Below are 461373 nucleotides of genomic sequence, written 5' to 3' on the forward strand. Positions count from 1 at the left end.
TAGTTGATGTCGTGCCCGGCGGTGGGCGCGAGCGGACCGGACTGACCCCATCCGGTCATCCGGGCGTACACCAGGCGTTCGTTGTCGGCCATCACGTCGGCCGGGCCGAGGCCGAGTCGCTCCATGACGCCCGGACGGAATCCCTCGACGAGTACGTCGGCCGCGGCGATGGCGGCTCGTACCTGCCGCAGCGACGCCGCGTTCTTGAGGTCGACCTCCAGGGTGCTCCTGTTGCGCACCAGCGCGGGAAGAGCTGCGCCGGGCCGGCGCAACGTCAAGACTTCCGCGCCGAGGTCCGCGAGCATCATGCACCCGAACGGCGCCGGGCCCAAACCGAGGAACTCCACGACCCGCAGGCCGTTCAGCGGTGCTGGATCACTCATTTTCTCATCCCTTTGAATCGAATCGTCAGACGGTTTAGATTCAAACCATGAAGTATCCGAAAAAGCAACCCGGACAACCAATTTGACCGCACTATCGAGTAAGGGGAAAGCATGCCTGCGCCATTCTACGAGGACGACCACGAACATTTCCGCGACGTCGTGCGAGAATTCGTGAAACGAGAAGTCGTTCCGAATCTGGACCAGTGGGAGGAAGATCGAGAAACCGGCCGCGATGTCTGGAAAGCCGCAGGATCGCATGGCGTCCTGGGCATCCGGATCGCCGAGGAACTCGGCGGTGGCGGTATGAAGGACTACCGCTTTCGCTGCATCGTGCAGGAGGAGCTCGCCGCGGTCGGGGCCGCCTCACTCGCTTCCGGATTCTCGATCAACGAGGACATCGTCGCGTCATACCTGACGACGTTCGGTACCGACGACCAGCAGCACGAGTGGCTGCCCGGTATGGCCGACGGGACTGTCGTCGCCTCGATCGCCATGTCCGAACCCGCCGCCGGAAGCGACCTGCGCGGCATGAAGACCACTGCGGTCCGCGACGGAGACGAGTGGATCATCAACGGCGCCAAGACATTCATCACCAGCGGTTTCTCCTCGGACGTCGTCTTGGCGGCAGCGCGCACCGGCGAACACGAGGGTCGGCCGCGGTTGTCCCTGATCCTCGTTCCGACCACGACCCCGGGATTCAGCCGGGGACGTAAGCTGCGCAAACTCGGCCTGCATGCGCAGGACACCGCGGAGATCGCCTTCAACGACGTCCGAGTACCGGCCACCAACCTCGTCGGCGAAGAAGGTCGGGGATTTCATCACCTCACCGCACAACTTCCGCTCGAGCGACTCTCCATCGCATGGCGCGCTCTATGCGCGGCCGAGGCGGCGCTGGAGTGGACCGTCAAGTACACGAGCGAACGAAAGGCGTTCGGCGAGCGCATCATCGATTTCCAGAACACCCGGTTCCGGCTCGCCGAGATGACGACGGAAGTCGAGATCACCCGGACGTTCCTCGAGCAGTCCATTCACGCCTACAACGAGGGCACGTTCGACGTCACGCGCGGAGCGAAGGCCAAGTGGTGGGCGACCGAACTGCAGAACCGAATCGTGAACGGTTGTCTCCAATTACACGGCGGATACGGATACATGGACGAATACCCGATCTCCCGCGCCTACGCTGACGCACGCGTGCAGACAATCGTGGGTGGAACAACCGAGATCATGAAGGAGATCATCGGACGCGACATCGCCGGACGGTTCCCCGCCTAGAACTCCACACAACAATTCATCCGAGCTCCATAGAAAGGCTGACTCATGCAGCTCAAAGACAACACATTCTTCGTGACCGGGGGCGCATCCGGGCTCGGGGAGGCGACCGCCTTCGCCCTCGTCGGCGCGGGGGCGCGTGTCGTCATCGCCGACCTGGCCGCCTCCGACGGCGCCGCCACCGCCGAACGCCTCGGTGACGCGGCCGTCTTCGCACCGGTCGACATCACCGACGAGAACTCGCTGGCTCCTGCTCTCGACGAGGCCGAGAAGCTCGGGCCGTTGCGCGGCGTCGTGCACTGCGCGGGTCGCGGTGGCGACCGACTGCGCATCCTGAACAAGGAGGGCGAACCCAACGATCTCGACAGCTTCCGCAACATCCTCGAGATCAACCTCATCGGCACCTACAACGTGCTCCGCACGGCCGCTGCGCGGATGGCACGCAACGAGGCGATTGACGGCGAGCGCGGCAGCATCGTGTTGACGGCTTCGGTCGCGGCGTTCGACGGCCAGATCGGGCAGACCGCCTACACCGCGTCGAAGGCCGCCGTGCACGGGATCACCCTGGTCGCCGCGCGCGACCTCGCGAGTCACGGGATACGCGTCAACACGATCGCCCCGGGCACCTTCGACACCCCGATGCTGGCACGACTGCGCGACGACATCCGCGAAGGTCTCGCCGCCGGGGTCCCCTTCCCGAAGCGTCTCGGGCGCGCCGAGGACTACGCCGGGATGGCGCTTGCCCTGCTGGAGAACGGCTACACGAACGGTGAGACCATCCGTGTGGACGGCGCGATCCGGATGCCTCCGCGATGACCGCCACGACTACCGACGAGGTCCTGGTCGAGGCCGACTCCGGCATCCTCACGATCACCATCAACCGACCGGAGCAGCGCAACGCGATGAGCCTGTCGGCAGCGTCGGTCATTGCCGACGCCCTGATCCGCCTCGACGACGACCCTGGACTCTCCGTCGCGATCCTCACCGGGAGCGGCGGAACATTCTGCGCCGGCATGGATCTGAAGCGGTTCCGACTGGGCGAGCGTCCGATCGTGGAAGGCCGCGGATTCGGCGGCCTCGTCGAAGCCCCGCCCGCCAAGCCCCTGATCGCCGCGGTCGAGGGCTGGGCCCTGGGTGGAGGGTTCGAAATGGTTCTCGCCTGCGACCTGGTCGTCGCAGGGGCGGGTGCGAAGTTCGGACTCCCGGAGGTGAAGCGTGGTCTGGCGGCTCGGGCCGGCGGGATCTTCCGCGCCCCCCGGGTCCTCCCCCGCGCAATCGCACTGGAGATGCTGCTCACCGGCGAACCGATCAGTGCCCAGGAAGCACACGCGCACGGTCTGATCAATCAGCGTCGTCGACGACGGCTGTGCGGTCGCGGTGGCTCGCACGCTGGCCGCAGCGATCAGCTCGAACGCGCCGTTGGCGGTACGCGCCAGTAAGGCGCTGGCCCTCGCCGCGCGCACGTGGACCGACGACGAGTCGTTCGAACGCCAATCCACCTACACCGACCCGGTGTTCGCCTCGGCCGACGCGGCCGAAGGGGCTGCGGCCTTCGCGGAACGTCGGGCACCCCACTGGCAAGGGGTCTGACACGACGGAGGGGCGCAGACGGCAATCCGTCTGCGCCCCTCCGTCGTTCGCACGCTCAGCGAGTGGTGTCGATGACCACCTTTCCGGTGGTCAGACGCTCCGCGACTCGCGCCAGAGCCTTCGGAGCCTCGTCGAGCGCGTGGATCTCCGAGACGTGCGGCTTCATACCCTGTGCGACGAGCCGCGCGATCTCCCGACGCCCCCGTTCCACCGCATCTGGAAGGTGTTGCGCGAGAGTCCGGATCTCGAAACCTCGAAGGATCGCACCCTTGAGGAGGATCAGGTTCAGCGGAATGCGCGGGATGTCGCCCTGCGCGAATCCGAGGACCACGAAGCGCCCTCCCCACGCGATAGCGCGCAGTGCCTGCTCCGAGTACGCACCACCCACCGGATCGATCACCACATCGGCACCGCCGCCGGTGATCTCCTTGATCCGTTCCTTGAGGTTCTCTTCTCCATAGACGACGGTCTCGGTCGCGCCGAGGTCACGACACGCCTGCGCCCTCTCGGGCGTCGACACCGCTGCGATCACGCGCGCGCCCAGGCGGGTGGCGACGTCGATGCACGCGGTGCCGACGCCGCCGGCCGCCCCCAGGACCACGACCCAGTCGCCGGCCGCGACGTCGCCGAATGTCGTCAGCGAGTGATAAGCGGTCCGGTAGGTGACATTGAATGCCGCCGCATGGACCATGTCCAGGCCGTCGGGCACCGGTGACAAGGCGGTCGCCGGCACCGCTATCTTCTCGGCGAACGCACCACCGAACGCAGTACCCATCACCGCGTCACCCGCCGAGAGGCCGTCCACATCGGCCCCGACCGCCAGCACCGTGCCCGCGAACTCACTGCCGGCCGTGAACGGTGTCGGGACGCTCACCTGGTACTTGTCGGCTGCGATCAGGACGTCGGGGTAGTTCACCGACGCCGCCTCGATCCCGACCAGGACCTCACCCGGACCGGCGACGGGATCGGGTATGTCGCGGACGACCAGCAACTCGGGATCGCCGTGGGTCTCGCATCGTACTGCTCTCATCAGCTCAGTACAGTCCGCCGTCGACGCGAATGAGCGACGCGGTGGTGTAGCTCGACGCCGGGCTGGCCAGATACAGCGCGGTCGTGATGATCTCCTCGGGCCGTCCCGGTCGCCCGACCGCGCTCTGTGTGATCTCCCGCTTCTCCGGCGCCCACGCCTTGGAGATGTCGGTCAGGAACGGGCCCGCCGAGATGGTGTTCACCCGGACGGTGGGGCCGAACTCGCGGGAGAACGCGCCGGCCACTGCGTTGAGTGCCGCCTTGGCGCCCGAGTACGGACCGAATCGGGGCTGTGGGAACAGAGCGCCCGACGACGACACGTTGATGATCGAGCCGCCGTCACCGGCCGCCATGCGTTCCCCGACCAGCGATGTCAGGCGGAACGGCCCCTTGAAGTTGACGCCGATGACCTTGTCGAACAGTTCTTCGCTGGTTTCGGCCGACGACGGAGCGACCGGCGACATGCCCGCGTTGTTCACCAGGACGTCGACCCTGCCGAACACCTCGTACGCCTTCTCGACGAGCGCGTCGATCTCGTTCCACTTGCCGACGTGGCAGCTCACCGGGAGCGCTTTGCGGCCAAGGGCCTCGACCTCGCGAGCCACCTCCTCGCAGGCTTCTGCCTTGCGACTGGTGATGACGACGTCGGCACCGGCCTCGGCGAACGCCAACACCATCTCGCGGCCGAGTCCACGGCTACCACCGGTGACGAGTGCGACTTTTCCGGACAGATCGAAATGATTGGTCATGCGATTCCGTACTCCTCGAGAATGGCGGCGTGCTTGGCCTTCGCCGCGATCAGTCGTGTGGGGATGTGTTCGGTCGGGAACAACGAGTCGGTCGGTTCGTAATGCGCCAGTACGCCGCGGGCGACCGCGACCTTGTGGACCTCAGTCGGTCCGTCGGCGAGACCCATCGAGATGACGCCGTGCCAGTAGTCGTGCAGCGGTGTCTCGACAGTGGACCCGAGCGAACCGTGAAGCTGGATCGCGCGGTGGATGATGTCGTGGTAGATCTTCGCCATCGCGACCTTGCACATCGCAATGTACGTGCGGGCCGAGCCGTGCGGCTGCGTGTCGATGACCCACGCGGTCTTGAGAACCAGCAATCGGTATTGCTCGAGCTCGATCGCCGAGTCGGCGATGAACTGCTGCACCAGTTGCTTTTTCGCGAGCACCTCGCCCTGGGTGCGACGCGACAGCGCCCGCTCGCCCATCATGTCCAGTGCCCGTTGACATTTCCCGACGGTCCGCATCGCGTGGTGGACGCGACCGCCGCCCAGGCGGGCCTGCGCGACCTCGAACCCCTGACCGGGGCCACCCAGAATCGCATCCGACGGGACGCGGACGTCGTTGTAGCGGATGTAGGCGTGCGTGCCCTCGTCGAGTTCGTCGCGGTCCCCCATGACCGAGACGTTCCGGATGATCTCCACGCCCGGGGTTTCCGCCGGCACCACGAACATCGACATGCGACGGTACGGCGACGCTCCGGGGTCGGTGACCGCCATGACGATCAGGAACGACGCGTACCGCGCGTTGGACGAGAACCACTTCTCACCGCTGATGACCCATTCGTCCCCGTCCCTGCGCGCCGAGCAGATGAATTCCTTTGGATCGGCACCCGCCTGGGGTTCGGTCATCGAGAACGACGAGACGATGTCACCGTCGAGCAGCGGCTGGAGGTACTGCTCCTTCTGCGCGTCGGTACCGAACATGGCGAGGATCTCGGCGTTGCCGGTGTCCGGGGCCGCGGTGCCGAACACGGTCGGCGCCCACATCGACCTGCCGAGCACCTCGTTCAACAATGCGAGCTTGATCTGGCCGTAGCCCTGTCCGCCGAGCTCTGGACCCAGATGGCAGGCCCACAGGCCCTGTTCCTTCACTCGCTCACGCAGCGGAGCGAGAATCGCGCGGGCGGCCTTGTTCTCGGTGTTGTAGGGCTGGCCGAGGTGCGGAAACAGCAGGTCCAGCGGTTCACACTCCTCGCGGACGAATGCGGCTGCCCAGTCGAGCTTCGCCTGGAACTCGGGGTCGGTTTGAAAATCCCACATAGATGCGGTCCTTTACTCGGTCACTTGTCGGTTGACGGTTCGGGGTGCGCTGGTGGCGGCGCGGTCGGGGTCGGGCCGACGGCGCCAGACAGGCAGAAAGCCAGGAGGTGTTCTCGCGCCTGGTCCGTCGGCGATTCGCCCGATGTCATATATGTCGTGGTGAGGCCCATCACCAGGGTGTGGATGAACAGTGCGGTTCGCTCGGGTTCGGCCACGCCACCGTCGGTCAGGACCGAGGAGAGCAGTTCTGCGATGCGCGCGTGCCCGACCGGCCGGATCTCGCTCTTCGTGCGGGCGACCTGTTCGACGTTCCAGATGACCGCCCGACTGAGCTCCGACAGCTCCGGATCCCGGATCTGCGCCAGGACTCCGTCGATCCAGGCTGCGAGTCGGGTCGCGAGGTCGGGCTGTTTGAGCACCTGGTGTTCGAGGTACTCGTGGATCGCGAGCAGCCCCTGCTCGTACGTGGCGACGATGACGTCGTCACGACTGCGGAAATGTCTATAGAAGGCCTGATTCGACATTCCTGCTTCGCTGACGATCTCCGCGAGTTTCGGTTGCTCGGTACACCCTTTGCGCACCATCACCGCCTGTGCCGCACGGATCAGCGCCTTGACCTCGTCGTCGTATGAGGCCTGCCGGCGGGGCTTCGGTATACGGCGGAGCTGACGACCTCCCGGGATCACCGGTGGGACGTCACCCTGCACGCGTACCGTGTCGGTCATCGACGTCGTCTCCTTCCGTTGGCGTTGTCCCGCGGGTGATGAGTGGGTCAGTACCCCACCAGGGTCAGAGCCTCGGTCAACAGACCCGGCAGCGCCGGCTCCATCTTCTGGAACGCAGAACTCAGTCCGCCCCGCTTGCGTGCGCGCTTGATCAGCAGCGCGGTTGCAGCGGCCTCCTTGTACCGGGTGAGTGCGTGGAACCAGTCGATGTCGTCCACCTGACGGCCCAACGTCTCTTCATAAGTCTTTGTGACCTCGGCGATGGTCGGTGTACCGCAGGGCTCGTCGGATGCCGCTGCGGGATGGCCGGCTTCGTCGGTGAAGTAGGCGAGCCAGGTGAGGTCGATGCGCGGATCGCCGACGGACCAGATCTCCCAATCGATGATCGCCGTGACCTGATCGCCGTCGCAGAGCGTGTTCCCGAGGCGATAGTCACCGTGGTTGACCACCGGGCCGGCGGGAGCCGGCATCGTTGCGTACAGCGCCTTCGCGCAGCCTTCGTAGTCACCCCGAAGGTCTTCCGGAACGGTCTCGAAAGCTCTTGTCCACCGGTCGATCTCCGCGCCCAGGGTCACCACGGGCTCCTCGGCCAGACCGATGTCGGCGGGCACCGCGGAATGCAGGTGAGCCAGCATGCGGGCCGCGTCGAGGTACCGCGCGCGGGTCTGTGCCCGGGTCCCCTCGTCGGTCGACCGCCCCTCGGCCAGAAGCGGTTCCACGCACTCCCCGGGCACCATCTGCATCGCCACGAACGGCGGAGTGCCCGCGTCGTCGAAGTAGACGGCCGGTGCGGCGACACCCGATACGCCAGCCAGCGCCTGCATGACCCTGCCCTGGCGGATCACGTCGCGGTTGCGGACCGGCTCGAGGCCCGGAGGGGCGACCTTGAGAACGACCGACTCGGCGGCGGCGCTGCCCGTGACGTCGGCGACGAACGTCAAGCTCGACGTCCCACCGGTCAGCGGGCGGACGTCGTCGACCCGAATATCGGCCTGCCAACGTCGACCAGATCGCGCAGCACGAGTGCTGATGTCGGCCAGCAGTTCAGATTGCGCGGATTCCGTTGTCATGTGGATCCTTCGCTTGACGGAGAAAGTGAGATTGAGATTCTGGGAACATCATTTCGGGTTCGCTGCCGATGCCCAACCGCGTGTTCCACCCAACGGAACCGCTGTCAGTTCGATGAGCGTTGCGACACAGATGCACTCGGGTCGTGGGCGAAGTGTTCGGCACGCAGGTCCGACTTGCGGACCTTCCCGAGCGCGGTGCGCGGCAGCGCATCGACCACCACGAGACGCTCCGGCGCCTTCTGTCGGGCCAGGCCCGACGAGTCGAAGTGAGCCCGGAGCTCGTCAAGCGTGAGACCCGCACCAGGTTCCAGGACGACCACGGCCCCGACCACCTCGCCGTAGCGCGAGTCCGGCGCCGCGACGACGGCCGCCTCGGCGACTGCCGGGTGGCCGGCGATGACGTCCTCGACCTGGCTCGAGGAAATGGTCTCCCCCGCCCTGATCACCACGTCCTTGATCCGGTCGGTGATCGTGAGTCGACCGTCACCGTCCAGGTGGCCGAGATCGCCCGTGCGCATCCAGCCGTCGGCGGTGAACACGTCCGCATCCAGTCGCGCATCTCGGTACCCGACGAACTGATCGGGACCTTGGAGCACCACCTCACCGTCGACACCCGCCGGTACTTCCATCCCGTCGGAATCGAGGATGCGGATCCGGACGCCCGCCATCGGTGCGCCGTCGGTGCCCAGCCGCGCGGCGACCGACTCCCCGGCGTGACCGGAAGTCGCGGTGGGATGTTCGGTGGAGCCGTAGCTACGGAACGTGGCTATCCCGGCTGCTTCGGCACGCCTGACCAAGGCCTCCGGGACCGTCGCCGCCCCGACGAGGAAGTCCGTCAGCGTGCGGAGCTTGGTCTCGACGCCCGCTACGTCGATCAGGCCGGCGAGATGGAACGGCGTACCGGAGGTCGAGGTGACCCGGTACCGCGATATCAGCTCCGCCGCCAAGGAGGCATCCCAATTTTCCATGTAGACGGTGCTGCGGCCGTGCACGAGGGGTCGCAGCACATTGCTGACTCCTGCGATGTGCCCAGGCGGAAACGAGACGAGCTGTATCCGATCCTCGCGTCCAGCGGGCGTTCGGGCCTCGGACCGCACTTCGACCATCAGCGAATTGTGGCTGTGCTGAACGCCCTTCGGTGCAGAGGTCGTTCCCGACGTGTAGACGAGAAGGGCGACGTCGTCCGCGTGCACGGTGGGCGCGACGTACTTCGGAGAGGTCGAGAGGTCACGCCAGGCCACCGTCCCGGCGGTGGCGGGGCCACCCACAGTTACCACATCCCGAAGTGACGGCAGATCCATGTAGCTCTCGACCCGGGGGCAGAATTCGGTCGTGCGCCATCGATCCGGCTGGATCAGCACCACGGCCTGCGATTGCTCGAGGATGAATCGGACCTCATTCGGTCCGTAGACGTGCACAATCGGCACGAGCACCCCGCCGGCCAGCAGTACGGCCGCGTACGCCACCGACGCCTCGACCCGGTTGGGCAGTTGCACGGCCACTGCGTCACCCGGGCGCACACCGTGGGCACGCAGCCCCGCGGCCACCCGCTTCGCGGTCTCGCGGATCTCACCGACGGACGTCACCGATCGGGAGCCGTCGGCCGCGCAGTAGACGACCTGTCGGTGGGGTCCGGGGGCGTCGTCGTCCGACAAGACGTCGACCCAGGTGCGGGTGCCGTAGTAGCCCTGTCGGTACCACTGTGCGCGAAGACCGCTCGCCACGTCGTCGGTGTGAGTTCGCTTCGGCGAGTGCGTCATCATGCGCCCTTTCCGCGCAGCCGGGCCTGCCACAGGGCGAGGTCTTCGGGGTCTCCACCGTTGTCGAGAACCCATTGAGCCGGACCACCACCGCTCGACATCAGACAGTCGATGACGGGTGCGATCGCCCCTGGCGGCGCATGCATGTAATTCTCCGGAAGCGGAGGCGAATCATGTTTCCGCACACCGACGTCGAGCCACCTCGCGTACAGGCTCGGCAGCGCCGCTTCGCTGCGGACGAAGTCGCCGGCCACCGCGGACGGCTCGACACCGGCCGCGAGCAAGAGGACGGCGACGGCGACGCCGGTTCGGTCCTTTCCCGCAGTGCAGTGCACCAGCGACGCCCCCGGTGATCGCGCGACGTACCCGAGCAGGTCACCCACCCAGATCTCGCCGCAGCGCAGCATGCGGAGGAAGACCGCTGCCAGGTCGGTCGGCGCCGCATCGGGAGCGGCGGCGTCCAGCATCGGTACGTGATGGACCACCGGGCCCGCGGGCCACGCGTAGGCGAAGCTCGAACGTTCTCGGACACCTCGCAGATCGACGACGCATGCCGGCGGCCACGAATCCACTTCGGGGACATCGGTGTCACCCGGGTACGGCGCATCTCCGCGATACAGGACTCCGTTCGCGGTGACGCCGCCGTCGCCGAAAAGCAGCCCGCCGACATCGCGAAGGTTGACCAGACCGGCAGCACCCGCACCACGTGTCTGACCGTGCGCCGCGTACGGCATTGTCCGCTCCACCGACATGCTCAGACCTCTGATTCGGCCGGCACCCGAGTAGGCGTCGGCCGATATGCGCCGCCGAGCAGCAGCCCCGCGGCGGCCAGCCCGCCTGCCAGTGCGATGATGCCGCCGACCCAGCCGTCGAGAACAGTCACCCCGAACAGCAGGTGATCGAGGCTTGCCGCACCGGGTCCGGTGACCGCGATCGCGATCGCGCCCGCCGCCAGGACGAGGTTGTACTCCCAGCCGTCCGACACGATGAAGAAGCCGTTTCCGCGGTGCACGGTCCAGGCCGCGACGAACATGAGCGAGACGAACGCGGCCGCCGCGAACGGAGTCAACAGTCCGAACGCCAACGTGAGCCCGGCTGCGAGTTCCGTGCCGGCCGCGAGCCGAGCGTTCGCCCCGCCGGGCCGCATGCCGATGCTGTCGAACCACCTCGCCGTCCCCGGTATCCGACCCCCGCGGAACACCTTTGCATAACCGTGCGCGGCCATCACCAGGCCAAGACAGATCCGTAGAACCAGCAGGCCGGCGTCGACCTCATCCATGATCTCGATCCCTTCCACACCGCCGCCAGAAGTCCATCCGACGCTTCTAGACAATTATTACCTATCTAACTAGGTTAGAACCAAGAGCGGGTCTCGTCGCCCGCATCAGCAGCAGAGAAAGGGCACCATCCATGGATCTCACGCACGCCTCAGCCGCAGTCACCGGGGGCGCATCCGGCCTCGGCAGAGCCACCGCGGAGGCGTTCATTGCGCGCGGGGTTCCGACCGTCCTCATCGATCTGCCGTCGTCGAACGGTGCCGCCGTCGCAGCAGAGCTCGGCGAACTGGCCACCTTCGTCCCCGCCGATGTTCGCGACCCGGCCTCGGTCGACGCGGGGCTCGCGGCAGCAGAAGCGATCTCACCGTTGCGTGCGGTCGTCCACTGCGCGGGCCGCGGCGGCAAGGTACGACTGGTGAACAAGGACGGCACGCCGGGCGACCTCGAGCTGTACAAGCAGGTCATCGACACCAACCTGGTCGGGACGTTCACTGTCGCCAGCCTGGCGGCCGCGCGGATGGCCAAGAACGACGCCGTCGACGGCGAACGCGGAGTGATCATCATGACCGCCTCGGTCGCCGCGTTCGAAGGGCAGATCGGCCAGGCCGCGTACTCGTCTGCGAAGGCGGGCGTCGCGGGCCTCACGATAGTCGCGGCGCGCGACCTCGCACGCAAACTGATCCGAGTCGTGACCATCGCGCCGGGCACGTTCGAGACACCGATTCTCGGGGGTCTGTCGGAGAAGGTTCGCGAGTCCCTGTCCTCCCAGGTCCCGCACCCGAGCAGACTCGGCGACCCATCCGAGTACGCGAAGCTCGCGCTGGCCATCGTGGACAACGCGATGATCAACGGCGAGACGATACGCATCGACGGTGCGATCCGCATGGCGCCCGTGTAACCCGGGCCTCCCGCCGCACCTCAACACACCCCGCTCAACCCAACGGAGGCATCATGACCCATTCTGCTCAGCTGACGCTTGCGGATCCCATTGTCCGCGAGGGAGTCTGTCATGCGCTCGCCGCGTACTCGCGCGCCCTCGACAATGGTCGAATCGACGAACTCATCGGACTCTTCACGCCCGACGGGCGCTCCGCACTGCCGCAGATGGAACCGGTCGTCGGCCACACCGCGCTGCGCGCGCTCTATGAACCACTGATCGCAGAGCATCCGACACGGCACGTGGTGGTCGACACCGTCGTCACCCTCCAGGACGACGGGCGCGCTCTGGCGACCAGCACCCTCCTGTGGGTGAATTCTCGCGACCAGGCATGGGTCATCGAACTCGTCGGTACGTACGAGGACGTGCTGGTGCAGGGCGAAGACACGCAGTGGCGCTTCGAGAGCCGCTCGCTGTCATTCCTCACGCCCTGATACTCGAAGTGCTGATTGCCGGCCGTCGTGACGCTCCTCGCTACGCTCGTCGCTCCTCAGACATCGACCTTGGACCCGTCGCTCCTCCGAGCGTGTCTGCAAACCTGGTCCCTGAGGAGCCCGCGAGCAACGAGCGAGCGTCACGAAGGGCCGCCCTTCGTGACGCTCGCTCGGCTGGCGCCTCGCGGGCTCCTCAGGGAGCAGGGGGTGCGCACCGGCGCGGCTTGCGTCCATCTTCGGATCAGGCATCGGCCTTGGGACCTTGAGATTCCACAACGAGAATGGTCGCCAGAGCATCGCTCTGGCGACCATTCTCGTTGTCCTCATTTGGCTGTGGTCGATCAGATTCGATCCAGCCGCAGAGACTGGACTCGCCACCCTTCCCCGCTGCGGACGTACGTGTCCCGGTAGTGCCCGTATCCGGCGACGATCGTGGTTCCGTCCGAGGTTCTTTCCAGAGTGTCCGACATCGCCCACACACCGGTAGCGGTGTCGGCTCCGGTGATCTCGATCTCCGGAGCATGCAGATGATGCACGCTGCGCACGCCGGTCATCCCAGCGCTGATACCCTGCACGATCTCATCTCGCCCCTGCCACCGAACGTTCGCTTCCGGCGCCTCGAGGACGGCGTCTTCGGTGAAGCATTCGCCGAACTCCGCCCACTGCTTTGTGTCCAGCAAGCGTGCGACACGCGCACGTAGCCGCTTGATGGATTCGACGGCCCGCAGCTCCTCGAGCTCGCCCACCGCGGTCACCGAACTGCCGACGGCGCCAGAACGGACTGCCTCGAACCGGTCTCCGCCGCCGCCTCGATGGCGTCGAGCAGAAGATGACGTCCGAGGGCATGCACGAAGTCCGGCGCCTGATCTGCTCCGCCTTCGAGCTGCACGCGGATACGGTCGTACTCGTGCGCGACGGCGTGTGCCGGCGAACCAGCGAGCTCGGGGTGATGATCGTAGCCGTCCGGCAACGGGAGCTCGTGCAGTTCCTCGTCGCCGCGAGCACCGGTGATCGTCAACGGATTCGACAGCGTCCCACCGTTCCCTTCGATCCGCAGGAATCCGTCCGTGCCGACGATCTCCCACAACAGTTTGGTGGAATGGCTGTTGGCGCCGCGAAGGTGGATCGACGCGACGGCGCCGTCTGCGAGGGTGCCGGACACGGCGATCTCATCGGCCGCAGTGGCTTCGACGAGTCCGCCCGTATCGGTGTTCACTACTTCCGGGTGGCGGACCGCCGTGGTCGCACTGACCTCAACGAAATCGTCGAGGACGAAAGAGAATGAGTCCACGAGATGCCCGAAGACGATCGAGAGAAGCGTTGCGCCGTGCGACTTGTCCAGCAGGTACGCAGTGCGGTTGCCGACCGGTCCGCCCCAGGGACCCGACGTCGCGAGCAGGCTGGTCGAGACGACGTCGCCCACGAAGCCATCGGCGATCAGGTCGCGCAGATATCGCACGGCCGGAGCCGCTGTCCCCTGAAAGCCGACGAACACGTCCGCACCGTCGGCGGCCCGCACCAATTCCTCCGCTTCGGCAACGCCATTCGCGAGCGGCCATTCGCACAAGACCGGCTTTCCCGATCCCAGTGCCTTGAGCACGAGGTCGCGGTGCTCGGGCACCTTGACTGCGACCACCACCAGATCCACGTCGTCGCATCCGGCGAGCTCTTCGATGCTCGCAAAGGCCCGCGGCACACCGTACGCCTGCGCCGCGGCCTGCGCCGTCTCGGCGGAACTCGTTGCCACGGCGGTGATCTCGAAACCCTCGGCGGCTCTCAACGCGGGCAGATGACCATATGACGCCCAACTACCGGACGCGCTGAGACCCACCACTCCGACTCTTACTGTCACTGTCAGAACCTATTCACTCGATGAATTGTCGGCGTCCGAGTGATCTCGGACGCGGTCTTGCTAGGAGAAGGACCCGATCTTGTCGGCCGACTCGCCGCCGACATGGAAACGCCCGCCGTCCACCCGCAGCATCGATCCGGTGACCCAGCGAGCGGCGGGGCCCAGCAGGTAGAGAACCGCGCCAGCGATGTCAGAGGTCTCGCCGAGTCGCTGCAACGGCACCAGAGCAGTCTCGGCGACGCCACGCTCGCCCTCCCAGATCGGCGCGGCGAGTTCGGTTTTGATGATGCCCGGTTCGATCGTGTTCACCGTGACCCCGCGCGGCCCCAGTTCGCGTGACAGCGTGAACGTCAGACTCTCGAGCGTCGCCTTCCCCGCGGCGTACACCCCCGCCACCTCGTGGACCCGTCGCGCCCCGGCCGACGAGATGTTGACGACGGCCGATCCACTGGGCAGTCCGAACGCCGCGGCCTCCTGGATGATCGACAGCGCGGGCCACGTGTTGGCCAGGAGGGTGGCCTGGAACGCTTCTTGCCCACATCCCAGCAGCGGCCCTGAATAGAAGCTGGCCGCAGCATTGTTGACGATGAAGTCGACCCGCTCGAACTCGTCCATCGTGGTACGCACAAGTCGTGTCGCGAACGAGGGCTCGGTGAAGTCACCCTGGATGCCGATGGCAGAGCCACCGGATTCCCTGATCTCCGCCACGGCACGGTCCAGGACGTCGCCATCACGACCATTGAGAACGACGGACGCACCTCGCTCCGCGAGTCCATCGACCACCGCGCGGCCGATCCCCCGAGATCCGCCGGTCACGATCGCGACCTTACCTTTGAACCAGTCTTCGTCGGTCATGCTCCAACTCTCATGTCGCACTGTTTCCATCAATCCATCTGACCGACAGCCGAAGGGGGCACCCAAGTCTGGGTTCCCCCTTCGGCCTACGGCTGCTTACTTGTTACGTCGAGCGGTGACCCGATCGGCCAACTGCTCGTCGACGACGATCTTCTGGGCCTTCTCGATGGTCGCGGCAAGCCCCGGCCCACGGCGCTCGCCCGGGGTGAAGGTCGCGGGCATGTTCACCAGGCCGTTGATCTGGCCGACCGACTCGTAGTGCACCACCGCGTCGGGATCGATCACGAAGTCCGGCATCCGATCGAGCACCGCGGTGATCATCCGTTTGAAGACAACGCGCGCGACGTTGGAACCGATGCACCGGTGGATACCGAGGCCGAAGGCCGCATGCCGGTTACCCGTGCGATCGAAGTCGACCTCGTCCGGGTTCTCGAACACGTCGGGCGACCGATTGGCCATCGCCCACGAGACCCACACGCGTTCACCCTCTTTGAACTCGACGCCGTCTATCTCGACATCATCGCTGAAGGTACGCGCGTCGCCCACCGCCGGAGTGAAGTATCGCAGGAACTCTTCGGTGGCGGGGTCGAGGAGCGTGTCGACCTCCGCCGCGAGGCGTGCCCGCTCATCCGGGTGCTGGGACAGCCACAGGAGTGACTGCCCGGTCAACGCGGTCGTGGTGTCGAATCCGCCGCCGACCAACAGCATCAACGTGCCGGTGATCTCCTGGTCGGTGAGTTCCCGACCGGCGATGGTCGCATTGATGAGTGCGTCGACGAATCCCGGCCGGGGGTTCGCTCGGACCTCGGGCACCGCATCGGTCAACGCGGCCCTACTGGCCATGACGATCGTCATCACCCGTTCGTGATCCGGCGAGCCCGGCGGGGTGTACATCAGCGCGTGCTGCGCCTCGCTGTGGACGTCCCAGTCGGAGAGCGGTAGTCCCAGCATGCCCATCGTGGTGATCGCCGGCACGATGGTGGCCAGATCGTCGATGAAATCGATGCTGCCGCTTTCGATGTGGTCGTCAAGGCAGGCGTGGACGAGCTCATCGATGATCGGCACCCACCGTGCCACCGCCGCGGGTGACATGTAGGGGTTGAGAACCTTTCGGAAGTCGGTCTGCTCCGGCGGATCGAGTTCGAGGAAGGACGGGGTGTCGTACGGCCCGTAATCGTATGCCGGGATGGAGATTCCCTTGTACCCGTTCACGCTGCCGTCCGCATCGCGGAAGTTGGTCACCTCGGGTCGCCGAGCGACAGCGAAGACCTGATCCATCCCGCTGACGACCCAGTGATCCTCGTACGACCCGGTCCAGGCGATGGGGCACTTCGCGTGCAGCTCGTGCGTCTGCTCGACGAATCCCTCGCGGAACCCCGGGCCGTGCCGCTCGAAGTCGATCGGACACTTCTTCAGTTCTTCGGTCTTGGAGGCATTGTCTGTTGTCAATGTATTGACGTCGTCCATGAGAATCAGTCCCCGATCATTCTGATTGCACGTTCCGGACACGAACCGATCGCCGAGTTCGCCGCCTGTTCCAGGCCACTGGGGACCTCGCCACCGTTGTTCGCCTCGCTGTGACCGTCTTCGTCCCTGAGTGTGAACAGATCGGGCGCGACCATTGCGCACAGCGTGTGCCCCTGGCACGCCCGCTCGTCGACTTCCACCTTCATCTCGACCCCTTCTGTCGATGAACTCTTGACCGTGGTCTCAGACATGGAACGGGTACCACTTCAGGTATCCGCCGGCGTCGACGCGCATCTGCGTACCGGTGACGTATCGGGACTCGTCCGATGCCAGGTAGACCACAGCGTTGCTGATGTCGACGGGCTCGACCCAGGCAACCGGCATCGATTGCTGAACCTTGAAGGCTTCGCGCGCGTCTTCCATCTTCGGGTTCTCCAGGTCCGGGCGGAAGATCCGAGCCATGGCGTCGCTCTGTAGCATCGCGGTGTTGACGTTGGTGGGATGAACGACGTTGGCGCGGATCATCTGCGGCGCCACCACGCGGGCGAGCTCGTTCATGTAATGCGTGAGCAACTGCTTGGCGACGGGGTAGCCGGCGCCTCCCGGATCGGCGCCGGGATTGTCGACACCGCCGGAGGGCATGAGTGCAGCGGTGGATCCCGTCGCGATGATCGACGCACCCTCCTTCAGGTAAGGGAGGGCCGCGTGGATGGCGTTCTGGGCACCCATGAGGTTGATGCCGATGACGTCGATCCAGCCCTGCATGCCGGCATCGCTGAGCATGGGGCAGATACCCGCGTTGGCGACGACGATATCCAGGCGGCCGAACTCCTCGACCCCAGTCGCGAGTGCGGACGCGAGCTCGCTCTCCACGCGGACGTCGCCTTCGAAGGTGACGATGCGTCGCCCGTGAGCCTCCACCAGGCGGGCGGTCTCCTTGAGGTCCTCCGGACGCGACATCGCATACGTGTTGGACGGAACGTCCTTGCAGATGTCGACTGCGATGATGTCGGCGCCCTCTTCGGCCAGGCGTACCGCGTGGCTACGCCCCTGCCCGCGCGCTGCACCGGTGATGAATGCAACCTTACCTTCGACCCTACCCATGATGTTCTCCTAGCTCTACGTGTTGTTGGTTGTTGTACAACGTGTTTGACGTCTGACCTGCGTCGCGGAACGCTCAGGCCGGACGTGCGATGGACTTGACCTGGAGCATGTCTTCGAGACCCTCGACTCCCCACTCACGACCGATGCCGCTCTGCTTGTAGCCGCCGAACGGTGCGGTCTGGTGGTTCCACATCTGGTCGTTGATCTGGATGGCGCCGGCGCGCATGCCCTCCGCGACCTTCCGTGCGCGTTCGGGATCCGCACTCCACACGCCACCGGCGAGACCGTAGATCGTGTCGTTCGAGATCGCGATCGCTTCGTCGTCATCGTCGAACGGGATGATGCACAGCAGCGGCCCGAAGATCTCCTCCTGTGCCACGACCGAGTGGGAGTCGGCGTCGGCGACGATCGTCGGCTCCACCCAGTAACCCTTCCCGAAGCGATCGCTGGCCTTGCCGCCGGTGATGACCCGGCCGGCATCTGCGGCCTGCGCGTAGTACTTGAGCACGGAGTCGTACTGCTTCTTGTTGGCCAACGGGCCCATGTAGTTGTTCGGATCGGTCGGATCGCCCCAGGGAATCATCTTCATCGTCGCCTCGGCGATCGCGATCGCCTCTTCCTGACGTTCCCGCGGCACGAGCAACCGAGAGTAGATCCCACAGCCCTGACCCGCATGGCTCATCGTGGTGCCCACGATGAAGGGGATGGCAGAGGCGAAATCCGCGTCATCGAGCACGATCGCCGACGACTTGCCGCCGAGTTCGAGTTGGAGCCGCTTGACGGTCGGCGCGGCCGCGGCCATGATCCGGCGGCCGGTGGCCGTCGAGCCCGTGAACGTGATGGCGTCGACCTCTGGATGCGTGGTGAGCACCGACGCGACCTCGTTGTCGTCGGTGGTCACGATGTTGACGACGCCGGCCGGAATATCCGTGTGTTCCTGCAGAAGTCGCCCGATCTCGAGCGTGCTCCACGGAGTGTCCGGCGCCGGCTTGAGGATGATCGTGCAGCCTGCGGCGAGGGATGGCGCCAGCTTGCCGAGGGCAAGGAAGACCGGGTAGTTCCATGGCGTGATCGCGGCGACGACGCCCGCGGCCTCGCGCCGGATGATGCGGTGCGCGCCTTCATCGCCCGCGGCCGGGGTGATCACTGTCTCGAACTCGTAGTGCCCGAGGAGGTCGATGTAGTGCCCCATCATCTCGATGGAACCGTCCAGCCCCACCATCTTGGTCATCGAGTACGGCAGTCCCGCCTCGGCGATGAGAATCGGTCGCAGTTCCTCGGTGTGCTTACGCAGAACGTCCTGCAGCTGGATCAGGCACTTGCGGCGGAACTCCACGTCGGTCGACCAGGTTGTGGTGTCGAAGGCGCGACGCGCTGCATGGATCGCGCGCTCCACATCCTCGACACCCGCGTTCGGGGCGGTTCCGAGGACCTCTTCGGTCGCCGGATTGATGTTGTCGTAGACACGCCCGCCGGTCGCTTCGACCAGTTCGCCGTCGATCAACATTCGGTACTCAGAATTGCTCATCGTTCAAGTTCCTTGCTTATTTCTGGTTGGAGGACGTGTCTCGTGACTCGCCGTTGCCGACGAATCGCCGGTCTGCTGTGAGCGGGATGCGCACCTCATGAAACTGAGATCTACATCATAGCTGTCATAGTATACCTAGTCACCTACTTACTGCGAGAGTTCGCCGTAAACACCGGTTCCACGCCAGAGCAGTCAGCTCAGCCGTCGGTGGAATGGCCGGGGAACAGCGTCAGCTCAGGGTCGAGAACCACGGCTGCGTTGTTGACGGCCGTCGCGACCTCGCCGAACCCGACCGACATCAGCCGCACCTTGCCGGTGTACGAGGTGATGTCACCCGCCGCATACACCCGCGGAACGGTTGTCTGCATCCGGGTGTCCACGACGATCGTCCGGCGATCGAGTTCCATACCCCACTTCGTCAAAGGCCCGAGATTGCTGATGAAGCCGAGTGCGGCGATCACCGAGTCGACCTCCAGAACCCGGTGATCGTCCTGGCCGTCGACACGGACGTGTGCCTGCCTGACGGTGCCGTTGCCATGCAGCGCAGCCACCTGTGCATCCGTGATGATCTCCACGCCACTGGTTTTCAGTTCCTGGACGCTCGCTGCGTGGGCACGGAAGGTACTGCGCCGATGGACGACGGTGACCGACCGAGCGATCTCGCGCAATGCGAGGGCCCAATCCACGGCGCTGTCACCGCCACCGACGACGAGCACGTCGCGGTCGGTGTGCTCTTTCGGGTCCGGCACGAAATAGCTCAGCCCGCGGTCCAGGAACTCCTCACCGGCCGGCAGCGTACGCGGGGTGAAGGTCCCGATGCCCGCGGTCACGATCACCGCGCCGGCATCGACGACGGTGCCGTCGGACAGGGTCACCACCGGCCGACCCTGCGCGGAGTGCTCCAACGTCACCGCCTCTCGTCCGAGCAGATAGGTCGGATCGAAGGCATCGGCTTGGGCCTTGAGCGCAGCAACGACCTCGCGGCCCCGCGCCGCTGGGACACTGGCGATGTCGCGGATCTCCTTCTCCGGGTACAGCGCAGTTATCTGACCGCCACACTGTGGGAGTCCATCCACGAGCACGGTGGACAATCCACGGAAGCCCGCGGTGTATGCACCGAACAGTCCTACCGGGCCCGCACCGACGATGAGAATGTCCGTCGTGACCGTATCGGCCATGAGCCGACCTCCTGAAGTCTGTAAAGGATTCGTGAGTCAGCCGACGCGGTGCGCGGGCAGTCAGTGACACGTCGCCGCAGCGGCTCCGCCCGCTTCTACGTGGCTTCTCTGGGACAGAGCCTATTTCGCCCCACCGACCCGCAGAAGCGTCGATTCCGCTCGGTGGAATCGACCGTATTCGCAGGTGGGACGGGCAGCGTGAGTGAGCACGCCCGAACCCGCCGGCAACGACGAGAGGGCCCGACCGACGCACGACACTAGTGTCGTGCGTCGCGGAGAAGGTATGGGATCACGGTGCTCTCGAACTCATCCTTGCGCTCGATCATCGCCCAGTGCCCGCAGTTGTGGAACACATGTAGTTCACAGTTCGGGATCAACCGCATGGGCATGAGCGAGCTGTCCAGTGGCGTCACCCGGTCATCGCGGCCCCAGGTGAGGAGGGTGGGTGCCGCGATCTTGGTCAACGTCTCGATCTGGTTGACCACGGCGGCGCCGTTGCGTACCCGCATACCGGCGAGCGAGCCGGCGTTGAACAATCGCCGGACATCCGCCAGCGCTACAGGATCCGAGGCGGTCTGCCATCGGCTCTCGACGAACTCCTCGGTCAGGATCGCCGGGTCGTAGACCATGGATTCCATCCACGCCATCAGGTTCTCGCGCGTGGGATCGTCGACGAATCTGACGAGGAGTTTGATGCCCTCGGGTGGCGACGGGCTGAAGACGGGCGTGCCGATGCCGCCGATGGTGACCAGGCGCTTGACTCGCTCGGGCTGCGTCGCGGCAAGTCGCGATGCGACGTTGCCGCCCATCGAATTTCCGACCACCGCGACCTCGTCGAGGCCCATTCCGTCGAGGAAGTCCACCACTGACGGCAGTGCGGTCAGCATCGGGTTCTCGTTGCACGAGTAGCTCTTCCCGAATCCGGGGAAATCGAGGATGAGGGTGCGGAAGTGCGAGGCGAAGGCCGGGAGGTTGCCCTGGTAGTTGCTCCAGCCACTGACACCTGGGCCGGACCCGTGCAGGAGGAGCAGCGGCGGGCCGTCCCCGGCCTCGTGGTAGTGGAGGACGCCCTTGGCGGTGTCGAGCGTACGGCGAGTGGCGTCGTGGGCCAGAGGCGAGGTCATCGTCTCGGTCATCGCCGGACCGCCCATCCGAAGTCGTGCCAGTAGGTCTCCAACTCGGTCACCGGCCGCGGCCAGGTCTCGATGTAGGTCACGCCCTCGTCGCCTGCGGTCATCGTGTACGCGGTCCCCGCGCGGCTGACGAACACCTGCCCCGGACGCACCGTGACCGTCTCGGGCTCGTCGTTGTCGTAATGCTCGATGTGGTACTCACCCTGTAGGACAAAGAGCATTTCGTCCACGTTGTGGTGATGGCGAGGAACGGTGAATCCCGGGGTCACACGCAACGGATTTCGATTGAACCGACGCATTTCGATCGGCTTCGTCGTCACGAACATGTGATTCTCGAATGTCGCCCGGAAATCGACCGGCGCGTCTTTGAGAAGTCCGCCGTCATTCCAGAAGTAGCTGGGATTGTCCTGTTGATCCAACCCCATCGGAACCCAGTCCAGGCCGTCGGTGAGATTGCCGAATACCAGTGTCATCCCTGCACCGTAGGACGCCCGATGACACCATGTCGCACGGCGATTCCGCTCGATGGGACACCGAGGATGCGCAGCGCCGCGGTTCCGGTGAACGGAATATGGCTGTGCGCGATATCGCCGTCGCCCGACATACTCGCCCGATGGCAACCGAAACTATCGAACTGCTGTCCACCGATGGTTGGCGAGACATGACCGTGGACCAGTCCTTCCCGGCGTATCTGTGGGCGGACGGAGGTTCGCTGGCCGATGCGCCGGTCGACATGGAGAAGACATTCGCCGGACAGATGTGGGTCGCGTCGAAGATTGACCCGGCATTCAATCTGAACGGACTCCGATGTGCCCCCGGGTTCGCCGTTCCGCGACACCACCACAACGTCGACGAGCTGATCATCGTGTTCGAAGGCGAGTTCCACGTCGCGTGGGGCGAGAACGGCGAAGATGGCAGCCGAACCGTCGGCCCCGGCGAGTTCTGGATCAGCCGAGCCGGCACACCATACCTGATGACCGCGGGACCCGAAGGTGTCACCTACGTGGAGACCTGGCCGGAGCCGATGTCCAAGCTCGAGACCTACTGGCATGACGCCGGGTGGGTTCCTCGCTGAGTGCGGTGACCGATACCGAGCGGGCCTCCGCGACTGCCGACGCAGCTTCGCGGAGGCTCGCCTGCTCGACCTCACCCCGTAGCGCTCGAGAGGTTCCCGCGACCGAACACCGGCACCCGCTTCTCCACGAAGGCGGCCTTGGCCTCGGCCGCATCCGGGCCGCCGATGTTGTTGACCTGAGCGCTCGACTCCGCGCGCAGCGCCTGTTCCAGGCTGCCGCCCTCGGCGGACGCATCCAGGAGCCGTTTCGTCAGCGACAAAGCGCGAGCCGGTCCCGCCGCGAGTCGTGCCGCCATCGTCGCGACCGTCTCATCGATCTCCTCCGGCGCGACAACCCTGGTCACCAACCCGAGATCGGCGGCCTCCCGCGCCGAATAGATGTCACCGAAGAACGCGATCTCCTTGGCTTTCTGCAGACCTACCAGCTTGGGCAACAGCCACGATCCGCCGCCGTCGAGCGACAGCGCCCGACGTACGAAGATCTCCGAGAACCGAGCTCGATCCGTCGCCACCACGAGGTCGCACCCCAGGGCCAGGTTCCAACCCGCTCCGACCGCGACGCCGTCCACCTTCGCAATGGTCGGAATCGTCAAGGCGTGCAGGGCACGAGCCGCTTCACTCACGTCCGCCATGAACGCGAGTTTGTCGTCGCCCTTCATTCCCGCGAGGTCAGACCCCGAGCAGAAGTCTCCGCCGTCGCCGGTGAGCACCATGACCCGGTCGGTACCAGCCCGCTCGATCGCGAGGAAGGTATCCGCCAACTCGTGCCACATGGGCACGTCGACGGCGTTCTTCTTCTCCGGGCGCGACATGACGACCGTTGCCACACCACCGTTTCGCTCGACACGCAGCGAGTCCATCGACGTTGTTCCCCAATCTTTTCGAAGATCCCGATGGGCGTCGGCCACTGCTCCGCCGTGCCACCCACATCTAGACCGCAAGGTAGTTGACGTGGTTAACTACGTCAATTGCTACGATCCGCAAGGAGTGTCATGGATTTCGCCCTGAGCGAGGAGCAGACAGCTCTCGCCGAAGCCGAACGAGGCTGGCTGGTCAAGAACGATCCCCTGCTCGTCCGACGTCCGACGATCGACGACGGCCAGGCGACGATCCCGTCCGATGCGCTCGCCCATGTCGCCGATTCCGGGCTCCTCGGCCTGCTGACCACTGAGATGGGGGGCTGTCACGTCGACCTGCTCGTACTCTGCGAGGAGCACGGGCGCGCGGGCAGCGCGGTACCGATCGCCGAGCTCGCCACCACGTGCGCAATCCTCGAACGCATTGGGCATCAAGGACTCTCCGAAGCCGCTTCGGGTGAGACCGTGACCTTACCGGTGCTCGATTCGCTCACCTCCCCGTCGCTGTCCGCGCAGATCGACGGGACCCGGCTCCGGCTGCGCGGTACGACAGCTCCCGCCACCGGGCTTCCGGACGCAGCGCAACTCCTGGTGGCGGCGACAACCCAGGACGACGTCGACGTCGTCGCTGTGGTCCCGGTCGAATCCGTGTCGATTCGAGCCCTCCAGACACTCGACCTCACCCGAGCGTGGTCGGTGGCCGACATCGATCTGGATCTCGGCTCGAGCGCGTGGTCACCGGCTCCTCCCGGAACCGTCCCCCGACTCCGGGACGAACTCGCCACCTACCGTGCTGTCGATGCCCTGGGTGCAGCCGCTCGCCTCGTCGATCTGACCGTCGACTACGCCGGTCAGCGAACGCAGTTCGATCGCGTGATCGGCAGTTTTCAAGCGATCAAACATCATTGCGCCGACATGGCACTCGCTGTCGAGGCGTCGCGGGCCGCTCTGTGGGCTGCCGCGGTGTCTCTCGACGGCTCTGACGCGCAGGCACGCACCCGCGCCGTCGCCGCCGGTGCGGCCTTCGCCGGAGAAGCCACCCGCACGACCGCCCAAACCGCACTGCAAGTCCACGGCGGAATCGGCTTCACCTGGGAACACGACGTCCACTTGCTCCTCCGCCGCATCAAGGTCGACGAACTCCTCGACGGGTCTGTCAGCCACCACCGCCGCCGATTGATCTCCGCATGAAGATCGGGTTCATCGGTGCGGGCCGAATGGGTGCACCCGTCGTCGGGCGATTGCTCGCCGCCGGCCACGAGGTCACCGTTCTCACCCGGCGCCCGGAAGCCCTGGCCGCCGCGCAGTGCAAGGGGTGGCTCACCGCCGACACGATCAGCGAGACCGTTCAGAATGCCGACATCGTCGTCAGCATGGTGCTGAACGACGAGCAGGTTCAGAATGCCATGCTCGGTCCCGTCGGTGCGCTCGCCGCAATGACGACGGGCGCGGTCCTCGTCCAGCACACCACCTGTGACCCCGACACCGTTGCCTTGCTGGCCGACGCCGGCACGGCACGCGGAGTGCACGTCCTCGACGCCGCGGTGTCCGGTGGCCCGCGGGACATCGAAGCGGGTCACCTCACTCTCTGGGTCGGCGGAGACGCGGCAATTCTCGACGCCGTGCGGCCCACCCTGGAGACCTACGCTTCGCCGGTGCTCCATGTGGGGTCGGTGGGTGACGGTCAACGGGTCAAGCTCGTCAACAATGCTCTCTTCGTCGCACAGGTCGGGCTCGCCATCGACGCGGTTCGACTCGCCGACGCCGTCGGCATCAGCGAGTCGAACATCCTGTCGGCCGTCCAGCACGGCAGTGGTGACAGCCGGGCCCTCAACAGCGTCGCCTGGATCGGCGTGGAACACGTCGGTAGCCGATTGTCCGAGTTGATGAGCAAGGACGTCGCCGTCATCCGCCAGATCGCCGAGCGCTCCAGCACGGATCTCGGCCTCCTCGGCGACGTGCTCTCCTCAGACCTCGTCGAGGATCAGGTCCTCTGCGCCGGCGCCAATGGAGACCGAGAACTCATCCGTACCAGCACACATCCACCAGAATCGATGAAAAGCTCTGCAGCGAAAGATGTCCCACGATGACTGAACTCGGAATCGAATACCAGACCGCACTCGGTCTTCCGCCGGTGGACTTCGTCCATCTCGCCGCCGACCTCGACTGCCGCCATATCTCGATGAAGGTCACCGGCGAAGGCGTCTACGGTCACCCGGCCTTCTCGATGCTCGACGACGTCGCTTTGCGACAACGGTTCATTGCGGCGCTGAAAGAACGCGAGGTGACGATATCCCTGGGTGAGGGCTTCGTCGTACGCCCCTCGCACGAATTGCGTGACGAAGCAGCGGCATTGGACGTGATGGCGGAACTCGGCGTCACCCGCGTGAACACCGTGACGATGGATCCGGACCTACCACGGAGTTTCGATCAGTTCGCAATGTTCGCCGAGATGGCGTCCAACCGGGGCATGACCACCACGATGGAGTTCGCCAAGTCACTCACCGTGACAGACCTGCCGACCGCGCTGGCAGCCGTCGCTCATGTCGGACGCCCGGATTTCGCACTGCTCGTCGACACCATGCACGCTGCCCGATCCGGCAATGGTCCCGATGACCTGGTCATGCTCGACCCCGAGTGGATCGGGTACATCCAGCTCAGCGACGACACGCTGGCACAGCGCAATCCGGTCTACCGGGACGATTCGAGCGACCGCCGGGTGCCCGGCGCGGGCGAGATGCCCCTGATCGAGATGATCGCTGCGCTACCTCCGGTCCCGGTCATCGGCGTCGAGGCACCGATGCGCTCTCTGTTCGCAGCGGGTACGCCGGTGTCCGAGTGTGCCCGGCAGGCTGTCGTCGGGGCACGGGAGGTGCTCAAGTCGGCCGACGAACTCCGGCAGACCCGCTCGCAGGGCTGCCACCGCTGACCATCGATCAAGCGAACATCGTCACCCATGCAGGAGGCCGGAAATGAACAACGAAGCGCCAGTGATACTTACCGCGACGGACCGGCCGCATCCGCGCGTATCGGTGAGCGGACTGTGCTTCCCGACGGCGACCGCGATCGAGTCGATCGAGGCGGTCGCCCGGCTGGGCGCATCGACGACATCTCTCACGTCCGGGAAGATCCTCGACAGCGGTGCGGACCTGGTGGCCGAGGCCGGCCGCCGGCACGCTGTCCGGATCGGCACGACCACGGCGTTACTGCGATTCGACCTCACGCCGGGCGCCGATCTTGAGGATCAACTCGCCCGCGCGCGCACCGATATCGACCAAGCCGTGACCGTCGGGGCGAGCACGGTGTACACCCTGACCGGACGACGAGTGTTGCCCGACTGGGACGCGAACGTCTCCGCGTATGCCGATGCAGTCGCCGGCGTCATCGACTACGCCACCACCAAGGGCATCACGGTGGCGGTCGAGCCCACGAACTGGCTCTACGCGGATCTCAATTTCGTTCACAGCTTTCACGACGCGCTCCTGTTGGGCGCCCGGACCGGTATCGGCGTCTGTCTGGACCTCTTCCATGTCTGGACCGAGGCCGAGCTGCTCGACGACATCCGCAAGAACATCGAACAGATCTCACATGTCCAACTCAGCGACATGACCCCGGGCATACGTGCCCTGCCGTGCCGAGATGTCCCGGGCGGCGGCGACATTCCACTTCGGCACATCGTGGCCGAGATCCTCGACGCCGGATACGACGGCGTCTTCGACCTGGAACTGAGCGGTCCGAGCATCGACGCTGCAGGACATGCCGAGGCGGCGGCGACAGCGGTCGCCTGGCTCAGCGAGGTGCTGTCCGAGCTCGGCGCCTGACCCGGCCACCACCGCTCCGACGCGCGACCCGGCCCGGCCAGGCCAGGCCAGGTCAGGTCAGGTCAGGTCAGGTCAGGTCAGGTCAGGTCAAAGAATGATGCGGTCCGGGTCGCGGGATGAGAACACCGCGACCCGGACCGAGACCAGACCTGAGCAGGCCGACTCAGCGCGCCAGCCAGACCGGCTGACGCTTCTCCGCGAACGCGCGCGGCCCCTCCTTGGCGTCTTCGCTCATCGCCAGCAGATCCCATTCCGCCCGGGACAGATCCCACCGATCGCTCTCGGCGACATGCACCCCTTCCACGACTCCATAGGCGACGCGTTTGCTCGCTTGGACAGACAGCGGCGCGTTGACCGCCACCCGCTGGGCGAGGTCGATCGCAGCTTCGACGACCTTGCCTTCCGGGACAACCTGATTGATCAGACCGACCTCGAGTGCCCGCGCCGCGGAGATCGGATCGCCGGTGAAGATCATCTCCATCGCGAGACGCTGCGGCATCTGAGCCGGGAGACGGAAGACACCGCCTGCCCCCGCGATCAGTCCTCGTTTGACCTCGGGCAGGCCGAACGTGGCGTTCTCCGCCGCGACGATCAGATCGGCCGCCATCGCGAGCTCGGTGCCGCCGCCGAGCGCGGTTCCGTTCACCGCGGCGATCGTGGGCTTGTCCGTGTACTTGTTCACGAAGCCCGCGAAGCCCCACTCCCTATGCTCCGGCGCGTAGACCGACTCGCCGCGCGAGATCGCCTTGAGATCTGCTCCCGCGCAGAACGATTTGTCACCCGCGCCGGTCAACACGATCGCACGAACTTCCGGGTCGGCGTCGGCCTCGTCGAGCGCTCCGCCGATCCCGGCGCTCACCGCCGAGTTGACCGCGTTGCGCGCGGCCGGACGGTTGATCGTGATCACCATGATGTTGCCGGTGCGCTCCACGAGCACCGCGGGTTCGTTCACTTCAGTCACCGCTGGTCCTACTTCCTCTTCGATTCTCAACTCGCCCTGTCGATCCAGTCGCCCAGCCGATCTCAGTCGGCGTCGACGAGTTCGAGAATGGTCGCGTTCGCCTGTCCGCCGCCCTCGCACATCGTCTGCAGTCCGTAACGCAGACCATTGGCCCGCATGTGGTGGATCATGTCGGTCAGGATTCGGCCGCCGGACCCGCCGAGTGGATGGCCGAGCGCGATCGCACCGCCATTGGGGTTGACCTTTGCCGGGTCGGCACCGATGTCCTTGAGCCACGCGAGTGGGACGCTGGCGAACGCCTCGTTCACCTCGAACACGCCGATGTCCTCCAGCGCCAGACCCGACTTCTCGAGCACCTTCCGGGTGGCCGGAATCGGCGCGGTCAGCATCGTGACCGGATCATCGCCCACCACCGTCAGCGAGTGGATCTTGGCAATGGGACGCACGCCGTGGCGGGTGGCGGCCTCTTCGCTCATGATGAGCAGCGCGGACGCACCGTCGGAGATCTGGGAAGCGTTGCCCGCGTGAATGACACCGTCCTCTTTGAACACGGTCTTGAGCTTGGCGAGCGACTCCTGCGAGCTGCCCCGACGGATGCCCTCGTCGCGGGTGATCACGTCACCGTCCGGTGTCTTGACCGGAACGATCTGCAGGTCGAAGAAGCCGGCGTCCTGTGCGGCCGCGGCACGCTCGTGCGACTGCACCGCGAAGGCGTCGAGCTCCGCGCGAGAGAGCCCCCAGCGCTCGGCGATCATCTCCGCACCGATGCCCTGATTGGGCTTGACCCCGTCGTAACGCTCCATGTAGGCCGCGCTGTACGGCGAGCCGGGGAATGTTGCGCCCGATCCCATCGGCACCCGCGACATGGACTCCACGCCGCCCGCGACGACGACGTCGTAGTGTCCGGCCTCCACGCTCGCCACGGCGAAGTTGAGGGCCTGCTGCGAGGACCCGCACTGGCGGTCCACGGTGACACCGGGAACCGTCTCGGGCCATCCGGCCGCGATCACGGCGTTGCGTGCGATGTCGTTCGCCTGGTCCCCGACCTGCTGAACGCATCCCCAGATCACGTCCTCGACGACCGACGGGTCGATCCCCGCGCGTTCGACGACCGCGTTGAGGACGACGGCGGACAGGTCGGCGGGGTGAACCGTCGACAGGCCGCCGTTACGCTTGCCGACGGGCGTGCGGACTGCTTCCACGATGACCGCGGTCATGATGTGCTCCTTGATGTTTCGGGGTGGATGTGCGCGCGGATCGGATCAGACACGCGCGGCCTCGAGATCTGCGACGACCTCGAGCAGTCGGCGCCTGTCGACCTTGAGCGACACGCCGCGCGGAAGTTGGTCGACAGTGTGGATGACGACCGGGACCTCGTAGGCGGTCAGCTGGCCGCGCACAAACGTCTTGAGGTCATCTTCGGTGGGCGGCGCAGCCCCGTCGACGAGTTCGACAACAGCCACCGGCACCTGACCGAGTCGCTCGTCGGCCCGCCCGAACACGCAGGCGTCGAGGACGGCGGGATGCGCGCGCAACGCGTCGGACACGACCTCCGGGTGGACCTTGAATCCACCACGGACGATCGCGTCATCCGCGCGGCCGTCGATGTAGAGGAAGCCGTCGTCGTCGAGATGCGCGAGGTCACTGGTGCGCAGCCATCCATCGGCGCCCGAGCCGGTCTGACCGGCGCGCACCTCGAGGCGACCCGTCTCACCCGTCGCGAGCACGGTGCCATCGTCGCCGACGGTGCGCAGATCGACTCCGGGGAAGGGTCGGCCGACGCTGCGGCGCTTACTCGACCACCACTGCGCGTGCAGCGGTTTGGTCCATCCGGCCACCGCGCCGGAGAACTCGGTCGCTCCGTAGACGATCAACACGGGGATCTGGTACTTGCCGATGAACTCGTCGGCGAGATCCGGGCTGACGAACGCTGTACCCGCGGTGACGGCGCGCAGGCTCGCCAGTTTCTCGGCTGGCACGTCCGCACTGAGCACCGAACGCATCGCCGCGGGCGGCAGGCTCGCGATGCGCGGCTTGTGTTCGGACACCGCCCCGACCCAGCCGTCCACGGTGAATCGTGAGAGCAGGACGAAGGGGCGCGCCTCGGTGAGCGCCTGCAGGACGGCCCACATGCCCCCGATGTGCACCAGTGCCAGGACAACGAGAGACACTCGCCCGGTCAACGGTTCGCGCTCGGGACCTGCCGCGCCGGTGTGGCTGTGGACCGCGGACATGGCAGCGTCGAGTTGGCGCCAGGTGAGCGGCACGCGCTTGGGCGGGCCGGTGGTACCCGAGGTGAACATCTCGACCGCGACCGGATCCCGTTGGTCGATGACGTCGGCAAAGCTGACGCGCGGGCCTCCGCAGCGCTGTTCGACGCGTGCACCGTCGACGGCGAAACCGAGGACTCCGGACTCGTAGGCCGCATCCGCGAATTCGTCCTCCTCCCACAGCTTCGACGGGGCGAGGACGACCTGCGGGTCGGAGTTGCGCAGGTCGCTCGCGATCCGGGCCGCCGGCTGCATCGGGTTGAGTGTGACGATCGTGCGGCCCTTGCCCAGGATCGCCACCAGCGCCGCGATCGACTCGACCCGATTCGCGAGCACCACACCGACGCGGGAGCCTTCTCTGCAGCCGACCCGCACGAGGGCCTCGTCGATGCGTTCGACAAGGTCGCGGATCTCCCCCCAGGTGGACCAACGTCCTTCGTGCTGAACCATGTTCGCGCTGTCGGGGGCCGACCACAGCGCGCCGATCCCGTCTCTGATTCCGGCCACTGACCGCCTCCGGTTCCGCCTAGGGCGAGAGTCTGATCGCGTCGATTGACGCGTTGAAATGAACGTAGATCACATAGTTAACTATGACTACTCCTCGTTCCGCAGAATGAGAAGTCGTCGCCACACAGGTCAGCGCGGCAGACCGAGTCCCCGCTCGGCGATGATGTTGCGCATGATCTCCGAACTCCCGCCGGCGATCGTGTACGCGCGGGCGTACAGGAACTCGTCCTGCCACCGACCGTGATCGACCGCGTGCGGATCACCCTCGACGAGAATCCCGGCCTCTGAGCAGAGCTCCACACCCATACGGGCGATCTCGACGCCGAGTTCGCTGAACATGAGCTTCGCCATGGGGCCGTCCGACACGCGTTCAGCCTTCCCGGACCAACGACTGATGTTGGCGTACACGAGTGCCGACAGCGCCTCGACCGATGCGGACAATCCGCCGAGTCGCTCCTGCACGGCGCCGTCCTCGATCGCGGGTCTGCCGCCGATCGTGACTCGCCCGGCGAGCTCGACGAGCGCGGCGACGTTGCGCCGCAGGCGGACCGCATTGGCTCCGACGCCGCTGCGTTCGTGTCCGAGACTCGAGTTCGCGATCGTCCAGCCCTGGTTCTCCTCGCCGATCAACGCGTCGGCGGCCAACTCGACGTCGTCGAGGAACACCTCGTTGAAGTCCGACGTCCCGGTCATCTCGCGAAGGGGTCGCACATCGACGCCCGGCAGCCGCATGTCCACGACGAACGCGCTGATGCCACGGTGCTTCGGCGCATTCGGGTCCGTCCGCGCCAGCAGATACCCGTAGTCGGCCCAGTGGCCGTTGGTGGTCCAGACCTTCTGACCCGATACCCGGAACCCGCCGTCGCTGGTCCGCGTGGCCTTGGTCCGCAACGAGGCCAGGTCGCTACCCGAATTCGGCTCGCTGAACAACTGGCAGAAGATCAGCTCACCAGACCGGATTCCGGGCAGATACTTCTCGCGCTGCTGTTCAGTGCCGAAGTCGATCAGGGCGTTCGACACGAGGTTCGCCGCTCCCTGGACGGCGGCCGGGGTGCGTGCCCGCGCGAGTTCCTCCCCGACGACCACGTCGCGTTCGGGCTCGTGCGCGGGACCGCGCCCTCCGAAGCGTTCCGGCCACGCCCCGCCGACGTACCCGGCGGCGAAGAGCTTGTGGGTCCACTCCTTCAAGAGCGCGAGCTCGTCGGTGTTCTCGGCACTGCGCACACCCGCCTTGGGCGCGATGTCCGGTGCGTTCTCCGCGACGAACGTCCGCACCTCGCCACGAAACTCTTCGAGCTCCGGGGTCATCCCGTAATCCATGTCAGCGGACCTCGTACGCCCGGGTCGGGACTTCCGAACGCACGACCTGTGCCTTACCGATCGGATTGCCCAACGAGGTGTAGGACATGCCGGTCGCGAGGGCTTGCGACCGCGTCGCGTCCTTCGACTCCCAGATCGCCCGCACACTGCCCTGAATCGCGGCCGGTGGCTTCGCGGCGATGCGCGATGCCAGGTCGCGGGCACGATCCCACAACGATTCGCGCGCAACGATCTCGGTGACCAGACCGATCTCGTACGCACGCTTCGCGGACATCCGCTCGTCCAGCCCCAGCAGGACCATGCGAAGCACCTCCCCGATCGGGATGCGGTGCGCGAGGCCGATTGGCTCGAGCGCCGCGACCAGGCCGTAGGAGACGTGCGGGTCGAAGAACTGTGCGTCGTCACTCGCGACGATGATGTCGGCTTCGTTGATCCAGTACAGCGCGCCGCCGGCGACCATGCCGTGGACCGCGCAGATCAGCGGTTTCCAGCAGCCGTTCTGCTTGGGCGACAGGTCGGCGCCCGGGTCACGACGGCTGAACACGTTGTCGGACACGTAGGTGCCCTCCTTGACGTCCATGCCGGTGCTGAAGGCCCGGTCACCCGCGGCCCGCAGGACGATCACGTGCACGTCGTCGGTCTCGGACGCGAAGGCCCACAGCGACCGGAACTCGGCGCGCATCTCGTTGGTGAACGAGTTCATCCGATCCGGCCGGTTCAGCGTGATCGTCAGGACGTGCTCGTCGAGCTCGGCGATGACCGTGGTCAGTGTCTCCAGATCCACAGTTCCTCCTGCGGGCGTTCGAGTGCTCGGCACCCGCTCATTGATGAATGTGCCGACCATCGCGTCAGGCCTGACCGGAACGCTTCTGGGCGCGCAATTCGCCGTGCCGCTTGAGCATCTGCGCGGCGATCAGCTCCCACTCCGCGGGCGCCGTCGGCAGGACCGCGAGCCCGGACTCGCGGCTCGGCAACGAAATGGTCGCGGTCGCGGGACAGGTCACCTCGCCACGCTGACTCGTACCCCGGAACTCCACGTCGACGAGGTGACGGCCGCCGTCGACGCGCTTGCCGGTGACCTCACCGGTGAAGTAGTGCGTGTCGCCGAGGTAGTTGAACTTGCGCATCTGGCTCGACATCGACTCGATCCAGCCCTCGTCGCCCATCCAGTCGGTGAGGTAATGGGTCAGCCAGCAGTCGCGCATCATGCCGTAGTCGTAGGCGGCGGGCAGACCGATCGACCGGGCGTACTCGCTGTCCCAATGGATCCGCTGGGCGACGTCGGGCACACCCTGCTCGTTCGGGATGTAGAAGGCGGCGATGCGCTGGCGGTTCTTGTATCCGAGTCGTCCCGCGGACGGCGTGTACGGCGCGAAACCGTATCCGCCGGAGTGGAAGACCATCATGTCGGTGGCCGTCAGTGGCCCCTTGACCAGGTTGCCGAGCGAGTCGCCGACCTGTACGTCGTCCCAATAGCGGGTCTGCGCCCCGCGCGGGGCCTCGGCGGCATAGAGCGCGTCGATCGCGTCGATGTCCTCCGGCGTATAGGTCGCCGCCTCGATGGCGTCGTACTTCTTGCGCTTCTTCGACTCGTGCCGCTCGGTGTGGATCGTCAGGACGCGCTGCGCCTGCACCACCTCGGCACGCTGGTTGAACTGCACGTGGATGCGCGTGACGAACAGCGAACGACCCGCGAACTCCGACTCCTTGAGTTCCACCTTCTCGAACCCGTGGAATGCGTAGACCGTGTCACCGTCGTAAACCGGTCGGTACCAGTCGGTTTGACTGCCCGATACGAACACGTGGATGCCTCGGAAGGCAGGACGACGATGCTCGCGCGGCATCTTGTCGGCGTGCAGGTCCTTGCGCAGCGCGATGTTGATCATCGGCGGCGCGATCTGCGCCCCCCACCGGGTGTCCTGCCCGTACTCCTCGTCGACGAACAGCGGGTTGTCGTCGCCGTAGGACCGCGCGAAGTTGCGGATGACGTCGGGTGTGGCGCGGCTGAACTGCTCGCGCTGGGTGACGGCGTGATAGATGCCGCAGATGTCCTTGGCGCGCTGGATATCCGAGTCGAGAAAGGTGTAGATCTCGGTGTCTTCCTGCGACTTCTCCGCAGTGGTGGTCATGGGTTCCTCCGTGATCGGTGGGCGCGAGCTGAGCCGTCGCCGGTGATGCGCCCGGAATCGGGCAGTCGGTTGTGGGAAAGGGGAACGCGCATCGGACTCACACGGATGAGTTCTGTTCGGCGAGGCGGTCGACGACGTGCCGACGCACGAGCTTGCCCGTCTCGGTCCGGGGAAGGTCGTCCCAGTACACGATGCGTTCAGGGGTCTTGCTGCTGCGCAACGAACTCCGGACGAACGACCGCAGCTCGTCGGTCTCGACGGTTTCGCCGGGGCGGAGCACCACCGCCGCCTCGATCCGCTGGCCCCATTCGTCATCGGGTAGGCCGACCACGGCGACATCCGACACGGCGGGATGCCGGAGGAGGACGTCCTCGATCTCGGCGGGCGCGATGTTCTCCGCACCGCGGATGATGGTGTCGTCGACGCGACCACCGACGAAGAGGTATCCCGCTTCGTCGAGGTAGCCCTTGTCGCGGGTGTCGAAGAAGCCGCGATCGTCGACCATCCGCCCCACGCCGGCATACTCGGCCGAAACCTGTTCGCCCGCAACGCAGATCCGGCCGACTTCGCCGGGGCCGAGCACATCGTCGTCGCCACGGATCTCGATGTCGACGCCCGGCACCGGAATCCCGACGGATCCGAGGCGCGCCCGGACGGAAGGATCCGACGACGCGATCGCGGCGCGATGCTCGTCGGGGCCGAGAACCGCGATGGTGGAGCTGGTCTCGGTGAGGCCGTACGCGTTGACGAAGCCGACCTCGGGCCACAGCTCGAGCGCGCGCTCGATGACTCGCGTCGGCATGGGCGCACCGCCGTAGGCGAGTCCGCGAAGGGTCGGGATCGACGGATCGGCGCCGGAGTCGACGATCCGTGCCAGCATCGTCGGCACCACCAGCGCGTTCGTGATGCCTTCGGTGCGCACGGTGTCGAGCCACTGTTCCGGCGTGAACTGCTCCAGGACCATGGTCCGTCGCCCGGCATACAGATTGGTGATCACGTTCGCCACCGCCGCGATGTGGTACGGAGGAACGCTGACCAGCGCCGCGTCCGACTCGTCGGCGTTGGCGAACTCGACGGAGCCGAAGACGTAGGACGTGAGGTTCTCGTGGCGGAGGAGGACCCCCTTGGGCGCGGACGTCGTGCCCGAGGTGTAGATGATCACCGCAGCGGCATCCGAGTCCGATTCGCCGACCTCGGCATCGGCGACCTCGGCGTCGGCGAGGTCGGCCAGCCACTGTGCCGGCGTCCGGACCCCGAGCCCGGCACGCTCGAGCACCTCGACCTGATTCTCATCGGCAATGCCCATCGCGTGAGGGTGGTTGGCGAGCAGCGCGTCGAGCTGTTCACCTCCCAGCCGGTAGTTCACCGGGATGAGCGGGACCCCGGCACGTGCCGCGGCGAACATCGCTACCGGGAACGCCGGCCCGTTGACCGCCAGGTACACAATCGAATCGGCACCCGACCTGCGTACCGCCCGGGCGCCGATCGTGGCGAGTTCGTCCAATCGAGAAGCCGTCAGGCCCCCGGAACGCGAGCCGATGACAACCCGGTCTCCGAAACCGTCCACCGCCATATCCAGCAGCATGGAAATATTCACGCGTCACTCCACTCGTCTTTCGGTGTCGAAGCACTCAGTCCGAGGACGGGAGAGGCTTCGCGGCCTTGATCTCCAGCACCGCACCGTCGAGCGCGAGTCGGCCTTGACCGCCCTTGGTACACAGCACCTCCAGCCCGGAAGCGTCGTCGACGTAGCGTTTACCGAGAAGCGCTCCGCCGACGTGCTCGGCATCGATCCCCGATCCGTCCCCGGTCGAGCTCTTGCCATCGGACATCGGGATGCCTCCGCACGTCAACGTCACATCCCCCTCTGTGGAACGCACTACGACGATCGTCGTGGTGTCGACTGCACTGGCCAAGGACTGGCCGACCTTGAGAATCACGATTCCTCCATTTCACGGGCGAATTCCGGTGGGCGCCGCAGCTCGGTCGCCCTTCTGTGGCGACCCGGCGTGAACTACATAGTTTAGATAGTACTATAAGTGAACTAGGAGCTTCACGGATTCTCCGGAGAGATGAGGACAGGACATGAACATCAAGGGCAAGAAGGCCGTCGTCGTCGGTGGCGCCTCGGGTATGGGCCGGGCGACCGCCGAGACACTCGCCGCCGCCGGAGCGGATGTCGCGATTCTCGATCGTGAGAGCAGCGCGGGCAAGGAGGTCGCCGACGCATTCGGCGGTACCTTCCACCCCATCGACATCACCGACTTCGAGGTCGCCGAGCAGTCACTCGCGAACGCCGTGACCGCGCTCGGAGCCCTGCATGTGGCGGTCAACACCGCTGGTGGCGGAACCGTGAAGCGGACGCTGGGCCGCAGTGGCCCCCACGATCTGGAGAGCTTCCAGAATGTCATCAACCTTAATCTGGTCTCGACGTTCAACCTGAACCGACTGCAGGCGTTCCACATGTCGCACAACGAACCCGAGGACGACGAGCGCGGGGTCATCATCAACACGTCGTCGATCGCCGCCTTCGAAGGCCAGATCGGACAGGTCGCATACAGCGCCGCCAAGGCCGGCATCGCGGCCATGTCGCTGGTCATGGCACGCGACCTGGGTCCGCAGGGCATCCGGGCGATGGCCATCGCACCGAGCTTGTTCGCCACCGGCGCCACCGCCAAGTTCACCGACGAGCAGGTGGCCCCCCTCGTCGCCGACGCCGCGTTCCCCAAGCGCATGGGTCGTCCGGAGGAGTACGCGAAGCTCGCCCTCGCCATCGTCGACAACCCGATGCTGAACGGCCAGGCGCTGCGCCTCGACGCCGGACAGCGATTCGCGCCCCGCTGAACCACCGCTTCCCGCAGTCCGTGTCCGGCCGTTCGTCGGACAGGGCTCGGCCGAATGGGCACGAGCCGCCCAACGACCGTGATGTGTCCGAGTGAAAGAACCCTCCATGCCTCCGACACCCGGGACCGGCCCACTCTCCTCGATCGATCGCCCACCCGTCAGCGGTATCCTCGCCGTCCGGCCATGCGGACCGGACACCTTCCGTGGTGACTCGTACACCCGGGCCCGCCGCGTGTACGGAGGTCAGACGCTCGGACAGGCGATGACCGCGGCCGGGCGGACCGTTCACAACGACCACCGGCCGCACTCTCTGCACGGCCACTTCGTCCACCCGGGCCGCCCCGACATGCCCGTCGACTACACGGTCGAACGGATCCGTGACGGCGAGAGGTTCACCACGCGGCAGGTCCGGGCCATGCAGAACGATCAGACGATCCTGACCGCGATGGTGTCATTCCACCGGACCGAGGCGGGGCTCGAGCACCAGGACACCACCGCGACGCCCGGACCCGCACCGGAAGAACTCCCCCACTTCGAAGACAGTGTGAGTGCGGCCGATCTCGGCGATGCCCGCTGGCTCAGCAGGCTCCTGTCCACCGTCGGCGTGGAGTTCCGATTCCCCGAAGAGTATCCGCGCCTGGCGAACAGACGCGGCGAACCGCGCCCTCCGGTGCAACGCGCGTGGATCAGGACCTGCGAGGCGCTCGACGACGACCCGCTCACGCACGCCGCAGGTTTCTCCTACTGCTCGGATCTGTTCCTGCTCTCCGCTGCGTTGCCGCCGCATGCCCGGCACATCGACAGTCCGGGCCTGCAGTTCGCAAGCCTCGACCACGCGGTATGGCTGCATGCGCCCTTCCGCGCCGACGAATGGCACCTGTACGAGCAGCACGGCTACTGGATGGGCAATGGTCGTGGCATCAGCAGCGGCCGACTCTTCGATCGCGACGGCACCCTGCTCGCCAGCACGATGCAGGAAGGGCTGCTTCGGTTCCGATAGGCCCCAGACGTCAACCAGACATGGCCGAGGGCGATACGGCCCGGCTCACCGGAGACGAGCCACCAGCTCCGCGACGGCGCTGTCGCGCATCACCTCGGGCCGCACCAGCCACGCCTCGTTCGCCGTCGCTCTGCGCAGCAACAGGTGGGCGGGATGCTCCCACGTGAATCCGATGCCTCCGTGGATCTGGATGCATTCCTCGCCCGACCGCACGGCCACGGTCAACGCCTCCGCACACGCGAGGTCTGCTGCGACAGCAGCATCGGGATCCGACGCCGGTAGGTCCGCCGCGGCCAGCACCTGGCCGCGTGCGCCCTCCGCGCCCACCAGTAGGTCTGCGCACTTGTGAGAGATCGCCTGGAACGAGCCGATCGCCTGACCGAACTGCTGCCGCTGACCCGCCCACTCGACGGCGAGCGCCAACGCCCGGTTCGCGACACCCACGGAATCCGCCGCGATCAGCAGCTGGGCATGTCGACGGGCTGCGGCGAGCGCGTCCACCGCGGCCGTTCCCGATGCGACCACCGCGGCCGGCACGTCGACGAACGAGACGGTGCCGACCGTGGCGGTGAGGTCGATCGACTGCTGCACCGTCACCGACGCGACGGACCGATCGACCGTGACCAGACGGAGTTCGCCGGTGTCAGCGTCCTGCGCTGCGACCACCAACACCTCGGCTGCGGGAGCACCGGCCACCCGGTCGACCGCTCCCTCGAGTCGATCTCCCCTCAGCACGGGCAACCCGGCGTCGCAGGCCCAGCCGCGGTCGTCGATCGGAACGACGAAGGCGGCGGGCGCACCGGCGATCACCGGGGCGGCGGCCCCGTCGGCATCGCACGCGTCGGCATCGCACGCCAGCAGCACCTGCAATGCGATCGCGGTCGGCACCAGTGGGACGGGCGCGAGGTGGTAGGCCGCTTCCTCGACGGCCGCACACAGCAGCCGATCGGGCGCTGCACCTCCGCCGAGTCGCTCGGGAGCGGACAGGCCGGGCAGCCCGAACGCCACCAGGTCGCGCCACAACGCTCGATCGTAGTCGCCGGGATCGGCTTCCCGCCCAAGGACTTCGTTCGTGTCGACGCGCGCTGCGATCGCTCCGCGCAGTGCCTCTCGAATCGCGGACTCGTCTTCGCCGGGTGCCGTGAGCGGACGACCCGGGATCACGGTGCGTGGACGCGTACCCTCGCCGCGATGCGACGGCAGCCCCAGAACTCCCTCCGCGATCGTGTTCCGTTGGATCTCCGAGGTTCCCGCGCCGATCGTCGCGGCACGCGACATCAGGTAGCCGTAGGTCCACCGGCCGTTCTCCACGACCCCGACCGAGCGCGCACCCAACACCGCGCCGTTGCCGGTCAGCCGCAACGCCAGCCGGTGCAGATGTTGCTCGAACTCGGATTTGACCAGCCGGTTCACCGATGCGACACCGCCTGGATCGCCACCGCGCAGGACAGCGTCGAGCGCCCGTGCACTGTTGGCGGTGATGCTGCGGACCGATGTCTCCGCCCGTGCGAGCTCTTGCCGCACCAGTGGGTCGTCGGCGTAGCCGCGATCGACCGCGAGACGCACGACCTTGTCCACGGTCGAGCGGTACCGGAACTCGTCGGCGAGGAATGCGGTTGCCCGCTCATGGCCGAGGGACGTCCGCATGATCGACCATCCCTCCCCCTCCTCGCCGAGCCGGTTAGCCACCGGTACCACGACGTCGTCGAAGAAGATCTCCGCGAAATGATGTCCGCCCGCAGCGTCGCGGAGCGGACGGACCTCGATGCCGGGAGCATCCATCGGGATCAACAGGTACGTGATCCCCGAGGTGCCCCGGCCCGCCGGCCCGGTCCGGACGAGGGCGAACATCCAGTCGGCCCGGTCCGCCTTTGTGGTCCAGACCTTCTGCCCAGTCACCCGATACGAGTCGCCGTCACGGACCGCCCGCGTCGCCAACGAGGCGAGATCACTGCCCGCACCGGGTTCGGAGAAGCCCTGACACCAGAACTCGTCAGCACGCAGCAAGGGTTCCAGGAAACGATCTCGCTGCTCCTGTGTGCCGTGCACGATGATCGTGGGCGCGACGATGAACGACATCGCGCAGGGATGCTTCGGCGCGCCCGCACCCGAGGTCATCCGGTAGTAGTCGAGCTGATCCTCGAGGGACAGCTCCATACCTCCGACCGCGGCCGGCCACCCGGGCGCTGCCAGCCCCGCATCGACCAGCTCGGACTGCCAAGCGATCGACTGATCCAGTCTGTCGCGCGACGTGGTGGGTCTCGGTCTGCTGCGGTAATCGTCGAGCAGCGCGGTCAGCCGAGTCCGCCAGTCGCCGATACCGTCGTCCACCGCGACCGCGGATTCCTGCCGCTTCACGTCGCCACCTCTCCTCATCAGTTCTTCTGCATATTCCGGCTGCCGAACCGGGCACCGACATCGCGACTGTCGCTGCGGAACGAGACCGCCGCCTCGGCTTCGAGGCTCAACGCGTGCGACAACGACGATCCTGCCCCTTCTTTGAGCAGCCGCAACATTCGCTGGACGGCTCCCGGGTGTCCCTGGGCGATCTTGTGAGCGATCTCGAGCGTCCGACGCATCAGCGCGTCGTGTTCGACGACCTCGTTCGCGAGACCGATCGCAGCGGCGGTCGTACCGTCGATCGGCTCACCGCTCAGCACGAATTGGATCGCGGCAGGCAGGCCCACCATGCGTGGCAGCATCGCGCTGCCACCCCACCCGTTGAGCAAGCCGATCTGGGCGTGTGTGTCCGCGAACTCTGCGCGATCGGAAGCGATGATGAACGAGCAGTTCACCGCGAGCTCATAGCCGCCGGTGTAGCAGGGGCCGTTCACCGCGGCGATGACCGGCTTGGAGATCGCGCGGAGCACCTGTGCCGGCGTCGGCCCCTCCGTCCGCGGTGACGGCCCGGACAACGCCTCGGGGAGATCGACACCCGAGGAGAAGCTCGTCCCCGCACCGGTGATGACGACGACGCGAACGTCGTCGTCACCGTCGGCCCGCCACAGTTCCTTCTTGAGCGCCTTGCGCATCGCGCGGTTGATGGCATTGCGCCGATCGGGCCGGTTGAGGGTCAGGACGGTGACGGCATCGAGCCGCTCGACGAGTAGCGGCGCTTCGTCGGTCGACGGATCATCGTGCACTGCAACATCACTCATCGGGCGTCAGACCGCCTCAGCCCGGTCGACGAAGGTCTCGCGAGCCAGACCGAGCAGTCGGGATTCCGCCTCGAGCACAGTCCGGCGTACCACCTCACCCGCCGGCGGTATGTCGTTGATCAGCCCTTGGACCATGCCGACCGTCCACGTACCGAACTCCGCATCGCCCTCTTCGTACACCTTGCGTCCACGCGTTCCCGCGACGAGTTCCTTGACGTCCTTGAACCGTCCGCCCTTGTTCAGGATCTCGACCACTTCCTCGCTGATCGAGTTGCGCGACACCCGCATCGTGTTCCGTAGCTGACGGAAGATCAACTGGGTGTCGAGCTCAGAGGCCTCCACGATCCGCTCCTTGATGTTCTGGTGGATCGGACTCTCCTGCGTGCACATGAACCTGGTTCCCATGTTGATGCCGTCCGCCCCCAGCGCCAGGGCGGCAGCGAGCCCGCGACCATCGGCGAGACCGCCGGAGGCGATGAACGGAATCGACAATGCATCGGCCGCAGCAGGTATCAGGACGAGTCCGGGTATGTCATCCTCGCCGGGATGTCCGGCGCACTCGAATCCATCGATGCTCACCGCATCCACCCCGAGTGCCTGGGCCTTCAGTGCGTGGCGCACGCTGGTGCACTTGTGAATCACCTTGATGCCGTTGGCCTTGAGGTGCTCTACGTGCACCGTCGGGTCGGATCCCGCGGTCTCCACGATCGGTACACCCGAGTCGATGATCACCTGCCGCAACTCGTCGTACGGCGGCGGATTGATCGACAGCGTCAGCGTCAGATTGACGCCGAATGGCTTGTCGGTCATCGTCCGACATCTGGCGATCTCGCGCCCCAAGGCCTCCGGGGACGGCTGGGTCAACGCGGTGATGATGCCGAGGCCGCCGGCCTCCGAGACCGCTGCGGCAAGTTCGGCGCGGCCCACGTGCATCATGCCGCCCTGCACGATCGGATGTTCCACACCGAATTCCTCGGTGAACCGGGTTTTCAACATTGCTGCTCCTGGGTACAGGCCGACACGCGGGACAGGCGGCGATGTACAGTCGCTACGCCGCAGTTGCACTACGCTAACATAGTTATCTATGTTAGCCAAAGATTCGAGCTAGCATGTCGAGACGCTCGTAACAGGTACCCTTGGCTTATTTACCGAGTACTCATAGTCATCCTTGAAAGCGGTGGTGAAACGCATGGCCGAACAATCCGCAGTCGCCCCGGTCTTCGATCAGAGGCCGCTGTCGGGACGCGCGATCCGCACACCGAAGACCGCCGAGCTGGTCGCGGGCAAGCTCCGCCGCATGATCGTCGACGGCGAGCTGAAGGACGGAGATCATCTCCCCCACGAAGCGGAGTTGATGGAGCACTTCTCGGTGAGCCGTCCCACTCTGCGCGAAGCGGTTCGGGTGCTCGAGGCGGAGCGGCTGGTCGAGGTCCGTCGAGGGTCCCGCACGGGTGCCCGCGTGTGCGTCCCGGGACCGGAGATCGTGGCCCGTCCCGCCTCGCTGCTCCTGGAACTCTCCGGAGCCACGATCGAGGACGTCTTTGTCGCACGTGAGGCGATCGAACCCGCTGCGGCACGCATCCTGGCCGAGTCCGGCTCCGAGGAGGCCTTCGCCGAACTCGAGACGATGATCGACGAGGAGATCCCGGTCGCGTTCGCCGCTGGAGACTTCGGACCCGCGGCCGCCCGCTTCCACCTCCGGATGGTGCAGCTGTCCGGCAACGCGGCTCTCGCACTGATCGCGGGTATGCTGCACGAGATCTTCGAACGTCACACGACCAACGTTTCCCGCGACCGTTCGTTCGCCAACGCCGACGCCGGACAGGAACGCTATCGCCTGTTCGTCCGGTCTCTGCGACGGCTGATCAAGCTGATCCGTGAGGGCGATGGCGAAGCCGCCTTCGCACACTGGAACAAGCACATGACGACTGCTCGCGAGATGTCGCTCGCCGGCCACGAGTCCATCGAGGTCCGCGACATCCTCGACTGAATCCGCACCGCCGGGGTCACCCGCGGCAGACCTGCGCGTGCCACTCGACCGCCCGCCGCTCGAACTCTTGAAACGCGGACACGGCCCGAACCACGACCGCCTCCACCTGTTCCGGGTCGGAGTCGAGACACAACTGCAGGACGACGTGGTGCGGCCCGTCGACGGGCCGAAGTTCTTCGGCGAGATCGTGATCGATCAGGCCCACCGCGATCGCCGCCGCGCACGACTCGGCGAAGGTCGCCGGCGGCCGCGCGCCGAACCCCTGCACGACAGCGGTGTTCACATCGACGACCAGGTCGAGCAGGCTTGCCAGGATCCGCTCGATCACCAGCCCCGCGGTCGGATTGACCTCGAGCAATTCGACATCGACCGGGCCGAGCTTCTCCATCTGCGCAAGCGTGCGGCGAACCGAGATCAGGACATGCTCGATGCGCTCGGCGTCTGTTCGGGAGAACGCCGACACCGATGCTCGCGCCGCGATCTCCGTCAACTCGATCCCGGCAGGAAACCCGCCGGTACGGCTCTGCGCGGTGCGTTGAGAATCGTCGGTGCCCGCCATCATCCGACCATCGTCGAGTGATCGCGCGACAACGTCAACACCGTCATCCCGGTGGACGGATCGGCCGTCGGTGCATCCGGCAAACCATGCCCATCCCACCAGACGGTATGCGCGGTGGACGCTACGGACCCGCCACGACGACAGTGAATCGTAGTGTGGAATCGGCGTGTGCCTCGCTGTCGCCGAGAAAGCATCACCGTCGACGACAGTCTTGGAACGAGGATTCCCGATGAAATCACTGAGCGATCTACTCCGAAACACCTTGCAGCTGGGCTACGTTGCAGACGACCTCGATGCGGCCGCGGAGTTTCTCGAATCGAAGCTCGGGACAGTTCAATGCGTCAAGAGTTACCGGTCGTCGCTGGGTCACCCACTCGGCGACGCGACCACACCGCCCGCGCAGCCACCGGGTGTCGACGGTCCCCACATCGTCGTCGACGGCACACTCGCCGACGAATGGGTCATCGACGTCGCGCTGGTCAATGCAGGTCCGACCAACCTCGAGATCATTCGGCCGGTGAGCGGTCGAGTAGACCTGTATCGCAACGGAATTCGTCCCGGAACACCCGCCACCTTCCATCACGCGGGCTTCCGGGTGGACGACTTCGACGAGGCGACGGCGATCGTCGAGAAGAGCGGCCGCTCCTGGGCTCAGTACGGCGTCACCGGCGGCGTTCGTTTCGGGTACCTCGACCTCACTGCCGAACTCGGCCATTTCGTCGAAGTCATGGAGCTCGATGAGAACGGCGCGTCGGTGTTCACCAAGTTGGAGCACGCGTCGAACGCCGTCGCCTGATATCCGAAGCAGTCCTGGAGTTTCCGCTTAACCAGAAAGGTAGAAACATTGCAGAACAATGAGTCCGACGACGTCTACGACGTCATCGTCGTCGGTTCCGGTGCCGGGCTGGTCGGCGCCCTCGCCGCCGCGTCCCGTGGCCTGAAGACCATCGTCATCGAGAAGACCGATTTCGTCGGAGGCACCACCGCCTACTCGGGCTCGGGTCTGTGGCTTCCGGGCAACGCTGCCGAACGTCGTGCCGGTGTCGACTCGGGCCCCGACGAGGCCCGCCCCTACCTCGACGAGATCGTCGGCGACGACGCGCCGGCAGCCCTTCGTGAGGCATTCCTCGCGGCGGGCGCACCGATGATCGACGAACTCGAGCGCCATCCGCACCTCGGCCAGTTCTTCTGGCAAGGCGTCCCCGACTATTTCGAGAAGGCCACCAACGCGCTTCCGGCCGGTCGCACGATCTTCCCGCAGCCGCTCGAGCGCAAGGCTCTCGGTGATCTGGAACCGCTCGTGCGCCGGCCGCAGTGGGCCGAGCGCTCCGGCGAGGACCCGGGCGATGAGATGACCGGAGGGCAGGCCCTGATCGGCCGTCTGCTGCTCGCGTTCATGGCGACCGGGAACGGAACGGTCCGGACGAACAGCGGGCTGGACCGGCTCATCGTCGACGACGGTCGGGTCGTCGGCGTGGAGGCGACCTCTGACGGAGAACCGGTCACGTTGTCGGCGCGGCGCGGTGTACTTCTCGCCGCGGGCGGCTTCGAACGCAACCCGGAGCTCCGAAAGAAGTACCAGCCCGAGGCTCGCGCCGACTGGTCGCAGGGCGCCCCCGGTAACACCGGTGACGCACTCGTCGCCGGCATGGACATCGGTGCGGCGACCGAGCTGCTCGAGGAGGCATGGTTCGCTCCCGGGCTGATGATCCCGAACGACCGTCCGGTGTTCTATCCGTCTGTGTGGAGCGGTATCTGGGTGAATGCCGCCGGCGAACGATTCATGAACGAGCGACTTCCGTACGACAGGTCCGGTCACGAGATCCTCCGGCACCACCAGTCGTCCGATGTGTCACACATCCCGGTTCACTGGGTGTTCGATCAACGACAGTTCGACAACGAGCGCGCGTTCGCGTCGCCTCCGGTCGCACCGCAGTCGCCCGGATGGTTCCACGTCGACGAGTTCCTCGAGGCCGGCCTCCTGCAGAAAGCGGACACGCTCGAGGAGCTCGCCGAATTGATCGACGTGCCCGCCGAGACATTGGTCGCCACCGTCAAGCAGTTCAACCAATATGTCCACATCGGCACGGACGAGGCGTTCGGTCGTGGTGACGCGCCGTGGGATCGCATCATCACGCACATGTGCGGCTCCCACGAGGACGGGCCCAATCCGTGCATCGGCCTGATCGACCGTGCTCCGTTCTACGCGGCGAAGATCGCGCTCTCGGATCTCGGCACGAAAGGCGGCTTGAAGACCGATGACCACTCTCGTGTCCTGCACGAAGACGGGTCGGTCATCGCCGGTCTCTACGCCTCCGGCAACACCATGGCCCCGATGACGGGCCGGATCTACCCGGGCGCGGGAGGACCCGTCGGCTCGTCGATGGTGTTCTCGTACCTGGCTGCGCTCGACATGGCGGGCTCGGACGCCTGACGTAGGACCACCGCCCGCTCGCGAGGACTCCCCAGCCGAATGATTCGACTGGGGAGTCCTCGTTTCATGGGCTCGGCCACAGCCCGGGACGGTTGCCGGCGCGCGACGTCAGCGGTTCACAATTCCCGGTGCGCGTGCAGGTGCGCGCGCAGACGGAACGACGCCAGCTCAGCGTCCCCGCACACCACGGCGTCGACCAGTGCATCCAGTTCGTCTCGCTCGGCGGACGACCCGTCACCGAGACCGCATACGTCCGAGGAGTCAGGGCCCCCACATTCCTTCCACACCAGTGCGAGAACGGACCGGAACAGCCCCAGCACGGGATCGCCGCTGAGGTCGGCGATGCGGTCTCGCAGGCGCAGACTGCTGCGACGATCGTCTGCGCCGAGGGCGTCGGCAGCAACGGGCCCCGACCGCATGACGTACGTCAACACACCCAGCTCGAGCTCGTCGCGTACGGCGCGGAGATCCTCGATCGAGACGCCTCGATAGTCGAGATAGAGCGCGATCGTCTCGACCGTCGCCAACGGGTCAGGGGCGAGGACGACGAGCCCGCCGCCCGGTCCGCGACGCATCTGCGCGACGCGGTAATACTCGAGTATCCGGATCGCCTCGCGGAAGACGGAGCGACTGACGCCGTACCTCTCGACGAAATAGGCCTCGGACCCGACCACCTCTCCGATCTGGCGTCCCTCTTCGACGATGTCGTCGTGGATCCAGCCCGCCACATGTTCTGCGAGCTTCTTCTCGCGCGGCCGTTCGCCGGGGTCGGGATCCATCGGCCGGGTTGCGGTTCGCTCCCCCGGCAGCGGGGCGACATACATCCTCAGCCACGTCGTCGTGTCCTCCAGATGCGTGAGCATCTTCTGGTGGGCGAGGTATTTGTCGCCGGCGATGATCGCATCCGCGAGCTCGGAATGCAGCCGAGCCGCATGTTCGAGCTCGCCACTCCGGTCGTCGGTGACGGCGTAGGCGCGCTGCGTGTATGCGGCGGTCAGCCGTGACAACACATCGATGAACAGTTCGAGCAGTGGATTGCCGGACAGTTCGCCCACCGTCACGTGGAAGTCGATCGGCGGCCCGCCGTCACCAGCAGCACTCCTCCTGAGCTCCTGCACACCGCGTTCGGTCAACGTGTCGATGATCCGATCGATCGCCATCCGCTCGAACAGCGACCTCGCGTAGACCAGTTGATCCACGGTGGCACCGAGATACTCCAGCGAGATGACCAGTCCGCGAATCGAGGACCGTGGGTCCGGTACCGACACGACCAATCCGCCGCCGGGGCCCTGGCGCATCTGGGCTGCTTGCGAGTTCTCCAGCAGGCGCACTGCTTCACGCAGGATGGACCGAGATATCCCGAGCCGTTCACGCAGAGCCGTCTCCGAGCCGAGGACCTCACCGATCGGCCAGCCCCGGTCCTTGATCTCTTGTTCGAGTCGTCGAGCGACACCGACGGCGAGTCGCTGCGATCCTCCGCCAGAGGACTTTCGGTCCGCCTGCGGCCGCATACCCGAACTCCTTAACCCGTGCACGACAGCCCAACACGAATCGCGTGCACATCACCTAGGTGATCATCTTCCGCAACGCACCGAGCCGCAACCGGAGCAGTCCGGTGCCAGTCCGCCACGCTTTCCAGCGATCGTAGCCGTTGTGTCCGGTCGCACCGCGAAAGGATTGTGCGCACGCTCCCCGTGCTCGAGGACGTCAGCCGGGTCTGCCGGCGCGGCATCGCGGTGGCTGTGCTCGCCGCAGAGGTCGAGCACACGGCGCGGGCATCCTGCGGCGCGAGCAACTTCGATTCCATGAATACCGACGCTATCGGTGGGGCAGGCCGATTTCCCCATCCGATTCCGTTGGCCAGAATCACATTACAAATGGTGCGTCGACGTCATCGAACAACGACGCGCGACCCTGCCGACTGTCGGCTGTCGGCAGGGTCGCGCAGAGAAGCTCAACCGTCCTGGCGTTCCTTGTTCATCGTGAGGGCGATATCGATGATCATGTCTTCTTGCCCGCCGACCAGCCGGCGGCGGCCGGCCTCCATCAGCAGGGTGCGTACGTCGATCCCGTACCGTTCGCTGGCGGCCTCGGCGTGGCGCAGGAAGCTCGAATAGACGCCGGCGTAACCGAGAGTCAGGGTTTCGCGGTCCACGCGTACCGGGCGGTCCTGCAGCGGTCGGACCAGATCATCGGCGGCGTCCTGCAGGGCGAACACGTCGCACCCGTGCTTCCACTCCAGCAGGTCGGCGACGGCGATGAAGGCCTCGATGGGGCAGTTACCGGCTCCGGCGCCGTGCCCCGCCAGGGAGGCGTCGACCCGGGTCACACCGTTCTCGACCGCGACGACCGAGTTCGCGACCGACAGCGACAGGTTCTCGTGAGCGTGGATACCGATCTCGGTGCGCTCATCGAGGACGTCACGGTAGGCCAGCACCCGATCGCGGACCCCGGCCATTGTCAGGCGGCCACCGGAATCGGTCACGTACACGCAGTGGGCGCCGTAATCCTGCATGAGCTTGGCCTGACCGGCGAGATCGGCCGGTGCAGACATATGACTCATCATCAAGAAACCGGAGACGTCCATCCCGATCTCGCGCGCGGTGCCGATGTGTTGGGCGGCGACGTCGGCCTCGGTGCAGTGGGTCGCGACCCGTACCGACCGCACACCGAGATCGTAGGCACGCTTGAGGTCCTCGACAGTACCGACGCCGGGCAGCAACAGGGTGGTCAGGCGCGCGTGGGTGAGGTTCGCCGCGGCGGCCTCGATCCATTCCCAATCACTGTTGGAGCCCGGCCCGTAGTTGAGTGAACCACCGGCGAGACCGTCACCGTGGGCGACCTCGATCGCGTCCACACCGGCGGCATCGAGGGCGGCGACGATCTTCCCGACATCCCGCGGGGTGATGCGGTGGCGGACGGCGTGCATCCCGTCTCGCAGCGTGACGTCCTGGATGAAGATCGATGTCGGAGTCAGCGTTGTGGTCATCAGACGGCTTCCTTCTGCTCGTGCGAATGCGCAGCGATCCGCTCGGCCATCTGGAGCGCGGCCGAGGTCATGATGTCGAGGTTTCCGGCGTACGCGGGCAGGTAGTGGGCCGCGCCCTCGACCTCGAGGAACACCGACACGGTGTGTGTGGGTGTCGCCGAGCCCGGACCGACGAGGGTGTGGACCGGCTGATCCGCCGGTATCGCGTCGATCTGGACCTCCTGCTTGAGCCGGTAACCGGGAACATAGGCGGCGACATCGCCGACCATCTTGGTGACCGACGCGCGAATCTGATCCTGGGTGTCGCGATCGGTTGCGGTGACCAAGCAGAACACGGTGTCCCGCATGATCAGCGGCGGTTCGGCAGGGTTGAGGATGATGACTGCCTTGCCGCGTTGCGCGCCGCCGACGGATTCGATGGCATGCGAGGTGGTCTCGGTGAACTCGTCGATGTTGGCGCGGGTTCCCGGGCCTGCCGACTTCGAGGAGATCGACGCGACGATCTCCGCGTAGGCGACCGGGGTCACCCGCGACACCGCTGCCACGATCGGGATGGTGGCCTGACCGCCGCAGGTGACCATGTTGACGTTGGGGGCGTCGAGATGATCGTCGATGTTGACTGCGGGCACCACGAACGGGCCGATGGCCGCAGGGGTGAGATCGACCATCCGTTTGCCCAGCGGCGCCAACAGTGAACTGTTGTGTTGGTGAGCTTTTGCCGAGGTTGCGTCGAAGACGATGTCGATGTCGTCGAAGCCGGGCAGATTGATCAGACCGTCGACGCCTTCGTGTGTGGTGGGCACGCCGAGTCGGGCGGCGCGGGCCAGACCGTCGGAATCGGGATCGATTCCGACCATCGCGGCCATCTCCAGGTGCTGCGACGTACGCAAGACCTTGATCATCAGGTCGGTGCCGATGTTACCGGAGCCGATGATGGCAACTCTGGTTCGTGCAGTGTCATGACTCATGGTCGGTGACCTCCAGGTCAGGGGTGAAGGACGCGGACACCTCGCCGAGTCCGCCTATGGTGACGGTGATCTGAGCACCGGGATGTAGTGGACGCATGGGTCCGAGGGCGCCGGAGAGAATGATCTGTCCCGCCTCGAGCGGGTTGCCGAATTCGCGTGCTCGACGCGCGAGCCACGACAGGGCGTTGAGCGGATCTCCCAGGCAGTCAGCGCCGCTGCCGGAGGACACCACGGCCCCGTCCATGCTCATCGACATCGTCACATCGACCGGTTCGAACTCCGACAGCGACCGCCACCGGCTTCCGAGCACGAAGACGCCGCTCGAGGCATTGTCGGCGACCGTGTCGGCGAACGAGATGTCCCACTCGCGGATCCGGCTGTCCACGATCTCGATGGCAGCAACAGCCTCGCCAACGGCGGCGCGGCACTGTGCCACATCCAGGCTGCCGGTGGCCAGGTCGTCCACGAGGCGAAACGCGACCTCGGCCTCCGCCTTGGGCTGGAGCAGCCGCCCCATCGGGATGGTTGCACCGTCGGTGAATGCCATGTCGGAGAACAGGACTCCGAAGTCAGGCTGATCGACGCCGAGCTGTTGTTGGACCGCGGCAGACGTCGCGCCGATCTTGCGGCCGATCACCGTCCGCCGACCGTCATCGAGCAACGCATTGAACTGTTCCTGGACCCGATAGGCGGCGGCCACGTTGTCCGGACCGATCAGGTCGCGCACTGCAGCACACGGCCGACCGGTGCGCATCGCACCGGCAAGTCGCGCGGCTGCTTCGGCGACCACCTCGTCGTCGGTGGTCGTGCTGGCTACGGCATTGCCGTCACCGTGGGCGGTGGTTGCGGACACTGGGCCTCCTCCTTGCTGAGCGATTCACAGTGTGCGGGACAGGCCCATCGCCGAACAGTAAAGTGTTCCGGTGAGTGGACCGCCAAATTTCCTTCAGGGGGTGATCATGGCCGACGGGGTGCTCGATGAGCGGTCGATGCTCGGCCGTGTGATGCGGATTCTGGACGCGTTCGGCAGCGACGGGCGGGCGCTGGGGCTTTCCGAGTTGTCGCGGCGGACCGGTATTCCCAAGCCCACCGTGCATCGCATCGCCGGCGACCTCGTCCTCGCCCGCCTCCTGACCACCTCGCCGGAGGGGTTTCGTCTGGGCCGCGGGCTGTTCGAGTTGGGTATGCGCGCCGCCGCGGAACGCTCCGTCCTCGAGGTCGCGGTGCCGTTCATGCAGGATCTCCTTGCGCGGACCCAGGAAACGGTGCACCTCGGCGTTCTTGACGGCGATGAGGTGGTCTACATCAGCAAACTCGGCGGACACCGCCAGGCATCGGTTCCGTCGCGTCTTGGTGGCCGAATGCCGTTGCACTGCACAGCTATCGGAAAGTCACTGCTGGCCCATTCTGGGCGTGAGACGATCGATCGCGTCCTGTCACAGCCGTTGGAGCGCCGCACCCGACACACCATCGTGGCCGCCGGCCTGCTCCGCACTCAGCTCGAGCAGGTGATCGAGCAGGGGGTGGCGTACGAGAACGAAGAGTCGACACTGGGCGTGGTCTGTATCGCCGCCCCGATTTTGGGTGTCGACGGCACCCCATTGGCCGCGATCTCCGCGACCGGTCCGGCGACGCGCTTTCGGCCGAGCGCGCACGCCACATCGGTGCGAGCAGCGGCGAATGGCGCGGCGTCGATCCTGGCCCGGCGGGAGCACGCGCAGACGACCGATGTGTGAGATCCGCGCGGTTGCCGGGCTCGTACCGGTCACGAACGCGGCCGCGTCAGAGGCCAAGCCTTCTGGACATCCGCTTCACGGCAAATCATAAAATTAGACCGTTCGGTACATTAAATGAGCTATGCTCGGATTGCCATCACAGCGATCCCGCAGTCCGCGGTAGCACGACGTGTCGTGCACGATCCAGAGCGAGAGGAAACACGATGACTGATCTGAGGTTCGACGGCCGGGTCGCCGTCGTCACCGGTGCCGGACGAGGCCTCGGCAGAGCGTATGCACGCCTGCTGGCCGAGCTCGGAGCCAGCGTAGTGGTCAACGATCTCGGGTCCTCGATGGAGGGAGACGGTTCGGATGCCGGCCCCGCGTCCCTGGTGGTGGACGAGATCGTCAACGCCGGCGGCGTCGCGGTGTCCGACATCAACGACATCTCCACCACCGCCGGCGCAGAGGCTCTCATCGATCGTGCGGTCTCCGAGTTCGGCACGATCGACATCCTGGTCAACAATGCCGGAATCGTACGCTACGGCACGCTCCCCGAACTCGACGTCGATCATGTGGCAAGTCATCTCGACGTCCACCTGCTCGGCTCATTCAACACCATGCGGGCCGCCTGGCCGCACTTCGTCGCAAAGGGTTATGGCCGCGTGGTGCACACCACCTCGAGCGGCATCTTCGGCCTCGAGAACAACCTCCCGTACGCGGCAGCCAAGGCTGGCACCATCGGTATGGCGCGCAGCGCGCGCCTGGCCGGCGAACCGCACAACATCAAGATCAATCTGATCGCACCGGCCGCGCAGACTCGCATGGCCGGTGGCGACCCGCTCGGTGAACAACCCGAGCAGGCACACGAGGAATCGTTCATGCCGCCATCGGCGGTGGCTCCGATGGTCGCCGTGCTGAGCCACGAGAGTTGCCCGGTCAGCGGCGAGATCTACGCGGCCGGTGCGGGTCGCTTCGCGCGCGTTTTCATCGGACACACCCAGGGATATCTCGCCACGGAGACCGCAACGGCCGACGACGTGCTGGCGCATTGGGACGAGATCAACGACGAGAACGGGTATTACGTGCCGGCCGACCTGATGTCATGGTCGGGAGACTTCCTCACCCATCTGTTTGCGCCGAACGCCGCGGCCACGCAGTCCTGATCATGCTCCGTCTGCCCGTGGGGCGCAGTCCCGGTTCCGGACTCCGCCCCCGGCAACGGATGGACGGGCGATCGACTCAGTGGTCCAGCCCACGTTCCCGTTACACGGCGAGCACCGACCGTCCGAAGTCGACTTCCTCGTCGATGCCGACGGCCGGCTCCTCGCCGGCGGAAACGCCGTGCAGAAAAAGGCGACAATAGAATTCGGCGAGATCTGCCACGATCAGTTCCCGCCGCCCAACCCACTGATATGTGTAGTTGTGCAGGTTGAGGAAGGCCAGGGTGGCCAGCTCGAGGTCGTCCACATCGATCTGCCCCAGGATCGCTCCGTCTTGCAGGATCCTGCGGATCTGCCCCTCGAATCGCGCCCGCTTCTCACGAAAGTGCTCTCGGCGTTCGCCTTCCAGATGCCGATGGTCATGCAGGAAGACACGTACGTGATCGGGGCGGTGAATGATCTGCCGCAGCAACGACTCCGAGATGAGCTGGAGACGTGCGGGAAAGCTGAGATCCAGCGCGACCACGGCCGATCCCTCCACCAGCAACGGGTCCAGGACCTTGTCGTGGATCGCTCCGAGCAGTTCTTCCTTTGATCCGATGTAGTAGTACAACGCACCCCGGGCCAGCCCGGCCGCCTCGCCGATGTCGGCGACCCCGGTGGCCGCGTACCCGTTGCGGGAGAACAACTCCACCGCGACCTCGACGATGTGCTGACGCTTCTCGTGGTAACGATCGGTCTTGTGTCGATCTCGCCGAGGCGCCGACGGCATGCGGTTTCCTTTCATCACAATGCGCTCTCCGATGGAAACAGGGCGGGTGCACGTGGATCGTGTCCATCTGCACCCGCCCTGCGGTCTTTGGTGATCAGCCGATCACACTGTGGCGATCGGCGTGAGGGGGCATCCCATGACACCCGGAAGATTCAACGGCGGAGCGGTGAGGCGGAATCGGCTGCGCCCGTTCTCGTGCAGCCACTTCGCCAGGTCGTTGAGGTACCACAGTTCACCGAGTGGAACGCCGAGTCGGAACAAGCAGAGATTGTGGATCGGAAGAAGCGTATGCGGCTCGGCGCTCTGCGGCGCCCAGCCCTCGACCGCATAGTTGTCGGCGACCAGTGCCGAGATCTGCGAATCGATGATCCACTGCAGTAGGTCGTCGTCGCTCGCGTCGAGGTAGGCGTGCATCGCCTGGATCTTCTCGGGATCGGGATTGCGCTCCCATTCCAGGATCTGGGTGGCAAAGCCGGTGTGGATCAGCAGCATGTCACCCGGCTCGACCACCACGTTGTCGGCGGCCATGATGTCCTTCAGCGTCGCCAGGTTGACCGGCTGCCAATCATCACCCAGGTGGCGACGCACATCGATCAGCACACCCCGACCCTGGACACCATGCTCGGCCATGTGCTCCAGGCCGAGGTGCTTGTTGAAACTGACACTTCCACTTCCGTCGCCCTTGGCGTCCTCCTGTGGACCGATGATGTGCTCTCCTGGACGAAACCCGTTGTAGTAGACCGGCTCCGCCTCGCCGTCACCGTCGGCGTCGAACAGCGCGCCCTGGTGCGCAAGCGCATCCCACTGCGTCGAGTACTGGAGCCACAGGGTGACCTGATCGTCGCCCCACACGTCGATCAGCGACGAGTCGATCGCGTCGCGGGCGACCACGTTGAAGAAGGTGTCCTGGTTGTACTGCAGATCCTCGGTGGGCTTGAGAATCGGCGGGTACCGCCGTTGGTTCAGCGAGGTACCGCCCGGGTAGTCCAGCGGGAGACTCAGACTGAAGGTCTGGCCGGTCTGGACTTCGCGGATGCCCTGCAGCACCTTCTCGGGCGTGAGTAGATTGATTCGGCCGAGCTCGTCGTCTTCGCCCCAGTCGCCCCAGGTCGAGTTCTCCGGGCGCTGCTTCCACCGTTTGGTCACAGTTATCCTCCTCGTCTCCACAGTCTCCGGTGACTGGTGTCACACACCCTACGTTATAATGTACCGACCGGTCAATTATTCCGGTCGCGCACTTCTGACCAGACTTTCGCGAAATACCTTGCTGAATCTTACTATTCTCCTTTCGCCTGATCTGACGATCTCGTAGACTGATCGGTCGGAACAACTATTTCTCCCACTTCTCTCGAAAGGGGCGTCGTGATCACACAGACTCACGCCGAGGTTGCCGCCGCCGTGCGGTCGGTCATCGGAGCACATACCCAGGCGCAGGACGCCGGCCAGACCGATGGGGTAGCCGCACTGTATGCCGCAGAAGCGGTCCTGGAGGTACCGGGCGGGGAACCCATCACCGGCCGGGCGGCGATCCGCGAGGCCTTCGCGGGCTGGGCACCCACCACCCCGCAGAAACATCTGGTCGGCAACACAGCCATCAGCGTCGACGGGGACACGGTTCGAGCGATCAGCGATGTCGTGTTCTTCCAGCGCACAGACACGGGTTGGGCGCCCCTCATCGTCGGTCGCTACGACGACACCTTCGTACTCGTCGAAGACGCGTGGCAGATCGTGCGCCGTTCGACCACTTACCAGATGTGACATCGCAGCCCCCACACCAAAGGACCTGACATGAGCAATTCTTCCAGCGCGGACACCATTTACGGGGTCCACAACACGATCGCGGAATATGCACACGCGCTCGACGATGGGCGGGCCGACGACGTCGCCGCACTCTTCTGTATCGACGGAGTATCCGACATCAGTGCTGTCGGTCGCTACGAGGGCCGCGAGGAGATCCGCGCCGGCTATGCGGGTCTGGCGCCGACCTCTCCACAGCGCCACCTGGTCTCCAACGTGGTCGTGACCCCACTCGGCGCCGGCGAGGCACGCGCCTCGAGTGATTTCCTGTTCCTGGCACGCGGGGAAGCCGGCTGGGCGGCCGTGGTCGCCGGCCATTACGACGATGACCTGCACCTCGACGAGGCCGACGGCCGATGGCGATTCCATCGCCGTGCCACCTCATATGTGATGTGAGCAAACGCTTTCCAAGCAAGATGCCAAGGGCCTCGCCGACTCGGCGAGGCCCTTGGTCGTCCGGCACGTAGATGATGTGAACCGACTCAGGCGTCGGTCACCGCCTCGGACACATCCGACACGATGAACGTCGCGTAACCACCGTCGATCGCTTCCCGGATAAGGGTTTGCAGGTTCGGCCGGCCGGTCGGATTCAGCAACTGCCTGACCGGCTTGCCCGGAATGTTGGATCCGTAGAAGTAGCTACTCTCCAGGAACGACGACAGATCGCCGCTACCGTCGATGGTGGCGGTCCACTCCTCCTCCGCCGCGGGATCAACCTCGACGACCGTACTCGCCCCGCCACGGACATGCTCGAGCACGTCCATCACGAAATCGACCTGATCGCCGGCGTAGCGCGGATTGTTCCCCAATGCGCCGTGTGGGCCTCCGGGGAAGAAGAAGTTGGGGAAACCCGCAGCGGCGACGCCGAGATAGGTGCGCGGACCGTCTTTCCAGTAGTCATGCAACTGCAGGCCGTTGCGCCCCTGCACGCCGAGGCGATTGAGTGCACCCGTGCCGAAGTCGTATCCGGTCGCCCAGATGATGATGTCGAACTCGCGCTGTCCGTCGGCCGTCTCGATGCCGTCTCGGGTGAGTCGGGTGATCGGTGTCTCCCGCAGCGAGACCAGGTGAACATTGGGCTTGTTGTACGCCTCGTAATACCGGGTTCCGAACGGAGGTCGGCGTCCCGCGTAGAGGTGATCAGACGGAATGAGCTTGTCCGCCAATGACTGATCGTCGATCAGCGCCCGAATCTTGCCTTCGAGGAACACACAGAATTCCTTGTTGACCTCCGGATTGAAAGTCATGTCGATGTAGTTCTGCGTGAGCTTCGAGAATCCCGGACGGTCCCACAACTGTTCGTAGAACGCCAGACGCTGCTCCTTTGTGTCCTCACTGGACTGGCGGTAATCCATCTCGTGCAGGAAGCCACTCGGCGACGTGTTGAGGGTCTCCCGAATCGACTCAAAGTTCGCTTTCAACTCCGCCTGTTCCTCGGCGGTGATCGGAGCGTTGTTCAGTGGGGTACACCAGTCCGGTGTGCGCTGGAAGACAGTGAGTGACTCGACGGTGTCGGCGATCGCGGGCACGATCTGCACACCGCTCGAGCCGGTGCCGATCAGTGCGACACGTTTGCCGGCGAAGTCCACCGGATCGTGCGGCCAGAGACCCGTGTGGTGTTGCTCGCCGGTGAAGTCGTCGCGTCCCGGGATGTCCGGGATGAACGGCACCGAGAGGATGCCGGTTGCCGCCACCACGAATTGAGCTGTGCGCACACCGCCTTGACCATCGGTGATCTCCCAGGTCCCGCGGTTCTCGTCGAACACCGCCGCGGTCACCTTGGTCGCGAACTCGATGTGCTTGCGCAGATCGAAGCGGTCGACCACGTAGTTGAAGTATCGCTCGATCTCGGGCTGGCCGGCGAAACGCTCCGACCACTCCCATTCCTCCCACAACTCCTTCGAGAACAGGTAGCCGTATGTATAGCTCTCGGAGTCGAACCGAGCTTCGGGGTAGCGGTTCCAGAACCACGTACCCCCCACACCGTCACCCGCTTCGAGCAGTCGCGCACTGAATCCGGCATCCAGGGCCCTATACAGCTGGTAGATGCCCGTCACGCCCGCACCAATGATCACGACGTCGTACTCGGGACCGGAATTCTCGGTCATCTGTGCTCCCATCTCTGGATTCTCGCGGCACGCCCGCCGTCGAAATTTGTTAGACCACTCAGTCGAACTAACTATGTCAGACTAAGGTGTGCTGTGACATAGATCAACGACTTTCGGCATATCAGCGCCGTCGGTACGCCGATTTCCCTGGGCGAGCGTCAGAACTCCTTGCTTGTACCGACCGATTGGTCTAATGTTCGAATCCGGTCAGCGCAACCCGATTGGAGACGACATTGACAACCAAGGATCTGCGGGCGCGCGGTCTCGACGCCATGCGACGAGCACTTCCCGGGGTTTTCCCAGACGGCGATATCGACCTGCTGGACGGCGGGATAGCCGATGACCTTCTCGAGCTCGGACTCACCAGCGTGTGGGGATCGTTGTGGGACCGCGAAGGCCTGAGTCCTCGGGACCGCAGCCTGGTGACGCTCAGCATCCTCATCGCGCTGGGCGCCGAATCCGAGATGCGTACGCATTTCGCGATCGGGCGGACCAACGGGCTCACCGACGATGAGATCTCCGAACTCATCTACCACGCAGCCGGTTACACCGGATTCCCAGCCGCCACGGCGGCACGCAATGCGGCACGAGCGGCACTCGACTCGTAGTCGTACACCTCGCGCATCACCACCAATCGATCGAAGGAGATCAACGATGTCGCTGGAAGGCAAGGTGGCCGTCGTGACCGGCGGAGGCCGCGGGATCGGTCAGGCCATCGCCACCGTCCTCGCCGCCAAAGGCGCAACCGTGGCGATCTGGGACCTCAACAAAGAGGGTGCCGATGCCACCGCTGCCGAGATCCGCGAGAATGGCGGGACCGCAATCGCTCTCGAGGCCGATATCGCGGACCGCGACTCGATTGCGGAGGCCGCGACGCGAACCCGCGCAGCAGTCGGGACGGTGAACATAGTGGTGAACAATGCCGGCATCACCGCCTACGAGCCGTTCGCCACCATGACCGAGGACGCGTGGGATCGGATGATCCGGGTGAACCTCAAAGGCACGTTCCTGGTCACCCAGGAGTTCATCGCCGAGATGCTCGACCAAGGCAAGGGCCGGATCGTCAACATCTCGTCCTCGTCCGCCCAGACAGGTGCACCGGCGATGGCACATTATGCCGCCTCCAAGGGTGGGGTCATCGGCTTCACCAAGGCCCTTGCCATGGAGTTTGCCGACAAGGGCATCACGGTGAACCATGTCCCACCGGGCTTCGTCGACACCCCGCTCGTACGAGAAGGACCGGTCGACGTGGAACAGGTCGCCACCATGATGCCCATGAAACGTGCCGGACAACCTGCCGATGTCGCGCACGCCGTGGCTTATCTGGCATCGGACGAGGCGGCCTATGTCACCGGCCAGACACTGAGCGTCAACGGTGGGCGTTACCTCTTCTGACAAGGATCTACTTCCACCACCCCACGTATCGCGATGGAGGGTGTCTTCCCAGCGGAAGACACCCTCCATCTGTCACCCACGGACGTTGCGGCGCAACACCGTCCGCGCGATCACGTTGCGCTGGATCTCGTTGGTGCCCTCACCGATCTCGAGCACCTTCGCATCGGCATAGAATCGCGAGATCGTCGACTCCCGAATGTATCCGTAGCCCCCGTGCACCTGCACGCTCGCGCTGGCCACCCGATTCGCCACCTCCGACGCATAGAGTTTCGCCATCGCCGCGGCCTCGCTGAAGTCCTCTCCGTTGTCGGCGAGCCACGCGGCCCGATACACCAACATTCGGGCGGCATCGACCTCGGTGGCCATCGTTGCGACGCTGTGCTGGACCGCCTGGAACTCACTCAGAGTCTTGCCGAACTGTTCACGTTCGCGGACATAGCCGATCGCGAGTTCCAGCGCCCGGCTCGCAAGCGACAGTGACAGTGCCGCAACGCTTATCCGCCCGCCATCGAGAACTGCCAGGAACTGCCGCAGGCCCTCGCCCTCCTCTCCGATCAGGTTCTCGTCGGGAATGAAGCAGTCTTCGAAGATCAGCTCCCGGGTGTCCATCGCATGCCATCCGAGTTTGCGCAGCTTGCGACCGACAGTGAATCCGGACGTGCCCGACGGTACGAAGAACGTGCCGAATCGCTTGCGCCCCTCCGACCCCCGCGATGTGGAGGCCAACACCGTGACACCCAGGGTGATATCGGTACCGGCGTTGGTGATGAACATCTTGGTGCCGTTGAGCACCCACCCACCGTCGACCGGTCTCGCATGTGTGCGCACCGCAGACGCATCCGAACCCGCCGACGGCTCGGTCAGCCCGAACGCGCCGATCGCCTCACCCCGTGCGAGGGGGCGCAGCCAGCGCTGCTTCTGCTCTTCGGTGCCGTAGGCAAGCAATGGCAGTGAGGCGATCGTCGAATGAGCATTCCAGGCAGCCGCGAACGATTGGTCCGCCGCGCCGATCGCCTCCATCGCGGCGACATAGGCGACGTACCCGACGTCGGCGCCCCCGTACCGCTCGGGGATCAGCAGTCCGGCCAGGTCCAACTGACCCAATTTCAGGAACGTCTCGCTCGGGAATCGCTCCTGCTCCGACCACTCCTGTGCGTACGGCTCGATTTCCTTCTCACCGAAGTCACGACAGAGCTTCTGCAGTTGTCGCGCGTCTTCGGGCAGGGAAAAGTCCATCGTCGCCCCTCTCTCGGCAGTATGACCAGTGGCGCGGCAGCCACTCACTCAGCCTTTAGTTTTTTCGACCAGTCGGTATAATATTGCTCCAGACGTCGACAACAGTCAACGCCGTCGCATAGATCGGAGAGTTGGAACACATCCATGACCACCGAAACATCGCCGGCCGCCACCGCACGCCGCGCACTCACCGAGGATCAGCAGATCGAGCTCTACCGACGGATGCAGACCATCCGCCTGTTCGAGCAGCGCGCGTCAACCCTCTACCGTGACAGCAAGATTCCTGGGTTTCTGCATCTCTCCATCGGTCAGGAGGCAACCGCGGTCGGTGCGTGCTGGCCACTGTCGGACTCCGACGTGATCACGTCGACGCATCGCGGCCACGGGCATTGCATCGCCAAGGGCCTCGAGGTCGGACCGATGTTCGCCGAGCTCATGGGCAAGGAGACCGGCACCTGCAAAGGCCGCGGTGGCTCGATGCACATCGCGGACCCGCGCCGTGGCATCTTCGGGGCCAACGGGATCGTCGGCGCAGGATTGCCGATCGCCGTCGGGGCCGGGACCGCGGCGACTCTTCGCCGGGACGGATCGGTGGTGGTGGCCTTCTTCGGAGACGGCGCAGTCGCGCAGGGTGTCTTCCACGAGTCGGTCAACCTCGCCGCGGTCTGGGATCTGCCGATCATCTTCTTCTGCGAGAACAACGGGTACGCCGAGTTCTCGCCGGCGTCCGATCAACACCGCGCCGACCTGCGTGCGCGTGCTGCCGGCTATGGCGTCGGATATGCCGAGGTCGACGGCAACAACGTCCTCGCCGTGGTCGATCTCCAGACCCGACTGGTCGACGACATCCGCAACGGCGCCTGCGGTCCGGTTATCGTCGATGCGTCGACCTACCGGTGGCATGGTCACTACGAAGGGGACCCGCAGAAGTATCGCGACGCCGACGAGATTGCCGAGTGGCAGAGGCGTGACCCGATCACGTTGCTGGGCGATCAACTCCGACATCGAGAACTCGGGATCCGTGTCGACACGATTGATGCCGAGATCGCCGAGAGCCTGGACAAAGCGGTCGTCGAGGCAACGAATGCACCGTATCCCGACCCGGCCACTGTGCTGGCGGACGTCTACGCACCACGCCCTACGATCGCCGAACCGCTGCGGCCCGCCGGCGGCCAGCTGAAGATGATGCACGCGATCACCAACGCGCTGACGCGAGAACTCGAAGACGACGACCGCGTGTTCGTCGCCGGCATCGACGTCGGGGCGGGCGGCAACGTCTTCGGTCTCACCCGCGGATTGGCCGAGCGATTCCCGGGACGTGTCCGTGACACGCCCATCTCCGAGAGCGCCATCATCGGCACCGCCGTGGGTGCCGCGATGGCAGGCATGAAACCCGTCGTCGAGATCATGTACCTGGATTTCATCGGCGTGTGCCTGGACCAGATCATGAACCAGGCAGCCAAGATGCGCTTCATGACCGGCGGCAACGCGTCGCTGCCGTTGGTGATCCGGACCCAGTTCGCCGCCGGGAAATCGTCCGGGAGTCAGCACTCCCAGAGTCTCGAGGCACTGCTCGCGCACATCCCCGGGCTGACGGTGGTGATGCCGTCCACGCCCGCTGATGCCTACGGACTCCTGCGTAGCGCCATCGCCGACCCCAATCCGGTCATCGTGATCGAGAATCGGCTGCTCTACGGAATGAAGGGCCCCGAACCCGCCACGGATCACCGGGTCCCGCTCGGTCGCGCCATCGTCCGTCGACCGGGCAGTGACGTCACTCTCGTCTCGTATTCGTCCTACGTCCATGATTGCCTCGCGGTTGCCGACCGTCTCGCCGATCGCGGCGTAGACGCAGAGGTCATCGACCTCCGGACGGTCTCGCCGCTCGATTTCGAGACGGTGCTGACTTCGTTGCAGAAGACCAACCGCCTGGTTGTGGTCCATCAGGCGACCCGCGACTTCGGCGTCGGCGCGGAGATCGCGGCTCGCGCAGTCAGCGAGGGCTTCTGGCACCTCGATGCACCGGTGGAGCGAGTGGCCGCGATGCAGTCCCCGGCACCGTATGCGCCCAACCTCGAACAGCTCTGGTTGCCCTCGCATGACGAGATCGAGGCAGCCGTAGAACGGGCGATGAACCCCGATCCGCTCAACCCTGCACCGGTTGCCGCGCGATGACCGGATCCGATACGACGACCGATTGTGTGCACGTCGAGATCGTCGGAAGCGTCGCCCGTCTCACTTTGTCACGGCCACCGGTGAACGCTTTCAACGCGCAGCTGGTGGGCCAACTCGACGATGCCGTTGCCGAGGTCGAGACGCGGGCAGATGTTCGGGTCGCGATCCTGACCGGGGCAGGGCGGTGCTTCGCGGCGGGCGCAGATCTCCATGAGATCGCCGATCTTTCCGTCGACGCGATGAGCTGGTGGAACCGGCGTCTCGAGCGCGCTGTCGACCGGGTCGCACGCCTTGGCATCCCCGTCATCGCGGCGGTGAACGGCCACGCGCTCGGCGGAGGATTCGAACTGGCGCTGGCCGCCGACTTCCGCTTCTTCTCGGCAGCCGCGACGGTCGGTTTGCCCGAGGTGACGCTCGGCATCGTGCCCGGCGCAGGCGGGATGAGCCGGTTGACCCGCATCGTCGGCGCCATGCGTGCCAAGGAGTTGATCATGAGCGGCCGCCGGCTGCGGCCCGAGGAGGCCGACGCCCTCGGCCTGGGCTGGCAGGCCGGCTCGCGTGGCGCACTCGCCGCTGCCGAGGAACTGGCCGAGACGCTGTCAGCCGCGCCGCAACCGGCGATCCGTGCCGTGAAGGAAGCGGTCGATCGTGCCACCGACAGCTCGCTACAGGCCTCGCTGGCCGCGGATCGTGCGGCGTTGACCGCGGTCTTCGCCACCGACGAGGCGCGCCGTGGCATCGTCGCGTTCCGCACGCCCTGACGGCGCCGCATCAGTCTCGGCGGACACGCACAGGTTAGTCTTGGACGACCGAACAGTCTGGAGTAGATCATGGGCAGACCACCAGGCCACAGCAAAGGCTACGAGGCCAAGAAGCAGGAGATCATCGACACCGCGGCCGCCCTGTTCGCCAAGAATGGCTATGCATCCACCGGAACCACCGAGCTCGGCGACGTCACCGGCCTTGCCAAGGGCGCGTTGTACTACTACATCAAGTCCAAAGAGAACCTACTTGTCGAGATCCAGGATCGTGTCCTCGAACCACTCCTGGAAGAGACCCGCGCCGCCCAGTCGGTCGACATCTCCGCAGCCGCGCGACTTCGGCTCATCTCCGAGATCCTGCTCAACATGATCTATGCCCGGCTCGATCACATCTGGGTCTACGAGCACGACTACCGCCATCTCAGCGGCAAGAACCTGAAGAAGTTCCTCGCCCGGCGCCACGAGTTCGAGATGATCATCGAGAGCATCATCGTCGAAGCGATGCGCGACGAGCAGTTCCTGCACTCGGATCCGCATCTGGCGATGTTGCAGTTCTTCAATCTGCACAACCACACCTACCAGTGGCTCAAACCGGGAACCACCCGCTGGACGGCAGAGGAGCTGTCCACCACCTACTGCCGCACCCTGTTCGGCGGCTTCGGGACACCAGGTCTCGACATCGATGCCGTCGAACGTGAAGTAGCGGCACACCACGAGGGAGCACAGGCCGCCGTCGGCGCCTGACCCGACCGGACGGCCACCTGCGCAGAACATTCCGCGGAATTCGACGACGAGAATTTCCGAACCTCTCGACTGACCGAAGCGCAGCGGTTAGACTTTTTTGTACCGACTGGTCGAACTATTGCGGTACGGCCGGCATCTGACAGACTTTGGGGTGAAGGCAATCATGGGCGAGCAACTCGAGGGCAAGACAGCGTTGATCACCGGCGCCGGAGGGGCGCTGGGCGCGGCGATCGCATCACGATTTGCTGATGAGTCGATCGCGAACCTCGTTCTTGTGGACATGACTCGTCACGCGGCCGAGCACACTCGTGCAGCGCTGCCGAGTTCGGTGAAGGCCGAATGCATCGCCGTCGACGTCACCGACGGACCGGCCGTGGAGGACGCCGTTCGGCAGACGGTCGAGACGTTCGGCGCACTTGATGTGTACGTGAACACCGCAGGTGTCGTCTCACCCAACGCACGCATTCACAACCTCGAGTTCGACGATTGGAATCGCACCCTTGCGGTGAACCTGAACGGAACCTTCAACGGTATTCGTGGCGTTGCACGTGTGCTCCGCAAGAAGGCCCCGGTCTCGATCGTCAACATCGCATCCGTCAGCGGCCTGACCGCATGGCCTTATGCGTCCGCCTACTGTGTGTCCAAAGCCGGCGTGCTGCACCTGACCCGCGTTGCCGCACTTGAGTATGCGAAAGAGGGCCTGCGGATCAACTCGGTGTCCCCGGGAACCTTCCCCACCGCAATTCACGCCGACCTGCCGGAGCAGGTCCTGGCCGATCTGGACGCCAAGCACCCCATGGGGTTGGGCACCCCCGGCGATATCGTCGGGGCGGTCACGTTCTTGGCCGGCGACGACTCCCGCTGGATGACCGGGCAGACGATCGTCGTCGACGGCGGATACTCGCTGCCCTGAACCGGGCCCGGACCCTCAGGAGGTCACACCGATGACCAGTTCAACCGCTCCCCGCGTGGTCTTGTCCACCCGGGAGGCCGCATACCTGCTGAAGTTCGCTCACCGATGGGCGAAGTTCGGGGGTCCACCTGACGACGAGATCTTCGTCGAGTTCGGCATGTCACGAGCGCGATATCAGCAGATCCTGCGTGCGCTGGCCGATCACGCACGTTCGGACCTCGCGTAACCTCGAATCCACGCACGACAAGGTAGGCCATGTACAACTTCGCATCCATCGTCGACCACAACGCCGAGGTCAGACCCGACACACTCGCCGTCACCGAAGGCGACCGGCGCGTCACCCACGCCGAGCTCCGTGACCGGGTGAATGCGCTGGCGACTGCTCTGTCGGACAACGGCATCCGGCGCGGGCAGATCATCGGCGTGTTGATGTACAACCACATCGAGTACCTCGACATCATGATGGCGGCCAACCGCCTCGGGGCCTCGATCGTGCCGTTGAATTATCGCCTGTCCCCGCAGGAATGGCGTTTCATCCTCGAGCACTCGGGCGCCGTCGCCATCCTCACCGAGGACGAGTTCGTCACCGCTGTCGATGAACTGCGCGCCGACCTGCCGGAGATGTCGCTGTATGTCACGGTCGACGAACCCGCCGGTCCCGAATGGGTGGCCTATCGCGACCTGGTGGCCCCGTACCACGGAGCGCGGTGTTCGCTCGTCGACGTCAATCCCGATGAACTGCAACGACTCATGTACACATCCGGCACCACGTCGCGGCCCAAGGGCGTTCAGATCTCGCACGAGAATCTCCTGTGGAAGAACTTCGCCCACATCCTCGAGTTCGGTCTGACCGAGAAGGATTCGACGCTCATCTGTGGTCCGATGTATCACGTGGGCGGAATGGACCTGCCGGGACTGGCAACTCTGCACGCCGGCGGCACCCTGCACATCGTGGTCAAGTTCGAGCCCACCACGGTGCTCACCGCGATCGAGTCACTGCGGCCCAGCGTCGTGTGGCTCGCGCCCGCCATGATGAACGCGCTGCTCCACGTACCCGATGTCCACACCCGCGACATGGCGTCGCTGCGCATCATCACCGGTGGCGGCGAGAAGATGCCGGAGCCGCTGTACGAGCACATCAGCAAGGTGTTCCCCACCACCTGGTTCGCCGACGCCTACGGTTTGACCGAGACCGTGTCCGGGGACTGCGTCAACGACGCCCAACACTCGCGGACGAAGCTCGGTTCTGTCGGTAGACCGATGCCACACACACAGATTCGTGTTGTAGCCGATGACGGGTCCGTCGCCGGCACCGACGAACTCGGCGAGATCGTCATCAAGGGCCCGAAGGTCACCCGCGGCTACTGGAAGGATCCCGAGGCGACCGCGAAAGCCATTCGCGACGGCTGGTTCCACACCGGCGACATCGGGCGCATCGACGCGGACGGCTACCTGTTCATCGAAGACCGCAAGAAGGACATGATCGTCTCCGGCGGTGAGAACATCGCGACACCGGAGGTGGAACGCGTCCTCTACGAGAACGACGATGTGATCGAGGCGGCAGTTCTCGGCGTGTCACACCCGAAGTGGGGAGAGGTCCCCAAGGCGTATGTGGTGCGGAAGGCGAACTCTTCCCTGACTGCCGCGGCGCTGCAGGACTTTGTTCGGGCGCGCCTTGCCAAGTACAAAGTGCCGGCCGAGATCGTCTTTGTCGACGCTCTCCCCCGGACTCCTTCGGGAAAGGTATTGAAACGAGTACTACGCGAACAGAAGTGACAGACGCCTGCATCGCGACGGTCGAGCAGTCCGGGCACATACGCGCGGGGGACGAGATCAGATCTCGTCCCCCGCGCGTTTGTGTGCCCTCCTGTACGCCGTGGGCGCTACCAGGCCACCGGTAGTTCGTAGATGCCGTAGGCGAGTGAATCCCCCTTGAATCGCAATGTTTCGAAGGGTGCGGCCAATCTCAGGTTCGGTACGCGACGGAACAAGGTGCCGAAGACAACCTCCAGCTCGATCCTCGCCAACTGCTGACCGATGCACTGGTGGGGACCCCAGCCGAACGCATGGTGGTGCCGCGCATCACGCGTGACGTCGAGCTTCTCCGGCTCCGGGAAAGCCGCGGGATCGAAGTTGGCGGCCGGCAACGGCGCAATGATGCCGTCCCCAGCACGGATCACCTCTCCCTCGAACTCGATGTCCTCCAGCGCAACCCGACGCTCGAGGAGGTGCGGAATCGTCAGGTATCGGAGCAGTTCCTCCACCGTCGCGGCCAACGGCTTACGCTCGGTCATGTCGCGCACCAGCGCGAGCTGATCAGGGTTCTGCAGGAGTACGGCAGCGCCCAGGGTGATCATGTTGGCACTGGTCTCGTGTCCCGCGATCAACAGGATCATCCCCAGCATCGAGGCCTCGGCAAGGTCGAGGTCGCCATTGGAGACGCGCTGGGCGAGATCGGAGATGACGTCCTCTTCGGGCTTGGCCATCTTGGCCTCGATGAGTTCTGTGACATAGCCACCCAACGTGCGCATCGCGATCCCGTTCTCCTCCGGTGTCACCTCCCTCGCGTTGGCAACCTTCGCGTGCTCCTGAAAGAAGTCGTGATCTTCGTACGGCACACCCAGGAGCTCGCAAATCATCAACGACGGCAACGGCAAGGACAATGCCTCAACCAGGTCGACGGGGTTCGGGCCGGCCAGCATCGCGTCGACCAGATCGTCGGTCTGCTGCTGAATGACCGGGCGGATCTTCTCCATCCGTCCGCGGGTGAACGAGTTCGTCAACATACGCCGCAGGCGTGCATGTTCCGGGCCGTCCGAGTCGAAGATCGTCTTGGGACGCTCGTGAATGGTCTCCGCTTGCGCCTGGGTCGGATGCGGGAAACCCGGGAGGTGATCGTTGGCACTGACTCGGGGTCGGACATGATCGTGCGTTGCCCCGCATGCGATGTCACCAGCCACGGAGTGCGGCCATCCCAGGTACGCACCCGCGAGAGCACCACACCGTCGGCGAGCAGCTCCCGGATTTCCGGAGCCGGCAGGAATGGGCACTTGGCGTCACGGGGGGTGGGATAGACGGGTACATCGTCGGACTCCACCGGCAACGTGGCTCCGCTTGTTCCTTCGGTCATGGTCATCTCCTTCGGTCGGGATCGGTGGTCATCACGTGCGCTGGGGCCGTGGTCGTTCGTCGATCGTCATTCTTCGACCACGATGGCCATGGCGGGGCACACCGCGGCTGCTTGCCGGACGTTCTCGGCCTCGTCGGCGGGCGGGTCCTGTGCCAGCAGGAACACGATGCCGTCCTCGTCACGCTGGTCGAACACGTCCGGTGCCGCCGCCACGCATTGCCCTGCCGCGACACATTTCACTTCGTCGATGGTGACTTTCATGTGCTTCCTCCTGAACTGATTGGCTGTTAAGCGAACTGCGGCTCGAGGTCATCGACGATGTCCTGCCGATGTAGCCGGGTCTGCTTGGGCATGTTGCAACCCAGTACACCGGTCACCCGGCCGTCGGTGCGGTAGGTCGCCACGAATCGTCTTGCCGAGGTGTCCCCTTCCACGATCTGCGGCGTGGCGTCGGAGCTGATTGCACCGTGCACCTGGATCTTGACGTCGAACTGATCGGTCCAGAAGTACGGAATCGGCTCGTAGTGATGCTCGATGCCCAGGATGTCGTCGGCGACCACTGCGGCCTGATCTGTGGCGTTCGTGCGGTTCTCCAGCCTGAAGTGGCGCCCAAGCGAATTGTGGTACCAGCGGGAGACATCCCCGACTGCGTAGATCGATTGTGCTGCTGCACAGTTCGAATTGCAGACCACACCGTTGTCGAGTGTGAGCCCGCTGTCGGCCAACCACGCGGTGGCCGGGACAGACCCGATGGAGACCACCACAGCTTCGGCCTCGAGGACCTCGCCGGTCTCCAACCGGACACCGCGCACCACGTTTGCCTCGTGCACGAGTTCGGCGACACCGACACCGAGTCGCAGCCGGACGCCGTTCTCGGTGTGCACATCGGCCAGCACCTGCGACGCCATGGTTCCGATCTGCAGTGACATCGGGCGTGGCTGCGGACCGGTCATCGTCACCTCGGCCCCCATCTTTCGCGCCGTCGCAGATACCTCTGCCCCCAACACGCCCTCACCCACCACGACGACCTTGGGCTGATCGAGCAGCCGCTGGCGCAGGTTCATCGAGTCCTCGAGGCTTCGCATGACGAAGACCCCATCCACCCCGGCCTGGCCGGAAAGCTCGCGGGGCCGAACCCCCGTTGCGATCACCACGGCATCGGCAACGAATTCGCGGCCCGACCGAGAAGTCACCCGACGCTCGGCCACATCCAGCGCAACCGCCTCCTCGCCGAGTACGAACTCGGCGTCGAGCTTGGCGATCATGTCGTCGCTGCGGAGTTGGGCACGGTCTGGGGTCCACACGCCCTCAAGGATCTGCTTGGAGAGCGGCGGACGATCGTAGGGCATGTGCGGCTCATCGCCGATGACGGTGATGTTGCCCGTGAACCCCTTGCGGCGCAACGCATCGACTGTCGACAGGCCGGAAGCGGATGCGCCCACGACGAGGACGCTCGTGACGGTCTTCATCGCAGCCTCCGGCGATGCGGCGAGGCCGCGCGGCGGCAGAGTGTTTCCTTCACACTGAACTCCCGTCTCGAAAAGAAGGTGAGGTCTACATCACAAAGTATATTAGACCAACTGGTCGGTACAAACAATATGCAATGTGGCCCGAAAAGCGGCGCGATCTCGCACGCTTCCCGGCACACGCACGTCAAGAGACCCCCGGCCTGGACCAGGGGTCTCTTCGCGTGTTGCGCGGCACCGATCAGCTGGGGCAACGTTCAGGCATTGGCAACTCCCGCAACCCGTGACGTGTCCACGTGCGTGTCGTGGGTGTCCACCAGATCGGCGGGCGGGCCTTCGATCCGTCGAACGGTACGCGGGATCAGGATCGCCGCCAGGGCCCCGAAGAGGCACACACCCGCGCCGATCCAGAACGCGACCGAGAAACCGTCGTCGGTGTAGAACGTGGCGCCATGCACCATCTCCTTCGGGATCGGCGCCATGTAGGAGTTGTTGAGCACGGCAAAGACGGCAACCGGGAGAATAGCGGCGACAACATTCTGCGCGACGTTCACAACACTGGCAGAGGTGGCCTGCATTTGCGGCGGGACCGCCTCGATCAGCAGGTTCGGAACTGATGAATAGGCAAAGCCCATACCGAGTCCCGCGACTCCGGCGAAGAACATGAGCATCGGCTTCGAGCTGTGCGACGCACCGACGAGCAGGAAGCCCAGTGCCATGAGGCTGAGACCGGAGATCATCAGCAGTCGAGGCCGGAGCCCCCTCGCAACCAGGTTGCCCGCGACGATGCCGCCGATGACCACGCAGGCCGCATTCGGAACCATGAACAATGCGTAGGCTTCGGCATCGATCCCGAAGCCGTACCCCAGACCCAGGAGGGCCGGCGTCATGACCAACATCGGCAACAGCACCGAGAACAAGGCGCTACAACCGTATGCGACACCGGAACCGAATGCGGTGAGACCGATCGCCCGATTGCGCAGAATCGCCAGTTCGATCAGCGGTTCGCGAATCACCGTCGCCGAGAAGAGCCAGGCGGCCAGCAACGCGATACCGGCAACCAGATAGCCGAGGGTTGCTCCGTCGGTCCAGCCCCAGGTGGGCCCAAAGCTGACTGCCACGAGCACACCGGCGATTCCACCGCCCAGGAGGGCTGCACCGACCAGGTCGAGGCGAGACCGTAGCCGCACAGCGGACTCGGTGGTCGACACCATGATCAGGACTCCGCAGGTGATCAAGCCGATGACGAAGAACCAGAAGATGCTGCGGAAGCCGAAATTGTCGATGAGCCAGCCCGACAGGAACGGCGACGGCACCGCGACAAGACCGAGCCCGCTGGTGATGATGCTGACCGACACCGCAGTGATCTTCTCCGGGAACACATCTCGAACAAGTGAGTACCCGAGGAAGACACACGGGGCGAGCACGCCGCTGAGTGCACGGCCCATGATCATCGTCGAGTAGTTGGGTGCGATCGCGCAGATCAGTGATCCGACTGCGGCAAGCGACATGGCGATCAACAACAGCTTTCGCTTGCCGTACATGTCGGCGAGCTTGCCGAGAATCGGCCCCGAGATCGCACCGACGAGCAGGAAGGCCGTCAACATCCATGCGCCCTGGGCGGTTTGGTAATGCGCAGCGATCTGCGGAAGTGCCACCGAGACCATCGCGTAACTGACCGCAAGGATCTCGAGGGTCATCACGATGGAGAACAGCGAGAGACGAGTCTGGGTGTCCATCCACTGCCGGCGCTACTTCGGGCATGGGTGGGTTCCGACGCAAGAGACATGGGCATCCTTACGGGTGGTACCTGACGCGGGATCGCCTGGTCAGGCATGTGGAGGTGTGAGAGAAGATCGCCACGTCCTCGTGGCGCTGTCCTGCAGGAACTCCAGTAATTTAGCTCACTTGGTAAACCTTGTGTACCTTGGATCACAATAAACTAGTGACCTGCATCACACCCCCGGCCTCTGGGGACCGAGGCGCCAGCCACGCACTCCCCACCGGTCCCTGAGGAGCGCGGCGCTAGCCGAGCACTCCCCCACCGATCCCTGAGGAGCGAGGCGCTAGCCGAGCGCTTTCTCCAGATCCCTGAGGAGTGAGTGAGGCGCTAGCCGAGCGTCACGAAGGGCCACCTCACCCGAACTCCCCTGCCAACACCGCCGCGCATCACACCCGCGTTGCACTGCAGACAAACGCAAAACGTCCGTGCACTCGGATGATCAATCAACCGTGTGCACGGACGTTCGCTGAAAGCGTGTACCAGTCACACCCCGGCGTTCGCGTCCTGCTTCTTCTTCAGTTCCAACGCGATATCGATGAGCTGATCCTCCTGCCCGCCGACGAGTTTGCGGTTGCCGGCCTCGATCAGGATGTCGGCGGCGGACACGTTGTAGCGCTCGGCATGCCCCTCGGCGTGCTTGAGGAACGAGCTGTAACAGCCCGCGTACCCCATCATCATCGACGACCGATCCACCAGACATTCCGACGGCATCGCCGGACGCACCACATCCTGGGCGGCATCGGCGATCTTCATGAAGTCCACGCCGGTGGTGATGCCCAGCTTGTCGCATACCCCCACGAAGGCTTCCGTGGGCGTATTGCCCGCGCCGGCACCGAAGCGGCGGATCGACCCGTCGATCTGCTGCGCACCGGCACGAATCGCGTTGATGGAGTTGGCCACCGCGATGTCGAGGTTCTCATGCCCGTGGAAACCGATCTGCGCGTCATCACCGAGCTCGGCCCGCAGCGCCTGCACCCGATAGGTCACGTCCTCGAGCACCAACGCGCCCGCCGAGTCCACGACGTACACACACTGACAACCGGCGTCCGCCATGATCCGGGCCTGCTGCGCCAACTTCTCCGGCGGCTGGGAGTGGCTCATCATCAGAAAGCCGACGGTCTCCAACCCGAGGTCGCGCGCCAGCCCGAAATGCTGGATCGACACATCGGCCTCGGTGCAGTGGGTGGCGATCCGACAGATCTGACCGCCATTGTCCTGTGCCGCGCGGATGTCGTCCTTGGTGCCGAGGCCGGGCAGCATCAGGAACGCGATCTTGGCCTGCTTCGCAGTTTCGGCGGCCGCCTTGATCAGTTGCTGCTCCGGCGTCTTGGAGAATCCGTAGTTGAACGACGACCCACCCAGTCCGTCTCCGTGGGTCACCTCGATCACCGGCACACCGGACGCATCGAGCGCCGCGACGATGTCACGCACCTCCTGCTCGGTGAACTGATGGCGCTTGTGGTGGCTGCCATCGCGCAACGACGAGTCGGTGATCCGGATGTCGAGGGCGTCGGAGTACTTGCGGGCGTTCGCCATCAGGTCAGTGGCTGTGCTCATGCGGTGGCTCCCAACTTGGTCTTCGCGATCTCTTCGCCCACCTTGGTGGCGGCGGCGGTCATGATGTCCAGGTTGCCGGCGTACGGCGGGAGGAAATCGCCGGCGCCTTCGACCTCGACGAAGATCGACACGCGAGCGTGCCCGCCGTTGATCACACTCGGCGGATCGAACTGTGGATCCTGAAGCAGCCGATAGCCGGGCACATACGCCTGGATCTCTTTCTCCCGCTGATGGATCGACTCGGCGATGGCGTCGGTGTCCGCATCAGCCGGGATCGCGCAGAAGATGGTGTCGCGCATGATCATCGGCGGATCGGCCGGGTTGAGAATGATGATCGCCTTGCCGCGGTCGGCCCCACCGATGGTTTCCACCCCCTTTGACGTGGTCCGGGTGAACTCGTCGATGTTGGCGCGGGTTCCGGGGCCGGCCGACACCGAGGCCACCGACGCGACGATCTCCGCGTATGGCACCGGCACCACCGACGACACGGCATGCACCATCGGGATGGTGGCCTGCCCGCCACAGGTGATCATGTTGGTGTTCGGCGCATCCAGATGCTCACGCAGGTTCGCCGGCGGCACCACCGCAGGCCCTACCGCGGCGGGCGTGAGGTCGACCGCTGTGATCCCGGCGGCCTCGTATTTGGGTGCGTATTCGCGATGGACGTAGGCAGACGTGGCCTCGAAGATGAGATCGGGCTTCTCCGACGAGCCCAACAACTCATCAGCACCACCACTCATGGTGATCAGTCCACGATCAGCGGCCCGCTTCATCCCCTCGGAGTCGGCGTCGATACCGACCATCCATCGGGGCTCGATCACCTCGGAACGGTGCAGCTTGTACATCAGATCGGTGCCGATGTTGCCCGACCCGATGATCGCTGCGGTCAGCTTCGCTGTCATATACAACTCCTCTCGTTGGTTACGTCCCGGTTCCTGAGGAGGCCCGGAGCTTGCGAACGGCCGTGCCCCGGTTCCTGAGGAGGCCCGGAGCTTGCGGAGGGCCGTGCCCCGGTTCCTGAGGAGGCCCGGAGCTTGCGGAGGGCCGTGCCCCGGTTCCTGAGGAGGCCCGGAGCTTGCGGAGGGCCGTCACGAAGGACCCTTCGTGACGCTCGCAAGCTCGCTCCTCAGGGACCGAAAGCACGCGACGCTCGCAAGCTCGCTCCTCAGGGACCGAAAGCACGTGACGCTCGCAAGCTCCCTCCTCAGGGACCGAAAAGACTGCTAGTCGAAGTCGAGAGTGACCGAGCCGAGCCCGGCGAACTCGGCAACGAAGTGATCCCCCGAACTGATGTCGATCGCCCGCGTCGCGGTACCGGGCAGGATCACATCACCCTTACGCAACCGCACCCCGAAGCTCTCCACCTTGCGCGCCAACCACGACACGGCGTTGAGCGGGTGGCCGAGCACCGCCGACGAGTTGCCCTTCGCGACGATCTCCCCATTACGGTGCAGCACCGCGTCGATGTCGCCGGTGTCGATCTCGCTGATCGGGACACGCTGCTCCCCCAGAATCCAGCCGCACGACGACGCATTGTCGGCGATCGTGTCGCACAGGGTGATCTTCCAATCCTTGATGCGTGAGTCGATGAGCTCGATCGACGGCACCACCCATTCGACCGCCTCGATCACGTCCTCGTTGGTGCAGCCCGCGCCGGGCAGGTCTTTGCCCAGGATGAACCCGACCTCCACCTCGACGCGAGGAAAGCACAGTTTCTTGGCGTCGATGGGCGTGGACTCGAAGTACTGCATCTCGTCGAGCAGATGGCCGTAGTCAGGCTCGTCGACGTTCATCATCTTCTGCATCGCCTCGGATGCCAGCCCCACCTTGTGCCCAGCGACCTTGGCCCCCGCGTCGAGGCGCTTGCGAATGTTGATCAGCTGGATCTCGTAGGCGTCGACGACATCGAGGTCAGAGTACGAATCGGTCGGACGGTCGACGGCGACCGCGGTCCGCTCCGCGTTCCACAGATCGGCAGCGATCTGCTCACGAACTGCCCGGTCGACTGCCACTTCGACTCCTTCTCGGTAGAGTGAACGTGTTCTAGTTTAGAACATGTTGCAGATTGGCGACATGCCCCTGGGTCAGGCGTGTGAGCCACCGTCGATGCGAACCTCGGTTCCGGTGATGAAGGCTGCGTCCTCGCTCGCGAGCATGGCGACCACGCCGGCAACCGTCTCCGGCGGCGCAAACCCACCGCCGAACAACAGCGGTGCGGGAAACAGCGAGAAGTCGGCGTCTTCGGGCAATCCAGGTCCGACGCTCTGCGCGCTGGCCCCGCTACCGTCGGTCATGCCCGACGAGATGGAGCCCGGCTGGACCGCAGTGAACCGGATGCCGACCTTCCCGTACTCGGAGGCCAACGCGTGCGTCATCGCCTGGATGCCACCCTTGCTCGCGGCGTAGGCGGCCATGTACGGGTGCGCGAAGGCGGCGGACGTGGAGCTGAAGTTCACGACCGCCGGCGACGTACCCTGTCGTAGCGCCGGGATGGCTTCGCGGATCATCAGGAACGTGCCGGTCAGGTTGATGCGGATGACCGACTCGAACTGCTCCAGTGACAGCTCATGGGTGTGGGCGGACCGCAGTATTCCCGCGGCATTGACCAGGACGTCGAGTCCGCCGAGGCCCTCGACCGCGGCCGCGACGCCCGCACGGACCGACGCTTCGTCGGCGACGTTGACCACGATCGTCGTCAGCTTCGACGATGCCCCCGCCTTGCTCTTGGTGTCGGCGAGACCGGCCTCGCTGATGTCGGCCGCGACGACGTCGGCACCTTCGTCGAGCATCCGCAGCACGGTGGCCTGACCGATCCCGGATCCGCCACCGGTGATCAGAACTCGTCGTCCGGTGTATCGCTGCATCGCGGTTCTCCTCGCTGTACTCGCCGCCATACTTATCGCCGGCGTCTGGGGTCACTACCCCAGCGATACCACCAGACGTCCCGCTCGCGGCGGGAATTCGCACCCGCTGAGCGGGAAGACGGAAATCGCCGTCCGCTGAACGGGAGACCGCGCCTCCCGACCGGCCCGGCCCGACGACCATCGACATCGTCACGCCAGTACGTCTGGAGAGTTGGAGGTCTCGATGCTGGATCACAGGACACATGGTCAATCACCATCGGAAGCAGAAGAATTCAGGACGATCGAGGCGGCGGCCGCGCCGACCCGCTTCGCCCGGGGCTGGCACTGTCTCGGACTGCTCGACACGTTCCGCGACGGCCAACCGCACGAGGTGAAGGCATTCGGCACCACGCTGGTGGTCTTCGGAGCCCAGGAGACGGGAAAGCTCCATATCCTCGATGCGTACTGCCGACACATGGGCGGCAACCTCGCGCTCGGCACCATCAAGGGAAACTCGATCGCCTGTCCCTTCCATGACTGGCGATGGGGCGGCAACGGCCGGTGCACCGACATCCCCTACGCCAAACGGGTACCACCGGTGGCCAAGACGCGCTCCTGGCCGACGCTGGAGCGAAACGGCCAACTCTTCGTGTGGCATGACCCGCAGGGCAGCAAACCCACTGACGACGTGACGATTCCGGTCATCGAAGGCTTCGGCAGCCCGGAGTGGACCGACTGGACATGGAACTCGATCCTGGTCGAGGGGTCGCATTGCCGCGAGATCGTCGACAACGTGGTGGACATGGCGCACTTCTTCTACGTGCACTACGCGTTCCCGCGGTATTTCAAGAACGTCTTCGAAGGCCACACCGCGACCCAGTACATGCGGTCCACTCCGCGCCACGACATCGAGGTCGGCACCAACTACGACGACCCGAACTCGACCCTGCGGTCCGACGCCTCCTATTTCGGCCCGTCGTACATGATCGACTGGCTGTGGAGCGAGGCGCAGGGCATGACCATCGAAACCGTCCTGATCAACTGCCATTATCCGGTGACGTCGAATTCCTTTGTGCTGCAGTACGGCGCGATGGTCAAGAAGCCTGAGGGCATGTCCGACGAGATGGCGTCCGGGATGGCCGCACAGTTCGCCCAGGGCGTCGAGATGGGCTTCGAGCAGGACATCGAGATCTGGAAGAACAAGGCGCCCATCGACAATCCGCTGCTCTCGGAGGAGGACGGCCCGGTGTACCAGTTGCGCCGCTGGTACGAACAGTTCTACGTCGACGTCGAGGACGTCACCGACGACATGACCAACCGGTTCGAGTTCGAGATCGACACCGAACGCGCAGTGCAGAGCTGGGAGGCCGAGGTCGCGCAGAACATCGCCGATGGCACGACGCTGCAAGCCCACACCTGACGTCGCCGCAGTTCCTGACGAGCCCCCGGCCCTGAGGCGAAGCGTCACCCTCTCGGTCCCTGAGGAGCGAGGCGCTAGCCGAGCGTCACCCCACTCGCCCCCTGAGGAGCCTCGCAGGGAACGAGCGAAGCGTCACCCCCTTCGGTCCCTGAGGAGCCTCGCGAGGAACGAGCGAAGCGTCACGAAGGGCGCCCCTTCGTGACGATCCTCCGCTAGCGCTCCGGATCTCCTCAGGGATCGGGATGACAACTTCCCGCTAGCGCTCCGGATCTCCTCAGGGATCGGGGAGACTCCGGATCTCGTGAGGGATCGGGATGACAACTGCCGCTAGCGCTCCGGATCTCCTCAGGGATCGGGATGAACCCACCACCCACCGAGAAAGCGAGAAAGACATCATGAACGAAGCACTCGAGAACATCACCGCACTGGCCGAGGAGATCCGCGGCCAAGCCGACGAGGCCGAACGACTCGGCCAACTACCCGACGAGACCGCCAAGAAGCTCAAGGCGGCGGGTCCGATCCGCCTGCTGCAGCCCAAGAAGTACGGCGGCTACGAAGCCCATCCCCGTGAGTTCGCCGAGACGGTGATGGCCGCCGCCGCCCTCGACGGCGCGACCGGCTGGGTGTGCGGCATCGTCGGCGTTCACCCGTGGCAGCTCGCCTTCGCCGATCCCCGCGTGCAGGAGGAGGTCTGGGGCACCGACGGCGACACCTGGATGGCCTCGCCGTACGCACCGACCGGGATCGCCGTGCCCGTCGACGGCGGCTACATCTTCAACGGCCGCTGGCAGTTCAGCTCGGGCACCGATCACTGCGACTGGATCTTCCTCGGCGCGATGCTCGGCACCGCGGAGGGCGACATGGCCCTGCCGCCGACCATGCTGCACATGATCCTGCCGCGCAGCGATTACCAGATCGTCGACGACTCGTGGAACGTCGTGGGCCTCAAGGGCACCGGCTCCAAGGACATCATCGTCAAGGACGCCTTCGTCCCCGACTACCGCGTGATGAACGGCGATCACGTCATCGACGGCACAGCGCAGCGCGAGTATGGCGTCACCGATACTCTCTACAAGATGCCCTGGTCGAACATGTTCCCGCTGGGCATCTCGTCGGCGGTGATCGGGATCGCCGAGGGCGCGCTCGCCGCACATCTCGACTATCAGCGCGATCGGGTTGGCGCACAGGGCACCGCGATCAAGGACGATCCCTACGTGCTGTTCGCGGTGGGCGAGGCCGCCGCCGACATCAATGCAGCCCGCCAGGAGTTGCTGGCCACCGTGGACACGATGTGGGACATCGTCGATGCCGGCAACGAGGTGTCGTTCGAACAGCGGGCGGCGGGCCGGCGCACCCAGGTGCGTGCTGCCTGGCGTGCGGTGATGGCGGTGGATCAGATCTTCGCGCGTTCCGGCGGCAACGCACTGCGGATGGACAAGCCGCTGCAGCGGTTCTGGCGCGACGCGCATGCCGGCCTCAATCACGCGATCCACGTGCCCAGCACCGTCTACCACGCCTCGGCGCTCAGCTCACTCGGCGTCGAGCCGCCGGAGGCGCTGCAGAAGATGATCTGATCGCCCGCACCCCAATCCGCCACGACACACCATCATCATCATCATCGACAGAGGAATCGACATGACAGAGATCAAGGGTCTCGGCTACATCAAGATCCAGACCAATGACATCGCACGGTGGCGCACCTTCGCCTTCGACGTGCTCGGCTTTGCCGAGGGCAGCGGACCCGACGAGGACGCGCTGTATCTGCGGATGGACGAACGCGCCGCACGCATCGTCATCGTCCCCGGCGAGACCGACGAGGTCGTCGACATCGGCTGGGAAGTGCGCGACGGTGCGACACTCGCGCGGGTGCAGGCGACCCTGGAGCGGGCCGGCGTCGCGGTGAAGCCACTGTCGATCGAGGAGGCCGAGTCACGTCGGGTCGAGGAGGTCATCTCCTTCACCGATCCGACGGGCGCCACTGTGGAGATCTTCCACGGCCCCGTGCTGGACCACAGTCCGATCGTCACGCCGTTCGGCGCGCAGTTTGTGACCGGCGCCCAGGGCCTGGGCCACGTCGTGCTCCCGACGACCGATCCCGTCGGCGCGTTCGACTTCTACACCGAGGTGCTCGGCTTCCTGCCGCGCGGCGCGATGCGACTGCCCGCGCCGCCCGAGTTCGGCCCGATGCGCATCCGCTTCCTGGGCGTCAACGAGCGCCATCACAGCCTCGCGCTGTGCCCCGCTCCGCACGGTGGCGCGCCCGGACTCATCCACGTGATGGTCGAGGTGGACTCCCTCGATGCCGTCGGCCAGGCGCTGGACCGCGTCGTCAAGGACGGCTTCGCGGTGTCGTCGACGCTGGGCCGCCACACCAACGACAAGATGGTCTCGTTCTACGTCCGGGCACCCGGTGGCTGGGACATCGAGTTCGGTACCGAGGGCATGAAGGTCGACGAGGCTCACTACACGGCCGAGGAGATCACCGCCGACAGCTACTGGGGTCACGACTGGTCGGGCAGCGAACCGCTCGCCGCGATGTAGTCGGCAGCCCGCGGTACGGGAGCGTCTCACCCACTCGGGTGGGGCGCTCCCCGTCGTTCACCGGCCAGGGACTTGATGTGACGGCGAGCACAACGTATATTCCTAATCGGCATATACCTACTAGGCATATTGCTCCTCCCTTCGTCAGCCCCATGGAGGTGCTCATGACCATCAACATCGACTCCACCACCCCTAACGCGGTGCTGGACCGCGCTTCACTCGTGCTCGACGCGTTCGACGGGCCGGGCCGACTCACCCTCGCCCAGATAGTTCGACGCACCGGCCTGCCGAGGTCGTCGGCACACCGCATCCTGGAGAGCCTCGTGCATCTGCGCTGGTTGCGACGGCAGGGTCGCGACTACGAACTCGGCATCCGGTTGATGGAACTCGGTTCGATCGCCGTCCATCAGGATCGACTGCACGCAGCCGCGATGCCCTACCTGCACGAACTGCATCGCGCGACCGGATTCGTGGTCCACCTTGCGATTCTCGACGGACCCGACGTGGTCTACCTGGAGAAGATCGGTGGCGCTCTGGCCGCATCGGTGCCGACCCGGGTGGGCTCACGTCAGCCCGCCCACTGCACCGCCGTCGGCAAAGCGATCCTGGCATTCACCGACTCTCGCGACTGTGTTGGTCGTGGCGAACCGTTGGCCCAGAAGACGAGATACTCGATCTCGAGTACCACGCGCCTCGACACCGAGCTCGCGAAGGTGCGCGCGTACGGAGTGGCCTACGAGCGCGAGGAGTCATTGGCCGGTATCGGTTGTGTCGCAGCGCCGATCGGGGAGATCGACGACGCCGTGGCCGCGGTGTCGGTGTGCGGGCCGGCCGATCGGATGACGTTCGACCATCGGTTGGCCGCACCCGTGCGGATGACGGCGCTGGGCATCTGGCGCAACCTCGAGAGCGGCTCTGCCCGAGTGGTTCCCACACTGCAACGTCGTCATCAGCTGCGGATGGGACCGGTGAACGGCTCGCTCGGCATGACCCCGATGCCGGTGGCGCGATGATCGATCCCGAGGTCGCGGCCATCCTGCCCCTGCTCAACGACGGATTCCCACGTGTCGAGGATATGACCGGCGCGCAGGCACGGGCCGCGATACGCGCACGGCTGCAGCCCAACTCCGATCCCATCCCGGTCGCCTCGGTCCGCGACCGCAGGATTCCCGGACCGGCCGGCGACATCCCCGCACGCATCTACCATCCCCTCGACCCGTTCCCCGCGGAGCGCGCCACCCTCGTCGTCTTCGCCCACGGCGGCGGATTCGTGTTCTGCGACCTGGACACTCACGACGACCTGTGCCGATCGATCGCGAACGGAACCGGTGCGGTCGTCGTGTCGGTGGACTACCGGCGCGCACCCGAGCACCCCTGGCCCGGTGCAGCACATGACGTCCACGCCGTCGCGAAATGGGCAGCCGAACACGCCGACGAGCTCGGCGCGGACGCGGCCCGGCTGGTGGTCGCCGGTGACAGCGCCGGCGGGAATCTCGCCGCCGTCACCGCGATCCTCGCCCGCGATTCCGCGGGCCCTCGCATTCGCGCGCAGGTCCTGCTCTACCCGGTGATATCCGCAGACTTCACCACCGAATCCCATGTGCGCTTCGGCGAGGGCCACTACAACACCACGAGCGCGATGAAGTGGTACTGGGACCAGTATGTTCCGACGTTCGAGGACCGGTCACACCCCCATGCGTCACCGGCTCATGCTGACCTCGCGGACCTGCCGCCGACCATCATCGTGACCGCAGGGCACGACTCGCTTTGGTCCGAAGGTGCCGCCTTCGCAACAGCACTCGAGGCCGAAGGCGTGCCGATCATTCATCGTGACCATCCGGGCGCCATCCACGGGTTCATGACGATGCCATCGCTACAGTTGTGTGCGCGTGCCCGAACTCAGACCTGTTCTGACATCCGCACTCTCGTGGAGTGAGGGGTAGTCGGCGCTTCGATGCCGCTGAGAGGTTCGGAATCGTTGTCGCTCCCTCGTTGCGTATCCGCTCCCTCGATCGAAGGAGCAGATACGCAATGAGGGAGCGACAACTCGCAAGCTCGTTACTCAGGGGCTGGTGGGGCGAAGATCAGTCGTCGTGCTCACTGGCCTGGACCTGCTGCTCCACCTCACGCCAATGACCCGGCCGCGGCTTGGGGAACGTCTCGCCGGCCGACGCACCGGAACGGAAAACCTTTTCTGCAGAATCGATCTCGTCCATCAGTTGGAGCGCCAACTCCCGTTCGCTGGCGTAATAGCGCTCCGCCCACCGCATCGCGATCCGTGCGTAGGCCCATGCCGGCTCGGCCTCGGCCGCGTCCGCGTCGATCGAGACCCGGTGCTGCAGTTCGTCCATCCGTGCCACGTGCTCGGCCAACATCGCTTTCAGCTTCTCCGGCGTGCTCAGATGCCCGAACGCCGCCCGCAGCACCACACCGTGTTTGAGCATCGGCGGGTCGACGGGGGCATCCAGTGCCCAGATCCGCACCGCTCGACGTCCGGAATCGGTGATCTTGTAGACGCGTCGGTTGCGGCCACCTTCCCCGTCGGCCATCCACGAGGTGGCGTATCCGTGCTGCTCAATCCGCTTGAGCTCGGAATAGACCTGGCTGAACGAGGGACTCCAATAGTAGTGCCGAAGACTCCAGTCCGCCCACTTCTTGATGTCGTAACCGGACACCTCTTCCTCGTAGGCAAGCATGCAGAGAATCGCCCAGGAGGTCGGAGGGAGATTGGGCAGCTCCTCGAATCGAGACGGTACCGAGGTCACGGCCACATGTTACCAACCGCAAACCCGTGACCTGCGAACACAATCTCACCGGACTCCCCACTGACCGGGACAACCCGTTGCGGACCTTCATGACGAGATCGGATCATTGTGGTGGATAACAGTATTCGGAGGAGCCATGACACCACACGTCACAACACGGGACGCCGCAACCGACGGCCTGATCGCGAACGATGAGGTCGACCCCACCGCCGAGAGCCTCAGCGCCGAGAACCTCCGGCGCGTCTGGGGGAACTTCGCCACCGGAGTGGCGGTCGTCACGGCACACGACGGTGAGCGTCCGATCGGATTCACCTGCCAGTCGGTGGTCTCCGTGTCCCTCGACCCACCGCTGATGTCGTTCTGCCCGTCCCGCAACTCGACCACCTGGCCGCTTGCCCGGGACGTCGGCGCACTCTGCATCAACATCCTGGCTGCAGATCAGCGGGAGATGTGCCGGCAGTTCGCGGTGAGCGGTACCGACAAGTTCCGCGGCATCGACTGGTCTCCCACCCACAACGGTGCACCCGCGATCAGCGGCGCGCTCGCACACATCGACGGCCACCTGGTCTCGGAGCACGAAGCCGGAGACCACACCATTGCGGTCGCGGCGATCACGGCGCTGTCCGCCGACGACGACGGCATCCCGCTGCTGTTCTTTCGGGGCGGCCTCAGCGGCCTCGAGGGCTGACCGCCGCCCGACGACGACGGACGCAGGAGCTCCCCGGGATCGAAGCGGGGAGCTCCTGCGTCGTGTCGATGTCAGTCAGTCGGCAGTGTCGTCGGCGGCGAGCATCTCGAACCCTCGATAGCCGTCGGCGGCCACCTCGGCGATGATCTGGCGGTAGACGCCGAATCCGCCGACGAAGGGCATGAACACACGCGGCTTTCCAGGAATGTTCGCACCGAGATACCAGGAGTTGGCGTCGGGCATCAGGGTCTGCGCGGCCCGCTCGGAACACTCGTGCACCCAGGCGTCCACCGCGTCGCTCCGCGCCTCGATGGCCGCTGCCCCGTGCGCGTCGAGGGCAGAGATCGCCTCCGCCACCCAGTCGACGTGTAGCTCGGAGTGCAACACCATGTTCGCGAGCACCGAGGGACTGCCCGGACCGGTCAGATTGAACAGATTCGGGAAGCCGGAGACACCGAGCCCCAGGTACGTACGGGGCCCTTCACTCCAGGCCTGTTTGAGGGTCTCCCCGCCGCGACCGACGATGTTGATCCGTTCCACCGATCCGGTCATGGCATCGAATCCGGTGGCCAGCACCAGTGAATCCAGTTCAACGGTGCGGCCGTCGACGCAGATGCCGTTCGGTGTGATCCGCTCGATCGGGGTCGATCGCACATCGACGATCTGCACGTTCGGCCGATTGAACGTCTGAAAGTAGCTGTCATCGGTGCAGATTCGCTTCGCACCGATGGGATGATCGTGCGGGATCAGGATGTCGGCGACCGCCGGATCGTCGACGACGGCACGGATCTTCGACTCCCAGAACTGTTGGGCGGTGCGGTTGGCTTCCGGGTCGGTCAGCTGATCGGGGAAGGTCTTGCTGAACAGCACACCACCGAGGAGCCAACGTTTCTCGTATGCGTCCCGACGTTCATCATCGGAGACCGCCAAAGCCGACGACGGGTGCGGTTGATGCGGGGAACCCCCACCGCTGTCCATGGAGAGGCGCCGCCGTTCGGCGTAGCCGGCCTTGTACCGCGCGCGGTCGGCGTCGTCGAGCGCGACATTGCCGGCCGGGATGCTGTAGTTGGCGGTCCGCTGGAAGACGGTCAGCGCGTCCGCCTGCGCCGCGATCCGCGGAATAGCCTGTATCCCCGACGATCCCGTGCCGATGACGCCCACCCGCTTCCCGGTGAAATCGACACCCTCGTGGGGCCAGGACGATGTGTGATGCACGTCCCCGACAAACGATGCCAGCCCCGGGATCTGCGGAATGTTGGCGCTCGACAGCGGCCCGAGCGCGAGCACGCAGAATCTGGCCGACACCTCGTCGCCGGTGTCGGTTCGGATGTGCCAGCGCAACGACTCCTCGTCCAGTGCCACATCGATGACCCGGGTGTTGAGCGCGATGTCCCGCATGAGGTCGAAGCGGTCCGCCACATGTTCGAGGTAGGCGAGGATCTCCGGCTGGGTCGCGTACTTCTCACTCCAGTCCCACTCCTGCTGCAGCGCTTCGTCGAAGGAGTACGAGTAGTCGACACTCTCGACGTCGCAGCGCGCTCCGGGATAGCGGTTCCAATACCAGACGCCGCCGACTCCGCCACCGGCCTCATAGACCTGGACGTCGTGACCATCTCGTCGAAACCTTTGTAACGCATAGAGTCCCGCAATTCCCGCCCCGACGACGACGACGTCGACGGTACGCATGGGGGTGGAGGATGGGTTCGGTCTGTTCACAGGACTTCGCCTTCCGATCGGTCTGCTCGTCGACCGCCGACGCTAGATCCCCGGGCGGTCGGCGACCAGCATGTCTCCCGCTGATCGGCCCATTGGCGGCCCGCCACGACGACCTTCCCGATCATCGGGAGAGCACACCGCTCGGCCGCCGGATCTGACCTAGCGTCGGCGGGGAGTTCACGAAAGGGGAACAGATGCAGTGGGATGAGGAAGTAGATGTCCTCGTGGCAGGGTCGGGCGGCGGGCTCGCCGGCGCTTACACCGCCGCGCGGGAAGGCCAGCGGGTGGCTGTCGTCGAGGCCACCGACAAATTCGGCGGCACCACCGCCTACTCCGGTGGTGGCGGGATGTGGTTCCCGTGCAACCCGGTGTTGCGCCGCGCCGGCACCGACGACACCGTCGAGGCGGCGCTGCAGTACTTCCGAGCGGTCGTGGGTGACCGCACGCCGACAGAGCTGCAGGAAACCTATGTGCGCCGAGGTTCGGACGTGATCGAGTACCTCGAGACCGATCCGCATTTCGCGTTCGAGATGTTCCCGTGGCCGGACTATTTCGGCACGGCGCCCGGCGCCCGACTCGACGGGCAGCGCCACATCACCCCGGTGCCGCTACCGGCCGCCGAGCTCGGCGAGCTCCGGGAGTCGCTGCGTGGCCCGCTGGACACGGACCGGCTCGGCGCCCCGCTGCCGGATGTGCTCATCGGCGGTCAGGCCTTGATCGGACGGTTCCTCAAGGCCATCAACGACTTCCCGAACGCCACGCTTCACCTGAACTCACCGCTAATCGAGCTCGTCGTGGAGGACCGACGAGTGGTCGGCGCGGTCGTGGAGCGCGACGGCGGCCGGCACGCAATCCGAGCACTGCGCGGGGTGCTGTTGGCGTCCGGCGGCTTCGAACAGAACGACGAGATGCGTGCGGAGTACGGCGTGCCCGGCCACGCGCGGGACACCATGGGGCCGTCGGGAAACCTCGGCCGGGCACATCGGGCGGCCATCGCAGCGGGCGCCGATCTGGACCTGATGGACCAGGCGTGGTGGTCGCCCGGCCTGACCCACCCGGACGGGCGATCCGCATTTGCGCTGTGGTTCACCGGCGGCATCTTCGTGAACCAGGACGGACAACGATTCGTCAACGAATCCGCGCCCTACGATCGTCTCGGTCGGGAGATCATCCGCACCGTCGATGACGGTGCGGCGACCCTCCCGTTCTGGATGATCTACGACGACACCGAGGGCACCGTGCCGCCCGTCAAGGCGTCGAACGTCTCCATGGTGGACACTGCCGACTACGTCGCCGCCGGTTTGTGGCACACCGCAGACACCCTCGAGGACCTGGCGACGAAGATCGGTGTGGACCCCGACGGGCTCACCGCCACCATCGAGAAGTTCAACAAGTTCGTCGCCGATGGGGTCGATCCCGATTTCGGCCGCGGCGACGAGGCCTACGACCGCGCCTTCTCCGGCGGAGAGTCGCCGATGGTCGCCATCGACCAACCGCCCTACCATGCTGCAGCATTCGGGATCTCCGACCTCGGCACCAAAGGTGGACTACGCACCGACACCGCGGCCGCGGTGCTCGATGCGGACGGCGTGCGCATCTCCGGGCTCTACGCGGCCGGCAACACGATGGCCGCGGTCAGCGGCACCGTCTATCCGGGCGGCGGCAACCCGATCGGCGCCTCGGTCCTGTTCAGCCATCTCGCCGTGCTGGACATGCTGTCACCTAGCGGCAGCACCGAACCCGTACCCGCATCTGGCAAGGAGTCCCGATGAATCCGAATGACCTGATCCGTTCACGGGTCACCCAGTATCTGAGAACCATCGGCAGCGGGACATCCGCGGACATCGCGGCGCTCTACGCCGACGATGCGACCGTCGAGGACCCGGTGGGCTCCGAGGTCCATACGGGTCGTGCGGCGATCGAGAAGTTCTACGGCGCACTCGACGGCGCAGACTGCGACGCCGAGTTGCTGAACCTGCGTGTCGCCGGCGACACCGCGGCCTTCGGATTCCGGGTCACCACTCGTACCGCCGATCAGACCATCGTGGTCGAACCGATCGACGTCATGACCTTCGACGACGACGCGAAGATCACCAGCATGCGCGCCATCTGGTCGCCCGACGACCTCAGCATCCGCGCACGATGAGCAGGGAGAACGACATGGCTGCAACAGATTCGACGTGGGACCGCGAGGTCGACTTCCTCGTCGTGGGCAGCGGAGCGGGCGGCCTCACCGGCGCGCTGGCCGCCGCCGCCGAAGGACTGGACACCCTGGTCATCGAGAAGGCCGCGGTATTCGGTGGGAGCACCGCCCTGTCCGGCGGCGGGATCTGGATACCGAACAACCCGACACTGCAGCGTGCCGGGATCGTCGACACGCGTGAAGGTGTCCGCGCCTACCTCGACGCGGTGGTCGGCGACCGAGTGCCGACGGCCAACATCGACACCTTCATCGACGAGGGGCCCCGGATGGTCGAGTTCCTCGAGACCATCAGCCCTCACTTGCGATTCCAGTGGTGCCCGGGATATTCGGACTACCATCCCGAGCGTCCCGGAGGACGTCCGGAAGGCCGGTCGATCGAACCGCTGCCGGTGGATCTGCGCACGCTGGGCGACGACGAGAACCGTTTGCGGCCTGCCGCTTTGGCCACACCGCCCGGCCTGTTCATCACGTCCAAGGACTTCGTCGCCCTCAACATGGTGATGCGCACCTGGAAGGGCCGACGTACCGCGCTGATGACCGGGCTGCGAGCCATCAAGGCGCTGGTGCTGCGACGGCACATGGACACGTTGGGTCGTGCGTTGATCGCCCGGCTTCGGTTGGCGCTGAACGACGCCAGTGTGCCGCTGCTGCTGGAGACCCCCATGCAGTCGCTCATCACCGACGAATCCGGTGCGGTGCTCGGGGTCGTCGCCGAACAGCGCGGCGAGCAGCTGCGCATTCGGGCACGGGCCGGGGTGTTGCTCGCGACCGGGGGTTTCGAGCACAACCACGAGATGCGCAAACGCCACCTGCCCCGGGGCGGGCAGGACGACTACAGTGCGGCCTCGGTCGACAACACCGGCGACGGCATCACCGCCGGAGTCGACATCGGCGCGGCCGTCGACCTGATGGACGACGCCTGGTGGATGCCGTCGTTCCAGCGGCCCGACGGCATCAATCAGGTCCTGGTCTCCGAGAGGTCCATTCCCCGATCCATCATCGTCGACCAGCACGGCCGACGGTTCACCAACGAGGCGGCACCCTATGTGACGTTCGTGCATGCCCAACTGGCCGGCGGCCACGAACCGGCCTGGTTCATCTTCGATCGCACCGCCAAGAACCGGTATCCGATCGGCGGGATCATGCCCGGCCAGGCCTTCCCGGATGAGTGGATGCAGAGCGGCCTGCTGCACACCGCAGACTCGATGACCGAATTGGCCGATCAGATCGGGGTGGACGCCGCCGCGCTCATCGAAACGGTGCAGCGGTACAACGGTTTCGCCCGTACCGGAAAGGATCTCGATCACGGTCGCGGGAACAGTGCCTACGACAACTATTACGGCGACCCCAGCCTCCCCCACCCCACTCTCGACGTGCTCGATCGCGCACCCTTCTACGCGCTGCGGATGCGGGCGGGCGACCTGGGCACCAAGGGTGGCCTCGTGTACGACGCCGAAGCCCGGGTGTTGCGGGAAGACGGTTCGGCGATCGACGGACTGTTCGCCACCGGCAACACCTCGGCGGCGGTGATGGGCAACGATTACGCGGGGGCAGGTGCCACCATCGGACCCGCGATGGTGTTCGGCTACGTCGCGGCACGTCGCGCCGCCGCCGGACACTGAGGCGTGCCATGCAGGAATTGATCTGTGGGACATGCGCAACCACGGTCCTCGTGGAGAAGTACAGCCCCAGCCACACGAGCGTCCAATGGCTCGGGGACGCCCAGCGTGCCTGCCCCGAGTTCGCCCGCCTCACCGCGGCGGACGGCCACACGAGCGCCATCCCGACCTGCCCAGCGCTGCGCGACACGATCGAGGAGGCCGCACGCAGGGGCATCCTCGCCACCGACAGCCGGCGCGTCGAACCGACGCGCCGGCCACCATCTCAGGAAGTGACCTCATGAACGACACGACCACACCACAACTGGCCGGAAAGGTCGCCGTCATCAGCGGCGGCGCCCGCGGTCTCGGCGCCGCCTTCGCCCGACGCATCATCGCCCGCGGGGGCCGAGCTGTGATCGGCGACATCCTCGATGATGTCGGCAAGCAGACGGCCGAAGACCTGGGCGACTCCGCCCGCTACGTTCGGCTCGACGTCACCGATCCGGAGCAGTGGGCCGCCGCGGTCGACCACGCCGAGCGTGAATTCGGCACCGTCACCGGCGTCGTCAACAACGCCGGCATCTCGACCGGCTCGTTCATCGAGAACGACACCGTCGAGAACTTCCGGCAAGTGCTGGAGATCAACCTGCTCGGCGTGTTCAACGGCATCCGCGCCGCGATCAGCCCGATGCGAGCTGCGGGCGGCGGATCGATCGTCAACATCTCCTCGGCGGCCGGACTCACCGGGCTGCCACTGACGAGTGGGTACGGCGCCTCGAAGTGGGGCGTCCGGGGACTCACCAAGATCACCGCGGTGGAACTCGCCGCCGACCACATCCGCGTCAACTCCGTGCATCCCGGCATGACGTACACGCCGATGACGTCGTCGATCGGCATCGAAACCGGCGACGGCAAGTATCCCAACACACCGATGGGGCGTGTCGGGGTCCCCGACGAGATCGCCGGTGCCGTCGCATTTCTCCTGTCCGATGACGCGGGGTACATGACCGGCGCCGAGCTGGCGGTGGATGGCGGGTGGACCGCAGGCCCGACCGTCGACTATGCGATGGGCCGGTGACGTCGGTGACCAGCACGCTTCCGGCACTCACCACACGCGAGATGTCCACGTCCCGAGGTACGTTGCGTTACCACGAGATCGGGGCGGGACCAGACCTGTTGCTGTTGCACGGTTCCGGGCCGGGCGTCACCGGCCTGCGCAACTTCAGCGGCAACCTCACGTTCTTCGCGCAGCACTTTCGGTGCCTGGTGCTGGAGTTCCCCGGTTTCGGGGTCAGTGACGACTTCGGTGCGCATCCGATGGTCACCGCGCTGGACGCGGTCGGCGAGCTGGTCGACGGGTTGTCTCTCACCGATCTGTCGATCATCGGTAACTCGATGGGCGGTGGCGTCGCGTTGAGCTACGCCGCCGCCCACCCGGAGAACGTCGGACGCTTGGTCACCATCGGCGGAATCGGCAAGAACATCTTCAGCTCGGGTCCCTCGGAAGGAATCCGCCTGCTGCAGGAGTTCACCGATGATCCCAGTCGCGAACGGCTGGTGCGCTGGCTGCACTCCATGGTCTATGACCCGGCGCTGATCACCGACGACCTCATCGACGAGCGATGGGAACAAGCCACCGATCCCGCCACGCTGGACAGCGCGCGCCGCATGTACGGTTCCGACGCGTTCGCCGCGATGATCGCGGCGATGGAGAACTCCGATTCGCCACCACCGTGGTCGATGCTGCACAAGGTCACCGCGCCGACGTTGGTCACATGGGGCCGCGACGACCGCGTGAGTCCCCTCGACATGGCGTTGATCCCGATGCGGACCATCCCCAACGCCGAACTGCATGTCTTTCCGCGGTGCGGCCACTGGGCCATGATCGAACAGAAGACCGCCTTCGAGAATGTCGTCTCCGCATTCCTGCACCGCTCCGCTCATTGAGCGGAGCTTCCCCCGCCGCATACGCCACCTCATCGGACCGATGAGGTGGCGTTCGCGTCTGTCCACAAGCGCATTGAACCGCAACACCTCATCACCGACCAGAGGAGATCATATGAACGCAACCAAGTCCGTCCGGCCCGTCGACGCGGCCACCATCGACGGGTACACACACGAGACCGATGTCGTGGTCATCGGATTCGGCTGTGCCGGTGCGGCGGCCGCATTGGAGGCCGATGTCGCCGGCGCGGACACGATACTGCTGGAGCGCCAGAGCGGCGGCGGCGGTTCGGCCGCCCTGTCCGGCGGGGAGATCTACCTCGGGGGCGGCACCGACACCCAACAGGCCTGCGGAATCTCCGACACCCCCGAGGCGATGGAGAGCTTCCTGCTGGCGGCGCTCGGGCCGGATGCCGACGCCGAGAAGATCTCGCTCTACTGCCGAGACAGTGTCGCCCACCATCGGTGGCTCGTCGGTCAGGGGGTGCCGTTCAAGCCGTCACTGTGGGAATCGCCGACGTGGGTACCACCAACCGACGACGGTCTGATGTGGATGGGTGAGAACGCTTTTCCGTTTCGCGACATCGCCACACCCGCACCCCGAGGGCATCGGGTGACCTCGGACGGCTTCGGCGGCAAGGTGTTGATGAGTGTCCTCGCCGACGCGATCGCCACATCGGGTGTCACCGTGCACACCGATACCGGTGCCGCACGACTCATCGTCGAAGACGGGCGGATCGTCGGGGTGCTCGCCCGTCACTTCGGCGAGGTGGTCACTTATCGGGCGCGGTCCGGTGTCATCATCACCACCGGCGGATTCGCCGACAACGCGGACATGGTCTCCCAGCATGCCCCACAGCTGGTCGGGCTGGGGGTCAACAGCGACGGCGGCGACGACGGACGTGGCATCCGGATGGCACAGGCGGCCGGTGCCGCGGTCAAGCACACGTCGGCCGGTCAGGTCGGCATCTCCCTGATCCCGGGGATGATGGTGCGCGGGATGATCGTCAACGACCTCGGCCAGCGGTTCATCAACGAAGACGTCTACCCCGGGCTGGTGGGCCAGGCCGCGCTGTTCAAACACGGCCTGCGGGTATGGGTGATCCTCGACGAACAGGCATACGAAGAGGTCCCGGAAATCGAGAGGTGGGGTGTGGTACCGCACTTCGTGGCCGAGACGGTCGCCGAACTCGAACGTGAGATCGGCATGCCACACGGCGCCCTGCAGAACACCGTCGCCGAGTACAACCGCCATGCCGCCGCCGGCATCGATCCCTACTTCCACAAGTCCACCCGGTGGCTGCGGCCGCTCCAGGCACCGTTCGCCGCCATCGACGTCCGTAAGGGCATCGCCCCACCGGAATACGGTGCCGCCGGTGGTGGCGGAGCGGAGGTCTTCACACTCGGCGGCGTGTGCACCACTGTCGACGGTGCGGTTCTGGATCTCGACGGGGAGGCCATCCCAGGGCTCTTCGCGGCCGGGCGCGCCACGTCGGGCCTGCACTCGTGGGGCTACATCAGTGGCACCTCATTGGGCGACGGCACATTCTTCGGTCGTCGAGCGGGTGCGGCGGCCGCCGACTGTTGTTGAGCTGTAAACGGCTGCCGGCCTCCTTCCCCGGTCCCTGAGGAGCGAACTTGCGAGCGAAGTGACCCCCCGCTCCCTGAGAAGCGAGCTCGCGAGCGAAGTCTCACCCCCGGTCCCTGAGGAGCCCGCGAACGAAGTGACTCCCGGCCCGGTCCCTGAGGAGCCCGCGAACGAAGTGACTCCCGGCCCGGTCCCTGAGGAGCCCGCGAACGAAGTGAGCGTGCGTCACGAAGGGCCGCCCTTCGTGACGCATCGCTCGTACCTCGCGAGGCTCCTCAGGGAGCAGGTGGCGCCACACCACTCGTACCTCGCGAGGCTCCTCAGGGAGCAGGTGGTAACGCTGCGAGCGTCACGAAGTGAGCCCCCGGTCCCTGGAGACCTCACCCCCCGGTCCCTGAGAGCGTGTTTGAAAACTCAGGCAAGTTTGGCCAGTCGTCGTGACATGGTAGCGATGAGGGCGATGTACACCATGTTTTCGTGGTGGTCGGGTCGGGTTTCGTAGTCGCGGACGCAGCGGCGGTGTTTGACGATCCAACCGAAGGTGCGTTCGACGACCCACCTGCGCGGTAGGACGTGGAATCCAGTCATGTCGTCGGTGCGTTTGACGATCGTAACGGTTAGTGCCAGAACGTTTTTCGCCCAGATAAGCAGTCTGCCGCGGTAGCCGCCGTCAGCCCAGACCATAGTGATGGTGGAGAACTGGGCGCGCAGCGCGGCCAACACTCGGGCACCACCGTCGGCGTCCTGGATGTTGGCGACGTGGACCACGATCGCCAGCAGCAGACCGGTGGTGTCGACGGCGATGTGGCGTTTGCGTCCGTTGACCTTCTTGCCGGCGTCGTAGCTGCGACTGGCACCGGGCACGGTATCGGCGCCGGGGATCGATTGAGCGTCGATGATCGCCGCGGTCGGCAGCGGGTTGCGGCCGTCGGCCACGCGCAGCATGTCGCGGAGGCAGTTGTGGATGCGGCGCCACGCTCCACTGGTGACCCAGCGGTGGAAGATCGCGTAGACGGTCATCGCGGGTGGGAACTCCGAGGGGAGTTGTCGCCAGGCGATACCGCCGCGGACAACATAGAAAACGGCGTCGAGAACGGTTCGGCGACACCACTTCTCGGGTCGGCCACCGCGTCCTGCGGTGTTCCCGGCCGGTGGCAGGAGCGGTTCGAGGACCGCCCACTGGGCATCGGTGACACTGGAGGACGGATATACCTCGCACCGATGACCAGACCCGTGGGTGGGGGTCGGGCAGGACGGGCACGCACCGATGGGTGATGATGGCATGGTGAACTCCTGGTGAGTACGTGTTGTTAGCACTCACTGACCTACCAGGAGTTCACTCAAATCCCATCCGTCACACGCCGCACATCCGAGTTTTCAAACACGCTCTGAGGAGCCCGCGAACGAAGTGAGCGTGCGTCACGAAGGGCCGCCCTTCGTGACGCATCGCTCGTTCCTCGCGAGGCTCCTCAGGGACCGAATGGTGAGGTCCTCAGGGACCGAATGGTGAGGTCCTCAGGGACCGAGTGGTGAGGTCCTCAGGGACCGGTGACAACCGTCAGGCAGCGCCCAACACCCCTGGGGTCTCGGTGATCTCATCGACCGCGCGGCGCGGCATGGCCAGCGCCGTGAGCGCGCCCACCGCCGAGACGATGGCGCCGATGACGAAGGCAACCTTGAACCCGTCCGAGTCGTAGAACGTAGCGCCTTCGGCGACCATCGCGACGTGCGAGTTGTTGAGTACGGTGAACGCGACCACCGACAGCACCGCCGGGAAGATGCTCTGACTCACCGCGACGATGCTGGCCGTGCTCGCCTGCAGCTTCGGCGACACCGCCTCGATCACCAGGTTCGGCACAGCCGCGTACGACATACCCTGGCCGAGACCGAGGATCACCGCTCCCAGGATGATCGTCGACTTCTCCGAGTGGTTGAACGCCACGACCAGCATGCCGACCGCCATCAGCGAGAGGCCCGCCAGCATCAACAGTCGCGGTGGGAAGCCACGACTCACCAGGACACCGACAAGCAGTCCGCCGGCCACGATGGCGATCACCATCGGCAGCTGGAACAGCGCGAAGTCCTCGGCCGACAGGCCCCAGCCATATCCGAGCCCGATCATGCCCGGCACCATCACCATCATCGGCAGCAGAACCGCGAACAGTCCGGAAATCCCATAAGCAACACCCGCACTCACAGTGGTGAGATACACGGGTCGGCGCCGCAGCACGTCGAGATCCACCAGCGGATCGTTCACGAGCCGGGCCGACACCAGCCACGCCACCAGCAATGCGGCGCCGCCTAGCAGATAGGTCAGCGTCGACGATGCGGTCCACCCCCAGGACGGACCGAAACTGACGCCGATGAGCACTCCAGCCAGCCCGGCACCGAGCAGTACCGCCCCCACCAGATCAACGGTCGTCCGGACGCGCAGCGGCGACTCGTCGACCGTGACCAGAATGGCGAAGCCGATCGCCACCACGACGGCGAACAGAAACCAAAAAATGCTGCGGAATCCGAAATCGTCGATCAGCCAGCCGGTGAGGAACGGCGCGGGTACCGCCACCAGGCCCATACCGGTCGTGGCGATGCTGACCGCCAACGCGACGGCTCTCGGCGGGAACACGTCTCGGATGAGCGAGTACCCGAGGAACAGGCACGGCACCAGGAATCCGGCCAGTGCACGACCGGCGATCATCACGCCATAGGACGGCGCGATCGCCGACAACAGACATCCGGCGGCGGCGAGTGCGACACACCCGAGCAGGAGCCGGCGCTTGCCGAACATGTCCGAGAGGCGACCGATGACGGGGGCGGTGACAGCGCCGGTCAGGAGGAACGCCGTCAGGAGCCAGGCCCCCTGCGTGGTCTGATAGTGGGTGACGATGAACGGCAGTGCTGTGGAGATCATCAGATAGCTGATCGCCAGGACCTCCAGCAACAACACGATCGACGCGAGACCCAAGACGAGCCGCGGCGTCCAGACTCGGGTGTCATCAGATGTCACCGATCTGGGATCAGCGAGCGAGTCCTCGTTCGGAGTGGGTTGTACAGGCATCGCATACCTTCCAGGGACAAAGACCCGTAGACGTCGGGCCGGGACGGAGTGATCGACACCGACGGAATGTGGTGCCAGTCACATCACACCGGCGCCGCATCGCCCACACCAGCCGGGCATCCCACTGTCCGGGAGATCCAGCGCCGAACGGTCAATCGGCAATAGCGCGCGGTGACAACGTGATTCACGCTGCCAAACCCGTTCCGACGCACAACGACGATGTGGCCCGGTCGCACCGGGCCACATCGTCGTATGATCTCGGGACTGGGTCAGCGCTGGGTCGACCCCGCATCCACCGGCAGGGTCACCGCGGTGATGTAGCGCGCCTCATCGGAGCCGAGGAACAACGCGGCGTTCGCGATGTCCTCGGGCTCGACCCACGGAATCGGCAGCATGTTCATCGTCGTGGCCGCCTCGGCGAACTCGGCGCGCGTCGGGTTCTCCAGGTCGGGACGGAACGCACTGCGCACCGCCGCGTTCTGGATCATCGGCGTGTCGACATTGGTCGGGTGTATCGAGTTCACCCGGATGCCGTACGGCGCCAATTCATTCGCCAACGACCTCATCAAACCGACCACGCCGTGTTTGGCCGCGGTGTAGTGGGCGACACCCATCAGCCCACGCAGACCCGCGATCGAGCTGGTCAGGATCATGGCGCCACTTCGCCGTTCGATCAGATGCGGAGCCGCTGCCTTACAGGTCTGCCACACGCCGGTGAGGTTGACGTCGAGCATGGTGTTCCACGCCTGCTCGTCGAGTTCGACCGCTGGCCCCTTCGAAGTGATACCGGCAGTCGCACAGACGATGTCGAGTCTGCCGAGTTCTGCCACCCCGGCATCGACAGCATCGCGAAGCCGATCCCCCTGGCGCACATCGACGACACCGGGCACGACGCGAGCACCCCGCTCCCGGGCCAGTCGGGTCACCTCGGCCAGATCGTCGGGAGCCGATGGTGGCGTGACAGTCGTTTCCACCTGCCGACAGATGTCGAGCGCGATGACATTCGCTCCCTCTTCGGCAAACCGCAACACCTGCGCCCGTCCGATCCCCCGTGCGGCCCCCGTGACGAGCGCGACCTTACCCTCGACGCGCCCCATCACGACGTCTTTGCCACGAGGCCGGCATCCACGACGACGTTTGTGCCGGTGACGAAACGGGCCTCATCCGAGAGCAGGAACAACACCGCGTTGCTCACGTCGACCGGGCTCACCCACCCGACACCGAGCAGGTTACGCGACGCAAGAGCGGTCTCCGCATCCTGTTCTCCCGGCGCCGTGAGGTCGGGTCGGAGCTTGGCGAACACGCGGTCGTTGAGGATCATCGAGGTCCCCACCGAACCCGGGTGCACGGCGTTGACGCGAATACCACCCGGGCCCAGTTCATTCGCCAAGGTCTGCGCCAGACCGACCAGCCCGTGCTTGCTCGCGCAGTAGTGCGACGTCCCGGCCGATCCCTTGATCGCGTTGGTGGACCCGATCAGCACCACCGCGCCTCCCGAAACAAGATGCGGCACGGTTGTTTTCACGGTATGCCAGGCACCGGTCAGGTTGATGTTCAGCACGCGCCGCCAGTCGTCGTCGGAGATCTCCCAGGACGGTGCTGCGTCCGGATAGATGCCGGCGTTGGCGACCACCGCATCGAGCCGCCCGAAGTGGTCGACGCCCTGACGCACCGCCGACGCGAGCTGATCGACGTCGCGGATGTCGGCGAATCCGGAGACACATTGGCCACCGACCCAGTCGACCTCCTTCGCCGTCACGGCAAGATCGTCGGCAGCCGACTCCAGATCGATCGCGATGATCCGTGCCCCCTCCTCGGCAAGCCGCACGCAATGACTTCTCCCCATCCCGTTGGCGGCCCCGGTGACCAGGACAACCTGATCACAGAGACGATTCACCGTGTACTCCCACTGCAGATGTCCATGGCGGCGACCCTAGGTGCGGCCCTGCGGCCCGGGCTCTGCGTCCTCCCGCTCAGCGGACGTCCGCACGAATCTCTCCCGGACAGCAGAATGCGTGCGCCCATCCGAACTCAGCCCCGCCCACGATGGCGACAACGCAACTCCAGGAGGTTCCTATGACGACGGTTGCCGCCGACGTGGCCCCGCCGCGCTCCGCATCGGCCCGGGTCGCCCGGGTCATCGAGGAAACCCGTGACGCCACGTCGCTCGTGTTCACGGTGCCCGACAACCGCAGGCACGATTTTGTCTATCGCCCCGGTCAGTTCCTGACCCTGCGCATCCCCAGCGATCGGGGCGGCTCGGTCGCGCGATGCTATTCACTGTCGAGTTGCCCGGTCACCGACGCCGGTCTGACGGTGACCGTCAAGCGCACCGTCGGCGGCTACGGCTCCAACTGGTTGTGCGACAACATCTCCGAAGGAGACATCATCGAGATCCTGCCCCCGGCCGGGATCTTCACACCAGAGTCTCTCGATGACGATCTCCTGCTGTGGGGTGCGGGCAGCGGGATCACCCCGCTGCTGTCGATCCTGAAGGCGACGTTGGCGTCTGGAACCGGCCACGTGGCATTGGTCTATGCGAACCGCGACGCCGACTCCGTCATCTTCGCCGACGAACTGCGCGATCTCGCGTCGCGTCATCCCGACCGGCTGACGGTCATCCACTGGCTGGAGGTGGCCCGGCAGCAGCCGACTCCTGAACGGCTCGCCGAGCTCGCCCGAACATTCTCCGACCGTCACTCCTTCATCTGCGGTCCGACCGGCTTCATGACAACTGTCCGAGAAGCGTTGAGTCGACTCGACGTTCCGCGATCACACGTCCACGTCGAGGTCTTCAGGTCGCTGACTGGCGATCCGTTCGCGGCACCCGCCCCGGCCCCGGCTGCCGACTCGGATGCGGAGGTGGCTGCCGACGCGGATGCGGCGACGGTCGAGATCGACACCGACGGCGCAACCCACACCATCCGCTGGCCACGCTCGCAGAGCCTGCTGGAGGCGATGCTCACGCGTGGTCTCGACGTTCCGTACTCCTGCCGCGAGGGACAGTGCGGAACCTGCACGGCCGTCGTCGTCGAGGGCGAGGTGACCATGGCCGACACCGGCGTCCTCGACGAGGACGACCTGGCCGACGGTTATGTCCTCGCCTGCCAGTCGCGGCCGACCGGCGACTTTGCCCGAATCCGGTTCTGACAATCCGATATCCGTCTGTGAAAGGAACATCTGTGCTGAGAAGCTTCCGTCGTCGCACCGTCCTCCGGGTGGCCGCCGCAACACTGGCCATAGGTCTGACCTCCATCGGCATCGGCACCATCCCCGAGGTGGCGCCGGCCGCGTCCGCGGCACCCGGCGGCGGTACGAGCATCGGGATCACGGCGGCTAACGCCCGCGATGTCGGCGGATACCCGACCCGCACCGGGGCCGTCGTCCGGACCGGTGTCGTCTACCGCAGCAACGCGCTGAACACCCTGACCGACGTCGACAAGCAGAAGCTCACCATGCTCGGCGTCACCGACATCATCGACGTGCGCTCACCCAACGAGGTGGCGGCGAATCCCGACGACCTGCCGCCCGTCCGTTACACCAAGCGGCCGATCTGGAACCCCTCCGACGATTTCTACGTCAGGGTGAACCGCATCATCGGCGCAGGGCCGGCCGCCCAGCAGGAGGCGCTCGGGTCCGGCAAGGCGGCGCAGATGATGCGTGACTACTACCGCTGGATGGTGACCGACCCGAGCGCCCGGCATCAGATCGGCGCGACACTGCGTGACATCGCAACGTCGGCGACGCCACTGCTCTTCCACTGCACCTCGGGCAAGGACCGGACCGGCCTCATCTCGGCCGTGCTGCTCACAGCGCTCGGCGTGCCCGAACGGGCCGTATACCAGGACTACCTCGTATCCAACGATCGCCTGGCCGCCGGTAACGCGGCCCAGATGACAGCGCTGGTCGATCACGGCCTTGTCACCGACCCCTCGTTGTTCGCGCCGATCCTCGGCGTGCAGCGCGGCTTCCTCGCGGCATCGTTCGACCAGATCCGACGGTCCTACGGCTCGTTCCAGCGCTATCTGACCCACGGGCTCGGCCTCGATATGCCCAGCGTGAGGGCACTGTCAGCCAAGATGCTGCGGCGCGGAGTGTCGCCGACACTGTCGGGTCCGCTGGGTGCGGGCAGCGTCAACTGACACTCCTCTGGCGCTCCATTTCTGTAACGTGTTCTAATTCAGGTAGAACACGTTGCACCCGCGGCGCACGAAGGGACTTCCATGGCCGGCGCGACCGAACCAGCAGACCAGACCACCACCTCCCCGGAGACCTACGACGTGATCGTCGTCGGCGCAGGCGCGGCCGGACTGAGTGCAGCCATCACCGCGGCCGCCAGCGGTCTGAAGACGGTGATCATCGAGAAGTCCCCGTACTGGGGCGGCTCGACATCACGCTCCGGCGGTGGGGTCTGGATCCCCAACAACTCGGTGCTCAAACGCGACGGCGTCGAGGACACGGTGGCCAAGGCCCGCGAGTACGTGCACGCGATCATCGGTGAGCACGCGCCGGCGGACAGGGTCGACGCCTATATCGACCGCGGTCCCGAAGCGCTGGACTTCCTCATGAAGAACGCCCCGCTCGACCTCGAGTGGGTCAAGAACTACTCCGACTACTACCCCGAAGCCCCCGGTGGCCGGCTGGGCGGACGGTCGGTGGAACCGCGTCCCTTCGACGCCCGCAAGCTCGGCGACGACCTCAAGACCCTGCACCCGCAGTACACCAAGGCCCCGCTGAACATGGTGGTGCTGCAGTCGGACTATCGCTGGCTCAACACCGGCATCCGGCACTGGCGCGGTCCGGTGCGGATGGCGAAGGTGGGCACCCGTTTCTTCTGGGCCCGTTCCCGGGGCAAGAAGCTCATCGCGATGGGCGCCGCGCTGGCAGCGGAGCTGCTGCTCGGCGTGCGTCAACTCGGCGTGCCGCTCCGGCTCAACACCGGTCTCACCGATCTGCTCACCGAGGATGGCCGGGTGGTCGGTGTGGTCGCCGAATCGCAGGGGCAGACCTTCGAGATCCACGCGCGGCACGGGGTGATCCTGGCGTGCGGCGGTTTCGAGAACAATCCGGAGATGCGGCGCAAGTACCAGCGTGAGCCGATCGGTTCCGACTGGACGACCGGCGCACCGTCGAACACCGGGGACGGCATCAACGCCGGCCTCAAGATCGGCGCCTCGGTGGCCTTGATGGACGACGCGTGGTGGGGCCCGACCATCCCGCTTCCGCGTGGACCGTGGTTTGCGCTGTCGGAGCGATCCGTGCCGGGCACCTTCATCGTCAACGAGCGCGGTGAGCGGTTCATGAACGAATCGCTGCCCTATGTGGAGGCCGTGCATCAGATGTACGGCGGCGACTACGGGCAGGGCGACGGTCCCGGCGAGAACGTGCCGTCGTGGCTGATCATGGACCAGACGTGCCGCAACCGCTATCTCTTCGCCGGTATCAATGCGCGTCAGCCACTTCCGAAGAAGTGGTTCGAGGCCGGGGTGGTCGTCAAGGCCGGATCGATCCGCGAACTCGCCGACAAGATCGGTGTGCCCGCCGACGGGCTCGCGAACACCACCGAACGCTTCAACGGCTTCGCCCGCTCCGGTGTCGACGCCGACTTCGGCCGCGGCACGAGCGGCTACGACCACTACTACGGCGACATCACCAACAAGCCGAACCCGAGCCTCGGCGCTCTGACCAAGGCACCGTTCTATGCGGTCAAGATGGTGCCCGGCGACCTCGGCACCAAGGGCGGCATCGAGACCGACGCGTCGGGCCGCGCGCTGCGGGCCGACGGATCGGTCATCGACGGACTGTATGCCGCCGGCAACACCAGCGCACCGGTGATGGGCCACACCTATGCCGGGCCGGGTGCCACCATCGGACCCGCTCTCGTCTTCGGCTATCTCGCCGCGCTCGACGCCGCTGCGCAGAAGGCCACCAGCACAACCCCGTCCACCAGCACAGGAGCCTGATCACCGTGCCCATCGACCCCGCCATCGCCGTCGGCGCCGACCTCGGCGAGACCACCTTCGAATGGTCCGCATCCGACGTCGCGCTCTATCACCTCGCCGTCGGCGCCGCGGCCGACCCGATGGACACTGCCGCCCTCGCCTACATCTACGACGTGAATCCCAAAGTCCTGCCTACGTTTGCGGCGGTCGCAGCCACCTTTCACATGACCGAGGCACCGACGGTCTCCTACCCCGGCGTGGACATCGATCTGGCGAAAGTCGTGCACGGCAGTGAAAAGGTGACGCCGCACCGTCCGCTGCCGCCGGCCGGCAAGGCCACCAGCCGCACCCGGATCGTCGAGGTGCAGGACAAGGGTGCGGCCGCCGTGGTCATCCTCGAATCCGTCACCACCGACGACCAGGGCGACGACCTGTGGACCACACGATGGTCGATCTTTGCCAAGGGCGAGGGCGGTTTCGGCGGCGAGCGCGGGGCCTCGGCCAAGGTCAGCTATCCCGAGCGGGAACCCGATCACCGCCTCTCGATCCCGACCCTGCCGCAGCAGGCGTTGCTCTATCGCCTGTGCGGCGACCGCAATCCGCTGCACTCCGATCCGACGTTCGCCGCCGATGCGGGCTTCCCCCGACCGATCCTGCACGGGCGGTGCACCTACGGTGCGGTCTGCCGCGCCGTCGTCGACAACGTACTCGACGGCGACGTCACTACCGTTCGCAGCTACTCGGCATCCTTCGCCGGCGTGGTCTTCCCCGGCGAGACACTCGATGTGAGTGTCTGGGATGAGGGCGACGAGCTGCTCATCACCGCGGCCGTGGCCGACCGCGACGGCGCACCGGCACTCGGGAATGTTGTGCTGGAGGTCATTCGCTGAACAGCCGGCTGCTGATCGAGCCGCCGACGAGCGGCAGCGCGGCGGGTATCGAGATCACCGCACCGGCAACAGCTCCACCAATTCCCGCAGATCGTCATCGCCGGGCACAGTCCTGACGAAGACCACGCGATACAACAGGTAGCCGGCCCAGCTGTCGGCGACGGTGTCGACCGGAAGCGATGCCGGTAGCTCGCCTCGCGTGATCCCTCGGCGCAACAACGCTACGGCGTTCGCCGCACGCGCACCGACGACGTCGCGCAATTCGACCTGGCCGGCCTCGCCTCGCTCGGCCAACGCTCCGGCGACCACCGACGGTCCACCCAGCAGCGTCAAGGTGTGCACCAGCTCGCGTAGGTGCGTGAGCGCGTCCCCACGGACCGAGCCGGTGTCGGGGACCGGGGGCACCACGAGTTCGGCGGTGAACGCATCGGTCACCACCGCGGCCTTGGTCTGCCAGCGCCGATAGATCGTCGCCTTGCCCACGCCCGCGCGGGAGGCGATGGCCTCCATGGTCACCTGGTGATACCCGGCCTCGCCGACCAACGCGCGGGTGGCCGCCAGAATCCTGTCGTCGAGATCGGGATCACGGGGTCGTCCGCGTCCGCGAGCCTCATCGTCGCTCATCTGTGTCGTGCCCCCAGACATGTGGAATAACGGAACGTTGCGTCTCGTTATTGTGAGCGTATCTCGACCCGCCGCCGAGACGAGCCGACTCACAGGAAAGAAGGTTGGTTCAGATGACAGCTCGGTTCGCCGACAAGGTTGTATTGATCACCGGCGCCGGATCCGGACTCGGCCGCGCCGCCGCCGTGCAGGTCGCCGCCGAGGGCGCGTCCCTCGCGCTGGTCGATGTGAGCAGCGGAGGTCTCGCCGACACCGCGGCGAAGGTCGCCGACGTGTCGTCGGACGCGAAAGTGATCCAGATCGTGGCCGATGTATCCGACGAGGACGCCGTTGCAGGCTACGTCGCCCAGACCGTCGAGACCTTCGGCCGGATCGATGGGTTCTTCAACAATGCCGGCATCGAGGGCAAGCAGGACCTGACCGAGGATTTCGGAACTGCCGAGTTCGACAAGGTCGTCTCGATCAACCTGCGGGGTGTGTTCCTCGGCCTCAAGCATGTGCTCGCGGTGATGAAGAAGCAGGGCTCGGGCAGCGTCGTCAACACCGCCTCGGTGGGCGGCATCCGCGGGGTCGGCAACCAGTCCGGCTATGCCGCCGCCAAGCACGGTGTGGTGGGTCTGACCCGCAACTCGGGCATCGAGTACGGCCAGTACGGCGTCTCGGTGAAGGCGATCGCCCCCGGCGCCATCATGACGCCGATGGTCGAAGGCTCACTCAAGCAGATCGATCCGGACAACTGGGAAGAGGTGGGACGCGAGTTCGTGAGCGTCAACCCGATGAAGCGCTTCGGGCGGCCCGACGAGGTCGGCAACCTGGTCGCATTCCTCCTGTCCGACGACGCGTCGTTCATCAACGCGACCGTCATCCCGATCGACGGCGGACAGTCGGAGAAGTACTGACGTTCTCCACCCCGACGTGGCGTGCACCACAGCCCGGTGAGCGTCCCCCGCAGGCCGGGGCAGGGCAGTAATCTCGACCCGGACAATTGGGGCCGCCCGTACCCGGGCGGCCCCGCCCCGGCTTCACATGAGGAGACGTCTATGAGTGATTCGCTGCAGTCCCTGCTCGGCACCGACCGCGACGCCGTCGTCGCTGATCTGGTCACCGTGATCGACGCCGAGGTGTCGGATCAGAAGGGACTGGGTGGCGCCGCGGTGAAGGCGGCGTATGCGGCGGCCCAGAAGGTGAAGCCCGGCGTGGTGTCGTCGGCGACGAACCTGATGCTGCCGGAATTCCTGACCGCGCTGCAGCCGCTGTGGGATTCCAAGCCGGCCGGCGTCTCCTTTGCCGATCACCTGGTGGCCAACGGCGACTCCGCGGCCGAAGCCCTGCTGACGGTGACTGACGATCACGCGGCGACCGCGAAGCCGGCCCTGGCCAAGGCCTACAACTCCCTGCGCGGCAAGGCCAAGAGCTATGTGATCGCGGCGCTGCCCCGAGTGGGAGCCGCGATCGAGAAGCACGCCGCCTAGTCACTTCCGAGATCGTGCGATGCGCTCATCGATCGGCCCGTTGGGGCCGAGCGATGGGCGCGTCCGCGTCTGAGGGGGCGGATGCTGTGGTCAGGCTGCGGATGTCACGATGAGGAGCAAGCCGACGACGACCGCGACCAGCGCGGCCAGCATCGACAGCACACGCCATACGTGCACGCGCGCCGGTGAGATGTCGGTACCTTGTGAAGAGGCGACCTGGGGTGAGGCCATGATCTCCCGCTTTCGGTTGTCCGGATCGACATTGATCCGGGTGGATAGCGATTCCCCTTGTTACTGCAGTGATAAATGTGTCACATGTTGCTCTCAGGTTGAAGGCACCGACACCGCGTGTCTCGATTACGAAAAGGCAACACCTGTGGTGGGGATCTGGTGAGGGGTGGCAAGGAACGTGACGCTTTCGCGAGAGGCTCTCCGGTCGGCGTGGCTGATCACCATCGCCTGCGCGGCCGTGAGCATGGTGGTCGCCGCGATGGCCGCGCTGAACACCGCGCTGCCGGACATCGCGATCGACATCGGCGCCGACGCCGGGCAGATGACCTGGATCGTCGACGGCTACACCCTTGCCCTGGCTGCGCTCCTGCTCCCGGCCGGCGCGATCGGGGATCGATTCGGTCGTCGTGGTGTGCTGATCGTCGGGCTGATCGTGTTCGGCATCGCGTCGCTGCTCGCAATCTGGGTCACCAATCCCACCGAACTGATCGCGACGCGAGCGCTCGCGGGCGCCGGGGCCGCGCTGATCATGCCCACGACCCTGTCGTTGATCACCTCGGGCGTGCCGGAGGCCCGGCGGGCGATGGCCGTCAGCATCTGGGCGGCCGTCGCCGGCGGCGGCGCCATCGCCGGCTTTCTGGTGACCGGCGTCCTCCTCGAGTTCTTCTCGTGGCATTCGATCTTCATCACCTTCGCCGCATCGTCGGTCGTCTCGATCGCTTTCTGCTTCACCATCGGCACCTCTCGGGACCGCAACCCCGGCCCCTTCGACTTTCTGGGCACCATGTCGTCGATCGTCGCGGTCACCGGCATCGTCTTCGCCCTTCTCGAGGCGCCCCATCGCGGATGGGATGACGCCCTCGTCCTGTCGTGCCTGATCGGCGGTGTCGTGCTGGTCGGGGTGTTCTGCGTCATCGAGCTCCGCCGCGCCTCGCCGCTGCTCGACATCCGTCTGTTCCGCAACCGCGCCTTCGGATCCGGTTCGCTGTCGGTGGCGATGCAGTTCCTGGGGTCATTCGGGTTGTTCTATCTGCTGTTGCAGCAGCTCCAGTTGGTGTTCGGATACTCGCCGCTGGAATCGGCTCTCGCGCTCCTGCCGTTCGTGGTGGGAGTCGGCGTCTTCTCGCTCGTCGGTAACTGGCTGGCCGTCCGATTCCACGCGGTGAAGTACTTCATCGGTGGCGGCGTGCTGCTCGCCGGTGTCGGCATCCTGCTCATGGGCGCCCTCGACTACGACAGCTATTGGTCGCTCGCGTGGATACTCGGCGTCTTCGCGACGGGCATCGGGCTGTCCAATGCGCCGTCGACGACGGCCATAATGACCAACACCCCGCTGGACAACCAGGGCATCGGGTCGGCGATCAACGACACCGCACGCGAGGTCGGCGCCGCCATCGGCATCGCGCTGGCCGGCAGTATCGTCGCCGCCGGCTGGTCGTCGCGGATCGGCCCGGTGGCCGACTCGACCCGCGAGCAGATGGTCGAGGCGGGTCAGCAGCGCATAGCCGCGGGCGATGCCGCCGGCGGGCAGGCGCTGATCGCTCAGGCCGACATCGCGTCGGAGACCGTGCGCCGGTCCCTTGCGGAGGCGAGCGCCGTGGCCGATCGTCTCGCCGGCCAGGCCGGCCCGCTGGCCGACCGCATCCTCGACGGTGCACGCGAAGCCTTCATGGGGCCCTTGAGCCAGGCGTATATCGTGCTCGGCAGCGTCGTCATCGCGGGTTCGGTATTGCTGTTCTGGTTGGCACCGTTGCGGATGGTCGAGGAGCCCGCGGACACCGCCGAGGACGGCGAGGACGGCGACGGACTCGATGAGACACCCGATGACGTCGTCGACAGCCGGTCGGGCGGTTGAACACTGCTGGTTCGGCGGTGATCTCCTCCGACAGCGTGGTGGGCGCGGTGGTGTCGATCCTGCTGCTGGCGGCTGTCGTGGTGTTCACCATGGTGGCCCGAGGCCGCTCGCCCGCGCTGGTCGCGGTGCCCGCCGCGGCCTTGGTGCTCGCTCTCGGACTGACCCAATGGTCCAGTGCCCGAGACGAACTCGACTTCATGGCGCCGACGATCGGGTTTCTTGCGGCCATGCTCGTAGTGGCGGATGTGTGCGGGCGGACCGGGGTGTTCGCCTGGGTCGGTGCGCTGGTGTCACGGTGGAGTCGCGAATCGCCGACCCGCTTGCTGCGCATCGTCTTCACCGTCGCCGCGGTGGTGACCGCGATCCTCAGCCTCGATGCCACCATCGTGCTGCTGACTCCACTGGCGGTCGACACCGCCCGACGGATCGGGGCCCGCGTCGCGCCGATCGGTTACGCGTGCGCCCACATGGCCAACAGCGCGTCGACCCTCATGCCGGTGTCGAATCTGACCAATCTGATCGCATTCTCCGCCACCGGCCTCACGTTCCTCGGGTTCACCGGGACGATGGCCTTGCCGTGGATCGTGGCGATCATGGTGGAGTACATGGTGTTCCGTCTGTTCTTCGCGACAGAGTTGGCCGAACCGGCGAAACAGCACAGCACCGACGATCATGCCGCGGACCCCTCGCCTCCGCGCTGGACGCTGACGTGCCTGGGGCTGCTGCTGATCGGATTCCTTGTCGCCGAACCCCTGGGTGTGCCCCTCGTCGTAATCGCCGCCGTCGGGGCGGTGGCGATGACCCTTCCGCTGCTCGCCACCGACCCGGTCGCGGGGACCGTCCGCGCCGTCCGTGCCGCGAATATTCCGTTTCTCGCGTTCGTCGCCGCCCTCGGCGTGGTGATCCTGCCAGTTCGCGAAGGCCCCCTCGGTGACGCCGTTGCCCACCTGATCCCGTCCAGCACAGGCCTGCTCGCCCTGCTGGCGGTTGCCGCACTCGCCGCGGCGCTCGCCAACGTGCTGAACAACCTGCCGGCCACACTCCTGCTGCTACCCCTGGTCGCACATCAGCCGGGCCTCGTGCTCGCAATGCTGCTCGGCGTCAACATCGGTCCGAACCTCGCATACTTCGGGTCGTTGGCGACGCTGTTGTGGCGCGATGTGATGCGGCGCCATGCCACCGCCCCACCACCGTCGAGGCGGTTCCTGACCCTCGGCGCACTGTCGGTGCCGCCGACGTTGATCGCTGCGGTGGTTTCGTTGTGGCTTGTGCGGTCGGTGTGAGGCCCGAAGAGCTTGTCTCACCACCCGATCCCTGAGGAGCCAGCTGAACCCGTCACACGCTACGCCACCACCCGATCCCTGGCCGAGCGAGCTGAACCCGTCACACGCTCCGCCACCACCCGATCCCTGGTCGAGCGAGCTGAACCCGTCACACGCTCCGCCACCACCCGATCCCTGAGGAGCCTCGCGAGGAACGAGCGATGCGTCACGAAGGGCGCCCCTTCGTGACGCCCCTCCGCTAGCGCTCCGGGGCTCCTCAGGGAGCGGATGCTAAGACCGGCAGGCTCGAATCCTCTTCACAGAGCAGGTGGTAAGACCGGCAGGCTCGAATCCTCTTCACAGAGCAGGTGGTAAGACCGGCAGGCTCGAATCCTCTTCACAGAGCAGGTGGTAAGACCGGCAGGCTCGAATCCTCTTCACAGAGCATGTGGTAAGACCGGCAGGCTCGAATCCTCTTCACAGAGCGGGTGGCGAACCCAGAGGGCTCGAACCCTCCTCAGGAAGCGGCACCCGCCGTTTCGCCCGCCTCGGCGGCCGCGCTCTTGGCCCACTTGTAGTCGGCCTTGCCCGCGGGTGTGCGCTTCACCTCGTCGACGAACACCACGGTGCGCGGCACCTTGTACCCGGCCAACGACTCTCGACAGTGAGCCTGGATCTCGTCGATGCTCGGTTCGATCGCGTTCTCGGCGACGGCGACGACCGCGGCCACCCGCTGACCGTACTTCGGGTCCGGGACCGGCACGACGAGCGCGTCGGCGATGGCCGGGTGCGCGTGCAGGACAGCCTCGACCTCTTCGGCGTAGACCTTCTCACCGCCGGTGTTGATGCACTGCGACCCCCGCCCGAGGAACACGATGGTGCCATCGGCCTCCACCGTGCCCATATCACCGAGGATCGAGATGCGGGTACCGTCCGGCAGGGTCGGGAAGGTCTTGGCGGTCTTCGCCTCATCCTTGTAGTAGCCCAGCGGCACATTGCCGATCCGCGCGATGTAGCCGACGTCGCCGGAGCCCGGCTCGATCTTGTTGAGCCGCTCGTCGACGACCATCATCTTGTCCGTGGGCGGCACCCGGAGGTTGCCGTTCTCATCCATCATGATCTCGCCGTCGTTGCCCGACTCCGAAGCCCCGAAGTTGTCACGCAGCACCAGATCGGGTTTGACGCCGAGGAATCGGTCGCGGACATGCTGCGACCAGATCGCCCCGCCCGAGGTGACCGAGAACAACGACGACAGGTCGACCTCGCCTGCGCAACGTTCGAACTCCTCGACCAACGGCATGCCCATGGCGTCGCCGACGATCAGGATGATCTGCACCTGTTCTTTCTCGACCTCGGACACGATCGCAGCCGGCTTGAAGTCCCGCTGGATCACCAGCCGTCCGCCGAGCGTGAAGAACGTGAACAGCGAATACGACGCCGCCCCATGCATCAGCGGCGCGGCGAGGAGGAAGGCGATGGACGGGAAATCCTTGACCGCGGTTGCGATCTCACCGAGATCCTTGCGCGCCTCGCCGTACGGGTTGCCACCCGAGAGCGGTTTGCGGAAGAAGTCGTCGTGCTGCCACATGACCCCCTTCGGGTATCCGGTGGTGCCTCCGGTATACAGCAGATACAGTTCTTCGCCGGTGCGTGGCTCGAAATCCCGCTCGGTGGGCTTGGCGTAGGCGTCGGCGAACGACACGATCTCGACCGCGCGTCCGTCCGAGAGGTTCGCGGCCGCGACGGCCAATTCGTCGACGACCTCACCGATCACGAACACCGCACGTACGGTGTGCAACTCGGGCAGGAGCGTGGCGACGCTGCGTTGATGGTCCGGCAGTTCGACGATGATCGCCCGCGAATCCGAATTGTCGAAGATGTAGTGCAGCTCGGGATTGGTGTAGCGGTAGTTGATGTTGACCGGTACCGCACGCACTTTCAACAGTCCCAGCAGGCTCGTGACGTGTTCGACACTGTTCTTCAAGAACAGCGAGACGTTGTCGAACGCGCCGATCCCGTTGTCGGACAGCATGTGTGCGACCTGGTTGGCGAGTCCGTCGAGCTCGGCGTAGCTGATCTGCCTGCCCTCGTAGCTCAATGCGATGCGCTCGGGCACCGAGTCGGCGACCGTCTCGAACACGTCGGCCAGATTGAACTTCATCTCTTCTCCTTGTGAGCGCACCTAGTTAGCTGGAATGTGTGAGAACCAGGCCGCTGGTCGGAACCCCCGTACCCGCGGTCACCACAACTTTCTCGGCGCCCTCGACCTGGTTGACCGAGTCGCCACGCAACTGCCGAACCGCCTCGGCGATACCGTTCATCCCGTGGATGTATGCCTCGCCGAGCTGTCCCCCATGGGTGTTGAGCGGCAATTCACCACCGACCTCCAATGCGCCTGGGCGACGAACGAAATCCTTGGCCTCCCCGCGACCGCAGAACCCGAGTTCCTCGAGCTGCATCAGCGTGTACGGCGTGAAGTGGTCATACAGGATCGCCAGGTCCATGTCGGAGGGTCCGAGGCCCGACTGCTGCCACAACTGCCGCCCGACGAGGCCCATCTCGGGCAGTCCGGCCAGGTCGTCACGGTAATAGCTGGACATGATGAACTGGTCGTCGGCGCTGCCGGCAGCCGCCGCCGAGATGACCGCGGGTCGATGGACGAGGTCGTGGGCACGTTCGGCGGACACCACGACGATGGCCACACCACCATCGGATTCCTGACAGCAGTCGAGCAGGTGCAACGGCTCGGCGATGTAGCGCGAGGACTGGTGATCCTCCAGGGTGATCGGCTTGCCATGGAAGAACGCGTTCGGGTTCACCGCCGCGTGTTTGCGATCGACCACCGCGACCCGGCCGAAATCCTCACTGGTTGCACCGTATTCGTGCATGTAGCGTTGCGCGACCATCGCGACGAACGCAGCCGGGGTGGACAGGCCATGGGGGTAGGAGAAGGCGTTGTCGGTGCCCGAGGAGTTCTCCTGGTTCGCGACGGCGCTGTTGACCTGCCCGAAGCGCAGCCCGGACCTCTCGTTGAACGCCCGATACGCGACGACGACGTCGGCGACGCCGGTCGCCACGGCCATCGCCGCCTGCTGCACGGTCGCGCACGCGGCGCCGCCGCCATAGTGGATGCGGGAGAAATACGTCATCTCCTTGATGCCCACGGCACGGGCGACCGCGATCTCCGCATTCGTGTCCATCGTGAAGGTGACCAGGCCGTCGACGTCGGCCGGTGTCAGGCCGGCGTCGGCAACGGCCGCGGATACGGCCTCGGCGGCCAGCCGGAGCTCGCTGCGGCCGGAGTCCTTGGAGAACTCGGTGGCGCCGATGCCGGCGATCGCGGCCTTCCCGGACAGAGTCGCCATCATTCACCTCCGCCGATGGTCAGGGTGACCGTGGAGATCACATGTTTGCCCAATGAGTTGGTGCCGGTCACCGAGACGGTGACCACCCCGTCGGTGATGTCGGTGACCTCACCGGTGAACGTGACCGAGTCGTAGGCATACCACGGCACACCGAGCTTCAGGTTGATCGAGCGGATACGCGCGGACGGCCCCGCCCAGTCGGTGACGAACCGCTCCACCAGCCCGGTGTCGGTGAGGATGTTGACGAAGATGTCCTTGGAACCCTTCGCCTGGGCCAGGTCCCGGTCGTGATGCACATCCTGGAAGTCGCGGGTGGCCAGCGCGGTCGCCACCACGAAGGTGGGGCCGGCGTCGATGGTCAGCGGCGGCAGGGTGTCGGCAACCCGAACCGGTTGCGGTGCAAGACTGGTCACTTCTCCCCCGATGAGTCGACAGCCGTGAAAGCGTACAGAGTCCAGGCGTCCGAGCCCGAGTCGGCCGGGAAGTCGAGGAAGGTCACCTCGACCGGGAGTCCGATGCGGACGTCGGCGGGATCGATACCGCGGAGTTCGCCTAGCATTCGGACCCCTTCGTCGAGTTCGACGAGAGCGACGACGAACGGCAATTGCCGCCCGGGCACCTTGGGTGCGTGGTGGACGACGTGGCTGTACACCGTCCCCCGCCCCGTCGACACGACGTAGTCGGTCTCGGGCACGCTCCCGTCGGCCTGCCTGGGTTTCCAGGTCGCCGGGATCGGCGGATGTCGAAGTGTCCCGTCCTCGACCTGCTGGATTCGCAGTTCGTGGGCGGCGATTCCGTCCCAGAAGAACGCGGTATCTCGCGAAGCGCTCGGTTTGAGCATTCGCGTCGGGTCGAGGTCGTCGGGCACGGCCGACGTATCCGCCTGCTGCTCCGGCCCTTTTGTCGGTGGACGGAACTTCAGGATGCGGAAGTCCATCTCGGCGACGACTTCCTCGTCGACCGTCCACGTGTTGCGGGTGGTGAAGAACCAGCCCTCGCCCAGTGCGGTGTTCTTGGGGCCGACTACACCGACGAGTTCCGAAGAGATACAGACCTGTTCGCCTGGCCGGGTATAGCGGTGATACACGGTGTCGCAGTTGGTCGCGACAACCGAGGTGTAGCCGGCGTCGTCGAACAGTTCGGTGGCGCGGCCGAGCGGATCATCGTCCGTGCGTGGTCGGTTCAGGCCGCGCATCGTCCACACCTGCGCCATGGCCGGGGGCGCGACGATTCCGGGATGGCCCGCCGCACGGGCGGCGGATTCGTCTGTGTAGATGGGGTTCTCGTCGCCCATCGCCTCGACCCAGTTGTGGATCATCGGTTGGTTGATCGGATCGCGACCCTTCCTCGGTGCGCTCGGGCCGTCGGCCTTGATCGCGTCGGCGGCGGCACGGATGTCGGTGGGGGTGCTCATGCGATCTCCCTGGTGGTCTCGATAGGTCGCTCGGCCGGCGCGCGAAACGCAACCCCACCGTTGGTCGAGTAGCTGACGAGCGACAGCGAGGAAGCGTATCGAGACCCGCCGGCTCGCGAGGTCTCGATACGCCCCTCGGCCGGCACGCGAAACGCAACCCCACCGCTGGTCGAGTAGCTGACGAGCGACAGCGAGGAAGCGTATCGAGACCCGGCGGCTCGCGAGGTCTCGATACGCCCCTCGCCTAGCGGCTCGGGGCTACTCGACCAGCGGAGGGAGTGCTCGCGACAGCGAGGAGGCGTATCGAGACCCCACGCCCGGGGCATCATCGCTTGGCCCTCGGCAATCCGAGTCCGGCCGTGGCGATCATGTCGCGCATCACTTCGTTCACCCCTCCACCGAACGTGATCACCACGTGGCGCTTCTGTTGAACATCAAGCCATTCCACCAATGCGGCCGTCTCGGGATCGGTGAAATCGCCGTAACGACCGACGATCTCATTGATCAGTCGGCAGATGTGCTGCAGCCGCTCGGTGGCGAACACCTTGGTGGCAGCTGCATCGGCCATCGAGATGGCCTCACCGGTCGATGCGACCTGCCAGTTGAGTAGTTCGTTGATACGGGCGTACGCCTCGATCTCGGCCAGTGCGCGCCGCACGTCGGGATGCTTGGCGATCACCGTCCCGTCGGCGCCGGGTTGCTGCGCCCAGGCACGGATGCGCGCGGCGAGTCCGTCGATTCGCCCGGCCGGACCGAGCATGACGCGCTCGTGATTGAGCTGTGTGGTGATCAGCCGCCAACCACCACCCTCGTCCCCGACACGCATCGACACCGGGACACGAACGTCGTTGTAGTACGTCGCATTCACGTGATGCGCGCCGTCGGCGGTGATGATCGGGGTCCAGCTGAATCCCGGATCCTTCGTGTCGACGATGAGGATCGAGATGCCCTTGTGTTTGGGCGCATCCTTGTCGGTGCGCACCGCGAGCCAGATGTAGTCGGCGTCGTGGGCGCCGGTGGTGAAGATCTTCTGCCCGTTGACCACGTAGTGGTCACCGTCGCGCACCGCGGTGGTCGTCAACGACGCGAGGTCGGTGCCGGCGCCCGGCTCGGTGTAGCCGATCGCGAAGTGCACCTCACCGGCGAGGATGTCGGGGAGGAACTTCCGTTTGAGTTCCTCGGTCCCGTGTTCCTGCAGGGTCGGCCCGACGGTCTGCAGAGTGACGGCCGGCAGCGGCACGTCGGCCCGAACCGCCTCGTTGGTGAAGATCTGCTGTTCGATCTCACCGAAACCCTTGCCGCCATACTCTTTCGGCCAGCCCACCCCGAGCCAGCCATCCTTGCCCATCTGCCGGATCACCTTGCGATAGGTGTCACCGTGTCGTTCGGTGAGCATCACCTCGGCGTCGTCGGCGGTGACGAGGTTGGCGAAATAGTCTCGTAGCTCAGCACGCAACGCACGTTGTTCGTCGGTGAGATCAATGAACATCTGCTGCCTGCACTTTCGGGTCGAGCCGCGCGTCCGAGTCGTCGGCGACCTCGTCGAGCCTGGCGTCAGAGCCGCCGATCAGCCGCGCCAGATCCTTGGCGATGGAGAAGTACCGGTGGAGGGGGTAGGTGACATCGACGCCGATGCCGCCGTGCAGGTGGGTCATCGTCCGCAGGGTCGCCGGGATCTCCGCCGCCAGCCAGTAGCTTGCGATACCGAGATCCTGTGTGGCGTCAAGTCCTTCGGTCATCCGCCAGGCCGCTGCGGTGGTCACCAGATTCATCGATCGCGCAATGACATAGATGTCGGCGAGTTGCTGCCCGACCGCCTGGAACAGTGCGATCGGTTTGCCGAACTGCTCACGCTGGGTGACGTGGTCGGCGGTCAGTCGGGTGGCACCGGCGACCAGCCCGTCGGCATAGGCCGACATCGCGAGCCGGTAGAGGTCCCGCAGCGCAGCTCCATCCCCGGTGAGGACGTCGTCGTCCTCGACCGCGACGCCGTCGAAGCGCACCGTGTATTCACCCCAGCCGCTCGACGACGGGGTCCGCGTGAGGGAGACGCCATCGGCACCGGGCGCCAGGATCGCGACGCCGCTGTCGGTGGTCACCAGCAGGGCCGCGGCCCCCTCGGCGTGCAGGACTCCGGTCTTGGTGCCGGTGAGTCGGCCGTCTCGGATCGTCGTACGGGGTGTGCCGGTCAGGGCGTCACCCTGTTCGCCGACGGCGACCGCATGCCACGCGCCGCCGGTGAGAGTGCCGGCCCACTTCGCGCGGGCGTGCGCATCTGCTCCGTGGAGGAGCACCGCCGACGCCAGAGTCCCGAGCGCCGGTGTGACCGCCGCTGACTCACCCATCCGCCGCAGCAGCGGCAGCAGGTCGACCACTGTCACGTCGTCCCCACCGAGATCGGCGGGCAGGGGCAGCGACATCAGACCCGCGTCGTTGATCGACCGCCAGAGAATCTCATCGAAAGCACCCGGACCGGCGGTCCCGAAACCGCGTTGACCGAACTTGGATTCCCAGTCCGGTTGATGCCGGGCGAAAACCTCCGCAGCGGCGTCCCGAACCGCCAGCGCCGTGTCATCGAGGGCAAAGTCCACCCCACTGCCTCCTTGCCACAATTAGAACCTGTTCTAGTTGTATCAGATGGGGTGGCCCACGTGGGCGCTATGGGCCCTCAACTGCCCGTTCACACCGTTCGCGGCCCCAACGGGCCGCTCATCCCCGGGGCAATCCGAGAATCCGTTCCGCCGCGGCGGTACGCAGGATCTGGGTGGTTCCACCGGCAATGGAGAGGCAGCGATTCTGCAGGAAGCCATCCGACGCGTCGCTCGCGGCGACACCGTCGACACCGAGGAGATCCAGGGCGAATTCCGGCACCGCCTGCCGATGCTGGACGCCGATCAGCTTTCGCACACTCGACAGCGCGCCCGGGTCGTGGCCCGCCAGCCGTTGGGTCACCATCCGGGCATCGACGACCCGCCCGACATGCGCCTGTGCGAAGAGCGCTCCGAGGTCGCCGAGTTCACCGGGTCCCAGCGAACGGTCCATGCCACCGATCTGACGCAGCAGCGCCTCCATCTCCTTGCCCAGCCCCGAGCCACCCATGGCGACGCGTTCGTTGGCCAGTGTGGTGCGCGCCAGCCGCCATCCCGCGTTGACCTCGCCGACCACGCAGTCGTCGGGGACGAAGACGTCGTCGAGGAACACCTCGTTGAAGTTCGCGCGACCGGTGAGTTCCCGCAGCGGGCGGATGTCGATGCCCGGTGCACTCATGTCGACGATGAAGTAGGTGATGCCCTTGTGTTTGGGCGCCTCGGGGTCGGTGCGGGCCAGGCAGACCCCCCAGCCGGCGTTGTGCGCCTGCGACGTCCAGATCTTCTGTCCTTGCAGGCGCCAGCCGCCGTCGGCGCGGGTGGCTTTTGTCCGCAGCGCGGCGAGGTCGGAGCCGGCTTCGGGTTCGCTGAACAGCTGGCACCAGACGATGTCGCCGGTCAACGTCGGACCGACGAATCGCTGCCGTTGAGAGTCGGTTCCGTGCTCCAGAATGGTCGGGATCGCCCACGCGCCGATCACCAGGTCGGGCCGCACGATGTCGGCGCGATCGAACTCGGTGTCGATGAGCAGCTGCAACGCCGGTTCGGCATCGAGGCCGTAGGGCCGCGGCCAGTGCGGCATCAGGTAACCGGTCTCGGCCATCACCGCACGCCGCTCGTCCGGGTCCGTCGACGCGAACGCTGCGACGGCGTCGCGCACCTCCTCGCGGCGATCCTCGACCGCGGACAGATCGATCTCGAACTCGCGCCGGGCACCGTCGAGCCCGAGGCGCGCCAGCTCACGTCGAGGGCGGACACCCTGCCCCAGCGCGGCGCGGGCAGTCGCCGCGGCACGCAGGTAGAGGTGCGCGTCGTGCTCGAAGGTGAAGCCGATGCCGCCGAGTACCTGCACGCAGTCCTTGGCATTGGCCACGGCATCCTCGGCGACCACCGCATCGGCGGCGAGGCGACTCAGGCGCAGCTGATCGCGGGCACGCCCGTCACCGTCATCGCCGAGCACCGCATCCACGGCCCGCGCGACGTCCCATGCCACCGCGGTGATCTCCTCACTGCGGCAGAGCATATCGGCGCAGATGTGTTTGATGGCCTGGAACGATCCGATCGGCGAACCGAACTGGGTGCGCACCTTGGCGTAGTCCACCGCGGTGTCCAGACACCAGCGGGCCACCCCACTCTGGTAGGCCGCGAGCGTCGCCGTCAGCACGCCGGCGACCAGATCCGCATCCGCGATCTCGATGATCTCGGCGGGATCGACGCCCCTCAGGCGAACCCGCGAGACCGATTCGGTGCCGCTGATCGCGCCCTGCGGCACCACGTCGCGAGTCCCCACGCCGGGCGGGATGATCCACCAGGCCACGTCGGCCCCGCCGACACTCATCGGCACCAGCAGCGCGTCGCCATCGACGATGCCGGACACCGTTCCCAGATCGACCTCACCATCACGTAAGGCCATCGACTCGTCACCGGAATACGCGCGCGTCGGCGTGGTGACCGACAGCTCACCCGCCACCACGCGCGCGAGAAGGTCTGCGGCACGGTCGTCGGTGCACCGCGAGAGCTCGAGAGCAGCCGCGATCATCGGACCGATCGGCCCCGGAACGAGGCTGACGCCGCATTGTTCGACCATCACCGCGACGTCGGTGAACGTGGCGCCGAATCCTCCGTGCTCCTCGGCGAGCGCACCCGCGAAAAGACCGAACTCGGCCAGTTGGCCGAGCAGTCCGACCCACTGATCCGCCGGTTTGTCGATATCCTGACGAACGAGTTCAGTGGTGTGGACGCCGCGCGCCCAGGTTGCGATCGCGTCACGGACTGCGATCTGTTCGGTTGACGTGGCGATTGTCACGTGAATCCTCTGTCTATCAGGTTGTGACGGGCAATTAGAACCTGTTCTAATATGCCATGGGTGGTTGCCGACCGGTAGGCACCCGGCACCAGGTCCCATCAGGGTCCGAATCACGTGAGGATGTCTGCGAGCCCATGGCACGATCTGCACCGGCCAACGCGTCCGTCGAATCGGCGGCGCCGTCCGCCCCGACGACCGGCGCGTCGTCGGGAGGAACCGAGACCGGCTCGGCCGCTCAGCGCGAGCGCCGTCGCCGCATTCTCGACGCCACGCTTGCCCTGGCCTCCAAGGGCGGTTACGACGCCGTCCAGATGCGGACCGTGGCCGACAAGGCCGATGTGGCCGTCGGCACGCTCTACCGCTATTTCCCGTCGAAGGTGCACCTGCTCGTGACCGCACTGGCGCGCGAATTCGAGCGCGTCGAATCGCGCGTCGACCGCTCTCAGCTGCGCGGCGACAACGCCATCGAACGGCTACGCCACGTGCTCGACATGATCACCTACGCCATGCAACGTGACCCGCTGCTCACCGAGGCCATGACGCGGGCGTTCATGTTCGCCGACGCGTCGGCGACCGCCGAGGTCGATCAGGTGGCCGGCATCATCGACCGACTGCTGGCCGGAGCGATGGTCGACGAAGGCGAGCCCGGCGAAGAGGACCTCGCGATCGCGCGTGTCATCTCCGATGTGTGGATGTCGAATCTGGTGCAGTGGCTGACCCGCCGCGCCTCGGCGACCGACGTGACCAACCGTCTCGAGCTGACCGTCCGACTGCTGCTCAAGGACCGGATCAGCTAGGTCACCTGGCGTGCGAGGTCTCGATACCGATCTTCGCTGCCGCTCATCACCTACGGCCCCGCTGATCGAGTAGTCCGAGCCGCCAGGCGAGGACGTATCGAGATCCCGCTACATCAATGCCCAACCGGCGCCGGGCTCTTGGCCTTCGCCGGCTTCGGGTTGAGGTCGGCGGAGATCATCGGCCAGGTGCGACGCAGGTCGGACTCCCAGTACTCCCAGGAATGCGTACCGGTCGGGCGCGCAATCAACTTCATCGGGACGCGCAGGCCACGAAGGCGGGCGGCCATGTCCTGCGTGCACTGATTGACCGCGGCTTCGATGATGCCGCCGAGCACCACCTGATTCGCGAGCGTCAACGGATTTCCCTGCACCAACCGCGCATTCATCTGGTCATACGGTCCCGGCAATCCTGTTCCGCTGGTCATGTACACCTTGGTGCTGCGTAGCTTGGCGGCGTTGATGAACGGATCGTTCTCGCGCCAGCCCGGCCCGCCGACCGGACCCCACATATTGTCGAGGTTGCCCTGTCCGCGATCGGCGACGACCATCCGAATGTAGGCTTGGCCCAACTGATCACTGGTCCGTGCACACCCGCTGTAGGCGGCGACGGAGCGATACAGGTGCGGTGCGGCGATCGCCAGATTGAGCACCGACGTCCCTGCCATCGAGATCCCCGCAATCGCGTTGACCTTCGTTGTGTTGAACTCCTTGTCGATCAGTGGGGGCAGTTCCTTGGTGAGGAAGGTCTGCCATTTGTTGCGGCCGAGGACGGGGTCGTCGCGGCGCCAATCCGTGTAGTACGAGAACGCACCCCCGATCGGGGTCACCACGTAGACATTCTTGTCCGCGAAGAACTTGACATAGTCGGTCTTGGCCGCCCACGTCGCGGAGTCCTCACCGCCACCGGCGCCGTTGAGCAGGTAGAACGTGGGACGCGGCTTGGTGTTGTCACGGGGCAGGAGCACGGTGATCGGGATCATCTTTCGCATCGCCGCCGAATAGACGATCGCGGTGACCTGCTGTTTGTTGTCATGGATGATCGTGTCGATCCGGGACACCGCGGGGTCGGGTGTCGGGGCCGCCGACGCGGCCGCCGCGCCGAGTGTCAGCGCGACCGCGGTAGCCGTCACCGCACCGACCCACGCACGCCACCGTCGACCCGAACGTGCGCCCACCATCAAGTCCCCTTCAGTCACATTTGTCACATCTGTCACAAATGCTAGCTGTGGCCACCACCCAAGCCCAAGCCGAGGAACACCTTGTTAGGTGTTTGTGACGTGCGGTCGTCGCGGCATCATCATCGCGAACATCGGGCGAAGACAGTCGGCCAGATCGGCGTCCGGATGGGCGAGCCAACGCTCGTGACCGGCCGACGACGCCGCGAGCACGGCAAACGCGACGGCCAGTGGATACTGCCCGTCGGGGTGATCTCCGGTGCGGCGCGCGACGAAATCGGCAATGACCGCACGCCACTGTCGATAGACGGCGTTCGCATGCGCCTGCACCGCCGGGGTGTTCAGGATCAGTTCCGCGCGCTGACGCGCCCATTCGGCTTCGGGCCGACCGTGGTCGATCGCCGAGATGAACGCCTGCGCAACCACATCCGCCGGTTCGGCCGCCTGCGGTGACGACTCCAGAGCCTTGCGGAACTCGGCGAGTTCGGCATCCGACTCCACCCACACCACGTCGGCCTTGGTGGCGAAGTACCGGAAAAAGGTACGCCGGCTCACCCCCACCGCGGCCGCGATCTGCTCGACACTGGTCTCGTCGAACCCGTCACGGAGGAACAATCGTTGCGCCGCGGCCGCGAGTTCGTGTGCGCTGGTACTTGCCGGACGACCGCCACGGTCCACACCTGCATCGACAGACGACTTGCCGACTCCGGAGCGCGTGGTCTCGGTTCCCATCGCATCATGGTCGCATCACTGCCCGGCCACCACGGGATTTGCGATTTCACCGCGTTTTGACACCGTGTGACATATCGTGGCGCTGAGACGTGGATCACACGGTCGGGGTGAAGAGGAGTTACTTCAGATGGGCAAGTTGGATGGCAAGGTCGCCTTCATCACCGGAGCGGCCCGCGGGCAGGGACGAAGTCACGCGATCCGGCTCGCACAGGAAGGCGCCGACATCATCGCAGTCGACGTCAGCGAGCAGATCGACACCGTTCCCTACGCCACCGCACGCCCCGGTGACCTGGAACAGACCGTCAAGGAGGTCGAGGCGCTCGATCGGCGGATCATCGCTTCCGAGGTCGACGTAAGGGATCTGTCCGGGCTGACAAAGGCCGCGGCCGACGGCGTTGCCGCACTCGGGCGCCTCGACATCGTCCTCGCCAACGCCGGAATCAGCACGATGGCTCCCACCCTCGAGATGGACGAACAGATGTGGGACACCATGATCGAGATCAATCTGACCGGCGTGTGGAAGACGGTCCGGGCCGCGGTGCCCCACATCGTCGCCGGCGGCCGTGGTGGTGCGGTCGTTCTCACCAGCTCACTGGCGGCGATCACGGTCAACGAGAACATCGCCCATTACTCGGCAGCCAAACACGGACTGATCGGCCTGATGCGGGTGCTCGCCAAGGAATTGGGGCCGCAGAACATTCGGGTCAACACCGTGCATCCGACGACGGTGGCGACCGACATGATCCTCAACGACGCCACCTACCAGCTGTTCCGACCCGACCTCGAACACCCGACCCGTGCGGATTTCGAAGAGGCTGCGCGCGAGATGAATCGGCTACCCGTCCCGATGGTCGAGCCGATCGACATCTCCAACGCCATCCTCTATCTCGTCTCCGACGACGGGCGCTACGTCACCGGCACGACGCACGTCGTCGACGCCGGCGGACGTCTGTAGATCACTTTCACGCAACCGAATCCGATGACAAAGGAGTCACCATGGGCTTATTGGACGGCAAGACCGCACTCATCACCGGCGGCGCACGAGGGCAGGGACGCGCACACGCCGTGACGTCGGCGCGCGAAGGTGCCGACGTCATCCTTCTCGACATCACCAAGCAGATCGAGTCGGCCAACTATCCTCTCGCCACCGCCGAGGACATGGCCGAAACAGTACGTCAGGTCGAGGAACTCGACCGCCGTGCGGTGTCCTTCGATGCCGACGTCCGCGATCAGTCGCAACTCGATGCGGCGGTCGCCGCCGGCATCGCGGAGTTCGGCAAGATCGACATCCTCATCGCCAATGCCGGCATCTGGACTCGCGCCCCGTTCTGGGAGATGACCGATGACATGTGGCAGGACATGTTGGATGTCAACCTGACCGGGGTCTGGAAGTCCGCCAAGGCGGTGGCTCCGCACATGATCGAGAGGCAGACCGGATCCATCGTGATCACGTCGTCGGTGAACGGTCTCGAGCCGGGAATGAACTACGCACACTATGTCGCGACGAAGCATGGCGTGATCGGACTGATGAAGAACATCGCTCTCGAATTGGCCCCGCATGGAATCCGCTGTAACTCCATCAATCCCGGTGCGATCCTGACACCGATGACCAACCAGCAGGCGGCCTGGGACATGTTTGCCGGGCACGAGGGCGGTACCCCAGACGATCTCGTCGCCGGCGGATACGGTTTCCACGCACTCAAGGGCACCAGTTTCATGCCTCCGGAGGTCATCGCGAACACCGCGCTGTACCTGAACTCGGAACTCGCGGCCACCGTCACCGGGGTGACCATCCCGGTCGATGCCGGACACATGCTGCTCACCGGCGTCAACCAGGAACCGGTGATGTGAACGTCAACCCATCGACGCTCGACGACACCGATGACCTCGCCGCGATCCGAGCACGGATCGCGGCGCAGGTCGTCGGCCGAGAGCGCGAACTCGATCTGGTGCTCGCAACGGTTGCGGCGGGTCGCGACCTGGTCCTCGAGGGTCCACCCGGCACATCGAAAAGCACACTGCTGCGGGCGATCACCACCGAGTGGGGCATCCCCCTCGTGCTCGTGGAGGGAAATGCGGATCTGACACCGAGCCGGCTCGTCGGCCACCACAATCCGTCACGGGTGCTGCGTGAGGATTACAGTGCCGACAACTTCGTCGACGGCCCACTCCTGGAGGCGATGCGCGCCGGGGGCTTCCTCTACGTCGAAGAGTTCAACCGTGCGCCCGAGGACACCATCGACACCTTGCTGACCGCGATGGCCGAGCGGATCATCACCGTCCCTCGCGTCGGCTCCGTGACGGCGCGGCCCACCTTCCGGGTCGTCGCGTCGATGAACCCCTACGACAATGTCGGCACGACCCGATTGTCGACCTCCGTGCATGACCGGATGTGTCGGCTCGTCGTCGACTATCAGGAGGCGGATGCCGAACGCGAGATCGTCTCTCGAAGGTCCGCCCCAGTCGCGCCCCGGGTTGTTGCCGACGCGGTGGCCGTCACCCGGGTGACACGAGTCCGTGAGGACATTCGACAAGGCAGCAGCGTCCGCGGAGCCATCGACCTCGCCATGGTCGCCGCCCAGCTGTGCGCGATGCGTGGCGTGCCGATCCCGGACGGTGACAGTGTCGATCCCCCACGCGATCTGCCGGACGGCTACACGTCGGCATTCCTCGACGCGATGCAGGTGTCGCTGTCGGGGCGGATCCATCTGGACGACACCGCCTTCACCACCGCCGAGGGTATCCTCACCGAGATCTGGCAGGACCACTTCTTCCTCAGACCGGCGGCCGCTGCGCCCGGTTGAAGAGCCGTCGAGGCGGATTCACCGCTGACGAAGCCGTCATCCATACCTCGCCGGCAGGGCCGTCGAACGTTGAAGCCGTTGCGGCGCAAGCCCAAGCACCTTGACGACGTGCCCGACCTGTTCGTGCCGGCTTCTCGCGGTGGCGGACTGGTCCTGGCCGGATCGCGTGGCCGCAACGAACAGCGGTTGGCGGGTCGGGGTTCGGCGGGTCCCACCGGCGAGACCGACGAAGGTGGCAACCTCGACGACGTCGGCGCACCGCTGGTCTCTGACGACGAGGTCCGCGAGCGTGCGCGCCGGATCGCACGGAAACTTGCTCTCGCGCAGATCATCCGCACTCGCGAGGCGCCTCGGTCGGCGACCGGTTCGCTGGTGACCAGGCGTTGGCGAGGCGACTCCGACGAGATCGACCTCGACGCCACCCTGGAGGTGGTCTCCGGGAACCCGCTCCCGGCCGACGACGACATCTTGGTCCGGCTCCGTGTCCGTCGTCGACGGTCGGTCATGCTGGTGGTCGACATCTCCGGGTCTGCCCGCGGCGAGCAGGTCCGTACGGCCGCCGCCACAGTGGGCGCGCTGGTCGGCGAATTCTCCCGGGATGCGGTGGGCGTCGTCGCGTTCTGGTCGGACGCCGCGCTGATCTCACCACTGGGTGAACCGGTCGACCCCGATCGGGTGGTCGACGGTCTGCTCACGCTGCCCGCGCGAGGACTCACGAATGTGGCCTTCGCGCTGGCGACAGCGGCCGACGAACTGCGCGGGGTGCCGCCGACCGACGCGCGGGTCCTGCTGTTGAGTGATTGCGTCCACAACGCCGGTCCTGACCCACGTTCGGCCGCAGCCACAGTCGGCCGACTCGATGTGCTGCTCGACGTGTCCGGCGAACACGATGTGGATCTCGGACGAGATCTCGCGCTCGTCGGTCACGGACGGTGTGTGCCGATCCGCGACGACCGAGGTGTGGCGCCCGCCTTGCAGCGCATCTTCGCGCCATGACGGATCAGGCGGCGAATGCTCAGCGGTGGGTGAACTTCGGTTCGCGCTTCTCCACGAACGCCGCCATCCCCTCGGTCTGGTCATCGGTGGCGAAGGTCGAATAGAACAATGCACGTTCGGCCCGGATACCCTCGGCGAGTCCGGATTCGAAGGCCCGGTTGACCGCGTCTTTGGCCAGTGACGCGGCGATGAACGATTTCGAGGCGATCGTCTCGGCTACTTCCTTGGCCGTGGACAGGCAGTCCTCCGCGGGTACGACCCGTGACACGAGACCGAGGCGCTCGGCCTCGTCGACCTTCATGTTCCGGCCGGTGAGGACCAGGTCCATCGCCTTCGCCTTGCCCACCGCGCGGGTGAGTCGTTGCGAGCCACCGATTCCCGGGATGACGCCGAGATTGATCTCCGGCTGCCCGAACACCGCATTGTCCCCGGCGATCAGGATGTCGCAGATCATCGCCAGCTCGCAGCCGCCGCCGAGCGCATAGCCGGTGACCGCCGCGATCAGCGGCGTACGCAGTCGGGACAGATCGTCCCAGGCGCCGAAGAACTGCTCGGAGACGACGTCGCTGTAGGACTTCGCCGACATCTCCTTGATGTCCGCGCCGGCCGCGAACGCACGCTGGGAGCCGGTGATCACGATGGCGCCGATATCCGGGTCGCGATCGAGTTCGGCCGCCGCACCGACGACCTCACGCATCAAGGTCGTGTTCAGTGCGTTGAGGGCTTTCGGCCGGTTCAGCGTGATGACGCCCACGCGTCCGTCACGTTCGACGACGATCGTCTCGAGGTCAGACACTCGAATCCTCCTGTGGTGCAGCATTGATGGTCAGTTCCAGCTCGTCGGGAAGGGGCGCGAAGAAGGCGTCGACCTCGGCCACTGTGACCGCCGAGTGGTCGGCGTGCCGCCAGGACGGATTGCGGTCCTTGTCGATGACCTGCGCGCGGATGCCCTCGGCCATGTCGGGGTTGAGCAGGCTCCGCAGCGAGACCCGGTACTCGCGACGCAGCGTGTCGGTCAGCGTGGGTTGCTCGTCGCGTAGCGAACGTAGGGTCACTGCCAGCGCGAGAGGACTCTTCGCCGTGATCGTGGCGGCGGCCTTGTCGGCCTCTTCGGTTCCGACGGCCCGGCACCGGTCGATGATCCCGGCGACCGAGTCGGCGGCAAAGGCGTCGCGAATCCAGTCGCGCTGCGCAGCCACCTTCGACTCGGGTGGTTGCTGGGCGTACTTCGCGAGCGCGTCGGCGACCGAGGTTTCCCCGATGGCCTGCCGGAAGGCGTCGAGGTCATCAGCGGGGACAAAGTGGTCGGCGAGCCCCATCGCGATGGCATCTGCCCCGGACAGCGACCCCGCGGTGAGCGCCGCGTAGGCGCCGAGGTTGTCGGGCACCCGGGCCAGGACGTGGGTGCCGCCGACGTCCGGAACGAACCCGATGCCCACCTCCGGCATCGCCAGTCGGGTGCGGTCGGTCACGATCCGGGTGTTGGCGTGCGCGGAGATCCCGACGCCGCCCCCCATGACAATGCCGTCCATGATCGCGACGTACGGCTTCGGATAGCGCGCGATGTCGGCATTGAGGCGGTACTCATCGGCCCAGAACTGTGCCGAGGGACAGGCGGCCGCGTCGGCGTCATCAGCACCGGCGCCGCTCAACCGCGCTGCATCGCGGTGGATCGAGACGATGTCGCCGCCGGCGCACAAGCCCCGCTCACCTGCACCGATGAGGACCACGGCATCGATGCTGCCGTCCGCGGCCCACGCCCGCAGCAGGTCGTCCATCGCGGTGACCATCGGATGGTCGAGCGCGTTGATCGACTTCGGGCGGTTCAGTGTCAGCGTCGCGACCCCGTTGTCGATCGCCGACAGCACAGACGGTTCGTCCACCATGACACGGTCTCCTCGCTGATTCGTCCGTTTCCTCACAAGATAGTTGCATATCCTAGTAAAGGAGTACAGGGCCGATTGCGCCGGGTCTATGACCGCGCGTGCACGAACACCTCGACGGCGGCGCTGAGCACGGCGGCTCCGTGCTGATTGACCACTTCGGCGGTGAGGGTGACCAGAGCCCGGCGACGGTCGTCGAAGATGATGTCGTCGATCTTCATCGCGCCGCTCAGCGTGTCACCGGCACGAACGGGGCGCAGAAACCGGACATCGCCCAGACGGCGGCCGGCGACAACATTCCATCGGGAGAATGCGGCCTCGACCGCCAGACGTTGATAGATGGCGATGGTGTGGATGCCACTCGCGATCAGCCCGCCATAGGCTCCGCCGTCAGCGATCTCCTTGTCCACGTGAAACCCTTGCGGGTCCCATTGCCGGGCGAAGTCGACGAGCTCGGGCTCGGTCACGGCATGCGAGCCGAGCTGATACCGATGACCGATCCGTAGATCGTCGGCGTAGGCGGTGCCAGGAAGATCGTTCACACCGAGCAGGCTAACGTCGCACCCTGGTAGTCCTCACGGCCCGGTTACCGCATCAGCCCGCGACCGCACCGCCGAGTTGCGACTCCTCCTCTTCGGCTTCCTTCCGCGATTCCTCGATGTAGAACCCAACCTGGTCGGTGGGCAGCTTCACCCACCAGGCGAGCCCGAAGATGACGGCGGAGAAGACGAAAGTCACCGGGATTGCCGTGCCGAAGTGGAGAACCCCTTGGCCGCCACCGTAATCCCCCAGCCAGGAGATGAGTGCGAGCCCGCCCAGCCACGGCACATACCAGACGGCACCCTGCCAATCCCAGTTGTGCAGCCGTTCCCGTTGCTTGTTGACGGCCACCGTCACACCGAGCAACACCACACCGAGCAGCACCGCGATGAAGAGCTTCTCGTTGGTCGACCAGCCGGTCCAGTACACGATCAGGTTGGCCGACCAGAACGCGAGGAAGGCGATCACGTGGACGCCGGGCAGCTTGAACGGCCGCTCCTGAGTGGGGATCTGCTTACGGAGCGTCACCACTGCGAGCGGACCCGAGCCGAAGGACAACACGGTCGCCGAGGTGATGAATCCGACGAGCTGCTGCCAACTGGGAAACGGCAGGAAGAGGATGAGTCCGACGATGAATGCGAGGATCATGCTCACCAGCGGAACCCCGCGGCTCGTGGTTCGACCCAGGGAATCCGGAGCATTACCGTTGCGCGACATGGCATATGAGATCCGTGCGGTCACCGTGGTGTAGACCAGGCCGGTACCGGCGGGCGACACAACCGCGTCGATGTAGAGCAGCGTCGCGAGCCAGCCGAGGCCGAGCATCGTGGCGATCGCGGCCAGCGGACCGAAGTCGTTGGTGAAGCTGATCTTGCTCCACCCGTCGGCGATGTCGCTGGGGTTGACGGACCCGATGAACGCCACCTGCAACAGGACGTAGATCACGACGGTCAGCAGCACGGAACCGATGACCGCGAACGGAACGTTGCGCTTCGGGTTGTCGGTCTCACCGGCGAGCTCGATACCCTGCCGGAACCCCAGGTAGGAGAACACGATTCCGGACGTGGCGATGGCGGTGAACACACCATGCCACCCTTCCGGCTTGAAGCCCTGCGAGGTGAAGTTGTCGGTGTTGAACTGCGTGAGGGCGAAGGCCACGATCACCAGGATGATGATCGCCAGCTTCCACCAGACGACGACGTTGTTGACATGCGCGAACCAGCGGATGCCGTAGTAGTTGATCACCACGAACACCGCCATCGCGATGACCGCCGCCACCATGCCGAGCCCGGTCAGGGTATGCACCGATGATCCGTCCACGGTGTGCTCACTGGTGAACGGGGCGTACTTGGTGGCGTAGGTCAACGCGCCCTCGACCTCGATGGGCGCCACCGATGCGCAGGCGACCCACGTGATCCAGCCGGTCAGATAGCTGGAGAACGATCCGAAGGCGATGTGCGGAAAACGTACGACACCACCGGAGAGCGGGAACATCGCGCCGAGTTCGGCGTAACACAGCCCGATCATCAAGATCATCAGGCCACCGAGGGCCCACGAGATGATCGCGGCCGGGCCGGCTGTCTGGGAGGCGTTCATGGCGCCGAACAGCCATCCGGATCCGATGATCGACCCGACGCCCGCGAACAGCAGGCCGATCCGGCCGACGTGCCGCCGCAGAGGCGGACTACCGGATTCGGCGGCGGGGTCGCTCTTTGTGGGTGTGGCCATGCCAATCTCCTCTCCGGCGTTGTCGATGAACGCCGGGCGGGTTCGATGGTCGTCGGTGTCGGGTCACGACACCGTCCGTTCAACGTTAGGACGGCAAACGGTTTCGTGCTCGCCAACTCGGAAAGTCTTACACAGGAAGGCATTTCGCCCAAAAGATGCATTTCGGACGAAACGCCCGAACGGATGGTCGCCGCGCCCGCCGGTGACGGACACACCGACTGCCTACGATGGACGTCATGAGCCCCGATCTTCCGCCCGCCGAACGCCGCGCCGTCGACCCACAGAAGGGACAGTTCGCACAAGTCGCGAAACTGCCTGCAGACCAACCGATCACGATGCTCAACCTGCTGCGGTTTCGTGACACCGCGGACTATTCGCACGCCGCCGACCTCGCACCGGCACAACCGATCTCAGGCGCCGCAGCGTATGACCTCTACGGCGAGGCAGCCATGCCGCACATCCGCAAGACCGGTGCCGAGGTTCTCTACCACGGCACCTGCGGACCGACGGTCATCGGTCCGCTCGACGAACAGTGGGACTCGATCCTTCTGGTCCGCTACCCGACTCCGGGCGCCTTCCTCGACATGGTCACCGACCCCGAGTATCAATCGCTGTCGCGACACCGCACCGCGGCGATCGCCGATTCGCGCCTGATCGCAACGACCGCCTGACCGGCACAACCGATCCATGTCCGACGAGTGGGTGGACACGAACGTCACGATCCGCCCACCACTCGATCCTCGAGGAGGTCGCGCCAGCGGAGGGCAGCACACGTTGGGTCGGCCCTTCGTGACGCTCGCAAGCTCGCTCCTCAGGGACCGGGGTGGTCACCCATCGCTCGCTCCTCAGGGACCGGGGTGGTCACCCATCGCTCGCTCCTCAGGGACCGGGGCTGGTCACCCGTCGCTCGATCCACACGAAACGGGTGGTCACCCATCGCCCGCCCCACACGAAGCGGCTGGTCACCCGTCGCTCGATCCACACGAAACGGGTGGTCACCCACCGCCCGCCCCACACGAAACGGGTCCTCACCCACCGCTCGCCCTCGCGAGCCTCCTCAGGAACTGAACGGTTAAGGGCGCCGGCCGCACCGGCTCGCTCACTCTTCCAGCTGACCAGCCCATTCGTGGCGCATATGCCTGGAGGCATACAGTGGAATCCGATGACCGAAGATCGAATGCCCGAGATATGCGAACCGGGCGTTCGGCCTACTCCCGCGCCCCAGACGACGCCGACAGGCGCGCTGGCATCGCTCTCCAACCCGAATTACCGCCTCTATTTCTGCGGGCAGTCATTGTCGCTCGTCGGGACCTGGATGCAGATGACGGCCCAGGCGTGGCTCGTCCTCACCCTCAGCGGTTCGGCGTCGATCCTCGGCGCGATCGTGGCACTCCAAGCGCTTCCGATCCTGCTGCTCGGCCCCTATGCGGGAGTCATCGCCGACCGGGTGGACCGCCGACGGTTGATGATCGTGTTGCAGAGTGTCATGGGGGTACTCGCGGGTGTACTCGCCGTCCTCGCGCTCGGCGGCTGGGTGCAGATCTGGCAGATCGCCGTTCTGGCGTTACTCCTCGGCCTCAACAACGCCTTCGAGAACCCCGCACGTCAAGCGTTCATCCATCAGATCGTCGGTGAGTCCCTGATCCGCAACGCGGTCACGTTGAACTCGGTGATGGTCAACGCGGCGCGTGCCGTCGGCCCCGGCGTCGCCGGTGTGCTGCTCGCCGCGGTGGGGGCCGGATGGTGTTTTGCGATCAACGCCGGCAGTTTCGTCGCAGTTGTCATCTCCCTGGTCCTGATGAACACGGCGACCATCGAGCAGGAGGCGCCGGTCGCACGTGCCAAGGGTCAGCTTCGTGAGGGCCTTCGTTACGTGGCGAAATCCCCCACCCTGGCCATCCCACTGCTGATGATGGCGCTCGTCGGGACCCTGGCCTACGAATTTCAGGTCTCACTCCCCGCCGCCGCCAAGGACACCTTCGACGGTGGCCCGCAGGCACTGGGTTTCATGACATCGGCGATGGGCGTCGGCGCGGTCGTCGGCGGACTGCTCGTCGCGGCACGCGGTACGACCGGCCTGCGCCCGCTGACGATCGCGTCCGCCGGTTTCGGCGTGACGATCGCCATCACCGCCGTGGCGCCGACGCTGCCTGTGGCGATCGGCGCGCTCTTCTTCGTCGGCTTCCTGAGCGTCACCTTCATGTCCACCGCGAATGCGACCCTCCAGCTCAACGCCGCCCCACAGATGCGCGGGCGGGTGATGTCGCTGTGGTCGGTCGCATTCATGGGGTCGACACCCATCGGCGGCCCGATCATCGGGGCGATTTGCGAGGCGACCAGCGCCCGGGTCGGCCTCGGCGTCGGCGCGATAGCCTGCTTCGTGGCCGCCGCATTGGGCGTCACCGTGTGGCGTCGCCGAAACGGTGGTCGCACGATCCGGATGAAAGAGACGACACAGGCATGACCGACCCCGCAGCACCTCTGGACTTCGCCCACGGACCGTCGTGGTCCAACCGACTCGCGCTGGCGCCGATGACGAATCTGCAGAGCAATGCCGATGGCACGTTGCACGACGACGAGTACCGCTGGCTGGTGCGCCGGGCCGAGGGCGACTTCGCGATGGTGATGACCTGCGCGGCCCATGTCAGCCGGGCCGGTCAATCGTTCTCCGGGCAGCTCGGAATCTGCGACGATCGCCACCTGCCCGGCCTCACCCGCCTCGCCGACGGCCTGCACGCGGCCGGCGCAGTGGCCACGATCCAGCTGCAGCACGGTGGCCGGCGCGCCGACGAGCGGCTGTCCGGATGCCCGGCCGTCGCCCCGTGGGATGACCCGGCCAAAGGCGCGACCGCGCTGACCACCGGACAGGTCGAACGGGTTGTCCATGACTTCGTCGCCGCTGCCGTGCGCGCGGAACGAGCCGGATTCGACGGCGCCGAGATTCACGGCGCCCACGGCTACCTGGTCGCCCAATTCCTCGACACCCGCCACAACGATCGGACCGATCGATACGGCGGGTCGGCAGAGAACCGCTTTCGGATCGTGCACGAGATCATCGCAGGTATCCGCGCGGCCACGTCATCGGATTTCCAACTGGGACTGCGGCTGTCGCCGGAACGGTACGGGATCGTCCTCGACGAGTCACGTGCGTTGGCCGCCGAAGTGCTCGCCGACGCGCAGCTGGACTACCTCGATCTATCCCTCTGGGATGCGTTCAAGGAACCCTACGAGGAGATCCATCGTGGTCGACGACTCATCGACCACTTCACCGACCTGCCGCGCGGTGCCACCCGGCTGGGCGTGGCGGGGAAGATCACAGACGCCGCCGGCGTCCGCGAATGCCTCGATCGAGGAGCCGATTTCGTACTCATCGGCACCGCGGGAATCCTCCACCACGACTTCGCTCGGCGGGTCATCGCCGACCCCGGTTACCGAGCGGCCGCGCAACCCGTGGCCGCCGATCACCTGACGGCCGAATCGGTCGGCCCACGATTCCTCGACTATCTCGCGACGAACTGGGATGACTTCGTGGCGTAATGCCCCAGTGGCCGTGTCCGGGTGACCCGGCAAGCTCGAGGCCACCGATCCGACAAATCGACTCCGCTCGCCGGCGGTCCGGCGTCGGGCACAGCCTGAACAGGCACGACGTCGTGCGCGACGCTGCCACAATCGATCGACTCGGCCACGTGTCTCGATGACCACGTAGCGGACCACGTAGTCCCCACGCTGCGGCCACCGCGTGCGGACGAGGAATGTGATTCACGTCATACGCCCGTCCACCTCTCGTTCCGCACGAAGGGAACACTTCCATGACGATCACCGCTCCCCCTCCGACCGTCGAAGAATCCGCGCAGACCAGCGACTATCTTGAGCGCGCACAGACGGTCGCCAAGCTGATCGAGTCCGAAGCCGACCAGATCGAGGCGGCGGCGACCATCACTCGCCCTGTGTACGAGGCCCTGGCCGATGCCGAGTTGTTCTGGATGTTGGTTCCCCGACGCTATGGTGGCGCCGGCCTCGACATCGTGACCGCCTTCAAGGTGGTCCAGGAGATCTCCCGCGCGGACGGGTCGACGGGGTGGGCCTTCATGGCCAACTCGTGCAGCACCGGAGTCGCGGTCGGATTCATGGACCCCATCGGCGCCGAGGAGATGTTCGCCGGGCCGGACAAGGGCATCACCGCCGGCATGATCGTCCCCACCGGCGCAGGCCGACGGGTCGACGGCGGGTATCGCGTCTCGGGGCGGTATCAGTTCGCCAGCGGCTCGGCGCACGCCTCATGGATCGGTGCCGGGTTCGTCGTCAACGACGACGACGGCAACCCGATCGTCGGCGAGGACGGGCAACCGGACTGCCGCATCGCCTGGCTGCCCCGTGACCAGGTCGAGTTCCTGGGCAACTGGGATGTGATGGGCATGGTCGGAACGGGGTCGTACGACTATTCGGTCACCGACGTGTTCGTGCCCGACAAGTACACGTTCGAAACGTTCTCGACCACACCGACGCAGCCCGAGCCCGTGTACGCACTCGGTCTGTTGGGGATCGGCGTCGGTGGTCACGCACCGGTGGCGCTCGGACTCGCGCAGCGCGCGTTGGAGGAGATCGCCGGCATCGTCGCCGCCAAGGTCCGTCCGGGGTACACCGGATTCGTCGGCGACTCAGACCTTTTCCGGCTCGACTTCGCCCGCCACGAGGCACTTTTCCGGGCCGCTGAAGCCTACGTCTACCAGGTCTACGGAGACGCGGAGGACACCGCCGCAGCCTGTGGGTCGCCAACCCCGGAGCAGCAGGCCCGGATGCGCCAGGCCGCGACGTGGGCCCAGGAGGTCGCCGGCGATGTGGTGATGTTCGCCCACCGCTGGGCGGGCAGCGGCACGGTCCGCAACCCCAGTGCACTCGGCCGCTGCGTCCGCGACGCAGCCGTCGCCACCCAGCACGCACTGGTCGACCGGATGACGCTCGTCGATGCCGCGGCCGCCATTCTGCCCACCTACCAGAACAACTGACCAGTACAGAACGAGGAGTATCACCGTGGGACAACTCGACAACAAGGTCGCACTCGTCACCGGAGCCGCTCGCGGACAGGGTCGTTCGCACGCGATCCGGCTCGCCGAGGAAGGCGCTGACATCATCGCCATCGACATGTGCGCCACGCCGGACACCACCGAGTATCACGGCAGCAGTCGTGAGGATCTCGACGAGACCGCCCGTTTCGTGGAGAAAACAGGCCGCCGCGTGGTCACCGCCGTGGCCGATGTCCGAGACCTCAAGGGTTTGGAGCAAGCCGTCACGAGCGGCATCGCAGAACTCGGCCGTCTCGACACCGTTGTCGCGAACGCGGGCATCTTCTCGTCTGCCCCGCTACATGAACTCACCGAGACACAGTGGGACGAGATGATCGACATCAATCTCACCGGTGTCTGGAAGACCATGCGCGCCACGGTCCCCCATCTCATCGAGCAGGGCGACGGCGGGTCGATCATCCTCATCAGTTCGACGGGCGGCCTGCAGGGCTTTCCGAACTTCGCACACTACGTCGCCGCCAAGCACGGAGTGACCGGACTCGCCCGGACTGCGTCGAACGAACTCGGGGCACATCGCATCCGATGCAATTCGATTCATCCGACATCGGTTCTCACCGACATGATCGACCACGAGGCGATGTACCGGCTGTTCCGACCCGACCTCGATCACCCGACCCACGACGACTTCCGGGAGGCCTGCCAATCCGGCATGAACGTCTTGCCGACCCCATGGCTCGAACCGATCGACATCTCCAACGGCGTGGTCTGGTTGGCCTCTGACGCATCCAGATTCGTCACCGGCATCGCCTTGCCGATAGACGCCGGCGCACTGTCGAAGGTCTGAGCTTCACCACCGCACGAAACCTCCCACTCGGGTCGGTCGCACATGCGATATCCGGCCCGGGGGGAGGACGGCGGCGATCACCCACCGATCGCCGAGGCCACCTCGGTACGCCGGTGCACATTCAACTTTCGCAGTAGGTGTTCGACGTGGCCCTCCACGGTTCTCGTCGACAGCACCAATTTCTCCGCGATCTGTTTGTTGGTCATCCCCGCCGACACGAGCGTCGCAACTTCACGCTCCCGCACCGACAACGCCGACACCGGGTCGTGCGAATTGACGAGATCGCCGGCGCTGTCGTCCACACTCTCGTCGAGGACGAAGTCCAGCAGGTCCGATATCGACATCGCGCGCCCCCGATCCCATGCACGCTCGAACGCGAGGGGTGCGGTGTCGGCTTGTGCCGTCTCCACGGCCTTGTCACGCAGAGCATTCCAGTGATCGGACCCATAGAGTTGCTGGCCGAAGGTTCCCCACATCGACGACGCCGCACCCAGGATGACCGCGGCGCGCAACGCCGACCCTTCTTCCGCCAACGCCCACCCCAACAGATCCGACATGAGGGTCAGGCCGATCGTGTCACCGAACGGCCGGTGATTGCGCAGTGCGTCTTCGGCCCGGCGTACGGCTTCGGCGGCGTCGCCGTCGAGCAGGGCGACCAGACCGAGGCCGTAGGTCGCATACGCGTGGAACCATTGTTCGCCAATCGCCTCTGTCGCCTTGTGAACCCTACTGAAAACTTCAGCAGCAGAACGTGTCTCCCGCATCGAACCGAGAAGCATGCCGCGATGGATGAGCAGGGTGGCCGTCAGGTCGGCGCCGCAGTCATGTTCGGCGTATCGGCGTTCCGCGTCGTCGAAGTTGGCCTGGGCCCCCGCGAAGTCTCCGGCGAAGAAGTCTCGAAGGCCTGCCGTGTGAACAGAGAATGCGATGGTCTCCGCGTCGTGCTCACGGTCGGCGAGCGCTCGCGCCCGCTGCAGCGTGTAATCCGCCGATGTCCGATCACCCTGGAGTGTCTGCACCAGCGCCAAGACCCCGAACATGCGCGCTTTTGTACCGTGGTCGACCTCGTTCAGATCCAGCGCCTTGGTCAGCCACATCCGGTGTTCGCGAACCGATATCCCGCACGCCCAGAGGAAGCGCGCCGCCCCCAGGGCGTCGGCCGCAGACCGGGTGTCGTCGGCGCTGCCACCGGACGACACCGCGGAATGCAGAGCTGCCCGGATGTTTCCACGATTGAGCTGCACGACCGACGCTTTCGCCAGCTGATCCGGGCCATACCAGTTGGCCGCAGTCTCGCGGATCATCCGCACGCACCACGCGAGAAGTCGCGACTGCATGCGATCGCGTTCCTGCCAGGCCAGTCTGCCCCATCCGTACTCACGGATCGACTCGAGCAGTCGGAACCGGGCTCGCACGGCGTCGCGATCACGACTCACCACTGACTTCGCGACAAGAGCGGCGAGCGCCTCCAGAATGGCCGGCTCCGGGAGGTCGTCGTCGGCGCAGACTTCGATCACGGTGGCGAGATCGAATCCATCCGCGAACACCGATACACGGGCCCACAGGATTCGCTCGACATCGCTGCACAATTCGTAACTCCAGTCGATCGTTGCCTGGAGACTGCGGTGTCGCGAGGTCCGATCCCGGGACCCGACGGTGAGAACCGACATCCGGCGGTCCAGGAGCTCGCGGAGGTCATCGACGGAGAGCACAGCCAGGCGGGTGCATGCCAATTCGATGGCCAGCGGCAGACCGTCGAGCCGACGGCAGATTCCCCGGACCGCGTCGATGTTGTGCTCGTCGAGCTCGAAACCGGTCAGCGCCGCAGCCGCTCGACGAGTGAAGAGTTCTACCGCCCCATTGGGTGTCGCGTCGTCGACGGGAAGTGGCTGCAGATGAAAGACGTACTCACCTGGAATTGCCAGATACTCGCGGGACGTCACGATGATCCGGAGCACGGATGTCTCCTCGAGCAGCCGGCCGACCAGAGCTGCGGTCCCGTCCACGACGTGCTCGCAATTGTCGAGGACGAGGAGCATACGCCGGTCACGCAGATACTCGACGAGAGTGTCGTCGGGTGACCGATCATGCTGATCACGATTGTCGAGCGCGAGCGCGTCGCACAGTGTCTGGCCGAGGAAACCCTCGCTGCGCACCGATGCGAACTCGACGAACCGGACGCCGTCGGCGAACGCACGCCGAAACTCGTCGGCGGCCTGGATCGCAAGTCTGGTCTTGCCGATTCCTCCAGGTCCGACCACCGACACCAGCCGGTGCTCACCGATCAGCCCGCGAAGTGAGCGCAGTTCTTCCCGACGCCCGACAAAGCTGGTTGCGGGACTCGGTAGGCCCACCACCGCGCTGGACCGGTGTGGCTCCGGAACCGACACCTCCGACCGGATCTGTGTGACCTTGCGGGCCAACAGGGTCCGTGACCGCTCCCAGCCGATGAGCCGACCGATTGTCGCAATCGAGATCGTCGGGTCGTCGCACACGAGGTCGCGGATCTCCCGGTCGACATCGTCGGTCGCGGTTCCCCGCAGCCGGCGATGATCGTCGGGTGGCGTCGGCATGGACAGCGCGCGACGGACCGTGTTGCGCGACATGCCGAGGCGCTCGGCGATCCCCTTGATCGACTCACCTCGGTCGTGGCATCGGATGATCTCCGACCATTCGTCCGCGTTCATGGCCATCCCTCCGTTGGGCTGTGACACACAACACTCTCGCCCGACCGCCTGGTGGTCGCAACCAGGGGGGTCAAGTTGTGTCAACCCGAGTTCACTCCCCCTTCCGAACACTGGGTCCACACCCGACAGCGACGCCTTGACATGCACATACGCCCCGAGCGTCACAGCGACGACGATCACGTAGGGGATCACGTAGTCGGACGGTATTCACGCGGACGCCGACGGGTGAGAGTGATGGGCACCACACAGCTTCACCGAGAGGAATCGACATGTCCCAGACGAACGCGGAAGCCCTCACGAGCGCCTTCGCTGCTGCCGACGAGGGTGACCCGACCGCGTTGGTGAACCTCTACGACGACTCGATGACCTGGGCCGGGTTCACGTTGGAGGGCACACAGCGGCTCTACTCCAAGGCGGAATTCCTCGAAGCCTTCGGTGTCCTCGCCAAACTCGACGAGTCGAAGAACGAAGTCCTCAGTTGCGACGTGGTCGGCGACGAACTCGTCACCGCCAACGTTCGCGCCTACCGCCGACTCGGCGAGCAGGAACTCGACATCACCATGGTCATGACCCACCGATTCGTCGACGGCAAGGTCACCCATGGGACCGACATCGTGCCGTCGTCGTTCGAGCGGTTCTGGTCCGCCGTCGGCATTTCGATCTGACCGGAGTATGCAATGAGCACCGCCTTCGCCGTCCCCGCCCCCAGCTCAGGTCTCGACGATGCGATACATGATCTGCGGCTCGGCCGGCCCGTGCTCGCCGTTGATGATCTCGGCGGCACCGGAATCGATGTGATCCTCCTCGCCCGGCACGCGACAGTGCAGAACGTCGCGATGATGATCCGCATCGGCTCTGGATTCCTCTGTGTCACTGTCGACCAGCGCACCGCCGTCCGCCTTCAACTGCCGCCGATGACCTGGGAGCCGGGGGCGCCCGGTTTCGGTGGACGGATGTGCGTATCGGTCGACGCCGTCGCCGGAACCACGACCGGGATCTCGGCAGGTGACCGGGCGGTCACCCTGCGGGCTCTGGCGGAACCGAGCGCTCGACCAGAGGGACTGAGTCGACCGGGCCACGTGATCCCAGTGCTTGTCGATCACTCATGCTCGTCACCGGATCGCACCGCAGTCCTCGCCCGAGCCGGCGTCTTGTGCGCTGAGGATGGCGACGGGGTCGAACCGGTGGCCTTCACCTCACTCGTGTCGCACAACGATCCCCGTGCGATCGCGAGCAGCGACGAGGCCGCCGATCTCAACAGACCGGTGATCCGTTACTCGGATCTGGTGGGCCAGGTACCCGCAGGGATCGAATCCGCTTCCACGGTAAGGAGTCTCCGATGACCACAGCGACGGATCTACAGGCCGACTTCCGCGAGGCCATGGCCAACCTGTGTGCACCCGTCACGGTCGTCACGACCATGGACGGTGACAGGCCACACGGCACGACCGTCAGCGCGGTGATGTCACTGTCGGTGGAGCCACTCCTGATCGCGGTAGCACTCGCCGACACCTCCGAGAGCCTGGCCCTGATCAGCCGCGCCGGATCGTTCGGGGTCAACGTCCTCGGTGCCGAACAACATCCGGTCGCGATGCGGTTCGCCACCAAAGGTGCGGACAAATTCGACTCCGTGAGATGGCAGTTCGCCGGGGCCCCGCGCATCGACCAGGCCGCCGTGTGGTTGTCCTGCGAGCTCTCCGACATCCTCCCGGGTGGTGATCATCAGATTCTGGTCGGTCGGGTGCACGAGGTGCAGACCGATGTCGCGGTCCCGCCGTTGACCTACCATCGTCGCCGGTTCGGAACCCACGTCGCGCAACACCAGGACAGCGTGCCCGGGCCGGCCACGATAATTCGGCACCGTCCACCCGCCGACCGTCCGAGCGCGTGACGGGTCGAATGCCCGTCAGGCTGCGAAGGCGCTGATCATCGACTCCAGCAGCGCCAGCTGTACTCGCCGGGACGTGGATTTCCGATCGAGCACGGCGGTCACCTGCAGGCCCATCATCATGTTCATCAGGGCGTCGGCATGGATCGCCGGATCGCAGTCGCGTGCCTCCCCGTCCTCGATCGCCTCGGTGATGTGTCGGGCCAGCCGGAGCCGCCAGTGCGCGACCGCAGCGTTGTTGACCGACTCCATCTGCCGGTCGGCCAGCGCCCGCTGCCAGAGCGACACGGCGATCCTCGCCTCGAGTCGGGCCTCTTCGGTGAGCGGCATGATCTCCTGGCACACCTTTCGCAACGCGCGCAGTCCGCGCAGTCCTCGGGCAGACTGGTCGATGCGCCGGTTGGTCTCGGCCAGGACATGGTCGAACGCACTCTGCAGGATCTCGCCTTTACCGGAAAAGTAATGGCTCAGAGCCCCGTTCGCGTATCCGGCCTCCGCAGCGAGATCCCGCATGTTGATGCCGTCGATGCCGCGGGCCGCGATCAGCCGCCAGGCCGCGCTGATGATGGCCTGCCGCCGTTCGGCGTGATCGACCAGGCGTGGCATCGCCCCTCCGTTCCCCGTTGCGACGGGGTCGCTGCGCCGCCCACGTCGTTGTTTCTACAAGTGTACGACCAAGCGTTCGGGGTGGGAGGCGGGTGTGCCGCGGGTTCAAGGCCCCATCAGGACCGAAGAGGACGGATGACTCTGTGTGAACTGGTTCGGCAGATCCGCGATGAAGACGTTCTCGGTCCGGGTACGAGTGATGCGCCACCCGTCATCGGTGCGACGGAACGCATTGTTCAGTCGGCTCGACCGCAGGACACCTCGGCCGTCGGAGAAGAGCCACGGCTGCATGTGAATCCACTGCCCCGTTGCGTCGTCACCGTCGACGTGGATCTGCTCCGAGGTGAGGTAGTGCGCGTTGAGAACCAGTGCGGGCTCCTGCTTCTCACCCCAGAACGTACGGAAGTGATCGCGGATCGCCGCCGTCCCTTCGGCCCGGCCGAATTGGCCGGTGTAGTACTCCCCCACGCCCTCCCAGACTGCGTCATCGGTGTACAGATCGAGGATGAGATCGATTCGGTGCTCGTCGTCACGCACGCCGAACTCGGGGCACGGCGTGTCACAGAGGAACATGTAGCGACTCTGGATGCGCCGGATCTCCGCCTCCGCCTCCAGCGCCTCCACCCGTGCGACCAGGGCTGTGATGGTGTTCGCGTTCATTCTTCCCTTCCCGTCCGGCTGGTCACGACGCGGCAGCATCCACTGGCGACGCGGACGAGTCGGTCCGTTCCAATATCTTCGCGACGGCCTGTGCCCGCTCCAGCCAGTCCGTGACCTGGGCGCCGGTGGCGCCTGCCGGGAGCTGTGCGAGTCGGAGCGTCATGGAGTGCCCGCCACCGGAGTCCCGGATGGGAATGACGAGCGAGCCGACGTCGTAGATATCGTTGTCGGCGAGCCGACGGGCGCGATAGTCGACCGCAGACCCGGCGATGGACTCACGAATTCGTCGTTCCTGCGACGGCGTGAGTCGGCCGCTCTCGTATTCGCGTGTGGCCCGGCGCATCTCGTCGTAGGCCGCGTCGCCCTCGGAGGGCAGGAACGAGATCAGGTAACCGTTCTCACGCAGGAACGTCAATCGGTCCCGATGTATCTGCTTGACCTCGTCCGAGGCGCCACGCAGCTTGGAGACCCAGTGTTCCCGGGCTTCTTCGCCGAGATCGAACAAGTAGGTGTCGCCGATGGGCGGCACCATCGGTATCCGGCCGGCAAGTCCGAGTTCCCGATCGACCCCGGGCGCGGCCGCCGACAGCACCGTCGCCATCTCGTCACAGCTGACCGCAGTGAAAACTGTTACTTCACATCCGATCTCGGTGGCGAGATCCTCGACCTGGGCACGGGCAGAGTGAGCCGCGTGGATGGCCGGAAGGATCTCGTGATCCATGCGGGCCATGAGTGACGTGCAGACAAAGCTGCCGTACCCACCCTGGAAGAAGATCAGCGGCGACACCGGATTGGTCACCGCCATGTCACGCACCTCGCACAGGGCGATCCAGTGGTCGCCCGCCTCGACGGTGTCGGCGATCCGCGCGTCGATCCATGCGACGGACTCGGCGAGGACAGGATCCCCCGATGGCGACTCGAACCAGTCGATCCCGTCGAGCTTGTTCTCCCACCGCTGAGCCACGGTCAGGACGATGTCCTCTTGTTCGGCACCGAGGATGTTGATGCACAGCGACGAGCATTGCTGCATCTTGGCGAACGTGCGTGAGGTCTTCATCGGCATGAATGACACCAGCGGGGGATCGAGGGAGACCGAGCTGAAGGTCCCGACCACCATCGCCAGGATCTGGCCGTCGACGTCGCGTCCGGTGACGACGACAACTCCGGTCGGGTAGTGCCCCAACACGTCTCGGAAGGCCGTGGGATCCACGGTCGTGGGTGCGGTACTGGACATGATCACTCCTGGTTCTCGGAGGCGACAGCTCGCTCGGGGCGGGCGAATCGCTGTTGCAAGGTGTGCGCCAACTTCTCCGGGCGCAGGAAGGCGATGCAGAGCGCTCCGCCGATCAGCAGCACGATGCCGGTGATGGTGAACGCCTGATGGACGCCGACGGCCATGTTCGCAGCCATCTCGACAGATGGCTTTTCTCCCTTGGGAGGTGACACATACCCGGCCCGGCCCATCAGCCAGCCCACCAGTATCGGGGAGACCACCGCACCGAGGGATGCGACACCGCCCAGGGTCGCCATCAGTATCGGCCGCTGGCGTGCACACACTGCGAAGCCGATGGCCGAGGCCGTCATCGGATACGCCAGGCTGCATCCGCCGGCGATGCACAGCAGGGCGACCGCCAGGGGACCCGAGGTGGCCTGGATGAGGACGAAGCAGACACCCGCGACCACGGCAGCGCATCCGAACGGAACCGCGATCGCGCGGTGGGCATTGTGACCGGCACGCATGAGGCGATGGCCCACCGCACCGAGCGCGAGGAGAACCACCGCCCCGATGACCCACGGGAACGTGGTCACCGAGCCGACCTCGCCGAGCGAGAGCCCGACCACCGTACCGAGGTACTGCGGCAGCCAGGTGGTGAGGAAGCCCTGCACCCAGAAGTTGGACGCTCCTCCGATGACCGCCGAGAGGAAGGCGAGGCTCGCCAGCGCGCGCCAGATCACCACCGGCTGTTGGTCGTCGACCGCGTCCGTGTCGATCTGGTCCGCATCGCGAGCTGCCTGGTCACGCCCCGCCGCGTCGACGCGACGTCGGCCCGACCTGCCCTTCCCGTACGGTCCGTCGGCACCGAGCAGCAGCCACGCGGTGACCCACATCAGGCCGACGATCCCGAGGACACCGAAGGCCCATCGCCACCCCCAGGCCGAGATGACCCAGGCCAGCGCGGGCGCGGCGATCACCGGACCCAGCGTGGAGCCCGCGGCGATCAGATTGGACGGCATCGCACGACGTGCCGGGGCGAACCACCCGTGCGCCGAGGTGAGCGACATGGCGGTGGCCGGCCCCTCCGCACCGCCCAGGACGATGCGCGTGACCAGGAGAATCGCTGCTCCACCCCCGAGAACCATGGGGAATTGGAGGACCGCCCAGGTGATGCCCATGGCGAACAGAATCCATTTGACCGAGAACTTCGACGCCAGGAATCCCGTGATCACCGAGACGATCGCGTAGAGGAAGAAGAAGGCGCTGCCGATGAACCCGAACTCGACCGCACTGAGACCGAGCTCGGGCATCGCGTCGGCCGACACCAGCCCGAGCACTGCCTTGTCGGCGAATGCCACGATCTGGAACAGCACCAGCAATCCGGTGACCAGCCATGCGCGTCCGGTCATCCGCCGGAAGTCGACACGACGGGGCCCAGCGGTGACGGTCGGGGCGGATCGGGCGTCGGTTGTGTTCGTGGCCATCGTGATTCCTCGTGATTGCGTTGTCGGGTGGCACGGATGTCTGCGTGATGCAAATCGACTGACGTGAACCTAAGTCGGAGTGCCCCTACAGGGATAGGAGGGAAATCTTTACTGTTGCCGGCACCGCCGGGCGGGCACACTCATAGTCACCGGACAAAGGAGGATCGGTGAGCTCGGCCTACTGGAATCAGTCCATCAGCGACCAGGTGACCGCGGTCAACGCAGGTGTGGTCTCGGCGGAAAGCCTTGTCGTGCAGGTGCGCGATGAGATCGTCCGTCGGGAGCCGGACCTGTCCGCCTGGGTCGCGCTGTCCGACGATCACGTCGAGCAGGCCCGCGCACTCGACCACGGCGAGGTCTCGCTGCCGCTACAAGGGATCTCGCTCGGGGTCAAAGACCTCATCGACGTCGCCGGGCTGCCCACGCGTGCGGGGTCGACAACCACCTCAGACCAACCCGCGGCTGCAGATGCCGACTGTGTCAGTCGGTTTCGCGATCTCGGAGCGATCGTGCAGGGCAAGACTGTCACAACGGAGTTCGGGTACTTCGCGCCCGGCCCGACGCGTAACCCGCATGCGAGCGACCACACCCCGGGCGGGTCGTCGAGCGGCTCGGCCGCGGCGACCGGTGCCGGCACCGTCCCGGTCGCCTTGGGCACTCAGACGGCGGGGTCGCTCACACGACCCGCCTCCTACTGCGGTGCTGCCGGACTCGTCCTCGCTCAGGGCACCACCAGCCTGGCCGGGATCGCCGGATTGAGCGAATCTCTGGACACGCTCGGAATCCTCACCCGGACGATCGCCGACCTGCGTTACGTGTACTCGGCATTCGTCGGCCGATCCGCGGAGACAACGGCTCCCGCACACACCGCGTTGGTGTGGCACGGCAGCCGACTGGACACGTTGGACCCGTCGATGACCGGGCTGCTCAAGGCCATTCCCGACGTGCTCGGACAAGTGGGGCTGCAGACCGGAGATCTCGAGTGGGACGATCACATACAGACCCTCGCCCACGACCATGTGACCGTGATGTCCTATGAGGCAGCGCAGACACTCGACGGCACCTACGACAGCCACGCCGCGGCGCTCAGCGCACCGTTGCAGGCGCTGGTCGAGGCCGGTCGCGCCACCACCAGTGAGTCACGCGCCTCGGCACTGATCCGCCGGGATCGTTCGCGGGCACTGTTGCGGGAGATTCTGGGCGAGCAGACGATCATCGTCGGCCCGGCCGCGCTCGGACCCGCCCCAGAAGGATTGACCGCGACCGGCTCTCCCGTGCTGAGCCGCCCCTGGCAACTACTCGGCGCCCCGGTCGTGGTCGTTCCCGGTGCGCGGACCACCACGGGATTGCCGTTGGGCGTTCAGCTGATCGCGTTGCCGGGTGCCGAGGCCGAACTCTTCGCCGTGGCGGCCCTCCTCGAACCGATCCTGCGATCCCTGCCACCCATAGAGGCGTGAGCACACGCTCCGCACACGAAGGAACTGCGATGGCCCTCAAACCACGTCCGACCGCTCATCACCACATGTTCCTCACGTGCTACGAGGACACTTTCAACTACGGCTGGCACCACGTCGACCTGTTCGTGCACGACGAGTACGGCCGCGAGGTCAACTGGGTTCACTGGACGGTCGAGGCCGATGGTCCGGAAGCCGCCGACGAATCCGTGCGACAGGAGGAACCCGCTCTGTTACGCACCAGCGACTGGCGACACCGCGTGAGCGCGGTCGGCATGAACTATTGGACAGCCGAAGCTGCCTGGGCCGACCGTGCAGATACCTGAGTGCCGCTAAGCTTGTGATCGTGCGCGCCCAAGCCCCATCCCATCGCCCGTCCGCGGGTTTGTCGAGGGTCGGATCGTGCCGGACGCGCTGACACCGGCCGAACATCCCACAACGGTGTATGTGGTCGACGACGATCCGGAGTTGTGCGAGTCCGTCGACTGGCTCCTCGACAGCATTGGCATCAAGCCGACCATCTGTCACAGCGCCGACGAGTTTCTCGCCGCCTACACGGGTGACCATCCGGCGTGCATCGTCCTGGATGTACGCATGCCGCAGATGAGCGGGACCCGTCTGCAGGAGAAGCTCAACGAGTTCGCGCCGCACGTGGCGATCATCTTCGTCTCGGCGCACGGCGACATCCGGATGTCGGTGTCGACCCTGCAGGCCGGTGCGATGGATTTCCTGGAGAAGCCCTACGATCCTCAGCGACTGCTCGACGCCGTGCAGCGGGGCGTGGAGCAGGCCACCGAGCGCTTCGCGACCTTCCAGAGCAAGCGGTCGATCCAGGACAAGGTTGCCCTGCTGACGCCGCGGGAGCGGGAGATCCTGGCGCTGGTGGTGGAGGGTCTGCCCAGTCAGAACATCGCACGCAAGCTCGGCATGAGCGTCAAGACCGTCGACGTCCATCGCGCGCGGATCAAGGCCAAGACCGACGCCGACAGCATCAGCACGCTGGTCCGCGACATCCTCCGCTTCGACGTCGACGTGCCCGTGGACCGACCGGCTCAGTAGTAGTCCAGCACGATTCGTTTCCCGGCGGTCCGCGAGACGCACACCGCCATCACCTCACCCGATTCCTTCTCCGCCTTGGTGAGCACGTTGTCGCGGTGATCCGGGTCGCCGGCGAGCACCTGCATGATGCAGGTACCGCAGATGCCTTCCTCACACGAGGTGTCGATGTCGCAGCCGTTTTCGGTCAACACCTCGACGATCGAACGGTCGGACGCGATCTGATAGGTCTCGCCGTCGAGCTCGACCTCGAATGCGGTGTTCGCAGCCTCGCCGGGCTGCTCGGCGGCGTGAAAGTTCTCGGAATGCACGGCATCTGGCGACACGTAGCGTTCGGCGCAGGCGATCATCTTCGTCATGAAGCCCTCGGGGCCGCAGACGTACACATGTGTTCCGGCGACTGCGGCGGCGAGTGCGGCCGACACCAGATCCTCCTGTTCGCCGCGGTCCACGCCGAGGTGTGCGTGCAGTTTCTCCGGGCAGCGATCACGCAACAGGGGCAGGAAGGCCGCTGCCTGCGCGGTCCGCGCGAAGTAGTGCAGTTCGAAACTGATGCCGTGCACGTCCATGTACCGGGCCATGCTCAGCATCGGGGTGATCCCGATGCCGGCCGCGACCAGGACATGGTGACGCGCGTCGGGGGCGATCGCGAGGAGGTTGCGCGGTTCGCTGATCTTCAGTGAGTCCCCTACCGACACCTCGTGCAGCGCGGCCGATCCGCCGCGCGAGTCCTCCTCGCGCTTGACGGCGACGGCGAAGGTCTCCTGGCCGTCGGGCCGACTGCACAGTGAGTACTGCCGGGTGATGGCGGTCGGACCGACGACATCGATGTGTGCGCCGGGCACGTACTTCCCGATCGGACTGCCGTCGGGGTGCGAGAGGTAGAACGTCTTGATCGACGCCGTCTCCTGCACGATGTCGGACACGATGACATCGATGAGTGCCATGGGAATTCTCCTGGTGAACAAGGGGTGTGAGGATCAGCGCACGTAGAGTCCGCCGTTGACGTCCCAGCATGCACCGGTGACGAAGTAGGCGTTCTCGGCGGTCAGCAGGCCGACCATGTCGGCGACGAAGCCCGGATTACCGAGTCGGCCCACCGGAATACCGGCGATCACCGCGTCGAGACGGTCCGGCGGTACGGTGGCCTTCACGATCGGCAGGTCGTGCGGCCCGGGTGCGATGGCGTTGACGGTGACGCCGCTCCCGGCGAGCTCACGCGCGAAGACCTTGGTGGCGGTCAGGATTCCGCCTTTGCTGGTCGCATAGTGAGCACCGGTGGCGGTGCCGCCGTTCTGGCCGGCGAGCGACGCCATGTTCACGATCCGTCCGTAGCCTCGGCCGGCCATCGCCGCGCCGAAGACCTGACAGCCGAAGAAGATACTGTTCACATTGGTGGACAGCACGCGCGTGAAGTCGTCCTCCCCGAGCGTCATCAGATCTGCCGCCTGGGTCATCGCCGCGTTGTTGACCAGGATCGTCGGTGTTCCCCAGATCTTTTCGCATTCGGCGAGCGTGTCCACGAAGTTCTCGCGGTGAGCGACGTCCAGTGTCGCGGCCTGCGCTGTGGAACCGTCCGGCGAGAGATCGTGGGCGATCCTCGCGGCCGAGTCGACGTCGATGTCGGTCAACAGCACCCGGTGGCCGTCGGCGTGCAGTCGGTGCGCGATGTGGCTGCCCATGCCGCCGGCGGCACCCGTGACGACCGCGATTCCGGCGGTCGATGAGGTCGATGATGTCATCGTGGCCGCCTAGAGGAGATATCCGGACGCACTGACCGCGTCTTCGCTGTCGATGAGACGCGCGACCTTGAGCGCGATCTTGTCGCCATCGTCGCCGAGGCTGACCTTGTGGGTCATCTCGGCGCCGATCGTGGAGAACTTGTCGCGTTTGAAGGCGTTGAGTATCTGGGCCGATCGCAACGTGACCGTGGTGTCGGTGACCTCGTCGACAGTGAACCGCGAGACGACGCGTACCGTGCGTGCGGCCGCGACCGCCGAGGGTGCGTAACCCTGCATCATGCGTTCGACGCGCAGGCGCCGCATCCGCTTGTCGTCGTACACCATGTTCAGCGACGATTCGAAATCGTCGGTGTCCGGATCGATCGGGATCACGTACAGGGCCTCGTCGGTGTACATGTCCTCCCAGGTCCGGTAGTCCTTGGCGTCGAGCACGGCGGCCTCGTGCCAGACGAGTTGGATCGCGCGCAGTACCCGCGGGTCGCTGAAGGCGAGAACGTCAGTCATTGCTCATCATCCTCTTCCACATCTCGTACGACTCGCGCATCCCGGTCTCGTCAGTGACATGCGAAGTCGGCCAGCCTTCTTCGGTGAGGTATTCGCGGTTCTCGCCGCGGTTCACCAGGATCGGCATGGTGGGGTTGCCGCCCGCGCCGATCTGCACCCGGTCCCAGCCCTCGGCGTCGTCGGGGCTGCCGAAGCCGAACGGGCCCTGGAAGTGTTCGTGGATGCGCAGCCGCTCGCGGTTGATGCTCTCCGGTCCGCCGTCCATGCCGATGGCCATGTGCCACACCTCGGTCTCGTCGACGCTGATGGGGATCAGCACACGGAAGAACGACGACGACATCGCGATGTTGGGGAACATGTTTAGGTTGAAACCACAGCCGTGCATCGACCGCATGTACCGACGGATCCGTTCCGGGCTCTCGCCGGCCTCGGTCAGCTCCTCGACGAGATGGGCGAAGCGCGGCTGGATCTCCTCATCGCCGCTGTCGACGTCGAGGTCGGCGTGCGCCGCGGCCATGATCGCCACCGAATGTCCGTTCCCCAGCGCGTGTGTCTCGGCGGACGGGTCGTCCATGAACGACATCATGTTGGCGGTTTCCGCGTCGACCGATGCCATCCACGACTTGTGGACCATCGGGAAGTGGTAGCCGTCGGTGGTGTTCTCCAGCTGGATCTTCCAGTTCCCCTTGAACCGGAACTTGTGTGTCCCGAGCACTTTGGTGGGGAAACCGTTGGACTGCTTGAGAAAGCGTTCCATCCAGATCTTGGCGTCACCGAGGTGGTCCTCGAGCGACTCGGCCTCGGCGTTGAAGGTCGCGAAGATCATCCCGAGATAGCTCTCGGTGCGGAGCTTCTGCAGCGGGAAATCGTTCTTCTCGACGACCCCTTCGTAGCCGTCCGGGTACGGGATGCCGCGCAGCCGACCGTCGAGGGTGTACGACCAGTTGTGGTACGGGCAGGTGAAGCCGTTGGCCTTGCCGCTGCGCTGGTCGCAGACCGTGGCGCCGCGGTGCCGGCATCGGTTGAGCAGAGTGTTGAAGTTGCCCTTGCGATCTCGCGTGACGATCACGGGCTGGTCGCCGACCTGCGTGGTCTTGAAGGAGCCCGCCTCGGGCACCTCGCTCTCGTGCGCGACCCACACCCAGGTGCGATGGAAGATCTTCGTCATCTCCTCGGCGAAGATCTCCGGGTCGGTGTAGAGCTGTCCGGCGACCCGGTCCTTCTCGGCCAGATCGGCAAACGCCCGGGTGGGCCGTTCGATGGTGGTCATGTGCGCGTTCCTTGTTCGTTGTCGCTGCGGCCGAGCGTGTCGACGTGCCCGGCGGTGGCGTGGACGGTCAGAGTTCGACGTCGTCGCGGATGGTCAGTTCGCGACCCATCCGGGCCTCGATCTTGAAGTACTTCCAGAGCGCGTACTCACCGATCATCGTGGTACGCAGCAGATTGCACGCATCACGTACGGTCGGCTGATCGCGGACGTCGGCGAGGACGTAGCAGGTCCACGGCCAGCCGTCCGAGGGGCCGACCATGTGCGCATCGTCGTCGAAGGTGCCGATGATGTCGACGCCGTCCATGTTTTTCAAGGTCGACAGCATCGTGGAGATCCCGACCCACACGGGGCCGATCTCGGCTTTGGGCAGGTCGAAGAAGTTCTGGTTGTTGCCGATACAGAACATCGTGCGGAGCGGCTCGCTGGCCATGGGGACTCCTCCTCAGTGTGGTGTGGGTGCCGGTGGCCGGTCAGGGGAAGCTGGGGATACCCGCGTCGAGGCCCAGGAGCAAGGCCCCCGCCGCCTCGTAGGTGTTGGTCTGCAGCATCGCGTGCTGCGCCGGGACCAGCGCATCCTGCAGGAAGTGCTGCAGGGGGTGGGTCTCGTAGATGGCGCCGGTGCCGGCGAGGTCGAACGCCCGCAGGACGACCCGGCGGCCGACGTGCGCGGCGTGCGTCGCGCTCAGGCGAAGCAGAGCGAGGTCCTCGGTGGTGAGCGGTGTCTCGTCGACTGCCTTCTGCCACACCTCGTCCGTGGCGTCGTAGAAGAACGCCCGTACCGAGCGTAGTTCGGCTTCGGCCTCGGCCAGCCCGCTCTTGTAGGCAGGCCGGTTGCCTTTGCTGGCACCACCGGTGATGGACGTCCGCGCGGCCCCGACCTCGGTGGCGTAATCGAGTGCACCCCGCGCCGCGCCGAGGGTCACCACTGCCAACACCTGCGCGGCGTAGGCCAGCGACGGGTAGCGGGTCAGTGGCTCGTCGATCTGTGCCGGACCACCACGGACGAAGGTCATCTCCTCCGGGACGAACAGTCGGTCCGCCCGAATCGCGTGGGAGCCGGTCGCTTTCATGCCCGCGACATCCCAGTTGTCCAGGATCTCCACGTCGCTCGGATCGACCAGGGCGGTCAGGGGTTTGCCGGCCGTCTCGGGCCCGCCTGCCAATCCGATGCCGAGGATGTCCGCTCCGCGACACCCACTGGCGAACTGCCACACCCCGGTGCACAGGTAGCCGCCGTCGACCTTCTCGGCCTCCTGCATCGGGAACAACCCACCGGCGTAGGCGACGTCGGGGCCGACGGCGTAGATCGTGCGCTGCGTCTCGACCGGCAGCGCCGCGAAGTAGACCAGCGACGAACCGAAGCTCGACACCCACCCGGTCGCGGGATCCACCGCCGAGATCTGCTCGACCATCTTCATGAATGTCGACGGCGGCAACGGCTCACCGCCGAACGCCGCGGGGGTCGACGCGCGGTACATTCCCGCCCGCTTGAGCAGGGCGATGAACTCGCGCGGAACATAACGCTGCGCGTTGAACTCGTCCCGCCGATCGCGGAGCACCTCGAGTGCCTGATCGAACGCGGCCGCGCGCGCCGGTCCCGCCGGTTCCGCGACCACCCGATCGGTCATGCTCTGCGTGGTCATGAGTCTCTCCATTCAGATTCGAGAATCCTTATGGGCGTTACACTATGGACCGCCGGCGATCGCCGGTATCGGGATTTCCCACGCGACGGCTAAGCAATTCCTTACCTTCGCGCCCACCCGAGCGGCCTATGCTGAGGTTTCGTCAGATGGGAGGCGATGCGTTGTTCCCGACACGCCGCGATTTCGAACAGATGGTCCTCAACACGGGGACCGGCATCCTCATCCACGAGGCGAGCTCGAAGAACATCCTGTGGGCCAATCCCGCCGCATGCCGCATGTTCGGCTTCACCCTCGAAGAGTTGAAGCCACTCAAGGCGCATCACATGAGCGCACAGGAACGCGCCTACCGGCGGGAGGTGGGCGTCGCCTGGCTGCAGTCGGCCGTGGTGCACGGCTCGAGTCGCAAGCAGTGGAAGTACCGGACCAAGGACGGCACCGACTTCTTGACCGATGCCCGTGCCACCCTCGTGACCTGTGAGGACGGGCCGGTCGTGATGGTGGAGTTCCGCAACATCTCCGAAGAGGTCGAGTTGCAGGAGGAACTCAGCTGGGTGTCGCAGTCCCTGCAGCGGATCATGACCCACACCGCCGCGGGAATCGTCCTGCTCGACGACGACAACTGCATCGACGACATCTCCCCTCTTGCCGCGCAGCTGTTCGGCCGCACGCCCGCGGAACTGTCCGGCGTGCATTTGGAGGACCTCGGCAAATGCGAACCCCGGCTGACCGATGAGCAGGTCGTGCAGCGGCTCGAAACCGGTGCCGGCTCGGTCACGGTCCAGCAGGCGATCGTCAAGGACGACGGCACCACGGCATGGCTCGCCGGCGAGTTGGAGATCGTCGATCACGACGGCATGCGGTCGCGGGTGCTGACCGTCCGCGACGTCACCGACCGCGTCGAGTGGGAACGTCGAAACGCCTATCAGGAGGCCAATCTTCAGTACTTGAGCCGCTATCACGCCATGGGTGACATGGCGATGATCCTCGCGCACGAGCTGGGCCAGCCACTGGCCGCCTCCACCAACTATCTGAGCGGGCTCAAGAACCGCCTCTCCGCGGAGACGGTCGACGCCCGCAGCCTGTCCTACGGCATCGATCAGATAGAGAAGCAGCTCCACCGGGCCGCCGACATCGTGACGTCGGTCAAGCGCTACGTCCGGCGCATCGAGAGCACCTCGGTGCTCATGGATCTCAACGACACTGTTCGGGAAAGCCTGTATTTCGTGCGCCTGCGGGCCGCCGAACAGGGTGTACGGGTCTTCGCGGACATCCCCGAGCGCACCCTGCCGGTCCAGGGTGAGAGTGTCCTCATCGGCCAGGTCATCATCAACCTGTGCGTCAACGCGATCGACGAGATCGTGCGTCCCACGACGGAGATCAAGGAACTCGCGGTCGAAACCGGAACGGCCGACGGCACGGCCTTCGTCTGCATCCGTGACCAGGGCAGAGGCATGAGTGACGCCGCCGGCGCCGCTCCGTCGGACCGACTCGCGTCAGGTGCCTTCTCCGCCAAGGAAGACGGTTCGGGTATCGGCCTGATCATCTCCGAACACATCGTGGAACGCCACGGCGGTTCGATCGAGTATCTGCCGAACGAGCCTCGTGGAACGACGGCGCGGGTGTCTCTCCCGTTGGTCGAGACGCCACCCTCGGTGTGACGGCGGGCCACTCCGACTGTCGGGACGCCCTAAAGGTTTCTGTAGTGCAGCGTTGGCAACATCGGGGTGTTCGGCGGCGACCGTGCTGGATAGGTTGATCTGCACCGACAACGGCGTCGCCAACCGTCAACCGCACCGCTGACGAAACCTCGCTTTCGACAGCGTCTTTCATGACGCGTCCCGCGCGAGCCGCGATCGGGACCGCGAGGATGTCGAGCGGTGCAGATACAGGAGGATCCATGCCCACCCCCGACGTTCTCGTGCTCGGCTCCGGCACCGCCGGATCGGTGATCGCCCGTCGTCTGCTCGATGCCGGACACACCGTGACCCTGGTCGAAGCGGGCGGACTCGACACCAACCCGGCCGTCCACGACATGTCCCGTGTCGGCGAGCTGTGGCTCGGCCCGGAGGACTGGGGATACTTCTCGTCGCCGCAGGCGAACGCACTCGGCCGGAAACTGCACGTGCCCCGCGGCAAGGTGGTGGGGGGCTCCAACCAGCTCAACGGCACCATCTGGGTGCACGGGTCCCCGTGGGACTACGACCAGTGGGCGGCTGCCGGTAACTCAGGGTGGGACTGGGAATCGGTTGCCCCGCTGTTCAAGCAGATCGAACGGGGTCTGGGTGACGAGGGCTTCATCGACACGGTGGAGCCCGAACTCGCCCCCATCCAGCAGGCGATCCTCGACGCAGCGGTCTCATGGGGGCTGCCCCTCAACGCCGACTACAACTCCGGCGATCAGGAGGGGGCGTCGCGGATGAAACTCAACCTGCGCGACGGCAAGAGGCTGTCGACGTGGGCGGCGTACATGCGCCCGGTCCTCGACCACCCGAAGCTCACACTGGAACTCGATGCGCTCATCGACTCGCTCGTCGTCATCGACGGAGCAGTGGTCGGGGTCCGGGTGATCCAAGGCGGTGTGTCCCGAGAGCTGCGCGCCGACCGCGTGGTGCTGTGCGCCGGCGCCCTGGGTTCGCCGAGCATCCTGCTGCGCAGTGGGATCGGCCCGGCCGCCGAGCTCGAGGCCCTGGGCATCGAGGTGGTCGCCGACGTCCCCGGGGTCGGGAAGAACCTGCAGGATCACTTCCTGGTCCCGGTGATCTTCGGGACCGGCAGGCCGATCGATCCGCCGCAACCGTTCCAGCCCGTCACCCAGACACATTGGTTCTGGAAGAGCGACCCGTCCCTGCCGGTCCCGGACACCCAACCCATCAACTTCAGCATCCCCTTCTACTACGACGAGGGAATGACCGGCCCCACATCGGGATTCACTCTGCACGCAGGTCTCATCCGGCCACACAGCGCGGGCAGTGTCACGCTGTCGGGGACCGACCCCACGGCATCTCCGGTCATCGATTTCAATGTGTTCGATGACCGTCGCGATCTCGACGCCCTCATCCGGTCGGTGCGTCAATGCCGTGAGGTTGGTCGGCAGGCTGCGCTCGCGGAGGCCTGGGGCGCCCACGAGGTCCTGCCCGGACCGGAGGTCGACGACTCCGATGAGGCCATCGAGGCGTGGGTGCGACGCGCGGTCAACACCTACCACCATCAGGCAGGCACCTGCCGGATGGGCACGGACGCCGGTGCCGTCGTGTCGCCGGATCTGCACGTCACCGGAGTCGCGAACCTGATGGTCGCCGACGCCTCGGTGATGCCGATGGTCACCACCGGCAACACCAATGCACCCACCGCGATGATCGCCGAACGAGCAGCAGAACTGATCACCGCGGGTTGATCCTCAACCCGCATCAGCAAGGAGTATCCGCAATGATCGACATTTCCAACCTTCACACCGGGCTGTTCATCGGTGGCGAATGGCGCGACGCCCGTGACACCTTCACCACCCTCAACCCGGCGACCGGCGCCGCGCTTGCCGAACTCGGCGCCGCGAACGCCGACGAGGTCGACGCGGCCGTGGCCGCGGCGACCGCGGCCTTCCGGGGCGAGTGGGGTGCCCTGGCCCCGTCGCGCAAGGGCGTCCTGCTCAACCGGCTCGCCGATCTCGTCGAGCGTGACCTCGAGCAGCTCGCCGCGCTGGAGTCGCTGGACATGGGGCGTCCCGTCGGTGCCAGTGCGGCGCTGATGATCCCGAATCTGATCGGGACCCTGCGGTACTACGCCGGATGGGCGGACAAGATCAACGGCGAGCAGATCGCGAACGACGGTTACATGGGCGGGCCGGCACCCACCCACGCGTACACCCGGCGCGAGGCGCTCGGTGTGGTCGCCGCGATCGTGCCGTGGAACGCGCCGCTGATGATCCTCGGCTGGAAGCTCGCTCCGGCCCTGGCCTGTGGGAACACCGTCATCATCAAGCCCGCCGAGGATGCGTCACTGTCGATCCTGCGGCTCGCGGAGCTCATCGACGAAGCCGGGTTCCCTGCCGGCACCGTGAACGTGCTCCCCGGCATCGGCAAGGTCGCGGGCGAGGCGCTGTCGCTGCATCCCGGAGTCAAGAAGATCTCGTTCACCGGCTCCACCGAGACCGGACGCGCGATCCTCCGCAACTCCGCGACGAACTTCAAGCGCACGGCGCTCGAACTCGGCGGCAAGGCACCGCAGATCATCTTCGCCGACGCCAACCTCGAGGCCGCGATCCAGGGCAGTGCGATGGGCCTGTTCTTCAACCAAGGCGAGGTGTGCGCCGCGGGCACCCGCATCCTCGCGCATCGTGATGTCTACGACGCCGTCCTCGACGGCCTCAAGGGTGCCGCACAGGCACAGGTCATCGGTGATCCGTTCGATCCCGCGACCACCATGGGACCGCTGGTCAACGAGCGGCAGCGCGACCGCGTCGTCGACTACCTGAAGAAGGGCGCCGACGAGGGCGCCGATGTGATCGCCGGTGGCTCCGCACCCGACGGTCCGGGCTTCTTCGTCGAGCCCACCGTGCTGGCCGGCCGCAACGACATGGCCGTCGCGCGTGAGGAGATCTTCGGACCGGTCGGCGTCGTGGTGCCGTTCGACTCAGACGAGGAGGCGATCGCGCTGGCCAACGACAATCAGTACGGTCTGTCGGCCACCGTCTGGACCAGCGACGTGTCGCGTGCGCACAGTGTGTCCGCGCAGGTGGAGGCCGGTGCGATCGGCGTCAACGGCTGGTCACCACTGGCTCCCCAGCTGCCCTGGGGCGGCGTGAAGGCCAGCGGAGTCGGTCGCGAGCTCGGCTACGAGGGCATCCTCGCCTATACCGAGACGAAGACGGTCACCGTCGTTCTGTGAACCAGCTCCGGTCGAGTAGCCGCGAGCCTGCCCACCCAACCGCCGGTCGAGTAACCGCGAGCCTGCCCACCCAACCGCCGGTCGAGTAACCGCGAGCCTGCGAGCGGCGTATCGAGATCCCAGACCGAGGTCCCACCACCCCGATGGGCGACGTGTACACGCACGTCGCCCATCGGGCGTTTCGTCCCGTCACCAGCCGAGTAAAGGTTTTCCCGATCCCCTGGGACCTTCCGGCCCCCACTCCCGCACTGTAGTCTGCATCACAACGCCATGGTTCTACAGTCGTTGAATCACAGCCGTGGCAGCAGCCTGAAGCTCACATGAACTCCCCTCATGTGTTCGGAGAGAGGTCAATCATGATCGAGAACCCCACGACCACATCGCCGCCCGACAACCGATCGTCGTTGCGGGGATCCATCGGTGTCGCCGGCATCGTCTTCCTCGTCATCGCCGCGGCCGCGCCGCTGACGGCGGTCGCGGGCTCGCTGCCCGTCATGATCGCCATCGGCAACGGTGCCGGCGCCCCGTCGGCGTACATCCTCGCCGCGGTGGTGCTGCTCGTCTTCAGCGTCGGCTACGCGGCGATGAGCAGTTCGGTCACCGACACCGGCGCCTTCTACGCCTACGTCACCAAAGGCCTCGGCCGACCAGCCGGCCTCGGCGCGGCGGCACTGGCGCTGCTCGCGTACACCACCATCCAGGCGGCCATCTACGGCCTCGCCGCGGCGACACTGCAGAGTGTGGTCGTCCGCTTCGGCGGACCCGAATTGCCCTGGTGGCTCTGGGCGTTCGTGCTGATGGCGATCGTGGCGGTGCTCGGGTATCGCAGCATCGACCTCGGCGCCAAGGTGTTGGGGGTCCTGCTGATCGCGGAGATCGCCTTGATCGTCGCCCTCACCGTCGCAGTCCTCGCCCAGGGTGGCGCGCACGGCGTCGACACCGTCTCGTTCACCCCCTCGGCGTTCCTGTCCGGGTCCCCGGGTATCGCGCTGATGTTCGCCATCGGCTCTTTCGTCGGATTCGAGGCGACCGCGATCTACGGCGAGGAGGCGAAGAACCCGAAGCGCACCGTACCGATCGCCACCTATGTCGCGGTGATCACCATCGGCGTGCTCTACGCCCTGGCGAGTTGGGCCGTGGTCGTGGCCTTCGGCAGCGACGAGGTCACGGCCGCAGCACAAGCCGACACCGCTGACCTCACGTTCACCGCGACGTCCCGATTCCTCGGCTCGATGGCCGCCGACATCATGATGGTCATGCTGGTGACAAGCCTGTTCGCCGCCCTGCTCGCCTTCCACAATGCCATCGCACGATACACATTTGCCCTGTCGCGCAGCGGTTTCGCACCCCAGCGCTTCATGGTCGTGCACAGCAAACACGGCTCCCCGCACGAGGGCTCGCTGCTGCAGACCGCCACCGCCTTCATCCTCGTCGGTGCGTTCGCGCTGGCCGGGGCCGATCCCGTCCTGCAACTGTTCACCTGGATGGCGGGCGTCGCGATCGTCGCGATTCTCGTGGTGATGGTGCTCACCAGCATCGCGATCATCGCCTACTTCCGCCGGTCCACTGTCGACAAGCGTCTGTGGCACACGAAGATCGCACCCGTGCTCGGCACCATAGGGTTGGTCGGCATCACCGCGCTCGTGATCGCCAACTTCACCACGCTGATCGGCGGCTCAAGGATTCTGGCCGACCTGTTCCTCGCCATCGTCGCGGTCACCTTCGTCGGCGGCGTCCTCGGCGGGCGCATGATGCTACGACGCCGCACCTCCGACAACCGGGGCGTCACACCGAACACCCCCTGAACCACGGCGGAATCCGCTGTCCCGTCGTCGTTTCGCGGATTCCGCCGTACCCATTCCGAAATACCAATCTGCAAGCAAGGAACAATCAATGTCGATTCACGATCACGCGCCGTCGGTCATCATCGTCGGGGCCGGTTTCTCCGGTCTCATCGCCGCCCGCGAGCTCGAGGCCGCCGGGGTGCGGGTGCGCATCGTCGAAGCGCGCGACCGGATCGGCGGGCGTGCCTGGACCGATGAACGTCTCGGCGGACACACCTTGGAGATGGGTGCCACCTGGGTGCACTGGATGCAGCCGTTCATCTGGACGGAGATCACCCGCTACGGCCAGGAGATCTATCCGAGCCCGGACATCTCCGACGCCTACTGGGTCAGTGATGGAATCGTGCGACACGGCACCGAGCACGACCTCGATGAGGCCCTGAGCCGCCTGCAGGACAAGATCTTCGAGGGTTCGAGGGAGTTCTTCCCATACCCCCATGATCCGTTCGCCCTGCTCGCCGACGAGTCCGCGGATCCCGAACTCGTGGAACGGTTCCGGCGTGCCGATGAGGGCAGCGTTCTGGACTGCCTGCGCGACGGCGGATACACCCGGGAGGAGATCGACCTCGCCGACTCCTACTGGTCGGCGGGCTACCAGGGGCCGACCGCCACGGCGTCACCCTTGATGGCCAAGCACTGGGCGGCACTCAGCGATCATCGCAGCTCATTGATGGACGAGCAGACCCTGCGTTTCAAGCTCACACGAGGGATGCGCGGGCTCTACGAATCGATCGCCGCAGATCTGCAGACCAGCGTCGAACTCAACACTGCGGTCACCCACGTCGCCCACCACGCGACCGGCGTCGACGTCACGTTCGCGGACGGCGAAGTCGCAACCGCCGACGCCGTGATCGTCACGGTCCCGATCGGCGCGCTCGGGAACATCGAGTTCGAACCAGCTCTTCCCCCATCACAGCAGAAGGTGATCGACGAGGGCACCAACTCGGTGGGCTTCAAGATCTGGGTCAAGGTGCAAGGCCACCACTCCATCATCGCCGGCGCACCCGGCAATCATCCGATCTCGTTGTTGCGCAGCGAGTACTTCCTCGATGACGAGGACGCGACCATTCTGGTCGGATTCGGCTCCGATCACACTGCGATCGATCTGGAGGACACGGCCTCGGCCCAGCGAGCCATCGACGTCTGGCGCGATGATCTCACGGTGATCGACTGCGGCGGCCACGACTGGGTGGCCGACAAGTGGTCGGGCCAGACCTGGGCAACCCTCAAGTCCGGTCAGTTCTTTCACGGCTGGTCCCAGTTCGACAACACCGGCAGCCGACTGGTCTTCGCCGGCGCGGACTACGCCAAGGGATGGAACGGCGTCGTGGTCGACGGCGCGATCGAATCCGGGATCACCAACGCCCGCAAGATCATCAACGATCTGAAGCCCGATCGCGCACGACTGGTCGACGATACTTTGCGGTAAGGATCTCACCCGCCCGGACGTCAGCCGAGCAGATGCCTCGGTTCGGCACCACGCCGAACCGGGGCACCGGTCGTGTGTGGTCTGTCGTTCAGATGTCGGCCGGCCGGAAGTCGACGGGCACCTCGGGGCCACCTCGCTGCCGGTATGCGGCCAGGTTCGCGGGGTCATACGAGTCGACGGTATCCATGCGCCTCGTCGCGCTGGACGCGACGCGCTCGTGTTCCTCGTCGACGGCGGCCAACTGGCGCGTAAAAGGCGCGAAGACCCGATACACACCCTTCCGCGACTCCTGCAACGGGATCGCGAAAGCGTCGGTGCCGGTCAGGAATCGCATGATCGCGCCAACGACGCCGCCGGTTGCGGTGTCGGCGTCGGTGTCGGTGTCGGTGGTGCCTGCCGTCGGAGCCGGCTCCTCGTCTCTGAAGGCGAGTCCGTGTTTGCGTGCGCGGTCCATCATCCAGACCAGCGGGATGTCGCTGACTCGGCTGTCGGCGTACCCGCCGCCGACAGTGCAATGCACTCCGGTGAACCACACCTGTTCGATGACCTGCTCGGCGGGCCGATCCGGCTGGGGCTGCCACAGGGTCGGTTCGAACGGGCGACGTTTCTCGTCGATCGCCAACGCGTGATAGGCCGCCCCGACCCTGGAACTGAGCTGGGTGTCGTGGAATGCCCACCGCCGGTTGACCTTCTCCGCGAACTTCCAGCCGTCGATCGGAATGCCCAGCGATCCGACCGTGTCCCACACTCCGATGAAATGGATCGGGGTCTCGTATGAGAATTGCTGCCGGAACTCGGTGGCCCGCTGTTGCCTGGGTGCCGACGATTCGTCTCGGTCGCGATAGAGTTCGAAGGCCGCGTCGACCTGATCTGCGTATTCTCGTTTGAGCAAGCCGCTGTTGCGGATGAAGCCTGCGAGACTGCGTGCGGTGTAGGCGCCACGACTGAAGCCGAACAGAAAGATCTCATCCCCCGGCTCGTAGAGGTCAACGAGTTGTCGGTACGCATCCTTGAGGTTCTTCGACAGCCCGAACCCCATCGCGCCCCCGCGGACCTTCTCCCACGGCTTGGTTCCCACGCCCGCCACGTAGATTCGCTCTTGCCGCATCGTCCCGCTGTCATCGGTGTCGGCGATCGCCTCGAAGATCTTGACCACATTCGTCGGATGCTTCTGCCCGAACGCGTTCCACGTGCCGTCGCAACAGACGATCAGCCGTTTCGCCATGACGCGTTGGCCCCTTTTCTCGCGCGAGTGTCTGGTGAGATCCTATGCTGCCGGCGGCGCGTCAGGCGTCCCGCAAACGACCGACACGGATGCTCGCGGCGACGGTGGCCCTACTTCGTATGACGGGTGTGCACGTGCTGTGCGCGGGCGGTCAGGGCCTCTCTGATCCAATCCGGCTCGAGTACCTCGAACGAATGCTCCAGGCACATCGTCCACAACATTGTCAGGGCACGTGTGCGGTCACCGAAACACACCCTGATCCGGATCGACTCCGGCGCATGGAGTTCCGTGTCGAGGACGGTGAGGTCTCGAGTCAGATTCTCCAGATCTGTTTGCGCACAATCGATGACCACGTCGACAGGTTCGAACGAGGCACGAAAAGCAGCTCGGTGCCGCTGCCAGATCTCGTCGAGATCGACGTGCCGCTGCCGGTGCGCCTCCTCGTCGAGAACCTCGACGTCCGACATCCGCGAGACCCGGTACATCCGTTCGCCATCGCTCGCGGCCGCGACGAGGTACCACGTGTCCCCGGCCACGATGAGCCCGATGGGATCGAGAACCCGTGGACGTGCCCGGTCATATCCGCGCCGCTGATAGCGCACACGAATCCGGTGGCCACTGAACACCGCCTGCTGCACGGGCCCGAGCGCATCGAGCTGTTCCGGGTCACGGACGAAGCCCTCGGGCCGCACCAATACACGCTGCGCCGCGTCAACCGCCCTGTCCCGATATGCCTCCGGTAGCGCCGCTGCCACCTTGCGCATGGCGCTCGCGAACGCCGGCGAGTCGAGCCGACCCGTTCCGGCCAGCAGCGACGTGGCCTCATCGACGGTCAATCCGGTGAGGTCGGTGCGATATCCCGGGAGCAGCGCGAACCCACCATGGCGACCGCGCTCGGCGTACACGGGAACCCCGGACAGTGACAGCGCGTCGATGTCACGCAACACGGTTCGTTCGGATACACCGAGTTCCTCGGCGATCGCGGCTGCGGGGAGCCGCTCGTGCTTCTTGAGAAGCATGAGCACAGCGATCAGTCGTTCGGCCCGCACACCGGAAATCCTCCCGCAAATACATGACAGAAGGTGTCGTGTTTAGCCGATTGACTGGTCACATCAGCCCGACAACGACAGGAAGAACCATGACGAACATCCAGCCCACCGACCCCCGTCCCGCCTATACCGCCGCCACAACCTGGGTCACCGGCCTGCTCGCGGCGGTCCGCGATGACCAGCTCGATGCGCCCACACCGTGTGACGAGTTCGATGTCCGCACCCTGGCCGCACACATCGTCGCCACAGCGGGCCGGGCCGTCGCCCTCGGAGAGGGGACCGATGTGATGGCGGTGCCGCGCATCGCCGAGGAGCACGACGCAGGGACCTACTCATCTCTGGTGAGCCGAGCCGTCGACCTGTGGTCCGACGACGCCAAGCTCACCGCGATGGTGAGGGTGCCCTGGGGCGAGGTACCCGGCGCAGGCGCACTCTGGGGCTACGTCAACGAGACCCTCGTTCACGGGTGGGATCTCGCCGTCGCCACCGGCCAACCTGCCGAGGCCGACCGCGCCATCGTCGAGCCGACCCTGGCCGTCGCGCGCCAGTTCATTCCCGCCGAGATTCGCAGCAACCCTGACATCCCGTTCGACGCCGTCGTCGAATCCCGTCCGGGGGCCGGGCTGACCGAGCGGCTGGCCAACTGGACCGGGCGGGAGTCCGCCAAGTGGGTTTCCGAGGATACGATCTCGCGGTCGGCCGCAACTCCGTGATCGGGACCAATCGGGCATAGGCGACGACACGGACGTATCGGACTTCGGCCTGGCCCGACCGTGTCCACGCACGATACTGGAGACCCAACAAGGAGTTTCACAGATTCGCGGAGTAGCCTCGCTCCGGATATTTGTGGCCACGCGTGCCGAATAGCGTTGTGGCCGAGTGGATGGAGGTCGGACATCGTCGCGGAACAACCACCGGTGACCCTACCGAAATCCGCCGAATCCGGCGAAACGGACGCGCCGACACCGGAGATCAACGCCTCATCGGCGGTTGCGCCCAAGAAGAAGGACAAGCATCTCTACCAGATCGACCTTGTCCGATTGGTCACGTTTGCCGGAGTCATCCTCGATCATGTGATCCTCGGCATCGCGTCGCCGGTGAACGTCGCGGCCGGTGGTGTCGGACTCTTCCTGCGCTACACGCGCTATTCGTTCTTCGCTCTCACCGGCTTTGTCCTCACCTATCAATACCGCCACCGCGACCTGCGGCCTGTCGCGTTCTGGCGGCGGCGCTACAAGCTGATCGGCCTGCCGTTCGTGACCTGGAGCCTGTTCTACTGGGTCTACGGCCGCTATGAGGGCGGCGGATTCGCCGGCCTGCGCGATCTGTTCGACAGCGCCGCCGACATCGGCCTGGCGGCCAAGAGCATCACCTACGACCTGATCACCGGCAACGCCTGGTACCACCTGTACTTCTTGTCGGTGAGCATGCAGATCTACGCGGTGTTCCCGGCGATGCTGTGGCTGCTGCGCAAGACGTGGGGACGGCATCGTTATCTGCTGGCGGTGAGCTTCGCCATCCAGATGACGATGATGTATCTGATGGTCCGCCCACCCCTGGAGTTCTTCACCCATGGGCCGCAGGACCTGCTGTGGCGCCACCTCGTGGTGACGATCCTGCCGTACCAGTTCTTCATCCTCGCCGGTGGTGTCGCGGCGATGCACTACGAGGCGTTCCAGGCGTTCATGCTCCGGTGGCGTTGGGTGATCCTGGCTCTGGGCGCCGGGGCCATCACGCTGACCGCCCTCTACTACGTCGACGACGTCCACACCGGCGAGTCCATCTTCCGGGCGACAAACGTCTTCATGGCGCACAACTCGTTCGCCTACATCGCGATCATCCTGATGCTGTACTCGCTCGGCACGATGTGGCAGGACCACCGTCGCGCCGGCTCGGTCACCGACACCTTCATGCGGACGGCAGCGGACCGCTCCTTCGGCATCTACCTCGCGCACGCCTTGGCCCTGGCCGAGCTGGAGCCGACAATCCACCAGCACCTCGGCATGCCGCCCGGCCTGCTGATCGTGATCTCCTTCATCGCGACCGTGGTACTGACGGTGTTCATCGTGGAGGTGCTGCGGCGCAGCCCGATCAGCTTGATCACGACCGGGCGCAGCACCATCGACTGGCGGTCGCAGAATCCCGTGCGGTCGATGCTGACCGGCATCGGCGCCGTCATCGTCGGCATCGTGTTGCGCGACGCCTTCGGCATCCCTGCGGGCGATCTCGTGGCCGCTGCAGGTGCGCTGCTGATCGTGTCCGCGGGAGTTGTGTTCTGGCGGCAGTGGTCACACCGCAATCAGCGGCTCTACGTCGAAGAGCCGGTCTGAGGGTCCGAGTGATTGAGCGCCCTTCGTGACGCTCGCTCACTTGCGTTCGCGGGCTCCTCAGGGAGCCGTAGGAAACGCTCGCTCACTTGCGTTCGCGGGCTCCTCAGGGACCGATAGCAAACCGCGCACACCTGCGTAGGCGGGCTCCTCACGGAGCAGTAGATACCGCTCGCTCACTCCGTTCGCGGGCGCCTCAGCCTCGATCTTTCATGTGGTGGTGGGTTGGGGGTTTCGGCGGCTGGGTGTGGGGTTGGTGTGGTGTGGGTGTGGGTGATCGCCGGCGCTGGTGTTCGCCGGTTCTTCGGGTCCTGGGTTGAGGGGCAGGGGCTGCTGTGTGGTGTGTCAGGCGGCGTGCAGGGCGGTGTAGCCCTGGTAGATGAGGTCGTTGTAGGGCCAGCCGCGGGGTAGTCGTAGCAGGTGGCGTCGGCCGGTGTGGATGGTGCGTCCGGCCACGGCGAGGATGCATAGGCGCATGCGTTTGGGTTCGAAGAGGCGCGCGGGGTGGTGTTCGGGCCAGCATAGGGTTTGGGTCCAGGCCAAGAGTTCGGCGGCCAGGCAGACGATTTCGAGCCAGATCTGGTTTTTGGTGAACTCGTGGAAGGGCAGGTTGGCCATGCCGGTGTCTTTGAGGTTGCGGATGCGGTCTTCGGCGCGGGCGCGTTGGCGGTGGCGTAGTTCCAGGACCGGCAGGGTCCAGCCGGTGCCGCGGGTGTTGGTGGCGAACGCAGTGTAGCGGCGGCCGTCGATGTCGGTCAGGCGTAGTTGGGCGCCGGGGTCGGGGTATTCGCGGCGCACGATGACGCGCATCCCGGCCGGCCAGGGGTCGGTGGGGTCGGCGGCGGGGACGATCAGGTCGGTGAGCTCGGCGACCTGGGCGCCGTTGCGGGGTTGTTCGTCACCGTTGAACGCATCGCGCCAGGCCTGCTCGGGCAGCGCGGCGATGGCGGTTTTGACGTTGTCGTAGAGGGTGAACCCGATCGAGTACGCGAGTTTCTCGGCGCGCAGGAACCTGAGGAATTTTTTGGAACAGCCGCCGGCGTCGGTGCGGAGCAGCACCTGGGGGCGTTCGGCGGCGGGCAGTTGGGCCAGCGCGGCGGTCGTGGTGTTGATGTGCAGGTCGGCGCCTTGTGGGGAGGCGCCGCCGCGGCGTAGATCGATGATCAGTGGTTCGCCGGTGCCGTACTGGCCGTGATCGACGAACGCGCACATCGGGGAATGCCCGAACTGGCGTTTGTAGGTCAGTTGGGCGTGTTCTTTGAGTGAATGCGCACCGATGGTGGTGGCGTCGAGATCGACGATCACCTGCCCCCCATCGCGGGTGCCGGGTGTTCCGGCCAGCGGGCGCGCCCGCGTCCATACCCGGGTGCGGGCCGCGGCACGCGCGGCGCGGATCGCCGGTAGCGCCGTGCTCAGGTCGTCGGCCAACACGCTGATCAGCCGGGAGAACGTCGCATCCGAGGCCACCGGCCCGAACAGGTCGGGTTGGGCTCGCACGATCGCCACGTCGGCCGCGCAGTCACCGCCCAGAGCCAACGCGATCGCCAGATCCAGCAGCATCAGGCCCGGATCATGGGTGGCCCGCGGCGAGGTCCACGGCGCCAACGCCGCCGATAACGCCTCGTCCAGGCCCGCGACCTGCGCCGCGTCACGCAGCAGCAACGCCCCCGACGAACTCGTCAGCGACTCGCGGCGTTGATCATCGACAACCAGACGGGGATAGCGGTTATGCTTCACCTGCGAAGTGCCTTTCTGCCAGGAATTATTGTGTTGTGGAGATTCAATAATCCCTTGCCAGGTAGGCACTTTCGCATTTCCCACGCCGAACACCCCAAACAAACATGAAAGATCCAGGCTCAGGGACCGACAGGTGACGCCCGGGGCGCCGCCTCGGGACGTCAGCGCGAGCCGAGTTCTTCCAGGATCAACCGCGCGACACCGGCCTTACCCGCGGAGGTCGGGTGATACGGGACGGGTATCTCGAAACCGTTGACCCAGGGATGCGCTGAGCAGGCCGTGTGTGCGGCACCGGCCGCCGATGCCTTGACCAGCCGGACACCGGTGTCTTGTGCGGCTCGTGCGGTGGCCGCCGTCAAGCCGTCGAACGCACCGGCCATCTCGCGCGCCTCCGGATGAGTGAGCGGGATCTGCGTGCAGACGTCACCGGCGCCGTCGAGAACGGGTAGGTAGTCGACGATCAGGATCTCCGCGTGCAGGGCCCTCTGCCGCACCGCCGTCACGACATCGACCAGTGATCGCTCGACCCGGGCGTAGTCGGCCGAGGTGGGCGCCGGGCGCGCGTGACGGTGACGGCACCCGGGCACGCGCAGGCCGGGCGGGATGGCGTTCGCACAGCTCAACGTGGTGAGCCTACCGATGTACTCGATGTCGTTGCCGCCCACGGTGATCGTGACGAGATCGGTGTCGGGTGTCACCGCCACGATCTGCGGCTCGGCGACCCCGCGCTGAGGCTTTCGCAGGATGTTGGCGGTGGTCGCACCCGAGCAGGAGACGTCGGTCAGTCGCATACCGCGCGCCTGGGCGACCTGATGGGGATAGTCGTTGCCCGTCCGCATGCAGGGCACATTCACGATCTGCGCCACGTCGGGTCCCGATGCATACGAGCTGCCCAGCGCCACATACTTTTTGCCGGACCAGATCGACGCCTTCGCCACGGGGGTGGCCGGAGCCGGCGACTGGCTGCCGGCCGCCTCCGTCGTCGCGGTCCCGGAGAGCACCACGGCAGCCACCGCCGCAGCGGAGGCGACGATGGTGACAACGCGGGAGAGGAACGCTCGACGCATGACGGACAGTCTCACACATGCGCCCGCGGCCGTCCGGGCGGGCACGCGCAACCGCGGCCGCATACGACGAAACACACACCCGAAAGCTGAATACACCCCGCAAAGAACCCAGTTCTCCGAAAACGCCCGAACCGGGTCACTTGACCGACTAACGTCGCCGAGCAAGCGCCGCAGAACTCCGGGGGGAGTCAGCATGTCAGGTCATCGGGTGTTGGGACGCCCACACAATCGGTTGTCGGTCCGTCGGTCCGTGCCGGCGGTCGTGGTGGCGATCGCCTTCATCACAGTCGCAGCATTCGGCGCGGTGCCGGCCAACGCCGCGACGCACTACTATCCCGACATCTCAGAGGTGTCGGTCCCGAGGGCGACCTGCGGCCCCGGATCACTGCCCGAACCCGGCCTGCAGGGTGACGTCAGTGCGGAGGACCGCAACTCCGGCCGCAGCCGTCTCGGCTACCGCTGCAACCTCACCAAACTGGGCAATGTCCGCGGCGCCGGCGGCGGCATCGTGTCGGTCACCTTCGATCACTGCAGCTATACCGGCAGCCTGTTCCCGGGCACCAACCTCGTTCCCCAGCCCGGGGTCCAGGTTGTCGATGTCGCCGATCCCCGTCACCCGCGGATCGTCGGATCGCTCGACGAACCAGCGATGCGCGGCGGCACCTGGGAGACCTTGAAGGTCAACCACAAACGCAAACTACTGGCGGCCACGTCAGTGCCATTGAACTGGGGCGGCGGGTTCTTCTCCGTCTACGACATCTCCGACTGCGCGCACCCCAGACTGCTCAACCACGGCCCCGGCACGGCCACCCCGTTGCCGTTCGATTCCCACGAGGGCGGGTTCTCTCCGGACGGGCGCACCTATTGGACGTCGGGTATCTTCCCAGGCCATCTGAGCGCCATCGACATCTCGAATCCGGCCGTCCCGACCGTGATCTGGCAAGGCCTGCACGGCTTCCTCGGCCACGGCTTCGGCATCTCGCCCGACGGCAACCGCATGTATCTGTCGAACGGGGCCGGCATCACGATTCTGGACATCAGCGACATCCAGGACCGCAAGCCCTATCCGCAGGTGCCGCACGTGGCCGCGTATCTGTGGCCCGACGGTCAGGTCAATCAGCACACCATCCCGGTCACCTATCGCGGCAGGCCCTACATCCTGACCGCCGACGAACTCGGCTCCGGCGGCGTGAAGGTCTTCGACGTGACCAAACCGAACAGCCCGCGCTACGTCTCGCAGATCAAGCTCGAGATCAACCTCCCGAAGAACCTCGACACCAACCTGCGGTCGTCGATGGGTGGGGGCATCTTCAGCAGCAATCCGCACTACTGTTCGGCCGACCGTCCCCGCAACCCGACGGCACTCGCCTGCTCGTGGGAGTCATCGGGCATCCGCGTCTTCGACATCCGTGACCCGCGAAAGATCTCCGAGATCGCCTACTACAACCCGCCGGCGCAGAAGGGCGCGACGGTGGCCGACCTCCCCAACTCCGCCCACGTCCTCGCATCCATCTCGGGTGCGCCCGCCGTCGAGTTCCTCAGTTTCGGGATGTCGGTGCTCAACGGCAAGGTGCGTCTCGATCAGGTGATCGGTCCGCGGACCGGGATGCTCGTCGGCGGCGACATGGCCACCGATTGGTGCTTCTCCCCACCGGAGTTCCATGGCAACCAGATCTGGACCACCTGCTCCGACGGCGGCTTCTACGCGCTGGCGCTGAGTCCGCAGGTGTACGCTCCGCCGGCCGATCAGGAATCCACCTTGGGGACAACGTGACCGGACGTCGCACGCTCACGACTGCCGCCGTCGGTGTGGCGTTGCTGATGGTGTTGGCCATCGGAGGGGTTGTCGGCGCCGCATGGGAGGACCATCGGTCATCGGACGAGCAGACGCACACCCCCACCGCCACCGACATCGGCTTCGCGCAGGACATGTCGGTCCACCACGATCAGGCGATCCTGATGGGACGCTCGCTGTCGCGAGATGTGGCTCCGGAGATCGGTGGCCTGGCAGACCGTATCGTCGCGACGCAGACAGCCGAGGTCGCGCAGATGCGTGGCATGCTGACCTGGTTCGGGCTGCCGATGACGTCGTCGACGCCGATGGCCTGGATGGGCGGCGGCCGCGCTCGCCACCACGCCGCCGGGTCATCCGGCACCGCACAACCGCGCATGGAGGGGATGGCCAGCGTCGACGAACTCACCCGGCTGGCCGCCCTCCGCGGACGTGCGGCCGAGATCCTGTTCCTGCAGTTGATGATCCGCCACCACGAAGGCGGGCTGACGATGGCGGTGGCCGCACACAACGCACCGACCGCGAGTTCCGTGACCAAACAGCTCGCGCTGACAATGATCAGCGACCAGGGTGACGAGATCGGGCAGATGACCATGCTGCTGCGCGATCGTGGCGCCGAGCCGCTGCCCCACCCCTGACCACGTGGCCGGCGACCCGGGGCTGCCGGCCACGGGTGCTGGCGCGGGTCGGGTCGGTTGGCGCGGGCCTGTCGGGTGCCCGCGGGTTGTCGACGGACCGCGCGAGCGGACCCGACCCGCGCCGGCCGAACGGACCCGCGTCCTGTATCACCCAGCGGGCAGCCACGAGTCGGATCAGACGACCGGATCAGAAGATGTGCGGCAGGTCCGTGGAGACGCGATCGGTGAACGTCGCGGGGCGCTTCTCGAGGAACGACGTGACGCCTTCGGCGACGTCGGCCATCGTTCCGCGGTAGTAGATCGCCTTCGAATCGGCCGCATGGGCATCGCGCGGACTGGGCGCACCGGCCATGCGCCACAACAGCTGTCGGGTGAGCGCCACCGACACCGGCGCGGTCCCTGACGTCATCTCCCTGGCCACCCCGATCGCGGTGGCGAGCACCTCGTCCTTGGGCACCACCTGCTGCACCAGGCCACGCTCGTGCGCCTCGGCGACCGGGACCATTTTTGCGCCCATGGTCCACTGCAGCGCGGTCGGGAGCCCGACCAACCGCGGCAGGAACCAGGTGGAGCAGGCTTCGGGCACCAGGCCGCGCTGAGCGAACACGAAACCGAACTTGGCGTCGTCGGAGGCGATGCGGACATCGGCCGCGAGGGTCATTGTGACCCCGACGCCCGCCGACGCGCCGTTGATCGCCATCACCACGGGTTTGAGCGAATCGAAGATGCGCAGCGTCACCTGACCGCCCATGTCCCGGGGGATCTCGCCGGGCGCGGTCGACTCGAGTTCGAAGGTGTTGGCGCCGCCACCCAGATCCGCTCCCGCGCAGAAGGCGCGCCCCGTGCCGGTGATCACCACCGCGCGGATCGAGTCGTCGGCGTCGGTCTCGTCGAACGCCGCCTGGATCTCCTCGCCCATCTGGTGCGTGAAGGCGTTGAGCCGGTCTGGCCGGTTGAGGCGGATGATCGCGATCTCGTCGTCGCGCTCGATGATGATGGGCTGATCGTCGATCTGCTGAGCATGTGTGGTCACCGATTCAACCTACGCGATGACCGAGCGATCGTTCGTGAAGACTGGTGTTTCCACTCGTCGGACCGGCCACATCCGCTCCCTGAGGAGGTCCGGAGCGATAGCGCACGACCGGCCACATCCGCTCCCTGAGGAGGTCCGGAGCGATAGCGCACGACCGGCCACATCCGCTCCCTGAGGAGGTCCGGAGCGATAGCGGAGGACCGTCACGAAGGGGCCTTCGTGACGCACGCTCGTACCTCGCGGGCTCCTCAGGCACCGGAAGGCGACGCACGCTCGTACCTCGCGGGCTCCTCAGGCACCGGGTGGCGACGCACGCTCGTACCTCGCGGGCTCCTCAGGCACCGGGTGGCGACGCACGCTCGTACCTCGCGGACTCCTCAGGCACCGGGTGGCTCCAGGGACACCGAAGCGGTGCGTCCCGACGGTGATCGTCGCGACGCACCGCTCCGGTGCTGGTTGTAGTTACGGCTGGCTAGCTGGCCTCACCCTTGCTGTCGCCGGCCTTGGTGAGCTCGGCGGGAGCGTCGGGCAGCTCGCGAGGCTTCTCGGACCCGGTGAACGTGAATTTGGCGTCCTCGCCGTCGTCCTCGCCGTCCCAGCCCTCGACGTCGACGAGCACGATCTGGCCCGCGTGAATCTCGTTGAAGAGGATCTTCTCCGACAGCTGGTCCTCGATCTCACGCTGGATGGTCCGACGCAGCGGCCGGGCACCGAGCACGGGATCGAAGCCACGCTTCGCGAGCAGGCCCTTGGCCTTGTCGGTCAGCTCGATGGCCATGTCCTTGTTCTTCAACTGCGTCTCGACGCGGTTGATCATCAGGTCAACCATCTCGATGATCTCCTGACGCGTCAGCTGGTGGAACACGATCACGTCGTCGATACGGTTGAGGAACTCGGGCCGGAAGTGCTTCTTCAGCTCATCGTTGACCTTCTGCTTCATCCGCTCGTACTGCGAGCCCTCGCTACCGCCCTTGGTGAAGCCGAGGCCGACCGCCTTGGAGATGTCGCTGGTACCGAGGTTCGACGTGAAGATCAGCACGGTGTTCTTGAAGTCGACCGTACGTCCCTGACCGTCGGTGAGGCGCCCGTCCTCCAACACCTGCAACAGCGTGTTGTAGATCTCCGAGTGCGCCTTCTCGATCTCGTCGAACAGCACGACCGAGAACGGCTTGCGCCGCACCTTCTCGGTGAGCTGGCCGCCCTCTTCGTAGCCGACATAACCGGGAGGGGCACCGAACAGACGCGACGCGGTGAAGCGGTCGTGGAACTCGCCCATGTCGATCTGGATGAGCGCGTCGTCCTCACCGAACAGGAAGTTCGCCAGCGCCTTGGACAGCTCGGTCTTTCCGACACCGGACGGACCGGCGAAGATGAACGAACCGGATGGACGCTTGGGATCCTTCAGGCCGGCACGAGTACGACGGATCGCCTTGGAGACGGCCTTGACCGCATCCTCCTGGCCGATGATCCGCTTGTGCAGCTCGTCCTCCATGCGGAGCAGACGGGTGGTCTCCTCCTCGGTGAGCTTGAACACCGGGATACCGGTCCAGTTGCCCAGGACCTCGGCGATCTGCTCGTCGTCGACCTCGGCCACGACGTCCATATCGCCACTGCGCCATTGCTTTTCCCGCTCGGCACGCTCGGCGACCAGCTGCTTCTCCTTGTCACGGAGATTGGCGGCCTTCTCGAAGTCCTGCGCGTCGATCGCGGACTCCTTCTCCTTGCGCGCGTCGGCGATACGCTCGTCGAACTCGCGCAGGTCTGGCGGCGCGGTCATCCGGCGGATACGCATGCGCGCCCCCGCCTCGTCGATGAGGTCGATTGCCTTGTCCGGCAGGAACCGGTCGTTGATGTAGCGGTCGGCCAGCGTCGCGGCGGCCACCAGCGCACCGTCGGTGATGGACACCCGATGGTGGCTCTCGTAGCGGTCGCGCAGACCCTTGAGGATCTCGATGGTGTGCTCCACCGACGGCTCGCCGACCTGCACCGGCTGGAACCGGCGTTCCAGAGCGGCATCCTTCTCGATGTACTTGCGGTACTCATCGAGGGTCGTCGCACCGATGGTCTGCAGCTCGCCACGGGCCAGCTTGGGCTTCAGGATCGACGCGGCGTCGATCGCACCCTCGGCGGCACCCGCGCCGACCAGCGTGTGGAGCTCGTCGATGAACAGGATGATGTCGCCGCGCGTGTTGATCTCCTTGAGCACCTTCTTCAGGCGTTCCTCGAAGTCACCGCGGTAGCGGCTGCCGGCCACCAAGGACCCGAGGTCGAGGGTGTAGAGCTGCTTGTCCTTGAGCGTCTCCGGCACCTGACCGTTGACAATGGCCTGCGCGAGACCCTCGACGACGGCGGTCTTGCCGACGCCCGGCTCGCCGATCAGCACCGGGTTGTTCTTGGTGCGGCGGCTCAGCACCTGCATGACCCGCTCGATCTCTTTTTCCCGGCCGATGACCGGGTCGAGTTTCGCCTCGGCCGCGGCGGCCGTCAGGTTTCTACCGAACTGATCGAGGACCAGCGAGGTCGACGGGGTGCCGGTCTCGCTGCTGCGGCCACCGGTACCCGCTTCCTGCGGCTCCTTGCCCTGGTATCCCGAGAGCAGCTGGATGACCTGCTGACGGACCCGGTTCAGGTCGGCGCCCAGCTTCACCAGGACCTGGGCGGCGACGCCCTCACCCTCGCGGATCAGACCCAGCAGGATGTGTTCGGTGCCGATGTAGTTGTGGCCGAGCTGCAGCGCCTCACGCAGCGACAGCTCGAGCACCTTCTTGGCACGCGGGGTGAAGGGGATGTGGCCCGACGGCGCCTGCTGCCCCTGGCCGATGATCTCCTCGACCTGGCTGCGGACACCTTCCAGCGAGATCCCGAGGGACTCGAGCGCCTTGGCAGCCACGCCCTCACCCTCGTGGATCAGACCCAGGAGGATGTGTTCGGTGCCGATGTAGTTGTGGTTGAGCATCCGGGCTTCTTCTTGCGCCAGGACGACGACGCGACGTGCGCGGTCGGTGAACCGTTCGAACATTGTGCTCCCTCACATAGCTTGCGCCCCGGCCGTCGGTGACAACCACAGCGGCGACAACTGCAGCGGTGTCCGTGTACGTGACGACCAGCCTGCCTCCACTCTAGTGGTCGCTTGGAGTGCAGCTACAGTTAACGTCGGTCAGAAACGATTTCCGTGGTGGTCACGGCGGGGATCTGCGCACTACAACCGTGCACTTGGGCGCTATGTTCCATGGGCGCTACGCCGAGAGCGAACGCGCTGCTGACGCCCCTATTTCTGGTGCACTGCGACGATGTTTCCGGACGGATCGGCGAACCAGGCGATATCCGGGCCCCGTCCGTCGCCCCGCGCGATGCCCCGGCCATCCTGCTCGAAGTCGTCGTATCGGAGGAATTCCACGCCCTTGCCGGCCAGGTCGTCGACCATTTGTTCGAGGTCGCGGGCGGGAATGTTGAGGATGGTGAAGTTCGCCGGCTCGTGGTCCGGTTTGGGATAGACCAGCACCGTCGTGTTGCGGTTGATGCGTATGCCCAGGATGGTCATCGGCGCGCCCGCCACATCGGGCCCGCTCGCTGCGCTCCCGGCGCCCACCACATCGGGCCCGCTCGCTGCGCTCCCGGCGCCCACCACATCGGGCCCGCTCGCTGCGCTCCCGGCGCCCGCCACATCGGGCCCGCTCGCTGCGCTCCCGGCGCCCATCTCGAATCTCAGCACCCGCATCCCCAACACTCCGCGGTAGAAGGCCTCGGCCTCCGCGAGGTCGCGGACCGCGAAACCGCTGTATGGCGAGGTGGGTGTGCTCATCTGCGCTTCGAGCTCGTCGGAGATGCGGACGATCTGCAGCCAGTTGCCGTCCGGATCGGTCACGGTCCCGAAGTACGAGCCTCCCCCCTTGTCCTCGAGCGGGCTGACCCATTCCGCACCGAGCTCGTCGATGCGCGCGGCCGTGGCGACCGGGTCGTCGACCTCGACGTTCAGGATCGCGCGGGCACCGCCGACGTTCGGGCCGGACACGTCGTCCCGCTTGTCGAACATGATGTAGAAACCGTCGAGTTCGAGGATCTCGTACCCGGGCGCATCCGGATCGGTCTGGATCTCACCCTCGAATGCGGTCGCGTACCAGCGCGCGAGACGCTTCGGGTCGTCACTGGACAGGAGCATGGAGGAAATCGTTGCGGTGGCCATACTCGGACTGACCGTCGCCGGCGCCGCAATTCATCGCCGGTCAGCCCTCGGTCATCGACCGAATGAGTCGATGACCCGATCCAGCACGGCGAGGACCTCATCTGCCGCGGAGCCCTTGTCCTCGGCGGCCGCCACATAGAGCGCTGCCTCGTCGAGCGCACCGATGGCGACATGCGCGATCGGACGCACCGGCTGCTCGGCGATCTGTCCCGCCGCGATCGCCGCGTGCAGGATGCCCTCGACCAGCGCGAAACCGAACTCCTCCCCCCGCGCCCGCCATTCACTCCAGCCCATCACCGACGGCGCATCCACCAACGAGATCTGGTGCACGGTCGGATCGGTGACCCGTTCGAGGAAGACGCGCACGCCGGCCTTGAGCGCCGACATCGGGTCTGTCACCGCGACGTCGCCCACCCGCTCGGCGACCTCGGCGGTGATGTCCTGTTCGACCTGGTCATAGACGGCCGCGAACAGGCCCTGCTTGTCCTTGAACTGGTGATACAGGGCGCCACGCGTCACGCCGGCCTCGTCCACGATCGCCTGCGTGCCCACCTCGGCGTAACCGTGTTCGCCGAACAGCTTGCGCCCCGCGGCGATCAGCGCCGCACGGGTGGCTGCCGTGCGCTCGGCCTGAGTTCGACGATTGACTTTCATACAGGTTGCACGTAACTTTCATACAGAGTGTTCGTAAGTCGCGACAAGCATAGTCGAAGGGCGGAAAGCCATGACCACGACGACAACCATCGACCTCGCCTCCGGCACGATCGAGTACGCGACGTACGGACCAGAGACCTCGCCGCACCCTCCGATCGTCTTCGTGCACGGCGCTGTCGTCGATCACCGGCTGTGGGAACCGGTCGCGACCATTCTCGCCGAGGCCGGGTATCGCTGTTATGCACCGACTTTCCCCTTGGGGTCCCACCACATCCCCTGGGGGCCGACCGCCGATCGGAGTCCACGCGGCGCCGCCCGCGTCGTTCGCGAGTTCGTGGCCGCGCTCGGCCTCTCCGACGCGACGCTGGTGGCGAACGACACCGGCGGCGCGATCACCCAGTTCGCGCTCGACAGCGACCCGGCCTTCGTCCGTGCACTCGTGTTCACCAACTGCGACGCCTTCGAGCTGTTTCCGCCCCAGCCGTTCCGTGTGGTGTTCGCACTGCTCCGTCAGCGAGTGCTGCTGCGGCCGATGATCGAGTCCATGCGGTTTCGTGCCCTGCGCCACTCGCCGCTCGGGGTCGGCCTCCTGCTCACCGACCCCGATCCGGACCTGACCCTCTCGATGTTCGAGCCCCTTCGCACCGATGCCCGCATCCGCGGCGACCTCATCGCCTTCCTGCGGGAGATCCATCCGGCCGAACTCGCCGAGGTCACGCCCCGGTTGTCGCGGGTGGACCTGCCGGTCACCGTGGTGTGGGGAACCGACGATCGGTGTTTCACCCCCGATCACGGGCGGCGCCTGGCAGCGGTGTTCGAGAATTCACGCTTCGTCGACGTCCCGCACGCGCGGACATTCGTGTCGCTGGACCAGCCCCGCGCGGTCGCCGACGCGATCGTTGCCACATCGGCGCGGATCTGACCTGCGTAAACCCCGGTCGCTGATCGGCAGTTGGTGAGCGATGGTCGAACCTGCATCAGTCCGGCCATTGACGAGTGAGGGTCGCGAAAGGCCGCCCTTCGTGACACCCCTCCGCTTGCGCTCCGGGGTTCCTCAGGGACCGCGAGGGAAACCCGCCAGCCTCATCAGCCCGGTCCCTGAGGAGCGAGCCTGCGAGCGTCACGAAGGGCCGCTCCGCAGGGAACCGGGAGGTTGTATACACGCCGGCCGGCGCGAAGAAATTCTGCGATAGGGCGTCGGATTCCGGTCCCGGCGAACGACGATGAGGGTGTGAGTGGCGAACAAGAGGGTCCGCCCGAAGGCGGGGCACCCGCACTGCTGGCGGTGTACGACGAGGCGCTGCCGGCCGTGTATGGCTACCTGCTGCGTCGGTGTTCGGACCGGCGGGTCGCCGAGGACCTCACCTCGGAGACCTTCCTGGCCGCGATGGACACCGTGCGTCGCGACGACGACGCCCGACCGACCACGCCCTGGCTGATCGGGGTCGCCAGGCACAAGCTCGCCGACCATTGGCGGGCGATGCAACGGACGCCCGGACCGGTGGAGGACCTCCCAGAATCCGTCGACGACGACTGGGACGTCCACCTCGACCGGATGCTCGCGCACTACACGCTGGCGCAACTGTCACCCACACATCGAGCGGTGCTCACTCTGCGCTATGTCGACGACCTGACCGTCGGCGACTGCGCGGGCGTCCTCGACCGCACCGTCGGCGCCACCGAGGCGCTGCTCACCAGGGCCAAGCGAGCCTTCCGCGCGGCCTATCCGGAATCCGAACCACGGTCCGGCCAGTCCACCACAGGGAGAGGAGGCCACGCATGAACGAGCACAACAACACCGAGAATAGCGGTACCGCAACGCCGCCCGATCCGTTCGTCGTCCTGCGGGCCGCCGACACCCCGGGCTGGACCGATCCGGTCGCTCCCGACGCCGAGTTCGCCCTCACCTTGCGGGACCGACTCGAGCGCGGGACGACCTTACCGAAGGGAGTTGTCATGAGCACCACCACCATCGAGACCACCACCAGTACCCCCGCACCAGCGGTCGAGCGCCCGGGCGCGCTTCCCTACCTCACGGTCGCCGACGGTCGGGGCGCCATCGACTGGTATGTGGCACACCTCGGCGCCCGGCTCCGAGGCGAACCGATCGTGATGGAAGACGGCCGGATCGGCCACGCCGAGCTCGAGATCGGTGGCGGTGCAGTCTATCTCGCCGATGAGTTCGCGGACATGGGTATCCGGGCGCCACGGCCCGGCCAGGTCTCGGTCAGTCTGATGCTCGCGGTGGATGATGCCGATGCCGCCGTGTCGGCCGCCGAACGCGGCGGCGCCGCGGTCACCCGAGAACCGTTCGAGGGCTACGGTCATCGCAGCGGGACGATCATCGACCCGTTCGGTCATCGCTGGATGCTGACGGGGCCGTCGAAGACCGCTGCCGCGCCGACCGATCGCATCCAGACCGGCGACATCGTCTACCTGTCCCTGCAGACACCCGACATCGACCGGGCGGCACGCTTCTACGGCGCCGTCCTTGGGTGGGAGTTCGACCCGGCGACGCGTCAGGTCACGAATCTCGGTCATCGTCTGGGCATCTCGGATACGCCAGGGTACGGCGCACCGGGCTCGGTGTACTGCGTGTATGCGGTCGAGGACTTCGACACCGCGCGCGAGGCCATCGTCGCGGCGGGAGGGCAGGCAGGCGAGGCGAGTGAGGTGTCCCGTGACGGCACCCGCGTCATCGACGCCGTCGACGATCAGGGCGTGGCGTTCTCGGTGCACGTGGCAGCGTCCGACGAACCACGACCCGATCAGCATCCGCGGGGTGTCGGCGAGATGTCGTATCTGACGGTCCACACACCGTCGAGCGCCCGGTTCCGTGACTTCTACGGCACCGCTCTCGGCTGGACGTTCCACGCAGGCCGCATCGACGACGGTTGGGAGGTCGACGACGTGCGCCCGCAGGTCGGGATCGCCGGCGGTGCCGAGAAGTCCATGTCCGTGCCGATGTGGAACGTCGCGGACATGGATGCCGCTGTCGAACGGGTCCGCACGGCCGGCGGTCGGGTCATCTCCGAACCCGACACCCAGGCGTACGGGATCATGGCCTACTGCGCCGACGACCAGGGAGCCGAGTTCTATCTGGGACAGCTGTTCTGAGCCGCGAGCGACATCCGCGGCCAAATGCGCTCAGCGGGCGTCGCGTCGGCCGTCGTAATCGGCTCGGGCGACCTCGACCTCGCCGACCCGGCTTTCGACCATCTCGATCAAGCCGGTCAGCACCCCGGCCATCTCACGTCCCAGCTCGGTGAGCGAGTACTCGACCTTCGGCGGGATGGTTTGCAGCACAGTTCGTGTCACGAATCCATCGCGCTCGAGTGACTGCAGCGTGACCGACAGCATGCGTTCACTGACGCCGTCGACCCTCCGACGTAACGCACTGAATCGGAGGTCTCCCTCACCGAGCGCGGCCAAGGCGAGCAGACCCCACCGACTCGTCACGTTCTGCAGGATGTCCCGCGACTGACAGTCACGGGCGAAGACGTCGGCCTCCAACGACGGATCAATGTCCTCGCCGAGACCTCCGCCGACCGGATTCGCAACGCTCATGGCACCCAAGTGTAGGCGCACTACTCCAACTGTGCTTACCATCACATTGGCACTTATTTATAGTAAGTGCATGATGAGGAGGAACCACCTACCGCCAACCGATCGGAGTTCAGACATGACCACGTACGCAGTGACCGGAGCCACCGGCGGCCTGGGCGGCGGCGCCATCGCCGCCCTCATCGATCGCGGTATCGCCGCCGGTGACATCGTTGCGATCGTCCGGGACGCCGGTAAGGCGACCGATCTCCGCGACCGGGGCGTCGACATTCGTGTCGCCGACTACACCGATCCGGCGGCGCTGGGAAAGGCCCTCACCGGCGTCGACAAGCTTCTCCTGGTCTCCTCCTCGGAGATCGGGCAGCGACTGCCACAGCACACCAACGTCATCGCGGCCGCGGTAGAGGCCGGCGTCGGCGTGATCGCCTACACGAGCATCCTGCGCGCCGACACCTCGCCGCTGAGCTTGGCGACCGAGCACATCGCCACCGAGAAGGCGCTGGCCGACAGCGGGATTCCGTTCATCCTGCTCCGCAACGGGTGGTATTCCGACAACTATCTGGCGTCCGCACCGACGGCGATCGACGGCGGGGTCTTCTACGGCAGTGCACGTGACGGCCGAGTGGCTCCGGCCGCCCGCACCGACTATGCCGACGCTGCGGCCGCGGCCTTGATCTCTGCGGAGCCGGGCCGGGTCTTCGAGCTCGCCGGGTCCGAGCACCTGTCCTATGACGACATCGCCGCCACCCTGGCCGAGGTGAGCGGACAATCGGTGCGCTACCAGGATCTGGCCGAAGCGGACTACGCCGCTGCCCTTACCGGGGCAGGCGTGCCTGCACCGATGGCCGGCATCCTCGCCGACTCGGATGCGGGAGCGGCGTCCGGCGCCCTCGATTCCACGTCGACCGACCTCGTCGACCTGCTCGGACGACCGGCGACCTCGTTCGCGAACGTCGTCCGCCGGGGCCTCGACATCCACAGCTGACACCGGCACAAGCACTCGGCCCCCATCATCCGCGCGTGTGCAGCAGGCCGACGATCATCACCGTGAACCCGGCCACCGCGGCAAGCGCCCGCATGATGTTCCAGCGCACCCACGGTCCGACGAAATCCGCCCAGACCGTGGGTGCGTCGGTGGGCGACACCGAACCGGCGTCCTCGAGCCGATTGTTCAGTGGCACATTGACGCCCATCGTGATCAGCAGCGCTACGCCGTAGAGCGCGACGGCGGCGACGAGCCACCACCGCACCGGATCTCCCCACCAGAGAACGACACCGAGAACACCGAACACCAGGCCGCCGAAGAAGATCAGCGCGAACACCGGATTGAGGATTGCCACGTTGATCCGCTGCATCGCGGCCACCGCCGTCGCCGACGTGGCTCGCTGCAGGCCGGGCATCACCGAATAGGCGAACGCCGAGAGCAAGCCGGCCGACAGGCCGACAGTGGTCACGGCCAGCACGAGGATCGTGTCACGGAACTGAGTCATCTCGACACCTGCACGCGTGCCACACTTTTCGCGAAGTCGTCGAGATCGGTTGCCGGACGGCCGAGGACCCGCTCGACATCGTGGGACACCTGCGCGTTCCGCCCGTCGAACAAGGTCCCGAACAACGCCACCAGGAGCCCGATCTCCTCATCGGGGACAGTCAGCTCCGACAACAGATCCCGATAATCCTGCAGCGACACCTGAGTGAACTCGATCGGAAGTTGCTGCGTCGCGGCGAGCGTGGCAACGGCGTCGGCGAAGGTCAACAACCGCGGGCCGGTCAGCTCGTAGGTCTGCGCGGCGTGTGGGTTGGCCCCGTCCGGCGCCGCGTCGAGCAACGCCGCGACCGCCACCTCCGCGATGTCGTCGGCGTCCACGAACGGCTCCCCCACCTCGCCGACCGGCAGCGTCAATGAGCCGGCGGCGATCTCCGGCGCGAAACCACCCTCGGAGAAGTTCTGATCGAACCACGCGCAGGAAAGCACGGTGGAGTCGATGTCACCGGCGTGCACGATCCGGGCTGCCTGCGCCGCTTCGGGCTCGCCACGGCCGGACAGCAGGACGAGTCGATGCACGCCCGCGCCTTCGGCGAGGCGGACGAACTCGGCGATGTCCTCGGTGGCCCCGGGCACGATGAGGTCGGGTTGGTAGGAGAGGTAGACGGCACCGGCGCCTGCCAGCGCCGGGGCCCACGTCGCTCGGTCGGTCCAGTCGAACACCGTGACGCTCGTCCGACTGGCGCGGCGGACGGGGATACCGCGAGCGGCGAGAAGGTCCGCGACGCGGCGGCCGGTCTTGCCCGTGGCGCCGATGACGAGAATCGGGCGTTCTGACATCAGGTCGGCTCGGTGAGTTCGGGATGTGTGGGTACGAGTGCTGTGTTGAGTCATGCTCCTAGTTCACCGCGCCCTGACGAGACGATCCATGGTCGATCGGCTCAGTTTCATACGAGATCGTCTCGATCGATCTACACTCGACGCATGGACGCCCTCGGTAGCCTCCTCAACGGTCCGCGCGCGCAGACCCCGATGATGCTGCGGATGGCGATGCGCTCGCCGTGGTCGGTGCGTATCGAGGACACCGCTCCGCTGACCGTCGTCGCCGTCACGCGGGGAGCCTCGACACTGACCTACGACGACGGTGCCCACCACCGGGTCACCCCCGGCGACGTCGCGCTGATCCGGGGTACACATCCGTACACGATCGCCGACGAACCCGCGCACGACTGGGTCGCCCGGATCGACGCGAACGGCGATTGCTTCGACCCCACCGGCACGCACAGCGTCGCCGACGACATGTGTTTCGGGGTCCGATCGTGGGGCAACTGCGGCGACGACGGGCAGGCCGACGCGATCATGCTCATCGGCACCTACTCCAGTGGCGAGGTCAGTCAACGCCTCCTCGATGCACTGGACCGCTTCACCGTCGTCTCCATGCACGAACACCCGTTGGTGGCGTTGCTGGAGACCGAGATCGTGCGGGATTCACCGGCGCAGGAGGCGGTGCTGAACCGACTGCTGGATCTGCTGCTCATCACCGGCCTGCGCCAATCGATGGAATCCGGGCAGGTCCGCGCCACCCAGTGGTACCGCGCTCACTCCGATCCGGTTGTCGGACAGGCACTTCGCCTCTTGCACAACGGCATCGACCGCCCCTGGACCGTCGGTTCGCTGGCCACCGCCACAGGCGTCTCACGGGCCGTGCTGGCACGGCGGTTCACCGAGCTGGTCGGCGAGCCGCCGATGACCTACCTGACGAATTGGCGCCTGTCGGTGGCCGCTGATCTGCTCGCCGACCGCAGCCGATCGCTGAGCGGTATCGCCCGGCAGGTCGGCTACAGCAGCCCGTTCGCATTCAGCGCGGCCTTCAAACGGCACCGCGGGCTCAGTCCGGCAGCGTTCCGCGCCCAGACGGTCGGCGACGGTGGGGAGGTGAGCGCCGCGGCCACCATGATTCACTGATGGCCATGTCCGCCCGCTCAACGCTTGCCGGCCTCACCCGGCGCCTGCCCTTCGGCATCGGCACCGTGACGATGATCCTGATCGCGGCGATGATCGCCGCCGTCGGAGTGGTTCTGGCGATCGGCACACCCGACGCCCCCGCCGACCATGCGAACGGACAGCTACGCGGCTACCACCACCAACCAGAGGATGCGTGGACCCAATCGAGCGACAATCTGCCCGGCTACGGATCGAACGGCGGGATCGAGGTCGCCGACACCTGGCGCGGCCAGTGGCTGCTGAGCTATCCGTCGGGGCTCGGTCGCGCCTACCTGCTGGTGAACGAGACGTCGGGGACCCCGATGTGGGACGCCCCCGTCGTGACGGGGCTGGGCAGCTGCGCGATCGATGATCTCGGCCAGGTGGGATGCGCGGTCAAGCTCGGTGACGTCCCCGACGGCTTCTACCTCATCGGTGAGAACGGCACACCCGAGTCACCCACCGCGCTCGACGACACCCAGCAGGTCGTCGGCGTCGGCCCGAACTTCCTACGTATCGACCAGGCCGGCTACCGCGTCACCCTGCGCACGTCGACGGGACGCCAACTCTGGTCGCGGACCTTCGCGGCCGCGGCACGGGCCACGCTCGCGGACAACGGAATCCTGACGATCGCCACCTCCGATGGCGGCCGGTTCATCGTCGACCCGACCACCGGCGCAGACCGACTGTCGTGCACCCAGTGCACCATTGCCGCCTACCCGAGCGGCATCACGGTGCAGTATGACCGGTTCGGTGAGGAACGCGTGGCGACCTACGCCGTCGACGACGGCGCGCTCCGTACACCGGCAACCGCCGAGTCCGACGGACTTCGGGTCCTCAGCGGCCCGTCGACCCTGCCCGTCCTCACCGGTGTCGGCGAGAGTCAGGTCCAGGTCACCCAGGGCCGCTACGAGATCCGCGACCCGGCGGCCGCCGATGCCCTGTGGCAGATCACCGACCCGGAACTATCGAAGGCGAACACCAAGCCGTGCGGCACGCTGGTCGCGTTCGCGCTCAAGGATCGGTCGCGCATCTTCTACACCCTCGCCGACGGGACGAGCCTCGGCACGATGGCGCCTCCGGCCTTCGACGATCCGGACGCCAACATCGATCAACTGAACTGCGTCGGATCGTCGGGCTCCGACGTCGTCTTCGCCAATCCGAACCAGGTGACGGCCTTCGATACGACCAGCGGCGAGATCGCCTGGACCCGACCGGTGATCGGGTCCACCGAAGCCGTCAACGGCTACATCGTCATCCACCAGGGGACGTCGATCACCGTGCTGCGGCCCAACTGACTCACGCGCCGGCTCAGGATGCGGTCAGGAACGCCTGCAGCGCAGCCGAGTACATGCCGACGTCGGCGGCCCCCATCATCTCCCGTGCGCTGTGCATCGCCAACTGCGGCGCCCCGACGTCGATGGTGGTGAGTCCGGTGCGTGCAGCGGTGATCGGGCCGATCGTCGACCCACACGGCAGGTCGGCCCGATGGGTGTATCGCTGCATGGGGACGCCGGCGGTGTCGCATGCGACGGCGAAGATGGCCTCGCCCACCGCATCCGAGGCATAGCGCAGATTCTGGTTCACCTTCAACACGGGGCCGCCGTTGATGGTGATCCGATGCGCCGGCTCGTGCCGTTCGGGATAGTTCGGGTGCGTGGCATGCGCCATGTCCCCCGAGACGCAGACACTCGCGGCCATCGCCTGCAGAAAGTCGGCGCGATTACCGCCACGCGCCAACACGATCCGTTCACAGATCGTGGCCAGGAAATCCGATGCGGCACCCCGCTCGGATCCGCTGCCGACCTCCTCGTGGTCGAACAGCGCGAGCACGCGCGTGTCGATCGAGGGTTCCCCGTCGAGCAACGCACGCAGGCCCGCGTAGCAGGTGCCCTGATTGTCCAGTCGCGGCGCGCTCAGCAGATCGTTGTCGGCGCCGATCAGTCGGCACGGCGCGACGTCGTGGGTCATCAGCTCCCAACCGAGGAGCGATGAATGGTCGATGCCGGCGTAGGAGGCCACCCATTCCAGGACGTCCGGGGCATCAGGGTTCAGAGACCAGATCGCGTCCACGTGCCGTTGCGGATCCAGCGTTACGCCTTTGCGATCCTCGGAGAGATGGATCGCCAGCTGCGGCACCCGCACAACGGGTTCGGACACGTGCACCAGGACATGCTCGACGGTCGAACCGGACCGATAAGCCAGACGTCCGGACAATCCCAGGTCGCGATCGAGCCACGAGTTCAGCCAGGCACCGCCATACGGTTCCAGCGCCACCATGCCGACCCCGGCCGAGGTCCGTCCGGGGCGCTGCTTAACGCGCAGGTTGGGACTGTCGGTGTGGCCGCCGACGATCCGAAAGGCATTGCCGTCCCCGGTATCCCACGCGATGATCGACCCCCCGCGGATGACATAGTTGCGTCCCGTGGCCGCGGCCCACTCCTCGCTCTCGAAGAGTCTGGTGTAACCCGCGGCCTCCAACTCCCCCGCAACGGTGGCGCACACGTGGAATGGCGACGGCGACGCGTCGATGAATGTGCCGAGGCCTTCGGCCGTGGCACTCGTCTTGGTGCTCACCATGAAACTCCGCTCATCTCGTACCTCCGACGAAAAGGTGTGCGGCCGGGATGCGGACACCACCGACCACAGCCATCGTGGCCACGACCGATGCCATCAGCACGAGCTCCCCGAGGTTGGCCACCCACAGGACCGAGGAGCCGACGACCGCCGTTGCGAACATCACCAGCGCCCCGACGATCAGCCACGGAAAACCCGCATACCGCAAGGCCATCACGCCGAGAACGAGGATGGCGAGCACGGTGATGATCGCCGGCAGGGCCGGCCCGTCGACCCCAGTGTTGATGTACCGGAGGGCATCACCCGCATCCTCGGGCTCGAGGTCCAGCCGGACCACGTCGTTGACGATCCCGATCGCGATCAGCATGGCGACCAGGAGACATCCGCCGATCGCGACGTTGCGCGAGCGCACCTGCTCCACCGGCAGCCGGGCGACCAGGATACCCACGACAATGATCAGCAGAGGGGTGGCGATCGCGTGAATCCAGAAGCGGGGCACGTTGATCGCCATCAGGGTGTCGCCGTACCCCACGAACCGGCCGACCGCGACCGCGAAGTTGTCGTAGGCCAGTCCGAGCAGGATCGCCCCGACGAGGAGGCCAACACCGCCCACCTTCGGCAGCAGGCGCAGGGTGACGATGAAGAGGCCCAGCATGGCGATACCGAACACCGCCATGAGCACCGATGTCATCAGGCGGCGGCCAAGACCGAATCTATGACGGAGTAGAACAGGCCGAGGCCGTCGTCGCTGGGCCCGGTCAGCGGCTCAGTGGCGTGCTCGGGATGTGGCATGAGACCGACGATCCGGCCGTCCGGGCTCGCGATCCCCGCGATGTCGAGGACCGAACCGTTGGGGTTACCGCCGGCGTAGGAGAAGACGATCCGACCCTCACCCTCGAGTTCCTCGAGCTTGCTCTGCGGCGCGACGAACCGCCCCTCACCGGATTTGAGCGGGATGAGGATCTCGGCGCCGCGTTCGAATCGGCTGGTCCAGGTTGTCGTGTTCGACTCGACCTTCAACCACTGGTCGCGGCAGATGAAGTGCAGACCTTCGTTGCGGGTCAGCGCACCCGGCAGCAGTCCGGCCTCGCACAGCACCTGGAATCCGTTGCAGATGCCCAACACCGGCATACCCTTGGCGGCGGCGTCGAGAACCGAACCCATCACCGGCGCGAACCGGGCGATGGCGCCGGCGCGCAGATAGTCACCGTAGGAGAAGCCTCCGGGCACGATGACCGCGTCGACACCCTTGAGATCGGCGTCGCCGTGCCACAACTCAACCGGTTCTGCGCCGGCGATCCGGGCCGCGCGCACCGCGTCGACATCGTCGAGAGTCCCGGGGAAAGTGATGACCCCGATACGAGCACTCATGATCCGGGCCCCTCAGTCAGCGACGCGGGAGACGTTGAAGTTCTCGATCACCGTGTTGGTGAGGAGCTCTTCGGCGATCCGCTCGAGCATCACATCGTCCACGGAGTCATCGACCTCGAGTTCGAAACGCTTGCCCTGCCGGACGTCGCCGATCCCGGCAAACCCGAGCCGCCCCAACGCCCCCACGATCGCCTGGCCCTGGGGATCGAGAATCTCGGCCTTCGGCATCACATCGACCACCACTCGCGCCATGGGCTACTGCTCCGTTCTCGCTGGTGCGCTGTTCAGCGAACACCTTACCGGGTGGGCTGAGGTCGCACGCGCGCCGCGGTGCGGCGACCCGCCGCCGGACCGGCCGCCGACCTCAACCCACCCCGAACCCTGAGGAGCCTCGCGAGGAACGAGCGATGCGCCACCACCCGAACCCTGAGCAGCCTCGCCAGGAACAAGCGATGCGTCACCACCCGATCCCTGAGGAGCCTCGCGAGGAACGAGCGATGCGTCACGAAGGGCCGCCCCTTCGTGACGCATCCTCGCAGGCTCGGAGGCTCCTCAGGGAGCGAGGTGGTCGCAACCTCGCAGGCTCGGAGGCTCCTCAGGGAGCGACGTGGTCGCAACCTCGCAGGCTCGGAGACTCCTCAGGGAGCGACGTGGTCGCAACCTCGCCGGCTCCTACAGACCAGGTGGTCGAAGCGAGGCGACTACAGAACGGCTTCGATCGCGGAGATGACCGTGGGATCGGTCGGCTCGGTACGCGGGCGGAAACGGTTGACGACCGCTCCGTTGGCGTCGACCAGGAACTTCTCGAAATTCCACTGCACGTCACCGGCCTCGCCCTCGGCGTCGGCGGCCTTGGTGAGTTCGGCATACAGCGGATGCTGATCGTCGCCCTTCACGTCGGCCTTTTCCAGCAGCGGGAACGTCACTCCGTAGCTGGTCGAGCAGAACGTGGCGATCTCTTCCGCGGTGCCCGGTTCCTGGCCCATGAACTGGTTGCACGGCATGCCGACAACCGTCAGACCGCGGTCGCGATAGGTCTTCGCGATCTCCTCGAGCCCGGTGTACTGCGGGGTCAAACCGCACTTGCTGGCAACGTTCACCACCAGCATCGGACCGGCGAAGCCGGAGAGGTCGAGGGTGCTGCCATCGAGTGCGTTGACGGGGATGTCCTTGATGTTGCTCACCCCACCGACGCTAGCGCAGGCCGGTAGAGGGCGGCCCGTTTCGTCGCGCATATGACCCCCATCACTACGGCAGCACCGATATGTCCGATCTCACCATTAATTGCGTTCACGAAATAGTTGCGTCGGCGTTAGTTTTATTGGGTGTCCGAAACCCCTCCGTCGACCAGCGACGACGCCCGCACCGCGGAGTCCGTCGAGACTGCCTGCACCACGTTGCTCGGCTTCCTCGACCGGTTGGCATGCATCGGCAAGGCACACGCGATGGACAACCTCGCCGCGACCGATCTCACCTTCTCGCAGATGCGGGTTCTGTTCGCACTGGGAGCGCACGGCGACGGCGTCGATTGCATGTCCCTGAACGAGATCGCCGACCACGTGTCCCTGTCGCTCGCCGCGGCAGGACGGACGGTCGACAAACTCGTTGTCGCGGGTCTCGTCGACCGCCGCGAGGACCCGACGGATCGACGGGTCAAGCGGGTGTCGCTGACCACCGAGGGCAGCGCCCTCGTCGATTCCCAACTGGACATCAAGCACGACCTCGTCCGCACGTTCGTCACCGGACTGCCCGAGCGGCTTCGCAACGGCCTACACGACGCGCTTGGCCCGATCATCGACAGCGATGTCGACTTCTTCTCCCACGTCGGTGACTCCATACCGACGGATTCCTCATCACCGGATACGTCACAGAAAGTCGGTTCATGACCTCTGCATCCACTCCGGCCCACGCGCACGCGGGTCCACCGGATACCAAACTCGACAGGCACGTGCTGATCGTCGCCGGTGTGGTCGTGCTCGGCGCGATCATGTCGATTCTCGACGTCACCGTGGTGTCGGTGGCGCAGAACACCTTCCAGCAGGAGTTCAACACCGACGCGGCCGGTGCGGCCTGGACGATGACCGGGTACACGCTGGCCCTGGCCGCGGTCATCCCGCTGTCCAGCTGGGCGGCAGCACGTTTCGGGACCAAGAAGGTCTATCTGACCTCGCTGGTGATGTTCGTCCTCGGTTCCGCGCTCTGCGCACTGGCATGGAACATCGGATCCCTGGTCGCGTTCCGCGTCATCCAGGGTCTCGGCGGCGGCCTGCTGATGCCGATCGGCATGATGATCCTGACCAAGGCGGCCGGACCGGAACGCGTCGGCTCGGTGATGGCTGTGCTCGGTATCCCGATGCTGCTCGGCCCGATCGCGGGTCCGATCCTCGGCGGCCTGCTCATCGAGAAGGCCTCGTGGCACTGGGTATTCCTGATCAACGTGCCGATCGGCATCGTCGCGATCATCTACTCGTGGTTCGCTCTGCGTGGTGATGAGGAGACGTCGCGGCCGTCGATCGACTTCGTCGGACTGCTCTTGTTGTCACCTGGTTTGGCGTTGTTCCTGTACGGCATCTCGTCGAGCAACGAGGCGGGCACGTTCATCTCGGCCAAGGTTCTCGTCCCGGCCATCATCGGCGCAGTCCTGATCGCCGCGTTCATCGGGCACGCACTGCGCAGCGACAAGCCGCTGCTCGATCTGCGCCTGTTCCGCAATCGGACGCTGACCATCGCGGTGATCTCGATGACGTTCTTCATGATCGCGTTCTTCGGAGCGTCATTGCTGTTCCCGCAGTACTTCATCGGGGTCCGCGGCGAGACCACTCTGTCCGCCGGTCTGCTCCTCGCTCCGCAGGGTATCGGCGCCATGCTGACGATGCCGATCGCCGGACGGATGACCGACAAGATCGGCCCCGGCAAGTTCGTTCTCGTCGGCATCGTGCTCATGTTCCTGGGTATGGGCACGTTCGTGTTCGTCGGCGCGACGACCACCTATTGGGTGCTCTGCGGCGCACTGTTCGTGCAGGGCCTCGGCATGGGTATGACCATGATGCCGATCATGTCTGCCGCCCTGGCGACCCTGACCAACGCCCAGGTGCCCGATGGTTCGACTTTGATGAACGTCGTCCAGCAGACCGCATCGTCGATCGGTTCGGCCGTCATCGCCGTGATCTTGGCGACCAACCTGAAGGACGCACCGGAGGGCATGTTGGCGATCGCGTCGAACACGGCGCCCGACAGCCTGCCCGAGCAGATGCAGAACACGCCGATCCCGACGTCGTTCTTCGAGGCCGCGGCCAACGCCTTCGGCTCCACCTTCGTGGTGACGTCGGTGCTGATCGCCGTGTGCCTGATCCCGGCCTTCTTCCTGCCGCGCAAGAAGATCAAGTCCCCGCTGGTCGAGGAGGACATGGCCGCCGCGCCGGTCATGATGCACTAGCTCGCACCGCGCTCGGCGCTCGAGCCATCGGGCACCCGGCACCCGGCACCCGGCACCCGGCACCCGGCACCCGAGGCATTCAACGTGCCCAGCATGGGAGCCGAGAGAACCCGGAAAAACGTCGACAGCACCCAGCCCTACAACGCCGACAGCACCCAGACACACAAGATCTGGGTGCTGTCGGCGTTTTTCCGGGTTCTCTCGGCGTACAGCTGGGTGCTGTCGGCGCGAAACAGGATTCTCTCGGCGTTATTCCGGGTTCTCTCGGCGTACAGCGGGTTCTCTCGGCGTACCGGAGGGTTCTCTCGGCGCGAAACAGGGTTCTCTCGGCGCCGGGACCCACCCGACTACGAGTCGGCGTTCACCGCCCCCGTCTGCTGCAGTATCCAGGCCAGCTCGAACGCAACCTCTTCCCACTGCTTGTAGCGGCCGCTGACACCGCCGTGGCCGGCCGACATCTCCGTCTTGAGCAGGACCAGGTTGTCCGAGGTGCTCAGCTCCTGCAGACGCGCAACCCACTTGGCGGCCTCGGTGAACAGCACGCGGGTGTCGTTCAGAGATGTCAACGCCAGGATCGGGGGATACGGCTTGGCACCGACGTTCTCGTAGGGCGAGTAGGACTTCATGTACGCGTACACGTCCGGGTCGTGCAGCGGATCGCCCCACTCGTCCCACTCGATCACGGTCAGCGGCAGCGACGGGTCGAGGATCGAGGTGAGCGCGTCGACGAACGGCACCGAGGCGAGGATGCCGTTGAACAGCTCCGGCGCCAGATTGGCAACCGCTCCCATCAGCAGCCCACCGGCCGAGCCGCCTTCGGCCACCATGTGTTCCGGTGTCGTCCACCCACTGTCGACGAGGTGGCGGGCGGCGTCGACGAAGTCGGTGAAGGTGTTCTTCTTCGTGAGCGTCTTACCGTTCTCGTACCAGTGCCGCCCCATCTCGCCACCGCCCCGGATGTGGGCCAGAACGAATACCACCCCGCGATCGAGCATTGACAGACGCGACACCGAGAACGATGGATCGATACTGGTCTCGTACGAGCCGTAGCCGTAGAGCAGTAGCGGCGCGGGACGAGATTCGTCGACGCCCTTGCGCCGCACGACCGACAGCGGGATCTTGGTCCCATCGGCCGCGGTGGCCCATTCCCGTGACTGAACATAGTCTTCGGCGTCGTAGCCGCCGAGCACGGGCTGGCGCTTCAACAGTGTGAGTTCGCCGGAAGCAACGTCGAGGTCGAGGATCTCGGTCGGATCGACGAAACTCGCGTAGCCGATGCGCAGCCGGGGTGTCACCCACTCCGGGTTGCCACCCAGCCCGGCCGAACACAGTTCCTCTCGGAAGGTGACCTCGTGGAAGTCTGTCCGCGAAGGGATTCCGTCGATCGTCCGGAGATCGGCGATCGCCAGTTTGGGCAGCGCGTCACGGCGGTAGGACAGCACGAGATAGTCACGGAAGGCGTCGAGATCCTCGATCCGCAGATCCAGGTCGTGCGCGATGAGTTCCCGGCGGTTGGACGGATCGGCGGCCGGGGCGATGTCGATCGCGAAGTTCTCCGCCTTCACCCCGTCCCGGACGTCGTTGTGCACGATGACGAAATAGTCGTCGCCGCCGATCACCGCATGCTCGACGCTGTACTCGACGCCCTCGACCCGTTCGGCGACGCTTCGGAATTCGCCGGTCGGGTCGTCGGCGGGAAGCACGTACACCTCGGACGTGATCTTTGATCCGACACCGATCATCAGATATTTGTCGCTGCGGGTGGAACCCATTCCCACCCAATACCGCTCGTCGGGTTCGTGGAAGACTCGGACATCGTCGCCACCCGACCCGATATCGTGACGCCACACCGTGTCAGGCCGCCACGCCTCGTCGACGGTCTGATAGAAGACGTGTTTGGCGTCGGCCGACCAGACCGCACCACCCGCGGTGTTGGCGATGACGTCGTCGAGCAGTTCGCCGGTGCCGAGGTTCTTGAATCGCAGGGTGTACCGCTCGTCACCGACGACGTCGGTGCTGAAGGCCAGCCAGTCGCCGTCGTCACTGACGGTCAGCGCGCCGAGGCTGAAGAAGTCGTGACCCTCGGCCTCGACGTTCGCGTCGAGGAGGATTTCCTCGCCCGGCAGCGCGGCGTCGGCGGCGACTTCGGGTGGAGTCCAATCATCTTCTGCCGCAATGGGGCAACGGCAGCGGATCGCGTACTGTTTGCCCTCTTGCGTCCGTGCGTAGTACCAGTACCTGCCGCGCCGGCTGGGGACCGACATGTCGGTCTCCTGGGTGCGACTCTTGATCTCGGAGAAGATCTGGGCGCGTAGATCGGCGAGTTGGTCGGTGTGCTTCTCGGTGAAGGCGTTCTGCGCCTCGAGGTAGGCGATCACCTCGGGATCGTCCTTGTCCCGCAACCATTCGTAGTCGTCGAGGAAGGTGTCGCCGTGGTGGGTGCGCTCGGTGGGGACCTTCTTGGCCACCGGCGCGGTGACGTCGGTACTCACATCCATCTCCTACTCGTGATCCGGCCAGTCGGCGAAGGACTTCTGCGAAATCCATTCGTAGGCCTCGATGTAGCGTGCTCGTGTGCGTGACACGACGGGCTCGGGCAGCGGCGGTGGGGGCGCATCGGCAACCCGGTCCCACCCGGAGTCCGGGCCGGTGAGCCAGTTGCGGACGATCTGTTTGTCGAAGCTCGGCTGCACTTCGCCGGGTCGATAGGTGGCGGCCTCCCAGTACCGCGACGAGTCGGGCGTGAGCACCTCATCGGCGAGGACGAGCTGCCCGTCCTCATCGAGCCCGAACTCGAACTTGGTGTCGGCCAGGATGATTCCGCGGTCGGCCGCCAGCGCCGCGCCGCGTCCGTAGATGTCGAGGGTGGCTGCACGTAGACGTTCGGCGAGTTCGGCACCTTCCTGCTCGGCAACCCGTTCGAAGCTGATGTTCTCGTCGTGATCACCTTGCGCAGCCTTCGTCGCCGGTGTGAAGATCGGCGCAGGTAGCTTGCTCGCCTCCTCGAGGCCCTCGGGCAGTTCGACGCCGCAGACCGACCCGGTCGCTCGATAGTCGAGCAGTCCGGAGCCGGTGAGATATCCCCGCGCGACACACTCGACCTGCACCATCGGCAGCTTGCGTACGACCATCGCGCGGCCGACCGCCTCGGCCGGGATGCGCTCGTCGGTCGGGCCGCCGGCCAGGTGATTGGCCACACCGAGCACGTCGAACCAGAAGAAGCTCATCGCCGTGAGGATGCGACCCTTGTCCGGAATCGCCGGACTCAGGATGTGGTCATAGGCGGAGATCCGGTCCGAGGCGACCAGCAGCAGGGTGTCGGCGTCGATCTCGTAGATCTCGCGGACCTTCCCCGACGCGACGTGCGTATAGGAGTGCAGTTCGGGACGCATGCATCGACCCTAGTGGTGTGACAGTCTGCATCGCATGACCGGTCCACAGATCACCATCACCTACTGCACCCAGTGCAACTGGCTGCTGCGCGCCTCGTGGATGGCCTCGGAGCTCCTGAACACGTTCGGTACCGAGTTGGGCTCGGTGACGCTGGTCCCCGGCACCGGCGGCGTCTTCCACATCGATGTCGATGACCAGCGGGTCTGGGAGCGCAAACGCGACGGTGGTTTCCCCGATGTGGTGACTTTGAAACGGCTGGTGCGTGACGTCGCCCTACCCGATTGGAGTCTGGGGCACGCGGATCGTGCGGCGGAGGACTGAGGAGGGGCCAACTGATCCCTGCTCGAGCCCGCCAACCGCCCCCTGAGGAGCGGCCTTCACGACGGGCGCCCTTCGTGACGCATCGCTCGTTCCTCGCGAGGCTCCTCAGGGACCGATGGGGCGACGCAGCGCTCGTTCCTCGCGAGGCTCCTCAGGGACCGATGGGGTGACGCAGCGCTCGTTCCTCACCAGGCTCCTCAGGGACCGATGGGGCGACGCAGCGCTCATTCCTCACCAGGTTCCTCAGGGACCGATGGGGCGACGCAGCGCTCATTCCTCACCAGGTTCCTCAGGGACCGATGGGGCGACGCAGCGCTCGCTCCTCACGAAGCTCCACAGGGACCGATGGGGCGACGCAGCGCTCATTCCTCACGAAGCTCCTCAGGGACCGATGAGGTGACGCAGCGCTCGCTCCTCACCAGGCTCCACAGGGGCCGATTGGGGCGACGCAGCGCTCATTCCTCACGAAGCTCCTCAGGGACGGGTGGGGTGACGCCTCAGAGCAAGAACGGGAACTACAGAATCGGTGCCGGCGTGTAGGCCGCGGCGTCCGGATACTGGGCGATGATCTTCTCCGCCGCGGCGACGACCTCGGCCACCTGCGCTTCGGCGGCCCCGACGAACACGGACTTGTCGGCGAGCAGCTCGTCCAGCTGGGCCCGGTCGAGCGGGATGCGATCGTCGGCGGCGAGTCGGTCCAGCAGATCGGGCTCGCGGCCCTCCTCGCGCATCGCGAGGGCGACGGCGACGGCGTTCTCCTTGATCGCCTCGTGGGCACTCTCCCGGCCGACCCCGGCACGCACCGAGGCCATCAACACCTTGGTCGTGGCCAGGAACGGGAGGTAGCGGTCGAGTTCGTTGGCGATCACGGCCGGATATGCACCGAACTCGGCCAGCACCGTCAGGAAGGTCTCCATCAGGCCGTCGATGGCGAAGAATGCGTCGGGCAACGCCACCCGGCGTACCACCGAGCAGAAGACGTCGCCCTCGTTCCATTGCGCACCGGCGAGCTCGGCGGCCATCGAGCCGTAGCCACGCAGGATCACCTGAAGCCCGTTGACCCGCTCGCAGCTGCGGGTGTTCATCTTGTGTGGCATCGCCGAGCTGCCGACCTGGCCCGGCTGGAAGCCTTCGGTCACCAACTCGTGCCCGGCCATCAGCCGGATGGTGTGAGCCAGCGACGACGGACCGGCCGCCACCTGCACCAACGCCGAGACGACGTCGTGGTCGAGGGAGCGCGGGTAGACCTGTCCGACCGACGTCAGGGACCGGGCGAACCCGAGATGGTCGGCGACGCGGCTCTCCAGATCGGCGAGTTTGGCGGCATCCCCGCCGAGCAGGTCGAGCATGTCCTGCGACGTCCCCATAGGGCCCTTGATACCGCGCAGCGGATACCGATCGATGAGTTCACGCACACGGGTCAGCGCGACCATCAGCTCGTCGGCGGCACTGGCGAAACGTTTGCCCAACGTGGTCGCCTGCGCGGCGACATTGTGGCTTCGACCGGCCATCACGATGGTCGAATACTGAGCGGCGCGGTCGACGATGCGGGCGAGCACGGCGACGCCGTGGGCATACACGTGTTCGAGCGACCGCAGGATCTGCAGCTGCTCGACGTTCTCGGTGAGGTCGCGGCTGGTCATTCCCTTGTGGATCTGCTCATGTCCGGCCAGCGCGTTGAACTCCTCGATCCGCGCCTTCACGTCGTGTCGGGTGATCCGCTCACGGTCGGCGATGGAGTCGAGGTCGATCTGGTCGACGACCTTCTCGTAGTCGGCGATCGCGCCGTCGGGGACGTCGATACCCAGGTCGCGTTGTGCCTTGAGCACCGCGATCCACAGTTGGCGCTCGAGAGCGATCTTGTTGCGTGGCGACCACAGCTCAGCGAGCTCGGTGGAGGCATAACGACTGGCCAGGACGTTGGAGATGGCAGGCTTCGACACGCACACAGTGTAGTCGTGCGGCCCCTCAGCCCGGGAATCCGCGCGGGAGACCCGCCCTACAGCGCGAAGCAGGCCCAGCCCGAGCCGTAGCCCTGGTGGACGCGCATGACGGTCACCGGTCCCGTCACCCCACCCTGCTTGGCGTAGAGCAATCGATCCCCGATGCGGCGCGGTACCCAACGGATGGTCGCGATGGCGCCGTCGGCTTGGGCCGTGCCGATGAGCCGCTCGGGATACCCCTGGGCGCGTTCGAAGAATGTGACCCTCCCCGACGAGTTCACCGGAACTGTCAGGTCGTACAGACACCCGGTTCCATAGACCACCGAGGAGAACGGCACACCGGCGTCGACCTTGCCGACAGGCGCGGCACCGGCGGATCCCGGTGTGGCAGCGAACAACCCGAGCACCATGAGCCCACCGGCCATCATCGCCGACACCGTGGACCTTCTCCGGCGCCCCCTCCCGGTCCCGGCTGTGTCGAACCTCGACATGATCTCTCCCCCTGTCCTCATCCGGCGGGTCATCCGCGCGGTGCGAGCACCTCGATGACCTCGATCAACGCGTCCCGTGCCGCAGCGTACGGGGTCACCTGCGGCAGCCCCAGGGCACCCATCACCGCGCCGTCCTCCACAGCGATCAACTGTTCGACGTGGACCGGGTCGGCCACCCGGAAGGACTTCTGCAGCACATCGGAATGCATCTCGGACAAGAGCACCCGCCGGTCGGTGACGACGTCACGCAGACGCGGGTAGCGCGCCGCAAGGGTGATGGTCTCGTATCGGGCGGCCAGCATCTGGATGCTCGTCTCGGGACCGACGAACACCTCGGCAAGAGCATCGGCGGTGGCGTGTCCCCCGCGCCGACGGCGCGACAATGCGTCACGGCGCGCCGCGATGCAGTCCTCGTCGTTGCGGCAGACGTGCGCGGCGGCCTCGGCCATCAGATCCTCGAGTGAACCGAAGTAGTAGGTCGTCGACGCCAGCGGCAGCTGAGCGCGCTCGGCGACGGCACGATGCCGGACCGCATCGAAGCCGCCTTCGAGCAGCAACTCACCGGCGGCCTCGATGAGTCGGGACCGACGTCGCAGCCCCTTGGGGGTCGCCGCCGAAGTCATGGAATCATGCTGCCAAAGCGCTCGCCTGCCGGGTGTTGCTTTGGCAAAAGCCGCTACGCGGTCAACGAATTCGACACCTCGACGCACAGCGACCCACTACATGCGGTCGGTTCGCCCGAATCTTGAGACGATCGATACATGGACGACGAGACCTTCCTCCGCCAGGCGATCGATCTCGCCGCAGCGGCGCGCGCCCGTGGCGATCACCCATTCGGCGCGTTGCTCGTCGACGCGGACGGCGAGGTGGTGCTGACCGCACTGAACACGGTGATCACCGACGCAGACCCGACCGGCCACGCCGAGACGAACCTCGTGCGTGCCGCGGGGCGACGGTTCGACCTGCGGGCGCGGGCGGCGTTGACGCTGTACACCAGTACCGAACCGTGCGCGATGTGCGCGGGCGCCATCTACTGGGCGCGCATCCCGACGGTGGTGTACGCCCTCAGCGAGACCGATCTCCGGTCGATGACCGGCGACGATCCCGAGAACCCGACGATGTCTCTGCCGTGCCGCGACGTCTTCGCCCACGGGGCACACCCGACGTCGGTGCGCGGCCCCCACGACATCCCCGCCGCCCGCGAGGTCCACGCCGGCTTCTGGCGGCCCTGACCGCCAGGCCTCCTCGGCCTACCGAAAGTAGTGCCCCGAGTCGATGTCCTCGATGAGGCCCGGCCGCTCGGGCTTCCAGTCCATCACCTGACGGGTCAGCGCGGCCGATACCGGGTTGTCGGCCGTGACAAACCCGGCGAGATAGTGGAACCGGTCTGCCAGTTCATCGGGCGCGACTGTGGCCGTGAGTATTCCGAGTCCACGACCGATGGCCTCGGCGATCTCCCGGAACGCGACACCCTCGTCACCGACAGCGTGGAGGCGTGTCCCGCCGGGCGCCGACTCCAGCGCCATCCGGTACAGCCGGGCGGCGTCGCGCGTGTGCACCGCCGGCCAGCGGTTCGTGCCATTGCCCGGGTAGCCGGAGAATCCGTTCTCGCGGGCGAAACCGATCAGCCCGGGGACGAATCCGTGATGGTCGAGATCGCTGTGCACCGACGGCGGCAGCCGCAGCACCGACGATCGGACCCCGTGCGACGCGAGAGCGATGATCTCGTTCTCGGTGTCGATGCGGTACCCGCCGTCGAACACGTCGTCCTCGGTTCCGGGGCGTCCGGTCACGCCCATCAGTGCGATCAGCGCAGTGCCGGACGTGCCGACAAAGGGCTTGCCCGTGCCAACGAGTGCATCAGCCATCGCCCGCACCGCCGTCAGGTCCGCGGCCGCCGCGGTGGCGAGATCGCCGGTCTGCATCAGGTCATGCTTGAAGGCCAGGTGGATGACGCCGTCGGCGTTGGCTGCCGCGTCGGCCAATATGTCGAGGTCGTCCAGGTCTCCCCGTCTGACCTGCGCACCGAACTCCTCGATCGCCGCGGCGGAGGCGTCGGATCGGGCCAATCCGACGACCGTGTGTCCCGCGTTGATCAGTTCGGGAATCACTGCGGAACCGATGTGCCCGGATGCGCCGGTGACAAATACCTGCATGAGACTCTCCTCGTCCTTGATGACAGGTTGTGACATCACCTACCGTACGCCTGATGTCACAACCTGTCATCACGTATCCTGGGCCCATGGGACGCTGGCCGGCGGGATCACGCATGCGCCTGCAGCAGGCGGCGCTGACACTGTTCGTCGAACGCGGCTATGACGCCACATCGGTCGCCGACATCGCCGAGGCGGCGGGCGTCACCGAACGCACCTTCTACCGACATTTCGGCGACAAGCGCGAGGTCCTGTTCGACGGCGGCCGCGCACTGGAGCACGAGATCGTCGAGCGACTGGCCGAATGCCCTGCCTCACTCGCACCCCTCGACGCCATCGCCATTGCACTCGATCATGCGGCCGACGCCTTCTTCTCCGACCGACAGCCGTTCTCGCGCATCCGCCAGAGCGTCATCGACGCGAATCCAGAACTCCAAGAGCGTGAAGCGCTCAAGATGACAGCCCTGACCGATGCCGTGGCGAAAACGTTTGTCGCCCAAGGGCTGGACGACACGACCGCCCGTCTCGTGGCCGAGATGGGCATCGCGGTGTTCAAGACCGCCTTCGCCGCCTGGGTGGCGCCGGACAACTCCGAGCCACTCAACGCAAAGCTGGCGGCCGCCATGCGCACTCTCCGCGGCGTGGCCACGCACACACCCGACAACTGACCTCCCGTCGTCCGATCGTCTGAATGACCCCCTGCCGATCGGCGGGTCCACACGAGATCGGCTTCGAAAACCGCCCGGTGCAGCGCAGAGCTCGGCGTATCGCCGACCACGGCCCGCTCCGGGGCGGTTTTCTGCCACACCAGATCCGCGCGCGCCACGGCGCCACTCCTTGCCGGATGTATACCCCCTGGGGTATGGTCGTCGACGGCCTAGAGATACCCCCATGGGTATATGGAGGAGACATGACCGCAACGACAGAAGTGGGTACAGAAGCCCACCAGACCAAGCGTCCCGGCCCACTGGGACGCCTCGGCGGGTGGACCGCAAACCACCGACGGTGGGTGTTCGGGATCTGGGCGCTCGTGGTGATAGGCCTCGGCGTCGCCGCACCGTCGGTTTTCAGTTCGTTGGCCGGTGCGGGGTGGCAGGCCAACGGCTCGGAGTCGGTCGCGGTCCGCGAACTCGCACAGGAACATTTCGGTGGCAACTCGTCGGCGGCCGTGCAGGTCGTGATCCACTCCGACGACCAGTCGATCTCGAGTCCGCAGGTCGCTCAGGTGGTCGACGAGATCACCACGATCGCCCACGCAGACAACCGGTTCGGCGAGGTCGTCCCACCGCAGCCGGGTATGACGATCAGCAGTGACGGCCACACGGGCATCGTCCTGGTCGGCGCCGCCGCGACACCCGACGACATGGTGAAGGCGGTCGACGAGCACAAGGACGCACTCACGGCATTGTCCGGCAACGGGATCGATGTCTATCCGACGGGCGCGTCTGCGCTGTGGAGTGACTTCAACAAGGCCAACCACGAGGCGATGATCAAGGCCGAGATGGTGTCCTGGCCGATCACGCTGGCCATCATGGTGGTCGCCTTCGGTTCCCTGGTCGCTGCCGGCCTCCCACTGCTGTTGACCATCGCCGGCCTGATCGCATCCGCCGGGGCGCTGGTCCTGCTCAACATGGTCACCCCGATCTCGGTGTGGGCCATGAACTTCGCGATGATGTTCGCGTTGGCCCTGGGCATCGACTACGCGTTGTTCCTGGTGTCGCGCTTCCGCGCATCGATGGCCGCACGTAAGGACTCGAGAGCGGCCGTCGTCGAGACGATGGACACCGCAGGCAAAGCGATCCTGCTCTCGGGCCTGACCGTTCTGGTCAGCCTGTCGGCGGTGTTGCTGGTCCCCGCGCCGGCGGTCCGCACGATGGCGGTCGGGATCATGATGGCGGTCGTGTTCGTCCTGGCGGCCACGATGACCCTGTTGCCCGCGGTCCTCGGCGCGCTCGGCACGGGTGTCAACGCACTGTCGCTGCCCTGAGCCAAACGCCAACAACATCGCTCGCCGCTGTTCGCGAAGTGGGGAAACCTGCTGCACCGCCACCCGTGGCCCTTCGCCATCGGATCGTTGGTCATCCTCATCGCCCTCGCGTTGCCGGTGATCGGACTCAAGGTGGCGATGCCCTCGATCAACGTTGTCCCCGAGGACGCCCCCGTCCGCCAGGGCTACGCAGTGGTCCAAGAGGCCATGGGGGACGGCGCCCCGGGCGCGCTGCAGATCGTCGTCCCGCAAGCGCAGGCCGCCGACACCGCGTCGATCGCCTCCGCAACACCGGGCATCGCCATGGTGACACCTCCCCAGCAGGCCACCGACGGCTCCGGTTACGCGATGCTGCAGGCGATCCCGACCGTCGATCCGTCCGATCAGCAGATGAACGGCATCGTCGCCGACCTGCGGGACTCGTTGCCGGCCGACGCACTCGTCGGCGGCGCCCCGGCGGAGAACATTGATCTCCAGCAAGCGCTGAACGACTGGTTCCCGGTGATCGTCGCGGTGATCCTGACCCTCGGATTCCTGCTGCTGCTCATCGCACTGCAGGCACCGGTGATCGCACTGCTGGGCACCATCGTGAGCCTGCTCTCCACGGCGGCCGCGTTCGGCGTCGCACGGCTGATCTTCCAGGACGGCCACGGCGCGAGCCTGCTCGGCTTCGAACCACAGGGTTTCCTCGACGGCTGGGGTCCGGTGTTCTTCTTCGCGATGATCTTCGCGATCGCGATGGACTACACAGTGTTCCTGCTGGCGACGGCAAAGGAGCATTATGAACGGTCCAACGATCCCAAGGTCGCGCACGTCGACGGACTGGCGTACTCGGGACGCGTCATCTTCGCCGCCGCGGCGGTGATGGTCGCGGTGTTCTTCACCTTCGCCCTCGCCCAGCCACTTCCGCCGAAGGAGATGGGCATCATCCTGGGCGTGGCCGTCCTGCTCGATGCCACCCTCATCCGACTGGTCCTGCTCCCTGTGCTCTTGCGGATCACCGGGCACGGCGCGTGGTGGAGTCCGGCGTGGCTTCGGCGCATCCTGCCGAACATCTCGTTCCGGCATTGATCCTCAGCTTCTACATACCCCATGGGGTATAGAATGGTTCCATACCCCCCGGAGGAAGTGAGAAGTGATGGTTGGCGACGAAGAATCGATCACGGTGGTCCTGAACCGTTTACGCCGTGCCCATGGCCAGCTGGCCGGCGTGATCTCGATGATCGAGCAAGGCCGCGACTGCAAGGACGTGGTCACCCAGCTGGCCGCCGTGTCGCGGGCACTCGACCGCGCCGGCTTCAAGATCGTGGCGACCGGCCTCCGACAGTGCCTCACCGGCGAGGATGCCGACAACCGCGAACCCATGACCGAGGAACAACTCGAGAAGCTGTTCCTCGCCCTGGCCTGACGTAGAAATCGACAGAAAGGAACACATCATGCAGCTCGGTTACACCGCGACCATGGAGACCACCTTCGACGACGCGGTGGCACGTACCCGAGAAGCCCTGTCCGAACAGGGTTTCGGCGTCCTCACCGAGATCGACGTGAAGGCCACGCTGAAGCAGAAGCTCGACAAGGACATGGAGAACTATCTGATCCTCGGCGCGTGCAACCCACCACTGGCCCATCGTGCCCTCGACGTCGACCGACAGATCGGCCTTCTGTTGCCATGCAACGTGGTCGTCCGTGATGACACCGAAAACACGGGACGGGTCATCGTCGAGGCGATGAACCCCGACATCATGGTCGCGGTCACCGATGCGCCGGGCCTGCCCGAAGTCGCGGCCGACGCCGCCGAGAAGCTGCGGGCGGCCGTGTCGACACTCGGCACCCCGGTCGCGAGCTGAAGGCGGGTAGAGATGTCCGACAGCTCAACGCAGGTCGAGATCTTCGTCGATCCGGTATGCCCATTCGCCTGGGCGGCATCGCGATGGCTCGTCGGCGTGACCGAGCGCCGCGACGCGTCGGTCACGTGGAAACAGATGAGCCTGGCCGTCCTGAACGAGGGCGCGGAGGCGCAAGGCGCGCACGCTGCACGCATCGCGACGTCGCGTCGTGCCGGGCGGCTCATCGCCGCAGTGGCCGATCCCGCCGACATCGGACCCGTGTACCTGGCACTCGGCAAGCGTCTGCACGCCGACGGCCGCGAACTGACCGATGAAGTCGCTCGCGAAGTACTCGACGAGTGCGGCCTGGACCCCTCGGCGGTCGGCGCGATGGACAACGAGCGCTGGGATCCGGCCGTTCGGACCGCGCACCAGGCGAGTCAGGACGCGCTCGGCGGCGGCGGGGGCAGCCCGATCATCGTCATCGATGGGCGCGCCTTCTTCGGCCCCGTACTCACCGAGATCCCGGACGCCGAGGATGCCGATCGACTTTTCGACGGGCTCGTCGCCCTGGCGGCAACGCCGGCCTTTGCCCAGGTGGAGCGGCCGCGCGTCGGGCCGCCGGACCTGCGAGAGGCCGCCGCCTGACATGTGCCATCCCACTCGATGCCGCCAGTGCGGCAAGACCACCTGGTCCGGCTGCGGCATGCATGTCGACGCGGTCCGGCGCTCGGTCCCTCCTGCTCAGTGGTGCCCCGGGCACGCTGACGGAAAGAAGCGGGGCTTCTTCGGCCGCCGCTGATATCAGCTCTGATATCTGAGATGACACAAATTTGTGTTATCTCAGATATCACTGCATACTGTTGTCGTGCCCAGCGACGAACAGCTCACCTACGCCGACCACATGGCGCGCTACTACGCGCGCCGATTCAGCTTTCCGCCCATGGTCGGGCGGGTCATCGGATATCTCTCGGTCTGCGACCCGCCGGCGCAGAGCATCAGCGAACTCAGCGAGGCGCTGCTCGCGAGCAGGTCTGCGATCACCGGCGCTCTGGAAACCCTCGAACGGCTCGACGTCGTCAAGCGGACGCGAACCGCCGGCGAGCGCATGGACCGGGTCAGCATCGACCTCTCCTCACCCCAGTCACTGGGGTTCGACATCGGCGAGTTCGAGGAACTGGCCACCCTCGCCCGCGAAGGGCTTGACGTCCTGCGCGATGCCGATGCCAACCGACGGGCCGCCCTGACCGAGGTCGCGGCGCTCGCCGACTTCCTCACCGACCGAATCCCGGCGCTGTACGAGGAGTGGAAGAAACACCGCGCCTCGTTGATCGCGTCGGGCGAACTGGTCGATCCATGGAGTTCACCATCGAATGACGGGAGCAGTGAATCATGAACGAGTCCAGTGGTACCGCCCTTGCGATCAGCGCCAGAAGGTTGCGAAAGAGCTACGGCGACAAGGTGGTTCTGAATGGGTTGGACCTGACGATCGCCGCGGGCGAGGTCTTCGCGCTGCTGGGCCCGAACGGATCGGGCAAGACGACCACGGTCAACATCTTGTCCACGCTGCTCCCCGCCGATGAGGGCACCGTCACCGTCGGCGGGCACGATCTGGCCGACGATCCCGACGGCATCCGTTCGGTCATCGGCGTCACCGGACAGTTCGCCGCGCTCGACGACCTACTCACCGGTCGGGAGAATCTGCGCCTGATGGCCGACCTGCATCACCTTCCCAAGGCGACCGGGAAGACACGGGTCGACGAGTTGCTGGCCCAGTTCGACCTGTCTGATGCCGCTGATCGTGCGGTGTCGACGTACTCGGGCGGCATGCGTCGCCGGCTCGATCTCGCGATGTCACTGGTAGCCACACCCGAGGTGATCTTCCTCGACGAGCCGACGACCGGACTCGACCCGCGCAGCCGCCGGACACTGTGGGAGACGATCGCGGGGCTGGCACGCAGCGGTGTGACGATCTTCCTCACCACCCAGTACCTGGACGAAGCAGATCAGCTGGCCGACCGTATCGCGCTGCTCGACGACGGCCGTATCGTCGCCGAGGGTACCGCTGCCGAACTGAAGCGCCGCGTCCGTGGCTCGTCGATCCACCTGACGTTCGCCGACGATGACGACCTCTCGCGGGCGATCACACTGTTCCCGGAAGGGATCGCTCACCGTCCCGCGCATCGGCTCGACCTACCCGCCGACGACACCGTGGTGACCTTGCGTGATGCATTGGAGCACATCGAGTCCGCCGGCCTGGCGGTCACCGACATCTCCGTGCACACCGCGAGTCTCGACGACGTCTTCTTCGCCCTGACCGGGCGCCAGCAGACCACCGAGCAACCCCAGACCGCCGACCAGACAGGGGCCGCGTGATGACCACTCTCACCTACACCGTGACCGACTCGACCACCATGCTGCGCCGCAACCTGCGCCGCATCGTCCGGTATCCGTCGATGACGGTGCTGCTCATCGGGATGCCGATCGTGTTCCTGCTGCTGTTCGTCTACGTGTTCGGCGGGCAACTCGGCGCCGACATGACCACCCCCACCGGGGAGACCGGACGGCAGGCCTACGTCAACTACGTCGTGCCCGGTGTCCTGCTGATGACGGTCGCGGCGGCGGTGCAGGGCACGTCGATCAACGTCGCGATGGACATGACGTCGGGGATCATCGCGCGATTCCGGACCATGGCCATCAGCCGGTCGGCCGTCTTGACCGGTCATGTGCTGGGCAGCCTCATCCAAACCGTCTTCAGCATCATTGTCGTCCTCGCCGTCGCACTCGCGCTCGGCTTCCGACCGAACGCGAACGCACTGGAATGGCTGGCCACGGCCGGGTTGATCGTCCTTTTCAGCGTTGCGCTCATCTGGCTCGCGGTGTACCTCGGTCTCGCCGCCAAGAGTGTCGAGACCGCCAGCAACACACCGATGTTGCTGACACTGCTGCCGTTCCTCGGTAGCGGGTTCGTACCCACCGACTCGATGCCGCCGGGACTGCGGCAGTTCGCCGAATACCAGCCGTTCACCCCGGTCACCGAGACGCTGCGCGGGCTGCTGACAGGCACGGCGATCGGGACCGGGACCGCGGTGGCCGCCGTGGCGTGGAGTGTGGGCATCGCGGTCGTCTCCTACATCGCCGCGGTGCGGACGTACGGGCGTCGGCGCGTCGCATAGACGCCACGCCGCGCACCCGGCGGTGGTGTCGGGAGACAACAGCGGTGGACCAGTAATCTGTGGAGGCAATGACTGCCGAACGTGATTCGCCGACGAACGCCACTGACCCGATCGAGGATCGCCTCGGCCGGGTCAGTCGTCGTTCGGTCCTCGTGGGCGGCATGGGTGCGGCCCTGATCGGTGGTTTGGCGGCATGCTCGAACCAGTCGCCGACGACGGTCGAGCCGCGCAAGCTGGAGACCCGGGCCGCCGACGACGAGCTCCCGTCGGAGACCAGTCCGCCGAGCATCGCCGAGGGCGGACCGCCGCTGATCACCGGCAGTTTCGTCTCCGCCAAGATGGCCGGGCGGAACACCCGCTGGGCGGTGGCGCGACCCGAAGGGGTGTCCGGGCAGCTGCCGGTGGTCCTGGTGATGCACGCGCTGAACACGAACGAGAAGTCGATCTTCTCGTCGAAGCTGCAGATGCAGAATGTCCTGCAGCAGTATGTCGATGCCGGCAACGCCCCGTTCGCGCTGGCCGCCGCCGACGTCGGCCGAAATTACTTCCACGCGCGCGCCGACGGTACCGACGGGGCCGCGATGATCCTCGACGAGTTCCTCCCCATGCTGTCGTCGAGCCCGGAGCTGAATCTGTCCACCGAACGCATCGGGCTGTTCGGCTGGTCGATGGGCGGGTATGGCGCGCTGCGACTCGGCGCGTTGCTCGGCGCACCGAAAGTTGCCGCCGTCGCGGTCAGTTCACCCGCGTTGTGGGCCGATCCCCGAAACTTCCCAGCTCGCGCCTTCGACTCCTACGACGACTACCAGGCGAATTCGTTGTTCGGGCAGCAGCCCGCGTTCACGAAGATCCCCCTGTTGATCTGCATCGGCTCGTCCGACCAGTTCTTCACCTACACCCGGCAATGGGCCGCAGGGCTGCATCCACCGGCCGCGTTCGGGACGTCGGCAGGCGGACACACCAACCGTTACTGGCGCAGCGTGCTGCCCGAACAGGTCGAATTCCTGGGGCGCAATCTGGCGCGGTGAGCCGGCGATGGCCCGGTCGGTTACTGAGCTCCCCCACCGGATACATAGCTTCCTCACCGGATACAGAGCTTGCGCTTTTCCGCCGGTCCCTGAGGAGCCTCCGAGCACCCCCCCAACCGGTCAAGCCTTCCCACCTCGACCGTCGCCGTCACCGCGGCGGAGCGTTCCCACCGGTCCCTGAGGAGCCTCCGAGCGTTCACTCACCGGTCCCTGAGGAGCCTCCGAGCTTGCGAGGATGCGTCACGAAGGGCCGCAACCACCACCTAGCGTCAGAGCGAGATCCGGCCCTCGAGTGCCGCTTTGCCGATGTCGGTGCGGAAATGTGAGCCGGGCAGTTTGACGCCCGCGATCCGCTCGTAGGCCTGGGCGCGCGCTTCGGCGAGGTCGGCGCCGGTCCCGACCACGGCCAGCACGCGCCCACCCGCCGACACCACGGCACCGTCGTCGTTGTGTGCCGTACCGGCGTGCAGAACACCCTCGCCGTCGGCACCGGAGATCACGTCCCCGGTGCGTGGCTTGCCCGGGTAGTTCTCCGCTGCGACGACAACGGTGACAGCGGCACCATCGGACCACTCCAGCTTCGGGAGTTGATCCAGGGTTCCCGTCGCTGTGGCGTTGAGGGCTTGTCCGAGTGGGGATTTGAGCAATGCGAGGACGGCCTGTGTCTCGGGGTCACCGAAGCGACAGTTGAACTCGACGACGGCGGGACCGTTCTTGCCGATCGCGAGCCCGGCGTAGAGCAACCCGGAGAAAGGGGTTCCCCGCTTCGCCATCTCGGCCGCGACCGGTTTCACCACCTCGTCGACGATCTGCTGGGTCATCTCATCGGGCAACCACGGCAATGGCGTGTAGGCGCCCATGCCGCCGGTGTTGGGTCCGGCGTCGTTGTCCCCCACCCGCTTGTGATCCTGGGCGGGAAGTAGTGGGACCACCGTCTCGCCGTCGACGAGACAGAACAGGGAGACCTCCGGTCCGTCGAGGAAGCTCTCCAGCAGCACCGGGTGGCCGTTCTCGAGGAGTTCCGCCGCGTGGTCACGGGCAGCCATCCGATCCTCGGTCACGACGACGCCCTTGCCGGCGGCCAGGCCGTCGTCCTTGACCACCCAGGTCGGCCCGAACCGGTCGAGTGCGGCGTCGAGGCGGGCCGGGTTGTCGACGATCTCGCTGTGCGCGGTCCGGACCCCGGCGGCCGCCATCACGTCCTTGGCGAACGCCTTCGACCCTTCGATGCGGGCCGCGGCCGCGCTCGGACCGAACGTGGCGAAACCCGCCTCACGCAAGGCATCTGCGACACCGAGCACAAGTGGGACCTCCGGGCCGATAACGACCAGGTCGGCGTCGACGCTCGTGGCCAGAGCCACGACGGCCTCGCCCGACGCGACATCGACCGGATGGTTGGTGGCGATCGCCGACGTCCCGGCGTTGCCGGGACCGACGTGCAGTTCGGTGACCGACGGGTCGGCCGACAGTCCGATGAGCAGGGCATGTTCGCGGCCGCCCGAGCCGATCACGAGTACGCGCACGGTGACGACTCTAGTGTGCACCTACCGACGAGGTCAGCCTGGGCGCGGGCCGCCACCCGGTTCGTCCGCCTGGTCTCCATTCCTCCCCCCGAAGCTTCTGGCGGATGAATGAAATTCGGGAGGACGAACAGCACGCGGGCCTAGAGTTGGCTCGGGAGGTCACCATGACAGCACCGCCCCGCGGGGTGAGCAACGCCTTGGGGACGTACCGGACCCTGCGCTTGGGCATGGTCATGCTGGTGCTGATGCTCGCGGTGGGCGTCCTCGTCGACGCCGGCCGGCACGACTGGTGCTTCCAGACCTCGATCAGCGCCTACTATTTCACCGCGATCCACGCCGTCTTCCTCGGCATGGTGTGTGCGCTCGGCGCGTGCCTCATCGCCTACCGCGGCAACTCCGACACCGAGGACGTGCTGCTCGACACCGCCGGATTCCTCGCGTTCATCGTCGCATTCGTGCCGACCGCCAGGCCGGGACAGCCTGGGGCGGCGTGCGAACCGTTCGGCTTCGACGCAGGCCTGAGCGATGCCAGCATCCGCACGTCGACGACGGCGTTGTTCATCGTGACGGTGGTGGCGCTCGTCGGTCAGATCGTGGTGGGTCGGTTGACGCGGACGACGCAGCCGTGGACGCCGCTGGGCAACGTGGCACGCGTGGTCGGAGGCGTCATCGCGATCACCATGTTCGTGATGTTCTGGTTCGCGGATTTCTTCGCGCGCTACGCCCACGGCATCGCGGCGGTGACCATGTTCGTGCTGATCGGTGTCGTCGTGGCGTGCAACGCCTACCTCGCCGCCAAGCAGTACGGAACATGGCGCAACCGATACTCGCTGATCTACGGCGCAATCGCGATCGCGATGATCGTGACCGCCGCGTTGGTGGTGATCCTGCACCTCTGGGCCCGGTGGCCGTACGCGATTATCCTCGCCGAAGCCCTACTGCTGTTCGAGTTCTCGCTGTTCTGGATCGTCCAGACCGTCGAACTGTGGAATATCGATGACCGGCGCCGCTTGATTCCGCGGTCCGAGGACGTGGCACCCCTCTGAGCCGACGACTCAGGCGTGGACCACCTGCACACCCATGCTCACCAACGCCTCCGCCCGCCGCGGCACCCCGAACACCTCGTCGACAACCACGATCAGGACCGGTGCCAGCGATGCGACGACGATCGCGACGACCACCGAGACCCCCGCCGCAGCCAGCCAGACGCCGGCGACGAGGAACGTGATCGCCCCCAGGGCGAGGAGCACGGTCAACGGATCGAACGGCAACAGGTAGTCGTACATGGCGAGGGCACCGAGGCAGTACACACCCAACGGGATCGCCAGGCTAGCCACCACCACCCCCGCACCGATGTGGGCTTCGTGCTCGATGTAGAGCGCGGCGACATGCAGTCCGGCTCCGACGGCCGCCGCGGCCGAAAAGATCAGGATGTGCCCGTAACCCCAGACAAAGCTCTTCTCCCGATGCACGTGCAGGGCATCGCCGGTCGGCACGATGAAGTACATCCACCACATCGCGAACGTCACGCCCATCGACGCCAGCCCCAGCACCGCGGTCTCCACCGACCAGCCCTGAACTTCGATGAGCGCCCCCAGCACCGCGACCGTACCGACGACGCCCTCGCCGAGAGTGATGATGGTCAACAGTCCGTAGCGCTCGGCGATGTGGTGTGGATGCCACGGAGTTCCAGAGGTAGTGCGCTCGGCGATGAACGGGCCCAGCAGTTCGACGGCGATGCACCCGATCATCGCGAACAACGTCGCCAGGGGTCTCATGTCCGCGATCAGCACCGCGACCCAGCCGATCTGAGCGACAAGCGTCATCGTCGCATAGATGAGGCACGCCCGCCGACAGTCGACACTCTGGGCCGCCGCACGCAGCCACTGGGCGACCATCCCGACCCGCATCACGATGTAGCCGATGACGAGAACCCGGTTGTCGACGTGCTCGTGCCCGGCCAGGGACTCGAAGATCGGTGGGATACCCAGCGCGATGATCGCGACGCCGATCATCTGCACCAGCGTCACCAGCCGGAAGAACCAGTCGTCGGTGTCGAATGCGGAGGCGAACCAGGCGAAGTTGATCCACGCCCAGATCGCGGCGAATGTGCAGAGCAGGTAGCCGAAGACGGCAGCCGAATAGTGCCCTTCGGCGATCTGGTGAGCCACCGAGGTTCCGGCAGCGGAGAAGGCGACGACGAAGATCAGGTCGTAGAACAGTTCCAGACTGGTCGCGGCCCGGCCTTCCTGATGCGGGTCACGGCCGGTCATGCGCCGCAGCGGATGTCCGATGGTGATGCTCACGGTCGGAACTCTAGCGAAGCCGGCGGCAGGCAGCCGTCGATGCGACGCCGGTGAGCGATCTGAATCCACGCCTCCTGTCACCGGTCACCTCGCACATGCACGTGGTGACCGGCGACAGTCGGGCTCGATGCGGGCCGACGTCAGCCGGCGGTGGGGTCGGTCAGGTCGTAGACCGTGGTCCCACCGACGGTCGTCGCGGTGAAGTGCTTCTGCACCCACGCAGCGATCTCCGCGGATGGACGACTGCCATCAGACCCCCCGCCGAATCCGCGGCCACCACCGATGAAATAGTGGATCTTCTTCTCCGACACCAACTTCTGGAACTGATCCAGGGTCGGCGACGGGTCGGTGCCGTTGAAGCCGCCGACCGGCATCACCGAGTATCCCGATTCGAGCTGGTATCCGGATGCCTCGTTCGAGCCGACGGCCGCGGCCACCCAGGTGTAGCGATCTGCGTCGGCCTGCAGCATCGCGACGAGTTCGGCGCTCGGTTTCGAGCCGTTCAACAGTCCACCCGGGCCGCCCATCCCTCCTGGTCCGCCCTCGGCTCCGAACAGCCCGCCGCCCGCAGCCATGCCACCGGGAACGCCGGCGGCGCCCATCCCGCCGGGCATGCCTGTGCCGCCCGGACCGGCCATCGCCCCGCCTGGGGTGTTGGCGCCGCCACCACGCGCCGCGCCCGGCATCGCCTGGCCACGGACGCCCCCGCGCATCGTGCCCCATCGGTGACCACCCGGGCCCCCGCCACCCGGACCGAACTCGCCCTCCACACGCGGTCCGGCGCTGATGATCGAGCCTTGTTTGGCGGTCGCAACGGTGTCGATCGTGTACGCCACCGGCCCCGCCAACGCCGCGGCCAGTGCGGTCACCAAGGCCAGCCCCGACAGATAGGTGCGGTGTGCGACAAGCGTGACGGCACCGCCGACGATGCCGACGAGCAGCACCAGCCACCGCAACCACGGAACGAAGTCCGGTGAGCGATTCAACAGGGCGAAGCCCCAGATCGCCGCGATCCACACACCGGCCGCGAGCACGATCCGGACCCAGAGACGATCCCGCGCCGACCAGCACACCGCCGCAGCACCCGCGACGACCGCGGCCACCGCCGGGGCAAGAGCGGCCGTGTAGTAGCTGTGGAAGATTCCGGCCATGAAGCTGAAGGTGACCATGGTGACCAGCAGCCACAGTCCCCACACCGCCAGATATGCGCGACGGAGATCGGTGCGGCGGGCCTTGCCGATGACGACGAGCGCGGCGATCCCGAGGACGAGCGCGGTGGGGATCAGCCACGCGATCTGGCCGCCCTGGGCCGGCTCGAAGATGCGCAGCCACCCGGTCTCACCCCACATACCGCCGCGGCCGCCACCAGGACCACCGGGACCGCCGGCGGCACCCAGATATCCGCCGGCGCCGCCCATCGCGCCGGTATAGCCGCCACCGCCGCCCGGCATCACGCTGCCGGTCTCGTTACCGCTGAGCCTGCCGAAACCGTTGTAACCGAGTGTGAGTTCGAGGATCGAGTTGTTCTGCGAACCACCGATCCAGGGCCGCGACGACGCCGGCCACAGCTCGACGGCGAGAATCCACCACCCCGCGCAGACGATCAACGCGCCGAGCGCCGCGAACAGATGCCCGAGTCGCTTGACCCAGGCGTGCTGCCCGAAGGCGAGGTAGGTGACGGCCAGCGGGGGCACGATCAGCATCACCTGCAACTGCTTGGTGAGGAAACCGAAACCGACGAAGACACCGGTCAGGATCATCCACCGGATGCGCCCGTCCTCGATCGCCTTGAGCATGGCCCAGACCGCCGCGATCATCAGCAGGATGAGAAGCGCTTCGGGGTTGTTGAACCGGAACATCATCGCCGCGACCGGTGTGAGCGCCAACACCGCGCCGGCCAGGATGCCTGCCCAGTGGCCGAAGTACTTCTTGGTGATCAGGTACAGCAGCGCCACCGAGGCGACACCCATCAAGGCGTTGGGCACCAGGATCGACCAGGAGTTGAGTCCGAAGATCCGCACGGACAACGACGGAATCCACAGTGATGCAGGCGGCTTGTCGACGGTGATCGAGTTCGCCATGTCCGACGAGCCGAAGAACCAGGCCTTCCATGACTCCGAACCGGCCTGGATCGCCGCCGAGTAGAACGAGTTGGCCCATCCGTTGGCGGACAGGTTCACGATGTTGACGACACCGGTGCCCACCAACAGGACGGCGAGTGAGATACGCCGCCAGACATGGGCGTTCCGCCCGGAGGCGGATGCCTCGGGCGGAACGGATGACGACGTCGGACGATCGATGGTGGTGCTCATTCGGCGGCCCCTTCGACCAGCGGGTTCGGACCGGGTTTCGGGCCCGCCGGATTGAGGTGACCGCGGAACACCCAGCGCAACCCGACGAAGCGGGTCAGGGTGGCGACCAGGTTGGCGATCACGAGGACCACCAGCTCGAGATGCTTGGTGGCCTCCGGCGCGAACGCGTGTAGCGCGACGAGTGCTCCGGAGGTGACCAGCCATCCGAACACGAACACACCCAACCCGAACAACTGGTGCCGGACGGCACCCTCACGGCCCGAGATGCCGAAGCTGAAGCGCCGGTTGGCGGCGGTGTTGAGCACCGCGGTGACCGCGAGGGCCACGAAGTTCGAGACCTGCGCACCCAGGAAGGAGTGGAGCAACAGGTACAGCACGGCATAGGCGACCGTGGACGCGACACCGATCACGCAGAAGCGGGCCAGCTGGCCGACGAGTCCGAACGGGACACCGTCGATGGCCGGACCGGGAGCGCGGTCGCGGCCGATGGTGGTGCGCAGCTGGGCGATCGGAAGCCGACCGGTGGTGAGCGCGTATCCGACTCGCGCACATCCCTTGAGGTCGGCGACGGCGGTCGAGACGATGTCGACGGTGCTGTTCGGGTCGTCGACCCAGTCGACCGGGACCTCGGCGATACGCAGGCCGATCCGCTCGGCCAACACCAGCAGTTCGGTGTCGAAGAACCAGCCGGTGTCCTCGACGTACGGCAGCACCTGGCGTGCGATGTCGGTGCGCATCGCCTTGAAACCACACTGCGCGTCGGAGAACTTGGCGCGCATCGTGGTCCGCAGGATCAGGTTGTAGGAGCGGGAGATGAACTCGCGTTTGGGTCCGCGGACCACCCGCGACGACCGCGCGAGCCGGGTACCGATCGCGATGTCCGAGTGACCCGAGATCAGCGGCGCGATCAGCGGCATCAGTGCGTTGAGATCCGTCGAGAGGTCGACGTCGCAGTAGGCGACGATCTGCGCGTCGCTGGCCCGCCAGACCGCGTTGAGTGCGCGGCCACGACCCTTCTGCTCGAGATGCACCACGCGCAGGCCGTCGATCTCATCGGTCAGCGCCGATGCGATCGCCAGGGTGGCGTCCGTGCTCGCATTGTCGGCGACGGTGATCCGGGTCGGGTAGGGCACGTTGGTCCGCAGGTGGTCGGCCAGTCGACGCACCGAGCCGGCCACGTCGGCCTCTTCGTTGTAGACGGGGACCACGATGTCGAGGATGGGGACCGGTGTCGAACTGTCGGCGACGATCACCGACCGATCGCCGGTCGCCGGGAGCGCTTCTGCTGTCATGAGTCATAGCTTCGGGCCGCAAACTTCGCCCACTCTGCATCGAAGCTGTCAGCTTCCTGTGAGCGCGGGCCCGTTGTGGACAACCGGCACGTGGCCCGGGCCGGTGTCCGTGCGGACCGATAGGTTGGCGTCATGTCCTCCCCAGCAGCGACCCTGTCCTCCGACCAGCAGCAGGCCGCCGACCGGGTGATCGAGAGCCTGGCCGGTCCCGGCGCCCGCCTGCGCGACGATCAGCAGACCGCGGTGGCCGCTTTGGTACGGCCGGTTTCGGGCAGCGGGCCCGAGTCGGGAGCACGTGTCCTGGTCGTGCAGGCGACCGGTTGGGGCAAGTCGGCGGTGTACTGGACGGCGACGGCCATCCGCCGCGGAGAAGGCGCCGGACCCACCCTGATCGTTTCCCCGTTGCTGTCGTTGATGCGCGATCAGGTGAGCGCCGCCGAGCGGGCCGGCCTGCGAGCCGCGACGTTGAACTCGTCGAACTTCGACGCGTGGTCGGCCATCGAGGATGAGCTGCGATCCGGGGAACTGGATGTGTTGCTCGTGTCGCCGGAGCGTCTGGCCAATCCGGGATTCGGCCGTCGCGTCCTCGATGCCCTCGCCGGCCAGCTCGGTCTGCTCGTGATCGACGAAGCGCACGCGATCTCCGACTGGGGACACGACTTCCGGCCCGACTACCGACGCGTCTCCGACGTTCTGCAGACCCTCAACCCGCAGACACCGGTGCTGGCGACCACGGCCACCGCGAATGCCCGCGTGACCGACGACGTCGCGGCCCAGCTGGGCAGTCACACGCTGGTGTTGCGCGGGGCACTGGCCCGACGGTCCCTGCACCTCAATGTCATCGACGGGCTGGCACCGATCGAACGGTACGGCTGGGTGGCCCAGTACCTGCCCGACCTACCGGGCTCCGGCATCGTCTACGTGCTGACGGTCGCCGACGCGGACCGGCTCGTCGACGCCGTGAAGGCGGTCCACGGCCAGGACTTCCCGGTCGCCGCCTACACCGGTCAGCTCGACGGCGATCGACGCCACCAACTCGAGGACGCGCTGCTGCGCAACGAGGTGAAGGCGCTGATCGCGACGTCGGCGCTCGGCATGGGCTACGACAAACCCGACCTCGGTTTCGTCGTTCACGTCGGGTCACCCCCGTCACCGGTCTCCTACTACCAACAGGTCGGCCGTGCCGGCCGCGCTCTCGACGACGCCGTGGTGATGCTGCTGGCGTCGCGGACCGATGACGCGATCTGGGATCACTTCGCGACGGCCACGATCCCCGATCCGGACAGGATGCGGGTGCTGCTGGACACGCTCGCCGCGTCAGACGGGCCGATGTCGGTGCCGCAATTGGAATCATCCACCGGATTCCGAAGGGGCCGTGTGGAATTGATGCTCAAGCAGCTCGCTGTGGATGGCGCGACCGAACGTGGCCCCGACGGATGGTCGGCGACCGGGACACCGTGGACCTACGACGCGGAGCACTACGACGGTGTGATCGAGGTGCGCCGCCGCGAGGCCGACATCATGCGTTCGTATGTGGCCGGTCGACAGTGCCTCATGCAGTTGCTCACCTCGTCACTCGACGACCCGGCCGCGGAGCCGTGCGGAAGGTGCTCGGTGTGCCGGGGGACGCTGACCGAGCCGCTGTCGGCGGACGTGCCGGCCGAGACGGTGCGGACGATCACCGCCGCGCTGCGGCGGTCGGCCCTGGTCCTGGACTCCCGAAAGATGTGGCCGGGCGGCGCATTCGGCACCCGCGGCCGGATTCCGGCCGAGCTGGCGGCCGAACCGGGACGGGTGCTGGCACATGCCGATGCACCCGAATGGACCGACCTGCTCGACGGCGCCCGCCGCGGCGACGCCCAGGCACTGTCCGATCTCGGTGATGCGGCTGTCGCGACGCTGTCGGCATGGGTACGCGAGACCGGGATACGGCCCGACGTCATCGGATCGTTGCGGCTGACCGGCACGGTACTCGCCGAACGTGTCGCCGAGCATCTGTGCACGGTCGGACGCCGGCCCGGTCTGGCGGTCCCCGTGCGCATGGGTGATCCGCCCGGCCGGGACGCGACCGGCGCCACCGAGGCCGTCTACTGGCGCGACCATCTCGGCGAGATGCCCGACGTGGTGGGCCAGAACGTGCTACTCGTGGCCGACGAGACGAGTTCCGGCTGGCCGATCACGCTGGCCGCGGCCGCGCTACGGAAGGCGGGTGCGGCGGCGGTGATGCCGCTGCTCATCCATCGGACGGTGTGACGTGACTTGATCCCGGAGCCAACGGCTGCGTGGCCCGGACTCGCCTGTATCCAACCGGCACAATCAGGCGTTGGCCACGTATTCGCCGTAGCCGGTACTACGCAGGGCGTCGCGGATCTTCTCGGCGGCGGAGTCGAGCTCTTCCGGGTCGGGATCCTTGTCCGCATTGCCCAGGTCGAAGACGTCCATGCTCTCCAGTGGGAACACATGCAGGTGCACGTGCGCCACCTCGAGTCCGGCGATCATCGTGCCGACCCGCGACGCACCGAAGGCCTCCTTGACTGCCCGGCCGATCTTCTGGGAGACATCCGCCAGATGCAGGTAGGACGCGGTGTCCATCTGCTCCCAGTGGTCGACCTCCTTGCGCGGCACGACGAGCACGTGGCCGGGGGTCACCGGGTTGATGGTGAGGAACGCGACGGCCTGGCCGTCCTTCCACACGAATCGTCCGGGCAGTTCTCCGTTGATGATCATGGTGAAGACCGATGCCATGGGAGTCACTGTATCTCCGGTAGTCGCCGTGTTGTCGACGCCCTGTCAGAGCTCCATGACATTCTTTTCGTGTGAGTCGACCAGAGTTCACCCGCGGAGCGCGCGGGCCGATCCAGCACGCAGTGGGGTCGGTGGATGTCGTCGAGACCGCGCAACGGTTTCCGCGCCTGCGCTACATGGGTTCCAAGTATCGACTCCTCCCCCACCTCGAACGCACCTTCGCCGAGATCGGCGGGGCCACCGCGGTCGATGCGTTCTCCGGCTCGGGTGTGGTGTCCTACCTGTTGAAGGCCCAGGGCTTCCAGGTGATGAGCAACGACTTCCTGACGTTCCCGCACATCATCACCCGCGCGACCGTCGCCAACTCCAGCGTTCGGCTGGAACCCGAACTGGTCGAGGAGATCTGCGGGCCACCCGCCGACGACCGCGACTTCATCCAGACCACCTTCGACGGCCTGTACTTCACCGCGGAGGATCGCGCCTTCCTCGACTCCGCCTGGTCGCACATCGACCGCCTGCGTGGTTATCGCCGGGACTTGGCGATCTCGGCTCTGGTGCTCTCCGCGGCCCGCAAACAACCTCGCGGGGTCTTCACCTTCACCGACTCCACCCGCTACGCCGACGGGCGCCGCGATCTGCGGATGTCGCTGCGCGACCACTTCCGGCTGCGCTCGGTTGCCGAGTACAACGCGACGGTGTTCAGCAACGGCCGATCCAACCGCAGCGTCAGCGGCGACATCTTCGACCTGGACCTGGCGGCTCTCGACGGCCCGCCGGACCTGGTCTACCTCGACCCGCCGTACGCACCGCCCACCGACGACAACGACTACATCAAGCGGTATCACTTCCTCGAGGGCCTGTCCGCCTACTGGCGTGGCATGACGATCATGGAGCACACCAAGACCAAGAAGCTCACCAAGCGCTACACGCCGTTCGCCTACAAGCACAGCATCGAGGACGCACTCGTCCGCACGTTCGAGCACTTCGAGGACGCCGGCGCCATCGTGCTGTCCTACTCATCGAACGCGCTGCCGGGTGCCGACCGCATCGTGGACCTGCTCGGCAAGGTCAAACCGTCTGTCGAGGTGATCGCGATCGACCACAAGTACAGTTTCGGCACCCACGTCGCCGCCACCCGGCGCGACGTGAGCGAATACCTGTTCATCGGGCGCGACTGACCCAGATGGTGTTTCGTTCGCCCACACACCAACTTTCCCGCTGGTCGAGTAGCGAGCTAGCCCCCCAGGGCGAGCCCGCGCATCGAGACCACGTCACGAGGTCTCGATGCGCACGCTCGTACCTCGCGGGCTACTCGACCATCGAAGATTGCGCGCGCAACCCGACCAGCGAAGATTGCGCCGACAACTCGATCGGCGAAGATTACGCGAGCGACCCGACCAGCGAAAGCTACGCGAGCGACCCGACCAGCGAGGATTGCGCCGACAACTCAACCAGCGAAGACTACGCGAGCGACCCGACCAGCGAAGATTGCGCCAGCAACTCAACCAGCGAAAGCTACGCGAGCGACCCGACCAGCGAAGATTGCGCCGACAACTCGATCGGCGAAGATTACGCGAGCGACCCGACCAGCGAAGATTGCGTCGGCAACTCGACCAGCGAAAGCTACGCGCGCAACCCGACCAGCGAAGATTGCGCCGACAACTCGATCGGCGAAGATTACGCCGGCAACTCGATCGGCGAAGATTGCGCCAGCGACCCGACCGGCGAGGACGACGGCCACGCGAACCACTGTTGGGCGGAAGCGCGATGAGTGACGCGGGCGAGTTCGACGACTACCTGAACACGTTGGGTCGGTTGACCTCTCACGTCGACCCGACGGCGTCCACGCCCGAGGCCGAACGCATCACCCAGGCCACCGCGAGCCTCGGCGACGTCCTCGACACCGACATCGCCGGTCTCGCGGCCTGGGTGCGCGACCACCCCACCGACGTCCCTGTTCTCGGGTTGTCGGTCGGGTTGTCGCAGGAGAAGCTGAAGAACGTCCTGCGCGACCGCTTCGGCACCACCGGCTGGCACGGCGTGGCGCGATCGCAGCCGGTCGACCTGATCACCTGGCTCGACGCCGAGTTCGATCTCGTGCGCATGCTCCGAACCCAACTCGACCGCACCTATACCTTCGCCGACATCCTGGTCGCCCGGGCCGGAAGCCGCGTCACCGCGACCCGGGCCGGCGCATCGGGTCGCCGCATCGAGGACGAGATCGAGGCGATCGCACAGGATCTCGGCCTCGACTACGTGACACGCTCACGGTTCACCGGCCGCAACGGACGGACCGCGCCCGCCGACCTCATCATCGGCGACCCCGACACCGCGGACATCGTGGTCGCGGCCAAAGGCTTCGACTCGACGGGCAGCAAACTCACCGACGCCGTCCGGGAGATCGAGGAGATGGCGGAGGTCCGCCTCCCCAAGCAACTCGTCCTGGCCGTCATCGACGGAATCGGCTGGAAGTCACGTCAATCCGACCTCAGGCGTATTCACCAACTGTGGGCCGATCGACAGATCGACGGCATGTACACGCTCGTGAGCCTGGACCGTTTCCGCGAGGACGTCCGCGAGTTCGCCACGCTCCGCAAGCTCATCTGAGCGTTTCATCGCCAGCGAACCCCGCTGTCCGTCAGCGGCCGTACAAACGGGCGACGTCTGGGGAGTCCAGCCAGCCGGAGTAGGTCGGCTTCTGCGGCCAACCGTCCGGGGAGTCCTGCCACACCTCTTGCCGGCCCCACGGCAGGATGTCGATCAGCGGGAAGGTGTGCGCCAGCTGTTCCACCCCGCGCCCGGTCGTGTGCCAGGTGCGGTACACGGTGTCACCGTCACGCAGGAACACGTTGAGCGCGAATCCTTCCCCGGGGCCGGCATCGACATCTTTCCCTAACGAGCTCTCCGAGGACGAGTACCAGTCCATCTTGTTGCCGACCTTCGCCTTGTAGGCGAGCGCTTCGTCGATGGGCCCGTTGGTGACGATCACGAACCGGGCGTCGTAATTGTCCAGGAAGTCCAGCCGGGTGAACTGCGAGGTGAAACTCGTGCAGCCGCCGCACTGGAACTCGGCGTCGTCGAACCACATGTGGTTGTAGATGATCAGCTGCGATCGCCCGTCGAAGACGTCGACGAGCCGGACCGGCCCGTCGGGCCCGATGAGTGTGTAGTCCGGCATCGCGACCATCGGCAGGCGCCGCCGCTGGGCGGCGATCGCGTCCAATTCGCGTGTCGCGGCCTTCTCCCGCGTTCTCAGCTCGCCCAGTTCGGCCCGCCAGGTCTGCTCATCGACCACACGAGGTATGCCGTTCGTCATGGAATTCCCTTTCGTCGCCTACCGGGTAGACCAACGGTGGGCCGTCAACTCATCGGTTCATTCGGTCCGCCGCGGCAATCGAACCCAGAAGGTCGAGCCCTTCCCGGGCGTCGAGTCCACGCCGACAGTGCCGTTGTGTGCCTGGACGAGTGCCGCGACGATCGACAGTCCGAGCCCGCTGCCACCGCCGTTGCCCCCGCGATGGCGCGACGAGTCACCACGATAGAACCGTTCGAAAACGTGCGAGGCCTCGTCTGGTGTGAGGCCCTGGCCGGTGTCGGTGACACTCAGGACGACGTCGTCGCGGCCGTTGCCGCCCTCGACCGCGACGCCGACGGTGATCGACGCCTCCGGGGGCGTATGGGCGATCGCATTGTTGATCAGGTTGCGCAGCACCTGCAGCAACCGGGGTGCATCGCCGGTCACCATGGGTGGTTCCTCCGACTCACCGATCTCGATCCGGATCTCTCGTTGCGGCGCGGCGACAGACGCGCTGTGCACGGCGTCGGTGGCGACGGCGAGCACGTCGACTGGCGACTGGTCGATCGGGCGGTGCGCGTCGAGGCGCGCGAGCATCAGCAGATCCTCGACGAGCAGCCCCATCCGACCTGCCTCGGTGTCGATCCGCCGCATCGCGTCACCCGGATCGGGCACGCCACCCTGCTTGTACAGCTCGGCGAATCCCTTGATCGAGGTGAGCGGGGTGCGAAGTTCGTGACTCGCGTCGGCGATGAACCGCCGCATCTTCTCCTCGGAGGCGCGGGCCTGCTGTTCGGAGGCTGCGGTCCGTGCGAACGCCCGCTGGATCTGGCCGAGCATGGTGTTCAGAGACCCGGACAGGCTGCCGACCTCGGTGTTGGGTGGCGCCGACGGCACGCGCATGTTGAGGTTGCCGGCCGCGATCGCGTGCGCCGTCTCCTCGACGCGCCGCAGCGGCCGCAGGCTCGTTCGGACCAACAAATAGCTGAGCACACCGATCGCCACCACGACGAGCGCCCCGATCCCCAGTTGGAGCCACATCAAGCGGGACAGGGTCGCGTTGACGTCACTCAGCGGTGTCGCGACGATGGACTCGCCGTAGGGATTGGCCTGTTTGACGACCCGCCACTTCGGACCGCCGCTGTCGACCGAGTTCACGGTCGTCGGTCGGGTGTCGCCGTCGGGCAGCCCGTCCAGATCGGGTTCGTTGCTGAAGTCGTTGTTGACGATCGTGTCGCCGGTGCTGATGGTGATCATCGAGTAGTACTGCGAGGGTGGTCGTCGCGGGCCGGCGGGCGGTCCCTCGGTGGGCATCGAGCCCGGGTCATGCGGGCGGGCCCAGGTGTGCACGGCGTTGATGAGCCCTTCGTCGGTGCGCGACAGCAGGTCCTGCTTCATCGCCGAGGTGACGGCGAGGCCGGAGGCGAGCAGCCCGAGCACGACGAGAACAAGCGTGAGTCCGACCAACGACAGTCGCAGCGGGATACCGCGTTTTCGCGTCCGCCCCTCCTCGGATTCCGCCGGCGGCGGCCCGGTCGGGCGGGGGGCGACGGCTGTGCTGGTCATCCCCGGGGCTCGCGCATCACATAGCCGACGCCGCGCAGGGTGTGGATCAGTCGCTTGTCCCCGGTGTCGAGTTTGCGGCGCAGATACGACACATACGATTCGACGACGTTGACCTCTCCACCGAAGTCGTAGTTCCAGACATGATCGAGAATGCGGGGTTTGGACAACACGGTGCCGGCGTTGACCATGAAGTACCGCAGCAGCGTGAACTCGGTGGGCGAGAGCGGGACGAGTTCACCGGCCTTCCACACCTCGTGTGTCTCGTCGTCGAGTTCGATGTCGGCGAAGGTGATCCGCGAGGACTCTTTGGCCTGCTGATCGAACCCACTGCGGCGGAGCAGCACCTGCAGTCGTGCGACGACCTCCTCGAGGGAGAACGGCTTGGTCACGTAGTCGTCACCACCGATGGTCAGGCCGTTGATCTTGTCCTCCACCGAATCGCGGGCCGAGAGGAACAACGCGGGCGCCTCGACTCCGTCGGCACGCAGTCGCCGCAACAGTCCGAATCCGTCCATTCCCGGCATCATCACGTCGAGGACGAGCACATCCGGCTTGACGCTTCGGCACTTGTCGATGGCCGCCGGCCCGTTCTCCGCGGTCGCCACGTCGTAGCCCTGGAACTTGAGCGACACCGACAGCAGCTCACGGATGTTCTCCTCGTCGTCGACGACGAGCACCTTGGCTCCCTGACCCGCTGCCTGACCATTCACAGATTCGCTCATGCCATCACCTTCCATGACCAGGCTGCCACGAGTCTGCAATCTTGCTGGGAGCTTTCTGTGAGTGTTCACCTGCGGGGATCGCCCTTCGTGACGCTCGCGAGCTCGCTCCCTTCGTGACACTCGCAAGCTCGCTCCTCAGGGCGGCGCCTCAGGGACCGAGTTGGTGACGCTCGCTCTGCAGGGCAACGCCTCAGGGTCCGGGTGGGTGACGTTCGCAGCTCCGCCCCGCCCGTCCTCCGATCCAGCGAGGACCCTATCTCTCCGATCCCTGAGGAGCCTCCGAGCTTGTGAGGATGCGTCACGAAGGGGCGGCCCCGCGCATGAATGGTGCCGGGTAGCCCGGCGACGGGCGCACGTCGCCGAGCCACTCACCGAGCGCGTCCGCCCGATCTCTCAATGCTCGGGTCGCAACCTTCGGGAGCTTCTCGAACGTGTGCACGTCGATCCGACCGTCGGCCTTGTCCTGGCGCCAACCACCGACGATGCGCCCATCCCACCAGGCGGTCTGTCCACCGTTGCCGTTGCTGTCGAATGCGTGCGACGCGTGCGGCCCGAGGTAGAATTCGCGCTGCTTCCAGCCCATCGTCGTGGGGTCCAGTTCCGGCAGCAGCAGCGCCTGTGGTTCCACGTCGCCGCCGATCTCGTCGCCGGTCACGTCGTCGGCGAGCAGGTAGCCGACCTCACCGCGCTCGAGATCCACCTCGACGACGTCCAGCTCGGCCAACGCCGCCCGGACCGCCCGCTTGGTCGATCCCGTCCACCACACGAGGTCGGCCTCGGTCCCCGGCCCGAACGATCGCAGCCAGCGCCCGATGAGGGCACGGTGGCCGTCCTCGACGCTCATCGGCACAAGGGGTCCGCCGAGCCAACTCGTCATCGCCACCCACGACGGACGCGACAGGATCCAGGACCCCGAGTTCGGTCCGCGGACGATGTCACCGGCGGCACTCATCATGTTCAGCACACGCGGCCCCATCGGGACCTTGCCACCCCAGGACTTGCCCACGCCGTAGACGATGTGGCCGTCGAGTTCGGGGAGACGTTCCCGCAGTTCGCTCGACGTGCGGGCCGCTCCGTCGGCGAGGTCGCCCAATACTGCCGCGCGGGCCCGGTCGATCCATCCCTCCGGGTCGTCGAAGTCGTCACTGCGCCGCAGGTCGCGCAGCATGTTGGTGCGTTCCGACGCGGTGACCCGAGGGCCAACCGCTCCGACTGCCTCGGCCAGGACCGGCCGGCTGAACACGAAGAGGGTGCGGCGCATTGCGAGCTGCTTGACGACGCACCGATCCTCATAGAGGGCGGCGTCCATCAGGTCGGGGACGAACCCGTCGACGCGCGCCCATGCGGAGAGGTAGACGGTCGACGGTGTGGTGGCGTGCAAACCGACCAGATCGTCGGCGACCTCGGTGACCGTGGACGCCCAGGCGTCAGCGACGAGTCGGTGACGCCGCAACAGGCGACTCCTCCGGGCCGCGTCACTGATGCAGGGACGAACTGTCATCACACCGGTGGTGCCGCGATCGCTTCGATCTCCACCACCTGGTCGTCGTACGGCAAGACCGTCACGCCGAGCATCATCGCCGGCGGCACCCCGTCGGCGAACTCGTCGGCGACCGCTTGCCAGGCGACCACCAGATCCGCCTGGAGATGCTCGGCGACGTAAATGGTGAGCTTCGCGATGTCGGCCATCGAGGCGCCCTGCTCGGCGAGCACCGTGGCGAGGTTCTGCAGACATCTTCGGGTCTGGCCGACCACATCCCCGGGCGCGACCACGCCGCCTTCGGCATCGAGCGGGCTGATCCCGGCGGTGAACAACAGCGGACCGGGCGCCACACTCGCGCTGTAGGCGAACCCACCGTCGTGCAGAGCTGCCGAACCGTTGAGCCGAACACGCGTCATGCGGGTGATCCTACGTGCCGGCTCCGACGTTCCCGGGTGCCCTTCGGTGCGAGAAATCCGCTGCAGCCGTTGCGCGACCCGCACCCCCGACTCAAGCGGCGTCCGTCACGCCACCGCGCGTCGTACAACGGCTGCAGCCACGCGCTCGACGGCGGTCTCACGCGCTGATACCAGTCCACCCCGGCACCGCTCGGTAAGCCAGCCGCCGGTCGTCGGACGCGACATCGACGCAGTTCAGCGTGGAATCGAACATTCCGGACCGGACACCGGACGTCGCCGGATACGCGGGATCACCACGTACCGGTCCGTCCGGCGGGGAGCCGAGCCGGCTGGTCGGGCGTGTCCCCGCTCACTCGAATGGCGGTCGCGGCCTCGGTGAGCGCATGATTGGGCCAAGTAACGGTCGGGGGATCTTCGGTGATGGTGAGTGGACTTCGGTAGTGCGTTGGCGCGGCTGTTCGTACAGGCCGGGCGGCCCACTCTACGGGCCGCGGCCGCGCGGTCGACGGTCTCTGCCCAGCGAATCAGCGATTGGCGCAACGGGCGACATCTGCCCCGCGACTTCGCCACGGTCGAGCCCCTCCTGCTGTGGCTCACCACTCGCGCCGTGGCGAGCGGACAGGATGATGTGCTCAGCCTTCCGCAGTGGCGGGAGCTCTGGGACAAACACCTGACCGAGGCCGACGACGGCGACCCGGACCCGGTGACGTCGGCGTCCACCACGGTGAACCGGCCGTACGCGGGCCTCGCCACCCTGACCGTCGCGGACAGCGCTGTGTACTTCGGGCGCGACGATCTGGTGGCCACCCTGGTGGACACCATCCTCGAGGCAGCGGCGGCGCCGAGCGGCCCGCGCGTCGTCATCGTGGCCGGCGTGTCCGGGTCGGGGAAATCGTCCCTGCTCGGTGCCGGTCTCGGGCGTGGGCCACGGGTGGTGCGCCCGCGTCGTGCCACCATCACCGCCGCGGGTGTGCACGTGGACGCCCGGAGGCCCACCGGACGGGGTGGTGACGAGGATGCTTCCGACGGTGATCAGGTCGACGTCATCGTGCTCGATCAGTTCGAAGACGTCTTTGCGCAGGCTGACGAGACCGTGGTCGACACCATGCGCGACGTCGAGGCCCTGGCCGCCGACGCCGTCGTCGTACTGGGTGTGCGGGCCGACTTCTTCGGACCGTGCGTCGAGTTCCCGTTCCTCACCCAGGCCTGGCAGTCACGATGCGTGATCGTGTCCGAGATGACCGGTGGACAGCTGCGCGAGGTCATCACCGGTCCGGTGCGCCTTGCCGGCGGGCGGATCGAGTCCGGACTGGCGGACGTGATGATCAACGACCTGCACGCCGCCACCACCATCGGCGACCGCGCCGGACGACTTCCGCTCCTCGCCCACGTCCTCGCGGCGACGTGGGCGCGTCGATCCGGCAATCGGATGACGATCTCCGGATACCGGGCCACCGGCGGGATCGCCCGCGCCGTCGCCGACACCGCGGAGGCCGCGTGGTCGGCCGTCGAGCCGGAGGATCGCAACCTCGCCCGGGCGCTGCTGTTGGCGCTCGTCCATGTCGGCCCCGGCGGAGTCGCGCTGCGCGTGCCGCTGCACACCGACACCATCGCCGACCGCTTTCCCACCCGCATCTCGTCGGTGATCGACATCTTCGCGCAGGCCCGACTGCTCATCGTGACGTCGGACTCGGTGTTGCTCGTCCACGACGTCGTCCTCACGGCGTGGCCGCGCCTGGCCGAATGGATCGCCGCGGACTCCGGAATCCACCTCTGGCGACAGCAACTCGACACCGACACGACCGCCTGGGTCGAGACCGGACGCAGCCGCTCGTTCCTCTACACCGGTTCCCGCCTCGACGACGCCAGGCAACATCGGGCCGCGCTACGCCGCAATTATCAGCACCTGCTGTCCGCGGAGAGCGAGGCCTTCCTCGACGCCGCGCTCACACAACAACGCCGTCGACGGGTGGTGCGGTTGTTCTCCATCACCGTCGTCGTCGTGCTCGCAGTCGTGTCGACGATCACCGCGGCCATCGGGTTCCGGCAGGCGCACGACCTGACCCAGCAGCGCAACAACGCCGAACGGGCCGCGCTGCTGTCGCACATCGACAGCCTGCAACAGTCCAATCCGTCGCTCGCGGCGCGGCTGCTGCTCGTCGCCCAGAGCCTGTACCCCGATGATCCAACGGTCAGCCAACGCGTTCTCGGTGCCGCCACGAGTCCCCTGGCCAGCCCGCTCGACGGCCACACCGGACCCGTCTACGACGTCAGCTTCGCCGCCGACGGAAGCATGTTCGCGTCGGCCAGTGGCGACCGCACGGCCCGCGTCTGGGCACGCGGGAGCGACGGATCCTTCCACTCGGTGGCCACCCTCACCGGCTACGGAAACTATCTGACATCCACCGCGTTTCATCCATCCCGACCGCTGCTGGCCACCGGCAGCGGCGACGGCACGGTGCGCATCTGGGACATCGGGACCCCCGCGGCACCCCGACAACACACCACCGTCAGCCCGGGCCACGGAACCGTCTACCTGGTGCGGTTCGCCCCCGACGGACGTCACCTGGCCGCGTCGTCGGACGACGGGTCGGTGACCATCTACGCGGTCGCCGACGACGGCGGTCTCCGCGAGACGGCAGTACTGCGCGCGCATGGCGGCGCCGCGCGGACCGTGGCCTACAGCCCCGACGGACGCCTTCTCGCCACCGGCGGCGACGACCGCGTGGTGCGCCTCTACGACACCCGCGACCCCGACCTGCCGGTTCCCGCGGGACCGCCCATCACCGGATTCCCCAGCATCACCCATTCGGTGGCCTTCAGCGCCGACAGCCACACCCTCGCGGTGACCGGCGACAGCCCCAACGCACAGTTGTGGGATGTCGGCGACCCGCGACATCCCGTGGCACTGACCACGTCGCTGCCCGGCACCACTGCAGGCTCGTGGTCGATCGCTTTCGGCCCGCACGGCGACGAGCTGGCCACGGCCCGTTCGGACGGCCGGGTCACGGTGTGGAACACCATCGATCCGACCATGCCGGCGACCCTGTGGGCGTTGCAGTCGTCGAGCGACCAGGGGACCCCGGAGCAGGGTTCGGTCCGCACGTTCTCCACGGCGTTCAGCCCCGACGGCACCTGCCTGCTGGTCGGCCGGTCGGACGGCACGATCGACGAGTGGAACCTGCCCACCGGGGTCATCCCCGACCGCGGCGGAACCGTGACCGGGTTGTCCAACGACTCGGACGCCACCGTGCTCGGCAGCGTCGGCACCGACACCTCGCTGAACATCTGGACGACCGGGCCGGACGGCTGGATTCGACAGTCACGCACACCGATCGAGCGGCGCGTGAACGATCACCCGTCGGTCAGCGTCAACGCCGCCGGGACGCAGGCGGCGACCGCCAACAACAACGGTGGGGTCGTGCAGCTCTGGGACATCAGCGACCGGCAATCGGTCCGACCGGCCGCTGAGCTGAGGGTGGCGACGCGCTACACCAACGCGATCGCGTTCGCGCCCCACGCCGATGTGCTGGCGGCGGGGGCCACCGACCGGACCGTGCAACTCTGGAACACCGCCGAACCGCGCCGTCCGGTACGCATCGGTGCGCCCATCACGGGCCCCGGCGATCTGATCCGCAGCGTCGCATTCAGTCCCGACGGCCGTCGCCTGGCGGTCGCCTCCGACGACAAACGGACCTACCTGTACGACCTCGACGGCGATCGGATGTCCCCGTCGGCAGTGATCACCGACACGAGTCCGGCCGCACAGGCCATCTTCAGCCGCGACGGTGGGACCCTGATCATCGCCGCCCGAGATCTCACCACCTGGGACGTCCGCGACGGACGGCGGACACTGATCGACCGCAAGCCGAACATCCACGCCGCGACCCTGTCCCTGACTCCGTCGCGACTGGTCGTCGGTACGGCAACCCACCACCTCATCACCTTCGCCCTCGACGAGGGCCGCCTCAGCGACCAGCAGGCCATCGTCCCCCTCATCACCACCACCGATACCACGACGAAATGGCAGCTACCCGAACACTTGTCGATCGACGACACGATCATCACCGCCGGGGACGTGACCGGCAGCATCCACCTGCAGACCACCGACATCGACACGGCGCGCCACTGGATCTGCGCGAGCACAGCACCCCTGACCGAGCCGCAACGGTCGACGTACCTGCCGCACACCGACATCCCCGACGAATGTGAGTAGCGCGCCGAGGCACCCTCACACGACGAAACCCGCCGGAACGAGCTCCGGCGGGTTTCGTTTGTTCGGCACCCGAACTGTCGGGTGCTGTGGACCCAGTACTTGGGCCTATTGAGTACTTGGGCCCTACTCAGTACTTGGGGAACAGTGACAGCGCCAGCTCGCCGACCGGGCCCAGTTCCGGGTTGGTCGCGACCGCACGGTCGATGCCCAGCTTGATGTTGTCGAGCGTCGGAGCGGCGTTCTCCACCGTCGGCTCGATCTTCGGTAGCGGCTCGGCGCTCGCCGGTGCAGCCGCGAATGCCAGTGCACCGGCCATGGCCGCCCCGGCCAACCCTGCGCCGACCACGCGTCCGAACATGCGCCGCGAACGTCGCTCGTTGATTTCCTTGCCCATCGCGTCGACCGCCTCTCCCCCCGCACCACGGCGAGAATCGTGATGAATGCTGCAGTGAACCAATGTAGGCGGTCGACGAGCGACGGTGCCCACCGACATGGTTCACGTCACAATCGTTATCTATCGGAAGCTCAGCACCTCGTCGCCCCACGCCCGTCGGATGTCGCCGTCGAGGTCGTCGACGATGCGATCGGTCTGGTCGATCACCAATGTGGTTCGGGTGTGCGCATCGAATACCGGCCATCCCAGCGTCGGCTCCGCGGCCGGTTCACCGTGGTGCGCGAACCTTGTCCAGCGTCGCTGCATGCGTGCGGAGATCTCCTCGCCGACCTTTCGTCCGCCGAGCTTGAAAGTGATGTCGGCGGGCCCGGCGACCAGATTTCCCCACAAATACGGCAGTTCGGTCGCGTGTGTGGCGCCCACGCGAAGTGCCCGCAACATGCGCGTCGCCCAGTCGAACCGATAGAGGTAGACGGGCGCGTGCCCACTGTGCGATTCGGCGAGCCACAATGTCGGCATCCGGAAGGCGATGTCGCGGGCGACGCCGAGACCGGCGACCTTGGGCCGCATGCCGGAGTACGCCGAGGTGATCTGTGCCCGCGCGGGCAATGTCACTTCGGGGTATTCGGCGATCATGGCGGCGAACATCCGCTCGATGTCGGCCGGGGTGATCGGCATGAGCGGCGATTTCATCCATTTGAACAGGGCGGCTTCGTCCTTGTTCGTCCCGATCAACAACGGCACCGACAGCGATTCGCCGGCCCGGAACACGTCCATCGGGTGTCGGGGCACCAGATCTCCGTCGATGACCGGCGCGAACGCGATGGTGCCCGGATCCTCGGCCGGGACGTCGGTGAACGTCTGCATCGTCGCCGCGGTGATCTCGTCGATGCCGAGCGCCTCCACCCCGGCGCCGTCGCGGGGAATCCCGGCGGCGGTCAGGAACCGCTCGGCGACCCGCGCAGAACGCTCATGGTCGTACATCGACGTCGCGGGTGAGCTCTCGGCGATCGCCTTGTGGAACAAGCCGTGTGCGGTGGGCATCGTCAGCAGCGTGGTGACGATGCCCGCGCCGGCGGATTCGCCGAACACCGTGACGTTGGCCGCGTCGCCGCCGAACCCGGCGATGTTGTCGCGCACCCAGGTCAGCGCGAGCAGCACGTCACTGAGCGCGGCGTTCGACTCGTAGCGTGGAGATGCGGGATCGTTCAGCGACGTGAGGTCGGCGAACCCCAGCGCACCCAGCCGGTAGTTGATGGTGACGACCACGACGGCGCCGTCGGTGACCAGCTTCGTCGCGTCGTAGAGCGGCTGGCTGCCGGACCCGAAGACGTATGCGCCGCCGTGCAGCCACACCATCACCGGCAGCAATCCTGTCTCGCCCTCGACGGCCGGTCGCCAGACATTGAGGAACAGGCAGTCCTCGTCCATGGTGGCGTCCTTGCCGAGGCCGATCGCCGGATTGCGTTCCTGCGGACAGACCGGGCCGAAGTTCGTCGCGTCGACGATGCCGTCGTGGGGCTCCGGGGGACGGGCGCGGCGCCACCGCAGGTCACCGACCGGCGCCGCGGCGAAGCGGATGCCGTGCCAGACGTCGACGCCGGACCGCGTGGTCCCGCGCACCATTCCACCAGTGGTGGGAACGACAAGTGACTCCGATGGCATGGGTCCATCGTGGCCGGTTTCGCCTTGTGACGCCCGCAGAAGTGGGTCGTGTCTCTCTGGCGCGTCTCCGGGCGGTGTGTCACGGAAATAGGTGACCGTATCCGGTGGAGCGATCAGCGTTCTGGCACGGCGGAGGAGGGAGCGATAGCGGCGCTGTCGTGACCGACGACAACGCAGCCAGGCGTCGATCGAACGCGGAGACGAGTCACCTGTTTCCGAGACGCAGCACTAGTGTCGAGGGGTGACACCCACCGAGCTGATCTCATTGCCCGGCGGTCCGTTCACCATGGGTTCGGACCGGCACTACCCGGAGGAGCGCCGTGCGCACCAACGTGTCGTCGCGCCCTTCGCGATCGAGCGCCATCCGGTCACGACGGCGCAGTTCGCCGCCTTCGTCTCGGCGACCGGGTACGTCACCGTCGCCGAAGAGACCATCGACCCCGCCGAGTTCCCCGACGCCGATCCCGCGGAACTGGTGCCCGGTTCGGTGGTCTTCACCCCGACGGCCGGGCCGGTGGATCTCCGCGACTGGCGGCAATGGTGGCGTTGGCAACCGGGTGCCTCGTGGCGACGGTCGCAGGGCGACGACGACGCCGACGACCGCGGGGACCATCCGGTCGTGCACATCGCCTACCGCGATGCGACGGCATACGCGGAGTGGGCGGGCCGACGATTGCCGACCGAGGCCGAATGGGAGTACGCGGCGCGCGGTGGTGTCGACGGACTCGACTTCGCGTGGGGTGACGAACTACGGCCCGACGGTGTGGACATGGCCAACACGTGGAAGGGCAGATTCCCGTACCAGAACGACGGCTGGGGAACCACATCACCGGTCGGGACCTATCCGCCGAACGGCTTCGGCCTGGTCGACATGATCGGCAACGTGTGGGAGCGATGTGTCGACGTGTACACGCCTCGTCACGTCGTACCCGAGACGCCGGTCGTCGAGGCAGAAGGGCGGCCCGATCTCCTCGCGCCGACCACATCTCCCCACATCATGCGGGTCACCAAGGGCGGCTCACACCTGTGTGCACCCGAATATTGCCAACGGTATCGGCCGGCCGCGCGATCGGCACAGTCCGACGATTCGGCGACCTCTCACCTCGGGTTCCGCTGCGTGGTCTGACCCGGGCCCGACGGCCGAGATGAGACTGATCACATGACGGAACGTCGGCGGCCCCGGAAAGCGTTCACTGTCGGGCCCCACACCGAGGAAAACTGTTGGAGCCCCCTGTCAGGATTGAACTGACGACCGCTCGCTTACAAGGCGAGTGCTCTACCACTGAGCTAAGGAGGCCTGCGTGCGCGAGTATATCGGCCGCGCGTTGGGGTACGTGAACCCCGTCCGGCTGATCGGAGACAGCCAGGCGACGATCGACACGATCGAGCCCGGCAGCATCATGGTCTCGCCGCGTAAACCGATCGACCGATTCGACGTCGCGGCCATCACCGAGGTTCTCGATCTCTCGACCAAGATCGGGGCCGTACTGCTCGACTCCGGCACCGCCGCGATCGACACGCAGCAGCAGATCGCGTTCGTGTGCGGTGTCTACGGTATCGAGGACGTCGAGGTCGACGTCACCTACAACACCATCGTGGTCAGTGCCCGACGTGGCGCGACACTGCCACCGATCACCGCGATGGAACAGGTCTACTACCGCTCGATGGACTTCACCCGGCTCGCACAGATCGACCGACTCGTCCGCCGCATCCGCGACATGGCGCTCACACCGTCCACCGCGCACCGGATGGTCGACGAGATCATCACCGCTCCGCACCCCTATCCACACCGGGTCGCGACGTTGGCCTGGGGACTGATGGCGTCGGCGGTCTCGGTCCTGCTCGGTGGCGCCGCCTTCGGCGCAGTTCTGGCGTTCCTCACCACGATGGCCATCGTCACGGTGAACCGCCGTCTCAACCGGATCGGCACACCGGTTTTCTTTCAGCAGGTCACGGGCGGAATCATCGCGGTCGTTCCGGCCGCGGTGACGTTCGGGCTCACCGAGAACCTGGGTGTCCAACTCTCGCCGTCGTTCGTCATCGCGGCCGGCATCGTCGTGCTCCTGTCCGGGCTGTCCCTGGTCGGCTCGGTCCAGGACGCCATCACCGGCGCGCCGATAACCGGTGTGGCCCGGTTCTTCGAGCTGCTGTTGATGACCGGCGGACTCATCGCCGGTGTCGGTATCGCGATCAGCCTCCTGGAGCACACCGGCATCTATCTGCCCACGATCACCCCGGAGACCACGTTCCCCGCGGTCGAGTTGCCTGTCCGAATCCTGGCCGGTGCCGTCGCGGCGTTCGCGTTCGCCCTGGCAAGTTATGCCGAGAAGCGCGCGCTGCCGGTGGCGTTCCTGGGTGGGGCGATCGGTGCGACAGTCGTCGCCACAGCGTCGTTCGTCGCTGCGATGGGCGACGTGGTGGCCAGCGGCATCGCCGCGGCGCTCGTGGGCCTCGTCGGCGGCCTGCTCGCCCGGCGCGCACTCACTCCACCGCTGGTCGTCGCGGTCGCCGGCATCACGCCTCTGCTCCCCGGTCTGGCCGTGTATCGCTCGCTCTACGGCATCCTCGGCGATCAGACGGTCGAGGGGATCACCTGGATGACCAATGCGCTCGCCATCGGATGCGCCCTCGCCGCGGGCGTGACGCTCGGCGAGTTCATCGCCAGGTCGCTGCGCCGTCCGCAGCTACCGGTGCGCCCGGCGTGGATGTCGATGCTGCGGCGCAATCGCCTGCAGGCGTACCGCCGACGCTAGCGCGGTCTCGGCCGATCCGGTCCTGCGGAACAGGTAGAATCGGGTGTCGCGCACACTCACACCAGGCGTGCACTCTGCCAGCGGCCACCGCCGATGGCAGACCGACGTGAAGTAGAAGGACTCGAATGCCTGCGAAGACCACCGACATCACCGACGACGAGTTGGAGCCGGTAGCCGACGAGACCGCCAGTTCGGCGCGCCGCGTCGTCGCCGCTTACGCGACCGACGCCGACGAGTGCCGGATGCTTTTGGCGATGCTGGGGATCGCACCCGGCGAGAACGCCTGAGAGCATGGCGGAGTCCGAGCACGTTTCGAACGGCGGGACCACCGCCGAACAGCACATAGGGGACGCGCAGTTCGTCGTCGTCGCCAACCGCCTCCCGGTCGACAAGGAAGTCCTCCCGGACGGCACCGTCAATTGGAAACGTAGCCCGGGCGGCCTCGTCACCGCCCTCGAGCCCATCCTCCGGTCACAGACCGGAGCGTGGGTGGGCTGGTCAGGCATCGCCGACTCCGACGACAACCCCGACATCGAAGGCATCGACATCCATGCGGTGCCGTTGTCGACGTCGGAGATCGCCGAATACTACGAGGGCTTCTCCAACGCCACATTGTGGCCGCTCTATCACGACGTCATCGTCAAACCGGAGTACCACCGCGAATGGTGGAACACCTACGTGGAGGTCAATCGGCGGTTCGCCGAGGCAGCGGCCAAGGCCGCAGGTGAAGGTGCGATCGTCTGGATCCAGGACTATCAGCTCCAGCTGGTGCCCAAGATGCTCCGGATGCTCCGACCTGATCTGCGCATCGGCTTCTTCCTCCACATCCCGTTCCCGCCGGTGGAACTGTTCATGCAGCTGCCATGGCGGACCGAGATCGTCGAGGGCCTGCTGGGCGCCGACCTGATCGGCTTCCATCTGCCCGGCGGCGCCCAGAACTTCCTCTTCCTCGCGCGACGACTCGCCGGACAGGCGACCAGCAAGGGCACCGTGGGTGTGCGATCGCGATTCGGTGTCGTGCAGGTCGGTTTCCGCACGGTCCGGGTCGGCGCCTTTCCCATCTCCATCGACTCCGGCGAACTCGACGCCAAGGCCAAGTCCAAAGAGATCCGCAAGCGGGCCACCGAGATCCGCAAGGAGCTCGGCAATCCGAAGACCATCATGCTCGGCGTCGACCGGCTCGACTACACCAAGGGCATCGATGTCCGGCTCCAGGCCCTGTCCGAGCTGCTCGCCGAGAAGCGGGTGGATCCCGAACAGACCGTGATGGTGCAACTGGCCACGCCGAGCCGCGAGCGCGTCGACAGCTACGTCCGGATGCGTTCGGGCATCGAGCAACTCGTTGGCAACATCAACGGCGCCTACGGGTCGGTCGGGCAACCGGTGGTGCAGTACCTCCATCGGCCGGTCCCCCGCGACGACCTCATCGCGTTCTTCGTGGCCGCCGACGTCATGCTGGTCACCCCGCTGCGCGATGGAATGAATCTCGTCGCGAAGGAGTACGTGGCCTGTCGCAGCGACCTCGGCGGCGCCCTGGTGCTCAGCGAGTTCACCGGCGCCGCAGCCGAATTGCGTAGCGCATATCAGGCAAACCCGTACGACCTCGATGGGGTCAAGGACGAGATCGAGGCCGCGATCGCGCAGTCCCCCACCGAGGGACGACGACGAATGCGTGCGCTGCGGCGACAGGTGCTCACCCACGACGTGGCCAAGTGGGCCGAGAGTTTCCTCGGTACCCTTCAGTCGCTGTCGGAGACCGCGACCGACGCCAACCGTGGTGTCCATCTCGTACAGGGCGGATCGGACACCGCCCACGACGACCGATGAGCGCGACCGGCCTCCCGGCGGAACTTCGCGAGGCCGTCCTGGCGGCGGCGAGTGCGCCCGTGCTCTTGGTCTCCTCCGATTACGACGGCTGCATGTCACCCCTCGTGTCACGGCCCGAGGATGCGGTTCCCAACGACGCGTCGATCGCTGCGATCGAGGCCGCCGCGACCCTTCCGGACACGCACGCGGCGGTGGTGTCCGGCCGCGAACTCGCGGTGCTCGCACAATTGTCCGGGCTGACACCGCCGGTGACGCTGGTCGGCAGCCACGGCAGCGAGTTCGACACGGGCTTCGTCGACGAGATCACCGACGGACATCGCTCTCTCCTGGACCGGCTGATCGACGAATTGCGTTCCATCGCAAAAGAGCACCCGGGAACCCGGGTGGAGACAAAACCCGCGAGCACCGTGCTGCACGTCCGCAATGCCGCTCCCGCAGACGCCGAGGTCGCGCTGCAGCAGGCGCGGTCGGGTCCGGCCGCCTGGCCCGGTGTGCACGTGACCGAGGGCAAAGAGGTCATCGAGTTGGCGGTGATCGAGACCAGCAAGGGCCACGCCCTCGACGTCCTACGCGAGCGGGTCGGCGCCGATCGGGTGATCTATCTCGGTGACGATGTGACCGACGAGAAGGCGTTCGCGCATCTGCACCCCGACCAGGGGGACGTGAGCATCAAGGTGGGAACCGGCGACACCGCGGCCACCTTCCGCATCGAGGACACCGATGATGTGGCCACCGTTCTGGAGTTCATCACGGCACAGCGTCGGGAGTGGCTGGCGCAGAGCTGACCTGGGCCCTCTTGGCGGACTCCCGGATCACCGTGTGTACGAATCCCAGCTTCCGGATCACCGGCGGTGGCGGGTCGAACGGATAGAGCGGTCGGGCACCCATCGCGGCGTTGACCCGATTGAACATGGTGGACAACCACTTCCAGTCATACATGAGCCGCTCGATCGGCACGTCCGCATACGATGCCAGCGGGACGATGTCGCGGTCCATGGTGAACCGGACCTGATCGCTCTCGAGCATCAGACCGGATTCGCGCGCGGTGTCGATGGTCCCGGTGATGTGCAGATAGTGGGCGAAACACTCGGCGAAGTCCTCCCACGGGTGCATCGTCGCGTACTCGGAGATGTATGAGTCGCGCCAATTCTGCGGCGGTCCGAATGTGTAGTGACGGTCGATGGCGTCGCTGTAGGAGGCCCGTTCGTCGCCGAAGATCTCCCGGCACCGGTCCAGGTAAAGCTCTGCGCCCGCGCCGGTCTCGACGAGAATGTGCTCGAAGTAGTGGCCGACCTCGTGCCGGAAATGGCCCAACATGGTCCGGTAGGCCTCGCCGAGATCCACCCGGAGCCGCTCACGGTGGGCGTCCAGCGTTTCGGCCAGGTCGATGGTGATCACCCCGTTGGCGTGACCGATGATCACCGGCTGCCCGTTCGTCAGACTCGACAGCAGGTCGAAGGCGAGCCCGCCCTCCGTTCGCCACCAGGGTTCGACGGGCAGTCCCAGATCCACGAGCTGATAAACCAGCATGCGGAGATCCACGGTGGTCGAGTTCAGCTTCTCCAGCGCGATCGTGTCGTCGGCAGCGGGTTGGCGACGGACGAGGGAACAGGGAAAGCACTTGCCCCGTAAGCCTGCCGACTCGTCGTCCAGCTCGGCGAGGGTCAACCAGTTGCATCCGGTTCGGGACCAGTTGGAACATCGGACCCAACCGCGTCCCTCGATCTCAGCGCTGCCACCGGAGATCACCGCCAGCGACCGGGACTCCAGATGGACCCCGACGGTCGTGCCGCACCGCGGACACTGGTCATTGACGAAGCCCGACAGTGCGTTGCAGACCGGACATGTGAGCGCGTGCACGCTGTCAGCCTATGCGGAGCCGCTCTTTTCCGGTGTCGGTAGGCAGATCTCCGCGCACGATAGCGGTGACCTGGTAGGAATCCAGGTTGATCGTGCCCTGATGATTGTCCAGGAAGGCCGTGTCGGCGGCGTCGCGTCCGGTCGAGATCCGGACCAGGCTCTGCCTGGGCGCCAGCCCCGTGGCATCGACGACCACCCATTCGCCGTCGATGAGCGCCTCGGCCACGGCGTGGAAATCCATCGGGTCGCAGCCGGGCGCGTACACCGCGACAAGTCGGGCGGGAATGTTCAGCGCCCGCAGCAGCGCCACCACGAGATGCGCGTAGTCACGGCACACCCCGGCGCCCGCGAGCAACGTGTCCGCCGCCCCGTCGATCGGGTCGCTCGCCCCGGGGATGTAGCTGAGGCGATCCTCGACGAACGTGGTCACCGCGACCAGGAGGTCCCCGGGTGGCAGGTCGAGGTCGAACTGACCCGCCGCGAAGCCGAAGAACTTGTCGCACTCCGCATACCGGCTTGGCCGCAGGTAGATCGAGCGGTCTTTCGCCTCGACGTCGATGGGGTCTGCCGGCGTGGTGATGTCCGCGGAGTACTCGATCGCGACCAACCCTGAGTCGACCTGCAGACGGTGAATACGGCTGCTGTGCTCACCGATGATCTCTTCGGGTACCACGGTCTTGCCATCCACAGTGACGGTCAGCGATTCGGTCATCGTCAGTCCGGGGAGTTTCGCCACGGCGATCTGCATTTCCAGTTCCGTGGGAGCAGTCACGCTGACCTCGAGGGTGGCCGCGACTTCACGTGGGGGTGTGCTCATGCCCCTAACGGTAGGTGATGACCGTCCGTTCGGTGACATGACCTGGACCGGCGGTCAGCCGGCCGCGGTCGCCGCGATCGGATCCGCGTAGATCACGCTGAGGGCGACCACCACTGCAGCGCTCTCCTGCACCCGAATTCCGAACCGCGACGGGGTGATCTCCAACGGGCGCCTGTTCGTGGTGGCCGCGTCGAACGCCGCCTGCACCGGGGCGAGCCCGTCGCGGTGAGCAGCGAAGGCGTCGCCGGCGACCACGACGGCATCCGGGTTGAGCACATCACGCATCATCGCGACAACGCCGCCGAGAACCTCGGCCCGCTCATCGACGATCACCGACGCGTCGTCCTCGACCCCGAGTCGCTGCGCCGCGAGGTGGGCCGGCCCTCGGCCGATCACCTCTTGCAGGACGGCCCTCCCGCCTGGTGCGAGGTGTGGGGCGACGACCGGGAGATGGGCGATGGAGCCGGCGCCGTGCAGGGGCATCAGGACCTTGCCGTCCACCGACATTGCCATGCCGACGGTTTCACGGGCGTAGAAGAAGAGCCCGGTGACATCAGATTCACGCGGGAAGGTCAGCAGCAGTTCCGCGGCCGCCATCGCCTGCACGTGTTCACAAACCGACACCGGGACGCCCAGCTCCGCGGCCAAGGTGGAACCGACCGGCACGCGCTGCCAGCCGAGCACCGGATGGTCGATGCAACCGGTCGTCGCGTCGACCACACCACCGGACGCGACACCGCCCCAGAGCAGCCGACGACCACTGAAACGGCCTGCGAGGTCACGCAATTGACGACACAGATCACCCACCGAGGCGGCATCGTGCGGGGTCGCGACGGCATGGCTGTACAGGGTGCGCCCGCCGAGATCGGCGATCGCCAGCAGCGTACGGTGCGCGCCGATGTGCATCCCCGCGACGCACAGTTTGTCACGATCGAGGGTCAACGGGTTCTTCGGACGGCCGATGCCACCGGGATCGACCAGATCTGGCCGCTCCACCACCAGGCCCAGCCGGGACAGCGCCGTCACCTGACGGTTGATGGTGGCCGGCGACAGCGTGGTGGCTGTCGAAAGGTGGTCGCGTGTGACCGGACCGCCGACTCGGATCGCCTGGAGTACCGCGGCCGCCGGAGTCGATCCGACCTGCAGTGCCGCAGGCACGACTCCGGTCATCGTCATGGAACGAATTTAGCAATGGTGTCACGTCGCTAAGCTGAACCCATGAGCAGCACAGCGGAGCAGAAGGTTGCGGTCGTCACCGGTGCGAGTTCGGGGATCGGCGCCGCGACGGCACGCCAATTGGCAGGTCAGGGATATCACGTCGTGCTCGGCGCACGTCGGACCGAGCAGGTCGACAAACTCGCCGCAGAGATCGGCGGAACCGGGCGTCATCTGGACGTGACCGACGAGGACTCGGTGGCGGCGTTCGTCTCCGGCCTCGACAGCGTCCACGTACTGGTCAACAACGCCGGCGGCGCCAAGGGGCTCGACCCGGTGGCCACCGCGGATCTCGACGACTGGCGGTGGATGTGGGAGACCAACGTTCTGGGCACGCTCCGCATGACCAAGGCGCTGCTGCCCGCGTTGATCGGATCGGGTGATGGACTCATCGTGACCATAACCTCCATCGCCGCACTCGAGGCCTACGACAACGGCTCGGGATACACCTCGGCCAAGCACGCGCAGGGCGTGATGCACCGGACCCTGCGCTACGAGCTCCTCGGAAAGCCCGTACGGCTCACCGAAATCGCCCCGGGTATGGTCGAAACCGACTTCTCCCTGGTGCGATTCGAGGGCGACAAGGAACGTGCCGACGCGGTCTACCAGGGCCTGACCCCGCTGTCGGCCGATGATGTCGCCGAGGTGATCGGTTTCGTCGCGTCCCGGCCGCCGCACGTCGACCTCGATCAGATCATCATCAAGCCGCGCGACCAGGCGTCGGCGCGACGCAACATCAAGACGGGCTAGCGGGCAGCCCCGTTCGAGGAGTCGATTACCTTGCTGGGCAGGAGGCGATGTCACGCTGGTCGAGTAGCCCGCGAGCGTGCGAGCGTGCGTATCGAGACCCTCGTGCCGCCGACCAGCTCTTCTTGTCGATGGCTGTTTGTATTCAGGTGATTCACATGCGGGCGTTTTCTTTCGATGACGAGCTGATGTTGTTGCTGTCCTGTCGGTTTCCGAGTTCGTTCTCTGAGGTCCCGTCGTGATGCTCGCTGAAATCTGCGGGCTACGCCCCGATCCCCGAGGAGGTCCGGAGCGCTAGCGAAAGACCAGCCATCCCCGATCCCTGAGGAGGTCCGGAGCGCCAGCGGAGGACCGTACCCACCGCTCCCTGAGGAGGTCCGGAGCGCTAGCGGAGGACCGTCACGAAGGGCCGCCCTTCGTGACGCATCCTCGCAAGCTCGTAGGCTCCTCAGGGAGCGGGTGGGTTCAACCCTCGCAAGCTCGGAGGCTCCTCAGCCTGGATCTTTCATGTTTGTTTGGGGTGTTCGGCGTGGGAAATGCGAAAGTGCCTACCTGGCAAGGGATTATTGAATCTCCACAACACAATAATTCCTGGCAGAAAGGCACTTCGCAGGTGAAGCATAACCGCTATCCCCGTCTGGTTGTCGATGATCAACGCCGCGAGTCGCTGACGAGTTCGTCGGGGGCGTTGCTGCTGCGTGACGCGGCGCAGGTCGCGGGCCTGGACGAGGCGTTATCGGCGGCGTTGGCGCCGTGGACCTCGCCGCGGGCCACCCATGATCCGGGCCTGATGCTGCTGGATCTGGCGATCGCGTTGGCTCTGGGCGGTGACTGCGCGGCCGACGTGGCGATCGTGCGAGCCCAACCCGACCTGTTCGGGCCGGTGGCCTCGGATGCGACGTTCTCCCGGCTGATCAGCGTGTTGGCCGACGACCTGAGCACGGCGCTACCGGCGATCCGCGCCGCGCGTGCCGCGGCCCGCACCCGGGTATGGACGCGGGCGCGCCCGCTGGCCGGAACACCCGGCACCCGCGATGGGGGGCAGGTGATCGTCGATCTCGACGCCACCACCATCGGTGCGCATTCACTCAAAGAACACGCCCAACTGACCTACAAACGCCAGTTCGGGCATTCCCCGATGTGCGCGTTCGTCGATCACGGCCAGTACGGCACCGGCGAACCACTGATCATCGATCTACGCCGCGGCGGCGCCTCCCCACAAGGCGCCGACCTGCACATCAACACCACGACCGCCGCGCTGGCCCAACTGCCCGCCGCCGAACGCCCCCAGGTGCTGCTCCGCACCGACGCCGGCGGCTGTTCCAAAAAATTCCTCAGGTTCCTGCGCGCCGAGAAACTCGCGTACTCGATCGGGTTCACCCTCTACGACAACGTCAAAACCGCCATCGCCGCGCTGCCCGAGCAGGCCTGGCGCGATGCGTTCAACGGTGACGAACAACCCCGCAACGGCGCCCAGGTCGCCGAGCTCACCGACCTGATCGTCCCCGCCGCCGACCCCACCGACCCCTGGCCGGCCGGGATGCGCGTCATCGTGCGCCGCGAATACCCCGACCCCGGCGCCCAACTACGCCTGACCGACATCGACGGCCGCCGCTACACTGCGTTCGCCACCAACACCCGCGGCACCGGCTGGACCCTGCCGGTCCTGGAACTACGCCACCGCCAACGCGCCCGCGCCGAAGACCGCATCCGCAACCTCAAAGACACCGGCATGGCCAACCTGCCCTTCCACGAGTTCACCAAAAACCAGATCTGGCTCGAAATCGTCTGCCTGGCCGCCGAACTCTTGGCCTGGACCCAAACCCTATGCTGGCCCGAACACCACCCCGCGCGCCTCTTCGAACCCAAACGCATGCGCCTATGCATCCTCGCCGTGGCCGGACGCACCATCCACACCGGCCGACGCCACCTGCTACGACTACCCCGCGGCTGGCCCTACAACGACCTCATCTACCAGGGCTACACCGCCCTGCACGCCGCCTGACACACCACACAGCAGCCCCTGCCCCTCAACCCAGGACCCGAAGAACCGGCGAACACCAGCGCCGGCGATCACCCACACCCACACCACACCAACCCCACACCCAGCCGCCGAAACCCCCAACCCACCACCACATGAAAGATCGAGGCTCAGGGACCGGTGGTTTCGCATCCTCGCAAGCTCGGAGGCTCCTCAGGGAGCGGCGGGTTCACACCCTCGCAAGCTCGGAGGCTCCTCAGGCCTCAGGGAGCGGGTGGTGACGCACCCTCGCAAGCCTGAAGGCTCCTCAGCGAGCGGGTGGTGGAGTCCTTGTACGATTGGGCCGCAACGGGTTTCAGCCGGCCGGGGCCGGCGCAGGCGCGTTGGAGGTCGGCGCGCCCGACGGGGTTGCCGGCGCAGTAACCTGCGACGGATCTCCCTTGATCGCCGACATTCCCGTCCAGCTCGACCAGTCGAAGATCCAGTCGAAGATATCGCCGTCAGCCTCGGACAGCGGGATTCGGGTCCCGGTGACCTCAACCGGATCGCCGTAGACGGCACTCTCGAAGTAGCGCTGCGCGTTTTCCAGAGACAAATTGATACAGCCGTTCGTCACATTCGACGACCCTTGCACGCCAATGGTTTCTGGATTCGCATGGATGAACTCGCCGTTGTTGGAGATCCGGACCGCCCAGCGTTCACGAACATTGAAGTACCCCGCGGCGGGGTTGCTCATGTAGAAGTCCTCGTACTTCTCGGTGACCACATGGATGCCCGACCGCGTGACGTTGCGGTCGAGGTCACCTTCGCCGTAGCTGCACGGAAGGGTCATCAGGACTCCGCCGTCGCGAACCACCACAATCTGATGGGATGACGCCTCCGCCTTGACAATCTGCGATCGCCCGATGGCGAAGTCACTGGTCACATCCGCGGCGCCGTACGCCCCGCCACCATAGTCGACACCGTAGAGTTTGGCGTCCACGTGCACCTTGGTGCCGGGCGCCCAATACTCCTTGGTCCGCCAGTGAACCCGCGATCCGTTGTCCTCACCGAGCCACGCCCAGGCACCCTCGGTCTCCGGATCGGTGGTCACCTTCAGCGCCTTTTCCACCGCTTCCTTGTCCTCGACGGTGGCGTCGAACTTGAGGATGATCGGCGCAGCAATGCCGACCTCCTGACCGTCTCCGATGTTGACCACGACATTGGTCTGCGAATCGGGTTCGAGCGTGGTGAACGACCCCTCGACCGGCGCGGTCAATCGATCCGAGCCGGTCGCGCTGCCCTGCCACGTGTACTGGGCGCCGTATCCGAGCGGCTCGCTGATCGTGAAGGTCTTCCGGTCGTCCGACATCGTCCCGGCGACGACCTTGCCGTTCGCGTTCACCAACTTGATGTCCGGGTTGAGCTGGCCGTTGTCGGCCTTGACCGAGAAGGTATCTGTCGGGTTGGGCGCGTCGTCGGAGTTCAGATCGGGCGTGTAGACGATCTTGACGGTCGCCTGCTTGGGGCCCGCGTCATCGGATGACGTGCCGCCGCTGGAACAGGCAGCGACGGCGGCGCCGACGGCGCCGAGACCGGCCGCCGCCAGAATGGTTCGGCGGGTGATGGGAGGTTGGGCGCTCATAACAGTCCCCAGAATACCGACCATCCCCTGCAAAACGCTGGGTGCGGGCTGTGACGTCGCTGGCATCGACCCCATCTGAGGTTGCCGAATCCGAGGCCGCCACGCACCGCAGGAACTCATCCGGGCAGATGCGCACGCTCACCGTCGTGATCGAAGATCGACACGATCTCGGCGGGGCCGTCGACCGCGGTCATGCCATGAGGGGTCATCGTCGAGAATTCCGCGGCCTGACCAGGGGGCACGGCGATCACCCGATCTCCGAGAAAGAGCCTGATCGTTCCGGAGATGACGGTGAACCACTCCCGTCCGGGGTGCACGCCGAGGTTGTCGGGATCCACACGGTGCTCGGGCGTGACCCGCATCTTGGCCACGGTCACCCCACCGGGAGTGCCCTCCCGGGACAACAGCCAGATCGTCATCCCCTCTGATGAGTGCGGTTCCGGCCGGATGACGACGTCCTCGTCCCCCACCGGCTCGACGAGCTGATCAAGTGACGTGCCGAGCGCACGCGCGATGGGCACCAACTGATCCAACGCGACGCGCCGATGACCGGTCTCGATCCGGCTCAAGGTCGACGGACTGAGAAAACACCGAGTGGCCAACGAATCCAGCGTCCACCCCTTGGCGAGCCGCAGACCCCGGATGCGCTGGCGGACCACAGCATCGATTTCTTGCTCCATACGCAAGACTATATGCGTCCTGCGCATGGCCCCGCTACCGTTGTTGTCATGACAGGGCATGACCATGCGGATCGACACGACGAGCATCAAGCAAGCGCACATCAAGCACACTCGCAGCACCAGCACGCCGACCATCACGGTCCACATCAGCACGGTCCACATCAGCACGGCGGCCCGCAACACGGTCTCGAGCAGCCCGACGCCGAGCACATGGCCACCCTGCTGGACCTCGACGCAGCGGTGACCGGCCACTACCTCGATGAGGTATCCGATCGAATCAACACATTGGCTGCAGACCCGCGAACCATCGCTGATCTGGGCTCCGGAACCGGCACCGGGACTCTTGCTCTGGCGCGTCGATTCCCGACGGCCCAGGTGATGGCACTCGACAACGCGACCGACCTTCTCGATCGGGTCTCGACCGCGGCGCGTGATGCCGGATTCGGCGACCGCGTCCGCACCGTGGTCGCCGACCTCGATGCAGCACTTCCCGCAGACCTCACCGACATCGATGTCGTGTGGGCGTCATCGACGATGCACCACTTCGCCGATCCCGAGGCCTTGCTGCGGTCCACCCACCGGGCCCAGCGTGCAGGCGGGGTGCTGGCAGTCATCGAGATCGAGGATCTACCGATGTTCCTGCCGCCGGATTCGCCCGAAAGCGTTGTGGAGCAACGCCTCCACGACACGGTCGAGGCACAGGGCTGGAACTCACATCCGGATTGGTCGTCGACGATCGCGGCAGCGGGCTACGAGGTGGTCGAAACCCTCGACATCGTCACCGATCTGCCTGCACCGCCGAAGGCGGCGGACTACGCCGCCACCTGGTTGACCCGCGTGCGCGACGCGCTGTCCGAGCAGATGTCGCCGGCCGATCGCGCCGTCGTCGACGAGCTGCTGTCCGACGATCATCCGTCTTCCCTGCACACCCGCGACGACCTGATCGTGCGCGCCCGCCGCATCGCCTGGATCGCCCGGCGGCCCTGATTCGCCCACCCGACTCTGGAGGAAAACCTATGCACAACAAGAACTTCGACTCCGATGTCATCGACGTCGCCATTGTCGGTGGTGGTCCCGCCGGCCTGAGCGCGGCCACCACACTCGGCCGCTCCCTGCGGTCGGTGGTGGTTCTCGATGCCGGGCATCCGCGCAACGCCCCCGCCGAGGGCGCGCACAACGTGCTCGGGCAGGAGGGCATCTCGCCGCTCGAACTGCTCGAGAAGGGCCGGGCGGAGGCGCGAGCCTATGGAGTCGATATCCGGCCCGGACACGTCGTCGACGCTTCCCGGGAAGCCAACGGCCACTTCGTGTTGTCTCTCGCCGACGGCACCACGGTCATCGCTCGGCGCATCCTCATCGCCTCCGGGCTCGTCGACGAATTACCTGAGGTGCCAGGCGTACAGGAACTCTGGGGCTCGTCGGTGCTGCATTGCCCGTACTGCCACGGATGGGAGGTACGGGGTCGGCGCATCGGCGTACTCGGCACCGGTCCGATGTCGGTGCATCAGACGCTGATGTTCCGCCAACTCAGCGACGACGTAACCTTCTTCACGCACGCGATGCCACCCCTCGGACCTGATGAGTCCGAACAGTTCTCGGCTCTGAACATCAGAGTCGTCGACGGTCCGGTCGAACGACTCGACATCGCCGACGGCTCGCTGCGGACGGTGGTCCTGACCGACGGCACCGCATACCAGCGCGATGCGCTCGTGGTGGCGCCACGATTCGTCGTACGGTCCGAGCTCTACACCCAGTTGGGCGGCACACTCGCCGACCACCCGATGGGCGGCAGCCATGTCCCGACCGGCCCGATGGGCATGACGGACGTCGCGGGCGTCTGGGCGGCCGGCAACGTCGCGGACCTGTCGGCAACGGTCCCCGTCTCGATGGGCGCCGGGGTCAGTGCCGGCGCGGCGATCAACATGGATCTGATCACCGAGGACACCCGCGCGGCGGTCGAGGCACGGCAGACGAGCATGTCCGGGTAGCCGCGCTACTCGGCGAACCCGTCGAGCACGGCGCGCGACGAGGACAGACCGAGTCGGGTTGCGCCCGCTGCGAGCAGGTCGGCGGCGAACTCCGCTGTCCGGATGCCACCACTGGCCTTCACGCCCACCCGGTCTCCGACGGCGGCGCGCATGAGACGGACGGCCTCCACGCTGGCGCCCCCGGACGGATGGAAACCGGTGGATGTCTTCACCATCGATGCACCACCCTGCACCGCCCGGCGACACACCTCGGTGACCGTGTCCGGCCCGGCGAATTCCAGTAGTGCCGCGGATTCGATGATGACCTTGAGCAGGACGTCACCGATGGCCTCACGGACGGTCAGGACGTCGGCGAACACCTCGTCGAACCGACCGTCGACGGCCGCCCCCACATCGATGACCATGTCGATCTCATCGGCGCCGCTGTCCACGGCCAGCCGCGCCTCGGCTGCCTTGACCAGCGAGTGGTGCTTGCCGGACGGGAACCCGGCAACCACGCAGGTCTTCTGGACACCGGTGTCGATGGGCAGCATCGACGGCGAGAGGCACACCGCGTACACACCGAGCTCCGCCGCCTCGGCAACAGTGGCCTCGGCGGCGGCACGGGTCGCCTCGGGCTTGAGCAACGTGTGGTCGATGAGGGCCGCGACGTCGCGTCGGGTCAGGTCGGTGGTGATCACACAGACGAGCTTGGCACACTGACAGACGTGGCAGCACCAGAGCCGACCTCGGCAGCAACTTCCTCGGCGACGACATCTTCGGCATCGACATCCCCGGCAGCGACCCCATCACCGCCGGCCGACCCCGAACGTCGATACGTGCTCACGCTCGGGTGCCCCGACCGGACGGGCATCGTGGCCCGCATCTCCGGGTTTCTCGCGGAGATCGGTGGCTGGATCACCGAGGCCGGCTACCACTCCGACGAGGAGACCGGGTGGTTCTTCACCCGACAGACGGTTCGTCCGGGTTCCATCGCGATCGACCTGGACGAGATGCGTGCGCGATTCGCCGACGAGGTCGCGGCCGAGATCGGACCCGCCACCGAATGGCGGCTGACCGACACCGGCGCCGAGAAATCGGTGGTGCTGCTGGTGAGCAAGGAAAGCCACTGCCTGGTGGATCTCCTCGGCCGCGCGCATCGCGGTGAGCTACCCGCGACGGTGTCCGCGGTGATCGGCAACCACCGCGACCTGGAAGACCTCGTGACACGCTTCGCTGTGCCGTTCCATCACGTTCCCTTCCCGGCGGATCGGAAGGCCCAGGCGTTCGACGAGGTGGCGCGCATCGTCGACGGCTACTCCCCCGACGCCGTCGTGCTGGCGCGGTTCATGCAGATCCTGCCGCCGCAGGTGTGCGAGGCGTGGGCCGGTCGGGCGATCAACATTCACCACAGCTTCCTGCCGAGTTTCGTCGGCGCCCGCCCATATCACCAGGCGTTCGCGCGCGGAGTGAAACTCATCGGAGCGACCTGCCACTACGTGACCGCCGATCTCGACGCCGGACCGATCATCGAACAGGATGTGATCCGCGTCGACCATGGTGACACGGTCGCCGACATGGTGCGCCAAGGCCGCGACATCGAGACGATGGTGCTCTCTCGCGGGCTGCGCTGGCACCTGGAGGATCGTGTCCTGGTCCACGGGCGAAAGACGGTGGTCTTCACCTAGACCGGAGGCCGACCCCGGGGCTGCTCGACGCGATCGAGATTCTGTCGGCGCGTTTCCGGGTTCTGTCGGCGGGATCTTGGGTTCTGTCGGCGGGATCTTGGTTCTGTCGGCGGGCTACCGGCCCCGGAACGCTCCGGGGTCGGGCCCGCGAACTCAGAAGTCGAAGCCGCCGAAGTCTCCGCCGCCATCGAAGAAGCCACCGCCATCGCCGCCGCCGTCAAAGAAGCCACCGCCGCCGTCGCCACCGTCTCCGCCGAAGTCGCCGCCGTCACCTCCACCATCGCCGGCATCGCCGCCGCCGTCCCCGCCATCGAGGGCACCGGCGTCGGAGCCGTCGCCGGCACCACTTTCGAAGGCATTCGCGTCATAGCCGACCCCGGACATGCCGGAGAAGAGCGCCGAGAACAGGAACATCGACCCGATACCCCACGCTCCGGCCACCAGGGCAGGCTTCCACCAGGGCTCGGAGTACCAGCCGGCCGGCACCGGCCGGCCCGCGACACGGCCACCCGGGTAGTAGTTCGGGGTCCGCGATGACGGGCCGGGCGACGCCTCGACCTGACGGCCCTCGAATTCGACAGTGCGGTCCTCGGTGACCGCGCCCGCGCTCTTCTGGCCGTCGAGTTCCGGGATCATCGGTCCGGGATCGAGATTCATCGCGGTACGCGCAGCCCGGATGTAGTAAAGGCCTTCGATGGCGGTCTGCTTGGCCAGCCGTGCCTGAGCTGGGGACGCGGCCTGCTCGATCTGCGACCCGGCGGCCGTGTACCGCTCACCGGCGTCGGCAAGCGCCTGCTTCGAGGCGGGGCCGTCGCCGACCAGCATGAACACCTGGCCGCCCAGACGCTCGATCGCCTGCCGGGCGTCGGCCTTGGCGTCGTCGAGTTCCCGCACGGCATTCGCGCCCGATCGTTGCTGTGACACCACCACGATGCCGACGACGACCAGTACCACGAGAGCGATCAGGATCAGTGCGCTCATCTTCTCCTCCGTTGACCTAACACCTCACCTGACATCTCGCGCAGCTCCGAGGGGTGACCCATCTCGAACAAGAGCTTTTCGCCAGACCGGCAAATCGGACATCCACCAGCGTACCGACGATCGTTGGACGCGGGAGTCACCGCAGGTCCGGGGCCGACAGTGCCGATCCCGGCCGCCTCACGCGGCCGAACAGGAGTCCGATCCGCCCGTCACCTGACCATCGAGCCGCACGTTCTGGCCGTCCACCGCGAAGTCCACGCCCTGGTCGGTGACCGTGAGATTCTTGACGGTGACCTCGTCGAAGAACTTGCCGAACATCGAATCGGAGACACTGTCGACAACCTGCTGCGCGAAGTCCGACGGGATGCCGAAGATGAACGCGTTGGCCTTCACCACATCGAAGTGGACCCGCCCGTCCTGCAGTACCGGACGGATCGTCGTCGACACGGGGATCGGGAGGAAGGCCAGGTGGACCGCCGAGTCGACCTCGATCGTGCCGTCGGCGGCGTTCCCGGTGATCGACTCGATGCTGGCGTTGCTCATCAGACCCGCGGCACCCGAGGCGCTGTTGCCGGCCGCCGGCGAATCCGCACCCGTGGTGGCCGACTTGCTCATCGCGACGACGCGGTCGAAGGGCACGTAGCCGGTGCCGACGAGGGAGCGGATGGTGGAACTGTCGCCGTCACCCTTGATGTCCTCCGCCCGCGCATGCAGGCGCATCTCGCCGGGTTTGTCGGCGGTGTCGATCTGGACGAACGGGATGTCGTTGCCGAGGCCCTGCAGCAGCATCGGTTTGCGGCTCAACGACACGGTCGTCTCGGTGCCGGTGAGGTCGGAGAAGGCGCTCTGCATGCAGTCGGTGGCCTTGTTGCGCAGGTAGAGTTCGCTGCCGACCGCCGCGATGACCAGCAGCAACACCACCGCGGCGGAGACGCCGGCGATGATCTTTCCGGTGTTGCGCCGCGCGGGCGATGATGAGACGACGCCCGGTTGGGCGCCCGTGGGGATCGGCTCGAAACCGTCGGACGGCGGGAATCCGCCGGTATGTCCCGGCTCGAATTGTGCCGTCTCGGTCCGCGGGACCTGGGAGTAGGCACGCGGGGACTCGTCGGTGGGGGCGGGGTCGAACTTCGCCGTGTGCTCACCGGAGGTGTCAGGCTGCTGTTCGCTGCCGCCGCCGGGTTTGTCGGTGTGCTCGTTGTCGGTCATGTCGTGAGGTCCTCAGTTGGTGATCGGTGCCGAGACCTGTGGAATTGGCCGCTGGTTGTCCAGTACGGCCAGGGCTTTGCGTGCCTTGGTCACGACGTTCACATCGACATCGTGAACCCCGACCTGTACGCCGTCGTCGTATGCGGCGACCACGCTACCCACGGGATCTGTGAGTTGGCTGTGACCTGTTCCAGTGGGTGCCGACGACTCCCGTACCGACGGATCGGTGGGCAGCGCCTGCCCGACGGCCGCGACGAAGCAGGTCGAATCGAGCGCCCGCGCAGTGGCCAGCACCTCCCACTGGTGCACCTTGCCCGGCCCGGCGCCCCAGGACGCTGGCACCACGATGAGCTCGGCTCCGCGCCTGGCGAGTTCGGTGAACAGAGCCGGGAACCGGATGTCATAACAGGTCGCCACGCCGACGGTGACGTCGCCGACGGTGAAGGTGACCGGCTCGTCGCCGGGTGCGACGGTCCGCGACTCGCTGAATCCGAACGCGTCGTAGAGGTGAATCTTGTCGTAAGACGTCCTCGTTCCGTCCGGCGCGGCGATGACCAGGGTGTTTCGGACGCGGTCCCCGTCGGGGGTGAACATCCCGGCGACGACGGTGAGGCCATGGCGCGAGGCGATGGCCGACACCCCTGATGCCCATGGGCCGTCCAACGGTTCGGCGACGGGACCGAGCGGGACACCGAACCGGCACATGGTGGCCTCGGGGAACACCACCAGCTCAGCACCACCGGCAGCCGCCTCTGCCGCGGCCGAGTCGACCAGTTCGAGGTTGGCGGCCGGGTCGGTACCCGACGTGATCTGCGCCATCGCGATTCGCATGGCACCCAGGGTAATGACCGCGAAGGTGCTGACAACCATACGAACGACTGAATGACGGCCGATCGGTCGACGGCTGTTCGGTCGACGGCTGGGCATCCGACCGCTCGGACTCTGCCGCGCGGACCTGCTACCGCGGTGCGACCTCCGACCACGGCACGGTGAGCACGTTGTCGACGCTGCGGCCTCGCGGCATCGCGACGTCGACTCCCTGCTCACGCAGCAGTGTCAGCGCCCGCCGCCAGCGGATGCGGGGTCCGAACGACGCGTGGGTCGCGGCGACGTCCCAGCAGCGGTCGGCCTGGCCCAGCAGTCGATGAACCCGTTCACCGGGCACGTTGCGGTGAATGAGGGCCTTGGGGAGGCGTTCGGCGAGGTCGGACGGCCGTTCGGTGTGCTCGGGTGACCAGCTCAATGTCAGTGTCCGGGGCGCGGCGGCGTCCAGCACGATCCAACAGCAGCGGCGGCCGATCTCGTCGCAGGTGCCCTCGACGATCAGTCCGCCCGGTGCGAGTCCGCGTTGCATCTGCGACCAGGCGTCGCCGACCTCGGTCTCGTCGTACTGGCGCAACACATTGAAGGCCCGCACCAGGTTCGCGGTCAGCCCGGCCAACTCGAAGCCGCCCAGGGCGAACCGGACGCCATCGCGGGGGTCGACGAGACGCTCGGGGTCGATCTCGAGGCCCACCATCTCCAGATCGGGTGCCACCGCGCGCAAGCGTCGAGCCATCTCGACGGCGGTGTCCGGGCGCGCACCGTAGCCGAGATCGATGACGAGCGGGCGCGGCGAGGTGGTCAGCGCGGCCATGACCACCGGGCTGTGCGCCATCCACCGATCCACCCGGCGCAGCCGGTTGATGTTCGTGGTGCCCCGGGTGATCCGGCCCGAGGGGCGAGAGCGCACCACCCTGGTACTGCGGCTACAGGTTCTTCTTGACCCAGTCGGCCGCGTACTCCGCCTCGGCGCGGAAGAGGTCGACGAGGTTGACGAGCATCAACTGCTCGAGCTTACCGTTGACGAACGGGATGAACACCTTGACCTCGGTGGTCTTGCGGATCGTGCAGCCGGTCTCGGTGGGGAAGAGTTCCTGCCAGCCCTGCAGGCTGCCCGGACCGGCCGGGATCGACGCGTTGTAGTTGCCCTTGGTGTTGTCGGGATCGTACGGACCGAACGATTCCTCCCGCGTGATGACCATGTCCTTCATCAGGACCGTCTGGGCCAACGCGGGAAGCTGGTCGCGCCCGATCGTCTGCTTGAGCACGACGCGCAAGCCGGTTTCGTCGGAGACGAAATTCTCGACCTCGCAGTGTGGCGAGATCATCTGGAATCCCGCCATCATGTCGTCCCAGTACTGTCGGGTGCTCTGCGCCTTGTAGAGCGTTTCTGCGGGATGGGTGAAGCGCGCCGAGTAGCTGAGCCGTCGTGCCATGTCGAACAGGCTACGTGAGCACACGTCGGCGACCCAAGTCGCCACCAGGCGAGATGCCCCGCGCAAGGGCTAGCGGTGTGATGCCTCCCACGTCACGGTCTGCTCGTGTTCGGCGTCGAGGAGTTCGATGAGTTGGTCGATGATGGCCTTCTCGATCTTGCCGCCGACGAAGGGCACGCTGACGTCGACGTCGGCGGTGTAGCGCGTCGTGGCCGGGTCGCCGCTGGTCACGAGCCGTCCGTTGACCTTCGCCGGAGCGCCGGCCACCGTCGCGGTGATCTCACCGGTGATCTGGTCCCCGGCGAGGCGGAACGTGCTGCGACGCGGGATCTGCGCGTCGCCGTTGAGGACCTTGGAGACCACGGACGGCAGCTTCTCGGCGGGCACGCCCTGCTGCATGGCCACCGTGATCGTGTCACCCGACGCTTCGAACGATTCGAGTTTGCCGTGGCTCGAGTTGATCGCCTCGAGCAGGTCACGCCAGTACTGTTCGGTCGACAGCACCTCCCAGAGCCGCGATACCGAGAAGGGATAGGACACGTCGTGCTCCATCTTGCTGGCCATGAGGGGGAGATTACCCGAGCCGCTGACAGCGGCTACGGTTACTCGGGTGACCGACTCAGCGTCGAACCCCAGCGCTCCGCCGGCCCCGGACACCCGGCTGTCGTCGTTGACCACGCTGCGTCTCGGCGGGCCCGCGCGTGCGATCATCCGCTGCCCGCGTACCCGTGACCTGGTCGACGAGATCTCCGCACTGGACGAGTCCGGGGAACGCACCCTGTTGATCGGCGGCGGTTCCAATCTGGTGATCGCCGACGAGGGCTTCGACGGCACCGCCGTCGTCATCGAGAGCTCCCGCATCGACTTCGGCACCGGTCGCGAATCGGGCCGCGCGCACGTGACCGCGGACGCCGGCGTCAACTGGGATGAACTCGTCGCAACCACTCTCGATGCGGGATTCGGTGGGCTGGAATGCCTTTCGGGCATCCCCGGCGCTGCCGGCGCGACGCCGGTGCAGAACGTCGGTGCGTACGGGGTGGAGGTCGCCGACCTGCTCCGCAGCGTCCATGTCCTTGATCGACGTTCCGGCGACCTGCGCTGGGTGTCACCGAACGAACTCGGCCTCGGGTACCGGACCAGCAATCTCAAGCACCGCGACGACCACGTGGTGGTCGCGGTTTCCTTCTGGCTCAACGACAACCGCGCCAGTCAGCCGATCCGATACCGCGAACTGTCGACGGCACTCGACGTCGAGGCCGGCGAGCGGGCCGACGGGTCAGCGGTGCGCGAGCAGGTACTCGCCCTGCGGCGGAGCAAAGGAATGGTCCTCGACCCCGCCGACCACGACACCTGGAGCGCGGGTTCATTCTTCACCAATCCGATACTGGCACCCGAGGATGCGGCACATACGCTGGATCGAATCCGCGATCGCGTCGGGAGTGGGATCACCATCCCCACCTACCCGGCCGGCGAGGGGCTCAAGCTCTCGGCCGGATGGCTGATCGAACGCGCGGGGTACGCGCGCGGCTACCCCGGGCCGGACTCGCCGGTGCGATTGTCGACCAAACACACTCTCGCACTGACGAATCGGGGTGACGCCACCACCGATGAACTCCTCGATCTCGCGCGCGACGTCCGGGACGGCGTCCGTCAGGCGTTCGGCGTGAGCCTGCACCCCGAACCGGTCCTGGTGAACTGCGAGCTCTGACCGCGCCTCGCAAACTCTCCCGATCCCTGAGGAGCGAAGCGTCACCACCCCGATCCCTGAGGAGCGAAGCGTCACGAAGGGCGGCCCTTCGTGATGGCCCTCCGCTGGCGCTCCGGGCCTCCTCAGGGACCGGGTGGCGACGCTCCCCGCACGCTCGACCTACTCAGGGACCGGGTGGCGACGCTCCCCGCACGCTCGACCTACTCAGGGACCGGGTGGCGACGCTCCCCGCACGCTCGACCTACTCACGGACCGGGTGGCGACGCATCCCCGCAGGCGTGGAGGCTCCTCTGCCCTAGCCGACCGGACTGGAGGTCCGCGCTGTCTCGGCCAGCACGGCGTCGAGCATCTCGTTGTAGGCGACGTCGGCCTCGATACTCGACATGTGGCCGATGCCCTCCAAGACGACGAGGTCACGCAGAGCATCGTTACGGCGCAACACGTCGGCCATCTGCTCAGCGTGCACGCGCGGGGTGAGCCGATCATGTGTGCCGACGACTACGGTCGTGGGCACTCGTAGTGCGTCCAGACCGGCGGTCACGTCGAGCTTGCCCATCGCCGATCCCCACCCGGCACGCGATCGGGGCGGGCAGGCCATGATCATCGCGTCCACGAAGTCGACGTGCGCTTTGCGCGCGCCTGGTCCCAGCGCGATGTAATGCGAGAGCACGGAACCCTGGCCGGTTCGCGGGAGCGGTACCGGCGCCGACGTGAACAGCTTGCCGACCGCCGCCTCGAACGGCTTCGTATAGCGAGGCAGATCGACCGGGATCAGCAGGTGGTTCTGCATGACCGCCTTGGCCGCGGTGGAGGTGAGGACGACGCCGGAGACCAACGACGCCACCTTTTCCGGATACTGCGCGGCCCACGACATGATCGTCATGCCGCCCATGCTGTGACCGACGAGAACTACGCGGCGACCGTCGGACACGACGCGCGACAGCACCGCGTCGAGGTCCTGGCCCAGCATCGCGATCGTGGGCCGAGTCCGGCCGAGTTGACTCAGACCGTGTCCCCGCTGGTCGTAGGCCACCACCTCGCGGGTGTCGGCGAGGTGATTGATCTGCGGATACCAGTACGCGATGTTGCAGGTCCAGCCGTGCACCATCACGACGACGTCGCCTTCGGAATCCGAGGCGTCCGTGGGTCCGTACCGTTCGACGTTGAGCCGCGCGCCGCCAACCGACTCGACGGCGATGCGTTCAGGCTCGACGCCGGGCACCGACAGCAGGTCGTCGGGACCGTCGTCGACGGCGCGCTCGGCCCGGAACGCGTCGCGGAGCAGACCGGCGAAGATGGTGCCGATCCCGGCCGCGGCCACCCCTGCGCCCGCGGCGAACGCGGACAGCGCGATTGTTCGTTTCTTCATCTCGTCCCCCTCGTGGCCGATCTCAGTCGGAGCGATCTGTCCCGCTCGGTGCCGGGTCGGCGATGTCATCGATGTCTGGGTGGTCAACGTCGGCGGTGCGGTCGAGGTTGCCGGCATCGGACTCGGTGTTGCCGACGTCACCGTCCGCGGTGGACGCGTCGAAGTAGGTGCTGGCCTCGCCGATCGCCACCGAGATCTGCTGGTCGAGCGCTCTGCGGAAGGTGGTCTCGACGATCTCGTGGGCCATCGGCCGAACCGTCTGGATGAGCTCGGCCATCTTGCTCACCTGCTCCTCGCCGAGGTCCGGTAGGTTCTCGTCGAAGTACTTGTCGGTGATGATCGAGACGAAGCTCTTCGCCACGTCCTCGAGGTCGTCCTGGACCCGCACCCACCGATCGAGCAGGACGTCGATGTCGATGCCGGCTTTCACCAGGGTCTCCGCGCCCTCGAGCAGCTCGGGGTTGCGGATCGCGTAGTGCGCACCGTCCTTGGCGAGCAGCCCGAGCTTCTGGCTCAGCGCGATCGACCGGTCGGTGGCGTTCAGGGTCTTGCGCAGTTCGGTGATGGTGATCGTGGCAGCTCGTTTGAAGTTGCGGAACCGACCGCCCTTGGGCGCGCCGCGCAGCACATGCTCGACACGCATCCCGTGATGGGCGGCCTGCAGCAGCTCGCTGATGGTGGCAAAGGTGTACCCACGCTCGAGCATGCGGGATATCAGATTCAGGCGAACGAGGTGCTCATCGGAGTACCAGCCGGTCCGCCCGCGGATCGTCGGCGGCGGCAACAGTCCGCGGTCTTGATAGACGCGGATGTTCCGCACGCTGACCCCTGACGCCTGCGCCAGGTCGTTGATCCGGTACTCGGCCACGCCGCCAGTCTATTCAGTCAGCCACCGTCAGCCCTAAGCGACCGGCCGACCACATGGCGTCAGGCTTTCTTGCTGAACCACCTTTTGCCCTGGATGTCATCGACGCGAGGACGCACGTCGACGATGTAGACGAGCATCGCCACCACACCGATGATGCCGAGGAAGCCGACTGCGCCGAACAACCAGATGAACAGCGTTGCGGCTGCCAGGATCGACACCCAGATGACCTTGCTCTGTCGGTCGACGGCCGGGAACGCATCCTTGCGCTGCAACGCAGCGTGGATCAGGGCAATCGCCGACGCGATACCGGCCACCAACGTGAGCAGCAGCAGGATCAGGTTCTGCCCGTAGGCCATCACACTCATCAGGTCCACGACACCAGCTTAGACATGTCGACGGACTGCGCGATTCGGGCGAACGCCTCAGACCGTCTGCACAGCGATCAGGCCTGTCGCGGCGCGGCCTTCTTGGCAGTCGTCTTCTTGGCGGTTGTCTTCTTCGCGGTTGTCTTCTTGGCCGGCGCTTTCGCGGCGGTTGCCTTGGCAGCCGCCTTCTTGGCAGCCGTCTTCGTGGCCGACGCTCCGGCAGTCTTCGTGGCGGCAGTCTTCGTGGCGGCAGTCTTCGTGGCGGCAGTCTTCGTGGCGGCGGTCTTCTTGGCGGCGGTCTTCTTGGCGGCTGCCTTCTTCGCCGGCGCCTTGACCGACTCCGCCTTCTTCACCGCAGCTTTCTTGGCCGGCACATTCGCAGCAGCGGCCTTCTCACCAGCAGCCTTTTTCGCAGCGGCCTTCTTGGCCGGAGCCTTGACCGACTCCGCCTTCTTGGCCGCGGCCTTCGTCGCCGGCGCCTTCTTCGCGGCAGCCTTCTTCGCGGCAGTCTTCTTCGCCGGAGCCTTCGGCTTGTCGAGCACCACTTCGTCGGCCTTCCCCGGCGCCAGACCGGCCAATGATGCGGCCCGCTCGCCGACCGCACGGGTCTGCCCGGAGATGGTGCCGAGAGCATCCTCGGTGAGCCCCACGGCGTCGTTGTAGACCTTCTCCAGCTTGGGCAGGTTCTCCTCGACGAGTGGTTGCGTCTTGAGCTTCTCGACCACTTCTTCGCCGCGTTCGGGCAGCGCCGTGAGCAGGCCTGCGGCCACCGCCAGGTATGCCTCGGCCACCTTACGGAGTTCCTCCGGGCTGAATCGCGCGATCAGATCGTCGATCTCGGTCGGCATCTCGACCGGCAACGACGACAGTTTCGTCCGCGCATCCTCGAACAATGAGAGTGCCGAATCCCGGGTCACATCCACTCGATTCTGCGCGATGGCCTGGGCATCGCCGAGACGCTTCTGCGCCTCCTCCCCGGCCGCCTCACTCCGTTCGCGGAGGTCGGTGAGCAGTGCGGTCACCTGCTCGATGACCGTGTTCAGTGGGTTCTCCGGCATGTTCACTCCTTGACGTCGATGTTCTCTCTCCTGAACGACTCATAGATCTCGAGCAGCATCTGCTTCTGACGTTCACTGATCGAGTCATCGGCGAGGAGCGCGTCGCGTACCGGGCTGGCGGGACGCTCCTCAAGGATTCCGGCCCGGACGTACAGCACCTCCGCGGAAAGGCGCAGACCCTTCGCGATCTGGGCCAGGACATCGGCAGACGGCTTACGCAGGCCCCGCTCGATCTGGCTCAGGTACGGATTGCTCACCCCGGCGCGTTCGGCGAGCTGCCGCAGCGACACCTCGGCGGCGATTCGCTGGGTGCGGATGAATCCGCCGATGTCCTGCGCCGCCGTGGCAACCGCATCCTGAGCGGCCGTGGCCACCGCCTCCACGGTTTCCACCGCGCCACCGGAGCTGCTGTCATCCTCCACGTCTTGCGGCGCAACCGACGGCACCTCGGCCGACGGCTGTTGGCCGTCTGCATCCTCGGGGTCCTCGACCGGCTTCATCACACTCCCGTTTCGTCTTCATCAGTATCGGCCGGGTGTGCTAGCACGTGCAAGCAAACCGCTAACCGAAGATCAGTACCGACACCGTGTAGATCGCGAGACCGGCCAGTGCGCCGACGACCGTCCCGTTGATCCGGATGAACTGCAGGTCACGTCCGACCTGCAACTCGATCTTCCGGCTGGTGTCGTCGGCGTCCCAACCGCGCACCGTCTCGGTGATCACCGCGATGATCTCCTGGGAGTAGTTGGCAGCGATGTGGCGGGCAGCGCGCACCACCCAGCCGTTCATCTTCTCCTGCAACGGACGATCGTCGCGAATCCGGATCGCCAGGCGGATCGCCGCATCCGACAACGAGTTCCGCAGCGTGCTGTTCGGGTCGGTGAGCATCTGCTCGATGACCGCCTTGCCGGTCTTCCACGCGGTCGACGCCGCATCGGAGACCTCGTCGCGCCCGATCAGTTCCTGCTTGATGTTCTCGAACCGAGCGATCATCTCCGGATCGTGCTGCAGGTCATCGGCGAACTGCTCGACGAACTGATGCATCGACCGACGCAGCTGATGCTGCGGATCGGTCTTCACCTTGTAGGTGAAGTCGACCAGTTCCCGATAGATCTTGTCACCGAGCAGCACGTTGACGAACTTCGGCTTCCACGACGGCCCGACGTCCTGATCGACCACCCGATCGATCAGATCCTGGCTGCCGAGGGCCCAGTCGTGGGCGCGATCGCAGGCCAGCTGGAACACCGGTTCGAGCCGGTCCTCGGCGATGAGCTGTTCGAGGATCCGGCCGAGCGGCTGCGCCCACTCCGGCTCCCCCGCCCATCGGATCGCATGCTCGATCAGCTGCTCGATGTCCTCGTCGCGCAGCATCTCCGCGGCGAGCGAGATGAGCCGCGCCGCCTCGTCGGAGACCCGCGGCGCGTTGACGGGGTCGGCGAACCACGACGACAGCCGGCGCGGGAGGTCGAGGCTCTCGGCCCGGTGTTCGATCACCTCCGGCGTCATGAAGTTCTCTTCGATGAAGCCACCGAGCTGGTCGCCGATGTCGTCCTTCTTCTTCCGGATCAGCGCGGTGTGCGGGATGGGCAGACCGAGCGGGTGTTTGAAGAGCGCGGTCACCGCGAACCAGTCGGCGAGCGCACCCACCATGCCCGCCTCGGATGCCGCGCGGACATACCCCACCCAGGCCGCGACGTCGACGCCGTCACGGTGCTCGAGATAGCGCGTGAACAGGTAGATGACGGCGGCGAGCAGGAGGAACCCGGTCGCAACCGCCTTCATTCTGCGCAGGTCACGGCGACGCGAAGGATCGCCCGCGCTGTCGGCCCCGAAGCCGGGAGACGTCCGCGGCGGCCCCGCCGCGGCAGGACCATCCGACCGATCGGATACGTCCGAAATGACTGTTGGCGGCATTGGACCAGTTTTACCCCCCACCCACTACGCTAGCCAGGTGATGCCCAACCGCCCGAGTCCCGCGGCTGCCGCTCGCGCCGCCGTGGCCGCCGCCGCGAATGTGACCCGGGGCCTCGAACACGCGTTGTTGGGTTCGGGTGGCGACCCCGTCGACAAGCCCGACGGCCGTCGCCAGCGGTGGGAAAAGCACAAGGCCGCCCGGCGCACAGAACTCATCGACGGCACGATGGACGCGGTCCGCACCCTCGGTCCCGACGTCGGGATGGACGAGATCGCCACCCACATCGGGGTGTCCAAGACCGTGCTCTATCGGTACTTCTCCGACAAGAACGACCTCGGCGTGGCCACTGCGGTCCGGTTCTTCGAGACGACGCTGCTCCCCAGCCTGACCGACGCGATCACCGACGACGTCGACGAGTACACGCTGACCCGGACCGTCATCGGCGTCTACGTGGAAGCGGTCGCCGACCAGCCCAACCTGTACAAGTTCGCGCTCAGTGGCACACCCGCATCCGCGGCCACCGCGGACTCGGAGAAGCTGGTGGCCCAACTGATGACCAATGTGCTCGTGATGCGGATGGCCGAGCGCGATGCCGACACCTCGGGCGCCGCGGTCTGGTCCAATGCCCTCGTCGGGGCGATCCAGCGCGCCGTGGACTGGTGGATGGCAGACCGGTCCATCCCGGTCGCGGACCTGATCGACTACCTGACCATGTTGTCGTGGAGTTCGATCGTCGGGATCGCCGCGGTCAACGGGTCGCGCGAGGCGTTCGTGGCGGCGCCGCCACCCCTCCCCGATCCGACGGATCTTCCGCGCCCACGCGCGACCACCGACAGCAAGGCGGATTCCGAGAACATCGTGCACCTCGAGGACGTGGAGACCGAATGAGCCGTACCGCACTGGTCACGGGTGGCAGCCGCGGCGTCGGGAAGGGCGTCGCCACCGCACTCGTCGAAGCGGGATGGTCGGTCTTCGTGACGTCGCGGCACGGGACCGGCCCGGACGGGGCGACGGCACTGGCGTGCGACCACACCGACGACGACGCCGTCGCGGAGGTCTTCGCCCACCTCGAACGCAACACCGACGGCCTCGATCTGCTGGTCAACAACGCCTGGGCGGCGCCCAAGGGTTTCGGCGGATTCTCCGACCGTTTCTGGGAGCGGCCGGTCGACGATTGGGACACGCTGATCGGCGTGGGTCTGCGAGCGCACTACGTCGCTTCGGTGCATGCGGCCCGGATGATGGTCGATCGCGGCACCGGACTGATCGCGTCGATCTCGTCGTTCGGCTCACGTGGACACCTGCATTCGGTCCTGTACGGCATGAGCAAGAGCGGTCTGGACAAGATGGCCTTCGACATGGGGCATGAGCTGCACGGAACCGGGGTGACCGCGGTGTCGCTGTGGCTGGGCCTCATCCGGACCGAACTGCTGCTCTCACTGGGAGTCGACGAGTTCGCCGGGTTTTCGCTACAGCGGGCCGAGGACCCCGAGTTCGTCGGACGTGTCATCGCCGCGCTGGCCGACGACCCCGACCTGGCCGAACGCAACGGGCATACCCTGGTGACCTCCGAACTCGGTGCGGCGTATGGCATCACGAACAACGACGGCACCCCGCCGGACTCCCATCGCGACGCGTTCGGCGGCGGGCCGTTGTTTCCGCCTCGCGCATCTGTGATCAAGGAGCAGAACGTTCATGGGTGAACACGACACGAAGTCGGGCTGGGCGACGCCGGCGGCCGAAGCGCTGCGGGTCACTGCGACCGGGCCGATCGCCGAGTTCGATCCGTCCTCCACACCGGGTTTCACGGACGACAAGGACGACGGCGAGGAGTTGCTGACGGAACGAGGCCAGGTGCTCGCCGACCTCCAGGAACTCCTGTACGCCAACGGGAGGTCGGGCGACCATCGCTCGGTGTTGCTGGTCCTGCAGGGCATGGACACCGCGGGTAAGGGCGGGATCGTGCGCCACGTCGGCGGAATGGTCGACCCACAGGGGCTGTCCATCAAGGGTTTCGGCAAGCCGACACCGGAAGAGCTGTCGCATGACTTTCTCTGGCGAATCCACAAGGCGCTGCCGCCGGGCGGGCGGATCGGCATCTTCGACCGCTCCCATTACGAGGACGTGCTGCCGGTTCGCGTGCACAATCTGGTTCCGCAATCGGAGTGGGAGAACCGGTACGCGGTCATCAACCAGTTCGAGCGTGACCTCGTGGCGTCGGGGACCACGATCATCAAGTGCTGCCTGGTGGTGTCGAGGTCCGAGCAGAAGAGTCGCCTCACCGAGCGCCTGGAACGAGAAGACAAGCACTGGAAATACAATCCCGGTGACATCGACGAGCGCGCCTTCTGGGATTCCTATCTCGAGGCGTACCAAGCGATCTTCGACCGTTGCGACACCGATTCGGCGCCCTGGTACCTCATCCCGGCCGACCGGAAGTGGTTCTCACGACTCGCGGTCTGCGAACTGCTCATCCACGCGCTCGAGGGCCTCGACCTCACCTGGCCCCGGGCCGACTTCGACCTCGAGGTGGAAAAGAAACGTGTTGCCGCACTGAGCGATTGAACATTCCTATCGACCTCTCAGCACTGCATACGCCAGCAGACCGATCATCAATCCCCAGAACGCGCCACCGATCCCGAAGAAGGTGACGCCCGAGGCGGCGGCGACGAACGTCAGCGCAGCGGGAACGCGCGTGTGCACCGCCGTGAAGGCGCCGACGATCGCCGCGGCGAACGTGCCCAGAAGCGCCAGTCCGGCAACGGCTTCCACGAGTCCGCCCGGGGCGATGGCCGCGATGGTGACCAGCGTTCCGGACAGTCCCGCCAGGACGAAGTACGTGATTCCCGCGGACACACCGGCGATCCATCGGCGCGACCGGTCAGGTCCGGCCTCATCGCCTGCGGCCAGCGCCGCCGACAGCGCGGCGAGGTTGATCGCGTGACCGCCGAACGGCGCCGCAACGATCGTCCCCATCCCCGTGACGCTCATCGCGGCACGCCACGGCGTCGCGTAGCCGAACGACGAGAGCACCGCGACGCCCGGGATGTTCTGGGACGCCATGGTCACGATGTACAGCGGCACCGCGATGCCCACGATCGCCCCGACGTCGAGGTGCGGAACCGTGATCGTCAGGGTGGGAAGCCAATGGGCCGTGGTCGTGCTGTCGGCTCCACGCACGGCGACATACACCCCGATGACCACCAACGCCGTGGCCAAGGTGAGTGGCAACGCCCACCGCGGCAGCCACCGCGTCGCGATCAACCACACCGCGAGCACGGGGACGGTGAGCAGCGGCTCGGCGACCAACGAGTGCATCGGGGCCAGACACAGCGTGAGCAGCACACCGGCCAACATCGCCTGGGCGATCGCTGTCGGGATCCGCGAGATCAACTCGCCGAGCACCGGTATCAGTCCGGTGAGCACGATCAGCACCCCGACCACCGCGAACGCGCCGACGGCGGCGGCCCAACCCGCGTGATAAGAGGCACCCATGCTCGCGAGCAGGGCGGCGCCCGGAGTCGACCATGCGAGCGTGACAGGCGCGCGCGACCGAACACAGAGCACGATGATGCCGAGCCCGAAGAGAACCGTGAGCGCGAGTAGTCCCGAGGCCGCCTGTTCCGGCGAGGCGCCGACAGCCTGAAGACCCGCGATGACCACCGCGAACGACGACGTGAACCCGACGAGTGCGGTGACGATGCCCGCGACGATGGGTTGCTGCAGCCGGGATTGTGCTGTGATGGTCACCCGAGCGAGAATACCCGAAACGTTCCGTAAACAGAACGCCACCGCGTCCCGACGAGAGTGAGAGCGTCCAGAGTGAGTGTCGAACGACGCCGACAAGCCGTCGGCAATCGCATCGCCGCGTTGCGTAACGACCGCGGGCTCTCCCTGTCCGAGCTCGCGCGACGTGCCGGCATCGGCAAGGGCTCCTTGTCCGAGATCGAGACCGGACAGCGCAATCCGACGCTCGACACGCTGTACGCCGTCGCAGGCCCGCTCGGCGTCCCGCTGACCGCGTTGCTCGGCGAGGAGGCCGGGACCGAGGGCAGCGGCGAGCACCTCCGGGCGCAACTGCTGCATGTGGAGCATCACGCCGACGGCTCGACCACCGAGGTCTTCTGGCTGACGGTGTTGCCCGGCGGAACCCGCGTCTCGCCCGCCCACGGGCCGGGCGTGAGCGAGCACGTGCTCGTGGTGACCGGGATTCTCACCGCCGGACCGGCCGGATTCGAGGCACACGCGGAGCCGGGCGAATCGTTGCGATGGCTCAGCGACTCCGACCACACCTATCGCAGCGACGACGGCGCCACCGCCGTGCTGACCATCCGTTCACCGTCCCGCTGACGCACCCCGGACAGCATTCGACCCCGCTCGCGGTGGCGCGAGCGGGGTCGAATGATCTTTACCGAGAACTTATCTCAGGTCAGCTGGTCGCCTTCTTGGCCGGAGCCTTCTTGGCGGGAGCCTTCTTGGCCGGAGCCTTCTTGGCGGCCGCGACCTTCTTGGCCGGCGACGCATTGGATGTACGAGCCTTCGCCTCGACCGTGCCTGCGGCGCCACCGATCTCGGAGGCAACGTCAGCGGTTTCGCTCTTGATGGTCTCGCCGGCCTCTTCGATGTCGGCGGCGACGTCCTCGACCTTGCTGCTCACGATGCCGGTGAGCTTGGCCGCCCGCTCGCCGACCCCACGGGTCTGCGAGGAGACGACGCCGAGAGCGTCCTCGGTCAGGTCGACGGCCTCGTTGTAGTACTTCTCCGCGCGACCCAGGTTCTCCTGGACGACCGGCTGCTGACGCAGACGCTCGACGGTCTCCTCGCCACGCTCGGCGAGCGAGTTGTAGAACTCGGTCGCGGTGTCGAGATAGCCCTCGGCAACCTTGCGCAGTTCCTCGGTGCTGATCTTGCCGCGCAGCTCCTCGATGCCGGCCGGAACGTCCTCGGGCAGCGAGTTGATGCGTGTCTTGGTCTCTTCGAAGCGCGCCTGCGCGGTGGTCTTGGTCTCCTCGAAGCGCGCCTGCGCGGTGCCCCGGGTCTCCTCGAGACGGGCCTGCGCGGATTCGGTCGCGGCCTCGGTGCGCTCGCGCAGCTGCGCGATGATGTCGTTGAACTGGGTGACGACGTAGTCACCTGCGCCCACGGCGGCGTAGATCGGGTTGGCCAGCGTGCGTGTCGATTCGCTCACAGCTAACTCCTTCAAGTCATATGTGCGGTTGATTGTGTTGGTCACCAATTGCGCTGCGGCGTTGAACGCTGCGGCGCCGGGTTACCGGATGGCCACCCCACGGGCCATCCGACGTGTCGTCCATGTCGACGGCGTTTTCGGTGCCGCTTCCTTGGTTCCACTAACCAGTATCCACGTCTTGCTAGCAAATGCAAGCAGAGTGCTAGCGCAGGTGGGAGATGTCACGTCTCGTTGATCTGTTGTCTACACAGATGACAAAGACCGCCCGGCGAACGGGCGGGTGTGGCGCCGCATGCGAACGGGGGCGGGCTGGGCCGGCGGCTCGATGCGGCCGCTCGACCAACGCAGGTGCGCTGAGCTCAGCGATTCGAGCCGTTCTCGCCGTAGTGGTAGAAACCGCGACCGGCCTTCTTGCCGATCCGGCCCGCCTCCACCATGCGCAGCAGCAACGGCGGCGGCGAGTAGAGGGGTTCCTTGAACTCCTCATACATCTTGTCCGCGATGGCCTTCACGGTGTCGAGCCCGACGAGGTCGGCGAGCTTCAGTGGGCCCATCGGGTGTGCGCAGCCCAGGACCATCGCCTTGTCGATGTCCTCGGCGGTGGCAAAACCGCTCTCCGCCATACGGATCGCCGACAGCAGATACGGCACCAGGAGGGCATTGACGACGAAGCCGGAGCGGTCGGCCGACCGGACGACCTGCTTGCCGAGCACGTCATGGGCGAAGGCCTCTGCCCGTTCGGTGACCTCCGGCGTGGTCATGAGGGTGGTGACGAGCTCGACGAGCGGCAGCACCGGTACCGGGTTGAAGAAGTGAAGGCCGATCACCCGATGGGCATTGGCCGTGGCCATGCCCAGCTTCATGACCGGGATCGACGACGTATTGGAGGCCAGCACGGCGTCGGGATCGGTGACGATCTTGTCGAGCTCGGTGAAGATCTCGGTCTTGACCGCCTCGTCCTCGACGACGGCCTCGCAGACGAGTTGACGGTCGGCGAAATCCCCGAGGTCAGAGGTGAACCGAAGGCGACCCGAGGCCTGCTCACGCTCCCGCTGGGTCAGTTTGCCGCTCGAGACACCACGGTCCAACGATCGCAGGATGCGAGCGCGACCTGCCGAGGCGAGTTCGCGGGTGGACTCATAGACCAGCACATCGGCGTGCGCGCGTGCACACACCTCGGCGATCCCGGCACCCATCTGTCCCGCACCGACGACGCCCACCCGGGAGATCTTCTCGCTGGCCATGAACGCTCCTGAAATGCTTACGTGACAACAGATCCGGCGAGATGCGGGTAACCCTGCAGGGGTACGGGCAAACCCGCCGATATGCCAGCAGGCGGCCCGCAGCGATAGCCGCGGACCGCCTGACAGCTCGCCAAATTCCGGAGAGGCGGATCAGCTCCTAGTGGAACTGGCCTTCCTCGGTCGAACCCTTCAGCGCGGTGGTCGAGCTGGTCGGGTCGACGGTGGTGGCGATGTTGTCGAAGTAGCCGGCGCCGACCTCACGCTGGTGCTTGACGGCGGTGAAGCCACGCTCATCGGCTGCCTTGAACTCGCGGTTCTGCAGGTCGACGAAGGCGGTCATCTGCTCGCGGGCGTAGCCGTAGGCCAGGTCGAACATGCCGTAGTTGAGCGAGTGGAAGCCGGCCAGCGTGATGAACTGGAAGGTGAAGCCCATGGCGCCCAGCTCGTTCTGGAACTTGGCGATGGTGCTGTCGTCGAGGTGCTTGCTCCAGTTGAAGGACGGGCTGCAGTTGTAGGACAGCAGCTGGTCCGGGAACTCGGACTTGACGGACTCGGCGAACTTGCGGGCGAGCTCGAGATCCGGGGTACCGGTCTCCATCCAGATCATGTCCGCATAGGGGGCGTACGACTTCGCACGCGCGATGCAGGGCTCGATGCCGTTCTTCACGTGGTAGTAGCCCTCGGCGGTGCGCTCACCGGTCACGAACGGCTTGTCGCGGTCGTCGACGTCCGAGGTGATGAGGGTTGCGGCCTCGGCGTCGGTGCGGGCGATGACCACGGTCGGGACGTTGGCGACGTCAGCGGCCAGACGGGCCGCGCTCAGGGTGCGGATGTGCTGCTGGGTGGGGATGAGCACCTTGCCACCGAGGTGGCCGCACTTCTTCTCCGACGCGAGCTGATCCTCCCAGTGGGTACCGGCGGCACCCGCGGCGATCATGGCCTTCTGCAGCTCATAGACGTTGAGTGCACCACCGAAGCCGGCCTCACCATCGGCGACGATCGGCACGACCCAGTTGTCCACCGAGTCGTCGCCCTCGACGCGGGCGATCTCGTCGGCACGCAGCAGCGCGTTGTTGATACGACGCACAACGCTCGGCACCGAGTTGGCCGGGTAGAGCGACTGGTCGGGGTAGGTGTGCCCGGAGAGGTTCGCGTCGCCGGCGACCTGCCAGCCGGAGAGGTAGACGGCCTTGAGGCCCGCACGGACCTGCTGGACGGCCTGGTTACCGGTCAGTGCACCGAGTGCGTTGATGTAGCTTCCGTCGCCCTTGGTGACGCCGTCCCAGAGGATCTCGGCGCCGCGGCGGGCGAGGGTCTGCTCCTCGACGACCGAGCCCTGCAGCTCGGCGACCGACTCGGCGGTGTAGTCGCGGGTGATGCCCTTCCAACGCGGATTGGTGTCCCAATCCTGCTGGATCTCGGCGGCGGTACGTGGCTTTCCGACGTTGCTCATTGCCTACTTCGCTTTCGTTGTCCTGCTTCGCCCCGGTGGCGCCCGGGACGGTCTGCTGACAGACAGAGCTCTCGCGACGAGAATCTGTGGCGCAAATTGTGCGAACAAATCCGCGTCATCCGGCGGTGTCTGAGACAAGGGTGCCATACGACAAACACGCTGGTCCAACCCCTGAGAGATGCAAAATCGGGCCATATTTCGGTGTGGTTTTGCAAATTTTGCGAATCATCGGATGCGAAAGTTGTGGGTTCGCATCCCAAAAAGTACGCGCGTACTGCGTTTTTGCCAGCCTACCGGTTCTCGCGAGCGGCGTCCCGGATTGCGATCGAGAAACCTAACCCCGGTGCCGAGTCGCCGAATATGTGACGGCTTTCACTCCGTGGCCGGGTGTCGCTCAGCGCGTGGCGGCGGCCACCGCATCACCGAACAAGGCCGTGAACGTCGCGTCGCTCATCGGTGGAGACGGTGCGGTCGGCGGGTCGGCGGCAGGTGTCGCAGAGCCCGCGGCGGTGAGTTGCACGGTCATCGGCTGAGCGCCGTCGTCGACGACAGCGGCGTACGCCGCGTAGCCCACCTGTGTGGTGGCGGCGCCATCGGGCAGCGTCGTCGTGACCTCCGAGCGAAGCAGCAGCGACAGGTCGACCGCCGATGACTCGCGGACGGCCTCGGGCGCGGGCAGTTCGGTGTACCGGGTCACGATGTGGGCGCCTCGCATACTGCCGCTCCCGACCACCGTGGTCGTCGTCGCGCAGCGGCCGGTGCTGACCCGCACGTCCGACTCGATGTCGCGGCGCGCACTCGTCACCAGCTCGACCAGGGAGGCGGAGTCGGTGCGTGCCGCGATGACCGCCGAGTTGGCGGCCGTCAGCTGCGGATTGAGTTCGGCGTCGGCAGTCGGCCGGCACTCCGGCGGGGCGACCGCGGCCGCCTTCGCCACATCGATGGGCGCCTGATTGCCGGCCACGAGCTCGGCGACCGACAACTGCGTCGTGGCGAATCCGCCCGGGAGCTGATCGGGCCTGAGCAGGAGATCCGCCGGGACCGCAGACGTGGACGACCCGGCCCCGCTGGTCGGCCCCACATCGCATCCGGAGACCATCGCCATCGCCACGGCCATCGCGGTGACCACGCCGCCGGCACGACCCCGAACCGAGCCCGCACGTCGACTCGACTCCCCCCGTCGACGCAGCGCCATGACTCGCACGCGGTCACCGTACCCTGGACGTGGAGGTTGCCATGACCAAGACCTACGTCGGTTCTCGACTGCGCCAGCTCCGTTCGGAACGCGGGTTGTCGCAGGTGGCCCTGGCCCAGTCGCTGGCCATCTCACCGTCGTATCTCAACCAGATCGAGCACGACGCGCGGCCGCTGACCGTTCCCGTGCTGTCGAAGATCACCGAGGTCTTCGGCATCGATGAGGAGTTCTTCGACACGCAGGACAACGTGCGCCTGGTCGCCGAACTGCGCGAGGTGCTGCTCGACGACGACGTCGAGGCGCCGCCGGCGGCCATCGAGGCCCACGAGATCAGTTCCGTCGTCGCCGCACACCCGGAGATCGCGCAGGCCATGGTCAACCTGCACCAGCGCTACCGGATCGCCACCGATCAGCTGGCCGCCGCCACCGATGAACGCGGCGACCGGAGCATGCGCGGCGCCATCACCGCACCGCACGAAGAGGTGCGCGACTACTTCTATCAGCGGCGCAACTACATCCACGAACTCGACATCGCGGCCGAGGAGATGACCGACCGGATGCGGATGCACTCGGGCGATATCCGCCGCGAGATCGCCAACCGGTTGGAGAACGTCCACGGCGTCAGCATCGTGCGCCGCGTCGACCTCGGCGACTACACGTTGCACCGCTTCGATCCGGAGACCCGACGTCTCGAGTTCTCCGCCGCGCTGTCCGCCGGTCAACGCGCCATGAAACTCGCCACCGAGCTGTGCTTCCTCGAATACCGGGACCTTCTGGAGAAACTCGCCGACGACGGAAACTTCACGAGCGACGACGCGCGATCGCTGGCACTGCTCGGCCTGGCCAACTACTTCTCCGCAGCAGCCGTCCTGCCCTACCGCCAGTTCCACGGCGCCGCAGAAGATTTCCGCTACGACATCGAGCGCCTCTCAGCGTTCTACTCGCTGTCCTACGAAACCATCTGCCACCGCCTCTCGACATTGCAGCGACCGAATCTGCGCGGTATCCCGTGGTCGTTCGTCCGCGTCGACCGGGCGGGCAACATGTCGAAGCGACAGTCGGCCACCGGATTCCACTTCTCGTCCAGCGGCGGCACCTGCCCACTGTGGGCCGTCTACGAGACCTTCGCCTCCCCGGGCAAGATTCTGACCCAGATCGCCGAGATGCCCGATGGCCGTGACTATTTCTGGGTGGCCCGCACCGTGGAACGTCGGGCGGCGCGCTACGGACAACCCGGGAAGACCTTCGCGATCGGACTCGGATGCGAACTGCGCCACGCGGGTCGGGTGATCTACTCCGACGGCCTCGAGATCGGCCCGCAGGCCACTGTCACACCGATCGGCGCCGGCTGCCGGGTGTGCGAGCGCCAGAACTGTCCGCAGCGCGCCTTTCCGGCGCTCGGTGCCGCGCTGCAGATCAACGAACACCGCAGCACCGTATCGCCATACATGACGAGCTGATCACAACTCTGGTAACACACGTCACAAATACATCACAGTTCGACCAGTGGGTCGCTCGTCCCGGTCAATCGACCTGAAAATGGTCGTACGCTGCGTGCAGTGAGGAGGTCATCGGGGATTCCCCTCACCCCTGAAGAGGGAGTGCGCAATGACGCGGACACGCTCTTACCTTGCGGCCCTGCGATTCCGGGGTGGTGTGGCCACCCTCGGCGTAGTGGTGACGTGCACCATGGTGGCGGCACTGACCACTACGATCGGAGCACCTCCCGCGGCCTCTGATCCACCCAACATGCTGCCCGTTCCGGCGCAGGTGCCGGCCGCCATCAACGACGCGTTCCCGGGAGCACCGGTCCCGCATCTGGAACGAATCCCGCTACGGGCGCAGGCACACGGATTCGACCACCGCATCCAGGAATTGCGAGAGGCCATTCTCCCGTCGCCGACCGGAGACCCCATGTTCGACCGCTGGCCCGATGACCTCGCGGCGCGCTCCCCGGGCCAGATCATCGCGACCCGCGACGTAACCGTCACGGCCGCACCAGTGGTGACCGCACCCATCCGCTACGCGCGGCTGATCAAGTTCCGCAGCACCGACGCCACCGGCAACCCGTCGTTCGGCACCGCGACCGTCCTGGTGAGCCGCACGACTTTCCGCGGCCCACGTCCCATCGTCGTCAACAATCTGCCCATCGATTCACTCGGCACCGCCTGCGATCCGGGTTTCACACTGGCACACGGTTTCTCGATCGCCACCAATATGACCGACCTGATCCCGCCGACCACTCAACTCGCGTTGACCCGTGGATACACGGTGTTGATCCCCGACCATCAGGGCCCTCGGATGGCCTACGCCGAGCCGGTGGTCGCCGGCCATGTCGTTCTCGATGCGATCCGAGCGTTGACGAACCTGGATCGAAAGTCGTTCGGGGCCTCGCGAATCGCCATGACCGGATACTCAGGTGGTGCCATCGCCACCAACGGCGCGACGAAGTTGTTGAGCAGTTACGCACCGGAACTGGCCGACCGTGTCGTCGGGGCCGCACTCGGCGGCGTACCGGCCGATTTCCGCATGCTGGTCGGCAGCATGAACGCGAATCTCGCCACCGGCCTGTTCCATGCGGCGACGTTCGGCATCGCCCGCGAACGACCCGAGATCCTCACGATGGCAAATCACTTCGGACAGTGGTTCGCCACCTCGCCGTTGAAGAACGTCTGCACCACGCCGACCGCACTGGCCGGCGCCACCTTCTGGCCGATGCAGTTGATGTCGAATGACCCTGACCCGTTTCACTCCCCCGTCGCCGAGCACATCTACCGGGTGACCACGATGGCCGATCTCCGGTCGGTGGTGCCGCTGTACATCTACCAAGGCACCCACGAGTGGTGGATCCCGGCCGCCGGCGCGCGAGAGCTGTACCGCCGGCAGTGCCGACTCGGCGGAAGCGCCGCATATCGCGAGGTGTTCGGTGAGCACCTGTCTGCCGACGTCCTTGGATACCCGGGGGCACTCGACTGGCTCGACCAGCGGCTACGCGGCATCCCGGCGCCCAACGAATGCCAATGAACCCCGCGCGGTTGACGTTAGACCAAACGTACTAATACATCTGACCCAGTCGGCACCCACGCGGCAGTTGTCTGTGCGCGCGCTTAGAATCCTTCGAGAAATGTTTGAGAAGTGAAAACTCGGACAACTGCTGTCGGATCGACGGCACGCGTCCGGAGACTCGCTACAGCACTGAGGAGTCACCGATGCCGGCGCGGCCGTCCAAGTCCGTCAGAACGATGCTGCGAACGTCGTTGATCGCGGTGTTGGCCGCCGCCACGACCATCGGGACCGGCACCGCCCTCGCCGAACCGCCGAATCTGAGGCCGGCCCCGGCACAGTTCCCCAACCAGGTCGATTCGATGGTGCCTCCGCCCCCGGTTCCCCAACTGAAGTCGATACCGGCTCGGGCGGTGACGCCAGGGGCATCGCGCGAGCTCCAGGAATTCCGTGAAGCGGTCATGCCGTCCCCCACCGGTGACTCCTTCTTCGATCACTGGCCGGCCGACCTGGCACAGCATCGACCCGGCGAGATCCTGCAGACCCGTGATGTCGCCCCGGTCGCGGCACCGCTGCTGGAGGTCAAGGTCGGCTACGCACGTCAGCTCAAGTTCGCGACCCGCGACGCAGCGGACCGCCCGATCTTCGGCACCGCCACCCTGTTCGTGCCCCCGACTCCGTGGAAGGGCCCCGGCGCCCGGCCGGTCATGGTGAACAACCCGCCGATCGTCGCGTTGGGCACCCGTTGCACCACCGGGTACACGCTCTCGCATGGCAAGAGCGGGGACACGAACAACACCGATCTGAACCCGCCGACCACCCAGGATTCGCTCGAAAAGGGTTATGCGGTGATCGTTCCGGACCACACCGGCCCGCGCATGGCCTACGCCGAGCCATACGTCGCCGCGCACGTCGTGCTCGACGCCGTCCGTGCTGCGGCCTCGTACGACAAGCGCAACTTCGGCCGCGGTCCGATCGGGATGCTCGGCTACTCCGGAGGCGCGATCGCCACCAACGCGACCACCAAGCTCGCGAGTTCGTACGCGCCCGACGTGGCCGGCCGATTCGTGGGCGCCGCGATCGGCGGCGTCCCCGCCGACTACCGGGTACTCGCGGCGAGCATGAACGCCAATCTCGCGACCGGTGTCTACCACGCGGCGATCCTGGGCATCGCCCGTGAGCGGCCGGAACTGCTTCCGATGGCCAACAACGTGGCGCGCTGGCTGGCGTCCAACGACTTCTTCAAGAATCTGTGTACCGGGACGATGGGTAACTTCGGCGCCACGTTCGTGCCGACCCAGGCGCTCTCCAACGACCCCGACCCTTACCATTCGCCGGTCGCGGAGAAGATCTTCGAGGTCACCAAGATGGCCGGGATGAAGTCGGCCATGCCGGAGTTCATCTACCACGGCGCCGAGGAGTGGTGGATTCCGGCGAGCCAGGCCCGCGATCTGTTCGATGAGCAATGCCGGCTCGGCACCGATGCCACCTACCGCGAGTACCCGGGCGAACACATGACGACCGTCTTCGTGGCGTTCCCCGACGCGATGAAGTGGCTCGAGGACCGCCTCGCCGGACACCCGGCGCAGAACGGATGCCCGGCGAAGTGATCCGACGGTGCGTCACGAAGGGGCCCTTCGTGACGGTCCTCCGCTAGCGCTCCGGACCTCCTCAGGGATCGGTGGGCAACGCACCGTCGCAAGCTCCGGACCTCCTCAGGGATCGGTGGGCAACGCACCGTCGCAAGCTCCGGGGCTCCTCAGGAAACGGTGGGCAACGCACCGTCGCAAATTCCGGGGCTCCTCAGCGAACGGGAAAGCACACGTCCCTGGCTCAAGAGTCGGCGACGTACATCGGAATCCGCCACCCGGTCCCTGAGGAGCCTCCGAGCCTGCGAGGATGCGTCACGAAGGGCACCCCGAGGCAGGTCAGTAGACCATGACGCGGACGCTCTCCGCGACGCAGGCGGGCTTGTCGACGCCCTCGATCTCGATGGTGTTCGTGACGACCATGCTGACGCCCGCCGGGGTCTCGTCGACGGACTTGATGACAGCGTTGGAACGGATCCGCGAGCCGACCTTGACCGGGTTGGGGAAGCGCACCTTGTTCTGCCCGTAGTTGATGACCAGCTTGGGGCCCTCGACGGTGAAGATGCCGCCTGCCAGAACCGGGAGAAGTGAGAGCGTCAGATATCCGTGGGCGATCGTCGCGCCGAACGGCCCGTCCTTCGCCCGTTCGGGATCGATGTGGATCCACTGGTGATCGCCGGTGGCATCCGCGAAGGCGTTGATCCGCTCCTGGTCGATCTCCATCCACTCACCGGAGCCCAGGTCCTCCCCGATGGCCGCCTTCATTTCCTCGACACTGGTGAACGTACGTGGTGTGGTGCTCGTCATAGTTCAGGTAGTCTACCGTGGCCTCATGAGCACTCCTCGAGTCACACCGGGCGGCTTCGGTGACCTCGGTCCGTTCAACTGGCTGTTCGCTCGCGCAGCCGCCCGCGTCATCGGGGTCGACGATGCACACATCTTCTCCACCCTGGGACGGGCGAGGGGCCTGTTCCGCGGATGGCTGCACTTCGGTGCGCGGCTGATGCCATTTGGTTCGTTGTCGCGCAAGGAAACCGAGATGATCATCGTCCGGGTGGCCCACCTGCGCGACTGCGCCTACGAACTCGATCATCACCGTCGACTGGGCGCGCGTGCCGGTATCACCGGGCAGATCTTCGACCGCGTACTGGAAGGCCCGGACGCGGGATGGGGCGACCGCGAACGATCCCTCCTGAATGCCGCGGATGAGTTGGTCGGCACCCGGGACATCACCGACGCGACATGGTCGGCGTTGCGGCGCCACCTCGACGACGCACGACTGGTCGAGTTCGTGCTCCTGGTCGGTCAATACGACATGCTGGCGACGACGATCGGCACATTGCGGGTCGAGCGCGACACCCGGGTCTGATCGAGGACACCGGGTTCTGGGGGGATCACTGTGAATTCGATAGCTCAGCGGATGATGCACAACGCGGTGTTCTCGCATGTGTACGAGGGCCTCTGGCGGCCGGTGTTCACCCGACTGTTCAGCCTGGGCGGCACGGGGACGGCGGACTTCGACCGGGCGTTGACCGCATACCTGTCGCGCCCGGGCGAAAGGTTGATGCTCGACGTCGCGTGCGGTCCAGGTAACTACACGCGACGATTCGCCGACGGCCTGACCGGTGACGGCCGGTGTATCGGAATCGACTACTCACCGGCGATGCTGTCAAAGGCCGCCGAGACGAACGCGACATCGCGGGCGATCTTCATCCGTGCGGACGCCCATGCGATCCCGTTCGCGGACAACGTCTTCGACGCCGTAACCTGCCTTGCCGCGTTGTACCTCATCCCTGACCCGCTGCCTGTGGTCGACGAGCTCGTGCGGGTGACCCGACCGGGCGGCGAGATCGCGATCTTCACGTCGGTCAGTACCGATCTCGCAGCGCTTCCCGGCGTACGCACCGTCGCCGAGTTGTCGGGCTATCACATCTTCGACAGGCACGAGATCATCGAGCGCCTTCGGGCCGCCGGGGCCGAACACGTCGAGCAGACGATCACCGGCCAGGGACAGTACCTGTTGGCAACCAAGACGGCCTGAGCACGGCTCAGATGTCCCGGTAGTCGCGGACCGACATCCGGTGGCCGTGACGCTCCGGACGGGCGCCGTGTAGCTCGATCATCCGGATGATTCTCTGCCGTTGTCCCGCATAGGGTTCGAGCAGTTCGAGCATGCCGTCGTCGTCGACGGGTTCGCCGATCAGGGTGAGGCCGACCAGTTTCGGGATGTGATAGTCGCCGACGTTGACGACGTCGGCGTCGCCGACGGCACGCGATCGGGTCTCCGCCTCGGTCCATCGGCCGACGCCGCGGAGCAGACGCAGGTGGTCGGGGTGGCGTTCCACCTCCATCGTCGCGGCGCCACGAATCGTACGCATCCGCACGGGTTCGATACCGGAGCGATGCCAGTCCCAACTCGGGATCCGCACCCACGCCGACTGCGGCGGTGGTACCCGCATGGTGTCCGGGACCGGACCGGGAGCCGGTTCACCGAAGCGTCGCAACAGATATCGCCATGCACGCCAGGCCTCCCGGCCGACGACCTTCTGTTCCAGGATGGCGGGCACCAGTGCTTCCCAGACGCGGTCGGTGCGGCCGATGCGGAGCCCGTCGGACCGACGCACGAGCGCTTCGACGACCGGATCACGCGGTCGGAGGGCCCCGGGATCGTCGGATGCACCGAGAAAGTCGGGCATCTGTTCCAGTAGCCACTCGCCACCCGGCCCCCACGCACGGGCGGCGATCGTCGTGCCGTCCGATCGGATGGTCAGGGTGCCCGGCCCGTCGGGGGTGTACACCGCGCGCCATACCGATCCGTCGCGCGCATACGTGAACGCCGGGTCCCCGGACCCCCGACGATGCAGCCCGACGGTCGCCCGGATATCGAGCAAAAAGCCGGGCGCCCACTCGCGGGCGAGCTCACCCATCCGATGCGCCCAGCACGGCGGTCGGAAGCTCACGCATGGGTGGGCCCCGGCACGGCAATCGGAAGCTCACGCACAGAACGCGCCCAGCACGGCGGTCGAGAGAACCCGAAATTTCGTCGAGAGAACCCAGCCCGCCCACGAAACAGATGCTCTCGACGGAAATCTGGGTTCTCTCGGCGAAATTTCGGGTTCTCTCGACGCGATTCGAAACTCGACACGATCCGAAACTTGCCGCCGTTCGAAACCCGCCGCGATTCGAAACTCGACACGATTCGAATCCCAACCCGGCTACACGAACCTACAAATTGATCATGTGCCCGATCGCGCCGTGGAAGGTCTCCTGCAGCGCCTCACTCAGCGTCGGGTGGGTGTGCACGTTACGAGCGAGCTCCTTGGCGGTCAGATCCCACTTGTGGGCCAGGGTCATCTCCGGGAGCATCTCCGAGACATTGTCGCCCACCAGGTGCCCGCCGAGCAGTTCGTCGGTGTCGGCGTTGGTCAGCAGCTTGGCGAAACCGGCCGTCTCGCCGAGGCCCTGGGCCTTGCCGTTGGCGCTGAACGGGAAGGTCGTCGCCTTCACGTTGTACCCCTCGTCCTTGGCCTGGGCCTCGGTGAGTCCGAACGACGCGACCTGCGGCTGGCAGAAGGTGGCGCGCGGCATGAATCGGTAGTCGCCGAGCGTCATGGTCTCGGCGCCGGCCATCGTCTCCGCCGCGACGACGCCCTGGGCCTCGGCGACGTGCGCGAGCATCAGCTTGGCGGTGACGTCGCCGATTGCGTAGATGCCGTCGACGTTGGTGCGCATGAAGTCGTCGATGTCGATGGCGCCCCGATCGGTCAGCTTGACACCGGTGTTCTCCAGGCCGAAGCCCTCGACACGCGGGGCGAAACCGACGGACATGAGGACCTTGTCGACGGTGATATCACCGTCGTTGTCCTTGGCGTCTTTGTAGCTGACGGTCACACTGTCGCCGTTGTCCTTGACGGACTGCACCTTGGTGGAGGTCAGCACCTTGACGCCGAGCTTCTTGTACTCCTTGGCGATGGCCTTGGACGCGTCGGCGTCTTCGTTGGGCAGCACCCGGTCGAGGAACTCGACGATGGTGACGTCGACGCCGTAGTTGGCGAGCACGTAGCCGAACTCCATACCGATGGCGCCGGCACCGACGATGACGATCGATTTCGGCAGCTCACGGGTCAGGATCTGGGTCTCGTAGGTGACCACGTTGTCCGACAGTTCGACGCCGGGCAGCAGCTTCACCGTCGAGCCGGTGTTGATGATGACGTTGTCGAAGGTGATCTCCCGATCTCCCACGACGATGGTCTTGGCGTCCTTGAACTTCCCGTACCCGTCGATCTCGGTGATCTTGTTCTTCTTCATCAGGAAGTGGACGCCCTTGACGATCCCCTCCGACACCTTGCGGCTGCGGTCGAACGCCGCGCCGAAGTCGAACGAGACGTCGCCGGACATGCCGAAGGTCTTCGCCTGATGGTTGAAGATGTGGGCCAACTCGGCGTTCCGCAGAAGCGCCTTGGATGGGATGCATCCAACGTTGAGACAGACGCCGCCCCAGTACTTCTCTTCGATGACGGCGGTTTTCATGCCCAGCTGGGCGGACCGGATCGCGGCCACATACCCACCTGGACCTGCACCCAGGACAACTGTTTGAAAGTGTTCAGACACGCCTGCCAGCCTACGTCGGACCATGTCGTGGCCGCAGGGCGTCCCCGTACCCGGGGGTAACTTTCCCGTTCCCGCGGGTCGATTCCGACAACCCTGATCGTGTCGGGTGGCGCGAATCGTCGACGACCCGCGCCACCCGACATGACCCGCGCTATCGCCGCCGACTCGCGGAATCGCCCAAGGACTCTCCTTCCGACTGATTTCCATCATTGATTGAATCAGTGATGGAACTGTGCTTGCATCGACGTCATGGCGCCCAAGACCCTCTCGCGCAGCGCGACGACGCGCACCGCCCTCCTCACCTCGGCGGAATCGCTGTTCCTCACCGACGGGTACGAGCAGGTCTCGGTGCGGGCCATCTGCGCGCACGCCCACGCGAACCCGGCGGCCGTCCACTACCACTTCGGGTCCAAGGACCGGCTCGCCGTCGAACTCCTCGAGGACCGTATGGCTCCGCACTGGGCCGATCCGCTGGACCGATTCGACCCGGACCGATCGACGGTCGCCGACCTCGTCGATGAGATCCTGCGCCCCGTCGTCGACATCGCGGCCCAGCCGGTGGGACGCCTGCACCTGCAACTGCTGGATCGATTCGTCCACACACATCCGCAGGCTTACTGGACGCAGCCGTGGTTCCAGCTCGACCGGTGGTCCGGCATGCTGTGTCGCCTCGTCGGCGGCATCTCCGACGTCGAGGCACGACGCCGCTGGGGACTGGCGTTCGGCCTGATCCTGGCGCAGTTCGGCGGTGACCATGCCCAGTCACCCGCCGCGATCGTCACACTCCGCGACTTCGTGGTCGCCGGTCTCTCCGCGTCCACCCGGCCCACCGCAACCGAGGAGCTCCCATGACCGCGCCCGATCCCGTCGGCCCCGACCCGTTCGCACCCGCCCGCCTGGGCCCACTGACTCTGCGCAACCGCCTGATCAAGTGCGCCACGTTCGAGGGCGCCACACCCGACGCGCTGGTCACCGACGACCTGATCGAGTTCCATCGGCAGGTCGCTGCCGGCGGGGTGGCGATGTCGACGGTCGCGTATTGCGCCGTCGCTCCCGAGGGTCGCACCGACCGTCATCAGATCTGGTTGCGCGATGAGGCGATGCCCGGCCTGCGCCGACTGACCGACGCCATCCATGCCGAGGGAGCGCTGGCCGCCGCGCAACTCGGGCACGCCGGCCCGGTCGCCAATTCGGTGTCGAATCGACGCAAGGCCCTCGGACCGTCGCGCATCCCGGCCCCGATGGGGATGTCGGTCACCCGCAAGCTCGATGCCGCCGGGATCACCGAGATGGTGGCCACCTTCCGCCGTGCCGCCCGGATCGCGGTCGACTCCGGTTTCGACGGCCTCGAGATCCACTGCGGCCACAATTATCTGATCAGCTGCTTCCTGTCGCCGATGCTCAATCATCGCCGGGATGGCTACGGCGGGTCGCTGGTGAACCGAGCACGCTTCGCCCGCGAGGTGATGGAGGCGGTGCGCGACGAGGTCGGCGATGAGGCCGCGGTGTGGGCCAAACTCAACATGTACGACGGCGTGGGCGCGCCTGGCCCCGGGCACAGCAGTCGATTCGGCGGGTTCAACATCGACGAGGCCTGCGCGGTGGCGCAACTGCTGGAGTCCGACGGCCATCTCGACGCGATCGAACCGACCGCGGGCAGTTCACTGCTCAACCCGATGTACCTCTTCCACGGAGATGCGCCGCGCGAGGAGTTCGCCGACGCCTTCAGCGGCGCGATGCGCCTGGGACTCAAGGCGATGGGTCCGATGTTCCTCAAGCACTACGACTACCACGATGCCTATCTGCTACCGCTGGCCCGACACTTGCGTGCGGCGGTCCGGATGCCGCTGATCCTGCTCGGCGGCATCACCGATCGCGCCTCGATCGAGACAGCGATGGCGGCGGGATTCGACTTCGTCGCAATGGGTCGTGCGCTGCTGCGTGAGCCAGATCTGCCGTTGCGTATCCAGGCCGATCCGACCACGACGTCCCGGTGTGTGCACTGCAACCTCTGTATGCCGACGATCTACTCGCGCACCCGATGCCCCATCCGCGAGGGTGAGGTCCCCGATCCGCTCGTGCGGGTCTGAGCAAACGGTCTGAGCCGCGTCAGCTCCCGCGGTTCTTCGGCGAGGGCGGAAACCAGGCCTGGTCACTCGGCACGTACTGCCGGAAGATGAGGCGGAACCGCCCGGGCGGCGCGGGCAGCCAGTTCGCGAACTGCCGTGGGTCACGCGGCGGCAACGCCGACAACACGATGTCCACCGAGCCGTCGCGGTTGCGGGTGAGTCCGGTCGCGTCGGGTCCCAGCGAGTAACGACCGATCAGATTGGGTACCAGGAAGTTCCCGTCGTCATACATCGTGATCGACCACCAGCCACCTTCCCGGCTGTTGACCGGAACCAGCGGCTGGGCAGCGCGGAGATGTATGACGTAGGTGCGTGAGCCGTCGAGTCTGCTGCCCGCGGTGTCCGTCGATGCCAGGAAATACCTCGATTCCGCCGCCTCGTTGGCGCCGAGTCCCCAGCGCGCCACCGCCGCCCTGGTGGCGTAATCGGTGCCGTAGTGCCCGGCGGTGGACACCGTGCTCCACGAACCACGGCGCACGAGATTCCGGGTGACCGCGACGTCGACCATGCGCTCTCCCACCGGAATGGCCGAACCCAGGACGCCGGCGTACCGCCCCCGGCTGGGCGCGGACCCGGGCGTCACGCCGACCGCCGCGAGTCCGGCCACCGCGGCCCGGTCGCGGGCAGGCGGCGGATCGGCAGCGATCACGTCCGCCAGTTCGTCGAAGAAGACCGACCCGTCGGCGGCGAGATTCTGTGGGGATCGACCGGTGCAGGTGGGCGTCCGCAGTCGCGGCGGCACCACGGCCGGCAGGCCGGTGCGTGCCCCGACGGTCAGCCGGATGCCGGCCTGCAGCTCACGAGCCGAAGGGCGCTGGTCTCCGGCGATGAGCACTCGCCCGAGCAGCCATACATCCCAGGTCGACGATTCCATCCGGCGTGAGTGTGCCGGAATCGGCCCGGTGTAGCCCGGCGGCACGACGGTCACCGCCGTGGCTCCCGACCCGGTGGTCCGCGCGCCGACGTTCCCGATGACGTCGGTGTACATGTCCAGGAACTGCAGCACGAGGTACCGTCCGCCGGTCGCCGGATGGCTCACGGTCACCGGGCCGTTGCGCAGATCGAGGAACGCCGTCGTGTACAGGGTGTCCGAGTTCGGCGCGACGACCGCACGGATCAGCGGGTTCGCCGCGATCGGGACGTTCGTCAACGCATTCGGCGCCCGTCGGCAGAGCAGCTGTGATCGGGTTCGGACCATCGCGACAGGCGCATACCCGTACACATAGCCGCGCGCGGCGGTCGCGACATCGGACCCCGGTGCCGTCGGCGCGGATCGGGCGGTCGGCGACATCAGCAGACCGGCGGCCAGAACGGCGATCAGGCCGAGGACCGCCACCGACAGTCGGCGACGACCCAGCCTTCCGAGCGGCGTGTACACCGTGAGCATGCGACGAGCGTAATCGGCGCCACGGCACAGGCTGCGACATCTGGGTGAGGATCTGATGACAGTCCGGTGCGCGGTGGACCTCGTCAGCCGGCTCGGGTGAACACCCCGTCGCTGCATTCGTCGTCGTAGTACTCGATGGTCATCCGCTGGCTCGTCGCCCCGGGTTCGAAGCTGACCTTCGAGATCGATCCGAGTTCGGCGTTCTCGTTGCGCAGCGTGAAAGTGAAGGTGTTGCCGTCCCAGGGGGTCAGTTCGTGGGTGGTCTTACCGTCGGGTCCCATCGCGAGGACGAGCTTTCCGTCCTGTTCCCGGACGACGGCGGGTCCGTAGAAGTCGTTGCGGTAGGTACCGACATACGACGACAGGGGCTGCGCGGCGGCCGCATTCGCGGGTGCCTGCTGTCCGACGAGACTCCCCGACGGCTGGTTCATCTCGTCGAACGCATGACCATAGAGCGCGCGCCAGTCATGGCGGACCTCGCCGAACTGGACCAGGTCGGCGAACTCACCCGTGAGCGCTTCCACCGCTCCGATCGGCGACGCGTTCGACAGTGCGACGATCGCGACATCGGCCGACGGGAGGACCAGGAAGTTCGTGGCGGCGCCCATCCCGAACGCACCGGAGTGGCTGTACTGGGTGCGACCACCCTCGGTGACCGAGGAGTTGAATCCGTAGCCATAGAAACCCGCGCGGGCGTCGGGGGACGCTGATGGCGACGAGATCATCTGAGGCGTCACCGCGGTCGTCAGCGCCTCCTCGCCGACGATCTGCTTGCCCTGATACTTGCCCTCGGCGAGCAGCATCGCCAGCCAGTGGGTCAGGTCGTCGACCGACGACGACACGCCACCCGCCGGGGCCTGCGCGTCGGGGTCGCGCTGTGCGGGAGTCTTGACCCAGTTGCCGTCGACCTTCACATGGCCGACGACCCGGTCGGACTGTGCTTCGAAATCACTGAAGCTGGAGCTGGTGTGGGTCATGCCGAGGGGTCCGTAGATCGTCTTCTCCGACAACGCACCCCAGTCGTCCCCTGCCTTACGTGCCACGGATTCCGCGGCCGCGGTGACACCGAAGTTGGTGTAGTTGTATGTGATCCGGAATGGGTCGAGCGGCACATAGCGCAGGCGGGCGAGAATCTGCTGCTGGTCGTAACCCATGTCCTCGAGCTTGTCCCCCGCATGATCGGGCAGACCTGAACGATGCGCGTACATGTCGCCGATCGTCACGTTCTGCGTGACATAGAGATCGGACAGGGCGAAGCCGGGCAGATTCGCCGCTACAGGCGTGTCCCAGTCGATGCCAGCGGGAACACCGTGTCGGCATCCACTTTTCGGTCGGTGCCCACCTCGTCGACGCCGAACCCCTTCGCGTACACGGTCTGATCGCCATGCACCACGGCCACCGCCATGCCGGGGATCTTGGTCGAGTCCATCAGCGATGCGACGAGATCGTCGAGTTGTCCGACCGCGTTGTCCACGGCGTTGTCCGGTAACGGATCAGCGACCGCGGCGTTCGGATTTCCGGGAGCCGATGACGACGGCGACGACGATGCCGACTCCGACGACCCCGAACCCGACGACCCGGTGTCACAGGCAGCGACGAGTCCGGCAACTGCGACCACCGCCACGCCCACGATGGCGACCGAGCGGCGATCCCGCCGGCCCGCCGACGATCGAACGACCATGAGCCCAACCTGCTTCCTCGAGGCATGCCATCAGCGGCAGGGACGGCACGACGTCCGACCGCGCCCAGAATATCTACGAACGCCCTGCGTGGTGGCACTTTCGCCGGACTCGGGCGGCGTCGTCCTCGGTCGGAGTCGGGTTTCGTCGTGTTACAGCGGTATTACTCAGAATCGGCCGAATGGGAACGTCAGGTTACGCTTTTGGAATCCCAAAACCGACCGATAATGTCGACATATTTTCTCTTATCTCCTTGTCTACCAATATCTTTCACTGATGCCATGCGCTTGAACAGATCGCGCACGAGATCAACCTTCAATCGGGGCCTGAGCTGGGCTTATGACGTTCCAAACGCCCCGTTGAGCTGCGGCGACACCAACGATTGACGCAGACGGCACGGCTCCCTAGTTTGATTTTGGGATCCCAAACAGGCGCGTCCCGAACCTCACGGAAAGTCACCAGGCGATGGCACAACATCACCACACAGGCTCAAAGCTGGAGATGGTGTCGGCGGACGAGTCCGCCGGACGGCCGCTGCGCGAGTCGATCAGGGATCAACTCCGCGAGCGCATCATCGACGGCACCTACCAGCCCGGTGACCGCATCGTGGAGCGTGACGTCGCCGCCGACTTCGGCGTCTCACGACTCCCCGTCCGCGAGGCCTTGCGCATGTTGAACACCGAGGGCTTCGTCGAGATGCTGGCCACCCGCGGTGTCATCGTCAAGAAGCTCTCGCGGCGCGACGTCCTGGAGTTGTTCGACGTCCGGGAAGCATTGGAGAGCCTGGTGTTCCGCAGGGCCGCCGAGCAGCTGACGAAGAAGGACGCGGCGCGCCTGGTCGCCCTGCGCAACCGTGCCCGCAAGGCCCTGGAGTCGGGGGACGGACCGGCACTCCACGAGTTCAACGAACAGTTTCACGACGCAGTGAACAGTCTGTCGCGCAACGATCTGCTCACCTCGATCCTCGAACCTCTCGAGGGGCGCCTGCACTGGATATTCCGCCAGAACAGCGAACCCGAACAGCTCTGGGCCGAGCACGAGGAACTGCTCGAGGCGATCATCGCCAAGGACGGCGAACAATCGGCCCGGCTCGCCGCCGAACATGTACGCGTCAATCGCCGCCGCGTACTCACGCACCTCTTTGGGGATCGCTCCAAAGACGCAGCCGTCGCAGGCTGATCTCGCTCGGTACCCGTCGCCGCGTACCGCTCTTCACTCCACCCGAACACCGCATGTGCCAGCATGCGGCCTCCTGCAAGGAATCACATCATGACACATGACGTCCATCAACACCACGCCGAGAAGCATGCAGAGGGTCATCACCATGACCTGGCCGCCGAACTCGGCGAAGAGTATGAGCACGAGCCCGTCCCGGTCAGTGCCCGGCGCAGCCTGGCGTCGATCGCGGCGGTGTGGTTCGGCTTCCCGATGAACCTCGGCAACGCCGTGTTCGGCGGGGTGGTCGTCTACAACCTCGGCTTCACCAACGGGATGATCGCCCTGCTCCTCGGCAATCTCGTCCTGTTCGGCTATGTCGGCGCGCTCAGCTACATCGCCGGCAAGACCGGACGGAGTTTCTCCCTGCAGGCGCTCGCGACATTCGGCTCCACCGGCCGGCTGATCGCCACCGGCTTCCTCGCCACCGTGGTCATCGGCTGGTTCTCCTTCCAGATCGGGCTCACGGGCACCACCATGCACGACGCCCTCGGGTGGTCGCCGATCCTTGCGGCCGCCCTGGGCGCGGTGATCTACACCGGGCTGACCACCGTCGGTATCCGCGCACTCTCGTGGCTCGGCATGATCGCGACCCCGCTGTTCCTCATCCTCGGCGGGATCGCCCTCTACTACGGCGCCACCGGCAACAGTCTGTCCGTCGGCGATGTCGTCGGATACCAGGGCTCCGGAACCGCACTCACATTCGGTGCCGCGGTCGGCATCGTGATCGCCGGATTCGCAGACTCGGGCACCATGACCGCCGACTTCACCCGCTGGTCGAAGACCGGAAAGTCGGCAGTCGCAGCAACATTCACCGCCTTTCCGGTGTCCAACTTCGTCGCCTACGCGATCGGCGGTCTGGTCGTCGCGGTCGGCGGGTCCACCGACCCCGCGTCCAACGGCGGCGGCTTCCTGGGCCTGTTGACCGGGCACAGCACGATCCTGACGGCCGTGGCCGTGTTCTTCGTCTTCGCCAATCTCGGCAGCGTGGCCAGCCACTGTCTGTACAACGGCGCGGTCGGCTGGTCGGGCATCACCAAGCTGACGATGCGTCCGGTCGCCGTCGGTCTCGGCGTCCTCGGTGCGGCGATCGCCGTGACCGGCGTGTGGTCGTACTTCCTCGACTGGCTCAACCTCCTGGGGATCTTCGTGCCGCCGATCGGCGCCATCCTCATCGTCGATCAGCTGGTCCTCAAGCGGTCGGCCGGGGCGGCCACGCGGCTGCGGGCCAGTGCTTTCACCGCGTGGGTGATCGGCGCCGTCGTCGCGACGGTGTCGCACTACACGGTGCCCGGATCGGTGGATGCGCTGGTCGGCATCGTCGTTGCCGCCCTGGTGTTCTGGATCTACGAGAAGGCGCTCGACCGTTCGTCGTCGCCCGCCGACGCCGACACGACCGCCGAGCGTTCGGCTGCGCCGGCGGTACCCGCATGATCGGTCCGCAGCCATGGCCGCCGGTGTCGGAGTTGTCCGACGCCGTCGGCCGCGGCGCGGCCACCGCCACCTCGATCGTCACCGAGGCAGTCGAACGGCAATCCGCCATCGATCATGAGATCCACGCCTTCTGCACGCCGACAACAGATCTCGCACTCGAGGCGGCCGCCGCGATCGACACCCACGTCGCGGCGGGCCTGCCGGTGGGTCGGCTGGCCGGCGTGCCCTATGGTGTGAAGGATCTCATCTGCACGAAAGGCGTTCGTACGACGTCGGGTTCGGTCGCCTACCGCGACTTCGTCCCAGATGAGGACGACATCGTGGTGGAACGGTGTTCCGCGGCCGGGGCGATCAGCCTGGGCAAGACCAATGCCAGCGAATTCGGCTACAGCGCAACGGGTACGAATCCACTGTTCCCGACCACCCGCAATCCGTTGGACACCCGGCTCACCCCCGGCGGGTCGAGCGCGGGGTCGGCGGCCGCGGTGGCCGCCGGCATCGTCCCGTTCGCACTGGGCAGCGACGGCGGGGGCTCGATCCGGATTCCCGCCGCGTTCACCTCACTCGTCGGCTTCAAACCGTCGATGGGCCGCGTGCCGGTGTACCCGGGCTGCCGTGATCCCCGCCATCCCGGCGTCTCCGGCTGGGAGAGCATCGAACACATCGGGCCGATCTGCCGAACCGTCGAGGACGTGTGCTCGGTGATGGCGGTGCTCGCCGGGCCCGACCCACGAGATCGCCACACGATCCCGTCCGGTGACGTCGACTGGGATGCGATCGTTCCCGGGCTGCGACGCGATCCGTCAGGAGCTCGTGACCTGCAGGTGGCGTTCAGCATGGACTTCGGCTATCTGGCGGTGGATCGCGAGGTTCGCACGGCGATCGAGCAAGCGGTCTCCCGGCTGGCCGACACTCTGTCGTGGTCGGTCAACCCCGTCGACCCGGGCTGGAGCGAACCCGGCGACGAGTTCACCGCACTGATCATGTCCGAGACCGACCTGGTGGGCATGCGCAGGATGGTCGACGAGATCGGTGATCAGATGTCGCCGCACCTGGTCGCGATGTTGCGCCGGGAGTGGTCGGCCGAGGATTTCACCGGCGCGACGATGTGGCGCAAATCCATCGTCAACCGGATGGCCGCGCTGATGGGCGGGAATGACATTTTGATCACCCCCACGACCTGCGTTCCGCCGTTCGAGGTGGATATCCAGGGGCCCACCGTCATCGACGGCCGGGAGGTGTCCGACACCGCGTGGCAGGGGTTCACCTTTGTCGCCAACCTGACGGGTCAGCCGGCCATCAGTGTGCCGGTCGGCCGCACCCGGGACGGGCTGCCGGTGGGGATGCAGATCGTCGGACGCCACCTCGGCGACGCCGCGGTACTGCGGGTCGCGGCGGCGTGCGAATCCATCCTGGCCGATGCGACCGGCTCACCCGACGTCCATATGGCCGAACGCGCTAGGTTGGATCTCGGCGCGCGGCACGCCTGAGCAGTACCGAACTCGCCGCGCCACCGTGACGAGGAAAGGCTGTACGCACGATGTCCGCACCGAACGACGCCCACACCGACGACCCGTATCTCTGGCTGGAGGACGTGACCGGCGATCGGGCGCTCGACTGGGTGCGGGCTCACAACCAACCCACGGTCGATGACCTGTCGTCGGGTGACCGGTTCCCTGCGCTGGAGGCGGAGGCGCTGGAGATTCTCGACACCGACGACCGCATTCCCTATGTGCGCCGTCGCGGCGAGTACCTCTACAACTTCTGGCGCGATGCGACGAATCCGAAGGGGCTGTGGCGGCGGACCACGCTGGAGTCCTATCGGACCGATTCGCCCGAGTGGGATGTGCTGATCGATGTGGACGCGCTGGCAGCCGCCGAGGACGAGAACTGGGTGTGGTCCGGTGCGGCCGTGTTGCGCCCCGAGTACCGTCACGCGCTGGTGTCGTTGTCGCGTGGAGGCGCCGACGCCACGGTGATCCGCGAGTTCGATCTGGTCACACGCGACTGGGTCACCGACGGTTTCGAGTTGCCGGAGAACAAATCCAGCATCGGCTGGATCGACCGTGACACCGTCTACGTCGGAACCGATTTCGGTGAACAGCCGGACGGGACGTCGGCGCTCACCACGTCCGGCTACCCACGGATCACCCGCCGATGGACGCGCGGAACGCCGTTGGCCGATGCCGTCGACGTGTTCGCCGGGGAGGTCGACGATGTGTCCGCGGGTGTCGGGTATGACAACACGCCGGGCTACGAACGCCATTTCGCCAGTCGGGCCACCGATTTCTTCAACTCGTTGCGTTACGAACTCCGCGACGGCGAGAAGATCCTGATCGACGTGCCGACCGACGCCCACTCTGGCGTGCGGTACGACTGGCTGTTCGTGATGCCCAGAACCGAGTGGGTCATCGGCGAGACTCCTTACGCCCCGGGAACCCTCATGTGCTTCGACTATGAGGACTATCTCGCCGGCGGTCGCGAGGTGACCGTGCTGTTCGAGCCCGACGCCCACACCAGCCTCAGCGACTACTCGTTCACCAAGTCCCATCTGATCCTCACCACCCTGCACGATGTGCAGACGCAGGTGTCGACGCTCCGTCTCGGGAGTTGGGAACCGATCGAGACGCCGGGACTGCCCGCCCTGGCAACGATTTCCGTGTTGGACACCGACCCGGACGACAGCGATGAGATCTTCTGGTCGGCCAGTTCATTCACCACGCCGCCCAGCTTGCTCCACGGGGAGTCGGGCTCGGGGCCCGACGTGATCAAGCAGTCGCCGTCGTTCTTCGACGCCGACGACGTTGTGGCGGAGCAACATTTCGCCACGTCCGATGACGGCACCCAGATCCCGTACTTCGTCGTCCGCCGCAGCGAGGTGGAATCGGGACCCACACTGCTGTACGGATACGGAGGATTCGAGAATTCGCTGACCCCCGGGTACATGGCGATCGCCGGGCGGGGCTGGGTTGCCCGCGGCGGCATCTACGTCATCGCCAACATTCGTGGCGGCGGCGAGTACGGCCCGTCCTGGCACACCCAGGCGCAGAAGGCCGGCAGACATCTCGTCTACGAGGACTTCGCAAGCGTTGCAAGGGCATTGGTCGAGGCCGGGCTGACGACGCCGGAGCAGCTGGGTGCCCAGGGGGGGGTCGAACGGCGGCCTGCTCATGGGTGTGATGTTGACGCGGTACCCAGACCTGTTCGGCGCACTGGTCTGCCAGGTTCCGCTCATCGACATGCGCCGCTACCACCTGCTGCTGGCCGGTGCGTCGTGGATGGCCGAGTACGGCGACCCGGACGATCCCGAACAGTGGGCGTATATGGAGCCGTTCTCGCCCTATCAGAACCTCTCTGCCGACGCGGACTACCCGGCGATACTGGTGACCACATCCACCCGTGACGACCGTGTGCATCCCGGCCATGCCCGCAAACTTGTTGCGCGGCTGGAGGAATTGGGGCACGAGGTCGCCTACTACGAGAACATCGAAGGCGGCCACGGCGGCGCCGCGGACAACAAGCAGGCGGCGTTCAAGTCGGCGCTGGCCTACGAGTTCCTGTGGCGCACCCTGTCCAAGGAATGACTGCCGGCGATGCGGCGGACCGTGTCGATCGGATTCCACGGCGCCGCATCGCGGCCGCGCGTGATCGGATACCACGCCAGACCGATGACCAGCGATGTGAAGTGGCCGATGGCGGTGAAATTCAGATCGACCGCCAGCGGTAGGCCGTACACCACGAGAATGCCGACAAGATAGATCCATCGCCATGGGTAGGCGATGCGGTAGGTGAGAACTCCGACGATGGCCGCGAGGAAATAACTGACGCCGACGTCGGTGACATTGACCATCGAGGTGCTTGCCGAGCCGAGCCGGATGGCCAGGCCGAGCAGACCCTGGCTCACGTAGCTGGCGATGACGTGCGCGCTGAGTCCGATGATCAGCCAACGACCAGACCCGAGCCAACGTTCGGCCGGCTGGTGGAACACGCAGAACAGCACCAGGTACGGCAACCAGTACTCTCCGTCGATCCAGAACAGGCTGGTGACCAGCACATCCACCGGGTCGGTGGTGAGGTGATGCAGGTTTGTCGACCGCTCGCCGAGCACCTCGTCGAGTTCGTGCTCACTCAGTGATCGTTGAACGATCGTCGTGACCAGCAGTATCACCAACCAGATGAAGGTGAGGGGCGCGCTGCGGAGGTAGCGCCACACGGCGGTCACGAATCCATCGTAATGACGTGGCGGCCTTTCGGTCCCTGTCTCCGAGGTGCCGCCCTGAGGAGCCGCCCCGAGGCGCCGCCCCGAGACGCCGCCCTGAGGAGCGAGCCTGCGAGCATCACGAAGGGAGCGAGCCTGCGAGCATCACGAAGGGAGCGAGCCTGCGAGCGTCCCCCGGTCCCTGAGGCGCCGCCCTGAGGAGCGAGCCTGCGAGCGTCACGAAGGGAGCGAGCTTGCGAGCGTCCCCCGGTCCCTGAGGAGCGAGCTTGCGAGCGTCACGAAGGGCCGACCCTTCGTGACGGCCCTTCGCCATCGCTCCGGGCCTCCTCAGGGATCGGGGTGGCCCTGTCTGTCAGGGTGAGTTGAGACCAGCGCTTCGTAGCAACCCCCCCGTTTGGCAGGGCGAGATCAGGATGAGTATCGATGTCTGTTGTGAGTGTCAGTAGCTCCGATAATGGGGTGATGGACAGTGGTAGTGAGCAGCACACTGGTGGTCAGGGGCCGCGGCGGCGCCGCAGTTTCACCGCCGAGGACAAGTTGAGGTACCTCGCGGCCTATGAGAAGGCGTGTGAGACCGGTGAGGGCGGCGCCTATCTGCGGCGTGAGGGCTTGTATTCGTCGTTTATGAGTGAGTGGCGTCGGTTGCGTGATGGTGGTGTCCTGCACGCCGATGAGGCCGCGGCCGGTCGGGTGCCCCGGTCGGGGTTGAGCGCCGAGCAGGCTGAGATCGCCCGGTTGAAAAAGGAACTGGCTCAGGCCACCAGCAGGTTGGAAACCACCCAAACCGCGCTGGAGATCATGGGAAAAGCACACGCGCTCTTGGAGCAGATCTCCAAGAGCGCGGATTCCGAGGACCCGCGCGGACAGCGTTGATGACGACGTTTACGGCGTTGACCGCGGCCGGAACCCCCCAGCGCACCGCGGCGCTGCTGACCGGGATGTCGCGGGCCACCATGGCACGACGCACCGCCACCGAGATCGCTGAGGCCGAAGGTGACGGTGGTGCCCGGACCCCGGCGACTGGCCGGCGCGCTGCTGCGGCGCGGGTGGAGCCGGCCAACAAGCTCGACCAGAGCGAACGTGACCAGGTGCTGGCGGTGCTCGCCAGTGACCGGTTCGTGGATTGCGCACCGGCCCAGGTGTACGCCACGTTGCTCGATGAGGACTGCTACCTGTGTTCGATCTCCACGATGTATCGCATCCTGGGCGCCCACGACCAGGTCCGGGAGCGTCGCCGACAGGCCACCCATCGCGCCACCGCGATACCGGAGTTGGTGGCCACCGGCCCCCGCCAGGTCTACACCTGGGACATCACCAAACTCGCCGGCCCGCAGCGGGGGGTGTACTACGAGGCGTACGTGATGATCGACATCTACTCGCGCTACATCGTCGGGGTACACGTGCAGACCCGCGAATCCGGGCCGCTGGCCACCGCCATGATGCGTGAGGTGTTCGGGGTCCACGGCATCCCCGAGGTCGTGCACGCCGATCGGGGGACCTCGATGACCTCGAAGACCGTCACCGAACTGCTCGCCGACCTGTCGGTGACCCGCTCACATTCACGCCCACACGTCTCCAACGACAACCCGTACAGCGAATCCTGGTTCAAGACACTGAAATACGCGCCGGTGTTCCCCACCCGGTTCGGGTCCATCCAACAGGCCCGCGAGTTCATGGCCACCTTCACCGACTGGTACAACCACACCCACCGCCACAGCGGCATCGGCCTGCACACACCCGCCGATGTGCACTACGGCCACGCCGCCACCATCGCCGCCGAACGCACCCGCACTCTCGCCGCGGCCCACCGCGCCCACCCCGAACGCTTCGGACCCAGCGATCCCGCCCCGAAGATCCTCGCACTGCCCGAGGCAGCCTGGATCAACAAACCCCAAGAGGAGCAAAAACCGACAGTCGCCTAACACCCATTGGCCTCAAACCCCTTGACAAGTTCCGTGGGCATAGCCTTCGCCATCGCTCCGGGCCTCCTCAGGGATCGGGGTGGGCATAGCCTTCGCTATCGCTCCGGGCCTCCTCAGGGATCGGGGGGGTCGCCCGTCGATTTCAGCGAGCTCACTTCCCCGGTCCCCGAGGCACCACCCTTCACAGGGTCCACCGGGATCACCGGAGCGGGTCGCGGAGTGGATCATCCACTCGACATCGCTCTGCGGTGATCTGTACGGCACCAGACCTGGGCACGCGGTCGTGGCAGCCACGCGTCACCCGTAATCGGATCGGAATAGGTCACCGTCGGCCGATGATCACACGGCCGAGAATCCCGACTGCCACCACAGCGACCCCGGCCGCACCGACGATGAGCGCCAGATGCTGGAGGTTGTCGGCGGCACCGTCGATCACCACCGAGGCGACCTCACGTCCGCCTTCCTCGGCTGCTTCGACCTCCTGCTTGGCCCGGTCGGCGAAGAACAGTGCCACGGCCCAGGCGAATGCGGCCGACAGGATCACACCGACACCCAGCCAGACCACGACCACGGATCGTCGGCGCGCGATGAGCAGGGCCAACAGGCCGGCCGCCACGGCCACGACGAGCGACAGGTATGCCGTCGAGGTGATCTGCTTGCCGACATCGTGATAGCGACCGGCCTCGAGCCCCGAGCCGCCGCGGTTCAACGGCACGACGATGGGGCCGGACACACGCGCACCCACACCTGTCTGAGCGATGACCCGGTTCACCATGTCGGTGATGTCGAGTTGCATCACCGAGGTGTTCCCGTCGGGCGGCGGCGGATCGAACAACCAGGCGTGCTGCTGCGACACGACATCGACGAAATCCGCCTCGAACTGATCACTGTGCGTGTAGGCGCGGGCCGCGGGCTCGGCCACCACCGACGTCGCCGGGATACCCACCCTGTTCGTGATCTCGTCGGCGATCTGACCGGCCAGATAGTCCTGGACCTTTTCGTTCTGGGCCATCGGGGTGATCGTGGCGACGAAGCCATCGGGATCGACGAGACGTTCTTTCACCCAGAGCGACGGGAATGCCAGCACGATCGCGGCCATTGCCACCAAGGTCAGGAGTCCGCTCAGAAATGTCCGCACGGTCACGAGGCTACCGGCCGACGGCGAGGTCGACGCGGAGGTCGCTCAGATGGCTATTCGTCGACCAGATCGCTTGCACGTCCGACGATCAACGGGTCAGGGGCACCGACGAACTCGGCGTTCTTGCCCTCGTAGTCGAACAGACTCAGCACATAGCGCATCGCGTTGATGCGGGCACGCTTCTTGTCGTTGCTCTTCACCACGGTCCACGGTGCGTGGTCGGTGTCGGTGGCGGCGAACATCGCTTCCTTGGCACCGGTGTAAGCATCCCATTTGTCCAGCGACGCCAGATCCATCGGAGACAGCTTCCACTGCCGCACAGGGTCGATCTGGCGGATGGCGAACCGTGTGCGCTGTTCGAGCGGGGTCACCGAGAACCAGAATTTGACCAGGTTGATGCCGTCGTCGACGAGCATCTTCTCGAATGCCGGCACCTGATTCATGAACTGGTCGTACTGATCCGGCGTGCAGAAGCCCATCACGCGCTCCACTCCGGCACGGTTGTACCAAGAGCGGTCGAAGAACACCAGCTCGCCGCCCGCCGGAAGGTGTTGCACGTACCGCTGGAAGTACCACTCGGTCGATTCGCGTTCGCTGGGCTTCTCCAGCGCGACGGTGCGAGCGCCGCGGGGGTTGAGATGTTCGTTGAACCGCTTGATGGTTCCACCCTTGCCTGCGGCGTCCCGTCCTTCGAACACGAGCAGGTGGCGCTGCCCGGTCTGCTTGGACCACTTCTGCAGTTTCAGCAGCTCGATCTGCAGTCGACGCTTGGTCACCTCGTACTCGCGACGGCTCATCCGCTCGTCGTACGGGTAGTCCTGGCGCCAGGTGTCGACGACGTTCCGTTCCGGCAGCGTGAGCAGAACCGGGTCGTCGTCATCGTCGTCGTTCACCGTGAACTGCGCGGTATTACGGAGATCGACGAGCTTCTGCAACGCCTCGCGGCCGTTCAGGACACTGAAATCGGGCCCGATCTCGGCTGAGGAACCCAGGACAGGATCGTGTAACTCGGTCACCCCTCAACGATATGCGTATCGACCGAATGACGGGTTGCAAGCAGGTGAACGCGCCAGACCCGGAATGTGATCCGGTCCGATCCGACTCAGTTGCGCAGGTCGATCGAACCCGATCGCAGGCATGCCTTGCCGGTGGTGCTGTCATAGGCGGTGGCGAAACCACCCTGGCAGAGCACTCCGCCCGCACCGGCGATCGCCGCGCCGCCCCAACCGCCGACAGCGACTGTCGTTCCGCCCTGTCGCGCCTGGGCGAGCGAGAACGCCTTGGGCCCGGTGGTCACCGAGTACGAGTTACCGCCCGTGTTGGCTCCCGACAGCGCCGTCGAACCGGGCTGCAGATTACGCGCGTTCGCGTTGCCACCGGAATCGGCCACGGCGACCGCAGTCCCGGCGCCGCTGGATTCCTCGGCCTGCGCATGGCTGCCGGGACCGGCCTTGGCGCCGCACCCACCCGTGCCCACGACATGTTCGATCTGATGCCCGTCGGCCGCCGAACACGTCGTCGCGGCAGCCGCATGACCGCCGCCGAGTCCGATCATCGCGGCCAACGCCGACCCACCGATCATCAGCGCCGCAGCGCGGGTCCCAAGGTTGTTGATACGCATAGGATTTGACCTCCTCGTTCGCCGCGGGACGCACAGTGCGCCAGCATCCGAGAGTCAGCGTACCCACCAACCAGCGCACCCTGCGGAGCGGGTGGCCGAACTGTGTCCAACGCATCAACGCCGAACGGGCCAGGCGGCCCCCGGGTCAGCCGGCAGCGCGGCGCTCGACCTCTGCGGTCAATCCTTTGCGGGCCGTGTCGACGGCCATCTTCTGGGCCCGCTTGACGATGAGGCCGGGCATCTTGATCTTCAACTCGACGTCGAGGGTGAACTCGATGTGCGAACCGTCCTCGGTCGGGGTGACAACGTATATACCGTGCTGATCACTGAGTTGATTGGCCTTGATGAGGTCCCAGGTGCAGGTGTTCTCGGTCCAGCTGTAGTTGAGGGTCTGCTCATCGGAGATACCCGCAGCGGTCACCACCACGCGCACCTGGTCGGGCGAGCCGTCGTCGTGCGAGGTGAGGATCTCCGCCTCCTTGTGCGGACCCGACCATTCCGGGAGAGACTCCACATCCAACAGCACTTCCATCACGACCGACGGTGGTGCAGCAACATCGAACTCGGTTTTCGCGGAGACAGCCATGGCAGAGAACCTACCGTGCCGCGCGAGCGTGGTGGGTCGAACCACGCGGTGTGCCGATTCGTGATCGCACCGCGCTCACGACGGAGTCGGGCACCGCCGTCTCGTGGCGCCTACTGCTCCCGATCGACCAGGTTGAGTGGCCAGGCCTCGTCTGGGATGTCACGGACAGTGCATGCCTGGTCGGTGGCGGTGAACCAGCCACGGAAGTGCAGGATCTCGCCGATGACCGGGTTGCGGACCGTCGCATCGCACCGGAACCGCTGCCGCGCGTCGTCCCAGCCCTCGATGTACTTCATCTGTGTGGCGAACATGCCCCGCATCCCGATCTTGGGGCCGCGCCCGAGCCATCGCATCGGCCCGCTCTCCAGCAGGAGTTCGCCGGACTTGGTCACCGACGGCTCGATCGGGTACAGCAGTTCGGGTCCGTCACCGAAGTAGTCGACAAGGCCACCGCTGCCGGAGACCAACAACGAATTGAGACTTCGGGTGCCCGTCGTGTACTGGAAGTCGCGCAGGACGGCAAGGCATTCGCGGCCGAGTTCGTCGACGTAGCAGTAGTGGCCCTGCGTGAACGGGACCATTCTGCTGCTCTTGGACGGCAAGGCGTTGCGCTTCGCGTAATGCCAGAAGAACGGTGGCGGCAAGGCGGAGGTCACATAGACCGATTCATAGATCCCGGTGGCCATCTGGGCCACCCCCGAGGTCGAATCGATGCTGTACCGCCATGCAACATTGGGATGAAGGCGATCGAAATCCGAGCCCAGGATGTGCCGGTACACCGGCGTCATGACGTCTACCTCCCCGTGACACCCAGGCGTCGCCGCGGTGAACCGCCAGACGCACTCGTGCTTTGGGAGAAGAACCTACGCGATCGCGAGGGTGACGTACATCTCGGGCGTCCCCGTCATGTGGCCGCAGCGTCGCAGAGCCGGGATAATTCGGCGATCACGCGGTCGAGGGGTTCGACCGTCCGCTGGGTCTGGCAGAGCCCGACGGCCCCTTCGATCGCGGCGATGACCAGGTCGGCCAGCGCGTCGGCCCGTTCGACCTCCACACCCTCGTGGACCAGTCGAGCCGAGATCAGCCGGGTCCATCGCGCGAAGATCTGTTCTGCCTCGTCGGCGACCGCGGGCTCGGACCGGCGCGCCAATCCCCCGGCCAGGACCGGGCAGCCGAACTCGTAATCGGTGTTCACCAGCATCCGCCGCCAGACGTCGCCGATCTCGGCAACTGCCTCTGCGGGGGTGGCCGAGCTCTCCCTGCTGATGCGCGCGGCCATGAAGTCGCCGGCGTAGCGCACGGCTTCGGTCATCAGCTGCGTCTTTCCGCCGGGAAAGTGGTGGTAGATGGACCCGCGCGGCGCTGAACTCGCCGCGATGACATCACCGATCGACGTGGCCGCGACGCCGTCACGGCCGATCAGATCCGCCGCGTTGACCACCATCCGCTCGCGTGGACCCCACTCGGTGGCACGGACCCGCGATTCATCCAGAGACGTTGCCGCAAAGGGCCCGTCGCTCGAATTCATCACACTCCCCTATGCAGGCCTTCATAATCGCTGCTATCTATGCCATCCTACATAGTCATGAGCGCTGACACGGAGATTCTGGAGCCTTCCGCCATGAGCGGCCTGGAACTGTTGCGCGCGGCGATGCGCGAACCCGACCCCGATCGGCCCGGTATCTGGCGGCTTCTCGGGATGTCGGCGAAGGAGATCGAGGAGGGCCGGGTGACCTTCACCGTGACCCCGCAGGCCGACTTCGCCAATCCGCTGGGCACGGTCCACGGCGGCATCTGTGCAACCCTGCTCGACTCGGTGATGGGATGCGCGGTGCACACCACGCTGCCCGCAGGCGTCGGCTATACGACGCTCGAACTCAAGATCAACTACATCCGGGCGGTGGCCGTCGACGCCGGCGAACTGACCGCGATCGGCAGCGTCATCCATGTGGGCGGGCGCACCGCGACAGCGGAGGGCAAGGTGTACTCCGACGACGGCAAGCTCGTCGCACACGGGACCACGACCTGCATCGTGTTCCGCTGAAGTCCCGACACCCGCCACAGCCGGACAGCTGGTGCCATGAATCGCCGGCCCCGGCCGTTCGCCTGCCGCATTCGCGCGTCAAATCATCAGGTTTCACGCGCCGATTCACAGTGCCCGAACCTGGTTACGCGACCCGTCATCGCTCCAGATGGAGATCTCGCAGCACCGTTTGCGCATCGGTGTCGATACCGAGACCCTCCGCGAAGTAATTCTCGATCGTGCCGAATCTCTGATTCATCTCCGCGAAGGCTGCGTCGAGGTAGGACTCCTGGACGCCGAGCAACGGCCGCAGCAGGTCCGGGTCACCGCCGGCGGCCTCGAAGCCGTCGAACACCGACGCAATCGCCGGCAGAAACATCTCATTCGTCAGTAAATAGTCCTCGTAGACAGAGTCGCGGTCGACACCCAACAGGGTGAGGAATGAAGCAGCGGCCCAGCCGGTCCGGTCCTTTCCGGCGGTGCAGTGGAACAGGACCGGCGATCCGTCGAGGAGACCGCGGAAGAAGTCGGCGTAGGAGCGCAGCGCACTCGGCAGGTTCACCAACTCGCGGTACGCCTCGATCATGCGCTCGACCCCGCTGCCGTCGGCGAGTTTCTCGTTGGCGGCCGCGACGGTCTCGGGGTCTGCGAGCACCTTGTCGAGATTGGCCGGTGCGCTGACCGATTGTGCGTCGGCCAGGACGTCGAGGTGAACGCCGATCGCGCCGTCGATGGCGGGGTCGGGTTCGGCGTCGGTCTCGGCGATCGACCGGAGGTCGTAGATCGCACGGAGCCCGAGCCCGGCAAGGAAGGCACGATCGGTTTCGGACGCCTTGTCGAGGGCTGCGGACCGGAACAGCCGACCGGCGACCACTCGCCGGCCGTCGGCGGTCTGACGGCCCCCGATGTCGCGGAAGTTCGCGACGGTGGTGAGTTCGAAACGCTCCGTGGTCGGGTCGGTCATGGCTCCATCCTGGCAGACCGACCCGACCACCCGGGTCTGAGCACCGTCAGCCGACGATGCCCAGCGGATCGAGCACGGCGGCGATCTCCGCGAGCTGCGTGGCGTCGGCGTCGCCGCAATTGGGGTTCCCTGCACTCAGAACGCGGTCCCAGCCCGCGGGCAAAGTGACCGCGCCGCCGATGAGTTCGCCGAGCCGGGCCGTTCCGCCTCGATGGGTTGGACCAGCGCGGTCATTTCATCATCTCCTTTCGGCAGAACTGGAGTGGGTTCGCTTGTCCATCAATCGGTTCAGGATGGCTACAGGTGCGACTGCGCCGGTGTCCCGGCGGCCGTGCCTCATTCTTCGATGAACGTGCACGTCATCGATTCCGCTGCGCAGAAGATCTGTCGCACCGTGCACGCCGCGGCGTCGGTGGCCGCCGATACGACGATTACGTGCGATTCATCGGGCATGGTCGTGTAAACGACATCGGTGGCCTCCAGTGCGCCGAAAATGGCTCGGCGCACTGGAATCTCGGCGCAGACGCAAACGAAGGTCCTTGATCGCACAGAATGATTGTCACCGGCGCTCGCAATGTTTCCCATCCCAGATTTAAGGGGGGACACACGCCGACCACCCCACATTCGAAGGATTGCCATGCGGAGTTCGAGGTGCCACATTTGATTGATGAAGCGCCGGACAGCAACGGTGTCGCCCCGATGGCGACGCAGCGCTCGAGGCCGGTGGACGCGGTCACCACGGCGACCGGTCCTCATCGACTTCTGTTCGAGACGGCCACACCGTACCCGAGAGCCCATCTCAGGTCAGTGATCCACACGCCTGGTTTCCGGAGTTGGGTCACGTCGGTGGCAGGACTGTTCAGGGACTTGCATGCCGGCGGCCTGCACGATGTCGGCGTCTACGCGAGGGTCTGACTGCACCGACATGAGATCCTCCTCGGCGCCCAGAGACGATCACGGCTCGCTGTGGTCGATCGGATCGACCGACTCCGTGTTGAGTCTGTGGTCGCGCAACTCTGCCCTCAGCATCGGATCGATCGGGTCGTTCGGATCGATCGGGTGCATGGGATCGTCGTTCTCGATCGGCTCGACCGCGTCGTTCGCGTCGGCGTTCAGCGTGCTCTCGGCGTGTTCGGTCCTGTCGATCCTCAGTTGGCGCGCGGTCCGGGGACTGATGGCCGCACCGACGCCGAAGGCCGGCCACCCTCGCGGGTGACCGGCCTTCGTCCTGAGTGCGTGGAGACGCAGAGGTTCTGATCAGATCAGAAGCCCATGCCGCCCATCTCGTCGCCACCCGGCATTGCCGGGGCCGGGTTCTTCTCCGGCTTGTCGGCGACGACGGCCTCGGTGGTGAGGAACAGAGCCGCGATCGACGCAGCGTTCTGCAGCGCCGAGCGGGTGACCTTCACCGGGTCGTTGATGCCGGCGGCGAGCAGGTCCTCGTACTCACCGGTGGCGGCGTTCAGGCCGGTGCCGGTGGGCGAGTTGCGGACCTTGTCGGCGACGACGCCCGGCTCGAGGCCGGCGTTGATCGCGATCTGCTTGGCCGGGGCCTCGAGCGCGACGCGCACGATGTTGGCACCGGTGGCCTCGTCACCCTCGAGCGACAGACCCGAGATGGCCGACTCCGACTGCAGCAGGGCCACGCCACCACCGGCGACGATGCCCTCTTCGACGGCAGCCTTCGCGTTGCGGACTGCGTCCTCGATGCGGTGCTTGCGCTCCTTGAGCTCGACCTCGGTGGCCGCGCCCGCCTTGATGACCGCAACACCGCCGGCCAGCTTGGCCAGACGCTCCTGCAGCTTCTCACGGTCGTAGTCGGAGTCGCTGTTCTCGATCTCGCTGCGGATCTGGGCCACGCGGCCGGCGATCGCGTCGGCATCGCCGGCGCCGTCGACGATGGTGGTCTCGTCCTTGGTCACGACGACCTTGCGGGCGGTACCGAGCAGCTCGATGCCTGCACCCTCGAGCGAGAGGCCGACCTCTTCGCTGATGACCTCGCCACCGGTGAGGATGGCGATGTCGGCCAGCATGGCCTTGCGACGGTCACCGAAGCCCGGAGCCTTGACGGCGACGGACTTGAAGGTGCCGCGGATCTTGTTGACGACCAGGGTCGACAGGGCTTCGCCCTCGACGTCCTCGGCGATGATCAGCAGCGGCTTGCCGGCCTGGATGACCTTCTCCAGCAGCGGCAGCAGGTCCTTGACGGTCGAGACCTTGCCCGACACGAGCAGGATGTACGGGTCCTCGAGGACGGCTTCCTGACGATCGGCGTCGGTCACGAAGTAGCCCGAGACGTAGCCCTTGTCGAAGCGCATGCCCTCGGTGAGCTCCAGCTGCAGCCCGAAGGTCTGAGCCTCTTCGACGGTGATGACGCCTTCCTTGCCGACCTTGTCCATCGCCTCGGCGATGAGCTCGCCGATGGACGGGTCGCCGGCCGAGATGCCCGCGGTGGCAGCGATCTGCTCCTTGGTCTCGACCTCCTTGGCGCTCTTCAGCAGCGACTCGGTGACAGCCTCGACGGCCTTCTCGATGCCGCGCTTCAGACCCATCGGGTTGGCGCCGGCAGCGACGTTGCGCAGACCCTCACGGACGAGAGCCTGGGCCAGAACGGTGGCGGTGGTGGTGCCGTCGCCCGCGACGTCGTCGGTCTTCTTGGCGACTTCCTTGACCAGCTCAGCGCCGATCTTCTCGTACGGGTCCTCCAGCTCGATCTCCTTGGCGATGGAAACACCATCGTTGGTGATCGTGGGGGCGCCCCACTTCTTCTCCAGGACGACGTTGCGACCCTTGGGTCCCAGCGTGACCTTGACTGCGTCGGCGAGGCTGTTCAGGCCCCGCTCGAGGCCGCGACGGGCCTCTTCGTCGAACGCGATTTGCTTGGCCATGGGTAAGTGATCCTCCGATAGGGGGTGACACCAGGTATCTATGGCCGGAACTCGGTGCCCGCGACGGACGACCGGTGTGTCATTCGGTACCGGTCTCACCGTCCCGACCTGGCACTCACAGCTTGCGAGTGCCAAAGACCGTTTTAGCACTCGCCCAGGGAGAGTGCAAGGCCGGGACGGCCGGCGGCAGGCGCCTGTAAAGCGCGCCTGAAAAGCGCCCCTGAGAAGCTCGACGTCGGCGAATCGCCGACGTCGGGCCGGAGTCGGGCGGTTTTCAGTGGTGGGCAGATCTGGGCGGGCGGTTTTCAGTGGTGGCAGATCTGGGCGGGCGGTTTTCAGTGGCAGCAGATCTGGGCCGGCAGATCTGGGCCGGCAGATCTGGGCCGGCAGATCTGGGCGGGGGTCAGCGGGCGGCCGCCGCGGTCCCCGGCGATCGCTCACTTGCGCAGCAGCCGAACCAGCACACCAGCGGCGTGTGCCTTCGCCGCACGTTCGGCCTCCTCCGCGTCACCGGCCTCGAGCGCCGCGACGATCCGTCGGTGCTCGGCGACGGCGAGCCTGCGGTTCACGTCGTGTGACCACATGTCCGAGCGGTACAGGTGCGTCTGGGTGTCGAGCCGCAGCAGCGCATCGCACAGCGGCTTGTTGCCCGAGTGCGCGCGCACCGCCGTGTGGAAGTCCAGGTCGAGGTCGGCATCGCGACGATGGTCCGGCAAGGTGTCCAGAAGCGCCTCCTGTTCCTGGACGCGCTCCCACAGCTCTGCCAGGTCGGCGAGGGTCACCCGGGTGGTCGCCTCCCGCGCGGCCAGGCCGTCGAGGACCTCGCGGACATCGAAGACGTGGCGCAACATGTCGTCGTCGAGGTGGGCCACCTTCGCGCCCGCCCGCGGCGTATAGACGGCCAGGCCGTCGACGACGAGTTGCTGCACGGCCTCGCGCACGGGGCTCCGGGACACCTCCAGCCTGGCGGCCAGACCCGGCACCGACAGCGAGGTGCCCGGCCCCAGTTTCCCGGAGAAGATCTCGTCACGCAGCTGCCGCAGCACCGCCTCCGTCAGCAGGGCGCCGTCCGACGCTGCCGGCACGCTCATCGCGCGGCCATCACACGCTGCGCCTCGCGATCGGCGAATTCGGGGGCGATGCCGGCCTTCATACCCGCAAGTTTCGCATCGATGTTGGCTGCGATGGTGATCGGCGGATATCCCGGGCGATCCTCGCCGGCACAACCGGGCAACGTCTCGATCACCGCGTCGTGGTTGCCGTCGAAGAAGAATGCGGCCGATCGCCGCCGGATGATCCGTCCGTCGACGACGGGCGGGTCAACCCGGTGCACGGTCGACAGCCAACGGTCGTTGGTCCAGCGTGCCATCGCGTCACCGAGATTGACCAGCAGCGCACCGTCGGCCGGCTCCACGTCGTGCCACGTACCGGCCTGGTCGAGCACCTGCAGGCCGGGAACCTGATCGGCCCACAGCACCGTCAGGATGCCGAAGTCGGTGTGCGCACCCATGCCGGTGAGTTCCCCCGCGAGTTCGATCTCGCCCTCGGGCAGCGTGTAGTTGTTCATCTTGAGGGCATCGATCGAGTGATCCACCAGCTCGTCGAAATAGCCGGGTGCGAGACCGAGTGCGTCGGTGAAGGCGGTCAGCAACACCCGCGACACCGATTGGGCTGCGCTGAACCACGCCTCGACCGAGGGTCGGAAGCCCGATGCCGCGACCGGCCACGTGTTGTCGGGATAGCTCGTCTCGGGCAGCTCGACGCCGTCGAACCAGGATCGCTCGGAGCCGACGGTGAACGCCTCGTAGAAGTCGTTCATCTGGTTGGCCGCGGCCACTCCCAGGCTCATGCTGAGCGACTCGCTCTTGGGTGGGCTGTAGCCGCGGTTCTGCCCGGGCCGCGTGTAGTCCTTCTTGACCTCCAACGGCAGCGCGAAGAACTCGTCGAGGGCGTCGGCCAGGCCGCCGATCGTGGCGGCGTCGACGCCGTGCCCGACGATCTGGATGAAGCCGACCTCGCGGCAGGCGTGGTCGAGTTGCTCGGCGACTTGTTTGCGCTCTGCGGTCGATCCGTGCGGATCGACGTAGCTGGAGATGTCGACGGTGGGAACGGTGAACATGGTGTCTCCTTCGGGGGTTGGGGGGGATCTCGATACGGTTCCTCGCTGCGCTCGTCACCTACTCGATCAGCGGACATACGGCCCGCAACCACTCGTGGCCTACTCGAGCAGCGGACATACGGCCCGCCGTTCGTCACCTGCTCGGTCAGCGGACATACGACCCGCCGACTCGGTCTGCGGACATACGACCCGCCGACTCGATCAGCAGACATACGACCCGCCGACTCGATCAGCAGACATACGACCCGCCACCACTCGGTCAGCAGACATACGGCCCGCCGCCATCTGCCGGCGGACGGCATTCTCCGCTGGTCGAGTAGGCCGGAGCGCTAGCGGAGGGCGTATCGAGACCCCGGTGACACTGGCACACAGCGCATCTCAGCGACGACGGTTGACCATCGCGTTGAGCACGCTGAAGATGCCGAAGACGGCGATGCCGAACAGTGATGCGAGCACGATCGCGGCGATGAGGTCGTCGGACTGCAGACGCGCACGGTAGATGTCGAGCAGCGTGCCGATTCCCGGCTCACCCTTGGCGAAGAACATGTCGCCGATGATGGCGCCGACGACGACGAGCCCCGACGCGGTACGGAACCCGGTCATCATCGACGGCATCGCCGACGGGAACTCGAGTTTCATCAGCCGCTGCGCCGGTGACGCCTTCGTCAGGGTGAACAACTCGTGGGCGCCCTTGTCGACCGAGACGAGCCCGAAATGGGTGTTGGCGATGATCGGGAAGATCGCGATGATCACGCACACGATCGTGCGGGCCACCATGCCGTAGCCGAACCACAGACCGATCAGCGGGACGATGGCCAGCACCGGGATAACCTGCAGCACAACGGCCCACGGATAGATCGCGCGCTCGAAGAACGATCCCCGGCTCATCACCACACCGATGGACACACCGATGAGTGCGGCGAAGACGAAGCCGACGAAGCTGACCTTGGCCGTCACGGCGAGCGCGTCGAGCATCGGACCGACATGATCCGGGTCGAGCAGCGAGTTGGTCAGCACCTGGTGCGGCGGGGGCAGCAGGAACCGGCGCGACGGGCTGAGGATGAGGTAACTGACCATGTACCAGAGGCCGATTCCGACGGCGAACGACAGCGCGGGCGGCAGGCCGTAGCGGACGATCGGGGCGAGGAACGACCGGCGGACGCGTGGACTCGTCTGCGGACCGGAGGACCGAGCCGGCGTGACGGTGTCCACCGGCAGCGACGGCGGCGTCCCGGTCTGGTCGGTGGTGATCGCGGTGGTGGTTGTTGCAGCGGTCATCGTGCGCCTCGCAGGGTCTCGGAGATCTCGGCGACATGGTCGGTGAATCGTGGGTCGTAGCGCAGATCGGGATCGCGCGGGTAGGGGAAGTCGATCGCGACGTCGGCGACGACCCGTCCCGGCCGCGCCGACATCACGATCACGCGATTGGCCAGGAACACCGCTTCGGAGACCGAGTGCGTGATGAACATCCCGGTGAACTTCCGCTCGGCGTAGAGCCGCTGCAGTTCGGTCTGCATGTCCAGGCGGGTCATCTCGTCGAGCGCGCCGAACGGTTCGTCGAGCAGCATCACCTGCGGCTCGGAGGTCAGGGTGCGGGCCAGGGAGGCGCGCATCTTCATACCACCCGACAGCATGCGTGGCAGCTGCGATTCGAACCCGGTCAACCCGACCGCGTCAATGGCTTTCTGCGCCCGAGACCGCCTCTCGCCCTTGGGTAGTCGTGCGATCTCGGCGCACAGCTCGACGTTGGCGCGCACCGACCGCCAGCCCAGCAGGGTCGGCTCCTGGAAGATGAAGCCGACCGAGTCCGTCGACAGTGCGACGCTGCCCTCGGTGGGCCGCTCGAGGCCCGCCGCCATACGCAGCAGGGTGGACTTGCCACAGCCGGATGGGCCGACGATCGCGACGAAGTCCCCGTCGGCGATGTCGAGGTCGATGCCGTCGAGCGCCCGGGTTCCGGAGTCGAACTGCTTGGCGACGCCGGACACCGAGATGACGATGCCCTTGGTCAGGTGACGCGCGTCGGCGTCATTCATCGTGTCGAAAAGGCTCATGAACACATCCCCAAGTCGGAAGTACATGTAGATGGTCTTCCATCTGTCCTGTCTCACTATTCGTTACATGTATTGCGCTGTTGTGTCCGCGTGTAAACAATGGATGACGAAGGCGCCGGCTGCGGCAGGTTCAACCAGCGAATAAATGCTGTTCTAGCTGGAAATACAGTGCCGACCACAAGCGATCCGCAGATCTCCAGCGTGCATGTAGCGACTTGGCACCGAAGCCGGGAGGCCTCTACGTTTACATGTAGATCGCAGTGACTGCGACATTCCATCGGCCTCTCAGGAGCTCCCATGACCAAACGTCCATTGCTCGCCGCCCGCCGAACACGCGTGATGGCCGTCGCGGCCGCGGCCATCTGCGCCGCGACCCTCGCCGCCTGCGGCGACTCCGAGTCGGACACCTCGGCGGCGTCGAGCCTGCCGCCCGCCCCCGCCGAGTACAACCTCGCCGACGTCTGTCCGCAGAACGTCAACGTCCAGCTCCAATGGCAGCCGCAGTCGGACATGGCCGGCGTCATCGGCCTGCTGGGCCCGGGTTATCAGGTGGACACCGACAAGAAGTCGGTCACCGGCCCACTGGCCTTCGACGGCAAGGACACCGGCGTCGACATCACACTCAGGGCGGGCGGCCCGGCGATCGGCTTCCAGTCCGTGCCGTCGGCGATGTACGCCGACGACTCCATCGATCTCGGGTTGGTGCACGGCGATCAGTTGATCGCCGCGGCCAAGGACCAGCGGGTCGTCGGCGTGACGCCGCTGCTGCAGTACAACCCGACCATCCTCATGTGGGACCCGACGACCCACCCGGATCAGAAGACGATCGCCGACATCGGCAAGACCGACGAGACGGTCGTGGTGAGCAAGGATCAGATCTTCCCGCAGTGGCTCGTCGCGAAGGGGCTGCTCAAGAAGAGCCAGCTCGACACCGGTTACGACGGCGCGCCCGCCCGCTTCGTCGGCGACCCGTCCATCTCGCAGCAGGGCTTCGCGAACTCCGAGCCCTACACCTACGAGCACGAGACACCGTCGTGGAACAAGCCGATCGCCTACGAGATGGTGAAGGACGCCGGCTACGACGTCTACGCTTCCAACGTCTCGGTACGCGCCGACAAGCTGCAGACACTCTCGCCCTGCCTGGAGAAGCTCGTCCCGATGATCCAGCAGACCGGCAAGGACTACGTGAACTCACCGGATGCCATCAACGCGACCATCGTCGATTGGGTGTCGCAAGACGTGAGCTTCACCCCCTACAGCGCCGGCGAGGCCGCCTACTCGGCGACACTGCTGAAGGACAAGGCCGTGATCGCGCCCGGCGCCGACGGCGTGTGGGGCAGCTACGACCCGGCCAAGTCGCAGAAGATCGTCAGCGACCTGGTGCCGATCCTGAACGCCGACGGTGCGAACCTGCCCGCCCAGTTGCCGGCGGACCAGTTGTTCAGCAGCCAGTTCATCAGTGATCAGGTGCGCTGACACGCACTGACGCTAGTGCCCGGGTCACCAACCGAGAGTTGGCGACCCGGGCACACGCTTGTCCGGCGAGGTCAACGAACCGGTGATCGCGAGTGGGCTTGAAGGGCCGGGGTGATCCGTCCGTCACGGAGGGACACGACGGTGTCCACGCCGCGGTTCGGGGTGAGCACCTCCAGGTCGTGGCTGACGAGGATGGCCGCGAGATCGCGGCGGCGCACGAGCCCGGCGATGAGCTCCATGACGGCTCGGCCCCGGTCGGTGTCGAGAGCCGAGGTCGGCTCATCGATCAACAGCACCGACGGCGAACCCATCAGCGCGCGTGCGATATTGACCCGCTGCCGCATCCCGCCCGACATCTCGTGGGGCCGCCGGTGCGCGGTATCCAACAGTCCGACCTCGTCGAGCAACTCCATCGCCTCTCGTCGATGTCCACGCCGTGCTCCGCGCCGACGTCTCCCCCGTCCGTTGCCGCGAATCTCGGCCGCCAGCATGACCTGCTCAACGGCGGTCAGCGCGGGCAGCAGGTTGTCCTGCTGGAACACGAAGCCGATCCGCTCGCGGCGGGCCTCGGCCCGTTCGGCGTCCGAGAGCACCGACACGTTGATGTCGTCGATCCAGACACCCCCGCCATCGGGCGTCACCAAGGCGCCCGCGACCGCGAGCAGGCTGGTCTTCCCCGATCCGGAGGGGCCGGTGATCGCGACCATGGTCCCGTCGGCGACCGCCACGGAGACGTCGTCGAGGACCTGGACACGCTCGCGACCATCGGGATAGCTCAACATCACATGGGTCAAGGACAGGCTCATCTGCTCACTCTCTGTTGTTCGGAATCCGTCATCGGGCCAAGGCGACAAGAGGATCGACCGCGGTGACGCGGCGCACGGCGAGTAGCGCCCCGAGGGTGCCGAGAACAGTGAGCGCACCCACGGGCATGGCGACGACCGCTGCGCTCACGGACACCGGCACGGACCCGGAGACGGCGGTGACCAGCGCCAGACCCAGCAGCGTCCCGAGGGTCTCACCGGCGACCAGTACCAGCGCCGCCTGCCCGAGACCGTCGCGCAGCAGGTAGGCACGGCTCGCTCCCATCGCCCGGATGATGGCCAGATCCCGCAGCCGCTGGATAGTCCACACCGCGAAGAACGCGCCGACGACGAGGGCCGAGATGATCAGCAGCATCAGCTGCATGGCCACCAGCGAGCCGCGTTCGGAACCGTAGCCCGGCACGGCGTCTGCCGCGGAAGACATGGGCAGAGCGGCGGTCCCCGCCACCGACGCCGGACCACGCCACAACACCACCGCACTCGCATACCGTCCGTGCGTGAGTTCGCGCCACGTCCCGATGGTCGTATAGGCGACGGGCGTGTGCGCGTAGTGCCCGGTCGTCGCGAACCCGGCGACGCGGAGTGCAGTCGTACCCACCGCGATCCGATCACCGATGGCCACGCCCAACTCGGCGGCCTGCTTCGGTGCGAGCATCACCTCGCCCGGGCCGGGCAGCACTCCTGCGTCCGCCGCCGGCATGAGTCGCGCGTCGGCACCGAACACCGAGATGCCGACCGCCACCCCGTCATGGGAGAGCCGCGTCGCGGCGACACCCAGTTCGGCTGCGTCACCCTTACTTTCGTCGACGATCTGACGCACGGTGGGCTGCGGCAGGTCGCTCTGAGACAGCGACGGCTCCTGGCCTGCGCCAGGTGAGGCGAGTACGAGACTCTCGCCCGGCAATCGCATGATCGCCGAGATGGATTGGCCCTGCAGGCCACTCGTCAATGCGGAGAGCGCCACCACCATCAAGGTCATCATGGTGATGACGGCACAGATCAACGCGAACCGTCCTCGCGCAAATCTGATGTCACGGAATCCGATGAACACTCTGTCGTCCTTTCGTCGCCACTGTCGCCCGAGCCGACCTGCTGTCCAGCCTTCGCCGTCGGCGGCCAAGCCGCATCGATGTACCGACGGGTTCGCGCGAATCGTTCGTACGAGAGGAAGGTCCATCGAAAGTTGGAGGCGGTGACCGCGCGCGCCCGGGATACTCGGGGTCGTGGACCTGATCTCCGATCGCGATGGCACCGTCAGGAAGCCGCCGCGCGGCGAATCCGCGCCCGCCGACGGTTACGTGCTGACGGCCGGACACATCCTGTTTGCGATCCTGCTTCTCCTCGGCACGGTCCGAGCATCGCTCGCGTCGTCGACTCCGTGGCCGCCGATTCTGGGTGCGATCGGCATCGCTGCGTGGTACTGCGCCGGGGCGGTGTGGGTCTCCCGACGGGCCGGTCCCGTGGCCCAACTCTGGCTCGCCGGGTTGGTGGTGATCTGGCTCGGTCTGCTCGCGATCTCCGGCGAATTCGTATGGCTGGCGTTCCTGCTCGCCCTGCTGGTATGGCACCTGTTTCCGGTCCGGGCGGCGATCCTCATCGAGATCGGTATCGCGCTGGCTTCGGCCGTCGGTTTCGAGTCCCACCAGGGCAGCTGGGTCAGCGGCGCAGTGATCGGCCCGGTGATCGGGGTCGGTTGCGCAGCGGCGATGACCGAGATCTATCAGCGCATGCGCGCGCAGTCGGAGGAACGACGTCGCCTTCTCGACGAGCTCACCAGCGCGCAGGAGGCACTGGCCGAGCGGGAACGCGAGGCCGGGCGCCTGGCCGAGCGGGAGCGCGTCGCCCGCGAGATCCATGACACCGTCGGACAGAGCCTGGCCACTGTCATCATGCTGCTGCGGGCGGCGCTGCGCACCACCGGCGCGTCGGACCACACGACCCAGCTGCGTACCGCCCTCGAGATCGCCTCGTCGGCACTCGCCGAAACCCGTCGCCTCGTGCTCGGGCTGACATCGCCCGCGGTCGACGAGAACGACCTGCCCCACACGCTGGGCATGCTCGCCCAGGACACATCCGCCCTCGGGATGCCGACCGCATTCTCCGAGCACGGCATCCGCCGCGAGCTCTCCCCCGACGCGCGACTCGCACTCCTGCGGGCTGCACAAGAGGCCCTGGCCAATGCGCGCAGGCATTCCGGAGCCAGGTCGGCGACCGTGACGCTGACCTATCACGATGACGAGGTCAGCATCGACGTGGTCGACGATGGCGAGGGGTTCGATCCATCGACGGTCGCGGTGCGACCCGACGGTTCCGGCTACGGGCTCGCGGCGATGCGTGGGCGTATCGCCGACATCGGCGGAGAGGTGATCGTCGAGTCCGATCCGGGCGCCGGGACCGCGGTACGTGCCACGGTGCCGATCGGCGAGGGCACCAGCGCGGGGGCGGCAGGCCGATGATCTCGGTGTTGCTGGTCGACGACCATCCCGTCGTTCGTGCCGGCCTGCGTGCAGTCCTCGCACCGGCCGCCGGGATCGAGGTGTGCGCGGAGGCGGGCACTGCCGCCGATGCGGTGTCCGCGGCGGCCGGCGGGAGTGTCGACGTCGTGCTCATGGATCTGCGGTTGGGCGCTGACGAAGACGGCGTCGGCGCCACCGAGGCGATCCGGGCGCTGCCCGATCCGCCGCAGGTGCTGGTTCTGACCACATTCGAGACCGACACCGACATTCTGCGGTCGATCCGGGCCGGTGCCATCGGATACCTGCTCAAGGACGCCGACCCCGACGATCTCATTCGCGCCATCCGGGCCGCGGCCGACGGCGAGACCGTCCTCGCGCCACCGGTTGCCGCTCGGCTCCTGGGGCGGATGCAATCGCCGGACACATCGCTGACCCGGCGCGAACTGGAGATCGTGGGCCACCTCGCCGAGGGCGATTCGAACCGTGACATCGCCCGGGCGCTGACGATCTCCGAGGCCACCGTGAAATCGCACCTGGTGCACATCTTCGACAAGCTCGGGGTGGACAGTCGCACTCGGGTGGTCGCCGAGGCGCGACGTCGCGGGATGATCTGAACCCAGCACCGATCCATGCCGGATTCGCCGGAATAAAAGTTGAGTGTGCTGCGCTCAACTTAGTGTCAAACACGCTGTTCCCAAACAAGGAGGTTGGAACCATGGCACTTCCTGCACGACGTGCATCCGACATCGCGTTCTGGAGTCCCTTCCGCGTCTTCGACGACGCCCGGGGTCGCGAGCTCGCCGAGTTCGGTTCACGTTTCAACGAGTTGGTGGATGCCGCATTCGCCGGCGTCGAGCCGATGCGCGGGTGGACCCCGGCGGTGACGATCGAGGAGACCGACGAGGCATATGTCCTCGAGGCCGAGCTCCCGGGCATCAAGCGCGAGGACATCCACGTCGAGCTCGACGGGGGCGTCGTCCATCTGCACGGCGAGACCACCGAGGTCGAGCGCAAGGGCGAGGTACGTCATCAGACGCGCCGCACCGGCAGGTTCGACTACCGGGTGTCGCTGCCCGGCGAGGTCGACGCCGACAAGGTCGAGGCCGGACTCGCCGACGGCGTCCTCCGCCTGAACCTGGCGAAGGCCTCCCCGGCCAAGCCGCGGTCGATCGAGATCACCGAGAACTGAGCACACCGATCACACCGGCGGTCGCCCGTACCAGGCGGGTGACCGCCGGTATGTCGCGCCGGTCGGCGCTGGTCATTCACCTCATCGACGCCAGGTATGTCGGAGTTGCGCCCGGACCGATAGGGTCGGGCGCGTGGAGATCCTGCTGATCATCATCGTGGCGTTGCTGTTGATCATCGCGGTCGTCGTGGTGTTCAACTTCCTGGGCAATCGCAAGCTCCGGCAAGCCGAGGCCGACGCGTTGCGTCAGCGCGCCTACCGCCCGGGCGACCCGTTCTCCACTGCCGACGACGACGCCGTTCGCGGCGATCCGCGCGCGCTCAAGCCCGGCGACCTGGTGGACCTGCGTGGTGAGACCTACGCGGTCCGGGGCACGCTGCGTCTGGCCCAGGACGGTTACGTCTGGAGCGAGAACTTTCTCGACACCGGCACCGGCCGCAAGGCATGGATCTCCGTCGAAGACGACCCGGATCTGGAAGTCGTCCTCTGGCACGAGCTCACCGGTGTGACCCTGAGCCCCGGGCCATCCACCGTCGAACTCGACGGACGTCGCTACACCTTCGACGAATCAGGCGGCGCCCGGTTCACCTCCGCCGGAACTACCGGCCTCGCCGCGAACGGCTCGATGCGGTACCACGACTACGAGGCCGGCACCGAGCGACTGTCCTTCGAGGACTTCGGTTCCGGCTGGGAATGCGCTCGCGGCGAGGTGATCGCGCGCAGCGAGTACCGCATCTACCCGAGCGACCCCACGCCGGGACAGTGACCGCCCAGACCCGGCTGCAGGTGCCCTACGCCGACACGAGCGCACGACAACTCGGGTTCTCCCTCCACGCCGGCCTGCAGCAGGCGCTGGCCCGCTGTGACCAGGTCGTCGGCGGCCGGACGATCTCGCTGCGACTGCTCGGTGCAAGCCATCAGGTGGTGATCGACGACGGCGCCGATCGCCTGTGCGAGACCGTCGCCTGTCTGCCGGGACTCGACGGGCATCTGCCCGGACGATTCGAGCAGCGGGGGTACACGTTCACCTCCCGCATCGAGCCCTGCGATCGCACCGAGATGCAGAATGTGGTCGGCGAGTTGACGCGGCGCTGTGAGGCACACCGTGCCGTCGGCGCGCCCGCGATCCTCGGACACTTTCCCGGCCGCCCGCTGGCCGTCACCGCTGTCCTGGCGAACGGTGAGCTCCACGTCGGCACCGACGACCACACGTCCTGCGACGTCCTCCGCTGGGAGACCTGGCACACCTACCCGCAGAGCGCCGAGCTCGTCGTGACATCGAGCGTGTTGCACCTGTCCTCGCGGGTGAGCCGATGACGCGTCCTCCCCCACCGGGTTTCGGCCCACCGGCCGGCTTCGGCCCGGACCCGAACGCCCCGGACCCACGCCGCGGAATCCGCCGCACCCGCAACATCATCATCGGCGTCATCGTGGTGGTCGCGCTGCTGGCCATCGTCGGGTCGTGCTCGGTCAAGGCCGTCCGCGGTCTCGGCGGCGACAATGCCAGCGCCCGCAACTACATCACGTCGCACTATCAGCGAGACCCATCGCTCGACGAGAGCGACGTCGATGCTTATGTCGCACAAGGCACACCGAGTTCGGTGGCCGCCGAGCTCGATGACGTTGAGCAACCGACCGATCAACGGGCCGGCGACACGTCGGGTACGGCGAACGTCGCCGGGACGCAGTTCCTGCAGTATCCGGAGTACCTGATCGGGTTGTTCCCGCTGGCGGCCGGCACGACGCGTGTCATGCTCAGTCGCGATTACCAATCCGGATACCGTCACTACCACCCCTATGTCGGCGGATTCTGGGTTCCGACACCGAATTACGGTGGGTCGGGCAGCAACTATCGCGGCGGCGGATCCGGTGGCGGTGGCAAATGATCGTGATCACCGCCCACCTGCACATCGCAAGCGCACCATCATCTGAACCGGAGGAGACACCGTGCTCACGAGACTGATCGAGAACGCTTACGCCGCAGCGGCCTACGGTGGCACCGGCATGATCCTCATGCTCGTGGGATTTGCGGTGATCGATGCGCTGACGCCCGGCAATCTCCGCCACCTGCTGTGGGCCGACCGCAATCGCAATGCCGGAATTCTGGTCGGTTCCAATGCCTTCGCGGTGGCCATCATCGTCGCCGCCGCCATCGTGGCCAGTGAGGGCCGGCTGGTGGAAGGCCTCACCTACACGGTCGTCTACACCATCATCGGCATCGCCATCATGACGGTGATGTTCCTCGTCATCGACCTCTTCACGCCCGGCAAGCTGGGCGAGTTGGTGGTCCATCCCGACAGCCACCCGGCGGTGTGGGTGCATGGTGTGGTCCACATCGGCATCGCACTCATCGTCGCCGTGTCGATCCTCTGACACACCCTCGCGATCGTGACGACCACCGAAGAGTCCGCCCCGTCGACGCAGTCCCCTGACCGCGTCGCGAGCCCGGCACGCTGGGCGCGCGCCGGATTACTCGCGGTGGTGTTCGTCTGCGCCGCATGCGGGCTCGTCTATGAGCTGGCGCTCGTCTCGCTCGGCTCGTTCCTCATCGGCAACACCGCCACCCAGGCCTCGATCGTGCTCGCGGTGATGGTGTTCGCGATGGGCGTGGGTTCGCTTGCCGCGAAACCCCTCCAGTCCCGGGCGATCACCGCATTCGCCGCCGTGGAACTCGCGCTCGCACTGCTCGGCGGGCTGTCGGTGCTGGTCCTGTACGCCGCCTTCGCGTATCTGTCGCTCTACACACCGGCACTCGTGGTCGTGGCGTTCGTACTCGGGTTGCTGATCGGCGCCGAGATTCCGCTGTTGATGGTGCTGCTCCAACGAATCCGACGTCAGGACGCCGGCAGCGCGGTCGCGGACATGTTCGCCGTCGACTACATCGGCGCACTGATCGGTGGGCTGTGCTTCCCGTTCCTGCTGCTACCGCTGTTCGGTCAACTCGAGGGTGCACTGATCGTCGGGCTGGTCAACGCCGCGGCCGGCTGCTTCCTGGTGTTCGTGGTGTTCCGCCGTGAGTTGGGACGCGCTCGGCGGACAGTCCTCGGCGTCGCGTCCGTCGTCGTCATCGGAGTCCTGGTCGGTGGACTGATGCTGGCGGGCCGGTTCGAGGTGACGGCCCGGCAGGCCATGTTCCGCGATCCGATCGTGGCGGCCGAACGCACTCCGTATCAGGACATCGTGATCACCGAACGGCGCACTCCGGTGGGCGCGGACACCCGGCTCTACCTCAACGGCGACCTGCAGTTCTCCTCGATCGACGAGTACCGCTACCACGAGTCGCTGGTGCACCCGGCGATGGCGGGTCCACATGCCTCGGTGCTGATCCTGGGCGGCGGCGATGGTCTGGCCCTGCGCGAGGTGCTGCGCTACCCCGATGCGTCGGCCACGCTGGTCGAGCTCGATCCGGAGATGATCCGGCTGGCCCGCACCGACGCTCGGCTGCTGTCGCTCAACCGCGGTTCCATGACCGACGCGCGCAGCACGGTGGTCACGGCCGACGCGTTCACGTGGTTGCGCGGCAGTCGTGAGCTGTTCGACGTGATCATCGTCGACATGCCCGATCCCGACGAGTCGGCCACCGCGAAGCTCTACTCGACCGAGTTCTACTCGCTGGTGCGGGCACACCTTTCCGACGGTGGTCGCGCGGTGGTGCAGGCCGGTTCCCCGTACTTCGCGCCGAAGTCCTTCTGGTGCATCGGTTCCACCCTGCGGGATGCGGGGTTCGCGACGACCCCATATCACGTCGACGTGCCGTCGTTCGGCGATTGGGGGTACTTCCTGGTCGGGCGCACCCCACCATCACTCGGGCTCGACGCGCCCGGACCGCTACGCTTTCTCACCGCCGACGAACTCGCCTCCGCCGCAGTGTTCCCCGCCGACCGCCCGCGGCTCGACCTCCCGCCGTCGACACTGATGGACCCGCGGATTCTGCGGTACGCACAGGGCGAGTGGTCGGTGTACTGAACTGCATGCTCGTCGTAGGGCGGCCGATCAGCCGATCCGGGTACCGCGGCGATCGGTGGACCGCATGGCCGGGCAGATCGACTCCCGTCATGTCGCGATCGCCGGCACCACGACCGCGAGAGGATGACAGAGTGGAATCCATGTCCGGTGGGTTGGGCGTCGCCCTCGCGGTGGTCGCCGTGCTGATCATCGTCGCGGTGATCGTCCTCGTCCGCACCCGGCGGGTGGTTGCGACCCCCGCCGAACGCGCGGTGCACTTCGCGCTGCAGACCGCCTCGCAGGCTGCGCGTTCCCTGCGTGCCGGGCTGTCCATCGACTCCGCGCGCGACGCCCTCCCGCATCTGCGTGCACTCACCGCGGCGGAAGGCGTTGCGCTCTATGACGAACACGGCGCACTCCTCGCACACGAACCGGCCGACGGTCCGCTGTGGGACGACGAACTCGTCGACGCCTCCGCACGTGCGGCGACGACCGCGGAATCCGATCAGCGACAGCTCCTGGTCAACGACCCCTGCGGCACCGAATCTCCCGTTCGGGCGCTGATCGCGCAACCGCTCGTCGGCGACGACGTCAGCGTCGGGGTGCTGGTGGTGGCCACCAAAGCCCGGCCGGGCCCCGGCATGCTCGGCGCCGTCGGCGAAGTGGCCCGCTACGTGTCGAGTCAGATCGAACTCGCGGAGTTGGAGGCATCGCGCGCCCGGCTCGACCGCGCCGAGGTGCTGGCGCTCCGCGCGCAGATCAGCCCCCACTTCATCTACAACGCGCTGAACACCATCGCGTCGTTTGTCCGGACCGACCCCGATCGCGCCCGCGAACTGATCCTCGACTTCGCGGACTTCACCCGATACTCCTTTCGGGCGGCCGGCGAGTACACCCTGCTCGCCGACGAACTGCGCAACATCGACCGCTACCTGACCCTGGAACGGGCCCGCTTCGGGCCCGCGCTGACCGTGAAACTGCAGGTGTCGCCGGAGGTCCTGAATGTCGTCGTGCCGTTTCTGGCACTGCAACCGCTGGTGGAGAATGCGGTCCGCCACGGGCTGGCGGGAAAAGGCGGGGGCACGGTCTCCATCACCGCGATCGACGAGGGCGCCGACTGTGTGATCACCATCGAGGACGACGGGGTCGGGATGGACCCGGAACTCCTGCGGTCCGGCGACATCGACGCGCTGGACCCCGCGACGAGCAGTTCCTCCCCGGAGCGCTCCGAACGCAACGAGTCCGAGGGCGCCCACGTCGGACTGACGAATGTCGACCATCGGCTGCGAGCCGCATTCGGCAACGATTACGGTCTAGTGGTCGATACGGGGATCGGCGCGGGGACCCGGGTCGGCATGCGGGTACCGAAGTTCCGAGCTGGGATTCGCGCCTAGGTGCTGCGGCCGTTGAAGGAGGTGCCGATGTCCCTGGTGGTCCTCGCCGTCGACGACGAACCGCCGGCGCTCGACGAATTGGCGTACCTGCTCGGCAAACAACCCGAGGTCACCGAGGTCCACACTGCCGGTGACGCAACCCATGCGCTGCGGGAACTCAACGAACGCCGTATCGACGCGATCTTCCTCGACATCAACATGCCGGGCTTCAGCGGCCTCGAACTCGCCGGGGTACTGCCGCGCTACTCGGATCCACCGAGCGTGGTGTTCGTGACCGCGCACGACGACAAGGCCGTCGATGCGTTCGACGTCGGTGCCGTCGACTACCTGCTCAAGCCCCTGCGTGAACAGCGTCTCGCGCGGGCCATCTCCCGCGTCATCGCCTCCCGCGAAGCGGCCCCTCGAGCACCCGAGGCCGCCACGCCCACACCGACCGGCTCCGACGAGGTGATCCCGGTGGAACTGTCCGGGGTGACCTCACTGGTCCGTCGAGACACGATCTCCTGGGTGGAGGCGGTCGGCGACTATGCCCGGCTGCACTCCGAATCCGGTGCACACCTGGTGCGGATACCGTTGTCCACGTTGGAGGCCCGGTGGCAGGAGCACGGCTTCCGGAGGGTGCATCGCTCGTACCTGGTCGCGCTGCGGATGGTCACCGGACTGCGGTCATCCGGTTCGACGACGGTCGTGTGTGTCCGGGCGAACGGCGTTTCCGAGGCGGTCGAACTACCGGTCAGCCGACGACAACTCCGCGAGCTCAAGGACCTGCTCATCCGCGATCCGATGCGCCAGTTCCGATCCGACGCCGACACCTGATGCCACCATGAGTGATCAGACACCACGTCGCGAACGTGTCATCCTGTCCCAGCGGCGCGGGGCACGGATGGTGCGCACACGCGTCGAGGTCCAGGAGCAGACCGAGGTCGGCGACGCACTGGTGCGGGGGCTGATGCGCGCACAACTCGGTCTGGCCCTGCGGCTGGCCCTGGCCGTGATCACGATCATCGTCGCCATCCCGTTGACCGGAAGCATCTTTCCCTGGCTGACCACTGTGAGCGTCGCCGGGATCCGACTGAACTGGGTGATCCTGGTGGTGACGCTCTATCCCCTGCTCTACGCCACCGGCCGCATCTACGTACGTCTCGCCGAGCAGGCCGAGCGCGACTTCCTGGGAGTCGTCGATGACGACACGTGAGCACTCATGAGCACCGATGTCGATGGCCTCACCGCGACCGCGCTGGCCCTGGCGGCCATCGCGACCGTCGCGGTCGGGGCGTACGGAGGTCGGCGCTCGCGCACCACGTCAGACTTCCTGGTCGCGTCGCGCAGTGTCGGCCCGCGCTGGAACGCCGCCGCCATCTCGGGTGAATACCTCTCGGCCGCATCATTTCTCGGCGTGGCCGGACTCGTCGCCAAGTACGGCGCCGACGCCCTGTGGTATCCGGTCGGTTTCACCGCGGGCTATCTGGGACTGCTGCTCTTCGTGGCCGCGCCGCTGCGCAGATCGGGCGCCTACACCGTGCCAGACTTCGCCGAGTTCCGCCTGAACTCATCCGGCGCCCGGCTGGCCGCGATGACCGTCGTCGTGGTGGTGTGTGTGCTCTACCTGATCCCCCAGCTACAGGGCGCAGGCCTGACCCTGCACATCTTGTTGGGCGTACCGGTGTGGACCGGGGCGGTGGCCGTGGGCGCCATCGTCATCGTCAACGTGGTCGGCGGCGGGATGCGATCGATCACCTTCGTGCAGGCATTCCAGTATTGGCTCAAGCTCACCGCCATCGCCGTGCCGGCCCTCGTGCTGCTCGGGGTGTTCCTGAGCGATCGGTCGGCGCTGGGGGACCCGGTTCCCCCGCGTGTGGACCATGCGACGACGGTCGACGTCACCACCGACGTGACCGTGACGGTGACCGAACTGGGCGGGCTTTCGGTCACCGGTGTGCTCGACGGGAATCCTGTCGACGCCGCGCCGATCCCCACCACGGGTGAGCATGACCTCGCGGCCGGAACCGTCATCCACCTCGAGGCCGGCGCCGCGACTCCGGTTGTCGAGGGCGCGCCGACCACCGGGGAGGACTGGATCGCATCCGGCCGCGGCCTCGGTGGCACACATCCGCTGTTCGAGGTGCTCTCGCTGATCGTCGCGACCTTCCTCGGCACGATGGGTCTGCCGCATGTCCTCGTGCGGTTCTACACCAATCCCGACGGACGGTCGGCACGTCGGACAGCCCTGACGGTGATCGCCCTGCTCTCGTTGTTCTATCTGTTCCCGACGGTGCTGGGTGTGCTCGCCCGACTGTATGTGCCGCAACTGCTGATCACCGGGACGTCCGATGCCGCCGTGCTGCTACTGCCGAGCGCCGCCGTCGGCGGCCTCGTCGGGCAGATCCTCGCCGCGCTCGTCGCCGCCGGCGCGATCGCCGCCTTCCTCGCGACATCGTCGGGACTGCTGGTGAGTGTGGCCGGTGCACTGGCCACCGACGTGTTGCGTGGGCGCGTCCGCGACTTCCGCATCGCCGCGCTCATCGGCGGGCTGATACCGATCGGACTGTCGTTGGCGGCCTCGTCGCTCGAACTGTCGCGCACGGTCGGTCTGGTCTTCGCGGTCGCCGCGTCGACGCTGTGCCCGCTGCTGGTGCTCGGGATCTGGTGGCGCGGACTCACGGCGGCGGGAGCGATCACCGGCCTCGCCGTCGGGGGCGTGTCGTCGGGAGTGGCCACGAGCCTGGCCATCGCAGGTGTCGTCGACACCGAGGTCCTGGGCGGCTGGCCGGCGGAGATCATCGGCTATCCGGCCGCCGTCACCGTGCCGTTGGCCTTCGCGACGATGATCGTCGTCAGTCTGGCGACGAAACGTCACCTGCCCACCGACCTGTCCCGAACCTTCGCCCGGATGCACGTTCCGGAGCGGCTGGGCATGGGAATCGAGCGGCTGCCCAAAGAGTGACGCGTCCCCTCCGGTTCCTCCCCCGGGTGTTGCCAGATCCCCCGGCTGTGCAGTGGAGGATGTGGCGATACCCGGGGACGAGCCGAACCGCCGGACCGTTCGTCGGGCCACATCGACCGTCCACCGCAGAGTCGCCCGGCTTCGGCGTGTGACCCACGCCACCCCATTCTGGTGTGAGCTGCACCTCAATACTCTTCTGATTCACAAGGCATCACACACCAATCAGGAGGTAGGCGTGTCCACGATCGAACATCCACCGGGCCCGGCGCCGCACTCGCCGACCGGCGCACAGTTTCTCGAGGTACAGGCAAGTCCGGAGTTCCAGGATCTCCGTACCCGGCTGCGGCGGTTCGTCTTCCCGCTGACGGCCTTCTTCCTGATCTGGTACGCGATCTACGTGCTGCTCGGCGCGTTCGCCCACGACTTCATGGCGACCAAGGTGTGGGGCGACATCAACGTCGGCCTGATCCTCGGTCTGCTGCAATTCGTCACGACCTTCGTGATCACCGGCATGTACGTGCGGTTCGCGAACCGTGACCTCGATCCGCGCGCATCCGCGATCCGTGACGAGATGGAAGAGCAGGTCGTCGCATGAGTTCCTCGCAGACCTACGTCGTGGCAGCCGCGGTCGGCAATCCGGTCGCCAACATCTCGATCTTCGTCGCCTTCGTCGCGATCACCATGTACGTGGTGATCCGCGCCAGCAAGAACAACAAGTCGGCCGCCGACTTCTTCACCGGCGGCCGCGGCTTCACCGGGCCACAGAACGGCATCGCGATCGCCGGCGACTATCTGTCCGCCGCGAGCTTCCTGGGTATCGCCGGCGCCATCGCGGTCTACGGCTACGACGGCTTCCTGTACTCGATCGGCTTCCTGGTCGCGTGGCTGGTGGCGCTGCTCCTGGTGGCCGAATTGCTCCGCAACACCGGCAAATTCACCATGGCCGACGTCCTGAGCTTCCGTCTGAAGCAACGGCCGGTCCGACTTGCCGCCGCGATCTCCACCCTCGCGGTCTCCCTGTTCTACCTGCTGGCGCAGATGGCCGGTGCCGGTGGCCTGGTCGCGCTGCTCCTCGACATCGAGGGCCGCGTCGGTCAGTCGATCGTGATCGCGATCGTCGGCGCGCTGATGATCGTCTACGTACTCATCGGCGGCATGAAGGGCACCACCTGGGTGCAGATCATCAAGGCGGTGCTGCTGATCGCCGGCGCGGCGGTGATGACGTTCATCGTGCTCGCCAAGTTCGGCATGAACCTGTCATCGATCCTCGGCTCGGCCCAGGACGCCATCACCGGCTCGGCGGATGAAAAGGTCGCTGCCCGTGACGTTCTCGCGCCGGGTGCCCAGTACGGCGGCTCGTTCACCTCGCAGATCAACTTCCTGTCGCTGGCCGTCGCGCTCGTCCTCGGCACCGCCGGCCTGCCGCATGTGCTGATGCGCTTCTACACCGTGCCGACCGCCAAGGAAGCCCGCAAGTCGGTGGTCTGGGCGATCGCCCTGATCGGCGCGTTCTACCTGTTCACCCTGATCCTCGGCTACGGCGCCGCAGCCCTGGTGGGGCCGGACAAGATCATGGCCGCCGCGGGCAAGCAGAACTCGGCCGCACCGCTGCTGGCATTCGAACTCGGTGGCGTGGTGCTCCTGGGCATCATCTCCGCGGTGGCGTTCGCCACCATCCTCGCCGTCGTCGCCGGCCTCGCCATCACCGCATCGGCGTCCTTCGCCCACGACATCTACGGCTCGGTGATCAAGCGGGGCAAGGCAAGTGAGGACGATCAGGTTCGGGTGTCGCGCTACACCGTGGTGGTGCTCGGTATCATGGGCATCATCCTGGGCATCCTGGCCAACGGCCAGAACATCGCGTTCCTGGTGGCGCTGGCCTTCGCGATCGCCGCGGCGGCCAACCTGCCGACCATCCTGTACTCGCTCTACTGGAAGCGGTTCAACACCCGTGGCGCACTGTGGAGCATCTATGGTGGCCTGATCTCCACGATCGTGCTGATCATCTTCTCCCCGGCCGTCTCCGGTTCGGCGACCGCGATGATCCCCGGCGCGGACTTCGCCTGGTTCCCGCTGTCGAACCCGGGCATCATCTCGATCCCCATCGGCTTCATCCTGGGCATCGTCGGCACGCTGACATCACCGGCGGATACCGGAACCCCGGAACGCAATGCGGAGATGGAGGTCCGCTCGCTGACCGGTGTGGGCGCGGAAAAGGCTGTCGTGCACTAGGTTCGCTGCCCGCTCCCCCGTTTCGTTCCCGCTGCATCGATAGATGCAGCGGGAACGAAACGGATCCGCGACAACGAGGTCGCGCCGACTGCTCAGTCCTGAATCCGCGCGAAGGGCTGCGCCGCCTCCAGTTCGAAGGCCAGCTCGAGCAGTGTGCGTTCGCGCCCGATGTCGGCGGCGAAGTGGATGCCCAACGGCAGACCGTCCGACGTCTGGCCGATCGGCAGGCTGATTGCCGGTGTCCCCGAGGTGTTGTTGGCCGGCGTGAAGGCGACGTAGTGGATCAGCCGTTCGAAGATCTCGTCGAAATCGCCTCCGGGGTCGAGATATCCGATCCTGGGGGTGGTGTGCGCGAGGGTCGGTGTCATCAGCAGGTCAAAGGTGTCGAAGACCATACGTAGCGTTGCGGTCGCACGCTTGAGTCCGATGATCGTCGACGGGGTTCGCCAGAACGCACGCAGGTAGCGCCGCGATAGCCCGCGCGTGAACGGGTCGAGCGCATCGCGATCGAAGTCCTTGCCCACCAGGAGTCTTCCGAGGTGGTCCATCGATGCCGCGAGCATCGACCAGTATTCGGTGAACTGACGAACGAAGGTGGCGTCGAGGGGTACCGGGATCACCTCGACGTGATGGCCGAGCCCGGTGAGCAACTCGGCCGACGCAGTGAGCGCGGCTCTGGTGTCGGCATCGATGTCCTGCCCGGTCACCGTCGAGTCGATCATCCCGATGCGCAGGCGACGCGCACCGGGCCCCTCAACGAGGCCGACCGCCGGCAGGTCGGTCGGCGACCGGAACGTCTCGGCGTCGGCGATGAAATGCGCTGTGTCCCGGACGGTTCGGCTGAGGACTCCGTTGGAGATGATGTCGATCGGGAGCACGCGGCCGGTCGGCGACGGAGCGACCCGGCCGCGAGACGGCTTGAGCCCCACCAGGCCGCAGGCGGCCGCCGGGATGCGGATCGACCCGCCACCGTCGTTGCCGTGCGCGATCGGCAGCGCTCCCGACGCGACCAGCGCGGCGGCACCGCCCGACGAGGCACCCGACGAGAAGTCGGTGTCCCACGGGTTTCGGGTGGGTTCACGGTCGACGAACTCGGTGGTGGCGGTGAGACCGAACGCGGGCAGCGTCGAGGCGCCGACGATGTTGACGCCCGTGGAGAGGAACTGATCGGTGAACGGCTCGTTGGCCTTGGCGGTCAGATCCGGCATGGCCGCCGAACCGTTTCCCACCGGCAGCCCTTCGAACAGGGTGTTGTTCTTGATGATCGACGGCACGCCCGCGAACGACCCCGCCGGAAAGGTATCGTCGGCGACCCGCTTGCGGGCCCGGTCCCGGTCGTCGACCGCCACGGCGTTCAGTGCCGGGTTGACGGAATCGATGCGGGCCAGCGCCGCCTCGAGCGCCTCGGCGGCGGAGAACTCACCGGCGCGGATCGCGCCCGCGATTCCCACCCCGTCGCGGTCGCCGAGAACGTCGTCACCGAACGCGTGGACGTACTTCATGCGCTGAGGTTAGCGCGATCGGGCGCTCCGATCGGTCATGCGCATGACATCGGACGCCAGAGCCTCCGCATACGCGGCGTCGAGGGCGAGGCCGAAGACCGCATGGTGATAGAGCGGTGCGATGACGTGATCGAGGATCTGCCGGACCGTCGGCGCATCCTGTTCGCGTGTGGTCGCGCGGCCGACCATCTCCTCGGCCTGCTGCCGGCGGATCTCCCAGCACGGACATTCCTCCACGACGTCGTTGCGCGCGAACACCATTGCGCGCAGGTACGCGCGACGCTTCGGGCGACCGATGTCTGCGGCGATGATCCGCGACCACTCGGCGAGGTCGTCGGCGAGTTCGCCGGTGTCGGGCAGAAATTCGCCCTGGGTCAGCGCCGCGACGGCCACCTCGCCCAGCAAGGCCTCGATCGTGCCCCACCGGCGGTAGATGCTCGTCGGGTTCACCTCGGCGAGTTCGGCGACCTCCGGGATGGTCATGGTGTCGCGCCGGCCGGCCCCGACGAGCTGCCCGACCGCGGCGTAGACCGCCGACTGCACCCGTGCACTGCGACCGCCGGGGCGCTTCGACCGGGACGACCCTGCGGAAGTGCGGGTCTCGGTCGTGCCGGGATCGGTACCGACGTCCGCGTGGGAACTACTCATGCAACCATTATTGCAAATCGAGTTGCTTTTGTGCAGAGCCGTGGCTATGTTCAATCTAACGCAAACGTCTTTGCTTTAGGAGATGACGATGACTCGGTTGCATCCGCACCGCGCGTTCTGGGTGATCACGGCAACCTTCGTGATGGTCCTCTTCGCCTCCGCTGCACCCTCACCGCTCTACCCCGTCTACCAGCAGCTGTGGGGTTTCTCGGCGTTCACCCTCACCGCCGTCTTCGCGATCTACGTCGCGACGATGCTGGTCAGCCTGCTGACCGTCGGCTCGCTCTCCGACCACATCGGACGACGACCGGTGCTCGCCGCCTCCCTGGTCCTGCTGATCGCGAGCATGGTGTTGTTCGTCTCGGCCGACGACGTCGGCGTCCTGATGGCAGCCCGCGCACTACAGGGTCTGGCCACCGGCGCCGCGATGGGCACGCTCACCGCGACGGTCGTCGACCTGCAGCCGACGCCGCGACTGGGCTCCGCGATCACCGGCGCCGCACCGGCGATCGGTCTGGCCGGTGGCGTCGCCATCGCCGGACTCTTCGTCGAGTACGCCCCGGCTCCGCGGTTCCTGGTGTACGAGGTCATCCTCGCGCTCTTCGCGGTCCTGCTGATCGCGCTGCTACTGGTCCCGGAGACCTCGGACCGGATCGGATTCACCTCCCGACGTCACCTGTTCGCGACCCTGGCCCCGCAGGTGCGACTGCCCGCACAGGTGCGACGTGTGTTCCTCGCGGCCGTGCCGGCGCTGGTCGCCACCTGGTCACTGGGCGGTCTTTACCTCTCACTCGGCTCCTCGGTGGTCGCGCGTGTGTTCGGCGTCGACAACCACGCCGAGGCCGGAGTCCTGCTGTTCGTGTTCTTCGCCTCGGCCGCGGTCACCTCGCTCGTGATCACCGGGCGTTCGGCGGCGACCAAACTCGCATTCGGTTACCCGGCCCTTGCCGGTGGCGCAATCGTCTCGCTGGCCGGGGTACTCGGCGAGGCGTTGCCGCTCTACGTCGCCGGTTCGGTCATCGCGGGCGCCGGTTTCGCGGCGACATTCCTGGGTGCACTCGACAGCATCAGCGCCGCCACACCCGCGCAGCAGCGAGGCCAGGTCTTCTCGTCGGTCTTCGTCGCGAGCTATCTCGCGTTCAGCCTGCCCGCCGTCGTGGCCGGGATCATCGTGTCGCACATCGGTTTGCGGGAGACGGTCCTCGGCTATGTGGCCTACGTCCTGGTGCTGGCGGTCGTCGGCGCGCTCACGAACGCCGGCATCCGTCGGCGGTCGACGCGAAGCAGCGGCTCGACGACGACCGTCCCGGCGGAGTCCGAGTGCGCGATCTCAGCGCGGCGCTGAGATCGCGCACGTCGCCGGCCCGACCAACTCGCCTGCGAGCAACTCGGCCGTCGAGAACTCCCCGGACGGACCAGCAGCGGCATCAGGTCGGTGACCCCTGCACACCCGCGCCGACGATTCGCGCGGCCATGTCCGCCTGGAACTCACCGATCTGCTCCGGCGTCATCGCACCTGACTCCCGGTACCAGCGCGCCACATCGACCCCCATCGACAGCAGCAGCGTCGTTGTTGCCTGGGGGTCGTCGACGTCGAAGGCGCCGCTCGCGACGCCGACGTCGACGATCACCCCCACACGCCGGGCGACCTCACGGCGCATGACTGCGATGGCCTCACGATGCTCCGCCGACAGCGAGTCCAACTCGTAGTTGACGACCCTCGACCACACGTGATCCCGAGCATGGTGGGCTGCCAACGCGCCGATCACGGCCCGGAGCCGCGCGGCGGGCGGCCGCGCGGGGTCGTCGGCATCGTCGATCAACTCCAGGAACGCCCGGTGCCCGGCGTCGGAGAGTTCGTAGAGCACCTCTTCCTTGGACCGGAAATGCACATACACCGCAGCCGGACTCATCTGCGCTCCGGTCGCGATGTCGCGGGTGGTCGTCGCGGCGAATCCCTTGGCCGCGAACGCCTCCACCGCGGCTCGCAACAGCCGTGAGCGCGCCTGGGCGGCGCGGGTCGACGGTTCCACGACTGACACGTCGCCGGCCTCCGTTTCTCATGAATTCCCGATGACATTGACATGCGCCGCTGGGCGCGGCATAGTGATAGAGTATCACTAAGCAAGCGCTTAGTCAGCGACGCACCGCCTGGCCCCGCCGAGTGTCGCGTCTTCACCCCACATCCCCTGACCAGGAGTAAGACAGAAGACATGCAGCTGAAATACAGCCCCGAGGAAGAAGCGTTCCGCGAGGAACTGCGCACGATCTTCGCGAAGGTGCCCGAGGACATCCGGCGTCGATCGGAGGCCGGCAAGCTGAACTTCCCCGAGGACCTCGTCACCACGACCCGCATCCTCAACGAGCACGGCGTCGCGACCCCGGGCTGGCCGGTCGAGTGGGGCGGCCGGGACTGGACCCCGATCCAGAGTCATATCTACCGCGAGGAGATGAGCCTCGCGCACGTCCCGGACATGTTGGCGTTCAACGTCGGCATGATCGGTCCGGTCATCGCGCAGTTCGGTTCGCCGGAGATGAAGGAACGCTTCCTGGCAAAGACCGCCAACCTCGACATCTGGTGGTGCCAGGGCTTCTCCGAGCCCGAAGCGGGTTCTGACCTCGCGTCGCTGAAGACCCGCGCGGTCCGCGATGGCGACCACTACGTTGTCAACGGCCAGAAGACCTGGACCACGCTCGGCCAGTACGCCGACTGGATTTTCTGCCTCGTGCGCACCGATCCCGACGCCAAGAAGCAGGCCGGCATCAGCATGCTGCTGTTCCCGATGGACACACCGGGCGTGGAACTGCGCCCGATCCAGCTCATCGACGGCGGCTTCGAGGTCAACGAGGTCTTCTTCAACGACGTCCGGGTGCCGGTCGAGAACCTCGTCGGCAACGAGAACGAGGGCTGGACCCAGGCCAAGTTCCTGCTCGGCAACGAGCGCAGTGGCATCGCCCGCGTCGGCTACACCAAGACCAAGCTCGCCAAGGCGAAGGAACTCGCGCGCCAGATCACGACCGCGTCCGGCGGCACGCTGCTGGAGGATCCCCTGTTCGCGGCCCGTCTGGCCGAGTTGGAGAACGATCTCCTCGCCCTCGAGATGACCCAGTTGCGGGTCGCCGCGTCGTCGGCGGACGGTAAGCCGAACCCGGCCTCGTCGCTGCTGAAGCTGCGCGGCAGCCAGTTGCAGCAGGATGCCATGGAACTGCTCGCCGACGTCGCCGGCGCGAACTCGCTGCCGGTCGCCGGCCTCGACGCGTCCGCCGCCAACGGGACCGCCGAGGTGGACTCGCCGGAGTGGGCGCAGATGTCCGTGCCGACCTACCTCAACTACCGCAAGGTGAGCATCTACGGCGGATCGTCCGAGGTTCAGCGCCAGATCATCGACAAGGCCGTGCTGGGTCTGTAACAGCCACCGCCTCATCACCTTTCACGACACACAAGAACCTGGGAACCTTTTTCATGGATTTCGAACTTACCGACGAACAGACGATGCTGCGGGACACCGTCCGCGAGGTGCTGACCCGCAAGTACGACATCGAGACGCTGCGCGCCGTCACCGACACCGAACTCGGCTGGGACAAGGGTGTGTGGAAGTCGTTGGCCGACATCGGCATCCTCGGCCTGACCTTCCCGGAGGACGACGGCGGCATGGGCGCCGGCCCGGTGGAGTTCACCAGCGTGATGACCGAGATCGGTCGCGCATTGGCACCCGAGCCCTACCTCGACACCGTCCTCGTGCCGGGATCGCTCGTCGCCGCGACCGGTGACGACGACACCCGCGCAGAGCTTCTCGGCGGGCTCGCCTCGGGTGAGCTGCTGATGGCGTTCGCCCACCTCGAGGCCGGCGACCGCTGGCCGGGGGCAAAGGTCGCCACCACCGCCACCGACGGCAAGCTCAATGGCACCAAGGTCCTTGTCGGACACGGTGATTGTGCCGACAAACTGGTCGTGTCGGCACGCACCGACGACGGTGTCGGCCTGTTCGTCGTCGATGCCGACGCCGAGGGTGTCACCCGCACCGCGTACCGCACCCACGATCGTCGTCGCGGCGCGCAGATCGAATTCTCCGATGCCGTGGCCACCCGCCTGGGCAGCGGCGACGCATCCGAGGTCATCGCCAACGCCGAGGTCGGCATCCAGACCGCCCTGTGCGCCGAGGCCGTCGGAGCGATGGAACGCTCGCTCGACCTCACCGTCGAGTACCTGAAGACCCGCAAGCAGTTCGGCGTGACGCTGTCGCAGTTCCAGACACTCACCCAGCGCGCCGCGGACATGTACGCACAGCTCGAGCTGGCCCGCAGCATGAGCCTGTACGCGACGACCGCACTGGCCGACGGCATCTGCGACCCGATCATCGCGTCGCGGGCGAAGTTGCAGATCTGCCGCTCGGCCCGGCTGATCGGTCAGGAAGCGGTGCAGATGCACGGCGGTATCGGCATGACCGCCGAATACCCGGTCGGCCACTACCTGAGCCGGCTCACCGCCATCTCGCACACGCTCGGTGACGCCACCGATCACCTGTCGGCGCTGGCGCGCTCGGTCGGCGACTACGAGATGGTCATGGTCGGCTGAGCCGACACGCTTCGCAACCCTCGGGCTCCTACCTTCCGCGCGGCACTCAACCCGCGCATTAGGGTAGGAGCCTGAGTGTTTCGATGCGGCCGGACGCCGCGGGCCGATTCCGACGGGAGCCTCGATGGACCTGCTGCGCGACAACCTCGGCGACGCCGCCGCCTACAGCATCGTCGGGGTGGTGCTCCTCGTCGTCGGGTTCTTGGCCCTCGACCTCGTCACGCCGGGGCGGCTGCGCAACCTGATCTGGCTCGAACACAACCGCAACGCGGTCATGCTGGTCACCGCCCAGGTGATCGGACTGTCCATCGTCCTCGTCGCCGGCATCCGGGACTCGATGGCTCTCGAACTGTGGCGTGGAGTGCTCTACACGGCGGCCTATGTCGTCCTCGCGATCGCGGTGATGATGTGGTCGTTCGTCCTCATCGACTGGCTCACCCCCGGCAAACTCGGGACCCTCCTGCTCGACGACGATCAGCACCCCGCGGGGTGGATCTGTGGTGCGGTCTTCATCGGTGTCGGCGCGGTGATCGGTGCGGCCATCGGGCTGTGAGCCACCACCCCGCCCCGACGAGCCTCACCCGCTATTGACGGTGAGACAATAAGCTCCTAGGGTCGTGCCTCGAAGGTTGAACACCATCGAGGGGAAACACGCATGGCTGCGCCACTGATCGAGGAATCCATCGTCATCGACGCCTCCGCGGAGGACGTATGGGCGGTGATCTCGGACCTGCAGCGGATGGGCGAGTGGAGCCCGCAGTGCAAGAAGATGATCATCCGCGGCGGCACCGTCGGCCTGGGCACGAAAACCATCAACATCAACCGTCGCGGCCCGCTGGTCTGGCCGACCACGGCCAAGGTCGTCCGCTTCGCCCCGGCGCAGGAGCTGGCATTCCGCGTGACGGAGAACCGGACGGTGTGGAGCTACACCATCGAACCGTCCGGCTCGGGGGTGAAGGTCACCGAGAAGCGTGAGGTCGGCAACGGCACTACCAAGGTGTCGTCGTTCCTGGTCGACAAGGTCATGGGCGGCACCGAGAACTTCGAGGTCGAGCTCAAGCTGGGCATGGCCGAGACGCTGGGCAAGATCAAGAAGGCAGCCGAGGCGGGAGCGTCGCGCGCCGCCTGATCCCCAGCCGGGTGCTGCCGCTGGTGGAGTAGTCGCTGCTCCCGTTGGTCACCTCGCCCGCGCTCCCGCTAGGCAGCTCGCCCGCGCTTCGGCTGGGCCGGGTAGCCCGCGCTCCCGGTGGCCAACTCGCCCGCGCTCCCGCTGGGGTCACCTCGCCCGCGCTCCCGGCGGTCACCTCGCCCGCGCTTCCGCTCGTCACTCGCCCGCGCTCCCGGTGGCCAACTCGCCGGCGCTCTCGCTAGGCAGCTCGCCGGCGCTTCCGCTAGGCAGCTCGCCGGTGCTTCCGCTGGTCGAGTAGCCACCGAGCCGCTAGGCGAGGTTGCGTATCGAGACCCCGCTGTGACACAGGATCGCTCTCGATTACCCAGAGCCCATGAGGTCTCGATACGCCCTTCGCCTAGCGGCTCAGGGCTACTCGACCAACGGGGTGGTCCCTACGCTTCGGCCGGCTTGCCCATCACCAGCGGGGTGGTCCCCACCCTTCGGCCGGCTCGCCCATCACCAGCGGGGTCGTCCCCACCCCTCGGCCGGCTTGCTCATCACCAGCGGGGTGGTCCCCACCCCTCGGCCGGCTCGCCCATCACCAGCGGAGGGTCCCTACCCCTCGGCGAGCTTGCTCATCAGGTCCGGCAGATCCGCGATGGAGTCGATGATGTGGTCCGGCACCGGCCCGAACTCGTCGCGCTGCAACGCCCGAAGGGCCTCCTCGCGGAACTTGCCGGTCCGCACGAGCACACCGATGAGCGCCGCCGCCTGGGCGCCGAGGACGTCGTTGTGCATGTCGTCGCCGACCATCACGACCTGTGTCGGTTCGAGCTGCATCAGGTCGACGGCGGCGCGGAAGCCGAGCGGGGACGGCTTGCCGATCGCCTTGATCTTGCGGCCCGCGGCCTTCTCCAGACCCTCCAGATAGACGCCCGTGTCGATGCTGAGCCCGTTCGCGGTCGACCAGGTCATCGACCGGTGCATGGCGATCACGGGTACCCCGGACACCATGAGTTCGAGGACCTGCGACAACGCCTGGTGATCGAAGACCGGACCCGCACCGCCGAGCACCACCACCTCGGCACGTGACGGCTCGTCGGTGAGCTCCACCCCGCTCATGTCCTCGGCGATCGGGCCCTGGTTGAGCACCCACACCCGTTTGCCCGGGTGATTGGCGGTCAGAAACTCCGCGGTCAGCTTGGCCGCCGACAGGATCTCCTCGGCATCGACCTCGAACCCGCATTCGTTGAGTGCCGTGGCGATGTCACCGCGTGACCGCGACGTCGTGTTCGTCAGGAACATGCGCGGATACCCCTGCTCACGCAGGGCAGCAACAGCTTCCACCGCTCCCGGCAGCGCCTTCCACGAGGTGACCATCACCCCGTCGATATCCAGCAGCAAACCCAGAGCCATAGTGAAAATCTAGTCCCGTCGGCGACACCCTGCACGACCGAGAGTCACGGATGGCATGCTGAGCGGATGCGAACGGTGTCCGAACACCAGGCTGTCGTCGCCGCGCTGTTCGACGCGCCCGACTCTGTCCGACTGCCCGTGACCCGGGCCCTCGGCTGCGTGACGGCCGATGAGATCGTCGCCGACGTCGCGCTTCCCGGCTTCGACAACTCCGCGATGGACGGTTACGCCGTCCGGGCCTCCGACATCGCCTCGGCCACAGGCGAATTCCCGGTCACCCTGCCCGTCGCCGAGGACATCCCGGCGGGCCGGACCGATCAGCTGTCGCTGGCCGCGGGTACCGCGCACCGCATCATGACCGGTGCGCCGATGCCGGCCGGCGCGGATGCGGTGATCCCGGTGGAGATGACCGACGGCGGCGTCGAGCGGGTGGCGATCCGCTCGTCGGTACCCCCCGGCAGACACATTCGCGCCGCGGGTTCCGACATCCGGGCCGGCGAGCCGGCGATGCCCGCCGGTACGCGGCTTGGCGCACCCCAGGTGGGGCTGCTCGCCGCCCTCGGCGTCACCGAGATCGCGGTACGGCCCCGGCTGCGGGTGGTGGTGCTCTCGACCGGTTCCGAACTCGTCACGCCCGGTCAGTCGCTCCGGCATGGCCAGATCTACGAGTCGAACGGACCGATGCTCACGGCTGCGGCAACGGAGGCCGGCGCCGACGCCACCCACCTGCACTACGTCACCGACGACGTGGACGCGTTCCGCGCACGCCTGGACGAGATCAGCGACGAGGCCGACGTCATCATCACATCCGGAGGCGTCAGCGCCGGGGCGTTCGAGGTCGTCAAGGATGCGCTGATCACCTCGGACGACATGGAGTTCGTGAAGGTGGCGATGCAGCCCGGCATGCCGCAGGGCTGCGGTCGCTACACCTCGCCGCGGGGGCGCCACGTACCGATCATCACACTGCCCGGCAATCCGGTCAGTTCGCTGGTGTCGTTCGAGGTGTTCATCCGCCCGCCCCTGCGTGCCGCGATGGGACTGCCCGCGGATCGCGACACGGTGACCGCCCGGCTCAACGCCGACGTCCGCTCACCGGCCGGCAAACGCCAGTTCCTGCGCGGTGTCCTCGGCAAGGACGGCGACAAGCCGGTCGTCGACCCGATCGGGCCACCGGCGTCGCATCATCTGCGCTACCTCGCCCGGGCCGACGCCCTGATCGACATCCCGGCCGGGATCGAGTCGGTGGCGGCCGGGTCGTCGGTCGACGTGATCGTCCTCTGAGTCCGCGATGGCCTCGTGCCCGACTCCACCGCCGGGGCCGTCGGCGTGCACGCTCTAAGCTGTAGCGAACGGGCCGTGATCACGCACGAGCCCCCGGCGACAGCAGGAGGTTGATGGTGGCCAGGCGCCCGCGGCCAGACGGATCGCGCAGCGGAGTGGGTCATCTCGTCGACCTGGCACGCGAGACCATCCCCCCGGTCCACCCGGCGGGGTTGCCGTTCGTGGCCGCCCCGGCTGCGGTCGCGATACTCGGCCGCCGACATCCCTGGATCGCCCGACCGGCTGCGGTGACGGCCGGTGCCTGTGCAGCGTTCTTCCGCCACCCGAAACGGGTGCCCCCGACCACACCGGGTGCGGTCGTAGCTCCCGCCGACGGAACGATCTCGCTGGTCGACGAGGCCGTTCCGCCACCGGAAGCAGGACTCGGCGATGCGCCTCTGCCCCGCGTCTCGACGTTTCTCTCGATCTTCGACGTCCACGTGCAGCGCGTCCCCGTCTCCGGCCGGGTCACCTCGGTGACGCACACGCCCGGCGCATTCGTGTCGGCCGATCTGCCGGAGGCCAGCTCGGTCAACGAGCGCACCACCATGACCCTGCGCTGCCCCGGCGCTGCGCAGTCCACCCACGACGTCGCGGTCGTCCAGATCGCCGGACTCATCGCGCGACGGATCGTGTGCGAGCCGACGGTCGGGACCGACCTCACCGTCGGCGACACCTATGGCCTCATCCGTTTCGGATCGCGCGTCGACGTCTACCTGCCCGCGGGCACCGCGCCGCAGGTACTGGTGGGGCAGCGCGCGGTCGGCGCCGAGACCGTCTTCGCGACCCTCGTCTGAACCGATGCCGCCGACCGCCCGCAATCACCACCATCCGACGTCGCATCGAACGCCGACCACGCACGCGACCCGGCGCTCACGGACCAGCGCCACCGCCCCGGCCGCACCGGACACCGACCGCGCCAGGTTCTCCAAGCAGGCCGCCGCGGGCCGGATGTTCGTGCCGTCGGCGCTGACCATCCTCGCCATCTGCGCGGGCCTCACCGCCATCCGAGTCACCGACAGCGGCCAGATCGATGCCGCGATGGCGCTGGTGGTGGCCGCGGCGCTCCTCGACGGCATCGACGGACGCGTCGCCCGGCTGATGGGTGCGGCGACCCGGATGGGTGCCGAGATCGACTCGCTCGCCGACGCCATCAACTTCGGAGTCGTGCCGGCGATCATCGTCTACCTGCATCTGATGCCCGGCACCGACATCGGCTGGTTGTTCACCCTCATCTACTGCTGTGCGATCGTGCTGCGGCTGGCCCGGTTCAACACGTTGCTCGACGACGACGATGCGCCCGGCTACACCCGGGACTTCTTCGTCGGTGTCCCTGCTCCCGCCGCGGCGATCATCGCGCTCTTGCCGATCGGACTGTCGCAACAGTTCGGTTCCGGCTGGTGGACGTCGCTGCCGGTGGTGGGTGGCTGGCTGGTGTTCGTCGCATTCCTGGCCGTGAGCCGCATCCCGACATCGTCGCTCAAGACGTCGTCCATCCCGCCGCGAGCGCTGGTCGGACTCCTGATCCTGGTGGTCATCGGCGCGGCACTTCTGCTGACGTTCCCCTACGTGCTGATGATGATCGCGATCGGCGGATATCTGCTGCACATCCCGTTCGCGTGGCGCAATCAGCGGTGGGTGGCCTCGCGGCCGGAGCACTGGGACGCCCGCCCGGCCGAACGACGGGCCGAACGCCGCGCGATCGCCCGGTCACACCCGAGGCGAGAGCCACGACGGCAACGTCGAGGCGCGGCGAAGTCGCAGGCGCGCCTCGGTCTGCGACGACCCACCGGCCCCGTCCCGGCGGACTCGACCGAATCGCTCGAGACGTCGGCCGAGGAGAGCCGCGGATGACCGGACCCCACCAACTGACACTCACCGCGCGCGTCAACCCGTCGGCCGCCGAGGCACGGCGTGGGATCGTGCGGGTGCATCCCGAGGTGCTCGCGGCACTAGGTCTACGCGAGTGGGACGCCGCCTCGATCACCGGGGCACGGGTGACCGCGGCGGTGGTCGCGGCGGCCGGCCCCGACACACCACCGGGGACCGCGCTTCTCGACGACATCACCTTCTCCAACGCCGGTGTCCGGGAGAACGCGTCGGTGGTGGTGGCCCCGGTCGGGATCCGCGGTGCCGGGCGCCTGACGGTCTCCGGATCTGCGCTGGCCACGCGGTCGGTCGACGAGACAACGCTGCGCCGTGCCCTGCTCGGCAAGGTCGTCTCGGTCGGCGATTCGGTCTCCCTGCTCCCCCGCGACCTCGGTCCCGAGTTCACCGCCGCGCCGGCCACCCGGGCGCTCGCGGTGTCGGTCGGCATCACCTGGACCAACGAATTGCTGACAGTTGCCGGGACGGAACCGGACGGACCGGTCAGCGTGCAGACGAACACCGCCGTGCTGTGGGCCGGCGACCAGGTGGACGGGTCGCCGACATCACAGATCCCACCGGCGGGGTCGACGATGGGCTTCGCCGCCGCGACGCCGCCTCGCCCGGCCGTGCCGTCCCGTGCCGGGGCGACAGCGCCGGAGGCGACGCGATCCGCCGGCAGCCTGGGCGTTCGATCCGGTATGCCCCCGGTCGGCACCATCCGCCCGGTGTCGACTCTCGTCGGCGTCGACACCCAGATCGCGAAGCTGACCGAATGGCTGGCCATCACGCTCGACGAACCGGAGGTGCTGCGGACCCTGGGCGCCGCACCCCGGCTCGGAGTGCTGATCACCGGCCCGGCGGGCGGCGGCAAGTCCACGTTGGCGCGGTCGGTGTGCGCCGAACGTCCGCTGACAGTGGTCGACGGGCCGACGGTCGGTGCACTGGAGGCCGGTGCACGCTTGGCGGCGGTACGCACGGCGATCTCTGGGCTGCGTCGGAGCGGAGGCGTCCTGCTGATCACCGACGCGGACGCACTACTCCCGGCACCGAGGGAGTCCGCAGCGCCGGAACCGGTGTCCACCCTGATCCTGGACGAGCTGCGCACAGCCATCGCCGACAGCGGCATCGATGCGCCCGGCGCCGATCCGGAGAACGGGCGGATCGCGCTGATCGCCACCTCCGCCGAGCCCGTCCGTCTCGACAGTCGGCTGCGCGACCCCGAACTGTGCGACCGCGAGCTGATCATCAGCCTGCCCGACGCCCCGACTCGCGCCCGGCTGCTCGGCGTCATCCTCACCGACGTACCCGCCGACGGACACCTCGACCTCGACCTCGTCGCCGCACGCACGCCGGGTTTCGTTGCCGCCGACCTGGCCGCCGTCGCCCGGGAGGCGGCCCTGCGGGCGGCCGCGCGGGTGACCGGTGCCGCTGACGGAGATCGGCCCGCCCCGGCCCTGCGCACCGACGATCTGCTCGGCGCGCTCGATGTCATCCGGCCGGTGTCGAGGACCGATTCACCGGAGGTCACGCTCGGTTCGATCACGCTCGACGAGGTCGGCGACATGGTGGAGACCAAGCAGGCGCTGACCGAGGCGGTGTTGTGGCCCCTGCAGCATCCCGACACCTTCACCCGCCTCGGTGTCGACCCACCCCGCGGCGTACTGCTGTTCGGCCCGCCGGGCTGCGGCAAGACGTTCGTCGTGCGGGCGCTGGCGGCGTCCGGTCGGTTGTCGGTGCACACGGTGAAGGGCGCCGAGCTGATGGACAAATGGGTCGGGTCGTCGGAGAAGGCGGTTCGCGACCTGTTCGATCGCGCACGGGAATCGGCGCCGTCGCTGATCTTCCTGGATGAGGTCGACGCGTTGGCTCCGCGGAGAGGCCAGTCCAGCGATTCCGGCGTCGCGGATCGGGTGGTGGCGGCTCTGCTGACCGAGCTCGACGGCGTCGAACCCCTGCAGGACGTCGTCGTCCTGGGTGCGACGAACCGTCCCGATCTGATCGACCCGGCACTGCTCCGGCCGGGCCGACTCGAGCGTCTGGTCTTCGTCCCGCCACCGGACGGCGCCGCGCGAGGTGACATCCTGCGGGCGTCGGCACGCAATGTGCCGCTGGCCGATGGTGTGGACCTGCAGTCGTTGGCCGACGACCTCGACGGCTACTCGGCCGCCGACTGTTCGGCACTGCTGCGCGAGGCGGCGTTGGCCGCGATGCGCCGCGACATCAACGCCGCCACCGTCGGCCCCGACGACATCGCCGAAGCCCGTAGCCGGGTCCGGCCGTCGCTGGACGCCGCACAGGTGGAGAACCTGAAAGGCTATGCCGAGCGGCGTCTGAGTTAGCGCCGATGGGTGACTCGATCACGGGACGCAGACCCCGCGGGTCGATCACCCGAGCAGCGCGCGCCGCAGCATGTCGGCGACCCAGTCGGCATGCTTTCGCCTGCTCCAGCCGAGCTCATCGCACAGCAACCGGCCGACATCCGGGCTGACCAGCGCGAAGATCGTCTCGGCGGCGGCCTCGTCGCTCATCCGTAACGGTCCACGTGCAGCGAACCAACGCGCGTAGAGCCTCATGTTGCGCATCCGATTCCGCTCCAGGGTCGCCATCGTCTCCGCGACCGCCGGCTCGCTCTGCGCCGCGCTGCGCATCACCTCGAAGACCGGCCGAAGCACCACGTTGAGCTTGGTGATGAAGTCGGCGAACAGCTCGATCTGGCGGATCGGGTCGGTTTCGTTCATCACTGCCTGCCCCTCGGGGCTCTCCGCGACATTCGCGACGGACTCATCGGGTACCAGCCGCAGATCGATGATCGCCGGGACCAGCTCCGCCTTCGTGCCGAAGACCGCGTGCACGGTATCCCGCGCGACCCCGGCACGTTCCGCGATGTCCCTGATCGTCGCCTTCGTGTAGCCGCGTTCGCGGAAGAGCTCGTCGGCCGCCTGCACGATCCGGACACGGGTGCGCTCCGCTTGCTCCTCGCGCACTCGGGACGAGTACGTGCGAGAACCCTTGACGTCGTCCATCCATTGATCCTACAGTTGATGTAATCATCCGACTCTAAGTCGGATCAATACGAGAAGGCACGACCATGGACCTGATCACCGGACCGCCCCCGGACGAGGTCGTCACCGCGATGGCAGAGGTCGACGGTGTCCGGATCACCCCGGTCATGCTGACCACACAGACCGGCCCTGCCGGCGGACTCGGCCCGGAGAGCGCCGCGGCAATCCTGGTGTTGCAGGGAACCTTCGTCGACCGAGACCGGTTCGACGAGTTCTGGCGGCAGGCCGCCGAGGTCCTCGCGCTGCTCACCACCGCGCCCGGGTTCATCCGTCGGTACAACTTCGCCGACGGCCCGCATTACACGATGATCGCCTTCTGGCGGTCACTGGAGGACGCGATCAGATTCTTCGACCGTCCCGAGCATCAGGCGGCGATGCGCTCGACATTCACACAGCGCTGGAACTACACCCACTTCGCCGGCCTGTGGCAGGTCGCCTCAGAGCACCGGCGGCTGTTCTTCTGCCAGAACTGCGACGGCATCATGCCGTCGACCGAGTCGCGCTGCACCGACTGCGGCGCGCCCCACACGGATCCCTGTGGAGGCTCCGATGTCCCAGCAGCTCACAGCGTTTCTTGACGAGTGGCTCCCGATACAGACCGCCACCGGGCGGGATGTGCACAGCGGTGACCCGTCCTCCTGGATGGACGCCTGGTCCCACCGGGAGCCGGTGTCGGTGTTCGGCGCCGGCGTCCGGGCTCGCTCCGGGTGGCCGGAGGTGCACCGAACAATCACCTGGGTGGCCGACATGTGCGTTGACTGTCAAGCCTACGAGTACCAATTGGTGACCGCGGACGTCCGTGGTGACATCGCCTACACCTGCGGCTTCGAGCGCTACACAGCAACCAGGTCCGACGGCCGGACGGTCCACAACGAGCTACGGGTCACCCAGATATACCGACGCGAGAACGGCGCGTGGCGCATCGTGCATCGGCACGGCGACCACGCGCCGACTCCCTGACCGGCAGTCCGAATCAGGCGCCGCTCGACCCCTGTGTGGTCTGGTTCGGTGCGGTCTGCCCGCTCTGGCCGGGCAGCTGACCCGACTGTCCCTGACCTTGTTGGGTCTGACCCGGCATCTGCTCCAGGCCACCCTGCGGCATCTGTCCCATACCGCCCTGCCCGGGGACCTGCCCCGTGCCGCCGCTCTGGCCTGGAGGCATCTGACCGAACCCGCCCTGGCCGCCGGGGCCCATCCGGCCACCGCCCTGCATGTTCATGCCCGGGCCCTGGTCCGACGACGAGGAGTCGCCCACGACATAGCCGGCCCCGAAACCGAGCCCGGCGAACACCACGGCGACACCGATCCCGCCGGCGATGACGGCGTTGCGCAGCTTGTCGCTGACCCCGTTCGAATCGTTCGTCGGTGCTGGATACGCGCTCGACTGCGCCCCGGCGGGCGGATAGGGCGGGAACGGCGGGTTGGGTCCCGACGGCGTCGACGAGATGGGCTCGGTGGGCGCATTCTCCGATTGAGAGAGCCAGTTGTGATCGGCCTGCCGGCCGCCATGTTCGTCGTGCGGCTGATCCACCGGCTGTTCGCTCGGCTCAGCGATGCTCTGATGAGGTGTGGACATCGATGTCTCACTTTCTGCGAGGGAAAAGTGACATCCACGGTGCTGACGATGGCTGGCCGTCGACTGCCACGGACCTGCCAATTGCCTGTGAGATCGGACGAACCGGGCGTAGCGGGCCCGGGGAGATTCTCAGCTCAGCCGACAGACACCTGATAGAACACCGACGATCCCCCGCCGGCTGCCCCGGATGTGCTGCCCACCTGCACCCAGTAGGTGGTCCCGTCCTTTGCCCCGGACAACACGACCACCCGCTGCCCGCCCTCGGTGGCGCGGTCTGACTCGGTGAACCCGTTGTCGGTGAGTGTCCTCACCGCCGCGTCGAGAACGTTGCCGGCGTCACGAGTGCCCTGCACGGTCACCGACCACCCGTCGCCGCGGTTGCCGTCGGCGGTCAATACGGTCCCGGCGACCAAAGGAACCTGTTGGGAAGGGAAATCCGATGGCAGCGCCGCGCCGTCCGGACGGTCGTCGCCACCCCCGCCGCACGCGACGAGGAAGACGAGTCCCGCCACCGCGACGGCCAGCGCGAACCACAGCCTGTCGAAGCGGATCATGTCCGCAACGGTAAAGTAGACAGCGCCGGGCAGTGCCCGTGACACCCCGCCCGACATTCGAAAGACGGTGTGCCAACTTGATCCCTGTGCTGGCTGCGCTCGCGCTCAGCGCGCTGTGCGCACCTCCGGTGATCCGACGGTTGGGTACCCGCGGCTTCTACGTCCTCGCCCTCGCCCCCGCGGGTGCGCTGGTGTGGGTCATCGTGAACTGGCCGCAGGCCGGGCAGACACCACTGGTCCAGACGATCTCCTGGGTGCCCGTACTGCACATGGACATCGTCCTGCGGTTCGACACCCTCAGCGCGATCCTGTCGGTCCTCATCCTCGGTATCGGTGCACTGGTCCTCTGCTACTGCGCCCACTACTTCGACGACGCGCGACCGCGTGTCGCGGTGTTCGGCGGCGAGATGATCGCGTTCGCGGCAGCCATGTTCGGCCTCGTCGTCAGCGACAACATGCTGGTCCTGTACGTGTTCTGGGAACTGACCACCGTGCTGTCGTTCATGCTGGTCGGCTTCTACGGCATCCGGGCAACCGCACGCCGCGCCGCCACCCAGGCCCTGCTGGTGACCACGGCCGGTGGTCTCGCGATGCTGGTCGGCATCATCATGCTCGGCGAGCGCAGCGGCAGCTATCTGCTCTCGGATCTGATCGCAAACCCGCCGGCCTCGGGCGCCTACGTCGACTGCGCTGTCGTCCTGCTGGTGATCGGCGCGTTGAGCAAGTCGGCCATCGTGCCGTTCCACTTCTGGCTCCCCGGCGCCATGGCCGCACCGACACCGGTCAGCGCGTACCTGCATGCGGCCGCGATGGTGAAGGCAGGCATCTACCTGATCGCGCGACTCTCGCCCGCGTTCTCCACCACGCCGAGCTGGCATGTCGCCGTCGTCGTACTCGGCATGGTCACGATGCTGCTCGGCGGGTGGCGGTCGCTGCGGGAGCTCGACCTCAAGCTGATACTCGCCTTCGGCACGGTGTCGCAGCTCGGATTCCTCGCTGTTCTCGTCGGCATCGGCGATGCCAACGTCGCCATGGCCGGTCTCGCCATGCTCGTGGCGCACGCCCTGTTCAAGGCCGCGCTGTTCATGGTCGTCGGCATCATCGACCACTCGACCGGTACCCGCGACATCCGCAAACTCGCCCGGCTCGGACAGCGGCTACCGGTGCTCGCGCTCACCGCCGCGGTCGCGGGCGCGAGCATGGCCGGGCTGCCGTTCACCATCGGGTTCGTCGGCAAGGAGACCGCGTTCGGATCGGTGTGGGACACCGGCGCATATCTGCCGTGGCAATCCGAGACCATCGACATCGTCCTGCTGGTGGGGTCGGTGATGACCTTCGCCTACACCTGCCGGTTCCTGTGGGGCGCGTTCGGCCGTAAGGTCCGCGCCACCCCTAGTCCGGCCGTGGTCAAGATGCATCCGCCGGGCGTGATGTTCTACGCCGCGCCGGTTCTGCTGGCCGTGGCCGGGGTGGTCGCAGGTTTCCTCAGCCCGCAGATCGGAGATCTGTTCGAGCCATACGCCCAAACGCTGCCCGCCTACGGCCACGAACTCGAACATCTCGCGATGTGGCACGGCTTCGGCCTGCCGGTGGTCTTCTCGATCATCGTCATCGTCGCCGGCGCCCTGCTGTTCCTGGTCATCCGCGCGCTGCGGGGACGGTTGTTCCGGTATCGCCCCTTCCTCAACGCAGACCGCATCTACGACGCGACCCTGCGTGGCGCGGACACCGTGTCGCTGATGCTGACCCGGAACACCCAGCGCGGTTCCCTGCCGATCACGCAGGGCGTGATCCTGTCCACGGCGATCATCGTGCCGATCGCCGCGTTGTTCTGGGGAGCCCGCAACCGGCTGCACATCGTCGGTTTCGACACCGCCCCCCAGTTCGTGATCGGCGGAATCATCGCCGTCGCCGCGCTGGCGTCGGTGGTCATGCGCAACCGTCTCGCGGCCACCCTCGTGGTGGGCCTCACCGGCTACGGCGCGGGCATGCTGTTCGCTCTGTGGGGCGCGCCCGACCTCGCACTCACCCAGTTCCTGGTCGAGACACTGACCCTGGTCATCTTCGTGTTGGTGCTGCGTAAGCTGCCTGCCGAACCCGAACCACGTCATGCCACCGGCTTCAAACCGGTACGCGCCCTGATCGGCATCGCCTTCGGGGCGTCACTGGTGGTGATCGGTCTGTTCGCCGCGGCGGCCCGTGCCGAGCAGCCCCTGCACGTCGACATCCCGCAGGCGGCCTACGAGTACGGACACGGTTCGAACGCGGTCAACGTTCTCCTCGTCGACATCCGTGCCTGGGACACCCTGGGCGAGGTGTGCGTGCTCATCGTCGCGGCGACCGGTGTGGCGTCGATGGTGTTCCGCAATCGACGCTTCGGAGCCGCTCCCCGCATCGCCGACGCGGCGCGGATGCAGTCCGGGAGCAACGGCGAGGACGTCGACGATCCGATCCCACCGGATCGCACCCGATGGCTGCTCGGCAGCGACTTCCGCGACCCCCGCCACCGGTCCATGGTGCTCGAGGCGACGACCCGGCTGATCTTCCCGACGATGGTCGTGTTGTCGGTCTACTTCTTCTACGCGGGCCACAATGCGCCCGGCGGGGGTTTCGCCGGCGGTCTCACGATGGGCCTCGCGCTGGTCCTGCGCTACCTCGCCGGAGGTCGATATGAGCTCGGCGAGGCGCTCCCGGTCGAAGCGGGCACCATCCTGGGCGCCGGCCTGGCGATCTCGGCCGGGACCGCGGTCACCTCGTTGTTCCTCGGTGCACCGGCGCTGTCGTCGGCGGTCTTCGAGGTGACGTTGCCCGTGCTCGGTGACGTGAAGATGGTGACCGCGCTGTTCTTCGACCTCGGCATCTACCTCATCGTGGTCGGACTGGTCCTCGACGTGCTGCGCAGCCTCGGCGCTCGACTCGACGTCGAGTCGAGCGCCGTCGACAACCAGCAGGCGCCGGTCCGCATCGTCGCGGGGGAGGTCTCGCGATGAGTGTCAATCTCGGGTTGCTGATCGTCGTCGGAGTGCTCGCCGCGTGCGGCGCTTACCTGCTGATGGAGCGCAGCCTGATCCGCATGTTGTTCGGACTGTTGCTGTGCGGCAATGCCGTCAACCTGTTGATCATCGTCGTGTCCGGCGGCATGGGGAATCCCCCGATCATGGGCCGGGCGTCGGACAACCGTCCCTTGGACTCCGATCCGCTGGCGCAGGGCATGATCCTCACCGCGATCGTGATCACGATGGGCATCGCGGCATTCGTGCTCTCGCTGGTCTACCGACTGTTCGTCATCAACCGGGACGACGTGGACGTCGAGGACGACACCGAGGACCGCAAGATCGTGACCGGCTCGCTGCAGACCGCGCCCGACCGCGACCGCAGCGACGATCCGGTCACACTCGCGGACACCACCGCAGGCGACTTCTTCGACGACGAGGGCAACCCGCTCACCCCCGAGGAGTACGCGGCCGCCCACGCAGACGTCATCGAGACCGACCTCATGCCCGCCGATGCGGACGTGCTCGACGAACTCGGTGGCGGCATCGACGATGTCGACGACCCGACCAGCGGAGTGACCCGATGATCCCGCAGCCGTCGTGGGTCCCGGTGCTCATCGCCCTGCCCACCCTCGTGCCGATCATCGCGGCCGCGCTCACCCTGCTGCGCGGCCGCAGTCCCCGCTTCCAACGGCCGATCTCGGTCGGCGCCATCCTGGTCGCGTTCATCGCGTCCTGCATGCTGCTCTACCTGACCAACGAGCACGGCACCTTCGCGGTCACCATCGGTGGGTGGGATGCCAAGGGCTTCGGCAACGGACCGCTGGGCATCACGCTGGTCGTCGATCAACTGGCCGCACTGATGCTGGTCGTCTCCACCATCGTGTTGCTCTGCGTCGTCGTCTACGCGATCGGGCAGGGTATCCGCGACGGCACGTCGCATCAGCCGGTCTCCATCTTCCTGCCGACCTATCTCATCCTGACGGCGGGCGTCTGCAACGCATTCCTCGCCGGTGACCTGTTCAACCTGTACGTCTCCTTCGAGGTCCTGCTCGCGGCGAGCTTCGTGTTGCTGACCCTGGGCGCCAGCCCCGACCGTGTCCGTGCGGGCGCGTCGTACGTCATGGTGTCGATGGTGTCGTCGCTGATCTTCCTGTCGGGCATCGCGTTCGCCTACGCGACGACCGGCACGCTCAATCTGGCGGAGATGGCCGCACGCCTCGACCACGTCCCCGACGGCACCCGTACCGCCCTCTACGCGGTGCTGCTGGTCGCGTTCGGGATCAAGGCGGCGGTGTTCCCGCTGTCCACGTGGCTGCCGGACTCCTACCCCACCGCACCCGCACCGGTCACCGCGGTGTTCGCGGGCCTGCTCACCAAGGTCGGTGTGTACGCGATCGTGCGTGCGCACACCCTGCTGTTCCCGGGCGGATCGATGGACAACGTCCTCATGATCGCCGGGTTGCTCACCATGCTGGTGGGCATCTTCGGCGCGATCGCCCAGTCCGACATCAAACGACTGCTGTCCTTCACGCTGGTCAGCCACATCGGCTACATGGTGTTCGGGATCGCGCTGTCGTCGCGGTTCGGGTTGTCGGCGGCCATCTATTACGTCGCCCACCACATCCTGGTGCAGACCACACTGTTCCTGGTCGTCGGACTGATCGAACGCCAGGCCGGGTCATCGTCGCTGCGCCGCCTCGGCGGTCTGATCGCCAGCCCGGTGCTCGCCGCACTGTTCCTGATACCGGCGTTGAATCTCGGCGGCATCCCACCGTTCTCGGGGTTCATCGGCAAGACCGCCCTGCTCGAGGCCGGCGTGCAGGATGGATCGGTGCTCGCCTGGACACTGGTCGCCGGGTCGGTGGTCACCAGCCTGCTGACGCTGTACGTGGTGGCCCGGGTGTGGACCAAGGGCTTCTGGCGCCCACGTGCCGACGCCCCGGAGGGCGACCTCGCCGACGTCGCGCCGTCGGCGCTCATCGACGAGAGCGCCGACGACATCTCGTTCGACGACCGCGCCGACGTCGGGCGGATGCCGCTGGGCATGGTGTTGCCGACCGTCGCGATGGTCGGCGCGGGCCTGGTCCTGACGATCTGGGCCGGCCCGATCCTCGGCTTCACCGAACGCGCGGCCACCGACATCACCGACCGCGGGATCTACATCGAAGCTGTGCTCGGGGGTGAGGGCAGATGAGTTCGCAACCCACACCTGGCCTCCGCGCCCGCATCATCGTCGTCTGGCGTACATCGCTGCTGTTCATCTTCTGGAATGTGGTCAAGTGCTTCGTCTGGTTCCGCGAGCACGTGCGGATACCGAGCTGGTTGGGCAGCGACTCCCGCGAGATGGCCGTCCGGCTGTGGACGCTGGCGTGGCTGACCTTCGTCTGGGTACTGCTGTGGGGCACCATCTCCTGGGCCAACATCATCGGCGGACTCATCCTGGCGACCCTGATCGTGACGCTGTTGCCGCTGCCGCGCGTCCCGGTCGAGGGCCGCATCCATGTGGTCGCCCTGGTCGCGATCGTCGCGCGACTCGTGGTCGACTTCTTCATCTCGAGTGCGCAGGTGGCATGGGCCGCGGTCCGGCCGGGCAAACCGCCGTTGGGTGCGGTCATCCGGGTCCGCGTGGCCATCAAGTCCGACATGGTGCTCACCCTGGCCGTCGACTACCTGAACCTCGTACCCGGCACGATGGTGCTCGAGATCGACCACCGCCGTCGCATCCTCTACATCCACGTCTTCGACGTCCGCACCGAGAAGCAGGTGAAGGCGTTCTACAAGCAGGTCGAGTTCGTCGAACGGTCCTTCATCCGCGCCTTCGAGCGGGACAGCGAGTGGCATCCGAGCCCGTACCACGGGATCGACGACGAGTATCACCGCGTGCGGTACCTCGGACGGGACGAGACCGCCACCGAGGCGCTGAACGACGTCACCCCGGACGGGAGGAACCGATGATCGGTGTCTGGATCACCGTGAGCGCCATGTTGATGGTCGCCGCGGTGCTGACGACCATCCGCGTCCTTCGCGGTCCGTCCTCGCTCGACCGGCTCGTCGCACTCGACACCATGATCGCGCTCTGCATGTGTGGACTCGCGGCGTGGGCCGCCTACAGTCGTGACTCGACGGTCGTCCCGGCGATCGTGACGTTGTCGCTGCTCAGCTTCGTCGGATCGGTCGCCATCGCGCGTTTCCGGGTGAGGGATGACGAGACATGATCGGTGACATCATCTCGTCGGTGCTGCTGCTGCTCGGCGCGACCCTGGCCCTCACGACATCGATCGGCCTGCTCCGCTTCCCGGACACGCTGAGCCGCATGCACGCGTCGACCAAACCGCAGACCTTCGGACTGCTGATGATGCTGATCGGCGCCATCATCCGCCTCGGCCACAGCGTCGACATCGGCATGCTCATCCTCGCGGGCATGTTCGCACTGATGACCGCACCGGTGATCGCCCACCGCATCGGCCGGCTGGTCTATCAGGAGCAGCGCGCCCGCGACGGCGTGATCACGCGCGAGGAGATGGAGAACCCCGCGCGGGACTAAGGCGTGCCCTAGTCCAACTCCCCCACCACGGACGCGACCACCTCACGCATGCTCTGGGTGCGCCGAAAGACCTCCCGTTGCCGCATGTAGCTCGCGCCGCCGGCGGCGAGGTCGCGGACGCGGGCGAGTTCGGTGGCACAGTTCAGGTCTCGCGCCACCGGTTCGAGGCGGGCCACCAGATCTGCCACGTCCTCGGTGACCAGTCGCTCGTTGCAGTCCGAATCCAGGATGACGATGGCATCGAGTCCGTAACGTGCTGCCCGCCACTTGTTCTCCTGCACTAGCCACGGCGCCATCCGGGGCAACTCCTCGCCGGCCTCGAGTCGCCGATCCAGTTCGACGACCAGGCAGTGGATCAGCGCCACCACGGCGGACAGGTCGGTGAGGTTGGTCATCCCGTCACAGACCCGCACCTCGATCGTGCCCAGGTGCGGGGAGGGGCGGATGTCCCACCGGATCTCGTTGATGTGGTCGATGATCCCGGTGGTCTTCTGGTCGGTGACGAACGCCTCGAACTCCGCCCAGGTGCGGAACTGGAACGGCAGGCCGGCCGTCGGCAGCTGCTGGAACATCATCGCGCGGTTGCTCGCGTAGCTCGTGTCCTGGCCGCCCCACATCGGCGACGACGCGGACAGCGCCAACAGGTGGGGGTAGTAGTTCAGCAGCGCGTCCAGGATCGGTAACACCTTGTCCCGGTGGCTGATCCCCACATGGACGTGGACACCCCAGATCAGCATCTGCCGGCCCCACCACTGGGTGCGCTCGATCAGCTCCGCGTACCGATGCCCCTCGGTGAGCAGCTGTGTCGACCATTTCGCGAACGGGTGGGTACCCGCGCCGTAGAGGTCGACGCCGAGTTCCTCGGTGAGGTCACGCACCGAATGCAAGGTCGCCGACAGATCCGCGATCGCTTGCGGGGTGTCGCGGCAGACACCCGTGACGATCTCGACGGTGTTGCGCAACAGCTCTTTGTGCACCTTGTCACGCCGCGACGGACAGCGCTGGGACACCAGCGCGAACAGGTCCGCCGCCGAATTCGACAGATCGCCGGTTCCCTTGTCGGTCAGCGCGAATTCCCATTCGACCCCCAGTGACGGGGTCGGCGAACCGTCGAATTCGATCGGGGTGACCACGACGTCAGGTCACCTTGGCGTGTCGGGTCACTCGTTGGCCTCGATCACCCCACACGCGATCCGGCTGCCCGCGTCGCCGGTCGACATGGTCTGCTCGTCCGCCGGTGGCGTGTAGCGGGTGGGGATGTTGCCGAAGTTGTCGGCCTTCTCGTGGATGACGATCGCCTTGCCGACGATCTGCCCGAGGTTGACCGCATCGGTGGTGGTGACCGTCTCGCCGGTGCCGTCCTTGAGGATGTTCAGCGACACCAGGTCGCCACTCGCAGGATGGCCGGTGTGCCCGTCCACCTGGAGGTGGCCGCCCGCGCTGGAAAACGCACTGTCCCCGCCGGTGTCGCAGACGCCGTTCTCGTGGATGTGCATCCCATGGAAACCGGCCGGCAGGCCGCTGTCGGCGTTGACGCGGACGTCTATCTTGACCGACGAGCCGCTCGGCGTGAAGGTCGCCTCGCCGACGGACTTGCCCGTGTCGTCGATGATCTTGGCGGTGGCGTCGCCCTTCGGGGACTGGCTGACCCCGTCGGCGTCGTCGATCTCGCCGGGAGGCGCCTGGTTGCCGGTGACCACCGATGGTGTGGTGCCGGGGACGTCCGTGGGCGGTTCGTCAGGAGTACATGCCGCCAGCGCCGCGCCGGCGATGCCGACCGAGGCGAGCACGGCGAGCGTACGCCGAGCGGAGCCGCGGGTCCGGGCACCGGTCGTCTTGCCTGATTTCGAACTGACGATCATCTCACTCCTTGTGATCTTCAACGGGCCGTGATCTTGTCGGTCTGCGGGGGCCGGGTGCTCATCGTGTGACCACGATGACGGGGATACCGTCGGAGCACTGGGTGAACGACGACGGACGCGGGTCCACGCTGGCGTCGCCGCCGAGCGCGGAGGCCACCTGGTCGGCCGCCGACTTCTGGCCGTCGTCGTAGAAGATCGTGTTCTCGGTGATCGACGACGTCGACAGGTTGCCCGGCTCCGCGGTCTGGAATCCGGCGGACTTCAGGGTGTCGGTGACCTCGGAGGCCAGACCCGAGACCGAGCCGGCATTGAAGACACACAACTCCGGTACATCGGCCGACGCCGTGCCCGAGGAGGTGGCAGCGCTACTGCTCGCGGTCGTCGTGGTGGCCACCTGCGTCTGCGCCGCCTGCAGCTCCTTCTCCGGGTCGTTGCCACTGGTCGCCGCGGAGTGCCACCCCAACCCGAGGCAGACGATGGCGACCGCCAACAACATCATGGCGCCGGCCCGCAACGGCAGTCGACTCGGTTCGCGATCAGCATTCATCACCGAGAACCTTACTTCACATCCGAGGGCGGGCCCGCCGCGGTCGCGGTGTCAACGGATGGGTCGGATCAGGTGATCTCGAAGCCCAGACGGCGGGCCGCACGGGCCTTCTGCCGGGATGCACGCAGACGCCGCAAACGCTTCACCAGCATCGGATCCGCGGCCAGCGCCTCGGGCCGATCGACGAGCGCGTTGAGCACCTGGTAGTAGCGGGTCGCCGAGAGCCCGAAGAGCTCCTTGATGGCTTCTTCCTTGGCACCGGCGTACTTCCACCACTGCCGCTCGAACGCCAGGATGTCGTGTTCACGACGGGACAGGCCGTCCGCGCCGACCTCATGCGGGTCGGCGGCATTGGTCGCGTCGGCGGGAACTTCTGTGGGTGTGGGTTGATCGCCCTGCTTCTGGCTTCGCGCAGCTGCGCCGTCCATCTCGCTCCCTCAAGATCGCCTCGTGCACATCACATCACCGATCCGATCGGCGGTCCTCCCCGACCAGATCGATCAACACCACCGACCGGAGAATTCAGGTCACCGAACAAATCACAGCAATGTGGTTCGCTGATCATCTAACCACGATCGGCGAGCCGGTTCGCGGTGTGACTCGCCACGACTCGACGATGCCGACAACGCGCTCGGTAATCTATCCGGCATGGCAATTCTCCCGATCTGCATTGTCGGCGAACCCGTCCTGCATCACCCGACGGAACTCGTCGAGCTCGATGCACAGCGGCGGCCGTCTCCGGAGCTGGTGACACTGCTCGACGACATGTTCGCGACGATGGATGCCGCCAACGGCGTGGGGCTGGCCGCCAACCAGGTCGGTGTCGGCAAACGGATGTTCGTCTACGACTGCCCCGATGGTGAGCGCTTCGAGGCGCGGCGGCGACGCGGTGAGGTGATCAACCCGGTGCTGGAGACCTCAGAGATCCCCGAGACCATGCCGGACCCCGACGAGAATGACGAGGGCTGCCTCTCGGTCCCCGGTGAGCAGTTCCCCACCGGCCGGGCGGACTGGGCGCGGGTCACCGGCGTCGACCGCAACGGCGAGGAAGTGGACATCGAGGGCACCGGCTTCTTCGCCCGGATGCTGCAGCACGAGGTCGGGCATCTCGACGGCTACCTCTACGTCGACGTGCTGATCGGACGCAACGCCCGCGCTGCCAAGAAGGCGATCAAACGGCAGGGCTGGGGCGTGCCCGGGCTGACCTGGTTGCCCGGGGCGGTCGAGGATCCGTTCGGCCACGACGACGAGGACTGATGGCGGACCGGGTGATTTCCTGGTGAACGGGACGTCGAGCACTCCGGACGGGCTGGCCGGCGGCGACCGTGCGCCCTTCGTGGGCGATCGGGTCCCCTTCGTGGGCGATCGTGTCGTCGTGCGGTATCGCCTCGGCGAGGCGACGCCGTCCGATTGGCGCCGCGACCCGGCGGCGGCGCTGTCGGACGTGACCGGAGTTCTGCTCGACGACTCGGACCCGCTGGTCGTCGACCGGGACGGACCGCAATCGATTCCGAGGTCGGCGATCACGTCGATCCGGTTGCTGTCGCGGGTGACGGTGCGCAACTCGGAGATCCGGGCGCTCGAGGAGGCGGCGGCCACCGCCTGGCCCGGTGTCGAGTCGGCGATGGTCGCCGGATGGATGCTGCGCGCCGGCCACGGCTTCACCCGTCGGGCCAATTCGGCCGTACCGCTGGAGTTCGGGGCGGGCACCGACGCGTCCACCCTGGCCGCGATCCGGAACTGGTACCGGGATCGGGGCCTCCCGACGCTGGTCGCGCTGCCGGAACGGCTCATCCCGGCCGGTCAGCTCGACGGCCGTCCGGCCAGCGGCCAGATCCAGATCCTGGTCCGCGATGTCGACGGTTTCGCCCGCACCACTGGCGGAACCTCCGTACGCCTCGACGACACCCCTGATGCCGCATGGTTGCGTGCCTACCGCGGCCCCGACGTCGACGTGACGACGGCGGCCACGGTGGTCGGCGCATCGCGCGGACCGGTCGTGGTGGCCTCGATCGCCGACGACGATCCGATCTCGATCGGACGCGCCACCGTCACCGAGGCCACCGACGGCACCCGCTGGCTGGGGCTGACCGCATTGTGGACCTCACCCGGGCATCGGCGCCGAGGTCTCGCCGCCGAGGTCATGTCATCGCTGGTGGCCTGGGGCGCCGAGCACGATGCGCGGCGGATCTATGTACAGGTCGAGGTCGACAACCGGATCGCCGGGACGTGGTATCGCGCCCTCGGTTTCGGCCTGCACCACCGGTCCCGCTACATCGAGTTGTGAGTCGTGCTTAGGGTGAGCGCGTGACAGGGGCGAGAGCGACGCGGCAACGGGCGATGCTGTCCGTGGCCGGATTCGTGGTCGTCGTCATCGTCGCGGCGCTCGCGTGGCTCCTCGCCGATGGCGGCGATCCGGCGGGCGGCGGGAGTGCGTCCCCTGGTGCGGCCCCGAGCGCGACGTCGGCGGCGGGGCGCGCGTCGTCGACGAACCCGGCGGTCCCGGATCATGTCCTGACCACACTGGCTTTCATCGATGCCGGTGAGTGGCCGGAGGCCGCCAACGCGCCCGGTACCCACGGCGGCGACGTCTTTCGCAACAGCGAGGGCAACCTGCCCGCCACCGATGCGCAGGGTCGGCGGATCACCTACCGCGAGTGGGATGTGAACCCCAAGAAACCGGGCCAGAGCCGCGATGCCGAACGGATCGTCACCGGGAGCGACGGCACCGCCTGGTACACCGACGACCACTACCGGACCTTCGTGCGCATCCGGGGGCCCGACCAGTGAGCAAGTCACAACCGACGCCGTTACGCCGGTTCATCTTCGATGCGGGGCACAGTGGACCCGTCGTCGGAGTCCTTGTCGGCGAACAGCTTCCCCGGCTCGACGACGAGGTTGTGGTCCGGCAGGTGAACGGTCGCGAGATGCCGACAGTTTCGACGCTGTTCGACGAGTTCGCCCGATCCTGGGAGTTCGGGGATCATTTCGGCCACAACCGGGACGCATTCGACGAGTGCATGCGCGACCTCGGCGGCGACCGTCCCCCCGACGAGCCGCCGCCGACGTCGTACATCACGGCGATCACACACGCCGAGAGCCTGCTGCGCCGCGAGCCCGACGAACTGCGGTGGTTCGGCGAATCACTCGAGTTCTACCGGGACCACTATCGCGACAGCGCCACTCCCCCGGCGTCCTTCGCGGTGATCCTGCTGACCCCGGCACCGCTGCTGGGTTGGGTCCAGACCCGTTGGCGCGAGGCAAAATCACCCGTCGCCGTGATCGAGAGCTGATATGCGCATCGCCACCTGGAACGTGAACTCCATCCGCGCCCGCTCCGAGGCCGTGGTCGGTTGGATGGAACGTAGCGACATCGATGTCCTCGCCATGCAGGAGACCAAGTGTCGCGACGACGAGTTCCCGGTCATGAGCTTCCTGGCCGCCGGGTACGACGTCATGCACGTGGGCACCGGCGGATTCAACGGCGTCGCGATCGCGTCGCGGGTCGGCCTCGAGGAGGTGGAGATCGGCTTCGAGGGGCAGCCGACATTCGGCGCCGAGCACACCACTCCCGCCCGCGAGGCACGGGCGATCTCCGCACGGTGCGGCGGTGTGCGGGTGTGGAGCCTGTACGTACCCAACGGGCGTGCACTCGATGACCCGCACTATCAGTACAAGCTCGACTGGCTGACCAAGCTGCGCGACATCGGTGCGTTGTGGCTCGCACACGATCCGGCTGCTCAAATCGTCCTCGCCGGTGACTGGAACATCATCCCCACCGATGGCGATGTCTGGGACCGTGCGGCTTTCGAGGGCAAGACGCACGTGTCGGGTCCCGAGCGGGCTGCGCTGGGGGCGATCCGCGACGTCGGCTTCGTCGACTCGGCCCTCCCTTACACCGACGCGTACACCTTTTGGGACTACACGCAGCTGCGGTTTCCCCGCAACGAGGGCATGCGCATCGACTACCTGCTGTGCTCGCCGGCGTTCGACGATCGGGTGCGCGGCGCCTATGTGGACCGCGAGGCGCGCAAGGGCAAGGGTGCGAGCGATCACGCGCCGGTCGTCATCGAGGTGTGAGGCCCCGCCGAGTGCCGTTCGGTACTTAGGTTAGGCTTCACATATGAAACGTGGGTTGCGGGCTTTCCCGGCAGTGATCGCGGCGCTCCTGGTGGCGGTTCTCGCCCTCAGCGCCTGCAGTTCACCAGAGGAGTCGGCGGACGGCGGGGCGCCGATCCAGGTCAACACCTCCAAGGGATCGGTGACCATCAACGGTGCGCCGAAACGGATTGTGACGCTGGGTGCGCAGTGGATCGACGTCACGCTGTCCTTCGGTGTCACGCCCGTCGCCTATCTCGACAACATCCAGGTCCTGACCGGCAATCCCCCACCGTGGTCGAGCGACAAGCTCACGGAATCGACCCCGATCAGCACCGACGACATCGTGGCACAGGTGGCCAAGGCCAAGCCCGACCTGATCCTCGCGACCTCGTACATGGCCGACGATCAACCGGAGATCTACGACAGCGTCGCCAAGCTCGCGCCGACGATCCCCGGCATCACCGGGAAGCAGATCGATCCGTGGCAGGACATGGTCACCTTCCTTGGAACCGTCCTGCGGGAACCGGACAAGGCCAAGGAGATCACCGCCGGCGTCGACGCCAAGATCGACGCGGCGAAGAAGGACATGCCCGGCCTACAGGGCAAGACCTACACGATGGCGTACATGTTCTCCGGCGACCAGATCCAGGTCATGGCCGATCCCGACGACGGTTCGACCTACCTGTTCTCCTCGCTCGGCATGAGTATCGCGCCGCAGTTGGTCGCCCAGTTCCGCAAGAGTGGCCAGCCGCGCTTCCCGATCTCCACCGAAAACGTTCCGCTGCTGAACTCCGACCTGTTGGTCATCACCGCGAACACCGATCAACAGATGCAGGCACTGGAGAAGCTGCCCGGCTACCAGGGGCTGCAGTCGGTGAAGAGTGACGCCGTCAGCCGGCTGACAGTGGCCGAGATCGGTGGCCTCAACGAGCCGACACCCCTGTCCATCCCGTATGTGCTGGACAAGATGCATCCGGCGCTGCAGCACGCGGCGGCGTGACAGACCGGTGAGCACCGCCGCCGACACCACGACGATCCAGACGATCTACCGGTTCACCGACGGCGCACGATGCCTGCTCGGTGGCGGTGGAGTCGCGGTGATCCTGCCCGCCAAGCAACGACTCGACAGGCTGTCGGCACCGCAGATCGCACTGTTGCGCACGCTGAACGCCGGCCCCACTGCCGTCGACGACGCCGATCCGTCCGTCAGCGAGTTGACGAACCGGCTCATCGAGAGCGGCGCGCTGTCTACGACGGTGCGGGTCGATGGCCGGGACATGTACTCGCTGAGACCGTTTCGCCGGCCGCCCGGTGCCCGACCGAGGCCATTTGCGACGACCGATACGGTGCGCCTGTCCCGGTTCACCGTTCTCCGCCGCGTCGACGACGACATGATCTCGGAGAATCCACGGTCCTGGTGCGACATCGCGGTGCACGATCCGACGATGCTCGCCGTCATGACCGGAATCGGCCGGAACCCAGAGGATTCGAGGACGGCATCGCTGCGCGACCGACTGGCCGCCGACCTCATCTGGGCCGGCCACGCGGTGCCCGGCGACGCCGAGGATCACGAATTCGCCACGCGCAGTTGGAGTCCACACGAGCTCTGGTTTCATCGACACAGCACCGTCGGCGACCGTGGGACGAGTTGGGCACACTTCGGTCCGACCCGCTGGGCCGACGGCGAGTTCGAACCCGTCCCGGCACGGCCGGCCACGTACCCGGGAAAAGCGATCACCCTTCCCGCTCCCGATCTGTCAGAGCTTCGCGAGCACGACCGCCCGTTCGCCGACGTCGTCGAGGATCGGACGTCGGTGCGCGACTTCGACGATCACCGCCCGATCACCAAGCAGCAGCTGGGCGAGCTGCTGTTTCGCTGTGCGCGCACACGCGACGTGCGTACCATCAATGCGGACCGGCCCGTCGCCGAGGAACTACCGTCGCGCCCGTACCCGTCGGGTGGGTCCCTCTACGAGTTGGAGATCTATCCGGTGGTGCGCACCGCCGACGGCGTACCGGCGGGCATGTACCACTACGATTCGTTCGATCACGTCCTTCGCCCCGTGGCGTCGTATGACACTGTCGCCGTATCGAAGTTGATCGCCCCGGCCGCGCTCACGCTGGCGGACGGCCAGCTTCCGCAGGTGCTGTTCGTCCTGGCCGCACGGCCCGGGCGGATCATGTGGACGTACGAGCAGATGCCGTATGCAGTGATCCTGAAGCACGTCGGCGTGCTGACCCAAACGCTGTACCTCACCTCTACCGCAATGGGTTTGGGCGGTGTCGCGCAGGGATACGGCGACACCGCGGCGTTCGCCGAGGCGACAGGTGCCGACGAGTTGGAAGAATGCAACGTCGGCAGCTTCGTGGTCGGGACACCGCGTCGCTGACCTGGGTTGAGGCGGTTGCCGGTCACGCCGACCCGAGATCGGATGGTGCGGATCGCAGCGTGCCGCCGATGGTCGAGGACCAGGGGAGCGAGAGCCCCTGCCGCAGATCGAGCAGACGCCATCCGCTGATCGAGTAGTCGACGAGTGACAGCGACCCGACCCTCCGCTGATCGACTAGACCACGAGCGACAGCGACCCGACCCTCCGCTGATCGAGCAGACCACGAGCGACAGCGACCCGACCCCTCCGCTGATCGAGTAGACCACGAGCGACAGCGACCCGACCCCTCCGCTGATCGAGTAGACCACGAGCGACAGCGACCCGACCCTCCGCTGATCGAGTAGACGACGCAGCCCTTCCGCTGATCGAGTAGTCGACGAGCGGCAGCGAGGAGACGTATCGAGATCCCCTGCCACACAACCATTCAGCCCCGACGCAAGCAATCCTCGGCATCCCCGAAGAATTCTCTGCACCTTCCTCCACAAACCCCTTGACATCGAACGCCAGTTCGAATACCTTGGATGTCATGAGAACTTCGGGGGAACTCTCACCGCTTGTCGATACACTCCGTGACCTACCCATCGTCGAGGCCGACCTGACCAAACAGTCGGCCTTCGACACGACCCAGGCACTGATCGTGATGGGCAACCTGATCGCCCACCACCTGGCGATCATGGTCGGCCACCTCGACCGCCTCGGTGTAGCGAAAGACCACGGCCGCACAATGACCGAACTCTTGATCGTGATGGGCCTGGCACCCGCGGTCGCGGCTCGCCTACAGCGCATCGCCGCCACCCGCGACACCCTGCCCACCCTGCACGCCCACGCCGCCGACGGCGCGATCTCCAGCGAACACACCGACGCGGTGGTCAAAGGGATGGATCATATTGCCAAGAGATCAGCGGAACCGATCGACGACGCAGCGCGTCTAAGATGTGTGACAGATCTTCTCGGACAATTCTTCTCCGGCGCCACCCCCGCCGACATCACCAAACACGCCCGCGCGTTAGGCAATAAGCACGCCGACGACACCGGCGGCCTACCCGCCTCGGAAGACCGCAACCTCAACACCCTGTCCAAAGCCATCACCAGCGACGGACGACTCGAAGTGCACGCCGACCTCAACACCGACGTCGGCGAAAAGTTCCACGCCGCCATCGAGGAACTGGCCAAACCCCGCCCCGAACCCGACGGCTCCCCCGACGCCCGGTCGACCGAGCGCCGCCAAGCCGACGCGCTAGAAACGTTGCTGGACATCGCTGCTCGCGGCGGCGATACCGCCTCCACACCGCGCACCCAAACCCTGATCACGGTACCCGCCGAACGACCCGCCGACGCCGAACTCGAGTTCATGGGGTCGATCACCGAAGCCACCCTGCGCACCCTGACCTGCGACGGCACCATCACCACCATGATCGTCGACGACGAAGCCGTCCCCCTCGACATCAGCCACGACAAACGCCTGTTCCCCGCACCTCTGCGAAGAGCACTGCACCAACGCGATCGGGGCTGCATCAAATGCGGGGCACCCGCCACCCGCTGCCACGCACACCACATCAAACATTGGGCCGACGGAGGCAAAACCTACCTGGAAAACGGCTGCCTGTTCTGCCCCTCATGTCACCACGACGTCCACCACAACGGCTGGGACGTCGTCATGGGACTCGACAAACACCCCTGGCTCATCCCGCCGGCATCCGTCGACCCGCAACGACGCCCGATCCCCGCCCACAACCGGCGCACCCTCAACCTCGACAACCTGCCCACCGCCGCCTGAACCGAGACCCGGTGACCACAACCGCCAGACCACCACCGCCGACCACCCACATCGACTGACCACCTGGCCAACCCGCCCCAACCTCTCGTTGATCGAGTAGAGTCCCGAGCCCGCAGGCGAGGGACACCCTTCCGCTGATCGAGTAGATTCCGAGCCGCCAGGCGAGGGACCCATCCGCTGATCGAGTAGGTTCCGAGCCGCCAGGCGAGGCACCGTATCGAGATCACCCAACCCAGGTCTCGATACGCAACTCACTTCGTTCACCGCTACTCGACCAGCAGAGAGCGACCCACCCGACGCGCGTAAACCCACGTACCCAAGACTTCCCACGCACCCGACCCCACGCCGGGACCGCATCTGATCCTTGAGAACTCCATAGAGTGAAACACACACGGCGCCACACGGTGTCGCGTACCCGACGGCCACCCAAACCCGGTCACCACGACGACCGGTCCCAGGTGGTGCGTGGTACGCGACACCGGCGCCGAGCACACGCGTCAGCGATCTGGACGGTCAGACTCCGGCATCGCCACTGCCGCAGCGAGAGACGTCACCGAACGCTGCCAGAGCTCGGTGAGCTGATCGACCTCGTGAGCAGCCAGCAGATCGGCCCCGTAGCGCCAGTTGGTCACCAGCTGCGGCCCATCGTCGGTTGCCCGGACCACGGCGACCACGTCCAGGGTGTAGCGCAGAGGGAGGTCGGGTTCCGGGTCCGTCGGCAGGTGGTCGTTGATTTCCAGATCGGTGATCGGCGACCAGGGTTGCCGCGAGGTGCCCGGCGTGTGCAGGTCGAAGCGTCCGAGATAGTTGAACTCGACCTGTGGTTCGGGGGCCGCCCGCAACTGCGGGTCGTTCGCGACGTATTTCAGTACGCCGAAATCCATACCGTGGTTCGGAATCTCAGCGAGCTGTGCGCCGATCTCGGTGAGCAATTCACGCCCGCTATGGGGGTCCGCCGCAACCTGAGCGGCGTCCACCTCCCGATCCACACCCAGCCGAACCGGGAACACGGTGGTGAACCAGCCCAGCGTGCGGGTCGTGTCGATCTCCGGCCCGGCCAGCTCGTCCTCGCGGCCGTGTCCCTCGAGCGCGATGTATGCGCCACATGCGGGATCTTCGCCACGTTTCCGCCGCCATCCCGCGAGGGTGACGGTCAACGCGGTGAGCAGGAACTCACGCATACCGATCCGCCGGTCGACGGCTTGCAGAATCCGCTTCGTCGTCGGCACGTCGGTGAGCGTGACGGCAGACCGCAACGATGACCACGTGTCGGAGGTGGGATCGGGGCGGCGGGCACCGATCGCAGGGTCGGTACCCACGACGTGACGTTCCCAATACGTCTGTTGGGCAACCACGGCTGCGTCCGCGGACCGGGATACGACCCGCTGGCACCAGTGGCGGTAGTCCGTGGGTTCACCGGAGACCGCCGGCGCCCTCCCGGCAGCGATAGCCGCGCCGGCCTCGGCGATGTCGCCGAACAGGATCTGCCAGCTCACCGCATCCACGGCCAGATGGTGGATCGCCAGCAGGAGCACATCATCGGCACCCTCACGGCACAGGCGGGTTGCGGCGACAATCCGTCCCGCTGTGGGGTCGACCCGGTCGTTGGCGGCCCTGGCGGCGGCAGAGACCGCGCTGGTCAGGTCCGTCACCTCGATGGACGTGAGAACCGCGTCTGCGTCGACGGCGCCGACATCTCTGGTGATGACCCCGTCGGGGGTCTGGACGGCGCGCAACATGGCGTGGGCATCGATCAGCGCCTGTAGCACCCGACGCAGGTCGCCGTCCGACACGCCGGAGGGCACTGCGAACAGCACAGTCTGTGTGAATCGACGATGGTTGCCGTACTCGTACATCCACTCCACCACCGGCAGCGCCGGCACCAGACCCGGCCCGGCATGGGTTCCGTCCGACGTCACATCGACCGCACGATCGATCGCGTCGGCGAGATCCTGAATCGTGGGATTCGACATCACCATTCGCGGCGTGACGAGCAGTTCGCGGTCGCGGAGCGCGTTCACGGCGGCCATCGCGACGATGCTGTCCAGGCCGAGATCGAAGAAGTCCTCGTCGGCATCGGGTGCGGTTCCGAGAAGCTCAGAGACCACGTCGTGGACGATATGCCCGGTCGGTGTCAGCGGCTCGGCGCGTCCTGTCGGCCTGCTCTGCAACGCGCGGGAAGCCGACTCCTGCAACACCCGATTGTCGATCTTGCCATTGCTGTTCATCGGCAGAACGGCCAGGCAGACGATCCGCGACGGCACCATGTGCGACGGAAGGACATCCGTGAGTGATGAGCGCACGGCGCGAGAGTCGAGACCGTCTCCGGCTGCGAAACCGACCAGCGCCGGGCCGGCCGTGCGCTCGACAACGACGACTGCGGCGGATGCCACACCGGGCACCTGCCGCATCGCAGCCTCGATCTCCCCGGTCTCGATCCGATAGCCGCGGATCTTCACCTGATCGTCGCTGCGGCCCACGAACACCAGTTCACCACGGGCGTTGCGGCGCACCAGATCACCGGTGCGATACATCCGGTGGCCGGGAACGAAGGGATCGGCGACGAATCTGGTGGACGTCATCGCGGGGTTCGCCTGATAGCCGCGGACCACCTGCGCTCCGGACAGATACAGTTCGCCGGCCACCTCGTTCGGTACGTGTCGAAGGCGTGCGTCCAGGACATAGGCACCCATCCGGTCGGTCGGTGTGCCGATGACCGGTACCGCCGAATCTGCGACGCGGGCGACGACCGCCTCCACGGTCGTCTCGGTCGGGCCGTAGCAGTTGTGCACCGCGGTGTCCTGCAACGAACCGAGCTGTTGCCACAACGCCGGTCCGATGGCTTCGCCGCCGAGTGCCAGCACGGTCAGATGTCCTTGTCCGGTGCCGGTGCTGGTGCCCGCGCCGGTGTCGCCGACGAGGCCGGCGGCCGCCAACTGGCCGAACATCGATGGCGTCGTGTCGATCATGTCGACCTGCTGCTCGGACAATCCCGCGACGAGTTGACCGGCATCGCGCATCGCCTCGTCGCCGAACAGATGGATGGTGTGACCGTCGAGCAGACCGGCCAGTGGCTGCCAGGACGCGTCGAAACTGAACGTCCAGGCATGCGCGATACGCAACGGCCTGCAGAGCCGCGCCCGCGCCGGTGCCAGCATGTGGTCGCGATGGTCGCGGCAGTAGCTGACCAGTGCGGAGTGGGTTCCGATGACGCCCTTGGGTTCCCCCGTCGATCCGGACGTGAAGATCACGTACGCGGCGCTGCCGTGGTGGATGGCGGGCGGCTCGATGGTGTCGGGGTGACCGGCGATCCGTTCGGCCGTGGCGGGCTCGTCGACCACCACCAGGCCTGCCGTCGATGAACGGAAACGATGTTCATGTGCGGCGTCGGTGATCGCGACGGCCACCCCGGCCTGGTCCAGCATGGTCGCGATGCGCTGATCCGGCAGCGCCACGTCGATCGGCACATATGCTGCGCCGGCAAACATCGTCGCCAAGAGTGCGACCACGGACTCGGTTGACCGTGGTACCGCCACGGCCACAACCGACTCCGGTCCTACCCCCTGTGCGGAGAGTTCCACGCCGAGTCGCGCGGCGCGCGCAGCGAGCTCCCGATAGCTGAGGATGTCGTCGCCCTCGACGATCGCGGGTGCGGCGGGAGTGCGGCGGCACTGGTCGAGGAAGGCCGACACCACGGTGCGCGACAGGTCCACGACATCGTCGCCGACGCGCTTCTCGGCTGCCGCCGACAACAACGCCCGCTCGGCCGGGAGCAGAATGTCGAGGTCGTCGGGGTCACGGCTGCCGGCCTCGGGGAGTTGTTCGAGAACCCGGAGAACGCGGCGAGCCACGTCGGCAGCCTCGATCGTGCCGAGCGCCCCCTCGATCGCCTCGGTGATGACGATGAGTTCGCCGTCGAGCAGGTAGGCGACAACGGTGAGCGGATAGTGCGCGAGGCTCTCCATCGCAAGCGGCAGGAAACGTGTGCCGTCGGGTGTGCTGATCGGTTCGGTCGCGGCGCCGATCGGTGCATTCTCGAACACGAACAGCGTGTCGAACAAGGCCGGATGTCCGGTGGTGCGCTGGATCTCGGACAGGCCGAGATACCCCTGGTCGCGCATCGCACTGGATTCCCGTTGTAGTGCAGCGCACTTGTCGGCCACGGTCTTGGTATCGCCGGTGTCCGCGGTCAACCGGACGCGGGATGGGACGGTGTTGATGAACAGGCCGATCATCTCGTCGGCGCCCGCCAGTCCCTGTGGCCGACCGGAGATGGTGGTGCCGAACACGACGTCGTCGCGGTTGGTCAGTCGGCCGAGCACGGTGGCCCAGGCGTACTGGACCGCGGTGTTCACCGTCAGCCCGGCCGATCGCGCCCACGCGACGAGCCGCCCGGTCTCCGATTCCGGTAGCCGATGCCGGCTGCGGACGGGTTCGGTGGCGTGTTCGGTCGCCTGCGCGCCGGCCGAGCCGAGCATGAGTGGTTCGACACCGGCGAGATACCGCTGCCAGCGGGCCCGCGCAGCCTCCGTGTCCTGGGCCGCCAGCCAGGCGATGTAGTTGCGGTACGGGCGAACCGGTGCCAGCATCTCGCTCGACCCGTCTGCCGCATAGATGGCGAGGAGTTCTCGGAAGAAGAGTGCGATCGACCAGCCGTCCATCAGGATGTGGTGAGCGGTGACCAGCAAGCGCCATCGTTCACCCGGGAGTGCGACGAGCGTGACTCGCAGCGACGGGCCGTTCCGCAGATCGAACCGGCGTGCGCGTTCCGCGGTGGCGAGTTCGTCGAACTCGGCGGCCGCGGTGATCGTCACCTCCTCCCACGGCACGGTCACCGATCGCGGGACGATCTGGACCGGCTTCGGAATATCTTTGTCCCACAGCGATACCCGCAGATTCGGATGTCGCTGGAGAATCGCTGCGACCGAACGACGAAGCCGATCGGAGTCGAGCGCTCCGGTGACCTCCACGACGAACTGCATGGTATAGATGTCGAGTCCGTCGCCGCTCATCTCCGACAGGGTGAAGAGACCCTCCTGCAGTGGGCTGAGGGCGAGGACGTCTTCGATCTCCGATGCCGCGCTCACCGCTGCGACTCCCAGGCCGCACCGATCGAGGCCAACATGTCATCACTGAGGCCCGAGGCGCTCATCGGCGCCACGTCAACCTCCGCGGGCGTCTCGGTGGGATCGTCGGTCCCACCGTCTGCGGCATCGACGGCGGCGGCGAGTTCGGCTATCGAGTAATGGTCGAAGATCTGTTGTGGCGCGAGCGCAAGACCCTCGGCAGTCGCGCGTGCCGACCATTGGATCGAGATGACGCTGTCGCCACCGACAGCGAAAAAGTTGTCGTCGCGGCCCAGGCCGTCGACTCCGAGCAGGTCGGAGAGGATCGCGATGAGGCGTTCCTCGGTGGGTGTCTGTGCGCCGCCTCCCGCGGTTGCCGCCATCGCCTGCACCACGGGGGCCGGTTCGGTGTCGCCGAACGGGTCCGTCAGCGAGGATCCCGGTGCGAGTGCTGCCAGCGTCTCGCCCAGTGCCGCTGCGGCTCCCGGTTCGGTGACCACCCAGTCCCGCACCGAGCCGAGGTCAGTGGTCCCGGCGTGTTGCAGGGCGGCCAGCGTTCGCGGCCCGGCGTACACCCGGTGTGGACGTTCACGGGTGATCAGGTCCGCGAGTTCGGCGGGGTCCTCGTTGTGCTGGTCGGCGGTGATCACCCCGGGCAGCGGCGGTAATGCGATGTCGCTCAGACGGGTTCGGGCGTCCTCGCCGAACGATCCGAGCATCGTCTCGAGGGACCGGGCGATCCCGTCGACCGTCTGCTGCTCGTAGAGGTCGGCGGTACCGACCACGCGTCCGTCAAGGCCGCCGTCCTCGGTGACGGTGAGGATCACGTTGAGATCGAGGAACGATGTGTCCTGTTCGACCGGCAGCAGGGCGATCGTCGATCGCCCATCGGCGGCCAGCGGTCGCCCGGCGGTGTTCTGATCCCGATCCCGGAAGTGGATCATGCTCTGGAACAACGGGTTGCGGGATCGGGTTCGTCGCGGGTTCAGCGCCTCGACGAGCCGTTCGATCGGTACATCCTGATGGGCGAAGGCGTCGAGCACCGTGTCCCGGCACCGACCGATGAGCTCGCGCACGGTCGGATCGCCGTCGGTGCGGGTCCTCAAGACGACCATGTTGGCGTACAGGCCGACAAGGTTCTCCGTTCCGGGGTCGACGCGTCCGGCGACCGGTGTGCCGACGGCGATGTCGTCACCCCCACCGAGCCGGGTGAGCAGGGCGGTCAGCGCCGTCGTCACCATCATGAACTCGGTTGCGCCGCAGTCGTCTGCGACTCGACGCAGGCGCGCGCGGTCCTGCGGCGACAGCGACAGGTCGGCGAGCACCCCGGCTCTGGTCAACGCCTGCGGCCGTGGACGATCGGCGGCCACGGTGATCGCGTCGGGCTGCCCGGCGAGTGCGGCACGCCAGTGATCGATCTGCCGGCGACCGAAGTCCGCGGCCTCGTCATCGACGTGCTGCCCCGACTCGACACCGACCGGGAAGACGCGGTGCTGCCATCGGGCGTAGTCGGTGTAGGTGAGCTCGGCCGCGGGCATCTCCGGGTCGCGGCCCGCTGTGCGTGCCCGGTAGGCGTCGATGAGGTCGGCGAGCAGCACATCGGTGGACCAGTGGTCGATCACCATGTGGTGCACGACGAGGGACAGCACATGCCGGGTCTCGCTCTCCCGCAACAGTGCCGGACGAAGCAGCGGGCCGGATCCGAGATCAAAGGCGTGATGTCGAGCATCCGCGAGCGCGGCGTCGATCGCGTCGGAACCGTCGAGCTCAACGAGCGGTAGATCGAGCTCGACGGTGTCGGCCACGTGGGCCGTTGGCAGCCCGTCCAGTTCGGCGAAGGTGGTGCGGAGCGCCGCATGCCGGGCGACGACGTCGCCGAGTGCGGCGTGCAGCGCGGTTGTGTCCAGGGGTCCGTGGATCCGCAGCGCGAGCGGTATGTTGCCCGCGGCGCCGGGTCCCGAGAACCGGTGCTGGAACCACATCGCGAGCTGCGAGAACGACAGCGGGCCGGGGCCGGTGTGGTCGGTGTGCGCCAGCAACGGACGGTCGGACACGAATGGTGTCGGCGCAATCGGTTCCATCGTGTCGACGGAGTCGTCGATGTCGCCGAGCTCGTCGAGATCGATACCGAATTCGTCCCGTACGGCTGCGTTCACAGCGGCGGCGAGCGCCGAGACGGTCGGATTGTCCAGCGGCAGGCGCACATCGACGTCGATTCCGAACTCGGTGGTCAGCGTGGTCACCAATCGGGCGGCCAGCAGCGAATGCCCGCCGAGGTCGAAGAAGGATGCACCAGCCGTGATGTCGTCGCGGCCGAAGAGGCCCGCATACACCGCAGCGATCCGCTTCTCGGTCGGTGTCTCGGGAGCACGATCGGACTCAGATGCCACCGCGATGATGGGCAGCGCATCCCGATCGAGCTTGCCGTGCGCGGTCAGTGGCACTTCGTCGATCACCGCCAACGCCGAGGGCACCATGTAGTCCGGCAATCGGGTGCGGGCGTACCGGGCCACATCGTCGAGATCGATGGCGGCGTGTGCCGCGGGGATCACGTAGGCGATCAGGCGGGCGCCGGCGTCGTCGGATTCGACGAGCACCACCGCGTGGGCGACGTCGGGATGCTCGGTGAGACCGGCCTCCACCTCTCCCAATTCGATCCGGTATCCGCGCACCTTGACCTGTTCGTCGGCGCGCCCGACGAATTCGAGATCGCCGTGAGCGTTTCGGCGGGCGAGGTCACCGGTGCGGTAGAGGCGTCCGCCGGGAGTGAAGGGGTCGGCGACGAAGCGTGTCGCGGTCAGCATCGGGCGGCCGAGGTAGCCGCGGGCGAGTTGCGGGCCACCCAGATAGATCTCGCCGACGACTCCGTCGGGCACGAGGTGCAGTCCCGGGTCGAGGAGATAGCTGGTCACGTTGGTGTTGGGCGTGCCGATCGGCACGACCGCACTGCCCTGGTGCGTGTTGACCGGGTAGTGGGTGGCCGCGACGACAGCCTCGGTCGGTCCGTAGTTGTTCGAGAGTGCAGCATCGAACGTCGTGGTGAAGGCGTCGGCCACCTCACCCGAGAACGCCTCACCGCCGACCGGCACGGTCCGCAGCATCGTCCACTGTTTGACCTCGGGCACCATCAGCAATGTCGCCAGCAGGGTCGGCACCATGTGCATCACGGTGACACGCTGCCGGACGAGCAGATCCGCCATGTAGGCGATGTCCTGCACAGCACGGGGTTTCGGCACGACGAGCGTGGCTCCCACGGCCAACGTGCAGAAGATCTCGAACATCGACGCGTCGAAACTCACCGACGACGTCTGCACGAGGCGGTCGTCAGCACCGAGGACCTCACCCGCACCGAAGCCGATCAGGTGGTCGGCGATGGCATCGTGCGCCACCGCCACTCCCTTGGGCGTGCCGGTGGAGCCGGAGGTGTAGATCACGTAGGCGACGTTCGACGGACGCAGCGGCGAGAGACGGTCGGCGTCGGTCGGGGCCACCGAGCGTTCGTCGCTCACCGCCGCCTCTGCGCGGGCAAGATCGTCGGCATCGAGCACGATATATGGCGCAGCGTCCGCGATCAGGAAGTCGGTTCGGTCCGCCGGATAGTCCGGGTCGATCGGGAGGTACGCCGCTCCCGATTTGAGCACGGCCAGCGCGGCAGCGACGAATTCCACGGACGCGCCGAGTCGCAGCCCCACCAGCTGCTCGGGGCCCACGCCGGATCGGATCAGCCAGTGCGCCAACCGGTTGGATCGTTCGTCGAGCTGCCGATAGGTGAGGGCGGTGCCGTCGGATACGACCGCTTCGTGATCCGGCCGGGCCGCCACCGCTGCGGCGAACAGGTCCACCACGGTCGTCTCGGCCACCGCCGATCGATGTCCGGTGGAGCGTGCCACCACCTGGTCGCGCCCCACCGGGCTCAAGATGTCGTGGTCACGGATGGAACGGTCGGGTTCGGCGAGCATCCGGTCGAGCAGGTACAGGTACGCGTCGGCCACGTCCGCAGCAAGAGTTTCACCGAAGATCGCTGTGTCGTATTCGATCTCGAGCATCGGCGTCGCACCGGAGACGATGCTGAACTCGAATGGCAGCTGACCGTTCGGGGTGCCCAGTTCATCGAGGTGGGTGGCGGTGATACCGGCCAGCGCGAATCCGTCGGCCGCCGATCGTGCGCTGAGGCTGACCGACACCAGCCGGCCGAGACCGTCCTCGCCCGAGGCGCGTTCGGGATTGATGGCACCGACGACCACGTCGACCGGTGCACTCTGGTGGGCCAAGCCGTCGACGAGGCGGTCGCCTGCTGCGGCGACCAGTCCGGTGAACGAATCGTCGGCGGACATGCGCGTCCGGCACAACAACGTATTGCCGAAATAGCCGATCAGGCCCGACGCCTGCGCGGGGCGGTGGGTGACCGGGATTGCGACGGTGAAGTCGTCGGCACCGGTGATTCGATGCACGAGGGCATCGAGTGCGGCCGCGTGCACCGTGAACGGGCTCACCGACGCTGCGCGCGCGGCCTTCTCGACACGATCTACCAGTGCCGTCGGCAGCTCGCGCGCCAGGCGTGCGTTGGTGCGCGCTCCTGGAGTCGTTGCATGGTCGCGGGTCGGGAGTGCCAGCGGTTCCGGAATGGGCGTCAGTTCTTCTCGCCAGAACGCCAGATCTGTTGCAACAGTCTGCATATCAACAGTCGGGATGTCGACGTACTGCCGCGCCGGCGGTGGCGGTATGTCGGAGTCCTTGTTGTAGCCCCGGTTGACCTCCCCGAACAGCACCGGCCAGGATTCGTCGTCCCAGCAGATGTGGTGGACCGTGAGCATGAGCACGTGCTGCTCGTCGCCCAGTCGGACCAGCAGTGCCCGGATGGGTTGCGCGCTGCTCAGGTCGAACGGCGTTCCGAACTCGCGGCGCGCGAGGACGGCGAGGCGGCGGTCCCGGCTGCGGCCGGACAGTTCGGCGATGTCGGCGGTCTGCCATGGCATGTCGGCGGCGGCGCGGTGGCGTGCCACGGGATCACCGTTCGAGCCGACTTCGTAAGTGGTGCGCAGGATCTCGTGTCGCGCGACCACGCCGTCGAATGCGGCGCGGAGCCGGTCGGCGTCGAGCGGGCCGTCGAGCCGATACGCGACCCCGACGTTCAGCGTCGTATCCGCGGCGTCGCGGTGCGAGACGAACCAGAGTCGACGCTGCGCCGGGGACAGTTCGCTGGTCGCCCCGTCCGGCCTTGCGTCCCCGCCTACCGATTCGGCCTCGGCACTCCCCAGCCCACCGGCCTCCAGCCGCTTGCGGAGGAGTTCTTTCCTGCGTCGAGTGACGTCGTCAGCCATGCCGAAAGTCTACCAAGGTAAGCCTAACCACACTCGCGGTGGCCTAGAGCGAGCACGGAATCTGCGCGTACGCGCCGATGTCACAGATCGAACGGTTGGACAGTTTCCACTGCCCGCCCTTCCAGACCCAATACACCGGCATGCGGGCCGGCTGATAGCCCGGCGATTTCAGTTCCAAGGTGGCCTGGACCGTGTTGCCGTTGACAGAGACCGGGCCGACGACCCGGTAGGTGAAACCGAGCGGCTTGAAGCGCTGCAGCAACATCACGACCGGCTGTGCCTGGTTGACCGCGCGCTGTCCACCCTCGAGCCGCTGGGCCTTCTGTGCGTTGGAGCCGCCGCCCACCAGGACGTCGAGGTCATTCTGCAGCTGCGCGACGGTGGGCGTGGAGCGCGACACCTGGGTGGTCCGGGGTGTCGGCTGCGACTGGGTCTGGGTCGGCGCCGCCTGCGGAATCGCGCCGGGTGCGAGTCCGCCACCGGAAGCGCCACCCCCGGTCGGCAGATCGGCACTGCTTCCGTCCTCCTCCGCAGCCGGCGCGGGTGCGGGTGCGGTGCCGGTGGCGGCGGGGGCGGCAGCCTGCGGCGTACCGGCGGGTGCAGCTGCCGGAGACGACTCATTCTGCGCGGATCCGAGATTGACCACCGTCGGCTGCGCACCGGCCGACGTCCGATCTCGCCCGACGTCGGACAGCAGGAGCCCGACGACACCGATGGTCACCACCAGGGCCGAGATGATCGCGGAGACACCGCCGGCCATCATCACCGTCGGCCAGTTGACACTTCCCCCTGAACCGTTGCTCGCCTGACCCGAGGCGCCACCACCGGCGGGCGCCCGATCGGTCTCCACGTCGTCGCGCTGCGTCGCAGCACTATATGCCTGCCCACCGATCGGCCCGGTGTCTGTCTCGTCGTATGCACGCGACATTGGACCCACTCCCTTGCTTGGACTCGTTTTGAGTCGTTAGCCTAACCTTACTTCATTGCCCTGCGAGGGCATCACCGCATGAGAGCGACGACGTCGCGCAGCGACGCGCCACCGAGAATCGCCTCGATCGGGAGATCACGGTCCAGCGACGACTTCACGCGCTTGCGGAAGTCGAGCGCCTGCAGCGAATCGAGACCGAGCGCCACCAACGGGAGATCCGGGTCGAGGTCATCTCCACCCGACAAACCCATCGCCACGGCCAGTTCGGCACGCAGGACATCCGGGAGTCCGCCGACGGCCGGCGCCGCGGTCGATGTCTGCTCGGCGAGGTCGGCGTGCGCGCGATCGGGTTCGACGCACACTGGTTCCGCCACTGGCCGATTCGCCGTCGACACCGGCCGCGAGACCGGGGTGTCGGGAACCTCGGACAGGACGAGATCCGAGCCGAAGAGGGCGAGCACGTCGCGCACCTCGGACCAATCCGCCGCCGCCACGATGCTGTCGCCGGACAGGTCCGCGAGTCCTGCGGCGATCGCGGCCGACGGTGCCATCGGCACCATGCCCGCGCCCTCGACCCTGGCGACGCCGTCCTCGTCGAGCGGTCCCTGCACCCGCCAGAGACCCCACTCGATGGCGACGGCTGCCGTCCCATCGGCGCGCAGCTGCGTCGCGGCGATGTCGAGCATCCGGTTCGTCATGGCATAGAGCGGCTGGGCCCGGCCACCGAGTGTCGCGGCGATCGACGAGCACAGCACCACCGACAGATCGTCGGACCGCCGGATGACGCCGAGCAGGTTCTGCAGGCCGACGACCTTGGCGTGCATCGCGTCTGCGATCAGAGCGGGCGAGATGGCGTCAATGGAGGTGTCGACATAGGTCATCGCCGTGTGGATCACGAAAGAGACCGGCACAGCCAGAGACTCGGCCAGATCCGCAACTGCCGCTTCGTCACCGAGGTCGCAGGTGAGGACGTCGACGGCGGTGCCGGTCAGTCTGCGGAGTGCATCGAGTCGGCGCGCGGTGTCGGCCGAGCCCCCCGATCGACTGACAAGGCTGATGCGGCCGGCCCCGGTCGCGGCGAGATGCTCACAGAACTCGAGACCGAGTTTGCCGGTGCCACCGGTGATCAGGACATGATCGACGTTCGGCCGCGACGCGTCACCGACGGCGTCGGCCGGCAGCAGGCGCTTGACGTACAACGTTCCATCGCGCAGTGCGAGCTCCGGTTCGCGCGCCACGTGAATCGCGGACACCACAGCGGCGCCGCATGATTCGTCGGTGTCGGCGGCAAGATCCAGGTGCCGCAATCGAACCCCCGGGTACTCGGCCGCCGCGCACCGCAGCGCCGAGGTGATCGCACCGTGCACGACGTCGGGCACCGGATCCGAGGCCACCACGTTCTCGCCGCCGACGGTCACCCACCAGAACTGCTCGGGCATCCGGTCCAGGCCCGAGCGCCAGCGGCCGTCCGCCAACACGTGCGCCACATGATCCTGCACCGCATCGGTTTTCGTTCCCTGCGGTCCGGTCAGCAGGATGGCCGTGTCGATGTCGGCGAGATCGACGCCCTCGCCCGGTCCAGAGTCCGGGTCGACGACGACGGCCACGGCGGCATTGTCGGCGGCGGCCGCACAGATCTCGCGGGCGAGGTCGCCGCACTGACCGGTGGGATCGAGGACGGCGATCCGCCGCGGCGGCAGCAACGTCCGGCGCTTGAGCGGCCGCCAGGAGGTGGTCAGCCGGTGCACCGAGCGACCCGCTTGGCGGGATGCCCAGTCCGGCGTGTTCACCTCGTCACCCACCCCGGATTCCCGGTCCGCCCACAGGTGAACGCGACGCATCACCGTGTTCGGGAAGCCCTCCAGGGGGGCCATCGCCGCACCCGTCGAGCTCGCCTCAGGAAGCATTGCTTCCCAACGGAATCCGGTGTCGGCCACTGCGAGTGCGGCGACGTTACGCGTGAACTCCTCGAGTCCGTCGGCGTCCCGCCGCGAGGTCCCGATCACCGGCCGCGCCGCAATTCCGCCATCGTCCACCATCGACAGGGTCTCCCCCATGGCCAGCAGCAGGGTCGGGTGTTCGGACATCTCGATGAAGAAGTCGGCCCCGTGGTCTGCCACGGCAGCAGAGATCGCCTTGTCGAATCGAACCCGGTTGCGCAGATTCCAGAACCAGTAATCACCCAACGCCATCGACTCGTCGATCGCGGCGCCGAGCGTGGCGCCGATGCACGGCATCGTCCCGGCCTGCATCGTGTCGTTCTCGAGGTAGGTACCCAGCGCATCGAGGAAGCCGGGCTGGTACTCGCTGACGATGCTGGTGTGCGCCGGGTATTCCACGCGGATCTCCTTGGCGAACTTTCCCTGCGCTGTGAGCGAATCCACCATGTCGACAACCACGTCGCGCTTACCGGAGATGCACAGGATGTGCGCGGAGTTGACCACCGACAGTTGGGCCCATCCCGAATGGCGGGCCAGCATGTCCTCACACTCGTCGGTGTCGATTCCGACCACGGCCATGGTGTGTCCGCGCGGTGCCAGCTCATGCACCAGGCGAGCCCGGATGGTGACGATGGTCAGGGCGTCGGACAGCGTCATCGCCCCGCTACGGTAGGCGGCGGCGATCTCGCCCTGGGAGTGGCCGACGGTGAGCGCGGGGACCACACCGGCCGCATCCCACATCGCGGTGATCCCGACCATCTGCATGAACAGGGCGGGCTGGACCACGCGCACATCCGTGGCCGAGGGTTCTTCTTGGTCGATGGCACCGAGGACGTAGTCCCGCGGCGATGTCCCGAACAGCCGTAGCGACTCGTCGTGACACATGTCGACGGCGCGCCGATAGTGTTCGGAGAGTTCGTGATACCGCCGCCCCATGCCGGGCCGTTGACTGCCCTGGCCAGGGTAGGTGTACGCGACGCGCCGCGGGCCCGCCGGCCCGTTACCGGCGACGATGTCGGGGTGCGGCCGCCCGTCCGCGAGTGCGTCGAGAGCGTCGGCCAGCTGCGTCGAGTCGGTGGCCATCACCACCGCCCGATGACGCCGGGCCGGGCGGGTACGGAGCAGATGTGCTCCGATGCTTGCGGCCGGCGCCGACGGGTGCGCGCGTATGTAGTCGCGAATCGCGGCGGCTTCGGCGGCGACGAGTTCGGCGGCGTCCGACGACACCAGAACCGCCACACGGCCGTCGGGCAGGGTCGGCCCCACCGCCTTCGCAGAATCGTCAGACATGCGCAACCTCGCTCTCGGACACGGGCATCCCGATGATGGTGTGGGCGTTGGTGCCGGACACCCCGAAGCTCGACACGGCGGCGTAGCGGTGCGATCCCCGCGGCTGCCAGACCTGCCGCTCGGTGGACAGTCGCAGTGCGCCGCGCTCCCAGTCGAGCTTGTCGGTGGGGTCATCGGCGAACAGGCTCGGCACGGTGACACCCTGGCGACCGCACAGGAGCACCTTGATCAGCCCGAGCATGCCGGCCGCCGCCTGGGCATGTCCCGCGTTGGACTTCACCGAGCCGAGGAGCACCGGGTCGTCGGCCGGCCGGGCCATCCCGTAGGTGTTCTGCAATGCCGCCAGCTCCATCGGGTCACCGACCGGGGTGCCGGTCCCGTGGCCTTCGACGACGTCGATGTCGCTCGGGCAGATCCCGGCGGCAGCGATGGTCCGTTCGACGAGTCGTTGCTGGGCCCGCTGATCCGGGACCACGATCGGCCCGCCACCGCCGTTGTGATTGACCCGGGTGGCGAGCACGGTACCGAGGATGCGGTGGCCCAGTCGTCGCGCACGCCCCTCGGACTCCACCACCACGACTCCGGCGCCCTCGCCCCACAGCGTGCCGGTGGCCGATGCACTGTAGGAGCGGCAGTGTCCGTCGGCGGAGAGACCGTTGTTCTTGGCGAACTCGAAGAACGCACCGGGAGAGCCCATCACGCAGACACCACCGGCGAGCGCCCATTCGCAATCGCCGTTGCGGATCGCGTTCGCGGCGAGATGCAGTGCGGTCAGCGACGATGCGCAGGCCGTGTCCACGGTCATCGACGGGCCGACCGTCCCGAGGGTGTGGGAGATGCGTCCGGCAACCGCACCCAGGGCGGTGCCCGCGATGCGGTGACCGGAGTATTCGTTGACCGCCGCGGCGCGCGGACCGTACTCGCAGATCGACGCCCCCATGTAGACGCCGACCTCCTCCTCGATGAGCGCGGCCGGGTTGATCCCGGCGTTCTCCAGCGCCCGCCAGGCCACCCTCATCGCCACCCGCTGCTGCGGATCCATGGCGACCGCCTCGCGCGGGCTGACACCGAAGAACAGCGGATCGAAGTCGGCAGCGCCGCTCAGAAATCCTCCGGCGTCGGGGACCTCACCCCAGCCGTCGAGAGCACCGAGTGCGAGGAGTTGGTCCACCGGCCAATCCCGGTCACGTGGGAACGGTTCGATGAGTTCCACACCATCGGCGAGCGCCGTGAAGAATGCCTCGGGTGTCTCGATTCCACCCGGCGCCTCCACGCCCACACCGGAGATGACGATCGGGTCCGATGCCTCCATCAGCGGCCTGCCCGTTGTCCGGCGCCCACCGAGCCGCGTGCCGCATCGCGCACCTCGGTCAACACCTCGAGGACCTCGTGGCCGTTGTCGTGCAGATAGAAATGCCCGCCGTCGAGCACGCTCACCGAGACATCGTCGGCATGGGCGCTCCAGGTGTGCAGGTCGTGCGGCTTGATAGCCGGATCGTCGGCCCCACCGATGACCGTGAGAGGCGCGGAGATCCGGTCATCGGTGGTGGCGCGGTAGGCGTCGAAGGCCTGATAGTCCGCGCGGAGCACCGGTAAGGCCATCCGCATGACCGCTTCGCTGCCCATGACGCCGTCGCCGGTTCCCTCGAGCACCGACAGGTGTGCCATCAGACCCTCGTCATCGGTGGGGTGTGGCGGCAGGTCGGCCACCTTGCTCGGTGCCGTCGCGGCCGAGACGACGAGCCCGGTCAGCGGGATCGCCGTCTGCTCGGCCAACCGGACGAACTCGAATCCGACGATGGCGCCGAGGCTGTGGCCGAACACGGTCAGCGGCGCAGTCGACCAGTCGGCGCGCGCCGTGTACGCCGCGTGGGCTTCGGCAGCCAGGTCGCCGAGGCCGGACGCGGCGGGTTCGGCCATCCGATCCTGTCGGCCGGGATACTGCATGACCAGCACCGTGAACTCGCGGCTGAACAGTTCGGACAGTGCGCGATACGCCGACGCCCCCGATCCGGCGTGCGGAAAGAGCAGCAGCGGAGGAAGATCCGGGCGCAGCGGCTGATGGAACTGGCGTACCGGGCTCAGTGCGGGGCGCGGTGGGGTGTTCTGGTTGTGCATCATGATGTCGTCTTTCGGAGGGGGCTGGAGTATGGGTTAGCCTGACGGAAGCATTCCCTCGAGACCGAACGGAGCCGATCCGCATGGATTCCGCCGACAACAGACTGCTTGCCACGTATGCGATCGGCCGCGAGATCACCGATGTCCCTGCGGAAGTCGTCGCCGCGGGTGGACCGGTCGTCCCGGAGCTGACCGGCCCGTTCCGGCTGCGGCCGGTGGACCCGACCGGCAGCGATCCGGCGATGCTGGTGTCGTGGTTCGCGCGGGAACACCTCGTGCAGTCCTGGGAACAGGAATGGTCGGAGGAGAAGTGGCGCGCGGACTCCGCCCACCGACTGGCCGGCGACTACTCGCGACCCCTGATCGTCTCCCTCGACGGCGTCGAGATCGGTTACATCGAGCTGTACCGGCCGGCCCGCGACGAGATCGCCCGGCTTTACCCGGCCGACCCGCACGACATGGGTCTGCACATCGCCACTGCAGCAACCGAATTGCTGGGCCGCGGCGTGATGTCGGCGTGGATGGCCGAACTCGCTCGCGCGATCTTTGATGCCGATCCCCGTTGCCGCCGGGTCGTTCTGGAACCGGATGCCCGCAACCGACGAATGCGTCGGGCGTTGACGAAGTACGGGTGGACCGACGTCGGCGAGTTCGATGTACGTCCCGACCGCCGCATCGCGCTGCACATCCTGGGCCGTACCCCTGCGGACGTCCCGTCCGGGTAGCGTCCACATCAGCGGGCCTCGGCGGAGAGGGCGCTGCGCGCGTCGCGCCCTTGGCGGGCCGCTATCCGCAAGATCCGGTTGGACAACTCACCGAGGCAGCTGAGGTTCGGGAATCCCGGCCCCTGAGCGAATCCGGCGAGATTGGGTAAGAACAGCTTTGGTGTCAATCCCGTCACCGCCAGGTCGTGGCCGATGGCCGACTCGAGCCGCTCGACCGTGGGCGGCCATCCGAGCGTCAACTCGACCAGGTCGGCGGCGTCGTCGGTGAACAGATCGAGAAACCACAGTGGCTGACCACCGGTCGCGTCGACGACGAGATCGAAGGTGAGTGACTGCGCAGGCCGACCCTCGTTGTACAGCGTCACCGCGATCGACTCACCCACGCGCCGGGCCGCGACCACCCGACCCTGGAGATGGTGAATCCTACTGTCTCCCAACAGACTCTCTTGCACACGGACGGAGAACACGCCGCGATCGGTCCGACGGATCACGTCGCGCCGTTCGTCGGCGGAGATGTTCGCCCATCCGGTCGGGTCGCTGAACATCGCGTTCTCGAAATAGCCTTCGCCGCGGGTGTAGATCGTTGCCCCCGGCGAGATCACGGATACCGACATGACCTCGTGACGGGCGAGTTCGTCGAGCGCGGACCCGGCCGTCTCGCCGCCGCCGATCACCGCGGCACGCGAGGCGAGCGGGAGGTCTCGTCGCGACACCCGGTCCCAGAAGTCGGCCACCGACAGGACCCGGTCGTCCTCGAGCAGGGCTGTCGCGCTCGAACCGGGCCCGGTGATCATCAGGGCGTCCCCGACAACCTCACTGGCTTCCCCGTCGGCGGTGACGACATCCAACGCCCACTGGTCGTCATCGGCCGAGATCGCCCGCACGGTACCGATCACGAGGTCGAGATCGACCCGAGTCGCCACCCACTGCAGGTAGCGTGCCCACACATGGTGGTGCGGGTGCGGGCGACCCCGGTCGACCCACTCGGCGTAGGTCTGGTGTTCCACCAGGAACGACATCCAGCTGTATTCGAGCATGCGGCGGCTGATCTCGGCGTCGAGGTCTCCGCCGGCACCACGTCCGGCCACCGAGGAGCGATACGGGAACCCGATGTCCTTCTCCGGGCTGGTACCGAGTCGGTGACGGCCGTCGGTCCAGCCACCGACGGACTGCCAGTTGGCTCCGACGGAATGCGCCTCCACCACCCGCACGTGCGGGGCGGGCAGACCGAGATCGCGCATCACCCTGGCTTTGGTCGCCACGGCAAGGGCTTTCGGACCGCCACCGATCACGAGCAGGGTCTCCGTCTGCCGGTGTGCCATCAACGCGTCCTCGTCAATGTGTCGTCGCTCATGGTTGCCTCGGTGATCTCGTCGTCGTCCATCGCGGCGACCTCGAGGTAGACGGCCGCCACCTGCTGGAGCCGTCCCGGCTGCCCGTCGGCCGCATCGATGCGGCGCGCGAGGTCGCGGACGGTGCGGGCGGCGAAGATGTCGACCACCCCGGTCTGCGGCGCGTCGAGCCAGTCCCGGATTCGCGCGACGACCGTGGTGGCGAGGACCGAATCCCCGCCGATCGCGAAGAAGTCGTCGGTCACGCCGAGCCGGTCCGGATCGGCGTGCAGAACCTCGCCCACGATGGCGAGCAGCGCGCGTTCCAGGTCGTCGTCGGGTCCGACACGCTCGTGGGGACCCACGTCGGCGAGAACGGCGTCGATCGCCGCCCGGTCGAGCTTGCCGTTCGGGGTGAGCGGCAGCGCGTCGAGGATCTCGATGCGCGTCGGGATCATGTAGGCGGGCAGCCGCGTGCGCAGGTCACCCTCGATCGACTCCGCTGTCAGCGCAACGGCGCCGTCGTCGATCACCACCGCGGCCATGAGGGAACGTGACCGACCCGTGTCGCCGACCACCGTTGCGACCGCCTGCCGTACCCCCTCGACGGACCGCAGCGCCCCTTCGACCTCACCCAGCTCGACCCGGAAGCCACGCACCTTGACCTGATGATCGGCCCGCCCGAGGAACTCGATGGTGCCGTCCGGCCAGTATCGCGCGAGATCACCGGTGCGATACCAGCGTTGGCCGTCACGCTCGACGAACCGTTGCGCTGTCCGTTCGGGATCGTTGCGGTAGCCACGCGCGACGCCGGCGCCACCGACCCACAGCTCGCCGGTGACCCAGTCCGGGCACTCGCGATCCGACGAATCCACCACGCGGCATTCGACGTTGCGCAACGGGGTGCCGAACGGCACCGAGGTCCAGTGCTCCGGCGGGTCGGTCACCTCGCACACGGTGCCGTGGATGGCGATCTCGGTCGCACCGCCGAGCCCGGCGAATCGGGTCGTCGGGGTGAGGGCGTGCAGCCGGCGCGGCAGGTCGACGCCCACCCAGTCACCGCCGAGCAGTACCGCTCGCAGCGATGTTCCCAGTCCTTCTCCCCCGGAATCGGTCTCGGCAACCGCGAGCAGCATGTCCAGTGCGCTGGGGACACACGTCAGCACAGATGCGCGGTGGGTTCGCACCAGATCGAGCCACGCCGACGGGTCCCGCGCCGAGTCGGCGTCGACGGCGATCACGGCGCCGCGCGCGCTGTAGATACCGAAGATGTCGTAGACGGAGATGTCGAACTCCAGGGCCGCCACGGTCAGCGAGCGGTCGTCGCGGCCCACGTCGAAGCGGACGTTGATGTCCTCGATCGTGTTCATCGCGGCCCGGTGCGGCACCTCCACGCCCTTGGGCGTCCCGGTCGACCCCGAGGTGAAGAGGATGTAGGCGACCGACTCGGGGTCTGCGAGGATCGGCTCGGTGAACGGGGTGTGATGCGCGCGGGCGCGGGTCAGATCGACACCGGCGACGTTGCGCGGAAGTCCGTCGAGCGCACTGTCCGTGCCGAGGAGCACGCGAATATCGCCGGTCTGCAGGATCGTCGCACGCCGCCGCTCGGGCTGGTCGTAGGAGATCGGTACCCAGACCGCACCGGTGGCGAACACTCCGAGGGTGGCGACGACCTGGTCCGGACCCTTGGGGATCTGAACGGCGACGGTATCGCCGGGCAGGACACCCGCCGAGCGCAGTGCACCGGCGACGGCGAGAGCGTCGGCGGCCAGCTCGCCATAGGACATCTCACCGTTCCACCAGATCAGGGCCGTCCGGGCCGGCTCGGCGATGGCGGCGGTGAAGAACTCTTCATGCAGCACCCGCCCGGTGGTGGCTGCGGCGGTGTGGTTGACCCGACTACGCACCACCCGCTGGTCGGCCGGCAGCTGCGGCGCCGACGTCGCGAGCCATCCCGCATCACCGTCGGCCAGCCGGCGGATCGCCGAGATGTACTGCGTGAACATCGCATCCACCATGCCCGGCGGAAACGCCGATGCACGCACGTCCCAGTTGAGAAGCAGCCCGCCGCGCACCTCGGTCACCTGGGCGTCCAGCGTGACCTGCGGCCCCTGCGAGACGATCCACGATGGCTCACCCAGCCGGTCGAGCACCGCGTCGGAGAACAGTTCCCCGAGTCCGAGGGCGCTGGTGTACACGACCGGTGCCAGCACCTGTTCGCCCCGGACCCGGCCGAGGTCACGCAGGACCTCGAGCGCCCCGTAGCTGGCGTGGGAACCGTTGGCATGCATCGACTTCTGCAGCATCCGGGTCAGATCCAGGACGGACTGTGCGTGTCGGACGTCGACGTCGAGGAGGATCGACGAACTGAAGTCCCCGGATACCCGGTCGATCTCCGGGTGCAGCGGTTCGCGATGGAACAGTGGCACGTTCAGCAGGAACTGATCGTCGCTCGACCAGGCGCCGATGGTGGCGGCGAAGACCGCCGCCAACGCGATGGCCGGGGTGACCCCCCGTTCGTGCGCGGCCGCGAGCAGCGTCTCCTTGGCTTCCGCATCGATCCAGTGATGATGGCGCACCACGCGATTCGTGCGGCCAGCGGCGTCGGACGGTGCGGGCAGGGCGGGCAGTGCGGGACCGGACGGGAGGTCATCGAGGCGATCAGCCCACCACTGGCGGTCACGATCGCGCGCCGGGTCGGGATTGTCGGCGCGATGCTGCAGATAGTCACGGTAGGTGTAGCCCGGGGTGGGCAGGGTCTCACCGTCGTGAAGTGCGACCAGGTCCGCCAGCAGCACGCGGTAGCTCATCGCATCGGCGGCCAGCATGTCGATGTCGAAGTGCAGCCGGTGACGTCCATCGGGCAGCAGTGTCAGGGTCAGGTCCACCACCTGCCCCGCCGCGACGTCGAGCATCTGATGACTCTTCACGTCGCGGATACGGTCGAGTTCGGCCTCGACGCCGGCAGCGGCGAGGTCGCGGAGATCGTTGACCGAGAACGGGTCGTGCGGGAGTTGCGAGACGACCTGCTGGGTGCCGTCAGGGAGGAATCGTGCACGCAGCATGGGGTGGCGGTCGACGAGTCGGTGCATCGCCGACCGCAGCCGATCGGGATCGATTCCGGCGCCGTCGAATTCCACGTACAGGTGGGCGGCGACTCCTCCGAGATCGGCGGCGTCGGTGCGGCCGATCCAGTACGCGTGCTGCATCGGCGCGAGCAGGAACGGCTCGCCATCGGAATCACTCTGGGCGACCGGGGTTGTCGCCGTCGGCGCCTTGATGCCGACGCCCTCCGCGGCGATCGGTTCCGGTGCACTCTCGGCCAGCATGGCCGCCCAGGCGTCGACGGTCGGCTGCGCGGCCAGCTGCGCGAAGTTGAGGCGGTGGCCACGCTTACGCCAGCCACCGGCGATCTTCATCATCCGGATCGAGTCCAGGCCCAGCTCGATCAGATCGGTGTCACCGGCGATCTCGTCCGGCGGCAGGGCCAAGGCATCGGCGATCGCCGCCCGGACCTCCTGATGAGCGTTTCTCGATGCACTCATCGGCCGCCCTCCCGCCGCACGACGTAGGGCGCCACGCTGCGAAGTTTCTCGCAGGTCTCCTCGAATTCACGGTCCGGGTCGGACAGTCCGACGATGCCTGCGCCGGCCCGCAACCAGGACCGGTCGCCGGTGGAGAAGATCGTCCGCAGGGCGAGTGTCGCCTCCAGATCGCCCTGTGACGATGCGGTGACCACAGCGCCCGAATACAATTCGCGCCGGCCCGGCTCGAGTCGGTAGATGGCTTCCAGGGCAGGCGTTTTGGGAATCCCGGACGCGGTGATGGACGGAAAGAGCACCGAGAGCGCCCGCCACGGCCCCGCCTCCGGGGAGAGCTCACCGCGCACGGTGGACGCGAGGTGCTGCACGCTCCCTCGTTCCCGGACCACCATGTACTCGCTCACCGACGTCGTGCCGGGCAGCGAGATCGACGCGATCTCGTCGAAGCAGGCGCGCACCGAGATCGCATGCTCGGCGATCTCCTTGGCGTCGGCGAGCAACTCGTCGCGGGCGGCCGCATCGAGATCCGGGGTCCGGCCGAACGCCCGGGTGCCGGCCAGCGGTTCGGTCACCACCGATCCGTCGGCATCGGTGGCGACGACGAGCTCGGGACTGAAGCCCGCGGCGGCAAGCGAGCCGAGGCGGAACAGATAGGAGCGTGCCGGTCGGTTCCGCTCGCGACCCCGGGCGTAGGTGGCGGGCAGATCCACGCCGAACGGGATGTCCACGCGCCGCGACAGGATCACCTTCTGGTAGTCACCGCGGCCGATCTCGGCCACGGCACGCGCCACCCGGCCGCGGTAGTCGTCGGGATCGTCTGCGACGTCCACGGGTGTCGGTTCGGGCACGTCGTCCAGGGCATCGGCGATCTCCCGCAACCGATCGGCCACCGCGGGTTCGATGTCGGCGGTGTCGATGCCGTACCTGTCGACGACCGCCTCGATCTCGGGGACGATGAGATGTGCGAGTACCTCGTCGTCGTGCACGTGGTGCGCGAGTTCGTCGTGTTGGGCTGCGCAATAGTCGAATCCGACCCAGCCGTAGGCACGCCAGCTCGGCAGCGACAGCGACGCCAGGGCCTCGGTGATCGCCGACGACGGGTCTGCCGACCAGGCGATACCAGATCGTGCGTCGCCGTCGGTGATCTCCACCGCCCGCGCGGTCAGGACGATGCGGGCGCGCACCCCGGCGGCGAACACCCAGCGGCCCTCACGTTCATACACCAGGTATTCGCCGAACTCGCCGGATGCCGCCCAGGCGGCGCAGACCCGTGCTGCGGTTTCCGGCGTGATCTCCGAGCGCGGCGCGCCTGAAGCGGTCGAGTCGATGGTCAGCGACATGACCGAGACCTCCTTGCATGATCCGACGAGCAGGACAGTGACGGTGGAGCCAGCCGCTGCTCACGGAGCGCCGGAGCCTCGACTATTAGGACAGCCTAAACTACCTTGGGCGTCGCCGGTACGCGGGAGGTGTAGTTAGCCTCACCTAACCGTCGATGTGCTTGAATACGGGTCATGAGCCGACCGAAGTCCTCATGGAAGCCGCCGGTGAGTGACTGCACCACCGACCTGCTGACCGGGTTCACGCCGCATCCCGAGGCCGCCGCCGCACGGTACCGACGGGCCGGCCTGTTCACCGACCAGCCCCTGTGGCATCTGCTCGACCGGGCCGCCGCCGAGCGACCGGACGCACCCGCGGTGACCGACGCGTCGACACACCGCAGCGGCACGCTCACCTACGCCGAACTGCACGCCGCCGCGATGCGCCGGGCGGCGGGGTTCAGCGCGGCCGGCCTGCGCCCCGGTCAGCGGGTCATCGTGCAGCAAAACAACTCCGCCTCCTTCGTGGTCACCCTGTTCGGCCTGCTCCGGGCGGGCCTCGTTCCGGTGATGACCCTGCCCGCACATCGCATCTCCGAGATCGCCCATCTCGCCGACGGATCCGGTGCCGTCGCCTATGTCACCGAGGACGGTCGACGCGGTCACGATTACCGTGACCTCGCAACCGAACTCGAGACCCGCGCCCACGGGGTGCGTACCGTCTTCGTCGACGGCGATCCCGGGCGCTTTCTGCCGCTACCCGACGCCGATCCCGGCGCAGTGGCCCTGCCGACGGCCGACGATGTCGACCCGGACGCCCCCGCCCTGTTCCTCATCTCCGGCGGGACCACGGGGTTGCCGAAGTTGATCGCGCGCACCCACAACGACTACGCCCTCAATGCCCGCCGGTCGGCCGAGGTCGCCGAACTCACCTCCGACGACACGTATCTCGTCGCTCTGCCGGGGGCCCACAACTTCCCCCTCTGCTGCCCGGGCATCCTCGGCGCGGTGAGCGTCGGCGCCCACGTCGTGCTCACCGACGATCCCAGTCCGGACAACGCCTTCGACCTCATCGAACAGCACCGGGTCTCCGTCACGGCACTCGTGCCCGCACTCGCGCAGGTGTGGTGCGCCGCCACCGAGTGGGAGCCCGCCGACATCAGCTCGCTCCGGCTGCTGCAGGTCGGCGGGGCCAAGCTGGCCGAGCCCGACGCGATCGCCCTCGACGCGGCGCTCGGCGATGTGGTCCAGCAGGTTTTCGGGATGGCCGAGGGACTCATCTGCTACACCCGACCCGACGATCCGCGCGATCTGGTCCACGCCGTGCAGGGTGCCCCCATGTCGGAGTTCGACGAGGTGCGGATCGTCGACGAAAACGGGGTAGATGTGGCCGACGGCGTCGAGGGTGAACTGGTGGTTCGTGGCCCGTACACGATCCGCGGCTACTACCGGGCCCCCGACCACAACGCACGCTCGTTCACCCCGGACGGTTATTACCGCTCCGGTGACCGCGTACGTCGGCTGCCGTCCGGACACCTCGCGGTCACCGGACGGATCAAGGACACCATCGTGCGGGCGGGGGAAAACGTGGCCGCCGACGATGTCGAGGAGAACCTGCTCGCGCACAACGCGATCCGACAGGCTGCAGTGATCGGGGTGCCCGATGAGTCACTCGGAGAAAGGATCTGCGCCACTGTCGTCCTTGCACACGATCATCCGATCGATCAGCCAGTGGAACTCCCGGACATCCGGGCCTTCCTGACCAGCCGCGGCCTGGCATCGTTCAAGATCCCCGACATGCTCGTCGTCGTGCGGAGCCTGCCGGTGACAGCCGTCGGCAAGATCGACAAGGCCGCGCTACGGAATTCGCTGGACATCACCTGACCCGGCGATCCGTCGGCTCCGGACGATCTGGCGGCCCTTGGTGATTCAGGATGCGGGACCGTTCTCCCGCCAGTAGGCCTGCGACTTCACCCGGGACTTGCCGAGCTTGTAATCGTTCTTGAACACACCCGCCACCGCGCGGGTGCCCTTCATGTCCAAAGCGACCCAACCGAAATGGCCGGTCGCGTCGAATGCGGACCCGCGGACCGCGTCGGCCAGCGCGGAGCCGTCGCGCCGGATCCAGTTGATGGTGTCGTGATCGCGCAGTCGCAGCGGCAACGCCTTGTCCGCCTCGTGGACGTACTCGAACCAGATGGTCGCCGGCGCAGCCGGGTCGGCGGACGCGGAGATCGCGTCGAGCAGTGAGTTGATGCCGGGCAGCGAGGCCGTGTCGCCTGCGATCAGCCACCCCGCCGGGGTCGGATCGGGGATGGCGAACTTGGAGCCCATGAACGTCGACGCGATCGTGTCGCCGGGCCGGGCCGCCAGCGCCCACCGCGCTGCCGCGCCGTCGTGGATCGCGAACTCGAGGAAGAAGGAGTCGGTGGCGGGATCGGGGTCGACGAGGGTGTAGGCACGCTGATGTAACTTGCCGTTGCGGTTCTCGAACCAGATGCGGACCCACATCGTGGGGTGAACCGGACGGTCGGCGAGCAGGCCACCGCCGGTCATCCCCAGCCTGATGTAGTCGTCGGTGACCTTCTCGGTGCTGGTGACGGTGAGCTCGTACTCGTCGGCGCCGAGCAGTTTGAGGACAGCGCCCTGCCACCCCTTCGACTTGGCTTTCGTCGAATCCGCTGGATCGAGCTCGTCGGAATTCGTCATGCGCACGGCCTTCCCCTCCACAGCAACAGCATTTGTCAGGATAGCCTACGCTAACCTGACAGCCGTACTGCCGGAAGGCCCGATCAAGCGGGCGCGAGCGGCACGATCCCGGGGTGAGCGTCGAGATACTGCTTGGTGAACGAACACACCGGCCGCAGACGTGCACCCTGATCGCGGACATACGCGATCGCGCCGACCATCAGGCGCGTACCGAGACCATGCCCGGTGTACTCGTCGTAGAGCACCGTGTGCAGGATCGTGATCGTGGGTTTGCCGTCGACGAGATCCCTGCTGTAGCCGAGCACACCGACGAGGTCGCCGGCCACCCACAGCTCGAATCGATCCCGATCCGGATTGTGGACGACCTGGGCGATCTGCTGCAGAATCGCCTGCGCGGATTGCGGTGGGCGATGTCGATGTTTTCGCTGCACGATTCCCCTCCTGCACGCGTCACTGATCGCCGCTGCCGGGACTCCCCTTCTCGACGACGGCGGGGATCACACCCTGTGATCCGGGTCACACACTACCCTACGATCGCGTAGGTTACCGGCCCAGTCGCCGCGCATTGCGCCGACATGGGCGTTGAGCAGGAACTATGGCCCACCTCCACCCACGGGCGGTCATGACACGTAGGGTGGGCGGTGTCCGGCCCGCTTGGGTCGGGCGACAATTACACACGCGGGGGCTCCCACGATCACCGGGGGCTGAGATGGCGACAGGCGGTCGCCGACCGCCTGAACCTGTCCGGATAATGCCGGCGTAGGGAGCCGCACCATGGGAACTTCTGTATCCACCGCCTCGACCGTGACCACCGGTCCGATCGAGGGCAGCAGCAAGCATCACCTCGAGATCGATCACCTTCACATTCCCCAGCGGCGCATCCACCTCACCAACGGCGAGCACCTCGACGTCTACGACACGTCCGGCCCGTACACCGACGCGGCCGCCACGATCGACGTCGAACGCGGCCTGCCGCGGACACGGGATGCGTGGCACCGACCGGAACCGATCGACGGCGCGTCGACGCAGCTCGCGTGGGCACGCGAGGGCGTCGTCACCGACGAGATGCGGTTCATCGCCGCACGCGAGGGCGTCGACGTCGAACTCGTGCGCAGCGAGGTCGCCGCGGGGCGGGCCGTCATCCCGGCGAATCACCGCCACCCCGAATCCGAACCGATGATCATCGGCAAGCGGTTCGCCGTGAAGGTGAACGCGAACATCGGCAACTCGGCGGTCACCAGTTCGATCGCCGAAGAGGTCGAGAAGATGGTGTGGGCGACCCGCTGGGGCGCGGACACCATCATGGATCTGTCCACCGGCAAGGACATCCACATGACCCGCGAGTGGATCATGCGCAACTCGCCGGTGCCGGTCGGCACCGTCCCGATCTATCAGGCCCTCGAGAAGGTCAAGGGCGACCCCACCGCACTGACGTGGGAGATCTACCGCGACACCGTGATCGAGCAGGCCGAGCAGGGCGTCGACTACATGACCGTGCACGCGGGAGTCCTCCTGCGCTACGTGCCGCTGGCGGCCCGCCGGGTGACCGGCATCGTGTCGCGGGGCGGATCGATCATGGCCGCGTGGTGTCTCGCTCATCACGAGGAATCGTTCCTGTACACGCACTTCGACGAACTGTGTGAGATCTTCCGTCGCTACGACATCACGTTCTCTCTCGGCGACGGACTGCGGCCGGGGTCGATCGCGGACGCCAACGACGAAGCACAGTTCGCCGAACTCCGTACCCTCGGCGAGTTGACAAAGATCGCCAAATCCCATGGCGTACAGGTGATGATCGAGGGGCCCGGCCATGTGCCGATGCACAAGATCGCCGAGAACGTGCGCCTCGAGGAGGAACTCTGCGAGGAGGCACCCTTCTACACGCTCGGACCGCTGGCCACCGACATCGCACCCGCCTATGACCACATCACGTCGGCGATCGGTGCCGCGATGATCGCGCAGGCAGGCACCGCGATGCTGTGCTACGTGACGCCCAAGGAGCACCTGGGGCTGCCCAACCGCGACGACGTCAAGGTGGGCGTGATCACCTACAAGATCGCCGCCCACTCTGCGGATCTCGCCAAGGGGCATCCCGGCGCGCAAGACCGCGACAACGCATTGTCCAAGGCGCGCTTCGAGTTCCGCTGGACCGATCAGTTCAACCTGGCGCTCGACCCGGACACCGCTCGCGAATATCACGACGAGACGATGCCGGCCGAACCCGCCAAGACCGCACATTTCTGCTCGATGTGCGGACCCAAGTTCTGTTCGATGCGCATCTCCCAGGATGTCCGCGCGTATGCCGAGGAGAACGGCCTGGTGACCGCCGAGGACATCGACCGCAAGATCGCCGAGGAGATGGCGGCGAAGTCGGCCGAGTTCGCCGAGCACGGCAATCGCGTCTACCTCCCGATCGACGCCACCATTTCGTGATGGGGCCGAGCCGTGCAGGCTGATCTCCGATTGCCCACCGCCGCACCGGGTACCACTCCGACCCGCGTTCTGACGATCGCGGGATCGGATTCCGGTGGCGGCGCCGGCATCCAGGCCGACATGCGGACGTTCGCCCTGTTGGGATTGCACGCATGCGTGGCGGTCACCGCCGTCACTGTGCAGAACTCGTTGGGCGTCCAGGGCTTTGCCGAGATCCCGCCCGAGACGGTGGCCGCGCAGATCCACAGCGTGGTCACCGACATCGGCGTCGGCGCAGCCAAGACCGGGATGCTGGCGTCCGCGCCGATCATCGACGCGGTGGCCGCGGCCTGCACCGAGTTGGGTATCGGGCGTGGCGGATCGGTCCCGCTCGTCGTCGACCCTGTGTGCGCGTCGATGCACGGTGACCAGCTGCTGGCGGACGAGGCGCTGGACACCCTGCGCACCACGCTGATCCCCCTGGCCACCGTGATCACGCCGAACCTGGACGAGGTGCGGCTGATCACCGGGATCGAGGTGGTGGATGCCGACACGCAACGCGATGCGGCGCGCGCGTTGCATGCCCTGGGTGCTCGATGGGCCCTGGTCAAGGGCGGACACCTGCGCGGCTCCGATCACAGTCCCGACCTGTTGTTCGACGGCACCGATTTCCGCGAGTTCGACCACCCGAGAATCGACACACCGCACGATCACGGGGCCGGCGACACCCTCGCTGCGGCCACGATCTGCGCTCTGGCCCACGGCTATGCGGTTCCCGATGCCATCGGCTTCGCGAAGAAATGGGTGACCCGCGGATTGCAGGCGGCCTATCCGCTGGGAGCCGGGCATGGCCCGGTCAACCCGCTGTGGCGGGTGGGCTCGGAGCAGGACTGACCCGCCTCTCGACCCCGCTCGGCCCCGCTCGCGCCACGCTCGCGCCACGCCCCGCTCGGCCCCGCCCCGCAACCGAAAACCACCCCACAGCGGACGCCTGTCGGCCAATCGCCGACATCGACCCGCTCCCGGGCGGATTCCAGCAGGACGGGCCCGCTCCCGGGACGGTTTCCAGCGGGACGGGCAGTGGCCGACGCAGAGGCCAGCCCGGCCGGCCCGCCCGCCCGCGCGCGACCGAAAACCACCCAACAGCGGACGCCTGTCGGCCAATCGCCGACATCGACCCGCTCCCGGGCGGTTTCCAGCGGGACGGGCAGTGGCCGACTCAGAGGCCAGCGCGGCCCGCCCGCCCACGCGCAACCGAAAACCACCCAACAGCGGACGCCTGTCGGCCAATCGCCGACATCGACCCGCTCCCGGGCGGTTTCCAGCGGGACGGGCCCGCTCCCGGGCGGTTTCCAGCGGGACGGGCCCGCTCCAGGGCGGTTTCCAGCGGGACGGGCCCGCTCCAGGGCGGATTTCGGTGGGCCCGCTCCCGCGCGGATTCAGGTTCGGCCGGACTTCACACAGCCCGAAGCCTCGGGTTCGTCCGCCGGCCACGCCCTCGATGTCGCTCGTCACGGACGATTCGCTGCAGCCGGGCGTACGTTTGCGGCCAGGTGTGGAACACCTGCGCGTAGGTGAAATGCAGGGGCACATAGCTTCGGGCGACCAACTCGGCGTCCCGGACCCGGTCGGACTCGTAGTTCACCTCGCCCGTGTGATATGCCCTGCTATCGAGTTCGAGCGCGATCCGGTCGCCGATCAGCAGATCTACGAATCCGACACCCGGCACCTCGTGTTGCACCTCGACACGCATGCCCGCGGCGCGTGACCGAAGCCGTACGGCGGTTTCGGTCCCTGAGCCCGAGCGCCGATCACATTTGGCCACGGCCCGCCGAATGCGGTTCGGTGCGTGCGCGAACGCAGTGCGGAGCTCATCGGGCGTAAGCTTCCCGTTCTGCAGAGCCGAATCGCACACGATGACGAATCCCTCCTCGTCCAGACATCGGGCGCTGTATTGGATGGCCGTCGCCACATCGTCGATGGCCCCGACGACCGGTGTGGGACGACCGTACCGACGACACCGATCGTTGGACCGCCGACGCTCATGACGGGTGACCCGTTTGTGCGGACCGCCCACCCCTTCCGGAACCCACAGTCCATGCCTGGCAAGTGCATCCACACACGAGACGACGCACTGGTCACGCACCGCGGCAACAACCGGCGGGTCGGCATCCTTGGCCGCGTACCAGCCGTGACGCAGATGTTCGAGTACGCCGTCAACTGTAGCGGCTCGGATCGTCGCGGCGGTCTCGCCCGATCCGATCAACTGTCTGGTCGACATCACCCCACCGAAACGTTCGACGAGTTCCCCGTAAGTCATGGGCACAGTCTCGACGCGAATCGCACACACTCCGGAGAGCACGCCTGGCGGACCGGAATTCTGCGGAGAAATCGCGGACTGTGGACAGACGCGGCACCCACCCGGCCGTCTCATCACCTGAGAACCACCCAGCAGCCGCAGACTGTCGGCATATCGCCGGCACTCGCCCGCTGACGGGTGGTTTTCGGGAGGAGGTAGGAGCGGAGCCGCTACTTCTGCCAGCCGATGTCCTCGATCGGGCCGATGTAGAACTGGCCCGCACCGTAGTTGGCGAGCTTCTCCTTGACCGCGAGCATCGACGGACCGTTGAACAGCGGCAGATCCGAGAACTGTCCGAACGCCTCCCGCTCCACCGTGTTGCCGGCCTTGATCTGTTCGGTCGGGTCCGGGATCTGCGCGACGTCGTGGATCTTGGCGTCGAGCTCCGGCGAGCCCGCACCCGCCTTGTTCAGCTGCGAACCCTCGCACCAGATCTGGCACAGGTAGGCCATTCCGTACGGATCAGACGAGGTGAAGCCCATCAGGAAGACGTCGAACTCCTTGTTCACCACGACTTTCGAGAACTCCGCGCTGCTACGCGACTGGACCGCGAGGTCGACGCCGATCGATTTCATCATGGCCTGCAACGACCGCGCGAGATTCTGTATGGTCGGCGAATCTCCGGTGACGGGCATCGACAGGGTGAGGCGCTTGCCGTCCTTCATCCGGATGCCGTCGGATCCCGGCTTCCAGCCCTCGGAGTCCAGCAGCGACGCGGCCTTGTCCGGGTCGAAGCCGACAACGCCTTCCAGGTTGTCCTCATACCCGGGTTCGAACGGGAACAGCGACAGCGAACCGGGCAGTTCCTCGCTGTAGTCGAGTCCGTTGAACCGCACCTTGGCCAGGGTCTCGCGGTCGACACCGGCCAGGACGGCCTCGCGCATAGCGGACGAACCCAGCAGCGGCGCATCGAGATTGACCACCATCAGCGACACCCCGGTCGAGGCCGACGAGCGGATGTCGACACCCTGCATGGTCTTGACCTGGGCCAGGTTCTCCTTCGTGGACACCCCGATGGCGTCGAGTTCGCCGTTGCGGAAGGCATTGATGGACGCCTGGTCTTCGAGCTGTCGGAAGATGCGCTGATCGAGCTTGCCGGGGTTACCCCACCACTTCGGATTGCGCTCGAAGATCACCACGCCCTTCTGCGAATCGTAGGACTTCACCGTGTACGGGCCGGCCCCCCATTCCGGGTGCGGCTGCTGGATGTAGGCCTTGTTGAACTGGTCCGCAGTGGCCACCTTGGGGTGCAGCAGATAGTTGAAAAGCCCGTTGGGCCAAGCCCACACACCCTTGAACCGGACGATGGCCTGCCGGTCGTCGGCGCCTCGGGTCACCGATTCGATCTGGTCGTAGCCGTCCGACGAACTCACCACGTAGGACGGATCGGCGCCGCGCGAGGCGACCCAGGTGTTGACGAAGGCGCGATAGTCGATGGGGGTGCCATCGTTGTAGAACGCCTTCGGATTGATGGTGTAGGTGACGACCGTCTTTCCGTTCTCCAGCTTCGTCTGCACGTCGGTGAGGTAGTCACGGTTGAACGAGTACGTGCCGTCGGGCGCGAAATACGCGAGAGTCGGGTTGTACCAACGCCACAGCCCGAGTGTGTAAGCCGTCCCGTCGGCGTGGAAGGTGTTCCACTGCGGCGATACCTCCGGCAGCGATGTGGTCAGCGTACCACCGTCGCGGATGTTCTCTCGCGGTTGCTCGTTGAGCTCCGCACCGGAGGTTTTCGGGGCGGTGTCCGAGCCGCTGTCGCTCGAACCGCAGCCCGCGATCAGCGCGACCATCGCCGCGATCACCACTGCGACGACCGCCGGGGCCATACCGTGACGTTTCACCGTGATACCTCCTGAATCTCCGAAAGGCTCTTCTCGACATGGTGACAGGCCGCCTGATGCGAGGCGAGGTCGGCGCCCTCACCGCCCACGAGGCGCAGTAGGGGAACCTCTGTCCGGCAACGACCCCGACTGTTCTCGTCGATCTCGGCATAGAGCGGACATCGTCCGGCGAATGTGCATCCGGCATACTCCGCCGTCGGCGAGGGTTGTTCGCCGGTCAACACGATCGGCCGCCGATCGCGTTCCAGTACGGGGTCGGGTATCGGTACAGCGGACAGGAGGGATCGGGTGTACGGATGGGCGGGCGCATCGAAGATCTGCTCGGTATCACCGACCTCCACGAAGCCACCCAGATACATCACCGCGACACGATGGGCGATGTGCCGCACCACCGAGAGGTCGTGGGCCACCAGCAGATACGCGATCCCGGACTCCTGTTGAAGGCGTCGGATGAGATTGACGATGTCGGCCTGCACCGAGACGTCGAGCGACGACAGCGGCTCGTCCAGGATCACCAACGCCGGGTTGGTGACCAATGCACGCGCGATCGCGATGCGCTGTCGTTGGCCCCCGGAGAACGCCGTCGGATACCGGTCGGCGTGCGCCGGCTCCAGTCCGACGCGCCGCATGAGTTCGGCGACCCGTTCTGCGACCTCCGACCGTGACATCCCCAGTGCACGTAGCGGTTCGGCGATGACGTCGAAGGCGGTGAACCGCGGGTCGAGGGCACTTGCCGGGTCCTGGAACACCATGGACATGCGGCGGCGTAGGACGCGAGCGGCTCTGCGGCGCATGGTCGCGGGGTCGGTGCCGTCGACTCGGACCACACCCTCGGGTTGGGTGAAGTCCATGAGTTCGCGCAGCGTCGTCGACTTTCCGCTGCCCGACTCCCCGACGATCGCCAGCGTCTCACCGGCGTGGATGTCGAAGGAGACTCCGGTGACGGCGCGCACGGTCCCCACTCGGCGGCGGAGCAGTCCACTGGTCAGCGGGAACTCCTTGTGCAGGTCGCGCACCTGCAACACCGCGCGCCTCGACTCCGGGGAAGCATCTCGGGACGGCTCGGCGCCGACGCTGGAGACCTGCTCGGGCATACGGGGTGCGACGGGGACGACTGGCGGGAAGACCGGGGAACCGTCGATGGTCCGGTCGTCATCGATCTCGGCGGAGCGCAGGCACGCCGCCGAATGACCGTCGGCGACAGTGTCGAGTGTCGGCTCGCGTTCCTGGCAGTCGTCGATGGCGATCGGACATCGCGGTGCGAACGGACAGGCATCGGGAAGAGCGATGAGCAGTGGCGGCACACCGGGAATCGGGGTCAACGCGTCGGTGCGACGGTCGACCCGGGGCACCGCGCCGAGGAGTCCGATCGTGTACGGCATCCGCGGAGTTGCGTACAGGGCCTCGACACCGGCCTTCTCGACGGCCCGACCGGCGTACATCACCACCACGTCGTCGGCGGTACCGGCGACCATGCCGAGGTCGTGGGTGATGAGCAGCAGGGCCGCACCGGTTTCCCGCCGGGCCCGCCCGAGCACCTCGAGGATCTGGGCCTGGATGGTGACGTCGAGAGCCGTCGTCGGTTCGTCGGCGATGATGACGGCCGGGTCGTTGGCGATGGCCATCGCGATCATCACCCGCTGCCGCATCCCACCGGACAGCTCGTGGGGGTATGCCCGCGCCCGTCGAGACGGGTCGGGGATGCCCACCAGTTCGAGTAGTTCAGCAGCCCGCTCGGAAGCCTGCCTTTTCGGGATGTCCTGATGTGCGAGAAGCGCTTCGACGATCTGATCGCCGACGGTGAAGACCGGGGTGAGCGACGAGAGTGGGTCCTGGAAGATCATCGCGATCTCGGTGCCGCGCACCGCCGACATCTCCTTGTCATCGAGACCGATCAGTTCGCGACCTCCAAGTCGCACCGACCCCGACATCCGTGCGGTATCCGGCAGCAGTCCGAGGACACCGAGTGCGGTCACCGACTTCCCGCTGCCGGATTCGCCGACGATGGCGGTCGCCGACCCCGGCGCGAGGTCGAACGAAACGCCCCGGACCGCGTGCACGCGTCCCGCCTCACTGCCGAACTCGACGTCGAGGTCGCGAACCGAGAGAACGGGTTCGACGTGATTCACGCGTGCCCTCCCGCCGTCGACGTCGGGTCCAGCGCGTCACGCAATCCGTCGGCGATCAACGCCATCGACACGGTGAGCAGCACCAGGGTGCCGGCGGGGAAGTAGAAGAGCCACGGCGATGAGGTCAGCGTGGCCGTGCCCTCCTGGAGCAACGAACCCAACGAGACGTCGGGGATGGCGACGCCGAACCCGAGAAAGGATAGTCCGGTCTCGGCGAGCACGGTGGCCACCACCCCGAGCGCGAAATTGATCACCAGCAAGGAGGCCAGGTTCGGCACGATGTGCCGGGCGATGATCACCAGCGGCGGCTCACCGAGATACCGCGCAGCGCGGACATAGTCGTTCTCCCGGATGGACTGTGCCATCGAATGGATCACCCGGGCCAGCATCATCCATCCGAACACCGTCAGCACCACGATGAGCCAGCGCCAGTCTCCTCCGGTGCGGCTGGAAATGAGCGCCAGGATCAGAAAGGTCGGCACCACCAGCAGCAGATACAGCAGGGCGAGCACCGCGTTCTGCACCCACCCGCCGAAGTAGGCGGCGGTGGCACCGACGAAAGCGGCGATCGCGGTGGTGGCCAACGACACCGTCAACGCGATGACCAGCGACCGTTGCAGCCCGTGCACCACCTGTGCGTAGAGGTCGTTACCGGCATCGTTGGTGCCGAACCAGTGCTCCGGCGACGGCGGGACGCCGAGGGCGGCGAAATCGACGTCGGAATAGCTGTACTGCGTCAGCAAGCCTCCGAACAGCGCGAAGAGCACCAGCAGCACGAACACGGCAAGGCCCCCGAGCGCCGTTCGATTGCGTGCGAATCGGGTGGCGATCAGTCGCATCCGGCCGCGACGTCGGCGGGCGACCGGCACCTCGATGCTCTCCTGGGTGGGGCCGACACCGTCGGCGATCAGGCCACCGGTCTCGCCGACCAACGGAGTGTTCGCGGTCGGTTCGGGCTGGTTCCGATTCGCCGGCCACGCGGGGCGGTTGGGCTCCGGCGGTAGCATCACCACGTCGGCCTCCTTCTCGGTCGCCCGGCCATCATGCGTTCCTCACCCGGACCCGCGGATCGAGGTAGACGACCGCAATATCGGCGAGGATCGCGCCGACCGCCGTCGCCAATGCACCGAACGCCGCGACTGCGACCACGCCGTGTACGTCGTTGGTGTTGATCGAGGTGACGAAGTAGCGGCCCATGCCTTCCCACCCGAAGATCGTCTCGGTGATCACCGCGCCGGTGAACACGGCCGGGATCGCGAAGGCCACGCCGACAGCGACCGGGATGATCGCGGTGCGCAGGGCGTGTCGTCGTACCGCAACCCCGCGGGTGATCCCTTTGGCACGGGCGGTACGGACGTAGTCGGCGTTAATGGTGTCGAGCAGCAACGTGCGTTGCAACATGTGCAGGCCCGCGTAGGACACCACCACCAGCGTGATCGTGGGCAGGATGAGGTGCTGAATTCGGTCGACCAGGACAGGGAAGAAGCCGTGAACATCTACGCTCGACGAGCCCGACACCAGGAACACGGTGTGCCCGACCTGCTGGTTGATGGTGATGCCGATCAGAACCACTGCCAGACCTGCGACCGCCACCGGCACGTTGATCATCACGATCGAGGCGAACTGCCAGGCGCGGTCGGAGAGCCGGTACTGCCGCAACGCCGTGTACACGCCGAGCCCGATACCGATGAGAGTGGAGATCACCGTGGCGCCCGCCAGTAACTGCACCGACGCCACGAGCCGGAACCCGATTTGGGCGTTGACGCTTGTCCCGACGGGTGTCGCGCCCCAATCCCAATGCATCACAACGCCGTCGATCCACGTCCACCAGCGCTGCAGGATCATGGTCTTGTCGTTGAGGTTGTAACCGTCAAGGGTGGCATCGACGACCGCGGGCGGCAGCGGCGGTTTGCGCTGGGCGTAGTTGGACCGCGGGTCGAGTAACCAGGAGGCAAGGAAAAAGGTCAGATTCGTGGCGAGGAACACCAAGACTGCCCACGCAGCGATGCGTTTGCACAGGTAACCGATCACCTACGACCTCTGACTCGAGCTTGGAACGTCGCATCATTGTGTCAGCGAAGCCCTCGATCCGCCGGGTTCCACGCGCGGATCGATCAACCCGGCGATAATTCGGGGCATGGCGTGGAACTACTTGATGGACATGGACGGTGTGCTGGTTCGGGAGGAACACCTGATCCCCGGCGCCGACGCGTTCCTCACCGAACTCCGGGAGAACGAGATCCCGTTCATCGTGTTGACCAACAACTCGATCCGAACTCCGCGCGATCTCCGGGCACGTCTGCTGCGCACCGGACTCGACATCCCGGAAGAGGCGATCTGGACGTCGGCGCTGGCCACCGCCCGTTTCCTGGACTCCCAACGACCTGGCGGATCCGCCTACGTCGTCGGCGAGTCGGGACTGACGACAGCCCTGCACGAGATCGGCTACGTGATCACCGACTCGGCGCCGGACTATGTGGTCCTCGGCGAGACGCGGACCTATTCGTTCGAGGCGATAACGACTGCGATCCGACTCGTCGAACTCGGGGCGCGCTTCATCGCGACGAACCCGGACGCTACCGGGCCGTCGGCAGGTGGGTCGTTGCCGGCGACGGGTGCGGTCGCGGCGCTCATCACCCGGGCCACCGGTCGCGAACCGTATTACGTCGGAAAACCCAATCCGCTGATGATGCGGTCGGCGCTCCGGCAGATCGGGGTGCATTCGGAGCACACCCTGATGATCGGCGACCGGATGGACACCGACGTCATCTCCGGAATGGAAGCGGGACTGGAAACCATCCTCGTCCTGTCCGGCATCTCCACATCGGAATCGGTGGAGCTGTTCCCCTACCGCCCCACCAAGGTGATCGCGTCGGTGGCCGACCTGGTCGGCCACACCACCGACCCCTTCACGGGCTAGCTCCGACCCGCACGGTCGCCACCGCACCCAAGCGCGCCACCGCGCCCAGCACGGCGGCCGAGAGAACCCGGAATTTCTTCGACAGCACCCTCCCAACAACCAAACAGCACCCTCTCCACCAGGGGAGAGGGTGCTGTCGGTGAAATTCCGGGTTCTCTCGGCGCGAAAGGGAACTCCGCTCTGCGCGCGAAAGGGAACTCCGCTCTGCGCGCGAAAGGGAACTCCGCTCTGCGCGCGAAAGGGAGTTCCGCTCTCGGCGCGAAAGGGGAGTTCCGCTGCCCGCGCGAACGGAATCCGCCGAAACGAAACCTAGCTCAGCGCCTTGGCCTTCAGCGCATCGAACTCCTGCTGGGTGATGGCGCCGGAGTCGAGCAGCTGCTTGGCGTCGGAGATCTGCTCGGCCGGGCTCTTCGGCGTTGCCACCGACTGGATATAGCTGTCGGTCGCCGCCTTGGCCTCCTGGACCGCTTCTGCCTGGCGGTCAGCCATTCCGCGGCCCTTGACGAGCAGGTAGACCAGGGCCGTGAGATACGGGATGAGGATCAGGAAGACAATCCAGACGGCCTTGATCCAGCCGGAGGTCTTGTCACGGAACAGATCGATGATGATGTGCCAGAGAACGATGAGGTAGGCGACGAACGCGAAGATGACGATCGTGTACCAGATGAAGTCCCAGAACGAATCCCACATGGGGACACTCCTTACCTAAGAGGTCGAGGTCCGACGCCCGTCGTCGGTGCGTTCCATAGCTTCTCACATCGCCACTACCACAGCGCGCATTGACCGGTATTTGCTTTCGAGATGATCCGCTTCTGCGCGAACGATGTCGACATCTTCGCCTGGCTAACGGCTCGTGCGCGTGGACTTCTCAGCGGCGGCTGAGGGACAGCAGGAAATCACCCGCCCCGTCGGTCCACGTCTGCTCGACGGTCAGGCCCGCCGCCGAGAGGTCGCCGGCGAGATCGGCCTGGTCGAACTTGGTGCTGATCTCGGTGAGAACCTCGGCGCCACGGGGCAATCGCCACCTCCGCTCGAGCTTCTCGAAGTAGACGTCGATGTCGCGGCGCACCCGCAACCACATCTCGATCCGGTGGCGAGCGGGATTCCATCGAGCGATGTGGTCGAAGTCGTCGACGTAGAGCCCGTGGGCGTCGAGGCCGGTACGCAGCACCTCGATCATGTTGCGGTTGAAATCCGCGGTCACCCCGGCCTTGTCGTTGTAGGCCGCTACCAGACGTCCGGTGTCCTTGACAAGATCTGCGCCGAGCAGGAAGTAATCCCCGGGATCGAGCGCCTTCGAGAGTCGACTCAAGAATGCCGCACGCTGGGTGTCGTCGAAGTTGCCGATCGTACCGCCGAGGAACACCGCGATCCTCGGGCCCGCAGACGGTGGCAACGTCAGTTCGTCGGCCGTGAAATCGGCGACCGCGGGCGCGACCTCGATCCCCGGGTAATCCGTGGCCAATTCGTCCGCCGACGATTCCAGGATCTCGACGCTCACGTCGAGTGGGACATAGGTGAACGACCGACCGCCGGCGGCGGCACGATCGGCAAACGCCTGCAACAGGAGTCGGGTCTTGGTCGAGGTCCCGGAGCCGAATTCGACCATCGTCGCAGCATCCGTGGCCGCGGCGATATCTCCGGCACGGGCGTGCAGGATCTCGGTCTCCCGTCGGGTCGGGTAGTACTCCGGGAGCCGGGTGATCTCGTCGAAGAGCCGACTGCCGCGCTCGTCGTACAGCCATTTCGTCGGCAGCGTCGGCGGATTGGACCACAATCCGGATGCGGCATCCGCTGCGAGCGGATTCTCGATGCCGAGGGTCATCGCGCCAACCGCAGACCGGAGAAGGCCCAGCGGGCCTGCGCGGGAAAGAAGTTGCGATACGTCTCGCGCTCGTGCCCGGGCGGCGTGACTGCGCTGGCACCTCGCAGGACGTGCTGATCAGACATGAACTTGCCGTTGTATTCACCGACTGCACCGTTGGCGGGAACGAAGCCCGGGTACGGCAGATACGCGCTGGACGTCCATTCCCAGACGTCGCCGATCATCGTCTCACCGGCCCGACCCGGATGGCAGCGCGCCGGGTCGAGTAGCTGTCCGCGCGTCGACCCTCCGGTCACCGCCGCGGCCTCCCATTCGAATTCGGTGGGGAGCCGGGCGCCTGCCCATCGGGCATATGCGTCGGCCTCATAAAACGAGACATGCACGACCGGCTCGTCGAGGACCAGCCGGCGCCGTCCCGACAGCGTGAACGTCGTCCACTCACCGTCCGTGAACTTCCAGTAACCCGGTGCCTGCCAACCTGTTTGGGTGATCTGCGCCCAACCGTCGGAGAGCCAGAGCTCCGGACGCCGGTAACCACCGTCGGCGATGAACTCGAGCCATTCCGCGTTGGTGACCGCACGTTCGGCGATCTCGAAGTCCTCCAGGAAGACCCGGTGACGCGGACCCTCGTTGTCGTAGGAAAACCCACTCCCGGCGCCGATCACACTCGGCCCGCTCGCTACGCTCCCGGCGCCGATCACACCCGGCCCGCTCGCTACGCTCCCGGCGCCGATCACACCCGGCCCGCTCGCTACGCTCCCGGCGCCGATCACACCCGGCCCGCTCGCTACGCTCCCGGCGCCGATCTCCGTGATCCCACCGGCCATCGATCGCCAGGTCATCGGCTCTCGCGCCCCGGTTTCGTCGATCTCCCGATCGACGTAGACGGGATCGAAAGCGTGCGTCGAGAACAGGTGCTTGATGTCCATCAGGAGCAGTTCCTGATGCTGTTGTTCATGATTGCAGCCGAGTTCCACGAGCGCGAGTGCGTCATCGTCGAGCGCGCCGCGCTCGAGCATGTCGACCATCGCGCTGTCCACGTACTCGCGGTAGTGCCCGATGTCGGCGACGCCCGGACGGGTCACCAAACCACGTTCGGGCCGTGGATGCCGGGCACCCACCGCCTCGTAATAGCTGTTGAACAGGTAGCGGTAGGTGTCGTCGTAGACCACGTAGTTCGGATCACCGCGCAGGATGAACTCCTCGAAGAACCAGGTGACATGGGCCCGATGCCACTTCGCCGGACTCGCGTCGGTCATGGACTGCGGCGTCTGATCCTCGGCGGACAGATTCGCGGCCAGGGTGTCGGTCAAGGCTCTCACGTCGAGAAACCTGCGGGCGTGCGACGACGTGACCTCGCTCGACGCAGTGCGATTGGTGATGCTCACCGGTACCTCCCGTTTCGGTGCGAACCGGCGCTGGACCGGACGGACGGGCAACCCTGGCATCCATCGTTACCAGCCTCACGACGGCTGTCAACGAACTCATTCGCCGACGCCCATCGGGGCAGGTTGAGCGGATACATCGGGCAGCGCCCACCATGCAATCACACGCCTATGACATTTTTGATCGCACCGAATCCGTGCGCCGTCGACACGCGCCACGCCCATCCGTCAACCACTGGTTGACGCACCTAGATCGTCAACTTATGGTTGACGCATGACCCAACCGAAGATCCTGAAGCAGGTCCGCCTCGACGACCTCATCGCCGGCATCCGTTCCGTCCACGACGATCCGCTCGAGCAACTCTCCGACGCGGTCGTCGCGGCCGAGCACCTGGGTGAGGTCGCCGATCACCTCATCGGCCACTTCGTCGATCAAGCCCGTCGTGCCGGAGCGTCGTGGACCGACATCGGCGCGAGCATGGGCGTCAGCAAGCAGGCCGCGCAGAAGCGATTCGTCCCGCGTACGCCGGCCACGAATCCCGACAGGTCACTCGACCAGGAAGCGAACCCGTTCGCCCGGTTCACACCTCGTGCCCGCAACGTGATCGTCGAGGCACACAACCTCGCTGTCGCCGAATCCAGCGAGTTCGTCACACCGGAACACCTCGCCCGCGGGCTGTCGGTGGCCCCCGAATCCGTCGCCGACCTCGCATTGCGCGCCCAGGGAATCGAACTCTCCGCCCTTGTGCAGGCGTGCACCACCGATCGACCCGGGCAATCCGCGGGCGACGACACGTCCGACAAGACCGTTGTCCCCTACGACGATCGGGCTCGGGCGATCCTCGAGGCCACGGTGACGACGGCGGTGCAGATGGGTCACAATTTCGTCGGTACCGAGCATCTGCTGCTCGCGCTGTTCACCGACGCCACCATGTCGGCGATCCTGCAGTCACTCGGGGCCGACGCCGACGCGTCGCGCTCCCACATCACCGAGACCCTGACGCAGCTGAAGCACTGACCCCATCCGCGCGGGTTTTCCTCGTGCTCAGTCCCGCTCGCCGTCGGCGTCCTCGGACTCCTCGACCTGGTCGACGTCGATGTAGTGCACGGCAGCCTCCTCCGCCGAGGCACCCGCGCCGTCGATTCCCGCGTCGACGGCCACCGCGTCCGACTCCTCGTCGATCCCACTGCCCTCGTCGGGCGCGATCAGACGGCCGGCTCTGCCGTTGCCCGCCTGATCGGCCTCGTCATAGTCGTCGTCGTGGTCGGATTCATGTGAGCGCCAATCCCTTTCGATGTCATCGAGCGGGTCGGTCGCGCCCACGTCGGCTTCTTCCTCGGCGAGCCGCTCGTCGAGTGTCTCGCGCTCACGTTGCTCCTGCGCCGTCAGTCCGTGGCGCGCTCCGCTGGGCCGGTGATCGGGCGGCGAATATCCCTCGTCGAGGACGTCTTCGACGCCGCGATCGTCGAGCGTGTCCTCCGGCTGGAGCTGGTCGTCGTCGTCGAGGCTGTATTCGCCGTCGGAACCTTCGGGGGTGCTGCCGATGTCACTCACGACTCCCACGATGCCAGCCCGAACTGACCGAAACCAGGTGATCGCCGGACCCGAAGCGCCCCAACGGCGGACTCTGGGCACAATTCGTCATCTCTTGACGCGACGCGGCGCTCGAAACACTGTTGACCTCGGGCCGTGTTCCGTATCCTCCGTGCCATGACAACTCCGCCCGATCCACGCAATTCCGGCACGCCCGACCCCGACGACGGCGCCGGCGCCTCGCCCGGGCAGACCCCGGACCCAGCGACCGGTGGCAGCCAGCCACCGTCGTATCCGCCACCCGGTTCCACCCCGCCGCCACCGGGGAACTACCCGCCGCCGGGAGGCTCGTACCCGCCGCCGTCGACCCCACCGCCCGGGTCCTACCCACCCCCGTCGGGACCACCGCCGTCGTATCCGCCGCCCGCCGGCCCGCCGTCGGGAGGTGCCTATCCCCCGCCGCCGTCAGGTGGCTACGGTGCACCTCCCGGTGGCTATCCGCCACCCCAGGGCGGCGGCGGCTACGGACCTCCCCAGGGCGGGTACGGCCCTCCCCCAACCGGTTACGGCGCTCCCGACCCTTACGGTGCGGGTGGCTACGGGGCACAGACGGCCGCACAGTTCTCGGTGGGCGACGCCATCAGCTACGGATGGAACCGGTTCAAGGACAACGCACTGTCGTGGATCCTGATCTTGCTGACCGGATTCGTGGTCACCGGGGTCATCAACGCCATCGGCCGCGCGTTCGACAACGGCGACGCCTGGTACCTCGGCGCGATCATCGGGATCATCGGAACCGTTGTCGGCTGGATTTTCCAGGCGGTCTATGTCCGCGGTGCCCTGGATGAGGTCTCGGGCCAGAAGCCGCAATACGGCGCGTTCTTCAACCTCACCAACTACGGCGCCATCATCCTCACCGCGTTCCTGGTCGCCATCGGCACCATTCTCGGGCTCATCCTGATCATCATCGGCGCCATCGTCTTCGCGTTCTTCGCGTGGTACTCGATGACGTTCGTGGTCGATCGGGACGCCGATCCGATCGAGGCGATCAAGTCGAGCTTCTCGCTGGTCAGCAAGAACGCAGGCCAGCTCCTGCTGCTCGCCCTCGCCAATGTCGGGTTGTTGATCCTGGGGGCGTTGCTGTGCGGCGTCGGCCTGTTGGTCACCGTCCCGATCGTGATCATCGGCAGCACCTACGCGTACCGTTTCCTGACCGGCGGGCAGATCGCGCCGGTGGGTGCGGCCGCACCGATGGCACCGCCGCCGTATCCGCCGAACCAGCAGTACTGACCGGTACCGATACCGACCCACGTGTCGCGGGTGGTTTTCTACAGGAAACCACCCGCGACACGCCCGTCTCCGCGACAATTGAGACATGCTCTCCGAGATGCAAGACGAGGCCGAAGCACTGTTGTCGGCCGGCGAGTATTCGCATGCGCTCGCCGAATTCTCGGTTCTGCGTGAGATCCGATCACGCCGCGAGGGACCGTATTCCGCCATGTACCTGTCGAATCTGCACGACTGCGTTCGGTGCATGTCGCATCTGCAGCTGTGGGCCGACTCGACCCCGCTGTGCCGGGAGCTGCACGGCAAATACGTTCGCACCCACGGACGGTCACAGTCCGACACCGTCGACGTCGCCAAGCACTGGGCGTGGGCACTGGTTCATCTACACGACTATCCGCCGGCAGTGCGGCTGTACCTGATGACCGCTGACGCACTATGGGACGACGACCCGGTCCAGGCGCGCCGGCTGCTCGGTGCCGCCGTCGCCCATCGCACCGAGGTGGACCCCGTCACGATGATGGGATCCGATGCGGCCCTGATCGACAACGCCCGGCTGACGCACAGCCATGACGTCCTCGTCGCGCTCAATCAGCTGATCGAACGACTGCCCGCGAACATGCAGACCGCGCAGGCGTCGGTGACCATCGACGGACTCGATCTGACCTGACCAGAGTCAGCGAGGGGCACGGTCGCGACCCCGTAGGTCCTCAACCGACGAATCTTGGCGACGGAACGAACTTCACGCCATCGGGTCGAGGCTCGAAACGAGACCCCTCCCCCACTCCATCTGCGCCCTGAGCCCTCCGAGCTTGCGCGTCACCCTCCGCTCCCTGAGGAGCCTCCGAGCTTGCGCGTCACCCTCCGCTCCCTGAGCCCTCCGAGCTTGCGCGTCACCCTCCGCTCCCTGAGGAGCCTCCGAGCTTGCGCGTCACCCTCCGCTCCCTGAGCCCTCCGAGCTTGCGCGTCACCCTCCGCTCCCTGAGCCCTCCGAGCTTGCGCGTCACCCTCCGCGGAGTGTTCTCGTTCCTCGCGAGGCTCCTCAGGGAGCGGGCGGAGTGTTCTCGTTCGTAGCCAGGGCTCCTCGGGGAGCGGAGGATGACACGCACGCTCGCAGGCTCCTCAGGGAGCGAGTGGAAAGCATCCTCGCAGGCTCAGTCCCCAACTCAGGGACCGGGCCGAGGCCTCAGACGAAGGTTTCGTCGACCTTCTTGGGCAACGTCAGCAGCGTCACGACACTGATGATGATCAGCATGATCGCGGCGATGATCAGGAACGTCGCCAGGGCGAGTCCGGGAATCACCATCATCACGATGCCGGCGATGATGGAGACGACGCCGGACAGAAGGAGCAGCCACCTCGGTGTGTGCAACGATCCGGAGACCGCACGTGAGAGATCGGCGACGCCCTGGAAGATCCAGCCGATTCCGATGAAGATCGCGAGAAAGACCACGGACTCTTCAGGATTGAACAGCGCGATGATTCCCGCGGCCAGGATCAGGGCACCGATGAGTCCGAGTGCGAAGCGCCAGCCGCCGGACAACAATGACGACGCAAAAGCCTCGTAGAGCCGGAACAATCCGGCGACGATCAGAGAGATGCCGAACAGGACTCCGATGACCAGCAGTGTCGCAGTGGGCCAGACGAGGGCGATGATGCCCAGAACGATTCCGACGATGGAGGTCACGATCATCGACATCCGGACCGCGGCCACCAGCTCGTTCGGAATCTGTCTTGCGTAATCTGCAATTGTCATGGACGAAGATTAGTACGTGTCGAACGGTTCGACACCACATTCTCTTGTCGAACAGAAGGGAAATTCGTGTCGCCGATCGCATTCTTCTCGCACGATTCGGAGGCCACGGATTCCCTTGGTGCACCGGCCGGCGACGACTTGTACACACCGACTCGCTATGCGGCGAGCCTCTGGGCGCCCGGCACGCTGCACGGCCCGGCCGTCTGTGCGATCGCCGCCCGGACGGCGGAGCGGGACTTCACGATCCCCGGTTTCCGTCCGGCGCGCTACACCATCGACCTGTTCAAGGTCGCCCGTGATGTCCCGACCACCACACGTGGACGGCTCGTGCGCGACGGCGGCCGGATCAAGGTGGTCGAGGTCGATGTCGTCCAGTTCTCCGAAGGCGCCGAGGTCCTCGTCGCGCGCAGCACCACGGTGTTCGTCAAGGAGACCAGCAACCCACCCGGCGAGCGCTGGGTGCGGTCGCCGGAGATGATCCGGTTCCGACCGCCCGAGACCGACGACGACGACCCGTTTCCCTGGTACGGCGCCGCCGCGGCGAACGGCGAGATCACCTGGAGCCAGGACATGGGATCGCATCAAGATGCCGGCCGCAAATGGCTGTGGACACGGGCGGTTTCCACCGTGACCGGTGAACGCCCCACCCCGTTCGAACGGTCGGTGATCAGCGGGGAATCGACCAGTCTGGTGTGCAATTGGGGTAGCGAAGGTATCGCATTCATCAACTGCGATCTGACCGTCGCGCTCTCGCGCCTGCCGGTGGGGCCTCGGATCGGTGTCGAGGCGGCCAGCCACGTCGAGGTCGACGGCATCTCCACGAGCACCGCCAACCTGTACGACGTCGACGGACAATTCGGGGTGGGTATCGTCACCGGCGTCAACAATGCCGCCGCCGCCATCGATTTCACCGCCGTCAACACCGGCGACCGCTACAGTGAGGCCTGATCGCCGACGTCACACCTCCATCTCTCTCAGGTCTTGATAAGGTCACGCGCATGACGCGGCGCACAGGACGATGGAGGACGGCCCTAGCGATCTCGGCACTCGCCACGACCCTCACCGCGGGTCTGGCGGCGGCGCCCTCGGCGGAGGGCGCGCCGGTGGCCGCGGCCAACGGTCGGATCGTTGCTCGACTCACGGGTCCCGGATCGATCAACGACACCTTCGGCCGGTACAACATCGTCGGGACCGACCTGGGGGTCCTCTGGGACAACGGTCACGGCGAGATCATGGCCGCGTTCGGCGACACCCAGACCTTCAACGGGTGGTCGCTGCTCTACGGCCAGCTCTGGTACTGGCGTTCGAATGTCCTGCTGCGCAGCACCGACCGCAATCTCGCCGACGGCATGTCGTTCACCGGCCACGCCGGTCCGCCGGGGCACGCCAAGCGTCTCCTCAAGCCGGACCTGCGCAAGGAGATCACCATCATCCCGACCGCGGGTATCGCGGCCAACGGCAAGCAGTACATGAACGTCATGTCCGTCAAGCACTGGGGATCGCCGGGCATCTGGTATACGAATTGGTCCGGGCTGGTCGTCTCGAACGACAACGGCGGCAGTTGGCACGCGGTCAATGCCTTCCGGCCGAACGGCGGCGGCAACCACAAGTTCCAGATGTCGGCCTACCTCAAGGTCGGCGACACCATCTACACCTACGGCACACCGGATGGCCGCTGGGGCGCGGTGTACCTCGCCCGCGTCAACGCGAAGGACATCGAGCACCTCGGCAAGTACGAGTACTTCTCGTGGGGTCACTGGGTGCGCAACAATCCCGATTCGGCCACGCCGGTGATGTCGGCGCCGACCGGCGAACTGTCGGTCGCATGGAACGACTACCTCGGCAAGTACATCTCGCTCGGCCAGAACGACACCGGGGTCGTCCTGCGTACCGCCGACAACCCCTGGGGACCGTGGTCGTCAGGTGAGAACGTGGTGCCGGCCAACGATCCGTACTCCGGCTATGCGCCGTTCATCCACCCGTGGTCGCGGGGCAGCAGCCTCTATTTCACCTATTCGATCTCGGCGGGCTATCAGGTCTACCTGATGCGGGTGCCGCTGCGTCAGCCCTGATGTGGCCATGACCCGGATCTGAAGAGGCCCGACACGCGTTCGTCTGCGTGTCGGGCCTCCGCTTTCGGCGGCTCAGCGGCGCATGATCTGGTTCATCTCGTCGATCTCGGCCTGCTGGGCGGCCTTGATCCGCTCCGCGAGTTCGCGCGAGGGCCCGTCGATGCCCGACGCGAGTTCCTCGTCGGCCATCTCCACCGCGCCCTGGTGGTGACGGATCATCCCCTCGAGCCACAACCGATCGAACTCTGCTCCGCGCGCGCCGCTCAACGCGGTCATTTCCGCGGGGGTCATCATGCCCGACATGTCGTGGTCGGGGTCCGTACCGGACATGTGGCCCCCGGCCATGTGACCGTCAGTCGCGGTGACACCCCAGTCGTCGAGTCGGGCCGTCATCTCGTCGATCTCCGGTTTCTGCGCGGCAGAGATCCGGGCGGCCAGATCACGGACGGCCGGCGTGGTGGTTCGGGCCGCAACCAGCTCGGACATCATGAGTGCCTGCATGTGATGCGGGATCATGTTCTGGTTGAAGGCGATGTCGGCATCGTTGTGCGTACCCGGCTGTGCCGTCGCGCTGTCCATCGACACAGAGGTCGTCGTGACCGCCGGAGGTGTGGACGACGCCGAGGGGTCGTCGGGCGTCGAGCAGGCCGCGACCGCCACGGTGGTGACGATGGCGACCGAGCATGCGAGAATCTGTCGTTTCATTTGATGGTGATCCTTTGCAGAAGTGAAGGATCCACTCACACCCGAGACTCCCGGGCCGAGTGGATAGAACGGCGGACCGGATCAGACGTCCGGCCGGCGCCGAGTCAGCAGCGGATCACCTGCAGTTGGAGATGTGTCGGCATCGCCCACGGAGGCGGGCGCCCGGAGCGGTTGATCAATCGCGCGCGGATCGACCGCAACAGCGGCGGGATGGGAAATCCCCAGGCGAGAACCAGTACGGCGAGTGCGATGACGACGGGGTCGTCGGCTCGTAGGAACACACACGGATGCTCGTGCAGGTCACAGTCACCCGACGAATGCATCGACGGACCGTCGATCGTGTCGCGCGCCGAGTCCATCACGGCCATCGATACGTGCTCGGCGCCCGCACTGTGGTGACGTTCGGTCATCCCGTGGGCGATCACCGAGTGCATGAGCACGATCGCGAAGGCCACGCACACGAGCAGGCCACGGCGCAGTGTCCCCCGACTCGGTCGGCGCGCTCGCACGGTCCGCACGGCCGCGAGCCTACCCGGAGACGGGCGAATCGGACCGCGCCGGATCGGGGGCGTCATCGGGGTCGTCGAGCTGTTTGCGCCGCTCCTGACGCGGAATCAGCCACTTCTTGTCGACGATGTGCGCGACGAAGATCACGAAGGCCGCCAGCGCCCACCCGAGCAGGATGTCGAAGACGTAGTGCTCGGCGGTGTAGACGAGCGTGAACGCCATGGCGACGGCGTATCCCAGGAACAGGGTTCGGCCGAGTGCCTTGACCCGCGGCCACATGAACAAGGCGAGCAGCATGGTCAGGCCCGCGTGCAACGACGGGATCGCGGCGACGAGGTTGGCCTTGCCCTGACCGACCTCGACGAGCGTGGAGGCCGCGTGGATGTTGAGGAAGTTCCACCCACGTGCGGAGATCCGCTCGACATACGGTGCGGCGTCCGGGTTGGTCGGAGTGACCTCACCGAGGATGCCGCCACCCGGCGCGATTTCGTTGGCCATGCAGGCCGGCTCGCGCGGATGATCGACGACCTGCTCGGCGGTGCACCGTGCCGCGGCCCACGGCGGCGCGGCCGGCACCAGGGTGTAGCCGACCAGCGCCAGGAACGTCGTCGCGACGAAGCACGCGGCGTAACGTCGCCACGCGGCCCGGTCCCGAAGCCACAGCACGGCCGCGGCGGCGTACGGGATGATGAAGTACGACATGTAGATGACGCTGGTGATGACCTCCCACCAGGGCGGGGAGGGCTCCTTGATGTGTTCCTGCAGCCAGACCGTCGGGTTGACGCCGAACATCAGATGATCGACGTCCGGCGCGAGGTGCCATTGGGTCGGCATGTCGACGATCCGTGCGACGTCACGCGTCCAGTCGTAGAACAGCAGGATCAACGCGAACGGGAGCCAGTCGATGATGACGGTCAGCGCCCGCCGACGCCCGATCGTGGCCGCGAGCATGCCCAGGCACAAAAAGATGATCAGACGAGTGCGGTCGAACGCGAGTCCCTCGGTGAAGATCTCGACGAGCATGAACAGCAGCCAGGCCGCGATCGCCCCTCGCCGAACCCAGGTGTAGTCGCGGGGATTGTCGGGCAGTTCGTTCGCCGCCGCGGCGCCGACGTCGTCGATCAGCGGTTCGACGCCGCCTCCGGCGGACCGGGAGCGCGCAGGTTCGTCCCCGGTCGGGACGTCAACCGCGTCGTCAATGCTCACCGTGATTCCTGCCCACCCACGCCCCGGCGGGGCACCCTGCACGTCACTTTGCGTAAGCCTAGTGATCACCGGACGTTGGCGAACCGGTAAACCGCCGTACAACTGCAGGCGACTTCAGGATTTCCCCTAGGATGGTGACCGGTATCACATCCGTGGGGAGGACTTCCGTGCCCGACCGTTACCTGCGATACGGCGACCAGCGCTACATCATCACCAAGGAGGCGGAGGCCCGTCTCAACCGCGCTCTCGACTCGGTGTACTCCGAGGGCAGCCGCGGTCATGAGTGGCTGCAGCTCTATCACGGCAGCGAGGCCCCATGCCGGCTGCTCATCGCGACCGGTGTCCCGATCACCATCGAGACGGTGCCTGGCGTCGACGACTGACACCGCGGACATCGCACGCACCGTCGGCCACTATCGTTGAGCCATGCGCATCGGAGCACATCTGCGTGAGGACACCGATCCCCTGGCCACCGCGAGCGAACTCGGCATCGACGTGTTCCAGATGTTCGTCACCGACCCCCAGGGCTGGAAGAAGCCGGTGGCGCGGCCCGACGCGGCAGCGATCCGCGACTCCGAGATCGACGTCGTCGTGCACTCGAGCTATCAGATCAACGTCGCGAGCCTGAACAACCGTCTACGGATGCCCTCGCGCAAGGCGGTCGAGCAACAGGCCACCGCTGCCGCCGAACTCGGCGCGTTCGGTCTGGTCGTGCACGGTGGGCATCTGCGCGACGGCGAGGACGCGAAAGAGGGATTCGCCAACTGGCGCAAACTCTTCGACCGCCAGGTCGACAAGGGCGGCTTCGGCGTCCCGATCCTGATCGAGAACACCGCGGGCGGAGACCACGCGATGGCCCGCACTCTGGAGGCGATCGACCGGCTGTGGGAATCGGTCGGCGACTTCGAGCAGGCAGGCTTCTGCCTGGACACCTGCCATGCGTGGGCCGGTGGGGAGGATCTCGTCGGCCTGGTCGAACGCGTCAAGGGCATCACGGGCCGCATCGACCTGATCCACCTCAACAACTCTCGCGACGAGTTCGACTCCGGACGCGATCGGCACGCCAACCTGGCCGATGGCCACATCGACCCGGACGTGCTCGTCGCTGTCGCCGCCGCCGCGGATGCGCCGGTCATCCTGGAGACCCCGGCCGAGGGAATCCCGGCGGATCTGTCGTATCTGCGCGACGCGCTGTAGAAGACGCACCCCGGTCTGAACCCTGCCGGTCTGAACCCTGCCGGCCTGAAACCCACCCCTGAACTCACCCGCCGGTCTGACCCCGCCGGTCTGAACCCCGCCGGTCTGAAACCCGCCCCTGAAACCCACCCGCACCGCGGGTGACGTCGGCGTATCGCCGACAGCGCCTCTCACACGGGCGGTTTTCAGGCTCGATTCGAGATCACACTTCGTGCAATTGCCCTGTTGCAACGTTCGCGGTATTCTGTTGTTACCGGCGAGTAACTTACCCTCGTGCCAAGACTCGTAGCCCACCCAGCGTCAGACAAGGAACTTTCATGGGCCATTACAAGAGCAACATGCGTGACCTGCACTTCAACCTGTTCGAGATGTACAACCTCGACAAGGTTCTCGAAGAAGGGGACTTCGGCGACCTCGACCACGAGACCGCCGTCGACATGCTCCGCGAGGTGAAGGCACTGGCCGAGGGACCCATCGCGGAGTCGTTCGCCGAGGCCGACCGCAACCCGCCGGTGTTCGACCCGGAGACCCACAGCGTCACCGTCCCGGAGGCCTTCACCAAGTCCTACAACGCGCTCGTCGAGGGCGGCTGGGACAAGATCGGTGTCGACGAGGCGCTCGGCGGCCTGCCCGCACCCCGTTCGCTCTACTGGGCCATCGGCGAGATGATCCTGGGCGCCAATCCGCCGGTGTTCATGTACGCCGCCGGTTCCGGTTTCGCCAACATCTTCTTCGACAACGGCACCGACGAGCAGAAGAAGTGGGCCGCCATCTGCTCCGAGCGCGGCTGGGGCGCAACGATGGTGCTCACCGAGCCCGACGCCGGTTCCGACGTCGGTGCCGCCCGCACCAAGGCAGTCAAGCAGGAAGACGGCACCTGGCACATCGACGGCGTGAAGCGCTTCATCACGTCGGCCGATCAGGACATGACCGAGAACATCTTCCACCTGGTGCTGGCGCGCCCCGAGGGCGCGAAGCCGGGCACCAAGGGCCTGTCGCTGTTCTTCGTGCCGAAGTTCCACTTCGATCACGAGACCGGCGAATTGGGCGAGCGCAACGGCGTTTTCGTCACCAACGTCGAGCACAAGATGGGCATCAAGTCGTCGGCCACCTGTGAGCTGAGCTTCGGCCAGCACGGCACCCCGGCGGTCGGCTGGCTCGTCGGCGAGGTGCACGACGGCATCGCGCAGATGTTCGACGTCATCGAGCACGCCCGAATGATGGTGGGCACCAAGGCGATCTCGACCCTGTCGACCGGTTACCTCAACGCACTGGACTACGCCAAGGAGCGGGTGCAGGGCGCCGACATGACCCAGATGACCGACAAGGCAGCGCCGCGCGTCACCATCACCCACCACCCGGATGTGCGTCGCTCGCTGATGACCCAGAAGGCCTACGCCGAGGGTCTGCGAGCGATCTACCTCTACACCGCATCGCATCAGGATGCCGTTGCCGCACAGATCGTCTCGGGTGCCGACGCGGAGTTGGCCCACAAGGTCAACGACCTGCTGTTGCCGATCGTGAAGGGCGTCGGTTCCGAGCGGGCCTACAGCGTCCTCTCCCATGAATCGCTGCAGACCCTGGGCGGCTCGGGCTTCCTGCAGGACTACCCGATCGAGCAGTACATCCGTGACTCCAAGATCGACTCGCTCTACGAGGGCACCACGGCCATCCAGGCGCAGGACTTCTTCTTCCGCAAGATCATCCGCGACAAGGGGCAGGCCTTCGCGCACGTCGCCGGCGAGATCCAGAAGTTCCTGGACTCCGAGGGCGGCAACGGTCGACTGAAGTCGGAGCGCGCGCTGCTCAAGACCGCGATGGATGACGTGCAGAACATGACGGCCACCCTGACCGGGTTCCTGATGAACGCGCAGGAGAACCCGAAGGATCTGTACAAGGTCGGCCTCGGGTCGGTTCGTTTCCTGCTCGCGGTCGGCGACCTGCTCATCGGCTGGCTGCTGCTGCGTCAGGCCGAGGTGGCGCTCGCCGCTCTCGATTCCGGTGTCTCCGATGACGACAAGGCCTTCTACGAGGGCAAGGTCGCCGTGGCCAGCTTCTTCGCGAAGACCAACCTGCCGTTGCTGACCGCCGTCCGCGGCACCGTGGAGAACATCGATGCCGACGTCATGGAGGTCGACGAAGCGGTGTTCTGACGGCCGCGCCTGACGCCTCACCGAGTCACACTCTGCTCTTCCCCCGGGTATCGCCAGACTCTCCACAAGCTCGTGGAGAGGGAACTGATACCCGGGGGAAGAACTGTTTTCGGGGTCGGGCGGGCACCGCGGCGGGTAACCTCCGTAGTGGCCCACGAGAGGATCAGCGCATGTTCGCTGCGCTCGCCCGTGTCGTCGTCGCCCATCCCTGGCGGGTGGCCGGCGTATGGGTGATCGCTGCCCTCGCGATCATCCTGTTCTCCCCCAACCTGTCCGACCACACGACGGGCAACCAGCAGGACTTCCTGCCGTCGTCCTTCGAGTCCGTGGACGCCCAGAACATCGGGAACGAGTACTTCCCGGCGACGGCCGGGGCCACCGGAACCGTGGTGGTCTCCCGTAAGGACGGCGGACAACTCACCCCCACCGACCAGCAGACCGCGCTGGGGCTCGCGACCACGCTGCAGAACGACAAGATCGCCGGCGTCACCACGGTCTCCGCAGGGCCGCAATCGGTCTCACCCGACGACAAGGTGGTGGCCATCCAGGTCGCCTTCGCGGGCCAGCCGGGTGAACCCGATGTGAACGACGCTGTGCCCGCGGTTCGCGACGCTGCGGCCTCCGCACTGGAGAACACCGACCTCACCTCGGGATTGACCGGCAACGCAGCGATCCTCGTGGACAGCAACGCCGCCTACAACAAGGCCGAGCGCATCATCTCGATCGCGACCGTCATCGTCATCCTGACCACCCTCGGCATCCTGTTCCGCAGCCCGTTGATCGCGATCCTCCCGGTCATCGTGATCGGTGTCGTCTTCCTCGCTGTGCGCGGCGCCACCGCCTGGGCCACCCAGATCTTCGACTTCGAGGTCAGCACCACCCTCGACGCCATCCTGGTGGTGGTCCTGTTCGGTGTCGGTACCGACTACACCGTGTTCCTGCTGTTCCGATATCGCGAACACCTGCGGGACGGCGAGGGACGCCTCGACGGGCTCGTCGCGGCGACGGGCGCGGTGGGGCGGGTGATCGCGTCGTCGGCGCTCACTGTCATCGGCGCATTCGCGGCCTTGTTCTTCGCGAGGCTCGGATCGCTGAACTCGTTGGCACCCGGCCTGATCATCGCCGTGGCCGTCATGCTGATCACCGCGCTGACCCTCATCCCCGCCGTCATCGCGATCCTCTCCAAGGTCATGTTCTGGCCGCTCGGGCCGGGACATGAGCCCCGACGATCGGCGTTCGGCGCCCTCGGCCGGGGCGTCGCGCATCGTCCGGTGATCACGGCGGTGGCCATCGCCATCCTGCTCATCGTCCTCGCGGTCTTCAGCTCCGGCTACAAGGCCACCTACGACACGCTCGGTGAGATGCCGTCGGACACTCCGTCGCAGCAGGCGTTCGACACGCTCGCCGCGTCGATGCCACCAGGCGATCTGAGTCCCACCCAGGTGTACGTCAAGACGTCCGGACCCATTCCACAGAACGAATTGGCCACGCTCACCACCAATCTCGAGGGTGTGGCCGGTGTCGCTGCGGTGACCCCGCCACGACTCAGCTCCGACGGCACGGCCGCCGTGGTCAACGTCGTCCTCGACGAGTCGCCGTTCGCCACCGGCTCGCTCGACACCATCGACGACTCGATCCGCCCCGTCGCGCATGAATCCGTACCGGGTGCGGTGGTCGCCGTCGGCGGGCAGACCGCGACCCTGGCAGACGTACGTTCGCAACTGCACTCCGACACCCGACATGTGTTCCCGGTGGCGGTGGTGATCGTGTGGGTGATCCTCGGCGCCCTGTTGCTGGCGCTGCTCGCACCGTTGAACCTGATCGTCAGCGTATTCGTCACGTTCGCCGCGACCCTCGGCGCGCTCGTGATCGTGTTCCAGTATCTCCTCGACTACGTGGGCATCGACTTCTCCACACCGATCGTGCTCTACCTGTTCGTCGTGGCGATCGGCACCGACTACAACATCCTGATGGCCGAGCGCGTCCGCGAGGAGTTCGTCGCCGGCGAGTCACCGCGCGACGCGGCCCGGATCGCGATCACGAAGAACGGTCAGACCGCCGCGGCTGCCGGAGTGATCCTCGCCCTGACGTTCGCCTCCCTTACGCTGACCGGACTGAAGAACCTCGAGGAGCTCGGCGCCGGTGTCGCGATCGGCGTGCTGCTGGCGTCGTGTGTGATGGCCCCGATGCTCGTACCGGCGTTGTCGATCATCCAGCGCGGGTCGTTCTGGTGGCCGACGCGACAGTCTGCGACCGGGACCGAGACCGCCCGGACAGACGTCGACGAAGGCGCACACCCGTCCCGCTAGCGCGCACGTCGCGACGTGCGCGCCCACACAACGGATCCGCGCTGAACTGATCGGCGCCGGTTTTCACAGCAGCTTCAGACGAGCTCCCAGCGCACGGTAGATCGGTTCGGCCCGACGGTCCATAGTCAGCAAAGTGTTGCCCGCGTGCGCGGCGGCCGCTCCGACGAGTCCGTCGTAGACCGCGCCCCCGGAGATGCCGATCGACGCGAACCGCTCGACGAGGTCCGCTGTCTGCTGCGGGCTCAGGTGACACTGATGCGGGAAGTTCGTCGTGATCAGCCGGGCCGCGGCTCGAGCGGTCAGTCTCTGTGGCGCCGGTAGCCGGGTGAGCACCGAGTACGTCTCAAACGCCGCGTGCCCGCTGAGACCAAGCGTCAATCCCCTCGTCACCGCGCGGACTTCGGAATGGCCGTGCTGTTCCGGACGCACCAGTGCGATCGCGGCACTCGTGTCCAGCAGGATGACCTCAGCGTTGGTCGCCAAGGCGCAGCTCTCGAATGTCGTCCGCCGACAGTTGCGCGCCACCTTCCGGCAGCATCAGCAAGCCGTCGTCGTCCACCAGATCGTCGGTGGCCACCGGCTCGAGGACCAACCCGCTCCCGGAGACGGTGATCTCGACCTCGCCGGGAACCAATCCGACACGATCGCGCAGCTCCTTGGGCACGACCACGCGGCCGGCGCGATCGATGGTTGTACGCATGGTAGTTAATCTACCATTTCATTGGCATTCGAATGGTCACGCCCAGGCGACAGCGGATTCGACCGGCACGCGGGGCAGGCGATCGAACCAAGGGTCGTCGCCGGGGTGACCGATGTTGACCACCAGGTGGCTCTTCCACGGTGTTCCGTCGAAGAACTCAGCATCGACGCCGGCATGGTCGAAGCCCGCCATCGGGCCCGCCGCCAATCCCTGGGCGCGGACTGCGAGCAGGAACACCCCGGTCTGCAGCGCCGCGTTGTACCGGGCGGTCTCGTGTAGCTCCGGCTCGGCCATTGATCCGAAGTATCCGCCGAGCATCTCGGCGCGGTCCGGGAATGTCGTTTCATACTGGTCGAAGAAGCGGCTGTCGTAGGCGAGGACGGCCACCGCCGGTGCTGACAGCGTCTTCGCCTGATTACCGTCGGCGAGATGTGCGACCAGTCGCTCGCGACCTTCCCGGGTGCGGACGAACAAGGCGCGCAACGGTTGTCCGTTCGCCGCCGACGGCGACCAGCGCGCGAGGTCCCACACAGCCTGCAGCTCCTCGTCACTCACCGGGGTGTCGGCAAACGAGTTGGCGGTACGCGCCTGCGTGAACAACATCTCCCGGCCGACGACGTCGAGCGTCTTCGCCTCTTCTTTCACGTTGCTCATCGAATCTCCTCCATCCATTGCTTCTGCAGCGATTGCTGCTTGTGTTCCCGATGCTACTCCTAAAATAGAAGTGAATTGCAAGTCGGGAGTTGATAAGATCGGTCACATGCCTGCCCGCCGCCCTGCGCCGATGGTCGTCTCCGACGAACACCATCCGCCCGCGTGCGACGGCACCCTGTCCCGCGCGTTCATGTTCCTGGGCAAACGATGGAATGGCATGCTGCTCGGCACACTGATGAACGGACCGGCCGGATTCGCCGAACTCAAACGGGCACTGGGTATCAGCGATTCGGTGCTGGCCGACCGCCTGGGCGAGCTGACGCGTGCGAGCCTGGTGGAGCGCAGGGTCGAGCCCGGCCCGCCGGTGACCGTCACCTACTCCCTGACCGCCGACGGCAAGGCGATATCGCCGGTGCTCGAAGCGCTGATCACCTGGGCGAGCAATCACCTGCCCGAGGAACACTGCGCCGAGTGATCCACTCGGCGCAGCCAGACCACCGAGTCCGCATGTGAAAACTCCCGCTCACGCATGAGACCTCTTGCGTGAGCGGGAGTTTCGAAGGCAGATCAGGTGGGTGTGAACCCCTACTTCGGTGGCATCCGGATGCCACCGTCGACGCGGATGACCTCGGCGTTCATGTACGAGTTGGTGACCAGCTCGACGACCATCGACGCCAGCTCTGCGGGCTGACCCAGACGATGCGGGAACAGTACGGACTCGCCCAGCTTCGCCTTGAACGCCTCCGAGGCCTCGCCCTCGCCGTAGATCGGGGTGTCGATCAGGCCGGGGGCGATGGTGTTGACGCGCACGCCGACGGCGGCGAGATCGCGGGCCACGGGCAGGGTCATGCCGACGACGCCGCCCTTGGACGAGGAGTAGGAGGCCTGCCCGATCTGGCCGTCGAATGCGGCGACCGACGCCATGTTGACGATGGCACCGCGCTCACCGGACTCCAGCGGCTCGTTGCGGCTCATCGCGGTCGCGGCCAGCCGGATGCAGTCGAAGGTGCCGATCAGGTTGATCGCGATGACCTTCTTGTACGCGTCCAGGTTGTGCGCCGACGCGAACTCGCCGTCCTTGCCGATCGTGCGCTGCGCCCAGCCGATGCCGGCGGAGTTGACCAGCGCCCGCAGCGGCCCGAGTTCGGTCGCCGTGTTGACGGCCTCCTCGATCTGCGCGGTGTCGGTGACGTCGACGCGCACGAACGTACCGCCGACCTCCTTGGCGAGGATTTCTCCCTTGTCGGCCTGCAGGTCGGCGACGACGACCTTGGCACCCTTGGCCGCCAGCTGGCGGACCGCGGCCTCGCCGATACCCGACGCGCCACCCGTGACTATTGCACTTGCTCCATTGATATCCACGAAGCGGAGCCTATCGAGCGTTACATAGCTCAGTCCAGAGGGGGCCACCGAGCGCTTGGTCGGTGCAACGTCACACGCAGGCGACGGTGGGTGCCGGGTCGTAGCGGACCGTGCGGGTGTGACGACTGATCTCGTCGCCGGTGCGCCCATCGGTGATGATCCGGGTGTTCGAGGTGGTGAAACCGCGACTGCCGGTGGATGCGATGCAGTTGTCGCCCTTCGGCAGCTTCAGTGTGGGTGGATCGGTGTAGGCGTAGCGGTCACCGGTGATCGACTGGACCTCCACCGACTTCGTGCCCCACAGCCGAACCGTCACACCGGACGGCGACCACCCGGTCTCGATGTAGATGCCGTGTCGGGTGTTGTTGCGAAAGACCAGGTCGATCGCGCCTTCGAACACCGTGGCCTCGCGGGCCTCGGGATATCGCGAGATGTAGTAGCTGTGCTCGGTATGGTCGACGTCCTCGAGGCCGGCGAAATAGGCGGCGTTGTAGAGCGTGGTGGCGAACTGCGAGATACCACCGCCGACAGCCTTGTCGGCGTGGCCGTGGTCGATGATCGTGGAGACCACGTAGCCCTGGGCCGCACCCCGGGGGCCGGTGTAGGAGTTGAGGGAGAATTCCTCTCCCGGCCGGACCAGGGCGCCGTCCACCTCCTCGGCGACCAGCCGGATGTTCTCCCCCGATGCGCTGCTGAAGCCGGAGGTGGTGAACTCACCGACCACCTCGCGAACACCGAGTTTGCGGGCTGACGCGGTGCTCAGACGTGGCTTGATCGGTTCGTAGGCGACCTCGACGACGCGCGTGTCCGAGGCGTCGGTGCCGACCGCGGTCGCGGCGGCCGAGGCGAACGTCTTCTCCCAATCCACCCGTGCTCCGTCGCGCGCGGGCACCACGGTGGGGCTCCCCGTACGCAGTGAGAACGTGGCGTCGACAGGTTTGCGTTCGGTGCGGGCCAACCGGGAACCGAGCAACGCGGCGCCGGCCTTGGTGTCGATCACCGGCTTCAATCCGCCACGACCGTCGGCGACGAACGACAGAACCGACGCGAGCTGGGACGGCTCGACCCGCACCGACGTCTCTCCCGTCCCCTGCAGCGTGATCGGCTCGGCGACCGCGCGCACCGCGGGACCGGCGACGGTCGCGTTGACGACATCGGCCGACACGGACGGTGCGAAATCCTCCAATGGGAGGTCGATGGGTGTGTCCTCTAACCAGTCGGCGGCGATCGTGTCGACGGCGGCGGCCCGGGCGACACGCTTGCCCGACGCCGGCAGATCGGGGACCGGGGTGACGCCGTCGTAGTGGACCCCGCCCTCCACAGCGGCCTCCTCCAGCGTCGGCCGTTGCTCGTCGAGGGTGGCGGCGACGGCGGCCCGGTCCACCGTGACCACGGGTGCCACGGTCCGCTTCGCCCCGAGCAGCGTGAGCACCCGGGTCACCGGATTGCGTGGTTGTTCCATCAGTCGCGCCAGGGTGGCGTCCGCGTCGAACTCCAGGCCGAGGGCGTCGGGGGCGACGGTGACGGTCCCCGACGACGTACGCAGCGCCACCCGCCGGATCGCCCGGTCGGACAGATCGTCGATGACGGCCTTGGCGTGCGCCTCGTCGAGATCTCCGGCAGCGATGCCGGCGACGACGACACCGCGCGCGGTCGAGTTCTTGGTGATGATGAGGTCGGTTGCGAGGATCACCCCGGCCATCGCGAGAACGCCGACCACCACGCGCACAGCAGTGCGGACGGCCGGGTACTTGATCACGGAGACAACCATAGGGATACAACTGCGATCGCGCGCCGTGGAGGAGACGCCGAAAACGTAGGCGCTCCGACCGAGCTGCCGGGTCGGGGGTCTGGCAGCTCAGCCGGAGCTACTCGTATATCTACGCTACTTCCCGTCGCGTTACATCTCTGCGCGAATTAATTTTCGGCGAGTGTGATCCGATCGTTGTCGAGGTGACGATCGGGTCACGTTCAGGGGTTCTGGTGGTGCATCCCTAGCCCATCCCTAGCCCTCGACGATCGCCGTGACGCCCTGGCCGCCCGCCGCGCAGATCGAGATCAGCGCTCGCCCACCTCCGTTTTCCCGGATGGTCTTGGCCGCCTGAGCGACGATCCGCCCGCCGGTGGCCGCGAAGGGGTGTCCCGCGGCCAGCGACGAGCCGTGCACGTTCAGCTTCGCGCGATCGATGGCCCCGAGCGCGTTGTCCAGGCCGAGTCGCTCCTTGCAGTACTCCTCGGACTCCCACGCGGCGAGTGTGGCGAGCACCACCGAGGCGAACGCCTCGTGGATCTCGTAGAAGTCGAAGTCCTGCAGCGTGAGACCGTTGCGCTCGAGCAGCCGCGGCACCGCGTACGTCGGTGCCATCAGCAGGCCGTCGGGACCGTTGACGTAGTCGACGGCCGCGGTCTCGCTGTCCACGAGGTAGGCCTGCACCGGCAGACCCTTCGTCTCGGCCCATTCCTCGCTCGAGAGCAGGACCGTCGACGCACCGTCGGTGAGCGGGGTCGAGTTACCCGCGGTCATCGTGGCGTCGCCCAACGACACCCCGAAGGCCGGCTTCAGCGTGGCCAGCTTCTCCACCGACGAGTCCGCGCGCAGGTTCTGGTCGCGCGTCAGGCCCAGGAACGGGGTGATCAGGTCGTCGAAGAAGCCTTCGTCGTAGGCCAGCGCCATGTTCTGGTGGCTGGCCGCCGCGAGCGCGTCCTGGTCGGCGCGGCTGATACCGAACTCCTTGGCGGTGATGGCGGCGTGCTCGCCCATCGACATGCCCGTTCGCGGTTCGCCGTTACGAGGGATCTCGATGCCGAGTTTCGGGAGCAGTTTCAGCGCCGCGAGGGCCTGATCCTTGGCGCTGCGGGCCCGGTTGACCTCGAGCATCTGACGACGCATCGATTCCGAGACGCCGATCGGGGCGTCGGAGGTGGTGTCCACGCCGCCGCCGACGGCGACCTCATACCGGCCCGACGCGATCCCGTCACCCACGGCGACGATCGCCTGCAGACCGGTCCCACAGGCCTGCTGGATGTCGAAGGCCGGGGTGTAGGGCGACAACGCCGATCCGAGTACGCATTCCCGGATGAGGTTGAAGTCGCGCGAATGCTTGAGGACGGCGCCGCCGGCCACCATGCCGAGGCGCTCACCCTGCAGGTTGAAGCGGCTCACCAGGCCGTCGAGGGCTGCGGTGAACATCTCTTGGTTGCTGACCTCGGCGTAGGCCTTGTCCTGGCGCGCGAACGGGATGCGGTTGCCGCCGAGGATCGCGACCGGGCGCATCGTGCGGGTCTTGGGTGTCTGAGCCACTTCGATCTCTCCCAGGGGGTGTTGTGCGGTATCTGTAGGCTATTCTTACTCATGAGTAAGTTCGTTGTCGACCTGCACTCGCAGACATAGGAGATCTCCCGTGGCAGCCACTGGCTTGTACTCCAATTTCGTCCACTCCGCACCGGGCTCGTTCATCGCGAAGCAGGCCGGACTGCCGGTCCCGCCCACGCTACGCCGCTACAAGGCGTCGGAACCGGCCCTGACCGGCCCGGTGCTGCTCGGCGGCGCCGGACGGGTCGTCGAGCCGCTGCGTGAGATCCTCGCGTCCCCGGATTACGACGTCATCCAGAACGCCACGACAGGCCGTGGCGCCGACAAATACGGCGCCCTGGTCTTCGACGCGACCGGCATCACCTCGCCCGCAGAACTGCGCCAGCTCTTCGAGTTCTTCGGGCCGAACATGCGCTCGCTGGCCCCCTGCGCACGCTTCCTCGTGATCGGCACCACCCCGGAGCTGGTGAAGGATCCGAATGAGCACGTCGCCCAGCGCGCGCTGGAGGGCTTCACCCGCTCGGTCGGCAAGGAGCTGCAGAAGGGCGCGACCGTGCAGCTCGTCTATGTCGACCCCGACGCCAAGACCGGCCTGACCGGCCTGGAGTCCACCATCCGCTTCGTGCTGTCGGCCAAGTCCGCGTTCGTCGATGCACAGGTCATTCGGGTCGGGTCCGACGACGCGGTCGCCCCCGCCGATTGGGACAAGCCGCTCACCGGCAAGGTCGCCGTGGTGACCGGCGCGGCACGCGGCATCGGGGCCACCATCGCCGAAGTCCTGGCCCGCGACGGTGCCCACGTGATCTGCGCCGACATCCCGGCCGCCGGCGAGGCTCTCACGGAGACCGCGAACAGGGTGAAGGGAACATCGTTCCCGCTGGATGTCAGCGCCGACGATGCGGGCGCCAAGCTCGCCGAGCATGCCCTCGAACGCCACGGCGGCATCGACATCATCGTCAACAACGCGGGCATCACCCGCGACAAGCTGCTCGCCAACATGGATGCCGCACGCTGGGACTCGGTGATCGCGGTGAACCTGATCGCCCCCCAGCAGCTGGTCAATGCGCTTGTGGAGAAGAACGCGATCCGCACGGGCGGCGCGGTGGTCGACGTCTCGTCGATCGCCGGTATCGCCGGCAACCGCGGCCAGACCAACTACGGCGCCTCCAAGGCCGGTGTGATCGGGCTCGTCGACACCTACGCGCCGATCCTGGCGGAGAAGGGCATCACCATCAACGCGGTGGCGCCCGGTTTCATCGAGACCAAGATGACGGCGGCCATCCCACTCGCCACCCGGGAGGCCGGTCGCCTGATGAGTTCGCTGCAGCAGGGCGGCCAGACCGTCGACGTCGCCGAGACCGTCGCGTACTTCGCCAACCCGGCGTCGAGCGCCATCACCGGCAATGTGGTCCGCGTCTGCGGCCAGGGATTCCTGGGTGCCTGATGACCAAGACGATCACACTCGAGAGCGCCCCGAGCACCGTCGACGTCTACTCGAAAGCGGTCGGCGCCATGCTGCCGGTCATCGGCAAACCTGCCACGGTGCGCGCCGACGCGACGATCCCGGACCGGCACTACCGGCTGGAGGACGTCCGCGTGGACGTGGACCGGTTGCACGCGTACACCCGAGTCACCGGTCAGCGTTTCGGCTCCACACTGCCGGTCACGTATCCGTTCGTGCTGCAGTTCCCCCTGGCGATGAAGGTCATGACCGACAGCGACTTCCCGTTCGGTGCGGTCGGTTCCGTCCACGTCGAGAACAGCATTCACCGGCTTCGGCCGATCGGGGTCGACGAACCGCTGACCATCGACACACACGCCGAGAATCTGCGTGAGCACCGCAAGGGGCTGCTAATCGACATGGTCTCGCGGATCAGCGTCGGTTCGGAGCTGGTGACCACGCAGGTGGCGACCTTCCTCAAACAGCAGCGGACGAGCCTGTCGGACGAGCCGCGCGGCCCTGAGCCGAAGCAGGTCGCACCGCCACCACCGGATTCCATCCTGTCGGTGGACCTGGGCCGCATCCGTAGCTATGCGGAAGCGTCGGGCGACCGCAACCCGATCCACATGGGCAACCTGCCGGCCAAGGCCTTCGGCTTCCCGAAGGCCATCGCCCACGGTATGTGGAGTGCCGCAGCGGCAATCGCGAACGTGGAGGCGCAGCTCCCCGACGAGGTCACCTACACGGTCCGGTTCGGCAAGCCGATCCTGCTGCCCGCCAAGGTGAATCTGTACACGCGGCGCATCGATGGGCCCGGCGCCGGGAGCGGAGCGAGCGGGCCGAATGTGACCGGCTCCGGGAGCGGAGCGAGCGGGCCGAATGTGACCGGCGCCGGGAGCGGAGCGAGCGGGCCGAATGTGACCGGCGCCGGGAGCGGAGCGAGCGGGCCGAATGTGACCGGCGCCGGGAGCGGAGCGAGCGGGCCGAATGTGACCGGCAACTTCGACCTGTCAGTGCTCGATCGCCGCAAGGGTGCACCTCACCTGACCGCGACAACCCGAGGCGCCTGACTCAGGCCCGCCTGGCCTCCCACCACCGCCACAGGTACCACCCGCCGGCGACCGCGACCACCGCGACGCCCGCATAGAGCAACAGTGTCGCGCCGAGCGCGGCGCCGGCGAAGTACCCCACCAGCAGGACGGTGGTCGCCCAGGTGGTGGCGCCGATCAGGTCGGCGACGAGGAATGTCGGCGGGTGCATCCGGACCATCCCGGCCACGGGTGGGACCAGCGTGCGTACGTAGCCGATCCATCGGCCGGTGGCGACGGCCACCAGTCCGTCGCGGCCGATTCGCTCCTCGGCCCGCTTCCATCGCTGTTCACCGAACCTCCGGCCTGCTCGGGACGCCTTCACCCGATGACCGGACGAGCGTCCCACCCAGTAGCCGGTGAGATCGCCCGCGATCGCGGACACGCACACCGCGACGACCAGGCCAGCGATCTGGGTCGAGCCGACGCCGGCGGCGACACCCGCGGCGAGCAGCACGGCCTCGCTGGGCAGGATGAATCCCAGGATCAGCGTCGCGGTCTCGGCGTAGACGACGCCGCACGCGACGAGATAGACCGCCCACTCCGGTACCGACTGGACGATCTCGACGAGCCAGTCGGCGATTGCGTGCACGGGACGAGACTATCCACCGGCACGACGGCCCATCGGAGCCGATCCCACTGCGTGGATCCCAATGTGACCGTTCGTCCGTCGGAAATGCATTCATCCGGCGGAAGTTTCGAGGGGAGGAGGCGAAATCCGGCGGACGAACGGCCCCCGGGTGACGCTCGGCGTTCCGCGGAACGCTCAGTCGATCGGCAGATCCGCGGTCCCCACACCTTTGAGGCCACGCCACGTGATGCCGACGAGCAGGTCGGTGGCCGTTTCCAGATCCACGTCGCCCTCGGTGATGCGATCGGCGACGGCCTCGCCCGCGCCGACGAGCGCGACGGCGGTGAGCTCGAAGTCGATGTCGCGGGCGCCTTCGACGGTGGTGCCGGCGCGGATGAGTTCGGTGACCATCTCGGTCACACGTTTGCGGCTGTCGGAGACGAAATGCGAAAAGGTCTGGGTTCCGACGGCGACGCGATAGAGCACCTTCCAGGACTGCCGGTGTTCGTCGACGTAGCGAAGGAACTCCTTGACCACGGTGCGGGCCTGTTCGCGCTGACGCAGTGCCGGATCGAAGCCCACCGCCATCGCCTCGATGAAGCGGGCCGACTCGCGTTCGATGCACGCACTGAACAGTTCGTCCTTGGAGCCGTAGTAGAGGTACAGCATCGGTTTGCTGATCGCGGCCTCGGCGGCGATGGAATCCATCGACGCCTCACGAAACCCGTTTTCGGAGAAGACCTTGACGGCGGCGTCGAGCATCTGCTGTTCCCGCACCGCGCGGGGCAGCCTTTTGGTACCGCCCGCCATCGATCACTCCTTCGCCGCTCATCCCGCCACGCTCGTGGCGTTCGGATCATCTTACCGTGCGGTAAGTTCAACGGGGCGCTTGGTACGAAATCTGGTACGGGTGTCGTTGCAGACTACTCGGCAGCGCTGTCGACGCCGGATGCGGGCTGCGGGGTCGTCGTGGTGCCCGCGGTGCGGTCGGCGGTCGAGTCCTCCGCGGTCGTTGGATCGCTCGCCGACGAGTCGCCGGATCTGCCCTGACCGGGGGTCGTCTCCTCCGGTGTCGAATCTTCGGTAGCCGGTGGCTGAGTGGTCGAATCCGCGGTCGGCGGAGTCGAGGGCTGCACCGGCACCGGAGGTGCGGTGGGGGTCGTCGACGTCTGCGACGGCGGAATCACGCTGCGGGGTGACGCGGTGGTGGTCGGAGCCGGACGCGTCACCGTCTCCAGGGGTGCGGCGGCGGGTGCCGAGGGCACCGTCTGCACGTCGATGGCGGTTCGCGGCGACGGGTGCGTCGTCCGCGGCACGACGGTCGACGACGTGGTGGCCCCGCGCTCCACGTTCGCGGCATCCGTGGTGTGGTGCTCGGACTTCCCGACGATCGCCGCCCACAGCCCGGCGCCGACGACGGCCGCCGACGCTGCTGCCACGAGGGCGAGCGCGACCGTGCGACGACTGCGCGCCTGCGCCGCGGTGCCGGCGGACGGCGACACGACGTCGGCGGCACCGTCGGCCATTGCCGCCACGGCGAGCGGCGACGTCGGGGCGTCGTCCACGGCGAACGCGGCAGTCGGAGCCAGACTGCCGCGGATGTTCAGCAGGGCGGCGCCTGCGGCCGCCGAGGTGGGATCAGGGTCGAGGACCACCGGAATGTGCAGGGTGTCCCGCAGGAGTTCGGACACCATCGGATTCGTCGCGGCGGCGCCGGTGACGACGAGCGCGGTGACCTCCTCCGGGGTCAGCCCGGCGGTCGTGAGCGCCTCCCTGACGACGTCCGCCGACGCCGCCGTCGAAACCCGCATGCCGTCGCCGGAGCGATCCCGCATGGTGGCCAGGGCAGGCTCGACAGGTACTGGGGCCACCGCAGCGGTCATCGGTCGGCCGATCGCCTCGGGGATCTCACCGGTACGCACGACCGACACCGTGAGCCCCGTCGCGCCGAGGTCGTAGCTGACCACCGGCACGCCGTCGGGAAAGGTGCCGTAGGTGTGTTCCGCGGCGACGACCGCCGCAACCGCGCGTGGCACCCAGGTGACGTCGACGCCTGCCGTCTCCTCGTGCCCGGAAACGGCTGCGCGCGCAGCGTCGAGTTCGTCGGCCGACCAATCGTCCGGATGAGCCACGGCTAGGCCGGTCGTCGTCTCGGAGGTCGATGCCCGAATCGCCCGCACCACGCCGGCCACCCGGTCGGCGTAGCCATCGGCCGCGGAATCGGCCGCATGCTCGATCGACGACTCGTTCTCGACCCGGACGGTCGTCTCCCAGGCACCCTCCGACGCCGCAGTCCCCACGCTGCTGTCGTCGCCGATCTGCACACCGATACAGAGCGTCATCGCCCACACACTCCTGTCCCCCAACCTTCTGCAGTGTTAGTCGCTGCCGGGGACGCAGTTGTTAGCGTCGGTAACCGAGTGCGTGCCGGTCGACGGGCGAGATCACGCCAGAGCGACCGCTGTCGCGGCGACCACACCGGTACACGCCGTCGCCGAGACGAGAACCGCGATCCGGACAATGGCGCGACCGAGCGGTTCGGACATGTCCCGGGGCGCCTGCACGCGGTCGGAGAATTCGCGCATGTCGGCGGGCAGGCGACCGACGATCACGATGACCGCGGCAACTCCGATGGCGACGATCCCGAGCAGCACACCGCCGACCGATCCCGTCATCCGCAGTCCCAGCAGTGCGATCACCGCGAACGACATCGCGGTCCGGACCGAGGCCAGCAGCGTTCGTTCGGGCTGGAGCCCCGGGTCACCGGGGGCCGGTCCCACCGCACGACGCGAGCCCGCGGACCGCTTCATGCCGCGAGGACCAGGATGACGCCGCCGATCGCACCGACGATGGCGACGATCCCGAGCAGCGGCACCACCGCCGGCACCGGGAGCGGCCGGTTGTGCCGCATCGCGGTCTCGGCGCGCCACCACCGCACTCCCGCGCCCGCCGAGCCGAGCACGCCGGTGATGATCAGGGCGACGGCCACTGCTTTGCGGACGAGGGGATCGAGGTCTCCCAGGGCGAACGCCTCCAGCGCGACACCCGCCCCGACGAAGGCCAGCGCGGTGCGTATCCAGGCGAGAAATGTCCGTTCGTTGGCGAGGGTGAAGCGTGGGTCCGGTTCGGTGCCGCCGGGAAACACACGCCGCGACAACGCGCCGCGGTCAGAACCCGCGGCGCGTGTCGGCTGCATCTGCTCGACGCTCATCGGCTGACGGTCGCCACGCGCGCCGGGACGGGCGGTGCGGACTCTGCGGCCGGCCGGCGTCGGTAGCACGCCGCGACCGCAGCACTGACCAGGGCGAGGCCGGCCCAGTACGCGCCCACCCACCACAGACCGCCGGACGGCAACAGGACCAGCATCGATGCGATCATCGGGGTCAGACCCGCACCCAGTGCGGAGGCGCCCTGGTAGCCGATCGACGCGCCCGTGTACCGCACGTCCGGAGGAAACAGCCCGGTGACGTACGCCGCGATCGGACCGTAGACCAGGCCTTGCACCACCCCGTTGCCCAGCATGATGGCCACGGCGTACTGCCCCAGGTCACCACTGCCGATCATGAACGCGAGGGGAAAGGCCGACGCCGCGGTCACCAGACATCCGAACACCAGTGCACGCCGTCGACCCACCCGATCGCTCGCCCGTGCCGACAGGAAGGTGACGATGATCGTCAGGACCGCCGCGGCGGCCTTCCAGTTGAGAATGGTCGTCTTGTCCTCTCCGGCGTCGACCGCCACCGCCACTCCCCACACCGTGACGATCGCCTGTGTCGTGTACACGCTGATGGTCACGAGCAGCGCCGCGGCCACCGCGCCCAGATGATGCCGCAGAACGTCGGCGATCGGCAGCCGCCGGGCCTCGCTCGAGGCCTGCAGGGCTCGGAACGACGGGGTCTCGGAGACCTTGAGCCGGATCACCAGGCCGATCGCGATGAGGACGGCCGACAGCAGGAACGGGATCCGCCATCCCCACACGATGAACTGGTCACCCGTCAGCACGGTCATCAGCGAGAGCACCAGTGTGGCGATCACGGCTCCGGCCGGCCCGCCCGCATTCGCGAATGCCGCGGCGAATCCCTGTCGGTTCTTGGGTGCGTGCTCGACCGCCATCAGTGCCGCGCCGCCCCACTCACCGCCGACGGCCAGCCCCTGGATCACCCGCAACAGCAGCAGTGATACCGGCGCGATGACGCCGATGGCCGCGGTGGTCGGCATCAGGCCGATCGCCACCGTGACGGAACCCATCAACACCATCGAGACGACCAGAGCCTTCTTGCGGCCGTACCGGTCGCCGAAGTGGCCGAAGAGGATGCCGCCGAGTGGCCGCGCGAAATATCCGGCGGCCAATGTCGCGAACGCCGCCACCAGCGCCAGGCCGGGGCCCAACTCCGCGAAGTAGAGCTTGGGGAAGACGATCGACGACGCGGTCGCATAGAGCATGAAGTCGTAGAACTCGATTGCCGAGCCGACGAAGGCCGAGGTGAGGACGCGCCGCATCTCGGTTGTCTTCATCGAGGTCTGACGGGCCGGCGCCGGGTTGTTCTCGTTGGTCGATGTCATCACTGCCGCCTTCAGCCGATCGCCATGTCGGCGAGAAGCGGGGTCCGCGTGCCCGCGGGCCGGGGTTCGATGACGTCGAGATCGTCGGGCACGAGGAACCGTCCGGGTAGGAGGTCGTTGCCTCGAGCCCACACCGCCGGGTCGGTGGAGCCGGGTACCAGGTGATGAACCGCGAGCCGACGGGCGTCGGCCTGTTGCGCGATCCGGCAGGCACCCTCCACCGAGGTGTGGGACTTGTAGTGGTGTGCGCGCGAGGCGCGACCCTCGTCGTCGGTGCGATGGCCGTAGAGACCGTCCACCCAGTCGAAATCGATCGCCTCATGAAGCAACAGGTCGGTGTCGCGTGCCAGGGTGACCATGTTCGCCGTCTCGCAGGTGTCCCCGGAGATCGTGACCGAACCACCGTCGGAGTCGAATCGGAACGCGAATGCCGGCGCGACCGGCGGGTGTTCGACGAGAATCGCGGTCACCCGAACCCGCGAGTCCTCGAACACGACGAACGGCTCCATCTCCGGTGTCGCGTTGTCGTTCGGGTGATAGCCGATGTCGGACGGGATCGCGATGTCACGCACGTCGAACAACTCCAGCGGCGAGATACGCAACGAATCCAGCACCCGGTCGTTGAGATCGGTGGCGAACGCCCGCACGATGGATTCGGCCATGTCCACCGTGCCCGGCGTCGGGTTGTCGGGGGCGACCGGCCGCGGAGGCGTGGTGGCATGCGGTGAGATCGGCGGCAGCGCTCCCCGGTCTCCGGGGCCGAACACGCGGACCGGATCGTCTGCGCGGCCCTGCAGTTCGTGCATCCCGAGCACGAGCAGCGACGGGAGATCGATGGTGTGGTCCGAGTGCAGGTGGGTCAGGAAGATGCCCCCGAGGTCGGCGAGTTCGAGACCCGCCTGCCGAATCCGCCTGCCGACGCCATGACCGGCGTCGACCAGATAGAACCGGTCGCCGACGACCACAGCGGTCGCGATGCCGGAGCGATCGTGCGGATCGCCCTTCCACCATCGGGGGCCGCCGGTGGTGCCGAGTGTGACGACGCGGGTCGTGCCGGTCGCTGGGCTGGTCGAGTTCATGCGGGCTCCTACGTGACCTGGATCAATGATCTCCAATGAGAGTGCCGCAGGCCACAACGAAAGAAAAAGCAAAAATAATTGGCCATCAACATAGTCTTTGACTATGAATGAGCTGACCCTGCGACAGATGGAGTACTTGATCGCCGTACTCGACCACGGCTCGGTGAGTGCCGGCGCGGCGGCCGTGCACGTCTCCCAGGCGACGGTCTCTGCCGCGTTGTCCCAGCTGGAGAAGAACCTCGACACGGTGCTGCTCGCCCGAGGTCCGGCCCGGCGGGCGCGCCCGACCGCGGCCGGTGAGGAGTTCGCCGCACGAGCACGGGCGATCTTGGCCGCGGTCGACGACGCGGTCGACGCCGTCGATGACACCGCGGCGCAGTTGCGTGGCCCACTGTCGGTCGGGTGCCTGCACACGGCCAGTCCGCGAATGCTGCCCGGATTGGTGGAGCATTTCGAGAAGCATTGGCCGCGAGTCGATCTCACGCTGATCGAGGAGGCACCCCGGCATCTGCAGGACCTCGTCGCGACCGGTCGCCTCGATGTCGCGATGCTCTATTCCCGCCAACTGGTGCGGCATGAGCTCGTGACACATCATCTGGGAAGCGTCCGACTGCACGCCCTGCTGCCGGGCGACTCGGAGTTGGCCGAGCACGACGAGGTTGCCTTGGCGGATCTGGTTCGTCTTCCGGCGATTCTGCTGGACATCCCTCCGACCGCCGATCTCCTGGTCGACCGGATCCGTTCGCGGGGATTCGAGGTGGACGTCCGATGGCGGTCGTCGAGCGCCGAGACCATTCGCTCCCTGGTGGCCAGAGGTCTCGGGTTCTCGCTCGTGAATGCGGTCCCTCATCCGGCCACACGGACATTCGAGGGACTCGAGGTCGTCCACCGCCCGGTCGCCGACATGGACGACAACCCGGCGATCGCGGTGACGACGGCCAACCGGGCCAGGTCGCGGCGGGTCGCCGAGGCCATCGACTGCCTGCGCGAGATCCACGAACAGACCGATCCCGCCGGGTGGCGCCTTCAGCGGTAGCCGGCGCCGCGAATGGCCGCGAGCAGCTCCGAGCGCGACCCGGCCTCCAGACGTCGGCGGATGTTCGCGACATGGTGTTCGACGGTCTTCGCGGAGATGTACAGCCGCTCCCCGATCTCCCGGTGGGTGTATCCGGCCAACAGCTCGCGGGCGACGTCGGCCTCTCGCTCGGTGAGGGGACCGTCGGCGACATTCGTCGCCGGGCCCGCTGCCGTCCGGTCGACCGCCTCACCTGTCCCCGGCTCCGATGTGTTCGCCAGCAGCTCGGCGATGCGTGCGTCGTCGATGTGCCGGGCGATCGAGGGCACGCCCCCGCCGGCCGCGGCGAACTCCTGCGCTCCTTCGCGGTCCCCGACCGTGAGCAGCGCGGTCACGGCGGCCACCCGATGCGCACCGCAGTGATCGGGGCCGAGCCAGCGGATCAGGTCCGCCGCGTGGGCGTGCCGCCCGGACGCACCGGCCACCTCTGCGGCGACGATCACCGCGTCGGCGGCACCCGGCGATGGGCTGCTCAACCCGGTCAGGACGTCGTCGATCAGGATCGCGGCACCGGCGACATCCCCGGCGTCGAGTGCCAACCGGGCTCGACGCGGCCGGATGATCTCGACCGCACCACCCGCACGTTCCGCGGCGGCGAGCAGAGCTGCCGCCCGATGTGGGTCGGCGTCGTCGGCCGCGTCGCACAGCACGGCCACGATTCGCGGATCGGCCAGGCCTGCCTCCGCGGCGCGCACCGCATCGTCGACCGACAACTCTCCGGCACCGAGTCGCTGCTGGGCCGCCCGTCGACGCAGTTCGCTCAGCCACGCCGCCCCGACGACGTCGGCGAGCGGATCGAGCGCAACCGAGCGGAAAACGTCGGAGCCACCGAGGAAGCCGGTGCCACGGGCACGGTCCAGCGCCGCGGCGGCGTCGTCGACGGCGATCTCGAGGATGTCGGCGATGGCCGGCACGTCGAGGGCGGACCGGCCTGCCGCAAGTGCGAGTACGGCGAGGGTGTGGTCGTCGAGACCGCGCAGGACCAGGTGATGCCAGTCGCGGGCCACGCCCGTGGCCATCGCGACCGGGTCGAGGACGGTACGGGCGTCGGGGTCGTCGAGATCGTCTGCGTGGATGACCTCGAGGACCACGTCGACGAGCGCCGACGCCCCGATACAGCGCCGCCGGATGTGCGCGGCGTCGAGCGGTTCGAGGGTGAGACCGAGGGCGATGGCGCGTTCGATGACCTGGCCGGTGGAGATCGGGCCGCAGACCCGATCGGCGCCGCTTCGCCGGGCGCGTGCGATGAGTCCGGCGATCCGCGGATCCCGTTCCCTCGCCTCGGTGGTGCCGACGACGGCCGCGTGTCCGGCGTCGATTCGCCGGACGAGGTCGTCGAGCAGGTCGGTGGGCCACGTGTGCAGGTCGTCGGCGATGACGACCGGCCGACGTCGATCGCCGTCGGCCGCGGACACCTCGGTGGAACCCACGATCACCCGCACGCCGTCGGCCCGAAGCGTCGCCTCGAGCATGGCCAGTGTCCGGGATCTTCCGCTGCCCGGCGGCCCGATGATCAGCGCGCAATCCAGGCCGCTGCCCTCGACACCGAGTTCCGCGACGACGCGGGTCGTCCATGCGAGCTGCGAGGCGCGACGCGCGGTGGGCGTGGTCAGGAGGTCCACCGGCTCACCGACACAGGACGCCGGCGACGCCACAGACGGTCTCGCCGGTGCCGTCGACGATACGTCCCGGTAGCTGGGTGACGCCGCTGCCGATGCCGCCGCCGGAGTTGCCGCCTCCGCCCGTGTTCGGGGTCCCCGACGAATCCTCGGGGAACTCCGGCGGCGGGTTCGAGGGACTGGGGGTCTGGGTTCCGGGATTCGGCGCCGGTGGCACCGTTGCGGTCGGGCCGGCGGTGTTCTGGGTGGTTCCCGGAGCGCTACCCGGAGCATTGGGCGACGGCGTCGGCGACGTGCCGGGCGCCGCCGCATCCGTCGGCGCCGGCCGCGCCGGACCGCGTCGAGTTGCCTCGGCGGCCACATCGGCAGCCGTGGTGGTGCCGGCCGGCCCACGGGTGGAGTGCCCGGCACCGGTGGTGCCCGCCGGTGTCGAGCGACCGGGCGACAACGGACCCGAGGTGGCCGCGTCGGCCGGTGCCGGGACGGCGGGGTCCGACGAACCCAGAAGCCCCGTACCGACCGAGAGTCCGGCGGCGGTGATCACGGCGAGCACCCCGGTCCCGGCGGCGATGAGAATCCCCCGGCGGCGCGTCACCCGCGCAGGCGGGTCGGCCACCGGAACACTCGGCGCGGGAATGATCTCGCGCAGCGGCGGCTGGGCCGGCAATGCCGCGATGTCCGCGTTCGCGGGTCGGGGGGCCAGCCGGGACAGCAGTAATGCAGCGCCCACGGCGGGCGCCGCCGCGGGATCCGGGTCGGGCACGACCGGGAGGTGCAGCGACGCGCTCAGCAGCTCGGTCACCAGCGGGATCGACGAGCCGCCCCCGGACGCGACGACTGCGGTGACGGCCTGGAGATCGACGTCGGCGGCCAGCAGGGCCTCGCGCACCAGTGCAACCGATTCCAGGATCGGTCCGCGCAGCAGGTTCTCAACGTCCTCGCGAACGACTCGCGCCTGCGTGCGTTCCTTGCCGACGGCGACGTCGACCACCGCCTCGGTGTCGGCGGACAACTGCTCCTTGGCCGCGCGACACGCCGCCCGCAGTCGGACGAGGTCGTCGATCACCGACGGGTCGAGCGTGCCCGCGGCATCGGCCGCACCCGTGACCGCCAGGACATCGGCGAGGATGAGCCGATCGAACTCGCGCCCGCTGATCGCCGACGACGAGAGCGGACGCCCGATGACCTCCGGGACGTCGCCGGCCCGCACCAGCGAGACGGTCAGACTCGACGCCCCCAGGTCGTAGGCCACCACGATCGAGTCGTCGGGAAAGGCGCCGTGGGTGTGTTCGGCGGCCGCGGTCGACGCGGCCGCGTGCGAGACCCAGGTGACGTCGGCGAGCCGCCCTCGACCGCCGAGGGCGGTGCGCACCTCGGCGAGGGCTTCGGCCGGCCAGGTGTCGGGATACGCGATGGCGACGCGAGCGTCGTCGATACCTTCTGTTTCGGCCTCCACCGCGGCCACCATGCGCTCGACGCTGACGGCGTAGAGGTCTGCGGCGACCACGGGTGCGCCGTCGTCGTCGATCATGTCGACCGGATCGCCCACCCGCCCGATGAAGTCGTCCCGGCCGGTCAGGTCTGCGGTCGCCGACGTCACCGTCGCCTCCCAGGCGTCGTCGGACGCCGCAGTCGCCACAGAGGTGTCCGCCCCGATCGTGACACCGATTTCGAAGGTCATCGCCCCACTCCTGTCCCGTCGCCGATGGAACGGCGCGGTGCTGTCCTGGTGAGTCTGTCGTGCCGGCCGGGTGGGCCGTTAGCCCCGGTCCGCAGGATGGGGGCGAAGTCCCGATGGGTGCCCGGGGGTGAGAACAGAACCGGGGATTTTCCCCGATGCCCCGATCGACGGTGCCACCTAGCGTCGGATGACAACACGGGATCGACCGCGGTCTCGTCTGACGAGGGGACGTTCCCGATGGCCTCCAACGCGATTCTCGACTTCATTCTCGGTCTGCTCCGCGACGACGAGTCGATCAACGCGTACTGCCGCAATCCGCAGGCCGCACTCGCCGACGCAGGACTGCACGGCGTGACGCCCGCCGACGTGTCGGCGGCTGCACCGCTCATCGCCGACGCCGGCCTGGTGACGGCGGGAGCGGGTGCCGGGCTCGGCGCGATCGCCGGTGCCGCCGGCGGTGTGGGTGCCGGTGGCTTCGGTGGCGGCGCCGGCGGTGGCTTCGGCGGTGGAATCGCCGGCGCCTCGGTGGGTGGCGGCGGCATCGGTCTGGGCGGCATCGGTCTGGGTGGCATCGGTCTGGGCGGTGCCGGTCTGGGCGGTGCCGACCTCGGCGGTGCCGCCGGCGGTGGTTTCGATCTCGGCGGGTTCACCATCGGCGACATCGACTTCGGCGGGATGCTCGGCGGAATCGGACTCGGTGGGTTGGACCTGTCCGGCTTCCGACTCGCCGATCTCGACCTCGGCGGCATCGCCGTCGGCGAGCTCGATCTCGCCGGGCAGCTCGCGGTCGCTCTCGGCGCGACACTGGCGTCCGGTATCGCCGTCGGCGGGACCGTCGCGGCTACGTTCGGCGCGGCGTTCGGTGCCGCACTCGACGGCCTGATCGCCGGTGGATTCGAGGTGGGTACAGGCATGGGCGGCCAGGTCGCCGCAGCCCTCGCCGGCGCGATCGGCGCCGAGGGCGCGCTGATCGAACAGTTCGCGGCCGCCGTCGACGGTGTACTCGCCGTGGCCGGAAGCGTCCAGGGAGGCCTCGCCGCCATCCTGTCATCCGGACTCGAACTCGGCGGCTCCGCGGCCGGGGCCTTCGGCGCGACGCTCGGCGGCCTGCTCGGGGCCACGGTCGGCGCGGGCGGAAGCCTGGGAGCCGACCTCGCTGCGGCGTTGTCGGCCGGGTTGGGCGCGGGCGGTGCCGTCTCGGCCGTCCTCTCGGGCGCACTGGGCCTCGACGCCGCACTGGCCACCCAACTCGGCGCCGCCTTCGACGGAACTCTCGCCGCGGCCGGGGGCGTGGAGGCCGCGCTGTCCGGATTGCTCGACGCCCAAGCCATCAGCTCACTGTCCGGTGAGCTCGGCGCCACCCTGTCGGGTGCGCTGAGCGCCGGCCTCGGCGCCGGCGGCAGCGCGGCCGCAGAACTCGGGACCGCACTGACCGCAGTGCTCTCAGGCGGCGCAGCAGCCGTCGGCGGCATCGCGCTGACCGGCGGCGCAGGACTCGGCGCCGTCATGGGCGGCGCCATCGCCGCGGCACTCGGCGTCGGCGGCGGCGCCCAGGCGGGCCTGTCCGCGGCCCTCGATGCAGCCCTCGGCACCGGTTTGGACGCAGTGCTGAGCGCCGGCGGCGACCTGGAGGCCGCGGTCGGGTCCACACTGTCGTCCGCGCTGGGTGCCGGCGGTGAGATCGCGGCGAATCTCGGCGGCGCATTGGGCGGTGCACTCGGTGTCGCGCTCGACGGTGCCGCGGGCGCGACCCTGGACGGGCTGCTCTCGGCGGGCGCCGGACTGGACACGTCGCTGTCGACGGTGCTCTCTGGCTCCCTCGGCACGGAGGCTGGCGCGGACCTGGGCGCCGCCTTGTCCGGCGTCCTGGACGCAGGCGGTGTTGTCGGCTCGGACCTGGGTGCCCTTCTCGACGGTGGACTGACCGGGGACCTCGCGGCCGGACTGAGCGCCGTCGGCGCGGCCGGCGGCGACGTCGCGGCGGCACTCGGCGCCTCGCTGGGCGGCATGCTCGGCGCCGCGGCCGGGGTGGACGGTCTTCTCGGTGCAGTGTCCGGTGTCAGCGTCGGCCAGCTGCTGGCCGCCGATCTGGGTGCCGCGCTGGGCGTCGATGGCGGCCTGGTCGCGAATCTCGCCGGTGCACTGGACACCGCGCTCGACGGTGACCTCGCCGGTGATGCGGTCACCGGCGCCACCGGCGATCTCGGAGCGGTGTTGTCCACGGCACTGGGTGCGGGGGGCGACGTGGGCGCGCAATTGGGCGGCTCGCTCGGCGCGGTACTGGGCGCCGCGTTCTCCGGGGATCTCGGCGGCGACCTGGCCGGGCAGCTGGCCGCAGGCACCGACCTCGGTGCGGCGGTCACCTCGACGCTGAGCACCGCACTCGATCTGGATACCTCGACCACCGACGGCATCACCGCCACGCTCGACGCCGGTCTGCAGTCGGCCGGCGGGCTGGGCACGCTGGTCACCGGACAGGTCGACGCACTGGTCAACCCGACCCTGGGCATCGGTGAGCACGGCATCTCGGCCACCGGCCCGGTCTCTGTCGGCGGGGCGCTGACGTCGGCGGCGGATCTGCAGTCGGACGGACTGCTCGACACCGGTCTCGGACTCACCGGCGACGCCGGCATCACCAGCGGATTGGGACTCACCGGCGACAGCGGCCTGACCGGTGGACTGGGACTCGACACGGCTACCGGACCCATCGACCACGCGCTCGACATCACCGCACCCGATCACGGCCTGGCCGCGAACCTCGGGCTGAGCGGAGCAGGAGCCGGCGGTGGAGATCTCGGCACCACCGTCACCGGAGCGACCGACGACCTCGGCCTGCACGACGGGCTGGGACTGAACAGCGGGCTGTCCGGGGCAGTCGACCAGTCGAGCGCCCTGACCGGAGAGCTGGGCGGCGATCTGACCGGAACCGGCCACAGCGACGGTTCGGCGGGACTCGGCGCCGCGGTCACCGGGCCGGTGTCGGACCTCACCGGCTCCGGGGCCGTCGACAGCGGCGCGGATGCGTCCGGTGAGGTGACCGACCAGACCGACGTGGACACCGGCGCAGCCGCCGACGGTTCGGTGAGCGGCGCCGCGGGCGGTGCGGTCGACGGTGTCCTCGGCGGCACCGCGGACACCGCCGGCGGGCTCACCTCCGATCTGACCGGAGGTCTGGCCGGTGGCCTGAGCGGTGGACTCGGCGGCGGCCTCGACGATCACACCGACACCCACACAGACGCCACCACGACCGAATCGGCCGACCATCACGGCGGCATCTTCGGCGGCTGAGGCCCACTCACCGATACCGTGAGGACACCATGACGACGAACGTGCCCGAATTGCTCGACCAGATGAGCGCCATGGCCGACGAAAACGGACGCGGTGACCTGGTGGCGCGACTGGCCGGGGCGCGCACACGGCTCATCGATCCACGACTGCGCATCGTCGTGGTCGGGCAACTCAAGCAGGGCAAGAGCCAGTTCGTGAACGCACTGCTCAACCTCGAGGTCTGTTCGGTCGGCGACGACGAGACCACCGCGGTGCCCACGGTGATCAGCCACGCGACCGAACCCACAGCGCATCTCGTCGTCGGCGGAACCGAGGACACGATCGGTATCCCGCTGGCCGAGATCACCTCGGTCACGCCGACAGCGAGTCGGGCCGGCGGGCGGGAGGTGGCCCGGTTGGAGATCGCCGCGCCCGGCCCACTGCTCGCCGACGGTCTCGTCGTGGTCGACACGCCCGGCGTCGGTGGACACGGTCATCCCTATGCCGCAGCGACATTGGGGATGGTCGCAGGCGCCGACGCGGTGTTGTTCGTCTCGGACGCCAGTCAGGAGTTCACCGAGCCGGAGATGCGCTTCCTCGAGCAGGTCGTCGGCCTGTGCCCGACGGTCGCGTGTCTGCTCACCAAGATCGACCTGTATCCGCACTGGCGCGCGATCGAACAGGCGAATCGGGAACATCTGCGGCGCAAGGACCTCGACATCCCCATCCTGCCGTTGTCGTCGACGCTGCGGATTCACGCACTGCGGCTCCAGGACGAGCAACTCAACGCCGAGGCCGGGTTCGTCGAGCTCTACCGATATCTCCGTGAGCACGTGGTGCCGACCGCACAGCAGGCGGCCCGAGGAGCCGTCGCAACCGATCTACGAGTCGTCTCCGAACATCTCGCTCTCACTCTCGGCAGCGAACTCGCCGGCCTGCGCAGCGAGGAGACCGCCAGACGGGCGGTCACCGGACTGCAGGAGGCCAAGGCGAAAGCCGAGGCCATGCGTAAGCAGTCGGCCCAGTGGCAGCAGACCCTGGCCGACGGCATCGGCGACCTCGCCGCCGACATCGATCATGATCTGCGGGATCGACTGCGTGCGGTGACCCGAGAGGCCGAACGCGCCATCGACGACAGCGACCCGGGCACGGACTGGGACCGGTTCGGCGAATGGTTGGCCGAACAGACGGCGAGCGTCGTCGGCGACAACTTCGTCTGGGCGCACGAGCGCTCGGTGTGGCTGGCGCAGCGTGTGGCGGAACATTTCGCCGAGGCGGGCCACGACTGGCTCCCCGACATCGACATCGCCGATCTCGACGGTGTGTTCGACCCCGTCGCCGATCTCGCGGACCTCGACACCGGGCGGACCGGCATCACCCAGAAACTCCTCGTGGGCATGCGCGGGTCCTACGGCGGCGTCCTGATGTTCGGACTCATCTCCACGATGATGGGTATGGCGCTGATCAATCCGGTGTCGATCGGCGCCGGAGTGCTGTTGGGCAGCAAAGCGTACCGAGACGACAAACAGGCGAAGGTGGCCGAACGACGCGCCCGGGCCAAGGTCGCCGTCCGAGGATTCACCGACGACGTCAGCTTCCAGGTCGGCAAGGAATCCCGCGACCGGCTCCGCGTGATCCAGCGGGTGCTGCGCGATCACTTCACCATCGTGGCCGAACAGACGTCGCGATCGATCTCGGAGTCACTGAGCGCGGCGCAATCCGCTGCGGCGCTGGCCGATTCGGAACGTGAATCGCGGGTCACCCAGGTGGAGTCGAAGCTGGGGAACGTCGCCGCACTGCGCCGTGCGGCCGACCGGCTGGACGCGGCGCAGGTGACGGCGCGATGACCGATCTCGAGCAGGCAGCGGCGTTCATCGCTGCGGCCCGCGACGTCGTCTCACCCGATCGCGGCGCCGTCGAGATCCTCGACCGATGCGCCGCACGGCTTGCCGAGCCCATCCGCATCGCTCTGGCCGGATCACTCAAAGCCGGCAAGTCGACACTTCTCAATGCCCTTGTCGGACAAGATATCGCGCCGACCGACGCCACCGAGTGCACGCGTGTCGTCACCTGGTATCACCAGGGTCGGATCGCGTCGGTGACCGCTGCGATCGATGACGGGACGTCGATGCCGATCCCGGTGACCCGCACCGACGGACGCCTCGGATTCGACTTCGGCGGCCTCACCGCCGACCGGGTCGATCACCTCGACGTCGGGTGGCCGGCGAGTGCCCTCGGGTCGCGGACCATCGTGGACACGCCGGGCACGGCGTCGTTGTCGACGGAGTTGTCGGCGTCGACCATCCGGTTACTGGCGCCCGACAACGGCGAATCCGGCGTGGATGCGGTCGTCTACCTCATGCGCGCCCTGACCGCGGCCGACACGGCCATGCTGCGCCGGATCGCCACCTCGATCGGGGGCGGTTCCGGGCCACTCGGCGTGATCGGCGTGGTGTCCCGCGCCGATGAACTCGGCGCGGGACGGATGGACGCCATGCTGTCGGCCCACGAGATCGCCGGACGGTTCGCCGGCGAACTCTCGCGCACCGGACTGTGTCAGGCGGTCGTCCCGGTGGCCGGCCTGCTGGCATTGGGCGCCCGGACCATGCGCGAGATCGAGTTCCGCGCGCTGACCGATCTGGCCGCCGTGCCCGGCCACGACCTGGAGTCGGCCTTGCTGACCGTCGACCGCTTCGTGCGCCCGGACCTGCTGCCGCACATCGATCCCGCCGTCCGACGCAAGCTGGCGGACCGCTTCGGTGTCTTCGGTATCCGCCTGGGCGTCACCCTGATCCGCTTCGGCGCCACGACGTCGACACAGCTGGCCGCCGAGCTCGTCGAACGCAGCGGTCTGCTCGAACTCAGCGAGGTGATCGATGTCGCGTTCGGCCAACGCGCCGATCAGCTCAAGGCGCATTCGGTGCTGGTCACGCTCGATCACGTCCTGGCCCGCACCGGTGGCGCCGGGGCCGCCGACCTACGCGCCTCGGTCCGTCGGGCTCTCGCCGACGTCCACGGGTTCCGGGAATTGCGTCTGCTCAACGCTCTGCGCTCCGGCGGCACGGCACTCCCGGCCGATCAGGTCGACGAGCTGGTCCGAATCCTCGGTGGACACGGGGTCGACCCGGCTTCCCGTCTTCACCTCGACGCCCGTTCGGATCCCATGGATCTGCGGGCCGCAGCGGTGGACGCGGTGGGTCTGTGGCGCGCGCGGGGTGCACATCCGCTGCTGTCCGCCGAGGCCACCTCGGCGTGTGCGGCGGCGGTCCGAAGCGCGGAGGGCATCGTGGCCCGACTCGACGGTCACGTGCGGGTGTCGAGGTAGCCGATCGTCGTCGCGACCGCACCGACTACGCACGCCACGCCCGGCACGAGCCAGTGAAACGGCTGCGACAGTCCGGCGTCGGCCACCGCTTGCGCCGACGGCGCGATCAGGATCGCACTCCCGGCCGTCAGTACGGCGCTGACGATGACCGCGACCAGCAGCCACGCCCGCCCCGATCGCTGACCGTCCCAGATCCGTGCGCACCCGAACACAGCGGTCACGACGACGACTGCGACCAGCACCGCCCCTGCGGCCAACGCGATGTTCACCGCCCGCACGACCTCGTCGCCGGTCGCCTCCGGACGGTCGGCTGACAGATCGACCGCCAGCGCGACGCGGATCTCGGTCAGGTGCAGTGCCACCATCAGTGCGGTGGTGACCAGCAGGACGATCGCACCGATCCACAGTCCGATCACCACCGGAGTTCGACGGCCACGGGCCGGTCGCTCCGGGCGCATCGGCGTGATCTGAATCCCTGGCCGCGGCGGAGGACCGTCACTCAGCACGTCAGCACGCCCTTCGACCGCAGAATCCGCACCACCGACCGGTCGATGCGCTGCTCGGTGAGCCGCTTGGTCGCCACCTGCTGTTCCAATGCGTCGAGCACCGACGACACCCGATCCGTCGACAACCACAGCGCGATGTCACTCCCGGCGCGGATCGCCATCGGCGCTGCCTGCTCGATGGGATATCGCGCACTGATCGCCGCCATGCCGGACAGGTCGTCGGAGAAGACGACCCCGTTGAACGGGGGCCCGCCGTAGGGCCTGCCGGTCCGCAGCATGCCGATCGCCTTCGGGCTGATGCTGGCCGGGGTTTCCGGACCGGTCAGACCGGGCACGATCAGGTGCCCGACCATCACGGCCGCGTTGCCGGGGTCGCGCAGCAGCGTCTTGTACGGCACCAGATCGCTCTGCTCCAGCGACGACAGCGGCGGCGTCACCACCACGCCGAGATGCGAATCGCCGGACCCGTGACCATGTCCCGGAAAGTGCTTGAACACCGGTGTGATGCCGGCCGACTGGAGACCGGCGGAGAACGCCTGTGCGTACTCGGTGACCACGGCCGGATCGTTGCTGAACGACCGGTCGCCGATCACCTCGTCGTCGGGCTCGTTGCTGACGTCCACGTCGGGCGCGAAGTCCACCGTCACACCCAGCCGACGCAGCTGCCGGCCGATCGACGCCGCCAGTTCACGAACCTGTGCGGGTGTCTTGGTCTGCGCCAGGACACGCGCGGACGGACTGTCGATCCCGAGCTCGGACAGCCTCGACACCCGGCCGCCCTCCTGATCGACCGTCACCATCAGCGGGATCTTGCTGCGTCGCGAGATACGTGTCGCCGCACCGCTGGTGAGGATCGATTTGTCGGTCCAGCTGCCGACGAAGATCCCACCGATCTGTTCGGAATCGACGATGGCCTGGGCGTCTGCCGCGCCGGTCACGCCGACGACGATCAGTTGCGCCAGCTTCTGTCGCAGCGTCATCCGGTTGAGTTGGTCTGCGCCGCAAGCCAAAGCGACAGGAACCGCGGACGACGACGCCGGCGAGCCGGATGTGGCCACGCTGTAGACCGACGACGAACTGCTTGTCGAGCCGGATGGTTCCGCGTTCGCGCAGCCCACGGCCGTGAACGCCACGACCGCGACCACCATCATCGACAACACGCCACGAATGCCGCACCCTCGCGCAGTTGAGCCCATGTGACGAGTCTGGCATGTAACCTGGGGCAATGGACGTGGGGTCCGACCCGACCGAACCCGCCACCGCGACGTCCGACGGCAACGGTGGCCGGGGACGCACTGCGCACCAGACCCTGATGATCGCCTACGACGGCTCACCGAACGCCGACCGCGCCATCCGCTACGCGGGCCAATTCCTCCGCGCCGACACCGCCTACGTCGTCACCGCGTGGCAGCCGGGCGAACTGTCACCGACACGTCTGTCCACCCTCGCCGGCGGGATGCAACCCTTCATCGACACCCAACTCGAGGCCGGCGTGGACGAGGCGCTCGAGGAGGAGTCGGAGACCATCAACCGCCGGGGAGTCGAGTTGGCCGCCGCCGCGGGCATGCGCGCACAGGGCTCGCTCGTCGAGGTCGAGTCCACGGTGTGGGGCGCTCTGGTCGCCGCGGCCGACGCGCTCAAGGTGGACCTGCTGGTCACCGGCACGCGAGGCGAGTCCGGCCTAAAAGCCCTGCTGCATTCGAGCGTCGCCGAGCGTGTCCTCAAGCATTGTCACCGCCCGGTGTTCATCGTGCCGGCGCAGTGCGAGAAGTTGCCGCCGGTCACCCCCTGAGCCGACCAGTCCGATCGGCCAGCCACTGAAAACCACCCTGGTCAGGGCTGAGGTCGGCGATCAGCCGACGACGCACCTGTCTCGGGCGGTTTTCAGCGACGACCCGGTCCGGGCCGCCGGTCACGCTCCCCTCAGATGCCGGTTCACGATCCCGAGAACCTGCCCGGTGACCGCGTTCAGCGTCCGCACCTCCGCCCCGGTCAGCACGTCGCACACCCAGTCCCAGTGCAACGACACGTGTTGACCCACCTCCGGTTCGGCGATCATCTCGTAGCCGGGCAGTCGCCAACGCGCGGGCCCGGCCGTCGCATCGCCGAGAGCCAGTCGGCCATCGTCGTACACCAGCTCACGACGGGACACCTCGACGACGTCGCCGGCCACCGACTCGATCCGGCCGGGCCGGATACAGCAGTTGCGCAGGATCGACAGCGGGGTGGTCGCGTCGATGCGCAGCAACGTGATCCAGGGATAGACGGCGAGGACGTGGAAGTTGTGGTGCGCCGGCGGGTTGTCGATGGCCTCGATCGACCCCAGCAAACCGGTCGCCGGACCCCGGATCGCCTGCCGCAGGGTGTGCAGCAACATTTCCGAATCCACCTGCTCGAGAAGAGCATTGCCCACCCAGTAGGCCCGCACCAGCTCCGGGTGCAGCGGTGGGCGATCCCCCATCGCCTCGGCCAGCGTGGCCAGATAGGCCCAGGCGCCCTCGAATTCGTCGGCGCGCTCGGCGAGGCGGCGCGGGTCGCCACGCATGAGTTCGACGAAGTCCTCGGGTCCGCAGTATCCGAGTTCGTTCGGCGCGAACGCGTAGCGCGCGAACGTCTCCACGCCCGACAGGTCGGTCAGCATATCCGCGGAAGCTGTTCACCCGCCGGAAGATCCACCACGCGGGTGCCGCCGAGCGCGGTGCGCGCCACCACCATGCCCGGATGATCACCGACACAGGTGCCGATGACCGCGGCGCCGGCACCCAACGGATGTGCGCGCATGGCCGCCACCACGGTGTCGGCATCCTCGGGCGACACGAAGGCCACCAGCTTGCCCTCGTTCGCCACGTACATGGGATCCAGGCCCAGCAACCCGCATGCGTCACGGACCGCCGCGGGTACCGGGATATCCTTCTCCTGCAGCAGAACCCCGATTCCCGCCGACGACGCGATCTCGTTGAGACTCGCCGCCAGCCCACCGCGCGTCGGGTCACGCAGGGTGTGGATGTCCGAGCCGGTCTCGATCATCGCCGACACCAGACCGGCCAGCGGCGCCGTGTCGCTGCGGATCGACGTCCCGAACCCGAGGCCCTGCCGACAGCTCATCACCGCCATACCGTGCACGCCGATGTCGCCGCTGACCACCACCGCGTCCCCGACTCTCGCCCGATGCGGACCGATGTCGATCCCGGGCCCAATCAGCCCCACGCCCGCGGTGTTGACGAAGATACCGTCGCCACTGCCCGCGTCGACCACCTTGGTGTCTCCGGTCACCAGCGTCACCCCGGCCGCGAGCGCCGCGGCTCCCATCGCCTCGGCGACCCGTGCGATGGTGGCGAGCGGGGTACCCTCCTCGAGGATGAACGCGGTCGACAGCACCACCGGTCGGGCGCCGACCATCGCGAGGTCGTTGACCGTCCCGTTGACCGCGAGATCGCCGATCGATCCGCCCGGGAACTCCATCGGCCGCACGACGTAGGAATCGGTCGAGAAGGCCAGGCGTGCGCCACCGATGTCGACGACGGCCGAGTCTCCCATCCCCGCGTCGGCAGCCGCCCCGAACGACGGCAGGAACAGGTGCTCGATCAGCTGCTGGGACATCGCGCCGCCGCCCCCGTGGCCCATCACGATGGTGGGTGAATCCCGCAGCGGGAGCGGACACACCCAGTTCTCGATGTCCACCTGGGTATCAGCCATGGGAGGCCGCCGCGGGTTTGGGATCGGGCAGATCGAGCCGACGGTAGAGGTAGTACGCGGCGCACGCCCCCTCCGATGACACCATGGTCGCGCCGAGCGGGTGCCGGGGTGTGCATTCCTTGCCGAAGGCGGCGCACTCGTGAGGTTTGATCATGCCCTGGAGGACCTCACCGGATCGGCAGACGGCGGACTCCTCGGCGTGCAGATTGTCCACGTGGAAGCGGTATTCTGCGTCGAAGTCGCGGAACGCCGGCGACAGTCGCCAGCCGCTGTCGGGGATCATCCCGATGCCGCGCCACACGCGGTCGGTGACCTCGAACACCTCGGCCAACATCGCCTGCGCCGCCGGGTTTCCTTCGGGCGGAACCGCACGCCGATAGGCGTTCTCGACCTCGTGACGTCCCTCCTCGAGCTGGCGCACCGCTCGGCGGATGCCCTCGAGGATGTCGAGGGGTTCGAACCCGGTGACCACCATCGGCACCCGATATCGTTCTGCGAGTGGCGGATACTGCGCGGTCCCCATCACACTGCAGACGTGTCCGGCAGCCAGGAACGCCTGCACCCGGCAGGTCGGTGACTCCATGATGGCCGCGATCGCCGGCGGCACGAGGACGTGTGACACCAGCATCGAGAAGTTGGTGAGGCCCTGGCGACGCGCCTGGTAGACGGTCATCGCGTTGGCGGGTGCGGTGGTCTCGAAACCGATGCCGAAGAACACCACCTGGCGATCCGGGTTCGCCTTGGCGATCTTCAACGCATCCAGCGGCGAGTACACGACGCGGACGTCCCCGCCGGAACTCTTCACCGAGAACAGGTCTCGGCTCGTCCCGGGAACCCGGAGCATGTCTCCGAACGAGCAGAAGACCACGCCGGGCGTCGAGGCGATCTCCAACGCCTTGTCGATCACCTCCAGCGGCGTCACGCAGACCGGACAGCCCGGGCCATGGATCATCTCGATCGAGTCGGGCAGCAACTGGTCGATCCCGTGACGGACGATCGAATGGGTCTGGCCGCCGCAGACCTCCATGATCGCCCACCGGTGATCGGTGGTTGCGCGGATCTCGTCGATCAATCGCCTGGCAAGCGTCGGATCACTGAATTCGTCGAGATATTTCATGGGGCCACCTCCGGATCGGTCGTACGTGGATCGGCGACGCCGGCCTGTTTGGCCGCGAGCGCGAAGCCGTCACCGAACTCCTCGTTCAGCACGCCGAGATGCTCGAACTCGGCGAGTGTCGCCAGCGCGGATTCCTCGTCGAGCCGCTGGATGGCGAAGCCCACGTGCACCATCACGTAGTCGCCCACGGCCGCATCCGGAATGTATTGCAGGCACGCCTCTTTGTGGAGTCCGCCGAAGTCGACGACCGCCATGAGCGTGTCGTCCACCCGGTCGATGGACAGAATCCTGCCCGGTACCGCCAGACACATCAGTCCTGCCTCCTTCGCCTCAGCCGGCACTCGCCACGACCAGTTGGCCGAACGCGACACCACCATCGTTCGGTGGTACGAGCCGGTGTGTGATCACCTCGAACCCGTTGTCGAGCAACATCTTCTGCGTCATCGACAGCAAGAGCGCGTTCTGGAAGACCCCTCCGGTCAACGCCACCGTCCCCGACAGTTCACCGAACCGGGTGACGACCTCGAGCACGGCCGCGGCCACGGCGGCATGAAAGCGTGCGCCGATCACCCCGGGATCCACGCCCGAGAGCCGATCGGAGCACGCTGCCGCGATCACCGGTGCGGGATCGATGATCGTGGCGCCGTCGGCCGTCCTCGCATCGTCGGTTGTCACTGCGCTGTCGGTGATCGCGAACCGATACGTCTGCCCGTCGCAGCCCGACGTCCGGGACACAGCTTCGAGTTCGATCGCGGCCTGGGCCTCGTAGTCGACGCCCTGCCGTATCCCGGCGATGGCGGAGACCGCGTCGAACAACCGGCCCATGCTCGACGTCGGCACGCAGCCGTCGCCGGTCTCGAACTGCCGGCGCAACACGCGGCGTTCGACGTCCGGGCACGCCTGCACCGCCGGCAGCCCGTCCGACCACGGAATGCCCGCAGACCACAGATGCGCCAGGGCCATCCGGTACGGACGCAGCACGCTCGCGTCGCCGCCGGCAAGTGGCACGTACTTCAGGTGTGCGACCCGCTGATACGTCTTGTACCGGCAGTGCAGGATCTCGCCACCCCAGATGGCGCCATCGGATCCGTACCCGGTGCCGTCGAATGCGACGCCGAGCACACTGTCGGCCGCGTCGAGACCGTGCTCGGCCATCACCGCCGCGACATGGGCGTGATGGTGTCCGACAGTACGGATCTCGCGCCCGCCCGCATGACGTCGCGCCCACGCGGCGGATCGGTAGCCGGGATGCGCGTCGACGGTCAGCAGGTCCGGCTCGATCCCGGTGACCGCCTCGAGATGCCGCTCCGTGGCGCCGAACGCCTCGATGGTGGCCAGGTCGTCCATGTCGCCGATGTGCTGGCTCAGCCACGCGTAGCGGCCCTGCGCGAGCGCGCAGGTGTTCTTCAGGTCCGCGCCCGTCGCCAGGACGGCCGGCGCGGCCACCGGCAGGGCGAGCGGCATCGGCGCATAGCCGCGAGACCGGCGGATCGGGACCGTCATGTCGCCGACGACCCGCACCACCGAGTCGTCGCAGGGCACGACGATCGGCCGGTCATGCTCCAGGAACCCGTCTGCAAGGCCCGCGAGTCGATCATGGGCGTCGGCGTTTCGGTAGCAGATCGGTTCGCCGCCGAGGTTTCCCGATGTCATGACCAGGACCTGCGGTCCGGGCTCGTCACCGTCGAGCCCGAACAACAGCACGTGCAACGGACTGTAGGCCATCATCACGCCGAGGTCCGGATTCCCCGGCGCGACCGATGGCGCGACCGGCTCACCGGCGCGCGGGACGATCACGATCGGGGCCTGCGGGCCCGCCACGACACGGCAGGAAGCGTCATCGAGCGCGACGAGTCGTCGGGCGGCATCGAGGTCAGCGACCATGAGGGCAAACGGCTTGTCGCCCCGACGCTTCCGTGCCCGCAGGGTGCTCACCGCGTGTTCGTCGGTGGCATCACAGGCCAGGTGATATCCGCCGATGCCCTTGATCGCGACGATACCGCCGGCGCGCAGCAGCGCCCGGGCGGCGCCGACCGGGTCGTCGGACGGATCGCCCGGTCCGGCAAAACCGAGGGTCGGTCCGCAGTCGTGGCACGAGATCGGCTGCGCGTGGAATCGCCGATCGGCCGGGTTGTGGTACTCGGCGGCGCAGGCCGCGCACATCGGGAAGCCGGCCAGTGTCGTGTTCTGCCGGTCGTAGGGCATGCGTTCCACGATGGTGAAGCGAGGGCCACAGTTCGTGCACGTGATGAAGGGATGCCGATGTCTCCGATCGGCCGGGTCGCGGAGTTCGGCAAGACAATCGACGCAGATCGCGACGTCCGGCGACACCAGGGTGCGGCCTGCCGCCCGCACGGTCGTGTCGTCGATACAGAAGCCGGTTCCCCCGCGCACCGGCACGCGGGTCGCGGTGACCTCCTCCACGACTGCCAGGGGTGGCGGTCGGCTGCGGAGGCGTTCGGTGAATTCGTCGGCGGCCGAGATCCTTCCCTCGATCTCGATGACCACACCGGTGGTGTCGTTGTGCACGTGGCCGGCCAGTCCCAGCTCGGTCGCGGTCGCGTAGACGAACGGTCGGAATCCCACGCCCTGCACCAACCCGGTGATCTGCAGCCTGAGTCGAACCCGCGTCTCGTACATCCCGATCATTCGGCCTCACCTCGACCCATCAGGCGTAGTCCGGCCAGTGCCTCGCGCGCGCCGTCGGCATCGGTCTTCTCCACCGCGAAGCCCATGTGGATGATGACCCAGTCCCCGTTGCCGAGCGCCGACCCGTCGTCGAGCAGACCGATGTTGACCTTGCGATGTTCACCGCTCACGTCGACGAGCGCGATCTGACCGGCGTACTCGTCGAGCACCGTGATGACCTGCCCCGGGATACCCAGACACATGACGTCACTCCCGCCGGGTCGAGGCAAGGCGGTCGAGGACGGACACCACCGCGTCCATCGCCGGTTCCACGGCGGCGGCGACCGGCGCCGACAGTCCGATCCCGTCGTCGACACAGCTGACCTGGCATCCGACCACATAGGTCGGTGGCAGGGTGCCGCCCAGGGCACGCACCTCGGCGAACACGGTCAGCGGATCCATCCCGTGCGCGTCGAGGTTCGCCGCGGACAGGTCTGTCGCCGCGGCTGATCCGTTGTCGACGACCATGACCTCGACCTCTCCGGGTCTGCCCCGGTCGGGCACGGCGTCGACGAGCACCAGCGCCTCCCACGGTTCGAGGAGGTCGTAGGCGAGGTGTAGCCCCCGGATGCCGTAGTCGACAACCCGCGCCGCGTCGGCGGGCAGCGCCAATCTCCGGACGACCTCGGGTCCGAACCCGTCGTCGCGGTGAAAGATGTTGCCGATCCCGGCGACCAGGACGGTCGCGGTCGGCACCGTGGCCGCCGTCATCTCACATTCGGCGCATCCGCAGGTACCGCTGCAGGTCGGGCACCGAGCGGATGCCGATGACCACTCCTGCCACGGCCGTGACGACCGCGAGCAGCGTCGCAATCTGTCCGATTCGTCGCATGATGGGTTCCTTTCCGCCTCAGGGGTTGTCGAGAGGCTCGATCTCGTCGGGCGCGAAATAGAAGTAGCGACCGAAGGATTCGTGGAGATCGGCGGCGGGGTCGTCTTCGATCACCACCCCGACGTGGATGTCGCCGTCGACATCGCCGTGCACGGTCATCACGCGGGCGGTCATGCCGGCGAAGAACACGTCGTGGGCATCCGCGCGACGCGACGGCCGCAACCGGACCCGGCTGCCGCGACCGACCGCGACACCACCGACGAGGACCGCGTCTGACTCCGGCGCGACGGCGGCATCGGCTGCGGGGTCCCACCAGTCCATCCCGTCGGGCACCTCCGGAACCAGTTGCGGTGAAGAAGGTTCGGAAAGGTGCGGTTCGCGGAGCACGCCGTGCAGCTGCGCCATCGCCTCGGGGGACATGGCCTCACAACGGTCGATGATCTCGGCGGCCCGGGCATCGGTGGCCCGGGCCTGTTCCTTCTCCGTGTCGGTCATGGTCATCACCCGCAGCGTGAGGATCTCGTCGATCTCGGTGGAGTCGAAGAGTGCCCCCGGGCTCTGTGCGGCCACCTCGGGATGGTCGTAGAGAATGATCGGCGAGATCAGCATCAGATGGTCCTCGCCGTCCGGTCCGGCCACCACCGGGAACGCCCGGTGGTGCACGCAGTCCCGCGCGAGGGGCGCGAACGGTTCCGGTGGGTCGATGACCGATACGAACGAGCCGCCGCGCACCTCGACGATCATGTGCGCGCCGATGAACGAGCGCGCGATCGCATCGTCGGCATCGACGGCCGGGTCGCCGACGTTCTCCGCCGAGACCGTCAGCCGCACGAGGTCGCCCGCATTCACCGCCGATACCCGCAGACACCCACACAGGGGTTGTCGCGTGCGCAGGAGGCTCCCGCCATCGAGCTCCTCGACCTCCGCACCCGCCGCGATGTCCATCCGACCGACGCTCTCCGCACTCATCAGGTCCTGCAGCGCGAGTGGGTCGCCGGTGATCTCGCACGGCACCGCCTCGTCCCAGTTGACGTGACGTCGGCCGTCGACGACGAGTGTCTCCACCGGATTCGCCGACGCGTCGCGAGCCGTGCGGCGCTGCAGCTGCAGGAAGCGGGTGGCGACCGTGACCGTCGTGTCGGTGTCGGTGTCGGTGCGGATCAGACACTGCGCGGACAGGTTCGGCGGCTCGCCCAGGCCGGCGTTCGCCGCTCCCGGCGGGCCCAGCACGCCGAACTGCCAGCGTGCCTGGTTCTTCGCCGACGTCGACCGGTACGGGTAGAGGAGATAGCCCTCGTACAGCACCGCGTCGGCCACCGCCCGCACGTCCGCGATCGTCATCGGATCGCCTCCCTCGAGAGCAGGGTGGTCACGACGTCGTCGTAGCCGAGCAGGCCGTGTGCGGACTTGTAGTCGCGCAGCGCCGCAAGGGTTTCCTCACGCAATCGCACCCAGCCCTGGCCGGGGTAGGAGGTGGCCATCAACTCTCGCCACACCGCGACCGGGAGCTGATGGCGGCTCTCCCGATCCCAGGAGATGTGTTCCACCGAGAATCCCGCGGGGCCGTCGACGAACACGGTGCCGCTGAACAGGAAGAGGAGTGGGACGGATCCGTCGGCCAGGGCATGGAAGTACTTCGACCCGCTCACCTCGAGGTCGTAGGTGCACGGCATCGGCAGGTCCACCTCGATCTGATCGGTGAACGCGGGAACCATCGTCGAGGTGTGCATCCAGAGGAAGGCACGCTGCGTGCCGGCCCAGCGCTCGCGGTCGCCGAACAGGTCGACGAGCCCGGCTGCCTCCGCGTCGTCGTAGGCCCGGCGCGCCGGCTCGATGCGGACCTGTGCGCGCAGCGCGATCGCCTGGACCCGGACACCGTCGAATCTGCTGATCCGGGTGTGCGCGATCAGGGTAGGTGTCGCCGCGTACCGTTCGGGCGCGACCTCGAGCACCTCGAGCCGGAGGGTGCCGCCGCCGACCATCACGCACCTACCGGTGCCGCACGGCGCGACATCGTGGTGAAGAACTCGTCGATGTAGTCGTGCACGTCCGATCCGCCGTCGAAACCGCGCCATCGCGTGCGCACCTGCCCGACGAACTCGTAGCAGACGTCGATGGGCAGGAGCAGGCAGCCGGCGGCCTCGCCCGGTCGGGCCGCACCCGGACTGTCACCGGGCATCCGGATGAGCAGTGCCTCCACGTCGGCCGCGACGATGTCGAGTTCCGGGCACCGCTGCACCAGCGAATCCCACTCCTGCAGAGGCAGGTCCGACTCGATCGCGCCGGCGGGTCCCGGATAGAACGCGACCATCCGGCCGAGCACCGAGTTGCGGAAGAAGAACGCCAGATCCACGGGTATCTCGAGTCCCGCCCAGTCCGCGGGCGCGACGGTGTCGTCGGGGAAGCAGAGGAAACGGTCCGGCACCGCGCGGTAGCGCAGCGACGCGCCCTGGTCGACGAACAGCAGATAGCAGCCACGGCAAACACACATCAGCGCCCGGTCCTCGACGTTGACGACGTGTTGATGTCGTGTGCCCATCGGGTCGGCGCACATCTCGCACACCTCCCCCGACGGAGCCGGGGGCCGAGTGCTCGTGATCCGCCGGATCACGTCGAACGGGCTGCTCACGGTGCCGCGCCCGCCGGTATCGCGACCGACACAAGGCCATCGCGGGTCAACATCGGCAGCGGCTCGAGGTGGCCGTCGCCATCGAGTCGCGCACCGGCGTGCACGGCGTCGAACCGGGCCCCGCAGTTCGGGCACCGCAGGATGGCCGCGCCCTGCGGGGAACTGTGCAGTCCCGCCCCGGCCATCGAGTCGTCGCACCCGGGGCATCGGTCGCGGTAGGCGTACCAGCCCTCGCCGATCCGGCACACCAGGATCACCAGGCCGCCGACCGCGAAGCCCCCGACCTCACCGGGTGCCAGCTCGGCCACCTGCGGGATCGGTTCCCAGCTGCCACGCGACGCCTCGCCGGCGTGCAGATCGTCGGTGTGCACCCGACTGAACAGCGACTCCACCGCGATCACGCCGGGCTGGTCGGGTTCGGCTGCGACGGCCTCGATGGACTCGATCTCGGGCGCCGCCGCCCGGATCGCCTCCTCGACGGCCAGTTCGAGCGTCACCGACGACGACGGACAGCTTCGGCAGCTACCGGACAGTTCCAGTCGTACGACGCCGTCGACGACGTCGAGGACGGTGACGTCGCCGCCGTGCGAGCCGAGGTAGGGCCGCACGGTGTCGATGGCGGTCTCGACGCGGGTGCGCACGTCACGGGGGTGCAACCCGTGTACCAGCAGGAGACTTGCGACGAGGTCGTCGGTGACCAGCGCATCGATTGCGGCCGTGTCGAGCTTGGCGACGATGCGCGTCAGTCCGGCGCCGTAGAGGTCGGCGACCTCCCGTACCAACGCCTCGGCCCGCTCGCGCGCGAGCGCACCGCCCTGCGCCGACGAAGCGTCGAGCAGGTTCTCGATACGGTCCCCGGCACCGCGCCAGCGCCCGTCCTCGGCATCCGGGTCGTCAGTCACCCGTCAACGCCTGCGTCGGCGAATGCAGTTTCTCCAGTGTCTGTCCCTGGCCGAGGTACATGTGCACGCCGCAGGGCAGGCAGGGGTCGAAGCTGCGCACGGTACGCATGATGTCGATGCCCTTGAAGTCGTCGCGGCCGTTCTCCTCGAAGATCGGCTGCCCCTGAACGGCGTCCTCGTACGGCCCCGGCGTCCCGAAACTGTCGCGCGGGTTGGCATTCCAGGGTGTCGGCGGATACGGGTGATAGTTGGCGATCTTGCCGTCGCGGATCACCATGTGATGCGACAGCACACCGCGCACGGCCTCGGTGAAGCCACAGCCGATGCCCTCGTCGGGGACCTCGAACTGCTCCCAGGTCTTGGTTCGTCCGGCCCGGATCTCGGCGAGTGCCTGCTCCGCGAAATGCAGTGCGCAGGCAGCCGCGTACGCCTGGAAGTAGGTGCGCGCCCGATTGCGTTCGATGGTGTTGCTGCCCGCCTCGGGGATCGTCCATTCGAGTTCGGCGGGGCCCTTGAGCGCGGTCTTGGGCAGATTGATCTTCACGCTGTGACCGGTGGATTGCACATAGCCGATGTCGACGAGGCCGGCCAGTGCGGTCGACCACAGCCGCGCCAGCGGTCCGCCGCCGGTGTCGAGCGCGAGGTGGTCGGTGCCGTCGAACCAGCGTGGCGACATCACCCAGCTGTACTTGTCGTCCATGTCGCGCTTGGCGGGTTTGGGATTGGTGTGCTGGTTCCACGGGTGCCGCCGGTCCACCGGGTTGCCCAGCGGATCGGTCTTGACGAACATCTCCTGGTCGGTCCAGTCGTCGTAGTAGGAACTGCCCAAGAGGATTCGGATGCCCAGATTGATGTCGACCAGCGAGGTGGTGACCAGTTTGCCGTCGACCACCACACCGGGTGTGACGAACATCTTGCGGCCCCAGTCCTCCATGTCGCGGTAGGAGAAGTTGCAGACCTCCGGGTCCTGGAACGAGCCCCAGCATCCCAGCAGTGTCCGGCGCAGACCCACCTTGTCGTAGCCGGGCAGCGCCTCGTAGAAGAAGTCGAACAGGTCGTCGTGCATCGGGACGACCTTCTTCATGAACTCCACATACCGCATCAGGCGGGTCATGTAGTCGGTCATCAACTGGATGGTGGCCACCGTGCCCACTCCGCCCGGATACAACGTGGACGGGTGGACGTGTCGACCTTCCATGAGGCAGAACATCTCTCGTGTGTAGCGGCTCACCTGCAATGCCTCGCGGTAGAACTCACCGGTGAACGGGTTCAGCGCCCGCATGATGTCGGCGACGGTGCGGTAGCCGTGGTCGCCGGCATGGGGCGCCTCGGTGTTCTCCGCCTTGGCCAGCACGCCCGGGTTGGTCTCGGAGACCATCTTCTCGCAGAAGTCGACGCCGACCAGGTTCTCCTGAAAGATGTTGTGGTCGAACATGTATTCAGCGGCCTCGCCGAGGTTCACGATCCACTCACCCAGGTGTGGCGGTTTCACCCCGTACGCCATGTTCTGGCAGTAGCACGAGCAGGTGGCGTGGTTGTCACCGCAGATCCCGCAGATTCGGCTGGTGATGAAATGCGCGTCGCGAGGGTCCTTGCCCCGCATGAAGATCGAGTAACCGCGGAAGATCGACGACGTGCTGTGACACTCCACCACCTCCCGGTTCTCGAAGTCGATCTTGGTGTAGATGCCGAGGCTGCCCACGATCCGGGTGATCGGGTCCCACGCCATCTCGACGAGGCTGTCCGGATCGACCTTCTTGTGCGACGGCTCGGGGATGATGGTTGTCATCGTCTGATGCCTCTCCTACCAGGTCCTGGTCGCGCCGGTTTCCAGTCGTTGCCCCTTGTGGCGCCATCGCGGCTCCTTGTCGACGGTCGCACCGGTGATGTGGCGCAGATTGCGGATCACCGTCCCGTAGAGGCCGGAGGCCGTCGAGGAGAGTTTGCCGCCCGGCGGCTCGTCCATGAAGGGCATGAACTTGTCGGGGAAGCCGGGCATGGTGCAACCGATGCAGATGCCGCCCACATTCGGGCAGCCACCGACGCCGTTTATCCAACCTCGCTTGGGCACATTGCATTTCACGACCGGCCCCCAGCAGCCGAGCTTGACGATGCATTTCGGTGAACCGTATTCGGTCGCGAAGTCGCCCTGCTCGTAGTAACCGGCGCGATCGCAGCCCTCGTGCACGGTCGCCGAGAAGAGCCATTTGGGTCGCAGTGCGTCGTCGAGCGGGATCATCGGCGCTTGTCCGGTGGCCATGTAGAGCAGATAGGTCAGGGTCTCCGACAGGTTGTCCGGGTGGATCGGACAGCCGGGAACGCACACGATCGGGATGTCGGCCTTGCTGCGCCAGTCCCAGCCCAGGAAGTCGGGCACCCCCATCGCGCCGGTCGGGTTACCGGCCATCGCGTGGATGCCGCCGTAGGTGGCACAGGTTCCGACGGCGACGACAGCTGTCGCCTTGGGCGCGAGCCGGGTGAGCCACTCGCTGGTCGTCATCGGCTGATCGGTGCCGGGTTTGTTGCCGAAGCCGCACCAGTATCCGCCGCTGTCGTGGAGTTGCTCGTTGGGGATCGAGCCCTCGACCACCAGGACGAACGGATCGAGTTCATCGCGATCGGCTTTGAAGAACCACTCCAGGAAGTCGTCGGCACCACCGGAGGGCCCGCACTCGAAGTCGATCAACGGCCAATGCACGGCCACCTTCGGCAGACCCGGTAAGGCGCCGAGGGCGATCTCCTCCACACTGGGCTGGGTGGCTGCGGTCAGGGCGACCGAGTCGCCGTCGCAACTGAGTCCTGCGTTGATCCACAGAACGTGGATCAGGGTCTCCTCCGCCTTCTGCGCAAGCTCATCGGGCATGAGATGCCGCTTTCCGGGACCCCGCACACGGCCCCTGGCGTCACGGGAGTCGACCGTCGGCACGCTTGTGTGACGCTTGTCACAGCATTACGCCGACGAGTGTGAGTTGTCAATCGCCTCCGGTGGGCACCGGCGTCGGCCCGGAATGTTGATGGATTTCTGAAAGCCATGTGTACCAATGGTTCACACCTTCACCACTGGTGACCGAGAGAGGGATGACCGGTACGCGCGGATTGACCGCTCGCACATGCGCTGTGCAGAGGTCGAGGTCGAAGTCGACGTAGGGCAGCAGATCGACCTTGTTGATGATGACGAGCCCGGCCGCCGCGAACATGTGCGGATACTTCACCGGTTTGTCGTCCCCCTCGGTGACCGAGATGACCACGACCTTCATCCACTCGCCGAGGTCGAACAGTGCCGGGCACACCAGGTTGCCCACGTTCTCGATCAGGAGCAGTGATCCGGTCGCCGGGCTCAGCGAGTCGATGGCGTTACGGACCATCTGCGCGTCGAGGTGGCATCCGGCCCCGGTGTTGATCTGCACCACGTCGCATCCGGTCGCCGAGATTCGTTCGGCGTCGCGCAGCGTGGCCTGGTCTCCTTCGATGACCGCGAAACGCAAGTCCGCCGAGCGCTCCCGGATGGTGCGTTCGATCAACGAGGTCTTCCCGGCACCCGGCGAGCTCGCCATGTTGAGGGCGACGATGCCGCGAGCGGCGAGCCATTCCCGGTTCTCCTGGGCCAGGAGGTCGTTTCGATCCAGCACCTTCTGTTCCAGGGTGATCGTTTCGGTGCGGGGCGCGACGTGCTGCTCGGAGTGGGGGTGCGGATGGTCGTGCGCATGATGGTGCTGCGCATCGTCATGGTGGTGCCGATGGCCATGGTCGTGGTGGTGCGGGTCGTCGTGGTCATGCGGGTCGTCGTGACCGTGCGAGTTCTCGTGTTGGCCGGGTTTCGAGATCACCGGTCCCGAGTCATCGCCGCATCCGCAGGTTGCGCACATTCGTCACTCACCTCCATCGACGTGATCCTCAGTTCTCGGCCGGCGGTGACGTCGAGGTCGGCGCTGCCGCACGGACACAGGAGGATGAAGTCGCGCAGTGTGGTCTCGTTGCCGCAGCTGCGGCAACGCGCACGCCCCGGCGTGATGACGATCTCCAGCACCGCACCCTCGACGAGGGTGTCCTCGGCGGCGAGAGAGAAACAGAACTGCATGGCATCGGGCTCCACGGCGCACAGCGCACCGACCTCGACGGTCACCTGGTGCACTTGCCGACCCGCGGCATGCTCACACACGGCCTCGATCACGCTCTGTGTTATCGCCATCTCGTGCATCGCGCCTCGATTCGCCCTGGCGTGGCCCTGACCATACTCCGTCGCAAGCCGCCGGTTTCGGGGAAACCGCCGCCGAAAACCACCCCGGAGCGGGCATCCGTCGGCGAAATGCCGACCAGCGGCCCCTCCTGGGCGGTTTTCGGAGTTCGGACGGCGGGTCGGGCGGTTTTCAGAGTCGGGTCGGGCGGTTTTCGGACTCGGGTTGGGCGGTTTTCAGAGTTCGGACGGCGGGTCGGGCGGTTTTCAGAGTCGGGTCGGGTTCGAGCGGGTACCTCGACCGGGGGTTTCGAGCGGCGCTTGCCGGGCCGGGTTTCGGCGCGATGGTAGTTTCGTCGCCATGACCAACAACCGCCTCGTCGCCGGAGCTGTGGCCGGGGTCGCCGGCATCCTGGTGGGACTCGGCGCTGTGTTCCTCGGTGGATTCCTCTCCACCGAGACGAGCCCGTCGACGGACGTGAACTCGATCAACCCCAACAACGGTTTCGTGCAGGGCTCGGTGGACTACGGCTCGCGCGGCGATACCGGGGCCGAGAACTGACCTTCGAGCGACGCCTGTCGCGGCGCGGCGTGGCCATTGTGGCCCTCTGCGCGCTCGTCATCTCATTCCTGCAGTCGCCCGGGCGCATCTCCGCCGACACCAAGCTCGACCTGACCGCGAATCCGCTCGGCTTCCTGGCCCGCGCGGCCCATCTGTGGACCCCGAACGCCCCGCTGGGGCAGGTCCAGAACCAGGCATACGGCTACTTCTTCCCGCACGGGGCGTTCTTCGCGCTCGGTGACGTCGCGCATCTGCCGCCATGGGTCGTGCAACGTCTGTGGTGGGCGTTGCTGCTGGTCGTCGGCTTCGTCGGGATCGTGCGGCTGGCCGAGGCGATGCGCATCGGCTCGCCGGGTTCCCGGATGGTCGCGGGCATCATCTTCGTGCTCAGCCCGCGGGTCCTCACGACGATCGGCTCGATCTCATCGGAGACCCTGCCCATGGTGTTGGCGCCGTGGGTGATGGTGCCGCTCGTCCGTGTCCTCGACCGCGACGACGGCCCGATCTGGCGATCGGCGCTGCAGTCGGCCGCCGCGGTGGCCCTGATGGGCGCGGTCAACGCCGTGGCCACCCTCGCCGCCCTCGGGGTTGCCGCGCTGTGGTGGGTTCTGCACGCACCGTTCCTGAGTTCGGTGCCCACCGCGCGCTGGTGGCGGTTCGGTGCGTGGTGGTCGGTGGGCCTGACGATGGCCTGCGCGTGGTGGGTGGTGCCGCTGCTCATCCTGTCGCGGGTCAGTCCGCCGTTCCTCGACTTCATCGAGTCGTCGCGGGTGACCACCGAATGGACCTCACTGACCGAGGTGCTGCGCGGCACGAGCTCCTGGACGCCGTTCGTGTCACCGGAACGGGTGGCGGGCGCGGTGCTGGTGACCCAGCCCGCCGCCGTGGTCGCCACCGGCGTTCTCGCCGCCGCGGGACTCGCCGGCCTGTGTATGCGGCACATCCCGTCCCGCGGACGGTTGGTCACGGTGCTGGTGACGGGTCTGCTGCTGATGTGCGTCGGCTTCGCCGGCGAACTGGGCTCGCCGATCGCCGAACCGGTCCGGGTCTTCCTCGACGGAGCCGGCGCCGCGCTGCGCAACATCCACAAGTTCGAGCCGTTCGTCCGGATCCCGCTCGTTCTCGGCATCGCTCATCTGCTCGGCCGGGTCCCGCTGCCGGGCGCCGCCCCACTCCGGGAGACGGCATCCGCGTTCGCCCACCCGCAACGCTCCCGCCCCGTCGCGGCGGCGATCGTGGTGGTGGTGGCCGCGATCGGCGCGGGTTCCCTGATGTGGACCGGACAACTGGCGCCGGCCGGCACCTACCGCGCGATCCCCGACTACTGGACCAGCGCCGCGAAATGGCTTTCCGCGCACGATGATCCGCCCGGCAGCAGCGCCCCGGTACGCAGTCTGGTGGTCCCCGGCGCACCGTTCGCCGACCAGCTGTGGGGTCTGACCCGCGACGAACCCCTGCAGCCGCTCGCCGACGGCCCCTGGGCGGTCCGCGATGCCATACCCTTGACGCCGCCGGGAGCGATCCGCGCGCTGGACTCGGTGCAACGCGACATCGCCGACGGCCGCGGCTCGCCCGGCCTGGCCGCGACGTTGGCACAGCAGGGCATCGGCTACGTGGTGTTGCGCGCAGACCTGGACCCGGACTCGTCCCGGTCGGCCCGCCCGCTGGTCGCCCAGCAGACCCTCGAGCAGTCACCGGGGCTCGAGCGGGTGGCGGTCTTCGGCCCGGAGGTCGGGCCGGGCAGTGTTCCGGGGGTGGTGCGCGACAACGGGTTACGCCCCACGATGCGCGCCATCCAGATCTACGCGGTCCGCGACGTCACCGGATTCCCAGGGACCGGGCCGGTACTCGTCGACGCCGCCTCGGCGCCGCGCGTCGCCGGCGGACCGGAGGCGCTCGCCGCGGTCCAGGCGCAACGGGCCTGGTCGGGCCTGCCGCCGATGGGTCCCGCGCTCCTCGACGCCGACGCCCGCCGCGCCGGTCTGACGGATGGCCGCGGAGTGCTGATCACCGACACGCCGGCCGACCGCGAGACCGACTTCGGGCGCGTCGACGACCACAGTTCCGCGATCCGCGCCGACGGCGATGCACGGCGCACCCAGAACGCCGTCCCCGACTATCCGGTCGACGGACAACCGCTCGTGCAGGGCGAGTGGCTGCTGAACAACCAACCCGGCCAGATCCGTGTCAGCACCTCCGGATCAGCCTCCGACGCAACCCAATTGGGTCAGACGTCGCCGGCCAACTCGCCGGCCGCGGCGTTCGACGGCGACCCCGACACCGCCTGGGTGTCCAACGATCTCGACTCCGCCGTCGGAAAGTGGCTGCGCCTGGACTTCACCGAGCCCCGCGCAGATCTGGCGCTCACGATCACGACGAGCAAGGCGCTGGGGCCGGATGTGTCGGGCCTGCTCGTCTCCACCGAGGCCGGCAGCGCCGTCGCCCAGGGTGTCCGTCCGGGCAAGCCGGTCACCGTGACCGCGCCGAGCGGGCCGACCCACTGGGTGCAGATCCGGGCGATCAGCACCGCGAACGGGCTGGCGGGCAACCAGTTCGCGCTCGGCGAGGTGTCGCTGACCGATCTGTCCACCCATGCGCCGCTCGTCATCCGCCATCGGGTCACCCTCCCCGACCCGCCGCGAGGCACGCCGGTGTCCGGATGGCTGCTCACCCAGGAGCTCGGCGGCCGCTCGGCATGTGTCGCCGACGGAGCGTCGGTCCGCTGCGCACCGGGTCTCGGTCTGGCGCCGGAGTCACCCGGGATCCTCACCCGCGCACTGTCGGTGCCGTCACCGGTGTCCGTCACGCCGACCATGGTGCTGCGGCCGAGATCCGGTGATGCGTTGCGCTCCTTGATCTCCGGTCCCGGTCAGGTTACCGCCGACGGCCCCACCGCCGTCGACGACCCGCGCGGCAACGCCGCTGCCGCCGTCGACGGCGACATCGGAACCACCTGGACCGCACCGGAACCCGCGGCCGACTCGACCGGCACGAAGGACGACGACCCGGAGTTGGTGATCACCCTTCCGCACCAGCAGCGGGTGACCGGTCTACGGCTCGTCACTCCGCAGCGTTATCCGGCCGCCCCACGGCGGGTGACCGTCGATCTCGGAACCGGTACGCAGGCCCGCGACGTCGGGCGGGATGGGGTGATCGGGCTGGACCCCGCCGTGACCGACCGGATCCGGCTGACCGTCACCAAGACCGCCGACCTGATCGACGTGAACAGCCTCGGTTTCGCCCGGCCGGCGCCGGCCGGGATCAGTGAGGTGCAGATCCTGCCGACGTCACCGCCCACGACCGACGACGACCGGGGCATCGACATCGGCTGCGACGCCGGGATCGGTCTGACCGTGTCGGGGCAGGTGATCGGGATGTCGGTGCACACCACCGCGGGTCACCTGCGGTCCGGGAAACCCGTTGTCGCCCGGCCGTGCGCGTCCGCGCAGTCGGGTGCCGGGCGCGGTGACCCGACAGCGGTGCGCCTCGGCGCCGGTGAGCAGGAGCTGTCGGCCAACCCCGGCGACGCGTTCACCGTCGAGCAGGTGTCGCTGCCGGTGTCCGGCAGTGACACCTCACCTGCGCCCGCTCCGGTGGTCCCCCGGGTCGCCGACTGGTCGGCCACCCATCGGAGCGTGTCCGTCGACGCGGCCGCGGCCGAACGGCTCCTCGTCGTGCCGGAGAGCACCAACCCGGGATGGGAGGCCAGGCTCGACGGCCGGGATCTGACCCCCGTCGTGGTCAACGGCTGGCAGCAGGGATGGGTGGTGCCGGCCGGGACCGCCGGCACGCTGACCCTGACCTACCGCTTCGATTCGGTCTACCGGTGGGCGTTGTGCATCGGATTGGTGCTGGTGGCGCTGCTGTTCGTGGCGGCGTGGTGGCCGAGACCTCGACCTCGAGAATCGCGATCCCGCCGAGAGGTCGGCCCGCAACCGTGGCTGCGGGTCGCCGGCGCCGCGTCGTGGCTCACCGCCTCCTGGCTGCTGGCGGGCTGGTGGGGTCTGGCCGTGTCGGTGGTGCTGGGTGGCGTCGCGTTGTGGGTCCGACCCCGTGTCGGGGTCGTCCTCGTGTTCATCGCCATGCTGCTCGCGACCCTCGGCCTGGCGAGCGGCCCGTGGCACGCGTCGACCGGCTACCACGGCTTCGAGTGGTGGGTTCAGCTGCCGGCGTTGATCGCGGTGTCGCTGACCGTGTGGTCGGCCGTTGTCGGCGACGCATCGCCGGACGACGCGGCATCGTGGCTATCTCGGCGCTCCCGGTCGCGCAGCCACCGCCGGGCCGGTTCCTCGACGAAGGCATAACTCGCCGCCGATACCCCGATGGTCAGCAGCAGCGTGATGGTCCAGACGAGCAGGAAGTCCCCGTTGAATGCGACGATGCCGAAGAGCGGGAAGACGGCCGCGAGCACGGCCAGATGCCAGATGAAGATGCCATAGGACCACCGGCCCAGGGCCAGCATCACCCGCGAGGTCAACAGCCGGAACGGACCGGCACCGAGTACCAGCGGCGCGAGCAGGGCGAAACCGCAGACCGCGCCGAGCACCATCTTGGTGGCGAACTGCAGTGCCGACAGGTCGCCGAGGCCGGTCGGCCCGGCCAGCGCCGTGCAGGCGAGTCCGTAGGCGAGCACCAACGTCGCCGCCATGAGCCGACGTCGCGCACCGAGCCGCACGATCATCCGGACCCAGCGCGCCGGCCGGTGCGTGTCGAGTTCGATCGCCCCGGCCAGCTCGGCGAGCACCAGGCCGGCCAGGAACCAGGGCAGATGGCCGAACACCCAGTTCTTCGGTTCCACTCCGGCCGCCACCGGCAGCACCATCGCGAGCCACGCCCATCCGAGGCTGAGCACGCCGAGTCCGGCCAACGCGGGAATGCGCCACCTCAGCCGCCCGTTGTCCGCCCGCAGACGCGCCAACGCGAACCCGATCACCGGGAGCAGAAGGTAGAAGGCGACCTCGACCGACAGACTCCACATCTGGGTGAGCCCAGCGGTCAGCGACAGCGGCACGAACACCTGGGTGAGCGTCAGATTCGCCAGCCACACGGTGAGGTCGGCGCCCTTCGCATCGGGGACCAGCGTCAGCACCACGATCACCACGACGAGGTAGGCGGGCCAGATACGGACGAGGCGATGCGCCAGATAACGCCGCACGGACGGTCGGGCCGCGTGGGTGGGCGCGGTGGCCGCGGCAACCCACGGCCGCCACAGCAGGAACCCCGACAGCGCGAAGAACAACGCCACCGCGAGGTCGAGGCGACCGAGCAACGGACCGATGACCGGCAGCGAGACGGTCCCGGTCTGGAACGCGACGTGGGTGGTCAGGACACCGATCGCCGCCAACGCGCGCATCCCCTCCAGCTGCGGGAAGAAACGCCGGGTCGCCGTGACGGCGTCGGGTGTGCTCTCGATGGTGGCCATGCTGGTCAACCAGGGTAGCCGCGAAGGGGCCCCGACCGTGATCAGTAGGCTCGCCCCTATGCCTTCAGCCGGTCCGAGTCGTCTGTCGACGAGCGATCTGATCGGGCCGGTCCTCATCTTCGTCGGCGGCTTCCTGCTGGCGGCGGCCATCGCCCTGCCGACCGTCTTCGTCGACAATCTGCGCACCATTCCGCTGAGCACCGACGTCACCACCGCGGCGGCGACCACCGAACCCGCCCGCATCCTCGACCGGTGCTCGCTGGCGACACCGAAGGCCCGTGTCGTCGACGCCGCACTCGTCCACCAACAGCGGTTCGTGGCGGTCCGACCCGCCGATGCCGATCGCGTCACCCTGCAGGCGGGCACCTCGATCCAGGCCGAACACCTCACGATCGACGGCCGTGAGGTGGACCCCGGCGCACCGCGGCCCGGCAGCGAGGTCGCGCGCCCGGCCGGCGAGTCGCCGTGCACCGACCCGACCGTCAACGCGGTGCGTGATCGCGTCACCCTCGACCGGACCACGGCGCTGCCCGACCTCACCCACTCCACCGACGGTCAGCCGGGCAGTTCGGAGATCCAGTACGACAGTGACGCCGCCCCGATCCGGGTGCCCGACCGCCGTGGTTACACCTATCTGCTCCCGTTCGGGGTGTCGACGACCGATCACCTCTTCTTCGACGTCACCACCCGCCGGACGGTGCCCCTGCGCTACACCGGCGACACCACCGTCCACGGCCGTGACGCCGGCCGATTCGTCGCCGACGTCCCCGACACCGACCTGCACCAGATCGGCAACGGCACCGCGCAGAGCACTCCGCCGACCATCATCACCCGCCCCGCATCCTGGTTCGGTCTCGACGGAGTCGACCCGGCACGACCGGTGACGGCCACGCTGCATCACGCCGGCCGATGGGAACTCTCGGTGGACCCCACCACCGGCACCATCCTGGACGCCCGGATCACCGTCGACGAGACCTACCGGTTCATCGACACCAGCCTGCCCGACCAGCGGCTGACCAACCTGTCGGCGACCTTCGCCTACGACGAGCGGACCCGACACCGACTGAGCGAGCGGGCCACGGCGCTGGCCACCCCGATCACGATCTGGGGTCGCGTCATACCGTTGCTGGCCGTCGTCGCCGGTGTCGCCGCCATCGGCGCCGGGCTGGTCATCGTCAATCCGGCGTGGCGCCCGCGACGACGGCGTCCCCGATCGGCACCCGACGCAGACCCGCCAGCGTCGTCGTGACCGCGGCCACCGTGGCGCCCACCGCAGCGGTGACCGCGAGCGCGAGGATGCCGTGGACGACCGTCAGGATCACGATCACCTCGGCACCGACCACCAGCCATGTCACCAGCGAGACCACCGTCTCCCGCCGCGCGATCGCGGACAGCAGGGATACCTGCAGGATGGCGAGCATCGATCCGGTGTAGGCGAACAGCCACAGAATGTGTACCAGCGGCTGATATTCGGGACGGACGACGACCGGCACCAGCGGACCCGCGACACCTGCGCCGATTGTGACGACGACGCCGATCACGGCGACCACGACGACGGCGTGTCTCAGGGACCGCCGCGAGGTGGCCGGATCGGCGAGTCGCGGATAGAAGACCACACCGACGGCCTGCGGGAGCCAGAACGCCACCTTGGTGGCGATGGCACCGAGAGCGTAGATGCCGGCGGCGTCCGGTGACAGGACGGTCCGCGACAGGAGCAGGTCGATGGAGACGGCGACGATCAGCACCAGCTGCACACCGGAGGCACGCACCACGTCGAGCAGGTCGAGGCCGGAGCTGTCCACGGCCGGGACGGTCGGCCGGGACCGATCCGAGAACCGCGTCGCCCACAACACCAGAACCGCGGCGACGGCGGCGCCACCCGCCCCCGCAGCCAATGCCCCGGTGGGGCCCGCACCGGCCGCCAGCGCCCCGATCACCGGGACCGTACGCACGAGTCCGACGCCGGCCAGCACCCAGCCGAGCAACCGGAACTGCCCGCGGCCCTGCAACACCCCCTGCCCGGCGCCGATCACCGTCAGCAGCGGAGCAGCGGCCAGCGCGGCGGCCGAGGTGACCAGCCCCATCGACGCCACCCACGCCACCAGCGGGGTGGCCACGACGACCACGCCGACCATGGCGACCGAGGTCTGCACCGTGACGCGACGAATCCGGGCGGGATCGGCATGGCGGACGACCGCCCGGGCGACGACGGCCTGCAGCGCCAGAGCCGCGACCGTGAGCACCAACATGGCGGTCAGCCCGACCGCCAGCTCGCCGTAGTCGGCGGTGTCGAGCCACCACCGGCTCGCCGTCAGATGGATCACATAGGAACAGACATTGGCGATCATCGACCCCGCGGCCACCCAGCCCAGCGCACCGGCCAGGCCACCACGGTCGGTCTGTTCCATGCGATCAAGTCTGCACGTCGCCGCGTCGGGCGAGGAACGGGGCGCTTTGCGCGGCGCGTCGACGATAGGCAACGATGGTGAGCATTCCTCGAGCAGCATCCCGACCGTGAGAAAGCCACCGATGTACGACCAGAACCCT

The 461373-nt window shown here is 66.8% G+C and carries 415 protein-coding genes, 1 tRNA gene, 7 pseudogenes and 1 riboswitch (2 of these 424 only partly in view); of the genes and pseudogenes, 194 read left to right on the forward strand and 229 right to left on the reverse strand.

All coding sequences use genetic code 11. The features are described 5' to 3' along the window. A protein-coding gene (locus tag AC4AMJ_RS19335) for a CaiB/BaiF CoA transferase family protein (RefSeq protein ID WP_489914025.1) crosses the window boundary here: on the reverse strand, positions 1-383 show its start. 685 nt of this gene lie to the left of the window's left edge; only the first 383 of its 1068 coding nucleotides appear in the window; it begins with the start codon at positions 381-383; its stop codon lies beyond the left edge, outside the window. Positions 384-494: 111 nt separating this feature from the next. Here AC4AMJ_RS19335 and AC4AMJ_RS19340 point away from each other — a divergent pair, with 111 nt between their 5' ends. The 3 genes and pseudogenes from AC4AMJ_RS19340 (at position 495) to AC4AMJ_RS19350 (ending at position 3242) form a co-directional block, all read left to right on the forward strand. Then, a complete protein-coding gene (locus AC4AMJ_RS19340) occupies positions 495-1655 on the forward strand; it encodes an acyl-CoA dehydrogenase family protein (RefSeq protein WP_489914027.1) in 1161 nt (386 codons plus the stop codon). A gap of 45 nt (positions 1656-1700) precedes the next feature. Further along, a complete protein-coding gene (locus AC4AMJ_RS19345; RefSeq protein ID WP_489914029.1) occupies positions 1701-2468 on the forward strand; it encodes an SDR family NAD(P)-dependent oxidoreductase in 768 nt (255 codons plus the stop codon). Continuing rightward, positions 2465-3242: pseudogene (locus AC4AMJ_RS19350) on the forward strand (crotonase/enoyl-CoA hydratase family protein). Before AC4AMJ_RS19345 ends, AC4AMJ_RS19350 begins: the two are co-directional and overlap by 4 nt. A gap of 55 nt (positions 3243-3297) precedes the next feature. Here the strand turns inward: AC4AMJ_RS19350 and AC4AMJ_RS19355 are convergent. The 8 genes from AC4AMJ_RS19355 to AC4AMJ_RS19390 form a co-directional block, all read right to left on the reverse strand. Beyond that, positions 3298-4272 carry an NADPH:quinone oxidoreductase family protein gene (locus AC4AMJ_RS19355; RefSeq protein ID WP_489914031.1) on the reverse strand — a complete coding sequence of 325 codons (975 nt, stop codon included), beginning with the start codon at positions 4270-4272 and terminating at the stop codon, positions 3298-3300. A gap of 4 nt (positions 4273-4276) precedes the next feature. Further along, positions 4277-5020: an SDR family NAD(P)-dependent oxidoreductase gene (locus tag AC4AMJ_RS19360; protein WP_489914033.1), complete on the reverse strand. Its 744-nt coding sequence runs from the start codon at positions 5018-5020 to the stop codon at positions 4277-4279. Continuing rightward, positions 5017-6321: an acyl-CoA dehydrogenase family protein gene (locus AC4AMJ_RS19365; RefSeq protein ID WP_489914035.1), complete on the reverse strand. Its 1305-nt coding sequence runs from the start codon at positions 6319-6321 to the stop codon at positions 5017-5019. Before AC4AMJ_RS19365 ends, AC4AMJ_RS19360 begins: the two co-directional genes overlap by 4 nt. A gap of 20 nt (positions 6322-6341) precedes the next feature. Continuing rightward, positions 6342-7046 (reverse strand): TetR/AcrR family transcriptional regulator, encoded by a 705-nt coding sequence (locus AC4AMJ_RS19370; protein WP_489914037.1) that lies wholly within the window; start codon positions 7044-7046, stop codon positions 6342-6344. Between the two features lie 47 nt (positions 7047-7093). Then, positions 7094-8116, reverse strand: a complete 1023-nt coding sequence (locus AC4AMJ_RS19375) for a phosphotransferase family protein (protein ID WP_489914039.1) — start codon at positions 8114-8116, stop codon at positions 7094-7096. A gap of 104 nt (positions 8117-8220) precedes the next feature. Continuing rightward, a complete protein-coding gene (locus tag AC4AMJ_RS19380; protein WP_489914041.1) occupies positions 8221-9879 on the reverse strand; it encodes an AMP-binding protein in 1659 nt (552 codons plus the stop codon). After that, entirely contained in the window at positions 9876-10610 is a 735-nt protein-coding gene (locus AC4AMJ_RS19385; RefSeq protein ID WP_489914043.1) for a tyrosine-protein phosphatase, read from the reverse strand. Before AC4AMJ_RS19385 ends, AC4AMJ_RS19380 begins: the two co-directional genes overlap by 4 nt. 20 nt (positions 10611-10630) lie before the next feature. Continuing rightward, complete coding sequence (locus tag AC4AMJ_RS19390) at positions 10631-11155, reverse strand: DoxX family protein (protein WP_489914045.1); 525 nt, start codon at positions 11153-11155, stop codon at positions 10631-10633. Between the two features lie 131 nt (positions 11156-11286). Between AC4AMJ_RS19390 and AC4AMJ_RS19395 the strand changes: the two genes are divergently transcribed. Together AC4AMJ_RS19395 and AC4AMJ_RS19400 are read left to right on the forward strand one after the other, a co-directional pair. Further along, positions 11287-12051: an SDR family NAD(P)-dependent oxidoreductase gene (locus AC4AMJ_RS19395; RefSeq protein WP_489914047.1), complete on the forward strand. Its 765-nt coding sequence runs from the start codon at positions 11287-11289 to the stop codon at positions 12049-12051. Positions 12052-12104: 53 nt separating this feature from the next. Continuing rightward, positions 12105-12524, forward strand: a complete 420-nt coding sequence (locus AC4AMJ_RS19400; RefSeq protein ID WP_489914052.1) for a nuclear transport factor 2 family protein — start codon at positions 12105-12107, stop codon at positions 12522-12524. A 341-nt stretch (positions 12525-12865) separates the two neighbouring features. Here the strand turns inward: AC4AMJ_RS19400 and AC4AMJ_RS19405 are convergent, their stop codons facing one another. The 10 genes from AC4AMJ_RS19405 to AC4AMJ_RS19450 all read right to left on the reverse strand — a co-directional run bounded on the left by AC4AMJ_RS19405 (position 12866) and on the right by AC4AMJ_RS19450 (position 22114). Then, the gene (locus AC4AMJ_RS19405; RefSeq protein ID WP_489914058.1) at positions 12866-13270 is read right to left on the reverse strand and encodes a nuclear transport factor 2 family protein; all 405 of its coding nucleotides are present in this window, start codon (positions 13268-13270) and stop codon (positions 12866-12868) included. 5 nt (positions 13271-13275) lie between these two features. Continuing rightward, complete coding sequence (locus AC4AMJ_RS19410) at positions 13276-14376, reverse strand: Gfo/Idh/MocA family protein (protein WP_489914060.1); 1101 nt, start codon at positions 14374-14376, stop codon at positions 13276-13278. Positions 14377-14436: 60 nt separating this feature from the next. Then, positions 14437-15231, reverse strand: coding sequence for an SDR family NAD(P)-dependent oxidoreductase (locus AC4AMJ_RS19415; protein WP_489914062.1), 795 nt, complete (start codon positions 15229-15231; stop codon positions 14437-14439). 96 nt (positions 15232-15327) lie between these two features. Next, positions 15328-16698: a cytochrome P450 gene (locus AC4AMJ_RS19420; protein WP_489914064.1), complete on the reverse strand. Its 1371-nt coding sequence runs from the start codon at positions 16696-16698 to the stop codon at positions 15328-15330. 5 nt (positions 16699-16703) lie between these two features. Beyond that, positions 16704-16949, reverse strand: a complete 246-nt coding sequence (locus AC4AMJ_RS19425; RefSeq protein WP_489914066.1) for a ferredoxin — start codon at positions 16947-16949, stop codon at positions 16704-16706. Further along, a complete protein-coding gene (locus AC4AMJ_RS19430) occupies positions 16942-17802 on the reverse strand; it encodes a mycofactocin-coupled SDR family oxidoreductase (protein WP_489914068.1) in 861 nt (286 codons plus the stop codon). Before AC4AMJ_RS19430 ends, AC4AMJ_RS19425 begins: the two co-directional genes overlap by 8 nt. Before the next feature lie 73 nt (positions 17803-17875). Beyond that, positions 17876-19330 (reverse strand): aldehyde dehydrogenase family protein, encoded by a 1455-nt coding sequence (locus AC4AMJ_RS19435; protein ID WP_489914070.1) that lies wholly within the window; start codon positions 19328-19330, stop codon positions 17876-17878. Positions 19331-19527: 197 nt separating this feature from the next. Continuing rightward, complete coding sequence (locus AC4AMJ_RS19440; RefSeq protein WP_489914072.1) at positions 19528-20508, reverse strand: NAD(P)/FAD-dependent oxidoreductase; 981 nt, start codon at positions 20506-20508, stop codon at positions 19528-19530. 257 nt (positions 20509-20765) lie between these two features. Further along, on the reverse strand, positions 20766-21632 hold the full coding sequence (locus tag AC4AMJ_RS19445; protein WP_489918469.1) for an alpha/beta fold hydrolase: 867 nt from the start codon (positions 21630-21632) through the stop codon (positions 20766-20768). Between the two features lie 8 nt (positions 21633-21640). Next, positions 21641-22114, reverse strand: coding sequence for a cupin domain-containing protein (locus tag AC4AMJ_RS19450; RefSeq protein ID WP_489914074.1), 474 nt, complete (start codon positions 22112-22114; stop codon positions 21641-21643). A 140-nt stretch (positions 22115-22254) separates the two neighbouring features. On the opposite strand from AC4AMJ_RS19450, the gene AC4AMJ_RS19455 reads away from it, so the two are divergent. Beyond that, positions 22255-22716 carry a cupin domain-containing protein gene (locus tag AC4AMJ_RS19455; RefSeq protein ID WP_489914076.1) on the forward strand — a complete coding sequence of 154 codons (462 nt, stop codon included), beginning with the start codon at positions 22255-22257 and terminating at the stop codon, positions 22714-22716. Between the two features lie 71 nt (positions 22717-22787). On the opposite strand, the gene AC4AMJ_RS19460 is transcribed toward AC4AMJ_RS19455, so the two are convergent. After that, positions 22788-23576: an enoyl-CoA hydratase/isomerase family protein gene (locus AC4AMJ_RS19460; RefSeq protein ID WP_489914078.1), complete on the reverse strand. Its 789-nt coding sequence runs from the start codon at positions 23574-23576 to the stop codon at positions 22788-22790. Between the two features lie 132 nt (positions 23577-23708). Between AC4AMJ_RS19460 and AC4AMJ_RS19465 the strand changes: the two genes are divergently transcribed. From AC4AMJ_RS19465 to AC4AMJ_RS19480, 4 genes are read left to right on the forward strand one after another with little or no spacing between them, the layout of a single operon-like run. After that, on the forward strand, positions 23709-24764 hold the full coding sequence (locus tag AC4AMJ_RS19465) for an acyl-CoA dehydrogenase family protein (protein ID WP_489914080.1): 1056 nt from the start codon (positions 23709-23711) through the stop codon (positions 24762-24764). Beyond that, the gene (locus AC4AMJ_RS19470; RefSeq protein ID WP_489914082.1) at positions 24761-25663 is read left to right on the forward strand and encodes an NAD(P)-dependent oxidoreductase; all 903 of its coding nucleotides are present in this window, start codon (positions 24761-24763) and stop codon (positions 25661-25663) included. The genes AC4AMJ_RS19465 and AC4AMJ_RS19470 overlap by 4 nt, the downstream gene beginning before the upstream one ends. Then, entirely contained in the window at positions 25660-26502 is an 843-nt protein-coding gene (locus AC4AMJ_RS19475; RefSeq protein WP_489914084.1) for a sugar phosphate isomerase/epimerase family protein, read from the forward strand. Before AC4AMJ_RS19470 ends, AC4AMJ_RS19475 begins: the two co-directional genes overlap by 4 nt. A 43-nt stretch (positions 26503-26545) precedes the next feature. Beyond that, positions 26546-27394: a sugar phosphate isomerase/epimerase family protein gene (locus AC4AMJ_RS19480; RefSeq protein WP_489914086.1), complete on the forward strand. Its 849-nt coding sequence runs from the start codon at positions 26546-26548 to the stop codon at positions 27392-27394. Between the two features lie 163 nt (positions 27395-27557). On the opposite strand, the gene AC4AMJ_RS19485 is transcribed toward AC4AMJ_RS19480, so the two are convergent. From AC4AMJ_RS19485 to AC4AMJ_RS19520, 8 genes are all read right to left on the reverse strand, one after another. Next, entirely contained in the window at positions 27558-28355 is a 798-nt protein-coding gene (locus AC4AMJ_RS19485; RefSeq protein ID WP_489914087.1) for a crotonase/enoyl-CoA hydratase family protein, read from the reverse strand. 62 nt (positions 28356-28417) lie between these two features. Further along, entirely contained in the window at positions 28418-29575 is a 1158-nt protein-coding gene (locus AC4AMJ_RS19490; RefSeq protein ID WP_489918470.1) for a thiolase family protein, read from the reverse strand. A gap of 42 nt (positions 29576-29617) precedes the next feature. Then, positions 29618-31132, reverse strand: coding sequence for a class I adenylate-forming enzyme family protein (locus tag AC4AMJ_RS19495; protein WP_489914089.1), 1515 nt, complete (start codon positions 31130-31132; stop codon positions 29618-29620). Positions 31133-31261: 129 nt separating this feature from the next. Then, positions 31262-32452, reverse strand: a complete 1191-nt coding sequence (locus tag AC4AMJ_RS19500; protein WP_489914091.1) for an acyl-CoA dehydrogenase family protein — start codon at positions 32450-32452, stop codon at positions 31262-31264. Between the two features lies 1 nt (position 32453). Then, positions 32454-33236 carry an enoyl-CoA hydratase/isomerase family protein gene (locus tag AC4AMJ_RS19505; protein WP_489914093.1) on the reverse strand — a complete coding sequence of 261 codons (783 nt, stop codon included), beginning with the start codon at positions 33234-33236 and terminating at the stop codon, positions 32454-32456. Positions 33237-33300: 64 nt separating this feature from the next. Beyond that, positions 33301-34581, reverse strand: coding sequence for an FAS1-like dehydratase domain-containing protein (locus tag AC4AMJ_RS19510; protein WP_489914095.1), 1281 nt, complete (start codon positions 34579-34581; stop codon positions 33301-33303). 97 nt (positions 34582-34678) lie between these two features. Further along, positions 34679-36178, reverse strand: coding sequence for a class I adenylate-forming enzyme family protein (locus AC4AMJ_RS19515; RefSeq protein WP_489914097.1), 1500 nt, complete (start codon positions 36176-36178; stop codon positions 34679-34681). A 34-nt stretch (positions 36179-36212) separates the two neighbouring features. Then, the gene (locus AC4AMJ_RS19520) at positions 36213-36521 is read right to left on the reverse strand and encodes a hypothetical protein (protein WP_489914099.1); all 309 of its coding nucleotides are present in this window, start codon (positions 36519-36521) and stop codon (positions 36213-36215) included. Positions 36522-36666: 145 nt separating this feature from the next. Between AC4AMJ_RS19520 and AC4AMJ_RS19525 the strand changes: the two genes are divergently transcribed. Continuing rightward, positions 36667-37425, forward strand: coding sequence for an SDR family NAD(P)-dependent oxidoreductase (locus AC4AMJ_RS19525; RefSeq protein WP_489914101.1), 759 nt, complete (start codon positions 36667-36669; stop codon positions 37423-37425). A 106-nt stretch (positions 37426-37531) separates the two neighbouring features. After that, the gene (locus AC4AMJ_RS19530) at positions 37532-38425 is read left to right on the forward strand and encodes an acyl-CoA thioesterase (protein ID WP_489914103.1); all 894 of its coding nucleotides are present in this window, start codon (positions 37532-37534) and stop codon (positions 38423-38425) included. Positions 38426-38470: 45 nt separating this feature from the next. On the opposite strand, the gene AC4AMJ_RS19535 is transcribed toward AC4AMJ_RS19530, so the two are convergent. The 3 genes from AC4AMJ_RS19535 to AC4AMJ_RS19545 are packed head-to-tail and all read right to left on the reverse strand — an operon-like array spanning position 38471 to position 42579. Beyond that, a complete protein-coding gene (locus AC4AMJ_RS19535; RefSeq protein WP_489914105.1) occupies positions 38471-40783 on the reverse strand; it encodes an acyl-CoA dehydrogenase family protein in 2313 nt (770 codons plus the stop codon). A 17-nt stretch (positions 40784-40800) separates the two neighbouring features. Further along, on the reverse strand, positions 40801-41583 hold the full coding sequence (locus AC4AMJ_RS19540; protein ID WP_489914107.1) for an enoyl-CoA hydratase-related protein: 783 nt from the start codon (positions 41581-41583) through the stop codon (positions 40801-40803). 6 nt (positions 41584-41589) lie between these two features. After that, on the reverse strand, positions 41590-42579 hold the full coding sequence (locus AC4AMJ_RS19545) for an NAD(P)H-dependent flavin oxidoreductase (protein WP_489914109.1): 990 nt from the start codon (positions 42577-42579) through the stop codon (positions 41590-41592). A 193-nt stretch (positions 42580-42772) separates the two neighbouring features. Between AC4AMJ_RS19545 and AC4AMJ_RS19550 the strand changes: the two genes are divergently transcribed. Further along, positions 42773-43573: a FadR/GntR family transcriptional regulator gene (locus AC4AMJ_RS19550; protein ID WP_489914111.1), complete on the forward strand. Its 801-nt coding sequence runs from the start codon at positions 42773-42775 to the stop codon at positions 43571-43573. Positions 43574-43589: 16 nt separating this feature from the next. Here AC4AMJ_RS19550 and AC4AMJ_RS19555 read toward each other — a convergent pair whose 3' ends face one another. Continuing rightward, positions 43590-44135, reverse strand: a complete 546-nt coding sequence (locus AC4AMJ_RS19555) for a hypothetical protein (RefSeq protein ID WP_489914113.1) — start codon at positions 44133-44135, stop codon at positions 43590-43592. Between the two features lie 226 nt (positions 44136-44361). Between AC4AMJ_RS19555 and AC4AMJ_RS19560 the strand changes: the two genes are divergently transcribed. Beyond that, positions 44362-44928, forward strand: a complete 567-nt coding sequence (locus AC4AMJ_RS19560) for a VOC family protein (RefSeq protein ID WP_489914115.1) — start codon at positions 44362-44364, stop codon at positions 44926-44928. A 48-nt stretch (positions 44929-44976) separates the two neighbouring features. Further along, positions 44977-46566, forward strand: a complete 1590-nt coding sequence (locus AC4AMJ_RS19565; protein WP_489914117.1) for an FAD-dependent oxidoreductase — start codon at positions 44977-44979, stop codon at positions 46564-46566. A 116-nt stretch (positions 46567-46682) separates the two neighbouring features. Here the strand turns inward: AC4AMJ_RS19565 and AC4AMJ_RS19570 are convergent, their stop codons facing one another. The 4 genes from AC4AMJ_RS19570 to AC4AMJ_RS19585 form a co-directional block, all read right to left on the reverse strand. Beyond that, positions 46683-48077 carry a FadR/GntR family transcriptional regulator gene (locus AC4AMJ_RS19570; protein WP_489914119.1) on the reverse strand — a complete coding sequence of 465 codons (1395 nt, stop codon included), beginning with the start codon at positions 48075-48077 and terminating at the stop codon, positions 46683-46685. 443 nt (positions 48078-48520) lie between these two features. Next, positions 48521-49555 (reverse strand): 4-hydroxy-2-oxovalerate aldolase, encoded by a 1035-nt coding sequence (gene dmpG, locus AC4AMJ_RS19575; RefSeq protein ID WP_489899456.1) that lies wholly within the window; start codon positions 49553-49555, stop codon positions 48521-48523. Next, the gene (locus AC4AMJ_RS19580; RefSeq protein WP_489899455.1) at positions 49555-50523 is read right to left on the reverse strand and encodes an acetaldehyde dehydrogenase (acetylating); all 969 of its coding nucleotides are present in this window, start codon (positions 50521-50523) and stop codon (positions 49555-49557) included. Before AC4AMJ_RS19580 ends, dmpG (AC4AMJ_RS19575) begins: the two co-directional genes overlap by 1 nt. Then, positions 50513-51376 carry a 2-keto-4-pentenoate hydratase gene (locus tag AC4AMJ_RS19585; protein WP_489914121.1) on the reverse strand — a complete coding sequence of 288 codons (864 nt, stop codon included), beginning with the start codon at positions 51374-51376 and terminating at the stop codon, positions 50513-50515. Before AC4AMJ_RS19585 ends, AC4AMJ_RS19580 begins: the two co-directional genes overlap by 11 nt. A 106-nt stretch (positions 51377-51482) precedes the next feature. Here AC4AMJ_RS19585 and AC4AMJ_RS19590 point away from each other — a divergent pair, with 106 nt between their 5' ends. Next, positions 51483-52259, forward strand: a complete 777-nt coding sequence (locus AC4AMJ_RS19590) for an IclR family transcriptional regulator (RefSeq protein ID WP_489918471.1) — start codon at positions 51483-51485, stop codon at positions 52257-52259. A gap of 203 nt (positions 52260-52462) precedes the next feature. After that, a complete protein-coding gene (locus AC4AMJ_RS19595; RefSeq protein ID WP_489914123.1) occupies positions 52463-53404 on the forward strand; it encodes an SDR family NAD(P)-dependent oxidoreductase in 942 nt (313 codons plus the stop codon). 100 nt (positions 53405-53504) lie between these two features. Here AC4AMJ_RS19595 and AC4AMJ_RS19600 read toward each other — a convergent pair whose 3' ends face one another. Further along, positions 53505-54173 carry a TetR/AcrR family transcriptional regulator gene (locus AC4AMJ_RS19600; RefSeq protein WP_489914125.1) on the reverse strand — a complete coding sequence of 223 codons (669 nt, stop codon included), beginning with the start codon at positions 54171-54173 and terminating at the stop codon, positions 53505-53507. 102 nt (positions 54174-54275) lie between these two features. Then, on the reverse strand, positions 54276-55319 hold the full coding sequence (locus AC4AMJ_RS19605) for a cyclase family protein (RefSeq protein ID WP_489914127.1): 1044 nt from the start codon (positions 55317-55319) through the stop codon (positions 54276-54278). 216 nt (positions 55320-55535) lie between these two features. Here AC4AMJ_RS19605 and AC4AMJ_RS19610 point away from each other — a divergent pair, with 216 nt between their 5' ends. Together AC4AMJ_RS19610 and AC4AMJ_RS19615 are read left to right on the forward strand one after the other, a co-directional pair. Further along, positions 55536-55931: a nuclear transport factor 2 family protein gene (locus AC4AMJ_RS19610; RefSeq protein ID WP_489914129.1), complete on the forward strand. Its 396-nt coding sequence runs from the start codon at positions 55536-55538 to the stop codon at positions 55929-55931. 30 nt (positions 55932-55961) lie between these two features. Further along, positions 55962-56366: a nuclear transport factor 2 family protein gene (locus AC4AMJ_RS19615; protein WP_489914131.1), complete on the forward strand. Its 405-nt coding sequence runs from the start codon at positions 55962-55964 to the stop codon at positions 56364-56366. Between the two features lie 86 nt (positions 56367-56452). Here AC4AMJ_RS19615 and AC4AMJ_RS19620 read toward each other — a convergent pair whose 3' ends face one another. Beyond that, positions 56453-58078: a flavin-containing monooxygenase gene (locus AC4AMJ_RS19620; RefSeq protein ID WP_489914133.1), complete on the reverse strand. Its 1626-nt coding sequence runs from the start codon at positions 58076-58078 to the stop codon at positions 56453-56455. A gap of 233 nt (positions 58079-58311) precedes the next feature. Here AC4AMJ_RS19620 and AC4AMJ_RS19625 point away from each other — a divergent pair, with 233 nt between their 5' ends. Both AC4AMJ_RS19625 and AC4AMJ_RS19630 read left to right on the forward strand, forming a co-directional pair. Further along, complete coding sequence (locus tag AC4AMJ_RS19625) at positions 58312-58686, forward strand: carboxymuconolactone decarboxylase family protein (protein ID WP_489914135.1); 375 nt, start codon at positions 58312-58314, stop codon at positions 58684-58686. Positions 58687-58732: 46 nt separating this feature from the next. Beyond that, positions 58733-59473 (forward strand): SDR family oxidoreductase, encoded by a 741-nt coding sequence (locus AC4AMJ_RS19630; RefSeq protein WP_489914137.1) that lies wholly within the window; start codon positions 58733-58735, stop codon positions 59471-59473. Positions 59474-59545: 72 nt separating this feature from the next. Here AC4AMJ_RS19630 and AC4AMJ_RS19635 read toward each other — a convergent pair whose 3' ends face one another. Further along, positions 59546-60709 (reverse strand): acyl-CoA dehydrogenase family protein, encoded by a 1164-nt coding sequence (locus AC4AMJ_RS19635; protein WP_489914139.1) that lies wholly within the window; start codon positions 60707-60709, stop codon positions 59546-59548. 144 nt (positions 60710-60853) lie between these two features. On the opposite strand from AC4AMJ_RS19635, the gene AC4AMJ_RS19640 reads away from it, so the two are divergent. From AC4AMJ_RS19640 to AC4AMJ_RS19665, 6 genes are all read left to right on the forward strand, one after another. After that, a complete protein-coding gene (locus AC4AMJ_RS19640; protein ID WP_489914141.1) occupies positions 60854-62884 on the forward strand; it encodes an alpha-ketoacid dehydrogenase subunit alpha/beta in 2031 nt (676 codons plus the stop codon). Beyond that, the gene (locus tag AC4AMJ_RS19645) at positions 62881-63645 is read left to right on the forward strand and encodes an enoyl-CoA hydratase/isomerase family protein (protein ID WP_489914143.1); all 765 of its coding nucleotides are present in this window, start codon (positions 62881-62883) and stop codon (positions 63643-63645) included. The genes AC4AMJ_RS19640 and AC4AMJ_RS19645 overlap by 4 nt, the downstream gene beginning before the upstream one ends. 69 nt (positions 63646-63714) lie before the next feature. Next, entirely contained in the window at positions 63715-64389 is a 675-nt protein-coding gene (locus AC4AMJ_RS19650) for a TetR-type transcription factor C-terminal domain-containing protein (RefSeq protein WP_489914145.1), read from the forward strand. Positions 64390-64540: 151 nt separating this feature from the next. After that, complete coding sequence (locus AC4AMJ_RS19655; RefSeq protein ID WP_197718232.1) at positions 64541-65302, forward strand: SDR family NAD(P)-dependent oxidoreductase; 762 nt, start codon at positions 64541-64543, stop codon at positions 65300-65302. Positions 65303-65333: 31 nt separating this feature from the next. Further along, positions 65334-65528 (forward strand): DUF3263 domain-containing protein, encoded by a 195-nt coding sequence (locus AC4AMJ_RS19660; RefSeq protein ID WP_124708547.1) that lies wholly within the window; start codon positions 65334-65336, stop codon positions 65526-65528. Between the two features lie 29 nt (positions 65529-65557). Then, positions 65558-67078 carry an acyl-CoA synthetase gene (locus AC4AMJ_RS19665; protein WP_489914148.1) on the forward strand — a complete coding sequence of 507 codons (1521 nt, stop codon included), beginning with the start codon at positions 65558-65560 and terminating at the stop codon, positions 67076-67078. Between the two features lie 107 nt (positions 67079-67185). Here AC4AMJ_RS19665 and AC4AMJ_RS19670 read toward each other — a convergent pair. The 8 genes and pseudogenes from AC4AMJ_RS19670 to AC4AMJ_RS19705 form a co-directional block, all read right to left on the reverse strand. Continuing rightward, positions 67186-68432: pseudogene (locus AC4AMJ_RS19670) on the reverse strand (cytochrome P450). Positions 68433-68498: 66 nt separating this feature from the next. After that, positions 68499-68693 (reverse strand): ferredoxin, encoded by a 195-nt coding sequence (locus AC4AMJ_RS19675; protein WP_489914150.1) that lies wholly within the window; start codon positions 68691-68693, stop codon positions 68499-68501. 26 nt (positions 68694-68719) lie between these two features. Further along, entirely contained in the window at positions 68720-69901 is a 1182-nt protein-coding gene (locus tag AC4AMJ_RS19680; protein WP_489914152.1) for an NAD(P)/FAD-dependent oxidoreductase, read from the reverse strand. A 254-nt stretch (positions 69902-70155) separates the two neighbouring features. After that, positions 70156-71687: pseudogene (locus AC4AMJ_RS19685) on the reverse strand (MFS transporter). A 477-nt stretch (positions 71688-72164) separates the two neighbouring features. Beyond that, on the reverse strand, positions 72165-73238 hold the full coding sequence (dmpG, locus tag AC4AMJ_RS19690) for a 4-hydroxy-2-oxovalerate aldolase (protein ID WP_489914154.1): 1074 nt from the start codon (positions 73236-73238) through the stop codon (positions 72165-72167). After that, positions 73235-74140, reverse strand: coding sequence for an acetaldehyde dehydrogenase (acetylating) (locus tag AC4AMJ_RS19695; RefSeq protein WP_489914156.1), 906 nt, complete (start codon positions 74138-74140; stop codon positions 73235-73237). Before AC4AMJ_RS19695 ends, dmpG (AC4AMJ_RS19690) begins: the two co-directional genes overlap by 4 nt. A 321-nt stretch (positions 74141-74461) precedes the next feature. Next, a complete protein-coding gene (locus AC4AMJ_RS19700) occupies positions 74462-75250 on the reverse strand; it encodes a 2-keto-4-pentenoate hydratase (RefSeq protein ID WP_489914158.1) in 789 nt (262 codons plus the stop codon). Positions 75251-75322: 72 nt separating this feature from the next. Next, a complete protein-coding gene (locus AC4AMJ_RS19705; RefSeq protein WP_489914160.1) occupies positions 75323-76102 on the reverse strand; it encodes an SDR family NAD(P)-dependent oxidoreductase in 780 nt (259 codons plus the stop codon). A gap of 223 nt (positions 76103-76325) precedes the next feature. On the opposite strand from AC4AMJ_RS19705, the gene AC4AMJ_RS19710 reads away from it, so the two are divergent. The 5 genes from AC4AMJ_RS19710 to AC4AMJ_RS19730 all read left to right on the forward strand — a co-directional run bounded on the left by AC4AMJ_RS19710 (position 76326) and on the right by AC4AMJ_RS19730 (position 81978). Next, a complete protein-coding gene (locus tag AC4AMJ_RS19710; protein WP_489914162.1) occupies positions 76326-77501 on the forward strand; it encodes a 3-ketosteroid-9-alpha-monooxygenase, oxygenase component in 1176 nt (391 codons plus the stop codon). 395 nt (positions 77502-77896) lie between these two features. Continuing rightward, positions 77897-79075, forward strand: coding sequence for an acyl-CoA dehydrogenase family protein (locus AC4AMJ_RS19715; protein ID WP_489914164.1), 1179 nt, complete (start codon positions 77897-77899; stop codon positions 79073-79075). A 61-nt stretch (positions 79076-79136) separates the two neighbouring features. After that, positions 79137-80042 (forward strand): biphenyl-2,3-diol 1,2-dioxygenase, encoded by a 906-nt coding sequence (gene bphC / locus AC4AMJ_RS19720; RefSeq protein WP_489914166.1) that lies wholly within the window; start codon positions 79137-79139, stop codon positions 80040-80042. Between the two features lie 164 nt (positions 80043-80206). Further along, positions 80207-81055: an IclR family transcriptional regulator gene (locus AC4AMJ_RS19725; RefSeq protein WP_489914168.1), complete on the forward strand. Its 849-nt coding sequence runs from the start codon at positions 80207-80209 to the stop codon at positions 81053-81055. Further along, on the forward strand, positions 81052-81978 hold the full coding sequence (locus AC4AMJ_RS19730; protein ID WP_489914170.1) for an alpha/beta hydrolase: 927 nt from the start codon (positions 81052-81054) through the stop codon (positions 81976-81978). Before AC4AMJ_RS19725 ends, AC4AMJ_RS19730 begins: the two co-directional genes overlap by 4 nt. Before the next feature lie 148 nt (positions 81979-82126). On the opposite strand, the gene AC4AMJ_RS19735 is transcribed toward AC4AMJ_RS19730, so the two are convergent. Continuing rightward, complete coding sequence (locus tag AC4AMJ_RS19735; RefSeq protein ID WP_489914172.1) at positions 82127-82807, reverse strand: PadR family transcriptional regulator; 681 nt, start codon at positions 82805-82807, stop codon at positions 82127-82129. A 136-nt stretch (positions 82808-82943) separates the two neighbouring features. On the opposite strand from AC4AMJ_RS19735, the gene AC4AMJ_RS19740 reads away from it, so the two are divergent. Then, positions 82944-83495 carry a flavin reductase family protein gene (locus AC4AMJ_RS19740; protein WP_489914174.1) on the forward strand — a complete coding sequence of 184 codons (552 nt, stop codon included), beginning with the start codon at positions 82944-82946 and terminating at the stop codon, positions 83493-83495. 75 nt (positions 83496-83570) lie between these two features. Here AC4AMJ_RS19740 and AC4AMJ_RS19745 read toward each other — a convergent pair whose 3' ends face one another. Continuing rightward, positions 83571-85181: a flavin-containing monooxygenase gene (locus tag AC4AMJ_RS19745; protein WP_489914176.1), complete on the reverse strand. Its 1611-nt coding sequence runs from the start codon at positions 85179-85181 to the stop codon at positions 83571-83573. A 224-nt stretch (positions 85182-85405) separates the two neighbouring features. On the opposite strand from AC4AMJ_RS19745, the gene AC4AMJ_RS19750 reads away from it, so the two are divergent. The 7 genes from AC4AMJ_RS19750 (at position 85406) to AC4AMJ_RS19780 (ending at position 92550) form a co-directional block, all read left to right on the forward strand. Continuing rightward, positions 85406-86983, forward strand: coding sequence for an FAD-binding protein (locus tag AC4AMJ_RS19750; protein ID WP_489914178.1), 1578 nt, complete (start codon positions 85406-85408; stop codon positions 86981-86983). Next, positions 86980-87357, forward strand: a complete 378-nt coding sequence (locus tag AC4AMJ_RS19755; RefSeq protein ID WP_489899440.1) for a nuclear transport factor 2 family protein — start codon at positions 86980-86982, stop codon at positions 87355-87357. Before AC4AMJ_RS19750 ends, AC4AMJ_RS19755 begins: the two co-directional genes overlap by 4 nt. 14 nt (positions 87358-87371) lie before the next feature. Then, positions 87372-89036, forward strand: a complete 1665-nt coding sequence (locus tag AC4AMJ_RS19760; RefSeq protein WP_489914180.1) for an FAD-binding protein — start codon at positions 87372-87374, stop codon at positions 89034-89036. Positions 89037-89044: 8 nt separating this feature from the next. Next, entirely contained in the window at positions 89045-89317 is a 273-nt protein-coding gene (locus AC4AMJ_RS19765) for a hypothetical protein (protein ID WP_489899438.1), read from the forward strand. Beyond that, complete coding sequence (locus AC4AMJ_RS19770) at positions 89314-90093, forward strand: glucose 1-dehydrogenase (protein ID WP_489914182.1); 780 nt, start codon at positions 89314-89316, stop codon at positions 90091-90093. Before AC4AMJ_RS19765 ends, AC4AMJ_RS19770 begins: the two co-directional genes overlap by 4 nt. 41 nt (positions 90094-90134) lie before the next feature. After that, entirely contained in the window at positions 90135-90962 is an 828-nt protein-coding gene (locus AC4AMJ_RS19775; RefSeq protein WP_489900758.1) for an alpha/beta fold hydrolase, read from the forward strand. 112 nt (positions 90963-91074) lie between these two features. Continuing rightward, complete coding sequence (locus AC4AMJ_RS19780; protein ID WP_489914184.1) at positions 91075-92550, forward strand: FAD-dependent oxidoreductase; 1476 nt, start codon at positions 91075-91077, stop codon at positions 92548-92550. 411 nt (positions 92551-92961) lie between these two features. On the opposite strand, the gene AC4AMJ_RS19785 is transcribed toward AC4AMJ_RS19780, so the two are convergent. The 4 genes from AC4AMJ_RS19785 to AC4AMJ_RS19800 all read right to left on the reverse strand — a co-directional run bounded on the left by AC4AMJ_RS19785 (position 92962) and on the right by AC4AMJ_RS19800 (position 97502). Next, a complete protein-coding gene (locus AC4AMJ_RS19785) occupies positions 92962-93831 on the reverse strand; it encodes an IS5 family transposase (protein WP_489896485.1) in 870 nt (289 codons plus the stop codon). A gap of 274 nt (positions 93832-94105) precedes the next feature. Continuing rightward, a complete protein-coding gene (locus tag AC4AMJ_RS19790) occupies positions 94106-95605 on the reverse strand; it encodes an MFS transporter (protein ID WP_489914186.1) in 1500 nt (499 codons plus the stop codon). A 269-nt stretch (positions 95606-95874) separates the two neighbouring features. Then, positions 95875-96702, reverse strand: coding sequence for a mycofactocin-coupled SDR family oxidoreductase (locus AC4AMJ_RS19795; RefSeq protein ID WP_489914188.1), 828 nt, complete (start codon positions 96700-96702; stop codon positions 95875-95877). Further along, the gene (locus AC4AMJ_RS19800; protein WP_489914190.1) at positions 96702-97502 is read right to left on the reverse strand and encodes a mycofactocin-coupled SDR family oxidoreductase; all 801 of its coding nucleotides are present in this window, start codon (positions 97500-97502) and stop codon (positions 96702-96704) included. The genes AC4AMJ_RS19795 and AC4AMJ_RS19800 overlap by 1 nt, the downstream gene beginning before the upstream one ends. A gap of 179 nt (positions 97503-97681) precedes the next feature. On the opposite strand from AC4AMJ_RS19800, the gene AC4AMJ_RS19805 reads away from it, so the two are divergent. From AC4AMJ_RS19805 to AC4AMJ_RS19820, 4 genes are all read left to right on the forward strand, one after another. Beyond that, on the forward strand, positions 97682-98755 hold the full coding sequence (locus AC4AMJ_RS19805) for a 2Fe-2S iron-sulfur cluster-binding protein (RefSeq protein WP_489914192.1): 1074 nt from the start codon (positions 97682-97684) through the stop codon (positions 98753-98755). A gap of 68 nt (positions 98756-98823) precedes the next feature. Next, positions 98824-99747, forward strand: a complete 924-nt coding sequence (locus AC4AMJ_RS19810; RefSeq protein WP_489914194.1) for a tyrosine-protein phosphatase — start codon at positions 98824-98826, stop codon at positions 99745-99747. An 81-nt stretch (positions 99748-99828) separates the two neighbouring features. Next, positions 99829-101568 (forward strand): 3-oxosteroid 1-dehydrogenase, encoded by a 1740-nt coding sequence (gene kstD, locus AC4AMJ_RS19815; protein WP_489914196.1) that lies wholly within the window; start codon positions 99829-99831, stop codon positions 101566-101568. A 5-nt stretch (positions 101569-101573) separates the two neighbouring features. Further along, on the forward strand, positions 101574-102437 hold the full coding sequence (locus AC4AMJ_RS19820; protein ID WP_489914198.1) for a MaoC/PaaZ C-terminal domain-containing protein: 864 nt from the start codon (positions 101574-101576) through the stop codon (positions 102435-102437). A 54-nt stretch (positions 102438-102491) separates the two neighbouring features. Here AC4AMJ_RS19820 and AC4AMJ_RS19825 read toward each other — a convergent pair whose 3' ends face one another. Next, positions 102492-103061 carry a TetR/AcrR family transcriptional regulator gene (locus AC4AMJ_RS19825; protein ID WP_489914200.1) on the reverse strand — a complete coding sequence of 190 codons (570 nt, stop codon included), beginning with the start codon at positions 103059-103061 and terminating at the stop codon, positions 102492-102494. A 113-nt stretch (positions 103062-103174) separates the two neighbouring features. Here AC4AMJ_RS19825 and AC4AMJ_RS19830 point away from each other — a divergent pair, with 113 nt between their 5' ends. Both AC4AMJ_RS19830 and AC4AMJ_RS19835 read left to right on the forward strand, forming a co-directional pair. After that, a complete protein-coding gene (locus AC4AMJ_RS19830; protein WP_489914202.1) occupies positions 103175-103960 on the forward strand; it encodes an SDR family oxidoreductase in 786 nt (261 codons plus the stop codon). A gap of 141 nt (positions 103961-104101) precedes the next feature. Continuing rightward, a complete protein-coding gene (locus tag AC4AMJ_RS19835) occupies positions 104102-104533 on the forward strand; it encodes a DUF6918 family protein (RefSeq protein ID WP_489899426.1) in 432 nt (143 codons plus the stop codon). Between the two features lie 90 nt (positions 104534-104623). On the opposite strand, the gene AC4AMJ_RS19840 is transcribed toward AC4AMJ_RS19835, so the two are convergent. Then, positions 104624-104764 carry a hypothetical protein gene (locus AC4AMJ_RS19840; RefSeq protein ID WP_489899425.1) on the reverse strand — a complete coding sequence of 47 codons (141 nt, stop codon included), beginning with the start codon at positions 104762-104764 and terminating at the stop codon, positions 104624-104626. A 244-nt stretch (positions 104765-105008) separates the two neighbouring features. On the opposite strand from AC4AMJ_RS19840, the gene AC4AMJ_RS19845 reads away from it, so the two are divergent. Further along, positions 105009-106619: an MFS transporter gene (locus tag AC4AMJ_RS19845; RefSeq protein WP_489918472.1), complete on the forward strand. Its 1611-nt coding sequence runs from the start codon at positions 105009-105011 to the stop codon at positions 106617-106619. A gap of 17 nt (positions 106620-106636) precedes the next feature. Further along, complete coding sequence (locus AC4AMJ_RS19850; protein ID WP_489899424.1) at positions 106637-107902, forward strand: SLC13 family permease; 1266 nt, start codon at positions 106637-106639, stop codon at positions 107900-107902. Between the two features lie 496 nt (positions 107903-108398). On the opposite strand, the gene AC4AMJ_RS19855 is transcribed toward AC4AMJ_RS19850, so the two are convergent. The 7 genes from AC4AMJ_RS19855 to AC4AMJ_RS19885 all read right to left on the reverse strand — a co-directional run bounded on the left by AC4AMJ_RS19855 (position 108399) and on the right by AC4AMJ_RS19885 (position 117553). After that, positions 108399-110042 carry an AMP-binding protein gene (locus AC4AMJ_RS19855; protein ID WP_489914204.1) on the reverse strand — a complete coding sequence of 548 codons (1644 nt, stop codon included), beginning with the start codon at positions 110040-110042 and terminating at the stop codon, positions 108399-108401. Positions 110043-110067: 25 nt separating this feature from the next. Continuing rightward, positions 110068-111246: a lipid-transfer protein gene (locus tag AC4AMJ_RS19860; RefSeq protein WP_489914206.1), complete on the reverse strand. Its 1179-nt coding sequence runs from the start codon at positions 111244-111246 to the stop codon at positions 110068-110070. Further along, positions 111246-111659, reverse strand: coding sequence for a MaoC family dehydratase (locus AC4AMJ_RS19865; protein WP_489914208.1), 414 nt, complete (start codon positions 111657-111659; stop codon positions 111246-111248). Before AC4AMJ_RS19865 ends, AC4AMJ_RS19860 begins: the two co-directional genes overlap by 1 nt. Next, positions 111656-112660, reverse strand: a complete 1005-nt coding sequence (locus AC4AMJ_RS19870; RefSeq protein ID WP_489914210.1) for a bifunctional MaoC family dehydratase N-terminal/OB-fold nucleic acid binding domain-containing protein — start codon at positions 112658-112660, stop codon at positions 111656-111658. Before AC4AMJ_RS19870 ends, AC4AMJ_RS19865 begins: the two co-directional genes overlap by 4 nt. 325 nt (positions 112661-112985) lie before the next feature. Beyond that, positions 112986-114149, reverse strand: coding sequence for an acyl-CoA dehydrogenase family protein (locus AC4AMJ_RS19875; protein WP_489914212.1), 1164 nt, complete (start codon positions 114147-114149; stop codon positions 112986-112988). Then, entirely contained in the window at positions 114139-115251 is a 1113-nt protein-coding gene (locus AC4AMJ_RS19880; protein WP_489914214.1) for an acyl-CoA dehydrogenase family protein, read from the reverse strand. Before AC4AMJ_RS19880 ends, AC4AMJ_RS19875 begins: the two co-directional genes overlap by 11 nt. A 118-nt stretch (positions 115252-115369) precedes the next feature. Next, positions 115370-117553: an acyl-CoA dehydrogenase family protein gene (locus tag AC4AMJ_RS19885; protein ID WP_489914216.1), complete on the reverse strand. Its 2184-nt coding sequence runs from the start codon at positions 117551-117553 to the stop codon at positions 115370-115372. A 134-nt stretch (positions 117554-117687) separates the two neighbouring features. On the opposite strand from AC4AMJ_RS19885, the gene kstR reads away from it, so the two are divergent. Then, positions 117688-118350 (forward strand): cholesterol catabolism transcriptional regulator KstR, encoded by a 663-nt coding sequence (kstR, locus tag AC4AMJ_RS19890; protein ID WP_489899415.1) that lies wholly within the window; start codon positions 117688-117690, stop codon positions 118348-118350. 113 nt (positions 118351-118463) lie between these two features. Here kstR and AC4AMJ_RS19895 read toward each other — a convergent pair whose 3' ends face one another. Continuing rightward, positions 118464-119528 carry an alpha/beta hydrolase gene (locus AC4AMJ_RS19895; protein ID WP_489918473.1) on the reverse strand — a complete coding sequence of 355 codons (1065 nt, stop codon included), beginning with the start codon at positions 119526-119528 and terminating at the stop codon, positions 118464-118466. An 84-nt stretch (positions 119529-119612) separates the two neighbouring features. Beyond that, positions 119613-120257 carry an acyl-CoA-like ligand-binding transcription factor gene (locus AC4AMJ_RS19900; protein ID WP_489899414.1) on the reverse strand — a complete coding sequence of 215 codons (645 nt, stop codon included), beginning with the start codon at positions 120255-120257 and terminating at the stop codon, positions 119613-119615. 127 nt (positions 120258-120384) lie between these two features. Between AC4AMJ_RS19900 and AC4AMJ_RS19905 the strand changes: the two genes are divergently transcribed. The 4 genes from AC4AMJ_RS19905 (at position 120385) to AC4AMJ_RS19920 (ending at position 124057) form a co-directional block, all read left to right on the forward strand. Beyond that, complete coding sequence (locus AC4AMJ_RS19905; RefSeq protein WP_489899413.1) at positions 120385-121212, forward strand: mycofactocin-coupled SDR family oxidoreductase; 828 nt, start codon at positions 120385-120387, stop codon at positions 121210-121212. 41 nt (positions 121213-121253) lie between these two features. Beyond that, positions 121254-122108, forward strand: a complete 855-nt coding sequence (locus tag AC4AMJ_RS19910; RefSeq protein ID WP_489914218.1) for a mycofactocin-coupled SDR family oxidoreductase — start codon at positions 121254-121256, stop codon at positions 122106-122108. A gap of 44 nt (positions 122109-122152) precedes the next feature. Then, positions 122153-123061, forward strand: coding sequence for an AAA family ATPase (locus tag AC4AMJ_RS19915; protein WP_489918474.1), 909 nt, complete (start codon positions 122153-122155; stop codon positions 123059-123061). A gap of 108 nt (positions 123062-123169) precedes the next feature. Beyond that, positions 123170-124057: a VWA domain-containing protein gene (locus tag AC4AMJ_RS19920; RefSeq protein ID WP_489914220.1), complete on the forward strand. Its 888-nt coding sequence runs from the start codon at positions 123170-123172 to the stop codon at positions 124055-124057. Positions 124058-124076: 19 nt separating this feature from the next. Here the strand turns inward: AC4AMJ_RS19920 and AC4AMJ_RS19925 are convergent, their stop codons facing one another. The 4 genes from AC4AMJ_RS19925 to AC4AMJ_RS19940 all read right to left on the reverse strand — a co-directional run bounded on the left by AC4AMJ_RS19925 (position 124077) and on the right by AC4AMJ_RS19940 (position 128208). Next, on the reverse strand, positions 124077-124853 hold the full coding sequence (locus tag AC4AMJ_RS19925) for an enoyl-CoA hydratase (RefSeq protein ID WP_489914222.1): 777 nt from the start codon (positions 124851-124853) through the stop codon (positions 124077-124079). Then, complete coding sequence (locus tag AC4AMJ_RS19930; RefSeq protein ID WP_489914224.1) at positions 124846-125943, reverse strand: enoyl-CoA hydratase/isomerase family protein; 1098 nt, start codon at positions 125941-125943, stop codon at positions 124846-124848. The genes AC4AMJ_RS19925 and AC4AMJ_RS19930 overlap by 8 nt, the downstream gene beginning before the upstream one ends. Before the next feature lie 86 nt (positions 125944-126029). Then, on the reverse strand, positions 126030-126482 hold the full coding sequence (locus AC4AMJ_RS19935) for a MaoC/PaaZ C-terminal domain-containing protein (RefSeq protein WP_489914226.1): 453 nt from the start codon (positions 126480-126482) through the stop codon (positions 126030-126032). A gap of 52 nt (positions 126483-126534) precedes the next feature. Further along, on the reverse strand, positions 126535-128208 hold the full coding sequence (locus tag AC4AMJ_RS19940) for an APC family permease (protein ID WP_489914228.1): 1674 nt from the start codon (positions 128206-128208) through the stop codon (positions 126535-126537). Between the two features lie 236 nt (positions 128209-128444). Between AC4AMJ_RS19940 and AC4AMJ_RS19945 the strand changes: the two genes are divergently transcribed. The 5 genes from AC4AMJ_RS19945 to AC4AMJ_RS19965 all read left to right on the forward strand — a co-directional run bounded on the left by AC4AMJ_RS19945 (position 128445) and on the right by AC4AMJ_RS19965 (position 134076). After that, a complete protein-coding gene (locus tag AC4AMJ_RS19945) occupies positions 128445-128879 on the forward strand; it encodes a DUF1330 domain-containing protein (protein ID WP_489914230.1) in 435 nt (144 codons plus the stop codon). 491 nt (positions 128880-129370) lie between these two features. Continuing rightward, entirely contained in the window at positions 129371-130672 is a 1302-nt protein-coding gene (locus tag AC4AMJ_RS19950; RefSeq protein WP_489914232.1) for an MFS transporter, read from the forward strand. Then, entirely contained in the window at positions 130669-131745 is a 1077-nt protein-coding gene (locus AC4AMJ_RS19955; RefSeq protein ID WP_489914234.1) for an NADH:flavin oxidoreductase, read from the forward strand. The genes AC4AMJ_RS19950 and AC4AMJ_RS19955 overlap by 4 nt, the downstream gene beginning before the upstream one ends. Positions 131746-132017: 272 nt before the next feature. Then, positions 132018-133214: an acyl-CoA dehydrogenase family protein gene (locus tag AC4AMJ_RS19960; protein ID WP_489914236.1), complete on the forward strand. Its 1197-nt coding sequence runs from the start codon at positions 132018-132020 to the stop codon at positions 133212-133214. Between the two features lie 25 nt (positions 133215-133239). Beyond that, complete coding sequence (locus tag AC4AMJ_RS19965) at positions 133240-134076, forward strand: mycofactocin-coupled SDR family oxidoreductase (RefSeq protein WP_489914238.1); 837 nt, start codon at positions 133240-133242, stop codon at positions 134074-134076. A gap of 77 nt (positions 134077-134153) precedes the next feature. Here AC4AMJ_RS19965 and AC4AMJ_RS19970 read toward each other — a convergent pair whose 3' ends face one another. Further along, entirely contained in the window at positions 134154-136769 is a 2616-nt protein-coding gene (locus AC4AMJ_RS19970) for an ATP-binding protein (RefSeq protein ID WP_489914240.1), read from the reverse strand. Between the two features lie 263 nt (positions 136770-137032). On the opposite strand from AC4AMJ_RS19970, the gene AC4AMJ_RS19975 reads away from it, so the two are divergent. Genes AC4AMJ_RS19975 through AC4AMJ_RS19985 form a run of 3 tightly spaced genes read left to right on the forward strand, consistent with a single transcriptional unit; the run spans position 137033 to position 138654 of the window. Continuing rightward, entirely contained in the window at positions 137033-137428 is a 396-nt protein-coding gene (locus tag AC4AMJ_RS19975; RefSeq protein WP_489914242.1) for a nuclear transport factor 2 family protein, read from the forward strand. A 12-nt stretch (positions 137429-137440) separates the two neighbouring features. After that, positions 137441-138106 carry a 3,4-dihydroxy-2-butanone-4-phosphate synthase gene (locus AC4AMJ_RS19980; protein ID WP_489914244.1) on the forward strand — a complete coding sequence of 222 codons (666 nt, stop codon included), beginning with the start codon at positions 137441-137443 and terminating at the stop codon, positions 138104-138106. Next, positions 138103-138654: a flavin reductase family protein gene (locus AC4AMJ_RS19985; protein WP_489914246.1), complete on the forward strand. Its 552-nt coding sequence runs from the start codon at positions 138103-138105 to the stop codon at positions 138652-138654. Before AC4AMJ_RS19980 ends, AC4AMJ_RS19985 begins: the two co-directional genes overlap by 4 nt. A 15-nt stretch (positions 138655-138669) precedes the next feature. Here AC4AMJ_RS19985 and AC4AMJ_RS19990 read toward each other — a convergent pair whose 3' ends face one another. The 4 genes from AC4AMJ_RS19990 to AC4AMJ_RS20005 form a co-directional block, all read right to left on the reverse strand. Then, complete coding sequence (locus AC4AMJ_RS19990; RefSeq protein WP_489914248.1) at positions 138670-139257, reverse strand: TetR/AcrR family transcriptional regulator; 588 nt, start codon at positions 139255-139257, stop codon at positions 138670-138672. Positions 139258-139362: 105 nt separating this feature from the next. Next, positions 139363-139917 (reverse strand): nuclear transport factor 2 family protein, encoded by a 555-nt coding sequence (locus AC4AMJ_RS19995; protein ID WP_489899400.1) that lies wholly within the window; start codon positions 139915-139917, stop codon positions 139363-139365. A 22-nt stretch (positions 139918-139939) separates the two neighbouring features. Then, complete coding sequence (locus AC4AMJ_RS20000) at positions 139940-141151, reverse strand: flavin reductase family protein (RefSeq protein ID WP_489914250.1); 1212 nt, start codon at positions 141149-141151, stop codon at positions 139940-139942. A 2-nt stretch (positions 141152-141153) separates the two neighbouring features. Continuing rightward, positions 141154-142617: an MFS transporter gene (locus AC4AMJ_RS20005; RefSeq protein WP_489914252.1), complete on the reverse strand. Its 1464-nt coding sequence runs from the start codon at positions 142615-142617 to the stop codon at positions 141154-141156. 167 nt (positions 142618-142784) lie between these two features. Here AC4AMJ_RS20005 and AC4AMJ_RS20010 point away from each other — a divergent pair, with 167 nt between their 5' ends. The 3 genes from AC4AMJ_RS20010 to AC4AMJ_RS20020 all read left to right on the forward strand — a co-directional run bounded on the left by AC4AMJ_RS20010 (position 142785) and on the right by AC4AMJ_RS20020 (position 145130). Continuing rightward, complete coding sequence (locus tag AC4AMJ_RS20010) at positions 142785-144074, forward strand: amidase (RefSeq protein ID WP_489914254.1); 1290 nt, start codon at positions 142785-142787, stop codon at positions 144072-144074. A gap of 29 nt (positions 144075-144103) precedes the next feature. After that, positions 144104-144397 (forward strand): hypothetical protein, encoded by a 294-nt coding sequence (locus AC4AMJ_RS20015; protein WP_489899396.1) that lies wholly within the window; start codon positions 144104-144106, stop codon positions 144395-144397. A 76-nt stretch (positions 144398-144473) separates the two neighbouring features. Continuing rightward, complete coding sequence (locus AC4AMJ_RS20020) at positions 144474-145130, forward strand: response regulator transcription factor (RefSeq protein WP_489899395.1); 657 nt, start codon at positions 144474-144476, stop codon at positions 145128-145130. On the opposite strand, the gene AC4AMJ_RS20025 is transcribed toward AC4AMJ_RS20020, so the two are convergent. From AC4AMJ_RS20025 to AC4AMJ_RS20050, 6 genes are all read right to left on the reverse strand, one after another. Continuing rightward, positions 145124-146074, reverse strand: coding sequence for a PDR/VanB family oxidoreductase (locus AC4AMJ_RS20025; RefSeq protein WP_489899394.1), 951 nt, complete (start codon positions 146072-146074; stop codon positions 145124-145126). The two genes, AC4AMJ_RS20020 and AC4AMJ_RS20025, sit on opposite strands and share 7 nt — an antisense overlap. A 33-nt stretch (positions 146075-146107) precedes the next feature. Next, entirely contained in the window at positions 146108-146869 is a 762-nt protein-coding gene (locus tag AC4AMJ_RS20030) for an SDR family NAD(P)-dependent oxidoreductase (RefSeq protein ID WP_489914256.1), read from the reverse strand. Positions 146870-146878: 9 nt separating this feature from the next. Further along, positions 146879-147373 carry an aromatic-ring-hydroxylating dioxygenase subunit beta gene (locus AC4AMJ_RS20035; protein ID WP_489914258.1) on the reverse strand — a complete coding sequence of 165 codons (495 nt, stop codon included), beginning with the start codon at positions 147371-147373 and terminating at the stop codon, positions 146879-146881. After that, entirely contained in the window at positions 147366-148643 is a 1278-nt protein-coding gene (locus AC4AMJ_RS20040; RefSeq protein ID WP_489914260.1) for an aromatic ring-hydroxylating oxygenase subunit alpha, read from the reverse strand. The genes AC4AMJ_RS20035 and AC4AMJ_RS20040 overlap by 8 nt, the downstream gene beginning before the upstream one ends. 67 nt (positions 148644-148710) lie before the next feature. Further along, the gene (locus AC4AMJ_RS20045) at positions 148711-149073 is read right to left on the reverse strand and encodes a hypothetical protein (RefSeq protein ID WP_489899390.1); all 363 of its coding nucleotides are present in this window, start codon (positions 149071-149073) and stop codon (positions 148711-148713) included. A 40-nt stretch (positions 149074-149113) separates the two neighbouring features. Next, a complete protein-coding gene (locus AC4AMJ_RS20050) occupies positions 149114-150286 on the reverse strand; it encodes an acyl-CoA dehydrogenase family protein (protein ID WP_489914262.1) in 1173 nt (390 codons plus the stop codon). Positions 150287-150432: 146 nt separating this feature from the next. Here AC4AMJ_RS20050 and AC4AMJ_RS20055 point away from each other — a divergent pair, with 146 nt between their 5' ends. The 5 genes from AC4AMJ_RS20055 to AC4AMJ_RS20075 all read left to right on the forward strand — a co-directional run bounded on the left by AC4AMJ_RS20055 (position 150433) and on the right by AC4AMJ_RS20075 (position 158440). Continuing rightward, positions 150433-151944, forward strand: coding sequence for a PAS domain S-box protein (locus tag AC4AMJ_RS20055; RefSeq protein ID WP_489899388.1), 1512 nt, complete (start codon positions 150433-150435; stop codon positions 151942-151944). 239 nt (positions 151945-152183) lie between these two features. Further along, positions 152184-153680, forward strand: a complete 1497-nt coding sequence (locus AC4AMJ_RS20060; protein ID WP_489914264.1) for a GMC family oxidoreductase — start codon at positions 152184-152186, stop codon at positions 153678-153680. A gap of 32 nt (positions 153681-153712) precedes the next feature. Beyond that, the gene (locus AC4AMJ_RS20065) at positions 153713-155167 is read left to right on the forward strand and encodes an aldehyde dehydrogenase family protein (RefSeq protein WP_489899386.1); all 1455 of its coding nucleotides are present in this window, start codon (positions 153713-153715) and stop codon (positions 155165-155167) included. Between the two features lie 356 nt (positions 155168-155523). Then, a complete protein-coding gene (locus AC4AMJ_RS20070) occupies positions 155524-156972 on the forward strand; it encodes an APC family permease (protein WP_489914266.1) in 1449 nt (482 codons plus the stop codon). An 88-nt stretch (positions 156973-157060) separates the two neighbouring features. Next, positions 157061-158440, forward strand: coding sequence for an NAD(P)/FAD-dependent oxidoreductase (locus AC4AMJ_RS20075; protein WP_489914268.1), 1380 nt, complete (start codon positions 157061-157063; stop codon positions 158438-158440). 88 nt (positions 158441-158528) lie between these two features. On the opposite strand, the gene AC4AMJ_RS20080 is transcribed toward AC4AMJ_RS20075, so the two are convergent. Both AC4AMJ_RS20080 and AC4AMJ_RS20085 read right to left on the reverse strand, forming a co-directional pair. Further along, positions 158529-159665, reverse strand: a complete 1137-nt coding sequence (locus AC4AMJ_RS20080; RefSeq protein WP_489914270.1) for a T6SS phospholipase effector Tle1-like catalytic domain-containing protein — start codon at positions 159663-159665, stop codon at positions 158529-158531. A gap of 110 nt (positions 159666-159775) precedes the next feature. After that, positions 159776-160714, reverse strand: a complete 939-nt coding sequence (locus AC4AMJ_RS20085) for a helix-turn-helix transcriptional regulator (protein ID WP_489914272.1) — start codon at positions 160712-160714, stop codon at positions 159776-159778. An 89-nt stretch (positions 160715-160803) separates the two neighbouring features. On the opposite strand from AC4AMJ_RS20085, the gene AC4AMJ_RS20090 reads away from it, so the two are divergent. Together AC4AMJ_RS20090 and AC4AMJ_RS20095 are read left to right on the forward strand one after the other, a co-directional pair. Continuing rightward, positions 160804-161427, forward strand: coding sequence for a TIGR03086 family metal-binding protein (locus AC4AMJ_RS20090; protein ID WP_489914273.1), 624 nt, complete (start codon positions 160804-160806; stop codon positions 161425-161427). Positions 161428-161631: 204 nt separating this feature from the next. Then, a complete protein-coding gene (locus tag AC4AMJ_RS20095; protein ID WP_489914275.1) occupies positions 161632-163044 on the forward strand; it encodes an acyltransferase in 1413 nt (470 codons plus the stop codon). A 342-nt stretch (positions 163045-163386) separates the two neighbouring features. On the opposite strand, the gene AC4AMJ_RS20100 is transcribed toward AC4AMJ_RS20095, so the two are convergent. Together AC4AMJ_RS20100 and AC4AMJ_RS20105 are read right to left on the reverse strand one after the other, a co-directional pair. After that, a complete protein-coding gene (locus tag AC4AMJ_RS20100; protein WP_489897037.1) occupies positions 163387-164778 on the reverse strand; it encodes an IS1380 family transposase in 1392 nt (463 codons plus the stop codon). A 161-nt stretch (positions 164779-164939) separates the two neighbouring features. Then, positions 164940-165845 carry an SGNH/GDSL hydrolase family protein gene (locus AC4AMJ_RS20105; RefSeq protein WP_489914277.1) on the reverse strand — a complete coding sequence of 302 codons (906 nt, stop codon included), beginning with the start codon at positions 165843-165845 and terminating at the stop codon, positions 164940-164942. Positions 165846-166038: 193 nt separating this feature from the next. On the opposite strand from AC4AMJ_RS20105, the gene AC4AMJ_RS20110 reads away from it, so the two are divergent. Next, positions 166039-167619, forward strand: a complete 1581-nt coding sequence (locus AC4AMJ_RS20110) for an LVIVD repeat-containing protein (RefSeq protein ID WP_489899378.1) — start codon at positions 166039-166041, stop codon at positions 167617-167619. Beyond that, positions 167616-168275 (forward strand): DUF305 domain-containing protein, encoded by a 660-nt coding sequence (locus AC4AMJ_RS20115; RefSeq protein ID WP_489899377.1) that lies wholly within the window; start codon positions 167616-167618, stop codon positions 168273-168275. Before AC4AMJ_RS20110 ends, AC4AMJ_RS20115 begins: the two co-directional genes overlap by 4 nt. Positions 168276-168462: 187 nt before the next feature. Here the strand turns inward: AC4AMJ_RS20115 and AC4AMJ_RS20120 are convergent, their stop codons facing one another. The 4 genes from AC4AMJ_RS20120 to AC4AMJ_RS20135 all read right to left on the reverse strand — a co-directional run bounded on the left by AC4AMJ_RS20120 (position 168463) and on the right by AC4AMJ_RS20135 (position 174145). Then, positions 168463-169308 (reverse strand): crotonase/enoyl-CoA hydratase family protein, encoded by an 846-nt coding sequence (locus tag AC4AMJ_RS20120; RefSeq protein ID WP_489899376.1) that lies wholly within the window; start codon positions 169306-169308, stop codon positions 168463-168465. 472 nt (positions 169309-169780) lie between these two features. Beyond that, the gene (locus AC4AMJ_RS20125; protein WP_489899374.1) at positions 169781-172327 is read right to left on the reverse strand and encodes an ATP-dependent Clp protease ATP-binding subunit; all 2547 of its coding nucleotides are present in this window, start codon (positions 172325-172327) and stop codon (positions 169781-169783) included. A gap of 249 nt (positions 172328-172576) precedes the next feature. Continuing rightward, a complete protein-coding gene (locus tag AC4AMJ_RS20130; RefSeq protein ID WP_489914279.1) occupies positions 172577-173491 on the reverse strand; it encodes a VOC family protein in 915 nt (304 codons plus the stop codon). A 51-nt stretch (positions 173492-173542) separates the two neighbouring features. After that, positions 173543-174145 (reverse strand): TetR/AcrR family transcriptional regulator, encoded by a 603-nt coding sequence (locus AC4AMJ_RS20135; protein ID WP_489914281.1) that lies wholly within the window; start codon positions 174143-174145, stop codon positions 173543-173545. A gap of 70 nt (positions 174146-174215) precedes the next feature. On the opposite strand from AC4AMJ_RS20135, the gene AC4AMJ_RS20140 reads away from it, so the two are divergent. The 3 genes from AC4AMJ_RS20140 (at position 174216) to AC4AMJ_RS20150 (ending at position 177262) form a co-directional block, all read left to right on the forward strand. After that, positions 174216-175067 carry an alpha/beta fold hydrolase gene (locus tag AC4AMJ_RS20140; RefSeq protein WP_489914283.1) on the forward strand — a complete coding sequence of 284 codons (852 nt, stop codon included), beginning with the start codon at positions 174216-174218 and terminating at the stop codon, positions 175065-175067. 309 nt (positions 175068-175376) lie between these two features. After that, on the forward strand, positions 175377-175928 hold the full coding sequence (locus tag AC4AMJ_RS20145) for an RNA polymerase sigma factor (protein ID WP_489914285.1): 552 nt from the start codon (positions 175377-175379) through the stop codon (positions 175926-175928). Next, positions 175925-177262, forward strand: coding sequence for a VOC family protein (locus AC4AMJ_RS20150; protein WP_489914287.1), 1338 nt, complete (start codon positions 175925-175927; stop codon positions 177260-177262). The genes AC4AMJ_RS20145 and AC4AMJ_RS20150 overlap by 4 nt, the downstream gene beginning before the upstream one ends. Before the next feature lie 30 nt (positions 177263-177292). Here AC4AMJ_RS20150 and AC4AMJ_RS20155 read toward each other — a convergent pair whose 3' ends face one another. Then, positions 177293-177712, reverse strand: coding sequence for a winged helix-turn-helix transcriptional regulator (locus tag AC4AMJ_RS20155; protein WP_489914289.1), 420 nt, complete (start codon positions 177710-177712; stop codon positions 177293-177295). 115 nt (positions 177713-177827) lie between these two features. Between AC4AMJ_RS20155 and AC4AMJ_RS20160 the strand changes: the two genes are divergently transcribed. Then, positions 177828-178694 (forward strand): NmrA family NAD(P)-binding protein, encoded by an 867-nt coding sequence (locus AC4AMJ_RS20160; RefSeq protein ID WP_489914291.1) that lies wholly within the window; start codon positions 177828-177830, stop codon positions 178692-178694. A 25-nt stretch (positions 178695-178719) separates the two neighbouring features. On the opposite strand, the gene AC4AMJ_RS20165 is transcribed toward AC4AMJ_RS20160, so the two are convergent. Together AC4AMJ_RS20165 and AC4AMJ_RS20170 are read right to left on the reverse strand one after the other, a co-directional pair. Further along, a complete protein-coding gene (locus tag AC4AMJ_RS20165; RefSeq protein ID WP_489914293.1) occupies positions 178720-179199 on the reverse strand; it encodes an anthrone oxygenase family protein in 480 nt (159 codons plus the stop codon). Continuing rightward, positions 179196-180035 (reverse strand): NAD(P)H-binding protein, encoded by an 840-nt coding sequence (locus AC4AMJ_RS20170; RefSeq protein WP_489914295.1) that lies wholly within the window; start codon positions 180033-180035, stop codon positions 179196-179198. Before AC4AMJ_RS20170 ends, AC4AMJ_RS20165 begins: the two co-directional genes overlap by 4 nt. Before the next feature lie 144 nt (positions 180036-180179). On the opposite strand from AC4AMJ_RS20170, the gene AC4AMJ_RS20175 reads away from it, so the two are divergent. Together AC4AMJ_RS20175 and AC4AMJ_RS20180 are read left to right on the forward strand one after the other, a co-directional pair. Continuing rightward, on the forward strand, positions 180180-181160 hold the full coding sequence (locus tag AC4AMJ_RS20175) for a cupin domain-containing protein (RefSeq protein WP_489899363.1): 981 nt from the start codon (positions 180180-180182) through the stop codon (positions 181158-181160). After that, positions 181160-182476, forward strand: a complete 1317-nt coding sequence (locus AC4AMJ_RS20180; RefSeq protein WP_489899362.1) for a hypothetical protein — start codon at positions 181160-181162, stop codon at positions 182474-182476. Before AC4AMJ_RS20175 ends, AC4AMJ_RS20180 begins: the two co-directional genes overlap by 1 nt. Before the next feature lie 13 nt (positions 182477-182489). On the opposite strand, the gene AC4AMJ_RS20185 is transcribed toward AC4AMJ_RS20180, so the two are convergent. The 5 genes from AC4AMJ_RS20185 to AC4AMJ_RS20205 form a co-directional block, all read right to left on the reverse strand. Beyond that, entirely contained in the window at positions 182490-183758 is a 1269-nt protein-coding gene (locus AC4AMJ_RS20185) for a M18 family aminopeptidase (RefSeq protein ID WP_489914297.1), read from the reverse strand. A 10-nt stretch (positions 183759-183768) separates the two neighbouring features. Further along, a complete protein-coding gene (locus AC4AMJ_RS20190; protein WP_489899360.1) occupies positions 183769-184446 on the reverse strand; it encodes a hypothetical protein in 678 nt (225 codons plus the stop codon). Then, positions 184446-185126: a phosphoribosylformylglycinamidine synthase subunit PurQ gene (purQ, locus tag AC4AMJ_RS20195; RefSeq protein WP_489899359.1), complete on the reverse strand. Its 681-nt coding sequence runs from the start codon at positions 185124-185126 to the stop codon at positions 184446-184448. Before purQ ends, AC4AMJ_RS20190 begins: the two co-directional genes overlap by 1 nt. A gap of 12 nt (positions 185127-185138) precedes the next feature. Next, positions 185139-185378, reverse strand: coding sequence for a phosphoribosylformylglycinamidine synthase subunit PurS (gene purS / locus AC4AMJ_RS20200; protein WP_489899358.1), 240 nt, complete (start codon positions 185376-185378; stop codon positions 185139-185141). Between the two features lie 449 nt (positions 185379-185827). After that, the gene (locus tag AC4AMJ_RS20205; protein ID WP_489914299.1) at positions 185828-186310 is read right to left on the reverse strand and encodes a glutathione peroxidase; all 483 of its coding nucleotides are present in this window, start codon (positions 186308-186310) and stop codon (positions 185828-185830) included. A 141-nt stretch (positions 186311-186451) separates the two neighbouring features. Between AC4AMJ_RS20205 and AC4AMJ_RS20210 the strand changes: the two genes are divergently transcribed. Then, the gene (locus tag AC4AMJ_RS20210) at positions 186452-187012 is read left to right on the forward strand and encodes a MarR family winged helix-turn-helix transcriptional regulator (RefSeq protein ID WP_489914300.1); all 561 of its coding nucleotides are present in this window, start codon (positions 186452-186454) and stop codon (positions 187010-187012) included. Next, positions 187009-188562, forward strand: coding sequence for a DHA2 family efflux MFS transporter permease subunit (locus tag AC4AMJ_RS20215; protein ID WP_489899355.1), 1554 nt, complete (start codon positions 187009-187011; stop codon positions 188560-188562). Before AC4AMJ_RS20210 ends, AC4AMJ_RS20215 begins: the two co-directional genes overlap by 4 nt. A gap of 347 nt (positions 188563-188909) precedes the next feature. Here AC4AMJ_RS20215 and AC4AMJ_RS20220 read toward each other — a convergent pair whose 3' ends face one another. Together AC4AMJ_RS20220 and AC4AMJ_RS20225 are read right to left on the reverse strand one after the other, a co-directional pair. Next, on the reverse strand, positions 188910-191060 hold the full coding sequence (locus AC4AMJ_RS20220) for a S9 family peptidase (RefSeq protein WP_489914301.1): 2151 nt from the start codon (positions 191058-191060) through the stop codon (positions 188910-188912). A 3-nt stretch (positions 191061-191063) separates the two neighbouring features. Continuing rightward, the gene (locus AC4AMJ_RS20225; protein ID WP_489899353.1) at positions 191064-191954 is read right to left on the reverse strand and encodes a phosphoribosylaminoimidazolesuccinocarboxamide synthase; all 891 of its coding nucleotides are present in this window, start codon (positions 191952-191954) and stop codon (positions 191064-191066) included. Positions 191955-191988: 34 nt separating this feature from the next. Here AC4AMJ_RS20225 and AC4AMJ_RS20230 point away from each other — a divergent pair, with 34 nt between their 5' ends. Next, positions 191989-192276 carry an Rdx family protein gene (locus AC4AMJ_RS20230; protein ID WP_489914303.1) on the forward strand — a complete coding sequence of 96 codons (288 nt, stop codon included), beginning with the start codon at positions 191989-191991 and terminating at the stop codon, positions 192274-192276. Positions 192277-192791: 515 nt separating this feature from the next. On the opposite strand, the gene purB is transcribed toward AC4AMJ_RS20230, so the two are convergent. From purB to AC4AMJ_RS20245, 3 genes are all read right to left on the reverse strand, one after another. After that, positions 192792-194219, reverse strand: a complete 1428-nt coding sequence (purB, locus tag AC4AMJ_RS20235; protein ID WP_489914305.1) for an adenylosuccinate lyase — start codon at positions 194217-194219, stop codon at positions 192792-192794. A gap of 56 nt (positions 194220-194275) precedes the next feature. Then, a complete protein-coding gene (locus AC4AMJ_RS20240; RefSeq protein WP_489900754.1) occupies positions 194276-194644 on the reverse strand; it encodes a hypothetical protein in 369 nt (122 codons plus the stop codon). A gap of 95 nt (positions 194645-194739) precedes the next feature. Next, positions 194740-195333 (reverse strand): TetR/AcrR family transcriptional regulator, encoded by a 594-nt coding sequence (locus tag AC4AMJ_RS20245; RefSeq protein WP_489914307.1) that lies wholly within the window; start codon positions 195331-195333, stop codon positions 194740-194742. A gap of 138 nt (positions 195334-195471) precedes the next feature. Here AC4AMJ_RS20245 and AC4AMJ_RS20250 point away from each other — a divergent pair, with 138 nt between their 5' ends. Continuing rightward, the gene (locus AC4AMJ_RS20250; protein ID WP_489914309.1) at positions 195472-195942 is read left to right on the forward strand and encodes a nucleoside deaminase; all 471 of its coding nucleotides are present in this window, start codon (positions 195472-195474) and stop codon (positions 195940-195942) included. 18 nt (positions 195943-195960) lie between these two features. Here the strand turns inward: AC4AMJ_RS20250 and AC4AMJ_RS20255 are convergent, their stop codons facing one another. Then, positions 195961-196866 carry an SDR family oxidoreductase gene (locus AC4AMJ_RS20255; RefSeq protein WP_489914311.1) on the reverse strand — a complete coding sequence of 302 codons (906 nt, stop codon included), beginning with the start codon at positions 196864-196866 and terminating at the stop codon, positions 195961-195963. Between the two features lie 86 nt (positions 196867-196952). On the opposite strand from AC4AMJ_RS20255, the gene AC4AMJ_RS20260 reads away from it, so the two are divergent. The 10 genes and pseudogenes from AC4AMJ_RS20260 (at position 196953) to AC4AMJ_RS20305 (ending at position 204880) form a co-directional block, all read left to right on the forward strand. After that, the gene (locus AC4AMJ_RS20260; RefSeq protein WP_489899347.1) at positions 196953-197531 is read left to right on the forward strand and encodes a TetR/AcrR family transcriptional regulator; all 579 of its coding nucleotides are present in this window, start codon (positions 196953-196955) and stop codon (positions 197529-197531) included. A gap of 242 nt (positions 197532-197773) precedes the next feature. Further along, a pseudogene (locus tag AC4AMJ_RS20265) lies at positions 197774-199921 on the forward strand (MMPL family transporter). Positions 199922-199988: 67 nt separating this feature from the next. Next, positions 199989-200258 carry a metal-sensitive transcriptional regulator gene (locus tag AC4AMJ_RS20270; protein WP_489900753.1) on the forward strand — a complete coding sequence of 90 codons (270 nt, stop codon included), beginning with the start codon at positions 199989-199991 and terminating at the stop codon, positions 200256-200258. Between the two features lie 28 nt (positions 200259-200286). After that, positions 200287-200697, forward strand: a complete 411-nt coding sequence (locus AC4AMJ_RS20275; protein WP_489914313.1) for a DUF302 domain-containing protein — start codon at positions 200287-200289, stop codon at positions 200695-200697. Between the two features lie 12 nt (positions 200698-200709). Next, complete coding sequence (locus AC4AMJ_RS20280; protein ID WP_489899344.1) at positions 200710-201324, forward strand: mycothiol-dependent nitroreductase Rv2466c family protein; 615 nt, start codon at positions 200710-200712, stop codon at positions 201322-201324. 1 nt (position 201325) lies between these two features. Next, positions 201326-201478 (forward strand): DUF8730 family Cys-rich protein, encoded by a 153-nt coding sequence (locus AC4AMJ_RS20285; protein ID WP_489914315.1) that lies wholly within the window; start codon positions 201326-201328, stop codon positions 201476-201478. A 66-nt stretch (positions 201479-201544) separates the two neighbouring features. Next, positions 201545-202072: a GbsR/MarR family transcriptional regulator gene (locus AC4AMJ_RS20290; RefSeq protein ID WP_489899342.1), complete on the forward strand. Its 528-nt coding sequence runs from the start codon at positions 201545-201547 to the stop codon at positions 202070-202072. After that, positions 202069-203052, forward strand: coding sequence for an ATP-binding cassette domain-containing protein (locus AC4AMJ_RS20295; protein ID WP_489914317.1), 984 nt, complete (start codon positions 202069-202071; stop codon positions 203050-203052). Before AC4AMJ_RS20290 ends, AC4AMJ_RS20295 begins: the two co-directional genes overlap by 4 nt. After that, positions 203052-203852, forward strand: coding sequence for an ABC transporter permease (locus tag AC4AMJ_RS20300; RefSeq protein WP_489899340.1), 801 nt, complete (start codon positions 203052-203054; stop codon positions 203850-203852). The genes AC4AMJ_RS20295 and AC4AMJ_RS20300 overlap by 1 nt, the downstream gene beginning before the upstream one ends. Positions 203853-203920: 68 nt before the next feature. Beyond that, positions 203921-204880 (forward strand): alpha/beta hydrolase, encoded by a 960-nt coding sequence (locus tag AC4AMJ_RS20305; protein ID WP_489914318.1) that lies wholly within the window; start codon positions 203921-203923, stop codon positions 204878-204880. A gap of 269 nt (positions 204881-205149) precedes the next feature. On the opposite strand, the gene purD is transcribed toward AC4AMJ_RS20305, so the two are convergent. Then, positions 205150-206403 (reverse strand): phosphoribosylamine--glycine ligase, encoded by a 1254-nt coding sequence (purD, locus tag AC4AMJ_RS20310; protein ID WP_489899338.1) that lies wholly within the window; start codon positions 206401-206403, stop codon positions 205150-205152. A 164-nt stretch (positions 206404-206567) separates the two neighbouring features. Here purD and AC4AMJ_RS20315 point away from each other — a divergent pair, with 164 nt between their 5' ends. Next, positions 206568-207449, forward strand: a complete 882-nt coding sequence (locus tag AC4AMJ_RS20315; protein ID WP_489914320.1) for a hypothetical protein — start codon at positions 206568-206570, stop codon at positions 207447-207449. A gap of 9 nt (positions 207450-207458) precedes the next feature. On the opposite strand, the gene AC4AMJ_RS20320 is transcribed toward AC4AMJ_RS20315, so the two are convergent. The 3 genes from AC4AMJ_RS20320 to AC4AMJ_RS20330 form a co-directional block, all read right to left on the reverse strand. Beyond that, the gene (locus AC4AMJ_RS20320) at positions 207459-208676 is read right to left on the reverse strand and encodes a low temperature requirement protein A (protein ID WP_489900752.1); all 1218 of its coding nucleotides are present in this window, start codon (positions 208674-208676) and stop codon (positions 207459-207461) included. A 173-nt stretch (positions 208677-208849) separates the two neighbouring features. Further along, a complete protein-coding gene (locus AC4AMJ_RS20325; protein WP_489914321.1) occupies positions 208850-211021 on the reverse strand; it encodes an ArnT family glycosyltransferase in 2172 nt (723 codons plus the stop codon). Then, positions 211018-212313 (reverse strand): bifunctional glycosyltransferase family 2/GtrA family protein, encoded by a 1296-nt coding sequence (locus tag AC4AMJ_RS20330; RefSeq protein WP_489914323.1) that lies wholly within the window; start codon positions 212311-212313, stop codon positions 211018-211020. The genes AC4AMJ_RS20325 and AC4AMJ_RS20330 overlap by 4 nt, the downstream gene beginning before the upstream one ends. Positions 212314-212445: 132 nt before the next feature. Here AC4AMJ_RS20330 and AC4AMJ_RS20335 point away from each other — a divergent pair, with 132 nt between their 5' ends. Beyond that, positions 212446-214566 (forward strand): RecQ family ATP-dependent DNA helicase, encoded by a 2121-nt coding sequence (locus tag AC4AMJ_RS20335; protein ID WP_489914325.1) that lies wholly within the window; start codon positions 212446-212448, stop codon positions 214564-214566. A 63-nt stretch (positions 214567-214629) separates the two neighbouring features. On the opposite strand, the gene AC4AMJ_RS20340 is transcribed toward AC4AMJ_RS20335, so the two are convergent. Then, a complete protein-coding gene (locus tag AC4AMJ_RS20340) occupies positions 214630-215058 on the reverse strand; it encodes an HIT family protein (protein WP_489899332.1) in 429 nt (142 codons plus the stop codon). 176 nt (positions 215059-215234) lie between these two features. Here AC4AMJ_RS20340 and AC4AMJ_RS20345 point away from each other — a divergent pair, with 176 nt between their 5' ends. The 3 genes from AC4AMJ_RS20345 to AC4AMJ_RS20355 are packed head-to-tail and all read left to right on the forward strand — an operon-like array spanning position 215235 to position 217665. Then, positions 215235-216236, forward strand: coding sequence for a DNA adenine methylase (locus tag AC4AMJ_RS20345; RefSeq protein WP_489918475.1), 1002 nt, complete (start codon positions 215235-215237; stop codon positions 216234-216236). A gap of 5 nt (positions 216237-216241) precedes the next feature. Continuing rightward, positions 216242-216829 (forward strand): hypothetical protein, encoded by a 588-nt coding sequence (locus AC4AMJ_RS20350; protein WP_489914327.1) that lies wholly within the window; start codon positions 216242-216244, stop codon positions 216827-216829. Then, complete coding sequence (locus tag AC4AMJ_RS20355; protein WP_489914329.1) at positions 216826-217665, forward strand: hypothetical protein; 840 nt, start codon at positions 216826-216828, stop codon at positions 217663-217665. The genes AC4AMJ_RS20350 and AC4AMJ_RS20355 overlap by 4 nt, the downstream gene beginning before the upstream one ends. A 31-nt stretch (positions 217666-217696) precedes the next feature. On the opposite strand, the gene AC4AMJ_RS20360 is transcribed toward AC4AMJ_RS20355, so the two are convergent. The 5 genes from AC4AMJ_RS20360 to AC4AMJ_RS20380 all read right to left on the reverse strand — a co-directional run bounded on the left by AC4AMJ_RS20360 (position 217697) and on the right by AC4AMJ_RS20380 (position 222540). Then, the gene (locus AC4AMJ_RS20360; protein ID WP_489914331.1) at positions 217697-218374 is read right to left on the reverse strand and encodes a DUF899 domain-containing protein; all 678 of its coding nucleotides are present in this window, start codon (positions 218372-218374) and stop codon (positions 217697-217699) included. A 57-nt stretch (positions 218375-218431) separates the two neighbouring features. Continuing rightward, on the reverse strand, positions 218432-219919 hold the full coding sequence (locus AC4AMJ_RS20365; protein ID WP_489899328.1) for a sensor histidine kinase: 1488 nt from the start codon (positions 219917-219919) through the stop codon (positions 218432-218434). Next, positions 219916-220641 (reverse strand): response regulator transcription factor, encoded by a 726-nt coding sequence (locus AC4AMJ_RS20370; RefSeq protein ID WP_489899327.1) that lies wholly within the window; start codon positions 220639-220641, stop codon positions 219916-219918. The genes AC4AMJ_RS20365 and AC4AMJ_RS20370 overlap by 4 nt, the downstream gene beginning before the upstream one ends. 298 nt (positions 220642-220939) lie before the next feature. Beyond that, the gene (locus AC4AMJ_RS20375; protein ID WP_489914333.1) at positions 220940-222142 is read right to left on the reverse strand and encodes a winged helix DNA-binding domain-containing protein; all 1203 of its coding nucleotides are present in this window, start codon (positions 222140-222142) and stop codon (positions 220940-220942) included. Next, positions 222142-222540, reverse strand: a complete 399-nt coding sequence (locus AC4AMJ_RS20380) for a RidA family protein (protein WP_489899325.1) — start codon at positions 222538-222540, stop codon at positions 222142-222144. Before AC4AMJ_RS20380 ends, AC4AMJ_RS20375 begins: the two co-directional genes overlap by 1 nt. A gap of 427 nt (positions 222541-222967) precedes the next feature. Here AC4AMJ_RS20380 and AC4AMJ_RS20385 point away from each other — a divergent pair, with 427 nt between their 5' ends. Further along, complete coding sequence (locus AC4AMJ_RS20385) at positions 222968-226756, forward strand: WD40 repeat domain-containing protein (RefSeq protein WP_489914335.1); 3789 nt, start codon at positions 222968-222970, stop codon at positions 226754-226756. 127 nt (positions 226757-226883) lie between these two features. Here the strand turns inward: AC4AMJ_RS20385 and AC4AMJ_RS20390 are convergent, their stop codons facing one another. Further along, positions 226884-227150 carry a hypothetical protein gene (locus AC4AMJ_RS20390; protein WP_489899322.1) on the reverse strand — a complete coding sequence of 89 codons (267 nt, stop codon included), beginning with the start codon at positions 227148-227150 and terminating at the stop codon, positions 226884-226886. Positions 227151-227270: 120 nt separating this feature from the next. Then, positions 227271-228815 carry a carboxylesterase/lipase family protein gene (locus AC4AMJ_RS20395; RefSeq protein ID WP_489914337.1) on the reverse strand — a complete coding sequence of 515 codons (1545 nt, stop codon included), beginning with the start codon at positions 228813-228815 and terminating at the stop codon, positions 227271-227273. Positions 228816-229101: 286 nt separating this feature from the next. Between AC4AMJ_RS20395 and AC4AMJ_RS20400 the strand changes: the two genes are divergently transcribed. Beyond that, on the forward strand, positions 229102-229941 hold the full coding sequence (locus AC4AMJ_RS20400) for a formylglycine-generating enzyme family protein (protein ID WP_489900750.1): 840 nt from the start codon (positions 229102-229104) through the stop codon (positions 229939-229941). Positions 229942-230037: 96 nt separating this feature from the next. Here the strand turns inward: AC4AMJ_RS20400 and AC4AMJ_RS20405 are convergent. Then, positions 230038-230112: transfer RNA gene (locus AC4AMJ_RS20405), tRNA-Thr, on the reverse strand. 4 nt (positions 230113-230116) lie between these two features. Between AC4AMJ_RS20405 and AC4AMJ_RS20410 the strand changes: the two genes are divergently transcribed. The 4 genes from AC4AMJ_RS20410 to otsB all read left to right on the forward strand — a co-directional run bounded on the left by AC4AMJ_RS20410 (position 230117) and on the right by otsB (position 234180). After that, complete coding sequence (locus AC4AMJ_RS20410) at positions 230117-231568, forward strand: threonine/serine exporter family protein (RefSeq protein ID WP_489899319.1); 1452 nt, start codon at positions 230117-230119, stop codon at positions 231566-231568. A 125-nt stretch (positions 231569-231693) separates the two neighbouring features. Then, positions 231694-231855 carry a hypothetical protein gene (locus tag AC4AMJ_RS20415; protein ID WP_419219850.1) on the forward strand — a complete coding sequence of 54 codons (162 nt, stop codon included), beginning with the start codon at positions 231694-231696 and terminating at the stop codon, positions 231853-231855. A gap of 4 nt (positions 231856-231859) precedes the next feature. Continuing rightward, complete coding sequence (locus AC4AMJ_RS20420; protein ID WP_489899317.1) at positions 231860-233395, forward strand: alpha,alpha-trehalose-phosphate synthase (UDP-forming); 1536 nt, start codon at positions 231860-231862, stop codon at positions 233393-233395. Continuing rightward, positions 233392-234180: a trehalose-phosphatase gene (gene otsB / locus AC4AMJ_RS20425; protein WP_489914339.1), complete on the forward strand. Its 789-nt coding sequence runs from the start codon at positions 233392-233394 to the stop codon at positions 234178-234180. Before AC4AMJ_RS20420 ends, otsB begins: the two co-directional genes overlap by 4 nt. On the opposite strand, the gene AC4AMJ_RS20430 is transcribed toward otsB, so the two are convergent. Genes AC4AMJ_RS20430 through AC4AMJ_RS20440 form a run of 3 tightly spaced genes read right to left on the reverse strand, consistent with a single transcriptional unit; the run spans position 234143 to position 237242 of the window. After that, positions 234143-235255: a zinc-binding metallopeptidase family protein gene (locus AC4AMJ_RS20430; RefSeq protein WP_489914341.1), complete on the reverse strand. Its 1113-nt coding sequence runs from the start codon at positions 235253-235255 to the stop codon at positions 234143-234145. The genes otsB and AC4AMJ_RS20430 overlap by 38 nt on opposite strands. Before the next feature lie 4 nt (positions 235256-235259). Next, positions 235260-236072, reverse strand: a complete 813-nt coding sequence (locus AC4AMJ_RS20435) for a transglutaminase-like domain-containing protein (RefSeq protein WP_489914343.1) — start codon at positions 236070-236072, stop codon at positions 235260-235262. A gap of 54 nt (positions 236073-236126) precedes the next feature. After that, a complete protein-coding gene (locus tag AC4AMJ_RS20440) occupies positions 236127-237242 on the reverse strand; it encodes an ROK family protein (RefSeq protein WP_489900749.1) in 1116 nt (371 codons plus the stop codon). A 48-nt stretch (positions 237243-237290) separates the two neighbouring features. Between AC4AMJ_RS20440 and AC4AMJ_RS20445 the strand changes: the two genes are divergently transcribed. Both AC4AMJ_RS20445 and AC4AMJ_RS20450 read left to right on the forward strand, forming a co-directional pair. After that, complete coding sequence (locus AC4AMJ_RS20445) at positions 237291-238037, forward strand: SDR family NAD(P)-dependent oxidoreductase (RefSeq protein WP_489914345.1); 747 nt, start codon at positions 237291-237293, stop codon at positions 238035-238037. Between the two features lie 610 nt (positions 238038-238647). Beyond that, positions 238648-240039 carry an IS1380 family transposase gene (locus AC4AMJ_RS20450; protein WP_489897037.1) on the forward strand — a complete coding sequence of 464 codons (1392 nt, stop codon included), beginning with the start codon at positions 238648-238650 and terminating at the stop codon, positions 240037-240039. A 331-nt stretch (positions 240040-240370) separates the two neighbouring features. On the opposite strand, the gene AC4AMJ_RS20455 is transcribed toward AC4AMJ_RS20450, so the two are convergent. Next, positions 240371-241639 (reverse strand): L,D-transpeptidase, encoded by a 1269-nt coding sequence (locus AC4AMJ_RS20455; RefSeq protein WP_489899312.1) that lies wholly within the window; start codon positions 241637-241639, stop codon positions 240371-240373. A gap of 116 nt (positions 241640-241755) precedes the next feature. After that, positions 241756-242319 carry a helix-turn-helix domain-containing protein gene (locus tag AC4AMJ_RS20460; RefSeq protein WP_489899311.1) on the reverse strand — a complete coding sequence of 188 codons (564 nt, stop codon included), beginning with the start codon at positions 242317-242319 and terminating at the stop codon, positions 241756-241758. Positions 242320-242367: 48 nt separating this feature from the next. Between AC4AMJ_RS20460 and AC4AMJ_RS20465 the strand changes: the two genes are divergently transcribed. Together AC4AMJ_RS20465 and AC4AMJ_RS20470 are read left to right on the forward strand one after the other, a co-directional pair. Further along, positions 242368-243306, forward strand: a complete 939-nt coding sequence (locus AC4AMJ_RS20465; protein WP_489914347.1) for a class I SAM-dependent methyltransferase — start codon at positions 242368-242370, stop codon at positions 243304-243306. 29 nt (positions 243307-243335) lie between these two features. Next, positions 243336-244307, forward strand: a complete 972-nt coding sequence (locus tag AC4AMJ_RS20470; RefSeq protein ID WP_489914349.1) for an NAD(P)/FAD-dependent oxidoreductase — start codon at positions 243336-243338, stop codon at positions 244305-244307. A gap of 5 nt (positions 244308-244312) precedes the next feature. Here the strand turns inward: AC4AMJ_RS20470 and deoC are convergent, their stop codons facing one another. Further along, positions 244313-244987: a deoxyribose-phosphate aldolase gene (gene deoC / locus AC4AMJ_RS20475; protein WP_489899308.1), complete on the reverse strand. Its 675-nt coding sequence runs from the start codon at positions 244985-244987 to the stop codon at positions 244313-244315. Between the two features lie 138 nt (positions 244988-245125). Here deoC and purU point away from each other — a divergent pair, with 138 nt between their 5' ends. Next, on the forward strand, positions 245126-245974 hold the full coding sequence (purU, locus tag AC4AMJ_RS20480; RefSeq protein ID WP_489914351.1) for a formyltetrahydrofolate deformylase: 849 nt from the start codon (positions 245126-245128) through the stop codon (positions 245972-245974). Positions 245975-246127: 153 nt separating this feature from the next. Here the strand turns inward: purU and AC4AMJ_RS20485 are convergent, their stop codons facing one another. From AC4AMJ_RS20485 to AC4AMJ_RS20510, 6 genes are all read right to left on the reverse strand, one after another. Then, positions 246128-246955, reverse strand: coding sequence for a DUF1542 domain-containing protein (locus tag AC4AMJ_RS20485; RefSeq protein ID WP_489899307.1), 828 nt, complete (start codon positions 246953-246955; stop codon positions 246128-246130). 177 nt (positions 246956-247132) lie between these two features. Continuing rightward, positions 247133-248164, reverse strand: coding sequence for an LmeA family phospholipid-binding protein (locus AC4AMJ_RS20490; protein ID WP_489899306.1), 1032 nt, complete (start codon positions 248162-248164; stop codon positions 247133-247135). Between the two features lie 12 nt (positions 248165-248176). After that, positions 248177-248995 (reverse strand): carbon-nitrogen hydrolase family protein, encoded by an 819-nt coding sequence (locus AC4AMJ_RS20495; RefSeq protein ID WP_489914353.1) that lies wholly within the window; start codon positions 248993-248995, stop codon positions 248177-248179. Positions 248996-249122: 127 nt separating this feature from the next. After that, entirely contained in the window at positions 249123-249872 is a 750-nt protein-coding gene (locus tag AC4AMJ_RS20500) for a polysaccharide deacetylase family protein (RefSeq protein WP_489918476.1), read from the reverse strand. Positions 249873-249912: 40 nt separating this feature from the next. Continuing rightward, complete coding sequence (locus AC4AMJ_RS20505; RefSeq protein ID WP_489899304.1) at positions 249913-250422, reverse strand: DUF2505 domain-containing protein; 510 nt, start codon at positions 250420-250422, stop codon at positions 249913-249915. Positions 250423-250491: 69 nt separating this feature from the next. Beyond that, a complete protein-coding gene (locus tag AC4AMJ_RS20510; protein WP_489899303.1) occupies positions 250492-250986 on the reverse strand; it encodes a DUF2505 domain-containing protein in 495 nt (164 codons plus the stop codon). Positions 250987-251032: 46 nt separating this feature from the next. Here AC4AMJ_RS20510 and AC4AMJ_RS20515 point away from each other — a divergent pair, with 46 nt between their 5' ends. Next, positions 251033-252130, forward strand: coding sequence for a UDP-N-acetylmuramate dehydrogenase (locus AC4AMJ_RS20515; RefSeq protein WP_489914355.1), 1098 nt, complete (start codon positions 251033-251035; stop codon positions 252128-252130). 295 nt (positions 252131-252425) lie between these two features. Here AC4AMJ_RS20515 and AC4AMJ_RS20520 read toward each other — a convergent pair whose 3' ends face one another. The 6 genes from AC4AMJ_RS20520 to AC4AMJ_RS20545 all read right to left on the reverse strand — a co-directional run bounded on the left by AC4AMJ_RS20520 (position 252426) and on the right by AC4AMJ_RS20545 (position 257704). Then, positions 252426-253499: an alpha/beta fold hydrolase gene (locus AC4AMJ_RS20520; RefSeq protein WP_489899301.1), complete on the reverse strand. Its 1074-nt coding sequence runs from the start codon at positions 253497-253499 to the stop codon at positions 252426-252428. A 22-nt stretch (positions 253500-253521) separates the two neighbouring features. Continuing rightward, complete coding sequence (locus AC4AMJ_RS20525; protein WP_489899300.1) at positions 253522-254367, reverse strand: MerR family transcriptional regulator; 846 nt, start codon at positions 254365-254367, stop codon at positions 253522-253524. Between the two features lie 59 nt (positions 254368-254426). Continuing rightward, positions 254427-254732: a DUF2516 family protein gene (locus tag AC4AMJ_RS20530; protein ID WP_489900746.1), complete on the reverse strand. Its 306-nt coding sequence runs from the start codon at positions 254730-254732 to the stop codon at positions 254427-254429. Between the two features lie 77 nt (positions 254733-254809). Next, positions 254810-255790, reverse strand: a complete 981-nt coding sequence (locus AC4AMJ_RS20535; RefSeq protein ID WP_489914357.1) for a heparin-binding hemagglutinin — start codon at positions 255788-255790, stop codon at positions 254810-254812. Between the two features lie 2 nt (positions 255791-255792). After that, complete coding sequence (locus AC4AMJ_RS20540; protein WP_489899298.1) at positions 255793-256290, reverse strand: helix-turn-helix domain-containing protein; 498 nt, start codon at positions 256288-256290, stop codon at positions 255793-255795. A gap of 61 nt (positions 256291-256351) precedes the next feature. Further along, positions 256352-257704: a DUF445 domain-containing protein gene (locus AC4AMJ_RS20545; protein ID WP_489899297.1), complete on the reverse strand. Its 1353-nt coding sequence runs from the start codon at positions 257702-257704 to the stop codon at positions 256352-256354. Positions 257705-257744: 40 nt separating this feature from the next. Between AC4AMJ_RS20545 and AC4AMJ_RS20550 the strand changes: the two genes are divergently transcribed. The 3 genes from AC4AMJ_RS20550 to AC4AMJ_RS20560 are packed head-to-tail and all read left to right on the forward strand — an operon-like array spanning position 257745 to position 260270. After that, positions 257745-258593, forward strand: a complete 849-nt coding sequence (locus AC4AMJ_RS20550) for a TetR/AcrR family transcriptional regulator (protein ID WP_489918477.1) — start codon at positions 257745-257747, stop codon at positions 258591-258593. Further along, a complete protein-coding gene (locus tag AC4AMJ_RS20555) occupies positions 258590-259408 on the forward strand; it encodes an SDR family NAD(P)-dependent oxidoreductase (RefSeq protein WP_489914359.1) in 819 nt (272 codons plus the stop codon). Before AC4AMJ_RS20550 ends, AC4AMJ_RS20555 begins: the two co-directional genes overlap by 4 nt. Beyond that, positions 259401-260270, forward strand: coding sequence for a polyphosphate kinase 2 family protein (locus AC4AMJ_RS20560; RefSeq protein WP_489914361.1), 870 nt, complete (start codon positions 259401-259403; stop codon positions 260268-260270). The genes AC4AMJ_RS20555 and AC4AMJ_RS20560 overlap by 8 nt, the downstream gene beginning before the upstream one ends. 6 nt (positions 260271-260276) lie before the next feature. Here the strand turns inward: AC4AMJ_RS20560 and AC4AMJ_RS20565 are convergent, their stop codons facing one another. After that, on the reverse strand, positions 260277-261455 hold the full coding sequence (locus AC4AMJ_RS20565) for a benzoate/H(+) symporter BenE family transporter (RefSeq protein WP_489914363.1): 1179 nt from the start codon (positions 261453-261455) through the stop codon (positions 260277-260279). Positions 261456-261527: 72 nt separating this feature from the next. Between AC4AMJ_RS20565 and AC4AMJ_RS20570 the strand changes: the two genes are divergently transcribed. Further along, positions 261528-262055, forward strand: coding sequence for a helix-turn-helix domain-containing protein (locus AC4AMJ_RS20570; protein ID WP_489899293.1), 528 nt, complete (start codon positions 261528-261530; stop codon positions 262053-262055). Positions 262056-262134: 79 nt separating this feature from the next. Here AC4AMJ_RS20570 and AC4AMJ_RS20575 read toward each other — a convergent pair whose 3' ends face one another. The 4 genes from AC4AMJ_RS20575 to AC4AMJ_RS20590 all read right to left on the reverse strand — a co-directional run bounded on the left by AC4AMJ_RS20575 (position 262135) and on the right by AC4AMJ_RS20590 (position 266785). Then, a complete protein-coding gene (locus tag AC4AMJ_RS20575; RefSeq protein ID WP_489899292.1) occupies positions 262135-262893 on the reverse strand; it encodes a heparin-binding hemagglutinin in 759 nt (252 codons plus the stop codon). 359 nt (positions 262894-263252) lie between these two features. Then, entirely contained in the window at positions 263253-264137 is an 885-nt protein-coding gene (locus tag AC4AMJ_RS20580) for a 3-hydroxybutyryl-CoA dehydrogenase (protein ID WP_489899291.1), read from the reverse strand. A 157-nt stretch (positions 264138-264294) separates the two neighbouring features. Further along, positions 264295-265590: an isocitrate lyase gene (gene aceA, locus AC4AMJ_RS20585; RefSeq protein WP_489899290.1), complete on the reverse strand. Its 1296-nt coding sequence runs from the start codon at positions 265588-265590 to the stop codon at positions 264295-264297. A gap of 394 nt (positions 265591-265984) precedes the next feature. Next, a complete protein-coding gene (locus AC4AMJ_RS20590) occupies positions 265985-266785 on the reverse strand; it encodes a hypothetical protein (RefSeq protein ID WP_489918478.1) in 801 nt (266 codons plus the stop codon). A gap of 41 nt (positions 266786-266826) precedes the next feature. Between AC4AMJ_RS20590 and ramB the strand changes: the two genes are divergently transcribed. The 3 genes from ramB (at position 266827) to AC4AMJ_RS20605 (ending at position 271398) form a co-directional block, all read left to right on the forward strand. After that, positions 266827-268245 carry an acetate metabolism transcriptional regulator RamB gene (ramB, locus tag AC4AMJ_RS20595; protein ID WP_489899289.1) on the forward strand — a complete coding sequence of 473 codons (1419 nt, stop codon included), beginning with the start codon at positions 266827-266829 and terminating at the stop codon, positions 268243-268245. Positions 268246-268393: 148 nt separating this feature from the next. Beyond that, complete coding sequence (locus AC4AMJ_RS20600) at positions 268394-269809, forward strand: lipase family protein (RefSeq protein WP_489914365.1); 1416 nt, start codon at positions 268394-268396, stop codon at positions 269807-269809. 185 nt (positions 269810-269994) lie between these two features. Further along, on the forward strand, positions 269995-271398 hold the full coding sequence (locus tag AC4AMJ_RS20605; RefSeq protein ID WP_489914367.1) for a lipase family protein: 1404 nt from the start codon (positions 269995-269997) through the stop codon (positions 271396-271398). Positions 271399-271716: 318 nt separating this feature from the next. Here AC4AMJ_RS20605 and AC4AMJ_RS20610 read toward each other — a convergent pair whose 3' ends face one another. Further along, complete coding sequence (locus tag AC4AMJ_RS20610; RefSeq protein ID WP_489899286.1) at positions 271717-272184, reverse strand: MaoC family dehydratase; 468 nt, start codon at positions 272182-272184, stop codon at positions 271717-271719. A gap of 25 nt (positions 272185-272209) precedes the next feature. Between AC4AMJ_RS20610 and AC4AMJ_RS20615 the strand changes: the two genes are divergently transcribed. Both AC4AMJ_RS20615 and AC4AMJ_RS20620 read left to right on the forward strand, forming a co-directional pair. Next, positions 272210-272746: a carboxymuconolactone decarboxylase family protein gene (locus tag AC4AMJ_RS20615; RefSeq protein WP_489914369.1), complete on the forward strand. Its 537-nt coding sequence runs from the start codon at positions 272210-272212 to the stop codon at positions 272744-272746. Between the two features lie 30 nt (positions 272747-272776). Further along, positions 272777-273418, forward strand: coding sequence for a class I SAM-dependent methyltransferase (locus tag AC4AMJ_RS20620; protein ID WP_489914371.1), 642 nt, complete (start codon positions 272777-272779; stop codon positions 273416-273418). Between the two features lie 7 nt (positions 273419-273425). Here AC4AMJ_RS20620 and AC4AMJ_RS20625 read toward each other — a convergent pair whose 3' ends face one another. Together AC4AMJ_RS20625 and lpdA are read right to left on the reverse strand one after the other, a co-directional pair. Further along, positions 273426-274304, reverse strand: a complete 879-nt coding sequence (locus AC4AMJ_RS20625) for a DNA-3-methyladenine glycosylase family protein (RefSeq protein ID WP_489914373.1) — start codon at positions 274302-274304, stop codon at positions 273426-273428. 298 nt (positions 274305-274602) lie between these two features. Beyond that, positions 274603-275988 carry a dihydrolipoyl dehydrogenase gene (lpdA, locus tag AC4AMJ_RS20630; RefSeq protein WP_489914375.1) on the reverse strand — a complete coding sequence of 462 codons (1386 nt, stop codon included), beginning with the start codon at positions 275986-275988 and terminating at the stop codon, positions 274603-274605. A gap of 249 nt (positions 275989-276237) precedes the next feature. On the opposite strand from lpdA, the gene AC4AMJ_RS20635 reads away from it, so the two are divergent. Beyond that, positions 276238-276840 carry a TetR/AcrR family transcriptional regulator gene (locus AC4AMJ_RS20635; RefSeq protein ID WP_489914377.1) on the forward strand — a complete coding sequence of 201 codons (603 nt, stop codon included), beginning with the start codon at positions 276238-276240 and terminating at the stop codon, positions 276838-276840. Then, positions 276837-278078, forward strand: coding sequence for an oxidoreductase (locus tag AC4AMJ_RS20640; protein ID WP_489914379.1), 1242 nt, complete (start codon positions 276837-276839; stop codon positions 278076-278078). Before AC4AMJ_RS20635 ends, AC4AMJ_RS20640 begins: the two co-directional genes overlap by 4 nt. 19 nt (positions 278079-278097) lie before the next feature. Here AC4AMJ_RS20640 and AC4AMJ_RS20645 read toward each other — a convergent pair whose 3' ends face one another. Together AC4AMJ_RS20645 and AC4AMJ_RS20650 are read right to left on the reverse strand one after the other, a co-directional pair. Further along, a complete protein-coding gene (locus AC4AMJ_RS20645) occupies positions 278098-279504 on the reverse strand; it encodes a DUF1254 domain-containing protein (protein ID WP_489914381.1) in 1407 nt (468 codons plus the stop codon). A gap of 83 nt (positions 279505-279587) precedes the next feature. Further along, positions 279588-281185, reverse strand: a pseudogene (locus AC4AMJ_RS20650) (serine hydrolase). Between the two features lie 463 nt (positions 281186-281648). On the opposite strand from AC4AMJ_RS20650, the gene AC4AMJ_RS20655 reads away from it, so the two are divergent. The 4 genes and pseudogenes from AC4AMJ_RS20655 to AC4AMJ_RS20670 all read left to right on the forward strand — a co-directional run bounded on the left by AC4AMJ_RS20655 (position 281649) and on the right by AC4AMJ_RS20670 (position 287416). Then, positions 281649-282362, forward strand: coding sequence for a GntR family transcriptional regulator (locus AC4AMJ_RS20655; RefSeq protein WP_489899277.1), 714 nt, complete (start codon positions 281649-281651; stop codon positions 282360-282362). A 90-nt stretch (positions 282363-282452) separates the two neighbouring features. Then, positions 282453-283832 carry a cytosine permease gene (locus tag AC4AMJ_RS20660; RefSeq protein ID WP_489914383.1) on the forward strand — a complete coding sequence of 460 codons (1380 nt, stop codon included), beginning with the start codon at positions 282453-282455 and terminating at the stop codon, positions 283830-283832. Continuing rightward, entirely contained in the window at positions 283829-285322 is a 1494-nt protein-coding gene (locus AC4AMJ_RS20665; protein ID WP_489914385.1) for an amidase, read from the forward strand. The genes AC4AMJ_RS20660 and AC4AMJ_RS20665 overlap by 4 nt, the downstream gene beginning before the upstream one ends. Positions 285323-285372: 50 nt before the next feature. After that, positions 285373-287416: pseudogene (locus AC4AMJ_RS20670) on the forward strand (prolyl oligopeptidase family serine peptidase). Here the strand turns inward: AC4AMJ_RS20670 and AC4AMJ_RS20675 are convergent. Continuing rightward, on the reverse strand, positions 287380-288054 hold the full coding sequence (locus tag AC4AMJ_RS20675; RefSeq protein WP_489899273.1) for a rhomboid-like protein: 675 nt from the start codon (positions 288052-288054) through the stop codon (positions 287380-287382). The pseudogene AC4AMJ_RS20670 and the gene AC4AMJ_RS20675 sit on opposite strands and share 37 nt — an antisense overlap. Before the next feature lie 420 nt (positions 288055-288474). On the opposite strand from AC4AMJ_RS20675, the gene AC4AMJ_RS20680 reads away from it, so the two are divergent. After that, a protein-coding gene (locus AC4AMJ_RS20680) for an IS3 family transposase (RefSeq protein WP_489914387.1) occupies positions 288475-289973 on the forward strand; the annotation gives its coding sequence in 2 pieces (ribosomal slippage) (positions 288475-288859 and positions 288859-289973; 1500 coding nt in all). A gap of 322 nt (positions 289974-290295) precedes the next feature. Here the strand turns inward: AC4AMJ_RS20680 and AC4AMJ_RS20685 are convergent. The 6 genes from AC4AMJ_RS20685 to AC4AMJ_RS20710 form a co-directional block, all read right to left on the reverse strand. Continuing rightward, on the reverse strand, positions 290296-291111 hold the full coding sequence (locus AC4AMJ_RS20685; RefSeq protein ID WP_489899272.1) for a hypothetical protein: 816 nt from the start codon (positions 291109-291111) through the stop codon (positions 290296-290298). A gap of 53 nt (positions 291112-291164) precedes the next feature. Further along, entirely contained in the window at positions 291165-292127 is a 963-nt protein-coding gene (gene ppk2 / locus AC4AMJ_RS20690; RefSeq protein ID WP_489899271.1) for a polyphosphate kinase 2, read from the reverse strand. 86 nt (positions 292128-292213) lie between these two features. After that, positions 292214-292732, reverse strand: a complete 519-nt coding sequence (locus AC4AMJ_RS20695; protein ID WP_489899270.1) for a DUF6764 family protein — start codon at positions 292730-292732, stop codon at positions 292214-292216. A 145-nt stretch (positions 292733-292877) separates the two neighbouring features. After that, complete coding sequence (locus tag AC4AMJ_RS20700) at positions 292878-293318, reverse strand: SRPBCC family protein (RefSeq protein WP_489899269.1); 441 nt, start codon at positions 293316-293318, stop codon at positions 292878-292880. Between the two features lie 110 nt (positions 293319-293428). Continuing rightward, positions 293429-294106 carry a DUF4166 domain-containing protein gene (locus tag AC4AMJ_RS20705; RefSeq protein ID WP_489899268.1) on the reverse strand — a complete coding sequence of 226 codons (678 nt, stop codon included), beginning with the start codon at positions 294104-294106 and terminating at the stop codon, positions 293429-293431. A 116-nt stretch (positions 294107-294222) separates the two neighbouring features. Further along, a complete protein-coding gene (locus tag AC4AMJ_RS20710) occupies positions 294223-294762 on the reverse strand; it encodes a TetR/AcrR family transcriptional regulator (protein ID WP_489900743.1) in 540 nt (179 codons plus the stop codon). Between the two features lie 123 nt (positions 294763-294885). On the opposite strand from AC4AMJ_RS20710, the gene AC4AMJ_RS20715 reads away from it, so the two are divergent. Further along, positions 294886-295362: a PaaI family thioesterase gene (locus tag AC4AMJ_RS20715; RefSeq protein WP_489899267.1), complete on the forward strand. Its 477-nt coding sequence runs from the start codon at positions 294886-294888 to the stop codon at positions 295360-295362. 136 nt (positions 295363-295498) lie between these two features. Here AC4AMJ_RS20715 and AC4AMJ_RS20720 read toward each other — a convergent pair whose 3' ends face one another. Continuing rightward, a complete protein-coding gene (locus AC4AMJ_RS20720) occupies positions 295499-296305 on the reverse strand; it encodes a tyrosine-protein phosphatase (RefSeq protein WP_489914389.1) in 807 nt (268 codons plus the stop codon). A 336-nt stretch (positions 296306-296641) separates the two neighbouring features. Further along, positions 296642-296812 (reverse strand): hypothetical protein, encoded by a 171-nt coding sequence (locus AC4AMJ_RS20725; RefSeq protein ID WP_489914391.1) that lies wholly within the window; start codon positions 296810-296812, stop codon positions 296642-296644. Positions 296813-297230: 418 nt separating this feature from the next. Between AC4AMJ_RS20725 and AC4AMJ_RS20730 the strand changes: the two genes are divergently transcribed. Further along, positions 297231-297521 carry a hypothetical protein gene (locus AC4AMJ_RS20730; RefSeq protein ID WP_489914393.1) on the forward strand — a complete coding sequence of 97 codons (291 nt, stop codon included), beginning with the start codon at positions 297231-297233 and terminating at the stop codon, positions 297519-297521. A gap of 46 nt (positions 297522-297567) precedes the next feature. Here AC4AMJ_RS20730 and groL read toward each other — a convergent pair whose 3' ends face one another. The 5 genes from groL to AC4AMJ_RS20755 all read right to left on the reverse strand — a co-directional run bounded on the left by groL (position 297568) and on the right by AC4AMJ_RS20755 (position 303366). Continuing rightward, entirely contained in the window at positions 297568-299193 is a 1626-nt protein-coding gene (gene groL / locus AC4AMJ_RS20735; RefSeq protein ID WP_489899261.1) for a chaperonin GroEL, read from the reverse strand. 437 nt (positions 299194-299630) lie between these two features. Continuing rightward, positions 299631-300284 (reverse strand): GntR family transcriptional regulator, encoded by a 654-nt coding sequence (locus AC4AMJ_RS20740; RefSeq protein WP_489914395.1) that lies wholly within the window; start codon positions 300282-300284, stop codon positions 299631-299633. Then, positions 300281-301312 carry an isopenicillin N synthase family dioxygenase gene (locus tag AC4AMJ_RS20745; RefSeq protein WP_489914397.1) on the reverse strand — a complete coding sequence of 344 codons (1032 nt, stop codon included), beginning with the start codon at positions 301310-301312 and terminating at the stop codon, positions 300281-300283. Before AC4AMJ_RS20745 ends, AC4AMJ_RS20740 begins: the two co-directional genes overlap by 4 nt. A gap of 378 nt (positions 301313-301690) precedes the next feature. After that, positions 301691-302389, reverse strand: coding sequence for an ABC transporter permease (locus AC4AMJ_RS20750; protein WP_489900742.1), 699 nt, complete (start codon positions 302387-302389; stop codon positions 301691-301693). Between the two features lie 197 nt (positions 302390-302586). Continuing rightward, the gene (locus AC4AMJ_RS20755) at positions 302587-303366 is read right to left on the reverse strand and encodes an ABC transporter ATP-binding protein (protein ID WP_489899257.1); all 780 of its coding nucleotides are present in this window, start codon (positions 303364-303366) and stop codon (positions 302587-302589) included. 297 nt (positions 303367-303663) lie between these two features. Here AC4AMJ_RS20755 and AC4AMJ_RS20760 point away from each other — a divergent pair, with 297 nt between their 5' ends. Continuing rightward, complete coding sequence (locus AC4AMJ_RS20760; protein ID WP_489914399.1) at positions 303664-304842, forward strand: nitrate ABC transporter substrate-binding protein; 1179 nt, start codon at positions 303664-303666, stop codon at positions 304840-304842. Between the two features lie 71 nt (positions 304843-304913). On the opposite strand, the gene AC4AMJ_RS20765 is transcribed toward AC4AMJ_RS20760, so the two are convergent. Then, positions 304914-305648 carry an ABC transporter ATP-binding protein gene (locus AC4AMJ_RS20765; protein ID WP_489914401.1) on the reverse strand — a complete coding sequence of 245 codons (735 nt, stop codon included), beginning with the start codon at positions 305646-305648 and terminating at the stop codon, positions 304914-304916. 28 nt (positions 305649-305676) lie between these two features. Then, positions 305677-306717, reverse strand: a complete 1041-nt coding sequence (locus AC4AMJ_RS20770) for an FtsX-like permease family protein (protein WP_489914403.1) — start codon at positions 306715-306717, stop codon at positions 305677-305679. 172 nt (positions 306718-306889) lie between these two features. Here AC4AMJ_RS20770 and AC4AMJ_RS20775 point away from each other — a divergent pair, with 172 nt between their 5' ends. The 14 genes from AC4AMJ_RS20775 to AC4AMJ_RS20840 all read left to right on the forward strand — a co-directional run bounded on the left by AC4AMJ_RS20775 (position 306890) and on the right by AC4AMJ_RS20840 (position 319826). Continuing rightward, positions 306890-308122, forward strand: coding sequence for a sensor histidine kinase (locus tag AC4AMJ_RS20775; protein WP_489914405.1), 1233 nt, complete (start codon positions 306890-306892; stop codon positions 308120-308122). Then, positions 308119-308736: a response regulator gene (locus AC4AMJ_RS20780; protein ID WP_489914407.1), complete on the forward strand. Its 618-nt coding sequence runs from the start codon at positions 308119-308121 to the stop codon at positions 308734-308736. Before AC4AMJ_RS20775 ends, AC4AMJ_RS20780 begins: the two co-directional genes overlap by 4 nt. Positions 308737-308837: 101 nt before the next feature. Further along, positions 308838-309311 carry an Hsp20/alpha crystallin family protein gene (locus AC4AMJ_RS20785; protein ID WP_489899250.1) on the forward strand — a complete coding sequence of 158 codons (474 nt, stop codon included), beginning with the start codon at positions 308838-308840 and terminating at the stop codon, positions 309309-309311. Between the two features lie 133 nt (positions 309312-309444). Then, the gene (locus AC4AMJ_RS20790) at positions 309445-310077 is read left to right on the forward strand and encodes a DUF4178 domain-containing protein (RefSeq protein WP_489899249.1); all 633 of its coding nucleotides are present in this window, start codon (positions 309445-309447) and stop codon (positions 310075-310077) included. Then, positions 310074-310628, forward strand: coding sequence for a DUF2617 family protein (locus tag AC4AMJ_RS20795; RefSeq protein ID WP_489899248.1), 555 nt, complete (start codon positions 310074-310076; stop codon positions 310626-310628). The genes AC4AMJ_RS20790 and AC4AMJ_RS20795 overlap by 4 nt, the downstream gene beginning before the upstream one ends. Next, positions 310625-311197, forward strand: a complete 573-nt coding sequence (locus tag AC4AMJ_RS20800; RefSeq protein ID WP_489914409.1) for a DUF4247 domain-containing protein — start codon at positions 310625-310627, stop codon at positions 311195-311197. Before AC4AMJ_RS20795 ends, AC4AMJ_RS20800 begins: the two co-directional genes overlap by 4 nt. A gap of 61 nt (positions 311198-311258) precedes the next feature. Then, positions 311259-311684, forward strand: a complete 426-nt coding sequence (locus AC4AMJ_RS20805) for a DUF350 domain-containing protein (protein ID WP_489899246.1) — start codon at positions 311259-311261, stop codon at positions 311682-311684. Between the two features lie 15 nt (positions 311685-311699). After that, positions 311700-313277 (forward strand): polyamine aminopropyltransferase, encoded by a 1578-nt coding sequence (locus AC4AMJ_RS20810; protein ID WP_489899245.1) that lies wholly within the window; start codon positions 311700-311702, stop codon positions 313275-313277. Positions 313278-313417: 140 nt separating this feature from the next. Further along, positions 313418-314650, forward strand: a complete 1233-nt coding sequence (locus AC4AMJ_RS20815; protein ID WP_489918479.1) for a sensor histidine kinase — start codon at positions 313418-313420, stop codon at positions 314648-314650. A 27-nt stretch (positions 314651-314677) separates the two neighbouring features. After that, positions 314678-315466, forward strand: coding sequence for a LytR/AlgR family response regulator transcription factor (locus tag AC4AMJ_RS20820; RefSeq protein WP_489914411.1), 789 nt, complete (start codon positions 314678-314680; stop codon positions 315464-315466). Positions 315467-315473: 7 nt separating this feature from the next. Next, positions 315474-315845: a hypothetical protein gene (locus AC4AMJ_RS20825; protein WP_489899242.1), complete on the forward strand. Its 372-nt coding sequence runs from the start codon at positions 315474-315476 to the stop codon at positions 315843-315845. 6 nt (positions 315846-315851) lie between these two features. Continuing rightward, positions 315852-317594, forward strand: a complete 1743-nt coding sequence (locus AC4AMJ_RS20830; protein WP_489899241.1) for a sodium/solute symporter — start codon at positions 315852-315854, stop codon at positions 317592-317594. Positions 317595-317829: 235 nt separating this feature from the next. Then, entirely contained in the window at positions 317830-318189 is a 360-nt protein-coding gene (locus AC4AMJ_RS20835) for a DUF485 domain-containing protein (protein WP_489914413.1), read from the forward strand. Beyond that, on the forward strand, positions 318186-319826 hold the full coding sequence (locus AC4AMJ_RS20840; RefSeq protein WP_489899239.1) for a solute symporter family protein: 1641 nt from the start codon (positions 318186-318188) through the stop codon (positions 319824-319826). The genes AC4AMJ_RS20835 and AC4AMJ_RS20840 overlap by 4 nt, the downstream gene beginning before the upstream one ends. A 92-nt stretch (positions 319827-319918) precedes the next feature. Here the strand turns inward: AC4AMJ_RS20840 and AC4AMJ_RS20845 are convergent, their stop codons facing one another. Both AC4AMJ_RS20845 and AC4AMJ_RS20850 read right to left on the reverse strand, forming a co-directional pair. Then, positions 319919-321328, reverse strand: a complete 1410-nt coding sequence (locus tag AC4AMJ_RS20845; RefSeq protein WP_489899238.1) for an amidase — start codon at positions 321326-321328, stop codon at positions 319919-319921. A 9-nt stretch (positions 321329-321337) separates the two neighbouring features. Beyond that, complete coding sequence (locus AC4AMJ_RS20850; RefSeq protein ID WP_489900740.1) at positions 321338-321871, reverse strand: TetR-like C-terminal domain-containing protein; 534 nt, start codon at positions 321869-321871, stop codon at positions 321338-321340. 193 nt (positions 321872-322064) lie between these two features. Here AC4AMJ_RS20850 and AC4AMJ_RS20855 point away from each other — a divergent pair, with 193 nt between their 5' ends. Continuing rightward, on the forward strand, positions 322065-323321 hold the full coding sequence (locus tag AC4AMJ_RS20855; protein ID WP_489914415.1) for an MFS transporter: 1257 nt from the start codon (positions 322065-322067) through the stop codon (positions 323319-323321). Positions 323322-323403: 82 nt separating this feature from the next. Here AC4AMJ_RS20855 and AC4AMJ_RS20860 read toward each other — a convergent pair whose 3' ends face one another. Continuing rightward, a complete protein-coding gene (locus AC4AMJ_RS20860; RefSeq protein WP_489899236.1) occupies positions 323404-324018 on the reverse strand; it encodes a TetR/AcrR family transcriptional regulator in 615 nt (204 codons plus the stop codon). 171 nt (positions 324019-324189) lie between these two features. Between AC4AMJ_RS20860 and AC4AMJ_RS20865 the strand changes: the two genes are divergently transcribed. The 4 genes from AC4AMJ_RS20865 (at position 324190) to AC4AMJ_RS20880 (ending at position 327681) form a co-directional block, all read left to right on the forward strand. Beyond that, complete coding sequence (locus AC4AMJ_RS20865) at positions 324190-325386, forward strand: acyl-CoA dehydrogenase family protein (protein ID WP_489899235.1); 1197 nt, start codon at positions 324190-324192, stop codon at positions 325384-325386. Positions 325387-325439: 53 nt separating this feature from the next. Then, a complete protein-coding gene (locus tag AC4AMJ_RS20870; protein WP_489914417.1) occupies positions 325440-326552 on the forward strand; it encodes an acyl-CoA dehydrogenase family protein in 1113 nt (370 codons plus the stop codon). Positions 326553-326676: 124 nt separating this feature from the next. Further along, positions 326677-327105: a DUF350 domain-containing protein gene (locus AC4AMJ_RS20875; RefSeq protein WP_489899233.1), complete on the forward strand. Its 429-nt coding sequence runs from the start codon at positions 326677-326679 to the stop codon at positions 327103-327105. Between the two features lie 102 nt (positions 327106-327207). Next, on the forward strand, positions 327208-327681 hold the full coding sequence (locus tag AC4AMJ_RS20880) for an SRPBCC family protein (protein ID WP_489899232.1): 474 nt from the start codon (positions 327208-327210) through the stop codon (positions 327679-327681). Positions 327682-328278: 597 nt separating this feature from the next. On the opposite strand, the gene AC4AMJ_RS20885 is transcribed toward AC4AMJ_RS20880, so the two are convergent. Then, positions 328279-329079, reverse strand: a complete 801-nt coding sequence (locus tag AC4AMJ_RS20885) for an HAD-IIA family hydrolase (protein ID WP_489899231.1) — start codon at positions 329077-329079, stop codon at positions 328279-328281. A 66-nt stretch (positions 329080-329145) separates the two neighbouring features. Between AC4AMJ_RS20885 and moeA the strand changes: the two genes are divergently transcribed. From moeA to AC4AMJ_RS20905, 4 genes are all read left to right on the forward strand, one after another. Beyond that, complete coding sequence (moeA, locus tag AC4AMJ_RS20890; RefSeq protein ID WP_489914419.1) at positions 329146-330360, forward strand: molybdopterin molybdotransferase MoeA; 1215 nt, start codon at positions 329146-329148, stop codon at positions 330358-330360. A 116-nt stretch (positions 330361-330476) separates the two neighbouring features. Then, positions 330477-331196: a phosphatidylserine decarboxylase gene (locus tag AC4AMJ_RS20895; protein ID WP_489899229.1), complete on the forward strand. Its 720-nt coding sequence runs from the start codon at positions 330477-330479 to the stop codon at positions 331194-331196. Between the two features lie 4 nt (positions 331197-331200). Beyond that, the gene (locus AC4AMJ_RS20900) at positions 331201-332253 is read left to right on the forward strand and encodes a CDP-alcohol phosphatidyltransferase family protein (RefSeq protein ID WP_489914421.1); all 1053 of its coding nucleotides are present in this window, start codon (positions 331201-331203) and stop codon (positions 332251-332253) included. Continuing rightward, on the forward strand, positions 332250-334607 hold the full coding sequence (locus AC4AMJ_RS20905) for an AAA family ATPase (protein ID WP_489914423.1): 2358 nt from the start codon (positions 332250-332252) through the stop codon (positions 334605-334607). The genes AC4AMJ_RS20900 and AC4AMJ_RS20905 overlap by 4 nt, the downstream gene beginning before the upstream one ends. Positions 334608-334652: 45 nt before the next feature. On the opposite strand, the gene AC4AMJ_RS20910 is transcribed toward AC4AMJ_RS20905, so the two are convergent. Next, positions 334653-335291, reverse strand: a complete 639-nt coding sequence (locus tag AC4AMJ_RS20910) for a TetR/AcrR family transcriptional regulator (protein WP_489914425.1) — start codon at positions 335289-335291, stop codon at positions 334653-334655. A gap of 65 nt (positions 335292-335356) precedes the next feature. Here AC4AMJ_RS20910 and AC4AMJ_RS20915 point away from each other — a divergent pair, with 65 nt between their 5' ends. Together AC4AMJ_RS20915 and AC4AMJ_RS20920 are read left to right on the forward strand one after the other, a co-directional pair. Continuing rightward, positions 335357-335908: an antibiotic biosynthesis monooxygenase family protein gene (locus AC4AMJ_RS20915; protein WP_489914427.1), complete on the forward strand. Its 552-nt coding sequence runs from the start codon at positions 335357-335359 to the stop codon at positions 335906-335908. Further along, positions 335880-336290: a YybH family protein gene (locus AC4AMJ_RS20920; protein WP_489899224.1), complete on the forward strand. Its 411-nt coding sequence runs from the start codon at positions 335880-335882 to the stop codon at positions 336288-336290. Before AC4AMJ_RS20915 ends, AC4AMJ_RS20920 begins: the two co-directional genes overlap by 29 nt. A gap of 13 nt (positions 336291-336303) precedes the next feature. Here the strand turns inward: AC4AMJ_RS20920 and AC4AMJ_RS20925 are convergent, their stop codons facing one another. Further along, positions 336304-336906, reverse strand: a complete 603-nt coding sequence (locus AC4AMJ_RS20925) for a hypothetical protein (RefSeq protein ID WP_489914429.1) — start codon at positions 336904-336906, stop codon at positions 336304-336306. Positions 336907-337040: 134 nt separating this feature from the next. Beyond that, positions 337041-337460 (reverse strand): hypothetical protein, encoded by a 420-nt coding sequence (locus tag AC4AMJ_RS20930; RefSeq protein WP_489914431.1) that lies wholly within the window; start codon positions 337458-337460, stop codon positions 337041-337043. Positions 337461-337537: 77 nt separating this feature from the next. Here AC4AMJ_RS20930 and AC4AMJ_RS20935 point away from each other — a divergent pair, with 77 nt between their 5' ends. From AC4AMJ_RS20935 to mnhG, 6 genes are read left to right on the forward strand one after another with little or no spacing between them, the layout of a single operon-like run. Next, complete coding sequence (locus tag AC4AMJ_RS20935; protein ID WP_489914433.1) at positions 337538-340450, forward strand: Na+/H+ antiporter subunit A; 2913 nt, start codon at positions 337538-337540, stop codon at positions 340448-340450. Beyond that, entirely contained in the window at positions 340447-341040 is a 594-nt protein-coding gene (locus AC4AMJ_RS20940) for a Na(+)/H(+) antiporter subunit C (protein WP_489899220.1), read from the forward strand. The genes AC4AMJ_RS20935 and AC4AMJ_RS20940 overlap by 4 nt, the downstream gene beginning before the upstream one ends. Continuing rightward, positions 341037-342650: a Na+/H+ antiporter subunit D gene (locus AC4AMJ_RS20945; RefSeq protein WP_489914435.1), complete on the forward strand. Its 1614-nt coding sequence runs from the start codon at positions 341037-341039 to the stop codon at positions 342648-342650. The genes AC4AMJ_RS20940 and AC4AMJ_RS20945 overlap by 4 nt, the downstream gene beginning before the upstream one ends. Further along, on the forward strand, positions 342647-343411 hold the full coding sequence (locus AC4AMJ_RS20950) for a Na+/H+ antiporter subunit E (protein ID WP_489914437.1): 765 nt from the start codon (positions 342647-342649) through the stop codon (positions 343409-343411). The genes AC4AMJ_RS20945 and AC4AMJ_RS20950 overlap by 4 nt, the downstream gene beginning before the upstream one ends. Further along, entirely contained in the window at positions 343408-343671 is a 264-nt protein-coding gene (locus AC4AMJ_RS20955; protein ID WP_489899217.1) for a monovalent cation/H+ antiporter complex subunit F, read from the forward strand. Before AC4AMJ_RS20950 ends, AC4AMJ_RS20955 begins: the two co-directional genes overlap by 4 nt. After that, the gene (gene mnhG / locus AC4AMJ_RS20960) at positions 343668-344000 is read left to right on the forward strand and encodes a monovalent cation/H(+) antiporter subunit G (protein WP_489899216.1); all 333 of its coding nucleotides are present in this window, start codon (positions 343668-343670) and stop codon (positions 343998-344000) included. The genes AC4AMJ_RS20955 and mnhG overlap by 4 nt, the downstream gene beginning before the upstream one ends. 8 nt (positions 344001-344008) lie before the next feature. On the opposite strand, the gene AC4AMJ_RS20965 is transcribed toward mnhG, so the two are convergent. The 4 genes from AC4AMJ_RS20965 to napA form a co-directional block, all read right to left on the reverse strand. Then, positions 344009-345133 (reverse strand): glutamate--cysteine ligase, encoded by a 1125-nt coding sequence (locus AC4AMJ_RS20965; RefSeq protein ID WP_489914439.1) that lies wholly within the window; start codon positions 345131-345133, stop codon positions 344009-344011. A gap of 27 nt (positions 345134-345160) precedes the next feature. Continuing rightward, complete coding sequence (sodC, locus tag AC4AMJ_RS20970) at positions 345161-345862, reverse strand: superoxide dismutase[Cu-Zn] (RefSeq protein ID WP_489899214.1); 702 nt, start codon at positions 345860-345862, stop codon at positions 345161-345163. A gap of 58 nt (positions 345863-345920) precedes the next feature. Then, positions 345921-346409, reverse strand: coding sequence for a LytR C-terminal domain-containing protein (locus AC4AMJ_RS20975; RefSeq protein ID WP_489914441.1), 489 nt, complete (start codon positions 346407-346409; stop codon positions 345921-345923). Between the two features lie 68 nt (positions 346410-346477). Then, positions 346478-346837, reverse strand: coding sequence for a nucleoid-associated protein NapA (gene napA, locus AC4AMJ_RS20980; RefSeq protein ID WP_489899212.1), 360 nt, complete (start codon positions 346835-346837; stop codon positions 346478-346480). A gap of 220 nt (positions 346838-347057) precedes the next feature. On the opposite strand from napA, the gene AC4AMJ_RS20985 reads away from it, so the two are divergent. From AC4AMJ_RS20985 to AC4AMJ_RS21020, 8 genes are all read left to right on the forward strand, one after another. After that, entirely contained in the window at positions 347058-347666 is a 609-nt protein-coding gene (locus tag AC4AMJ_RS20985) for a peptide deformylase (protein ID WP_489899211.1), read from the forward strand. Positions 347667-347688: 22 nt separating this feature from the next. Next, positions 347689-348696: an N-acetylglutamate synthase, CG3035 family gene (locus tag AC4AMJ_RS20990; RefSeq protein WP_489914443.1), complete on the forward strand. Its 1008-nt coding sequence runs from the start codon at positions 347689-347691 to the stop codon at positions 348694-348696. Positions 348697-348749: 53 nt separating this feature from the next. After that, the gene (locus tag AC4AMJ_RS20995; protein WP_489918480.1) at positions 348750-349199 is read left to right on the forward strand and encodes a guanyl-specific ribonuclease; all 450 of its coding nucleotides are present in this window, start codon (positions 348750-348752) and stop codon (positions 349197-349199) included. After that, complete coding sequence (locus tag AC4AMJ_RS21000; protein WP_489914445.1) at positions 349196-349702, forward strand: barstar family protein; 507 nt, start codon at positions 349196-349198, stop codon at positions 349700-349702. Before AC4AMJ_RS20995 ends, AC4AMJ_RS21000 begins: the two co-directional genes overlap by 4 nt. 1 nt (position 349703) lies before the next feature. Next, positions 349704-350489 (forward strand): exodeoxyribonuclease III, encoded by a 786-nt coding sequence (locus tag AC4AMJ_RS21005; protein WP_489914447.1) that lies wholly within the window; start codon positions 349704-349706, stop codon positions 350487-350489. A gap of 43 nt (positions 350490-350532) precedes the next feature. Then, a complete protein-coding gene (locus tag AC4AMJ_RS21010) occupies positions 350533-351510 on the forward strand; it encodes an ABC transporter substrate-binding protein (protein WP_489914449.1) in 978 nt (325 codons plus the stop codon). Further along, complete coding sequence (locus AC4AMJ_RS21015; RefSeq protein WP_489914451.1) at positions 351464-352900, forward strand: SagB family peptide dehydrogenase; 1437 nt, start codon at positions 351464-351466, stop codon at positions 352898-352900. The genes AC4AMJ_RS21010 and AC4AMJ_RS21015 overlap by 47 nt, the downstream gene beginning before the upstream one ends. A 526-nt stretch (positions 352901-353426) precedes the next feature. Further along, positions 353427-354677 carry an HNH endonuclease gene (locus AC4AMJ_RS21020; RefSeq protein WP_489914453.1) on the forward strand — a complete coding sequence of 417 codons (1251 nt, stop codon included), beginning with the start codon at positions 353427-353429 and terminating at the stop codon, positions 354675-354677. A gap of 497 nt (positions 354678-355174) precedes the next feature. Here the strand turns inward: AC4AMJ_RS21020 and AC4AMJ_RS21025 are convergent, their stop codons facing one another. The 6 genes from AC4AMJ_RS21025 to AC4AMJ_RS21050 all read right to left on the reverse strand — a co-directional run bounded on the left by AC4AMJ_RS21025 (position 355175) and on the right by AC4AMJ_RS21050 (position 371343). Beyond that, on the reverse strand, positions 355175-359764 hold the full coding sequence (locus AC4AMJ_RS21025) for an amino acid adenylation domain-containing protein (protein WP_489914455.1): 4590 nt from the start codon (positions 359762-359764) through the stop codon (positions 355175-355177). Continuing rightward, a complete protein-coding gene (locus tag AC4AMJ_RS21030) occupies positions 359761-365064 on the reverse strand; it encodes an amino acid adenylation domain-containing protein (protein ID WP_489914457.1) in 5304 nt (1767 codons plus the stop codon). Before AC4AMJ_RS21030 ends, AC4AMJ_RS21025 begins: the two co-directional genes overlap by 4 nt. 43 nt (positions 365065-365107) lie before the next feature. Continuing rightward, positions 365108-365992 carry an MTB12 C-terminal domain-containing protein gene (locus AC4AMJ_RS21035; RefSeq protein WP_489914459.1) on the reverse strand — a complete coding sequence of 295 codons (885 nt, stop codon included), beginning with the start codon at positions 365990-365992 and terminating at the stop codon, positions 365108-365110. A gap of 71 nt (positions 365993-366063) precedes the next feature. After that, complete coding sequence (gene nbtC, locus AC4AMJ_RS21040) at positions 366064-369222, reverse strand: nocobactin polyketide synthase NbtC (RefSeq protein WP_489914461.1); 3159 nt, start codon at positions 369220-369222, stop codon at positions 366064-366066. Beyond that, entirely contained in the window at positions 369215-370534 is a 1320-nt protein-coding gene (locus tag AC4AMJ_RS21045) for a beta-ketoacyl [acyl carrier protein] synthase domain-containing protein (RefSeq protein ID WP_489914463.1), read from the reverse strand. Before AC4AMJ_RS21045 ends, nbtC begins: the two co-directional genes overlap by 8 nt. Further along, on the reverse strand, positions 370534-371343 hold the full coding sequence (locus AC4AMJ_RS21050; RefSeq protein ID WP_489914465.1) for a thioesterase II family protein: 810 nt from the start codon (positions 371341-371343) through the stop codon (positions 370534-370536). The genes AC4AMJ_RS21045 and AC4AMJ_RS21050 overlap by 1 nt, the downstream gene beginning before the upstream one ends. Before the next feature lie 80 nt (positions 371344-371423). On the opposite strand from AC4AMJ_RS21050, the gene AC4AMJ_RS21055 reads away from it, so the two are divergent. Next, positions 371424-372065, forward strand: a complete 642-nt coding sequence (locus tag AC4AMJ_RS21055; protein WP_489914467.1) for a GNAT family N-acetyltransferase — start codon at positions 371424-371426, stop codon at positions 372063-372065. A gap of 8 nt (positions 372066-372073) precedes the next feature. Here AC4AMJ_RS21055 and AC4AMJ_RS21060 read toward each other — a convergent pair whose 3' ends face one another. Genes AC4AMJ_RS21060 through AC4AMJ_RS21070 form a run of 3 tightly spaced genes read right to left on the reverse strand, consistent with a single transcriptional unit; the run spans position 372074 to position 378278 of the window. Next, entirely contained in the window at positions 372074-373387 is a 1314-nt protein-coding gene (locus AC4AMJ_RS21060; protein WP_489914469.1) for a SidA/IucD/PvdA family monooxygenase, read from the reverse strand. Continuing rightward, complete coding sequence (locus tag AC4AMJ_RS21065) at positions 373387-376941, reverse strand: non-ribosomal peptide synthetase (protein ID WP_489914471.1); 3555 nt, start codon at positions 376939-376941, stop codon at positions 373387-373389. Before AC4AMJ_RS21065 ends, AC4AMJ_RS21060 begins: the two co-directional genes overlap by 1 nt. Continuing rightward, a complete protein-coding gene (locus tag AC4AMJ_RS21070; RefSeq protein WP_489914473.1) occupies positions 376938-378278 on the reverse strand; it encodes a salicylate synthase in 1341 nt (446 codons plus the stop codon). Before AC4AMJ_RS21070 ends, AC4AMJ_RS21065 begins: the two co-directional genes overlap by 4 nt. Before the next feature lie 174 nt (positions 378279-378452). Here AC4AMJ_RS21070 and AC4AMJ_RS21075 point away from each other — a divergent pair, with 174 nt between their 5' ends. Then, positions 378453-380141, forward strand: coding sequence for a (2,3-dihydroxybenzoyl)adenylate synthase (locus tag AC4AMJ_RS21075; RefSeq protein WP_489914475.1), 1689 nt, complete (start codon positions 378453-378455; stop codon positions 380139-380141). Positions 380142-380186: 45 nt separating this feature from the next. On the opposite strand, the gene AC4AMJ_RS21080 is transcribed toward AC4AMJ_RS21075, so the two are convergent. Together AC4AMJ_RS21080 and AC4AMJ_RS21085 are read right to left on the reverse strand one after the other, a co-directional pair. Further along, a complete protein-coding gene (locus AC4AMJ_RS21080; RefSeq protein WP_489899193.1) occupies positions 380187-380966 on the reverse strand; it encodes a siderophore-interacting protein in 780 nt (259 codons plus the stop codon). Positions 380967-381049: 83 nt separating this feature from the next. Continuing rightward, the gene (locus AC4AMJ_RS21085; RefSeq protein WP_489899192.1) at positions 381050-381397 is read right to left on the reverse strand and encodes a GNAT family N-acetyltransferase; all 348 of its coding nucleotides are present in this window, start codon (positions 381395-381397) and stop codon (positions 381050-381052) included. Positions 381398-381634: 237 nt separating this feature from the next. Continuing rightward, positions 381635-381749, forward strand: a riboswitch (TPP riboswitch). On the opposite strand from AC4AMJ_RS21085, the gene thiC reads away from it, so the two are divergent. Next, a complete protein-coding gene (gene thiC / locus AC4AMJ_RS21090; RefSeq protein WP_489914477.1) occupies positions 381741-383399 on the forward strand; it encodes a phosphomethylpyrimidine synthase ThiC in 1659 nt (552 codons plus the stop codon). It overlaps the preceding riboswitch by 9 nt. A gap of 12 nt (positions 383400-383411) precedes the next feature. Then, positions 383412-384272, forward strand: coding sequence for a bifunctional hydroxymethylpyrimidine kinase/phosphomethylpyrimidine kinase (gene thiD, locus AC4AMJ_RS21095; protein WP_489899190.1), 861 nt, complete (start codon positions 383412-383414; stop codon positions 384270-384272). Between the two features lie 562 nt (positions 384273-384834). Here the strand turns inward: thiD and AC4AMJ_RS21100 are convergent. The 5 genes from AC4AMJ_RS21100 to AC4AMJ_RS21120 form a co-directional block, all read right to left on the reverse strand. Continuing rightward, complete coding sequence (locus AC4AMJ_RS21100) at positions 384835-385698, reverse strand: endonuclease domain-containing protein (RefSeq protein WP_489914479.1); 864 nt, start codon at positions 385696-385698, stop codon at positions 384835-384837. A 209-nt stretch (positions 385699-385907) separates the two neighbouring features. Beyond that, positions 385908-387563 carry an ABC transporter family substrate-binding protein gene (locus AC4AMJ_RS21105; protein ID WP_489918481.1) on the reverse strand — a complete coding sequence of 552 codons (1656 nt, stop codon included), beginning with the start codon at positions 387561-387563 and terminating at the stop codon, positions 385908-385910. Positions 387564-387574: 11 nt separating this feature from the next. Next, complete coding sequence (locus AC4AMJ_RS21110) at positions 387575-389707, reverse strand: dipeptide ABC transporter ATP-binding protein (protein WP_489914481.1); 2133 nt, start codon at positions 389705-389707, stop codon at positions 387575-387577. Further along, positions 389704-390720: an ABC transporter permease gene (locus AC4AMJ_RS21115; RefSeq protein ID WP_489899187.1), complete on the reverse strand. Its 1017-nt coding sequence runs from the start codon at positions 390718-390720 to the stop codon at positions 389704-389706. The genes AC4AMJ_RS21110 and AC4AMJ_RS21115 overlap by 4 nt, the downstream gene beginning before the upstream one ends. A gap of 28 nt (positions 390721-390748) precedes the next feature. Further along, entirely contained in the window at positions 390749-391738 is a 990-nt protein-coding gene (locus AC4AMJ_RS21120; RefSeq protein ID WP_489899186.1) for an ABC transporter permease, read from the reverse strand. Between the two features lie 106 nt (positions 391739-391844). On the opposite strand from AC4AMJ_RS21120, the gene AC4AMJ_RS21125 reads away from it, so the two are divergent. After that, a complete protein-coding gene (locus AC4AMJ_RS21125; RefSeq protein WP_489899185.1) occupies positions 391845-392627 on the forward strand; it encodes an HAD-IIA family hydrolase in 783 nt (260 codons plus the stop codon). Positions 392628-392936: 309 nt separating this feature from the next. On the opposite strand, the gene AC4AMJ_RS21130 is transcribed toward AC4AMJ_RS21125, so the two are convergent. From AC4AMJ_RS21130 to egtB, 3 genes are all read right to left on the reverse strand, one after another. Then, the gene (locus tag AC4AMJ_RS21130) at positions 392937-393317 is read right to left on the reverse strand and encodes an SHOCT domain-containing protein (protein ID WP_489899184.1); all 381 of its coding nucleotides are present in this window, start codon (positions 393315-393317) and stop codon (positions 392937-392939) included. Between the two features lie 178 nt (positions 393318-393495). Next, on the reverse strand, positions 393496-394452 hold the full coding sequence (gene egtD / locus AC4AMJ_RS21135; protein WP_489899183.1) for an L-histidine N(alpha)-methyltransferase: 957 nt from the start codon (positions 394450-394452) through the stop codon (positions 393496-393498). After that, a complete protein-coding gene (egtB, locus tag AC4AMJ_RS21140; RefSeq protein ID WP_489914483.1) occupies positions 394449-395840 on the reverse strand; it encodes an ergothioneine biosynthesis protein EgtB in 1392 nt (463 codons plus the stop codon). Before egtB ends, egtD begins: the two co-directional genes overlap by 4 nt. Positions 395841-396111: 271 nt before the next feature. Here egtB and AC4AMJ_RS21145 point away from each other — a divergent pair, with 271 nt between their 5' ends. Further along, complete coding sequence (locus AC4AMJ_RS21145; protein ID WP_489914485.1) at positions 396112-396855, forward strand: Clp protease N-terminal domain-containing protein; 744 nt, start codon at positions 396112-396114, stop codon at positions 396853-396855. Between the two features lie 27 nt (positions 396856-396882). Here AC4AMJ_RS21145 and AC4AMJ_RS21150 read toward each other — a convergent pair whose 3' ends face one another. Next, complete coding sequence (locus AC4AMJ_RS21150) at positions 396883-397392, reverse strand: DUF5709 domain-containing protein (protein ID WP_489899180.1); 510 nt, start codon at positions 397390-397392, stop codon at positions 396883-396885. Between the two features lie 156 nt (positions 397393-397548). On the opposite strand from AC4AMJ_RS21150, the gene AC4AMJ_RS21155 reads away from it, so the two are divergent. After that, positions 397549-398661, forward strand: coding sequence for a DUF2189 domain-containing protein (locus AC4AMJ_RS21155; protein WP_489914487.1), 1113 nt, complete (start codon positions 397549-397551; stop codon positions 398659-398661). Between the two features lie 85 nt (positions 398662-398746). Then, positions 398747-399325: a hypothetical protein gene (locus AC4AMJ_RS21160; RefSeq protein WP_489914489.1), complete on the forward strand. Its 579-nt coding sequence runs from the start codon at positions 398747-398749 to the stop codon at positions 399323-399325. A gap of 516 nt (positions 399326-399841) precedes the next feature. On the opposite strand, the gene AC4AMJ_RS21165 is transcribed toward AC4AMJ_RS21160, so the two are convergent. Beyond that, positions 399842-400411 carry an HdeD family acid-resistance protein gene (locus AC4AMJ_RS21165; protein WP_489899177.1) on the reverse strand — a complete coding sequence of 190 codons (570 nt, stop codon included), beginning with the start codon at positions 400409-400411 and terminating at the stop codon, positions 399842-399844. Between the two features lie 66 nt (positions 400412-400477). Between AC4AMJ_RS21165 and AC4AMJ_RS21170 the strand changes: the two genes are divergently transcribed. Together AC4AMJ_RS21170 and AC4AMJ_RS21175 are read left to right on the forward strand one after the other, a co-directional pair. Beyond that, positions 400478-401359 (forward strand): acyl-CoA thioesterase domain-containing protein, encoded by an 882-nt coding sequence (locus tag AC4AMJ_RS21170; protein ID WP_489914491.1) that lies wholly within the window; start codon positions 400478-400480, stop codon positions 401357-401359. Positions 401360-401409: 50 nt separating this feature from the next. Then, positions 401410-402483, forward strand: coding sequence for a glycoside hydrolase family 183 protein (locus AC4AMJ_RS21175; RefSeq protein ID WP_489914493.1), 1074 nt, complete (start codon positions 401410-401412; stop codon positions 402481-402483). A gap of 72 nt (positions 402484-402555) precedes the next feature. Here the strand turns inward: AC4AMJ_RS21175 and AC4AMJ_RS21180 are convergent, their stop codons facing one another. The 3 genes from AC4AMJ_RS21180 to AC4AMJ_RS21190 form a co-directional block, all read right to left on the reverse strand. Then, the gene (locus AC4AMJ_RS21180; protein WP_489914495.1) at positions 402556-403188 is read right to left on the reverse strand and encodes a DUF305 domain-containing protein; all 633 of its coding nucleotides are present in this window, start codon (positions 403186-403188) and stop codon (positions 402556-402558) included. A 104-nt stretch (positions 403189-403292) separates the two neighbouring features. Beyond that, positions 403293-403706, reverse strand: a complete 414-nt coding sequence (locus tag AC4AMJ_RS21185) for a hypothetical protein (RefSeq protein ID WP_489899173.1) — start codon at positions 403704-403706, stop codon at positions 403293-403295. 10 nt (positions 403707-403716) lie between these two features. Further along, entirely contained in the window at positions 403717-404901 is a 1185-nt protein-coding gene (locus AC4AMJ_RS21190) for a phosphatase PAP2 family protein (RefSeq protein ID WP_489914497.1), read from the reverse strand. Between the two features lie 167 nt (positions 404902-405068). Between AC4AMJ_RS21190 and AC4AMJ_RS21195 the strand changes: the two genes are divergently transcribed. From AC4AMJ_RS21195 to AC4AMJ_RS21210, 4 genes are all read left to right on the forward strand, one after another. After that, positions 405069-405284, forward strand: a complete 216-nt coding sequence (locus tag AC4AMJ_RS21195) for a hypothetical protein (protein WP_489899171.1) — start codon at positions 405069-405071, stop codon at positions 405282-405284. A 43-nt stretch (positions 405285-405327) separates the two neighbouring features. After that, positions 405328-406098, forward strand: coding sequence for a deoxyribonuclease IV (locus AC4AMJ_RS21200; protein WP_489914499.1), 771 nt, complete (start codon positions 405328-405330; stop codon positions 406096-406098). 317 nt (positions 406099-406415) lie between these two features. Continuing rightward, positions 406416-408251 carry an acyl-CoA dehydrogenase gene (locus tag AC4AMJ_RS21205; protein ID WP_489899169.1) on the forward strand — a complete coding sequence of 612 codons (1836 nt, stop codon included), beginning with the start codon at positions 406416-406418 and terminating at the stop codon, positions 408249-408251. Between the two features lie 170 nt (positions 408252-408421). Further along, complete coding sequence (locus tag AC4AMJ_RS21210; RefSeq protein WP_489914501.1) at positions 408422-410560, forward strand: MMPL family transporter; 2139 nt, start codon at positions 408422-408424, stop codon at positions 410558-410560. A 63-nt stretch (positions 410561-410623) separates the two neighbouring features. On the opposite strand, the gene AC4AMJ_RS21215 is transcribed toward AC4AMJ_RS21210, so the two are convergent. Genes AC4AMJ_RS21215 through AC4AMJ_RS21225 form a run of 3 tightly spaced genes read right to left on the reverse strand, consistent with a single transcriptional unit; the run spans position 410624 to position 411914 of the window. Further along, entirely contained in the window at positions 410624-411043 is a 420-nt protein-coding gene (locus AC4AMJ_RS21215; RefSeq protein ID WP_489899154.1) for a type II toxin-antitoxin system VapC family toxin, read from the reverse strand. After that, positions 411027-411260 (reverse strand): AbrB/MazE/SpoVT family DNA-binding domain-containing protein, encoded by a 234-nt coding sequence (locus AC4AMJ_RS21220; protein WP_489914503.1) that lies wholly within the window; start codon positions 411258-411260, stop codon positions 411027-411029. The genes AC4AMJ_RS21215 and AC4AMJ_RS21220 overlap by 17 nt, the downstream gene beginning before the upstream one ends. A 36-nt stretch (positions 411261-411296) precedes the next feature. Further along, the gene (locus AC4AMJ_RS21225) at positions 411297-411914 is read right to left on the reverse strand and encodes a malonic semialdehyde reductase (protein WP_489914505.1); all 618 of its coding nucleotides are present in this window, start codon (positions 411912-411914) and stop codon (positions 411297-411299) included. A 106-nt stretch (positions 411915-412020) separates the two neighbouring features. Between AC4AMJ_RS21225 and AC4AMJ_RS21230 the strand changes: the two genes are divergently transcribed. Next, the gene (locus AC4AMJ_RS21230) at positions 412021-412389 is read left to right on the forward strand and encodes a winged helix-turn-helix transcriptional regulator (protein ID WP_489914507.1); all 369 of its coding nucleotides are present in this window, start codon (positions 412021-412023) and stop codon (positions 412387-412389) included. Positions 412390-412499: 110 nt separating this feature from the next. Here the strand turns inward: AC4AMJ_RS21230 and AC4AMJ_RS21235 are convergent, their stop codons facing one another. From AC4AMJ_RS21235 to AC4AMJ_RS21245, 3 genes are all read right to left on the reverse strand, one after another. Continuing rightward, complete coding sequence (locus AC4AMJ_RS21235) at positions 412500-413276, reverse strand: SDR family NAD(P)-dependent oxidoreductase (protein ID WP_489899152.1); 777 nt, start codon at positions 413274-413276, stop codon at positions 412500-412502. Positions 413277-413346: 70 nt separating this feature from the next. Then, the gene (locus tag AC4AMJ_RS21240) at positions 413347-415047 is read right to left on the reverse strand and encodes a VanW family protein (RefSeq protein ID WP_489914509.1); all 1701 of its coding nucleotides are present in this window, start codon (positions 415045-415047) and stop codon (positions 413347-413349) included. 234 nt (positions 415048-415281) lie between these two features. After that, positions 415282-416577, reverse strand: a complete 1296-nt coding sequence (locus tag AC4AMJ_RS21245) for an acetyl-CoA C-acetyltransferase (RefSeq protein ID WP_489914511.1) — start codon at positions 416575-416577, stop codon at positions 415282-415284. A gap of 100 nt (positions 416578-416677) precedes the next feature. On the opposite strand from AC4AMJ_RS21245, the gene AC4AMJ_RS21250 reads away from it, so the two are divergent. After that, entirely contained in the window at positions 416678-418033 is a 1356-nt protein-coding gene (locus tag AC4AMJ_RS21250) for a 3-oxoacyl-ACP reductase (RefSeq protein WP_489914513.1), read from the forward strand. Then, on the forward strand, positions 418033-419100 hold the full coding sequence (locus AC4AMJ_RS21255) for a MaoC/PaaZ C-terminal domain-containing protein (protein WP_489914515.1): 1068 nt from the start codon (positions 418033-418035) through the stop codon (positions 419098-419100). The genes AC4AMJ_RS21250 and AC4AMJ_RS21255 overlap by 1 nt, the downstream gene beginning before the upstream one ends. A 1-nt stretch (position 419101) precedes the next feature. Here AC4AMJ_RS21255 and AC4AMJ_RS21260 read toward each other — a convergent pair whose 3' ends face one another. From AC4AMJ_RS21260 to AC4AMJ_RS21290, 7 genes are all read right to left on the reverse strand, one after another. Beyond that, complete coding sequence (locus AC4AMJ_RS21260; protein ID WP_489914517.1) at positions 419102-419710, reverse strand: DedA family protein; 609 nt, start codon at positions 419708-419710, stop codon at positions 419102-419104. 174 nt (positions 419711-419884) lie between these two features. Then, positions 419885-420499 carry a TetR/AcrR family transcriptional regulator gene (locus AC4AMJ_RS21265; protein ID WP_489899146.1) on the reverse strand — a complete coding sequence of 205 codons (615 nt, stop codon included), beginning with the start codon at positions 420497-420499 and terminating at the stop codon, positions 419885-419887. A gap of 113 nt (positions 420500-420612) precedes the next feature. After that, positions 420613-422031, reverse strand: a complete 1419-nt coding sequence (locus AC4AMJ_RS21270; RefSeq protein WP_489914519.1) for a hypothetical protein — start codon at positions 422029-422031, stop codon at positions 420613-420615. A 102-nt stretch (positions 422032-422133) separates the two neighbouring features. Further along, positions 422134-422499 carry a DUF202 domain-containing protein gene (locus tag AC4AMJ_RS21275; protein WP_489914521.1) on the reverse strand — a complete coding sequence of 122 codons (366 nt, stop codon included), beginning with the start codon at positions 422497-422499 and terminating at the stop codon, positions 422134-422136. Continuing rightward, complete coding sequence (locus AC4AMJ_RS21280) at positions 422496-422900, reverse strand: YidH family protein (protein WP_489899143.1); 405 nt, start codon at positions 422898-422900, stop codon at positions 422496-422498. Before AC4AMJ_RS21280 ends, AC4AMJ_RS21275 begins: the two co-directional genes overlap by 4 nt. Next, entirely contained in the window at positions 422897-424252 is a 1356-nt protein-coding gene (locus AC4AMJ_RS21285) for an MFS transporter (RefSeq protein ID WP_489899142.1), read from the reverse strand. The genes AC4AMJ_RS21280 and AC4AMJ_RS21285 overlap by 4 nt, the downstream gene beginning before the upstream one ends. Positions 424253-424263: 11 nt before the next feature. Then, complete coding sequence (locus AC4AMJ_RS21290) at positions 424264-425331, reverse strand: MBL fold metallo-hydrolase (RefSeq protein ID WP_489914523.1); 1068 nt, start codon at positions 425329-425331, stop codon at positions 424264-424266. 103 nt (positions 425332-425434) lie between these two features. On the opposite strand from AC4AMJ_RS21290, the gene AC4AMJ_RS21295 reads away from it, so the two are divergent. Next, entirely contained in the window at positions 425435-426367 is a 933-nt protein-coding gene (locus AC4AMJ_RS21295; RefSeq protein ID WP_489914525.1) for a LysR family transcriptional regulator, read from the forward strand. On the opposite strand, the gene AC4AMJ_RS21300 is transcribed toward AC4AMJ_RS21295, so the two are convergent. Beyond that, the gene (locus AC4AMJ_RS21300; protein ID WP_489914527.1) at positions 426358-428028 is read right to left on the reverse strand and encodes a helix-turn-helix transcriptional regulator; all 1671 of its coding nucleotides are present in this window, start codon (positions 428026-428028) and stop codon (positions 426358-426360) included. The two genes, AC4AMJ_RS21295 and AC4AMJ_RS21300, sit on opposite strands and share 10 nt — an antisense overlap. A gap of 4 nt (positions 428029-428032) precedes the next feature. Beyond that, positions 428033-429706 (reverse strand): Hsp70 family protein, encoded by a 1674-nt coding sequence (locus AC4AMJ_RS21305; RefSeq protein ID WP_489914529.1) that lies wholly within the window; start codon positions 429704-429706, stop codon positions 428033-428035. 237 nt (positions 429707-429943) lie between these two features. Between AC4AMJ_RS21305 and AC4AMJ_RS21310 the strand changes: the two genes are divergently transcribed. The 3 genes from AC4AMJ_RS21310 to AC4AMJ_RS21320 are packed head-to-tail and all read left to right on the forward strand — an operon-like array spanning position 429944 to position 436298. Continuing rightward, a complete protein-coding gene (locus tag AC4AMJ_RS21310) occupies positions 429944-432994 on the forward strand; it encodes an IniB N-terminal domain-containing protein (RefSeq protein WP_489914531.1) in 3051 nt (1016 codons plus the stop codon). A gap of 29 nt (positions 432995-433023) precedes the next feature. Then, positions 433024-434820, forward strand: coding sequence for a dynamin family protein (locus tag AC4AMJ_RS21315; protein ID WP_489914532.1), 1797 nt, complete (start codon positions 433024-433026; stop codon positions 434818-434820). Further along, the gene (locus AC4AMJ_RS21320; protein WP_489914534.1) at positions 434817-436298 is read left to right on the forward strand and encodes a dynamin family protein; all 1482 of its coding nucleotides are present in this window, start codon (positions 434817-434819) and stop codon (positions 436296-436298) included. Before AC4AMJ_RS21315 ends, AC4AMJ_RS21320 begins: the two co-directional genes overlap by 4 nt. On the opposite strand, the gene AC4AMJ_RS21325 is transcribed toward AC4AMJ_RS21320, so the two are convergent. After that, entirely contained in the window at positions 436277-436756 is a 480-nt protein-coding gene (locus AC4AMJ_RS21325) for a hypothetical protein (protein ID WP_489914536.1), read from the reverse strand. The two genes, AC4AMJ_RS21320 and AC4AMJ_RS21325, sit on opposite strands and share 22 nt — an antisense overlap. A 41-nt stretch (positions 436757-436797) precedes the next feature. Beyond that, the gene (locus AC4AMJ_RS21330) at positions 436798-438000 is read right to left on the reverse strand and encodes a glycoside hydrolase family 3 N-terminal domain-containing protein (protein WP_489914538.1); all 1203 of its coding nucleotides are present in this window, start codon (positions 437998-438000) and stop codon (positions 436798-436800) included. 29 nt (positions 438001-438029) lie between these two features. On the opposite strand from AC4AMJ_RS21330, the gene AC4AMJ_RS21335 reads away from it, so the two are divergent. Further along, entirely contained in the window at positions 438030-438596 is a 567-nt protein-coding gene (locus tag AC4AMJ_RS21335; RefSeq protein ID WP_489914540.1) for a universal stress protein, read from the forward strand. 120 nt (positions 438597-438716) lie between these two features. On the opposite strand, the gene AC4AMJ_RS21340 is transcribed toward AC4AMJ_RS21335, so the two are convergent. The 16 genes from AC4AMJ_RS21340 to hypA form a co-directional block, all read right to left on the reverse strand. Beyond that, positions 438717-439445, reverse strand: coding sequence for a DUF6390 family protein (locus AC4AMJ_RS21340; protein WP_489914542.1), 729 nt, complete (start codon positions 439443-439445; stop codon positions 438717-438719). After that, positions 439439-440500, reverse strand: coding sequence for a hydrogenase expression/formation protein HypE (gene hypE / locus AC4AMJ_RS21345; protein WP_489914543.1), 1062 nt, complete (start codon positions 440498-440500; stop codon positions 439439-439441). Before hypE ends, AC4AMJ_RS21340 begins: the two co-directional genes overlap by 7 nt. Further along, complete coding sequence (gene hypD / locus AC4AMJ_RS21350; protein WP_489899130.1) at positions 440493-441617, reverse strand: hydrogenase formation protein HypD; 1125 nt, start codon at positions 441615-441617, stop codon at positions 440493-440495. Before hypD ends, hypE begins: the two co-directional genes overlap by 8 nt. Then, positions 441614-441928: a HypC/HybG/HupF family hydrogenase formation chaperone gene (locus tag AC4AMJ_RS21355; RefSeq protein ID WP_489899129.1), complete on the reverse strand. Its 315-nt coding sequence runs from the start codon at positions 441926-441928 to the stop codon at positions 441614-441616. Before AC4AMJ_RS21355 ends, hypD begins: the two co-directional genes overlap by 4 nt. Before the next feature lie 19 nt (positions 441929-441947). After that, positions 441948-444266 carry a carbamoyltransferase HypF gene (gene hypF, locus AC4AMJ_RS21360; RefSeq protein ID WP_489914545.1) on the reverse strand — a complete coding sequence of 773 codons (2319 nt, stop codon included), beginning with the start codon at positions 444264-444266 and terminating at the stop codon, positions 441948-441950. Then, the gene (locus AC4AMJ_RS21365) at positions 444263-444508 is read right to left on the reverse strand and encodes a HypC/HybG/HupF family hydrogenase formation chaperone (RefSeq protein WP_489899127.1); all 246 of its coding nucleotides are present in this window, start codon (positions 444506-444508) and stop codon (positions 444263-444265) included. The genes hypF and AC4AMJ_RS21365 overlap by 4 nt, the downstream gene beginning before the upstream one ends. A 4-nt stretch (positions 444509-444512) precedes the next feature. After that, positions 444513-445016: a hydrogenase maturation protease gene (locus AC4AMJ_RS21370; RefSeq protein WP_489914547.1), complete on the reverse strand. Its 504-nt coding sequence runs from the start codon at positions 445014-445016 to the stop codon at positions 444513-444515. Position 445017: 1 nt separating this feature from the next. After that, a complete protein-coding gene (locus tag AC4AMJ_RS21375) occupies positions 445018-445137 on the reverse strand; it encodes a DUF6893 family small protein (protein ID WP_489899125.1) in 120 nt (39 codons plus the stop codon). Positions 445138-445155: 18 nt separating this feature from the next. After that, on the reverse strand, positions 445156-446478 hold the full coding sequence (locus AC4AMJ_RS21380; protein ID WP_489914549.1) for a hypothetical protein: 1323 nt from the start codon (positions 446476-446478) through the stop codon (positions 445156-445158). Beyond that, positions 446475-447119, reverse strand: coding sequence for a DUF6084 family protein (locus AC4AMJ_RS21385; protein ID WP_489914551.1), 645 nt, complete (start codon positions 447117-447119; stop codon positions 446475-446477). The genes AC4AMJ_RS21380 and AC4AMJ_RS21385 overlap by 4 nt, the downstream gene beginning before the upstream one ends. Continuing rightward, complete coding sequence (locus AC4AMJ_RS21390; RefSeq protein ID WP_489899122.1) at positions 447119-447766, reverse strand: DUF5947 family protein; 648 nt, start codon at positions 447764-447766, stop codon at positions 447119-447121. Before AC4AMJ_RS21390 ends, AC4AMJ_RS21385 begins: the two co-directional genes overlap by 1 nt. After that, positions 447763-448668, reverse strand: coding sequence for a NifU family protein (locus AC4AMJ_RS21395; protein ID WP_489914552.1), 906 nt, complete (start codon positions 448666-448668; stop codon positions 447763-447765). Before AC4AMJ_RS21395 ends, AC4AMJ_RS21390 begins: the two co-directional genes overlap by 4 nt. Further along, positions 448661-450457, reverse strand: coding sequence for a nickel-dependent hydrogenase large subunit (locus AC4AMJ_RS21400; protein WP_489899119.1), 1797 nt, complete (start codon positions 450455-450457; stop codon positions 448661-448663). The genes AC4AMJ_RS21395 and AC4AMJ_RS21400 overlap by 8 nt, the downstream gene beginning before the upstream one ends. Positions 450458-450472: 15 nt before the next feature. Continuing rightward, complete coding sequence (locus AC4AMJ_RS21405) at positions 450473-451531, reverse strand: NADH-quinone oxidoreductase subunit B family protein (protein ID WP_489899118.1); 1059 nt, start codon at positions 451529-451531, stop codon at positions 450473-450475. Between the two features lie 109 nt (positions 451532-451640). Next, the gene (gene hypB / locus AC4AMJ_RS21410) at positions 451641-452534 is read right to left on the reverse strand and encodes a hydrogenase nickel incorporation protein HypB (RefSeq protein ID WP_489914554.1); all 894 of its coding nucleotides are present in this window, start codon (positions 452532-452534) and stop codon (positions 451641-451643) included. Then, a complete protein-coding gene (gene hypA, locus AC4AMJ_RS21415; RefSeq protein WP_489914556.1) occupies positions 452492-452866 on the reverse strand; it encodes a hydrogenase maturation nickel metallochaperone HypA in 375 nt (124 codons plus the stop codon). Before hypA ends, hypB begins: the two co-directional genes overlap by 43 nt. Positions 452867-453203: 337 nt before the next feature. Here hypA and AC4AMJ_RS21420 point away from each other — a divergent pair, with 337 nt between their 5' ends. Further along, on the forward strand, positions 453204-453404 hold the full coding sequence (locus AC4AMJ_RS21420; RefSeq protein ID WP_489899114.1) for a DUF2613 domain-containing protein: 201 nt from the start codon (positions 453204-453206) through the stop codon (positions 453402-453404). Between the two features lie 38 nt (positions 453405-453442). After that, positions 453443-456682 (forward strand): annotated as a pseudogene (locus AC4AMJ_RS21425) (alpha-(1->3)-arabinofuranosyltransferase domain-containing protein); the annotation flags it as partial. An 881-nt stretch (positions 456683-457563) separates the two neighbouring features. Here AC4AMJ_RS21425 and AC4AMJ_RS21430 read toward each other — a convergent pair. After that, entirely contained in the window at positions 457564-458826 is a 1263-nt protein-coding gene (locus AC4AMJ_RS21430; RefSeq protein WP_489899112.1) for an acyltransferase family protein, read from the reverse strand. 58 nt (positions 458827-458884) lie between these two features. On the opposite strand from AC4AMJ_RS21430, the gene pgfA reads away from it, so the two are divergent. Then, on the forward strand, positions 458885-460075 hold the full coding sequence (gene pgfA / locus AC4AMJ_RS21435) for a cell envelope lipid trafficking protein PgfA (RefSeq protein WP_489899111.1): 1191 nt from the start codon (positions 458885-458887) through the stop codon (positions 460073-460075). Here pgfA and AC4AMJ_RS21440 read toward each other — a convergent pair. Continuing rightward, positions 460002-461234, reverse strand: a complete 1233-nt coding sequence (locus AC4AMJ_RS21440) for a polysaccharide biosynthesis protein (protein ID WP_489914558.1) — start codon at positions 461232-461234, stop codon at positions 460002-460004. The two genes, pgfA and AC4AMJ_RS21440, sit on opposite strands and share 74 nt — an antisense overlap. Positions 461235-461355: 121 nt before the next feature. On the opposite strand from AC4AMJ_RS21440, the gene AC4AMJ_RS21445 reads away from it, so the two are divergent. Beyond that, positions 461356-461373: the 5' end (the start) of an HpcH/HpaI aldolase/citrate lyase family protein gene (locus tag AC4AMJ_RS21445; RefSeq protein WP_489918482.1), read on the forward strand. The gene runs 909 nt beyond the window's last position; 18 of the gene's 927 nt are visible here — the first part of the coding sequence; the start codon lies at positions 461356-461358; the stop codon falls past the right edge of the window.

The organism is Gordonia sp. LMA484, assembly GCF_058129505.1.

Bases quoted from the DNA above. Each gene is read 5' to 3' on its own strand.
- AC4AMJ_RS19340 (WP_489914027.1), top strand. From the start codon at position 495: ATGCCTGCGCCATTCTACGAGGACGACCACGAACATTTCCGCGACGTC.
- AC4AMJ_RS19345 (WP_489914029.1), top strand. From the start codon at position 1,701: ATGCAGCTCAAAGACAACACATTCTTCGTGACCGGGGGCGCATCCGGG.
- AC4AMJ_RS19355 (WP_489914031.1), bottom strand. From the start codon at position 4,272: ATGAGAGCAGTACGATGCGAGACCCACGGCGATCCCGAGTTGCTGGTC.
- AC4AMJ_RS19360 (WP_489914033.1), bottom strand. From the start codon at position 5,020: ATGACCAATCATTTCGATCTGTCCGGAAAAGTCGCACTCGTCACCGGT.
- AC4AMJ_RS19365 (WP_489914035.1), bottom strand. From the start codon at position 6,321: ATGTGGGATTTTCAAACCGACCCCGAGTTCCAGGCGAAGCTCGACTGG.
- AC4AMJ_RS19370 (WP_489914037.1), bottom strand. From the start codon at position 7,046: ATGACCGACACGGTACGCGTGCAGGGTGACGTCCCACCGGTGATCCCG.
- AC4AMJ_RS19375 (WP_489914039.1), bottom strand. From the start codon at position 8,116: ATGACAACGGAATCCGCGCAATCTGAACTGCTGGCCGACATCAGCACT.
- AC4AMJ_RS19380 (WP_489914041.1), bottom strand. From the start codon at position 9,879: ATGATGACGCACTCGCCGAAGCGAACTCACACCGACGACGTGGCGAGC.
- AC4AMJ_RS19385 (WP_489914043.1), bottom strand. From the start codon at position 10,610: ATGCCGTACGCGGCGCACGGTCAGACACGTGGTGCGGGTGCTGCCGGT.
- AC4AMJ_RS19390 (WP_489914045.1), bottom strand. From the start codon at position 11,155: ATGGATGAGGTCGACGCCGGCCTGCTGGTTCTACGGATCTGTCTTGGC.
- AC4AMJ_RS19395 (WP_489914047.1), top strand. From the start codon at position 11,287: ATGGATCTCACGCACGCCTCAGCCGCAGTCACCGGGGGCGCATCCGGC.
- AC4AMJ_RS19400 (WP_489914052.1), top strand. From the start codon at position 12,105: ATGACCCATTCTGCTCAGCTGACGCTTGCGGATCCCATTGTCCGCGAG.
- AC4AMJ_RS19415 (WP_489914062.1), bottom strand. From the start codon at position 15,231: ATGACCGACGAAGACTGGTTCAAAGGTAAGGTCGCGATCGTGACCGGC.
- AC4AMJ_RS19420 (WP_489914064.1), bottom strand. From the start codon at position 16,698: ATGGACGACGTCAATACATTGACAACAGACAATGCCTCCAAGACCGAA.
- AC4AMJ_RS19425 (WP_489914066.1), bottom strand. From the start codon at position 16,949: ATGTCTGAGACCACGGTCAAGAGTTCATCGACAGAAGGGGTCGAGATG.
- AC4AMJ_RS19430 (WP_489914068.1), bottom strand. From the start codon at position 17,802: ATGGGTAGGGTCGAAGGTAAGGTTGCATTCATCACCGGTGCAGCGCGC.
- AC4AMJ_RS19435 (WP_489914070.1), bottom strand. From the start codon at position 19,330: ATGAGCAATTCTGAGTACCGAATGTTGATCGACGGCGAACTGGTCGAA.
- AC4AMJ_RS19440 (WP_489914072.1), bottom strand. From the start codon at position 20,508: ATGGCCGATACGGTCACGACGGACATTCTCATCGTCGGTGCGGGCCCG.
- AC4AMJ_RS19445 (WP_489918469.1), bottom strand. From the start codon at position 21,632: ATGACCTCGCCTCTGGCCCACGACGCCACTCGCCGTACGCTCGACACC.
- AC4AMJ_RS19450 (WP_489914074.1), bottom strand. From the start codon at position 22,114: ATGACACTGGTATTCGGCAATCTCACCGACGGCCTGGACTGGGTTCCG.
- AC4AMJ_RS19455 (WP_489914076.1), top strand. From the start codon at position 22,255: ATGGCAACCGAAACTATCGAACTGCTGTCCACCGATGGTTGGCGAGAC.
- AC4AMJ_RS19460 (WP_489914078.1), bottom strand. From the start codon at position 23,576: ATGGACTCGCTGCGTGTCGAGCGAAACGGTGGTGTGGCAACGGTCGTC.
- AC4AMJ_RS19465 (WP_489914080.1), top strand. From the start codon at position 23,709: ATGGATTTCGCCCTGAGCGAGGAGCAGACAGCTCTCGCCGAAGCCGAA.
- AC4AMJ_RS19470 (WP_489914082.1), top strand. From the start codon at position 24,761: ATGAAGATCGGGTTCATCGGTGCGGGCCGAATGGGTGCACCCGTCGTC.
- AC4AMJ_RS19475 (WP_489914084.1), top strand. From the start codon at position 25,660: ATGACTGAACTCGGAATCGAATACCAGACCGCACTCGGTCTTCCGCCG.
- AC4AMJ_RS19480 (WP_489914086.1), top strand. From the start codon at position 26,546: ATGAACAACGAAGCGCCAGTGATACTTACCGCGACGGACCGGCCGCAT.
- AC4AMJ_RS19500 (WP_489914091.1), bottom strand. From the start codon at position 32,452: ATGGATTACGGGATGACCCCGGAGCTCGAAGAGTTTCGTGGCGAGGTG.
- AC4AMJ_RS19510 (WP_489914095.1), bottom strand. From the start codon at position 34,581: ATGACCACCACTGCGGAGAAGTCGCAGGAAGACACCGAGATCTACACC.
- AC4AMJ_RS19525 (WP_489914101.1), top strand. From the start codon at position 36,667: ATGAACATCAAGGGCAAGAAGGCCGTCGTCGTCGGTGGCGCCTCGGGT.
- AC4AMJ_RS19530 (WP_489914103.1), top strand. From the start codon at position 37,532: ATGCCTCCGACACCCGGGACCGGCCCACTCTCCTCGATCGATCGCCCA.
- AC4AMJ_RS19540 (WP_489914107.1), bottom strand. From the start codon at position 41,583: ATGAGTGATGTTGCAGTGCACGATGATCCGTCGACCGACGAAGCGCCG.
- AC4AMJ_RS19545 (WP_489914109.1), bottom strand. From the start codon at position 42,579: ATGTTGAAAACCCGGTTCACCGAGGAATTCGGTGTGGAACATCCGATC.
- AC4AMJ_RS19550 (WP_489914111.1), top strand. From the start codon at position 42,773: ATGGCCGAACAATCCGCAGTCGCCCCGGTCTTCGATCAGAGGCCGCTG.
- AC4AMJ_RS19555 (WP_489914113.1), bottom strand. From the start codon at position 44,135: ATGATGGCGGGCACCGACGATTCTCAACGCACCGCGCAGAGCCGTACC.
- AC4AMJ_RS19560 (WP_489914115.1), top strand. From the start codon at position 44,362: ATGAAATCACTGAGCGATCTACTCCGAAACACCTTGCAGCTGGGCTAC.
- AC4AMJ_RS19570 (WP_489914119.1), bottom strand. From the start codon at position 48,077: ATGCGGCCGCAGGCGGACCGAAAGTCCTCTGGCGGAGGATCGCAGCGA.
- dmpG (WP_489899456.1), bottom strand. From the start codon at position 49,555: ATGACCACAACGCTGACTCCGACATCGATCTTCATCCAGGACGTCACG.
- AC4AMJ_RS19580 (WP_489899455.1), bottom strand. From the start codon at position 50,523: ATGAGTCATGACACTGCACGAACCAGAGTTGCCATCATCGGCTCCGGT.
- AC4AMJ_RS19590 (WP_489918471.1), top strand. From the start codon at position 51,483: ATGGCCGACGGGGTGCTCGATGAGCGGTCGATGCTCGGCCGTGTGATG.
- AC4AMJ_RS19595 (WP_489914123.1), top strand. From the start codon at position 52,463: ATGACTGATCTGAGGTTCGACGGCCGGGTCGCCGTCGTCACCGGTGCC.
- AC4AMJ_RS19600 (WP_489914125.1), bottom strand. From the start codon at position 54,173: ATGCCGTCGGCGCCTCGGCGAGATCGACACAAGACCGATCGTTACCAC.
- AC4AMJ_RS19615 (WP_489914131.1), top strand. From the start codon at position 55,962: ATGAGCAATTCTTCCAGCGCGGACACCATTTACGGGGTCCACAACACG.
- AC4AMJ_RS19620 (WP_489914133.1), bottom strand. From the start codon at position 58,078: ATGACCGAGAATTCCGGTCCCGAGTACGACGTCGTGATCATTGGTGCG.
- AC4AMJ_RS19630 (WP_489914137.1), top strand. From the start codon at position 58,733: ATGTCGCTGGAAGGCAAGGTGGCCGTCGTGACCGGCGGAGGCCGCGGG.
- AC4AMJ_RS19635 (WP_489914139.1), bottom strand. From the start codon at position 60,709: ATGGACTTTTCCCTGCCCGAAGACGCGCGACAACTGCAGAAGCTCTGT.
- AC4AMJ_RS19640 (WP_489914141.1), top strand. From the start codon at position 60,854: ATGACCACCGAAACATCGCCGGCCGCCACCGCACGCCGCGCACTCACC.
- AC4AMJ_RS19645 (WP_489914143.1), top strand. From the start codon at position 62,881: ATGACCGGATCCGATACGACGACCGATTGTGTGCACGTCGAGATCGTC.
- AC4AMJ_RS19650 (WP_489914145.1), top strand. From the start codon at position 63,715: ATGGGCAGACCACCAGGCCACAGCAAAGGCTACGAGGCCAAGAAGCAG.
- AC4AMJ_RS19660 (WP_124708547.1), top strand. From the start codon at position 65,334: ATGACCAGTTCAACCGCTCCCCGCGTGGTCTTGTCCACCCGGGAGGCC.
- AC4AMJ_RS19665 (WP_489914148.1), top strand. From the start codon at position 65,558: ATGTACAACTTCGCATCCATCGTCGACCACAACGCCGAGGTCAGACCC.
- AC4AMJ_RS19675 (WP_489914150.1), bottom strand. From the start codon at position 68,693: ATGAAAGTCACCATCGACGAAGTGAAATGTGTCGCGGCAGGGCAATGC.
- AC4AMJ_RS19680 (WP_489914152.1), bottom strand. From the start codon at position 69,901: ATGAAGACCGTCACGAGCGTCCTCGTCGTGGGCGCATCCGCTTCCGGC.
- dmpG (WP_489914154.1), bottom strand. From the start codon at position 73,238: ATGAGCACAGCCACTGACCTGATGGCGAACGCCCGCAAGTACTCCGAC.
- AC4AMJ_RS19695 (WP_489914156.1), bottom strand. From the start codon at position 74,140: ATGACAGCGAAGCTGACCGCAGCGATCATCGGGTCGGGCAACATCGGC.
- AC4AMJ_RS19705 (WP_489914160.1), bottom strand. From the start codon at position 76,102: ATGCAGCGATACACCGGACGACGAGTTCTGATCACCGGTGGCGGATCC.
- AC4AMJ_RS19710 (WP_489914162.1), top strand. From the start codon at position 76,326: ATGCTGGATCACAGGACACATGGTCAATCACCATCGGAAGCAGAAGAA.
- AC4AMJ_RS19715 (WP_489914164.1), top strand. From the start codon at position 77,897: ATGAACGAAGCACTCGAGAACATCACCGCACTGGCCGAGGAGATCCGC.
- bphC (WP_489914166.1), top strand. From the start codon at position 79,137: ATGACAGAGATCAAGGGTCTCGGCTACATCAAGATCCAGACCAATGAC.
- AC4AMJ_RS19725 (WP_489914168.1), top strand. From the start codon at position 80,207: ATGACCATCAACATCGACTCCACCACCCCTAACGCGGTGCTGGACCGC.
- AC4AMJ_RS19730 (WP_489914170.1), top strand. From the start codon at position 81,052: ATGATCGATCCCGAGGTCGCGGCCATCCTGCCCCTGCTCAACGACGGA.
- AC4AMJ_RS19740 (WP_489914174.1), top strand. From the start codon at position 82,944: ATGACACCACACGTCACAACACGGGACGCCGCAACCGACGGCCTGATC.
- AC4AMJ_RS19745 (WP_489914176.1), bottom strand. From the start codon at position 85,181: ATGCGTACCGTCGACGTCGTCGTCGTCGGGGCGGGAATTGCGGGACTC.
- AC4AMJ_RS19750 (WP_489914178.1), top strand. From the start codon at position 85,406: ATGCAGTGGGATGAGGAAGTAGATGTCCTCGTGGCAGGGTCGGGCGGC.
- AC4AMJ_RS19755 (WP_489899440.1), top strand. From the start codon at position 86,980: ATGAATCCGAATGACCTGATCCGTTCACGGGTCACCCAGTATCTGAGA.
- AC4AMJ_RS19760 (WP_489914180.1), top strand. From the start codon at position 87,372: ATGGCTGCAACAGATTCGACGTGGGACCGCGAGGTCGACTTCCTCGTC.
- AC4AMJ_RS19765 (WP_489899438.1), top strand. From the start codon at position 89,045: ATGCAGGAATTGATCTGTGGGACATGCGCAACCACGGTCCTCGTGGAG.
- AC4AMJ_RS19770 (WP_489914182.1), top strand. From the start codon at position 89,314: ATGAACGACACGACCACACCACAACTGGCCGGAAAGGTCGCCGTCATC.
- AC4AMJ_RS19775 (WP_489900758.1), top strand. From the start codon at position 90,135: ATGTCCACGTCCCGAGGTACGTTGCGTTACCACGAGATCGGGGCGGGA.
- AC4AMJ_RS19780 (WP_489914184.1), top strand. From the start codon at position 91,075: ATGAACGCAACCAAGTCCGTCCGGCCCGTCGACGCGGCCACCATCGAC.
- AC4AMJ_RS19785 (WP_489896485.1), bottom strand. From the start codon at position 93,831: ATGCCATCATCACCCATCGGTGCGTGCCCGTCCTGCCCGACCCCCACC.
- AC4AMJ_RS19790 (WP_489914186.1), bottom strand. From the start codon at position 95,605: ATGCCTGTACAACCCACTCCGAACGAGGACTCGCTCGCTGATCCCAGA.
- AC4AMJ_RS19795 (WP_489914188.1), bottom strand. From the start codon at position 96,702: ATGGGGCGCGTCGAGGGTAAGGTCGCGCTCGTCACGGGGGCCGCACGG.
- AC4AMJ_RS19805 (WP_489914192.1), top strand. From the start codon at position 97,682: ATGACGACGGTTGCCGCCGACGTGGCCCCGCCGCGCTCCGCATCGGCC.
- kstD (WP_489914196.1), top strand. From the start codon at position 99,829: ATGGCCGGCGCGACCGAACCAGCAGACCAGACCACCACCTCCCCGGAG.
- AC4AMJ_RS19825 (WP_489914200.1), bottom strand. From the start codon at position 103,061: ATGAGCGACGATGAGGCTCGCGGACGCGGACGACCCCGTGATCCCGAT.
- AC4AMJ_RS19830 (WP_489914202.1), top strand. From the start codon at position 103,175: ATGACAGCTCGGTTCGCCGACAAGGTTGTATTGATCACCGGCGCCGGA.
- AC4AMJ_RS19835 (WP_489899426.1), top strand. From the start codon at position 104,102: ATGAGTGATTCGCTGCAGTCCCTGCTCGGCACCGACCGCGACGCCGTC.
- AC4AMJ_RS19840 (WP_489899425.1), bottom strand. From the start codon at position 104,764: ATGGCCTCACCCCAGGTCGCCTCTTCACAAGGTACCGACATCTCACCG.
- AC4AMJ_RS19845 (WP_489918472.1), top strand. From the start codon at position 105,009: ATGGTGGTCGCCGCGATGGCCGCGCTGAACACCGCGCTGCCGGACATC.
- AC4AMJ_RS19855 (WP_489914204.1), bottom strand. From the start codon at position 110,042: ATGAAGTTCAATCTGGCCGACGTGTTCGAGACGGTCGCCGACTCGGTG.
- AC4AMJ_RS19860 (WP_489914206.1), bottom strand. From the start codon at position 111,246: ATGGCGACTCTGTCCGGGAAGGCCGCGATCGCCGGCATCGGCGCCACC.
- AC4AMJ_RS19870 (WP_489914210.1), bottom strand. From the start codon at position 112,660: ATGAGCACCCCCACCGACATCCGTGCCGCCGCCGACGCGATCAAGGCC.
- AC4AMJ_RS19875 (WP_489914212.1), bottom strand. From the start codon at position 114,149: ATGTTCATTGATCTCACCGACGAACAACGTGCGTTGCGTGCTGAGCTA.
- kstR (WP_489899415.1), top strand. From the start codon at position 117,688: ATGGCACGATCTGCACCGGCCAACGCGTCCGTCGAATCGGCGGCGCCG.
- AC4AMJ_RS19895 (WP_489918473.1), bottom strand. From the start codon at position 119,528: ATGGTGGGCGCACGTTCGGGTCGACGGTGGCGTGCGTGGGTCGGTGCG.
- AC4AMJ_RS19900 (WP_489899414.1), bottom strand. From the start codon at position 120,257: ATGGGAACCGAGACCACGCGCTCCGGAGTCGGCAAGTCGTCTGTCGAT.
- AC4AMJ_RS19905 (WP_489899413.1), top strand. From the start codon at position 120,385: ATGGGCAAGTTGGATGGCAAGGTCGCCTTCATCACCGGAGCGGCCCGC.
- AC4AMJ_RS19910 (WP_489914218.1), top strand. From the start codon at position 121,254: ATGGGCTTATTGGACGGCAAGACCGCACTCATCACCGGCGGCGCACGA.
- AC4AMJ_RS19930 (WP_489914224.1), bottom strand. From the start codon at position 125,943: ATGGTGGACGAACCGTCTGTGCTGTCGGCGATCGACAACGGGGTCGCG.
- AC4AMJ_RS19940 (WP_489914228.1), bottom strand. From the start codon at position 128,208: ATGGCCACACCCACAAAGAGCGACCCCGCCGCCGAATCCGGTAGTCCG.
- AC4AMJ_RS19945 (WP_489914230.1), top strand. From the start codon at position 128,445: ATGAGCCCCGATCTTCCGCCCGCCGAACGCCGCGCCGTCGACCCACAG.
- AC4AMJ_RS19950 (WP_489914232.1), top strand. From the start codon at position 129,371: ATGACCGAAGATCGAATGCCCGAGATATGCGAACCGGGCGTTCGGCCT.
- AC4AMJ_RS19955 (WP_489914234.1), top strand. From the start codon at position 130,669: ATGACCGACCCCGCAGCACCTCTGGACTTCGCCCACGGACCGTCGTGG.
- AC4AMJ_RS19960 (WP_489914236.1), top strand. From the start codon at position 132,018: ATGACGATCACCGCTCCCCCTCCGACCGTCGAAGAATCCGCGCAGACC.
- AC4AMJ_RS19970 (WP_489914240.1), bottom strand. From the start codon at position 136,769: ATGGCCATGAACGCGGACGAATGGTCGGAGATCATCCGATGCCACGAC.
- AC4AMJ_RS19975 (WP_489914242.1), top strand. From the start codon at position 137,033: ATGTCCCAGACGAACGCGGAAGCCCTCACGAGCGCCTTCGCTGCTGCC.
- AC4AMJ_RS19980 (WP_489914244.1), top strand. From the start codon at position 137,441: ATGAGCACCGCCTTCGCCGTCCCCGCCCCCAGCTCAGGTCTCGACGAT.
- AC4AMJ_RS19985 (WP_489914246.1), top strand. From the start codon at position 138,103: ATGACCACAGCGACGGATCTACAGGCCGACTTCCGCGAGGCCATGGCC.
- AC4AMJ_RS19990 (WP_489914248.1), bottom strand. From the start codon at position 139,257: ATGCCACGCCTGGTCGATCACGCCGAACGGCGGCAGGCCATCATCAGC.
- AC4AMJ_RS19995 (WP_489899400.1), bottom strand. From the start codon at position 139,917: ATGAACGCGAACACCATCACAGCCCTGGTCGCACGGGTGGAGGCGCTG.
- AC4AMJ_RS20000 (WP_489914250.1), bottom strand. From the start codon at position 141,151: ATGTCCAGTACCGCACCCACGACCGTGGATCCCACGGCCTTCCGAGAC.
- AC4AMJ_RS20005 (WP_489914252.1), bottom strand. From the start codon at position 142,617: ATGGCCACGAACACAACCGACGCCCGATCCGCCCCGACCGTCACCGCT.
- AC4AMJ_RS20015 (WP_489899396.1), top strand. From the start codon at position 144,104: ATGGCCCTCAAACCACGTCCGACCGCTCATCACCACATGTTCCTCACG.
- AC4AMJ_RS20025 (WP_489899394.1), bottom strand. From the start codon at position 146,074: ATGGCACTCATCGATGTCATCGTGTCCGACATCGTGCAGGAGACGGCG.
- AC4AMJ_RS20030 (WP_489914256.1), bottom strand. From the start codon at position 146,869: ATGACATCATCGACCTCATCGACCGCCGGAATCGCGGTCGTCACGGGT.
- AC4AMJ_RS20035 (WP_489914258.1), bottom strand. From the start codon at position 147,373: ATGACTGACGTTCTCGCCTTCAGCGACCCGCGGGTACTGCGCGCGATC.
- AC4AMJ_RS20040 (WP_489914260.1), bottom strand. From the start codon at position 148,643: ATGACCACCATCGAACGGCCCACCCGGGCGTTTGCCGATCTGGCCGAG.
- AC4AMJ_RS20045 (WP_489899390.1), bottom strand. From the start codon at position 149,073: ATGGCCAGCGAGCCGCTCCGCACGATGTTCTGTATCGGCAACAACCAG.
- AC4AMJ_RS20050 (WP_489914262.1), bottom strand. From the start codon at position 150,286: ATGACCACGCAGAGCATGACCGATCGGGTGGTCGCGGAACCGGCGGGA.
- AC4AMJ_RS20055 (WP_489899388.1), top strand. From the start codon at position 150,433: ATGGGAGGCGATGCGTTGTTCCCGACACGCCGCGATTTCGAACAGATG.
- AC4AMJ_RS20060 (WP_489914264.1), top strand. From the start codon at position 152,184: ATGCCCACCCCCGACGTTCTCGTGCTCGGCTCCGGCACCGCCGGATCG.
- AC4AMJ_RS20065 (WP_489899386.1), top strand. From the start codon at position 153,713: ATGATCGACATTTCCAACCTTCACACCGGGCTGTTCATCGGTGGCGAA.
- AC4AMJ_RS20070 (WP_489914266.1), top strand. From the start codon at position 155,524: ATGATCGAGAACCCCACGACCACATCGCCGCCCGACAACCGATCGTCG.
- AC4AMJ_RS20075 (WP_489914268.1), top strand. From the start codon at position 157,061: ATGTCGATTCACGATCACGCGCCGTCGGTCATCATCGTCGGGGCCGGT.
- AC4AMJ_RS20080 (WP_489914270.1), bottom strand. From the start codon at position 159,665: ATGGCGAAACGGCTGATCGTCTGTTGCGACGGCACGTGGAACGCGTTC.
- AC4AMJ_RS20090 (WP_489914273.1), top strand. From the start codon at position 160,804: ATGACGAACATCCAGCCCACCGACCCCCGTCCCGCCTATACCGCCGCC.
- AC4AMJ_RS20105 (WP_489914277.1), bottom strand. From the start codon at position 165,845: ATGCGTCGAGCGTTCCTCTCCCGCGTTGTCACCATCGTCGCCTCCGCT.
- AC4AMJ_RS20110 (WP_489899378.1), top strand. From the start codon at position 166,039: ATGTCAGGTCATCGGGTGTTGGGACGCCCACACAATCGGTTGTCGGTC.
- AC4AMJ_RS20125 (WP_489899374.1), bottom strand. From the start codon at position 172,327: ATGTTCGAACGGTTCACCGACCGCGCACGTCGCGTCGTCGTCCTGGCG.
- AC4AMJ_RS20130 (WP_489914279.1), bottom strand. From the start codon at position 173,491: ATGGCCACCGCAACGATTTCCTCCATGCTCCTGTCCAGTGACGACCCG.
- AC4AMJ_RS20135 (WP_489914281.1), bottom strand. From the start codon at position 174,145: ATGAAAGTCAATCGTCGAACTCAGGCCGAGCGCACGGCAGCCACCCGT.
- AC4AMJ_RS20140 (WP_489914283.1), top strand. From the start codon at position 174,216: ATGACCACGACGACAACCATCGACCTCGCCTCCGGCACGATCGAGTAC.
- AC4AMJ_RS20150 (WP_489914287.1), top strand. From the start codon at position 175,925: ATGAACGAGCACAACAACACCGAGAATAGCGGTACCGCAACGCCGCCC.
- AC4AMJ_RS20155 (WP_489914289.1), bottom strand. From the start codon at position 177,712: ATGAGCGTTGCGAATCCGGTCGGCGGAGGTCTCGGCGAGGACATTGAT.
- AC4AMJ_RS20160 (WP_489914291.1), top strand. From the start codon at position 177,828: ATGACCACGTACGCAGTGACCGGAGCCACCGGCGGCCTGGGCGGCGGC.
- AC4AMJ_RS20165 (WP_489914293.1), bottom strand. From the start codon at position 179,199: ATGACTCAGTTCCGTGACACGATCCTCGTGCTGGCCGTGACCACTGTC.
- AC4AMJ_RS20170 (WP_489914295.1), bottom strand. From the start codon at position 180,035: ATGTCAGAACGCCCGATTCTCGTCATCGGCGCCACGGGCAAGACCGGC.
- AC4AMJ_RS20175 (WP_489899363.1), top strand. From the start codon at position 180,180: ATGGACGCCCTCGGTAGCCTCCTCAACGGTCCGCGCGCGCAGACCCCG.
- AC4AMJ_RS20180 (WP_489899362.1), top strand. From the start codon at position 181,160: ATGGCCATGTCCGCCCGCTCAACGCTTGCCGGCCTCACCCGGCGCCTG.
- AC4AMJ_RS20185 (WP_489914297.1), bottom strand. From the start codon at position 183,758: ATGGTGAGCACCAAGACGAGTGCCACGGCCGAAGGCCTCGGCACATTC.
- AC4AMJ_RS20190 (WP_489899360.1), bottom strand. From the start codon at position 184,446: ATGACATCGGTGCTCATGGCGGTGTTCGGTATCGCCATGCTGGGCCTC.
- purQ (WP_489899359.1), bottom strand. From the start codon at position 185,126: ATGAGTGCTCGTATCGGGGTCATCACTTTCCCCGGGACTCTCGACGAT.
- purS (WP_489899358.1), bottom strand. From the start codon at position 185,378: ATGGCGCGAGTGGTGGTCGATGTGATGCCGAAGGCCGAGATTCTCGAT.
- AC4AMJ_RS20215 (WP_489899355.1), top strand. From the start codon at position 187,009: ATGACCTCTGCATCCACTCCGGCCCACGCGCACGCGGGTCCACCGGAT.
- AC4AMJ_RS20220 (WP_489914301.1), bottom strand. From the start codon at position 191,060: ATGGATGTGAGTACCGACGTCACCGCGCCGGTGGCCAAGAAGGTCCCC.
- AC4AMJ_RS20225 (WP_489899353.1), bottom strand. From the start codon at position 191,954: ATGCGTCCCGAACTGCACTCCTATACGCACGTCGCGTCGGGGAAGGTC.
- AC4AMJ_RS20230 (WP_489914303.1), top strand. From the start codon at position 191,989: ATGACCGGTCCACAGATCACCATCACCTACTGCACCCAGTGCAACTGG.
- AC4AMJ_RS20240 (WP_489900754.1), bottom strand. From the start codon at position 194,644: ATGGCCGGTGGGCTCATGGTGCTCGGGTTGTTCGCTGCCACACCGGGA.
- AC4AMJ_RS20245 (WP_489914307.1), bottom strand. From the start codon at position 195,333: ATGACTTCGGCGGCGACCCCCAAGGGGCTGCGACGTCGGTCCCGACTC.
- AC4AMJ_RS20250 (WP_489914309.1), top strand. From the start codon at position 195,472: ATGGACGACGAGACCTTCCTCCGCCAGGCGATCGATCTCGCCGCAGCG.
- AC4AMJ_RS20255 (WP_489914311.1), bottom strand. From the start codon at position 196,866: ATGCAGGTATTTGTCACCGGCGCATCCGGGCACATCGGTTCCGCAGTG.
- AC4AMJ_RS20260 (WP_489899347.1), top strand. From the start codon at position 196,953: ATGGGACGCTGGCCGGCGGGATCACGCATGCGCCTGCAGCAGGCGGCG.
- AC4AMJ_RS20270 (WP_489900753.1), top strand. From the start codon at position 199,989: ATGGTTGGCGACGAAGAATCGATCACGGTGGTCCTGAACCGTTTACGC.
- AC4AMJ_RS20275 (WP_489914313.1), top strand. From the start codon at position 200,287: ATGCAGCTCGGTTACACCGCGACCATGGAGACCACCTTCGACGACGCG.
- AC4AMJ_RS20280 (WP_489899344.1), top strand. From the start codon at position 200,710: ATGTCCGACAGCTCAACGCAGGTCGAGATCTTCGTCGATCCGGTATGC.
- AC4AMJ_RS20285 (WP_489914315.1), top strand. From the start codon at position 201,326: ATGTGCCATCCCACTCGATGCCGCCAGTGCGGCAAGACCACCTGGTCC.
- AC4AMJ_RS20295 (WP_489914317.1), top strand. From the start codon at position 202,069: ATGAACGAGTCCAGTGGTACCGCCCTTGCGATCAGCGCCAGAAGGTTG.
- AC4AMJ_RS20300 (WP_489899340.1), top strand. From the start codon at position 203,052: ATGACCACTCTCACCTACACCGTGACCGACTCGACCACCATGCTGCGC.
- AC4AMJ_RS20305 (WP_489914318.1), top strand. From the start codon at position 203,921: ATGACTGCCGAACGTGATTCGCCGACGAACGCCACTGACCCGATCGAG.
- AC4AMJ_RS20315 (WP_489914320.1), top strand. From the start codon at position 206,568: ATGACAGCACCGCCCCGCGGGGTGAGCAACGCCTTGGGGACGTACCGG.
- AC4AMJ_RS20320 (WP_489900752.1), bottom strand. From the start codon at position 208,676: ATGACCGGCCGTGACCCGCATCAGGAAGGCCGGGCCGCGACCAGTCTG.
- AC4AMJ_RS20325 (WP_489914321.1), bottom strand. From the start codon at position 211,021: ATGAGCACCACCATCGATCGTCCGACGTCGTCATCCGTTCCGCCCGAG.
- AC4AMJ_RS20330 (WP_489914323.1), bottom strand. From the start codon at position 212,313: ATGACAGCAGAAGCGCTCCCGGCGACCGGCGATCGGTCGGTGATCGTC.
- AC4AMJ_RS20335 (WP_489914325.1), top strand. From the start codon at position 212,446: ATGTCCTCCCCAGCAGCGACCCTGTCCTCCGACCAGCAGCAGGCCGCC.
- AC4AMJ_RS20340 (WP_489899332.1), bottom strand. From the start codon at position 215,058: ATGGCATCGGTCTTCACCATGATCATCAACGGAGAACTGCCCGGACGA.
- AC4AMJ_RS20345 (WP_489918475.1), top strand. From the start codon at position 215,235: ATGGGTTCCAAGTATCGACTCCTCCCCCACCTCGAACGCACCTTCGCC.
- AC4AMJ_RS20350 (WP_489914327.1), top strand. From the start codon at position 216,242: ATGGTGTTTCGTTCGCCCACACACCAACTTTCCCGCTGGTCGAGTAGC.
- AC4AMJ_RS20355 (WP_489914329.1), top strand. From the start codon at position 216,826: ATGAGTGACGCGGGCGAGTTCGACGACTACCTGAACACGTTGGGTCGG.
- AC4AMJ_RS20360 (WP_489914331.1), bottom strand. From the start codon at position 218,374: ATGACGAACGGCATACCTCGTGTGGTCGATGAGCAGACCTGGCGGGCC.
- AC4AMJ_RS20365 (WP_489899328.1), bottom strand. From the start codon at position 219,919: ATGACCAGCACAGCCGTCGCCCCCCGCCCGACCGGGCCGCCGCCGGCG.
- AC4AMJ_RS20370 (WP_489899327.1), bottom strand. From the start codon at position 220,641: ATGAGCGAATCTGTGAATGGTCAGGCAGCGGGTCAGGGAGCCAAGGTG.
- AC4AMJ_RS20375 (WP_489914333.1), bottom strand. From the start codon at position 222,142: ATGACAGTTCGTCCCTGCATCAGTGACGCGGCCCGGAGGAGTCGCCTG.
- AC4AMJ_RS20380 (WP_489899325.1), bottom strand. From the start codon at position 222,540: ATGACGCGTGTTCGGCTCAACGGTTCGGCAGCTCTGCACGACGGTGGG.
- AC4AMJ_RS20390 (WP_489899322.1), bottom strand. From the start codon at position 227,150: ATGGGCAAGGAAATCAACGAGCGACGTTCGCGGCGCATGTTCGGACGC.
- AC4AMJ_RS20395 (WP_489914337.1), bottom strand. From the start codon at position 228,815: ATGCCATCGGAGTCACTTGTCGTTCCCACCACTGGTGGAATGGTGCGC.
- AC4AMJ_RS20400 (WP_489900750.1), top strand. From the start codon at position 229,102: ATGGGTTCGGACCGGCACTACCCGGAGGAGCGCCGTGCGCACCAACGT.
- AC4AMJ_RS20415 (WP_419219850.1), top strand. From the start codon at position 231,694: ATGCCTGCGAAGACCACCGACATCACCGACGACGAGTTGGAGCCGGTA.
- AC4AMJ_RS20420 (WP_489899317.1), top strand. From the start codon at position 231,860: ATGGCGGAGTCCGAGCACGTTTCGAACGGCGGGACCACCGCCGAACAG.
- otsB (WP_489914339.1), top strand. From the start codon at position 233,392: ATGAGCGCGACCGGCCTCCCGGCGGAACTTCGCGAGGCCGTCCTGGCG.
- AC4AMJ_RS20435 (WP_489914343.1), bottom strand. From the start codon at position 236,072: ATGAGCACACCCCCACGTGAAGTCGCGGCCACCCTCGAGGTCAGCGTG.
- AC4AMJ_RS20440 (WP_489900749.1), bottom strand. From the start codon at position 237,242: ATGACCGGAGTCGTGCCTGCGGCACTGCAGGTCGGATCGACTCCGGCG.
- AC4AMJ_RS20445 (WP_489914345.1), top strand. From the start codon at position 237,291: ATGAGCAGCACAGCGGAGCAGAAGGTTGCGGTCGTCACCGGTGCGAGT.
- AC4AMJ_RS20455 (WP_489899312.1), bottom strand. From the start codon at position 241,639: ATGAGCGCCCAACCTCCCATCACCCGCCGAACCATTCTGGCGGCGGCC.
- AC4AMJ_RS20460 (WP_489899311.1), bottom strand. From the start codon at position 242,319: ATGGAGCAAGAAATCGATGCTGTGGTCCGCCAGCGCATCCGGGGTCTG.
- AC4AMJ_RS20465 (WP_489914347.1), top strand. From the start codon at position 242,368: ATGACAGGGCATGACCATGCGGATCGACACGACGAGCATCAAGCAAGC.
- AC4AMJ_RS20470 (WP_489914349.1), top strand. From the start codon at position 243,336: ATGCACAACAAGAACTTCGACTCCGATGTCATCGACGTCGCCATTGTC.
- AC4AMJ_RS20485 (WP_489899307.1), bottom strand. From the start codon at position 246,955: ATGAGCGCACTGATCCTGATCGCTCTCGTGGTACTGGTCGTCGTCGGC.
- AC4AMJ_RS20490 (WP_489899306.1), bottom strand. From the start codon at position 248,164: ATGACCGACAACGAGCACACCGACAAACCCGGCGGCGGCAGCGAACAG.
- AC4AMJ_RS20495 (WP_489914353.1), bottom strand. From the start codon at position 248,995: ATGCGAATCGCGATGGCGCAGATCACGTCGGGTACCGACCCGGCCGCC.
- AC4AMJ_RS20505 (WP_489899304.1), bottom strand. From the start codon at position 250,422: ATGGCACGACGGCTCAGCTACTCGGCGCGCTTCACCCATCCCGCAGAA.
- AC4AMJ_RS20510 (WP_489899303.1), bottom strand. From the start codon at position 250,986: ATGGCCAGCAAGATGGAGCACGACGTGTCCTATCCCTTCTCGGTATCG.
- AC4AMJ_RS20520 (WP_489899301.1), bottom strand. From the start codon at position 253,499: ATGAAGAAACGAACAATCGCGCTGTCCGCGTTCGCCGCGGGCGCAGGG.
- AC4AMJ_RS20530 (WP_489900746.1), bottom strand. From the start codon at position 254,732: ATGAGTGTGATGGCCTACGGGCAGAACCTGATCCTGCTGCTGCTCACG.
- AC4AMJ_RS20535 (WP_489914357.1), bottom strand. From the start codon at position 255,790: ATGCCGGAGAACCCACTGAACACGGTCATCGAGCAGGTGACCGCACTG.
- AC4AMJ_RS20540 (WP_489899298.1), bottom strand. From the start codon at position 256,290: ATGAAGCCGGTCGAGGACCCCGAGGATGCAGACGGCCAACAGCCGTCG.
- AC4AMJ_RS20545 (WP_489899297.1), bottom strand. From the start codon at position 257,704: ATGCCGCCAACAGTCATTTCGGACGTATCCGATCGGTCGGATGGTCCT.
- AC4AMJ_RS20550 (WP_489918477.1), top strand. From the start codon at position 257,745: ATGCCCAACCGCCCGAGTCCCGCGGCTGCCGCTCGCGCCGCCGTGGCC.
- AC4AMJ_RS20555 (WP_489914359.1), top strand. From the start codon at position 258,590: ATGAGCCGTACCGCACTGGTCACGGGTGGCAGCCGCGGCGTCGGGAAG.
- AC4AMJ_RS20560 (WP_489914361.1), top strand. From the start codon at position 259,401: ATGGGTGAACACGACACGAAGTCGGGCTGGGCGACGCCGGCGGCCGAA.
- AC4AMJ_RS20580 (WP_489899291.1), bottom strand. From the start codon at position 264,137: ATGGCCAGCGAGAAGATCTCCCGGGTGGGCGTCGTCGGTGCGGGACAG.
- aceA (WP_489899290.1), bottom strand. From the start codon at position 265,590: ATGAGCAACGTCGGAAAGCCACGTACCGCCGCCGAGATCCAGCAGGAT.
- AC4AMJ_RS20590 (WP_489918478.1), bottom strand. From the start codon at position 266,785: ATGGCGCTGCGTCGACGGGGGGAGTCGAGTCGACGTGCGGGCTCGGTT.
- ramB (WP_489899289.1), top strand. From the start codon at position 266,827: ATGACCAAGACCTACGTCGGTTCTCGACTGCGCCAGCTCCGTTCGGAA.
- AC4AMJ_RS20600 (WP_489914365.1), top strand. From the start codon at position 268,394: ATGACGCGGACACGCTCTTACCTTGCGGCCCTGCGATTCCGGGGTGGT.
- AC4AMJ_RS20605 (WP_489914367.1), top strand. From the start codon at position 269,995: ATGCCGGCGCGGCCGTCCAAGTCCGTCAGAACGATGCTGCGAACGTCG.
- AC4AMJ_RS20610 (WP_489899286.1), bottom strand. From the start codon at position 272,184: ATGACGAGCACCACACCACGTACGTTCACCAGTGTCGAGGAAATGAAG.
- AC4AMJ_RS20615 (WP_489914369.1), top strand. From the start codon at position 272,210: ATGAGCACTCCTCGAGTCACACCGGGCGGCTTCGGTGACCTCGGTCCG.
- AC4AMJ_RS20625 (WP_489914373.1), bottom strand. From the start codon at position 274,304: ATGGGTGAGCTCGCCCGCGAGTGGGCGCCCGGCTTTTTGCTCGATATC.
- AC4AMJ_RS20635 (WP_489914377.1), top strand. From the start codon at position 276,238: ATGGCGCCCAAGACCCTCTCGCGCAGCGCGACGACGCGCACCGCCCTC.
- AC4AMJ_RS20640 (WP_489914379.1), top strand. From the start codon at position 276,837: ATGACCGCGCCCGATCCCGTCGGCCCCGACCCGTTCGCACCCGCCCGC.
- AC4AMJ_RS20645 (WP_489914381.1), bottom strand. From the start codon at position 279,504: ATGCTCACGGTGTACACGCCGCTCGGAAGGCTGGGTCGTCGCCGACTG.
- AC4AMJ_RS20655 (WP_489899277.1), top strand. From the start codon at position 281,649: ATGGCACAACATCACCACACAGGCTCAAAGCTGGAGATGGTGTCGGCG.
- AC4AMJ_RS20660 (WP_489914383.1), top strand. From the start codon at position 282,453: ATGACACATGACGTCCATCAACACCACGCCGAGAAGCATGCAGAGGGT.
- AC4AMJ_RS20665 (WP_489914385.1), top strand. From the start codon at position 283,829: ATGATCGGTCCGCAGCCATGGCCGCCGGTGTCGGAGTTGTCCGACGCC.
- AC4AMJ_RS20695 (WP_489899270.1), bottom strand. From the start codon at position 292,732: ATGCGTATCAACAACCTTGGGACCCGCGCTGCGGCGCTGATGATCGGT.
- AC4AMJ_RS20700 (WP_489899269.1), bottom strand. From the start codon at position 293,318: ATGGCTGTCTCCGCGAAAACCGAGTTCGATGTTGCTGCACCACCGTCG.
- AC4AMJ_RS20705 (WP_489899268.1), bottom strand. From the start codon at position 294,106: ATGACGCCGGTGTACCGGCACATCCTGGGCTCGGATTTCGATCGCCTT.
- AC4AMJ_RS20710 (WP_489900743.1), bottom strand. From the start codon at position 294,762: ATGGTGGTCAACGCGGCGGATCTGATCGGCCGTGACGGCGTCGCGGCC.
- AC4AMJ_RS20715 (WP_489899267.1), top strand. From the start codon at position 294,886: ATGCCATCCTACATAGTCATGAGCGCTGACACGGAGATTCTGGAGCCT.
- AC4AMJ_RS20720 (WP_489914389.1), bottom strand. From the start codon at position 296,305: ATGACCGACCCGACCACGGAGCGTTTCGAACTCACCACCGTCGCGAAC.
- AC4AMJ_RS20730 (WP_489914393.1), top strand. From the start codon at position 297,231: ATGAGATCCTCCTCGGCGCCCAGAGACGATCACGGCTCGCTGTGGTCG.
- groL (WP_489899261.1), bottom strand. From the start codon at position 299,193: ATGGCCAAGCAAATCGCGTTCGACGAAGAGGCCCGTCGCGGCCTCGAG.
- AC4AMJ_RS20740 (WP_489914395.1), bottom strand. From the start codon at position 300,284: ATGAGCGTGCCGGCAGCGTCGGACGGCGCCCTGCTGACGGAGGCGGTG.
- AC4AMJ_RS20745 (WP_489914397.1), bottom strand. From the start codon at position 301,312: ATGTTCACCGTTCCCACCGTCGACATCTCCAGCTACGTCGATCCGCAC.
- AC4AMJ_RS20750 (WP_489900742.1), bottom strand. From the start codon at position 302,389: ATGGTCAGTTACCTCATCCTCAGCCCGTCGCGCCGGTTCCTGCTGCCC.
- AC4AMJ_RS20755 (WP_489899257.1), bottom strand. From the start codon at position 303,366: ATGAGCCTTTTCGACACGATGAATGACGCCGACGCGCGTCACCTGACC.
- AC4AMJ_RS20760 (WP_489914399.1), top strand. From the start codon at position 303,664: ATGACCAAACGTCCATTGCTCGCCGCCCGCCGAACACGCGTGATGGCC.
- AC4AMJ_RS20765 (WP_489914401.1), bottom strand. From the start codon at position 305,648: ATGAGCCTGTCCTTGACCCATGTGATGTTGAGCTATCCCGATGGTCGC.
- AC4AMJ_RS20780 (WP_489914407.1), top strand. From the start codon at position 308,119: ATGATCTCGGTGTTGCTGGTCGACGACCATCCCGTCGTTCGTGCCGGC.
- AC4AMJ_RS20785 (WP_489899250.1), top strand. From the start codon at position 308,838: ATGGCACTTCCTGCACGACGTGCATCCGACATCGCGTTCTGGAGTCCC.
- AC4AMJ_RS20800 (WP_489914409.1), top strand. From the start codon at position 310,625: ATGACGCGTCCTCCCCCACCGGGTTTCGGCCCACCGGCCGGCTTCGGC.
- AC4AMJ_RS20815 (WP_489918479.1), top strand. From the start codon at position 313,418: ATGTCCGGTGGGTTGGGCGTCGCCCTCGCGGTGGTCGCCGTGCTGATC.
- AC4AMJ_RS20820 (WP_489914411.1), top strand. From the start codon at position 314,678: ATGTCCCTGGTGGTCCTCGCCGTCGACGACGAACCGCCGGCGCTCGAC.
- AC4AMJ_RS20825 (WP_489899242.1), top strand. From the start codon at position 315,474: ATGAGTGATCAGACACCACGTCGCGAACGTGTCATCCTGTCCCAGCGG.
- AC4AMJ_RS20830 (WP_489899241.1), top strand. From the start codon at position 315,852: ATGAGCACCGATGTCGATGGCCTCACCGCGACCGCGCTGGCCCTGGCG.
- AC4AMJ_RS20840 (WP_489899239.1), top strand. From the start codon at position 318,186: ATGAGTTCCTCGCAGACCTACGTCGTGGCAGCCGCGGTCGGCAATCCG.
- AC4AMJ_RS20845 (WP_489899238.1), bottom strand. From the start codon at position 321,328: ATGAAGTACGTCCACGCGTTCGGTGACGACGTTCTCGGCGACCGCGAC.
- AC4AMJ_RS20855 (WP_489914415.1), top strand. From the start codon at position 322,065: ATGACTCGGTTGCATCCGCACCGCGCGTTCTGGGTGATCACGGCAACC.
- AC4AMJ_RS20865 (WP_489899235.1), top strand. From the start codon at position 324,190: ATGCAGCTGAAATACAGCCCCGAGGAAGAAGCGTTCCGCGAGGAACTG.
- AC4AMJ_RS20870 (WP_489914417.1), top strand. From the start codon at position 325,440: ATGGATTTCGAACTTACCGACGAACAGACGATGCTGCGGGACACCGTC.
- AC4AMJ_RS20875 (WP_489899233.1), top strand. From the start codon at position 326,677: ATGGACCTGCTGCGCGACAACCTCGGCGACGCCGCCGCCTACAGCATC.
- AC4AMJ_RS20880 (WP_489899232.1), top strand. From the start codon at position 327,208: ATGGCTGCGCCACTGATCGAGGAATCCATCGTCATCGACGCCTCCGCG.
- AC4AMJ_RS20885 (WP_489899231.1), bottom strand. From the start codon at position 329,079: ATGGCTCTGGGTTTGCTGCTGGATATCGACGGGGTGATGGTCACCTCG.
- moeA (WP_489914419.1), top strand. From the start codon at position 329,146: ATGCGAACGGTGTCCGAACACCAGGCTGTCGTCGCCGCGCTGTTCGAC.
- AC4AMJ_RS20900 (WP_489914421.1), top strand. From the start codon at position 331,201: ATGCCGCCGACCGCCCGCAATCACCACCATCCGACGTCGCATCGAACG.
- AC4AMJ_RS20905 (WP_489914423.1), top strand. From the start codon at position 332,250: ATGACCGGACCCCACCAACTGACACTCACCGCGCGCGTCAACCCGTCG.
- AC4AMJ_RS20910 (WP_489914425.1), bottom strand. From the start codon at position 335,291: ATGGACGACGTCAAGGGTTCTCGCACGTACTCGTCCCGAGTGCGCGAG.
- AC4AMJ_RS20915 (WP_489914427.1), top strand. From the start codon at position 335,357: ATGGACCTGATCACCGGACCGCCCCCGGACGAGGTCGTCACCGCGATG.
- AC4AMJ_RS20920 (WP_489899224.1), top strand. From the start codon at position 335,880: ATGTCCCAGCAGCTCACAGCGTTTCTTGACGAGTGGCTCCCGATACAG.
- AC4AMJ_RS20925 (WP_489914429.1), bottom strand. From the start codon at position 336,906: ATGTCCACACCTCATCAGAGCATCGCTGAGCCGAGCGAACAGCCGGTG.
- AC4AMJ_RS20930 (WP_489914431.1), bottom strand. From the start codon at position 337,460: ATGATCCGCTTCGACAGGCTGTGGTTCGCGCTGGCCGTCGCGGTGGCG.
- AC4AMJ_RS20940 (WP_489899220.1), top strand. From the start codon at position 340,447: ATGAGTGTCAATCTCGGGTTGCTGATCGTCGTCGGAGTGCTCGCCGCG.
- AC4AMJ_RS20945 (WP_489914435.1), top strand. From the start codon at position 341,037: ATGATCCCGCAGCCGTCGTGGGTCCCGGTGCTCATCGCCCTGCCCACC.
- AC4AMJ_RS20950 (WP_489914437.1), top strand. From the start codon at position 342,647: ATGAGTTCGCAACCCACACCTGGCCTCCGCGCCCGCATCATCGTCGTC.
- AC4AMJ_RS20955 (WP_489899217.1), top strand. From the start codon at position 343,408: ATGATCGGTGTCTGGATCACCGTGAGCGCCATGTTGATGGTCGCCGCG.
- mnhG (WP_489899216.1), top strand. From the start codon at position 343,668: ATGATCGGTGACATCATCTCGTCGGTGCTGCTGCTGCTCGGCGCGACC.
- sodC (WP_489899214.1), bottom strand. From the start codon at position 345,862: ATGATCGTCAGTTCGAAATCAGGCAAGACGACCGGTGCCCGGACCCGC.
- AC4AMJ_RS20975 (WP_489914441.1), bottom strand. From the start codon at position 346,409: ATGAATGCTGATCGCGAACCGAGTCGACTGCCGTTGCGGGCCGGCGCC.
- napA (WP_489899212.1), bottom strand. From the start codon at position 346,837: ATGGACGGCGCAGCTGCGCGAAGCCAGAAGCAGGGCGATCAACCCACA.
- AC4AMJ_RS20985 (WP_489899211.1), top strand. From the start codon at position 347,058: ATGGCAATTCTCCCGATCTGCATTGTCGGCGAACCCGTCCTGCATCAC.
- AC4AMJ_RS20995 (WP_489918480.1), top strand. From the start codon at position 348,750: ATGCTGTCCGTGGCCGGATTCGTGGTCGTCGTCATCGTCGCGGCGCTC.
- AC4AMJ_RS21005 (WP_489914447.1), top strand. From the start codon at position 349,704: ATGCGCATCGCCACCTGGAACGTGAACTCCATCCGCGCCCGCTCCGAG.
- AC4AMJ_RS21010 (WP_489914449.1), top strand. From the start codon at position 350,533: ATGAAACGTGGGTTGCGGGCTTTCCCGGCAGTGATCGCGGCGCTCCTG.
- AC4AMJ_RS21015 (WP_489914451.1), top strand. From the start codon at position 351,464: ATGTGCTGGACAAGATGCATCCGGCGCTGCAGCACGCGGCGGCGTGAC.
- AC4AMJ_RS21020 (WP_489914453.1), top strand. From the start codon at position 353,427: ATGAGAACTTCGGGGGAACTCTCACCGCTTGTCGATACACTCCGTGAC.
- AC4AMJ_RS21030 (WP_489914457.1), bottom strand. From the start codon at position 365,064: ATGGCTGACGACGTCACTCGACGCAGGAAAGAACTCCTCCGCAAGCGG.
- AC4AMJ_RS21035 (WP_489914459.1), bottom strand. From the start codon at position 365,992: ATGTCGCGTGCATACGACGAGACAGACACCGGGCCGATCGGTGGGCAG.
- nbtC (WP_489914461.1), bottom strand. From the start codon at position 369,222: ATGTCTGACGATTCTGCGAAGGCGGTGGGGCCGACCCTGCCCGACGGC.
- AC4AMJ_RS21045 (WP_489914463.1), bottom strand. From the start codon at position 370,534: ATGGAGGCATCGGACCCGATCGTCATCTCCGGTGTGGGCGTGGAGGCG.
- AC4AMJ_RS21050 (WP_489914465.1), bottom strand. From the start codon at position 371,343: ATGATGCACAACCAGAACACCCCACCGCGCCCCGCACTGAGCCCGGTA.
- AC4AMJ_RS21055 (WP_489914467.1), top strand. From the start codon at position 371,424: ATGGATTCCGCCGACAACAGACTGCTTGCCACGTATGCGATCGGCCGC.
- AC4AMJ_RS21060 (WP_489914469.1), bottom strand. From the start codon at position 373,387: ATGGCACACCGGCAGACGGAGACCCTGCTCGTGATCGGTGGCGGTCCG.
- AC4AMJ_RS21065 (WP_489914471.1), bottom strand. From the start codon at position 376,941: ATGAGTGCATCGAGAAACGCTCATCAGGAGGTCCGGGCGGCGATCGCC.
- AC4AMJ_RS21070 (WP_489914473.1), bottom strand. From the start codon at position 378,278: ATGTCGCTGACCATCGACTCGACCGCTTCAGGCGCGCCGCGCTCGGAG.
- AC4AMJ_RS21075 (WP_489914475.1), top strand. From the start codon at position 378,453: ATGAGCCGACCGAAGTCCTCATGGAAGCCGCCGGTGAGTGACTGCACC.
- AC4AMJ_RS21080 (WP_489899193.1), bottom strand. From the start codon at position 380,966: ATGACGAATTCCGACGAGCTCGATCCAGCGGATTCGACGAAAGCCAAG.
- thiC (WP_489914477.1), top strand. From the start codon at position 381,741: ATGGGAACTTCTGTATCCACCGCCTCGACCGTGACCACCGGTCCGATC.
- AC4AMJ_RS21100 (WP_489914479.1), bottom strand. From the start codon at position 385,698: ATGACTTACGGGGAACTCGTCGAACGTTTCGGTGGGGTGATGTCGACC.
- AC4AMJ_RS21105 (WP_489918481.1), bottom strand. From the start codon at position 387,563: ATGGCCCCGGCGGTCGTCGCAGTGGTGATCGCGGCGATGGTCGCGCTG.
- AC4AMJ_RS21125 (WP_489899185.1), top strand. From the start codon at position 391,845: ATGGCGTGGAACTACTTGATGGACATGGACGGTGTGCTGGTTCGGGAG.
- AC4AMJ_RS21130 (WP_489899184.1), bottom strand. From the start codon at position 393,317: ATGTGGGATTCGTTCTGGGACTTCATCTGGTACACGATCGTCATCTTC.
- egtD (WP_489899183.1), bottom strand. From the start codon at position 394,452: ATGACCCTCGGCATCGAGAATCCGCTCGCAGCGGATGCCGCATCCGGA.
- AC4AMJ_RS21145 (WP_489914485.1), top strand. From the start codon at position 396,112: ATGACCCAACCGAAGATCCTGAAGCAGGTCCGCCTCGACGACCTCATC.
- AC4AMJ_RS21155 (WP_489914487.1), top strand. From the start codon at position 397,549: ATGACAACTCCGCCCGATCCACGCAATTCCGGCACGCCCGACCCCGAC.
- AC4AMJ_RS21160 (WP_489914489.1), top strand. From the start codon at position 398,747: ATGCTCTCCGAGATGCAAGACGAGGCCGAAGCACTGTTGTCGGCCGGC.
- AC4AMJ_RS21165 (WP_489899177.1), bottom strand. From the start codon at position 400,411: ATGACAATTGCAGATTACGCAAGACAGATTCCGAACGAGCTGGTGGCC.
- AC4AMJ_RS21175 (WP_489914493.1), top strand. From the start codon at position 401,410: ATGACGCGGCGCACAGGACGATGGAGGACGGCCCTAGCGATCTCGGCA.
- AC4AMJ_RS21180 (WP_489914495.1), bottom strand. From the start codon at position 403,188: ATGAAACGACAGATTCTCGCATGCTCGGTCGCCATCGTCACCACCGTG.
- AC4AMJ_RS21200 (WP_489914499.1), top strand. From the start codon at position 405,328: ATGCGCATCGGAGCACATCTGCGTGAGGACACCGATCCCCTGGCCACC.
- AC4AMJ_RS21205 (WP_489899169.1), top strand. From the start codon at position 406,416: ATGGGCCATTACAAGAGCAACATGCGTGACCTGCACTTCAACCTGTTC.
- AC4AMJ_RS21210 (WP_489914501.1), top strand. From the start codon at position 408,422: ATGTTCGCTGCGCTCGCCCGTGTCGTCGTCGCCCATCCCTGGCGGGTG.
- AC4AMJ_RS21220 (WP_489914503.1), bottom strand. From the start codon at position 411,260: ATGCGTACAACCATCGATCGCGCCGGCCGCGTGGTCGTGCCCAAGGAG.
- AC4AMJ_RS21225 (WP_489914505.1), bottom strand. From the start codon at position 411,914: ATGAGCAACGTGAAAGAAGAGGCGAAGACGCTCGACGTCGTCGGCCGG.
- AC4AMJ_RS21230 (WP_489914507.1), top strand. From the start codon at position 412,021: ATGCCTGCCCGCCGCCCTGCGCCGATGGTCGTCTCCGACGAACACCAT.
- AC4AMJ_RS21240 (WP_489914509.1), bottom strand. From the start codon at position 415,047: ATGGTTGTCTCCGTGATCAAGTACCCGGCCGTCCGCACTGCTGTGCGC.
- AC4AMJ_RS21255 (WP_489914515.1), top strand. From the start codon at position 418,033: ATGACCAAGACGATCACACTCGAGAGCGCCCCGAGCACCGTCGACGTC.
- AC4AMJ_RS21265 (WP_489899146.1), bottom strand. From the start codon at position 420,499: ATGGCGGGCGGTACCAAAAGGCTGCCCCGCGCGGTGCGGGAACAGCAG.
- AC4AMJ_RS21270 (WP_489914519.1), bottom strand. From the start codon at position 422,031: ATGACGCTCTGTATCGGTGTGCAGATCGGCGACGACAGCAGCGTGGGG.
- AC4AMJ_RS21275 (WP_489914521.1), bottom strand. From the start codon at position 422,499: ATGAAGCGGTCCGCGGGCTCGCGTCGTGCGGTGGGACCGGCCCCCGGT.
- AC4AMJ_RS21280 (WP_489899143.1), bottom strand. From the start codon at position 422,900: ATGAGCGTCGAGCAGATGCAGCCGACACGCGCCGCGGGTTCTGACCGC.
- AC4AMJ_RS21285 (WP_489899142.1), bottom strand. From the start codon at position 424,252: ATGACATCGACCAACGAGAACAACCCGGCGCCGGCCCGTCAGACCTCG.
- AC4AMJ_RS21290 (WP_489914523.1), bottom strand. From the start codon at position 425,331: ATGAACTCGACCAGCCCAGCGACCGGCACGACCCGCGTCGTCACACTC.
- AC4AMJ_RS21295 (WP_489914525.1), top strand. From the start codon at position 425,435: ATGAATGAGCTGACCCTGCGACAGATGGAGTACTTGATCGCCGTACTC.
- AC4AMJ_RS21305 (WP_489914529.1), bottom strand. From the start codon at position 429,706: ATGACCTTCGAAATCGGTGTCACGATCGGGGCGGACACCTCTGTGGCG.
- AC4AMJ_RS21310 (WP_489914531.1), top strand. From the start codon at position 429,944: ATGGCCTCCAACGCGATTCTCGACTTCATTCTCGGTCTGCTCCGCGAC.
- AC4AMJ_RS21315 (WP_489914532.1), top strand. From the start codon at position 433,024: ATGACGACGAACGTGCCCGAATTGCTCGACCAGATGAGCGCCATGGCC.
- AC4AMJ_RS21320 (WP_489914534.1), top strand. From the start codon at position 434,817: ATGACCGATCTCGAGCAGGCAGCGGCGTTCATCGCTGCGGCCCGCGAC.
- AC4AMJ_RS21325 (WP_489914536.1), bottom strand. From the start codon at position 436,756: ATGCGCCCGGAGCGACCGGCCCGTGGCCGTCGAACTCCGGTGGTGATC.
- AC4AMJ_RS21330 (WP_489914538.1), bottom strand. From the start codon at position 438,000: ATGGGCTCAACTGCGCGAGGGTGCGGCATTCGTGGCGTGTTGTCGATG.
- AC4AMJ_RS21335 (WP_489914540.1), top strand. From the start codon at position 438,030: ATGGACGTGGGGTCCGACCCGACCGAACCCGCCACCGCGACGTCCGAC.
- AC4AMJ_RS21340 (WP_489914542.1), bottom strand. From the start codon at position 439,445: ATGCTGACCGACCTGTCGGGCGTGGAGACGTTCGCGCGCTACGCGTTC.
- hypE (WP_489914543.1), bottom strand. From the start codon at position 440,500: ATGGCTGATACCCAGGTGGACATCGAGAACTGGGTGTGTCCGCTCCCG.
- hypD (WP_489899130.1), bottom strand. From the start codon at position 441,617: ATGAAATATCTCGACGAATTCAGTGATCCGACGCTTGCCAGGCGATTG.
- AC4AMJ_RS21355 (WP_489899129.1), bottom strand. From the start codon at position 441,928: ATGTGTCTGGCGGTACCGGGCAGGATTCTGTCCATCGACCGGGTGGAC.
- hypF (WP_489914545.1), bottom strand. From the start codon at position 444,266: ATGATCGGGATGTACGAGACGCGGGTTCGACTCAGGCTGCAGATCACC.
- AC4AMJ_RS21365 (WP_489899127.1), bottom strand. From the start codon at position 444,508: ATGTGTCTGGGTATCCCGGGGCAGGTCATCACGGTGCTCGACGAGTAC.
- AC4AMJ_RS21370 (WP_489914547.1), bottom strand. From the start codon at position 445,016: ATGACGGCGGCCACGGTGCCGACCGCGACCGTCCTGGTCGCCGGGATC.
- AC4AMJ_RS21375 (WP_489899125.1), bottom strand. From the start codon at position 445,137: ATGCGACGAATCGGACAGATTGCGACGCTGCTCGCGGTCGTCACGGCC.
- AC4AMJ_RS21380 (WP_489914549.1), bottom strand. From the start codon at position 446,478: ATGACGATCGCGGACGTGCGGGCGGTGGCCGACGCGGTGCTGTACGAG.
- AC4AMJ_RS21385 (WP_489914551.1), bottom strand. From the start codon at position 447,119: ATGGTCGGCGGCGGCACCCTCCGGCTCGAGGTGCTCGAGGTCGCGCCC.
- AC4AMJ_RS21400 (WP_489899119.1), bottom strand. From the start codon at position 450,457: ATGACAACCATCATCCCCGAGCCGTCGCACAAGAAGGTCGATCCGGAC.
- AC4AMJ_RS21405 (WP_489899118.1), bottom strand. From the start codon at position 451,531: ATGCCCGATGAGCTTGCGCAGAAGGCGGAGGAGACCCTGATCCACGTT.
- hypB (WP_489914554.1), bottom strand. From the start codon at position 452,534: ATGTGCGCAACCTGCGGATGCGGCGATGACTCGGGACCGGTGATCTCG.
- hypA (WP_489914556.1), bottom strand. From the start codon at position 452,866: ATGCACGAGATGGCGATAACACAGAGCGTGATCGAGGCCGTGTGTGAG.
- AC4AMJ_RS21420 (WP_489899114.1), top strand. From the start codon at position 453,204: ATGACCAACAACCGCCTCGTCGCCGGAGCTGTGGCCGGGGTCGCCGGC.
- AC4AMJ_RS21430 (WP_489899112.1), bottom strand. From the start codon at position 458,826: ATGGCCACCATCGAGAGCACACCCGACGCCGTCACGGCGACCCGGCGT.
- pgfA (WP_489899111.1), top strand. From the start codon at position 458,885: ATGCCTTCAGCCGGTCCGAGTCGTCTGTCGACGAGCGATCTGATCGGG.
- AC4AMJ_RS21440 (WP_489914558.1), bottom strand. From the start codon at position 461,234: ATGGAACAGACCGACCGTGGTGGCCTGGCCGGTGCGCTGGGCTGGGTG.